The sequence below is a fragment of the Maritimibacter dapengensis genome (assembly GCF_019218265.1).
Classification (GTDB): domain Bacteria; phylum Pseudomonadota; class Alphaproteobacteria; order Rhodobacterales; family Rhodobacteraceae; genus Maritimibacter; species Maritimibacter dapengensis.
The window spans coordinates 110569-565395 of the sequence record NZ_JAHUZE010000002.1 but is presented as its reverse complement, the minus strand read 5'-3'; the positions used below and the strand labels follow the sequence as shown (position 1 = coordinate 565395).

The window sequence follows — 454827 nt, the reverse complement described above, 5'->3', positions numbered from 1 at the left end:
ACCCGTGGATCGAGGGCGACATGGTTTCCTTCGACGCCTCCGAAGCCGAAGGCATGCCGGGGGTCGAGAAGGTCGTCGACATCGGCGGCGGCGTGGCCGTCATTGCGAGTAACACATGGCTCGCGATGCAGGCTGCCGAAGCGATCAACTTCGAATGGAGCCCTGTGGACCACGGCGCCACTACGGACGAAATTTTCGCCGACATCGAGGCCGCCTTCGACCTCGACCCCAACATCACGTCGCGCGAAGCAGGCGAGGTGAGACCGGGCGACGACGACCTCGAAGCCGAATACCGCGCCCCCTTCCTCTCCCACGCCCCGATGGAGCCGATGAATGCCACCGCGCTCTTCACCGGCGACAAGCTCGAGATGTGGGCGGGTGTGCAAGGGCCGATCATCACGCAGAAACAGGCGGCCAAGGTTGTCGGGCTGAAACCCGAAAACGTGACCATCCATACAACGATCATGGGCGGCAGCTTCGGGCGACGCGGCTTCAACGACTTCGCTTTGCAGGCGGCTGCCGTGGCCAAGGAGATGCCCGGAACCCCGGTCAACGTCACCTGGTCGCGCGAAGAGGACATGCGCCACGACTATTACCGCCCTGGCGCAGTGGCACGGCTCCGCGCGGGCCTGACCGACGGCAAGATCGACAACTTCCGGGGTCAGTTCTCCTCCGCCAGCGTCATGCGCGCCTCGCTCAAGGCGTTTACGGGCCGCGACATGGCCTCTGCCGACGCGCTCATCACCGAAGGCTGCGCGGATCAGCCATACGCGATCCAGAACGCGCTCGTGACCGGCCATGTGCCGGAACGGACGCCCCGGATCGGGTTCTGGCGCTCGGTCGGCCATTCGATGAACGCGTTCTTCTGGGAAAGCTTCGTGGACGAGCTGGCGCACAAGACCGGACAAGACCCGCTGGCCTTCCGCCTCGCCCATATCGAGGGCGAGCATGAGCCGACCGCACAGGTGCTGAAAACCGTAGCAGAAATGGCCAACTGGACCGGCGAGACGCCCGAGGGCAAAGGACGCGGCCTCGCCGTGACCTATTCCTTCGGAACGCCCGTGGCCGAGATCGTCGAAGTGTCCGACCGCAACGGCGAGATTTCCATCGACAAGGTCTGGATCGCTGCCGATCTCGGCACGGTCGTGGACCCGGGCAATGTCGAAGCCCAGCTCATCGGTGGTGCGATCTACGGCCTTTCCGCCGCGATCCACGGGGAAATCACTTTCGAGAACGGCGGCGTCGTGGAAGGAAACTTCTACGACTACGACGCGCTGCGCATGTCGAACACGCCCGAATTCGAGGTGACGGCCCTGTCGCTCGGTGGCCATATCGGCGGCGTCGGCGAACCCGGCACTCCGCCCGCGGCCCCGGCACTTGCCAACGCGATCTTCGATCTGACCGGCGAACGCATCCGGGAACTTCCCTTGCGCAAAACCGCCTCCTTCGTCGCCTGATCCGGGCCGCCAGGCCGGTCTCGAGCATGAAAAACGCCCTGGGCCCTACCCCAACGGGTAGGGCTTTTTCGTTTTTTGACCACCAGATAAGTCTCGCTTTTACCGAATCACCGCGCTAGACTCGCCTCACCAGCCCGGACCAACCGGGCGGTTGGAACAATGATCGGGACAACCCGGCGCGTTCGAGGCAGTGCAGATTTTGCTTATCACGGTTCATACCGCCCGGAGTCGGATCAGGAGTCGCATCTGCGACCCTGCCGTCCGGGTTGTGCCACGCCCTGCCTCACGTCGTCCGGTCGCCGACCTGAAACGTGAGGTGTTCATATGGCCACGATGAATTCAGGCCTCGGCGGGCCTGCGGGCTACGGCGAGAACGTCTTTTCCAGCACGCCCAAGGTTGCGGGCAACAACGACGACGGCTCGGTCGAAGTCGATATCACATCCGTCTTCGGCGGCGGGCTGGATTTCTTCGGCACCAACTACACATCGCTCTACGTCAACTCGAACGGCAACATCTCGTTCGGGGCGGCGAACACGGACTACCAGACCGGCAATCTCGCCAACGAGACGACACCTACAATCGCGCCGTTCTGGGGCGACGTGAACATCAACGACGGCGGCGAGATCTACTGGGATCTCGACCCGACCGCAGGCACCGTCACCATCACCTGGGACAGTGTCGAACCGTATAACGGCTCCGGCGCGAACTCGTTCCAGGTCGTCATCACGAACACCGGAAGCGGCGGCTACAACGTCGAATTTATCTACGAGGACATCAACTGGACGACCGGCTACAGCCAGGTGGCCCAGGCCGGGATCACCGATGGCGCCGGCAATGACTACATACTCGCCGGGTCGGGCAATGCCACGACCATGTCGAATTACGAGAACTACGATTTCGGAACCGCCGACCCCTCCGGCACGACGGATTTCAACTTCAACGCAGCCGGTGAACCGACCGTCTCCGATGGGATCATCGCCGGCACCGATGGCGCTGACGTCATTGACGACAGCTACACCGGCGACCTCGAAGGCGACCGTATCGACAACGCCGACGGCACTGGCCCTTCCGGGAACCAGGACCTCGTCTACGGTCTCGCCGGGGACGACGAAATCCATGGCGGTGACGGCGACGACACGATCTATGGCGGCGCGGATGACGACGAGATCTACGGCGAAGACGGGGCCGACACGATTTACGGCGACGACGGCGGCGCCGCGACCGCAACCTCCGAGGATTTGAACTGGTCGCTTCAGGGCTCCGACGGCGACCCCATGACCGGCGGTTTCACCCAGAACACCGGCACGATGAATGTCGGCGTGTCCTTCACCAATGACGGCAACAACGCGCCGCAATTCGAAGTCGACACCAACAACCCGCAATACGTGGCCGGCGGCGAGACCTTCGACCCCAACTCTGCCGCCTATCTGTATGGCAACGGGGACGCCGACACCGCGACGGTGACCATCGACTTCGACCCCGCCACCGGGGGCGGCATGACCGACGAAGTCGAGAACGTGTCGTTCCGCATCAACGACATCGACAGCGCAGCGGGCAACCACATCGACGTCGTGACCGTGAACGCCTACGACGCCGACGGAAACCCTGTCACCGTCACGCTTACCGCAGGCGGAGACGACACCGTGTCCGGCAACACCGTCACGGCCGGGGGCGCGCTCGACGACCCCGACGAGCTAAACGGCTCACTCCTCGTGGAGATCGCCGGGCCAGTGCATTCCGTCGAAATCATCTACTACAACAACCTCTCGGGCACCCACGCGGTCACGATCACCGACGTGGAATTCGACACGATCCCCGCGGCGCTCGACGACGGCAACGACACGATCGACGGCGGCGCCGGCGATGACGTGATCTACGGCGAAGGCGGCGACGACATTCTGACCGGCGGCGCGGGGGCGGATACGCTCTACGGCGGCGCGGGCGACGACATCTTCTATCTCGGCGCGGACGACACCGCGACCGGCGGCGAAGGCGATGACACATTCATCCTCGACCCTGCCGAAGCCCTGGGCGGCTCAGGATCCGTCATCACCATCATCGGCAGCGAAACCGACGAAGACGGCGGCGGCGATACGCTCGACTTCGCAGGTCTGATCGACTGGGGCACGATCAGCTATTCCGACGCGGAAAGCGGCACCGCCACGCTATCGGACGGAACGACCGTGAGCTTCTCGAACATCGAGAACGTCATCATCTGCTTCACCCACAACACCCGGATCGCGACCCCTCATGGCGAGCGCCCGATCCAGGACCTGCGCCCCGGCGATTTCGTCCTGACCCGCGACAACGGCCCCTGCCCGGTCCGCTGGATCGGCAAACGCACGGTGCCGGGCACCGGCAAGATCGCCCCGATCCGCTTCGCCAAGGGCGCGTTCGGAAACGACAGCCCCCTGTTCGTCTCGCCCCAACACAGGATGCTCTACGCCTCGGGCATGGCGAACCTGTATTTCGACGCGCCCGAGGTGATCGTCCCGGCGAAACATCTGTGCGACGGTCACATGATCCGCCAGATCGAGGTGCCGCAGGTCACGTATTACCATATCCTCTTCGACCAGCATGAAGTGGTCTGGGCCAACGGCGCATTGTCGGAGAGCTTCCATCCCGGGGCCGAAGGTCTGACCGCCATCGACCCGCGCGCCCGTGAGGAATTGTTCGGCCTGTTTCCCGAACTGCGCGCCGACCCGAACCATTACGGCGACACCGCCCGGCGCGTGCTCCGGCAATTCGAGGCCCGGCTGATTTCGGCCTGACCGCAGATCGACTCTAGGATTCTAGAATTCTAGAATCCCGGAATCACTTTCGCCGCATAAGACATTGGAAAACATACACTTCTGACGTCAGAAGAATTGCGCCGTTAACGATTGGACCGGCGTTTTGCGCAGAACGCCCGCGTTCAGACCGCCTCGCGCACAGGCTGCGGACGCTTGCCATCCGCCCAGGCGCGCGCCGCTTCGCCGAATGCCGAGAACAGCGGGCGCGACACCGGGTCGGTCGCCGCGCGATATTCCGGATGCCATTGCACGGCGAGCGTGAACCCCGGCGCGCCACGCACGTAAAGCGCCTCCGGCGTGCCGTCATCGGCATGGCCGTCGATCAGAATCCGGCTGCCCGCCGTCTTGATCCCCTGCCCGTGCAGCGTATTGGTCATCACGCTGGCCGATCCCATAAGCCGGTGAAACACGCCACCCTCGGTGAACCTCACCGCGTGGCGGATCGCGAATTTCTCGTCCAGCGTGCCGTCGGGCGGCATCCTGTGGTTCATTCGCCCCGGCAGGTCGCGAATTTCTGGGTAGAGCGTGCCACCCATCGCGACGTTCACCTCCTGAAAGCCCCGGCAGACGCCAAGGAACGGCTGACCGGTTTCGACGCAGGCCCGCACCAGCGGGAGCGTGATCGCATCCCGGTTCCGATCGAAATCGCCATGCGCTTCGGTCGGGGCCTCGCCGTATTCCTCGGGGTGCACGTTGGGCCGTCCGCCGGTCAGGAGAAACCCGTCACAGGTCTCCATCAACTCTTCGACGCTGACAAGGCGCGGATCGGCAGGGATCAGAAGCGGCAATCCACCCGACACCTCGGCAACGGCTTCCGAGTTCATCGTGCCGCCCGCATGTGCAGGGTAGTGGTCCCCGATCAATGTCGGGTTGCCGATAATGCCGATCCTGGGCCGGGTCATCTGGGTCCTTTCGCCTGTCTCGCCAAAGATAACGGCTCCCCGCGCGCAAGAGAAGGGGCAGCGCGCCGCGTCACGGCACGACCGCCCCTGCATCTGCGCACATCAGCCCTCGGCGACCAGCCCGACCGCGTCGATCCCTGCCGCGCCTGCCTCGAGATCGTTCTCCGACGTGTCGCCGGTCACACCGATGGCGCCCAGAAGCCGCCCCTTGGCATCCTTGACGAGGATACCGCCCGGCACCGGCACCAGCTTGTCACCCAGCGCGGCCCCGGCGGCCCCGACGAAATAGGCCTGCTGCTCGGCCCGGTCGCGCAGTTGCGTCCCGGTCATGCCCATGAGCACGCAGCCCCGCGCCTTGCCCAGCGCAATGTCGAACCGTCCCGCGGGCGCTCCGTCCGACCGTTCGAAGGCGATCACATGACCGCCTGCATCCACGACCACGACCGACAGCGGCTTCAGCCCCATCTCCCGGCCCTTGTCCATGGTCTTGCGAATGATCGTGCGCGCGCGGCGCAGGGAAATGCCCGGCATGTCCTTACCTCCCGTTGGTTCAGCCGTGGCGCGCGAGGAAAGCGTGGAACGCCTCGTCGAACGCCTCTGGCTTCTCGAGGTAAGGCGAATGGCCGCAATCGTCCAGCACAACCCGCTCGACGTCACCTCCCTGCCCTTCGTAAACGGTGAGCGCCGCTTCAGTCTGCGAGATCATCGGTTGAGGCGGCATGACATCGGCCCCTGGCCACCCGGGCACCGCGCCTGCCGCTCCCAGAGTCCCCATGTCAAAGAGCGATCCATCCGCCACCACCTGATCGTCGGCCCCGCGTATCCACAGGATCGGCGCGTTCGCCCCGGATTTCGTGAACCCGAGCGGATCGGACTGGTAGATCGGCGCCATCGCGTTGATCGGGCCGAGTTTGCCCGGCGCAGCCCCCGGCCAATTGTCCGACGACGTCGCATCGCCCGGATAATCGGCATCACCCGTGTGCTGGGCCAGCGCCGATGTGAGAATATCCTCCATCCGCTCCGGCACGAAGGGCGGCTTCCAGACGAACGCATTCAGGACGTTACGCATATGATTGGGCGTCTCGTCGCCCCGGTCTCCGGCTTTCATGAGCGCGATCAGGTCCGGGTTCACCGCACCCCCACCCGACCCGGCATTGTCCGGGAACGCCGGCCCGCCATCCGGCCCGCAGGCCCCGAACCCCTGTGGCGCACCGGGGCACACCTGCGTGACGCTCAGAACACGCGACGGGTGATCGGCCAGCATCTGCCACAGCACCGCGCCGCCGAGCGAATGTCCGACCATATGCGCCCCCGCGATGCCCAGTTCCTCCATCAACGCATCGAGATCGTCCGAGAAATCCTTCATGCCCCGCGTCGCATCGACCTTGGCGGCGTCGTCGGCCTCGCCATAGGCGCGCAGATCGGGGGCGATCGCCCGGAACCCCTCCGGCAGGCGTAGCATGGTCTCTTCCCACCACGTCGCCGCCGACAGGTTGCCATGGATGAAAACGACAGGCACCCCGTCCTCAGGCCCCGCAAACAGAACCCGCGTCTCCATCCGCGCGCTCTTGACGCGGCGGGCCTCGGTCATCACTGGTATCGACATCTCGCACTCCTCCGGTTGCCTGGTCAGACTGCCGCCCCGGCGCCATCACGGCAACACCGGAGATTCACGTAGACTCGCTCTGCCTCCCACGTCACGCTGAGTGGGCAATCGACAAAGGGATCGCCTATGAAAATCACCCGCGCTGGAAGCACACCGTCGAAAGCGGGCCCCGCAGACTGGTTCACCGGACAGGTGCGCCTCGATCCGCTTTTCACCGCCGAGGCACCGGGCCGCGCCGCCGGCGCGCTCGTCACCTTCGAACCGGGTGCGCGCACCGCATGGCACACCCACCCCGCCGGTCAGACCCTCATCGTGACGCAGGGCCGCGGGCGGGTGCAACGCGACGGCGGACCGGTCGAGGAAATCCATCCCGGCGACGTGATCTGGTTCGACGCGGGCGAGAAACACTGGCACGGCGCGTCCTCAGAAACCGCGATGACCCATATCGCGATTCAGGAAGCGGTCGACGGCTCGACGGTGACGTGGCTCGAACATGTCACCGACAAGGATTACGAAGCCTGATCCCGTCCCGGATCGCGTGCGATCCCGAGACATGGTCAGCCCCGGCGCAAGGCTTTCAACTCCAGCCGGCGGGCATGAAGCACCGGTTCGGTATAACCCGACGGCTGCTCGCGCCCCTTGAAAACAAGGTCACATGCCGCATTGAACGCGACCCCGTCGAAACCGGGCGCCATCGGCTCATAGGTCGGATCGTCCGCGTTCTGCCGGTCGACGACCTCGGCCATCTTGCGCATCGCACCCATCACCTCGTCCTCGCTGACGACCCCGTGGTGCAGCCAATTGGCCAGCGCCTGAGATGAAATCCGACAGGTCGCGCGGTCCTCCATCAGGCCCACATCGTGAATGTCCGGCACCTTGGAGCATCCGACCCCGTGGTCGATCCAGCGCACCACGTAGCCAAGAATGCCCTGCGCGTTGTTCTCGATCTCTTCGCGCACCTCGTCCTCGGACCAGTTCGCCCCGTCCGCGAGCGGCACGGTCAGAAGATCGTCCAGCGTCCCGCGCGGCCCGCCCTTGGCGATCTCGTCCTGCACGTCGGCAACATCGACCCGGTGATAATGCGTGGCATGGAGCGTGGCGGCGGTCGGAGACGGCACCCAGGCGCAATTTGCCCCCGCCTTCGGATGCCCGATCTTGGCCTCCAGCATCGCTTCCATCCGGTCCGGCATGGCCCACATGCCCTTCCCGATCTGCGCCCGGCCCTTCAAGCCACAAGCGAGCCCGATATCCACGTTCCGATCTTCGTAGGAGGCGATCCAGGCGGAATTCTTCATCTCGCCCTTGCGGATCATCGGCCCGGCTTCCATCGCGGTGTGGATCTCGTCACCGGTTCGGTCGAGGAACCCTGTGTTGATGAACGCCACGCGATGTTTCGCGGCGCGGATACATTCCTTGAGGTTCACGCTCGTGCGCCGTTCCTCATCCATGATCCCGAGCTTCACGGTGTAACGCGGCAGGCCCAGCACCTCTTCGACCCGCGTGAACAGCTCATCCGCGAACGCCACTTCCTCCGGCCCATGCATCTTGGGCTTCACGACATAGAAACTTCCGGTCGCGGAATTCGCCTTGCGGTCGAGGTCGTGCATCGAGGCGAGCGTCGTCATCATCGCGTCCATGATGCCCTCGAACACCTCGTCGCCATTGGCGTCCAGAATGGCCGGATTGGTCATCAGATGGCCCACGTTGCGCACAAGCAGGAGCGCGCGGCCCTTCAGGACCAGCTCGCCCCCGTCCGGCGTCCGATAGGGGCTGTCGGGGTTCAGCTTGCGGGTGAAGGTCTTGCCCCCCTTTGTGACCTCTTCGGTCAGGGTGCCTTTCATCAGGCCAAGCCAGTTGTCATAGGCAAGCGCCTTGTCCTCACCATCGACACAGGCCACGGAATCCTCGCAATCCATGATCGCGGACGTCGCGCTTTCAAGCCAGATGTCGGCAATCCCGGCAGGGTCTTGCTTGCCCACGTCGGTCGAAGGATCGACAAGAATCTCGATATGCAGCCCGTTGACGCGCAAGATCACCTGCAGGTCACACAACTCGCTCGAATACCCCACGAATTGCGCCGGATCGGCCAGCGCCGGGACGAGACCCCCGTCCTCGACAGCCAATTCCGAAACATCGGCCCACGATCCGCTCGCCAACGGCGCGACCGCGTCCAGATGCGCCTTGGCCCAGGCGATGACGCGCGCACCGCGCTCCGGGTCATACCCCTTGCCCGACGGCAGATCGCCCATCGCATCAGTGCCGTAAAGCGCATCGTATAACGACCCCCACCGCGCGTTGGCCGCGTTCAAAGCATAACGTGCGTTGGTGATCGGCACGACAAGCTGAGGCCCGGCGATCGTCGCGATCTCGGGGTCCACGTTCTGCGTCTCGATGGAGAACGCCTCCCCCTCGGGCACGAGATAGCCGATCTCTTCCAGAAAGCTCTTCTGCGCGGGTACATCGCCGCCGCCATCACGATACCACGCGTCGATTTGCGCCTGCATCTCCTCGCGCTTTGCAAGAAGCGCACGGTTTTTCGGCGTCAGGTCCTCGACGATCTGCGCGAAGCCGCGCCAGAAATCGTCCACCTTCACGCCGGTCTTCGGAAGCGCCCGCGTCTCCACGAACAATGCGATTTCCGGTGCGATTTTCAGGCCAAAATGCTCGACACGACGCTCCATGAGCCCCCCGATTCAGTAGTGTTCGACAACACACCGGGCTTAGGAAAGTTTCCGATAGGAAACAAGCGAAAAACCTTGGCTCGTCTACCCTGCGCGACGACAGGCCTTGGAGCAATAGCGCACCTCGTCCCAGACCCGCGCCCATTTGCGCCGCCACGTGAAGGAACGGCCACACCGCGCACAGGTCTTGACCGGCAAATCGGCCTTCTTGCGCATCTTTCTGGCAGGTTTCGGGGGCATTTTCGTAAAAAAGGCCCCGACGCGCTGGGTGAGGTTCGCCGGGGCCTGTCTGAAATCAGTTGGTCGTGGAATCGTTGGTTTCGCCCATGACGGGCTGATCCGCCGCGACCTCGTCGGAACGGTCGATCGCGGTGAAGGTAATTGCCGCCCCCATGATCCCGCCGATCAAGACCGCGATGGCGATGCCGAAAAGCGAGGGCGCATGGCGGCGCGTTTCGCGTTCCGTATTGGTGGTGGGTGCTGACATATCTGTGTTCCTTCCCGTCTTATGTTTGCGCGGGCCTGCTCTTGTAGCCCGTCAGTCACACACATAACGTCAGGAGAACCGCTACAGTTCACATCCTCCCGAAAAGGTGAGCCATGAAAGACGCATCTCCGCAGCCGATCTACCTGACCGACTACACGCCGCCCGCTTACCTCGTGGACGACGTGCATCTCACCTTCCGGCTGGACCCGACCGCGACCCGCGTGATCTCACGCATTTCGTTCCGCCCGAACCCGGACGCGGCGTCCAAGCGCTTTTTCCTTCATGGCGAAGGACTTAAACTCATATCTTCACGTGTCGATGGCAGCGATATCGACGTTCGCGATGTCGAAAACGGCATCGAGGCGGACGTGCCGGACGCCCCGTTCGTGTGGGAAGCCGAGGTCGAGATCGACCCCAAGAACAACACCGCGCTCGAAGGTCTCTACATGTCGCCGCAGGACGTGGGAGAGAGCAACGCGAGTGGGCGCGATAGCCTGCCAGCAATTAAGCCGATGTACTGCACGCAATGCGAGGCCGAAGGCTTCCGCAAGATCACCTACTACCCCGACCGCCCCGACGTCATGGCCCCCTTCACCGTCCGCATCGAGGGCGACGAACCCGTGATGCTGTCCAACGGCAACCCGACCGGCGAAGGCGACGGCTGGTGCGAATGGACCGACCCATGGCCCAAGCCCGCTTACCTCTTCGCGCTCGTGGCAGGTGACCTCGTCGCGCGCGAAGACAGCTTCACCACGATGTCCGGCAAACACGTGGACCTGAAACTCTGGGTTCGCCCCGGCGACGAGGGCAAGACCGCCTTCGGCATGGAAGCCCTCAAGAAGTCGATGAAGTGGGACGAAGAGGTCTATGGCCGCGAATACGACCTCGACATCTTCCAGATCGTCGCCGTGTCCGACTTCAACATGGGCGCGATGGAGAACAAGGGGCTGAACATCTTCAACACCTCCGCCGTGCTCTGTTCGCCCGAAACCTCCACGGATGCGAATTTCGAGCGGATCGAGGCGATCATCGCGCATGAATATTTCCACAACTGGACCGGCAACCGCATCACCTGCCGCGACTGGTTTCAACTGTCGCTGAAAGAGGGGCTGACGGTCTTCCGTGACCAGAGTTTCACCGCCGATGTCCGCTCCGAAGCCGTGGCCCGTATCTCGGACGTGATTGCGCTCCGTGGCCGCCAGTTCCGCGAGGACAACGGCCCGCTGGCGCATCAGGTGCAGCCCGACAGCTTCGTCGAGATCAACAATTTCTACACCGCGACGATCTACGAAAAAGGCGCCGAGATCATCCGTATGCTGAAAACGCTCGTGGGCGACGACGCCTACCGCAAGGCGCTCGACCTCTATTTCGACCGCCACGACGGACAGGCCTGCACCATCGACGACTGGCTCACGGTGTTTCAGGATTCGACGGGCCGCGACCTCACCCAGTTCAAACGCTGGTACAAGCAGGCGGGCACCCCGCGCCTCGACGTGACCGAGAACTGGGACGACGGGACCTATCAACTCACCTTCACCCAGACGACTCCGCCCACGCCGGGTCAGGATGTGAAGGAACCCTTCCTCATCCCCATCGCCGTGGGCCTGCTCGGCCCCAACGGAGACGAGGTGCAGGCGACAAAAGTGCTCGAAATGACCGAAGGCACCCAGACCTTCACGTTCGAGGGCCTGTCGTACCGCCCGACCCCCTCGATCCTGCGCCATTTCTCGGCCCCGGTGATCCTCACCCGTGAAACCCCGCCAGAGGAACGCGCCTTCCTCTTCGCCCACGACACCGACGCCTTCAATCGCTGGGAAGCGGGCCGGTCGCTCGCGAAAGAGGTGCTGGTGGGCCTTGTGACAGGCGAAGACACGCCGCAATCGCTCTACCTCGACGCGCTTGCGACCATGCTGCGCAACGACGACCTGGACCCGGCGTTCCGGGCGCTCGCGCTCCAGATGCCGGGCGAAGACGACCTTGCCCAGACCCTGTTCGACGCAGGAGTGACCCCGGACCCAGATGCCATCCACAACGCCGCCGAAACGCTGAAACAGGCACGCGCCGAACATCTGCAAGACCTCCTGCCCCGGCTGATGGCGGATATGGAGGTGACCGAACCGTTCGTCTCCAACGCCGAACAATCCGGCAAACGGGCGCTCGGGCTGGGCCTTCTCAAACTCGCCACCCGGCTCGACGGCGGCAAGGCTGCACAAGCGCAATGGGACCGCGCAGATAATATGACCCTGAGCCTCGGCGCGCTGGCCTGCCTGCTGGACGCGGGTAAGGCCGAAGGCCCGCTCGCCACCTTCCGCGAGCGTTGGAAGGACGACGCGCTGGTCATGGACAAATGGTTCATGCTCCAGATCATGCATGCCGACCCCGAAGACGCGGCAGCCACCGTCGAGCGCCTGACCGAAGACCCCGCATTCACCATGAAGAACCCGAACCGCTTCCGCTCGGTCTTCGGGGCCTTCGCAGGGCATCCGGCGGGCTTTCACCAGAAAGACGGCTCCGGCTACCGCCTGCTCGCAGACTGGCTCATCAGGCTCGACCCGCTGAACCCGCAGATCACCGCCCGCATGTCCGGCGCGTTCGAGACGTGGAAACGCTACGACGCCGACCGGCAAGGGCTTATCAAGTCCGAACTCGACCGCATCCTTGCGACCGACGGCCTCAGCCGCGACACGACCGAAATGGTGACCCGGATCAGAAACGCCTGATGGACGATCCCTTCCGCCACCACCCCAATCTGCGCGACAGGATTGCCCCGGCGGATGCTTCGTTCTTTCGCGATCTGGACCTGGCCGAACTTGACGCGCGGTTGGTGGCGGCAGGGCAACCGGCGGACTGGCGCACGCCGGACGACATTCGCGAAGCGGGCCGCAAGGCGGTCATCGACGACCACCGCGGCGGCGATCTCTGGGTCTTCGCCTATGGCTCGCTCATGTGGGACCCCGCCATGATCTTCGCCGAGGTGCGCCGCGCCCATACGCCCGACCATGCGCGGGCGTTCTGCATGTGGGACGACGGCGCGCGCGGGTCGCCCGATCAACCCGGACTGATGCTCGGGATCGACGCGAACGGCGCCGGTTCGGGCTGTCACGGTCTGGCCTTTCGCATCGCCCAGGACAGGATCGAACACGAAACCTTCGTGCTGTTCCGACGCGAAATGATCGCCGAAGGCTACGTGCCGACATGGGTGGAGGTCTCCACCGATTTCGGCGCGCTGACGGCGCTCACCTTCGTCGCCGACCACACCAAGGACAACATCGTCCCGGATATCCCGATCGAGGATCAGGCCCGCATGATCGCCGTTGCCGAAGGGGACCTGGGCAGCAATTTCGCCTATCTGGACAACCTGCGTGCGCACCTCGTCGAACTCGACGTGCGCGATGCCTATGTCGAAGACCTCTACGCGCGGGTCGTGGCGTTGCGAGGCAACAGCGGCTAACGCCCGAACGCCGCCCCCTCCAACGCCTCAATCTCGTCGATCTGGTCCTTGGTCAGAACATCGAGATACTTCTTAAGCGACCCTGCCCGAGGCTCCTCCACAAGCTCGAAGTCCCCCAGCGCCGCCTGCTCGTCTTCTGTAAACACCCGCCGAAATGCCCCCTCCGGGTCCGCCACCAGCGCCTCGTAATCCACCCGGCGCAACGCACCGCCCATGGCCTCCTCCCGGTCCAGAAATGCGCGACGGTGGGCGAATACCCGATGCGCGCACAGCAAATGCTTCGGCAGCGCCTCGATGTCTTCGAACCGATCCAGCCCGAGGAAACGGTTCGGGAAAGGCACGCGGGGCTTGGCGTCGTCCTGCCACGCGCCCGCGTGGCGATACCAACTCATCACGCCCCCATGCCTCAGCATCGAAGCGACGACCTGATAGGCCGGCCGATCCGGGTAGAGGAACACCAGTCCCGGAAACATTGCCGCCCAGTGTTCGACGAAAAACAGGTTCGGGTGGTGCTGGTCGAGGAACACGCCGTTCAGGTAAAGCATCTGCCGCCGGTAGTAATCCGCGGTCGCCTCCGATGGCATCCGATGGTGAATCGCGGCCTTGGCGATATCCATGAGGACCGCGTTGTTCTCGACCCCCGCCAGGGGGTCATGCGCCCCCGAGAATCCTTCGAGCAACCGGATCGTGAAATGCGTCCCCGACCGGCCCGTGCCGACCACGAAAATGCCCTGCATGACGCCTCTCCTGCCTGCCCCCGCCCGCCGTGATATCGCAATCACGCGGTAGGGGAAACAGACGGCGCCGTCAGGCAGCAGGGCCGTTAGCCCGAAAGCCGTTCGGCCAGAAAGCCCGAGAACGCCTCCCAGGACGCGGCATCCGCGCGCTCCTGGTAGCGGTCCGATCCGAACACCGTGAAGGCATGGGGTGCCTTGGAATAGACCTCGATGGTGTAAGTATTGCCGGCCGCTTCCATCTCCGTTGCGAAGCCCGCCACATCCTCCATCGTGATCGACGTGTCCGCCCCGCCGTGAAACACCATGACCGGCGGCTCGTCACCGCCCCAGCCCTGCCCGTCCGGCGTGGACAGCCCGCCGTGAAACGTGGCGAACCCCGCCGCCATGTCGGCCATGTCGCTGCGCGCCATTTCCAGTGCCACGGCCCCGCCGAAGCAATAGCCCGTCACCACCATCGCATCAGCTTCCGACCGTTCCATCGCCTGCGACACGCCCGCCTCGATCAAGGCGCGCATCCGGTCCCGGTTCTCGTAAAGCGTGCCGGTCGCGGCCATGCGATGATCCATCGTGTCGGTCGGCGTGTCGTCCCCGAACATGTCGAGCGCGAATGCGTCATAGCCCATCTCGGCCAGCATGTCGGCGCGTTCGCGTTCGTAATCGGTCATCCCGTCCCAGTCGTGGGCAATCAGGACCAGCCCCTTGGGCGCATCGGCCTTGGCGAAATAGCCGGTGAAAGTCTCACCGTCGACGCTGTAACTCACGTCCTCGGCGACAGCCGGGGCCGCGAGCAGCAGCGCGGCACCGGCGAATGAAATGTTGCGCATGGTTCCTCCGATCGTTTTGTCTGACACTTTCGGGCACAGCCCGACGCCAGTGTAACCCGAGCGCCCCGTTCCCTAAGCCCTCGCGCGTTCAAGGCCATTCACGACCCCGCGACCGGGACAGGCACGAACCGACACGAAAAAAGGCGCCCCTCCCGGAGCGCCCTTCGTGCATGTTTTGCCTGTCTGTTCTGCCGTATCAGCTCGACGATGCCTGGCAATAGGGCTGCTCGCGCACCCATGCGATCATGTCGTTGCGCTTCTTCGAGCTGTGGAACGGGCCCCAGTCCGCAGCGACACCGCGCATCCCGTGGCTGACCACGCCGTCACGCGCGACGGTCTTGTTCATGATCCGCACCGCACAGGACAGGTTCGATGCCCCATCCTTCAATGCCGCGCCCGAGCGCGCCTGACAGCCGTAAAGCCGTGCGGTCGACGGCAGGATCTGTGTCAGACCATACCATTTGCCGCCCCCGCCCACGGCGGTCTGCCGCCAGGTGCTTTCGTGAAACGTCAGGCTGGACAGAAGCCCGGTCCAGAATGCCTTGCGCCCATCAAGATTCTGTTCGCGATAGCCGGGGCACCAGGTGTCGATATCCGCCGGAATGATGGCGGTCAGGTTCGTGCCGTGGGTGTCCAACGCATCCAGGGTGGCCTTGGTCCAGACCGCGCCGTGGGGTTTGTGATCCCAGCGCATGGTCATCGGGACGGAGGCGTCGCTCTTCGAGGAGAACACTTCTTCCACGTCCATTTGGGCACACCCTGCCGTGAGTGCCACCAATCCTCCCATGAGTACGGTTTTAAGTCCCATGTAAAAAATCTCGTCCGTTGTTGCGGTCGCGGGCAGAAACACGCCCGAAACCGCAAAATCAAGCTCCCGGCAGAGGCCTTTGCCACATTTCAGCCATTTTTCGCTCAAATCCGGGACGCGGAGTTCGATTTATGCAACCAAACGGCCCCCGCAACCCTACTGTCGCGTCTGGAGACACGGTCGCCGCGCGGGTTGGCAAAAGACGTCGCCGAGGCTGGCAATGGCCCATCCGCCGAGCAGGGCGAAGTGCTGGCCGACATGAAACGCGCCCTCCGCCTCTCCTGACGGCGGCGCGGGCCGCTCTTGCACGCTCGCGGACGCTGGCCTAGAACGCCCCAGACCCGATCAAGAGGACGCGGACCATGCTCGACCATCTCGCCTTTGAGACCCCGAAACCCACCGTCATCGCCGGTGCGAAAGAGGATTGGGAACTCGTCATCGGGATGGAAGTGCACGCGCAGGTCTCGTCCAAGGCCAAACTGTTCTCGGGCGCGTCCACAAAATTCGGGGCCGAACCCAACTCGAACGTCGCTTTCGTCGACGCGGCGATGCCGGGGATGCTGCCGGTCATCAACGAATTCTGCGTGGAGCAGGCGGTGCGCACGGGCCTTGGCCTCAAGGCCGAGATCAACCTTTTCTCCGCCTTCGACCGCAAGAACTACTTCTACCCCGACCTGCCGCAGGGCTACCAGATTTCGCAGCTCTACCACCCGATCGTGGGCGAAGGCGAAGTGATCGTGGACATGGCGCCCGGCGTGGCCCGCCGCGTGCGCATTGAACGCATCCACCTCGAACAGGATGCGGGCAAGTCGATTCACGACATGGACCCGAACATGTCCTTCGTCGACCTCAACCGCACCGGCGTCGCGCTCATGGAAATCGTGTCGCGCCCCGACATCCGCGGCCCCGAAGAGGCTGCCGCCTACGTCACCAAGCTGCGCCAGATCCTGCGCTACCTCGGCACCTGCGACGGCAACATGCAGAACGGCAACCTGCGCGCCGACGTCAACGTCTCGGTCTGTCGCCCCGGCGATTACGAACGCTATCAGGAGACACAGGATTTCTCACATCTAGGCACCCGCTGCGAGATCAAGAACATGAACTCCATGCGCTTCATTCAGGCCGCCATCGACTACGAGGCCCGCCGCCAGATCGCCATCGTCGAAGACGGCGGCACCGTCGATCAGGAAACCCGCCTTTACGACCCGGACAAGAACGAAACCCGCTCGATGCGATCCAAGGAAGAGGCGCACGATTACCGCTACTTCCCCTGCCCCGATCTCCTGCCGCTCGAGATCGAACAAGGCTGGGTGGACGATATCGAAAAGGGTCTGCCGGAACTGCCTGATGAGAAGAAGGCCCGGTTCGTCAAGGATTTCGGCCTGTCCGAATACGATGCCTCGGTCCTGACCGCAGACGTCGAGAGCGCGCATTTTTTTGAGAAAGTCGCTGACGGCAACGACGGCAAGCTCGCCGCCAACTGGGTCATCAACGAGCTTTTCGGACGGCTCAAGAAAGACGACAAGGACATCACCGAAAGCCCGGTCAGCCCCGAACAACTCGGCGGCGTCATCGCGCTCATCACCAAGGGCGACATCTCCGGCAAGATCGCCAAGGATCTGTTCGAAATCGTCTATACCGAGGGCGGCGACCCGGCGAAGATCGTCGAAGAACGCGGGATGAAACAGGTCACGGACACAGGCGCGATCGAAACCGCCGTGGACGAGGTCATCGCGGCCAACCCCGAACAGGTCGAAAAGGCCAAGCAGAACCCGAAACTCGCAGGCTGGTTCGTGGGTCAGGTGATGAAAGCCACGGGCGGCAAGGCCAACCCCAAAGCCGTGAACGAAATCGTCGCCGCCAAGCTCGGCCTCTGAATTCGGTCCGATCCGACGCTTCTGACCGCATCTCAGGCGATGCTCACGGCATCGGCTCGGCGGAGCCTTGTTCGCCAAGCTCATCGGGCATCCCGAACACTTGGCGCATTTCGCGATAGGCCGCGCGGCGGGCGTGGTCCTTGGCCCGGCGGCGACCTTCGAGCGCGGCAAGCACCTTGCGAGGGTCACAGACCCAGCACTCCGCACCATCCACCGCCTCCCATGTCGCCCCCTCGATCAGGGCCGCGTAGCTGTCGGCCTTCTTGATGACGATATCCAGCATCCCGAACCGCGTGACGAACAGCCAATCGAGGTTCTCCGCCGTCGCCGGCCACGGCCGCCAAGCCTTGCAGGCGTCCATCGTCCCCCGCGCCCCGCCCCACCCCTCGAGATAGGCGGCAGTCGCCCCCAGGTCTTCGAGACAGGCAGCGACCCGCTCGAGGTTTTCGGGCGTCAGGTCCGGCACGACGTCGAGGTCATTGGGAGTGAACTTCGCACCGTGAAGCGCAAGCACCTGCGATCCGCACAGCACCCAGCGCACATCGAACCGCGCGAGGCACCGTATCAGGTCTCCGGCCCGGAGCGCGGGTCGGTCCTCGGGATCATGGTCGTGCATCCATATCTCCAGGCCGTGTCGGTATCCGCGCGAAGATACCACGCTTCGGGCGCGAAACATGCCTCTCCCATCGGATAGGCGTCACGCCTTGAGGGACGACATCAGCCCTTCGCTTCGGTGATGTCCTTCATCGCCTGCAGGAACCGCGCCACCTCGGCCTCGCTGTTGTAGTGGCACATCGACACCCGTACGCAATGCGCCATGCCCAGCGGGTCGAGGATATTGCCGGAATAATGATCCGCCTTCCGCGTGTGAACCCGCACCCCATGCTCGCGCAACGCCGACACAAGCTCAGGTGCCGGGATCGCATCGAGCGCGAAAGACACCAGCCCCTCGCGCAGCGGGTTGTCCACGCCCCCCAGAATGGTCACGCCCTCGAACTCGGCCAGCCCCTTGAGGTTCCCGGTGCCATGCAGCATCGCCTCGGTCAGCGCCTTTTCCTGCGCATGTATCGCCTCGCCCGCCGCCATGATCCGGGCGCGCCGGTCGCTCTCGTCCGACACCTGCGCGCCGAGCCAGTCGAAATACCCGACCACGTCCGAGAAGGTCGCATAAGCCCCGGTGTCGCGCGTCCCCAACTCCCACGGCTCGCCCGGTGCGTTCAAGAGGTGATCGTGGGACAACCCCGCCAAACGCTCCGACATCCACGCCACGCCGTAGCCATGGCGCGAAAACACCTTGTAGGGTGAGATCACGTAACCGTCGATGTCGTAGCTCTCGATATCGAGCCGCCCGTGTGCCGCGTGCTGGATACCATCGACGATGATGATGCATTCCGGCGCGACCGCGCGGATCGCCTTGGCAATCGCCGCCACGTCCACCGCCATGCCAGTGACCGGCGAGGTGTGCAGGATCGTCGCGACCACCGTATCCGGCGTGACCTCCGGCGCGTAGTTTTCGGCGAAAACCGACCCCCTCGCATCATCATGCCCGACGGTGACATACGGCTTGCCCGCGATCTTCGCCCAGCGGTCACAGGCGCTCCGGCTCGCCGGATGTTCGAGCGTGGACCCCAGCACCTTTCCCTCCGGCGTCCCAAGACACGCCGCCCGGATCAGCCGGAACAGAAGCTCCGTGCCGCTCTCGCCCACGAAGAACCGGTTGCTCGGCGCACCGAAAAACACCTGCATATCCGCCTTGGCGGTGTCGATCATGTTCTGCAATGCCGCAGACGCCGGGTTGTCGCGGCCCTGGTTGTCCGGGATCGCCGCCATCTTGCCCGAGGTCTCGACCACGGTGTTGAGCGTCAGGGCACCGCCCGCGTTCTCGAAGAATATCCGCTCCCCGTCGAACGGACAGGTGTCCACATGCGCGAACTTGGCGCGGATGTCGGTCAGAAGATCAGGCGTGATGTGGGTCACAGGCGGCTCCATGTCTGGGTCTGGTGGTTCGCGGTCTCACATGGATGCGTGCAGGCGCGGCAAGGTTCAAGCCCCGGTTTCCGCGCGGCGCCCCTCCGAGAAGCGATTGAGCGCAAGCAATCCGACGATGACGACCACACCAATGGCCTCGATGGTGATGTCCGACCAGAACACCGCGAGGATCGCGGGGGCCAGTGCGATGCGCTGCCAAAGCGGGATCGGCGCAAACAGATGCCCTTCGAGCATCGCGGCGAAGGCCGTGAGGGCCACGATCGCAATCGCCCCGTTCCAGATCACCAAGGGCAGCGGACCGCCGACGATGATCGCTTCGTTGAAGACCATGAACAGCGGGATCAGGTAGAGGCCCTTGGCGTATTTCCACGCTTGGAAACTCGTCTCCATCGGTTTCGACCCGGCCACGGCCGAAGCCGCGAACCCCGCAAGCGCCACGGGTGGCGTCACGTTCGAGTCCTGCGAATACCAGAACACCACCAGATGCGCGACGAGGAGCGGCACGCCGAACTCATTGGTCAGAGCAGGGCCGACGAGGATGATGAGCACGATATAGGCCGCCGTCACCGGCAACCCCATCCCGAGGATCAGGCTCGCGATCAGCACGAGAAGCAACGCCAGCACCATGTTCCCGCCCGAAAACGCGAGCATCATGGCCGAGAATTTGAGCCCCAGCCCGGTGAGGCCAACGACACCGACGATGATCCCCGCCACCGCACAGGCCATCGACACCGCGACCGCGTTCCGCGCCCCCAGTTCCAGCGCCTCGAGCGTGAGCGACAGCCCCCGCCGCGCGAGCGCGACGAGCTTGGCGAAGGTCGGACCTTCGGTCGCGAAATGCCAAAGCGCGCGGGCCGAGGCGGCGAGCGCGATCGACACGACCGCAAAGAACCCGACCCGCATGGGCGAATAACCCGCGATCAGGAAATAAAGCAGCACCCCGAGCGGCAGCAGGAAATGCCAGCCCTGCGCCATAACCTCGCGCACCTTGGGAAGATCGGCAGACGGCATGCCTTCCAGCCCGAGCTTCACGGCGGCGATATGGACGAGCAGATAGACAGACCCGAAATAGAGGATCGCCGGGAAGATCGAGACCAGGACGATCTCGATATAGGGCACCTGCGTGAACTCGCTCATCAGGAACGCCCCCGCCCCCATGAGCGGCGGCATGATCTGCCCGCCGGTCGAAGCCGCCGCCTCGATCCCGCCCGCCTGCGCGGGGCGGTAGCCCAATCGCTTCATCAGCGGAATGGTGAAGGCCCCGGTGGTCACGACATTGGCGATGGCCGAGCCGGAAATCGACCCCATGCCCGCCGACGCGATCACCGCCGCCTTCGCCGGCCCGCCCCGCTGCCGACCCGTCGCGGCATAGGCGAGGTCGATGAAAAACTTGCCCGCCCCGGTCACTTCAAGAAACGCGCCGAACAGCACGAAGACGAAGATGAACGTGGCCGCGACGCCAAGCGGTATGCCGAACAGCCCTTCCGCCCCGAGCGTCAACTGGCTCGCCACCCGCTCGATCGAATAGCCGCGATGGTTCAGGATACCCGGCATCCAATCCGCAAGGAACGGCATCGCCCCCCGCGACCCGGCGAAGGCATAGACGACGAACACCGCGCCGATGATCGTCATGACCACCCCCACGGCCCGTCGCGCGGCTTCCAGAACGATGATCGTCGTGATGATCCCGATGGTCACGTCGATGGTGCGCGGGAAAATCGCATTGGCGATGGTGTCGATGTTCCAAGGCACCCAGAACCCGACCAGCACGCCGCCGAGGATCAGTGGCCCGTCGATCAGCCAACCGAACACGCCGCGCCGACGCGTCTTACCCGTCACCGGGTAGATCAGGAAGCAAAGGACCAGAACGAAGCCAAGGTGAATGGGCCGCTGATAGAACAGCCCGAGCGGCCTGATCCCGGCGGCATAGAGCTGAAACAGCGAAAACGCGATCCCGATGATGGCGATCAGCCGCAGCACCACCCAATGCGGCGCGGGGTAGGCGTCGTGGCGTTCGTCGGTATCGGTCATGACCCCTCACCGCCCGCAAGCGATATGCGCACCCGCTCATGCTCCGCCAAGGCCGAGAGCGACACGACCCGGTCCCCGACGCGCAACCGGTGATCCACCGCCATGCTACCGGGGCGCAGGACATAGGCATCGCCCGGCACCGGCTCGTCCAGATCCTCGATCCAGTAGCCGCCCTGCCCGTCAGACACCTGCACGCCACGGCCCGGAATATGGTCCAGCCCGGCCGCGAAATCCGGCAGATGCGAGCGGTCCAGAACCATCCGCCCCGCGCGGTTCACGTAGCAATCCTCGACCTCGAAGCCTTGCACCGAATGCCGCCAGAGCACGCACCAGCCCGCGCCCTCGTCCACCTCGAACCGGGCCAGAACCTCGCCCCCGTCGACACGCGCGGCGATCAGCGTTCCGGCAGATGCCGGCAATGTCGGATTGGATAGGAGGAGCGCCAGAAGCGCTCCCCCGACTCTCCGCGTCACGGACGCAGACGATCAGGGATCTCCGCCCCCGCCTCTTCGTAATACCGGATCGCCCCCGGATGGAGCGGGATCGGCGTCGCCGAGAGCGTGAACTCCACCGTGGTCTGGTTCGCTGCCGGATGCACGGCCTGCAGATCCGCGATATTCTCGAACATCGCTTTCGTGATCGTATAGGCAAGATCGTCCGACATCTCTGACGAGGCGACCAGAACGTTCGGCACGCCAAGCACGTTCACGTCATCCACACCTTCATAGATACCGGCCGACAACGTCGTGCTCGCGAACAGCGGCTGGATCTCCTGCGCCGCCGCGATCTGCTCGTCGGTCAGCTGAAGCACCGTAATCTGGTTCGTCGTGGCAAGGTTCAGGATCGAAGACGTCGGTGCGCCCACGCTCCAGAACCCGACGTCGATATCGCCATTGGCAAGCGCATCGGCAGTCTCGTTGAAATTCAGCCGCTGCTCTTCGATATCGTCATAGGTGATCCCGGCCGCTTCCAGAACCTGCGCGGTATTGACCTCGGTCCCGGACCCCGGCGCACCGATCGACACGCGTTTGCCCTTGATATCCTCGAGCGACGTGATCCCGCTGTCGGCCAGCGCCACGATCTGGATCATGTTCGCATACATCGACGCGATGCCCCGGATCATGTCGAGCTGCTGGCCTTCGAACCGGCCCGTGCCGGTTTGCGCCTGGTAAACCGTGTCGGCAAGCCCGATCGCCAGATCGGCGTCGCCGGTCGCGACCAGACCCATGTTCTCGACCGAGGCCCCGGTGACTTCGGCGGTCGCGCTGTAGCCTTCGACCTTCCCGTTGATCACTTCGGCCAGACCGCCCCCCATGGGGTAGTAAACGCCGCCGGTCCCGCCGGTCGCAACCGACAACGACGTCTGCGCAACGGCAGGGGCCGCTGCCAGCAGGGCAACAGCGGTAATCACACTGAATACTTTCATGTAATCCTCCCAGATTATCTGTGCGCCCGTCATGGGTCGCACGCTCGGCATTTGTTTTTGGTTCCGAGTGACGCCAGCAAAACAACCTTCCGCCGTCCAGTCAACATTGCCGCATAGGGCGCGACCAAACCGGCGCGGACCGCCGGTCGGGCAGATCAGCCTGGAACAGGCCCCGTCGAATCGCGTTCGACCAGCGTCGCGTCGATATGGGTTGGCGCGGCGGAGATTGAATGCCGGCCCTTGCCCTGCGCCCCCTGCATCATCTCGATCAGCCGTTCGGCGGCAGCCGCCCCCATGCGCTTGCGCGGCTGGTGGATGGTGGTCAGGGCCGGAAGGAACCTGTCGGCGAAATCAATATCGTCGAAGCCCATCACCGACACGTCACCCGGCACATCGAATCCCATGTGAACGCATTCCGAGATGAAGCCGAGCGCACATTCGTCCGAGGCGCAGAACACCCCGGTCGGGCGCGCGTCCAGAGCGGCCCAACGCCGCGCGGCCTCGGCCCCGGCTTCGAGCGTGAAATCCGCTTCGAACACTCCGGTCTCCAACCCGAGGTCTCCGGCCTTCTCCAGAAACCCGGCGCGGCGCGTCACCGCGAGCACGTTGTCCTCCGGCCCGCTCACATGCAGCACGGTCCGGTGGCCCAGCGCGGCCAGATGCCCCGCTGCCAGATGCGCCGCGGCCCGGTTGTCGATCCCAAGCCGGGGCGCGTTGTAGGCATCGTTCCATTCCGACAGCTGGATCAGCGGCAGGTGCCAACCGTTCACCACGTCCGGGGCGAGGTTCCCGTCGAGCAGGACGATTCCATCCGCCCGCCCGTCGTAGCCCAGCGACACGAGCCGCTCCCGCCCTATCCGGCTGTCCGAGATCTGCACGGTCAACCCCGCCTCGCTCGCCACGTCCTGAACCGCCGCGATGATCTGGCTGAAAAAGGTGTTCGACAGGTTCGGCGCAAGCATCAGGATCGAGCGCGCACGCCGTTGCCGCAAATCGCGCGCGGCGGCGTTGATGCGGTAGCCCGTGGCCTTCACCGCCTCCATCACCCGCTCGCGCGTGGCCGGACCGACACTGTCCGGCGACGAAAGCGCCCGGCTCACGGTGGCCGTGGACACACCCGCAAGCGTCGCCACGTCCTTGATCCTTGCCCTGGCCGTCATTCCATCTCCTGTCCCCTTCGTTTCGTAATCGATTACATTTTTCATTGCAATGCGATGGTGAATCAGATGTAATCGATTTCATAAGATGCCGGAAAAGGCATCGGGCGCCGTGGAGGCGGCGCCGTTGGGAGGACATATGAAGACGATCAAGGGCCCCGCCCTGTTCCTGGCGCAATTCGCGTCGGACGACACCCCGTTCAACGATTGGGCATCCATCACACGTTGGGCCGCCGATTGCGGCTATATCGGGGTGCAGGTGCCAAGCTGGGACGCCCGGCTGTTCGATCTCGAAACCGCCGCCACGTCACGCGACTATTGCGACACGTTCAAAGGTCGGGCCGCCGAAAACGGGATCGAGGTGACCGAGCTGTCCGCGCATCTCCAAGGCCAGCTCGTCGCGGTCCACCCGGCCTACGACATCGCCTTCGACGGTTTCGCCCATGCCTCTGTCCACGGCGACCCCAAGGCACGGCAGGACTGGGCGGTCCGTCAGGTCAAGATGGCGCTCGACGCCTCGCGCAACCTCGGATTGTCCGCACTCGGCACCTTCTCCGGCGCGCTGGCCTGGCCCTACATTTACCCGTGGCCGCAACGCCCCGAAGGATTGGTGGAAGCCGCGTTCGACGAACTCGCCGACCGCTGGCGCCCGATCCTCGATCATGCCGAAGAGAACGGCATCGACATCTGCTATGAAATCCACCCCGGCGAAGACCTGCATGACGGGGTCAGCTACGAGATGTTCCTCGACCGCGTCGATGGACACGCCCGCGCCCGGATGCTCTACGACCCCTCGCATTACGTCCTGCAATGCCTTGATTACGTTGCACATCTTGACGACTACGCAGACCGGATCGGAATGTTCCACGTCAAGGATGCCGAATTCAATCCGACCGGCAAACAGGGCGTCTATGGCGGCTACCAGTCCTGGCCGAACCGCGCGGGGCGCTTTCGCAGCCCCGGCGACGGCCACGTGGATTTCGGCGCGATCTTCTCGAAACTCACCACGATGGGCTTTGACGGCTGGGCGGTGGTCGAATGGGAATGCGCGCTCAAACACCCCGAGGACGGCGCCCGCGAAGGCGCGGCGTTCGTGCGCGACCACATCATCCGCGTGACCGACCACGCGTTCGACGATTTCGCCGCAGGTGGCGCAGACGACGCGGCCAACCGCAAGATGCTCGGATTGGAAGGCTGACATGGCGGAGGCTCCCATCAGGCTCGGGATGGTCGGCGGCGGCACGGATGCCTTCATCGGCGGCGTCCACCGCATCGCCTCGCGGATCGACGGACACTATGCTCTTGTCGCCGGTGCGCTGAGTTCGACGCCGGACAAGGCCCATGCCAGCGCCGAGGCCCTCGGCCTGCCCCGCAGCTATGGCAGCTACGACGAGATGGCCGAAGCCGAAGCCGCGCGCGACGACGGGATCGAAGCGGTCTCCATCGTGACCCCGAACCACGTCCACGCGCCTGCCGCCATCGCGTTCCTCGAACGCGGCATCCATGTGATCTGCGACAAGCCCCTGACAGCCTCGATGGAAGACGCCGAGCGACTGGCCGACATCGCCCGCGCCTCCTCCGCTCTGTTCATGCTCACGCATAATTACACCGGCTACCCGATGATCCGTCAGGCCCGCGACATGGTCGCGGCGGGCGATCTCGGCGCGCTTCGTCTGGTGAATGTCGAATACGTGCAGGATTGGATGACTGGTCCCGCCGAAGGCAAACAGGCCGAATGGCGCGTCGATCCCGCCCGCTCCGGCGCGGGCGGCGCAATCGGCGATATCGGGACCCATGCCTACAACCTCGCCTGCTTCGTCTCGGGCCTTACGCTCGACCGCCTCGCCGCCGACCTCGACGCCTTCGGGTCCGGCCGCGCGCTCGACGACAACGCCCATGTGATGCTGCGCTGGCAGGGCGGCGCCAAGGGGATGCTCTGGTGCAGCCAGGTCGCCCCGGGCAACGAGAACACGCTCCGCCTGCGCCTTTACGGCGACAAGGGCGGGCTCGACTGGTCGCAGGAGGAACCGAACAAGCTCTGGTTCACCCCCTTCGGAGAACCTAAACGCCTCCTCACCCGCGCGGGCGCAGGCGCGACCCAAGGCAACCTCGACGCCAGTCGTATCCCCGGTGGCCACCCCGAAGGCTACCTCGAAGCCTTCGCCAACCTCTATTCCGATGCCGCCCGCGCGATCCACGCGCACCGAGCCGGCACGGCCCTACCCGACGACCTGCTCTTCCCGACCATAGACGACGGTCTCGACGGTATGCGCTTCATCGACGCGTGCGTCCGTTCGTCGGCCAGCGACAGCGCCTGGGTGACGCCATGAAGCTGGGCATCAACCTCCTCTGTCTGGCAGGCCATATCGACGAGAGTCACCTGCCCCAGATAGAGCGTATCGCGGAGATCGGTTACGACCACGTCGAAATCCCTGTCATGCGCGGCGATCCCGACCATTACGCCTGGTTGGGCGAACGCCTCGCGGGCTTCGGCCTTGGCCGCGCGCAGACCTCCATCGTCCCCGATCCCGACGCCAACCCGCTGTCCGAGGATGCGAGCGTCCGCCAGCGCGGTCTCGACCACCTGTCGTGGATACAGGATTGCGCCGAGGCGCTGGGGTCCGAGACCATCGGCGGCCCGTTCCACGCGCCCATCGGCCATTTCACCGGCGCGGGTCCGACGAAGGCCGAAATCGAGCGTGATGTCGCCGCACACCACACCATGGCCGAACGGGCCGGGCGCAACGGCTACCGGCTCGCGCTCGAACATCTCAACCGGTTCGAGACCTATTTCCTCAACACGATGGAACAGGCCCGCGCCTATGCCGATGCGGTCGATCACCCCGCTTTCGGCATCATGTACGACACGTTCCACGCCAATATCGAGGAGCAGGATCAACCCCGCGCGATCGAGCATCTCGGTCCCCGGCTCGGCGTGCTCCACCTGTCCGAGAACGACCGTGGCGTGGTCGGTCGCGGACAGATCGACTTCGCGGCGGTCTGCAAAGCGGTCAAGGCGACCGGTTTCGACGGCCATGTCGTGATCGAGGCCTTCGGCGCGGGCCTCCCCGAACTCGCCGCCGCCACCCGCGTCTGGCGTCCGCTGTTTCCCGACTTCGAAACGCTCTTCACGGAGTCCCACGATTTCGTCCGCGCGACATGGGAGGCCGCATGACCGACAGCGCCCCCGTGATCGAGATGAAGGGGATCACCAAGTCCTTCCCCGGCGTGCGCGCCCTCTCGGAAGTCAGCTTCGACGTCCGGCCCGGCGAAGTGCAGGCGCTCGTGGGCGAGAATGGCGCGGGCAAATCGACCCTCATCAAGATCCTCTCCGGTGTCTACCACGCCGATGCGGGCGAAGTTCACGTGGGCGGTGAAGCGGTCCACTTCGCCCATCCCGTGGAATCGCTTCAGGCGGGGATTGCCGTTATTTATCAAGAGTTTTCGCTACTTCCCGAACGCACCGTCGCGCAGAACCTGTTTCTGGGCCGGGAGCCGCGCACCCGGTTCGGCCTCATCGACGGGGCCAGGATGCGCGCCGAGACCCGCGAGGTGCTGTCGCTTTTCGCTGCGGCCGGACGCATCGACCCCGACCGCACCGTGGGTGAGCTGGACGTCGCCACGCAGCAGGTCGTCGAAATCGCCAAGGCCGTCTCGACCGGCGCGCGCGTCGTGGTGATGGACGAACCGACCGCCGCCCTGAACGAAGCCGAATGCGAGGAGCTCTTCGCCACCGTTGACACCCTGCGCAAACGCGGCGTCGCCATCATCTACATCACCCACCGGATGCGCGAAATCACGCGGCTGGCCGACCGCGTCACTGTGCTCAAGGACGGCGAAGTGGCCGCCCGGTTCGACGAGGTGCCAGCCCCCGACGCCATCGTGCGCGCCATGGTCGGGCGCGACATCGAGGATTTCTATGCCCCGCCCGCCACACCGGACGAGATCGGCGAAACGATCCTCTCCGTGCGCGGCGCGGGAAACGCGATGCTCCACGATATCGACCTCGACGTGCGGGCGGGCGAAATCGTCGGACTGGCGGGGATACAGGGCGCGGGCCGCGTCGCCCTCGCCATGGCGCTCTTCGGCCAGACCCCGTTCGAACATGGCGACGTCACGCTGAACGGCGACACCGTCACCTTCCGCAACCCGCGCACCGCGATCATGGGTGGTGTCGGGCTTCTGCCCGGTGATCGCAAGGCCGAGGGGCTCGTCCTCATGCAATCCGTGCGCGACAACGGCATGCTGACCTCGCGCGCTTTCGGCAAGCTTTGGGGTAGTGACCGCAAGAACGCCCACGCCGATACCGATCGCATGGACGAATTGCTCGACCACATGGAAATCCGCGCGGCTTCCTACGATCAGGACATCCGCGCGCTTTCGGGTGGCAACCAGCAAAAGGCCATCGTGGCCCGCTGGCTCTCGATGCGCCCGAAGCTCCTGATTTTCATCGAACCGACCCGCGGCATCGACGTGAATTCCAAGGCGGGCATCTACCACCTGATGCGCGACCTCGCGCGCGAAGGCGCCGGTATCCTGATGATCTCCTCCGACCTCCCGGAGGTGATCGGAGCGGCCGACCGCGTGCTCGTCATGCAGGAAGGCCGTATCGCCGCCGAGTTTCCTCACGGGGCCAGCGAACAGGATGTCATGCACGCCGCAACGGGCGAAACGGGGGTGGCCGCATGAGCCTCGCCGAAGACACGCCGCCGCGCAAAACCGGCTTCCGGTTCGAACGCTGGGCACCGCTCATCCTTCTGGGCGGGGCGCTGGTGATCTACGTCATCGTCGCGCTCGCCACGGGACAGGCGCAATACCTGACCTTCGACAACCTGATCGCCATTCTTGGCCGCTCCATCGCGCTCGGCATCACGGCGGTCGGCCAGACCTTCGTGATCCTCGTCGCCTCTATCGACCTGAGCGTGGCGAGCCTGATCTCCGCCACCGCCGTTCTCGCCTCAGTGGTGATGGACGGCTCTCCCGCGATGATCGTGCCCGCGGTGCTGGCGGCCCTCGTGCTCGGCGGTGTCGTCGGCGTGACCAACGGGATCGTGGTCAGCGTGCTGAAGGTCAACCCGCTCATCGCGACCCTCGGCATGAGCCTTATCATTCAAGGGTGCCTCTCCGCCTTCGTTTCCAACTTCGCGGGCGAAGTCCCGGCGGCGTTTCAGGTCTTCGCCTATGGCGAAGTCGGCCCCTTCCCCATCGCGCTCCTGTTCCTCGCGGGGCTCGCGGTGCTCGCATGGATCGTGCTCCGCTTCACCAAGTTCGGCTCCGACATGTATGCGGTCGGCGGCAACGAAGAAGCCGCACGCTTCGCGGGCATCAAGACCGGGCGGATCGTGGTCCTCTCCCACGTCATCTGCTCGGTCTGCGCGGCGATAGCCGGGCTCTATCTCGCCTCCCGCCTGCGCTCCGGCGCGCCGTGGATCGGCTCCGACGGGGTCTACGACCTCGAAAGCATCGCCGTCGTGGTGATCGGCGGCACCGTGCTCGCGGGCGGACGCGGCGGCATCTGGGGGACGATGGCGGGGATGCTGATCTTCTCGCTCATCGACAGCGTGTTCAACATCGCGGGCGTCGACAGCTTCGCCAAGCAGGTGCTGCGCGGCATCATCATCGTCGCCGCCGTCGCCTTCTACGCGATCCGCTCGAAAAGGATCGTGGCATGACCGAGCGCACCGAAACCCGCGGGCTGTTCAGCCGCCTGCCCCAGATCAACCCGGTCTGGGTGCTCCTGGCCGCGCTGATCGTGGCGATCATCTTCATGAACCCCGGCTTCGTGGAGCCGACCGGCTATATGAATTTCCTCAAACGCGCAGCCCCGCTCGCAATCCTCGCGGCCGGTCAGGTCTATGTCATCACCTCCGGCGGCTTCGACCTCTCGGTCGGTTCGCTCATCACGCTGGTCGTGGTCGGCTCGTCCATGCTGACCAACAACGACCCCACCGCGACCTATTGGGTGATCCCCGTCATGCTCGGGATTGGGCTGGGCACCGGGCTCGTGAACGGGCTCGTGGTCTGCTTCCTGCGGGTCCCCTCGCTCATCGCCACGCTGGGCATGATGATCACGCTCAACGGGCTGGCCTTCATGTGGTCCGGCGGCGCACCGCGCGGCTACCTGCCCGACACCTTCCGCTTCTTCGGACGCGAACTGATCCGCGACGTGCCCCTCGTGCGCTTCATCCCGGTTTCGGTGATCGTGCTGATCGTCGTCGTCGGCCTCTTCGCCTGGCTCATGCACCGCACGAACCTGGGCCGGCAGGTCCACGCCATCGGCGACAACCCCGTGGCCGCCCGCCTCGCCGGGGTCTCGGTCAACCGCACCCGCATCACCGCCTTCATGCTCTCGGGCCTGTCCGGGGCCATCGCCGGCATCCTGCTCGGCGGCTTCGCGGGCGTCTCGACCGATGTCGGCACCGGCTACGAGCTTCAGGCGATCACAGCCGCCGTCCTCGGCGGCGCGCAGCTTCTCGGAGGGCGCGGCTCCGTCCCGGCCGCCCTCGGCGGCGCGCTCGCCCTTACCGCCATATTCACACTTCTGAACTTCCTCGGCCTGCCGCAACCCGTCCGGCAGGTGGTGCAAGGTCTTATTCTGATCGCGGCCGTCGCGCTCGCCATGCACCGAAGGAAACAGACGGGAACCTGAGGGGCGCATGCTGCGGCCCCCAAACCACTAGGGAGAGAGAGATGAAACATATCCTGATGGCGACGGGAGCGCTGGCCCTCAGCCTCGCGCCCCTTCACGCCCAGAACTTCGACGACCCGGAAGAATTCGCCAAACAGCAGGAACAGCTCGCGGCGGAGCCGATGGGACCGGCAGACCAGCCGTGGCTTCAGCATATCGGTGACGCCATGGTCGAAACCGCCGATCTCGGGGTCGAAGCCCCGGCAACGGTCTGCTTCTCCAACGCGGGCGTGAACAACCCGTGGCGGGTCGTGGGCTACACGAACATGACCGAAGAGGTCGCCAACCACGAATCTATCGGCGAATTCATCCATGTCGACGCCGAAGGGTCGGACGACAAGCAGATCGCCGACATCGACGACCTGCTCGCAGGCGGCGATTGCGACGTGATGATCGTATCGCCGAACACCACGGCGGCCCTCACCCCGGCCGTCGAACGCGCCTGTGAGGCGATGCCGGTCATCGTCTTCGACCGCGGCGTGAACACCGACTGCCCGGTGACCTTCGTGCACCCGGTCGGCGGCTACGGCTTCGGCATCCAGGGAGCCGAGTTCATCGCCGACAACGTCGACGAAGGCGGCAACGTCCTCATGCTGCGCATCCTGCCCGGCGTGGACGTGCTGGAGACCCGCTATTCCGCCGGTCGCCGCATCCTCGATGAGGCCGGACTCAACATCGTCGGAGCCGAATTCACCGATGGCGACAACGCCAAGACCAAGTCGATCGTGGAAGACTACCTGATGCGCGGCGAGATCGACGCTGTCTGGATGGACGCAGGCGCGACCGCCGTGGCGGCGATCGAGGCGTTCGAGGATTCCGGCTACGAGATCCCGGTCTTCGTGGGCGAGGATCAGCAGGACTTCCTGCGCAAGTGGCAGGACGAAGGTCTGACGGCCATCGCCCCGACCTACCCGACGTTCCAGTGGCGCACAGCGGTCATCGCGGCGGCGCATGTGATCGAGGGCGAAGCGGTCCCCGGCCCGGAATGGGTCTTGCCGCAACCGGCGATCACCCAGGACAACCTGGATGAATACGTGAACCCGGCAATGCCGCCGCTGCACTACGCAATGTGCGGCTGCGAGGACATGGCCAACTACCCCGGCGCTTGGGGTGGCAATTGATCCGATGGAACGGGGCGGCGCGAGCCGCCCCATTTCATTTGGCGGGTCTCATGGACAAGGGAGGAGAACCATGACCGGAACCATCGAAACGCATCATTCCATGCCGCGCGGACGCGTGCCCAACAGCCGCTTTCCGCTGCTCATTCACCGGGGCGGCGTGCCCGGCGGCGGCATGGACGCCGTGCGCGACCGCTTCCAGAAAAGCGGCTGGCTGAACAACTGGCATTATCCCGGCATCTATCTCTATCACCATTTCCACTCCACCACGCATGAATGCCTCGGCGTCGCCGACGGCTGGATGGAGCTGGAGCTTTTCGGCAAAGGCGGCACGAAGGTGCGCGTCGACGCGGGTGACGTGGTCGTCATGCCCGCCGGCGTGTCTCACGCGATGATCGGCAATTCCGACAACGTCATGGTGATCGGCGGCTACCCCGAGGGCCGCGACTGGGACAACATCCAAGAGGAATTCGTGAGCGAGGCCGATTTCCGCGCCGCTGCGAAACTCATCATGTCCCTGCCCATCCCGGCAACCGACCCCGTGACCGGCCAACCGCTCACCCAATGGCGCGATACGCAATCTTCCGTGGATGCCGGCTGGAACGACTTCCGCGACGGCCTCGACGCTTCGGGCTGACGTCTTAACCGCCGAACAGACGCCCGAGGATTCCCCGGCGCTCTCGCGGCGCGTTCATGGTCAGCACGGTTTCACCACCGCCGGTCAGCCCCTCGCGGTTGGGGAGCGGCGTCGCTTGCGTGACCAGTTCGGGGCGGCGTTTTTCGTAAAACGCATTGCCACCGGCCGATGCCACATAGTGCATGTTGTCGTAATTCGCCCGGTAGTATTGCGCATGGAAGAACCGTGCGTTTCCGGTGTTTGGATGACGCTCGCCAGCCAGAACCGAGCTCGCCGCTTCCTGCACGCGGGCGACCGAAGCCTTTTCGGTCATCGGCTTGGACATGACGCCCGGCGCGAACTGACCCCTCTGGCCGACCACGCCGCAGACGGTGTTGGGGAAATCCGCCGATGCGACGCGGTTCATCACCACGCTTCCGACCGCGACCATCCCGTCCCGGCTCGACCGGTTCGACTCGAAATACATCGCGCGTGACATGCAGTTTAGCTGGCTCGAGCTGAACCGTTCCGTCCCGCCCCGCTTCGCGCACCCGGAAAGTGCCGTCGCGCCAATGAGAATCCCGGCCATTGCCCAACGCATCGCAGGTTTCGCCATCACTTCACCCTCAAATTGTCCCTCGGTCTTTCGGCGCATAATAAGGCCCCGCGCGTTATTGCGCTACCTTCTTCACGAATTCCGATTTCAGCCCCATCTGGCCGATCCCCGGCACCTTGCAGTCGATGTCGTGATCGCCCTCGACCAACCGGATCCCTCGCACCTTCGTCCCCACCTTCACGACCGAAGACGAGCCCTTCACCTTGAGGTCCTTGATCACCGTCACCGTATCGCCATCTGCAAGCACGTTGCCCACGCTGTCGCGCACCCGGGTTTCGGTTTCGGGGGTCCATTCATGCCCGCATTCGGGGCAGACGAACAGCGCATCCATTTCATAGGTGAAGGTCGAAGCGCAGTCGGGGCACGGAGGCAAGGTCTCGGTCATGGGGCTCCTTACGGCCCGACGCGCCATCGCGCCAGTCGCAAATCGCCGCAGGCGGCACGGTGCGCACGGTGCGCACGCCGGATTAACCGATTTCGCGCAGCGGCGTTGCCCGACCTTCTGCCATACGCATTCCATACGTCATACATACGTGTTCCATACGTGGTCGAAATCGCGGGTCGATCCCGTTAACGCGCCCGGACGCTGCCACCCCGTCGGACCCCACGTTTCCCTTGCGGGTCGCGCCAGAGCCCCTAGTCTCGGCGCGACAGGGAGGACCAGATGGGCAAACCACATATCTCGACAACACGCGAAGTGATCTCGGACTGGATCGACTACAACGGCCACATGAACATGGCCTACTACAACGTCCTGTTCGATCAGGCCGCCGACGAATTCTATCCGATCATCGGCATCGGCGCGGACTATGCCCAGACGCGCCAGCACACCACATATACCGCCGAGTTTCACATCTGCTACCTCCGGGAACTCCATCTGGGGGCAAAGGTGAAGATCCATTCGTGGATACTGGATTACGACGAGAAACGGTTTCACACCTTTCAGGAAATCCACCACGAAGACGGCTGGATCGCCGCCACCGGCGAAGCGCTGGGATTGCATATCGACATGTCCGGCCCCCGTGTCGCGCCGATGCCGGACGATGTCTTCGCCCGCTTCTCGGACTTCGCCGAGGCCCACAAACCCGACAACTGGCCCGATCGCGCCGGCCGCGCCATCGGCCTGACCCGCCGCTGACCGCCCCCCATTGGCACCGCCCTTCGAAATCGCGTAGTTTCGCGCCGATCAGCAAGGGAATCCCAAATGCAGCGTTACGAATACCGGGTCCTGCCCGCCCCCAAGAAAGGCAAACGCGCCAAGGGTGTGAAAGGCACTGACGGCCGCTTTGCGCATGCTCTGACTCAGACCATGAACCAGATGGCCGCCGACGGCTGGGAATACCTCCGCGCCGACACGCTGCCGGCCGAGGAGCGCGCGGGTCTGACGTCGAAAACGACGTCTTTCCAGACACTTCTGGTCTTTCGCCGCGACTTCGACCCCGAGACAGTAGGTCTGATCGAAGACCATTCGCACCCGCTCATTCCTGAAGAGGACGACGACGACGTCAGCCTCATTCATCGCAGTTCCGACAGCAAACCCGAGCCCCCTCTGACCAAGCCGAAATCCGACGCCGCAGAGTGACGTTCGCCTAGTCCGAGACGTCCAGCGCGAGCGCGTGAATCTTCGCGACAAGCTCCGGCCCCAATGCGCGATGCACCATCCGATGCCGTGCGACGCGCGTCGTGCCGGCAAAATCCTGCGCAGCGATGCGCACCCGGAAATGGCTTTCTCCACTGCCATCGTCGCCCGCATGTCCGGCGTGATGCCCGCTCTCGTTGATCACCTCCAGCTCACGCGGCGTGAACGCCGCGTGCAAAGCCGCTTCGATTTCTTCAGCTCGTGTCATGTTCCCTCGCGCCAACGTGTTCGGCCAAAGTTGACCATGGGGCGCATTTTTTCCCGCGCCCCCTTCTCACTTGCTGAAAAAGGTCTAAACTCCTGCGTCCGAGTCGAGAAGAGTAGTGCGATGAACAAAGATGACCCTTTCGGTTTCGACATCTCGGTGTCTGCCTCCAAGAAGAAAAAACCTCGCGGAAAGCGCGGGATGTCGGGGGCGTTCGAGACCTCGACCAAGGTGTGCGAGCATCCGGGATGCGAGGAACAGGGCCAGTATCGCGCGCCCCGCAGCCCCGATCACCTCGACGAATACCTGTGGTTCTGCAAGGACCATGTGCGCGAATACAATCTGAAATGGAATTTCTTCAACGGCGCGACCGAAGAGGAAATGGACGCGCAGGCGGCGAGCGACCGCGTCTGGGAACGCCAGACCAAGGATTTCAAGCAAAGCGCCGAGGAACGCGCCTGGGCGCGACTGGGTGTGGACGATCCGCATCAGGTTCTGGGCGGAAATGCGACGCAGAATCCGGGCAAGTCCACCACGGGCGGCACCCGGCGGCTTCCGCCGAAGGAACGCCGCGCGATCGAGATTCTCGAGGCGAAAGACCACTGGAACAAGGCGGAAATCCGCAAGGCTTACAAGGCTTTGATCAAGGTTCTTCATCCCGACATGAACGGTGGCGACCGCAGCCAGGAAGAACAGTTGCAAGAGGTCGTCTGGGCCTGGGACCAGATCAAGGACAGCCGCAGCTTCCAGTGAGCAGAACCCGGCCCGGCATGAACTGGGCCGCTTTCACACCGTACCCTCGGTTTCGATGTGCACGACCTCGCCGCAATGCTTGCAATGCACCGCGTCGGTATCGTGCAGAAGCAGGCCGCAATTCGAGCATTCGTGGCGCACCTTCGGCGGGCGAAACAGCGCCGTGGCAAGCCGCAGAAACAGTGTGATGCCCACGATCATGACCGCCACCGCCAGGAGCCTGCCGGACGTGCCCTCGAGCGTGATGTCCCCGAACCCCGTGGTGGTCAGCGTCGTCACGGTGAAATAGAGCGCGTCGGCGTAGTTCCCGATCTGCTCGTTCTCGCCCTCCTGCGTGGCATAGATCACGCCGGTCATGATGAAAAGGAACACGAGCAGATTGACACTCGCCATGATAACCTGCTGATTTTCCTTGAAAAACCGGAAGTCCTGCCTGAGCCGAGAGGTGAGCTGATAGGTGTGCAGGAGCCTGAGCGTGCGCAATATGCGCAGGAAGCCGAAGCCCTCGCCCGCGATGGGGGCGAGAAAGCTGACCATCGCCACGAGATCGGCCCATGTCGACAGCTTGGTGAAATGGCGAAAACGGCGCCGGGTCGCCCAGAGATGCGCGATGAAATCGGCAAGGATCACGACACCGATCAGCATGTCGATCCCCTCGATCACCGGGCCGTGCGGAAAAAACGATGTGACGATCACGAACAGGATCGTCGTGAGGTCGAACGCGAGCAGCGCATACCGAAAGCGATGCGCCCGGTCGGAATGGCCATAGTAGAGTTCGCGAAGTCGTGTCTGCATGTCCTGCCTCTGGCCGATCAAAACCCGATCGCCCCCATTGCGCAAGGCATGTCACGCGCACGGCCCCCGCGCTCTAATCGGGAGCTTGGGGGCCGTGTCTTGTGCGGCGGACCGGGGGACGGGACAGACATATCGGCCCGCCGCGTGGAACCTTGCCTGTCGGCGCGGTCCCGTTCTTGCAATTCGTGCCGTCAGGACGGCTGCAACGTCAGGCTCACGCCGTTGATGCAATGGCGTTTGCCGGTCGGGGGCGGGCCATCGTCGAAGATGTGGCCCAGATGCGACCCGCAACGCGCGCAATGGCATTCCGTGCGAGTCATCAGAAGCTTTCGGTCTTCCTTGGTGCCGATCGCGCCCGGAAGATTGTCGGTGAAGGACGGCCAGCCCGTGCCGCTGTCGTATTTGGCATCTGAGGCATAGACCGGGAGGTCACAGCCTCGGCACAGAAAGATACCGTCGCGCTTTTCATCGTTCAGCGGCGAAGTGTAGGCGCGTTCGGTGCCCTCTTCGCGCATCACGCGGTATTCGGCATCCGACAGCATGGCACGCCATTCTTCCTCGCTCCGGGTCACCTCGTAGGTGACACCTGCCTTGCCGGCGAAGGCCGGGGCGGCGAGCGCGCTCATGGCGCAGGTCAGAAAATGGCGGCGTTTCATGGCTTTCCTCCTTTCGGTGACGGGCCGGGGCGCTGTGGCCCCGACCCGACTGCTCGGCGCTCGCCTTACATGGCGGGCAGCAGAACCTCGTCGATCACGTGGATGACGCCGTTCGACTGGTCGACATCCGCGATAGTCACGTTTGCAACGCGGCCACGCTCGTCTTCGATCATGATCTCGTCGCCGTCATAGGTCGCCTGCAGGGTGCAGCCGCCCACGGTCGGCACCGGGTGCTTGCCGCCATCGTCGTCGATCATGCCCTTGATGGCATCCGACATGGCGTCAGCGGACACGACGTGACAGGTCAGAACCTTGGTCAGCATGTCTTTGTTTTCCGGCTTGAGCAGGTCTTCGACAGTGCCGGCCTGAAGGTTGTCGAACGCCGCGTTCGTCGGTGCGAACACCGTGAACGGACCGTCGCCCGAAAGCGTCTCGACCAGGCCTGCAGCCTTGACCGCAGCGACCAGCGTGGTGTGGTCCTCCGAGTTCACCGCGTTTTCGACGATGTTCTTGTCGGCGTACATCGGCGCGCCACCCACCATCGGGTTTTCCTGTGCGAAAGCCGCGCCAGTGGTCAGCGCGATGGCGGTGCCTGCGGTCAGAAGTGTGTTGCGAAGCATGTTGTATCTCCCTTGATAAAATCAGTCCCAAACCCTCTTGGCCGGGATCACTCGAAGCTACGGACGGGCTTCGAAGGGAGTTTCAGAGTTTAGATTTTTTTTCGATCACAGACCCGTTACAGGGTCATAACTTCGCCGGTCGCGATCACAGGGCCGGTCGGCGCACCCGTCGGCGATCCGGTCGGGGGCTCCACCGAAATCGCCAGGACGGCACCCTGGAGTGCCTGCGCCTGTTCCGGGGCAAGCAGCACCCGCGCGGGCGCGTCGGCCGGCATCAGGCCGAGCGACACCGGCGGGTTGTCCCCTTCTATGAGCCACAGCTCATGCGCGGTGCCCTCTTCGGGCGCCAGTTCGGGGATCACATACAACTCGCCCGTCTCGCCGTCATATCCTGCTGCGAGAATGAGCTCGCCGCTCTCGCTGGCAAGATCGGCATGGTAGAGCGGGTTCGCAGGCGGGCGGACGCCCGTGCCCACGGGAACGAACAGAAGCACCAGCGCGAGCGATGCCGCCAGAAGACCCATGACACCGGGGGCAAGCCAGCGCGGGCTTTTCGTGTCGTCGAACAGCCGTGCCTCGATCCGGCGGCGGACACGCGCCGGGGGCGCGACAGGCTCGACCTCGTCGGCGAGCATCGCGAAATCCTCCTGCCAACGCGCAACCAGCGCCGCGAGACCGGGCTCACGGTCGAGACGGGCGGCAAACTCGGCCGCTTCCGCACGCGTCATCAGGCCCAGGGCATATTCCCCGGCCTTCGCGCGGTCGTCTTCTGGCATTTCGCTGTCGCTCATGGCTCCAGGCATTCCCTCAGTTTGATCAGGCTGCGGCGCAGCCAGGTTCTCATCGTGTTGAGCGGCACGGAAAACCGCTCGGAAAGATCGGCATAGGACTCGCCGTCCAGGTAGGCGCGGCGCACGGCCTCGGCGCGGTCGACTTCAAGTGTATCGAAACACTCCTCGATCCGTTTCGCCTCGCCCATCGCGACCACGCGGGCTTCCGCCCCCGGCGCGGTGTCTGGCATCTCGGCGATCTTGTCGTCGCCCTCGGTGTCTCCCTTCCGCGCGCGCAGCCGGTCGATCGAATGATTGCGCGCGATCGTAATGAGCCAGGTCATCGGGCTGGCCTTCCCCGCCGTATATTTCTTGGACCCGTGCCAGATCTTGACGAACACCTCCTGGAGCGCGTCCTCGGCCTCGGCCCTGTCTTTCAACACACGGAGTGAAATGCCAAAAAGTTTCGCGGACGTATGGTCATAGAGGTTCTGAAACGCGCGTCGGTCGCCCAGAGCCGTCCGGGCGATCCACGTTTCGATGTCGTCGCGTGTGGCCATATACCCCCCCGAACCTCACGTCACTCTAGGCGAATTTGCCCGCCTGTCCACAGTCGGCCGATTGCGCCCCCTTTCGCTCGTCCGCGAAACCGTTATGTTGCGGCCCTGACGAAACGAAGGCTTAGGATTCACCGAATGGCGGACGGCACGAGCGATATCAACGCAAAACCCACCGAAGAAGTTTCCGTGCGCGATGTTTTCGGTATCGATTCCGACATGGCGGTCAAAGGGTTCGCGGAGAAAACCGACCGTGTGCCCGAGCTCGACACGACCTATAAATTCGATCCCGACACCACGCTGGCGATCCTCGCAGGTTTCGCGCGCAATCGCCGCGTGATGGTTCAGGGTTACCACGGCACCGGCAAATCGACCCATATCGAACAGGTCGCGGCGCGGCTCAACTGGCCCACCGTGCGGGTGAACCTCGATAGCCACATCAGCCGGATCGACCTGATCGGCAAGGACGCGATCAAGCTCAAGGACGGCAAACAGGTCACCGAGTTCCACGAAGGCATCCTGCCCTGGGCGCTGCGCAACCCGGTCGCCATCGTGTTCGACGAATACGATGCGGGCCGTGCCGACGTGATGTTCGTGATCCAGCGCGTGCTGGAGACCGACGGCAAGCTGACACTGCTCGACCAGAACAAGATCCTGACGCCCAACCCGTTCTTCCGCCTGTTCGCCACGTCGAACACCGTCGGCTTGGGCGACACCACCGGGCTTTACCACGGGGTGCAGCAGATCAACCAGGCGCAGATGGACCGTTGGAGCCTCGTCGCGACGCTGAACTACCTCAGCCACGACGCCGAGACGAATATCGTTCTGGCAAAATCGCCGCATTACAACACCGAGAAGGGCCGCAAGACCGTGAGCCAGATGGTGACGGTCGCAGACCTCACCCGCACGGCGTTCATGAACGGCGATCTGTCCACGGTGATGAGCCCCCGGACCGTCATCAACTGGGCGCAGAATGCCGAGATTTTCCGCAACGTCGGCTATGCGTTCCGTCTGACCTTCCTCAACAAATGCGATGAGCTGGAGCGGCAGACGGTGGCGGAATTCTACCAGCGCTGCTTTGACGAGGAACTGCCGGAATCGGCGGCCAACGTCGCGCTCGGCTGATGCTGGGGCGCTTGCGACGGCTGCTCTCGCCCGGCTCGGCCCGGGCAGAGGATGCGGCTGGTCCTGACCGAACGATGGTGCTGCCGATCGGTGGCGCGGGCATGTTCAACGCGGTCAACCGGGTCGCCTATTTCGCCGATCTCGTGGCGCGCGACGGGCGCGATTTCGTGGTCGACTGGGCGAAAAGCCCCTATGCCGACCCCGATATCGGCGGCGAACCCTGGCGCTACTTCTTTGAGCCTGTGTTTGCCGATGCCACGTTGGGCGACGCCTACGATCCGGTCCGCAAATATTACAAGAACGCCGACTTTTCGGTCGATCACCCGCTCAACCCGCGCCTGATTGAAGGACGGCTGGACACGATGGGTCTACCCCCCGACCGGCACGCGGCGGGCGCGATCCTGCATCGCTTCATCCGGCCCAACGCGCTCACCCGCGCGACGGTCGAGGATTTCGCGGACACTTTCTTCAAAGGTCCGGTGATCGGGCTGCATATGCGCGGTCCGGGGCGCAACCACGGCGGTGCCGACCGGATGCGCGCGCTTCTGGACGACACGCAGCCGGTGCCGTTCAAGCATTACTTCGCCGCTGTCGATGCGGTGCTTGCCGACCAGCCGGACGCACAGGTTTTCGCGTGTTCCGACAGCGCGATGGTGATCGAACGCTGCCGCGCGCAATATGGCGACCGGCTTATCACCTATCCCTCGACCCGCTCGGATTTCGGCGAGATGCATGACAGCCACCCCGAGAACGAGGGGATGCGGTTCTCGACCTTCAAACTGGGGCTCGACATCGTGGCGGAAGCGCACCTGCTGGCGCGCTGTGCGCATCTGGTCCACGGCAACTCGAACGTGTCGAATTACGTGCTCTGCCGGTCTGCCGACATGCCCTCGACCTATGTCTATGCCTCGGTCGTAGATCGGTATGTCGAGATACTGAAAGCCGAAGACGAGGCCTGAACCGCGTCGCAAGGTAACGGAAAGTTTCGGCTTTTTTCCTTTACTGACCATATTTTCTCGTAAACGATGAAAATATGGGCCGTTTGAAAACTTTTCTGAAGGCGGGCCTCGTCGCACTCGCCCTGCCGACCCCGCTTCTTGCGGGGGCCTCGGATCTGGCCGAACAATTCGCCCGCTGCGCGGGGCGGCTTTCAGCCCAGATGGAATTTCAATGGCTCACGAATGATGCTGCGGCGGATCGGACCGAAGCCGAACGCGCGGCCATGATCTCGCTTCTTCAAGCGGTTACGCCGCCCGACGCGGCGCGGGAGCTTCTTCACAAACGGATCGAAGCGAAGCTGGCGCAGTCGCGTCTTCTCACCCGCGCCACGTTCAATCGCGACGCGGATGACGCGGATTGGGCGCGCGGCCGCGCCGAGATGGAACTCGGCGCCTGCCGGGCGCTGATCCTGTCGTAACGGTTCAGGCCGCTTTCGCCTGATCCTCGGCACGCGCCGACATGGTGGCGTGCGCCCACCAGACCAGATCATCGAACATGCCGGAGGCGGAGGGCAGCAGGTTCTCTTCCACCGCTTCGATGCCTTTGCCAGCCCCCATCGGATGGGCCGCAAAGAAATCGGCCCCGCCGAGGTGCAGCGCCGAGCGCACCGGGACCATCTGCAACTCCACCGCGATCTGGCGCAGGTGCTCGACCGAGCGCACGGCCCCCATCGAGCCGTAGCCAAACGCCGTCACCGGCTTTTTCACCCATTCGTTATAGGCCTGATCCAGCGCGTTTTTCATCGCTGCGGGCATGGTGTGGTTGTATTCGGCGGTGAGCCAGACATAGCCGTCGAATTCGGCGATCTTCTCCTGCCAGGCCACCGCTTTCGGGTCTTGGGACGGCACCCAGAGGTTCGAGGCGGCTTCGTTGAACAGGGGCAGATCGAAATCGCGCAGATCGACGAGTTCAACCTCGATATCGCTGCGTTTCTTCGCCTGCGTCAGCAGCCAGTTCGCGGGTTCGTCGGCCCAGCGCGCATCGCGCGTGGAGCCGATGATGAGGGCAATCTTGGGGGTCGTCATAACAGATCTCCTGTTGGGGTTTCGTCTCTGCGTGATACTTGCGACTGCACAACTCGCGCTTCAATGATGAGTTCTGCGCGATTTTGCGCATAGTTTGTGCAAGGACCGCGATACGCCACCACCCTGCGTCACCGCTTGCTACCGCCCCCGCCCGGTGGTTTAACTCATGCCATGGCAAAGACCTCCGACAACCCCGCCGATCCGTTCAAGAAGGCGCTCGCCGAAGCCACGAAAGTGCTGGCCGACGACACCGAGTTGAACGTGACCTACACGGTCGATCCTTCCGGCACGTCCGGGGACACGATGCGCCTGCCGCAGGTGACGCGGCGCATGGCGCGCGACGAGGTTCTCCTGGCCCGTGGCACCGCCGATGCGCTCGCCATGCGGCGCAAGTTCCACGACAACGCCACCCATGCCCGCTTTGCGCCCGAGGGCGACATGGCCCGTGCGATCTACGAGGCGATGGAAACCGCCCGGTGCGAGGCGATGGGGGCGCGGGTCATGCCCGGCACGGCGTCGAACATCGACCACAAGATCGCCGAGGAAGCGATCAAGAAGGGCTATCCCGGCATCACCCAGCAGACCGACGCCCCCCTGCCCGAAGCTGCCGGATATTTCGTGCGGCAGGCCGCCACGGGCCGCGACCTCCCCATGGGGGCCGACCGCGTGCTCGACCTGTGGCGCGACTTCATCGAGGGGCAGGCAGGCGACACGTTCGAGGATCTTCAGGACAAGCTTTCGGATCAGACCGAATTCGCCCGCTTCACTCGCAAGGTGATCGAGGATCTCGGCTACGGCGACCAATTGGGCGAAGACCCCGATTACGACGACGATGAGGACGACCAGTCCGAGGATCAGGAAGAACAGGAACAGGACGAAGAGGAAGGCCAGGAACAGGCCGAGGACGACGACAGCGAGGAAGGCGCGTCGCCCGAACAGGAGCAGGAGCAGCAACAGGACGACAGCGAGGCCCAGGTCTCGATGGACGAGCTTGCCGACGAGGAGATGGGCGACGAGGCCGAGATGCCCGAGGCCGACGCACCGCTCGACCCGCCGCCCCCGCCACCCGCCTCCGAGGCCGATCCGAATTACCACGTCTATCTCGCCGAGCATGACGAAGAGATCATGGCCGAAGACCTCGCCGAACCTGCCGAGCTGGAACGTCTGCGTGCCTATCTCGACCAGCAGCTTGAACCGCTCAAGGGCGCGGTCGGTCGGTTGGCCAACAAGCTTCAGCGCCGGTTGCAGGCCCAGCAGAACCGCTCATGGGAATTCGACCGCGAGGAAGGCATCCTCGATGCGGGTCGCCTCGCCCGGGTCGTCGCCAACCCGACCACACCGCTCAGCTTCAAGGTCGAGAAGGACACCGAGTTTCGCGACACCGTGGTGACGCTGCTTCTGGACAATTCCGGCTCCATGCGGGGTCGCCCGATCTCCATCGCGGCGATCTGTGCCGATGTGCTCGCCCGCACCCTCGAACGCTGCGACGTGAAGGTCGAGGTTCTGGGCTTCACCACCCGTGCGTGGAAAGGCGGACAGGCGCGTGAGAAATGGCTCGCAGACGGTCGCCCGCAAAGCCCCGGTCGCCTGAACGACCTGCGCCACATCATCTACAAATCCGCCGACGCCCCGATGCGCCGGACCCGCGCCAATCTCGGCCTGATGATGAAAGAGGGGCTGCTCAAGGAAAACATCGACGGCGAAGCGCTCGAATGGGCACACCGGCGGCTGATGGGGCGGCATGAGGCGCGCAAGATCCTGATGGTCATCTCCGACGGCGCGCCGGTGGACGATTCCACGCTTTCGGTGAACCCGGCCAACTACCTCGAAAAGCACCTGCGCGACGTGATCGCGATGGTTGAGCGCAAGAAGATCGTCGAACTCCTTGCCATCGGCATCGGCCATGACGTGACCCGCTATTACGACCGCGCCGTGACCATCACCGATGTGGAGCAGCTTGCCGGCGCGATGACCGAACAGCTTGCCGCCCTCTTCGATGCCGACCCACGTGCCCGCGCACGGGTCATGGGCATTCGGAAAGCCTCCTGATGTTCCAGTCATTCGAGACGACGGCAGACCCGGCACGGGGCACGGCACGCCTTGCCGCCCTGCGCCGCGAAATGCAGTCGGAAGGGCTCGACGCCTTCCTCATCCCCCGTGCCGACGCCCATCAGGGCGAATATGTCGCCGATTGCGACGCACGGCTCGAATGGCTCACCGGCTTCACCGGGTCGGCGGGCTTCTGCATCGCACTTGCCGATGTCGCGGGCGTCTTCGTCGATGGCCGCTACCGCAACCAGGTCAGGAGCCAGGTGGACCTCGACGCCTATACTCCCGTCGATTGGCCCGAAACCAAACCGGGACCGTGGCTCGCCGAGCGCCTGACCACCGGCGCGAAAGTCGGCTTCGACCCGTGGCTTCACACCCAGTCCGAGATCGCGGCACTGGCCCGGGCCCTCGAGCCCAAAGGCGTCGAGCTTCACACGACCGAGAACCTCGTCGATCGCATCTGGTCCGAGCGGCCTGCCCCCCCAGCTTCCACGCCGGTCGCGCACCCCGTGGAATTTGCCGGCAAATCCGCCTCGGAAAAGCGCGATGAGATCGCGGGCGTCCTGCGCGAGGCTGGCCAAAAGGCCGCCGTTCTGACCTTGCCCGACAGCATCGCCTGGCTTTTGAACATCCGCGCCAACGACATTCCCCGCATCCCCGTGATGCAGGGCTTCGCGATCATCGACGATGCTAGCCGCGTGACCGTCTTCACGACTCCCGACCGGCCCATGGGGATCGCCGAAACCCTCGGACCGGATGTGAGTTTCACGGATGTCGCGGGCTTCGCCAATGCGCTTGCCGCCCTCACCGGCCCCGTTCGGCTCGACAAGGGCACCGCCCCCGTCGCCGTGAGCCAGATCCTGAGCGAAGCGGGCGTCGACGTCGCATGGGAGAGCGACCCCTGCATCCTCCCCAAGGCCCGCAAGACCGAAGCGGAAATCGCCGGGGCGCGCGAGGCGCATCTGCGCGACGCCGCCGCGATGATCGAATTCCTCACATGGTTCGACGCCACCGTGCCCCATGGCGGCATTACCGAGATCGACCTCGTGACCGAGTTGGAGGCTCAGCGCCGCGCCACCAACCATCTGCGCGACATCTCTTTCGACACGATCGCGGGGTCCGGGCCGAACGGCGCGATCATCCACTACCGCGTGACCGCCAAGACCAACCGCAAGCTCGCGCCCGGCGATGTGGTCGTGCTCGACAGTGGCGGGCAATACCCCGACGGCACCACCGACATCACCCGCACGCTCCCCGTGGGCGACGTGGGAGAAGAGGAGCGCGAGGCCTTCACCCGCGTGCTCAAGGGCATGATCGCGGTCTCGCGCACGCTGTTTCCCAAGGGTGTCGCAGGCGCGCATCTAGATGCCTTGGCGCGCTTTCCGCTCTGGACGGCGGGGATGGACTACAGCCATGGCACGGGCCACGGCGTGGGCAGCTACCTGAGCGTTCACGAAGGCCCGCAACGGCTGAGCCGCACCTCCGACCTGCCGCTGGAACCCGGCATGATCCTGTCGAACGAACCGGGCTACTACCGTGACGGCGCCTTTGGAATACGGATCGAAAACCTGATCGTCGTGCGCGAAAACACCGACCATCCCGGTGTCGACGGGGGGCGCGAATTCTACGACTTCGAAACGCTCACCTACGTGCCGATCGACCGGCGCATGATCCTGACCGACATGCTCGACCGGGCCGAACGTCACTGGATCGACGCCTATCACAAGTCCTGCCTGAGCCTCTTGTCGGGCCGCATCTCGGCCCCGGCGCGGCTTTGGCTGACACAGGCCTGTGCGCCACTTTGACACGCAACTTTCATTCATAACCTGATATAGTCCGCGCGAACGGGGACAGGAGAGACACATGGCCGACCACATCAAAATCCGCAAAGCCCCCGGAAAATGGGTCGTGCGCGCCGGCGGTGCCGTGCTGGGGGAAAGCCAGAACGCGCTTGAGCTGACCGAAGGCGATTACCCGATGGTGATCTATTTCCCGCGCGACGACCTCGCCATGGCGATGCTCGACAAGACCGAAACGACAAGTCATTGCCCCTACAAGGGCGACGCGACCTATTACGCGATCCATACCAAGTCGACGGTGCTGAAAGATGCCGCCTGGTCCTACGAAGACCCGAAAGCGGGCATGGAGCAGATCAAGGATTACGTCGCCTTCTATGCAAGCGACACGGTCGCCGTCGAACAACTCTGATCCGCCCCTTCATCGTTTCAAAAATACTTCGGGAGGTCTGGAGGGCTGGCCCTCCAGAGGCGGCGCTGGCCGCCTTCCTGCGCGAAACGGTCAGGAATGCTCTTCCCGCGCCGCGTCCGCGAGCTTCCGGTTGAACGCCTTCAACGCATCGACGTGGTGGAGCGACCCCCAGAGTTCCGGCGCCTCGCCCTCGCCCGCGATGGTCACGACCGGGATGAACGGCGTCCCGGTTTCCTCGAACATCGGCATGGCGCTTTCCAGCGTCGCATTCCCGTCGATGTAGATCCCGTCCTCGATCAACTCCCAGCAGCGATCTTCCTTCGCCGCCTTGGGATCCTCCTTTTTGCGCATGACCGCCGCGACACGCACCGTGCGCAGCAGCCAAGCTTGCGGCCCGGCGGCAAGGCGTACGCCCCGGCGGGCAAGTTGGTGCAGGAAGAACGACATCTCGACAAGGCGGCTCGAAATCGCGGTGGAGATCGACACGCTGACCATCACCGCAAGCCCGGTCTGCCAGTCGCCGGTGAGCTCGAACACGATCAGCGTGGTCGAAATCGGCGCGCCCAGCACGGCGGCGGCCACCGCGCCCATACCGGCAAGCGCATAGAGCGTCTGGGTGCCCGACACATCCGGAAAGACACTCGTTGCAATCAATCCGAACGCAAGGCCCGTCAACGCCCCGACCATCAGCGCGGGGGAAAACACGCCGCCGCCCATCCGCCCGCCGATGGTGATTGCGACCGCGAGCACCTTGAGCACCGCGAAGACCACCGCCTCGTGCAGCACCAGTTCACCGGTCAGCGCGCGCGAGGTCGTCTCGTAGCCGACGCCGATGATATGCGGGAACCCGATGGCGAGCGCCCCGAGCAACAGCCCGGCCAGCGCAGGCCGCAGGACCTGCGGCAGACCCAGCTTGCGCTGCGTCCAGCTTGCCCAATCCTCGGCGACGAATATCGCCCGCATGAGCGCCACGGCGACCACGCCGCAGACCGCCCCCAATAGCAGGAAGGCAGGCAGTTCCTCGTAAAAATCGAGCGTCAGCATGCCGGGCAGCACGAATTCGGTCACACCGCCGAATTCCAGCCGATTGATGACTGTGCCCGCGACACTCGCGATGGCGATGGGGGCGAAGGCGCGCACGGCGAAGTGGCGCAGCACGACCTCGAGCGCGAAGAGCGCGCCTGCGATGGGCGCGTTGAAACTGGCCGAGACCGCCGCGGCCACCGCGCAGCCCAAGATGTCTCGCGCATCGACAGCCGAGGCGTTGATCCGGCTCGAGACCCAGGTCGCCATGACCGCCGCCATGTGAACCACCGGCCCCTCCCGCCCCGAAGAACCGCCCGACGACAACGTGATGAGCGACGCGAGCGCCGAGCCGATCCCGGCCCTCTTCTCGACGCGGCCCTCCCACATCGCGGCCCCTTCGATCACGTCGGCGACCGAACGCACGCGCCCATCATGGGTCGTCCAGTTCAGGATAAGACCGACGACCAGCCCGCCGATGGCGGGCAGAACGAGGATCCAGAACCACGGAAGCGTTTCGGCGAAACTGTGAAGGTGCGCGGTGTCTTCGGTGCCGTAGAGAAACGCCTGCAAGCGCTCGATCCCCTTGCGAAACAGCAGCGCTGCAAAGCCCGCCGCGATCCCGATGACAAGCGCGATGACCCAGAACTGCGCCTGGTCCGGCCCGTCCTCGCGGATGGTCCGCCACGCTTTCGTCCGGGCCTCCGCCAGCGCCGCGATCCTGTCGCGGATCGGCTGTTTCCATCCTGCGCCCATATGCTCGGGCCTCCGGGGCTTTTCGCGTCGCAGTCGCACGACTATTGTCACCCGGGATTACGAGGGAGAGGAACGTGTCCATCGACGCTGTGCTGACCGAGCTTGAACCGGTTTTAGGGGATCGGATCAGCCGCTCCAAGTCCGATCTGGAAACCCACGGAGGCTCTGAGACCCATTTCCCCGCCGCGCCGCCGGACGCCGTCGTCTTTCCCGAAACCACCGAGGAGGTGTCGCGGATCGTGGCCGCCTGCAACCGGTTCGGCGTGCCGGTCATTCCGTTCGGGGCGGGCACGTCGCTCGAGGGGCATACGTCTGCGATCCACGGCGGCATCACCATCGACACGGTGCGGATGAACAAGCTCATCCGCGTCAGCCCCGGCGACATGGACGCGGTCCTGCAGCCCGGCGTAACGCGCGAGGCCCTGAACAACGAACTGCGCGCGACCGGGCTGTTCTTTTCCGTCGATCCGGGCGCGAACGCTTCGCTGGGCGGCATGGCAGGCACGCGGGCCTCCGGCACGACATCCGTGCGCTACGGCACGATGCGCGACAACGTCCTCGCACTCGAAGTCGTGCTGGCGGACGGGCGCGTCATTCGCACCGGGACGCGGGCCCGGAAATCGTCGGCGGGCTACGATCTGACCGGGCTGATGCTTGGGTCCGAAGGCACGTTGGGCATCATCACGGAACTGACCGTGAAGCTGCACGGCCAGCCCGAAGCGATCTCGGCAGGCCTCTGCGCCTTCGACGAAATGGGCGATGCGGTGGACGCCGTCGTCGCGGTGATCCAGACCGGATTGCCGATGGCGCGGATCGAGTTTCTGGATGCCGAAGCCGTGGCCGCCGTGAACGCCTATTCGGGCGCGTCCGTCCCGGAAAAACCGCATCTGTTCGTAGAGTTTCACGGAACCGAGGCTGGCGTCGCCGAGGATGCCGCCCGGTTCGGCGAGATCGTCGCGGATTTCGGCGCGACAGGGGTCGAGACCGCGACTCGGACCGAAGACCGCACGGCCCTCTGGACCATGCGCCACCATGCCTACTACGCCTGTCTCGCGGCCCGTCCCGGCGCCAGGGGGCTGGTGACGGATGTCTGCGTTCCGATCTCGAACCTTGCCGAGGCGGTCGAGGAAACCCGCGAGGACATCGCCGCGTCGATCATCCCCGGCCCGATCCTGGGCCATGTCGGGGACGGGAACTTTCACGCGATCCTCCTCGTTGATCCGTCACAGCCGGCCGATTTGGAGGCAGCCAAGAGGCTTGCCGCCAGCATGAGCGAACGCGCCCTGAGGCTGGGCGGCACCGTGACCGGCGAACATGGCATCGGAATGGGCAAACTCGCCTATATGGAGGCGGAGCACGGAGACGCATGGGACATCATGCACGACATAAAGATGGCGTTGGACCCGAAGAACATACTCAATCCGGGGAAGATGATCAGACAGACTCCATGACCGACAGGATCAAGAAGATCTGGGAGGGCACGCTCGACTGGACCGAGCGCAAGCTGCCGCCCGGATTGCGGTTGGTCGTCGGTCTGCTTCTGATGGTGTTCGGCGTGTTCGGCTTCATGCCGATTTTCGGGTTCTGGATGCTGCCCCTCGGCGTCGCCGTGGCCGCGCTGGACGTCAAACCGCTGATCCGCAGGTTTCGGGGCAAATCCCACTCATAGCATTTTTCCGATAATCCAGACGCTTTTTGGGGTCCAGTTCCGCCTCGGAATTGCACTTTTCAAACAGAGGCCAAGAGTGACTTCGCAGCAGCGCGGGCCTCATCCGTCACCTTGTCGCCCGAGATCATGCGGGCGATCTCGTCGATCCGATCGTCCGGGCCAAGCGGCGTGACATTGGAGAGCGTGATGCCCTCGTCCACCCTCTTTGCAACCTGCCAGTGATGCGCTCCCAGCGCGGCCACCTGCGGGCTGTGGGTGACGACCAGAACCTGACCGCCCTCATCGGCAAGCTGCTTGAGCCGCCGCCCGACCGCATCGGCAGTCGCCCCGCCCACGCCCCGGTCGATTTCGTCGAAGATCATGGTCAGCCCGTCGGCGTCCTTGGTCAGGCAAACCTTGAGCGCGAGCAGGAACCGCGATAGCTCCCCGCCCGAGGCGATCTTGTTCAAAGGCCCCGATGGCGCGCCCGGGTTGGTGGCCACGGTGAACGTCACCGCATCGCGCCCTTCCGGCCCCGGTTCGGTCTCGGTGATCTCGGTGGTGAACACCGCGCGTTCCATCTTGAGCGGCGCAAGCTCCGCCCCCATCGCCGCGTCGAGCCGCGCTCCGGCTTCGCGCCGCGCAGTTCCCAGCGCACCCGCCGCCGCGTCATAGGCCTCGCGCGCGGCCTCTTCCGCGCGGGTCAAAGCGGCGATGTCATCCGCCCCGGCGTCGAGAGCTGCGAGTTTCTCCATCATCTCCGCTGCGAACGCGCCAAGGTCGTCTGGCGCGACGCCGTGTTTGCGGGCCGCTGCGCGAATGGCAAAGAGCCGTTCCTCGGTCGCTTCCAACTCACTCGGATCGAACGCCAGCGCATCAAGCGCCGTCTCCACCGCGCTTGTCGCTTCGCCCAATTCGGTCAGGGCGCGACCAAGCGCCTCGATCGCGGGATCGAGCGCATCGCCCGCCTTGTCCGCGACGCCCTCCAGCCAGCGCAGCGCATCGCCCATCCGCCCCTCGGCCCCTTCGCCATGACCCAACGCCTGCGCCGCCTTGGTCACGTCTTCGCCGATCTTCTGACCGGCCTGCATGAGCCGTCGCTTGGCGTCGAGTTCCGCATCCTCGCCCGGCTGTGGCGCGAGCTTGTCCAACTTGTCGGCGGCATGGCGCAGGAAATCTTCTTCGGCCCGCGCCGCGTCAAGCCGTTCTTCCGCCGCCCGCCGCGCCTTGCCCGCCTCAGACAGCGCCCGCCATGCGGCGCGCACGGCGCTCACCTGCCCGTCCAGCGCCCCGAACTGGTCGAGAAGCTGTCGGTGAATACGCGGGTTCAAAAGCCCCTTGTCGTCCTGCTGTCCATGAAGCTCCACCAGCGTGTCCGACAAGGCCCGGAGCACCTCGCCCGACGCACGGCGGTCGTTGATCCACGCCGATTTCGTGCCGGATGCCCGGTTGACCCGACGCAGGATCAATTCGTCTCCGACCGGGATACCCGCCTCGGCAAGCACCTCATGCGCAGCGTGCCCCTCGGGCAGCGCGAAGACGGCGACCACTTCGCCCTCCTCCGCGCCCTGCCGCACCAGATCGGCGCGCCCGCGCCAGCCGAGCACGAACCCCAACGAGTCGAGCAGAATGGATTTCCCCGCCCCCGTCTCACCGGTCAACACATTGAGACCCGGCTGAAACTCGAGGTCCAGCCGGTCGATGATCAACATGTCCCGGATGTCGAGGCTGACGAGCATGGGCGTGGATCAGGCTAGAGCCATTCGCCCTTGATCATCTGACGATAGATCGCGGAGAGCCAGTTGTTGCCCTTCTGCTCCGGTTTCAGACCATTCTTGGTCAGGAGCCGGAACCCGTCTTCGTACCATTCCGTCGACTGGAAGTTGTAGCCAAGGATCGCGCCGGCGGTCTGCGCCTCGTCGGTCAGGCCGAGCGACAGGTAGGCTTCGATCAGGCGATAAAGCGCTTCTGGCGTCTGGGTCGTGGTCTGGAAATCCTCGACGACGACGCGGAACCGGTTCACTGAAGCCGCGTAATGCTGCCGCTTGAGGTAATAGCGCCCGATCTCCATTTCCTTCGCCGCGAGGTGGTCGAAGGCAAGGTCGAATTTCAGGATCGCCGAACGCGCATATTCGGTTTCCGGGTAAAGCTCGATCACGTCGCGCAACGCTTGCAGCGCCTGGAAGGTCAGGCCCTGGTCACGGCCGACGTCTTCGATCTGGTCGTAATAGCTGAGCGCCAGAAGGTATTGCGCGTAGGCCGCATCCTTGTCGCCAGGATAGAAATCCACGAACCGCTGGGCGCTTGCGCGGGCCAGTTCGTACTTGGCGGCCTTGTGATAGGCGTAGCTCTGCATGATGAGCGCGCGCTTGGCGATGTCGGTATAGGGATAGACCCGCTCGACCTCACCAAAGAGTTCGGCCGCTTCGACCTCGTCGCCATTCTCGAGATCGTATTCCGCGCGGGCGAAGATCTGTTCTGCCGTGTAATCCTCGATCGGCTTGCTTTCGCGGTCGTCGCCGAACAGGCCCGAGAACCAGCCGCCGCCACCTCCGCCGCCGAACAGGCCACCGCCGCCGCCGGAGCAGGCGGATAGCGACACCGTCAGCACAAGGATTGTCGCGCCCTTGAGCGCCTTTGTCCCGATCATGTCGCCCCGACGTGTCTGCATGAAAATGCGCCTACCCCATCGCATGTGATTCACCGGGTATGTGACGCCCGGTTTGCGTTGCCCTGTTTCCTAGCACAGAAATTTTCCGTGCAAAATGGCTTTGACCCTCAAAAAACACCCGATCTGGCCGACCCGCCACGGTCTGCGCCGAAATGTGGTGGCGCGCAATGGTGCCAACCTTATCTCCGGCGTGCAACGGCCTGATTGACAACGCAAAAGGCCGACCCCTGGGCCGGCCTTTTCGATGAAGTGTCGCCGTATCAGTTGGCTTGACGTCGCAGGAAGGCGGGAATTTCCACACGTTCCTGATCCGGATCCATCTCTTCTTCGCGCGGCGCGGGCTGCGCGGCATGGCTTTGCGGCATCGCGCGTTCGGCGCCCTGGGCCGCTTGTCCCTCGCCCTGCCCGGTCATCCGGTTGATGAGCGAGTTGATCCCGAAGCGCGGACGCTCACCGCCCTGCGGCTGTGCGTTCTGAACGGGCTGTTCCTGCGGACGGGTCCGCGAAACGGCGGCTTCGAGACGCGCCATCGCTTCCGGTGTCGGCTGTCCGGGCTGGGTCGGTTTCGGTGCGACGAATTGCGTCACCGGCTGCTGCTGGGGCGCAGGTTGCGGTGCCGGCTGTTGCTCGGGTGCCGCGGCGCGGGGCTGGGGCTGGAACACAGGTGCGGGCTCGTCGTCACCGGCCTCTTCGGCGGGGAAGATGTTCTCGGCCTGCTCTTCCGCAGCGGCCTGAGTCGCGTCGATTTCCTCACGGAACAGCGACTGCTGCGGCTCGGCGGCGCGGGGCTGTGCCTCGGCGGCCGGCTGCTGGAAGCTCGGCGCTTCCGCGGCGGCGGCCTGGCGCGGTTCCGGCTGAGTCGCGATCGGATCGGTCATCGACCGGCGCGGCAGTGGCACTTCCACATGCGAGTCGGTTGCGTCGATGCCGGTCGCCACGACCGAAACGCGCATCACGCCGTCCATGTCGGTGTCCAGCGTCGAGCCGACGATGATGTTGGCGTCCGGGTCCACTTCCTCGCGGATACGGTTCGCCGCTTCGTCCAGCTCGAACAGCGTGAGGTCGTAGCCGCCGGTGATGTTGATGAGCACACCGTTGGCGCCCTTGAGGCTGATTTCGTCGAGAAGCGGGTTCGCTATGGCTTTCTCGGCAGCCTGGATGGCGCGATCTTCGCCCTCGGCCTCGCCGGTGCCCATCATGGCCTTGCCCATCTCGTCCATCACCGCGCGGACGTCGGCGAAGTCGAGGTTGATGAGGCCCGGGCGGACCATCAGGTCGGTCACGCCCTTGACGCCTTGATACAACACGTCGTCAGCCATCGAGAAGGCTTCGGTGAACGTGGTTTTCTCGTTGGCGAGGCGGAACAGGTTCTGGTTCGGGATGATGATCAGCGTATCGACCATCTTTTGCAGTGCATCCACGCCGTCTTCGGCCTGACGCATCCGTTTCGCGCCTTCGAACTGGAACGGCTTGGTCACGACACCGACGGTCAGCACGCCAAGCTCACGCGCGGCCTGTGCGATGATCGGCGCAGCACCCGTGCCGGTGCCGCCGCCCATGCCGGCGGTGATGAAACACATATGCGCGCCGGCAAGCTGATCGACGATCTGTTCGATGCTCTCTTCGGCTGCGGCGGCCCCCACGCTTGCGCGGGCTCCGGCGCCAAGACCTTCGGTCACTTTCACGCCCATCTGGATGCGGCTCTGCGCCTTCGATTGCGCGAGCGCCTGCGCGTCCGTGTTCGCCACGACGAATTCGACGCCTTCCAGCGCCTTTTCGATCATGTTGTTCACCGCATTGCCGCCAGCGCCCCCCACGCCGAAAACGGTGATACGGGGTTTCAGGTCATCGTCGTGACCGGGCATGGTGAGGTTCAATGTCATGATCTAGTCCGCCTGTCTTGTGACTTTGCTGTCTAATAGTCGGTTTGTTCCGACCTGTCCCAATTATCGCCGACCATTGCCGGATTTCTGCCTATTTCCGCAAGCTTAAACACGAAAGCTAGCGCCGTCACGCAAAAAACCGCAATTTTGCCCCAATTTGGGGTGCAATTCCCGCGTCAGGCGGCAAGATTTTGCCAAGGACAACAAGATATGGTGGTTACCAGTTATCCTTGAACCATTTGACCGCCCACCGCAGGCTTTTCGATGGGTAACGCTCCGCCGGTATGTCGAAGTCCCACCATTCGTCCTGCGGGCAGGCTGCAAACAGCGAAAGCCCCACCGCTGAGGCGAATGCAGCACCTGTCGCAGCCTGTGGCAACCCCTGAACCCGCAGCGGGCGTCCGATGCGCACTTGTTGGCCGAGAATCCTCGGTGCAAGGCCGTCGAGACCCGGAATCTGACTTGCACCGCCGGTCAGAACGATCTGTTGCGACGGCAAATGATCGAATCCCGCGGCATCGAGTCGGGCCCGCACCTCTTCGAGAATCTCTTCGACTCGCGGGCGCATGATTCCGATGAGTTCCGCGCGACTCACCCTGCGGCGGTCTTTTTCCCAGTCCCCGCTGTCTCCGCCGATCTCGATCATCTCGCGGTCGTCCATCCCGGTCGCGACGACACCGCCGTAGAACGTCTTGATCCGCTCGGCGATAGCCAGCGGCACCTGAAGCCCCTTGGAGATGTCGGAGGTCACGTGATCGCCACCCAGACGCACGCTGTCGGCGAAAATCATGTGCTTTTTCATGAAGATGGACACGCCAGTTGCACCACCTCCCATGTCGATGCAGGCCGCGCCCAGTTCCTGCTCGTCCTCGACGAGGCTGGAAAGGCCGGCCGTGTAGGACGACGAGGCAAGCCCCGCGAGTTCCAGATCGCAGCGCTTGATGCAATAAGCCACGTTGCGAATCGTATCGGCATCGACGGTGAGCAGGTGCATGTCGACGGCAAGACGCTTGCCCACCTGCCCGCGCGGATCGGACAGGCCCGAGCGGTGGTCGAGCGCGAAATTCACCGGCTGGGCGTGCAGCACTTCCCGCCCTTCGCCGTAGTCCGGCACGTCGCAGGAGGCCATGACGCGCGCGATATCGTTCTCCGTGACCGATCCGCCTTCGACCTCGACCTCACCCGCAACGCCGTAGCTGCGCGGCCCGGCGCCGGAGAAGGTGGCGATGACATGGTCGACCCGGAGATTTGCCATCTTCTGCGCGGCTTGCACGGCGGTCCTGATGGCGCGTTCCGTTTCCTGCATCGCGCTGATCTCGCCGAAGCGCACGCCGCGCGACCGCGTCGTGGCTGCGCCGATCACCCGGAACCCCGACTGGCCGGCCAGTGAGCCGATCCCGTCGGTCTCGCGCATCTTCTCCTGCCCGTCGAACCGGAGCACGAGGCACCCGATCTTCGACGTGCCGATGTCGAGAATGGCGATCACGCCGCGTTGCATCGCGGTCTTTCGCATCGCGCGCATGGCACGCTGCTGTTCATAGAGCTCCGTCATTGGCCTGCCTCTCCACGGTCCAAGCTTCTGATTCGACGCAGTTCTTCGACGGCCTGCTCTGCCATGCGAAGGGTCGGTCGCCCAGGGTTGCGCATATCGATATGGGTGATGTCGCGGTCCAGAAGATCCTGCGCCTCGTCCAGCGCGAGCACTTGCTCGAGCGCTTCGACCGGGGCGATTTCCGGCAACATGATACGCTGGTCGCGGTCGAGCACGAGATCCCAGCGACGTTCGCCGACCCGCACCAACCCGCGCAGGCGCGGCGCGATCGGGCCCGACGCCGTGATCAGGGCGAGCGCCTCGCCCACCGCTTCGTTCGCGCCCTGCCCCGCGATCAGCGGAAGATCGGCGCGCACCTGGCGCTCGGTCAACGACGCGACGCGATGCCCGGTGCGGTCCAGCAGATCGATGTTGCCGCCGGTGCGCCAGATGATCGCGGGCTCCCGCTCGGCCACGTCGACCTGCAAAACCCCGCCGGGGCGCACGCGCACGGAGACGCGTTCGATCACGTCGAGCGCGGCGATGGTCTGCTGCATCCCTTCGAGATCCAGGTCGAAGGACGATACCGGGAAATCGACCGGCACCATCTCGCGAATGGCGGCATCGACAACAGGGGTTGCCCCGTCGATGGCCATGAGCTTGACGGTGAATTCGGGGCGGCTCTCGACCGAATTGCGAATCTCGGCGGCCTTCTCGGCGATGGCGAAACGGTTGGTCGGGTTCGAGATGTACCAGCCCGCCGCGGTCAGGATCAGGAAGGTCGGCAGGCCGACCCGCAGCATCGAGCGATAGAACGGCGTCAGCCACATCCGGTGGACCCGGTAAGCCCAGCGCGACGGCGCGGGATCGCGCTTCGCCTTCTTGGGCTTGCGCGTCATCGGCGGTTCCGGCCGCGCGTATTGATCGGCGCCTATCTGTTGCACGAGGCATCCTCCACCATCCAGCGACACAGGGCCCCGAAGGTTATCCCGACATGTGCGGCCTGTTCGGGAACGAGCGACGTGGGCGTCATTCCGGGCTGTGTGTTCTGTTCGAGGATGATGAGGCCCGCGAGCCCGCGCTCCTCGTCCCAGCGAAAATCGGTCCGGCTCACGCCCCGGCAGCCGAGCGCCTGATGCGCGCGCACCGCCATGTCGAGGCAGGCCTGGGTGATGCTCTCAGGGATGTTGGCCGGCACTTCATGGCGCGACCCGCCCTCGGCGTACTTGGCTTCGTAATCGTACCAACCCTCGGTGATGATCTCGGTCACGCCCAGCGCCCGGTCACCCATGACCGTCGTGGTCAGCTCGCGCCCCGGCGCATAGGCCTCCACCATCACGACGTCGGGCATTTCAGGGCCGAGCTTCGGCGGTGTGTTCGCGCCCTTGGCGACGATATAAACCCCGACCGACGATCCTTCGTTATAGGGTTTGACGACATAGGGAGGCTCCATCACGTGATGGCCCTCGACCTCGTCCTTGCAGGCAAGCTGCGACGGCATCACGGGCAGCCCGGCGGTCCGCATGACGTCCTTCGAGCGTTCCTTGTCCATGGCGAGCGCGGAGGCGAAGACGCCGGAATGGGTGTAGGGAAGCTGCAACCACTCCAGAAGGCCCTGCACGCAGCCATCCTCGCCCCACCGTCCGTGGAGCGCGTTGAACACGACATCCGGCTTGATCTCGTCGAGCGCAGCACAAAGGTCGCGGTCCGCATCGACCTCGATCACCTCGTACCCTTCGCCCCTGAGCGCCGCGGCGCATTCGCGCCCTGTGGAAAGCGACACCTCCCGTTCCGCGGAAGGACCACCTTTCAGTACCACGACCTTGGGGGCTTGCCTGCTCGCATTGCCCACTGTCTGCCTCGTCCGGCCTTATTGTGGCCGTTTACCCCGAAAATTGCCGGGAATTATCGTTATCGAGATGCGCGGGGCCGCCTTATGGTTCGCCCACCCGCATGATTTCCCATTCTAGGGTCAGACCGCTGGTTTCGTAAACCTTTTTTCGCACCTCTTCGCCCAAAGATTCGAGGTCTTTCGCGGTCGCCGTCCCGGTATTGGTCAGGAAGTTCGAGTGCTTCTCGTTCATCGTCGCGCCGCCGATGGTCGCACCGCGCATCCCGGCATCGTCGATGACCTTCCACGCCTTGAGCTCATGGCTGTCGTCCGACTGCCCGGTCGAGCTGAACCCGGCCGGGTTGCGAAACGTGCTGCCCGCCGTCCGGTCCTTGGTCGGCTGCGTCTCATCCCGCTTTGCAAGCTGCGCGGTCATCTTCGCATGAAGCTCATCGGGCACGCCCTCTTCGCCCCGAAATACCGCGCCCGTCAGAACGACACTGTCCGGCACGTCGCTCTGCCGATACCGGAAATTCAGCGCGTCGGGCGTGAGCGTGACCCGTGCGCCGGCCCGCGTGATCCCCCGCGCCTCGACCAGATGATCGGCCACGTAGGAACCGTAGCAACCCGCGTTCATCTTCACCGCCCCGCCGATCGAGCCGGGAATTGTGCGCAGAAAGGTCAGGTCCACCCCCGCATCCGCCGCCTTGCGCGCCACATGGGCGTCAAGCGCGGCGGCCCCGGCGGTCACGGTCGTGCCGTCGATCTCGATCCCGTTGAACCCCCGGCCCAGCCGGATCACCACGCCGCGAATGCCACCGTCGCGGACGATCAGGTTCGACCCGACCCCCATCGGGAACACGGGGATGGACGGGTCCAGTTCAGTCAGAAACGCTGCCAGATCGTCCTCATCCGCAGGCTGGAACAGCCAGTCGGCCGGACCGCCCACGCGCATCCAGGTCAGCGACGACAGGTCACGGTTCTCGGTGAGGGTGCCGCGCACTTCGGGAAGTTCGAAACTCATGCGGGATGGGTAGTTTGTCGGTCCCAGGGAGACAAGTCGTTTCGAACCGGCCCGGGGCCCGTCCGATCCGATCGGGGGCTCTACCCCCGAACCCCCGAAGTATTTGGGAAACGATGAAGGGATCAGTCGCGGGGGATGTCCACCGGCTTGCCCAGCAGGTATTTCACAAGCGCCATGAGCGGCTTGCGAAACAGCGAGATGAAGATCGCGAGACCGGCAAGGCTCCAAGCCCAGCCGTTTTCGGCCCCGATCCAGACGATGAGCGCGAGCCCGGACAATAGGAGCGGCCCGCCGACCCACATCTGGTAGCGCATCGGCAGGAAGGCGATGATCGACCCCGCGACGACCCAGATGCACAGGGCGATGAGAGACGGGGTCATGGCAGAAGCTCCTGGATATTGACGACGAAGAGCATAACCGATCCGAGGATGCCAAGCCACGGGACAATGGCGGGGACCGAGAAGGGCGACGGGTCCGGCAGGCGTTTCACACCGATGAGGGCGGCATTGACGATGGTGAAGACCACCAGGAGCGCGATGGTCGTGTATTCGGCCAGAAGCGCCACCGGCAGGGCGAGCGCGGCACCGACCGTTGCGGCCCCGGTCAGCAGCGTGGCGAGCACCGGGGTGGCGAAGCGGGGGTGGGCATGGTGGAAGACCGCCAGCGCCGCCGACCGCCGTCCCAGTCCGAAGAGCACCCGGGCGGCCATGACCACCTGCGCCAGAACCCCGTTGAGCGCCGCCGCCACCGCGATGGACGACAGGAAATGCGCGGGCGTCCCGGTCGCTGCCGACCAGACAAGCGCAAGCGGGCGCTCGGATGCGGCGAGATCGGCCAAGGGCACCGCGCGCACCGCCGCCAGTGTCACCACCGCATAGAGCACCGAGGTGATCGCGAGAGACCACAGGATCGCGCGCGGCATCTGGCGCGCCGGATCGCGGGCTTCCTCGGCCATGTTCACGAGGTCGTCGAATCCGAGAAAGGCGAAGAACGCGAAGATCGCGGCGGCGAAGACCCCCGGTACGTGAAGCGACACGGGAGCCGACCAATCGAGCGTGGCCGGGGCCGAGAACCCTGCGCCCACGACGAGCAGCAGGCCGACCACTTCGACCGCCGTCAGGATCGCGGCAAAGGCGAGGCTTTCGACCACGCCGACGACCGCGATCAGGGTCAGCCCCACGCCGAGCGCAATCATGGCGGCCATCGGGTCGACCGGGACCAGCGCCGTGAGATATCCGACGCCTCCGCGCAGCACCGCCGCGCCCCCGATGACGCCTGCCGCGATGTTGATGAACCCGACCAGCATGGCGAGCCAATGGGCGCGCAGCCCATGTTCAACGTAGGCGCTGTCGCCCGCCGCTTCGGGGATGCGTGAGGACAATTCCGCGAAGGACAGCGCCGAGGGCACCGCCACCAGCCCCGCGACCAGAAACGCAAGCGGCGCCCAGACGCCCGCCGCGCCCGCCGCATAACCCACGAGCACGTAGATGCCCGCCCCGACCATGATGCCCACGCCATAGGCGGTCAGCAATCCGGTCGACAATCGTTTCGATAATGTGTCAGCCATAACACCCTGCCCGCCGGCAGATTGTGCGCATGCGCGGGCGCGGTCAACCTATGGAAAGGTGCAGCCCGACCGTATCGTCCTGAAACCCGAGTTTGCGGTAGAACCCCTCGGCATGGAGAGACTTGGGCGAGAGCAGCGAAATATCCGCGCAGTTCTTGGCCTTGGCCTTGTCGATGGCCGCTTCCATCACCGCCGAGGCGAACCCACGGCCCCTGTAGTCCGGCAAGGTCACCACATTCTCGATCCGCGCCAGAGGCCGGCCCCCGAAGGTGAGGTTCGGAAGCACCGACATCATCGCGGTCGCCACGATCTTGCCCTCGCATTCCGCCCCGAAAAGCGAGGTGCCGGGCATCGCGAGGATCTCATAGAGGATCGCCTCGCCCTCGGACCCTTCCGGCACTTTCTGATCCGACAGGACGGACAAAAGCGCGTGGAGGTCCGGGAAATCATAGCGGGACAACTCCCGCACACGGGGCTTGGTGATGGTCATGACGGCTCCTCCCAAAGCGTGTGGCGGATCGTCGGGGATTGGGGGGATGGGGTCAAGGGATGGTTTGCCGGACGTTGCCCGCAGGGTGAGTGCGCCCCACCTCACCCCAACTTCGCCTCCAGCCCCCGGGCCCATGTGCTGATCGTCCCTGCGCCGAGGCAGACGACGATGTCGCCCTCCCTCGCCGTGTCGCGCACGAGGGCCACGAGCTCGTCTTCCGAGCCGACCGCCTGCGCGTGGCGGTGGCCGTGGGCGGTCAGCCCGGCCACGAGGTCATCGCGCGAGGCGCCTTCGATCGGGTCTTCGCCTGCCGAATAGACATCGGCGATGCCCACCACGTCGGCCTCGTTGAAGCAGGTGCAGAAATCTTCGAACAGCGTGTGCAGCCGCGTGTAGCGGTGGGGCTGGTGGACGGCGATCACCCGGCCCTCCACGGCCTGACGCGCGGCTTTCAGCACGGCGGCGATTTCCACCGGGTGGTGGCCGTAATCGTCGATGATCGGCACGCCGTTCCATTCGCCAACCCGGGTGAAGCGGCGGTTGACGCCGCCGAACGCCGCGAGCGCCGCCTTGATCTCCTCGCCTTTCATGCCGAGGTGGCGGGCCACCGCAACCGCCGCCAGCGCGTTCGACACGTTATGGTCTCCTGGCATGGGGAGCGTGCAGCCCTCGATGGTCAGGTCGGGGAGCACGATGTCGAACTGCGCGATGCCGGCCTTGTAGGTGAGGTTCACCGCGCGCACGTCGGCCTGCGCGTTGAAGCCGAAGGTCACGACGCGGCGGTCCGAAATCTTTCCGACCAGCGTCTGCACGTCCGCATCGTCGGTGCAGCACACGGCGAGGCCATAAAACGGGATGTTCGACACGAAATCGTAGAAGCCCTTGTGCAGCGCCTCTTCGGTGCCCCAGTGGTCCATATGCTCCGGGTCGATATTCGTCACGATCGCAATGGTGGCGGGGAGGCGGTTGAAGGTGCCGTCGCTTTCGTCGGCCTCGACCACCATCCACTCGCCCTGCCCCATCCGGGCGTTCGAGCCGTAGGCGTGGATGATCCCGCCGTTGATGACGGTGGGGTCGATCCCCCCCGCGACGAGCAATTCGGCGACCAGCGTGGTCGTCGTCGTCTTGCCGTGGGTGCCTGCGACGGCGATGTTCGACTTCAATCGCATGAGTTCGGCCAGCATCTCGGCCCGGCGCACGACCGGCAGGCCTCGGGCGCGGGCGGTGTCGAGTTCCGGGTTGCCCGGCTTGATCGCCGAGGAAATCACCACGACCTCGGCGTTCTCGAGGTTCTCGGCCTTCTGGCCCACGAAAATCTCGGCCCCAAGCCCTGCCAGCCGCTCGGTGATGGGCGAGGCTTTCAGGTCCGACCCTTGCACCCGGTATCCGTGGTTCAGAAGCACCTCCGCGATGCCCGACATACCGATCCCGCCGATCCCGACAAAGTGGATCGCCCCCATCTCGGTGGGGAGTTTCGTCGCCGCTGCACTCATCTGTCCGTCCCTAGCTTGTCTTCTGTCCCAACGCCTCGACCATGTCGGCCAAGGTCTGCGCCGCGCCCGGTTTGCCCACCGACAGGCTCGCCCGCGCCATTTGCATGGCTCCGTCCGGATTGTCCATGACCGCGAGGATCTGTTCGGCCAGAACCTCGGGGGATAGCCGGCTTTCCGGGATCAGGATCGCGCCGCCCGCCTCCGACACGCCGCGTGCATTGGCGCTCTGGTGGTCGGCGGTGGCGTATGGGTACGGGACGAGGATCGCGGGGCGACCGATCACGGTGGCATCGGCAAGCGTGGAGGCCCCGGCCCGCGAAATCAGAAGCTGCGCCTCTGCCAGCCGCTTGGGAACATCGTCGAAGAAAGGCTGCACGTCGGCGCGAATGCCGTGGCTCTCATAGAAACCGGCCACGCGGTCCAGATCCTCGGGCCGCGCCTGGTGGCTGACCGAAAGATGCCGCTTGAGCGCCTCCGGCAATCCCGCGATGGCGGCGGGCACATTGTCCGACAAGGCGCGCGCGCCCTGGCTGCCGCCGATCATCAGGATCGACATCGGGTATTCGCCGGGCGGGATGTAGCCTGCCCCGGCCCGTTCCCGGATCGCGGCGCGCACCGGGTTTCCGACGTGAACCCCCTCGACACCGCCGGGCAGCTCGGTGGGCCAGGTGCCACAGGCGATGGTATCCACGCGTTTCGCAAAGACGCGGTTCACCCGGCCAAGAACGCCATTCTGTTCATGGATCATCCGCGGCACGCCCAGCATCCACGCCGCGCTGAGCGCCGGAATGGTCGGATAGCCGCCGAACCCGACAACCGCACGCGGACGCTCGATCAGCATCCGAACGGTGGCCGCGACAATCCCTCCGAACACCCGGAACGGCACCGCCAGTTTCGTGAACGGCCCGCCCCGTGAGGGCGTGGCCGAAGACCGTTCCTCGATCGTCACCGCACCTGGAAAGCCACCCGCATAACGCGCACCCCGCGCATCCGTCGAAAGCTTCACGCGCCATCCGCGCACCAGCATTTCCTCGGCGAGCGCCTGTGCAGGGAACATGTGCCCCCCGGTTCCACCCGCCGCGATCACGAGGAGCGGCGTCTTGTCTGTCATCTATGTCCCCGTTGGGTCAGGTAATCCTCGAACTTGCCCTGGGGCCGCGTGCGCGTGAACGCGATCAGCATCCCCACCGACAGCCCCATCGCAATGAGCGACGAGCCCCCGTAGCTCACGAAAGGTAGCGTCATGCCCTTCGCGGGCAAGAGCCGCACCGCCACGCCCATGTTGATGAGCGCCTGCACGCCGAACATGGCCGCAAGCCCGGTGCCTGCGAGCCGGGTGAAGGTGTCGCGCTCGTGAACCAGCCGGAGGAACGACCGCACGACGATCGTCGCATAAAGCGCAAGGATCACGAGCACGAGGACGAGGCCGTATTCCTCGGCCGCCACTGCGATGATGAAATCGGTGTGCGCGTCCGGCAGGCTCCACTTCACCTGCCCCTCGCCCACGCCGACCCCGAAGAACCCACCCTCGCGGATCGCGTTGGTGGCATAGCCGATCTGGGTCGTCGGATCGACTTCGGGGTTCAGGAACCCGTCGATCCGGCGCGCGAAGTGCTCGGAATTCTCATAGGCGAGGAACCCGGCCCCCACGACGAGCGCCGCGACCCCCACGATCAGGATATAGGGCGCACCGGCGAGGAAATACATCACGCCCCAACCGAACAGAACCAGCGCCGATTGACCGAAATCCGGCTGCATGGCGAGAAACCCGACGATGATCAGCGTCAGGATCAGCGACATCGATTTGCCCGGCGGCCCCTGAATCTCGTCGCTCGCAGCCATGAGCCACGCGGCGACAACGACATAGAAGGGCTTGAGAAACTCGGACGGCTGAAGGCTCGCGAACCCCAGCGAATACCACCGGACCGCGCCCTTGCCGAAATCGGTCCCGAGCCATGGAAGCGCGCAGATGGCCGCGAACGCCACGATGAACCCCAGAACGCCAAGACGTCGCACCATCTTGGGCGACATCATCGTCATCGCGAACATGACCATGAAAGCCATGACCCCGAACACGATCTGGCGCTCGACGTAGTAGAACGGGTGCAACCCGTTGCGCTCGGCAAGCGGCGGGCTGGCTGCAAGGCCCAAAAGAATGCCGATCGCGAACAGAAGGAGAATGCTGGAAACCGACCATTTGTCGATCGTGCGCCACCAACGTGGAAGGATGGGATCCCGCCCCGGCTGACGAACTGCGCCGTAAACCATTTCGGTCATGATGAACCGCCTGAAACTGCCTCAAAACGCCCGGTTGTCCGGGTCTGGATCCAGCATAGCGGGAAAACCGCCGCGGGGAAAGAACTTCCACGCCCGCTCCCCGGAAGGAATGCGGACGCTTCGCGTCCGCGGTGTGCATATTTTTGGCACGATGAAAGACGAAGACCTGCGCCCCGTTTCATCGTGCCCCAAATATGCAAATCCGCGTGGACCCGCCGCAGGCGGGGCCGCGCACATCATGCGCGCGCGCCAGCGCGCTCCGATCAGGCGGGCGGTTGCTTGAACCCTTTCGACTTCGACCGGTTCAGCCCCAGTTGCCGCTCGCGCCAGATGATGAGAATGCCCGCCGCGATGACGATGGCCGCACCGAGAAGCGTCGTCGAGGTGGGCACTTCGTCGAAGAACACCATCCCGATCGCTGTCGCGAAGAAGATCGACGCGTAATCGAACGGCGCCACCACGCTGGCCGGCGCGTAGCGGTAAGAGGTCGACAACATCCCCTGCCCGGCCCCCCCGACGAGCCCGCACAGGATCAGAAGCGTCGCGTCCTGAACCCCCGGCACGACCCAGCCGAACGGCAGGGTCAGCAGGCTGAGAAGCGTCGAGGAGAACGAGAAGTAGAGCGCGACCGTCGCGGGTCGTTCCGTCGCCACGAGGTTGCGCACCTGCACCTGCGCCAGCGCCGCCGCGAGCGTCGAGCCGAGCATGACCAGCGCGCCGATCGCTTCGAGATGGCCGATCTCGCTCCCCAGCGAGGTCAACCGCGGATAGAGCACGACCGTCACGCCGATCAGCCCCAGCAGCACCGCCGAAATGCGAAACAGACGCACCCGTTCGCCCAGCATGATCGCGGCGAGGATCGTGATGAACAGCGGCGTCGCGTATTGAAGCGCCGTGACTTCCGGCAGAGGCAGGAGCGACAGCGCGGTGAACATCAGCCCCATCGCCGTCGTCCCGATCACGCCGCGCCACATGTGACCCAGGAACCTGTCGGTGCGCACGCCCTCGTGCAACTGACCGATATAGGCGAGGTAGCCCACAAGCACCGGCACGGCGAAGAAGGACCGGAAAAACACCACCTCCCCGGTCGGAACGCGCGATCCCGTCGCCTTGATCAACGCGCCCATGATCGTGAAGGACAGCACCGCCCCCACCTTGAGCGCGATGCCGTATCCTACCCGATGCTCGATCCCATGGCTCACAAGGCGGCTTTCACGCAGGCCATGAAATCCTCGCCTCGCTTCTCGAAATTGTCGTATTGATCGAAACTCGCCGCTGCAGGCGCGAGAAGCACCGTGTCGCCCGGCTGCGCCTCGGCCATCGCGCGCGCGACGGCGGTCTCCATCGTGGTGCAGACCTCCGCCTCGACATCGCCCAGATCGCGCGCAAAGGCTTCGGCCTCGCGCCCGATGACATAGGCTTTCGCGACATGGCCCAGCCCTTCCGAAAGCCCCTCGAGCCCGCCATCCTTCTGAAGCCCGCCGACGATCCAGCGGATGTTGCGGAACGCCAGAAGCGCCATGAGCGCGGCGTCCACATTGGTCGCCTTGGAATCGTTCACGAAGGTCACGCCATCTTTCTCGGCGATGATCTGGCTGCGATGCGGCAGGCCGGGATAGCTCTGGAACCCCGCTTCGATCACCTTGGGCGACAGGCCCAGCGTGCGGCAGACGGCATAGGCGGCGCAGGCGTTCTGGTGATTGTGCGCGCCCGGCAGCCCCTTGATGTCGCGCAGGTCGATGCTGCCGACCTGCCGGCCCTTGCGGCTCTCCGACAGAAACCCTTTGCGCGCGAAGACCAGCCAGCCGGGGCCGGACAGCTTCTGCTCGACCGAGACGCGGATCACCCGGTCGTCCCCCGGGCCTTCGGCCAGTTGCCCGGCAAGGAACAAGCCCTCCGGTTCGTCCACACCGATCACCGCGCGATCCGGCCCGCCCTCGGCAAAAAGCCGGCGCTTGGCCGCGAAATACCCGCCGGGCCCGCCGTGCCGGTCGAGGTGATCGGGCGACAGGTTGGTGAACACGGCCACGTCGGGCGTCAGAGCGCGGGCCAACTCGGTCTGGTAGCTGGAGAGTTCCAGCACCACGATCTCGCCATTCACCGGCGGGTCGATATCCAGCACTCCGCGCCCGATATTGCCCGCGAGTTGCACCGGTTTTCCGGCTTCGCTCAGGACATGATGGATCAGTGCCGAGGTCGTGGATTTGCCGTTCGACCCGGTGACGGCGACCACGCGGGGCGGCTCGTCGAAGGTGATCCAGTCTCCCGCCCCGAACGAGGCGAAGAACAGACCGATGTCGTTGTCCACCGGGATGCCCTCGGCATAGGCGCGGGCGATATGCGGGTTGGTGGTCGGGTAGAGATGCGGGATGCCCGGGCTGGTGATGAGCGCCGCGACGCCCTGAAACGCCTCGCGCCGGGTCAGGTCGTGCAGGGTCAGCCCCGCCGCCTCGGCCCGTGCCCGCGCTTCGGCCCCGTCGTCCCAGCACAGCGCCTCGGCCCCGCCCGCCTCGAGCGCCTTCGCCGTCGCGAGCCCGGAGCGGCCAAGCCCCAAGACCGCGATCTTCGCCCCTTCAAACCCTCGCACCGGGATCATGCTCAAGCTCCTTGCCGTTCGGGAATTGTCGTAACGCGGGGGGCGGACGAAGACCAGAGGGCGTGGTTCTGCACATACATGAGCCATACGCTTTCCATACGTGTTCCATACGCGATACATACGTGGATTTTCGGTCGGTGATCGGGCTTTGCACCATTAGGAAAGCAGCCCAGGCGGGCCTAAAACGATGCGTTTCCCAGGCCTCGAACCCCGTCCTCCGCCCCGTTTTTCAGGGGCAGATCCCGGCGTTAATGCTTTTCAAGTGCGACAGGGTGTAGAGTCCCCGCGCTCCTGTCCCGTCAACGTATCTTGAGGGTGGCCAGGCCGATCAGCGCGAGGACCAGTGAGATGATCCAGAACCGGATGACGATCTGCGGCTCGGCCCAGCCGCGTTTTTCGAAATGGTGGTGGATCGGGGCCATCAGAAAGACCCGCTTGCCGGTCCGGCGGAAGTAGAGCACCTGAATGATGACCGACAAGGCTTCGACCACGAAAAGCCCGCCGACGATGCCGAGCACGATTTCGTGCTTGATCGCCACCGCGATAGACCCGAGCGCCCCGCCAAGGGCGAGCGACCCGGTGTCCCCCATGAAGACCGCCGCGGGTGGCGCGTTATACCACAGGAACCCAAGCCCGCCCCCGATCAGCCCGGCCGCGAAAATAAGCAATTCACCCGTACCCGGCACGTAGTGCACCTCGAGGTATTCGGTCACGTCGACCCGGCCAACCGCATAGGCAATGGCGCCCAATGTGGCCGCAGCAATCATCACCGGCATGATCGCCAACCCGTCGAGCCCGTCCGTCAGGTTCACCGAGTTCGCCGCACCGACCAGCACGAAGGCTCCGGCCGGCAGGAAGAACCAACCGAGGCCCACGAGAAGATCCTTGAAAAAGGGAAACGCCAACTGCCCGGAAAGCTCGTCGGGATGGAGCTGCATCACGACATAGACCGCCGCCAGCGCGATCAGAGTTTCGAGCAGGAGACGCAGTTTGCCGGACAGACCGGAATAATTGTCGTTCTTCGTGATCTTGCTGTAGTCATCGACGAAGCCGATCAACCCGTAGCTCAGCGTCACACCGAGCACGACCCAGACGAACCCGTTGTCGAGGCGTGCCCACAGAAGCGTCGCGGCGGTCACGGCTCCAAGGATCAGGGCACCGCCCATTGTCGGCGTACCGGCCTTTGTCTCAAGGTGGCCTTCGGGTCCGTCCGCTCGAATGGGCTGGCCGTGTTTCTGACGCCGTTTCAACAGGTTGATGAGCGGCCGCCCGAAAATGAACCCGAAAATCAGGGCGGTGAAAAAGGCCGCGCCCGCGCGGAAGGTGATGTAGCGGAAGAGGTTGAAGAAATCCCCGCCGTCCGAAAGCTCGGTCAACCAATAAAGCATGTCACGTCTGTCCTGTCCTCAAGCGTTCTGCCGATGGCCCAGTTTTCGCACCGCGTCAACCACGAGCGACACCTTTGCGCCCTTCGATCCCTTGACCAGAACCACGTCGCCCGCGTCGATCAGGTGATGCGCCTCGGCGGCAAGGTCGGCGGCTTTCTCGGCGTAGCGGCCCTGTTTCTCGGCCGGCAGGGCTTCCCAAAGCGCCCGCATCATGGGTCCCGCGCAATGTACTAGGTCGATGTCGGCCATCGCGTCGAGCGTCACGAGATCCCTGTGCATCGCGACTTCGTCCGCGCCGAGTTCCAGCATATCCCCCAGCACCGCCACGCGCCGGCCCTGCGACACGCGCCCGATCCCATCGGTCGGACGGGTCGCCGCGAGCACTTCGAGGGCGGCGGCCATCGAGGTCGGGTTGGCGTTGAAGGCGTCGTCGATCAGGGTGATGTCCAGCCGTTCGATCGGGTCGAGGTGAATGACCTCCCGCGTCCCGCGCCCTGCCGGTGGTTGCCAAAGCGCCAGATCACGCGCGGCAAGCGTCACATCGCCCCCGAGTGCCGAGACCGCGCCGAGAACCGCGAGCGCATTGGTCGCGAAGTGGCGTCCGGGCGTGGCGAGGCGGACAAGCTGGTCGACCCCGTGAAGGCGGGCCTGCATCACCGTCGCCTCGTCGGTCAGGTCGATATGGGTCAGATGAAGCGTGTTCTCAGGCCCCGCGCCAAAGGTCTCGACCCGCCCCGCACGCGCCATGGCCGCGTCCATCAGGATCGGCGTGGTTTCGAGATCGCCGTTGACCAGCGCGACGCCAGCCGGCTCCAGCCCGTCGAAAATCGCGGCCTTTTCCCGCGCTATCCCTTCGACGTTCTCGAACGCCTCGAGGTGAACAGCCGCGACGGTGGTGATCAGCGCCACATGCGGGCGGGCCAGCCGGGCGAGCGGTTCGATTTCGCCGGGGTGGTTCATCCCGATCTCGATAACTGCGAAGTCGGTCTCAACAGGCATCCGCGCCAACGTCAGCGGCACGCCCCAGTGATTGTTGTAACTCGCCTCGGCGGCATGGCAGCGCCCTTGCCGGTCGAGCACGGTCGCCAGCATTTCCTTGGTCGAGGTCTTGCCGACCGAACCCGTGATCGCCACGACGCGGGCCTGCGTGCGCGCCCGGCCTGCGGCCCCGAGCCGTTCGAGCGCGGCAAGGACATCGTCCACGATCAGAAGCGGGGCGTTGTCCGCGACGCCCTCCGGGACATGCGAGACCATCGCGGCCCCTGCCCCTTTTCCCAAAGCCTGTGCGACGAAATCGTGCCCGTCCCGCGCGGCTTTCAACGCCACGAACAGGTCACCGCCCGCGATCGTACGCGTGTCGATCGAGACGCCGCTGACCGACCAGTCGCCGCGCGCCTGTCCACCGGTCGCAGCCGCGGCTTCGGCGGCGGTCCACAAGCTCATGCGAGACGACCCTCGAGCGCGGCGACGGCGACGCTCGCCTGCTCGGCATCGTCGAAGGGCAGCACGTCATCGCCGATGATCTGCCCGGTTTCGTGCCCCTTGCCCGCAATCAGAAGCGCATCGCCGGGGTCGAGCATGTCGACGCCACGCAGGATCGCCTCGGCCCGGTCGCCGTATTGGTTCGCCTCGGGGCAACCTTCCATGATCTCGGCGCGAATGGCGGCGGGATCTTCGGAGCGTGGATTGTCGTCGGTGACGATCACCACGTCCGCGAAATCGGCCGCCGCTTTGCCCATCAGGGGGCGTTTGGTGCGGTCGCGGTCGCCGCCCGCGCCGAAAACCACGACGATCTTGCCCATCACGTGGGGACGCAACGCTTCGAGGGCGGTAGAGAGCGCATCCGGCGTATGGGCGTAATCGACGAAGACGGTGGCACCCCCGGTCCGGGTCGCGGCAAGTTGCATCCGTCCCCGCACCGTCTTGAGCTGGTCGAAGGTCGCGAACACCTCGTCCGGGGCCGACCCCGACCCGATGGCGAGACCGGCTGCGACCAGCACGTTCTCGGCCTGGAAACCGCCGATCAGGTTCAGTTGCACCGTGTTCGGGCGACCGTTGTAGAGGAAGCGAAGCTGCTGCCCCGTGGCGTGGTAGCGCTGCGAGGTGAGTTGGAGGGTGCAATCCTCGGTCCGGCCCACGGACAGCACCTCGACACCGCGCAGGGCGCAGATTTCTTCAAGCTCCCGGCCCCGCGGATCGTCGACGTTGATGACCGCCACGCCGTCATCGGGCAGCACCCGGTTGAAGAGCCGGGCCTTGGCGTTGAAATACGCTTCGAAGGTCTCGTGGTAATCGAGGTGATCCTGCGTGAAGTTGGTAAACCCGGCGGCGGCCAGATGCACACCCTCGAGCCTGCGTTGCTCGAGCCCATGCGACGACGCCTCCATCGCGGCATGGGTAACGCCCGCGGCGGCCATGTCTGCCAGAAGGCGATGCAAAGTGATCGGTTCCGGCGTGGTATGCGCCGAGGGCGAAGTGTATGCGCCTTCGACACCTGTCGTGCCGAGATTGGCTGCCGACAGACCCAGTTCCTGCCAGATCTGGCGCGTGAAGGAGGCGACCGAGGTCTTGCCGTTGGTTCCGGTGACGGCGACCATCGTCTCCGGCTGCGCGCCGAACCAGAGCGCCGAGGCGAAGGCCAGAGCGGCACGCGGGTCTTGCGTGACGATCAGGGCGACGTCGTAATCGGCAAGCACGTCGGCTGCGATCCGCGCACCTTCGGGGTCGGTCAGGATTGCGGCGGCGTCCATGCGCAGGGCGTATTGGATGAACTCGCCGCCGTGAACGCGGCTGCCCGGCAGAGCGGCAAACAGATGACCTTTCCGCACCTCGCGGCTGTCCACGGAAATGCCCGAGATTTCAACGTCTTGACCACCTTTCGCCCGCAGACCCAGGGTGGAGAGTTTGGTCGGGTCTCGGTGTGGCATGGCTCCCTCCGGGATGCGGCTCAGTTCGCGGTGAGTGTTACACCCAACGGGGCGGGAGGTTCAATCTCCGGGCGCAGCCCCATGAGCGGCGCGACGCGGCGAATGATCTCGGCCGCGACCGGCACGGCCGTCCAGCCAGCCGTCCGGCGCGGCTCGGACCCTGTGGTTTCCACGGGTTCGTCGAGCGTCACGACGAGAATGTATTTCGGGTCATGCGCCGGAAAGACACTGGCAAAGGTGGCGATCACCTTGTCGTCATAATAGCCGCCCTTCGGCTTCGGCTTGTCCGCCGTCCCCGTCTTGCCGCCCACCGCGTAGCCCTCGACCTCGCCGAAGGATGCCGTGCCGCGCGCCACGACCTGCCGCAGCATGTCGCGTGAGACCTCCGAGGTGCGCTCGGACACGATGCGCGGACCGGTGGGAATCGGCCCCTGCTTCACCACGGTCGGCGTCACGCGGGTGCCGCCGTTCAAGAGCGACGCATAAGCCGATGCGAGATGCAGCGGCGATGCGGAGAGCCCGTGGCCATAGGAGATCGTCATGGTCGAAAGCTCGGACCATTTCGGCGGCAGCAGCGGTTGCGACCCGCTCGCCTCGATCAATTCGATCGCCGTCGGCTTGGTAAAGCCAAGCTGATCCAGGAACGCCTGCTGGCGCTCGGCCCCGATCATCTGTGCGATGCGGGCGGTGCCGAGGTTCGAGCTTTTCACGATCACATCCGTGACCGTCAACTCCTTGCCGTAATTGTGAAAATCCCGGATGCGGTGTTTGCCCCAGCGGATCGGCCCGGTCGTATTGACGAGCGTGTCGGGATTGACGAGTCCAAGCTCCATCGCTTGCGCGGCGGCGAAAATCTTGAACGTGGACCCCAGTTCGTAAACGCCCTGAACGGCGCGGTTGAACAGTGGGCTGTCCGCCGGGCTGCCTTCGGTCGCGGGACGCGGACGATCGTTCGGATCGAAGTCGGGAAGGCTCGCCAGAGCGACGATTTCGCCGGTGTGCACGTCCATCAGGATCGCGGCGGCGCCTTTGGCGTTCATCAGTTGCATGCCACCTGCGAGCACATGTTCGACGGCAGATTGCACCGACAGATCGAGCGTAAGCATGAGCGGTTGTCCGGCCTGCGCGGGATCTCGCAGCCGTTCGTCAAAGGCGCGTTCGATGCCACCGACCCCGACAAGCTCGGCGGCGCGCACGCCTTCGACCCCGAATCGTGTACCGCCCATCACGTGGGCCGCAACCGCGCCGTTGGGGTAAAGCCGCATGTCGCGCGGCCCGAACAGAAGCCCCGGATCGCCGATGTCATGAACCGCCTGCTTTTGCTCCGGGCTGAGTTTTTTCTTTATCCACAGAAACTTACGCTTGCCAGTGAAGTCACGGATCAAGCGCTCCTCGTCGAGATCCGGGAAGATGCGGGCAAGCTCTTTCGCCGCGCGGACGGGTTCGACCATCTGCGGCGGCTGAGCATAAAGCGCATGTGTCGTGAGGTTGGTCGCGAGCAACCTGCCCTGCCGGTCCACGATGTCGGCGCGGGCCGCCGCGATCTGGGCGCCCGGCGCCTGCGCGCGCGGTTCGGCCGCCTCGGATGCCGACAGCGTTCCCATGCGAACGCCTACCGTCGTGAACGCCACGAAAAACAACGCGGCAAGCACGAGAAGCCGGCCCTCGGACCTCTGACGGGCCCTGTCGCGCATTTCGTCATGGCGCTGTTGCTTGTTCTCGCGTTCGATCGCGTCCGGATCGTCACCGGATGCGCGGGCTTCGAGGATGCGTGCCAGGGGCCTGAGGGGAACGCGCGTCATTCTTGGGTCTCGTCGGTTGAAGCTGGCAGGTCTTCGATCATGTCCAGCGCGGCCTGAACGTCGATGGCCTCGGCCGGCGGCAGGAGCGACAATGGATCGGGCTCTTCGGGGAAGGCGATCTGATCGACCTTGCCGAATTGCTCGGGACTGAGCGGGAAGAGACCCAGGCGATCGAAATTCATCGCAGCAAGTTCGCGCAGCCGATCAGGGCGGTTGAGATAGGCCCATTCTGCGCGCAGCACTGCAAGGCGCTCGCGCTTCGCGCCGATATCGCGTTGCAGGTCTTCGACGTCGTCGAGCACCGCCTGAGTCTTATAGTTCTCGTGATAGGCCCAGTATCCCAGGGCCATCACGATCATCGTCGACATGACGAACAGCAGCGTTCGCATCATGCGTTATCCTCGACATGCGGGGGCCGGAAGGCCCAGTTGGGTGCGGTCCACCTGTTCGGCAGCGGCATCAGTTCTCCTGGCCACGCGCAGTCGGGCGGACCGGGCGCGCGGGTTGTCGCGCAGTTCCGCGTCGTCCGGGCTGATGGCGCGGCGCGGGGTGAGGTCGAACCGTGGTGTGTGCGGTTCGGATTCGGGGGCGTAACGCGACCCTCCGCCTCCTGACGAGGCGGCGAGTTGCATGAAGCGCTTCACGACGCGGTCTTCGAGCGAATGGAAGGTCACGACCGCGAGCTTTCCACCCGGCTTCAGCGCGCGTTCGGCGGCTTCGAGCCCCTCGGCGAGTTGTCCGAATTCGTCATTCACCGCGATTCGGATCGCCTGAAAGCTGCGGGTCGCCGGGTGGCTCTGTCCCGGCTTGGCGCGCGGCAGGCAGCTTTCGATCGTCGCGGCGAGTTGCGCCGTCGTTTCGTACGGTTTGGTCGTGCGATTGCGCACAATGGTCTTCGCGATGCGGCGCGAGGCACGCTCTTCGCCGTAATGATAGAGAATATCGGCGAGCTCTTCTTCCGAGGCACCGTTCACGAGGTCCGCGGCAGAGGGCCCATCCTGACTCATCCGCATGTCGAGCGGGCCGTCGCGCAGGAAGGAAAATCCGCGTTCGCTCTGGTCGAGCTGCATTGAAGAGACGCCGAGATCGAGCACGACGCCGTCGACCAACTCGCCCGCGATCTCGTCCATCTCGGAAAACGTGCCGAGCTTCAGCTCGATCTGCGGCATGTCGTCCAGCCAATGCGCGGCCATGTCATGTGCAAGCGGATCGCGGTCGATGCCGATGACCCGCTCGGCTCCGGCCTCGACCAGCCCGCGCGCGTAGCCACCTGCCCCGAAGGTGCCGTCGATCCAAGTCCCGGAAACAGGTGCGACCGCGTCAAGGAGCGGTCGCAGCAGCACGGGAACATGGGGGGCGGCGTCGGGGGTAGAGACCATCATCACCGCGGATCCTCGTCCAGAAGCGCGGCGACGTCGAAGTCGTCCGGCAGATCATCGAGGTATTCGGCATTGCTGGAGGCTTCGACCTCGTCGTAGGTGGCCGGGTTCCAGATCTGGAAGGTGTCGCCGGAGGCGATGAAATAGGCTTCGTTCTCGAGGCCGATCTTCTGCCGCAGCCGCGCCGGAAGAACGATCCGGCCGGTCTCGTCCACCGAAGTCGGGAGCGATTGACCGTAATACATGTTTTCCAGGATCTTGCGGCCCTTCGAGCCGCGCGGCTTGGCCTTGATGATGTCGTCGACCTCCGAGATCGCCTCCATCGAGTAGCATTCGAGATACTTGCGGCGGTGATCTCCGAAAACGATCACGAAATTGGCGTTGAGGCCGTCGGTCCAGTCGGGGTCGGTCGCTTCCAGAACACGACGAAACAGGGCCGGGATCGAGACCCTGCCCTTCGCATCCACCTTGTGGAGCCCGTCACCTCTGAACATCTGCGCCACTGTCCCGCGGCTCCCCTTGATAATCATCCTCGTTCGCCGTCCGCCTCGCCCCTCTTTTCGGGGGCTGGATACGAAAACGACGGATTGAACTGCTGCCACTGTCCAATCCGCCGCCCTCGTCCCATCTCTGGGTTCGTCCGATCGCGGTCGCCACCTGGGGGGATGTCTGCTCGCGAGCGCGTCGGATCTCTTTTTTCGACGAAGCGGGGTGCCTGTATGAAACCTGACTTGGGAGTTGTTTCGGGGGTTCTTGTGCGCCCCTTTGTTCCCGTCCTCATCGTGGTTATATGATTGCCATGGGATTTCATGGGAAGCAACACCTTTTTATGGGAAATCGCCACAATATCTAGTTTTCAAAGGGGTCGCATCACAAGGTTTAGGGTGTCCAAACAGAGAACAAAACGACCTATTTTGCGATAACTTCGAAAAGTATACACAATATATGGTGTAGCGAAAAAAGTTGAAAAAAGTTCCCCTGAATTCCCATAGATCGGGGAATTCTCACCGGATCAGGGGTGGAATAAGTGAAATTCCATTCGGATTCCATAGAATACCATGTTCGAATTCTGCTGACTTTCCAGTGAATCGGCGCATGGTCCATGATTTCCCATGAGACTCCGAAAGACGCGGTGGCGCACCGCGCCGTCCCATGAAATCCCGTCGATCAGGTCGGATCAGCCGTCGTAGGCGGCTTTCAAGTCGGCGATGATGATCTTGTTCATCTTCAGCATCGCCTGTGTCGCGCGCCCGGCCGCCTCACGGTCCGGGCCGCCGACATAGCGCGGGAGGTCCTTGGGCACGACTTGCCAACTCATGCCGAAACGGTCGATGCACCAGGCGCAACGGCTTTCCTGCCCGCCATCCGCGACGAGCGCGTTCCACAGGCGGTCGGTCTCGTCCTGATCCTCGGTCATGACCGCGATCGAGGCCGCGGGGCTGAGCTCATAGGTGGGTCCGCCGTTCAGCGCCTGATAAGGCACGCCCGCGAGGTGGAAGTTTACCAGGAGCGCCCTGCCCTCCGGCCCCGGCGTGACGTGTTCGATCCCTGAATCGGGAATGAGATCGACATAGAACTGCGCGGCCTCTTCGGCCACGCCGTCATACCATAGGCAGGTTCTGATTTTGGACATCGCGCGCTCCCTCTTGTCAGGAAAGCGCGGATGCAGATCGTCGTCAAGCAATGCCGCGTGCAACCAGATCCGCCGCGAGAGCGCGGTAGGCTTCGCCCGTCGCGCTGTCGGTCAGGGCAACCGGCTTGCCCGCGTCGCCCGCAAGCCGCACGTCGAGCGACAACGGCAGTTGCGCCAGGAGCGGAGCGCCGATTTTCTCGGCCTCTTTCGCGACGCCACCTTCGCCGAAGAGATGCGCCTCGTGCCCGCAGTTGGGGCATATGTAAGATGACATGTTCTCGATCATGCCCAGCACCGGGATGTTGACCTTGTGGAACATGTCCACGGCTTTGCGCGCATCGAGAAGCGCCACGTCCTGCGGGGTCGACACAACCAGCGCGCCGGTCATCTCGACCTTCTGGCTCAGGGTGAGTTGCACGTCCCCGGTGCCCGGTGGCAGGTCCACGATCAGCACGTCGAGATCGCCCCAGTTCACCTGAAACGCGAATTGCTGGAGCGTGCCCATGAGCATGGGGCCGCGCCAGACCACCGCCTGATCCGGGTCAACGATGGCACCGACCGACATGATCTCGACCCCATGCGCCTTGACCGGGTCGAGCTGCTTGCCGTCCGACGAGGTCGGTTTCTCGGTGACGCCCATCATCAGCGCCTGGCTCGGCCCGAGGATATCGGCGTCAAGCAGTCCGACCTTGCGGCCCGAAGCGGCGAGCGCGACGGCGAGGTTCGACGACACGGTGGACTTGCCCACCCCACCCTTGCCCGACGCGATGGCGATGACGCGGTCGACACCGGCAATTTTCTGCGGGCCGGCCTGTGGAGTCGGATGGCCGCCGACGCGCAGGTTGGGTGCGGGTTTTTGCGGTGCGGGCTTGCTCGCGCCATGCGCGGTGAGGATGACCGTGACCTTTTCGACCCCGTCGAGCGCGGCCACGGCGGCTTCGGCGGCCTTGCGCTGCGGTTCGAGTCCTGCAGCCACTTCGGGCGACGGCGCTTCAATCACGAAGCTGACATTGCCGCCATCGACCGTCAGTGCGCGGATCATATCACGCGATGCAAGGTCGCCATTGTCGGGCAAGGCCACGCTGGACAGAACCGACAGAATGCGGTCGCGGGTCAAACTCATAAGTCATCCTCCGAAGTCTATTGGGACTTAGGTGGCGGGTTTCAGCCCGGACCACAAGGGGGGCGCCGCGCCCCGGAACTTGACGCGCGCCAAGGTTTACCTTGCGTAAATGATTAAGTCAGTCTTACGTATGCAAATGCTGCATAGCGGCATTGAGCATTCTACGGATTGTGCAGGTGCAGCAAATCCCCCATTTTCGTCTCAAGCGAACGGAACATGTTCGAACACGATGTTGGCGCTAACCGAAAAGCGGCGCGCGCCAAGAGCAGAAAGAGAGAAACGAAATGGCATACGCAACCGACATTCGCACCGCCGACCACGGCCTTCTTGACCGCGTGTCTGCCACTTTCAAAGTCCTGGCCGAGGCCCGCGCCCAGCGCAAGGTGTACCGCCAGACCCTGAACGAACTTCGCGCCCTCGATGGCCGCGACCTGGCCGATTTGGGCATCTCCCGCGCGGAGATCCCGTTCCTGGCCCGCGAAGCCGCCTACGGCTCGCAAAAGTAAGAGTTTCGAGCGCGTCCACCTCCTCCCGGACGCGTGAGAAGACCCGGGACGCTTCTCCTCCTCCCTGAAGCGACCGGGTCCAAGATACGGACCGATCTTCCTCCTCCCTGATCGGTTCGGACCTGAAGGCGGCGCTCCTTCCTCCTCCCTGGAGCGCCGCCGTTCAGACAAGAGATCGGACGTTCCCACCTCCTCCCGGGAACCGACGAGGTCCGAAGCCCCTCTCCTCCTCCCTGGGGCCCAGGACACACATACGGGGTTCGCCCCGGCAAAGACGCAAAGGGCCTCTTCCTCCTCCCTGAGGTCATTTGTTTGCAAGAACGGCGACGTCCACCTCCTCCCGGGCGTCGTCGTTTTCTTTTGCGTAATCGGAAAATGTGGGATCAGAAGGGAATGTCGTCGCCGGCGCGGTCGGCAGGCACGATGAACTTCGCCACGACCTTTTTCGCTCCGGCATGTTCGAACTCGATGTCGAGCTTGTCGCCCTCGATCCCCATCACATAGCCGTAGCCGAATTTCTGGTGGAACACGCGGTCGCCCTGCGTGAAAGCCGAGACCGCCGTCGCGTCGATGGTCAGGCCGCGCGCTTCGTTCGGGCTGGCCATGCCGCGGGTCGCGCCGCGGGTTTGCATCCGCTTCCAGCCGGGGGAATTGTAGGCATCGGCCCGCGCCGCCCGGTCTTCGAGGGGGGAGCCGCCGGAATAGCTTTCGGTCGCGCCCATGCCAGCCGCGCCGTATCCTCCGCCATAAAGCCCCGGCGGGGTAAGCACATCGACGTGTTCCTCTGGCAGCTCATCCACGAAGCGCGAAGGAAGCTGGCTTTGCCACTGACCGTAGACCCGGCGATTGGCGGCGAAGGAGATCGTGCAGAGTTCTTCGGCACGGGTGATGCCGACATAGGCAAGCCGACGCTCTTCCTCCAGCCCCTTGAGGCCGCTCTCATCCATCGACCGTTGCGATGGGAACAGACCGTCCTCCCACCCCGGCAGGAAGATGACGGGAAACTCCAGCCCTTTGGCGGCATGGAGCGTCATGATGGTGACTTTCTCTTCGGCCTCATCCGAGTCGTTGTCCATGATCAGCGCGACGTGTTCGAGAAAGCCTTGCAGGTTGTCGAATTCCTCGAGCGCCTTCACGAGTTCCTTGAGGTTTTCGAGCCGACCGGGTGCTTCGGGCGTCTTGTCGTTCTGCCACATCTCGGTGTAGCCGGATTCTTCAAGGATCATCTCGGCAAGCTCGACATGGGTGTCGGCCTCGTCCCTGACCTGGCTGTGCCAGCGATAGATGCCCTGCACGAGGTCGGACAGCCCCTTGCCCCCCTTGCCCTTGATCGTCCCGGCGTCGACGCAACGCGCGGCCCCGTCCACAAGTGGCACGCCCATGTCGCGCGCGGTGCGCTGGATGGTCTGCACGGCCTTGTCACCGAGACCCCGGCGGGGGGTGTTCACGATCCGCTCGAAGGCGAGATCGTCGTCGGGCGACACGGCGAGGCGGAAATAGGCCATCGCATCGCGGATCTCCATGCGTTCGTAGAACCGCGGGCCGCCGATGACGCGATACGGCAGGCCGATGGTCAGGAACCGATCTTCGAAGGCGCGCATCTGGTGTGAGGCGCGGACGAGGATGGCCATGTCGTCGAGGCTCTTGGGGTCCATGCCGCGTGAACCGCCCTGCATCGCCTCGATCTCGTCCCCGATCCAGCGCGCCTCTTCCTCGCCGTCCCAATGACCGATGAGCCGGACCTTTTCGCCCTGCCCCTCGTCGGTGAACAACTCCTTGCCAAGCCGGTCGGCATTGCCCCGTATCACGCCGTTGGCGGCCTCGAGGATATGCTCGGTCGAGCGGTAGTTCTGTTCGAGCCGGACGACTTTTGCGCCGGGAAAATCCTTTTCGAACCGCAGGATGTTGCCCACCTCGGCCCCGCGCCAGCCATAGATCGACTGGTCGTCATCGCCCACGCAGCAGATGTTCTTGTGGGTCTGGGCGAGCAGGCGCAGCCAGAGATACTGCGCGACGTTGGTGTCCTGATACTCATCGACGAGGATGTAGCGAAACCAGCTTTGATACTGGCGCAGGATGTCATCGTGTTCGCGGAAGATCGTGACCATATGCAGGAGCAGGTCGCCGAAATCCACCGCGTTCAAAGTCTTCAACCGCGCCTGATAGGCTGCGTAGAGTTCTGTGCCCCGGTTGTTGAACAGGGCGTGGTCGGCGGCCGGCACGTTCTCGGGGGTGATAGCCCGGTTCTTCCAATTATCGATAATGCCCGCGAGCATCCGGGCGGGCCACCGCTTCTCGTCGATGTTCTCCGCCAGAATAAGCTGTTTCATCAGCCGGATCTGGTCGTCGGTGTCGAGAATCGTGAAATTCGTCTTCAACCCCACCAGTTCCGCATGACGGCGCAGAAGCTTCACGCAGATCGCGTGGAAGGTGCCAAGCCATGGCATCCCCTCGGCAGGTTGGCCCAGTAAACTGCCGACCCGGTTCTTCATCTCGCGTGCGGCCTTGTTGGTGAAGGTCACGGCGAGGATTTCGTTGGGCCGCGCTTTGCCGGTGTTCAGAAGATGCGCGATGCGCGTGGTGAGCGCCTTGGTCTTGCCCGTGCCTGCGCCCGCGAGCATCAGGACCGGGCCGTCCAGCGCCTCCACAGCCTCGCGTTGCGCCGGGTTCAGCCCATCCAGATAAGGCATCGGACGCGCCGCCATCGCCATCTGGCTCAGGGAGGGGCGCGCACCGGAAAGCTCGGGGGAGTCGTCGAAGCTGCTCATGCGCGGGAGCCTATCGCAGGCGGGGCGCAAGGAAAAGGTGTTCGATATATGTTCTTGCGCGTCAGACCTGTCAGAAGGTCATGTGGAACGTCGCGCCGACGCCCTTGGTCGAGAGGTTCGGCATGACGGTCATGTTCAACCCCCGGCGCTCCACGTAGCTGTCGAGCACGGTCTGGCCGATGATGGTGCCGACCACCGCGCCCGCCGCCATGTCGCTCACCCAATGGTGGTGTCCGCGGATGTTCGACACCGCAGCCGCCCCTGCCACGAGGTATGGCACCCAGGAATTGTCGTAGACGCCGGAATAGACCCGCGCGACCGCGAAATACTGCGTGTAATGGTAGGATGGAAATGCCGTGCCGACACGCCCGTTGATCTGGATACCGGGGGCCTTGCCGAACTGGAACGGGTTGGTGGAATAGCCGATTTTCCGAGCGCCCGCTTCGCCGCCGGGAAAGGTCGACAGGTTGGGCACCGGGCGCATCCGCCCGAACATCGGTTTCAGGACGAGTTGCGTCGTGACAAAGGAATAGGCCACTGCCTTTGCGGACAGGAGCGCCGCGACCTGCGCGCGCTCGTCGTTGAACGCGAAGCCGTAGGCGTAGGTCAGCCCCATACCCGCGAGCATGTATTGATCTTCATAGGAGATCCGGCCCAGAAACGGGGCGGCATCACGCGGGATGATCGGTCCGGGGGTGAACCAGTCGAACAGCGGTTCGATCTTGTCCTGATAATAGGCCGTGAGCTTGTAGTCGTTGGCCATGAGCACGCCGATGCCCAGCGCCGCCGCGCCGGCGATCACCGGCTCGCGGAACGGAAAGAGGCCGATGTTGGCCATTTCCGTGCCCCAGGTTTTCGGCCCGCCGATGGACTGCGCGAAGGTGCGACCGGCCTTTTCGAACCGGGTTTCGCCGGTGTCGGAGAAATAGACCGACGGCATGCCTTCAAGCCAGTATCCGCCGTGATGGGAGGGGATCCGGTCACCGAATGAGTATCTGACCTCGGCGCGGACGGGTTGGGCGAGTGCGATCAACAGAAAGCCAAGCCCGAACAGGACCTTGGGCAGGCAAATGCCATAGCGCCGCAATGGATTGAACATCATTTCGGTGCCTCTCGCGCGACCTTTTCGAACGACGGATAGGCCGGAATAGCATGCCGATCAATCGCGCCGGTTCGCTTCTTCGTCAGGTGTTGTGGATGGGTCGCTTTTTGCCCTCTTCATCCAGCGCCACGAAGGTGAATACGCCTTCCGTCACCTTCTCGCTCGCCCCTTTGTATCCGCGCAGCACCCAGGCATCGAGCCGGACCGCGATCGAGGTGGTGCCCACGCTTTCGACTTCACCGTAGATGCACAGGATGTCGTTGATCTTCACCGGCCTGATGAACTTCATCGCCTCGACCGCGACGGTCGCCACACGGCCCCCGGCCCTCTCGATTGCGATGATGCCGCCGGCGATATCCATCTGGCTCAGCACCCATCCGCCGAAAATATCGCCCGCGCCATTGACGTCGGACGGCATGGCGACGGTGCGCAGCACCGCATGGCTCTCGGGCATGGTTTCGGTCATTGGTCCCTCCGTTTTGAGACCAAGTTATCAGTCAGGCCCCCACCCACAAGTCGTCCATTTACAAGACACCCCGCCCTGCCTATCGTTTTTTTGATCAAATAATCAAAACCCACCAAACGACCCCGGAGGTTCTTCATGGACGGCTATACCGACAACGACATTTCCCATGTCGTCGAGGCCGACAAGGCGCATGTCTGGCACCATCTCGTGCAGCACAAACCCTTCGAGACGGGCGAGCCGCGTATCATCGTCGAGGGCAAAGGCATTCGGGTCTGGGACCAGCAGGGGCGCGAGTTCATCGACGCCGTGTCGGGGGCTGTCTGGACGGTGAACGTGGGCTACGGGCGCGAGAGCATCGCCGATGCGGTCCGAGACCAGCTTGTGAAGATGAACTACTTCGCGGGGGCCGCCGGAACCGTGCCCGGCGCGATTTTCGCCGAGAAGCTGATCGAGAAGATGCCGGGGATGAGCCGGGTCTATTATTGCAACTCAGGGTCGGAGGCGAACGAGAAAGCCTTCAAGATGGTGCGCCAGATCGCGCACAAGAAATACGGGGGCAAGAAGACGAAGATCCTCTACCGCGACCGCGACTATCATGGCGGCACCTATGGCACGATGTCGGCGGGCGGTCAGGACGAGCGCGTCATGCAATACGGGCCATTGGCTCCGGATTTCGTGCGCGTGCCGCATTGCATGTATTACCGCGCGGCGGATCAGGGTCTTGGCGACCTCTCTGAGGAGGAATACGGCTATGTTGCGGCCCAGACCATCGAGGAGACCATCCTCGCCGAAGGCCCCGACACCGTAGGCGCGCTTTGCCTGGAGCCGATCACCGCAGGCGGCGGCGTCATCACACCCCCGCCCGGCTACTGGGACCGGGTGCAGGAGATCTGCCGGAAATACGACGTGCTTTTGCATATCGACGAGGTCGTGTGCGGCATGGGGCGGACCGGCAAGTGGTTCGGCTACCAGCATTACGGGATCGAGCCGGATTTCGTGACGCTCGCCAAGGGTGTCGCATCCGGCTATGCCGCCATCGCCTGCTGCGTCACGACCGAGCGGGTGTTCGACATGTTCAAGGAGCACCCGGAAGACAAGCTCGACCATTTCCGCGACATCTCGACCTTCGGGGGTTGCACCGGCGGCCCGGCGGCGGCGCTCGAGAACATGCGGATCATCGAGGATGAAGGGCTGGTCGAGAACACCGCCAAGATGGGCGAGCGGCTGACCGCGAACCTCAAGGCGCTGGAAGAAAAGCATGAGGTGATCGGTGACGTTCGCGGAATCGGGCTTTTCCAGGGGCTCGAACTTGTGAAGGACCGCAAGACGAAAGAGGTCGTGTCCGAGGCCGACATCGGGGCCGTGGTCGCCGCCTGCGCCGCGCGCGGGGTCATCATCGGGGCGTCCAACAGATCGGTTCCGGGGCTGAACAACGTTCTGTGCTTCTCGCCCGCCCTGATCGCCACCGCAGCCGATATCGACGCGATTACGGAAGCCGTCGACGGGGCCTTGTCCGAGGTGTTCGGGGGCTGATGCGGCGAGCCGCGAACCCTTATCGCAAGACGGGGCTGGACCACCCGGCCCTCGAACAGATGCCCTATCCGAAAAGCGACGCACGCGCCGCGCTCACCCGGATCGACCGCTGCCCGGAGCACCGGGTCACACCGCTCGTCGCCTCGCCCGCGCTTGCTGGGCTGGCAGGGGTTGGCGAGATGCGGATCAAGGATGAGCGTGGACGGATGGGTCTGGGCAGCTTCAAGGCGCTGGGGGCCGCGCATGTCATCGCGGTTCATGCGGAGGAAGGACGCGCGAAAGGTCAGACATATGTCGCGGCCAGTGCGGGGAACCACGGTCTTTCGGTTGCGGCAGGCGCGCGAACGTTCGGCGCCAAGTCACGGATATTCCTGTCGGAAACCGTCCCCGACGCCTTTGCGGAACGACTGCAACGCGAGGGCGCAGAGGTCGTGCGGGCCGGCGCAACGTATGAGGCCAGCATGGCGGCGGCGGAAGCCGAGGCCCAGGCCACCGGCGCGGCTCTTTTGTCTGACAGTTCATGGCCGGGGTATGCCGAGTTGCCACATATCCTCATGGAGGGATACCTGATCCTGATGGCCGAGATCGAAGACCAGCTCGACGCGCCGCCCACCCATATCTTCCTTCAGGCCGGGGTCGGCGGTCTGGCCGGTGCCGCCGCTGCCAGTGCGCGCAGGATGTGGGGCGACACGCCCCGGATCGTAGTCGTCGAACCTGACGCCGCGACTGCTCTCTTCGGTTCCATCGAGGCGGGTGCGCCGACCGTGGCAGAAGGCCCGGTTTCAGAAATGGGCCGGCTGGATTGCAAGGAGCCGTCGCTGATCGCGCTCAAGGGGCTTGCGCGCGATGCGGATGATTTCTTGACCATCACGGAAGCCGAGGGTGCCGCAGGCGCCGAAGCCTGCGCCGCAGCTGGCCTCGGGACAACGCCATCGGGGGCCGCTGGGATTGCGGGCTGCATTGCGGCTCAGGGCGCGTTTGGGTTGGATGGTTCGTCTCGCGTGCTCACGATCTTGTCGGAACGCGCGGAATGACGGGACCGGCCAGGGTTCCGGACAGCGAGTATCGCGACCGCGTCGCGACGACACAGGCAGGCATGGCGCGTGAGGGGCGTGACGCGCTTTTGCTGACGACAGACGCAGACATCCGCTACGTCACCGGCTTTCTGACCCGGTTCTGGGAAAGCCCGACACGACCGTGGTTCGTGATCGTTCCTGCCACGGGCGATCCGGTTGCTGTCATCCCCTCGATCGGGGCGAACCTGATGGGGCAAAGCTGGATCGACGACATCCGCACGTGGCGCGCGCCGGACTATACCGATGACGGTATCGGGTTGCTCGCCGATGCGCTGCGCGATGTGACCGGGACTGGCGAGAAGGTCGCGGTGCCATCGGGCCGGGAGACGCATGTGAGGATGCCTCTGGCCGATTGGGAGCGGCTCCAGCGCGCCCTGCCCGACCGCCTGTTCACGGACGACGCGGGCGTGATGCGCGGGACGCGGATGGTGAAATCACCGCTTGAGATCGACCTGATCCGCGAAGCCTGTGCCGTCGCCGATCGTGCGTTCGACCGGGTCCATGAAATTGCGCAGGCCGGAACACCGCTGGCCGAAGTCTTTCGCAGGTTCCAGATGCTCTGTCTCGAGGAAGGGGCGGATTGGGTGCCTTACCTCGCAGGCGGCGCTGGCCCCGGCGGCTATGGCGACGTGATTTCGCCCGCGACGACCGCGCCGCTTGTCGCGGGTGACGTGCTGATGCTCGATACCGGACTGATGCGCGACGGGTATTTCTGCGACTTCGACAGGAATTATAGCGTGGGGGAGCCGTCGCGCGCGGTTCAGGATGCCCATGCGACGTTGATCGACGCCACGCGCGCGAGTTTTGAATGCCTGCGTCCCGGCGCGACCGCCGCCGAGGCGTTTCACGCCATGGACCGCCTCCTGACCAAGGGCGGTGCGGGCACGGACGGAGGTCGCCTTGGTCACGGCCTTGGCATGTCTCTGACCGAGCCCCCATCTCTGATCGCTGCGGACGACACGGTGCTGCAACCGGGCATGGTGCTGACGCTCGAGCCGGGGATCGAGACGGGACCGGGCCGGATCATGGTGCACGAGGAGAACGTCGTCGTGACCGAAACGGGTGCGGAGTGGCTCTCCACCCCGCAAGGCGATCCCATCCGTCAGCTTCCGGCCTGACCTACCCCACTTTGGCACAAATTCGCCCCGATCCACGTAATTCCTGCGTCCCAACACCCGTCCGGGGCGGGAACATATGGCATCACGAAGCGTTGATACCACAAGACTTGGCAGGTGAGAACAAATGTTCTATTTATGTTCTCATTGAGCTTGGGAGACGCGAACATGTACGAAACGAACCCCCTTCCCCCGACCGACAAGCAATTGAACTACGCGCGCGCCATTGCGCGGAAACTGGATATGCCCATCCCGCGCGGGTCGCTCGAGACCCGGCAGGCGCTGTCGAGCTGGATTGATCGGCACAAGACGCGGAACACGACCGGCGGCAGCGCCACGTCGCGGCAGGTGGCGTTCGCGGAGAAGATTTCGCGCATCAAGCGGCGGGCGATCCCGGACGAATGCTTCCGAGACGCAGGGTTGATGAGCCGCTGGATCGACGCGAACAAGTAGGCGTCAGCGGTTCAGCCAGCCGAGCTTCTTGACCAGTGCCAGCTCCCCCACCGCGGCGAGAATGCGGACGAGATGATGAAGCGTGACGAAGGCCGGATTGCCCGTCAGCGACAAGGCGATAAGGCTCATTTCAGTGACGCCACCGGGCGCGAAGCTGATGATGAGCGTTTCCATGTCCAATCCGGCGAACCGCGATAGCGCGAAGGCGAACAGCACACCAAGACCCAGCATGAACGCCCCCGACACGGTGGCGAGACCAAGACCCTGCACCAGCATCCGGCGCGTAAGCCCCACGAAACGAAGGCCAAGGCTCGTGCCAAGAACGACCTGCGCGGTCGCGACGAGCCACGCGGGGATGACGAGGTCGATCAGCCCGAAGCCCGACGCGACCCCGACGAGAAGCAGCGGTCCGGTCAGCTGCGCCGCCGGTACGCGCACCAGCCCGCCGAGCCATAACCCAATCACCGCGAGTGCGAGGGTCAACGCGATATCGTGCCATTGCGCGGGGTCGTCGGAGAACGAAAGCCCTGCCGCAGACCCCACCGGTGCCCCTTCGTAAATCGAAATCGCGAACGGCAGGATGGCGACCACGACGATGATCCGTAGAAATTGCAGGATCGTCAGAACGCGCAGATCGGCTCCGTCCTCCTCACCGAACGCGATGGCCTCCATAAGCCCGCCCGGCGACCCGGAATAATAGGCCGTGTGAGGGTCGAGCCTGCCCAACCCCCGGAAAATCCTGTAATTTCCCCAATGCGCAATAACGACGAAGATGAGGATGGCCGGGATCGAATAGGCCATCTTGGGGATCAGCGAGAGGATTTCCGGCGTCACCTGCGCTCCGATCATCACGCCGATCACGCCGACGAAAACCTCGCGGAACCGCATGGGGAAGACGTAGCCCTCGGGAAAGCTGTGTCCGAAGGTCATGGCGATGATCGCCGAGCCGATCAGGCTGCCCAGCATGAAGGGCAGCGGCGTTCCGATCCAGAGGAACACGAACCCGAGCGCCGCGCCCACGACGAGCAGGGCTGCGGAGAAGACAAGATGTCGGGGAGGAGGGACACGCATACGGCAGGTATAGGCGGCTCAGGTCCGGGTGCAAGATGCCGTGATCAGGCTGGCACGGGCTGCTGCGGCCTGCGGATCATGTAATAGAGCCAGCCGACGACGACGAGGTTCAGCGCGCCCGACAAGGCGGCCACACCATAGGCGACGGAATAATCCGCGGTCAGGTCATAGAGCCAGCCGCCCATAAACCCGCCGTTGGCATGGCCGAGCCAACCGAATGTGGTGACGGCGCCAACGGCGAACGCGCGGCGCGACGGCGGCGTGTTGGCGGAGATGGTGGTCAGAACGCCGGTCATGACGCCGGCATAACCGAAACCGTAGATCGGGGCATACAGGTAGAACGCCGAGAGATCGTTGATGAGAATGAAGCCGTAGATCAGAAGCGTCATCCACGCGGTCGCGACCATGTAAGCGGGGATGGCACCGATCATGTCGGAAAACTTTCCGAAGGCGACACGCCCGAGGATACCGACCATCAACATCAGGAAAATGACGCCACCGGCCTGATCGGCCGTGAAACCGCAATCCTGGATGTAAGGCACGAGGTGCATGAGCGGCACCGACATGCAGGTGCAACACAGGAAGATGGCCACGCACATCGTCGGCACGACAAGGCGGAAGGGCGGATAGCCTTCGGCATCATCCCGCGTCACGGCCTGTCCGGTACGCGCTGCGGGCACCGGGCGCAGAAGCGTCGCGAGCGGGATCAGGATCACGAGCATCAGTCCGCCGGTCAATGCCAGCGCACCGGAGACCCCGAGGCTTTCGATCATGTAGGACGACATGAACGGCACGCCGCCCTGACCGAGCGCCTGCCCCGCCGAGGCAATCCCGATGGCGAGCCCCGCGCCCACAGGAAACCATTTGCCGACGAAAGCCATGATCGGCGCGAAAATCGCCGCAGCGCCGAAAAAGCCGCCGAGAAACATCAGGGCGTAGTAATGCCAAAGCGCCGTTGCGGCCGCTGCCGCGAGATAGGCCAACCCCAACGCGGTCACGCCGACAAGCACCACGGGCCGTGTTCCGCGACGATCGGCGATCGGCCCCATCAACAGGCCGCCGGCCGCCAGACCGACGATCCCGGCCACGTTGATCAGGGCGATGTCGCCGCGATCCCAGCCATGCAGCGTTTCCAACGGCACGACGTAAGCGGACATGCCGTTGACGACCGATCCCATCGCCAATGCAAGGATCAATGCCGAGGCGAACACCACGACCCAGCGGTGCGGCGACAAGTGCGCGTCAAGGCTCATGCTGTTCCCCTCCGTCGCCTCTCATTTTACGCGAAACGCCCGTGGAAGCGAGTCATTCGGCGGCCGTGCGCTCCTGCGCGGTCTTGGTCATGAAGCCGTTCAATGCGTCGACGCCGTCCGGGTCGAACCGCAGGCCAAGCTTGCTGCGGCGCCAGAGCACGTCCTCGGCCGTTCTCGCAAATTCGTTTCGCATGAGAAATCGCACCTCGGCCTCGGTCAGGTCTGCGCCGAAGTCCTGCCCCAGATCGCTCAGGTGCGTCGCGCCGTCGAGAATGGTCTCCGCTTCGGTTCCGTAACTTCTGAGCAGGCGTCGCGCCCATGTCTGCGTGAGGAACGGGTGACGCTCCATCCATGCAGCGATCATGGCAGGGCCGGCTTGCCGGTCGAAGGTCCCGCCCGGCAAGGGGGCGCCGGCGGTCCAGCGCCCGTCAAAGCCAAGCCGCGACAATGCGCTTTCGGCGAGCCTTCGGTACGTGGTGAGCTTGCCGCCCAGGACTGTAAGGACCGGCGCCCCGCCGCTGTCGTCATAGGCAAGCTGATAGTCGCGCGACGCCGATTGTGCGTCGCCCTCGCCTTCGATGAGGGGCCGCACGCCGGCGTAGCTCCAGACGATGTCGGCGACAGACACCGGAACGCGCAGATACTCATTGACGAAGCTGATGAGATATCGCGCTTCCTCGCCACTGCATGAGGGGTCGTCCGACAGGTCGGGCTGCTCGACGTCGGTCGTACCGATCAGCGTGAAATCGTCCTCATACGGCATGAGGAACACGACGCGGCCATCGTCGCCTTGCAGGATGTAGGGCTGATCGAGGCCGGGCAGACGGGGAAGCACGATATGCGAGCCGCGCACCAGCCGAAGGGAATGGCGCAAGCCTGTCATGGTGCTGACATCGCCCGCCCAGGGCCCGGCTGCGTTGACCAACCGTCGCGCACGGTGAGTCTCGACGCGGCCATTACGCTCGACCGAAATGTCCCAATGCGATGGGTGTCGGGTGGTCGAGACGACCCGCGCGCGCGTCAGGATGGTCGCGCCACGCATCGCCGCGTCGCGGGCGTTGAGCGCCACAAGGCGGGCATCGTCGACCCAAGCATCCGAATATTCGAACCCTGTCTTGAAGCGGCGCGACAGGAGCGCGCCCGCCGGGTGACGGGCCAAGTCCACCTGTTTCGTTCCCGGCAACCCGCCACCCCCCAACCTGTCATACAGAAACAGGCCGGAGCGCAGCATCCATTTCGGGCGAAGCCCGGCATGGTAGGGGAGCACGAACCGCAGCGGCCAGGCGATGTGGGGCATTGCGGCGAGCAGGACGGCGCGTTCGGAAAGAGCCTCGCGCACCAGCCGAAACTCGTAGAACTCGAGATAACGCAATCCACCGTGGATCAGCTTGGACGATGCCGATGACGTCGCCTGCGCCAGATCGCCCATCTCCGCGAGCGTCACGCGGAGCCCACGCCCGGCAGCATCACGCGCGATCCCGCAGCCGTTGACGCCGCCACCTAAGACGAAAAGATCCACCGTCTCACCCATAAGACGACCCTAACCCCGAACGGCGCACCTGCAAGCACACTTGAATATGATCATACCTGCCTCTAAAGACGGTGGGTCACCAGAGACAGCACATGACGACGTACACTTACGCCACTCCGCCGGGGGGACTGCCCCCGCAATCTCAGCTTTTGTCCGGTCGGGCCGTATTCACCGAGGCCTATGCCGTCATTCCGCGTGGCACGATGACCGACATCGTACTGATCGCGCTGCCGTTCTGGGGAAACACGAAGACCTGGGTTCTGTCGCGCCCGATGACGGGTTTCTCGGAGAGCTTCTCGCATTACGTGATGGAAGTCGCACCGGGCGGCGGGTCCGGCCAGCCGGAGACCAACCCCGACGCCGAGAGCGTTCTGTTCGTCACCAAGGGCGAACTGTGGCTGAACCTCGATGGCGACATCCATCGGATGGGACCGGGGGGATACGCGTTTCTCGCCCCCGGCGCGGACTGGACGATCGAGAACCAGGGCGACACGCCGGCCTTCTTCCACTGGATCCGCAAGCGGTACGACAAGGTCGAAGGTATCGACTGCCCCGCCTCGTTCGTCACCAACGAGCGCGACCACCCGCCCCACCCGATGCCGAACACGAACGACGCATGGCGCACGACGCGTTTCGTCGATCCGCTCGACACGGCACATGACATGCACGTCACCATCGTCGCGCTCGAACCGGGCGCGTCGATCCCGTTCCTCGAAACCCATGTGATGGAGCACGGGCTCTACGTGTTGCAGGGCAAGGGCGTCTACCGGCTCAACAAGGATTGGGTCGAGGTCGAGGCGGGCGATTACATGTGGCTTCGCGCCTTTTGCCCGCAGGCCTGTTATGCGGGCGGGGACGAGCCGTTCCGCTACCTGCTCTACAAGGACGTGAACCGGCATATGCCGCTGAACCTCTGAACCGGTTCCGATCTTCGGAAAAACGGCGGCGAAACAATGGCCGCGACTGTTCGCATTTCCGAAACAAATCCATAAATTTGCCCTATTGTGTCTCTAGACCCCTCGCAAATGACGACGATGAGCACAGACACACCAAACCGGGCCGAACCACGCCAATCTTCCCGCCTTCGAGACACCCTACTTCTTGTGGGATTGTTCGGGCTGGTGGCGATCGGATTGATCGGCGCGGCGGCGGCGACCGGTTGGGATGAGACCAAGGCGCAACTTGCAAAGCTGAGCCTTGGCCAGTTCGGTCTGCTGCTCGCCCTGTCTTTGTTCAACTACGGCTTTCGCGGGCTGCGTTGGCACCTGTTTGCGCGCAAGCTCGGGCTGCCCGTTACGCTTGGCGCGAGTTTCCGGCACTACCTTGGTGGTTTTGCCATGACGGTGACGCCGGGACGCGTTGGAGAACTCGTCCGGATGCGCTGGCTCCGGCGGGAGACCGGCTGGAGCTTCGAACGCACCGCGCCGCTGGTGCTCGTTGACCGCGCGATGGACCTTGCCGCTATGGGGCTGATCCTCGGCGTCGCGCTGGCCTTCTCGACCACCGGGATCGCGGGCGGCGTGCCGGTCACGATCCTCGCGCTCATCGGCGCTTTCGTCGCGACGCGCCCCGTGATCCTCGAACGCATCGCAAAGCTCGGACATCGCGCAACCGGACGCCTGCCGCGCCTCTTCGCGAGAGTCCGGCGCGCCGCACGGTCGCTCAAGATATTCTCGGCGCCCGGATTGATGGGCGGCGCGGTTTTCGTCGGCCTCGTCGGATGGGCGGCTGAGGGCTATGCCTTTCACCTGCTCCTTGTCTGGATGGGCGCCGATATCGGTCTCGCCAAAGCGGTTGCGATTTTCGTCTTCGCGACGCTTGCGGGCGGGTTGACCGGCGCACCGGGTGGCGTGGGCGGGGCCGAAGCGGCGATGATCGCGCTTCTCGCGCTCGAAGGCGTGGGCTTGGAAACCTCCGTCCCCGCAACTGCGATCATTCGCGTGACCACGCTGTGGTTCGCCATCGGGATCGGGCTGATCCTGTTCCCCGTGGCGGAAAAGATTTCGAAAAGGCAGGAACATGCTCTGGAAAACAACTGAATATGCGGGATGGGGCGGCGCTCTGACCGCAACAGGCGAGATCGCGCGACCAGAACGCGCCTCGACGCTTGAAGCGCTGCTCGCCGACGCCCCCGCCCCCGCCTTCGGCAATCGCCGCTCTTACGGCGATGCCGCGCTGAATGACGGTGGACGCGCCATAGACATGACGCGGATGGACAAGATCATCGGGTTTGACGCGGACACCGGCGTAGTCGAGGCGGAAGCGGGCGTCACGCTCGCAACGCTCATGGAGTTGTTCGCCCCGCGCGGCTGGGTGCCTGCCGTTGTGCCCGGCACGGGGTTCGCCACCGTGGGCGGCGCGATCGGGCAGGACGTTCACGGCAAAAACCACCATGTCGACGGCAGCTTCGGCAACCACGTGATTTCGATCGCGCTCGTCTCGAACGGCAAACGCGTGACCTGTTCGCCGAGCCGGAACAAGGCATTGTTCCGTGCGACGCTGGGCGGGATCGGGCAGACCGGCGTGATCCTGTCGGCCAAGTTGCAAATGAAGCGAACTCCCGGCACGACGATGCAGGTGACCGAGACGCGGCTCGCCGACTGGGACGAACAGATCGACGCGCTCTCGACCTCGACCGCGACCTTTGCCGTCAGTTGGATCGATGCGCAGGCCAAGGGCCGCGCGATGGGGCGCGGGATTCTCGAAGAAGCCGAGCTTGCCGATGCGGACGCCCCCGCCCCGGCCAAGGCGAAATCGGTGCCGCTCAATCTGGGCCTCTTTTCGAATGGGCTGTTCGCAAGGATTTTCAACGAGGCTTATTTCCGCCGGGTCCCGGCCGACGGCAAAGTGAGCGTAAAACGGCTCGAAGCGTTCTTCTTTCCGCTGGACAAGGTCCACAACATCAACCGGCTCTACGGCAAAGGTGGTTTCCATCAATTCCAATGCGTGGTGCCGACCGGTTCGGTGGACGTGCTCGAGGACATGATGAACCGCGTTGCGCGCTCTGGCCTCGCCTCGCCGCTCGCGGTGCTCAAGCGCATGGGCGAGGACCGGGCCGGCATGATGTCGTTCCCGATGGAGGGCTACACGCTCGCCGTCGATTTCCCGAACAAAGCGAAGGCCCGGACCCTGATCGGCACGTTGGAGACCATGACCCGAGAAGCTGACGGCCGCCTTTACCTCGCCAAGGACTCGCTCGCCACTGGCGCGGCGATCAAGGCGATGTATCCCGAATGGTCCGACTGGGCCGCAGAGGTCGCCAAGGCCGACCCCGATGAGACGATGGTGACCGACATGGTGCGGCGACTGGAATTGAGAGGCTGACATGCAGGAAACCTGGATCATTCTCGGCGCGACGTCGTCGATGGCGCGGGCCTTTGGCCGGAAACTGGCCGAACGCGGGGCGACCGTGTTCCTTGCGGGCCGTGACATGGCCGACCTGAAAGGTGCCGCATCGGACCTGTCGGCGCGGGGCGCTGCCCATGCGGAAGCGGTGAAATTCGACGCGCGCGACGCTGCGAGCTTTCAGCCGATCATCGACAAGGCGACCGGCACCGAAGGCACGATCAACGCCGCAGTGTTCGTCGGCTCCATGCCGGAGCAATCCGCCATAGACGCAGACCCGGCGCTGATCGACGGGACCGTGACCGACAGCTTCACCGGCCCGGCCCGGTTCCTGCAACTCCTCGCCCCCGAAATGGAAGCCCGCGCGGGCGGAACCGTCGTGGGGGTCGGATCGGTGGCTGGCGACAGGGGGCGGCTCGGCAACTATGTCTACGGCGCGGCCAAGGCGGGGTTCGCGACGTATCTTTCAGGCCTTCGCAACCGGCTCACCCGATCGGGGGGGCATGTCGTGACGGTCAAGCCGGGTTTCGTGGATACCGCGATGACCTGGGGGATCGAGGGCATGTTCCTTGTCGCCGATCCGATGGACGTGGCCGAGGACATCCTGAAGGCCGTCGAGAAGAAGCGTGACGTGATCTACACGCCGTTCTTCTGGCGCTACATCATGCTCATCATCCGCTCGGTGCCGGAACGCGTGTTCAAGAAACTGTCGATCTGACCGGATTGCGCGGCGGGCAAGCCCGCCACGCGATATGCGAGGGCTCTGCCCTCGCGCTCCCGAAGTATTTTTGAAACGATGAAAGGGATCGTGTCAGCCGACGACCTGAGAGAACCACTTTTCCCACAGACCGGCCGCCTGGAACATCATGGCGATGACGATCAGGATCAGGCCGATCCCGCGCTTGTCCTTGAGGGCGAAAACGATCGGGTCGTGGTCCTGCTTGCCGAAATATCCAAGCCGTAGCATGCGCACGAGCCACCAGGTGATGGGGATGAGGCAGAGCCAGATAAGCCACCTCGTCGGATAGAGATCTTCGGCCTGTCCGGTGAAGCTGTAGCCGAACCAGGCCAGGAGCGCGATGGCGATGCCGATGATGCCGACGTTGAGAAGGTCGCTCCGGTCTGGCTTTCCGTAGCCGCGCCCGGGCAGGCGTTCGTCGCCTTCGGCCAGCGTCACTTCGGTCAGTCGTTTGACCGCGCCGAGCATGAGAAAGGCCGGGAAGATGAACACCAAGAGATAGCCCGACACATAGACCCCCGCCGCGAATGCACCTGCGATGACGCGGATCGTGTAGAGGCCGGCAAGAACGGCGATGTCGATCCAGCGCATCCGCTTGAGCTTGAGCGAATAGGCGAGCGACAACCCCATGTAAACCACGATGATCCCGAGGAAGGCCGGGTTCAGCCATGCCGCGAGCACCAGAGCGATCAGCCCCGCGCCAAACCCGGCCGCCATTCCGACCGAAATCGGGACCGCGCCGGAGGCGAAGGGGCGATGCTTTTTCTTGACGTGGAGGCGGTCGGCTTCGAGATCGAGCAGGTCGTTCACCACGTAGATCGACGATGCCGCGAGAGAAAAGGCGATCATGCCGAGCGCGACGAGGCCGAGCGTGGCCAACGAGAACTCGTGCGCGGCCATGACGGGGACAAAGAGCAGGATGTTCTTGACCCATTGATGCGGGCGGAGCGCCTTAGCGACCTTGCGAAGCGCGTAGCCGCCCTCGATCCGTATCACGGGCTTGCCCTGGGCTTCCATCGCCTTGGCAGAGCCCTCATCACCGACGACGAGCGCGCGGTCGGCATGGGCCCAGACCTCTCGGTCAATATCGTCGTTTCCGGCGTAGTCGAAACCGCCCTCGCCATATGCCTCGACCAGCGCGGTGGCCTTGGTTTTGCCTTTGAGGTTGCGATCTTCGGTGGAGGCGAACACGCGCTCGGACAGCCCATGGTCGCGGGCGAGGCTTTTCACGAGTGCCTCGTTCGATGCCGAGGCCAGAACGACCTCGCGCCCTGCGGCTTGGGCCTCGCGCGCCGCTGACAGCACGTCTTCGTTCACCGGCATGAGGTCGGTGCGCACCTCGGTCAGGTCGACGAGGCGGGCTTTCAGTCGCGCGGGGTCTGACAGGAAACGAAACGCCGCCTTGATCGTCTCGACTGGCGCCTGCCCCAACCCCGCCCAAAACGTTTCGAACAGAAGATCGGTGCGCAGGAAGGTGCCATCGACGTCGAGCACCAGCGGTTTCTTGTCAGCCATGTATCAGGTTCCGTTGACGGCGAACACGCAGCCGTCCGTCATGAGTTGCGGAGGGGTCAGGCACAGCCCGCGCGCGACGCGCCATGCGTTCAGCACCTTGGGCACATAGGCCCGTGTCTCGGCATAAGGTGGCACGCCGCCGTGGTCGGCCACCGCGTTTTCGCCGGCATTGTATCCGGCCAGCGCAAGGATCGGGTCGCGGTCGAATTCCTTCATGAGCCAGGCGAGGTAGGCGACACCGCCTTTTATGTTCTGGATCGGATCGGTGGCATCCTCCACCCCGAACCGGGCCGCGGTCGCCGGGATCAGCTGCATCAGGCCCTGTGCGCCCTTCTCGCTGACCGCTTTGGGCTTGCCGGAGCTCTCGACGGATATCAGCGCGAGAACGAAGGCGGGCGAGATATCGGTCCCGATGGTCGCCATGAGGATCTCGGGCCCATGCGCCTGCGCGATGTCTTGAAGCGATTGAAGGCGCGGCGGGGCGATCTCGGTCTGCGTGTCCATCAGGGACAGAGCACGGGCGAGGTTTTCCGGGCCGCCTTTGTCCAGCTCGGGCGCGACCTCGTTCCAGAACCACGTAAAGGGGAGCGGCTCGGGTTTTTGACCGTCGGGCGATTTCGCCGAGACCTCGGTCACCTCGCCCGCCTGGGCCGATTGCTCGGCGGCCGCTTTGGCATGAGCCTCGGCGCGTTCCTCGGCCTCCGCGACACTCGCTTCGCGCGCGCGTGCGAGTTCCAATGCCGCGGCATTCGCCGCCGCGAGCCGGCGCGCCTGCTCCTCCGGGTCGATCTGCACGGTGATACGCCGGTTCGAGCCGGGCGTCGGCGCGGACATGCGTTTGAAGGTGAAAGCCTCGGCCTCCCCCGTCGCGTCCGTTTCCTGAGCCGCCGCCGGAAGGGCCAATACCCCCGCAATTAGCCCGATGGCGCCCAAGAGCGTTACCAGCTTACCCCGCATTTTGCGAAAACCTGCGCTGCCTCGTCGTTTTTCTTTTGAGGCATCATCGCAAATCCGTTTCGAAAGGGCCAGTTTTTTAGGGATTGATCACAAGATCCGTGACAAATGCGCAATTCGCGGACGAGTTAGTTAAATTTTTATCCTTAGATTTCATATGGTTAACGCGTTAATCCCGACTTATCCTCACTTACCAAAAATCGTACCAACCACGCCCAATTTCCGCCTACATCCGAATGGATATTCCCAAAATGCCAAGCAGGAAAGCGGGCCGGTTCACAGGCGGTTCGGATGGAAAGCTGGTGTGATGTGAAACTGATAAGCTTTTTATTTCGGAGGGAAATGAGATGAACCTGATCAAGCTTGCCAAGAAATTCCGCGCTGACGAAGACGGTGCGGTCACTGTCGACTGGGTCGTGCTGACGGCCGCCATCGTTGGCCTCGGCATCGCCGTGCTGACCTCGGTTTCCGGCGGGACCACCTCGCTGGCCGACAAGATCTCGTCCAGCCTCTCGGCCATGACGATCCTGACGCACTAAGCGTCGACAAGACCAAACCAAGGAATATTTCGATGAACATCATGAACTTTGTGAAGCGGTTCAAGAAAGACGAAGACGGCGCCGTGACCGTGGACTGGGTTGTCCTCACCGCCGCCATCGTCGGCCTCGGCATCGCGGTTCTTACCTCGGTCTCCGGCGGCACCACGTCGCTTGCCGACAAGATCTCGTCCAGCCTTTCGGCCATGACGATCCTGACGCACTAAGCGTCGAAACGACTAAACCAAGGAAAAATACGATGAACTTTATGAACATTGTAAAGCGGTTCAAGAAAGACGAAGACGGCGCCGTGACCGTGGACTGGGTTGTCCTCACCGCCGCCATCGTCGGCCTCGGCATCGCGGTTCTTACCTCGGTCTCCGGCGGCACCACGTCGCTGGCCGACAAGATCTCGTCCAGCCTTTCGGCCATGACGGTTCTCACCCACTAAGGGTGACATAAGACCTCCGGAAATGGGCCGCATCCTCCGGGTGCGGCCCTTTCCCAATTCAGGGCCCCGGCGACCCATACGCACATTGTCTCCGGAGTCGGCAAAATCTCTGCAAAATCACGCTTTGTGCAGAATTTCGCCCCATTTTGTGTGCAGCGTATCGAGTGTGAACTCTATCGCCGGGAGAACCGGCCAAGAGAAAAGGAACATGTTATGCGAGCAGTTTTCGGACTCGTGCTGGTTGTCGGACTGGCTCTTGCAGGTTTCGCCGTTTACATGGCGCAGGACTATATCGGCAAATACCAGGCCGCCCTCGCCGCCGCGAAGGCGAACCAGGGCCCCAAGATCGACCTTGCCGAAATCTATGTCGTGAGCGAAACGCTCGCCTATGGCGACCGGATCACCGACGATAACATCCGGCTGGTCAGGTTCCCGGTGGAAGCGCTCCCCGAAGGACATTTCAAGAAGATCGAAGACGTCTTTCCCCAAGGCGAAAAACGCTTCCGCACCGTGCTTCGCGCGATCGAGAAAGACGAGCCGCTGCTGGCCGTGAAAGTCACCGACGCAGGTTCGGATGCCGGCGTTGCCGCGCGTCTGGACAAGGGGATGCGCGCCTTCGCGATCCGCGTCGACGTGGCATCCGGCGTGTCGGGCTTCCTGCGTCCCGGTGACGAAGTGGACATCTACTGGACCGGTCGCGGACAAGTGGACGCGCTGACGTCGAAGAGCGTGACCAAACTCATCCAGAAGAACGTCAAGATCATCGCGATCGACCAGATTGCCGACCAGGACCGGTCGACGCCGACCGTCGCGCGCACCGTGACCGTCGAGGCGACGCCGCAACAGGTCGCATCGCTGGCCCAGGCACAAGCGACCGGCCGGATGGCGCTTTCGCTCGTCGGCGCCGGTGACGATGTAGTGTCCGACGCTGTCGAGATCGACCAGAACACCCTGCTCGGGATCGAGACCGCCGAGGTTGCGGCACCGGTCGAGAAGAAAGTCTGCTCAATCACGACCCGGAAAGGCGCGGAGACCGTAGAAGTCCCGATCCCCTGCCCGACAAACTGATCGAACCACCATCACCGACCCTGTGGGCAATTCGCACCTGTTGCGAGTTGCCCACAAGACTTTGGGGCTCCAAGTCCTTGATTCTTGCAAAAAAGATAAAAGTGGCGCATGGTCGCACGAAATCAGGTGACGGGATCCGGGAAAACCCGGGCGATGAGCACTTACAGGCGACCCCCGAAATTCGGGGTAAAGACATCCGGGCGACCGGGTCAAAAGAAAGGCCGGCAAAGACCGGCGACCGAAACGAGCAGCGTGATCACAGAGAGGCAGGGTCACATGGGATTCAAGACCATTTTCAAGGCGGGCCTTATCGGCTGTGCATTCGGCATTGCGGCGCTTCCGGCGTTCGCGCAATCGTCCAGCGGGCCGACGCTTCGGGTTCTGAGCGCGGGTGTCGCCGACACCTTGCACGTTCCGATGAACCGCGCGGTCGTCGTGGAGAGCGACAGGCCATTTGCTGAAATTTCAATTGCCAACCCGGGCATTGCGGACATTTCGACATTGTCGGACCGGACGATTTACGTTCTGGGCAAGCAACAGGGTCGAACCACCCTTACGCTCCTGTCCCCCGAAGGCGCGCTGATCGCGAACATCGAGGTTCAGGTCACGCCGGACATGTCGGAGTTCAAGGAACGGCTTCGCCAGATCCTCCCCGGTGAACCGATCGAAGTTCGCACCGCGAACGACGGCATCGTGCTTTCGGGCACGGTATCCTCCATGGCCGCGCTGGATGCGGCCCTCGATCTTGCCGGACGCTATGCCGGCAACCGGGTGTCGAACCTCATGTCCGTCGGCGGCACGCAGCAGGTCATGCTGAAAGTGCGCTTCGCAGAGATGCAGAGGTCCGTGACCAAGTCGCTTTCCGCCTCGATCGGCGGCGGCGCCACGGTGCCGGGCACCGGCCCCCTCGCCGGGCTCGGTTTGACGGCCGGCTCCGGCGGCCTGTCCAACCAGGGCGCGATCAACGCCGCATCTGCGGGCAACCTGATCTCGACCGGCAACGACAGGACGGGCGCGTTCACCTTCGGCTTCAACGCAGGTGCGTTGCAGTTCGCGGTGATGCTCGAAGCCCTTGAAAGCAAAGGCATGGTGCGCACGCTTGCGGAGCCGAACCTGACCGCCCTCTCCGGCCAGGAAGCGAGTTTCCTCGCAGGTGGCGAATACCCGGTTCCCTCGGTCGCCAGCGAGGGCCGCGTCTATGTCGAATACAAACCTTTCGGTGTCGAACTCTCGTTCACGCCGCGGGTCGTCGATCAGGACATCATCAACCTCGAAATGAACGCCGCCGTGTCGGGTCTCGACACCGCCGTGTCCTTCGGGGACGGCAACATCACCGTCAACGCCTTCCGCCGCCGCGAGACTTCGACCACGGTCGAGTTGCGCGACGGACAGAGCTTCGCGATCGCGGGCCTCTTGCAGGACGACTTCCGCGACCTGTCGGGCCAGGTGCCTTGGCTCGGTGACGTGCCGGTTCTCGGCGCGCTGTTCCGCTCGGCCGATTACGAGCGGTCGCAGTCCGAGCTGGTCATCATCGTGACGCCGCATCTCGTGACCCCGACCCGGGGCGAGGCGCTGGCGCTGCCGACAGACCGGGTGCGGATTCCTTCGGAAGCCGACCTGTTCCTGCGTGGCCGGACCGCTGCGCCCAACCGACCGACGACCGGCGCCGCCGGTGAAGTCGCCAAACAGGATTTCGGCGGCTCCTACGGTTACGTGATGGAGGAATGAAGATGTCCCTCAAGCTCACCGCCCGGCTGATCGCAGCCACCTCGGTCGTCGCGCTTCTCGCAGGATGCGATGCCGCGACACTGGCGAAACTCGAAGGCCGCGAGGCCGGTGCGATCCCGGCGGATCGTGGTTTCGGGTCCTCCACCCAACATAACCACCTGCTTCAGACCGGCCAGATAAGCTATGTCGAGAGCCTTGCAGCGCGGTTCAATGAAACGGTGCCGGACACGATCAACTTCGCCTTCAACTCGGCCCAGATCGACGAACAAGCCCGGCAGATCCTGGCACGCCAGGCGCATTTCATCCGTCAGTTCCCCGAAGTGCGCTTCCGCGTCTATGGCCATACGGACAAAGTCGGATCGGCCGGCTACAACAAGTCGCTCGGTCTGCGTCGCGCTCAGGCCGTGGTGCATTACTTCGCAAGCCAGGGCATTTCGACCAGCCGCCTCGAAGCGGTCGTCTCCTACGGCGAGACGCAACCGCTGGTGCAGACCCAGGATCGCGAACGCAGGAACCGCCGCACCGTCACCGAGGTTTCCGGCTTCGTTCAGAGCAATCCGCTCATCCTGAACGGCAAATATGCCGAGGTGGTGTTCCGCGAGTACGTGAACACGGCGCAATCGGACAACACGGTGCAAGGCGGTCTCGCCGAGCTTCTCGCCGCAGCCGGAGGCGGCTGAGCCCCTTTCGGCCCAATTGGCCCTGCAATTCGAACGTTTTATCACGCGGCCCAGGTGGCCGCGTGATTGTTTCTGTGTTGCCTGCACAGAAACAGCCCCCTTTTGGGCACAGATATCGTCGCAAATCACCGCATAATTTCGCGTCTTTCGCCAAAATGCTGCCCACATTGCCCGACAGATTGAAAGCCTGCGAATGGGCCGTGCGACCGCGAGTCGTCCGGCGGTCTTTGGGCAGGACGGCATTAAGGGGGCCGTGCAAGGACTTGTATTTGAAGGGAACTTGATATGAGTGGGAGCAACGCAGCGTTGGATCAGGAGGCGGCACCGATTGCCGCCTGCACGATCTCGCGCGATGTTCAGGCCTTCGATCTTCTGATCGAGGATATGGAAACGGAGATGGGGGAAGCCTGGGGCGACCTCTCGATCGACGATGCCATTGCATTTTTCGACCAACCGGAGAGCGATACGCTCGAATTCGTCGCAATCGCCATGGACGATCATGACGAAACCAACCTGGCCCAGATCGCCGAAGTCATCAGGCGCGCGGATGCCAAGGGCATCAAGGCGCTGGTCGTGGCCGAAGAAGTCAGCCCGATCGCGCTTCACCAATTGCTGAAGGTCGGCGCGGAGGAATTCATCCCCTACCCGCTTCCCGACGGCGCGCTGCACGACGCGATCGAGCGTATTCGCAGCCCTGAGCCTCCGGCTCCGCCGCCAGCGGCAGAGGTGCCGAGCAGCCCGAAAGCCTCGCGCCAGAACCACGAAGGCGTTCTGATCGCGATCCACGGCCTGGCCGGCGGTTCGGGTGCAACCACGATGGCCGTCAACCTGGCCTGGGAGCTGGCGACGGTTGAGAAGAATGACGCACCGCGCGTCTGTATCCTCGACCTCGACCTACAGTTCGGCAGCGTGTCGACGTTCCTCGACCTTCCCCGTCGCGACATCATCTATGAAGTGCTGTCGGATACGGCTTCGGTCGACGAAGAAAGCTTCATGGCGTCCCTGCTGACGTTCAACAACCGTTTGCACGTCTTCACGGCGCCCGGTGACATGCTTCCCCTCGACCTCGTGTCGAGCGAAGACATCATGACCGTGATTGATTTCGCCCGCGCCAATTTCGACTATGTCATCGTCGATATGCCGTCGACCGTGGTGCAATGGACCGAATCCATCCTGACGGCCGCGCATATCTATTTCGCGACAATCGAGCTGGACATGCGCTCGGCCCAGAACACGCTTCGCATGATCCGGGCGCTCAAATCCGAAGAGCTTCCAGCCAACAAGCTGCGCTACGTGCTGAACCGGGCCCCGAAATTCACGGACCTCAATGGCAAGAGCCGGGTCAAACGGCTTGCCGAAAGTCTCGACATTGCGATCGAGATCAGTCTCCCGGACGGCGGCAAGCAGGTCGTGCAGGCCGGGGACCACGGAGTCCCGCTTGCCGAAGCCGCGACGAAGAACCCGCTTCGCAAGGAAATCCAGAAACTTGCGCAACAGCTTCATGCGCTCGGTGCCGATGAAGAAGCTGCTGCAAAGTAGGAGTTGACCAGTGTTTTCGAAATACAAGAAACCGGGCTCCGACCCCAAGAAGGCCTCGCCCGGAGCGCCAAAACTCGCGACTGTCGAAGGTGGTGCGGGAACCGCGCCAGCAGCGCCGGACATGGCCGTGGCACCAATCCCCAAAGCGGAGGCACCCAAGGTCGACCGCCGGGCGGCCCGCATCGAGCGCGAGAAGGCCGCAGCGCAGGCGACACCCGAAGACCGGGAACGCAAGCGGCGCGAACGGTTGATGGACATCAAGGTCGAGCTGCACAAGCAACTCCTCGACAATCTCAACCTCGCCGCGCTCGAATCCGCGCCGGAAAAAGAGCTGCGCGCAGAGATCCAGTCCATCGCCAGCGAAGTGCTGAACGACATGAACGTGGTCCTGAACCGCGAAGAGCGCCAGACACTCAACTCGGAACTGTTCGACGAAGTGACGGGCCTTGGCCCGCTCGAGCCGCTTCTGAAAGACGACGACGTGAACGATATTCTCGTCAACGGCCCGCAACAGGTCTTCGTCGAACGTGCGGGCAAGCTCATGCTGACCGATGTGACGTTCAAGGACGAACGCCACCTTCTGCGCATCATCGACAAGATCGTGTCGGCCGTTGGTCGCCGGGTCGATGAATCGAACCCCTCGGTCGACGCCCGCCTCAAGGACGGCTCACGCTTCAACGCCATGGTGCCGCCGATCGCGGTGGACGGCTCGCTCGTCTCGATCCGTAAATTCAAGAAAGACAAGCTGGCGATCGACGACCTCGTGCAGTTCGGGGCCTTCTCGGAAGAGATGGCCGCCTACCTTCAGGCCGCCGTCGCGTGCCGCCTCAACATCATCGTGTCCGGCGGGACCGGCTCCGGTAAGACGACCACGCTCAACGCGCTCTCGTCCTTCATCGACAACTCGGAACGTATCCTGACCATCGAGGATACGGCGGAACTTCAGCTGCAACAGACCCACGTGGGCCGGATGGAAAGCCGCCCGGCGAACGTCGAGGGCAAAGGTGCCGTCAGCCAGCGCGACTGTCTGAAAAACGCGCTGCGGATGCGTCCCGACCGCATCATCGTGGGTGAGACGCGCGGCGAGGAAGTCATCGACATGCTTCAGGCCATGAACACCGGCCACGACGGGTCCATGACCACGATCCACGCGAACTCCGCCCGTGACGCCGTGTCGCGACTGGAAAACATGGTCGCGATGGCCGGGATCGAAATGCCGATCAAGGCGATCCGTTCACAGATCTCGTCCGCTGTGAACCTGATGGTGCAGGCCAGCCGTCTTCAGGACGGGTCGCGCCGCATGGTCTCGATCACCGAAATCACCGGGATGGAAGGTGACGTCATCTCGATGCAGGAGGTGTTCCGTTACGAACGCCTCGGCCTGACGCCCGAAGGCAAGATCATTGGCCGCTTCAATGCGACCGGCGTGCGCTCGCACTACTCGGAACGCTTCCGCCAGTGGGGCTACGACCTGCCGCCCTCGATCTTCGAACCTATGGCTGCGGAGTAGAGCCCATGCCGTTTTCAAGCGATATCATCATCTACGGGATCATCTTCGTCGCCGTGCTGCTGCTCGTCGAAGGGATCTATCTGACCGTCTTCGGCAAGTCGATTTCGCTCAACAGCCGTGTGAACCGCCGCCTCGACATGCTCGACAAGGGCGCGGGCCGCGAACAGGTGCTCGAACAGCTCCGCAAGGAGATGCACCAGCACATGAACGCAAAGGGCATCCCGCTCTATTCGTTGCTCGCGGAAAAGGCGCAGAAAGCCAACATCGCGTTTTCGCCCCAACAGCTTATCATGGTCATGGGCGGACTTACGGTGGTGGCTTACCTCGGTCTGTCCATGGGCACGTCCGCCGGCATGGGCGTGCGCATCCTCCTCGCGCTCGCGATGGGTGTCGGTGGCGTATTCGTCTGGGTCAACAACAAGGCGAAGAAGCGTATGTCGCTGTTCGAGGAACAGCTCCCGGACGCCGTCGAACTGATGGTGCGCTCCTTGCGCGTCGGCCACCCGTTCTCCTCTGCGATCCAGATCGTGGCGAAAGAAGTGCCCGACCCGCTCGGCACCGAAATCGGCATCATCGCGGATGAAAGCGCCTATGGCCGGGACGTGGGCGATGCGCTCAAGGCGATGGCGGAACGCATGGACATGCAGGATCTTCGCTTCCTGGCCGTGGCCGTGACGATCCAGCAGCAATCGGGCGGCAACCTCGCCGAGGTGCTCGACGGTCTGGCCAAGGTGATCCGCTCCCGTTTCAAGCTGTTCCGCCGCGTGAAGGCGATCACCGCCGAGGCGAAATGGTCGGGCACCTTTCTGTCCGGCTTCCCGATCCTCGCAGTGGTGATGATCAACGTGATCCAGCCGAACTATTACGACGATGTGAAAGAGACCGGCGCGTTCATCCCCGCCGCCCTCGTCTGCGTCGGCTTTCTGATCGCGAACTACTTCGTCATGAAAATGCTGACGAACATCAAGGTCTGAGGATACGGACATGCTCGACAACCTCACCGCCAAACTGACCGAACTTCTGGGGCCGTTCGGGCCGCTTTACGTCGTCGGTGGCCTCGCGCTCCTGCTGATCGTCGGTGTCATCCCGTTTCTGATGAACAACCGCGAGGACCCTCTCGACAAGCTCAAGCGTCAGCAGAAGATGGGCCATGCCGCCCATGATCACATGGCGCTTCGCAAGAAGCAGGTCGGCATGGGCGACAAGCTCGAGAAATACAAAGGGTTTCTCGAACCGACCGACAACGAGGAATTGTCGGCCATGCGCCTCAAGCTGCTGCAGGCGGGCTATCCGGGCAAGAACGCGGTGCGCACATTCCACTTCGCGCAGTTCGCTCTGGGGATCGGCATGCTCATCGCGGGCCTGATCTATGCGTTTCTCACGAATGACGACGACACGACGACGCAGAAGATGGTCATGACCGTGATCATTCCGGGCGCGGTCGGTTACATGGCTCCGAAATACTGGGTCACGCGCCGTGTCGAGGAACGCAAGGAAGAGATCACCAACGGTTTCCCCGACGCGCTCGACATGATGCTCGTCTGCGTCGAGGCCGGTCAGTCGCTCGACCAGTCCATCATTCGCGTCGCCAAGGAAATCCGCGCCGGCTTCCCCAGCCTCGCAGACGAATTCGAGATCGTCGCCCATGAGGTGAAGGCCGGCAAGGACCGCCTGACAGTGCTGCGCGACATGGGCGAGCGTTGCGGCGTGCCTGACGTCGCCTCCTTCGTCACCGTGCTGATCCAGTCGACTTCGTTCGGCACTTCGATCGCCGAAGCGCTTCGCGTCTATGCTGGTGAAATGCGCGACAAGCGGGTGATGCGTGCGGAAGAGAAGGCAAACACCTTGCCCACGAAGATGACCCTTGCCACAATGCTGCTGACCGTTCCGCCGCTCTTGATCATCCTGATCGGCCCGTCGGTCTACGAAGTGTACAAGACGCTCAAGAACGTCAGTTTCTAACGCGGGCCGCAACGTGGCTCGCACCAACGAGGGGCGAGCCACGTGGCACCGGGCAAAACATCCAGGTTCAATCCGATTTCAACGGCGCTCATCGCCCTGATCGCCCTTGCGGGGTGCGACGGCGCGACGGGCCTCGGCAACCGGGCGACGGACGGCGCCTATGCGCCGGACGCCCTGCCCTACGGGGCCGACAGCGTCGACGGGCTGATCGTCGGTCACCGCCTGATGGACGCGGGCGAATACGAACTCGCGCTCAAGGCTTATCTGCGCGCTGCCGCCGAGAACGGGATCAGCGTCGATACGCTTTCGGCTCTCGGCTCGGCCAACCTCAGGCTCGGCCGTCTCGGTCAGGCGGAACGGCTGTTGCGACAAGCCGTCAAGGAAGACCCGACTTTCGCCCCGGCCTGGAACAATCTCGGCGTGGTCCTGATCGAAACCGGCGAAGTGGGCGAGGCGGTGCGCGTGTTCAAGATCGCGTTCGGAGCAGACAGTGGCAAATCGGACTCCATTCGCGAGAACCTGAACCTTGCTCTCGCAAAACAGGAAGACCTGTCTTATGGTGGAGGAGAAGAGAGCGCGAAATTCGCCCTGATGCGGCGCGGGAGAGGGGATTACCTCCTGCTCGGGTCGCAATAGACGCCGAAAAACGGTGCAGTCAGAGAAGCGGGTTCGCGAGAGGAGAGCAGGAAAAGGACGCAGGCAAATGCGCCATCCCATTGTATCTATTGCCGTCTTGAGCGGTTTCGTCATGCTGGCCGGGTGCGACCAGCAAATGAACGATGAAGAAGTCGAACGCGCGGTCGCGGGCGTGAACGTGGTGGACGAGAGCAATCTCAACGACATCATGCTCACCGTCGGCGACCCGGACGAGGCGGTCGCCTATTTCCGCCGCGCGGTGCAACAGCAGCCCGATCGGATCGACCTTCAGCGTGGATTGGCGAAGTCGCTGATCCGGGCGGGCCACGCGACCGAGGCAGCGAAAGCCTGGACCGTTGTCGCGAACAGCGGCGAAGGCACCGCCGAGGACCGCGTCGATCTGGCCGATGCGCAGATCAGGGCCGGCGACTGGGCCATTGCGAAAGCCGAACTGAACAAGGTTCCGCCGACGCATGAGACCTTCAAGCGCTACAAGCTGGAGGCGATGGTTGCCGACAGTGAAGAGGACTGGAAGCGGTCGGACAGTTTCTATGAAACCGCCGTGGGTCTTACCACGCAGCCCGCCAGCACGTTGAACAACTGGGGGTATTCCAAGCTCACGCGCGGCGACTTCGCCGGAGCCGAGCGCCTGTTCGGCGAAGCCCTTTCCTATGACGACGGTCTGTTCACTGCGAAGAACAACCTCGTCATGGCACGCGGTGCGCAAGGCAAATACGAGCTCCCCGTCGTGCAGATGGGACAGGTCGAGCGCGCCCAGCTTCTGCATACGATGGCGCTGTCTGCGATCAAGCGCGGCGACCTCGTGATGGGGCGCACCCTGCTTCAGGAAGCGATCGACACCCATCCGCAGCACTTCGAAGAGGCCGTAAGGGCCATGCGGGCGCTTGAAAGCAACGTGGCCAACGGATGATGGCGCAGCCTGCCCTTGCGGCATGGGTCTTTCTGCCGTTCGTCATCGCGATCTCGGTCTGGGTGTCTGTCAGCGACATGAGCCGCATGAAAATCCCGAACAAGGCCGTGATGGCCCTGACCGGGGTTTTCGTCGTCACGGGGCTTGTCCTGACGCTCATTGGCACGTTCACCTGGTCCGAATACCTCTGGCGCTACGCGCATCTCGTCGTCGTGCTGATCATCGGCTTCATCATGAACGCGGCAGGATTACTCGGCGCAGGTGACGCGAAATTCGCGGCCGCCATGGCGCCGTTCATCGCACTGGGAGACTGGCCGAGCTTCGCCTATATCTTCGCTGCGTCGATCTTGATCGGCTTCGTTTTGCATCGTATCGCAAAGCGCATCCCGCCCATCCGGCGCGCGACGCCGACCTGGGAAAGCTGGGAGCGCAACGACTTTCCAATGGGTCTCTGCCTCGGGCTTGCCTTCACGACCTACATGGTCTTCGCCGCGCTTTACGGCGGCCCGGCCAGCTGACGCGTTAATCTTTCGCCTGCCGCGAACGACCTGAAACGCTTCGTTTTCAAATGCTTGAAGAATTCCGGGATTCTAGAATTCTAGAATCCCGGTATCTGTGTGTCAGGCCCGGTCCCTCCCCCATACACGGCCCCCATTTACGGGAGCGAGCGGACCTCGCCGATCTCGTAGAGGATGAACAACTCGTTCCGCGCCACCTCGGTCAGGTCGACATCCGCCCCCGGCACCGCCGGGATCTCGTTTCCGTCTTCATCTTCGCTCGCCTCGACGCCCTGTATCTCGTCCAGCACCTGCTTGCGCACCGAGATCGACAGTGGGCAAAGCGGCACGACAAGGTAGTCGGCATTCGCAAAACCCGTCAGCCCGCCGTAATACCACGGCGCATTGCCCTGAAGCGGCTCGAACGCGTCATAGAGCCAGAAGCCGTTGAGGATATCGGCGACGAAGGCAGTCTTGCCTTCTGTCAGCCCGGTGGCGACAAGGTTGTCCGCCATCGTCTTGAACCATGCGACCGTGCCGATCTCCACCGTGCAGATCGTCAGATCTTCGCCGCGCCAGGTGATCATCTCGCCCTTGCGGAAATCTTCATCCCAGAACGCCGCATAGGGCGTATCCGGCCCACCCAGCGCGAACTTGGCGTCGAGCCGGTGTGCGCGGATCGTCGGGGTCACGATGTCCTCGTGCTTGCCGGACCCCGGCAGGAGCGGTGAATATTTCTCCTCGTCCTCCCCCATGTGCCGGAACGGGGAATAGGCGAGGTTGGTCACGGATCCGGCTCCGAAGGACAGCATCGCGACAGCGGTCATGATCACCGCCATATGCATGTCCCATCCGAATTCGTTCTTCGTGCCCGGCGCGGGGCGCAGGGTGATGAGCATCATGCCGACGAGCGGGAGCCATTGGGGATCGTTGCCGAAATTCTGATAAGTCACGTAAAAGAACGCCGGGACGAGCAGGAGCATGACCAGCCCTTCGAGCTTCCGGCCCGACTGGCGCAGCCAGATCACCGCAAGCGCCAGCGAAAGCGACCCCGCCATATAGGCCGGCGCGCCAACGACATTGCCAAGCGGAAGCCCCGGCGCAGGGCGCACGTCTGAGGCCGCGACGATCATCACGTCGCGCAGGTAGGCGAGCCAGACGACAGGCGTTCCCGCGAGCAATGTGAAGATCGCCATGACGACGAGCCCGGAGATCACCGCGACCCACAGCGTTTTCCACGCCCTGCGCCCGATGATCGCGACCAGCACGGGTATGAAAAACGCGGCGAAATAGGTGATCTTGATGAGCAGCAGAGCGGCCATCGCCACGCCGACGATCACACCGTCGACGCCCGGACGCGCCTGCACCCGTGTCGGCAGGATCACCGTGGCCAGCGCAAGGAACGTCGCCGCCCAGGCCCATCGGTTGTAATGCATCGAGATCGAGACGGAGGGCTGGCTTTCGCCATGGACCAGCGCGACGATCAGGACGACGACCAGGCCGCCGAACAGGTATTTCCAGATACCGTCGAACCGCGACCATGAGACGTACCAGATCGCGGGCAACATCACTGCGGCGACAAGCGCCTGGCTCCACAGGATCGCATGCCCGACCCCCATCCCCAGCGAGACTAGCCACGCGATGGGCGCGACGGCCAGCGCGCCGATGGGCGTCACGAAATCCAGATGCGGCCAGTCGCCCTCGGCCATGCGAAACACCATCTGCAACAGGTGCAGCGTGTCGCCTTCGTGTTTCCCCAGAAAATATGCACCTTTCAGCAGTGTCGTCCCGGCGAGAACCACCAGAACGCCTACCAGAACCAACGCCAAACGCGCGCCGTTCGCCTTACCCATTGTCCCTAGTCCCGCTCTAATGCCCGTTTTTCACGTTTTTTGCGGCGTCTTTTGACACCTTGGCCACACTATAGGCGCTTTTTGCCGATCAGATGAAGCAAACCTGAACGAATCGCAGAAAAAAACGCAGCGAGCAGATCATGAATATGCAGACCACCGATATCGCGACCTCCACTGTCACCCCGCCCCCGGCGTGCAAGACGATCGAGGACACCGGCCTGACGCTGGTGATGATGCGCGACATCCTTCTGAAGACGATGTTCCGCATGAACCTCGAGCACGTCTCGAAACTCGAAAAGATCCTGTGCCTGCCCACGCGGGTCACGCAGGAACTGGTCGACAATGCCCGCGATCAGGGGCTTGTGGAGGCGACCGGTACGCTTCACGCGACCTCGGGCAACGAAATGGGTTATCGCCTGTCGGACACCGGCAAGACCCGCGCGCTCGATGCGCTCTCGCAGTCGGAATATTACGGCGCGATGCCGATCCCGATGGAGAAATACGCCGAACAGGTGAAGCGGCAGTCGATCCGCAACATCAAGATCACGCGCGAAGAGCTTACGAACGCGATGGGCCATCTGGTCCTGCCCGGCGAGCTTCTGGACCACCTCGGGCCGGCGGTCGGCTCCGGTCGCTCGATCCTGATGTATGGCCCGCCCGGCAACGGTAAATCCTCGATCTCGAACGGTATCCGCGATGCGCTCGGCGACAAGATCTACGTCCCCCGTGCCGTGATGTACTCGGGGCAGGTCATTACTGTCTACGACCCGATCGTGCACTCAAAAGCCGAGGAACAGGTGGACGACCCCAATTCGCTTCGCCGCACCTCCAACGCATATGACCGGCGCTACGTGAAGTGTCAGCGTCCGACCGTGATCACGGGCGGTGAACTGACGCTCGACATGCTCGACCTCGTCTACAACCCGAACGCGCGCACCTATACCGCGCCGCTTCAGTTCAAATCCGCCGGCGGCGTGTTCATCGTCGACGACCTTGGCCGTCAGTCCGAGCCGCCGCAGGCGCTCATCAACCGCTGGATCGTCCCGCTCGAAGAATCCAAAGACATCCTCGCGCTGCAGTCGGGCGAGAAGTTCGAGGTGCCGTTCGACACGCTTGTTATCTTCTCGACCAACTTCCACCCGAACGAGATTTTTGACAAGGCGGCCCTTCGCCGGATCTTCTTCAAGATCAAGATCGACGGGCCGGACCAGGAAAACTTCCTGAAGATTTTCGCGATGGTCGCGAAAAAGAAGGGGATGCAGCTCGACGAAACCGCGCTGATCCATCTACTCAAGACGAAATACCCGACGATCGACAACATCTATGCGAACTACCAGCCGGTCTTCCTGATCGACCAGATGATCGCGATTTGTGACTTTGAGGGCATCCCCTACCGGATGTCACGCGATCTGGTCGACCGGGCCTGGGCCAACATGTTCGTGAAGGACGAGAAGATCGTTCACTGATGTCCAAATGGGTTCTTTGGGCGGGATTGATATTGGTAGCCGTTGCCCTTATCTGGTCGCTCGCCATCGGTCTGAGGGCCTATCCCGAAGTCGGTAGCCTTGGCGGTCGCGGCGATTGGTTCTGGGTCGTCGCTGAGACGATCCGCCAAACGTTCTGGCTCTGGCTTGTCGGCATTCCTCTGGTCGTGGTCGGCACTGTGTTGCGCCTGCTGTCGAGAGGTTGACCCGGCATTGAATGGCGAACGGCGCGCAAACCGGCGCACCGTTTCTTTTCGCTCATTCGGACAGGATCACTTCGAGAACCGCCATCTGCGACCGCCGGTCGCCACCTGCAATGGCGGCGAGCGTATCGTCGGGGGCGGCTTCGACCCCTGCCGCGTCCAGCGCCGAGATCACCTCGGTCGTGTCGCGATGCGCCAGCCGCGCCAGCGTGTCGATTTCCGCCGATCCGACGCGGCTCATAATCATCGCGACGGGGCTGCCGCCACGTTCCGATTGCGCCGGAGAAATCGCGAAGCTGACGACCGTCACCACGACACCGACCGCGATCAGACCCGCACCGAGGGGCCGCTTGAAATAAGCCGTGAAGGCGCGCCAGTTCAGCGCGAGGTGAAGACCGACCGCGCCGATCATCAGCATCCCGATCCATTCATGGCTGATCCGCGTCAGCCCCGGCGAAATGTGGAAGAACAGCAATGCGCCGCTCACCAGCGTGACGAGCGAGGTGGCGACCGTCAAAGGCGTGGCCCAGGGCCGAAGGGATTTCATCATGGTTGCACCATTCATTTCGAACATTTTTCGCGCCCGATGCGCTGCCCCGGTTTCCCGGAGAGCCCCATCCCGGGCGTTCGTTTTGATGTACCGCCACCCGCGACCCGGACCGAACGCATGACCGGGCCGGGGTGTCGGCGACCGATGGGGGATGGGTTCGCCCTCGGCTGAGAATAGAACGAGTGTGACTTCGGTTTCCGTCGCGCATTTTGAGCGGTCCAAAGGATTTGTGCCCGCTCGTCGCGGTGATTACCTTGGTCGCATGGCCCAACTGCCCGACATTCTGACGGATTGGTTCGCGCGAAAGGGATGGTCCCTTCATCCCCACCAGCTCGACATGCTGGACCGCGGAACCGACCCCGCGACCCTGCTCGTCGCCCCGACGGGCGGCGGCAAGACGCTTGCAGGTTTCCTGCCGACGCTTGTCGAATTGATCGAGCAACCCCGCGATGGCTTGCACACTTTATACATTTCGCCGCTCAAGGCACTCGCCGCAGATTTGCGGCGAAACCTGACCGGCCCGATCACCGAAATGGGCCTTCCGATCCGGGTCGAGGACCGGTCGGGTGACACGTCGCAGACGCGAAAGAAGGCCCAGCGGGCCGATCCGCCGCATATCCTGCTGACCACGCCGGAAAGCCTCGCCCTGCTTCTGTCCTACGAAGACGCGCCGCGCATGTTCGCGGGGCTCGAACGCGTGGTGGTGGATGAACTCCACGCATTGGCGGAAAGCAAGCGCGGCGATCAGCTCATGCTGTGCCTCGCGCGGCTGGAGACGCTGCGCCCGGGTCTGCGCCGCGTCGGGCTGTCGGCCACCGTCGAAGACCCGCCGGCGCTGGCGCGCTTTTTCACCTCCGCCCCCTGCCCCGTGCTCGCCGCCGATCCTGGCCCAGAGCCGGATATCCGCATGTTGAAGACACGGAACGCGCCGCCTTGGTCGGGCGGCGGTGGGGCCTATGCGATGGATGACGTGCTCGACGAAGTGCGGCGGCACAAAACCACGCTCATTTTCCACAACACACGCGCGCAGGCAGAGATTTTCTTTCATAACCTGTGGCTCGCCAATGACGAGGGCCTGCCGATCGGCATCCATCACGGATCACTGGCCCGCGAACAGCGGCAGAAGGTCGAGGCTGCGATGGTTGCGGGTGAGCTGCGGGCCATCGTCTGTACTGGCACGCTGGATCTGGGGCTGGATTGGGGCGACGTCGATCTTGTCATTCAGGTCGGCGCGCCGAAGAACGTGAAGCGGCTGGTGCAGAGGATCGGGCGTGCGAACCACCGCTACAACGCGCCGTCCAAGGCGCTTCTGGTCCCCGCGAACCGCTGGGAAGTCATCGAGTGTCAGGCCGCCATCGAAGCTGTGCACGACCACGACCTCGACGGCGACCCGCGCGGCCCCGGACCGAGGGACGTCCTGTGCCAGCACATCCTGATTACCGCCTGTTCCGGTCCCTTCGACGCGGACGCGCTTTTCGACGAGGTGCGCGCATCCGGGGCCTATGCGACGCTCAGCCGCGAAGAGTTCGACGCCTGTCTCGACTTCACCGCGACCGGGGGTTACGCCCTTCGCGCCTATGACCGCTGGCAAAGGCTGAAACAGCGCCCCGACGGCCTCTGGCAATTGCGCGACCCGCGCGCGACGCAGCTGATCCGGATGAATATCGGCACGATTCAGGACACCGATACGCTCAAGGTCCGGATGCGCCAGAACCGACGACCGCTCGGTGAGGTGGAAGAAGGTTTCGCCGCCTCGCTCACCCCCGGCGACACGTTCCTCATCGGCGGCAAGATCGTGCGGTTCGAAAGCCTGAAGGAAATGTATGTCGACGTGAGTCACGACAAGGGCCGCAAGCCCAAGATCGCCGTTTTCGCGGGCTCGAAATTCGCCACCTCCACCCAATTGTCCGCGCGCATTCTGAAGCTCATCCACCGCGACGACCTCTCGGCGCTGCCCGGTCACACCGCCGAATGGATCACGCTGCAACGCGCGGTGAGCCACCTGCCCCAGGCGGGACGCATTCTTGTCGAGAGCTTCCCCCATGACGGACGCGCGCAGACAGCGATCTACGGCTTCGCCGGACGCGGCGCGATGCAGACATTGGGGCTGCTCCTGACCCGTCGGATGGAAGACGCGGGGCTGGGTCCGCTCGGGTTCGTCGCGACGGATTACGCGACGCTGATCTGGGGCCTGAAACCCGTCGAAGACCCTGCTTTCCTGTTTGATCGCAATGGGTTGATCGAAGGTCTTGAAGGATGGTTGGGGGAAAACGCGCTGATGAAACGGAGCTTCAAGGCAGTCGCGAATATCGCCGGGCTGACGCCGCGCAATTTCCCCGGCACGAAAGCCAGCGGGCGGCAGGCGACATTTTCTTCCGACATCCTTTATGACACGCTGAGGCGCTATGACCCCGACCACCTGCTTCTGGACATCACGCGGGAAGAGGCGATGCGGGGGCTGATCGACTTCGGGCGGATCGAAGAGATGCTGGAGCGCACCGAAGGCCGCGTCGACCATGTGATCGCCGATCGGGTGACGCCTTTTGCGGCCCCGTTGTTCCTTGAAGCGGGCCGTGTGCCGGTCGAGGGAGCCGGGCGCGAGGCGTTGATGCAGGCGGAAGCCGAGCGGCTGATGGCGGAGGCGGGTCTGAGCTGATAGGGCTGCGCGGGTGTCTGCATTCCGGGTGCGCGAGCTTGGGGCGGCATGTGGGCCGAACGTGCAAAGTCAACATGTGGAACACGTATGTCTTACGTATGGAATGCGTATGGATGGCGTCCGGATGTGCGCGCCGCCGCGTTATCGGCTCGACTTCCCAGGACGACTGCGTGAGGCTTCCTCATCCCTGCTCGCATCGAAAGAGAAAATCATGACTGTTCGACCACCTGCCTGCGGTTTCAAATTCCGAGCGCGGCCCCTCGCCTCGCCTGCAAAGTTGGAACGGGGTGGCGCCTTTCGCGAGGTCGGCGACGCGCCGACGGCGCGTTTCGTCAAGTGGGTATCCGCGTGAGTGCCGTTCCTATCGTCTTCGACCTGGACGGCACGCTTATTCACAGTGCGCCTGACATTCGGTGCGGTGTGAATGAGGTCATGGCGATGCGGGGTCTGCCGTTCTTCCCGATGGACGAGGTGATCGCGATGATCGGGAACGGCCTTCCCGCTCTGTGCGAACGCGTGCGTGTTGCGCGTGGGCTTGCCGAAAGCGAGAAAGAAAGGCTTTTTGCCGAAATTTCAATCGCCTACAGCGCCGTCAACGGGATCGAGAGCGAGGTCTATCCCGGCGTCGCGGACGCACTGAACCGGCTCGCAGCCCGTGGTCATGCGCTTGGGGTCTGCACGAACAAGCCCAGAGGACCGGCGCTCGACGTACTGACACGGTTCGATCTTGCCGAACAGATGAGCGTCATCGTCGGAGGGGACGATCTTTCCGTGAAAAAGCCGGATCCCGCGCCGCTCGCGGCCGCGTTCGATTCGCTTGGCGGTCGGGGTATCTTTGTCGGCGATAGCGAGATCGACGCATTGACGGCAACGAACCTCGGGGTGCCATTCATCCTGTTCACCGAAGGCTACCGGAAATCGCCGGCGGAAGCGTTGAAGAAAGCCGCAGCGTTCTCGGCGTTCGATGATCTGCCGCGGTTGATTGAAACGCAGTGTTTCGGCTGACACGAGGGGCAGAGACGGTCGTGAATGTTGACGGGCTTTCAGCTATGGTGCAATACTCAACCTAAGCGGGTTTTCATGCGATGCTTGACACGCGGAAGGCTCGTTCAGGCGACGCGGGGTTGTGCGTCACGGAGGTGTCAGCCTTCGTTCAGGGTTTTTGGATGATCGTAGCGAGCATGCCACGCATGGATTTTGACGACCGGGATGATGAGCACCTCAGCACTTCAGCATTTCACGAGCGCCACGATTGACCAGCCACGGTCCCTCTGACGGTGGCGACACGCAAGCCCCCATGTCGGACGACCTGAACCTGCGGGTCCGCCATGTATTGGACATCGCGATGATGGGAGCGGTAGAGGCGGTCGTGTTCATGCCTTACGACGAGGCAATCGGGACACCGCTAGGACAGGTTGGCCGGGGCAGATCCGATGCCGCGCTGGATAATCTGACGAAATGGGCCGCACCGATTTTCGGAAAGGCGCATCGGACGACCGGGCCGAATGCCGACGACGCAGCGACCGAGGCGCAGACCGGACGACGCTCCCATGCGGCACGGGACACTTTGCTGCCCGTGGTGTCGCAGAGGGGCACCTGCCTTGGCATGGTCGCCATGACGACCGAAAGTGGAGCTCTCGACGGGCGTGCCGATCTTGCCGACACGATCGCCGTGAACCTGGCCCAGGTCATCGACCTTTGGCGCGACCTGCGAATTGCAGAGATCGACAAGCTGGCCGCCACACGTCGCGCCGACCGCTATGCACGGCTTGCGGAAATCGACTCGATGACCCGCGCATTGGCAAGCGCACCATTCCGTCAGAAATGCGAAGACGCGCTACAGGATAATGAGAGACCACATGCGTTGATCCTTTTCGACCTCGACAATTTCAAGAACGTCAATGACACCTATGGCCATCCGTTCGGCGACCAGTATCTGCGCGAGATTGCGGATACTCTGAGGCGGACGCTGCCCAGTTCAGCGTTGCTCGGGCGACTGGGCGGAGACGAGTTTGCTGCGTTTTTCCCTTTCGTTGCGCACAGTGACGGCTATCTCGTCGAGATCATGCAGGATTGCGAGGCGGCGGTGAAACGGACCTCGGCACGGCTTGGCAAGTCGGCGCTGGGACGGCTGTCGGCGGGTTGTGCGCACGCTCCGACGCAGGCGCAGACTTTTCGCGAATTGTTCGAATATGCCGATGCTGCGCTGTATGCCGCCAAGAACGGATACGCCGGAAAGGTTGCGCTGTTCGATCCCGAAAACCACGATGGTTTCAGCGCGTCCCTGATGAAGCCCCGGTTCTCGGACGCCTTGAAACGCGGTGAACTGGTGCCGCATTTCCAGCCAATCGTGGATTTGGCAACCGGGACCAGATACGGGTTCGAGGTGCTGGCCCGCTGGAGCGACCCGGCGCGCGGGCTCTTGCATCCGAAAAATTTCTCGTCGGTGTTCTCGACACCCGAGTTGGCCGAAAAGCTGACCCGGGCGATCGTGTCGAAAAGCCTGTCGGGGTTTCGTGAGCGCGTTCCGATGGAGAACCGGGCGCGCGAAATCCTGAGCATCAACCTCGGCACTCCTGACCTAATCAAGCGTGAGTTCATCTTCGAGATGCAGCACCTGATCGACGAAGCGGGACTGGATTGGAAAAACATCACTTTCGAAGTCACCGAAACGACGATGCTCGGCGCGGAATATGGCCCCGTTTTCAGGAACCTCTCCGAAATTCGATCACGCGGGGCGCAGGTGGCGCTGGACGATTTCGGCACCGGGTTCGGCGGGTTGCTTCATTTGCGGGAGTGGCCGATCGACATGATCAAGATCGACCGCCGCTTTGTAACCGACCTTGACGACAGGCCGGTGTCTCGCGCAATTCCGGCCGCGTTGATCGACATGGCGAAGGCGCTTGGGCTGAAGATCGTGGCCGAAGGTATCGAGACCGGTGAAAGCCTGCAGATCTTGCGCGCGATGGGCTGCGATTTTGGCCAGGGGTTTCATTTCGACCGCCCCGCGCCACTCGAGATGTTTTTCGCGGCCGAGTGAGCGCGCCTAGAAACGGGTGCGCAGGATGTCGATGGCATTCGTCAGCATGGACAACCTGATGGGCTTGCGCAACACGATGCCGCCCACATCGTCGCGCGTCGTCGTCCCCTCTTCGGTGTAGCCGGTCAGGAACAGGATCGGGAGGTCGGGCGCACGGGCGCGGATGTGTTTCGCAAATGTCATGCCGTCCATCCCGCCGGGCAGACGCACATCGGTCAGGAGCACGTCGACGGCGGCAGGATCGAACGACGCAAGGGCATCTTCGGCGTTGGTGAATGCGGCGACGTCAGCGCCCACATCGGCGAGACTTGCGGGGAGGACATCACCGAATTGGGGATCGTCCTCGACCACGAGGATGCGCAGACCCGACAGATCGGCCGGACCGGGATCGGCGCGGCCCGCCTTGACGTCGTCCGGGTCGAGCAGCGGGAGCGTGACACGCGCCTCGGTGCCGTGTCGCAGTTTCGACCTGAGATCGAAGTCGCCGCCCGATCGCCGCGCGAACCCCTCGACCTGCGACAGGCCAAGCCCGCTTCCGCCAGCCTCGCCCTGCGTGGTGTAGAAAGGCGTCGTCGCACGGGACAGGGTTTCGGGTGACATGCCCGGGCCATCATCACTGACCGAAATAAGCGCCTTTCGATCTATCGTCGTCAACGCCATCCGGATTTCGCCACTCTGGCCGGAGGCGACCAGCGCATTTCGCGCATTGATGGCAAGGTTGAGCAATGCGGCTTCGAGATCGGCAGGGTCGACGTAGGCGTAATGTGAGTGTGGCGGGAGGTCTACGGACAGGCGGACGCTTTCGGGCATCATGTTGCCGGCGAGCTTGGCGATGGAGGCAAGCGCCTCGACGAGATCGGTGGCTTGTGGCAGGCCGAGGCCGTCGCGCGACAGGCGCAGCAACCGGTCGGTCATCCGCGCCCCACGCTCACAAGCGCGCGCGATGGTCTCGAACCCTTCACGCGCTGCGCCTTCGGCATTCATCAGGCCCATGTCAGCGGTCAGCTGTATCGCGCCGAGGATGTTGGAAAACTCATGAGCGGCGCCACCGGTGATCTGCCCCGCCGCATCAAGACGTTCGATCTTTGCGATCTCGTCTTTCGCGTTCCAACTTTCGGTCTCGTCCACGACGGTCACGATGATGCGGTCAAGCGCGCCCTCTTCGCTGGTCAGGCGGCGGGCCGACAAGCGCAGCGAGCGGTTCCTGCCGTGAATATCGAGCCACCCGACATAAAGAGCATCCTCTGGCGGTGGGCCTTCGAGCAGGCTGGCGGGATGCGCCGCGCCGTGAAGCGGGGCGAAGGTGCCGATGGCGTAGAACCTGCCATCGGTGAACCAGTCTTCCGGCCGCTCGGACGGGCCTGCGAGTTCGACTGCGCGCTGGTTCATCAACAGACCGCGACCGTAATGGTCGAACACGAAGGCCGCGACGTTCAATGCGTCGAGGGTGTCCCGCAGCCGGAGAATTTCGCGCCGGGACTGAGCCAGTTCCAGGTTGCGCACCCGAGCGAACGTCACGAGCGCCGCGAGGAGGACGACCGTGAGGGCGAGCACCAGCATTCCGCGCACCAAAAGGCTGCTGGCCTGTCCGGTATCGACGAGATAGGCCGCAGCATAGGTCAGGCCTGCCGGAATGAGGATCGCCCCAGGCAACAGAAGCCGCGCGAGACGTGCGCCCGGACCACGCCCGAGAAAGTTTCTGAGCCAGTTGGTGCGCGCCGTCGCCACGAGATGCGCCAGAAAGAGCAGAAAGAGCGACAGCGCCGAATGCAGCGCCGTCGCGGAGAGAAGGATAAAGCTGTAAAGGCTTGCCGCGTCGAAGAGGTAGCCGACCAAAGCGACACTCGCCAGGAACAGACCCACGGTCGCCAGAAGCGTGCCGACCCATGCGGCGCGTGGACCCAGATGATGGCTGACCTGGGTGGCCGCGACCAGCACGAGACCGAATGCCGTTGCAAGCGACATGCGGTCCGAACGCAAGTCTATCGACCCGATCTGAGCGGCAGAAATCCCCAGATTGACGATGGCGAAGACCGCCACGCCAACTGCGGCCCATGACACCAAAGGTTGTATGCGATCCTGACCGGTCAGTCGAAGAAGCTGCACGGCGGACAGCACCGCGAGGCTTGTCGCCGTTGACGGAACCATTGCGGCAAAACCGGGAAACAGGCGCACGAAGACGTCGTGGCCCAGAAACCACCCTTCGACCAACACCGACCCCGCTATGAAGAGGGTGATGATCGTGAACGTAATGGCAGAGCGCCGAAGGAACCTGTCTTGCGTGAAACGATCTTCAAAACGCCGTTCCAGCGGCGCTATCTGGCGTTCAGCCTGTATCATTCGATTTCAAGTAAGTCATTAATAATCTTGTCGAATTCATGGAGTTTCGTGGTCTTGCTGAGTCGCAGTCTGGCGCGCCGCATTCCTTTTTGGAAGAGCGGAGAATCAACCATTTCGGCGCGCCCGGTGATCACCACGATCGGCGTGTCGGGGGCGAGGTCGGCGATCTTGTGCAATGTGCTCAGGCCACCGCCGTCAGCCATGACGAAATCGAGAAACACGACGTCGAAGCCCTTGGAATCCGTCTGAATTCTTGCCACCGCAGCGTCGCCGCCAGTTGCCGTCTCGACCTCGTGCCCAAGCGCCGCGATGCCTTTTCTGAAGGCTGCGAGGTAGTCCGAATCGTCATCCGCGATAAGAATTCTGGCCATAGCGCTCTCCCTTCGGTTGTCTGGTTCATTCTATGTGATACTCTCCGGGCAGTTAAGAAAACACTGGGGACCGCCGTGGGCAAATCGGAAAGCCAACGCACATCAAAGACGTCTGGCAAGGCGACAGCTGACGACGTTTCAAGAGCCGAACAGCGGCGCGTGGACCAAAAGAACGGCATACCGATCGTTGCCATCGGAGCGTCGGCTGGCGGACTGGAACCGCTGGAAGCGTTCTTTGCGAAAGCGCCTACCGACAAGGGCTGGTGTTACGTGGTGATCCAACACCTATCGCCGGATTATCGTTCCATGATGGACGAGCTGCTCGCGCGACGCACTGACCTTGTGATCCGACACATCGACGACGGTGTGGAAATCGCGCCGGATACCATTTTTCTCAATCGTCCGAACACGAAGACGGTCCTGGAGGACGGCATGTTCAGGACCGAGACATTCGACCCCGGCGGCTCGTCTTTGCATCTGCCGATCGACAGCCTGTTCGGGTCGTTGGCCCAACGCCCCGGTGAGCAGACGGCTGCCGTCATCCTGTCCGGGTCCGGCTCCGACGGCGCATCGGGTGCGCAACTCTTGCATTCCGCCGGTGGCGCGGTGCTGGTCCAGACGCCTGCGCAAGCGGAGTTCCCTTCGATGCCGCGGTCGGTTCTGGCCACGGGCGCCGTGGATCATATCGTCGACGTGAAGGACATGGCGCTGGTGATCGCCAAGATCTTTGAAACCGGTCATCGCAACGTCGATCTCGGCCGGGTGGCGGATCTCGGGATCAACCGTTCGATCCTGAGCATCCTCGAACAGCAGCACCACCTCGACTTCACGCCCTACAAGGAGATCAACGTGCAACGCCGCATCACCCGGCGGCAGCACCTGCGTGGCCTGACCACGGGTGAAGAATACCTCGACCTGCTGCGGCGAGAACCTGCCGCCGTGGACGAGCTTTTCCAGGATCTTCTGATCGGCGTGACGAAGTTTTACCGCGAACCGGATTCCATCGAAATCCTGCGACAGCAGGTGTTCGACCGACTGGCACGAGATGACGAAGAGACAGGACCGATCCGGGTCTGGGTTGCAGGCTGCGCGAGCGGTGAAGAGGCCTATACGCTCGCCATGGAAATCAACGAGGCCATGGAGAACGCCGGATCATTGCGGGGCTTCCGTATCATGGCGACGGATGTGCACCGGCACTCGGTAGACATCGCCTCGCGGGGCTACTATTCCGCCGACGCGGTGCGCGCCGTCCCCGCCGAGAAACGGGAAAAATACTTCGTGCCGGACGGAGACGGATTCTCGATCGTCCCGGCGCTGCGCAAGAAAATCATTTTCTCTGTCCATGACGTTCTCACCGACCCGCCATTTCTGGACCTCGACCTTGTGTCCTGCCAGAATCTCCTGATCTACCTTCGCGGTGAGGCGCAGGCGCGTGTTATCTCCATGTTCCTGTTCGGCTTGAAGAAGGACGGGACGATCCTGCTGGGTCCGTCCGAGACGCTGGGCCGTTACGAGGACGAGTTCAAGGTCATCAACAGCCGGTGGCGGCTGTTCCGCAAGGCGAGTTCGCGGCGGATCTTCGACCGCTCGATGCTGCCGGAGCGTATCGGGAACAGGGTGCAACGCCCGTTGCCTGATTTCGCGGCCGCCCGCGAAGAAAAGTCGGTGCCCCCCGCCTTGCGTGAGTTCGCCGAAATGCGGGGGCGGGAAGCTCTTGTCCGGGCCTACGACGCGCTGCTGAAATCCTATGCGCCGTCTTCGATCCTCGTGAATTCGAATTCCGAGGTCCTGAGCTGGTTCGGCACTGCGAGCACTTTCATCGACACGCGAAACCACATGGCGGAATGGACGGTCGAAGACATCGTCCATTCGGACCTGCATTTCGTCATCAACCTGGCGCTGGAGAAACTGCGGTCGGGCGGGATCGAGGCCTTTTCGCGCCAGGTCGACGTCGATCTTGGGAAAGGCAAGATACAGGGTTGCACGCTGACGTTCGAACCTCTCGATCAGGTTCACAAACCTCAGCTCCTTCTGGTGCGGATACGGCTTGCAGGCAGCGGCGAAGAGGCCCGGGCGGCAGAGCCACGGTCAGCGGAAGGCGTTGGGGCGGAGGATGTGTCGCTCATGTCCCGGCGTATTCACGAGCTGGAGCGGGACCTGAAACTCACCGAAGAGACGCTGCAACACGTGACCGAGCGACTTGAAGCGTCGGGCGAGGAATTGCAGGCGTCGAACGAGGAATTGCAGGCCTCGAACGAAGAACTTCAGGCGTCGAACGAGGAATTGCAAAGCTCCAACGAGGAACTGCATGCGGTGAACGAGGAACTCGTCACGGTCTCGTCGGAACACGAGCAGAAGATCGAGCTTCTCTCGGCCCTCAACCGTGAAACCGAACATCTGTTCAAAGGGCTGCGTCTGGGAATCGTGTTCGTCGATCAGGACAGCAGGATGAAGCGGTTCTCGGATCTCGTCGCGCAGCGGTTCCAGCTCGAGGCGCATGACGTGAACCGCAAGCTCGACGTGGTCGGCCCGCGGCTCGATTTTGTAGACCTGCCGAAATTCGCGCGCGATTCGCTTGAAAACGGCGTGGCGGCCTCCACCGAAGGCGTTCACAACCACACGCGCCTGCGGGTCGAAGCGATGCCGGTCGTGGAGACCGCAGCAAACGGGGCGGCGAGCGGCGTGTTCCTGATCTTTCACGAACTGGGCGAGGCTTAGGTCCGCATACGTGGCACGTCATCGGGATCGAGGCTCAGCTCGATGAGGATCGGGCGGTCGCGGTTTTCAATCGCCTTGATCGCGTCGTCCAGATCGGCCTCGGATTTCACGAGAAGCCCCTGCCCACCCAGCGCCGTGCCGAGCGCGGCGAAGGACGGCCATTCGAACATCGAAAGCCCCGGGTCCATCTTCTTGTCGACGAACTGGATGTGTTCGGCGCCGTAGGCGCTGTCGTTGCAGACGATTACGATCAGGTCGCGGTTCAGGCGCACGGCCGTGTTGAATTCGTTGACCCCGCCCATCATGAAGCCGCCATCGCCGGTGAAGTGGATCACCGGCTTGTCCGGCTCTGCAAAGCCCGCACCGATCGCTTCCTGTAGCCCCAGCCCGATCGAGCCGAAATTGACGTTTACAAGAAACCGCCTCGGGTGCGGAGCGGAGATGCGGCACCAGACCTCGGTCATGAAGCGCCCGCCATCGGTGGTGAGCACGCGGTCCTTGGGCAGCACTTCTTCAAGACGGTCGAGCGCATGGACGAAGGGCACGCAGCCCTCCGCCACATCACCCGGACGGCCCAGGGGATGCTCGGTCAGCGTCGGGCCGTCGAGTTCGTCGGTGAAGCCGGTGGGCGGGATTTCCGCCTCGTCCAGCCAGTAAACGATGTTGTCCGCCGTCAACGCGGCGTCTGCGATGAGGGCGGCGTCTGGGTGGTAGTTGCGCCCGACCTCAGACGGCTGGTCGTTCACGAGCACGACGCGCTTGCCCTTCATCAACTTGCCCTTGTCGGTGGTGAAATGGTGCAGCGAGGTGCCGAAGCAGATGATGCAATCGGCCTTGTCGATGGCTTCATACGCTGCGGGTGTCGACAGGGTGCCGAAAATGTCCATGTTGTAAGGCTGATCGTTGAACAACCCCTTGGCCTTGAGCGTGGTCGCCAGCGGCGCCTGCATCCGTTCGGCCAGCCGGACAAGCTGATCGCGGGCGTGGGTCGCACCGCCCCCTGCCAGCACGACCGGGCGTTTGGCCGACGCAATCATGCCGAGCGCGTTGTCGAACGCCTCGCCTTCCGGCACGATCGCCGGGGTGCGGAAGACATGGTGCAACACCTTCTCGTAGGGCGCGGCCTCCTGCCACATGAAGTCGGCGGGCATGTTGAGCACGATGGGGCGGCGCTCCACGCGGGCGCGGTAGAAGGCGCGCGCCACATCACGCGACACGGTTTCGATGGAGCGCATCTGCTCGAACCCTGCCCCGGTGACTTTCACCACTTCGCGCTGGTCGATGTTTTGCAGGTTCTGAGGATCGGACACGGCCGTGTCGCCCGCCAGCAGCACCATCGGGATCTGCGCGCGTGCACCTTCGGCAAGGGCCGTCACGGTGTTGGTGAGCGCGGGACCGTGGGTGATCGTCGCCACGCCCATCTTGCCCTTCACATGGCTGTAGGCGAGCGCCATGAGCACCGAACTGCCCTCATGCGCGGCCGGCACGAAATCACCACCGCAGCCACGCACGAAATGATCGACCATGAAGAGGTTTGCGTCGCCCATGAGACCGAACATTGTCTCGACCTCATGGTCGCACACGGCCTGCGCGATGGATTGATAGACGTATTTTTTATCATCGGACATGACAGATTTCTCCCGTTCGCTTTGTGCCAGTATGACGCAAGAGAGATGCGAAAGGCTTGCATTCTTCACGCGAAACCGGGTGAAATGGCGCAGAACACGCATGAAACATGAGCGAGGCGCACAGAATGCGCATAGATGAGTTCGACCGCGCGATATTGAACGCATTGCAGCGGGACGGTGCCATGACCAACGCGGCTCTGTCAGAGGTCGTGAACCTGTCGGCGTCGCAATGTTCACGCCGTCGCGCTGCATTGGAGGCCGCAGGGTTGATCAAGGGGTACGCGGCGCGGCTCGACGCGGGGAAATTAGGATTGGGGCTAAGGGCGATGGTGCGGGTGAACCTCAAGGACCATGCGCACGACCCGAACAACGACTTCGCCGCGTTCCTCGAACGTGCGCCGGAGGTCGCGTCGGCCTTTTCGGTATCGGGCGATGCGGATTACATCCTCGACATCCGGGTTCGCGATCTCGACGCCTTTGCGGATTTCGTCCACTCCAAGTTGCTGCCAGACCCGAGGGTGAGTCAGGTGCGCTCGGAAATCGTGCTCAAGACGATGAAGGACCGCGAGACGCTCGACCTGTCTGGCCTTTAGGCGATTACGACTTCCGTTCCCCAGGCCTCGCAGGATGCGGTGAGGTCGGCGCTCAGGGGCCGGTCCGTGAAGAACGCGTCCACGTCGGACAGCGAGGCGATCCGTGCGGGTGCGCTTCGTTTGAACTTCGAGTGGTCGGCGACGAGGAAGGTGCGCCGGGACTGGGCGAGGATCGACTGGCTGACGCTCACCTCCTGAATATCGAAGTCGAGGATGTCGCCATCATCGTCCATCGCCGAACAGCCGATCACGGCGAGGTCGAACTTGAATTTCCGAATGGTTTCCGTCGCGAGGTTCCCGATCAGCCCCCCGTCCGCGCGGCGCAGGTGCCCGCCGGTCACGACCACCTCGCAGGAGGGGTTGGCGACGAGGATATTCGCCACGTTCATATTGTTGGTCACCACCATGAGGTGTTCGTGGTGCAGAAGCTCACGCGCGACCGCCTCGGTGCTGGTCCCGATATTGAGGAAGATCGACATGTCGCCGGGAATCCGCTTGGCGCAGGCGCGCGCGATGGCGGACTTTGCGTCGGTGTTGAGCGCGCGGCGTTCTTCATACCCGATATTGGTCGTGCCCGAGGGCAGGACTGCACCGCCATGCACCCGTTCGAGCCGCCCCGCATCGGCAAGGTCCGAAAGGTCGCGGCGGATGGTCTGAAGCGTCACGCCGAAATGCGCGGCGAGACCTTCTACGGTCACCAACCCGTCACGGCGGGCGATTTCAAGGATCTCGGGATGGCGGAAAGACTGGGACATGAGCGGTTCGGTTCTTTGGGTATCGGGAGCGACCGCCCGGCGGTGCTTGGAAGTGTCTCATAACTGAAGGCGCGGTTTCGCGCAAAACGGCGGTTTGTCACGCTTGCCAAACGCCTTCTTTTCAGGCTTCTACACCAAAACGAACAAAAACGAAAACAAATTGCTTGCGTAAAATTTCACCGGTGGCATAAAGTCTGCGCGGACAGACGGGAGGAGTCGGATGAGCGATGCTCATCAGAAAGAGGTATCGGACCTTTTCATCATCGGGGGCGGCATCAACGGATGCGGCATCGCCCGGGATGCGGCGGGCCGTGGCCTCTCGGTCATCCTTGCCGAGATGAACGATCTGGCCTCCGCAACCTCGTCCGCGTCGACGAAACTCTTTCATGGCGGGCTGCGCTATCTCGAGTATTTCGAGGTGCGCCTCGTGCGTGAAGCGTTGATCGAGCGCGAGGTGCTGCTGCGCAACATGCCGCACATCTCGTGGCCGATGAGATTTGTCCTGCCTTATCATAAGGATATGCGGTTCGAGGCGAGCACGCCGATGTCGCGTATCCTGAGTGCGGTGATGCCCTGGATGAAGGGGCGTCGTCCGGCCTGGCTCATTCGGCTCGGCCTGTTTCTCTACGACCATCTGGGCGGGCGAAAGATCCTTCCGCCAACACGGACGTTGTCGCTCACGGACACTCCAGAAGGCGTGCCGCTCGAGGATCGGTTCGAGAAAGCCTATGAATACTCGGATTGCTGGGTCGAGGATTCGCGTCTCGTGGTGCTCAACGCCCGTGATGCGGCCGACCGGGGGGCGGAGATCCTGACGCGCACGCAGGTCGAGAAGGCCGAGCGCGAGGGCGATCTGTGGCGAATTGAAACGCGCAATACCGAAAACGGCGAGCGGGTGGTTCATTTCGCCCGGATGCTGGTGAATGCGGGCGGGCCGTGGGTCGGGGATATCATCCAGACCAAGGTGCGGCTCAACTCCTCGGAGGGCGTGCGGCTGGTGCGCGGCTCACATATCGTGACGAAGCGGCTGTTCGATCACGACAAATGCTATTTCTTTCAGGGCACCGATGGGCGGATCATCTTCGCCATTCCCTATGAAACCGATTTCACACTGATCGGCACCACCGATGCGGAACATGAAGACCCGTCGCAGTCCCCGGTCTGCACACCGGACGAGCAACGCTACCTGATCGACTTCGCCAACCAGTACTTGGCCGAGGATATTTCCGAGGACGATATCGTCTGGACCTATTCCGGGGTGCGCCCGCTTTATGATGACGGCGCGCGCAGCGCGACGGCGGCGACGCGGGATTACACGCTGAAGGTCGATGCGGCGGGCGGTGCGCCCGTGCTCAACGTCTTCGGCGGGAAGATCACGACCTATCGGCGGCTGGCGGAAAGTGCGCTTGAGAAGATCGGAGCGCATGTGCCCGCCAAGTCCGGCCCGTGGACGGCAGGCGCCTCCCTGCCCGGCGGTGACTTCGCGGTGGATGCGGTGGACGCGAGGATCGACGCGCTTGGCGAGGATTATCCATTCCTGACGGCGTTCTGGGCGAAGCGGCTGATCCGCGCCTATGGCACGGACGCGCCGCGACTCTTGGGGGATGCGAAAAGCGCCGCCGACCTTGGCCGGGATTTCGGCGCGACGCTGACAGAGGCCGAGCTGAGCTGGCTCATGACCCACGAATTCGCCCGCACCGCCGAGGACGTGGTGTGGCGGCGCAACAAGCTCGGGCTTCGGCTGACGCAGGCCGAGATCGACGCAATCGAAGACTGGATGGCCGAGCGCCGTCCCTCTGTCCGGGCCGCGGCGGAGTAGGAGGAGGACCTGAATGACGCTGGAACTGAAAGGCGTGTCCAAGATCGTCGAGGGGCAGGTGCATATCCACCCCACCGATCTGACGTTGGAGAACGGCACGATGAACGTGCTGCTGGGGCCGACGTCGTCCGGCAAGACCTCGATCATGCGGCTGATGGCGGGGCTGGACGTGCCGACGGCGGGACAGGTGATCTGGCACGGCGAGGACGTGACGGGGATGCGGGTGCAGGATCGCAAGGTCGCGATGGTCTATCAGCAATTCATCAACTACCCCTCGATGAGCGTTTACGACAACATCGCCTCGCCCATGCGGCTTCTGGGTGTGGACAAGGCCGAGATCGACCGGCGGGTACGTGAGGCGGCGGAGCTGATGCAGCTTGCCCCGATGCTCGACCGCAAGCCGTTGGAACTGTCTGGCGGCCAGCAGCAACGCTGTGCGCTCGCGCGAGCGCTGGTGAAGAACGCGGGGCTCGTCCTGCTCGACGAACCGCTCGCGAACCTCGACTACAAGCTGCGCGAGGAATTGCGCGTCGAAATCCCCAAGATTTTCGAGGAATCGGGCTCGATTTTTGTCTACGCGACGACGGAGCCGGAAGAGGCGCTCTTGCTCGGAGGCAATACCGCGACGCTGTGGGAGGGCCGCGTGACGCAGTTCGGGCCGACCCCCGCCGTCTATCGCCAGCCGGTCGATGCGACCACGGCGCGGGTGTTCTCGGATCCGCCGATGAATTTCCTGCAAATCTCAAAGACCGGCAGCAAGATCATGTTCGGGGACGGTCAGAGCGCCAGGGCAGTCGGCAAGCTGGCCGAGCTTTCGGACGGGCGCTACACGGCCGGGTTCCGGCCCAACCACCTCGAGATCGGCAAGCACACGGACGACGCGATGGAGTTCAAGACCACGCTCAGCGTGACGGAACTGACCGGGTCCGAGACGTTCATCCATCTCGACCATCACGGCGAGCGGTGGGTCGGCGTGATTCATGGGGTCAACGATCTGACCATCGACGCGCCGCTCTCGGTCTGGCTCGACCCGAGGCATGTCTATGTCTTCAGCGAAACCGGCGACCTTGTCGCCCCCGCCGCCTATGCGGTCGCGGCATAAGGGAGGATATCATGGCCAAGATCACGCTCGACAACCTCGCCCATTCCTACCTGCCGAACCCGAAGTCGGAGGACGATTTTGCGCTGAAGGAGCTGAACCACGTCTGGGAGGACGGCGCGGCCTATGCGCTTCTGGGGTCGTCCGGCTGTGGCAAGACCACGCTTCTCAACATCATTTCGGGCCTGTTGCAGCCGTCGCGGGGGCGCATCCTCTTCGACGATGTGGACGTGACCCATGCGCCGACTGCCCAACGTTCGATCGCGCAGGTGTTCCAGTTCCCGGTGGTCTACGACACGATGAGCGTGCGCGATAACCTCGCCTTCCCGCTGCGCAACCGAGGGCGCGACGAAAAATACGTCGCGGAACGTGTGCAGGAGATTGCGCGGATGATCGGCATGGAAGACATGCTGAATCGCAAGGCGCGCGGGCTGACGGCGGATGCCAAGCAGAAGATCAGCCTGGGGCGCGGGATGGTGCGCAAGGACGTGAACGCGCTTTTATTCGACGAGCCGCTGACGGTGATCGACCCGCATATGAAGTGGGAACTGCGCACGCAGTTGAAGAAGCTGCACCACGATTTCGGCCACACGATGATCTATGTCACCCACGACCAGACCGAGGCGCTGACATTCGCCGACAAGGTGGTGGTCATGTACGAGGGCCGCGTCGTGCAGATCGGCACGCCGGACGAATTGTTCGAACGCCCCGAGCACACCTTCGTCGGTTACTTCATCGGGTCGCCCGGCATGAACGTGATCCCGGCCAAGGTCGAGGGGCGCACCGCCTATATCGACGGCTCTTCGGTGGAGCTTGCCCGGGGCTACGGGCCGCTCGACGGCAAGGTCGAGATCGGCGTGCGGCCCGAATTCGCGCGGCTGAGCCAGTCCGACGGGCTGCCGGTCAAGGTGCGAAGGGTCGAGGACGTGGGGCGGCACAAGATCATCCGGGCCAATTTCTTCGGCCATGACATCAACATCATCGCGGGCGAGGACGACCCCGTTTCCGCCGACATGAACCGCGTCACCTTCGACGCCAAACATGTCAACGTCTATGCCAACGACTGGCGCGTCGAAGGGGAGGCCGCGTAATGGACAAGACCGTCAATCACAAGGCCTGGTTCCTGGTCCTTCCAGTTCTGATCCTCGTCGCCTTCTCGGCGGTGATCCCGCTGATGACCGTGGTCAATTACTCGGTGCAGGACACCTTCGGACAGAACGAGTTCTTCTGGGCCGGGCTTGAATGGTTCGAGGAGATGCTGGCTTCGGACCGGATGTGGGATGCGCTTGGGCGGCAGCTCATGTTCTCCGGAATAATCTTGTTGATCGAAGTGCCGCTGGGCATCTTCGTGGCGCTGAACATGCCCAAGAGCGGGTTCTGGGCATCCTTCTGCCTCGTGGTCATGTCACTTCCGCTTCTGATCCCGTGGAACGTGGTCGGCACGATCTGGCAGATTTTCGGACGGGTCGATATCGGGCTTCTGGGCTACACGCTCGACCTCATCGGTGTCGATTACAATTACACGCAGGACACGTTCGCCGCCTGGGTCACGATCATCGTGATGGATGTGTGGCACTGGACCTCGCTCGTCGCGCTTCTGGCCTATGCCGGGCTGAAGTCGATCCCGGATGCGTATTATCAGGCCGCCAAGATCGACCAAGCGAGCCGGTGGAAGGTGTTCCGCTTCATCGAGTTGCCCAAGATGATGGGCGTTCTGATGATCGCCGTGCTGCTCAGGTTCATGGACAGCTTCATGATCTACACCGAGCCGTTCGTCGTCACCGGAGGTGGCCCCGGCAATGCCACGACGCTTCTGTCCATCGACCTCGTGAAAATGGCGCTGGGACAGTTCGACCTCGGCCCCGCCGCCGCGTTCTCGATCATGTATTTCCTCGTGATCCTGCTGATTTCATGGGTGTTCTACACCGTCATGACCAACCTCGACAAAAAGGGCATGTGAGATGAGCGACGCAACCGCCGCCGACACCCTGCCGACCCAGAGCGCCCGCGCTGCCCGCCGTGTGCGCGTGAACAAGAGCGCTCTGGTCATGGCGGCCTACCTGATCTTCCTCATGCTGCCGATCTACTGGCTGCTCAACATGAGCCTGAAGACCAACACCGAGATCCTGAACGATTTCACGCTGGTTCCGAACCAGCTGACCTTCGCGAATTACGCGACGATCCTGACCGATCCGGCGTGGTACATGGGCTATGTCAATTCGCTGATCTACGTGGTGATGAACACGGTCATTTCGCTCACCGTCGCGCTGCCTGCGGCCTATGCGTTCAGCCGCTATCACTTCATGGGCGACAAGCACCTGTTCTTCTGGCTGCTCACGAACCGCATGGCCCCGCCCGCGGTCTTCGCCCTGCCCTTCTTCCAGCTCTACAGTTCGGTCGGGCTGTTCGACACGCATATCGCGGTGGCACTGGCGCATTGCCTGTTCAACGTGCCGCTGGCGGTCTGGATCCTCGAAGGGTTCATGCGCGGCGTGCCGAAGGAGATCGACGAGACCGCCTATATCGACGGTTACAGCTTCGGGCGGTTTTTCGTGAAGATCTTCATGCCGCTGATCGCTTCCGGCATCGGGGTCGCGGCGTTCTTCTGCTTCATGTTCTCGTGGGTCGAGCTTCTGCTCAGCCGCACGCTGACCACCGTGGACGCCAAACCCATCGCCGCGATCATGACCCGCACGCAGGGCGCGTCGGGCATCGACTGGGGCGTGTTGGCGGCGGCCGGGATCCTGACCATCGTGCCCGGTGCGCTCGTCATCTGGTTCGTGCGCAACTACATCGCCAAGGGCTTTGCCCTGGGGAGGGTGTGATGCGCAGAGCGTTCATCCCACTGGCCATGCTCGGCGCTTTCACCGCGTCGGCGACAGCACAAACCATCGTCATGCCGCAGAACCACGGCCCGACAGACACCGGCTGTCTGGTCAAAGGTCTTGACCCGAATGGCGACGGGTTTCTCGCATTGCGCGCAGGTCCGGGCACGGAACACGCGCAAATCGGAAGCCTTCATAATGGTGACGCCGCCTTCGTCTACGGCTCGGACAACGGTCGCTGGCTGTATGTGGAGAACGGCGCGCTCGACGGAAAAGAAGCCAAGTTTCGCGGATGGATCTACGACGCCTGGTGCGAATTTTACCCGTAAGGAAGGAGAGAGACATGGACTGGATGGCATGGACCTGGCCGACGGCGATCTTCTTCATCGTCATCGCGTCGCTGCTTTTCATCTTCTCGGTGCTCGCCGTGAAATTCCCCGAAATGCCGCGCAAGGGCGTGCTTCGGATCGAAACCACGCGCGGCGACCGGCTTTTCATCACCCTGCTCGGCTCGGCCTTCATCAACCTGGCCTGGCTCGGGATCGTGGGGGCGAACCAGCCATACGCCCTTATCGTTTGTCTTATCTACGCCGCAGCAGTGTTTCGCTGGGTGTAGGCAAGTGCGCCCTGGTCGGGAGAAGAGGCGCCCGGCCATTCGTTTCAAGCCCTCGTAAAAACCCAATTGGGAGGAGAAAATGAGTCTCAGACTTAGAACGACAACGGCAGCTCTGCTGGTACTTGCAGGACCGGCCTTTGCCGACATGGAGGCCGCGACCGCGTTCCTCGACGAGGAAATCGGCGATATGTCCGCGCTGTCGCGGGCCGATCAGGAAGCCGAGATGCAATGGTTCATCGACGCGGCCCAGCCTTATCAGGGTATGGAAATCAAGGTCGTCTCGGAAACCATCACGACGCATGAATACGAAAGCCAGGTGCTTGCCCCGGCCTTCACCGCGATCACCGGCATTCAGGTTACGCACGACCTGATCGGTGAGGGCGACGTCGTGGAAAAGCTGCAAACGCAGATGCAGTCGGGCGAGAACATCTATGACGCCTATATCAACGACAGCGACCTGATCGGGACGCACTGGCGCTACCAGCAGGTGCGCAACCTGACCGACTGGATGGCGGGCGAAGGGGCGGATGTGACCAACCCCGGTCTCGACATCGACGACTTCATCGGCACGCAGTTTACGACCGCGCCCGATGGCAAGCTCTACCAGCTTCCCGACCAGCAGTTCGCGAACCTCTACTGGTTCCGCTACGACTGGTTCAACGACGAGAAGAACAAGGCCGATTTCCAAGAGGCCTATGGCTACGAGCTTGGCGTTCCGGTCAACTGGTCGGCCTATGAGGACATCGCGGAGTTCTTCACGGGCCGCGACCTGAGCCATATGGGTGTCGAGGGCGAGATCTTCGGCAACATGGACTACGGCAAGAAAGACCCCTCACTCGGCTGGCGTTACACCGATGCATGGCTGTCAATGGCCGGTGTCGGATCGAAGGGTGAACCCAACGGCCTTCCGGTCGATGAATGGGGCATCCGGGTGAACGACAAGTCGCAACCGGTCGGCTCCTGCGTGGCCCGTGGCGGCGCGACGAACGGCCCTGCCGCCGTCTATGCCGTGACCAAGGCGATCGAATGGCTCGAGAAATACACCCCGCCCGCAGCGGCCGGGATGACCTTCTCGGAAGCGGGCCCGATCCCTGCGCAGGGCAACATCGCCCAGCAGATGTTTTGGTACACCGCCTTCACCGCCGACACGGTGGTCGAGGGGCTTCCGGTGATGAACGAGGACGGCACGCCGAAATGGCGCATGGCTCCCTCGCCGCACGGCGTCTATTGGGAAGAAGGCACCAAGATCGGCTACCAGGACGTCGGAAGCTGGACCTTGATGCAATCGACCCCGGTCGACCGCGCGCAGGCCGCGTGGCTCTATGCGCAGTTCGTGACCTCGAAGACCGTGGACGTGAAGAAGGCCCACACCGGCCTGACCTTCATCCGGGAGTCGACCATCCAGCACGAAAGCTTCACCGAACGCGCCGACAAGCTTGGCGGTCTGGTGGAGTTCTACCGCTCCCCGGCCCGCGTCGCGTGGTCGCCGACCGGCACCAACGTGCCGGATTACCCGAAGCTCGCGCAGCTTTGGTGGCAGAACATCGGTGACGCCATGTCCGGCGCCAAGACCCCGCAGGAAGCGCTCGACTCGCTTTGCGCGGATCAGGAGCGCGTGATGGAGCGTCTCGAGCGTGCTGGCGTTCAAGGCGACATCGGTCCGGTTCTGAACGAAGAGAAGGACCCGGAAGAATGGCTCGCCATGGAAGGTTCGCCCAAGGCGAAGCTTGAAAACGAGGATGAGGAACCGAAGACGGTTTCCTATGACGAGTTGATCCAGTCCTGGCAGTAAGCCAGCCTCCCTGCCGGGGCCCGTGCGAATTGCGGGCCCCGGCACCCTGTTTCCCTCCCCCGCAGCCCGCGTTACCCTGACCGGAAAGACGATCCGCTGACCCAAATGCGAGGCAGACCATGACCTATATCCTGGCCATTGATCAGGGCACCACATCGACGCGCGCGATCCTGTTCGACGAGAACCTCGAACCAACGGCGTCCGCGCAGGAAGAATTCACGCAGCATTTCCCGGCTTCCGGCTGGGTCGAGCACGAAGCCTCGGACCTGTGGACGACGACCGCCGCCACCTGCCGTGCCGTGATCGAAAAGGCAGGTGCGAAAGCGGGCGATGTCGCCGCCATCGGGATCACCAACCAGCGCGAGACGACCGTGGTCTGGGACAGAAAGACCGGCAGGGCCGTTCACAACGCGATCGTCTGGCAGGATCGGCGCACCTCGGAGATGTGCCGGACGCTCAAATCCGACGGGTTCGAAGAGGTGGTGACCGAGCGCACCGGGCTTTTGCTCGATCCTTATTTCTCCGGCACGAAGCTCGCCTGGATTCTCGATAACGTGGACGGTGCGCGCGAACGTGCGGAGGCGGGTGAACTGGCGTTCGGCACGGTGGATAGCTGGCTCGTCTGGAACCTCACGGGCGGCGCGGAGCATGTCACGGACGCCACGAATGCCGCGCGCACGATGCTTTACGACATTCGCAAGGGCCGGTGGTCGCAGACAATCTGCGACAAGCTGGGCATCCCCATGTCGATGCTGCCGGACGTGCTCGATTGTGCTGCCGATTTTGGCGAGACGCGGTCCGATCTGTTCGGTCAGCCGATCCCGATCCTCGGAATCGCGGGCGACCAGCAGGCGGCCACGGTCGGGCAAGCCTGCTTTAAGCCCGGTATGTTGAAATCGACCTATGGCACGGGCTGTTTCGCGCTACTGAACACGGGCGAGACACCGGTGACGTCGGAGAACCGTTTGCTCACCACGATCGCCTATCAGCTCGACGGGAAGCCGACCTATGCGCTGGAAGGGTCGATCTTCATCGCAGGCGCGGTCGTGCAGTGGCTGCGTGATGGGCTGAAGATCATCCGCGAGGCGAGCGAGACGCAAGGGTTGGCCGACAAGGCTGACGAAGCCCAGAACGTCGTTCTCGTGCCCGCTTTCACCGGCCTTGGAGCACCCTATTGGGACGCCGATTGCCGCGGCGCGGTTTTTGGGCTGACGCGCAATTCAGGGCCTGCTGAGTTCGCCCGCGCGGCACTCGAGAGCGTCGGGTTTCAGACCCGTGACCTTCTCGATGCGATGAAGGCGGACTGGACCGGCGGCAGTGAAACCGCACTGCGTGTGGACGGCGGGATGAGTGCGTCGGATTACGCGATGCAGTTTTTGGCCGACATCACCGATGCGCCGGTGGATCGGCCAAAGGTGCTGGAAACGACCGCGATGGGGGCCGCATGGCTCGCCGGACAACGGGCCGGGGTATATCCCGATATGGAGAGCTTCGCGGCCAACTGGGCGCTTGACCGGACGTTCGAGCCGGATATGGACGCCGCCGAACGAGACGAGAAATACGGCGCTTGGAGACGCGCCGTCGAGGCGACGATGCGGTACTGACGCTCGGCGCGCACGTCCTACCAGCGCGGGCCGAGCCGGAAGCGCTTTAGCGCACGTCCCGGAAGCACCGGAAGCCGAGGTGATAGTTGCGGTGGCTTCCCTGCGCCATGACCTTGGTCCCATGCCAGAACGGTGCACGCCAGCGCGCCCATTCCTGATGCGCCCGGATCTTGTCCCAGATGAACCAGCTGCCCTTCATCTCGGTGACGCCGAGGGTGGTCGAGCCGCGGCTCGCCATCTGGCTTTCGTTCAGGGGCAGGTTCATATGCTCCGCCGCATTGCCTTCGAGATCATAGACGCCAAGGCCCGAGACGCATTTCGGGAAGGCGCCGACCGGATAGGTATTGGTGCCGCAGCCGGTCCAGCTTCCGCCATTACATCCGGGTGATTTGGAGGAGTTCTGCGCGCAGATGCCCGCACGCCACTGTGGCCCATAGGTCCAGCTTTTCGTCGGACCCCATTTCGCATTGTGTGCCGCTCGCATGGCCTGTGGCGACCCGAGGTCGAAACGATAGTCGGGTTCGAGCAAGGCCCCCGCTGCCGCGCCTTCCCATTCATGTGCGTCGCCCATCCGCTTGCCTTCGGCAGCGCAGACCAGCGCCGCCTCGCGCGCGGAAATCCAAGTCACGGGATAGGCCATCGGCACGTTCGGGTATTCGAACATGTCGATACAAACCTTGGCGTCCGACGGCGACTGGGTTGCCGGATCGTAGAGCGGAGCCATGTATTTCCGGCCACAGATACGTTCGAATTCGGCATTGCGATAATACTGATACGGGTCGCCCGGCACGCGTTGCGCTGCCTGTTCGGGCGTCATCGGATGGCGCGTGACGGCGGGGTTGCCCTGCCCCGCCATGCCCGAGGCGTTCATGATCTCGCGGATACGCGAAATCTGCCCTGCGGTTACACCCCGCTTCTCCTGCATGAGGCGGTACATCGCCTCGTTGTTCTCTGCCAGCGTCGCGGAGGACGCGGGCCCTCCCGTCAAGACCGCAATACACATTCCCAACGTTGCAAATGCCGTTCGCATGATCATTCCTTTCTCAGGAGGTAGAAGAAATCACGATTGTCGGCAAACCCCACGAACCGCGGGATCGCGCCGGTCGAACCGCGCGGGTCGCTTTCCGCCATGAACCGGTTCAGGTGCATCGCGTCCAGACCGTCGCCGGCCTCGTTCTGGCGATAGACCGCCATATAGGTCAGCTCCGGCGAGTTCATGTCGAGGAGCATCGCGTAATCGCATCCATACGCCTGAAAGGTGCGTGCCATCGCGGAGGGTGTCACGGACGAGAAATAGCCGTAGAGCAGGAATTGCCTGCCTCCGGCGTCCTTCAAGCAGGCGCCTGCCCGGAGCGTGCGCAGTTGCGCGTCCGCTGAGCCCGACCAGTTGCCACCGCCCCACGAGGCGACACGGTCCCCCGGCACCGGTTGCCCCGTCTCGGGATCACGCGTGACAAGTGCGACCCCGTTCTGACGGGCATGCCGCAACGAGGGGATTTTCGACGCATCGCCCTCTTCCCACGTCTTCATGGCGATTTCGCCTTCGTGGGTGACATAGAGGGTCGCGAGGTTCGGAATCAGTTTCGAAAACGTGACGCCATTCGACAGGAAGCCGTAATGGTGCCCCTTGTTGAAGCCAGCGTAATCGCCGAAACGGAACGCCCCGTGGTCGCGTTTGAACCCACCCGCGAAGGCCGCGACTGCGCGGCTTGTCATCGACGGGTTCAGCATTCCGTTTCTGACCAGCGGGGCGGCGGTATTGAACCCGTCCGGCCCCGGCATGTTCCAGTCTTCGCCGCGCCGCTGTGGTCGCGAGGACCAGCCGAGCGCCGGGTGGTCCGTTCCCAGTTCAAGACCGAGTTCGAATTGCGACAGGTCGAAGGCCACGAGATAGACATCCGCGTTCTGCTCGACGCCATCGAGCCAGTTGGCCCCGTTGCGCTCGGCGAGAATGTCATTGGCGATGTAGCCGGGTTTCATGACACTCGCGAATGCGCCTTCGACGCCGGTGACGGCGTACCAGGCGCCCGCCTCCATTCCGCCGTCCGCGCCGTCGACCTCGATCGACATGTTCGGACGCATCACGGGCTGCCGGTCGAGCCGTGCCGTCCCGAGGGCCGCGACCGCATCGCCCGCATCTCCGCCATCGACAGTCTCGGCATCTTCGAGAAACGCGTCTTCGAAGAATGCGCCTTTGATGAGGTTCACCAGTTTGTCGCCAAATACGACGTTCTCGCGCAGGAAATCAGAGACGGCCTCGCGGTTTGTCCGGCTTCCGGCCACGCGATTGCGCAGGTAGATTTTTTCACCGCAGACCGGCGCGTAGGGCAGCCCGCTTTTCGCCGCCTCTTCGAGTTCGGACGGCGCCCCTGTCCAGGGCGCGCAGTTGTCGTCCCCGCCTGGGCCTGAAACCACGAGCGCCGGTGCGTTGTCGCTGGACAGGGAAAACTGCCACGTCGAGGCATCTGCGTTCTCGAGATGGTAGCTCTGACTGATGCCGTTCCCGGCGGCCGGCGTGATTTGAAGGAGATACCAGCGGTTCACATCAGGGTGGAGCGAGGTCAGTTCGAACACCGTGCCGTCAGCGTCGGTCACGGTCTGGGTCGCGCGCATCGGCGCCAGGTCGACCACCGACGAAACCGAGTATTGCTCGTATATGTCCGCCTGCGACCGAAGCGTCGTTTCGTCCGGGGCCGGTATACCCTCTGCCGTTGCCCAGGTCGCGCTCGCTCCCACGTGTCCCACTGTCATCACCACCCCGGTGACCAGCGCCTTCCAATGCGTCATCAAATACCCCAATCGCTCCACTTTCACCGCCGACCACTCGGTCTCGCGTCCCTTTCCCTGGCCCGTGCCCGCCCACCGGCATCCGACCTTTCGCATCCATATTGGCGAAGCATCGGCAAATTTGCCAAATGCGCGGTCATCACAATTACCCTATTCCGTCGCCAGCCGCGCGGCGGCCGCTGCCGTTCCCGCGCCCACGATCGCGTCGAGCGGACCATTATACAGTCCGCGGTCCTGTAAAACCCGCTGGAATGCGAGCGCCGTGTCGCGATCCCACTGCGCGGGCGCGCCCGCGCGCATCATCTGAAAGCTCACCTCACCGGTTTCGAGCGCCCTTGCGTAAAGCCCCGCTGCGACCTCCGGGAGGTAGTCGACACCATAACCAAGCTCATAAAACACACCCATACGCGCGATTGCGGGGGCGTGTCCGGTTCGCGATACCATCCGTGTGAGACGGACCTGTTCCGCTGGGTTCTCTGGCACTCCAGAGGCCGGATCGGCATAAAGTTCCGACAATTCGAGCGCCGCCGCCAGATTGCCTGCCTCCGCCGCCAGCGTGTAATACCGCACCGCTTTGATCGGGTCCGGAGCGCCCTGACCCATGGTATCTCCGCCCGGTACCCCGTCGCCGCGCAGGTAGACCTGTGCGAGCCGGTATTGCGCGAAGTGGTACCCCGCATCCGCCGCTTCGGTCATGAGTTCGACCATCCGCGTCGGGTCGCGCGGAACGCCCTGACCGACCTGATGCAAGAGCGCAAGGGTTGTCGTCCCTGCCGGGTCGCCAAGTTCTGCGGCCTTCTGATAATGGGACACCGCCTGGGCCACATCCGGTCGCCCGCCGACCCCAAAAAGATGGTAGTCGCCAAGACGGGTTTCGGCAGCCCCCAAGCCCAGATCTGCGGCACGCGTCAGGTAGTCTAGGGTTTCGTCCTTGTTGCGCATCGCTTGCGCTATCGCCGCTGCGTGGAACAGGACTTCGGCATTGGGCTCGGGCGCATTCACCGCGTCCCGGCAGAATGGCGCGGCGCGGCGGAGCGTGTCGCGCTGGGTCTCAGCGTCGAGGGCCGCGGCAGGAACGCCTGCGTCCGCAGGCCCCGCGATCTCGAGACATTGCGCCGTCGCCTCGGCAAACGGGTCCGGTTCCGGTTCCGGCGCGGCCACGATGGTTTCGGCAGCGGGGGCGGGCTCAGTGTCAGTGTCATCCACCACTCCGGCTGCTTCCTCGATCTCGCCCGGCTCCGGCGCGTCTGTTGGCTCGGTCTGCTCGTTCGACGGGTCTTCAGCCATCTCGGTGTCATTGGTGTCATCGACATCTCCGTTGGCGTCGTTCGGTGCAGCGACCGGCGCCGGAGGCTCTTCGACCAATGTGTTATCTTCGGCTGCGGTCGGGGTTTCGGCGATGTCTTCTGTGGGCGAGCCGGAAGCGGTTTCATCAGGCGCCTCAGCCTCGGTTTCAGCGACATCAGGCGTATCCGGGAGTTGTGACCGGTCGGCGAAACTTTTTTCCGGCGATGGATCCCGTCCGCCCAGCGGTTCGACCTGCGGGGCTGGCCGCGCTTGCGCGTCCGTCGCCGCACGTTCGGCTCCGTCGAGCGTCGGCGCATTCGGTCGGACACTTTCTGCGGCAGGCTCTGACACAACCGGCGCTGTTTCTGGCAGGCTCTCGACCGGCACGACTTCGGCAAGGTCGAAGGGCTTGGTCGCGTCACGGCTCTCTGCAAATCCACCTGTCGGTGCCAACAGCCCGACAGCAACGAGACACCGCCAATCAATTACCAAATCAAATTCCTTTCCCGGCCCCGGCCAAAAGGCGTGACTCGGGGTCTTTGTTCGAACAGAGCATGTCCGGGAACGGTTTGCCAAGATCGACTTTGGATTTTGCCCCTCGAACGGGACGGAATACGGGCAGATTCTTGTCAGAAGAACCGAACCGCACCGATGCGGATCAATGAGATACACCGCGCGAGACGGTCGCGACCTGCGCTGGTTTGATCGTCCTTGCCAGTCCGGCCTATCCGGCCGGTCGATCCAGGACGCCGGGATCGCGGTTCGCGAGAGACGGCGATTCCCATGTTATCAAGGGAACGGGTGATTCCCCTGTTTTCCCGGCACCTCGAACCATCGACTGACGCGACTTTCGGCCGCATCAGACGCGAAAACGATGCCAAGCGGCCCATTTTCCGCCGATTTTACCCGGATTCAGGGCGGGAATCCGCTGATCTCGTAGAAACTCTCCCTTAACTCGACCGTGCCATTATTGTGTCGAACAGCAAGGGACAGTAACAGCGCGGACCATGATCCGAACCGATAGCGAAAAACAACGCGCCGCGCTAAGCCGCCTGCGCCAATCCAACATGCCGCTTTATGCCGGCGTTGGGATTCTTGCGAGTCTCGTGGTTGCCGTCTGGGGCAGCTTCTTCGCGATGAAGAACCTGTATCCGGCCTATGTGACCGCCTTCCAACCCATCGCCACCGCGGCACCGGTCGCGCGTGCCGCGAAGCCGGCGTCCACACCAGACGAGATCCCGGTGGTGGAAGCGGCCATTGCCCCCGTCGTCGCAGCTGCGCCGGCCGATGCCGACGCGACAGTGGTGCCTTTCGCCGCCTCCGATGCGACTGAGGATGCCCCGTTGCCAGAGACCTTCGCTCGGTTGAGCGACGACGATGCGGAACGGCGAGCGGGTGCGTCACTTTTCGGCACCGAGGAAAAAGCATCGGCCACTGCCGCTGAAACAGACCTTCCGACCATCTCCGAAGAACGACTCGGCACGGGGCCGATCGAAGATGAAGGTGCCTCAACAAGGGTGTCGTCGGCGGCACAACACGCCATTGCGGGCCTTCCGCGCCCGGCTCCGCGACCGGCGTCCGCACTCTTGCAGTCGCTGCCAGCCCCGTTCGATCATGGCGCGAATGCGACTGTTGACCCCGCGATGGGTACGGCCTCGGCCCTCGCCGTGCAGACCTCCCCTCGCCCCCGCAGTGTCCCCTCCGGCCTCAGGGAAATGGCGATCGCCGCGCGGGACCGCACCCCTGCGGTCAATGGGAACGACACGCCGGACGCGGTTCTGGCGTCTTTGTCGACTGAAGCGGGTGCCGTCACGCAAAGATCCCAGGCCTCCGGCAAGGGCTGCGGGAGAAACCATGCAAGCAGCATGCCAAGCCGCAAGGGCAATGCACAATCCGGGCGGGCGTTTCTCGCATCGGTCGGGAATGGAAGCGGATCTTCTCGTGACAATGCGATCATCGCGCAGCTCGCACGGGGCAATATGCCCGGCTTCCTACACGACCTCGAGCCAGTCGTGCTCCGAGGCCGCGATTCCCGCGGCGCAAGCACCGAAATCGTCGTCTGCGTCACCTCCGACTATCTGTCCGTCGGCTCGGACCAGGACTTCGTCCGCGTCCCTCTGGGTCTTCCCGCCGCGTCCTCAATCGCCGGGACATTCGACATGATGCTGCCCACCGCCCGGATCGTCGATGCGATTTATGCGCAAGCGCCGGTGAAGCTCAGCCCAAAACCCATGCAGGCGGGTCCCCAGATGTCATCGACGGATTACTTCCTGCGCCATAATGCGACGATCGAAGATCAACGTAGAGGACGCGCAGGATTGATCGCCGGCCACAAGAAAGATGTCGTCGTGGCCAATCGCATGGCGTCAAATCCGGGCCGCGTGGCGATCTATGGATGGCACCGCTCCAACGGTGACCCGATCCAGCCCGTTTCCACCGTACACGGGGCGAGCTACGCGGATTACAGCCACGGTATTCGCCTGGTCAGCCGCACCGCTTACCTCAACGGCAAGGCAGTCGATCTAGAAACTCTTCTGTCATCGAACCGATATGCCTATCTGTTGAACAACGACGGCCCGTTGCCGGCGCCGGTCATCCAGATCGCTTCGCGCTGACGGAAGCGCCCTTCGACCGCTTGCGCATCTCAAGACGATGGCCCCTGCGACAACGCGCACGGCACCGGCCGCCCTTGTAAGACCGTCCCCCCCCCCGGGGTGACAGCGTATTCAGACAAGAAAAGCGCGCAATCCGATACAGACCGACCTAAGAGGGAGCGTCTTACGGATGCAGCGTTTTCGTCCTGCACAAATTCACACGACAAGCTGGAACCGCCACCGGCGCAATGGCCGCCGAGGGTTTCACTCGGAGGCTCATCCCAGGTTCCGTAGTAGCGGAATATCTTGGTAGGAAGTGGTGCCCGGGGGCGGAATCGAACCACCGACACGAGGATTTTCAATCCACTGCTCTACCCCTGAGCTACCCGGGCACGGGTGAACGAATGTCGTTCGGGTGCGCGGTTTCTAGTCGCGGCTGGGGCGGGTGTCCAGAGGGAAAAGGCGAAAAAACCGCCCTTTCGGTCAATGGGGTTTCGGGGGTTGGCGTTCGATCTCGTCGAGCGCTTCCTCGATGTCTTCCGGGTCGGTCGCTGGGATTGCGTAGCCGCCCTTGAGCCAGCGGCCCAAATCGACGTCGGCGCAGCGTTTCGAGCAGAACGGTCGGTATTTCGGATCGCTGTCCTTGGCACAGATCGGGCAGGTCATCGGGTCTCGTCAGAACTTGATTGGCAGTCGGTCGCGCTTGCGTTGGAGCTCAAAATGCCCAAGCGGGGTCCAGCCGGCAAGGACCGTTTCGACGCCGTCGCGTTTGAAAGCGGCGCGCAGGACCTGTTCGAACTGGCGGCGGTCCTTCTTTGGCATCGGGGCGAGGTCGAGCGTGATCTGCCCCCCTAACCCCTTGCATCGCAGGATGCGCGGAAGATCGCGGGCGAGCGCAATGTTGGCTTTGAGACCCGCTGCGGGCGAGGTGTCTTTACCGGTGTTCACGTCAACGGCGGTCAGGGCGCGGGTCAGCTCGACGTAAGCATGCGCCCCGCCCTCAAGCGGAAACTTCTGCCCCATCATCGCGTCGATCAGGTCATGGACGCCCTCGGTTTCGAAGCTGCCGGCGGTATCTACGAGCGTGTCCGGTTCCGGCCAATCGCGCCAGGCGAGAAGATGGGCGTCCGGCCCATCGACCAGCAGTTCCGGCGTCCTGCCCTGCGCATCCCCGGTGACCGCGTCGGCGAGGCTGCGCATTTCGGCAATGTCCTCGGCCACAGCCGACAGGTCAGCCCCCGCCGCCTGTGATCGCACGATGAGGCCGTGCGCCGCGCCTTCCATGATCTCATGCGCCACGTCGAGCAGATCCACGCGCAACTCCTCGTCGCGGATCGAGCGGGACAGGTTAATCCCCGGCGCATCTGGCGTGACGATGGCGTAGCGGCTCTTGAACAGCACCTTGGTGGTCAGGCCCGGCGCTTTGCCGTCCTCGGCCCAGCCCGTGACCTGAACCAGAAGCGGCTGACCGGGCGCCAGCCCCTTGGCCGCCCTGAGAAACCCGGCTCCGTCGCCCAGATCGAGGAACATGCCGCCCTGCCCTTTCATGGGCCGCTGGCAGATGCCGCGGTAGATCGCGCCGGGAACGGGGCCCGCGCCCTCTGGCGCGTCGATCAGCAGGTCATCGAGTTTTCCGTCCACCACGAATGCCGCTGCGCGACGCCCATTGATTTCGTCCAGCGCGATCAAGCTGCCTTTCATGACCAGCCTCCATAGACCGGGTAGCCTGCCGCCTTCAGTAGTGCCGCGGTTTCAGCGACGGGGAGTCCCATGACGGCGGTGTAACTGCCTTGAATCCAAGGGATGAACGCGCCGGCCGGACCCTGAATGGCATAAGCGCCTGCCTTGCCCTTCCAGTCGTCCGTAGCGAGGTAGGCGTTCACCTCTTCGTTCGAGAGGCGCTTCATCTTGACCGTGGTCACGACTTCATGTTCCCACGTCTTGTCGGAATTGCGCACGGCGAGGCAGGTGATGACCTTGTGTCTGCGTCCAGACAGGAGATGCAGAAATTCGGCGGCCTCGCCCGCATCTGCGGGTTTGCCCAAGATCCGACGCCCCAGAGCGACCGTCGTGTCGGCACAGAGCGCCACTTCATTCGCGCCGACCTGCATCGCCGCGATCTTGTCCCGCGTCACGCGAGCGCAATAGGCGCGCGGCAGTTCACCGGGGAGCGGGGTTTCGTCGATGTCGGGAGGGCGCACCTCGTCCGCGGTCACACCCAGCGTGCCGATCAGTTCGGCACGCCGCGGCGATCCGGATCCGAGGATGAGCCTTGGTTTACCGGAAACGGTAATTGATCCGACCCTTTGTCAGATCATAGGGGGTCATTTCGACCTGCACCTTGTCGCCAGCCAGAACGCGGATGCGGTTCTTGCGCATCTTGCCTGCCGTATGCGCGATGATCTCATGGCCGTTCTCAAGCTCGACCCGAAACGTCGCGTTAGGCAGGAGTTCCTTCACGACACCGGGAAATTCGAGCAGTTCTTCCTTGGCCATGTTCACTCCGTTGTTTCACCCGCCACAGCGCGGGTGCGCACTAAATGGGGCGAAACGGGCGGATTATCAAGTACAATTCAGCGCAGATCGACCGTCGTGATCGGCGGGAGATGGCCTGTGGCCGCGTCGTGGTGTGCAGGCCAATCGCTGCGGGTGCGCACGCCGCCCGCTTCGCGCACCTGCGCGAGTGCGGCGAGATCGACAGTGGCGAAAGTCCAGCCCGGGCGGTTGAGCACGCCTTGTGCCAGAATACCGTTCGACGGAAAGCCGATGTCGGGGGGCACGTAGATACCAGCGCACCCCGCGTTTTCATCCACCACTTCGCACCAAGGCGCCTGTCCCTGGGTCGGCGCGTGTGCGACCACGATCTGCCCTTCCAGCGCGCGTGCCTGTGCGCCGATCCTTACGCGGTGAAAGCCCGCCATGGTTTCGGTCGCGGAAGGAACAAGGATCAGGTCGGCCCCGGACTCGACCATCGCGCGTGCCGCGAGCGGGAACTCGCAGTCGTAGCAAATGAGAACACCGATCCGGCCCAGCGCGGTCTGCATCAGGACGGGCGGCGCGCCGGGAACGACCCGCATCGGGTCGTGCTCCCAAGGGGTCATCACGGATTTGTCGTGCGCCTGACGTGCGCCGGTCGGGGTGAAAAACATGGCTCGGTTGACGGGTTTGCCGTTCTCGATGATCGGGCCGGACGGGGCGAGGATATGGACCCCATGTTGCTCTGCCAGCCTGCCCCAGACATCCCATGCCCGCGGCAGGGCCCCTGAAACGGCGGACATCTGCATCACGAGTGTCGTGGCCTTCGGTGTCAGCGAGGCGAGTTCCATGGCGCCGTATTCCGGGAAGACCAATAGATCCGCCCCTTCCCCCGCCGCTTCCTCGACCCAGACCCGCGCCTTATGCTCCCAGTCAGACCAGGTGTCGAAGCGGTTGATCGGGTATGTCGCCGCCGCGATCTTCATGATTTGGCTCCTTCGAGTGGCCGGATCCAAAATTGAAGGGCTTTCTCGGTTGCCGCGCTCTCCCCGATGTCCTTCCAGGCGAACCGTGCGACGGCATTTGGCAAAGGGGCGTATCCTCGACCTTTCCAGAACGCTTCGAGGCTTCGCGGAGCGACAGGTCGTTTCGGATGGTCGTCAGAACGGATGACCGCGCAGAAGGCGCAGAAACCGAAGTTGGATGCGCGCGCCTGCGCTTCCCGGTGATCAAAGAATGCATGACCGAGACCGCGCCCGCGATACGCCGGCAAGAGCACGGATTCGGCGCAATAGAATACATCCTCCAGGCTGACGTCGGTGTCCGCGAACGCATCGGCGAAAGCATCTGCATGATCGAGGAACGGCGCGCCGGTCGCGGCCCCGACCAAGGTATCTCCGTCCAGCGCGGCGACAACGATGGCGCCGTCGGACGACGCGAAATCGGCGAGGTATTCGGCTTCGTAGGCGAAATCGCCGTCATAGAGATAAGGCCATTCGCGGAACACCTCGATCCGGAGGCGTGCGACATCGGACAAGACCCGTTGGATCTCGGGCCCGATCAACGGCGTTACGGTCAGTGTCATGCCACGGCGTTTCGCCAATCAATCGGCGAAAAAAGAACGCGGACTCCGGAAAAGACCCCGCCGGCCTCATCCAGGAAGGCCACGAAAGGCTGGTCGACAATCTGCCCCCGCGCTTTCGGAAAACCCGGTATATCCTGCACATAGGTCACACGGGCCGTCGCCTGGGTCGCGACGCGGTTTTCCTCGGCAATATGGCTCCAGCGCGTCAATGTGATGTCCAGAGCACAGGTGAATTTTTCGAATACCTTCTCGGCGTTCTCAAGGCCGGTGAAGGAAACCATGGACCCGATCCGAAAATGCGCGTCCGGTGAAAAATGGGCCAGGAGATTGGTCCAATCCTTCGCATTGAAGGTCGAGAACAGGACATCGCCCATCTCGCGCAGATCGTCCTCTGTCATACCGCACTGCTTTCGTTCGGTGTCGCCGGGACAAAATTGGCAACCGCACGTTGCCGGGTGCCCTTCATGATTCACGACACGGTTTTGCGCAATCTCGCTTCCGTCTGATTATTATTCGCGGGCCACATGTGATGCAACGAAGCCTGTCACAAGAGGTGGCCTTCGGCGGGCCGAGGTTCTTCGAGAAACGCTTTCATCCACTCATCAAGGGAAAATGTCAGTCTTCCATGCGATATCCGATCCCCGGAAAATACGAGGAATACGGCCAATGGGAGTTCGGTCGTCTGACCGACGGACCGTGGCATGCCCGGTTTGTCTTTCTTGTAGGTGATCTTGAGCGTTATCTCCGCTGCAGCTTCGCGCCCGTCGGTGGTGACCTCCATGTTCGTGTAATCGAGATCGTAATACTCGAGATAATAGTCGAAGAATTGGCCAAGGTTCTCGAAACCGTTCAGGTACACCGTGTCCGTAATATGAAGGACGCCGCCGGGATGCGCATAGTCGGCCAACCTGTCCCAATCACCCTCTCGCACGACGTCGCAGACACCGATGACTTTTTCACGTGCTTCAGCGCGGGCGATGATATCAGGCATTTTCTTATCCTTGTTCAGGAACCCCGAAACGAGAAATCATTCGGTCTCGTATCTGGTCACGGGCCTGACGATAGGCGTTGAGTTTTTCGTCGCGCATCGTGCCCAGCCCGGTCGGGTCCATGATCGGCCAGTATTCAACATCAAGATGATGATATCGCGTCAGGTCCAGAACTTTTCGTTGGCTCGCCGGTGAAAGTGCGACGATGAGGTCGTATGACGACAGGTCGTCGCCCCAATCCTGCATCTCATCGAAACTGCGTGCCTTGTGATTGACGAGCGGTACCCCGATCTCTTCACAGACGCTGACGGAGAACCCGTCCACGTCCATTTCGCTCTTCACGCCGGCGGATTGGACGTAGACTTCGGTGCCGTAGAACTTCTTCATCATTCCTTCGGCCATGGGCGAGCGCACGGCATTGTGGTCGCAGCAAAACAGAACCGATTGCGGAAGCGACGCCACGAACCTTTACCCCCAGTGAAGCACGCAGATCAGGGTGAAGAGGCGACGGGCGGTGTCGATGTCGAGCTCGGCCTTGCCCTCTAGCCGTTCTTGCAGAATGCGCGCGCCTTCGTTGTGAATGCCGCGCCGGGCCATGTCGATCGCTTCGATCTGCGCGGGCGGAAGCTTCCGGACTGCATCGAAATAGCTTTCGCAGATCTGGAAATAGTCCTTCACAGCTTGGCGGAACGGGCCGAGAGACAGGTGAAACTCGCCAGCTTCGGTGCCGCCTTCGGTCGAGATTTCGAAGACGAGCCGTTTGTCACGTATCGCGAGGGCCAGTTCGTAGGGACCGTCGGGAACCGCGCGGCCTTCACGCGCGACGGGCGCGAAACTGTTGTCTTCGAGCAGATCGAAGACCGCGACCTTGCGTTCCTGCTCGATTTCGGGCGTGGGCGCGGCGAGCCCGGTTTCGTCAATGTCGATTTTGCTGATACGGTTCATGGCTTCCGTCCGGATGATCACGCCAGAGGTATCCGAAACGGTTTGGATCGGCAATGTCGCGGCCCGTGACACGCTGTGCACCGGGCGTGGACAAACCGCATCACTCAATCGTTCAACCTGTCCAGACGTGCCCGGACCGAAAGCCCGTGCGCTTCGAGGCTTTCCGACTTCGCCAGCGTTTCCGCCGCGGGTCCGATCGCCTTGAGCGCCTCCGGCGTCATGCGAGACAGGGTCGTGCGCTTCATGAAGTCGAGCACGGAGAGGCCGGAGGAGAAGCGCGCGGATCGTGCGGTCGGTAGCACGTGGTTCGGCCCACCCACGTAGTCGCCTATTGCTTCGGGCGTGTATTGGCCAAGGAAAATGGCCCCGGCATGGGTGACGTTTTGCGACAAGGCCTCGGGGTCGGCCACGCAAAGCTCAAGATGTTCCGGCGCGATGCGATCCGACAGACGCGCGGCTTCGGCCATATCACGCACTGTGATGACCGCCCCATAATCGCGCCAGCTTGCGCCCGCGATCGCGCGTCGCTCGAGGGTCTTTAGCCGCTCGTCCACGGCATGGGCCACGGCGCGTCCAAACTCTGCGTCATCGGTGATGAGGATGGATTGCGCGCTTTCGTCGTGCTCGGCCTGGCTCATGAGATCCAGCGCGAGGAAATCCGGATCGTTGTCCGCATCCGCAATCACGAGGATTTCCGAGGGTCCTGCGATCATGTCGATGCCGACTTTGCCGAAGACACGTCGCTTTGCAGCGGCAACGAACGCATTGCCCGGTCCGGTTATCTTGTCCACCGGCGCGACGCTCTGCGTGCCATAGGCCAACGCGGCGATCGCCTGTGCGCCGCCGATCCGGTAAACCTCGTCCACCCCCGCGATCCGGCACGCCAGCATGACGAGCGGATTGACGACGCCATCTGGGGTCGGGACGGTCACGACGAGCCGTCCGACGCCCGCGACCTTTGCAGGGATCGCATTCATCAGCACCGAGGACGGATAGGATGCAAGCCCGCCGGGAACGTATAGACCCGCCGCCGATACCGCGCTCCACCGCCATCCAAGGGTCGCGCCTTCCGGGTCGGTCCACATATGGTCGTCGGGAAGCTGTCGCGCATGGTAGGCCCGAATGCGGTCTGCCGCGGTTTCGAGCGCCTCGCGCTCTGCGTCCGAAACGGAAGCGCAGTATTCGTCGATTTCGTCGGCGCTCACACGCAGGGTCTCGGCGGTGAGTTCGAGCCGGTCGAATTTCGCCGTCAGATCCAGAACCGCAGCATCGCCGCGTGCTCGCACATCTGCTATGATATCTGCGACGACCGCGTCGACATCAGGGCTGTCTTCGCGTTTCGCGCCAAGCAGCGCGGCGAAGGCATCTTCGAAGCTGGCATCCTGCGTATCGAGAAAAACCGGCATCGCTTACTCCGGGTGATCTGGCGTCTTGCGCGACGGCGCCCTGTAGGGACGGGTCACATCGCGCAATTTCGCGTCGACCGTTTCCACGTCCAAAGCGATCGCTCCATCGCCGGCCAGGGTGAGGACGATGCGTCCCGTACCGTCTTCGCCGGGCTCCCAAGACAGGGACAATAACGACATCACAACGTCGCCATCCCCCTTATCTACACCTTGGGATTGCACTTTTTGCACATCACCAAACAGGAGCACCGATTGAACCCGCTCCACGTCGCGCCCTTTTGCAGCGGCGGCGGAAGCATCCTCCCAACGGAACCGATTGAGCAACAGAGCGAATTCACGCGATTTGGGGCGCCACGACATTTCGGTGGCCGGGAATACGGCATCCTGCACAAGGGTCGAAATGACCTCAAGATCCGCAGCATCCACGGCCATAAGGCGCAATGGCTTGTCGCCTCCGTCTTCGAACCTTGCGTCTTCGCTCATGCTTTCACCCGCTCGATCTTTGCGCCGACGCCTTCGAACTTGCGCACGACATGTTCATATCCCCGGTCGAGATGATAAACGCGACTGACGACGGTTTCGCCCTCGGCGGCAAGCCCCGCAAGGATCAACGAGACCGAGGCGCGCAAGTCGGTCGCCATGACGGGAGCACCGCGGAGTTTCTCGACACCGGTCACGGTCGCGGTGCCGCCCTGCACGTCGATCTCGGCGCCCATGCGGACAAGTTCCGGGGCGTGCATGAAGCGGTTCTCGAAAATCGTCTCGTGCAGGTTCGAAACGCCCTCTGCCGTGCAGAGCATCGCCATGATCTGCGCCTGAAGATCAGTCGGGAAACCCGGGAATGGTTCCGTCGTCACGTCCACAGACTTGAGCCGGCCATTCTTGCGCGCGACCTTGAGGCCCCGTTGCGTTTCCTCGACCTCGACGCCGGCCGCATTTAACCGTTCCACGAAACTCTCGACCAGTTCGAGACGTCCGCCAATGCACTCCACTTCGCCCCCGGCTATGGCGGGCGCGAGCATGTAGGTGCCGAGTTCGATCCGGTCGGTGACGACCTGATGGGTCGCGCCCGAGAGCTTGTCGACGCCTTGGATTTCGATCCGGCTCGTCCCCTCACCGTCGATCTGAGCACCCATGGCGCGCAGGCAGCGCACGAGGTCCACGATCTCGGGCTCCCGCGCGGCGTTGGTCAGGACGGTGGTTCCTTTTGCAAGGGTCGCCGCCATCACGATATTCTCGGTCGCGCCCACGGACGCGAACTCGAGAGGGATCTCGGCGCCTTTCAGGCCGTTCGGCGCCTTGGCGTGCAGGTAACCGTCGCGCAGGTCAATCTCGGCCCCGAGCTTTTCCAAACCGAAGATATGGAGGTCCATCGGTCGAGCACCGATGGCACAGCCCCCCGGAAGCGATACTTCGGCATATCCCATACGCGCCACGAGCGGCCCCAACACAAGATTGGACGCGCGCATTTTCCGCACGATCTCGTAATCCGCGTGAGCCGATGTCAGATCATGCGACGACATTGCGAGCACTTGCCCGTCCTGAAGGCTCGTCGCCTCGGCCCCGAGCGATTGAAGCAGTGTCGTCATGGTCTTGATGTCGGACAGGCGCGGCGCGTTGGTCAGCGTCAGAGGCTCTTCGGACAGTATGGTTGCCGGCATGAGTGCGAGGCAGGCGTTCTTTGCTCCGGCGATCGGAATCTCACCCTTGAGCGGTCCGCCGCCGGTCACCACTATTGAATCCATCTCTGCCTCTCACTCGTCTTTGTTCTTGTCGTCGCCAGCCGACCGGGCGCGCGCCTGTTTCTTACGCCGTGCCATGTTCGCCTTCAACGCCGCCTTGAGGCGGTCCTCACGCGATTGCGCGGCCTTTTCCTTGGGCGATATCTCGTCATTCCGGCTCATTGCCCCCTCTCTAACCCGAAGGGGAAAAAGGGTCCAGATTGCGCTTGCACGATGGTCCATTTGCGTCTAATCAGCCGCCCACGGCACGCCGCAGTAGCTCAGTGGTAGAGCGCACCCTTGGTAAGGGTGAGGTCGGGAGTTCAATCCTCCCCTGCGGCACCATCCTCCCATTCGCCATAATCTGTCGCGGTGCACGACCCACCGGGACTTGGACCGCCTGTCCAACAGGTCCGTGCCGCAAAACACCGTATGCCCGAACTCACCTCGAGGTGTTAATTGACCGAAATCGCACCCGTCAGGGGTGTATTTTCGGAAGGACAAGGCCGAATCCAGCCAATAACCGCAATTGTGGGTTGTATCTGTCGGTCCAGCCTTTCTTACTTGGTTCATGGGGCGGAATCAGATGATTGACGAGTTACTTGGAGAAATGGGGGAGCAGGCCCCCGCCGGCTATTTCCTTGCCCTCCACATCCGGTTCGCCGCACCCATTATGATGTTCCGCACCTATAACAAAGCCTGGACGGACCATTACAGTCAGAGTGCATATGCGCTACGGGACCCGATGATCGCCTTCGGCGTGTCGCAGACAGGTGCCACGCGGTGGAGCGCAATTCCGATTCCCGATCCTTTCGGCATCATGACCGAGGCGGCACAATTCGGGCTGTCCTATGGCGTCTGCATTTCCTGTGGTCCTGTCACATCACGCACCGTCGCCGGATTGGCACGTGACGACCGGGAATTCACTGACGAAGAGATCGCCGCCGCAACCGGCCTGGTTCTTCGCCTGCATCATCAATCCGAACCCCCGGATCACCTGACGCGCGCAGAGAAAGAGGCGCTCGAGGTCATCGCGCGGGGGGATCGCTACGCCGCAGGAGCCGAAAAACTCGGCATTTCGGAGAGCGCCCTGAAGGCGCGCCTTTCGACCGCGCGCAGCAAGTTATTCGCCAGAACCACAGCCGAAGCCATTCAGCGCGCCAAGGATTACCGCCTCATCTAGAGGGTGTATCCCGGACGTTCGAAGGTGGACGCCGCCCGTCTGGCGGATGGCTGCACTCACCATTGATGGAGGTAAAAACCATGCAGACCACCACGCTCTCGTTCGCCAATATACACAACCATGGCGAGCTTTTTGCCAATCTGTTTCGCGCTAGGAGAGCATCATTCATCGTCCAGAACAAGTGGAACCTACCTGAGGCACTCGGAATGGAATACGACCAATACGATACGCCTGCGAGCCGTTGGGTTGCGGTTCACCAGTTCGGTCAGGTCATGGCCGGTATAAGGCTGACCCCCACGACTGCGCGTTGCGGGGTCTACAGCTACATGATCCGCGATGCGCAGAAGGGACTGCTCGACTCGATCCCCCACGATCTCCTGTACGAAGCGGCCCCGGTCGACCCGAATATCTGGGAAAGCTCCCGCGTTTTCGTGGCCCATGACACGCCGCAAAACATCCGTCGCGTGGTCCACGCGCATCTGATCACCGAGATGACAAAGGCGGCGCGCGAATTGGGCGCGGTCCGGGTGCTGGGGTTGATCCCTGCAAGCTGGCCGCGTTGGGCGAGACGTTGCGGGCTCGAGGCCGAGGCGGCTGGCCGGGTGATGGAAATCGACGGCATCCGCAATCAGGTCGTGTCGATCAACCTGGCTGAAAAGATGCACTGACGCGCAGCCTTGCCCTTGGGGAGGGCAACGTCTGCTGCTTGCCACGACCGGCGCCGGGAAACCGCGCCGGTCGGCGCTTTTCGGGATCGGACCTCAGACCCAGTCGAAGGGTCGTGTGAAATTGCCCAGGACGTGTTCCGCCTTGCCCCGATCCGCCCCACGATCCTCGATCTGGGCCACAAGCCCGCGCTTCTTGTCCTCCACGACGCTCACGACGCGTGCCGAAAGCCCCTCGTCTTCCAACGCTTCGTTATAGACCCGCATGATGGCGGATTTGCGCAAGTCAGGTTTGAATACTTTGCCGACTCCCGTCTTGGGGATCTCGTCCATGATCTCGATGTACTTCGGCACCGCCGCGCGTTCGGAAATATGCTCGCGGGCATAATCCATAAGCTCTTTCTCGGTGACGCTCGCCCCGTCCACCAATTCGACGAAGGCGCAGGGCAATTCGCCCGCGACCGGGTCGGGTTGGCCGATCGCGCCCACGACGGCGACCGCGTCATGGCCCGCCAGCGCCTCCTCGATCTCGGCCGGGTCGATGTTGTGGCCGCCCCGGATGATGATGTCCTTCGCGCGTCCGGTGATCCAGAGATAGCCGTCTTCATCGAGCCGCCCAAGGTCGCCGGTGCGCAGATACTTGTTTCCTGCGACGAGGCCGACATTTTTGGTGTCATCGGTGTAGGTCTTGCCGACATAGACGCCGGGGTTCGACACGCAGATTTCGCCGACCTCTTCGACACCGCATTCCTTGGTGATCGTGCCGTCCGCGTCGCATTGCAGAATCTTCACGTCCGTGTAGGGGAACGGGATGCCGACCGAGCCGATTTTCTTCACGCCATCGGTGGGGTTGCAGGACACGAGGCAGGTCGCCTCGGTCAGCCCGTAGCCTTCCACGATCTTGACGTCCGTGGCCTTCTCGAACCGGTTGAACAGCTCGACAGGAAGCGGCGACGACCCGGAGAACGCCACTTTGAGCGTCGAGACATCCGCATCCACCGGGCGTTGCATGAGTGCCGAGATCGCGGTCGGGACCGTGATGACGAAGGTCACGCCGTAGCGTTCGATCAGCTTCCAGAAATTGTCGAAGACGCCCTCGCCCCGGTAGCCCGCAGGCGTCGGGAAGACGACGTGGGAGCCCGCAGTGAGCACGGCCATGAAAACGACATGCACCGCAAAGACATGGAAAAGCGGCAGCGGGCAGATCAGAACGTCGGTCTCGTCAAAGAGCAGGTTGGCCCCGAGCCACCCGTTGTAGATGATCCCGGAATATTTGTGCTGCGCCACTTTCGGCATGCCCGTCGTGCCGCCGGTGTGAAAATAGGCCGCCACGCGGTCAACCTTCTCGTCGTCGAAGGTGAGTGTCTTCGGCTGCGACGCAATCGCCTCGTTGAAATTCTGCACTTTGGCCGAATGCTTCGGGCTGACCTTCGGCCGGATCAGGGGCACGATCCATTTCTTCGGCGGGGTCAGGTAACGGTTGAGGTCGATTTCCAGCACGTGCTTGACGTCCGGCGCATCCTCCAGCGCTTCGTGCACCTTCTCGGCCACGTCCGTCTTCGGAAACCCGCGCAACGTGACGACGACCTTGGCTCCGGTCTGACGCAGGATCGAAGCGATCTGCTCCGGCTCCAAAAGCGGATTGATCGGCGCGACGATGCCTGAAATCATGCCACCCATGAGCGTGATCAGCGTCTCGTTCGCATTCGGAAGCACATAGGCGACAACGTCGTTCTGCCCGACACCGAGCGAGCGAAACAGGTTCGCGGCCTGCACCGTCTTGTCATGAAGCGTTGTCCACGACAGGGTCTCGGCTTTGTCCTTGGGGCCGCTTTCGATCTGGAACGAGACGGCCTTTCGGTCGCCGAACTTGCCTGCTGTCCCAGAAAGAATGTCGTAGATCGTCGTGGGCAGGTTACGCTGTTCCCACGGCTTCTCGGCCTCGATCTCGTTGCGTGCAGCGAGCGAGCTGAATTCGTATCGTCCCATATTTCCTCCCTTGGGTCGCTTCCCTGACCCTTGACGTAAGAAATGGGTGTTTTTTCGCCCCCTCGCAAGCTTTACGTCGCTGCGGGGCTTGCCTATTCGGCTGCGAGACCTTCGGTGAACTGAAGTCGCGCGAGCCGGGCATAAAGGCCGCCCTGCCCCACCAACTCGTCATGGGTGCCCTGCCCGACGATGCGCCCGTCCTCGAACACGATGATGCGGTCGGCCTTTTTCACCGTTGCAAGGCGGTGCGCGATGATGAGCGTGGTGCGCCCCTTGGACATCTCTTCCACGGCGGATTGCACCAGCCGCTCGCTCTCGGCATCGAGCGCCGAGGTTGCCTCGTCCAAAAGAAGGATCGGCGCGTCGCGCAGGATGGCACGGGCGATGGCGATGCGCTGTTTCTGTCCCCCCGACAACATCACGCCGCGCTCACCGACATAGCTGTCGTAGCCCTCGGGCAGCTTCATCAGGAAGTCGTGTGCGGCGGCGGCTTTCGCGGCTGCTTCGACCTCGGCATCCGTGGCGTCGAGCCGCCCGAAACGGATGTTCTCGCGCGCGGTTTCGGCAAAGATCACCGCGTCCTGGGGCACGAGCGCGATATGCTGGCGGAAGTCGGCCCGCGCGACGTCACGCAGGTCGGTGCCGTCCACCTTCACCGCGCCATCCGCCGGGTCATAGAACCGTTGCAGGAGTTGGATGATGGTCGACTTGCCTGCCCCGGAGGGGCCAACCAGCGCCACGGTTTCGCCGGGCTTCACATGCAGGTCCACATCCTGCAGCGCCACTTGTTCGGGGCGTGCGGGATAGCGGAATGTCACGTTTTCGAAGTCGATGGCACCGCGCACGGGGGTGGGCATGGGTTTGGGCGCGGAAGGGTCGTTCACCTCGTCCTCGGCGTTGAGCAGTTCGACGAGCCGCTCGGTCGCGCCCGCTGCGCGTTGCAGCTCGGACCAGATTTCCGACAGCGCGCCGACCGCCCCCGCGACCATGATCGCGTAGATCACGAATTGTACCAGCGCGCCGATCGACATCTCGTCGGCCCGAACGTCGCGGGCCCCGATCCAGAGCACGCCGACGACGCCGGAGAAGATCAGGGTGATGACGATCACCGTCATCAGCGCCCGCGTGGTGATGCGTTTCTGGGCGGACTTGAAGCTCTCCTCGGTCACGTCGCGGAACCGTGCGCGCGATGGCTCTTCGTGTGTGAAGGCCTGCACGGTCTGCACAGACAACAGGTCTTCGGAGGCCTTGCCCGACGACCGGGCGATCCAGTCCTGGTTCTCGCGGCTGAGGACGCGCATCCGCCGCCCCAGCACGATGATCGGCACCATGACCAGCGGCACGATCAGCAGCACGAGCCCGGTCAGCTTGGCCGACGTGAAGAGCAGCATCACCGACCCACCTGCGAAAATCAGCATGTTGCGCAGGGCGACCGAGACGGACGAACCTATCACCGAGAGGATCAGCGTCGTGTCCGTTGTGATCCGCGACAGGACCTCGCCGGTCATGATCTTTTCGAAGAAGGCCGGACTCATGCCGATAACACGCGCGAAGACGGCCCCGCGAATATCGGCCACCACCCGCTCGCCCAAACGGGTCACGAGGTAATAGCGCAACCCTGTCCCGACCGCGAGCGCGACCGCGACGCCCAGCGCCGCCATGAAATACTGGTCGAGCAACCTATCCGCCGAGGTGGAAAAGCCGTCGATCACCCGGCGCACCGCCAGCGGCATGACCAGCGAAATCCCTGCCGTCGCAACCAGCGCGCCGACCGCCGCGAAGAGCATCACCTTGTAGGGCGCCATGAACGGCCACAACCCGCTCAGTGCACCGATCTTGCGGGATTTTTCGCGATCTTCGTTGTTGTCAGCCATCACCCTGTCCCGTCAGATGCGTCTTCATCGTGCCCGAAATATGCCGGGGGTGCGGGGGCTGGCCCCCGCTTGCTTCGTCCTGTCACTCCTCGCCGGGCAGGATACGAACGCCACCTTTGTTGGCCGAAGATGCGAGCAATGCATAGGCCTTCAGCGCGGTCGACACGGCGCGTTTGCGCGGTGCCTTCGGTTTCCAGGGCAGCGGGCCCTTGTCCTCGCGGCGCGCAGCCAGTTCATTGTCGGCCACGGCGAGATTGATGGTCCGGTTCGGGATGTCGATCTCGATGGTGTCGCCGGTCTCGACCAGCCCGATCAGCCCGCCCTCATGCGCTTCTGGCGAGACGTGACCGATCGACAGCCCCGACGTGCCGCCGGAGAAACGCCCGTCCGTCAGAAGCGCGCAGGCCGCGCCCAGACCTTTGGACTTCAGGTAGCTCGTCGGATAGAGCATCTCCTGCATACCCGGCCCGCCCTGGGGCCCTTCGAAGCGGATCACGACGACTTCGCCCTCACCCACTTCTCCGGTCAGGATGCCGTTCACCGCGTCGTCCTGGCTTTCGTAGACCCGGGCCTTCCCGGTGAACTTCAGGATCGAGTCGTCGACGCCTGCTGTTTTCACGATGCAGCCGTTCTCGGCGATGTTGCCGAACAGGACAGCGAGACCGCCATCCTGCGAGAACGCGTGCTCTACGGTCCGGATCACGCCGTTCTCGCGGTCGCGGTCCAGTTCCTTGTAGCGGTTCTCGGTCGAAAACGCCTGCGTCGTACGCACCCCGCCCGGAGCGGCACGATAGAACGTGTCGATCGCCTCGTCGTTCGAGACGACCACGTCCCATTTGGCGATGGCTTCGGCCATTGTGTCGGAATGCACGGTGCGCACGTCGCCGTGCAGAAGCCCGCCACGGAGCATCTCGCCCAGAATGCCGAAGATACCGCCCGCGCGGTGAACGTCCTCCATGTGAACATCGGATTTCGCCGGTGCGACCTTGCACAGGACCGGCACTTTGCGCGACAGCCGGTCGATATCGTCCATGGTGAAGTCCACCTTGCCTTCATAGGCGATGGCCAGCAGGTGGAGCACGGTGTTGGTCGAGCCGCCCATGGCAATATCCATCGACATGGCGTTCTCGAAGGCTTTGAACGTTGCGATTTCGCGCGGCAGATAGCCTTTGTCCTCGACTTCGTAGTGCAGCTTGGTGATCTCGACGATCCGGCGCCCGGCTTCGCGGAACAGCCGCTCGCGATCGGCATGTGTGGCGAGGGTCGAGCCGTTGCCCGGAAGCGCGAGGCCCAGCGCCTCGGCGAGGCAGTTCATCGAGTTGGCGGTGAACATGCCGGAACACGACCCGCACGTGGGGCACGCGTTCTGTTCGAATTCGGCGACCTGTTCGTCGGTGTAATTGTCGTCGGCGGCCACGACCATCGCGTCCACGAGGTCTACGGCGCGTTCGAGGTCGTCCACCGTCACCTTGCCTGCCTCCATGGGCCCGCCAGAGACGAAGATCACCGGGATGTTGAGCCGCATAGCGGCCATCATCATGCCCGGCGTGATCTTGTCGCAGTTGGAGATACAGACCATCGCATCGGCGCAATGGGCGTTGACCATGTATTCCACGCTGTCTGCGATGATTTCGCGCGAGGGGAGTGAATAGAGCATCCCGTCGTGGCCCATCGCGATCCCGTCGTCGACCGCGATCGTGTTGAACTCCTTGGCCACGCCGCCGGCCTTTTCGATCTCGCCTGCGACGAGCTGGCCCAAGTCCTTCAAGTGGACGTGACCGGGCACGAATTGCGTGAAACTGTTGACGACCGCGATAATCGGCTTGCCGAAATCTTCGTCCTTCATGCCCGTGGCGCGCCACAGGCCACGTGCGCCGGCCATGTTACGGCCATGAGTGGATCGACGGGAACGATAATAGGGCATGGGGTCAACTCCTGTGCGCGAGGTGGCGTCTCAATAAATCAGGTGGGGGTTGGGGGCAATGCCTGCAAGCCGAATTGACGCGGCGCGGAAGAATGTCGTTAAAATCGTTCAATTGCCATTGAACGGTCACAATCACCCGCCTATATCGCGCGCATGGCACAGGATCCGGTTGAACATTTCATCGAACTTATGGGGTTTTTCACCCAAGAAGACGGTCTACCGCGCATTGCAGGGCAGATTCTTGGATACCTCGTGGCCGAAGGTGACCCCCGTACATTGAACGAGATCTCCGACGCTCTCGGCATTTCGAAAGCGTCCGCATCGACGAATTGCCGTCTGCTCGCCGAAAAGGGCGCCTTGGAACGCGTGGGCGCGCTCGGGACCCGGCAGGACAGTTACCGGGCCGCAGACGACCCGGCACGGCGCACCCTTCAGTCCATGTCACAACGCTTTGGTGAGCGTGCCGACGCGCTGGACGCAGCCGCCCGCGCATTCCCGGCCGAGCGTCATGGCGCGCAGGAGCGTGTCTGCAATCTTGCCGAGTTTTTCCGCAATTCCGCCGAGTTTCTCGCCCAATGGGACCGGCATTACACGAAATCCGCTGCCTACGAGGAGCAGTCATGAACATGGAAAATCCGAAGCCTGACTGGGCGATGAACAAGCGCGAAAAAGCGCGCGCGGAAATGATCGCACGTGGCGAAGAACCGAAGAAGCGGCGGAAATGGCCGTGGTTCGTGTTGTTCATGGCGGTGCTCGTCGCTGGGGGCGGCTACTATTACACGGAAGTCTATCAGCCGTCACAAATGGCTGCGGCCCCCGCCCCAGTGGTGGAAGCGCCTCGCGAAAGCATCGTGCAACTTGCACCGTACGAGGTCGAGACCATCGCACCCATGCTGCTCGAAGACACGTTGCGGATGACCGGTTCGCTGACCCCGGCCCGACAGGTGCACCTCTCTGCCGAAGTCTCCGCCCGCCTGCTCGAAGTTTCGGTTCGCGAAGGCGACTCGGTGAACGAAGGTGACGTCCTGGCCCGGTTCGACATCGACAACCTCGAAAACCAACTGGCGCAGGCCATGTCCAACGCACAGGCGACGCGCGTTCAGGTTCAGCAGGCGCAAAGTGATTTCACCCGGACCGAAACGCTGGTCGACCGCGAGCTTGCCGCGCCGACCGCGCTGGAGAACGCGCGCACCGGGCTGCAGCAATTGCAGGCGCAGCTTGCTGCACAGGAAACCGCCGTCGAGAACGCACAGGCCGCGCTCGACAAGGCCAGCGTGAGCGCGCCGTTCGACGGTGTCATCTCGGAACGGCAGGCCGATGCCGGCGAATTCGTTGCAACCGGGTCTCCCCTGTTCACCATCGTCGATCTGTCGGCCTTCGAAGTCGAGGCCACCGCGCCTGTGTCGAAGAGCCCGATGATCCAGACCGGCCAACGTGTCGAACTTACCGTCGAGGGGTTCGGAGACCGCGCCTTCGCGGGCATGGTCGAGCGGATCAACCCGGTCGCTATCGCCGGATCGCGCGCCCTTCCCGTCTATATCGCGCTGGAAAACAGCGACGGACTTCTGCGTGGTGGCATGTTCGCGTCCGGCTTCATCAAGCTGGACGAGAAGGAGGGCGCGTTGTCCGTTCCTGTTGAAGCCGTTCGTGAAGATGCCGAGGGCAATTACGTGCTCAAGATCGACGGCGAGACGTTGGTTCGACAATCCGTCGAAACGACGCGCGATTGGGAGAACGGCGCACGGGTCGAAGTCGCGACCGGCCTCAGCGAGGGCGACACGATCGTCGCCGCCGCCCTGCCCGAGTTGCGGGCGGGCCAGAAAATCGCCCTGATCGGAGAGTAATCCATGTTCCTCACCCGTATCAGCGTCGGCCAGCCCGTCTTCGCGACGATGGTCATGATCGCGCTCATGGTCGTGGGCGTGTTCTCGTATTCCCGCCTGCCGGTCGAGCAGTTTCCCGACGTGGACTTCCCGGTCGTCGCGGTCGTGGCGAGCTACCCGGGGGCGACCCCGGAAGCTGTCGAGAGCGACATCATCGAACCGATCGAGGACGGTGTCTCCACGCTCGCTGGCATCGACAACATCACCGCAACCGCGCTGACGGGCTCCGCGCTCGTCATCATCGAATTCGACCTCGAAGTGGACAGCGCGACGGCTGTGCAGGACGTCCGCGACCGCGTGTCGAACGTCGCGCCGCTCCTGCCGGACAATGCCGAAGACCCGCGCATCCTGCGTTTCGACCCATCTGATTTCCCGATCATCTCGGTCGGCATATCGTCCGAGGAACTGGATATCGGCACATTGACGCAAGTGACCGAGGATTTCATCGCCAAGAATATCTCGAACCTCAGAGGCGTCGGCCAGGCCAGCGTCGTCGGCGGTCTTCCTCGCCAGGTGCAGGTCGATATCGACCCCGACCGCCAACAGGCGCTCAATGTCGGAATCGCAGAAGTCGCGGCCGCGATCGCGCAGGAAAACCAGGACGTTCCGGCTGGCGCGGTGACTGGCAGCGGACAGTCGCAATCGGTGCAGGTCGAAGGCCGGATCGAGAACATGCGCGGCTTCGAGGATATCATCGTCGCGCGTCGCGCCGGTCAACCGATCACGCTGGGTGACATCGCCAACGTTTCACTGGGCCTCGCCGAGCGCGACAGCCTTGCCATGGTGGACGGACGAGAGGCGCTCGCCATCGACGTTTTGAAAACCCAGGGCGCGAACACGGTGGACGTTGCGGAACGCGTAACCGAAGCCGTGGCCGAGATGCAGGATGACCCTGATTTCGAGGGTATCGACATTCGCATCCTGCGGGACAATTCCAAGTCCGTCGTCGAAAGTTTCCATTCCGTGCAGAACATGATCGTCGAAGGCGCCATCCTTGCCACGATCATCGTGTTCCTGTTCCTGAACTCATGGCGCTCGACCGTCATTACCGGCCTGACGCTGCCGATCTCGATCATCGCCACGATGACCGCGATCTATGCGCTCGGCTTCACGCTCAACATGATGACGCTCATGGCTCTGTCGCTGTCCGTCGGTATTCTGATCGACGACGCGATCGTGGTCAGGGAAAACATCATGCGACACCTGCACATGGGCAAGTCCCACAAGCAGGCGGCGCTGGACGGAACGAACGAGATCGGACTGGCCGTGCTCGCGACGACGTTGTCCATCGTGTCGGTGTTTCTGCCCGTGGCCTTCATGGAGGGCATCATCGGACGTTTCTTCCTTCAATTCGGGATCACTGTGTCGGTGGCGGTGCTCATCTCGCTCTTTGTGTCCTTCACGCTCGATCCGATGATGTCCTCGGTCTGGTACGACCCGGCGGCGGACGAACGGGTGAAGCGCGGGTTCATCGGGCGTCTCGTGGGGCGCTTCGACCATTTCTTCGAATGGTTGGGCGAGCAATACGGCAAGCTCCTGCGCAAGGCGCTCAAATTCCGTAAGACCACTGTGTCCGTAGCGGTGGCCGCGTTCTTCGGCTCATTCGCACTGTTCCCGATGATCGGGGGCGAGTTCATTCCGGCGGCGGATACGGGCGAAATCCAGGTCGATCTGTCCACCCCTGTGGGCACCTCGCTCGACCGTACGGCCGAGAAAATCGCGCAAGTCGATGCGCTCTTGCGCGACGAGTTCCCCGAGATCGCAGGGACCTATGCGACCATCAACTCCGGGACCACGTCCGGCGACAACAATGCCACCATCGTCGGCATCCTTGTTCCGACCCACGAGCGCGAACGTACGCCGCAGGACCTTACGAGCCCTGTGCGCGAGGCATTGAAGCAAATTCCAGGCGCGGATTTCGCGGTTGGTGCTGCTGGAGGCATGGGACCGGTCGCCCCGCCGATCGAGATCAAGATTTTCGGGCCGGATCTTCGCGTTCTGGAACAGCTCGCCGGCGACCTGAAGGCCGAAATGCTCAAGATCGAGGGACTCGTCGATGTGGAGACCACGCTCGACGATCCGCAACCCACGCTGGGAATCGAAGTCGACCGTGACGCAGCCTTCGATCTTGGGGTGTCGGCTTCTTCCATCGGAGACACTTTGTCTTCGATGCTCGAAGGGCAGACCGTGTCGGAATGGACCTCGCCGCAAGGGGAAAGCCTCGACGTCGTGGTAAAGCTGCCCGACTGGGCACGCACCGATACCGGCTATCTCGCCGGCCTGCCGATCGCGCAATCGGGTGCGACCGGGTCATCGGACCTCATCCGGCTCGATCAGGTTGCCACGATCACGCAATCCGAGGGTCCGGGCGAGATCAACCGTGAAAACCGTGAACGCTCCGTGCGCGTCACCGCGAACCTTGCATCGGGGACGCGCCCCGGCGACGTGAGTGCTGCGGTGACGGAAGCCGCGGCCAGTCTCGACTATCCCCTCGGCTACAGCCAGGGGACCGGCGGCGAAGTCGAGGACATGCAGGACCTGGGGCTTGCGGCGGCGGGGGCGCTCGCACTCGCGATCATATTCATCTACCTCGTGCTCGCATCGCAATTCGGCTCGTTCATGCAGCCATTTGCAATCATGTCATCGCTCCCGCTCGCGCTTATCGGCGTCATGGGAGGGTTGCTCGCGTTCAATTCGACCCTGAACGTGATGTCGATTATCGGGTTCATCATGCTCATGGGGCTCGTGACCAAGAACGCGATCCTGCTCGTGGACAATGCGAACCAGCATGTGCGCGACGACGGCCTGAACCTTTACGACGCCCTGGTGAATGCGGGCCGGACCCGCTTCCGACCCATCGTCATGACGACGCTCGCCATGATCTTCGGGATGTTGCCACTCGCGCTGAATATCCACGGAGGGACCGGGCAGAATGCGTCGATGGCCCATGCGGTGATCGGCGGGCTGATCTCGTCTTCGCTGCTGACGCTGGTCGTGGTGCCGGTGATGCTGACATACACGGAAGGTTTCGGCCGCTTCGTGTCGCGGTTCACGCCCAAGGCGCCTGACGACGTGCATGACGAACATGCTCCGGCGGAGTAAGCCAGCCGACTGAGTATAACGGCTCTACGCGCCGGGAAAACGCATCGTCACGATCAGGCCGGGGGCGTTGTCGCCCAGTTCAAGGTCCGCGCCGTGTCGATCCGCGATCGCGGCGACCAGGGCGAGTCCGAGGCCGTTCCCCGGCGTGGTGCGTGAGCGCTCGAGCCGATAGAGCCGCCTGAGGACCTTGTCGCGTTCTTCTTCAGGAATGCCCGGTCCGGTGTCGGCCACTGAAAGCTTGGCGCCTGTGCCGTCCCGCGCAACGCGGATGGTGATTTCCCCGCCTTCGGGCCCATGGCGCATGGCATTCTCGACAAGATTTGCCATGGCCTGTCCGATCAGATCGCTATCACCCGTCACATTCACCACGCCTTCGGGCAGGTCGAGTGCCAGCCGATCACCGCGATCCTCGGCAGCAGGTTCGTAAAGCTCAGCAATCTGACGCGCGACGGCGGCAAGATCGACAGGCCCCATTTCGCGTCTGCCCTGCCCGCCTTCGATTTGTGCGATCTGCAGGAGCGCACCGAACACCGCCACGGCGCGGTCGGCTTCTTCACCGGCCTGAACAGCCAGATCATGCGTTTCGCCCTCGGGCAGTTTTCGCTCCAGTTCTTCGAGCGTCACGCCAATGCGCTGAAGCGGGGTGCGCAGGTCGTGAGCGATGTCCGTCGTCACCTGACGCAACGCCTCGGTCGCGGCCTGCTGTTTCGCCGCCATCCGATCCACCCGTGCGCCGATATGGGCGAGGTCGTCGCTTCCCCGTTTCGGTCCGACCCGCGCCGCGAGGTCACCTCCCGCGATGCGGTCGAGAGTCTTGCCGATCCGCCCGACACGGCGAGAGGATGTCCGCGCGATGAAGGCCCCGATCACGAACGAGATCAAGACCGTGGGAATGGTCGAAAACATCAGAAGGATCAGAAAAGTGCGGTCGAGGGCCGCAACCGGGCCAAGCCCCTTGGCGACGATGAGCACGCCGCCGGACAAACGCCTCACCTGATGCACGTAGCCGTGGTCGGACAAAGCCCGATCCGGCGCAGTCGAGGTGAAACCAACGTCACCCCCGTCGATCACCGCGCGCGCGTTGCCGGTTATCCCCCCGTCATTGCCCAGAAACACGAAAACGGTGTCCGTTGGGTCGGTCACCCTTGCCCGTGCCTGCACCAATGTGCGCAACGCTCCCGGGCTTGCGGAGACGTCGAGACTTGCCATGTCCCGCGACAGATCGTTTTTCAGCGTGTCCTCGGCATTGCCGCGCAATGTCACCCAGGCCGCGCCGAGCGAGGCAAGGTTCACGACCGCAACGACAATCACGATCAGGACCGTCTGGCGGAGCGGGGTCGACCGCATCACCCGACGCGCGAACGCCATTCAGCCCTCGATCCGGTAGCCGGCACCACGCACGGTATGGATCAGGTCGCGCTCAAACGGCTTGTCCACCTTTGCGCGAAGCCGCGAGATATGGGTCTCGACCACATTTGTTCCGGGGTCGAAATGAATGTTCCAGACATTTTCCAACAACATGGTCTTTGTCTGCACCCGACCCTTGGTCCGAAGCAAGTATTCCAATAACCCGAATTCACGCGGCAAGAGGTCGATGACCTCGCCATTCCGGCGCACTTCACGCTTGGCGAGATCCATTTGCAGGTCGCCTGCGGACAATGTCGTTTTCTCGGCGGTTAGCGGCGGGCGCCGCGTGAGCGCTGCAACTCGCGCCGATAACTCACCGAAAGAAAAGGGTTTTACGAGATAGTCATCGCCGCCGCTTTCGAGCCCTTCGATGCGGTCCTCGACGCCGCCGACCGATGTCAGGAAGATCGCCGGCGTGCTGACCTTGGCAGCCCGCAGCGCCTTCACGAGCGATAGCCCGTCCAGCCCCGGCAGCATCCGATCCACGACGAGCGCGTCATATCCACCAGAAAGAGCCTGCCCCATCGCCGCCTGCCCATTGTCGAGCACGTCGACGACATGCCCCTCTTCGGCAAAACCGCGAGAGATAAAATCGGCAGTCGTCTGGTCATCTTCGATCACCAGAATTCGCATGGGACCTCCACTAGGTTTTCAGTCACTAAATTGTAAACGCGAATGGTCATATGCAGGTTTCCAAAATGTTCTGTAAGACCGGCTCACGGGCGCGTGATGAGAATTACAAACTTGCAATCCAGATGACGGCATTCTGCAAGATCGGGTGCCCAGATTGGTCTCATCCGGCGCTGAAGCGCCAAACCTAAAACGGACCATGAGGACCGACAGATCATGCAAATCACTCGAATCTCAAAAATCGCCCCTGCTCTGGCCGTAAGCGCCCTTGTGGCAGGCACTGGTGTGACCGGCCTGACAAGTTATGTCGCCCCGGCCATCGCCGCCGCACCCGTCGCAGGCGGCTACGTGGAACTCGTCGAAGAAGTCTCGCCCGCCGTTGTCACGATCGAAGTGTCCAAGGCACTGACGAACGACGAAGCACGGTCGAACATGCCCGAAGGCTTCGCGGAAGAATTCGAACGTCGCTTCGGGTTCCGCTTCCCGGACAACGCAAGGCCCGATGCGCCTGAGCGTGAGCGTGAGGCACGCGGTGCGGGCACCGGTTTCATCATTTCCGATGACGGCCGGATCGTGACGAACGCGCACGTCGTGTCGGATGCCGACACCGTGGAGGTGACGTTGACGGACGGTCGCACGCTCGAAGCCGAAGTTCTGGGCACGGACCCAGCCACCGACATCGCGCTCATCAAGGTGGACGCGACCGACCTGCCCGCGCTGTCCTTTGGCAGCTCGGACGACCTGAAGGTCGGCGAAAACGTGATCGCCGTGGGCAACCCCTTCGGCCTCGGCAACACGGTCACGACCGGGATCGTCTCGGCTTTGGGCCGCGACCTGCGGGCCGGACCGTTCGACGATTTCATCCAGACCGACGCGGCCATCAACCGTGGCAACTCGGGCGGCCCGCTTCTGAACGCCGAAGGACAGGTGATCGGCATGAACACCGCGATCATCTCACCCACCGGTGGCTCGATCGGCCTGGGCTTCGCGGTTCCCGCCAGCATGGTCGAGCAGATCGTCACCGACCTGTCGGACGACGGCAACGTCACCCGCGGCTGGCTCGGGGTGCAAATCGCGCCGCTGAGTGATGACGTAGTCGCCGCGCTCGGACTGGAGAACGGCGAAGGCACGTTGATCGAAAACGTGATGGACGGCACACCGGCCGAGGACGCAGGCTTCCAGAACGGGGACATCGTTACCCGTGTCGACGGTCAGCCGATCGAAGGGCCCCGCGGCCTGACCCGTGCCATCGCGGGCGACGCGCCCGGCGAAAAGGTGTCGATCGACATCATCCGCAAAGGCAAGGAGCTCACCCTCGACGTGACGCTCGGTGAACGGAGCGCGGAAGAGCCGGCCTGATTTTTCCGGTTCAACCGCAGCTACCGAAGGGCCGCCGGTATCCCCCACCGGCGGCCCTTTTCATGTCTGCTCAAAAAATCCGCCCGCTCAGGTCAGGCGCGCACCTGTGCTGCCTGACAGGTCCCGGCGGCGGGTTCAGGGTAAAGGGAAAGAAGGTCGATCAGGCCGCAATTGTCGTGGATGAGGTCCTGCAACGTCACCTTGTCCAGTTCGGCGTAGAAGGCGCTGAGCGCACCTTTTATATATCCGTTCAACCGGCAGGTATCGGAAAGCGGGCAGTTGTTGTTGTCGGGATCGAAGCATTCCGTGAACGGCACGTTGGCCTCGAAGTCGCGGAACATCGCGCCGATGGAAATTGCGCCCGGATCACGCGCAAGCGAAAGCCCGCCTCCCCGGCCGCGACGTGTCTCGACATATCCCATTTGTTGTAGCTGGTGTATGACTTGACTCAGGTGGTTGCCGGAGGCGTTGGTCGCTTCGGCAATCTGGGCGGATCGCACGGTCTCGTCCCGGTTCACACCGCAAAACATCAGCACGCGGGCCGCAAGGTTTGTTCGAAGAGTCAGACGCATCGCAAAAAATCTCGCTCGGGTTGTGAGCAATGTAACCGTATCGTTCAGTCCGGAAATTGACATAGATCAGATTCAGGTTCTGGCATGCTTGAAAGGAATGGTGACATGTCCGCCACGGTATTCGACAACAGGGTCTGCACGTTGGGAGAAGGCCCGTTCTGGCATCCGACACGCAAGCAGTTGTTCTGGTTCGACATCGTCAATCACCGCCTTCTGTCCCGTCTCGGGAATAGGGCTCTCGACTGGCGTTTCGACGAGCCCGTGTCCGCGGCGGGCTGGATCGACCACGACACCTTGCTCATTGCGAGTGCATCCGCACTTTTACGTTTCGATATCGACACCGGCGACCGCGAGGACATCGTGGCACTGGAGGCTCGCAATAGGGTCACGCGATCCAATGACGGCCGTGCGGACCCGCATGGCGGTTTCTGGATCGGGACGATGGGCCATGCGTTCGAGCCGGGTGCCGGATCGATATACCGTTATTACCGCGGGCAACTCGAGAAGCTCTATGACGGGGTCACGGTGAGCAACTCCATATGTTTCGCGCCGGATGGAAGAACCGCGTACTGGACGGACACGACCACGCGAAGGATCCTGCGACAGGATCTGGACGGACAAGGATGGCCGGACGGAGCACCGGATGTTTTCGTCGACCTGACAGAACAGGGCTACAACCCCGACGGTGCCGTCGTGGACAGCGAGGGTGCGGTCTGGAGCGCGCATTGGAACGCCGGCATGGTCGCAAGATATTTGCCTGACGGTCGTTTCGATCGTATGGCCGAAGTTGGCGGACGGCTGGCCTCTTGCCCGGAATTCGGTGGGACCGATCTGTCCGTCCTCTACGTGACGACAGCCACCATGGGTATGCGCAATCCCAAACCCGGTGATGGTCAGACGTATGAAGCGCGGGTGGGTGTCACGGGCCTGCCGCAATATCGCGTAGAGTTTTCGTGACGTCAGCGCGCAATGGCGTCCCGCTGGGAACTCCGCACCGGAAGCAAGCGTTACACGGCTGCGGGGGAGAGAGATTATGGAAATTATTTCAACCACATGGGCGATGTTATGGGAGGCTTCGACACTCCCCCCGGGAACGATCGCGCTTCGCATATTCGTAGCGGCAGTCCTCGGCGGCATCATCGGATTGGAAAGAGAGATGATCGGTCGCCCTGCGGGCTTGCGGACGCATATGCTGATCTCGACCGCGGCCGCTGTCTTCGCGATGGTCACGCTCGAGCTTTTCGAGGCAGCGGTTGGTCGCTCGGCGAACGCCGACCCGATCCGCGTGATCGAGGCCGTCACAGCTGGCGTCGCATTCATCGCAGCCGGCGCGATCTTCCGGGATCGTGGTGATGGTGTGAAAGGCCTCACCACCGGCGCGGGGTTATGGGCAGCCGGCGCGATCGGAACCGCTGTGGGTGCGGGTTACATCGCGCTCGCGATCATGGCCTTCGTGGTCGTCTTTGTCATCAACGCAGTGGTGCGCCTGATCGAGAAGAAACTCCTGTAAAATGCCCGGTCACACAAACGGCGCCCGAAGAGGGCGCCGTCTTTCCCGGTCAAGTCGTGTCAGGACCCCAGAGATGCGAGGTAGGCGGCCATGTCCTCTGCGCCTTTCTTGTGCTTGTAAGTCATCTTCGACTTCGCACCGGGGTCGTCGAGGACAGACTTCAGCCATGCACCTGGGTCGGTGATATATTCGGCCAGGTTTTCTTCATCCCAAACCAAACCTGCTTCATTGGCCGCTACGAGACCGTCCCCATAGCGGAAGTCTTCGACCGCGCCGACGGGGCGGCCGATCACGCCGAACAGGTTCGGGCCGGTCTTGCCGCCTTTCACGATGTCGGTGCCGTCTTCGGCTGTGATTGCGTGACAAGCCTTGCAGCGTTTGAAATCGCCTTCGCCCGCGGCGGGGTCTGCGGCCAGTGCGGGAGCGGCGAACACCGCCGCACCGATCACTGAAAGTATGAGCGTTTTCATCGTGGTTTCCCTTTTTGACTACGTTGGTGTCTGAATAAACCTTTCGAGCCGGGCCTCATTGACCAAACTCAAGACATCGCGTGCTTCTTCCTCACCGGACACGAGACAGAGCGCGGTGGACAGGGCGTCCGCCAAACCGGCGCTGTGTGCGCTCACGGTGACCTGTGTCGCGATCGGCTTCCTTCCCAGAGGGTCGAGGATGTGGCCCTCTCCGTGCCGCTCATCAATCAGTGTTCCGAACGTTGCCGAACTGGCGAGCGCCCGCCCTTGCCATTGCCGTGCGTCACGTTCACCCGCAAGACGCACGGGCCAACCGTTCCCGCCTTGGCCGTCGCCGAGCGCTAGGATCTCACCCGTGTCGATGAGCACGTCTTTGACGCCGCGAGCAGACAGCAGAGCGGCAACCTTGTCGGCGATGAAACCTTGCGCGATGCCATTGAGAGTGAGCGCCTGCCCCCTGTCCATCGAGATACGCGCCGCTGATATCCGGACCCGGTCGAATCCGATAAATGTACGGGCGGTGTCCAAATCATTCGCCTGCGCCGCCTGCCCTCGCGATGCGGCCTCGGCCATGACCTGCCAAAGCGGTTGAACGCTCGGGTCGAAACGGCCTTCGGTCAGACCGAAAACGCGCCGGGCAAGTGCGAGGCATTCGAGTAGTTCGAACGACGGAGCGTCCAGCGTCCCATCGCGGTTCAGCTGCATGATTTCGCTGTCGGCGCGGTAGAGGCTGAATATGCCCTCCAGGCGCGCGATCTCGGCCCTTGCAGCCTGCGTGATTGCTTCTGCCTCCGGGTGGTCCAGCACGATCTGCGCCTTGGCGCCGAGTGCGATACCCTGCCAACGGAAGGCGGCGGCCGGTCCGGCGGCGGCACTGAGGCAAGCGGCCGAAACGAAGCTGAGGAATCTGCGTCGGTTCATTTTCATCTCATTCACCTATTGCCCTAAAGCTTCGAGCCGCGCGTTGATGTCGTCGCTGTCGCTGTTCTCGGCGGGCGCGGCATCGCCAAGCACGTCTTCGGTCCGAATGTCCGCGAACGCGACGATCCTGCCACCATGATCGTGGACGAATGCCTCGGCGGACTCCTTGTCCGAGAACGGCACGAACTCGGAAGCCCCCATGCCGCCAATCGCATCTGAGCCCGCGACATAGAGTGCTTCGCGTGCGGGCATCCATGCGCCCGGTGCTTCCCATGTCGCGTTCGTCATGTCCTGCACATACGCGATCGCAACGGCGTGACTCTGTTCCGGCATGTGCAGATAGGCGATCACGTCGCGCACCTGACTGAAAAAGATCGGTGCAGGCATGCCCTCGAGATGCGCCTGCCCCTTGGGACCGTCATGTTCGACCAGCGCCATCTGGCAATAATACCCCAGCGCCTCTTCGGTCATTTCGACCGGCTCCGGCACGGCTGCCACGTCTTCCTTGCAGGCGGCGAGGATCAGGAGCGGGATGAGGAGGAACCTTTTCATGGTGTTACCCTTTGAAAGGAAAGCCGTGCGAGGCCTGCTGCCAGGATTGGCCAGACCATGATGGCTGCCAACGGCTTCCACACCGCGATGGACGACGCCGCGCCCGACAGACCCGAGGCTGCATCGACCGCACCTGAGGCCGCGAGATTGAAGATACGGAACGCATCCGCCGGATTGACGACAAGCGCCCACGGGAACACGTCGGTCGTGAACGCCCCCCCGTCATCTGCGACGACGGCCGCAAGCAGACCCAGATCGTAAAGCACGATCATTACGAGCCACAGGCCGATGGCCATTGCAGCCGCTCCCGATGGCCTGCGCGACAGGCAAGACATCGCGTGCCCAAGAGAGAGAAACGCCGCGCCCAGCAGGATCGAGGTCCAGATCAAACGCCAGAGTGCGGGGATCCCTTCGGCTGCACCTGTCCCTCCCGTGACGAAGGCCACTATGGCGGCGACGGCATACCCCGCGACGACCGCTATCGAGACGACGGCGAGCTGGGCGATGAGCTTACCCAAGAGCAATTCGGTCCGCGCGAGAGGATATGCGAGCGACAATGCAAGCGTGCCGCGTTCGTTTTCACCGGCTATGGCATCGAAGGAAATCAGAAGCGCGATCAACGGGACGAGGTAAACCGCGAGTGAAATCAGGCTCGCAACGGTCACCGACAACGGATCCACTGCCATCTGTCCTGCAGGTGCGGCACCCGCAAAAGCTAGGACAAGCGAAAACAGCATCATCATGGCGACGGAGACGATCACCCAACGGTTTCGACGGGCGATAGAGAATTCGAGTGCAGCCGTGGCAAGGATACGGGACAACATCACGCGGCCCTCTTCGAGATGTGGGAATAAAGGTCGTCGAGCGACGCCGCGTGGACGTCGTAGTCCTCGATATGGTCGCGGAGGGCCGCGATCTTTTCGAGCACGGCAAGCTTTTCGGCGGGCGCGCAACTGAAGATCACGCGATCTTCAGAGACCACGCCGGTCGGGAAGGCTTCCGCGACGCGACGCGCCTGCCCGTTTCTGGGTTTGACGGTAACGCTCAAGGGCAGCGCGGCGTCTGCCCGCAACTCGGCGAGCGTGCCTTCGGCCACCTGCTTTCCTCTTGCGAGTATGACCATGCGATCCGTGCGCGCCTCGAGCTCGGACAGAGCATGTGATGACAGAAGAATTGCCGTGCCTTTGGCGGCCAACTCGTCGAGCAACGTGTAGAACTCGCGCCGTGATACGGGGTCGAGCCCGGATGTCGGTTCGTCCAGCACCATAAGGCGCGGCCCGCCGATCAACGCCTGCGCCAGACCGACGCGCTGCCGCATGCCCTTGGAATAGGTTCCGATCCGCCGTCCTGCGGCATCTGCCAGCCCGACCCGTTCCAAAAGCTCGTCCGCCAGTCTCACGGGCTGTCCCCTGAGACGAAGATAATACCGCAGTTGTTCACGCCCCGTAATAGCGGGGTGGAAGGCGGCGTTTTCCGGCAAATATGCGGTGAGAGCGCGTGCCACCGGCGATCCCGGAGCATGCCCTGCAACCTCGATGCGGCCCCCGTCGGCCTGAATAAGGCCCAACACAAGCTTCATCAGCGTCGATTTTCCCGCGCCGTTGTGACCAAGAAGCGCCACGCGCTCTCCTGCGACGATTTCGAGCGACACATCATGCAGGACGGTCGTGTCCCCGTACCGCTTAGTGAGCTGCGAGAGGGTCAGTATCGTCATCGGTCTCTCCCCTGGCCCAAAGCGGTGTCGCCTGAGCCATGTGTTGAACGTTTTCGGGCACGTCTCGTGCAGGCGCTGTGGTCAGCGGGTGACTGTCCACGACGCCGCCGGTGCGGGCTGCCGGAAATTGCGATTGGCTCCAACGGACCAGCTGAACGGCAGGTGTGCCAAGGAGCAGTTTGGCGGCGGGTTGCGACCACAGGATGTGGTCCATCAGATCGTTGGGCCGATAGGAACTGTCGGCGCGCCCGTCTCCGTCCAGATCGAACGCCGGATGATCGGACCAGTAGTTGCCGCGCCCTTCGTGGCTCCATTCCACATCCGTCGTGCCTACATATTTCACCTGCGTGCGGTTGGCGACGAAAGCGTTTCCTGTGATCGTGTTCCTCTCGGACCCCGCGGTGAAATGGACGCCGATGTCGCAGCCGAGGAAACTGTTTTCAGCGATCAGGTTCTGATGCGAATTGTAGACAAATGTGCATTTCTCGGTTCCACCCGTCACGAGATTTGCGAAGATATCCGACTGCTTGGTGTAGTTCAGCATGACACCGTGGTCGCGGTCATTGATCGAGGTATTGCCTTTCGCCACGATCCGATCCGAATACATCAATGCGAAACCAAGATGGTTCCCGATCGAGATATTCCCCTCGATCACGCTGTCGTTCGTGTACATGTAATGGACCGCGAAACGCAGGTCGCGAAACAGGTTATCGCGAAATAGATTGCGTTTCGACACATTCGAAAAAATGCCGTCGCGACCGTATCTCACGTCGTTACCGATCACCTCGGCGCCCGGCGCGTTCCACACGTAGATGCCGTTGCCACGGTCGTTCATCCGGCGCAGGCGCAGGCCTTCGATCCGGTTCCCTTTGACCATCGCGCCCCGCGCACCGTGGATATCGATCCCGACCAGGTTCTCGGTCAGCACATTGTCCAGAACCTTTGCGCCACGTGCTTTCTGAGTGAGTTTGATCCCGGCGTCGATGGGTTCGTGCACCCGCCCCGAATTGGTCATATGCAGTCCGCGCACGACCACATTGGGCGCATCGACCAAGACCACCGACAGGGTGTCGTTTCCGTCGATTATCGCTCCGTCCTGTCCGGTCAGCGTCAGCGTCTTGTCGATCGTCACCGGGCCATCGTAACGGCCCGGCGACAGAATGATCTCGTCGCCTTCCTCTGCCGCGGAAAGTGCTGCGGCAAGAGACCCTGGGCCGGGCGCGATGGTCACGCGTTCGGCTTGGGCCTGTGCCGCGCTCACAAGGAGCGCGACGAGGAGAACGACGATCCGCTTCATGCGCCCGTAGGCTCCACGAGCATGCGGCCACGCATTTCCATGTGCAGCGCATGGCAGAACCACTGGCAATAGTACCAGTAGACGCCCGGTTTCGACGCGGTGAACGTGACCGAGGCGGTTGCCTGCGGCCCGACTTCCATCGCGACACCGTGGTTGTTCAGCGTGAAGCCATGGGTCAGGTCGTCGATGTCATCGAGGTTCGTGACATAGACTGTGACCTCGTCCCCCTGTTTCACGGTGAACTTGTCGAGCGAGAACTCCGGTGCCTGGCTCGACATATAAACCCGGACCTTGTTGCCGTCACGGATCACGCTGTCCTGCCAATCGTCGAGGTCGATCCCGTCAGCTTCGGCCTGCGCGCGCGCATCGGCCCACATCGGGTCGTTGCGGTCCCAGACGTTCCGGGGATTGACCACGGAGCGGTGAACGAGGATCGAGTCGTGCGGTTCGGCAAACGTCGGACCGTCGTGGATCAGCGTCATATCGGTCCCGTCGATGGCGAAGAGCTGTTCGTTCTCCGGCTTGAGCGGGCCGGTATTGAGGAACCGGTCCTTGGAGAACTTGTTCATCGACAGATACCATTTACCGTCCGCTTCGAGCGTTTCGCCCATGGTGGTCGAGTTATGGCCGGGCTGATAGTGAACGTCCTGTTTGTTCAGGATCGGGTCCACGTCCTCGCCATTGTAGAGCTTCACGGCGTCTTCGATGTTCCACATCACCACCTGGCTGTCGAGGAACAGCGTGGTGAAGGCGTTGCCCTTCCCGTCGAAACAGGTGTGAAGCGGCCCAAGCCCCAGTTCCGGCTCGGCGACGACGACCGACCGCGGGTCGATGCTGTCGTCTTCGAAGAGCGCGTCGAACTTGCGCACGTCGAGCACGGACACGGTGGGCGAGAGCTTCCCAGCCACACAGAGGTGGATCTTGTCGGGCGCCATGTTGATCCCGTGCGGGCTGTTCGGGATCGGCACGTAACGGGTATAGTTCTTGTTCTGCCCCTTGCGCCCGTCGATCACCGGCACACCGTTCAGTTCGGTATAGTCGCCCGTTTCGACGGCTTTTTCGATCTCGGCGATGTTGAAGATCACGACGTGGTCCATTTCGGCTTCCATCATCTCGGGAAGCGTCATGCCCATTTCCGAGTTGTAGGATGTCGAGAAGGCGTATTTGCCGTCGTAATCGGCGTCGGTGTTGTCGAGGTTGCCCGACACCATGACCTGCCAGGCGACTTTCATCTCATCCGCGTCGATCGCCGTGTAGAAGTTCACGTATTGCGACGGATCGTCCAGCACGGAACCGTCATTGACCATAGGCACCTCGTCTTCACCATTGGCGAAGACATAGTTCGTGCGCGGCCATTTCTGCGGGCGCAGACCGTGGATGGCCTTGGCGTTCGGAATGTCGATGATCTTGTCGGCCTTCATCACGTCGCAGCGCACGCGGGCGACACGGGTGTTGGCCTTGTCGTTCATGAAAAGGTAACGGCCGTCGTACTTGCCCTCGGTAAAGGACATGTGGACGTGGTGAAGGTCGCCGTTGTCGTGCACGACTTTGCCTTGGGCGGCGAGATAATCCTTCGTCTCGGGCAGCATGTCCTGCGTGAGGATCTTCAGCGACTCGTTGGTCTGGCCCCAGCCTGTGGCGGAGCAGCGGTTGAACACCGGCACCCGCATCAGTTCACGCATCGACGGCACGCCGAGGATACGCATCTCGCCGGTCTGACCCGAGGACCAGAAGCCGTAGTATTCGTCGAGCTCGCCCGGTGCGGGGCTCGCATGTTCGGTCTGTGCCAGCGCCGCGCGCGGCGTAGTCGCAGCGGTGATCGCCGCGGCACCGCCGAGGAGCCCGAGGCGGGTTCCGCCTGCGCCCATCATGGCCGCGCCGGTTGCCGATGCGCCTAGAAAGCCGCGCCGGCTAAGTCCTTTTTTTTCAGTGTTAGACATGTCTGTCTCCCGTCACTTGGTTTGAAGGTTTGGATGGTTTTCCAATCCGGTCCTCGATTTGAGGAACGCGGTCGGATCCGAGGTCGAGCCCTTGCGTTTGAGCTTCTTGATGACCACGGGGCATTTTGTTTCGGATTGGTAGAGCACCTGACAATGCATGCAGTTCAGGCATTCATTGGGGTTGATCTCGCCCGTCGGATGGATCGCCTGGACCATGCATTCGTTGGCGCAGGTCTGGCAGGGCGAGCCACATTCCTTGTAGCGTTTGAGCCAGTCGAACATCCGCAAGCGGGCCGGGATTGCGAGCGCAGCCCCCAGCGGGCAGAGGTAGCGGCAATAGAACCGCTCGACAAAAAGACCGGCGATCAGAAGCGCCGCGGCATAGGCCACGAAGGGCCAGGCCCGCACGAAGTTCAGAATGATCGCGGTTTTGAACGGCTCGACTTCGGCCAGATGCTCCGCTTGCTCGATCGAGGCGAGGGAGACGCCGAAGAGGCCAAGGAATATCATGTATTTGATCGGCCACAGGCGCTCGTGCAGCCCCCAGGGCAGCTTGATCTGCGGCACCTTCAGGGCACGCGCGATGTGATTGGTCAGCTCCTGCAACGCACCGAACGGGCACAGCCACCCGCAATAGGCCCCCCGGCCCCAGAAGAGGATTGCGGCGGCCACTGCGAACCAGAGGATGAACGTCAGCGGATCGAGCAGGAATGCCTGCCAGCTGAAGCTCGTGGTCAATGCACCGAACAGCGCCATGAGGTTCACCACGGACAGCTGCGCGTTGGCATACCAGCCGAGGAATACGAGCGTGATGGTCAGGAACGTATAGCGGAAAATCTTCACCGCCCGTTCGGACCGCGTGAGCTGCATCTGGAAGAAGAATGCGAGTGTCAGCACCACCAGCATCGAGCCAAGCACGGCGATTTCGAGCGTCTTGTCCTCCCAGATCTTCTTCCACAACGCCGCCTGCGCCGCAGACTCGCCCTCGTCTTTCGCCACGACAGCCGTGGTTTCCTCGGCCTGAGCAACGGGCGTCATGAAGGTCTGTGGAAGCTGGTAGCCGAGATCGTAGGTGGTGAAGACCTTTTCGATCGCCGCCACTTCGCGTTGCACCAGGAGTTGCAGGCGAAAAGGTTTGGTGGGGTCGAAGCCGCTGTCGGCGGGGATCTTGAACAGATCGCGCTCGGTGAACTCGGGCACGTCGTCAAGCGGGATCACCCCCATACGCCGATGTCCGCGGTCGCGAAAGCGCACAGACACGTCGTCCTGAATCAGCACGATCCGGTCGAAAATGCCGCCGCGCACGTAACCGGAACCCTTGAAGGAATAAAGTCCGCGTCCGACCACGGCGATGGCGTGCTCGCCCGGTTCCAGCCATTCCTGCAGGTTTGCGAAATCCGCCTCGCCCAGCACCGCGCGCCCGATGGCGGGCACGGACACCAGCGCCATTTGCATGTCGATGAAGGTTGCCTCGGGCGGTTCCGTCAGCGCGTATTTGTCCGTTCGCGGATCACCCATCGCGGCGAAGGAGGCATTGATCTGGCCGACGTCGAGAGAGAGGCGGCGCACGGTTCCGTCGCCTTCCATATCCATCCAGCTGTCCGGGGCTTCTGCGCCTGCGTCGATCTCGTATTGCGGCCCGGTTTCGATCTCTGCGCTGAGCCCGCCAAGTCCCAACGCACGCGCAACCTTCAGACCGGACCGGATGATCGAGTCGTCGATTACCATGATCGTGACGGTTGCGCCCGAAATGATCTCGAGATCGTGGCCCGAGCCACCCGCAGCGGCCTCATCCACCAGCGACAATCCACGGTAGTCGGCAGCGAGCTTCTTGATCTTGGAGTCGGGGATCCCGATCAGGACGATGGGTTCCGAGTGTTTGACAAGATCGACGCCCAGGATGACGGCGTTGTCGTCGACCGCGACCATCGTATGAATCGGCTTTCCGGAATATCCGGTCGTCCCCACGAAGTCGGACGTGACGAACACGTGGCCGACCTCTTCGCCGCCCGACAGAACCGGCGCAACCGGCACATCCTCCCGGATCGGACCGAAAGCATCGGCACCTTCGACCAAGGCGGCCGGGTCGACGTCGGGGAGAAACTGCGCCAGCACGTTCGCATTCGTCTGCGCCTGCGCCTGCGCCTGCGCCATGGTCGAAACCAGCACGGCGAGCGCAAGTGCGAACCAGACCTGAGCGAAGCGGAACCTACGGGTCCGAATGGCGGAGATGGAAAGGGCCTGCATGATTACACGACTTTCTGGCTTGGGGGGCCGCGCGACGGATATTCGACCTCTCGGGCGACCACCGAAGCGTTTCCGACCAGTTCGACCGCGACTTGCCCGGGACCCGAAAACGTGGCTGGACCGGGGTTTGTCGGGTCGACAAAAACGGAGACGAGCGTGCAATCTGCACAATGCGCACAGGAGGTGGTCGCGTCGTCGATCGGATCGCCATTGCGGTCGAGCGTGATGGCCTCGGCCTCGCCCGCCGTGCCGCAGATGACGATGGTCCGAGCGCCCGCCGCGCTGAGCGCATGTGCGGTTTTCGCGTAGCCGACAAAGCCCGTCGCGGCGATCAAGCTCGCCACGAGCGAAAGAATCAGAACTACCCTGTTTGCGCGTCTCATAGGCCCAGACCTAGGCCGAGCTCGGGGTCCCTACATTGATCAAAGTCAAAAAACTTGATTCGAAACAGCGTATTTTAAGTTATTGATAAGTCATAATATAATAGTTGAATATGTGGTTAAGTTCTAGACGGCGCTGCTCAAAAATGGCAACAGAAAAAGGACTTGTGACAGGGGGCAGAGATGGACAGCAAGGACCGCGAGATTGCGTTCGGTAGCCTGCTTCTGTCCGGTATGACGCCGGACATGCGCGACCAGCTTTGCGCACGTGCTTCACCGCATACGTTCGACCGCGGCGCGACGATATTCCTGCAAGGCGAACAGGCGCGCAGCATCTACATCGTCCTCGACGGCTGGGTGAAGCTTTACCGCATCGCGCCATCCGGCGCCGAGGCCGTGGTCGGTGTGTTCACCAAAGGCCGCAGTTTCGGTGAGGCCGTCGCCTTTCGGCACGACACTTATCCGGTCTCCGCCGAAGCCGTGACCTTTTCGCGTGTGATGCGCATCGAAGCAGCCGAATTCCTGCGCCAGATCGAACGCGACCCGTCGGTTGCCACGGCCATTCTGTCAGCCACGTTCACGCATCTTCACGCGCTGGTCGCTCAGGTCGAGGCCCTGAAATCCCGTTCCGGGGCACAGCGCGTGGCGGAGTTTCTCCTGGAACTGACCGATTGCGAAACGGGGTCCTGCACCATCCGCCTGCCGTATGACAAAGGTCTCATCGCGGGGCGTCTCGGCATGAAACCGGAAAGCCTGAGCCGGGCTTTCGCGAAGCTCAAGAACCACGGCGTCAAGGTCACGCAAAACGAAGCGACGATCGAAGATGTCGAGGTCTTGCAGGATATGGTGGACGACGACCCTGCAAGCGCATGGTCGCGCTAGGCGGATCACGTGAAGGCCGACAGCCCCATGATGGCGAGCATGAACAGACCCAGCACCAGCGAAAACCCGCGGCTCCAATCGGGAGCGCCGGCAAGGCCGAGATAGGCGCGCAAGACGACCCGCGCCTTGATCCAGGCCGCTACCAGAATGGCAAGCACCGCCCAAGTGGCCCCCTGCCCGAACACGGCGAGCGCCGTGGCCAGCGCCGACAGCGCCATGAGCGTGACCCAGGCCCGCGTCACATCCATCACACCCGACCTACCAGATAGAGCACCGGAAACAGAAGCAGCCAGACAAGGTCCACCATGTGCCAGAACTGCGCCCCGGTCTCGACCAGTCGCGGCTGGCATTTCCACGCGACGAGAGCGAAGATCACCAACCCGGCGATGACGTGGGCCGCGTGGAACCCGGTGAGCAAATAGTAGAAGGTGAAGAAACTGTGGGTTTCGAAATTGATGCCCGCCGCCGCCTTGTCGGCATATTCCGCCCCCTTGATCCATAGAAAGACCACACCCAGCGCCGCGGCGCCGCCGAGCGAGACGCGGGTTGCCCGTACTCGGCCTTTCTCGGCCAGACCGACGGCTCTGGCCGCAAGCCAGCCTGATGTGACCAGAACGACCGTGTTGACACCTGCGCCGACGGTGTGGAGCTGGGCCTGCGCGTCGGCAAACCCCGAGAGGTCGGTCAGACGCACTGCCGAAAAAACGATCAGCCCCGCGCCGAAGACGGCAAGCTCCGACATGATCAGTACCCACATCATGAACTCGCCCGGCAGCGCGTCTATAGCAGTGACGCGGGTCTCGCTCATCCGCCCACCAATTCGCGGTAGATACGCGGCAACTCCGTGGTCAGCCGGTCGGGGTTCGGAATGACCGCGAACCCTCCCTGACCGAAAATGCGTGGGAACCAGGCTTTGGCATTGCGGTCGACTGTTACACCGAACACCGCATGTCCGGCGCGCCGCGCCTCGAGCACCGCCATGCGGCTGTCTTCAATACCGTGGCGGCCCTCGTAGTGGTCCAGATCGTTGGGCTTGCCATCCGTGATGACCAGAAGCAGGCGCTTTTTCTGCCCCTGTTTGCTCAGGTCCGCCGAGACATGGCGCATGGCCGCCCCCAGCCGCGTATAAAATCCCGGTTTCAACGCCCCGATCCGCGCCTCGATGCTGCGGCTCATCGGTTCGTCAAAGCGCTTGGCCGTCTGCACATAGACCCGGTCGCGCTTGAGTGAGGAAAAGGCATGCACCGCGAACATATCGCCGCAGGCCTCTAGCCCCCAAGCCAGTGCGGACAACGCCTCGCGCTCCACGTCGATCACCGAACGGCCCTCGTGCCCATGGCCCGGGATCGCCGCTTCGGTGGAACGCGACACGTCGAGCAGAAGCGACACCGCAAGGTCGCGCTTTTCGGTCCGGCTCTGCAACCAGACACGATCCGTGCCTTGCCCGTTCGCGCGCAATTCCACCATTGAACGCACGGCGCGTTCCACGTCCAGATCGTCACCATCGGGGTGGCCGGATGTCACGACACGCCCCGGGCGCAAAGCTTCGAACTGCCGCTTCACGGCGCGGATGCGGCGCTTGGCGCGCGGGTCGGTCAGGCAGGCGGGCAGATCGTCCTCTTCTGCCACGAGGGGCGAGGACAGAACCCGGCAATGGTCCGGCAGGTAAGCTCCGGTGCGCACGTTCCACTCCGGATAGGTGGTCACGTCCGACAACCGCTCCGTGTCCACATCCTCGGGCGCGAGGTCCAGATGCAGCTTGAGTTTGGTCGCGGGCGCTTTCGAAATCTGCCCCAGCCCGATCTCGTCTTGGTCGTCCGCGGCCTTCTTGGCGTCCTCGTTGTCGTCTTCCTCGATGCGGCGATTGAGGTTCACGAACTCCGCGAAACTCAGAATGGCTTCGAACTTGTGCAGGATGAAACTGTCGGCGCGCTCGATCTGGTCCGATTTGCGCCGCCGCGCACGTCGTGCGGGGCCTTCGTCGGATGTCTCGGCCTCTCCCTCGGTATCGCGGCTCTCCACCGCCGCGCCGTCCGAACGGGTCAACTCCCGCAGATCCGGCCAAAGCACCACGGGGCGGAACGGGCGATAGCGGCGCGGGGCGACGATCGCGCCCACGTCGCCGTTTTCGACGCTGTCCCAGAATTGTCGCGCTCGTTCAGTCGGCAATGGGGCGCGATCTCCGAGCATCCGTCGCACGACCGCCTCGACATCCGCCTCGACCGGCGGCAGCGCGGGCACATGACGAAGCGCCAGCACCGCGCCGCACAAATCCTCATATAGTCGCGCATACCCTGGCGCTTCGGCCAGTGCATCCGACACGGTCCGATTTGCGTGGTGAAGTGTCAACAGATCGGCTCTCAGCGGATCGCTATCCACCGCCTGCCCCTCATTCGCGGACGCCGCCGCAGCCGCAAGCCAGAGATAGAGCGCAGCGTTGGCCTCGCGGGCAGGAAAAACGGCCAGACTTGCAGGTAGTCGCAATGCAGCTCCATCGAAACTGGCCCGAGGCACCACGTCAGCCCATGTCCCCAGACGGCGCTTGAGCGACAGTCGGTGATGCGAGTGTTCGGCAGGGGCCGGTTTGATCTCGACCGCGCCGCCTCCGCCCAGGCCACGAAAGAGAACTGCCAACCGCCCGCCGACCTCGGAGAGATCGACCCGGGCTCCATCGTGGACGTCAGGGGCGTCCAGGCGGCTGGCATATGCGTGCCACAGTTTCCCGACAGTTTCTTCGGGTTCCCATGGCTCGAATTCGACCTTTGTCATCGCTTGCCTCACCCGAAAGTGGCGGTGACGAGATCGAGGAGCCCTTGTTTCACGTCGGCGTCGTCCGTGAGCGGCTCGATCATCGCCGCAAGGATCGCACGTTCGACGGGCATTCCGTCACGGATCAGGGACGCGGCATAGATGATCAGTCGCGTCGAGACACCTTCCTCCAGATCCTGTCCCTTCAAGTCACGCAGCTTGGCGGCGAGCCGCACAAGAGGGCGCACGCGGTTCTCGTCCAACCCGCTCTCACGGACGACGATCGCGACTTCGTGGTCCATCGCGGGGAAGTCGAATTCGATCGACAGGAACCGCTGGCGGGTCGAGGGTTTCAGTGTTTTCAGGATATTCTGATATCCGGGGTTGTAGCTCGCCACGAGCATGAAACCCGGGGCCGCTTCAAGCTCTTCGCCTGTGCGGTCGATGGGCAAGATGCGCCGATCATCGGTCAGAGGGTGGAGAACCACCGTCACGTCTTTGCGAGCCTCGACAACCTCGTCGAGGTAACAGATCGCCCCTTCGCGCACCGCGCGGGTCAGTGGGCCGTCGACCCAGACCGTCTCGCCACCTTTCAACAGGTAGCGCCCAATCAGGTCAGCCGCCGACAGGTCATCATGACAGGCGACGGTGTAGAGCGGGCGTCCCAGCTTTGCGGCCATATGTGCCACGAAGCGCGTCTTGCCGCAGCCGGTCGGCCCCTTGAGAAGCAATGGCAGATCCTGCTTCGCCGCGACCTCGAACAACTCGCATTCATCGGTCTGGGGTTGGTAGAAGGGGGCTTTCGCCGCCCCCTCCAGTTTCGTTTGCGCGTTCATCTCGGTTACTCCGCGGGGGTTTCTTGAAGCCGGGCCTGTTCGACGGGGCCCGGATCGATGACCTCACGGCGTGGCTTCAGCACCGCGTAGATGAACAGGATCGCACCAAGGACCACGGCCACGCCCGAGCCGAAGCGCATGACGAAGAAGATCCAGAGTTGATCCTGCACGTCCATGAATCCTTCGCCGTTGACCCGTTGCAGGTGCGTCTGCACCGTGCCCGCAAACGTCAGCGTGAAGGTCATGAACACCACCCCACCCGACATCAGCCAGAAGGACGCCATGTTGAGCACCTGGTTGAACGGTTCACGACCCTTCAGGAGCGGCATGGCATAGGTGATGATCGCGAGGTTCAAGGCAACGTAAGCGCCATAGAACGCGAGGTGCCCGTGAGCGGCCGTGATCTGCGTGCCGTGGGTGTAGAAGTTCACCCCGTGCAGCGTGTGGAGGAACCCCCAGACGCCAGCGCCGAAGAAGGCGAGCGTGGCGCAGCCAAGTGACCACAGCAGAGCGGCCTTGTTCGGGTGGTCGCGACGCCCCTTCCAGACCATGACGAAGGCAAAGGCCATCATGGCGAAGAACGGAGCCACTTCCAGCGTCGAGAAGACAGAGCCAATCCACTGCCAGTAACCGGGCGTGCCGATCCAGTAGTAGTGGTGGCCGGTCCCGAGGATACCCGAGAACAGAGCGAGCGCGGCGATGACGTAGAGCCATTTCTCCACGACCTCACGGTCCACGCCGGTGAGCTTGAGCATCAGGAAGGCGAGGATCGAGGCCATCACCAGTTCCCATGTGCCTTCCACCCAGAGGTGAACCACGTACCACCAGTACTGCTTGTCGAGCGCAAGGTTCGCAGGGTTGTAGAACGCGAAGAGGAACAAGAGCGCGAGACCCCACAGGCCCAACAAAAGAATGTTGGTGATCGCGGTCTTGCGGCCTTTGAGCACTGTCATCGAGATGTTGTAGAGAAAGATCAGCGCCGCGACGACGATGCCTGCCTTTACCCATTTGGGTTGCTCGAGGAACTCGCGCCCCTCTTTGCCCAGTAGCCAGTTGCCCTCGAACAGGTTGAACACATAGGTGAACACCACACCCGCCGTGCCGAGCACGAAGATCGCGAGTTGCAGATAGGCCAGTTTGGGCGAATGGATGTCTCGCTCGCTCTCTTCGGGCACGAGATAGTAGGCCGCGCCGAAGAAGCCCAGAAGCAGCCAGACGATCAGGCTGTTGGAGTGCAGCATGCGCAGCACGTTGAAAGGCAGGATATCGTGGAGGAAGTTCCCGTCCACATAAACCCAGCCCATTGTCAGACCCACGGTCACCTGCACCGCGAAAAGGATCATCGCGACCAGGAAATACCAGAAGGCGATTTTCTGTGTTGGATATTTCATATGACTGTCTCCTCGGCCTTATCCGGCCTCGTTCGGCGGCCAGTCCTGGTTGCGGATCGTGTTGGTCCACAGCAGGAAATCGGCGAGCGCCTGATATTCTTCGTCGGTCAGACCGAAATACGGCATCTGGCGACGCCCTTCGATTTCGGTCGGCATGGCTTCCATCCAGCCCTTGAGTGCATCGAACGCACCCTCGTGGTCGCCCTCCATGCCCCAACGCTCCATGACGTTGCCAAGCTCGGGGGCGTAGTAGGCGCCCTCGCCCAGAATTGTGTGACAATTGACGCAACCGTGGGTTTCCCACAGGTGTTTGCCGTGCTTGACGCTTTCGGTCAGCGTCGCGGTATCCGTCGATTCCTTGACGATATACCGATGCGAATGAGCCGAGAGGCCCAAGAAAATGAGAATGAAGAACAATGACCCGCCATAGAAGATATTCCGGGCCATGCTCTTCGTCATGACTTCGCGCATCGCGCTCATCCTTCCTCCGTTAAAGTTACCCCTCGGAAGTGGACGCAAGCGCGAGTCGGCTCCTTAACAAAAGTCAACGGGTTGGAAATTTCGCCTATGTTCTGAGCACGAGTGACGCGTCGGGCCATTGGGTAAGCGTCTCCGTGATCTCATGCTCTTGCATCAGGCAAAACGCCGTGGACAGTCCGTCCGCGACAGCGGCACTCGACGCGGCCACAGACACTGTGCGCCAACGTATGGATCGACCATCGGGGTGGAAGATATGGGGTGCGGCATCCGGACCGATCAGGGTTGCGCGCGGTGAAGACGTCGCGATGCATCGGTCACGCAACACGATCTGCCGCAATACCCGGTCATCGTCACCGACGATATCCACCGGCAAGCCCTGCCCCATCGCCACGATTTCACCCGCATCGACCACCACGTCCTGATACCCGGCCTCGCGGATCAGCTCCGCAAGCAGATCCGCGGCATAGCCCTGTGCGACCCCGTTGAAGGTCAGCGCCATACCTTCGGGAAGGCGTATGCCTCGGTCGCGGTCGATCTTCGACCAGCCGAATGGCACATCGGTCCGCCGGCCCTGCGCTTGAGCGAGCCACGCGCTCTGCACCGTGGGATCGAACGCCCCGCCCGTGGTCGCGTGGAGCCGGTCCGACAACGCTATCATCTCGGCGATGAATGGCGATGGATGTGCGAGCAGACCTGTCTCGTTCAGCCGCACCAGTTCCGAAGCACGATGGAGCGACAAGGCGCTTTCAAGCCGGTCGAGTTGCGCCGCGATCCGTTGTCCCAACCGCCAGATATCTCGCTCGTTCGCACCACGCAGGCTGACGACGACCTCGGCGCCCAGCGCCCTGCCCCGCCAGACCGACGTCGATGGGCTGGCGCACGTCGGCCCCGCGACCGCCGCACATGCACTGAGCGCGATAAAGCGGCGACGGCTGAGTGTCATGCCGCTGCTCCTTGGACACGTGCGTCCATGCGTTCGCCCCAGAACACTGGCCAGAGGGCGACTGTGTAGAGCGTGAACAGCACGATCCACAGCCCGCCTGAGATCAGAATTGCAGGAATGTAGATGTCCGGATAGGCCGAGCCTGCATAGCGAACCAATGCCGCGACGGGGATGAGCGCATAGGCGATGACGACAGGTCCGGGCGCGTGCAACGACCGCCCCGAGTGCCCGATCGCAGCCCGCGACATGACCGAGACCGTCATGCCGCCGATTCCGCCTATGGCCAGCAGATGCAGCGCCGCGACCTCGGACCCAACGCCGAATTGCGCAAACCCAAGCGCGATCAATCCGGCGGCGTTGAAGGCGTAGGAGACGTGAAGTGTCCAGACGATCGGATCGCGCCGCGCCCAGAGGCTTCGCCACATCGTCATTCGCCCCAGCGCCACCAATCCGGCCGCTATGGCGAAAGCGCCCGGCACCGATACGGGCAAAGGCAGAGCCATCGTCAGCGCCGCAAGAATGGCGAGCGCGATGCCGGCGCCGGCCAGCAACATCGGGTTGCGCGGAAGACCGTCCTCAAGTCCAATCCGTTTCATCGCATTGCCCGTGAACGCCGGCGTCACGCGCCCCCCAAGGATCGCGATCAGCGCGGCAAGCGCCAGGAGGCCGACACGCTGCCCCCTGGCCTCGGTCGCCGTGAGACCCAGCCATTCCAGATGCACCAGGAGGTTCCCGGTCCAGACCAAGGCGATAACGCCCAAGATCATCATCTGCGGCGGCTTTGGGCGCTTGATGAGCATGGCAAACACTTTGCCCGCCACCAGCGGCAGGAACGCCAGGTCAAAGAGGGCGACGACACCGCCGGGCAGGCTCGCCGACCACCAGATCGCCATTCGGCCCGCCAGCCATACGGCGGAGAGGGTAACGAAATAAGCAACCGATGCATCGCGCGCCTTGACCCAGTTCGGCGCGGCGGTGAGCAGAAATCCCGCCACTGCTACCGATCCGTAACCGAACAAGAGCTCGTGCCCGTGCCATAGATGAGGCGCCATCGCAAAAGGCGCACCCGCGACACTGCCTCCCGAAGCATGGATTGCGAGCCAACCCTCCCAGACGATCATCGAAAATACCGCGGACAAGCCGGCGAGCAGGAAAAAGATCCTGTAGCCCGCAGAAAACAGCCGCCTTACATCGTCTCGCCGCATCTCTTCTCTCCTCGTCACGCCGCCGACCGCTGTCGGCGCTTGAGCACCGGGCAGGTCGTGGCGTCGTTTATCATCACCTGACAGCGCAAGCACAGGACACATTCGTTGGGATTGATCCGGCCCACATTGTCGATCGCCCCCACGGTGCACTTCGTTTCGCACAATCGACATTCCCGGCCGCACTGCGGCCTTCGGTGCAGCCAGTCGAAGATCTTGAGCTTCGCGGGGATCGCCAACCCTGCCCCCAACGGGCAGAGATAGCGGCAATAGAAACGCTCGATGAACAGCCCTGCACCCAGGACCGCCAGAACGAACAATACGAACGGCCACGCCCGGACAAACCGCATCGAGATCGCGGTCTTGAACGGCTCGACCTCGGCCATGACCAAGGCTTTTTCCATGGAGTAGAACGACAGGGCCACGAGACCGACGAAGGCGGTGTATTTCAGGATCCAGAGGCGTTCATGCAATGCCGACGGCACGGCGACCTGCTTCACGCCCAGCTTCTGTGCCGCGGCGTTCGTCAGTTCCTGAAGGGCGCCGAACGGGCACAACCAGCCGCAGTAAATGCCACGGCCCCAGAACAGAAGCCCCAGCGCCACGAAGGACCACAGCATGAAGATCACCGGCTCGATCAGGAACGTCTCCCACCGGAACCCATCCAGAAGCGAATGAAGAAATGCGATCACCTGCACGACGCTCAACTGTCCGCCCAGCCCCCAACCGAGCACGACCAGAGTGACGGCTAGGAAACTGAGGCGAAAGACGCGATAAAGACTGGCGCGCCGAACCAGCCATTCCTGGGCCAGGACGACCGCGAACAGGACGATCAGCATGAGCGCCACGACGACGATATGAACGACCGACTCCCGCCACGCGCTGCGCCAGAGCGGCTCTGGTTCCGGCGGCGGGGCCGTGCGCAGACTTTCCGGGAGCAAATACTCGGTCGATAGGGTCGTGGCGACGTCGCCACCATCTTCTGCGGGTCGCGAAGCCCGGACTTCGACGGTCAAGGGTTCCAGCGGATCGAAGCTTGCCGGGAGTTTGAAAAGGCTGATTTCCTTCAGTTCCGGTGCGCCCTCGATCCTGAGCCGCGTGACGAGATTAAAGTCTTCGGCCCTTGGCGTGTGACTGTTATCGCCTTGGCGAATGGTCAGCCGATTGAACACGCCGTCACGCCGCCACGCAGTGCCGCGATGGGAATAAAGCCCGCGTGACATCACGATCAGCACGGCTTCGCCCGGGTCCAACGCGCCAATGGCAGCGGTGTATCCCTGCTGGCCCAAAAGGTTCTGACCCACCGTTGGCGGGTCCGCGAGACCGGCCCAGAGGTGCAGAAAGTCGCCGTCCCCCTGCGGGATCGCGACTTTGGCACCATCAAGCGCACGCGCCGCGTCGGTCATCGACAGGCGAACCTCCGACAGGGCGCCCATGGCGACAAGGTCATCCCATGAGGCGTCATGCCACGACAGGCGGTCGATTCCTGCCTCCGCCTGGATCAGGCCCCGCCCGAACGCTAATGTCCTTGCCGTCCGCAAGATACTGTCACGTATCACGCCCGTGGACACGGTTGCGCGGCTGATGATCTTCGGAAGGCCGTCGTCATCGCGACCGGCTTGGCGCAGGTCGTAACCGGCGAAGCCCGACACGTAGGCCGAAATGTCGGCATCCGAAATGCCAAGGGTCAACACCGGTTCGTTGTGCCGGATCAACTGCGCCCCGGTGATGATCGCATCAGGGCCGATGCCCACCAGCACCTCAAGCGGCCTGCCGGAGTATCCTACCGATTCCGCGATTTCCCATGTCGACCCGACATGGCCCAGGACTGCGTCGCCCTGACGCAGGGTCCATCCCGGAACCCCCTCGTCCACCCGCGCGACGGTGACAGATGCTGCGTCTTCGGCTCCGAGGATCTCGGCAAGAGTTTCGACGTCGGGCGCATCATTGTCCTGCGCAACAAGGGGTCCGGTGGCCAAAAGGGCCACAAGAACAAGTCGCGTCGCGCAAAGCCGAAAAAGTCGCAGCATGGAGTCACGTTTCATTACCTGCGCCCCTTCTCGGCCGGACCGCACGTGATCGCCTTAACGAAAGTCAAGGAGCGACTCTCACGGCCCCGTTACCAAGAACCTGCCTCACCTCTCTAACGGAGAAAATTCGATGATTTCCCGCACACCAAAGCTACGGCGCGTGTTGATGACGACGGCGGCTGCGTCGCTCGTCATTCTCGGTGCGCCTGCCATGGCCCAGGATCCTGAAGAGGACCATGCCAGCGGTCCGGCCGCGGCCTATGAGCCTTCGATGACGACCCTGGCCGAGATCCAGGTCGAGATCCCCGGTCGCAAGGACGGCGACCCGGTGATGACGCAGGAGGAATTCCAGCAAGGCACCGAGATCTATTTCCAACGTTGTGCAGGTTGCCACGGCGTGTTGCGCAAAGGTGCGACCGGCAAACCGCTGACCACCGACATCACCCGCGAGAACGGCTACGATTATCTTCACAGCTTCATCACCTACGGCTCCCCGGCCGGGATGCCGAACTGGGGGACATCGGGCGAACTGACCGAGGAAGAGATCGACCTCATGGCCCGTTACATCCTGCTCGATCCGCCCGCGCCGCCGGAGTGGGGCATGGACAAGATGCGTGAGAGCTGGAACGTCGTGGTCGCGCCCGAAGATCGTCCGACCGAGAAGATGAACGATATCGACATCGACAACCTGATGTCGGTGACGCTTCGCGACTCCGGTCAGATCGCGCTGATCGACGGCGCCACCTACGAAATGCACGCCGTGATCGACACGGGGTACGCGGTCCATATCTCGAGGATTTCCGCATCCGGCCGGTATCTCTTCGTCATCGGACGAGATGCTCTGGTGAACATGATCGACCTCTGGATGGAGACCCCCTCGACGGTGGCCCAGATCAAGGTCGGCATGGAAGCACGCTCTGTCGAAACGTCGAAGATGGAAGGCTATGAGGACAAATACGCCATTGCCGGCGCTTATTGGCCTCCGCAATACGTCATCATGGACGGCGACACGCTGGAACCGCTGAAGATCAAGTCCACCCGTGGCATGATCTATGACGAGCAGACCTATCACCCCGAACCCCGCGTCGCGGCGATCCTTTCGAGCCACTACCGGCCTGAATTCATCGTCAACGTGAAGGAAACCGGGAAGATCCTGCTGGTCGACTACACCGACCTGGAAAACCTCACGACGACGGAAATCGAAGCCGAACGTTTCCTCCATGATGGCGGTCTCGACTCGACACACCGCTATTTCATCACCGCGGCGAATGCCCGGAACAAGCTCGTCGTGATCGACACCAAGGAAGGGAAACTGACCGCCATCACGGAAACCGACGGTCTGACCCCGCACCCGGGTCGTGGCGCGAATTTCGTGCACCCTGACTTCGGGCCGGTATGGGCCACGTCTCACCTGGGCGACGAAAGTGTCGCGCTGATCGGGACCGACCCAGAAGGCCACGCGGACAACGCCTGGAAGATCGTGGATACGTTCTACGCTCTCGGAGGCGGGTCGCTGTTCATCAAGACCCACCCCGAAAGCGACAACCTCTACGTCGATGCGCCGCTGAACCCGGATGCGGAAACCTCGGCATCCGTCGCGGTGTTCAAGATTTCCGAGCTCTCGGCCGATGCGGATCCGGAATACACCACGCTCCCGATCGGCGAATGGGCCGGTATCGCAGACGGTCAACCGCGCGTCGTGCAGCCGGAATTTAACAAGGCGGGCGACGAAGTCTGGTTCTCGGTCTGGAACGCCAAGGACAAAGAAAGCGCCATCGTCGTGGTGGACGACAAGACGCTGGAACTGAAAGAGGTCATCAAAGACCCGCGCCTGATCACGCCGACAGGCAAGTTCAACGTCTACAACACACGGGCTGACGTCTACTGATGCAAGCTTCGGGCGGGGGTCGAGCCTCCATTCTATCCCCGCCCGTATTCCCTTTCATTCAGTTTCTCACAGCCAGCGAAAGCGTCAGCCATGAAAGACCTCACCATCGGCACCGTCTTCCTCATCGGCGCAGGACCGGGCGACCCCGACCTGCTCACCGTCAAAGCCGTGCGCGCGCTCGATCGCGCCGATGTTGTGGTCTATGACCGGCTGGTTTCACCCGAAATCCTCGCGCTCGCACCGCTCGGTGCCAAGCGTATCGACGTTGGCAAAATGCCCAAGTGCCACAAGGTCCCTCAGGATCAGATCAACGAAACCCTCGTGCGGCTCGCCCGGCAGGGGCGGACGGTCGTTCGCCTGAAGGGCGGCGACCCGTTGATCTTCGGACGCGGGTCCGAGGAGGCCGCCGAGCTTCGGGCGGCAGGCATCCCATGCTGCTACATCCCTGGCATCACGGCTGCGCAGGGCGCGGCCTCGACGACTGGCGTGCCGCTTACGCACCGTGGTCTGGCAACGGGCGTGCGATATGTCACGGGGCACCGTGCTGCCGACGCCACGCTCGATCTCGACTGGTTCAGCCTTGCCTCCGGCGACACGACGCTGGTGATCTACATGGGTGCCGCCAATATCGGAGAAATCGCCGGAAACCTCATGGCGCACGGACTGCCCGCCGATACGCCCGCAATGGCGGTGTCGCAGGCCACGACGCCCCGGCAGCAAACCGTCTTTTCGCGCCTCGACAGGCTTAATGGTGATGCGGCGATCGCCGATCTGCCCGCGCCGGTCCTGTTCTTCGTCGGACAAACCGTGTCGCTGGGGGAAGAGGCCGAAACCCTTGCGGAGTTTCCCGACAATGCCCTTGCGCACGTTTAGGGCGCTGGCCCTCTTGCCCTTTGCCGTTCTCGCCGTTCCGGCCATGGCCGAGATGTCGCCGACCCGTGCGGCAGAACTCGAACACATGGTCATTCAGGACTGCGGCTCCTGCCACGGGCTGACGATGAAGGGCGGGCTTGGCTCGCCGCTGACCCATGAGGCGCTCGACGGAGCCGATCCCGGCGTGCTCGCCACCATCATTCTCGACGGCGTGCCGGGCACCGCCATGCCGCCGTGGCGTCCGCTTCTGACAGATGCCGAAGCGCAATGGATTGCCGATTACCTCTTGCAACAGGAGACCGACGAATGAACCGCTTTCTGTCCGCCACCGCACTTGCACTCCTGCCCATTGCAGGTTTCGCAGACGACACCCTGCGCGCCACTGGCGATCTCGGCCTGATCGTCGAACGTGCCACCGGCTCGGTGCTGGTGATCGACCGCTCGGAACGCGCCGCGGTCGGGCGGGTCGAAGACCTGGGCGACATGTCTCATGCGTCCATGACCTATGCCCCGGACGAACGCCACGCCTATGTCTTCGGGCGCGACGGCGGGCTGACGAAGATCGACATGCTGACGCAGGAGATCAAGGCCCGCACCATCCAGGCCGGCAATTCCATCGGCGGCGCGATCTCGGACGATGGCGAACTGGTGGCGGTGTCCAATTACACGCCCGGCGGCGTCAAGGTATTCGACGCCGACACCCTCGAGCTCGTGGCCGACGTTCCGGCGGACGGCAAGACCATCGGACTGGCCGATCTTCCCGGTCGCCGCTTCATCTGGACAGTCTGGGATACCGGCAAGGTGTTTCTGGGTGATTTCTCAAGCCCCGATCCAGTCATCGAGATTATCGGCAATGCAGGTCTCAACCCGTTCGACGCCGTCGTCACCGATGACGCGCACACCTACCTGATCGGGCTTTTCGGAGAAAAAGGCGTCACCGCCATCGACCTGTGGGACGATGACCCCAAACCCGTCAAGTTCCTTGAGGACTACGGCAAGGTCGAGGACGACATGCCCGTCTACAAGATGCCCCATCTGCAAGGCTGGGCCTTCACGGAGGGGCAATTCGTCCTCCCCGCCGTTGGGCGTCACGAGCTTCTCTGGGTGGACCGCGAAACGCTGAAAGAAGTCGGGCGCACCCCCACTCATGGACAACCTGTCTTCATCATTGCGCAACCCGCCTCGCCCTATGTCTGGGTGAATTACGCCACGCCGCTCAACGATGTGGTGCAGGTCGTCGACAGCCGCACGCACGAAGTGGTCAAGACGCTGAAACCGGGCAAGGCGATCCTGCACATGGAATTCGCCCCGCGCGGCGCCGAGGCGTGGGTGTCGTCACGCGATGACAACAAGGTCATCATCTACGACACGCGCACCTATCAAGTGAAAGCCGAAATCGAAGCCAATGCCCCCTCGGGCATCTTCTTCACGGCCCGCGCGCATCAACCGGGGCTGTAATCATGCTCGAACGTCTCCCCCCCCTCGAACACCGCCTGCTGGATGAGTTCCAGCGGAATTTCCCGATTGTGCCGCGTCCCTTCAGGCACATGGCCGAGACGCTCGGCTGCGAAGAAAGCGACGTCCTTGCGCTGCTTTCGTCCCAGATCGCAGCCGGGCGTATCGCGCGTGTCGGGGCGACCGTGCGACCCAACACCGTAGGCGCATCGACCCTCGCCGCCCTCGCCGTGCCGACCGAGCGGATCGACGAGGTGGCGGAGATCGTCGGGCGCGAGCCGGGCGTGAACCATTCTTACCTGCGCGAACACGACTGGAACCTATGGTTCGTCGCCACGGCCCCGAATGCTGACGAATTGGATGCGAGTCTCGATCGCATCCGCGCGGCCAGTGGGCTCGATCTGTTGGATCTGCGACTCGTGCGGCCGTTCAATATCGACCTGGGTTTCTCCCTCGCAGGCCGGCCGACACCGCATCTTTCGCGGCCTCAGGCAGATATTGCGGCGCTGCGTCCATCGGATCGAGCGATACTCGCCGGACTGACCGAAGGCCTCGCGATTTCACCACGGCCCTACGCGGATCTGGCGCGGCGACTGGACCGGAGCGAAGAAGACGTGCTGGGGCGCATTGCGGCCTTAAGCGACGCGGCCATCATAACCCGGCTCGGCGTCATCGTGCGCCACCGCTCCATCGGCTGGCGCGCCAACGCGATGGTCGCCTGGCAGGTGGCACCGGACCGGATGGAAGCGGCCGGCGCTGCGTTGGCGGCCCTTCCGGGCGTCACCCTGTGCTATGAGCGCCGCACCGTCGACGAGCTTTGGCCCTATGGCCTGTTCTCGATGATCCATGCCAGGACGCGACCCGATGCCCTCGCGGTGATCGAAGCCGCGACGCGTCTGCCCGAGTTGGAAGGCACCCGGTACCAGATCCTGTTCTCGGAAAAGTGCTTCAAACAGACGGGCGCGCATATCGCAGCCAAGCCAGCCGAGGTCGCCTGATATGCGCCGCACCGCTCTCGCCCCAGACGCACTGGACGCCACCGACCGCAAGTTGATCAACAGGCTCCAGGACGGGATCACATTGACCGCGCATCCTTTCGCCGCCGTCGCGCAGGAGTTTGATCTCGCCGAGGCCGACGTGATCGACCGCATCGCCCGCATGCGGGACATAGGGGCCGCCACGCGTTTTGGCCCCTTCATAGATGCCGCCGCTATGGGAGGCGCCTTTTGTCTCTGCGCCATGCACGTGCCGGAAGACGATTTCGAACGGGTCATGACTTTGGTCAATGATCATCCCGAGGTCGCGCATAATTATGAACGCGTCCACCACCTCAACATGTGGTTCGTTCTGGCGACGGATACGCCCGAAGGAATCGACGAGACGGCGGACCGGATCGAGGCGGAAACGGGACTGACCGTGATGCGCTTTCCGAAACTGAAGGAATTTTTCATAGGCTTCAGGGTCACAGCATGACCATCGACACGACAGATCGCGCCATTCTCTCCGCCACGCAAGGCGGCTTGCCCCTCGTGGCGCAGCCATTCGCGGAGGTGGGGCGCTGGTTGGGTCTGGACGAGGCCGATGTCATCGCACGCATGGATCGGATGCAGGCGGCCGGCGTGATCCGCCGCGTAGCGCTCGCCCCCAATCATTATGCGCTCGGCATGGTCGCGAACGGCATGACCGTATGGGACGTGGAGGACAGTGCGGCCGACGTTCTGGGCGAGCGCATCGGCGCCCTGCCCTTTGTCAGCCACTGCTATCTACGGCCCCGCGCGCTGCCTGACTGGCCCTTCAACCTGTTCGCCATGGTCCACGGATCCAGCCGCGACGAGGTCGAAGCACATCGCGAAGAGATCGCGCATATGCTCGGTGCCGATTGCCGCGCCTGTGACGTTCTCTATTCCGCCCGCATCCTGAAGAAAACCGGGATGCGTCTACGCAAGGAGGCACACTGATGTTCCGGCTCACGCAATACATGCAGGAACTCGTCACACCCACACCCGTGAAGACCCGTCGCGGGTCCGGCCCCGTCAAGCCGGTCGTGATCTGGAACCTCACCCGACGGTGCAATCTGCGGTGCCGGCATTGCTATACGGTATCGGCGGACGTGAACTTTCCGGGCGAATTGAACCCGTTTCAGGCATTGTCCGTGCTTGACGACCTGTCCTCGCTGAACATCCCCGCTCTCATCCTTTCGGGTGGTGAGCCTTTGTCACGCCCCGATTTCTTCGGCATCGCGGAACGCGCCCGAAGTCTGAACTTCAAGCACCTCGCGCTGTCCACCAACGGCACGAAAATCGTCGGCGACACCGCCGCGCGTGTCGCGGACATCGGCTTCGACTACGTCGGCATTTCTCTCGACGGCATCGGTGCGATGAACGACTGGTTCCGCGGCAAGGAAGGTGCATTCGACCAGGCTCTCGAAGGCGTGCGCGAATGCAAGAAACGCGGCATCAAGGTGGGCCTCAGGTTCACGATCACGGAAGACAACGCACATATGCTCGACGACATGATCGACCTGTGCGACAGCGAGGGCGTCGACAAGTTCTACCTGTCCCACCTCGTCTATGCCGGTCGCGGCGACAAGAACCGCGGAGACGACACCGAACGGTTACGAACCAAACGTGCGATGGACACGTTGATAGACCGGGCATGGGTTGCCGTGGCCGAGGATCAACCGTTGGAAATCGTCACCGGCAACAACGACGCGGATGCAGTCTATTTCCTTCAATGGGCGCGCCGTCACTTCGGTGAAGCACGGGTTGCACATGTCGAGGATCACCTGCGCGCCTGGGGGGGCAATTCATCGGGCCTTGGGGTTGCGAATATCGCGCCGCTGGGCACGGTCCACCCGGACACCTACTGGTCCGACTACACGATCGGCAACGTCAAGACGACGCCTTTCTCCGAGCTCTGGTATGGCGAGGACCCCATGCTCGCCACGCTGCGGCAACGACCCCGTCCGCTGAAGGGCCGCTGCGGAGCCTGTGCGTTCAAGGACGTCTGTGGCGGAAACACCCGCATACGGGCGCTTCAGGTCACAGGCGATCCCTGGGCCGAGGACCCGGCCTGTTACCTTTCCGACGCCGAGATCGGCCTTTCCCAATCCTCCGGTCCCCGCGTCGAAGTCACACCTTTCCGAGGCAAGACCCATGATCCGGAACACCGCTTTTTCTGAGATGACCCGCGCGGCAGCCGCCGTCGCGGTGGCGGTGACAGTTGGTTCGTCCCTTCCTGTCACCGCCGCTCCCGACGGCGCGACGATCTACTCCGACCTCTGCGCCTCCTGTCACGGCGAAACGCGGCTGGGCGGCGTCGGCCCGGCGCTGATCCCCGAAGCCCTCAAACGCCTGCGCGGCGCTTCGCTGGAAGACGTGATCGCGCATGGTCGCACGGCCACCCAGATGCCAGCATTCTCCCAGACGATCGGTCCTGAGGACATCAAGTCAGTCGCAGCTTTCATCTCGGCCCCGCTCGACCACGTGCCAACCTGGACCGAAGCCGACATTCGCGACACACTCGTTACGAACACGGACTACAGCGCTGCGGACGCACCCCTCTTCGACGCCAACCCGATGAACATCACATTGGTGGTCGAGACCGGCGACCACCACATCAGCGTGCTCGACGGCGACACGTTTGACGTGCTCGACCGGTTCGAAACGCCTTTCGCAGTACATGGCGGCCCGAAATTCTCGCCGGACGGGCGGTATGTTTTCGTCATGTCGCGCGACGGTTGGGTGCAGAAGTATGACATCTGGTCGCTCGCCGAAGTTGCCCGCGTGCGCGCCGGGATCAATTCTCGCAATGTGGCAATGAGCGCGGATGGGAAATGGCTCGCCGTCGCGAACTACCTGCCCCACACGCTCACGATCCTGTCCACCGACACGCTGGAGCCGGCTCAGATCCGCACGATCACCGCCGCCGACGGCACCGAGAGCCGGGTCTCGGCGGTCTACCAGGCCCCCGAACGCGAAAGCTTCATCCTCGCCCTCAAGGACGCGCCCGAGATCTGGGAAATTGCGACGACCGAGGATGGCGGCCCCTTCTTCGATGGTTTCGTGCACAGCCACGAAGCAGGCATGAAAGAGGCGCTTTCAGACGAAGTCGGGCTCTTCGCCCGCCGGCGTATCCTGGTGAACGAGCCGATGGACGATTTTTTCTTCACACCGGATTATCGGAACCTGATCGGCACAAGCCGCTCGGGCGACAGGGGAGTCGTGGTCAACCTCGACGTCGGACGGGAAGTAGCCTCGCTACCGCTCCCCGGAATGCCGCATCTCGGCTCCGGGATAAGCTGGACCTCGCAGGGCCGACAGGTCATGGCCACACCGCATCTGGGCGAAGGCCGCCTCAGCGTCATCGACACGGCCGACTGGTCGCTGGTCAAGAGCATCGAGACGCTCGGTCCGGGCTTCTTCCTGCGAAGCCACGAAAACACGCGGTACGTCTGGGCCGACGTGTTCATGGGGCCGCACAAGGACAAGCTTCATATCCTCGACAAGGACACGCTTGAGATCGTCCGCACTCTCGACCCGGACCCCGGAAAGACGGTTGGCCATATCGAGTTCACGATGGATGGCTCCCACGCGCTGGTGTCGGTCTGGGAGAACGACGGTGCGCTCATCGTGTTCGATTCCGAGACACTCGAGGAAGTGCGCCGACTGCCGATGTCGAAACCGGTCGGCAAATACAATGTCTGGAACAAGATCAGCTTTTCCGACGGAACGAGCCACTGAAATGGACCGAACCATCCTCATCGTCGCACATGGTAGCCCATCGGACCCCGAACCGCAGGAGCATGCGCTCGCCAAGCTGGCAGACAAGGTCTGCGCCAGTCTCAACGGGCGGTGGCGGGTGGCCTCTGCCACGCTTGCAGCATCGGGCCAGCTTGAAGCGGCCCTCGCGAGCCACCCTGACGCCGTGATTTATCCGTTCTTCATGGCGGGGGGGTTCTTCACCGATACGATCTTGCCGAGCCGAACTCCAAAAAATGTTCCCAAGCTCGCTCCGTTTGGTCAGTCCAACGACCTGCCGAGGGCCGCTGCAGCCCGTTTGGCGCAGGTCCTCGACGATCTTGGGTGGGACGCGCAGGCCACCGGCCTTCTGATTGCCTCCCACGGCTCGGCACACGGCCGATCAAATGCGGCCGAAGCCCGTGCCTTCGCAGCGAAACTCGCCACCTGCATCCCGATGCGCGAAATCCGAACCGGATTTCTGGAGCAGGAACCCGCGCTCCAAGTCGTCGCGCGAGATATGGGACAAGCCATTTGTCTGCCGTGGTTCGCGTTGAACTCCGGCCACATGACACAGGACGTGCCCGCCGGGCTTCACGCCGCCGGGTTCCTTGGCCCTTGCCTGCCGCCCTTCATCCAATGGGACTCCACGCCAGCTCTTATCGCGCAAGATGCCACGCGCCAGCTGCTTGGAAAGGATGCCGCATGACATCCCTCCGCCCTTCATGGAAGCTCAAGCTCCTTTTGTTCCCTTTCGTCTTGCCAGCCGTCGCCATAAACCTGTTCCTGCTTTTTCTGCTGCTGCAATCGCTTGGCGTCACGGCACTCTCCCCCACAACCGCGCTTATCGTATCCGTTCCGTTGGCGTTTCCCGCAAACTGGGCCGCTTCCCGCTGGGTCCAGGGCCTCTTGAACGAAGCCGACAAAAGCTGAAACGCGAGGTCGTCTATTCGACGACGACACTTGCCCCCCTCCGCCGCGCAAAACGAAGGTGGAATCCGATACGCGCGGTGGTGAGAGGGCGTCTTCGCTGACCCACTTTTCTTGCGACCGACACCAGTGTCTTTGATGTCGACCGACGCTAGCCCGAACAGGTCGCCGTGAAACAGGCGATCAACATGCCGTTCCTGACCTGTGCATGTCGGTTTCTGCAAAAGGATTTCGGATTCCGACACGCGCAAGCGGCAGTGGTCGAGCGATGCTGCCTCATCATCGGAGGATCGCATGAACCAAACGCTCGAAATCCCCAAGACCCGGTCCCGTGGTCGCGCCGGTGGACGCGCGGCGCGAAAAATCCTCCGCGAAACGCGCGATATCAGGATGTTGCCCGGTCTGATCCGCGCCTTGCCGACCTGTGAGGTGATGGACCAGGAGCAGATCGAGAAGATAGATGCAGCCTCGATGGACATTCTCGAAAACGTCGGCGTCCATTTCCGCGATGAGATCGCGCTCGCGGATTGGAAAGCGGCCGGTGCCAAGGTTGTTGGTGAGATCGTCTACCTGGACCGCGCCCTCGTGCGGGACCTGATCGCGACGATCCCGGAGGACTTCACGTATTCCGCGCGCAATCCAGAGAACAACGTGCGCCTCGGCGGCGCTCACTCGGTGTTCGTGCCTATGACCGGCGCACCCTTCTTGCGCGATCTGGACGATGTCCGCAGGAACCCGACGCTCGACGACCTCGCGATGTTTCACAAGCTCAGCCATATGTCGCCGGCCCTGCATTCGACCGCGCACCACATCGTCGAGCCGATGGACCTGCCGGTTGCGCATCGGCATCTGCAGATCACCTATTCCTCGATGAAACACTCCGACAAGATGTTCATGGGCATGACGACATCGCCGAAGAACGCCGAGGACGTCATGGAAATGTGCGCCATCCTGTTCGGCGAAGACTTCATGGAGGCGAACCCGGTCACCACGGGCAACATCAATGGAAACTCGCCGCTCGTCTGGGACGAAACCATGCTTGGCGCCATGCGCGCCTTCAGCAGACGAAACCAGCCCGTGCTTTGCTCGCCCTTCGTCCTGGGTGGTGCCAATACACCGGCTTCCGTTCCGGTGACGGTCGCGCAGCTCAATGCCGAAGCCCTCTCGGCGTTGGCCTACACGCAAGTCATCCGTCGCGGCGCGCCCGCGGTTTACGGCCACTACCTCGCGACCGTTTCAATGAAGTCCGGCGCGCCCATGGCGGGAACGCCCGAGATAAGCCTCATGAATTTCATGATCGGTCAGATGGCGCGTTTTTACCGTCTGCCTTGGCGCACGTCGAACACACTTGGCGGCGCCAAGACCTTCGACGCGCAGGCAGGTTATGAAAGTGCGACAACGCTCTCTGCCGTGATACATGCCGGTGCCAATTACATCTGGCATTCAGCAGGGTGGAACGAAGCAGGGATGCACTGCTCGACGGCGAAATTCATCGTGGATGCCGAGCAATGCGCAATGGCCTATCGAATGGCCGAAGGCCCGAAATGGCACGATTTCGACCAGGCGCTCGCCGCGGTGTCCGATGTCGGACCCGGAGGACATTATCTGGGCCACCAACACACCCAGGACAATTTCCAGACAGCGTTCTTCATGCCCGAAATGTTCGACAACAACTCGATCGAACAATGGAAAGCCGACGGCGAAAAGGAAATCACGCAACGCGCGCTGGAGCATGCTCGCAAACTCCTCGCGGAGTATCAGGAACCGCAACTCGACGACGCGAAGAACGAGGAACTGCTCGACTATATCGCACGGAGGGAACGCGAAATTCCCGCCGTCGACGAGTTGAACCAAACCTTCTGAAAGGTCATGACAAAAGGAGACCGGCCCATGACAGACTTCACTGCACAACTGGATGACCGGCTCCGCGCCCACCGCGTCAGTTTCGACCGCATCCCGGTGGTCGACATCGCAACGCTGCTCGACGGAACGGACAAGTCCTCGGTCGCCCGCGATATCAACTGGGCGCTGACAAACGTTGGGTTCATGTATGTGAAGAACCACGGTGTCGCCCCACACTTGATCGGCGATACCTTCGCTCAGGCCAAGGCATTCTTCGCACTGCCGGAGGCCGACAAGATGGCGCTTCACGTCTCGACTTCCGGCACGACGCTGCGTGGCTACATCGAACCGTTCGGCGAGAATACCGATCCGACCAAGACGAAAGATTTGAAAGAGGTCTTCGACCTTGGCCCCGAAACGCCCGGCGACCTGACGCCGTTTTTCGGTGCGAACCTCTGGCCCGATCCGAACCAAGTGCCCGGGTTTCGCGAAACCGTTTATGCCTACCATGAAGCGATGCGAACACTCAGCACCCGGATGCTCGAGGGGATCGCGTTGTCGCTCGAGTTGGACGAAGACTTCTTCGCACCGCTCACGACAAATCCGATCTGTATCCAGAGACTGCTTCACTATCCGCCACAGGCCGGACCGGTCGACGAAAGCATTATCGGTATCGGCGCGCACACCGATTACGGCAATCTCACCATACTCGCCCAGGACGATGTCGGTGGGCTTCAAGTCATGAACCGCGAAGGCGGCTGGGTCGAAGCGCCGCCTATCCCCGGCACGTTCGTGATCAACATCGGCGATCTCGTCCAACGGCTGACCAACGATCTCTACCTCGCCAATTTGCACCGCGTCGTGAACACGTCCGGGCGCGAACGATACTCGATCCCGTTCTTCATAGATGCAGACTACGATGCCGAGTTCGGTCCCCTCCCCAACTGCGTCACCTCCGAGAACCCGGCGCGCTATCACGCGGTGACGTGCGGTGCGCACAAATTCGGACGATTCCGCGATAGCTATCCGCACCTTGCAAGGTGCTGACATGCGGATTGCAGAGCTTCATCTATTCACCCACGACCTGCCGGTGAAAGATGGGCCCTACCGGATCGCGAGCGGCGACGTCTGGTCCCTGACCACGACCATCGTAAAGCTCGTGACCGACACCGGTGTGATCGGCTGGGGCGAGGCCTGTCCCGTCGGCCCGACCTACGCCGAGGCACATGCCAAAGGCGCGCTTGCCGCGCTGACCGAACTCGCGCCGAACCTGATCGGGGCCGACGTCTTGCCGGTCCCGCTCCACGCCCGGATGGATTCGCTTCTCTACGGCCACAACTACGCCAAGTCCGCCATCGACATCGCGGCCTTCGATGCCTTGGGAAGGTCCCTCAACATTCCCGTGTGTGACCTGCTCGGCGGCGCGCTGACGAACCGGGTTGCCTCCTATTACTCCATTGGGGTCTGTGAACCGGACGAGGCCGCGCGCATCGCGCGTGAAAAGGTGGCCGAAGGCTATCCAAGGCTTCAGATCAAGCTTTCCGGCCGCCCGGTGGAGATCGACATCGCCGCGATGCGGAAGGTCTGCGAAGCGCTTGAAGGATCGGGGGTCAAGCTCGCCGCCGATGGCAACCGGGGGTGGTCCACCGGGGACGCCATCCAGTTCTCGCGGGCCTGCAGCGCCCTGCCCTTCGTCATCGAACAGCCCTGCAATCGGGTCGATGACCTGCGCACGGTGCGGCCGTTCCTGCACCATCCCCTCTACATGGACGAAAACGGCCGATCCCTTGCCACCACGATCGAGGCTGCGGGCACTGGTTTGGTCGACGGTTTCGGTATGAAAGTCGGCAGGCTCGGAGGTCTTCACCCGATGCGCGCGTTCCGTGACCTGTGCGCGGCGCGGCGGCTTCCGCATACCTGCGACGACGCCTGGGGCGGCGACATCGTCTCGGCGGCCTGCACCCAGATCGGGGCGACGGTCGCCCCCGAACGTATGGACGGCGTCTGGCTTGCAGCACCTTATGTGGCACAACACTACGACCCGGATGCCGGCATCGACATCGTCGGCGGCCATATTGCGCTCCCGACCGGGCCGGGTCTGGGCGTGACGCCCGATGAAACCCTGTTTGGCCCCCCGGTCGCCTCCTTCTAGACCGCCTGACGGAAGACGCGATGGTGCGCGGGCGAACGCCACGCTGACCCGATGCTCACGCGTACCTTTTGCCTCCTGACCGCCAATTCGGGCCAGATCAAGCTGTGGCCAAACCCGTTCGGTCGTGATCACTCGTCACGCGCGCGCCATTCCTTGTATCGGATGAACGCGTTTGCGCCGATCTCCTGAAACGGCTGGGGCGGCAGCCGCTTGGGCGCGGGCTCTGCCGTGAAATGGCGCGTTATGTCGCTCTCGACACCGAACGCCAGTTCCGCAGCACCTATACCGGTGAGCGTTCCGCGCGCCGTGCCAAGCCCGTTCTGAACGCATCCCGAAAACAGCCCTGTGTCGATCTCGCGCATCACCGAAACCCCGTTCAGCGTCATTGCGAGATGCCCGGCCCAGGAGAATTCCTGCTTCATCCCAGCAAGCTGGGGGAAACGCCGGTCGAACTTCTGCTGCATCACACGCGCCGCCCGTCGGACGTCGGCCTTCGAGACACGCGTCCCCGGCCGCAGCGTGGCGCATGTCCGCGTCACGATCCTGTTGCCACCCTGGCCGGTGTCGATCCGGCGCACAGTCGTTCCCATTGGGTCAGATGGCGTAATCCCCCACCGTGACGTCCCGCCCAGCATCGCAAGCGCCCCGTCATCCAGTTCAGGCGTCATCACGGCGTATAGAAACATCTGCATGATGCTGGACTGTTCAATGCCGAAGCTCGCCAGATGGCCATTCACCGTAAGGATCACCCGCCCCGCGCTGATCACCCCTGCCTGACCTTCCACCTGCCAAGCGCTGCCCTGTCGGGTCAGTGCCTTGATCGGTGAGTTCTCGAGAATATCGACACCGTCGCGCGCCAACCCTTTCGCCAATCCGCGCACATAGCCGGCGGGCTGCAACATGACAGTGCCAGGCGTATAAAGACCGGATCGATAATGCGCCGACCCTGTGATTTCGCGCATCTGTCGCTCGTCCAGGGTTTCGCTGCTCTCGCCCAAACGGTTGAGATGCTGCGCAAAGCTGCGGTTGTTCGCATCCGCATGATCGCTTGCCGCGCCGTTTATCTTGCCCGCTCGGTCGAAAAAGTTGCTGTCGATCCGGTAGTCGGCGACAGCATCGGCCGCGAATGCAATCGCCTGCCGGTTGAGCCGCATCACCGCCAAGTCGTCCCCCGCGCCCGCGTAATCGTCGGAGACGAGGTCATGTGGGATGTCGATCATGAACCCGGAATTGCGCCCCGCAGATCCTTCTCCGACCGCGACCGCATCGACCACGATGATCTTCGCCGAAGGCTCCAGTTGCCGCACCCGTCGTGCCGCCGAAAGCCCGGCAAACCCTGCCCCGACGATGACCACATCCGCCGACACCTGCCCCTTCAACGAAGGACGTGGCGGATCGACCCCGAGTATGACATTCCAAGCGGCCGGACCCGGAAGATCGGGAAGCCGTGTGGCCCTCAGCGTCGTCAATCAACCGCCTCGTCGTCGTCATCGGCCAGATCCAGCCAGATCGTCTTGATCTGCGTGTATTGATCGTGTGCTTGGATGCCGTTGTCCCGGCCGCCGAAACCGGATTGCTTATAGCCACCGAAGGGTGTCGAGATGTCCCCTTCACCAAAACTGTTCACGGTCACTGTGCCCGCACGAAGCATCCGTGCGCCCCGGATCGCCCGTTTGTAGTTGGCGGTGAAGATCGAGGCGGCAAGCCCGTAATCCGTATCGTTCGCCAGAGCAATCGCTTCGTCGAAACTGTCCACGGTCATGACCGACAACACCGGCCCGAAGATCTCTTCACGCGCCTGTTTCGCGTCGCGCGCGACCTCGATCACCGTCGGCTCCACGAACCCCTTCTCGGCCTTTCCACCCAAGATCACGGTCGCATCGTCTCCGATATAGGAGCGGACCTTGTCGAAGTGGGCTTCGGAGACCAGAGCGCCAACGCGGGTTTCAGGATCGAGCGGATCGCCCATCGGCCATTCGCGGGCATGGGCCAAGATCTTTTCAATGAGCTTGTCCCTGACGCCTTTCTGCACGATCAGCCGTGACGACGCGGAACAATTCTCCCCCATATTCCAGAATGCGCCGTTGACGATATGGGCTGCGACCCGGTCGAGGTTCTCGGCGTCGTCCAGCACGATCGCCGGATTCTTGCCGCCCATCTCGAGCGTGACCTCTTTGACGTTGCTCTCCGACGAATATCCCAAAAATCGCCGCCCCGTGGCCGTCGATCCGGTGAACGATACCATGTCAACGTCCATGTGCCGCCCCAGCGGTTCTCCGACCTCGACCCCACTCCCCGGTATGACGTTGAACACGCCCGCCGGAATGCCGGCCTCCATCGCAAGCTCGGCCATGCGCAAAGCGGTGAGCGAAGTTTCCTCGGCCGGTTTCACGATGACGGAACAGCCAGCGGCCAACGCAGGCCCGATCTTCCAGGCGAGCATCAGGAGTGGGAAATTCCACGGAAGAACCAGCCCGACCACGCCAACAGGTTCGCGCAGGACCATCGCTATATGGTCGTCTGAAGCGGGTGCGACCTGATCATAAATCTTGTCGATCAGCTCGGCATGCCACGTCAGGCAATGCATGGTCTCGGGCAGGTCGACCGTCTCGCAGTCATAAATCGTCTTACCACTGTCGAGGCTTTCCATCACCGCAAGTTCGCGCGCATTGCGCTTCATCAGCTTCACGAGACGGATGAGCACCTCTTTTCGCTCACTCGGGTGCAGGCGCGACCAGCGCCCGTCCTCGAACGCGTCACGGGCCTTTTCGACAGCAAAATCCACGTCATTGGCGCCGCAGGCGGCAATCTTCGCGATCACCTCTCCGGTCGCAGGGTTCACGGTATCGAACGTCTTGCCCGAGTTCGCCGGGCGAAACGAGCCGTCGATAAACGCCTGGGTCGGCGGAGACAGTTCGGCGGCGATGGCTTTGTATTCTTCGGTCGTCAGAAGGTCGCTCATGTCTTACTCCGCTTCGATCTCGGCCACGGTGCGCTTCAGCACGCGCACCACCTGTTCCAACTGCCGCTTGTCATCCTTGTTGAGCGCGCGGAGCGGCGGACGCGGCGGCCCTGCGTAGTGACCGCTCATCTCACATCCGTATTTCACGCATTGAATGAACTTCCCGCCCTGCTCCAGCACCCGCATGAGCGGCATCATCGCCGACATGATCCGCCGGCCCTTGTCGAAATCGCCTTCCATGACACACGCACGGTGAAGCGCCACATGCTCGTCAGGAAGAAAGTTCGACCCGGCGCAGACCCAGCTGCGCGCACCCCAGGCGAAGAATTCCAAGGCCTGATCGTCCATCCCGCAGGACATCTGGATATGGGGATAATCACGCGCCAGAAGATGCACACGGTTGATATCGCCGGAGCTTTCCTTAATCGCGACAACGTTGCGCGACCGACCAACCCGGTCGAGAAACTCTTCGCCCATCTCGATGCCCATGCGGCCCGGATAGTTGTAAAGCATGATCGGAAGGTCCGCCGCCCGGTCGATGGCAAGCGTGTTCAACGCATTCTCCCGTTCGGTCGGCACCGAATACGGAGGCGACCCAACGAGGATCGCGTCGGCCCCGATCTCGGCCGCGTGCTCGGCCATGGCAAGACTGTCCTCCAGGCGGATCGCGACCGTGCCGACGACCAATGGCAACCGCCCGTCGATCACCTCCTTGGCGCAGGATGCGAGGGACTTTCGCTCATCCATCGACTGGGCGTAATACTCGCCAGTGGAGCCACCGTTGATGATGCCATGCACGCCGGACGCAATCAGATGCTCGATCTGGGCGGCAAAAGCATCGCGGTCGATGCTGCCGTCGTCGCCGTAGGGCGTGATGACCGGCGTGTAGATGCCATCGAACTTCATGGCGGACCTTTCTATCTCAAGCCGCCAGGCGCCTGCCCCAGCGGTATTTCCATTCCGTCAGGGGTGACGAAGCTTTCGATTTCAGAACGCGACAATTCCCAATGTGCGATGGCCAGCTGACCGGACGCCTCGGCATCACCCGCCTCGATCAGATCGATAAACTGGTCGTGCTGGTCCGCGGCAACACTGCGTTCTTCCGCCAGCTTCACATTGCGCGGATTGTAGAAGGTCATCGCAATTCGCGTGTGGTCGATCAGGAGCCGCCGGAGACTCGGCATCAGGAACTCGTTGTCCGCCATCTCTCCGATGATCGCGTGGAAACGCTGGTTGGTCAGCGCCCGGGCCGCGGCATCCCCGTCGCGGATCGCCTTTCGGAAAAGCATCTGGGTATCCTTGAGCCGCATGATCTGCGCCTGCGTGGCGTGCTGAGCTGCAAGCCGCGTCACAGCCGCATAGAGCATCGGGGCCGCCACGAAGAAATTCCTGAGCGTCTTGTGCGTCATCGGGGCGACCTGAGCGCCGCGGTTCTTTTGAAGCACGACGTATTCTTCGCCCGCGAGTTGATAAAGGATCTCCCGGATCGGCGGACGAGACAAGTCATACGTCGCGGCCAACTGCGACTCGTCCAAATACGTGCCGGGCTCGAGGTCCTGCGTCAGAATTCGCCTGCGCAGGTCCTCGAGGGATTGCATTTTCTTGGACTTCGCGACCTCGACCAAAAGAGCCTCCCACACCCAAAAGTGCTTACGGGTGTATCGTGAACCGGGACATCCATTCGATCGCAGGCACCATCCACCCTGTTCTCTTTGTAGGCTCAAAAAATACATATTGTCTACAATAGATTTTGGCGCACCCGCATTGCGAAGGCTGTGCGTTGAGTCGAACGGGAACAAGTCTCAGTCGAACAACAACGGGGACCTAAGGTAGAGCATCACCGCGAGACGGATGATTGCTGGCGAGCTTTCGAGGTGTTTGAAGACAGATCGTTCGGTCCAGGCCAACGCAAGAGACCGCCCTGCCCGGCTCAAATTTTGTTCCCCGGACATACCCCGTACTGAAGCTTGGCCAAAATCCCCGCAGGTCGTCATGCTGGAAGTGAGACGGGGGTGGGTGGCTGGGGTGGTAGGATTCGAACCTACGATACACGGTACCAAAAACCGCTGCCTTACCACTTGGCTACACCCCAACGGTGCGCGTGTTCCTACTCAAACGGGAAATGGCCTGCAAGCCCAAAGTTACGCGAAATGCGGGGCTATTCCTTCGCGGCGTCCGCGCGCAGGAGGTCTTCGTCCTGCTTCGCTTCTCTTTCCCCGGTGACGATGGTCTCCAGGTCCTGTTCCAGCGTCGCGGCGACGTCCTGCACTTCCGTTTCCGCAAGTATCTCTGCGGCTGCACTTTTCGCTTCGACTTCGGTCGCGGCGTCGAGGTCGGTGGTCAACAGGCGGTAGGTGGGTTCGGGCATCTCGATCCCTGCCGCCTCGAAGGCGATGAGCACCTGCCGGATCGCCTCGGACCGCGCGACAAGCAGGCCCGTTTCGCGTTGGTCGATCCAGGCGGTCAGACGCAAACCGATGTCGGACCCTCCCAATTCGGTGGTCCAGACGGAGACTACGGGATGGGCGAGAACGAAGGGCAAACCTTCAAGCGTCTTTTCGGCCAATGCCCGTGCTTCGGCCAGATCGGTGCCATAGGCCACGCCCATGTCGAAAGCGAACCGCCGCTCGGGGTTGCGCGTGTAATTCACGATTCGGGCTTTGAAGACGGTCGCGTTCGGGATGCGGATGTGGTTGCCGTCAAAGCTCAGAAGGATGGTCGCGCGACTGGTGAGCCGGATCACCTTTCCCTCGTCGCCATTGATCTCGATCGCGTCGTTCGGCGCAAAGGGCTGACGGATGGACAGGAGAACGGAAGCTATGAAGTTCTCGACCGTATCGCGCACCGCGAAGCCAATGGCCAACCCGATGATCCCCGCCGCGCCCAGGATGGTCGATAAAAGCGCCGTCGCCCCGAGGATGTCCAGCGCCACCACGGTCGCCGCCACGATGGACGCGATACGGATCACGGCACGCAGGATTTCCGCGATGAAGGCATTCGGGGCGATCCGGTCCCACGGCTGTCGGCGCCGCGCGATGAAGAAGCCGATCCAGAGGACGATCGCGAAGGCGACCGCCGCAACTCCAAGCAGCGGCAGGAACGCGATCGTCTGCCAGAACCGTGTCTGAACGCGCTCGACCAACGGCGTCAGGCGCTTCGCGACATCCGTGGACATGGTCACTTCGTTCTCGATCGCGACGACGCCTTCGACTCGGCCGACCAGATCGTCCAGCTTCTCGGCCTGGCTTAGCTCCAGAGTGGTGCCGCGCAGGGTCACGATGCCCGACCGCACCTGAACGGTCACGTCCTCATACCCGTCCAGTTCGCGGATGATATCGCGGATCTTGTTGGCGATTGCCGCATCCTGCTGGCTTCGTGCCGTGGACGTGCCCTCGCCTGTGTGGATGGTGCCGTTCTGCGCGAGCGCGATCTGTGGAAGACCGGTCGGAGAAATGATCAGGATGAGAAATAAGACGGTACGAAAGAATGCCATGAAAATCCCCTTGGCACGGACGCTATCGCGCGAACCCGCTCTTGAAAACGCCTTTGTCCGTCACGGCATGATCCGTCGCGCCTTCGCAACGGCGTCGAGGGCCGCGAGGTCGGCGATCAGGTCCGGCATGGCGTCGAGTTCGATCATGTTGGGGCCGTCACTCGGTGCGGCATCCGGGTCCGGGTGCGTTTCAAGAAACACGGCCGCCACGCCAACGGCCACGGCGGCGCGGGCCAGGACCGGCGCCATACTGCGGTCTCCGCCGGACGATCCACCCATCCCGCCCGGGGCCTGAACGGCGTGGGTTGCGTCCATGACAATTGGATAGCCGGTCTGCGCCATGATCGGCAGGCTTCGCATGTCCGCGATCAGCGTGTTGTATCCGAAAGAGGCCCCGCGCTCGGTGAGCAGGATGGCGTCGTTCCCGGTCCTCGCGACTTTTTCGGCCGCATGCGCCATCTCCCAGGGAGCGAGGAACTGACCCTTCTTGATGTTCACGGGCTTGCCGGTTTCCCCTGCCGCGACCAGAAGATCGGTCTGACGGCAAAGAAAAGCCGGAACCTGAAGGATGTCCACGACCTCCGACGCGCTCTGCGCCTGCTCCGGCGTGTGCACATCCGTCAATACCGGCACCCCGAGCCGCGATTTGACACCTTCCAGCTGGAGGAGTCCCGCCTCGAGTCCCGGGCCACGCGCGCCGTTCGCGGACGTCCGGTTCGCCTTGTCGAAACTGGCCTTGAAGATGAAGAGCATGTCATGCGCTTCGCAGAGGCGCAGAAGCACCTCCGCAATCCCCAGCGCATGGTCCAGACCTTCGAGCTGGCAAGGTCCTGCAATCAACGCGAGCGGTAAATCGTTTCCGATCTGCCGCCCGGAAATACCAATGTGGCGCATCACTAGCTCGTCACCTGTTCCCGAAGGATCGACGCCGTGATCGAGATCATCAGGTAAATCCCGGCGAAGACGAGGAACGCCAGCAACGTGTTTTCAAATGCACGTGGATAGGTCGGCTTGTCGGGAGCTACCGGGTGCACGCCCATTTCAAGATACCGGGTCTGTTTGTTGGCTTCGATCCGCGCGGTCTCCAGCTGTTGCAACGCTTGCTGCATGAGCGCCGTGCGCGTTTCCAGGTTGGTCTGCGCGATCGCCAGCTGGCCCGACACCGATGCGAGGCTGTTCTGCCCACCACCGCCCTCTTCGGTAAGCTTGGCCCTGAGGTCGGAGATAAGCGACTCAAGCCGCCTGATATCGCCCCGAACGCCTTCGACCCGCGCTTGGTTCGGTCGCGTGTTGTCCAGCAATTGCTCCAGTTGCAGGCGCTTTTGCTGAAGCTGCGTCTCAAATGTCGTGACCTGCCCCATGACCGACGTCGCATCGGAGGTCGGGTCGAATACGCCCATGCTTTGCTGAAGTCGCAGGACTTCGGCCTGAGCCGCCAGCATTTCCTGCTCGGCGTCCTCATAGCTTTCCCGCGCGCCGGCCATCTGATCCTCACGCAGGCGCTGTGTCAGGTTGTCCACCCGCTGCTCGGCGTAATTGATAAGGGCCTCTGAGAATGCGGCTGACGCTTCGGGCGACGCGGCCACGACTTCCATCTTCACGATCCCCTCGGTCGGATCGAAGCCGATCTTCACGTTCCGTTTGTAGATTTTGTAGGCATCTTCGTTGGACGCTTCTCCATCGAGCCGTTGGATCGGGTCGATGCTGGCTTCCGAGAAGTGCGTCTTGAAACCGAGATCGGCGTCGAGCCTGAGCATCGCGTCCCGCGACGACAGGTAAGACTGCACGGTGATCGAATCTTGTGATGTGGCCAGCCCGGACCCCGCGAACAGGCTCGACATCGCCGTGCCGCCGCTTTCCGCTTTCTGGATCACGAACTCCGACTTCGTGGCATACATCGGCGTGGCCACGACGTAAAAATACCATGCCGCCACGAACGTCGGCAAAAGCACGAACGCGGCGAGGCGCGTCGCCAGCAGCACGAGCTTCTTGCGGCGCCGGCGCACGATGGCTTCCTGCATTTCCTGGATCGACGCGGCCCGCTCGGCAGCGTCCATGACCCGCGTCGACGGCACCTGCGGCGCACCCGCGGGAATGGTCTGCGGGAGTTGAACCCTGGGCTCCTGGCTCTGCCCTTTGGATCCTTCGTCGGCGGTGACGAGTTGCAGCATGTTCGCGGCCTGAAACGGGTCGATCCCGGACCGCCGCAAAAGACGCACGGCATCGTAATCCGAAGTCGCCGGTAGCCCGTGCTTCTGAGCCACGCGTCGCGCCATGCGAAGCTGGCGTCCGGTCAGACCTTCCTGCTTGATCGCCGCGATTTCCGCTTCCGGTGCCGGGCGTTGTTCGGCTGCGCGGCCCGGCTCCTGCGGGGCTTGTGAGGAATTATCGGCTGCGGCGGACCCCGGAAAAGGTCTGTTCCCGAAACCGTCCTCTCGCGGGTTCGCCGCAAGAGCCTCCATCTCGTTCATGTCCCGCGCGGCCTGGTGCCCCGTCGCACGCGGCGGGTGCGGTGCCGCCTGACGCGGTCCCCCAGACGAAGGCATGGCCCGGGAAGCATCCGCCCCCTGCGCGCCTGCCGGGCGGCGGATGCGGAATTTCCTAGCCTTGGGTGGAGTAGTCATAGAGCTGTTTCGCTTCTTCCAAGGAATCGAACATAAAAAGCTGCCCGTGATGGAGCACGGCGGCAGTTCGGCAAAATTTCTCGAGCGTCTGCGCCTGGTGCGAGACGATCACCACAGTCGCGCTTTCAAGCCTTTGGCGCAGCACGTTTCCGGCCTTCCGGTTGAACTCGGCATCCGTCGTTTGCGGCATCCCTTCGTCGATCAGGTAGATATCGAAGTCCAGCGCAAGCAACAGCGCGAAAGTGAACCTCGATTTCATACCGGACGAATACGTGCCGAGCGGGAAGTCGTAATACTCTTCCAGACCGCAAAGCCATCGCGTGAAGGCTTCGATATAGTCCGGGTCCAGCCCATAAAGCCGCGCGATATAGCGCGCGTTCTCTTTCGCCGAGAGTTTCGAGACGACACCGCCCATGAAACCCAATGGGAACGACACGCGGCTGGTGCGCCGGACCTCACCCTCGTCCGGCTTTTCCAGACCCGCCATCATGTTGATGATCGTGGTCTTGCCGGTTCCGTTCGGGGCGAGAATACCCAACGAATTGCCCAACTCGACGCGAAACGAGGCATGGTCGAGGATGACCTTGCGCTGCTGCCCCGTCCAGTAGGACTTTGATACGTTGTCGAATTCGATCATTCGAACCCCGGTGACTGCCGATTGCCCCGTACCCGATTAGCCGGGTTTTGTTAAGGATAAGTCATAATTACCCAATTGGACCACATTATGTCTGATAGGCAGTCTGTTTTACAACGACTTGTCGCCGATTGAGGCGCAAATTTGGCGTTTTTCGCTGAGCGTTGCTTCGAAACACGAAACAATCGCCCCCGATTGCGCGCAAAGCGTCAGGGCTGTTTCTGATTTGTTAACAATCGCAAGGCGCTGACGCGCGGACGGTGTTCCAGACGCGACCCTGCCATGCACACCTTTGCCCGGTCGCTCCGACACCCTAGATTGACGGTATGACGCGCCTAACCTCGAAGATTTCCCGTTGCCGCATTTGCGCGGACCGCTTCAAGGCGACACGGACCGCGCACGCCCCGCGGCCGGTCGCCTGGTTCGAAGAAACCGCAAAGCTCAGGATCATCGGGCAGGCACCGGGGATGCGTGTCCACGAAACGGGCCTTCCGTTCAACGATCGGTCCGGAGATCGGCTGCGCGATTGGATGGGCGTCGACCGCGACACGTTCTACGACCGAAGTCTTATCGCGATCACGCCGATGGCGTTCTGTTTCCCCGGCTATGACGCGAAAGGCGCGGACCTCCCGCCACCCCGCATCTGCGCTCGGACCTGGGCTGACGCCGTGGATGAATTCCTGTCTCCCCGTCTGACGCTCGTCATCGGTGGATATGCCCAGAAGCACCACTTTTCTGGCACACGGACGTCCGTGACGCAAACCGTCCGCGACTGGCGCGACCATCTTCCCCGGACTATCCCCTTGCCTCACCCGTCGTGGCGCAATACCGCATGGCTCAGAAACAACCCCTGGTTCGAAGACGAACTCCTGCCGGTCCTGAAAACGCAAGTAGCCGAGGCAATCGCATGAATGACACGACACGTTTGGATCAGGCGTATGCCGCGATGCAGGCCGATCTCGAGGACGACGCCGCCCGGCTCGAGTTTTACGAGCGGCTCGCGGATGGCGAGTTGTTCCTTCTTCTGAAATCTGAAGTCAACGGCGATCATCTCGACCCCGAAGTGCTTGATCTGTCCGGCGACGAAGACCTGCCGCCGGATCAATACGTTCTGGCGTTCGATCGCGAAGATCGGCTCGCTACCTTTGCAGAAGGCCCGGCGCCGTATGCCGCCCTGCCCGGTCGCGTAATCGCCGCGATGATGACGGGATCAGGCCTTGGCCTCGGCGTGAATCTCGGAGCGCCGTCGTCCATCCTCATTCCGCCCGCTGCGGTCGACTGGCTCGCCGAAACCCTGGGCCCCGCGCCGGAAGAGGTCGAAGGCCAAGTTCAGTCGCTGAGCGCACCCATCGATCTGCCCGAGCGTTTGTTGAAGAGTTTTTCCGAAAAACTCGTCACCGCCGCGGGCATCGCCGATCATGCCACCTTGGTGCGGGCGACCTATGACGATGGTTCGACCGGTCTCGTGCTTGCATTCGCGGATTGTGTCGCGGGTGCGCAGCCCGCGTTGGCGCGTGCGGCACAGGAAGCGATGACATTCTCAGGCACAGAAACGCGTCTTGACGTAGGGTTCTTCGTCACAGGCGATGAAGCGCTCGCACGGATTGACCGGGTGGGCATCCGGTTCGACATACCCAAGCCGACCCCGACGGAAAGCCCGGTTCGCAAGGCGCCCGGATCGGACCCCGACAAACCGCCGATCCTCAGATAGGGATTTCAGTTTTCGAACATACCGGCGAAAATGATGAGTCGTTTCCCGAAAATCCTAGAACTTTCCCAACACACTTATCGCGGTGCGGCGTAAACCATGACCCAGACGAGACGCCCCTGTAAAAGGGCTACGCCGACGCCGTAGTCCTGTATGCCGTTGCGAAGCAGGTTGTCGCGATGCTGTCGGGACCCCATCCATTCGGATACGACCTGCCGAGCGGACCTTTGCCCCATGGCGATATTCTCCGACGTCAACGACGACCGATACCCTGTGGCGGAAATGCGTTCACTCGGTTTGGAACCACCGGCTCCGGTGTGGCCGAAATCGCCCCCCAGCCCGATCCAGCAGGCGTGACGTTGCGCGGCCTGATCGAGCCGCGCGTTCCGGCGAAGCGCCTTTCGACCCGAATTGCGCCGCTGCTCGTTCACCTGGCTGCCAGCGTCGGCCAGCAGCGCCGCGCCGTTGGGCGGCAGGTCACAGGCTGCTGCCGGCATCGCAATGACAAATGCGATCAAGGCCGCAGCGGCCGACGATATCGGCGCCCCGGTTTTCCTCAGGGCTTTTTTGTCGAGGCCTTCGCTTTCACACCCGCCTCCAATGTTTCGATCCGCGCCTTGAGCGCTTCATTTTCTTCACGCGCCTTCTGAGCCATCGCGCGCACGGCGTCGAATTCTTCTCGCGTGACGAAATCCCGGTCCGCGAGCCAGCGGTCGATCATCGACTTCATCGCGGTTTCCGCTTCGGTGCGGGCACCTTGCGCCACTCCCATCGCATTGGTCATGAGTTGGGACAGATCGTCGAATACCTTGTTTCGGGTTTGCATGGTTTTCTCCTGCTTGCGTCCCGACGCGAGACACTCCTTGCGGATATATATGGTCTTCACGCGGTCGAATCACAACCGGACCGTTGACACCGGCGCAGCCCCGTCGCACGAACCAAACCATGTTGGCCGCCATACAGTTCCCCGATATTTCGCCCGAGGTCTTCGCCATCGACCTTTTTGGGCTGCATCTTGCCGTCCGCTGGTATGCACTCGGGTATATCGTCGGCATTGCGATCGGCTGGTGGATCATCCGCATGGCGATCACCCGGCCTCGTCTCTGGGCCGGTGGCGAGCCAGCGATGACGAAGGCGCAGCTCGAGGAACTCGTGACCTGGATGGTCGCCGGGATCATTATCGGCGGGCGGCTGGGTTTCGTGCTTTTCTATCAACCGGCATATTACCTCGCGAACCCGCTCGACATCGTGAAGCTCTGGCAGGGCGGCATGTCATTCCACGGTGGCTTTCTTGGCGTTGTCGTCGGCGTGATCCTGTTTTCGCGGAAATTCGGTCTGGTGACCGCCTCGGTCGCGGATCTGCTGGCGATCGCGACCCCGCCGGCGCTCGGCCTCGTGCGCAGCGCGAACTTCATCAACGGCGAATTGTGGGGGCGCCCGACGGACGCGCCTTGGGGCGTGATCTTTCCAGGCCCCGCCGCGCAATCCTGCGCCACCGCTGCCGGCCCCTGTGCCCGCCACCCGTCCCAGCTTTACGAAGCAGGTCTCGAGGGTCTTCTGCTCACGATCATTCTTTTGACCCTCGCCTTTGCGGCAGGCTGGCTGAAGCGACCCGGCATGCTCGCGGGCTTGTTTTTCCTCGGCTACGGGCTCGCCCGAATGTTCGTGGAAGTCTTCCGGCAGGCCGACCCCCAATTCATCACGCCGGACAACCCGCTGGGCCATGTGATCAGACTCGGCGAGCTGGGCCTGACCATGGGACAGCTCCTGTCACTGCCGATGGTGCTGGTCGGGATCGCGACATTAATCTGGGCCGCTCGTCGCACGACATGAGCCTCGCCGACCTCCTCATCGCCCGGATCAGGGAAACCGGCCCGCTCACCATCGCGGATTACATGGCCGAGTGTCTGCTGCATCCGCGCTATGGCTATTACACGACGCGTGATCCGTTCGGTGCCAAGGGCGATTTCACGACCGCCCCGGAGATCAGCCAGATGTTCGGTGAATTGATCGGTCTGGCACTCGCGCAAGCGTGGATGGACCAGGGCGCACCGCGTCCCTTCACGCTTGCGGAGCTCGGTCCGGGCCGGGGAACGCTCATGGCCGACATCCTGCGCGCGACGGCCTCTGTTCCCGGGTTTCACGACGCCTGCGAGATCGCCCTCGTCGAAGCCTCGCCAAGCTTGCGGGCGCGACAGGAAACCACGCTAAAAGGCTATGACATCAATTGGTTGGAACAGGTATCCGACCTTCCCGATGGGCCCCTGTTCGTCGTCGCGAACGAGTTTTTCGATGCGCTCCCGATCCGTCAGTTCCTGCGCGACGACGAAACATGGCGCGAACGTCAGGTGGGTGTGAAGGACGGCGCATTGGCGTTCGGGCTGGGAGGGCCGACCGAACAACCGGCACTCGCGGCCTGGAGCGACGTTTCCTTGGGCACGTTGATCGAATTGCGCCCAGCCGCGAATGCGGTGATCTCCGAACTCGCCGCGATGATCGCGGAGCATGGCGGCGCGGCGCTGATCGTGGATTATGGAAGTTGGGGTGAACCGGGAGACACGTTTCAGGCTCTGCGCGCCCACGAAAAGGTCGATCCGCTGGCCACGCCCGGCGCGGCCGACCTCACCGCGCATGTCGATTTCGCAGCCCTCGCGAAAGCCGCTTCGGCGGTCAGCCACGGATTCGTGACACAAGGCGTTTTCCTAGAACGGCTGGGGATCACGGCACGCGCACAAGCGCTCGCCTCCAAGCTGACCGGGGAGCCGCTTACCAGTCACATCGCCGCGCATCGCCGCTTGACGCACCCTGCCGAAATGGGTGAGTTGTTCAAGGTGCTGGGCCTTGTCGCGCTCGGCGCACCGATGCTGCCGGGGTTCGATCCATGAGCTTGGAAATCCTCACCTCGCCCGCGTTGAAGGGCGTGACCCATGGGTTCTTCACCCGAAAAGGTGGAGCATCCTCAGGGGTTTACGCGGGTTTGAATTGCGGCGGGGGATCGGGCGATCAGTCTAACGCAGTGGCCCTGAACCGGGCCCGCGTGGCCGATGCGATGGAGGTCCCGCACGACAAGCTGGTGACGGTCCACCAAGTCCACTCCCCCGATGTCGCGGTGATCGACGGCCCACTCGACGGAGACAAGCCCAAAGCGGATGCGCTGGTCACGAACCGCGCAGGGATTGCACTCGCCATCCTCACTGCCGATTGCGAACCGGTGCTGTTTGCGGACCCGGCAGCCGGCGTGATCGGAGCCGCTCATGCCGGATGGAAGGGCGCTATCGACGGGGTGCTCGAAGCGACGTTGGACGCCATGGAACGTCTTGGCGCGACACGGGAAAACACGACCGCAGTCATTGGGCCGACGATCAGCCAGTCAGCCTATGAAGTCGGACCCGAATTCTTCGAGCGCTTCATGGACGAAGACCCGGACTACGGGCGATTCTTCGCGGGCGGCGAAGGCGACCGGATGCAGTTCGACCTGCCCGCATTCGGTCTGTATCGGCTCCGTCAAGCCGGTGTCGGCAATGCGGAATGGACGCGGCATTGCACCTATGCGGATGCTGACCGGTTCTATTCCTACCGCCGGTCGGTCCATCGCAAGGAAGCGGATTACGGACGCTTGATTTCGGCGATCCGGCTCTGATTTCCACATATGTATCGCGTATGGAACACGTATGGCATGCGTATGGATGATGTGCGCACCCTTGCGTGGACCTGAACCCGAGGCAAGGCCCCCTGAGCGGTGGCGACCCGGCACCAACTTTCCCTTATGCCGCCCCATCCTCGCCCCAATCCGCCGCCTAGATGTCTGCATCGACAAGAGACATCAATCGTGGCGCAAGAGGCCTGACATGACGAAGAAACAACGCTGGATCAAATCCATCATCGCAACCGCCGACGACGCGACCGTCGCCTTGCCGTTTCAGCGCGGAAACCGTGACACGGCCGCGGAGCGGGCAAAAACCGCCGCCTGATCCCGTCAGCGACGACCTGATCCAAATGGCCGCCTCACAGGGCGGCCTTCGTGTGTCCGGTTCAGAAGTGGGCCTTCGGTTCGTCCGGTCGACCTGCTGCGATGGCGAGTATCCCGCCTACGAGTGTGAACCCGATCGGGAACATGGTGAACACGCCAAACCCAAAGGCGTAATAGATCAACCCGCCTGCGAGCAGCATCAGGACACCGCCCCATAGAGCCCTGATCCGCGCCATGGCGCCGCCAGCGATGGCCAGAAGCGGCCCCACGAAACTCGCCATGCGGAGCAATCCGGTGTTGTCTGGCTGGCGCAGCACTTCATTGGCGAAGTCGCCGAGTTCGTCTTGGCGGGCAAGTAACTCGGTATAGCCGAAGTTGAAGAAACCGACGATCATGGCGATCACGCCGCCGATCAAGCCGAGAGTAAGTGCTGCGTTGCGCAAGGTTTTTCTCCTGTTTTCGTGGAGGAGGATATGGACCTCGCGCAGGCATGTTTCAACTGCGAGGTGCCAAGGCGGCGCTATTCATTGACGCAGATGGTCGGTCTGAGAACCCGGGCGCGGAAGGCACCAAAAAGGGTCACGCATGCGGAGCTATGCCCTGGCCGATGATGCGACACCGCTGCCCCGCTCGCCTCTCGACCTTCACGGCTGGCGGCGGGTCGCATACCACGCCGCCCAGCTTTCCGGGCTGCCCGCAAAGGCGTTCAAGTCCACTTTGCCCTTCACCCCGCGCGCGACGCCGGTGCCGGTGTATTGCCAGAACGTCCAACGCTCTTCCGGGTAGCGCTCCGACGGATGGGCCGCAACCGAACGCAGCCAGAATTCCGTCCCGGCGAGCGAGCCGAGCGCGTTGTGTTCGTAGAAATCCGGCGTGACGTAGACCACGGGACGCGTGCCGTAATGTGCCGCGACGATGGCTGAGAACTCGCGAATATTGGCGCGGACCGTCTCGGGATCGGGGCGCGCCTTGCACGACGATTGATGGTTCCATTCCATGTCGAGCACGGGCGGGAGATCCCCGGGCTGCCGATTGACGTTCTTGATGAACCATCGCGCCTGCTCGGCCGGCTCCCGGCAGAAATAGTAGAAGTGATAGGCCCCCACCGGGACCCCCGCTGCACGCGCCTTTGGCGCGTTGATCGCCCAGCCGGGGTCGAGGTGATCGCCACCTTCCGTCGCCTTCAGAAATGCGAAGGACACGCCGTTCGCGCGTGCGGTGGCGAAGTCGATCTCGCCCTGATATCGCGACGCGTCGATGCCGTGGATCGGGTAGTTCGACGGACGGATCTGGTGGTCGCGCCATTCGATCGGGTCCACGTCACCGAAATTCGATGGAATACCAAAGGCCGGATAATTCTCGGGAAACAGCGGTTTCGGCGCGCCCATGCGCGGGCCGCCGGACCCTCCCCCACAGGAAATCAGGACGAATGCGAGCAGCGCGACGAGCGCGGGGCGGAGGAGATGCACGAGAGCCTGTTCCCTGATCCAAAACACAATTGCGCGCCACCCTAGGGGCGGCGCGCGTGATTTGGATAGTGCGAAAATGCGTGGCGGGCGGGAATGCGCCGCCCGTCCCGATCACATTGCCGTGGCCGTGGTCGGTGCCGTCCACTGGTTCATCTGGCTTTGGCTCAGCACCACGACGCGGGTGCCTTTCGGGGTGTTTGCATAAAGGTGTATCGCATCCTGGTTGAACATGCGGATGCAGCCGCCGGATTCCGTGCCGCCAACGGTCCACGGATAGGGTGTGCCGTGGATGCGGAAGAGCGTGTCGCGCCCGCCCTTGTAAAGATAGAGCGCCCGCGCCCCGAGCGGGTTTTCCAGCCCGCCCTCGACGCCGCCCGCGACCGGGCGATACTTTTCGGGTTCACGGCGCAGCATGTTCCGGGTCGGGGTCCAATAGGGCCATTCTTCCTTGCGCGACACACGCGCTTCGCCGCGCAGACCGTAGCCCGCCTTGCCGACGCCGATGGTATAGCGCATGGCCTCGTTCGGTCCCGAAATCAGATAGAGCTTCCGCGCATAGGGATCGACGACAATCGTGCCTTCCGCATAGGGTGCGTAATACGGCACATATTGGCGTTTGACGTCTTCGGAGAGATACTGGCGCGAAATGGCGGGAACCACGAAGCGACCGTCGTCGAATTCGCGATACATTGAAGCGGTCTTGGACGAAATCGTCGGCAGCACTTCACCATCGGCGGTGTAGGCCCGGCCAGCATTGCCGGTGTCGGTTGGAACGGTCTCGCAGGCGGCAAGGGCGAGACCCGCGAATGCGAACGCAATGAGTTTGGGCGCAGCCCGGCGCAAAAGTTTCAATGTATGTCCCCTCGTGGTGCACCCGCAGCGGCAGAGAAGGATTGCGGGCGGAAAAGTCTTTGTCTGAGGCCAGTTAACCGGCAACAAGCATAGATTCGCAACGGGCATCGCGCAAAATTGTTCCAACGGCCACGATTTCCGTGCTGGTCGTGCAACGGCAACCGGCCGTAATTCAGCACGAACAAAGTGTTAGTATGCATACATACTTTTTCGTTGACTCGATATAGTAAGTATAGATACTAATCTCCTTGAGACCTGCAATATGGGAGGAGAGACGATGCAGTATTACGTGGACGGATTTCGACCGGGCGACCCCGACATCAAGCCTGCGGCCACAAACGCGCCAGCGCGTGGCGCGGCGCGTGTTCTGCCGGAGGAGGTCGACGTTCTGATCGCCGGTTGCGGTCCTGCGGGTCTGTGTCTTGCCGCCCAGCTCGCCCAGCACCCGGAATTCACCACCATGATCGTCGAGCCCAAACCCGGCCCTATCGAGAAAGGTCAGGCGGACGGTGTGAACGTGCGCTCGATGGAGATGTTTCAGGCCTTCGGGTTCGCGGACACGGTCAAGCGGGAGGCTTACTGGGTCAACCAGACGAACTTCTGGATGCCCGACCCCGCCAATCCCGCGCATATCCGGCGCGTCGGGCGACAGCAGGACGTGGCGGACGATCAATCAGAGATGCCGCACACGCTGATGAATCAGGCGCGCATTCATGAACTGTTCCTGAATGTCGCGCGGAACGCTCCCACACGGCTCGAGCCGGACTACGGGCTGGCGGTGCAGACGCTGGAGGTCGACACCACGACCGAGGATCACCCGGTCAAGGTCACGCTGGAACGTGCGGATGGGACGGCCCACACCGTCCGGGCGAATTACGTCGTCGGCGCGGATGGCGCGCGGTCGAACGTGCGCAAGGCGATTGGCGGGCAACTTCACGGCGATGCGGCGCACCAGGCCTGGGGTGTCATGGACATTCTCGCCAATTCCGACTTTCCCGACATCCGCATGAAGAACCTCATCACGTCGGCAACCGAAGGGAACGTGCTGATCCTGCCGCGCGAAGGCGGATATCTCTTCCGCATGTATGTCGAGCTCGACAAGCTCAATCCGGATGAGCGCGTGGCCAATCGCAATCTCGACGTATCCGACATGATCGCGGCGGCGAACCGGATCATGGCTCCCTATTCCATCGACGTGAAGGAAGTGGTGTGGTGGTCGATCTACGAAATCGGACATCGGCTGACCGACAAGTTCGATGACGTGCCGGAAGGTGAGACGGCGACGCGAAATCCGCGCGTGTTCACCGCCGGCGACGCCTGCCATACCCATAGTCCGAAGGCGGGTCAGGGCATGAACGTGTCGATGGGCGACACCTTCAACCTTGGCTGGAAGTTGGTGTCCGTGCTCAAGGGCCGGTCCGACCCGTCGCTTCTGCACAGCTACACCGCCGAGCGGCGGACCGAAGCGAAGCGGCTGGTCGAAACCGATCACAAGTGGGCGCGGATCATGTCGGCCCCGGTGGGCGAGAGCGAGTTGGACGGTGGTGACATGCCGCGGTTCCAGAAGCATTTCATCCAGAACCTCGAGTTCACCGGCGGGCTGGCCGTGCAATACGACTCGTCGGCGTTGACCTCGGGTGACGCCCGACAATCTCTGGCGACAGGTGAGCCGATCGGCAAACGCTTTCATTCCGCCCCGGTCGTGCGGGTTGCGGATGCGATGACGATGCAGCTTGGCCATGTGGCCGAAGCGGATGGGCGCTGGCGGATCTATGCTTTCGCAGGTGAAGGCGACGACGGCACACAGGGCGGGGAGATCGCGGCGCTCTGCGATTGGCTCGAAACCGACCCTGCGTCACCGGTTGTGCGTTACCGCCGCGCCGATGAGGACATTGACGCGGTCATCGACCTCCGCGCGATTTTCCAGCAGAGCTTCGACCGGATCGAGCACAACGCCCTGCCCTCGCTCCTGCGTCCCGAGACGGGCGCGCTCGGCCTGCGTGATTTCGAGAAGGCATTCTGCGTGGATCACAAGTCCGGGCACGACATCTATGACATGCGCGGGATCGACCGAGCCAAGGGCTGCATGATCGTGGTGCGACCGGATCAATACGTGGCGCATATTCTGCCGCTTGATGCCTATGGCGATCTCGCTGCGTTCTTCGCGGGCATCCTTCTGCCGCAAGACAATGCGGGTGCGCCTTCGGAGTTGAGTGCCGTCTCGGCCTGACACCGCCGAAAACGAAAACGGCAGGGCCTGCGCCCTGCCGTTTCCTGTCAAATTCCGGTCTTCGCTCAGGCGAGTTCGAGGCTGCCTGCCGAAGAGCGGCCATCACGGCCGGATTCGAGCTCATAGGTCACGGCCTGACCGTCCTTGAGTTCGGAAAGACCGGCGCGCTCTACCGCCGAGATGTGAACGAAAACGTCCTTGCCGCCGTCCGACGGCTCGATGAAGCCGAAGCCTTTGGTGGCGTTGAACCATTTCACGGTGCCATTGGCCATCGTGTTTACTCCTGTTTATGGGCCGCCCGCAGTATGCGGCGGCGTGGCTTCTTCAGTTCTTAGAGGCAGACTGAAGCCGATCAGGAAACAGGTGCAGTAGGAAAGAATGTAGCCTCCCTCCCCTACGTGGTCTCTGCCCATTTGGCAAATCAAATCGGTTCTGGGTCTATGCCTGAGCCGTCATCCGCGCTTCGAGCACGTCGAAGGGCACGCCGGGCTCATGTTTTGCGTCGCGGATCACCAGCGACGTCTTGACGCTCGCCACGTTGTCGGCGGCGGTCAGTTCTTCGGTCAGGAAGGTCTGGAAGGTCGACAGGTCGGGCGCGACGCATTTCAGGATGAAATCCACCTCGCCGTTCAGCATGTGGCACTCGCGCACGAGCGGCCATTCGCGGCACCGGGCCTCGAATGCCGACAGGTCTGCCTCGGCCTGGCTCACCAGCCCGACATTGGCGAACACCTGCACCTCGAAGCCCAGCGCGCGGGCGTCGACCTCGGCATGATAGCCCCGGATATAGCCCGCCTCCTCCAGGGTGCGAACGCGCCGGAGGCACGGTGGCGCAGAGATCCCGACACGTTTCGCCAATTCGACATTCGTCATGCGGCCATCGGCCTGCAATTCGGCAAGGATCATCCGGTCGATCGGGTCGAGTTTAGAGGCAGCCATATCCCTTCCTTCTTGATTTGCCGAACCTTACCCACGACCGGCCAGCCACGCAATAATATTTCGCATTTGCGCAAGATCATGTCCTGAGCGATCAAAATTGTGCGAAAACTGACAGGCTGACGCAGGGGGTTCCGGGTTCGGGCCTGCATCCCTATATCGGTGTGAACCACCGAATAAGAGGGATTCGTCATGTCCGGAACGCATCACACCCGCGTGCTCATCATCGGCTCCGGCCCGGCCGGGTATTCCGCAGCCGTCTACGCCTCGCGCGCCATGCTCAAGCCGATTCTCGTGCAGGGGATGGAACCGGGCGGGCAGCTCACCACCACGACGGAAGTCGAGAACTATCCCGGATTCACCGAGATCCAGGGCCCCGAATTGATGGTCAACATGGAAGCCCACGCCAAGGCGATGGGGACCGAGGTCATCACCGACATCATAACTGATCTGGACCTGTCCAAGCGGCCTTTCGTCGCCAAGGGCGATTCCGGCGCCACATATGAGGCCGACGCGGTGATCCTGGCGACCGGCGCACGCGCCAAATGGCTTGGCCTCCCCTCGGAAGAGGCGTTCAAGGGCTTTGGCGTATCGGCCTGTGCGACCTGCGACGGGTTCTTTTATCGCGGGCAGGAAATTCTTGTCGTCGGCGGCGGGAATACGGCGGTCGAGGAAGCGCTGTTTCTTACCAACTTCGCGTCGAAGGTCACCGTGGTCCACCGTCGCGACGAATTCCGCGCCGAGAAGATCCTGATCGACCGGCTAGAAAAGAACCCGAAGATCGAAGTGATGTGGGACCATGTGCTCGAGGAAGTTACCGGCACCGACATGCCCAAGGGCGTCGAGGGCGTGAAAATCCGCAATGTGAAGACCGACGAAGTGAGCGAACTCGACGTGAAAGGCGTGTTCATCGCCATCGGCCACGCGCCCGCCTCGGAACTGGTGGCCGACCAGCTCGAAACCCACCACGGCGGCTACGTGAAGGTCGAACCGGGCTCGACCCGCACGTCGATCCCCGGCGTCTTTGCGGCGGGCGACCTGACCGACCACGTCTACCGTCAGGCCGTGACCTCGGCTGGCATGGGCTGCATGGCCGCGCTGGACGCCGAGCATTGGCTCGCCGAGCAAGGCGACGCAGAGCCCGCGGCTGCGGTGGAAGCGGAAAAGGCCCCGGTCTGAACCGAGACACAGAAGAAAGAATGCGACGCCGCGCTTGAAGGAGCGCGGCGTTTTTCATGCAGGCCGAGCGAGGCAGGCAAGATCAGGTCTGCTGATACAGCTGTTGGACGCCGCGATAATCCTGCGCCGTGAACCCGTCCTCCGGCACCATGAAATAGGTCTGCCCATCCCCGGCGAGGTATTGCGTTCGCGTGCCGAGAAACCCCTCGCCAGCGCAGGAAAACACCTGCCGCCACGATACCTTGCCCGGCGTCAGCCCAGTGGTGCGCAAGGCCGGATCGAGATCATATTCCGGGCTGTCCTGGATCACCTCTGGCCAACCGCCCAGCATATCTCCGAAAGTGCCGGACCGCCCGGTATAGGGCGCGCCGGTCAGCTCCTCGCTAGGGTCACGAATCCAATCGCTGACCTCCTCGTGCCGGGGTTCGGCCCAATGATAAGGCACGCTCACCGCGTTACGCGGCAGCAGCCGTTCACATTGATCCGCCTCGTAAATCGCGATGTCGGGCCAGCGCGTATTGATATAGGACCGCAGCCGGTCGGGCGGTGTCGCGCGCTGGAGGTTTTCCGAAAGCGCGAAGTGGTGGATCTGCGCCCCGCCCGCCCAATGGGTGGTGTCGATGAAGATCGACAGCAGCCCGGACACGGGAAGTGCCGGATCGAACCCCTCCATTCCAGAAAGCGCATCCAAGTCGATCTGCGCAACGAATGCCAGCGGGAAGGCCCCGTCGAGTGCGTCGATTTCGGCGGCCTGGTCCTGTCGGACGCTTTCGATCACCGAGGGTGGCTGACCGGCGCGCAGCGTCTCTTCGACATCCGGGTCCATGCCTTCCCAGAAACTGGCCGGCATGTCGTCATAATCGGCGCCCGTAAGCGAGCGGATCGTATGCTCATGCGCCCGCCGCAGATCGGAGATTATCCCGTCAGCATCAGCGGGCCGCGCGCGCATCGGCCAGTCCATGCCCGACGGGAGCGCCGGCCAGCCTCCCATACGACTGGTCCTGAGCGCCGCGTCGTCATCCGGCACCTGCTCCCGGTCGAAGCAGATGCAAGGCAGCGCTGTGGCCGCAACCATTTCCGCCTGCCGCGCCAGTCCGGCGGCCGAGAGGGAACGGATAAGCGCCTCGTGATCTTCGAACAATGGCATTGAGAACTCCCGGTCATTGTGCCGCCCCGACCGTCCCGCAACGCACCGCTCATGTCCAGCCCGGGCCGGCCAGCCGAACCAGAAACAAACATACGGTTTTTGTGCCCTGCGCGCGAACGGAACAGGCGTGCGACGCGACAATTCGGGAACGTGCGCCCGAATTGTCGCCGCACCGCAGCATAATCGCCTTCTTTGGGTTCGACGGAGGCACGAGTGGCTTGCCTTCCACCGAGAGAAAGCGTTACACGCCGCCCAGAACGCCGCATGGCCAAACGACCGATATTAGACGCTGAACAAAGGCATTTTCCGCATGTTGCCAAATCTTGCACCCATCACAGAACTCTACGTCTCTTACGAGAGCGCCCAGAAGCTCAAGGTGGAGGCGGCCGACCTGGTGTCATGGGACCTGACACCACGTCAGATCTGTGACCTCGAACTCCTGATGAATGGTGGGTTCAACCCGCTCAAAGGGTTCCTGTCGGAGGACGACTACAACGGCGTGGTCGAGAACATGCGCCTTGCGGACGGGTCGCTTTGGCCGATGCCGATCACGCTGGATGTTTCCGAAGAATTTGCGGAGGGGCTGGAGGACGGCCAGGACATCGCGCTGCGCGACCAGGAAGGTGTGATCCTCGCCACCATGACCGTCACCGACAACTGGGTGCCGAACAAGGCAAGAGAGGCCGAGAAGGTCTTCGGTGCGGATGACGACGCGCACCCGGCGGTGAACTATCTGCACAACAAGGCCGGCAAGGTCTATCTTGGCGGTCCCGTCACCGGCATCCAGCAGCCGGTGCATTACGATTTCCGTGCCCGCCGTGACACGCCGAACGAGCTCCGCGCATTCTTCCGCAAGATGGGCTGGCGTCGCATCGTGGCGTTCCAGACCCGTAACCCGCTTCACCGCGCGCATCAGGAACTGACTTTCCGTGCCGCGAAAGAGGCCCAGGCCAACCTTCTCATCCACCCTGTCGTCGGGCTGACCAAACCAGGGGACGTGGACCACTTTACGCGCGTGCGTTGCTATGAGGCGGTGCTCGACAAGTATCCGGCCTCGACCACGACGATGTCGCTCCTCAACCTCGCCATGCGGATGGCCGGCCCGCGCGAAGCCGTCTGGCATGGCCTGATCCGCAAGAACCACGGCTGCACGCACCTCATCGTCGGACGCGACCATGCAGGCCCCGGCAAGAACTCGGCCGGTGAGGATTTCTACGGGCCATACGATGCGCAGGAACTCTTCGCCGAACACGCCGAAGAAATCGGCATCGAGATGGTCGACTTCAAGCACATGGTCTATGTGCAGGAACGTGCGCAATACGAGCCGAACGACGAGATCGAGGACAAGGACGACGTCACTATCCTCAACATCTCAGGCACCGAACTTCGCCGCCGTCTGTCGGAAGGCCTCGAGATCCCCGAGTGGTTCTCGTTTCCCGAGGTGGTCGAGGAACTGCGCAAGACGAAACCGCCGCGCGCCAAGCAGGGCTTCACCGTCTTCTTCACCGGCTTCTCCGGCTCCGGCAAATCGACCATCGCCAACGCGCTCATGGTCAAGCTGATGGAGATGGGAGGGCGCCCCGTGACGCTGCTGGACGGCGATATCGTTCGGAAGAACCTGTCGAGCGAGTTGGGCTTCTCGAAAGAGCACCGTGACCTCAACATCCGCCGTATCGGCTATGTCGCGAGCGAGATCACCAAGAACGGCGGTATCGCCATCTGCGCGCCGATCGCGCCCTATGCCACGACCCGTCGTGCCGTGCGTGAGGACATCGAGCAATTCGGGGCTTTCGTAGAAGTCCACGTCGCCACGTCGATCGAGGAATGCGAACGCCGCGACCGCAAGGGGCTCTACAAGCTCGCCCGCGAAGGCAAGATCAAGGAATTTACCGGGATCTCGGACCCTTACGACGTTCCGCAGAACCCGGAGCTTTCCGTCGAGACCGAGAATGTCGACGTCGACAACTGCGCGCATCAGGTGATCCTGAAGCTCGAGTCGATGGGGCTTATTTCCGGTGAATGGTCGCTCTGAGCCGACGTACACCGAGACAGGAAAAGAAGCCGGGGCCGATACGCTCCGGCTTCTTCGTTATGGGGTCTTGTCTGCGATAAGAGCGGCGCGGTGCGCTCAGGTTTTTTCGGCCTCCGCCTCACCGCGCGCGCGGCCGATATTGTCGGCTTTGAAGGCCCCTCGCTGCCCGGCAGGTCGCTCCTTGCCCACGGTGCTGTCGCGCCGGGTCTGGGCTTCGAGTTCGGCGTCGAACAGGGCACCCAGCAGGATGACGAACGCGGAAATCCAGAGCCATGTCAGCAGGACGATCACGCCAGCCAAGGTGCCGAAGGTTTCGTTGTAGCTGCCGAAATTCTGGATGTAGAAGCTGAACCCGAGCGTGGCGAGCACCCAGAGCACACAGCCGAGCGCCGCCCCCGGCGTGACCCAGCGCCAGAGCGCATTGCGCCTGTCCGGACCGAACCGGAACAGCACCGAGATGCCGAGCAGACCGAGTGCGAACATGATCGGCCAGCGCAGCCAGTTGGCCAATGTCTGAAGCGTCTCGCCCGCGCCCACCCATTCGAGGCCCGCAGGGATTGCGGCCACCACGATAACGGCCACGGCAAGACCGAGGATGAGGGCGACGGTGAGCGCGATGTTCAGAAGCTTGAGCTTCACGAAGCCCCGCGTCTCTTCTTCTTCGTAAACCGAAGTCAGACCCTGAACCATGCTGCCCGTCCCGTTGGAGGCAGACCACAGGGCGATCAGGACCGAGACGATGGCGGCAAGGGTGAGCGCCCCCTCCTCTGCCCCGGCAACCTCGGCGATTTGCGCGGAGATCAACTCGGCGGCCGAAGCCGGCACAGCTGACAGGAGCCATTCGGAACGGTCGGCGAGCAAACCGGGGTCCACCGCGATGCCAGTGAGCGCGACCGCAGCCGTGATGGCGGGAAAGAGAGCGAGGAGGCCATAAAACGCGATGCCCGCCGCGATCAGGCCGAGTTTCAGCGGCCCCAATCGTGCCCAGCATCGCGACAGCACGTCGAGATACCCGGCGGTTGGAATGGATCGCGGTCGATTGGCGTCACGGCCTCGGCTCATGTCAGACTCCCTTCGGGACTCAACACGGGAAAGGCAGGTGGGTTCCGATCATGGGCGTCCGCCGAGCGCCGAACCCCGCGGACGTGTGGTCAGGAGGTCGATCTTGCGGTCGTTACGCCTTGTCGTCGTCCTCGTCCCGTCGCGCGTCCGGGTCGTTGAAATTGTCCGGGTCGTACTCTTCTGGGTCGAAGGCGTCTTCATCTTCTGCGATGCCGGTGACGTGGGTGGTTCCGGTCTCTTCATCATACGCAAGCCCGTAACTGGCACGGCCTTCGGATTTGTAACGCAGGTATTCGTGCACCCCGGCGTAGATGAAGGCCAGCGCGAAGGGCGTCAGGATCAAGGCTGCAATCAATCGAGCTTCCATAGAAGCGGTCCTTTGCGGTCTCGTTCGTCTTTGGATTACCAGACTCAACGCAGATGATGCGTCGCAAGGTCCATCGGTATAACCACGACTGCGGCAGGATGGGCCTACTCGTTTTTCACGGTCAATCCCAGCATCCGCCACATCTGCATTCCACCGCGGTAGTAGAATATTTTCTCGGCCGGGAAACCTGCTTCGATCATGCGGCGGGCGGCGGTGGGAGATTGGCCGCACCACGGGCCGTTGCAGTAGAGCGCGACGGATTTCACGTCCTCGCCGTCGCAGATCCAACCTTCGAAATCCGGTTCGCATCCGAGTTCACCGAGTCGGTCGGCGGCTTGGGTGTAAGGGACGTTGACTGCGCCTGGGATTGCGCCGGTGTCGAAATCCGGTTGAACGCGCCCGTCGATCACTACGATGTCGGGGTCTTGCAGAAATTCGAACAGTTCGATTTCACCGATCGGGGTTACACCCGGAGCGGGGACCATCGGTTGGATGCAGAAATTCGGACAGGGACGTGCAATGCGGGCAAAATCGCCAGTGATGACGGCCTCGTTGTCTTGTTCGCGCATGATCTCGACGGGTCCGTTCGGAGCTTCGACCGTGACGCTCATCATGTCGGGCGTGATGCCCACCGGGTCGGCGAATGCCACGTTGGCAGTAAGGCTCGCCGTTACCAGAATTGCGGATGTCAGTGCACGGGCCATGCTTCGATACCTCTTGATGATTCCTGTCGCCTCAGTTTTACATAACAACATTCGATTGTGGGAATTCATTCACCACCGTGACGGACCATCGCCCGGATGCGCGTTCGGACTTTCTCATTGCAGAATCCTATACTTCATCTATTCATGAAATATGGAAAAGACTTCTGCCATCCTCGCCTTGTCCGCGCTTGCGCATGACGTTCGGCTCGACACCTTTCGTGCGCTCGCGCAAGCGGGCGATGACGGCTTGCTGGCCGGGGAAATGGCGCGGGCTTTGTCGATCAACCCGACGACCTTGTCCAACAACCTCAAAATATTGAGCCATGCCGGCTTGATCCATGCCCGGCGCGAGGGGCGCGGCATCCGATATTTCGTAATGGCGGAGGAGATGCGCGCGTTGCTCGGCTACCTGACAGAAGATTGTTGCGGCGGTCGACCTGAGCTTTGCGCCCCCCTCGCCGCCCAAGGAACCGAAAAGACCACATGACCGACACGACAGCCCCCGCCCCCATGGGCCGCTTCGAACGCTATCTTTCTGTCTGGGTCGCCCTCGCCATGGCGGTCGGGATCGCTGTCGGGGTATTCGCACCCGGATTGATGACGGCCATCGCAGGGGCCGAGGTCGCGTCGATCAACCTCGTCGTCGCAGTGCTGATCTGGGCGATGGTCTATCCCATGATGGTCGGGGTCGATTTCGGTGCCGTCGGCGGCATCGCGCGTCAGCCGAAAGGGCTGCTCGTGACTCTGGTGGTGAATTGGCTCATCAAACCCTTCACCATGGCCGCGCTCGCCGTCTTTTTCTTCGAACTGGTGTTCGCCCCCTGGATCGCGCCGGAAGACGCGTCGCAATACATCGCGGGCCTCATCCTGCTGGGTGCCGCCCCCTGCACGGCGATGGTTTTCGTCTGGTCGCAACTCACGCGGGGGGACCCGACCTATACGCTCCTACAGGTCTCGGTGAACGATCTCATCATGGTCGTGGCTTTCGCCCCGATCGTCGCATTTCTTCTTGGCGTGACCGAGATCACCGTGCCTTGGGAAACACTCGTGCTCGCCACGTTGCTATATGTGTTGCTGCCGCTCATTGCCGGTCTCCTGACGCGGCGTCTTCTGGGCCACGAAGACCGGATCGAGGCCTTTGAAAGCAAGGTGAAGCCATGGTCCGCGGTCGGGTTGATCGTAACCGTTGCGATATTGTTCGGGCTTCAAGGTGAGGTCATACTGGCGAAGCCCTTCGTCATCGCCCTGATCGCCGTGCCGATCCTGATCCAGAGTTACGGGATCTTCGCGATTGCTTATGGCGCGGCATATCTCCTGCGGGTGCCACACAGGATTGCGGCACCCTGCGCGCTGATCGGCACGTCGAACTTCTTCGAACTGGCCGTCGCCGTTGCCATCAGTCTTTTCGGCCTGCACTCCGGCGCGGCGCTCGCGACGGTGGTCGGCGTTCTGGTGGAAGTGCCTGTGATGCTGTCGCTCGTCGCATTGGTCAATCGAACGCGTCCCGGTTTTGCGGCCGCATAGGGCCGAGCGGCGCCGGTCTTGCAGGTCGGGCCAGAGGAGACCTCCGGCCCGAACGCATGACTTCGTTTCGATCCATGTCACCCAGCCGGACGTCAGCCGCCGGGCATCAGGACCTTGTCGATCACGTGGATTACGCCATTGCTGGCCTCGATGTCTGCTGACACGACCTTGGCACCGTCGACACGGACACCGTTCATCGCGTTCACGCTCAGGCGGTCGCCCTGAACTGTCAGAACCGCCGCTTTCTTGCCGGCGATATCGCTCGCCATGACCTTCGCCGGAACGACGTGATAGGTCAGGATATCAACCAGTTGGCCTTTGTTTTCCGGTTTCAGCAGGCTCTCGACCGTCCCCGCAGGCAGCGCTGCGAAGGCTTCGTCGGTCGGTGCGAAAACGGTGAACGGACCGTCGCCCTTTAGCGTGTGAACCAATCCGGCGGCCTGAACCGCGGCGACCAAAGTCGAGAACGACCCTGCACCGACGGCGGTGTCAACGATATCCATCTTTTGGCCCTCTGCGCTTGCAGCGGTGCCGGATGCGATGGCGAGGGTGATACCACCAAGTGCGCCGATAAATGTGCGTCTGAACATATCTCTCTCCCTTGTCTGTGAGATGTGCTGACTACGGCCACAAATCGGGAACGGTTCTTCATCCGGTCGAGCGCCCATCGCTTGATTGCTGTAAGTATCTGGCAATATTCACAAAACAATTATGTGATCGATAATATCACGGCCCTTTTTCAAGCACCGGAAAGGGCGAACCTCCGCTCCGTGACGGGCGGCAACGGAAAGTTCGGGCGCTTTGACACGGCGGGGCCGAGGGCGTCAGCCCGGCCTGAACTCGCAATACCATTTTCCGTTCCGCGCGACGGGGGTCAACGGCACATGGCAGGCCCAGATGTTGAGTTTCGTGTCCGAAATGAGCTTGCGCCCCAGTGAACTCGTGTCACGTGCACCGTAGAAACTGTCGATCCGTGCGCCTGGCCGCGCGGTTGCATAGGTGCAGCTCGTGTTATCCTTCTGGGTGAAGAAGGTGATGATCTCCAACCCGAGCTTGTTGGAACAACTCACCGTATTGAGCGACGTGTCACAGCGATTGTGAAAATCGAAATTCACGTTGTCATACTGGCTTATCGTCTTCTTGACGCAACGCGAGGGGTCGCTTTTCGGCATGGCCTCCAATTGACGGACGTAGCGTAGGACGTGCTTGTTGTAGAAATCCTCGGCGTTCTTGCTACCGAGTTCAACGCCCCGCTCGAGCAAGCGGATGCCTTCTATCGCGTCCTGTTCGACGCCGCGCCCATACCAGGTCGCCCAACCCAGCAGGTAATGGGAATACGGATGGTTCTTCCCCACCCCGGACTGCGCGACACGTGCGATCCTCTGGTCCTGGGTCCGGGTTCCCGCGTTCAGATCGACGAGGTAATTAAGGTAGGGTGTGAACGCGTCGGTGACCCCCAGCTTCACCGCTTCGTCATAGATCGCGACCTTCTGCGTCGGTGTAAGTCCCGGGACATTCGCGGCCTTCATGAGATACCCCGTCTCCCCCGCCGATGCGCCCTTGCGGTAGTATGACACGGCCTTGGCTCCATTCCGCGTCTCGAAATACCACCCGAGCGTGTCATACGCATAGACGAGTCCGCCCGCCGCAGCGGTTTCGAGCTGCGCGAGACCTTTCGGGACTTCGAGATTGTTCGTCACACGCAGCCAGCCAGCGTAGTAGCCAATGTCCAGGTCTTTCGACTGCGCATAGATGTAGTCGTAGAACTTGAGCGCTTTGGGAATGTCCTTTTCGACGCCAATGCCCTTTTCACTCAGGTGCCCGTAAATGCCGAATACGGGGAGGTACCTGGCATCCAGACCGGCCCGGAGAAGCCCCGCCGCCTCAGGGTCGAGCGCCGTATTCTGCTGGCTCGCCTTGGCCACGAATGCGCGGGCGAGCCGCGTCTTGTTGACCGGCGTCGGATCCTGCTCGACGGCCTTCCGGCAGGTCGCGATTGCCGCAGTCGGCTCGATATCCTCGAATGCAACCGGCGGGTCATCGCCAAGCCGATGTGCGGCGAGCTTTGCACATTCGGCGGTCCAATCCCGGTTCAGATTTACCACGATGGCGAAGGTTGCAAACGCGGCGCATGCCAGCGAAATCCATACAAAAATTTTCAAACCAATATCCCCCGAATAAAACCGTAGCCTGAGACTCGTCTTCGGCAAAAGAAAAAAGGGCGCGGACGGTTCTGTCTCGTCCGTCTGTTCGGTGGATTGCCTGCTTGCTCAATGAGGGTCGTTGTCGTTTGATCTCGGGCATGTACGCCATTTCGCTCACCTCGATCCCGCCGCGCTTCGGTCAATTGCCGCAGGTGCTCGGGGCGCTTGTGGGACAGGTCGTGCGGCCTGACGTGGTGTTCCTGACGATCCCGAAGCGGTATCGGCGGTTCGAGAGCCGCGCGCTCCCTGCCCTGCCGTTCGGCGTTGCGCTGATCGAGCCGGAGGATGACCCCGGCCCGATTGGAAAGCTTCGCCCGGCCGCCGCGCGATACGGCGGTGATCTTTTGATTTGCGATGACGATTGGCTGTATGCGCCCGACTGGGCAGCCGCGTTCCTGCGTGTACGGGACGATCACCCCAAGGCGGTGCTCGCAGCGTCGAGTTGGGAGTCCGGGCGGATCGGGAGGCCAGGCCGGACAGTGCCACAGGGCTTCGCAGGGGTGATGTTTCCGTCAGCCCTTGCCAGAACCATCCCCGAGCCACCAGAGGCTGCGTGGAGCGTCGACGACGTCTGGATGGCCGGGCATCTGCCGGAGGTCGTCGCGGTTCCCGATGCGCGGGGGAAGATGCGACCCCTGTCCGATCCGGGTGCGCTGCAATTGTCGCCTGAACGGGATGCGGCCAACCGGGCCGCCGCAGCGCTCTGGCCCGATGCGACGAAGGTCAGTGAACCGTAACCGGCTCGTAGCTGTTCTGGCGGGCAAGCACGAACGCCATGTTGCGATCGGCCACAAGCGCCAGACGTTCACCGTCCTCGGAATGGACGGCATAGATCGTGTCGCGACCGCCGGCCTGTTCCTGCAATTCTTCGGGGAGGTCGTTCACGGCAACCTCACGCACATAGACGATGCGGTTGTGGCTGTCGGGAAAAGGGTTGTAGTTCGTTTCCATCGGGCACTCCTTTACAAGCAAGTGATACAGGCGGGGCTTGGATCTCAACGCCCCGGCACGGAAAAGGGTTCATTTACCCTTTCGTGATCTGGATGGTCTGCACCACCTGTTCAGGTGCAGCGCGTTCGAGGTCGATGTGCAAAAGACCGTTTTCGGTGCGTGCGCCCGTCACATCCACGCCGTCGGCCAGGACAAAGCTCTTCATGAACTGACGACCGGCGATGCCACGATGAAGGAACACGCGTCCGTCATCCTTGTCGGAATGCCGCCCGCGCACGACGAGTTTGCGGTCCTCGATCGTGATCGACAGATCATCCTCGGAGAACCCCGCCACGGCGAGCGTGATGCGGTAGGCCCGTTCGGAAACCTGTTCGATATTGAACGGCGGATAGCCTTCAGTGCCGCTTTTCGCGGCCTGTTCGATCATGCGTTCGAGCTGTTCGAACCCGAGGAGAAAGGGGGTGGCCCCCAGTGTCATTTTCGTCATCACAGTCCTTACCAGCAAGCGACCTGTCACAGGGCCCCGTCATCGGCGACCCTGCGGCAAATATGGGTGCTGGCCGGGAACTCTGCAAGAGCCTGAGCTGCCTGAAAAAGTTTGGAGAAACGGCGCGGCGGGAGTATCCTGTTAGCGCATGAAAGACGACTCGCGAAATATGGGCAATTCCTACGAGATGAAGACCGAAGATGTGCTTCGGGTCGAGCTCGAGGTCATGCGGCGAGAGCATCGCGACCTGGACGAGGCGATTTCGGCGCTGGAGGAGGCCGGGCGGGCCGACATGCTCACCATCCGTCGCCTCAAGAAGCAGAAACTACGGCTCAAGGACCAGATCGCGCGCATCGAAGACATGCTGTTTCCCGACATCATTGCATGACACCCTGAGAGGGCTATAAACGGCGTCTCTTATGGAGGGCATGTGCATGGCCGAAGTGAAAGTCGGGATCATCATGGGCAGTCAATCGGACTGGCCGACGATGAAGCTTGCAGCGGATATTCTGGACGAGTTGGGCGTGGCTTACGAGGCCAAGATCGTCTCGGCGCATCGCACGCCGGATCGGCTGTGGGACTACGGCAAGAGCGCGGTTTCGCGTGGCCTTTCGGTGATTATCGCCGGCGCTGGCGGCGCGGCGCACCTGCCCGGCATGATGGCCTCCAAGACGCGCGTGCCGGTGATCGGTGTGCCAGTTCAGACCAAGGCGCTGTCGGGCGTCGACAGCCTCTATTCCATCGTGCAGATGCCAAAGGGCTTTCCGGTGGCGACCATGGCGATCGGGGCCGCGGGGGCCGCGAACGCGGGGCTGATGGCGGCGGGTATTCTGGCGACGTCCGACCCCGACCTCGCAGCGCGGCTCGACGCATGGCGCGAGGCGCTTTCGGCCTCCATTCCCGACGAGCCGCAAGATGACTGAGCCACTTCCCACCGGTGCCGTGATCGGCATTCTCGGCGGCGGCCAGTTGGGCCGGATGCTGTCAGTCGCCGCGGCGCGGCTTGGGTTCAAGACCGCGATCTTCGAACCGGGCGGCGATTGTCCGGCAAGCCACGTGGCAAATTTCCACCTTCAGGCCGAGTATTCCGATACCGAGGCGCTCAAGCGGTTCGCCGAAAGCGTGGACGTGATCACCTACGAGTTCGAGAACATTCCGACCGAGGCGCTGGACGTTCTCGAAGCGCTTCGTCCTGTGCGCCCTGGCCGCAAGGCGCTCAAGGTCAGCCAGGATCGGCTGGCGGAGAAGAGCTTTATCGAGGGTCTGGGCCTTTCAGTCGCACCCTTTGCGGCGGTGGACGATGCCGAAGACCTTGCCGAGGCCATCGAAGAGATCGGCTGCCCCGCGATCCTCAAGACCCGTCGGTTTGGGTATGACGGCAAGGGGCAGGCGCGACTGAAGACATCGACGGACGCGACAGCGGCGCTTTCAGACATGGCGGGGGCGCCCGCGATCCTCGAAGGGTTCGTGGACTTCGATTACGAGGTGAGCGTGATCGGCGCGCGCGGTCTCGACGGTGCATTCGCGGCCTTCACGCCCGGTGAGAACGTGCACAGTGACGGCATACTCGACACGACGACGGTCCCGTCGCGGATGAGTGACGCGACGACCGCCGAAGCGATGGAAATTGCGCAAAAGATCATGGACCGGCTGGATTATGTCGGCGTGATGGGAGTTGAACTTTTCGTACATTCCGAGGGCCTGATCGTGAACGAAATCGCCCCGCGCGTGCACAATTCCGGCCATTGGACGCAAAACGGCTGTGCCATCGACCAGTTCGAACAGCACATCCGAGCAGTGGCTGGCTGGCCCATCGGGGATGGGCGTCGGCACCTCAACGTGACCATGATCAACCTCATCGGTGACGACATGGACCGCGTGCCCCTGCTTGCGACCGATCCGAACAATGCGCTGCACCTTTACGGCAAGGCCGAAGTGAAGCCGGGGCGCAAGATGGGCCATGTGAACCGGATCACCGGGTCCGCGTGATGCCGCGCTACGCGCTCAGGATCGAGTATGACGGCAAGCCGTTCGCGGGCTGGCAGCGTCAGAAGGAGCATCCTTCGGTCCAAGGCGCTATCGAGGCGGCATTGGCAAAGCTGGAACCGGGTGCGCACACGATCGCGGCCGCCGGACGCACCGATGCGGGGGTTCATGCTTTGGGGCAAGTGGCGCATTGCGACCTCGCGAAGGACTGGACGCCGTTCCGCTTGTCCGAAGCGCTGAATTATCACCTGAAACCTGCCCCCGTTGCGATTGTCGGCTGCGCGCTTGTCACGGACGACTTTCACGCGCGGTTTTCGGCGGTGGAGCGGCAATACCTGTTTCGTCTGATTTCACGCCGTGCGCCCCTTGTGCACGATCGCGGCAATGCATGGCGCGTGAGCCATGACCTTGACGCCGAGGCGATGCAGGCAGGCGCGGACCGGCTGATCGGCAAGCACGATTTCACCACGTTCCGTTCGACCATGTGTCAGGCCGACAGCCCTGTGAAGACGCTGGATGAATTGCGGGTGGAACGTCTGCCTTACCCCGGCGGAGTAGAATTCCGGTTTCACGTCCGCGCACGAAGCTTCCTGCACAACCAAGTGCGCAGCTTCGTCGGCACGCTCGAGCGGGTCGGCGCAGGGTCGTGGACAGCGGAGGACGTTTCGCGCGCGCTTGACGCCAAAGATCGCGCCGCTTGCGGTCCGGTCTGCCCGCCGGAAGGTCTCTACCTCGCCAGCGTGACATATCCCTCGGACCCGTTCGAATGAAAAAAGGCCGGATCGTTTCCGACCCGGCCCATTGCCCCAGGGGGAGATCACAGCAGTCGACACTCCCTCAAGCGCCCGTCGCCTTCCCCCGTCGTTTCCCGCCTGACCAGCGGGACCAACTGAATTCGACAAGAACACTTATGCCGAAATTGGGGCGGGTCCGTCAAGGAAAATGACGTTTTTTGCCCTAATTCGGCCCTATTTTTCAATGCATTGGCGCGAAAATGAGGACAATTGGCGAATCGACCAGTGCTTCGTTTACATCCGGAAACAAAGCGCCCACCGGCGTCGGGAATCATCCGCCACATTTGGTCCAAAAGGTGCGCTTGCGGCCCGGTCAGGCGCCGCTAATGTATGCCGGGATCAAACGACGGGACGGCACGATGTTCGGGGACACGACCCTTTTTCAATTCCGGGCCTTGTTCGGGTTCCAGATCGAGGTTCGTAGCTCGATCATCTTTCTCGCGCTCATCTGGATGTTCGCCAGCATCGGGGGCGGATCGCAGGCGCTATTCTACAGTCTCGTCACCTTCGGCATCCTGTTCGTGTCCATCGTGCTGCATGAATTGGGCCACGCCTGGGCCTGCAAGGTTCAGGGTATCCCGGTGCGTGAGGTCGTGGTTTATGGCGGGGGCGGCTACTGTCTTCCGGGCCGTGCGATGTCACGACGCGAGGACGAATTCGTGACCGCCATGGGGCCGGCCGTCACTTGGGCGCTTTGGGCGATCCTGTCGCTGATCGCCCCGATGACGAGCGGGTTTCTCGCCTACGTCCTGCACACTGCCGCCTTTCTCAACCTGTTCCTCGGTATCTTCAACCTGATGCCTGTCCTGCCGCTCGACGGCGGGCGGCTCTTTCGTCTCGTCCTGCTGCGTTTCATGCGCCCGCAACCCGCGACCCGGATCGCCGGTGGCGTCGGTCTTGTCGTCTCGGCGGCCTGGGCGCTGTGGGTGCTGATGGCTTTGTTCGGGGGCGGCTTTTTCTTCCTGCTGTTCATTCCGGATTTCGCGCGCCACCTGCAGATGCTGCGCCACGGTCACTGACCGACCGCATCCGAGGCATCACCATGCCTTTTCCCGGACCGCACCTTCGGCCATAATGTGTGCCAACGAGCAGACATAACGAGAGCGGTATGAGCGACCTCCTGACGAACGTCCCCGACGATTACGACGCCTCTTCCATCGAAGTGCTGGAGGGGCTGGAACCTGTGCGCCAGCGGCCCGGCATGTATATCGGCGGCACCGATGAACGCGCGCTGCATCACATGGTGGCCGAAATCCTCGACAATTCGATGGACGAGGCTGTGGCGGGCCATGCCAACCGGATCGAGGTGACGCTTCATGCGGATTACACGGTTACGGTCACCGACAACGGGCGCGGCATTCCCATCGACCCGCATCCGAAGTTTCCGGGCAAGTCCGCGCTCGAGGTCATTCTCTGCACACTCCATGCGGGCGGCAAATTTTCGGGCAAGGCGTATCAGACGTCTGGCGGGCTGCATGGCGTCGGCTCGTCAGTGGTGAATGCGCTGTCGGACTCTCTTGTCGTGCAGGTGGCGAAGAACAAGGAGCTTTATGAGCAGCGCTTTTCGCGCGGCCTGCCGCTCGGCAGTGTCGAGAAGGTGGGCGCGGCTCCGAACCGGCGCGGCACGTCGGTGAGCTTTCACGCGGACGAAGAAATTTTCGGCCACCACCGGTTCAAGCCCAAACGGCTGTTCACCCTCGCCCGGTCCAAGGCGTATCTGTTCTCGGGCGTCGAGATCCGCTGGAAGTCCGAGATCGACGATGGCGAGACGCCGACCGAGGCCACGTTCCACTTTCCCGGCGGTCTGTCCGATTACCTCAAGGAAACGCTCGGCACCGCCAGCACCTATTCCGAAACCGGGTTTTCGGGAAAGGTGACGTTCAAGGAGAAGTTCGGGGAACCGGGTTACGTCGAATGGGCGATCAACTGGACCCCGTCGCGCGACGGGTTCCTGCAAAGCTATTGTAACACGGTGCCGACGCCCGAGGGCGGCACCCATGTCACCGGCTTCTGGGCAGCGATCCTGAAGGGGATCAAGGCCTATGGCGAATTGGTGGGCAACAAGAAGGCCGCGCAGATCAACCGCGACGACCTGATGACGGGCGGCTGTGCGCTAGTGTCCACATTCATCGCGGACCCGGCTTTCGTGGGTCAGACCAAGGACCGGCTTTCGACGGAAAGCGCGGCCAAGATGGTCGAAGGCGCGGTGCGCGACCATTTCGACAACTGGCTCGCGGCGGATACGAAGAGCGCGGGCGCGATCCTCGACTTCCTGATCCTCAGAGCCGAGGAGCGGTTGCGCCGTCGGCAGGAGAAGGAAACGCAGCGCAAATCGGCGACCAAGAAGCTGCGGCTTCCCGGCAAGCTGGTGGATTGCTCGGCCACGAATCGCGACGGCACCGAGATATTCCTCGTCGAGGGCGATAGCGCCGGTGGGTCAGCCAAGATGGCGCGGGACCGCAAGACACAGGCGCTTCTGCCCTTAAGGGGTAAAATCCTGAACGTGCTGGGGGCGGCCAGTTCAAAGCTCGGTTCGAACCAGGAGATCAACGACCTGTGCCAAGCGCTTGGCGTCAGCATGGGCACACGGTTCAACGTGGACGACCTGCGGTACGACAAGGTCATCATCATGACCGACGCCGACGTCGACGGTGCGCATATCGCGGCACTCCTGATGACGTTCTTCTTCAGCCAGATGCGCCCGCTGATCGACCACGGCCACCTCTACCTCGCCTGCCCGCCGCTCTATCGCCTGACGCAGGGGGCCAAGCGGCTCTATGTGGCCGACGACGCGGAGAAGGACCTTTGGATGGAGAAGGGTCTGGGCGGTAAGGGCAAGATCGACACCCAGCGCTTCAAGGGTCTGGGCGAGATGGATGCGAAGGATTTGAAAGAAACCACGATGGACCCGGCGACAAGGAAGCTGATCCGCGTGACCATCGACGAGGACGAGCCGGGCGAGACCGGGGACCTGGTGGAACGGCTCATGGGCAAAAAGCCGGAGCTGCGGTTCCAGTATATTCAGGAGAATGCGCGGTTCGTTGAGGAGTTGGATGTTTAGGCTGGAAATATAATACTGTCTTAGTAAACATAGTGCCCGCTGAAATGCACTAATCTGGATTTGGCAGATCGAACATAGTTGGATTTCTCAGAAATCGTAGAATTTGAGGGCAGTAGATACCGATTAATACCTCGCACCGAAGATTGTTTTCGCGTCGGCAATCCATAAGAAGCTGCGCCCAATTGCACTTGGCTAACGTCTTAAGAAGACCGGATCGGAATAGGAAAACCATACTTGGTGCAAGTTCTATCCCACGAACATTTCGCCGCATAATGTCATTTCTTCGAGTCTCTCGGACTGAGAAAACTCAAGAGTCTCAATACCAACAGGATAGAGAATGAGATCCAGCAAACACCTAAAACTGTGAATGACGAAGCTGATGGATGAACGTCCAACAGATCTCCAAATAGAATTAACCACACCAACGACAATATACAAATGGCCGAAAATGCTGTCTTTGCCTTTTTCACCATTGTGTTCTGTTGCTCGATTTCTGCATTTCTCACATATATTCTATATCTTGACCATTTCCAAGCAAGAGCACCGAGGGTGGTTGCACCACCACTTGGAAACACCTCTTGCGCCCAAAGCGCGTAGGATCACGACACTTCGACTTCTTAGTGCGCCGCCGCGCGCGTCTCATTCAAGGCGGATTCGACGCTCGCCTGCTATCCATTGGGTGCATATTGATGAAACCGACCCACCGAGGTCCCGGATCACGTCCGGGACGGGTGAGGGTGTCACGCCCCGGACTTGATCCGGGGCCTCTTGCGGGTCGAGGTTGTGGGTATGGATGCGGGCGGTTTTGTTGTATCGGCGCATTTGTCGGGGTGAACCCCGGCCTACGGGGGTGATGGTGGGCGTGCGCCCGCCCCTCGGCAAATCCCCGCCATTGGCGTTCTTCCGCTGATACCGTTCGCCGCGCCCATACGTTAGGAGGGGGCAAACGAAAGGACTGACCTATGCGCAAGATGACCAGACCGGTGATCCTCGTCGCAGCGACGCTCGCCCTCGCTGCGCCCGTCGCCGCCAATCCGGGCAAGAACAACGGTGTTGGTTGGGGCGTCGGGGGTGTTCCGCCGGGGCACCAGAAGAAGATGCAGCGCTATGAGGAGCGCGATGTTCGTGTGATCCGGGAATATGTCGTTGTTCGCGACCCCGGCCTTTACGGGTTGCCCACCCTGCCCGCCGATCAGATGTATGTGCGGCAGAACGACGAGATCTATCGCATTTTCCGCGACACCGCTGTTGTGGTCGAAGCCATCGGGATCGTGTCGGACCTGCTGAACTGAGGCCTCGCGCTGGCCTAGGCCTGCAGGCCTTCGAGGTACTCCGCCAGCCGGATCAGAGCGAGGGGTGTGGGTGTTGGCGTGCCGTTTGCATCCTCCCACATCCCCATCTCGCCACCCAGAAGCTCTCCGAAGACCGGCATCGGTCCGTGCGTCTCTTCGCGTGCGTATCCGTCGATGGTGGACATCACGTAGGCCGCGGGAAATGTACCATCATGGCGCGCGGCAAGTGTCGTGAGGTTGGCCGCGCGGGTGGTGCCGACCATGTCGCCGCCGGTCGCATCAGCCCCGTGGCAGCCTGCGCAATAGGTGGCGTAGAGTTCGGCCCCGGTCGGACCTTCGGCCGGATCGGGGTCGAGCGTACAGGCCGCGATGACGATGATGGCGGGCAAAATGGCGAGATATTTCATGGCGCTCCCCTGTCGCAGAAACCATAGCGCGACGCAGTGATCCTGTCATCACGTCGCGCAAAGGCACAGCGGAAATTTCAGGGATGACGCTTGGGTTGGGGCAGCGCAATTGCGCCGCCCCGCGCGATCAGAATGCGATCACTTCGTGGGTGCCGACATCGGGTTCCTCGCCCTTGGCATGGGCCTTGGCGATTTCCCATCCGAAGACGAAGGCGCTGTCGGTCGAGGCCCAGATCGAGGCTTCTTCGAGGTCGAGCTTGAGAAGCACCAGAGCGGGATCGTTCTGATCCTCGAACCACGCGCCCGCGACCGGGTTCCACAATTCCTTGCGTTTGGCGGCATCTTCGACCTTCTTGATCTTGCCACGCGCGCAGATCTGAACGTCCTGGCCTTTGCTGACCAGCGTGAAATGCGCGATGGCGCCTGCACCGACGGCGCGGGTCAGGTCAGTCTTCAGGCTGGTGATGAACCAAAGCGCCTTGGCGTCCCGGTCGATGAAATGGGTCATCGGCTGCATGTGCTGGCCGGACCCCTCAACGCCAAGCATCCCGAAGCCGGTATCTTCGGCGGTGCCCCAGAAGAGCTCTTTCGGTTCGGTTTTGGCGGTTTTTATCTCGGACATATCTGTCTCCTTTCAAAGCCGCCAACGCAGGGGCGGTCGGTGCTGTTCCGCCCACACGGCGCGTGTTGCGGAACCATGCCGGTCGCCGGGGGTTCCCTATTGGTAAGGACGGAGCCAGATGACAGACGAAACAGCCGAATCAGCACCGCGCCGCCGCTTCGGTGCGCGTGCGAACAGCGTCATGGACGTGATCGACCGTGCCCGCGGCGCTTTGCGCAAGGGTGGCGACGAGGTGACGGTCCGGGACGTGGTCGAGTCGCTCGGCAAAGCGTCGTTCGCCCCGCTGCTGCTCGTCCCGGCGCTGGTCGTCGTCACGCCGGCAAGCGGCATTCCGCTCCTGTCTTCGATCTGCGGCATTTCCATCGCGTTGATCGCCGCGCAGATGGTTCTGGGCCGCGATCATGTCTGGCTGCCCAAATGGATCATGCGACGTGGCGCCCCGAAAGCGCGGATGGAAACCGCGTTCGACTGGATCGCGCCGATTGCCCGTTTTCTTGATCGGATCACGCGCCAGCGCCTGTGCGCGCTTGTCGAAAAACCGCTGCTGATCGTGCCGCAGATCCTTGCGTTTCTCTGCGGTGCGGTCATGCCACTCCTGGAAGTGCTGCCGTTCACCTCGTCCATGCTCGGCGCGACGGTGAGCCTGCTTGCGGTCGGCATGGTGACGCGGGACGGGCTTTTGGTGGTTCTTGGGGTCTTCGTGATCCTCGCGACGATCTACACTGGCCATTCGCTCCTGACGTCCGATGCGATGGCGGCGACCGCAGGTGCCCTGGCCGAAACGGCAGGGGCGATGGCCAAGACGGCGGGCGAAGCGGCTGGCGGCATGGCCAAACCGCAGTAACCTAGCCACGCGGCGTGAATGTGGCTTGCTCAAAAGGCTTGCCGTTCAGAGAAAGCCCCGCCATTTTCGGCCCATGACACCCGAAACGGCACAGCAATTGCTCGACGCGAATTTCGCACCCTGGGTGCGCGCGCTTGAAATCCGCATCGACGACATCGGCCCGACCGGGGCCACCCTGTCCATTCCTATCTCCGATGACATAGCCCGCGTCGGCGGGATCGTGTCGGGGCAAGCACTCGCAACCTTGGCGGATACCGCGATGGTGTTCGCAGCCGCCGGTCACTTTCAAGCCTTCAAACCCGTCGCCACCACCAATCTGGACACGGTTTTCCTGCGCCCGGGCTCCGGTGAAAGAATCGCCTGCCGCGCCGAGATCGTGCGGGCCGGGCGTGCGGTGGTCTTCGCACAGGCCGAGATGATCGCCCTGCCCGCGGACAAACCCGTGGCGACCGCAACCGCAACCTACATGATCCCATGAACCAGACAGCTATTTACGCCCTCACGATGCTCGCGGCCGGGATCGGCATTCCCATCCTCGCCGCCTTGAACGCAGGACTTGGGCAAAAGATCGGCAACCCCTTCGCCACGGGCGTGGTCTTGTTCTCCGTCGCATTGGCGGTCGGCATCGTCGCGGCGCTCGTCAGTGGCCCTCAAGCGCTCGCGAAACTGCCCGACGCGCCCAGACACCTCTACCTCGCAGGTCTGTTCGTCGCCTTCTACGTCTTGTCGATCACCTGGGTCGCCCCACATTTCGGTGTCGGGAATGCCGTGTTCTTCGTCCTGCTCGGGCAGCTCATCTCGGCGGCCCTGATCGACCAATACGGCCTGTTCGGCGCAAAGCTGTCGCCCATTTCGATGACCCGCGCGGCGGGTATCGCTGTCATGGCGCTCGGCGTCTGGCTCACCCAGAAAGCCTGACCGCTTCATCGTTTCAAAAATACTTCGGGAGGGGGCGTGACATCGCCCGCGATGTCACGTGGGGAGGGCTGGCCCCCCCCGTCGGTCGGACGGGCTTCTGCCCGTTCGACCGATCCGTCGCATTACTCCTGCACGACGATGTACGTATCCTGTTTCCCGACGTTCCGGATCATCGAATACAGCACTTTCGCATTGTCCGGGTGAAGCCGGACGCAGCCTGCGGATGCCGGCTGGCCAAGGCGGTTGATCGCATCGGTGCCGTGGATCGCGTAATGCCCGGAGTAGAAAACCGACCACGGCATGGGCGCGTTGTTGTACAGCGACGAGCGGTGGTTGGGCGAAAACACCTGCGGCTGGAACGTGCCACGCGGCGTGATCTTGCCCGGACGCGCGGTGGACACGGGCCAGGTGTGCACCCGTTGGCCGTCCTGGATGACCGTCATCTTCTGTTCGGAAATATCGACGCGCACGACGATACGGGAGGGCGACTGGTTGGAGGACGAGAAAACCTCGTCGGCGCTGGCAGGCGCGGTTGCAGCAGACAAGAAAAAAGCCGCGCCTGCTATCAGGGCGGCGGACTTCGAACGATTGATCAACATGTGGCAGTATCCCCTTCAAATACCAAACGATCATTCAGGGGTGAAACGATTCCCGCAAGCGGATTCCCGCCGAAATCGACGATCTCACTTCGATGTGACGATCCGGCCCGCGTCGAGCTTGACGACACGGTCCATTCGCTCTGCCAATGCCACGTTGTGGGTCGCGATGAGCGCCGAGAGCCCGGTTTCGGACACGAGCTGCATCAGCGTATCGAACACGCGATCGGACGTATCCGGGTCGAGGTTTCCGGTCGGTTCGTCTGCAAGCAGGAGCGCAGGGCCGTTGGCAAGTGCACGACAGAAAGCGACCCGCTGTTGCTCGCCCCCGGACAGTTCCGCCGGTCGGTGCGCGGCGCGCGGCGCAACTCCGACACGGTCGAGCAGCATTTCCGCGCGTGTTCGCGCCTCGGATTGGGTGACCCCGTTCGCGAGCTGCGGCAGGACGATGTTTTCGAGTGCGGTGAACTCCGGCAACAGGTGGTGGAACTGGTAGATGAAACCGATCTTCGACCGACGCAGCGCGGTGCGGCGGCGGTCACCCAGATCGCTCACGTCCTCGCCGGAAATCATCACTCGGCCCGCGCTCGGCGTGTCGAGCAGTCCTGCGATATGCAGAAGCGTGGATTTCCCGGCACCCGACGGTGCGACGAGGGCAACGACCTCGCCCGCGCGGATCGCGACATCGGCGCCTTTCAAGACCTCGATTTCGCCCGGTTCACCCCGGTTATAGACCTTCTCTATACCCTCGAGCATCAGCGCATCACTCATACCGAAGCGCCTCCACCGGATTCATGCGCGCGGCGCGGCGAGCGGGAAAGATCGTCACGACGAAGGACAGACCAAGCGACAGGGCGACAGCGGAGAGCACGTCACCCAGTTGAAGCTCGGCGGGGAGTGCGTAAATGCCGCGCACGGATGCGTCCCAGACCCCACCGCCGGAAAGGTAATTCACTGCTGCGAAAATCGGGTCGATGTAGATCGCGAAGAGGCAGCCGAGGATCACGCCCGCGATGGTGCCGACGACCCCTGTAAGCGAGCCGCAGAGAAAGAAGACGCGCAGGACCGAGCCCTCGGTCAACCCCATCGTGCGCAGGATGCCGATGTCGCGCCCCTTGTTCTTCACGAGCATGATGAGGCCCGACACGATGTTCATCGAGGCGATCAGGACGAGGACGGACAGGATGATGAACATCACGTTGTCCTCGATCTCGAGCGCCCGCAGGAACGCGCCCGCGCTATCCTGCCAGGTCCAGGACAACGCCCCCTCGCCCGCTGCGGCCAGCACCAGAGGCACGTAGCGGTCGATGGCTTCGGGGTCGTCCACCATGATCTCGATCTCGTCGACGCTGCCTTCCTTGTTGAAAAAGCTCTGCGCCTCCGCCAGTGGCAGGTAGACCCGTGTGCTGTCGATGTCGTAGCGGCCCGCCGAGAAGATATAGGTCACATCGTAGACATTGATGCGGGGCGACACGCCGAACGCGGTTTTCACACCGTTGGGCGAGATCAGGCGGATCTTTTCACCCAATGTCAGCCCAAGATCACGGGCCACGCCGGCGCCTATCGCGATGCCATCGTCGTAGTTTTCGAGGCTGCCTTGCGCGGTCTCCGGGTCGGCGATACGGGGAAGCGTTCGGAAGTCATCCAGCCGCATGCCGAAGACCTGCACACCTGCGTTCGCGTCGATGTGGTTGGCCATGACCTGACCTTTCACCACGGGCGCGGCACGGGTCACGCCTTCGACAGCGCGGATGTTCTCGGCCCAGCCGTCGAAATCGGTGATCGCCCGGTCGATCTGACCGTTTTCCTTGAACTCGCCCGCGGAATAGACCGACACATGCCCATTGGCGCCAAGGATCGTATCGACGAACTCGGTGCGGAACCCGGTGCGCACGGCGAGCGTGATGATGAGCGCGGCGACGGCGAGAGTGATGCCGATGAGCGATATCCACGTCATCGTGGACACGCCTCCCTCGGCCTTGCGGGCACGCAGGTAGCGCCAGGCGATCATCCATTCGAAGCGGGAAAAGGGCGTGTTGCTCATGTGCGGGTCCTGCGCCCGGTGCGGCCTGTGGTCAAGTCACGGGCGCGTCAGGCGGCTTTGTCCTCTGCCGATGCGGGTTCGGGCGACGAGGCGACAAGTCCGGTACCGATGGCGGCGATCGCGATTGCGGCGAAGATTGCCATCCAGAGCGGTGTGAACTCGATAGGACGTTCTCCGAACCCGACCGTGTTCACGAAACGACCGATGAGCCAGAAAATCACAACCATCACGGCCTGAATGCCCAGGATCGGCGCAAGCGATGCCAGGGGTTTCTTCACCCGCGTCGCTCCGATGACCGCGTTGAGGACGAAGACCGCGTACACGCCGAGGAGCCAGAGAAACGGAAACTTCACGATGCCTGCCAGCAGCGGCAGCAGGAACAACAGCCCCGCCGAGACCAAAGCAAAGCGCATTTTCTTGTGCATGTCAGACCTTTCTGGCGCGCCGGAACGGGCGCAGGAGAAGCGAGAGGAGGCCCGCGATCAGCGCCCAGCCGAATGCGAACCCGATGCCAGCCGTGAGGAATCCATCCACCGTGACCGGCACGGCGGGTTGATAATGCTCCCACGTGCGTTCCACAAGCTCAGGGTCGCGGATGCGGTAGAACTTGCCGAGCCGCGCAACCGGTGTGGCGGGGCGCAGGGCTTCGTAGTCAGAGCGGAGGCGTTCGTAACGCGCGACCCGCTCGGCCAGTCCGGAGCCCATGTCGGAAATCAGCGCAGAATTGCCCGACCGCATCTCGTCCAGCGCCTCTTCGCGGGTCTTGCCAACCGCCGCTGCCGCGCCATCGACGAGGATCGTGACCGCTCGCAATTCGTCGACCGCGCCCGACAGGCGCTGAACGTATTGCTGCGAAAACTCGGGAAACTGCGAGAACGCAAGGGCGCCGACGAGCCCGCCTGCGAGGGGGAACAACCGCATTTTGCCTCTCCTTTTTTTGTCGCGAAGAGTGCCGGTCCCGAGACCTCCGGTCAAGCGTCGTCAGCCGGCAAGCCAGAGCGCCGCCCAGGTGACCGGTGCCATCGCAATCACTCCGACGCCTGCCGCAGTCAGGCGGGCGGGATCGGTAAGCGGAAGGTTTCGGTAGAGCCAAAGACCGGCCGGCAGGACGAGCGCCAAGGCGGTCGCCGTGCCGGGCATGTAGGACAGCGTCACAAAGCTCAGCGTCACATGGCTCACGACATTGGCGAGCAACATGCCGACGACCAGCGCCACGACGATCTGCACGGCGCGATGCGGCACCGAGCGTCCGACAACCAGCACGGCCATGCCCGCCAGTGTCAGTCCAATGATCGCGCGCGACATCTGGACGGCCGGTATGGCGATGGACAGTTCGAGCGTCGCGATCCATGAAGCGAGGCCCGTGAGTTCCTCGATGTTATGGACGAGGAAGGCGAACGCGGCGTAGCTGTAGGCGCGGCAGGGGGCCGCGAGGCTCGATGCGGGGTCAGACGCCATAGATCTCCTTGATCCGCGCGACGGCCATTTCGGGGGCCAGTTCCTCGGACTCGCCCGTGCGGCGCGAAGTCAGTTCGACCACACCGTTCTTGAGACCGCGCGGACCGACCGTGACCCGCCACGGCAGACCGATCAGGTCCATGGTCGCGAATTTGCCACCCGCGCGTTCGTCACGGTCGTCATAGAGCGGCTCCAGCCCTGCGGCTGTGAGCGCGGCGTAGATGTCTTCGCAGGCCTTGTCGGTTTCGGCGTCGCCCTGGCGCAGGTTGACGATTCCCGCGTGGAATGGCGTCACGCCCTCGGGCCAGATGATGCCCTTGTCGTCGTGGTTCGCCTCGATCAGCGCGCCGACGAGGCGGCTGACGCCGATCCCGTGCGACCCCATGTGGACCGGGACCTTGTTGCCCTCGCTGTCCTGCACGGTGGCGCCCATCGGCTCGGAATACTTGGTGCCGAAGTAGAAAATCTGACCGACCTCGATCCCACGCGCCACGCGGCGACGTTCTTCGGGGATCTGGTTGAACAGGTCTTCGTCGTGAGTCTCGTCCGTGCGGGCGTAGCGCGAGGTGAATTCCTCGAGCACGCCCTGGCATTGCTCGACACTGTCGTAGTCGATTTCGCGGTCGCCGAACCGCAAATCGGTGATTTCGCTGTCATAGAACACTTCGCTTTCACCGGTTTCGGCCAGCACGAGGAATTCATGGGTGTCGTCGCCCCCGATGGGCCCGGAATCAGCACGCATCGGGATCGCCTGAAGCCCCATGCGCTCATAGGTGCGCAGGTAGCTGACGAGATGGCGGTTGTAAGCGTGCAGCGCGTCTTCCTTGGTCAGATCGAAGTTGTAGCCGTCTTTCATGTAGAACTCGCGGCCCCGCATCACGCCGAAACGCGGGCGGATCTCGTCACGGAATTTCCACTGGATGTGGTAGAGGGTGAGGGGCAGGTCCTTGTAGCTGCCGACATGGGAGCGGAAGATGTCCGTCACCATCTCTTCATTGGTGGGACCATAGAGCATGTCGCGCCCGTGCCGGTCCTGCATCCTCAGCATTTCCGGGCCATACGCGTCATATCGCCCGGATTCGCGCCAGAGGTCCGCCGACTGAAGTGTCGGCATCAGGATCGGGATGTGCCCCGCCCGCTGTTGCTCTTCATGCACGATATTTGTGATGTTCTGGAGCACCTTGTAGCCCAGCGGCAGCCAGGAGTAGTTCCCCGCAGAGGCTTGCTTGATCATGCCCGCGCGCAGCATCAAACGGTGGCTGGCGATCTGGGCGTCGGCCGGCGTTTCTTTCAGAACCGGCAGGAAATAGCGGGACAGGCGCATGGAACCCTCGTGCTGTTTGTCGTCCCGGAGTCCCTAGCCTTTGCCGGGAGAAGCGGCAAGGGGCTGCGCCCTGCATCGCGGACGCACGCGTTGACAGGGCATGGGCGGCGGCGCATAAAACCGACATTACAGCCGAAAGTATTGGAGAGCAGATTGGTGTTTCGCTTCACCGTTCCCTTTGGAATCCTTCTGGCCGGGTCCGCTGCTCACACGGGTGCGGCTCAGACCCTCGACCGGCTGCTCACGGACCCTGACGAAATCGCCGCCCAATGCGGCGGCCAGGCTTCGGCGGGCGAACCGTTGTTTCAGGAGAACTGCGCGGCCTGCCATAGTCTGACGGTCGAGGGCGACCAATCGAAGGGGCCGCACCTTGCCGGGCTGTACGGGCGTGCGGCGGGCGGTGTTGCCGATTACGATTATGTCTCGGACCTGCCCGGGCGCGATGTGACCTGGGAGGGCGATACGCTTCGCCCCTTCCTGTCAGGTGAGACAGGGATCGAGGGGCACCCCGTAATCGAGCCGGAACAGGTGCGGCGCGATCTATTGACTTACGTGCGAATACACACTCGGCCCGCGCCCCCTGCCCCCGAAGAGGTCGAGGTGCCGGCGGACGTACTCGCCATGTCCGGGGACGCGGAATACGGCGCATACCTCGCAGGCGATTGCGTGAGTTGTCACAACGCGGCGGCCGAAGCGACGGGGATGGAGACGATCTACGGACGTGGTGTCGAGACGTTCCTGACGCTCATGTACCAATACAAGGCGCGCGCCATAGGGACCGAAACGATGCAGCTTTATGCGACGAGCCTTGGCGATGATGAAATGGCCGCCCTTGCGGCCTATTTCGAGGGTGCCGACAGCTAGGCGCGACGCGCCACCGGAGCTTGTTCGGGCGCATCCTCTTCCCCCGCGCGCATGATCGGCACGATTTCCGCTACCGCCGCCTCCAGCGCGTTTGCCACCGCTGCTTCGGTCTTGGGAAGGCGATTCTCGTTCGAGAACGCACGCAGGTCATCAAGCGCGGCCAGAACCCATTCGCTGTCATACGGCCTGTCATCTTTCATCTGTCGGTTTCCTCACTCCTGAAATGCGACAAGCATCTACCGCGTCAGGTGGACGCAGGCACATGACATAAATCAAGACATTCGACGAAAAATACTGCTAATTCAGTAAGTTATAGATCGGTCACAAACTGTTAACCACACTTGGAATGGCCACAGGACGAACAGGTCATGCAGCCTTCCAGCATCTGCATCGTGTATTGTCCGCAGCTTGGACAGGCCGGACCCGGGCGTTGGCCGAGGTTGACGACTTCTGCTGTCGGATCGGATTTCAGCCCCATGCCCTCGCCCGCGATGAAGCCCGTGGCGATCATGTGCTTTTCAATGACGCCGCCAATGGCCGCGAGGATGGATGGCACGTATTTGCCCTGCATCCACGCTCCGCCGCGTGGGTCGAACACGGCCTTTAGCTCTTCGACCACGAAGGACACGTCGCCGCCGCGCCGGAACACAGCCGAAATCATCCGGGTGAGCGCAACGGTCCAGGCGAAATGCTCCATGTTCTTCGAATTGATGAACACCTCGAAGGGCCGCCGGTGCCCGCCCACGATCAGGTCATTGATCGTGATGTAAATCGCGTGCTCGCTGTCGGGCCACTTGAGCTTGTAGGTCGAACCATCCAATTCCTGCGGGCGGTCGAGTGGTTCCGAGATGTAGACGACATCCCCCTGCCCGCGATCCACCTCCGCGACCTTTTCGCTGTCTTCCGACACGGACAGAACCGAGCCTGTGACGTCATTGGGGCGATAGGTGGTGCAGCCTTTGCAGCCCGACTCGTAGGCCTGCATGTAGACGTCCTTGAACGCCTCGAAGGAGATGTCCTCGGGGCAGTTGATCGTCTTGGAGATCGAGCTATCCACCCATTTCTGCGCCGCGGCCTGCATCTTCACATGGTCGGCGGGGGCCAATGTCTGGGCATTCACGAAGTAGTCGGGCAGCTCGCGGTCGCCGAACTTGTCACGCCACATCTGGACGGCGTAATCGACCACCTCTTCCTCGGTGCGCGTGCCGTCTTTTTGCAGGACCTTGCGGGTGTAGGCATAGGCAAAGACCGGCTCGATACCGGACGAGACGTTGCCCGCATAAAGGCTGATCGTCCCGGTCGGCGCGATCGAGGTCAGGAGCGCGTTGCGGATGCCATGTTCACGGATCGCGTCGCGCACGTCTTCGTCCATCGCCTGCATCGCACCGGAAGCGAGGAAGGCATCGGCATCGAAAAGCGGGAAGGCGCCCTTTTCCTTCGCGAGGTCGACCGAGGCGAGATAGGCGTCGCGGGCGATCTGTTTCATCCAGGCTTCGGTCTGGGCCGCAGCCTCATCGGACCCGTAGCGCAGCCCAAGCATCAGAAGCGCATCGGCAAGACCGGTGACGCCCAGCCCGATCCGCCGCTTGGCGCGCGCTTCCTGGGCCTGTGCCTCGAGCGGGAATTTCGACGCGTCGACCACGTTGTCCATCATGCGCACGGCGGTGGCGACAAGCTCGGACAGCGCGTCGGCATTCAATGCGGCCGCATCCTCGAACGGGTCGGTGACGAGACGGGCAAGGTTTATGGACCCGAGCAGGCAGGCACCATAGGGCGGCAGGGGCTGTTCGCCGCAGGGGTTGGTCGCCGCGATGGTTTCGCAATAGGCGAGGTTGTTGGCCTGATTGATCCGGTCGATGAAAATCACGCCCGGCTCGGCGTAATCATAGGTCGCCTGCATGATCTTGTTCCACAGATCGCGCGCGGGCAGCGTGTGATAGACCTTGTCCCCGAAGGCAAGATCCCACGGCCCGTCGGCCTTGACCGCCTCCATGAAGGCATCCGTCACGAGCACGGACATATTGAACATGCGCAGACGGGCCGCGTCGGACTTGGCGGTGATGAAATCCTCGATGTCCGGGTGGTCGCAGCGCATGGTCGCCATCATCGCGCCGCGGCGCGACCCGGCGGACATGATCGTACGGCACATGGCATCCCAGACGTCCATGAAGCTGAGCGGCCCGGAGGCATCCGCTGCCACGCCCAGAACGTCCGCCCCACGCGGGCGGATGGTCGAGAAATCGTAGCCGATTCCCCCGCCCTGCTGCATGGTCAGCGCCGCCTCTTTGAGCATGTCGAAAATGCCGCCCATGCTGTCAGGGATCGTGCCCATGACGAAGCAGTTGAACAGCGTCACGTTGCGAGCCGTGCCAGCCCCGGCCGTGATCCGGCCAGCAGGAAGGAATTTGAAATCCTCCAGCGCCTCGAAGAACCGGGATTCCTGATCCGGTTCGCTTTCTGCCAAAGACCGGGCGATCCGGCGCCACGTATCCTCGACCGACTTGTCCAGCGGCGCGCCTTCGGCCTCTTTCAGCCGGTATTTCATATCCCAGATCTGTTCTGCGATCGGAGCGGCGAAACGGGTCATGGCACGTCCTTTTGAACGTCGAGGGGGCGGACCCCCGGTTGAATCAGCGGCGGGAGACGATCAATATAGCCTGAACATCTATGCGAGTCACGCAGGGGACCCCAAAATATGGGGGGCGTGACATAAGAATTGGGGAAGCTGTCTTGACCCATGTGAACCTTGTGAAACTCTGCGTCGGCGCGGAAAAGGTCGAAGATCTGGCCGCTTGGCAGAAGGCCCGCGCCGGGGGTGCTGCGCATTACGAGCCGCGCCATGTCACCCGGATGTGGCCAAAGCGGGAAGCGGAGTTGCTGGCCGGCGGGTCGCTTTACTGGGTGTTCAAAGGCGTGATCCTTGCGCGACAAAAGCTGGTGCGGCTGGACGAGGTGATCGGCGAAGACGGCATCCGCAGATGCGGTCTGATTCTGGAGAGCCAGATCGTCCGCACCTCTCCGGCCCCAAGGCGCCCGTTTCAGGGCTGGCGCTACCTGGAGCCGAAGGATGCCCCGCGCGATCTGCCCAAAAGTCGTGAAAATGAAAGCGAACTCCCTGCGCATATCGAAGAACGGCTTTCGGAGATCGGAATTCTGTAAGTCGAAGCATGACGGGTGATGGCCCAACGGGCCGGAGCATTCCGTTCGCGCTAAAGACCCTTCACACCACCCAAGGTCATTTCGGCCACCAGTGAGGCGTAATCCTCGCGGGCCGCGCGGCCTGCGCCGGGGTTCCACATGTAATACCAGTTGAGCATCCCGAACAGCGCCATGGTCGCTTGCCGAAGCCGACCGGGATCGTCCGCGAAGGCGTTCGGCGCGGCATGGGCGATGATGTCCGAGACGAATTCGACGATCTGCCGCTGATAGCCCTTGAGCACCTTCTGCTCCTCCGGCGGCAGCAGGTCGACCCCGTTCATCTGCACCCGGTGCTCGTCATCCGCGCCCTCGTAGGCGAGCATGACCTCCATGACCACCTGGCGCAGGGCATCCTCCGGCGTCGCGCCCGCCAGATCGAGGCCGGTCACCCGGTCCGAGAGTTCCGACAGGTAGCGGTCGAGCACGTCGAACAGGATCGCATCCTTCGACGTGTAGTAGTGATAGATGTTCGCCTTCGATATTCCGCATTCCGCCGCGAGCCGCGTCATCGACGCCCGGTCATACCCGTCGGTCGCGAAAACCCGCGCCGCCGAGGTCAGGATGGCGGCGCGTTTCTCGTCGTGGTCCCGTGCGATCGAGCGCGCCATCAGCCGTCGCCCCGCTTGTCGACCACGCGTTGAGCCTTGCCTTCCGACCGCGCCACGTCGCCGGGTTCGCCCACGATGATCTCGGTCGAGATGCCGACCACGTCCTTGATCCGCTTGGTCAGCATCCGGGCCGATGCGTTCTTCGAGGCTTCGTCGGCGGCGTCCGGCATGGCTTCCACCAGCACACGCATTCCGTCCATGCGGCCCGATTTGTACAGTTCGATCTGGAAATGCGCAGCGAGCCCGCCGGTCGCCAGCACCTGTTCCTCGATCTGGGTCGGAAACACGTTCACGCCGCGCAGGATGATCATGTCGTCCGAGCGCCCGGTGATCTTTTCCATCCGCCGCATCGAGCGCGCCGTGCCGGGCATGAGCCGCGTCAGGTCGCGGGTGCGGTAGCGGATCATCGGCAGACCTTCCTTGGTCAGCGTGGTGAACACCAGTTCGCCAAGCTCGCCATCCGGCAACACCTCGCCGGTTTGGGGGTCGATGATCTCGGGCAGGAAGTGGTCTTCCCAGATCACCGGCCCGTCCTTGGTCTCGATGCATTCGTTAGCGACGCCCGGCCCCATGATCTCGGACAGGCCGTAGATGTCGACGGCGTGCATGTCGAAGGCGTCCTCCACCTCCTTGCGCATCGAATCCGTCCAGGGTTCGGCCCCGAAAATGCCCACCTGAAGCGAGCTTTCGCGGGGGTCCAGCCCGGCCTTGTGGAATTGCTCGAGGATGTTGAGCATGTAGGACGGCGTGACCATGATCGTCGTCGGCTTGAAATCGGTGATGAGCGTCACCTGCCGTTCCGTCATGCCGCCCGACACGGGCACAACCGTCGCGCCCAGCCGTTCGGCGCCGTAATGCGCGCCCAAGCCCCCGGTGAAGAGGCCGTAACCATAGGCCACGTGCACGATGTCACCGGGTCGGGTTCCGCTGGCGCGCATCGACCGCGCGACGAGATCGGCCCAGTTGGAGATATCGTTCTCGGTATAGCCCACGACAGTCGGCTTACCGGTCGTGCCGGAGGACGCATGGATGCGCCGGATCTGTTCACGCGGCACGGCGAAGAGGCCGAAGGGATAATTGTCGCGCAGGTCTGTCTTGTAGGTGAACGGAAATTTACTGAGGTCGGACAGTGATTGCAGATCGTCCGGGTGCACGCCGGCCTCGTCGAACCGCTGCTTGTACATCGGCACGTTGTCATAGGCATGACGCACCGACCACTTGAGCCGGTCGAGTTGCAGAGCCCGAATTTCGTCGATCGAGGCGATCTCGATCGGGTCGAGCGTCGCGCGGTCGGGGGTCAGGTCTTTCATGTGTCCTCCTCCTCGAAGAGCGTGCCGGGAATGGCGCGGGAATGACCGCGCATTTCGGCGATGCGGGTGCCGTCCTGGTTTTCTACTACGATGTCGTAGATGCCTGAGCGCCCCTTGCGATACACCTCCCGTGCCGTGGCAGTGAGCAGGTCGCCCTCTTTCCCCGGCGCGAGAAAGCTGATGTTGTTGTGCTGCGCGACCGTGTTCTGGTTGCGGCTGTTGCAGGCAAACGCAAAGGCACTGTCGGCGAGCGAGAAGATCACCCCGCCGTGGCAGATCGCGTGGCCGTTGCAATGGTGTGGCTGGACGGTCAGCGTCATGACCGCGCGACCTTCGTCCACGTCGCCCAGTGCCATGCCGAACCATTTCGAGGCGTCGTCGTTGCCCCACATTGCCTCTGCCGACCGTTCGGCGCGCGCCTTGGGGGTCATTGCGGCTTCTCCCCGGTGAAGCTTGGCTTCCGCTTGTCGAGAAAAGCACCGACGCCCTCGGCATAATCCGGCGACTTTCCGCATTGGAACATCAACTCGGCTTCAAGCTCGAGCTGTTCATCCATCGCGTTCGTGTGAGCCGCATGGATCGCCTTCTTGGTCTGGGCGTAGCCATAGGTCGTTCCCGTCGCGAAGGCCGCGACCTGCGCGCGCGCCACCTCCATCAGTTCCGCATCGGGCACACATTTCCAGATCAGCCCCCAGTCGGCGGCCTGTTCGGCCATGAGTGGCTCGCCAGTGAGCGCCAGCCCCTTGGCACGCGCGGGCCCGAGCAGCGTGGTGAGCGAGAACGAGCCGCCTGTGTCCGGCACCAGCCCGATATTGGCGAAGCTCTGGATGAACTTCGCCTTGTCCGAGGCGAAGACCATGTCGCAAGCGAGCGCGAGGCTCGAGCCCGCCCCTGCCGCGACGCCGTTCACCGCGCAGACCACCGGCATCTCCAGCGCCCTGATCTGGCGCACGAGCGGCGCCCAGAGGTTGCGAACGGTTTTGCCAAGGTCGATGTCGTCCAACTTGCGCGGGTCACGGTCGCCAAGATCCTGTCCGGCGCAGAACCCCCGGCCCGAGCCGGTCAAGAGAACCGCCCGCGCATCAGCCGCCGCCGCGTCTAGAGCCGCTCGCAACGCGAGGTGCATTTCTTCGGTGAAGGAATTGAGCCTGTCCGGGCGATTGAGGGCGATTTCCACCCAGCCATCGTGCTTCGTCACGAGAATCGTGTCGCTCATATCGTCCTCCCTGTTTCGCTTACTGTTGCTTAAACCGACCGGACGGTCAATAATGTTTGCGAAACGGATCACGCGCCGATTCCGGCGTGAGGGAGGATTTATGAGCATCATCGACGTCTCCAGCTTCGTCGCTGGCAACTGGATCACGCCGGGCGCGAACGCCCGCCCCATAGCTTCTGCGGTGACCGGCGAAGTAATCGCGCAGGCGGGCGGCACCCTCGACTATCAGGACATGCTGGATCATGCGCGAAACGTTGGTGGCCCGGCGTTGCGCAAGATGGGGTTCCACGACCGCGCCAAAATGCTCAAAGCGCTGGCGCTGCACCTCTCCGAGCATAAGCAGGCGCTGTATGATCTGTCGTTCGACACCGGCGCGACCCAGTCCGACCATGCGTTCGACATCGACGGGGGCATTGGCACGCTGTTCGTTTTCGCCTCGAAGGGCCGCAAGGAAATGCCGGACGGCCACGTGCTCGTCGATGGCGATGTGGAGCAATTCGGCAAGACAGGCGTCTTTCTCGGCCAGCACGTCTTCACGCCCCTGCGCGGGGTCGCGGTCCATATCAACGCCTACAACTTCCCGGTCTGGGGGATGCTCGAGAAACTCGCGCCTACATTGCTCGCGGGTGTTCCGGCGATCGTGAAACCGGCCACCGCGACCTCCTATGTCACCGAACTTTGCGTGCGCCTTATGGTCGAGAGCGGTCTCTTGCCCGAAGGTGCGGTGCAGCTCATCGCGGGGGGGACCGGCGATCTTCTGGACCGGCTCACCTGTCAGGATGTGGTGAGCTTCACGGGCTCCGCCGACACTGCACTTAAGCTGCGTTCGAACCCCAATATCCTCGCCAATGCCACGCGTTTCACCGCCGAAGCCGACAGTCTGAACGCGTCGATCCTGGGGCCAGACGTGACGCCCGATGCCCCTGAATTCGATCTGTTCATCAAGGAAGTCACGCGCGAGATGACTACCAAGGCGGGACAGAAATGCACCGCCATCCGCCGCATCCTCGCCCCTGAAGCGCGGGTGGCGGACGTGATCGAAGCGCTCGAAGCGCGACTTGCCAAGACCGTAATCGGCGATCCGGCGGCGAAAGACACACGCATGGGCGCGCTCGTGTCGACCGACCAGCGCGCCGATGTGCTCGACCGTGTGGCGACGCTTGCCACCGAAGCCGAGCGCGTCATCGGTGACCCGGAGAATTTCGAGGTTCATGGTGCTGACAGGGAAAAAGGCGCGTTCCTGCCGCCGATGCTGTTTCACTGTGCCGACCCGGATGCGGCGACCAAAGTGCACGAGACCGAAGCGTTCGGCCCGGTTTCGACCATCATGCCCTACCGCGACACGGATCATGCCGTCGCACTCGCCAACCGGGGGCAAGGTTCGCTCGCTCTCTCGCTCATTACTCATGACGCGGGGGTGGCCCGCGAGGTCGTCCTCGGGTCCGGCGCTTATCATGGCCGGGTCTATATCAACGACCGCGTTTCGATGTCGGAAAGCACGGGCCACGGCGCGCCGATGCCGCATCTGATCCACGGCGGCCCGGGGCGCGCGGGCGGCGGCGAAGAAATGGGCGGCATCCGGGGCGTGAAGCATTTCATGCAGCGCACCGCGGTGCAGGGTTCGCCCGATATGATTCAGTCGATCATCGGCCAGTACGTACCCGGTGCGACCCCGAAAGAGGCCCCCGCGCATCCTTTCACCCGGTCTTTCACCGCACTTGAGATCGGCGAGACGATCACCACCGCGCCACGGGAAGTCACGCTGGAAGACATCGAGCATTTCGCTCATTTCACCGGCGACACCTTCTATGCCCACATGGACGCGGACGCCGCGAAGCGGAACCCGTTCTTCCCGGATCGCGTGGCGCATGGCTACCTGCTCCTGAGCTTCGCAGCGGGGCTGTTCGTGGAGCCGAACGAAGGCCCGGTGCTCGCCAATACCGGGCTCGACGGACTTCGCTTCATGAAGCCGGTGGTGGCGGGAACCAAGATCCACGTCGTCCTGACGGTAAAGAAAAAGACCCGACGCACGGGCGAGTATGGCGAAGTGCGCTGGGCCGTCACGATCCTGGACGGCGAGGATGAGAAGGTCGCTGAATACGAGCTTCTGACCATGAACGCCTATTGAGGGTTCCGCGCGGCGCGGCGTATCCTCCCCCCATGGATGCCCCCGCCCGCGACCCGTCTTTGCAAAGCCTCTTCGACTTCGCCCCGATCAAGGTGTGGTCGATGGTCGTCACAATCATGGGCGACCTGTGCCGCACGCCCGAGGATAGGATCGGCGGTCAGGTGCTGGGGCGCATCATGGAAGAGATGGGGGTCACCAACCAGGCGCTGCGCACCGCATTGCACCGGCTGAAACGCGACGGCTGGGTCGAAGCCCTGCGTGAGGGGCGCGGATCCACCTATGCGCTGACCCCGACCGGGCGGGAGCGCACAGAAAGCGTTCGGCCCGTGCTCTACGCGACGGGCCGCCCTGCCCCGGCCCCGGTCTTTCTGATCGTCGGCAATCCGTCGGGGCCGGCCAAGAGCTTCGAGGACATGCTGGACGAGGCCGCAGTTCTCATCGCTCCCCGCATCGCGCTCAGCACCGATCCGAGCGCGCCGCCCGACGCGCTGGTGCAGACGCTCGACGCTGCCAGTTTTCCCGACTGGATACGGGCGGAAGTCGCGCCCCCCGACCTCGCGCAGGAATACGCGCTTTTGACCGCACGCCTCGGCGCGATCCAAATCGCCCCGGACACCCCGCTGGACGCATTGGTCACCCGGCTCCTCGCCTTGCATCACTGGCGGCGGCTGCGCCTGCGTCACGGCGACCTGCCCGACCTGATGCTCGGAGACTGGCCCGGAGACACGGCGCGGAACGAGATCGCCCGCCTACTCGCGCTTCTTCCACGGCCCGCGCGCGGCGACTTGGCCAAACTCGCCGACGCCTGATCTTCATCGTTTCAAAAATACTTTGGGGGTCGTGGCTTGGCCTTGCCAAGACACGTTCGGGGGCAACGCCCCCGGCAGACGGATCCTGCGCGCGGGCCATGCCCGCGCACCGCCTGCCACGTCGAATTTCCTGGGTTCAACTTGCCGCAATCCGCGCTGTTGCGTGGTCGAAGACATCCGCCGCCACCGCGTCGGCCGTGCGGTCGCCGTCGATCACGATGCAGCGGTCGGGATGGGCCTTGGCGAGGTCGAGAAAACCGGCGCGCATCTGTTCCTGCAGTTCGGTACCGAAATCCTCGAACCGCTCCTCGGCGGTCTGGCGACCCTTGGCGCGCGCGTGGCCTTTGGCCGGGTCCATGTCGATGATGAAGGTCAGGTCAGGTTCGCGCCCGATCATCAACGCGTGGAGGTCGTCGACGATCTTGCGCAGACCGGGTCCGCGCAGGCCCTGATACATCCGGGTCGAATCTGCGAACCTGTCGCAGACGACGATCTGGTCTGCGGCGAGTGCCGGGTCGATCAACCGCTCCAGATGATCGCGGCGCGCGGCGGTGAAGAGCAGGATCTCGGTCTCGGCGGACCAGCGGTCGGGGTCGCCTTCGAGCACGAGCGCGCGGATTTCCTCGGCACCGGGCGAGCCGCCCGGCTCTCGCGTGGCGACCACCTGGTGACCCGCGCCACGCAGGGCGTCTGCCAGCATCCGCGCTTGTGTCGACTTGCCGGAGCCGTCGATCCCCTCGAACGTAATGAAAAGCCTGCTCATCTGCCTCAGTTGACCGCCTGCGGTGCGGCCTCGGGGTCAGCATCCGCTGTTCCTTCACCGATCCCGGCCAGGTCACGCGCCATGGTGAAGACTTTTCCCGCTGCGACCGAAAACTTCGGCAGAAACCCCGCTTCGCCAACGGCGCGAGCCGCCACCAGCGGCACATGGGTATCGTCCATGCCCTCGCGCATGATCGTGAAGGTCGCCAGCTCCTGCCCCGCAGCGACCGGCGCCGCGACGGGTCCGGTCCAGTTCACGACGCCACGAACGCCGTCATGCGATGCCACAGGCATGAGCAATTCGACGTCTTTTGCCGGGGTCAACGCAACAGTTTCGGCGCTGCCCAGAAAGACCGGGATTTCCGTGACCACGACGCCTGCCTTCAGGGGTGTGCGCAATGCGAATTGGCGGAACGACCAGTTGACGATCGAAGACGCTTCGGATTTGCGGTCCGCTTCGCTGTTCAAGCCGGAAATCACGAATACGACGCGGCGTCCGCCCTGCTGGGCCGAACCGACGAGCCCGTAACCGGCCTCGGTGGTGTGGCCGGTCTTGAGCCCATCCGCGCCAAGACCCAGGGACAAGAGCGGATTCCGGTTGAAACGGTTGTCCGGAGCACGCCCGTCGAACGGAAACTCGGTCATACCGAAATAATGGTAATATTGCGGGAAATGCTCGATCAGCCGCTCCGCGAGGATTCCGAGATCCTCCATGCTCATCCGCTGATCGGGATGGGGCCAGCCGGACGAGTTGGCAAACGTAGAATTTTCCATGCCCAGGGCGCGCGCGCGATCCGTCATGGCCAGTGCAAAGGCCTCTTCACTGTTCCCGTTGGGGCCGCCCAAACCTTCGGCGACCACCACGCAGGCATCGTTGCCCGACAGCACGATGATGCCCTTGATGAGTTCTTCCACTGTGGGCTGGTCCGCCGTGGTCAGGAACATGGTCGATCCACCCATGTCCATCGCTCTCTGGCTCACGTTGAACCGGGTGTCGAGCTGCACGCGCCCCGCTTCCAGCGCTTCGAAAAGCATGTTCAGGGTCATCAACTTGGACATCGACGCGGGCGGGAGCGGCACCTCCGCGTTCTTTTCCAACAACACGGTATCCGTCGTCAGATCCTTGATATACGCCGAGCGCGCCTGCGTCTCGAACGCGACCGCAGGAAGCGCGATCAATGCGGCGCTCAGCGCAAGAATAATACGGGAAAAGACGTGGCAGCGTCGCATCCTCAACTCCTCATTCGATCGTGGTCGCGATCAGTTCGTCACGAAATAGGCGTCGGTGAAGCCGAGGTCCTTGATCTTCTTCAGAAGCTGGGCCCGCTCGCTGCTCGACCCGGACGGACCGACGATCACGCGCCAGAAATCCTTGCCGTTCATCTTACCCGGTTTGATCGTGGGAACCATCCCGGCCTGCCTCATGCTCTCGGAGGTGTTATCCGCGTTCTGCTGGACCGAAAAGATGCCGATCTGAATGAAAGGCTTGGCGAGCGAAGAAGCGCTTGCCTTGGTCACTTGCGGCGCGTCACCCATCGTTGCGGCGATGTCCGAAATGGAGGTCGTCGAACCGGCCTTTGCGGAGGGTGCCTCCGCCTTGTCTATCGCGGCGGACGCCGTGGCGATCGGATCGAGCGCGGTCGCTTCAACGGCGGGCGCACTGGCGATCTGCTCGGCGGCGATGTCCGCGTCGTCGGCCTCGGCGGGTGCGTCGTCGCCCCCCACCTTGACCTCTTCGCTGCGCAGGGCCGTCACGTTCAGATCTGCGGGTTGGCCGGCCAGCATTTCAAGAGACTGCGCGGCATCCGACGAAACCTGGAAGGCCGGGCCGGGCTGCTGTCGCTCGGGGCGGTAAAGCACGCCGACGACGAATTTCGCGTTGGTCGTGTTGCGGATGATCACGCGCTCCGGGTCCGTTGCATCCGGGTGTGCGACCCAGACACCACCGAGCGATGGTCGCCCGTCCCACAGCCCCTTGTCTGCGACCTGGAACACCTCCGGCGCTTCCACGTCCCGCTCGATCGTCTTGGATGTCGAGGCGTTCGAGGTAGAGGCCCGCGTCACCTCCGTCTTCGACTGAAGGAATTCCGGCATCTGGCCGTCTTCGCACCCGGCCAACGCCAAGGTCGCGATAAAACCCACTATCAGCCCGCGTGATGTCAGGATGTTCATCTGCTCTTGCCCCTGATTGCGACCCCGTTCGGCGCCGCTGCCCGCATGGTGGTGCGTTTTTTGCACCTGTTTTGAAGCACTGTAACCGTTCGAAACGCTCATGAAAAGCCTCACGCGCCATCTAAGCGGTCAGTTGCGCTTTCCGAATCACACAATCAGAGCTATCCGGCTCCCGACCCGGAGGAGTGGCAGAGTGGTCGAATGCACCGGTCTTGAAAACCGGCGTGCGTGAAAGCGTACCGTGGGTTCGAATCCCACCTCCTCCGCCACAATGGCAAAATGGCGTTAATGTTCTGATTTTAAATGTTTTTTTGTGAACCCGCAAACATCAACCACACACATGAACCACACATGTCAACCACACATTTTGCTTCTTGCCTTGACGCCGAGCTCCAGCTCTTTCGAGACGACTTTTCATACTTGCGCCTACAACCGTCGCTCAAGAACGTATGCTGAACGAGCTCTTGCCACACAAAGACGCTTTGAGAGATCGCAAGCGACGCATTCTCGCCAATAGGCAAGGTAGAGCAATCACCCCGAGACTTTCGGCCCGCAGTAGAGCCAATTTGGGCGGGAAGCGAAAATTCGCTGCGTATCGCATGAATGAATAGGATGCGCAGAAAGCGGGCATTTTCGTACAAAGGCGTTCCTGCTAAATCCGTGCCCTGTGCCGAGTGCGGAACCCACAATAGAAAAATCTATTTGCTCACGGGTTCCTATTAGCCAAGCAACTGACAGAAATGGTCTCCTCCACCTCCGAATCCGAGTTGCTAGTTACAACCGAAAGGAAGCGACCCATTGATGCCACGCATTGCATCACCTTGCTCCCTGGATGCTTCCACTTGGAATAAGCGTCGGCAGCCGCGATATGAACGAATGCGTCGATTTTCGCTACTAATTCTGGATTGTGATTATGGTCCGATCCATGGTGCGGAACGGTCAGAGTACCGGTGTTCTCCATATGGCTACCGTAGTGCTTTGCAAAAGCCGCGGCACGAATCTTGGCTCTTAGTGCGGCATCGCCCGTGGCGAGCCAACCGATTTCTCGGCGCATTGACGGTCCAAGAAAATAGGAGCCGAGACGGGCTAGATACAATCCTTGTGTTGAGCCCTCGTTAGTCTTGGGCCCCGAGTAAAGACATAGCGAGGTCAGATTGAAATCGTCCGCGACAGCTTCATATGCTGCCGTAAGGTCAGGCACTCCGTTTAGCAGAAGGTCTTCGATATTCGCTGTGTCCCCAAGCCAAGACTTCAAATCCGATACGGGCATTCCGCGAGCCAAGGCTAGCTCACTTAGGAAAAGGTCTTTTTTCGACTGGATGGTCGGATCAATGAATGGAGACAAGACCCACTCAAAGCAGCCCTCCCCACCGGCAGTCGCAATTGCCAGAGTGTCGTCAACCTCGAAAACATTTGTCACCGCCTTAGTCCCATCAGCCTCGATAAACGGCTGCTCGTGCTCGTATCCTGTACCACGACCGATCAGTTTCCAATAAATACCCCCAGCGCGTTCGCCTCCCCACAAGCGAGGAATGTCCGATGGCCCGTCTGGATCATCGTCATCTTCCCCCCTTGAGCCCGGAGCGCCGCCATCTGATGATCCACGTCTGACAAAGACAAGCTGTCGCGGCCCCAATCGTCCCAGCGCATTCGCGGGATTCGCGACAAGTTCACGGAAGAACGGATCGTTGATCGTGGCTGGGTCTTCGTTGGCAGCTTGGGCATACGCAAAAAGACGGTCTACGACGTTGATGAGTGGCATCACGATCGTATCGACCTTTAATCCGTTCGTTTTGTTCAACAGACGTTCGAGACCACTGATGTGGTCGAAGTGGATATGGGAAATGAACAGCACGTCCAGTTCGGCATTCGCGCCAACGGCCGTTAGATACTCGTCTATACGGGCATTGCGCTGCGTCTCATATTTTTTCATCGCTCCGCAATCATAGACGTACCGGAACTTACGACCATCCTCAGCCTCCAATTCTGCCGTATGGAAAAAGCCCTGGCCGACGGCGCGCTGTTGGCGGCGGATGATGAGTTTCATTATTGTGTCCTTGGAGAGTAACCGCAAATGTGATGCTGTACCCGATGCATCCCACACAGCTTTCATTCAAGCCTTGAAATTTGCGGCACGTTGTCACGATTGACGGCTTTGGCAGAGTTGCACCTTGGCGGCTTTTCCAATGAATGGCCTCTTCGGGCCGAAAGCGGACTTGGTGCGAAAGGGCGGGAAGCGGAAGTTCGCTGCGCTAGTCGAAAAGGTCCGCTACAAAGACGCGTTGTCAAGACCAAACCTGTGCTCGAATCCCAAGACGTCCTTCGTCTTGGGCCTAAGGTGCCCTGAAATTCAACTGCGATTTGCATCACGCCACCATCCGTTTAGTCTCCGATTGTCATGGTTAAGTTCATTGAAGAAGATCAAGTGCTGGAGGAGATCAGTGGGGTGTCTGAGATCGAAGACATCGACGCTGGTACATATCGTTCGCCGCTAAACGAACTGTCAGACAGTGAGTTTGAGCTTCTTCTGTGGAGTGTATTCCGCGCTCAGAGTCCAAAACCAGATTACTACGACAGCACCATACTCATGATTGCGGGGGCAGATCGGGGTAGAGATGTTTGGCTAACAAGAGGCGAAGACGCAGCAGGACTGGTTCAGTGCAAACGCCTCCGTTCCCCCATGAGCGCGCCAGCCGCACTCAGAGAAGTAATGAAGTTTATCCTATTCTCTGAACTCGATCCTGACCTGCTGAATGGAAGCCGTTGCTTCAAGTATACGCTAGCCGTATCTTCGGACCCCGCCTCAACTACCGTGGAACTGTTTTCAAGCCCTAAGAAGTGGCTTAAGAAGAACAATGACAAGCTTGAAGGTTACCTCGAAGAGGTCATAGGCGAGTACAAGTCTTTCAAGGACTTCAAGGCATCAGACGTCTTGGACAAGGTCACGGCGCGACTTAACCAGTTCGATTACGAACTGTTGCGACCGGCGGACATTGACGAACTTCTTCACGATTTACCTCAAGTAAGGGAGCGATTCTTCAGGGTCCGCTTGGTCATCAGCGAAGATGCATTCGATGATTTATTCGACCGTAAAGTCGCTGAACACTCCTTAGGACAAGCGCTCAGTGGCAAAGCACTAGAGTTACTGGACGATACTGTTTCTGCCGAGGTGGACGAGTTAAGGAAGGCTCGATTCTTCTCAGGAGTAGAAACAAAGAGATCTTCGCAATTGATTGTTAAGAAGTTACTCCGCGGAGAGTATAGACAGGCATCAAATCAAGTTCGTATTAATGCTTTGGGGAAATGCGCACGATGGCTTGCGCGGTTGGGGGATAAAACTTCTGCACAAGAGGCGCTAGCTGTAGTTGAGCAACTCGGGACATCAGAAGATGCAGAAATAGCCAAAGCTGTTCTCAGAGAAAAAAGTGACTGGGCTGGTGTTCTCGACGAACTCGGTCCACTGGAAACTCCAGCTCGCCGCACGGCCGCAATGCAGGCAGTTTTGAATGAAAGCAACGCAGAACGAACGCTCGAATGGTTTGGCCAAGCCGGATTCGAAGCTGATCAATTGGATACTGACGGTAAAGCCATCCTGATGAGTTGTCTTATCGAATGCGGACAATGGACAGAAGCCAAGAATTGCGCCTACTCGCTAAAGGACGAGGACTTCGAAAGTACGCCGATACTGAATTATCTAGGCGGAATTGCCAGACTACTAAGCGTAGTGCCTGAAGATCTAAGAGGAACAATCTCCGAGCATCTCCCATTGGAACCAGCTCACTTTCCGCTTGCCGACGATCCACAGTCAATCCAGGAGAGAAAGCTAGCTAGTCGGCTCTTTCGGAAAGCTGAAGCCTCCGCCTCAGAGTATAAATCGGGCTCTTCCCATGTTTACGGTAGCTTCGCCCTTTGGCTAGAGCTGCGCGATCTTGAGAACCGGCCAGAGGCAGAAAAGAGACTTGCGAGCGCATTGAGCGACAATAACGCAGCCATCCACTATATTCCGCTTGGAATTTCCTTTGACCTGAACATCGACGACTCCAAACTGGAAGAGGTATTGGTGCGTGAAGAGGCAAGGTATCCTAAAGGAAAACCAGAGATATCAATCGCGAGGTTCGTCGTCGCGATATCAAAAGAAGATGCCCAAGTCGCTCTCAATTACTTTGAACGAAACAAAGAGAGCATTCAACGGTTTATAACCTCCGACAGCACTCTAGATTTTGAAGTTCGGACCAATGCACACGTCGGCAATTTCGCTGTCGCACGTGAGCTACTAGAGCAACACTCCGGCACCCTTAATTCTGCCATTAGGCAAAAGCTTGAACAACTTGTCGATCGAGGCGAAGCGGGCATTGGCATCCCCGATTTGGAGGAAGCATATCACGAAGAGCCCAGCACATCCAACTTGGCAAACTTGGTTCAAGCCTTGGCGAGACAGGGTATCTCAGCGCGCTATTGTGAGCTAGCTCGCACACTGGTTTCGAGAACAAAGTCTAGAGCCGAAGCTGAACGTGTCGTCCAGTTCATGATGGACAGTGGCAATTATGGCGAGACTCAAGGGGTCTTAAATGAAGTCCCGAGTCTGGCTCGCTCTTCCCCCGTTTTGAAAGCTGCATTGGCGTGGCTTGACTTCCGCAATGGTGCTTTCGGCGCTGCCCTAGAAGCCGTTTCGGAGTTGAGAGAGATCCGAAGCGAGCAGTCAGACCGAAACCTTCATCAGCACGTACTTGTAGCTTCAGGACTTTGGGAAGAATTGTTAGCATATCTAGAAGGCGAATGGATCCACCGGAACGAGCGTTCGGCAATGGAACTGCTAGCGATCGCGGAACTGTCTGCGGCAGCGGGTAGCCCACGCCTTGAGGGATTTCTGAAAGCCGCGGCATGTTCCGGTGAAGAGGACCCGAACGTCCTTTTGGGCTGCTATGCAACGGCAATGGAAACCGGGCTGGAAGGAATTTCTGACGCATTTGATTGGTTTGAGAAGGCCGCAGCTTTATCGGGCGAAGACGGACCAATCCAGAAGAAATCACTTTCCGAAATCGTTAAAGAACAACCGGCATGGAACGATCATGTGTCGTCGGTGTGGGAACGTTTCCGCAAGGCAGAGATGCCGCTTTCGCTAATTGCTTCCGAATTGCGGAGGTCATCTCTGGAAATGCAAGTTTCAGCGATAGTCGCAAACGCCAAACAAATTGACCCGAGAAAACGCGCGGTTGTATCGGCATACAGTGGAGTACGCCAGTCACCTCAAGACGCACCATCGAAGATCGGCATCGAAAGCACTGCGTTGATAAGTCTCGCATTTCTTGATTTGCTTGAGGATGTTTTGGATCTCTTTGATGAGGTTCATATACCCCATTCGACACTAGAATGGTTGTTTAATGAGCGTAGGAAGCTTGGCTTCCATCAACCAAGTCGTACAAAGGCCGCTAGAGAATTACTAACAGCTGTAGCGTCGGGTAAGGTTTCGGAGTTTCGTCCAGCCGTGTCTCCGGATGCGGATCTATCTACGAACGTTGACCTCGAGTTGGCAGAAATGCTCACATCCGCCAGTGCGAAAGATGGCGAGGGTCAAACCATAGTGGTCCGCAGTGCACCGGTTCATCGCGCCGGTTCGTTGATGGATGAAAACGTCGATCTCGGCGAGTTTAAGGACACGCTCTGTAGTTGCCAAACACTGGTAGACAAGCTCGTTGATTTAGGAGTGTTGGTCGAACATGACGAGCAAACTGCTCGTGTTTTCCTAGAAAGGACCGAGCAGCGGTGGCCAGACGAACCAAAGATCGAGGATGGGGCTCGTTTGCTGTTGGACGACTTGTCTGTGACGTACTTGCAGACGACGAACTTGCTAAGATTTCTCTCAGATGCCGGGTTCTCTGTTTTTGTGCCCAAGAGCTCGTTGAGTGAGGCCAGAGCGCTTGTTGAACTAGATGAACGAGCCGACGATTTCTCGAGGATCATCGAAGGAGTTCGGGCACCACTTTCGCAAGGAATCGCAACCGGAAAAGTGAAGGTCGACAAGGTTTTCGGTGACGATGAGCTGAAGAAGCACCCGAATGTCTCCGCTCTACAACTTGCTGAAAAAGTGGATGCTGTTGTTAGCGACGACAGGTACCTGAACCAGTTTGAGCGCATTGACGGAAGCGACGGCCATACTCAGATCCTGACCTCCTTGGACGTTCTATATTCTCTCAAACAACGTGGGGCAATCTCCCAAGCGCAACTAGTGCAATGCCGTACTTCATTGCGGAGGGCGGGTTACATCCTGATTCCCACAGATTCCGCTGAGTTGATCGAGCTCTTGAGCAAAGCGATCGTTCGGGACGGGAAAGTTGTCGAGACGGCCGACCTAAAAGCCTTCAGGGAAAACCTACTTGTTGCCCAAATGCGTGGGTGGCTAGTTCTACGTAAAGAGAACAATTGGTTTGAAGGACTAAGGAGTGCGCTCATTTCTGCGGTAATCGCTCAGTGGCAACCTAAGGTTCCAGACGAAACATCACGAGCGTTCTCTCGCTGGCTGCTCAACTTGCTCGATATCAGAAATTGGGCAGGGTCGATAACCGAAAACGACGGGTCAGGGCTTGCGCAATTTGGCTGGGCTATAGTCTGCAATAGTATGGCGCTTCGCTATTCCGAAATAGCTGGAAGTGATGCCGCCGAAAGGTTTGGAAATTGGTTAGAGGAAGAAGTGTTCGAACCACTACGTAGAGAAGACCCGACCATTCATGAGTGGCTAAAGAACAGCCTCAGGAACATGATTGGTTCTTACGTGGATGACGGTGGGTTTAGTGATGGTTGAGAAAGCGTTGCCACCTCTCAATTCATCACAGGAAAAGTCGATCGCATTGGGGCTTCTGCCCTTCTTCTTGCGCCGAGAGCTAGTTGAAGACCGCGACTTTAGAAATCAGATTGGCCTAGATGCTGAAGAGCAAATTGTTTTTGGAAAAGAGACAACCTTTGCTCGCCTTGAGTTCTTCGAGTTTGCAAAAAAGGCTCTAGCGAAGCAGTCGCCGCAGATTGAGATTAAGGATAAATCCAAGAAAACTTGGATTGTCAGTCGCGAGCAGCGCGAACGCGAACGGCCCCTGCTGAAAATCACTAGTGATACCGGTACATTCATTTTTTCAGAGTTCTTTGGGCTTCTTCCAGATCGACAGGAACGCCTGCGGGAATTTGACGAAGTTCTGAATGAAAACGGTTTTCCGGTAAACTCGATGCAAGAATGGCGTGATAAACTAGACGAGCGCCCGCTGACTGAGAAAGAAATCGAGGAACTGTCAGAGAAGATTACCCTTGCACCGTTGCCATTCAGTAGAGCACTGCGACAGAGCGCAAATAAAGCAGAGGTTCGTGCAGAGGATTTGGTCCCAAGTGAGCTCGCGTATTTTGAGTATCTGATTGGTGAGGGTGGGAGCGAGTCTTTTCAGATCTTTTCGGAAGAGGTTTTACCTGCTTTGATGGCTGGTTTGCTTTCATGCGATGGGGCACGAGAAGCCCATGTTGCGCTCCTGTTGTGTACCCATCCTTTAGTTTCGGCGCAAATTGCTGACTCTGGTTTGGAAGTGGAGCAGTTTCTATCCTTGGCATTGTGGGCCCGCGACTACGGTGACCTTTTCTCAAAGGTGGGAGTTGTAGAAGCCTCGCTATCCATTTCGTCCAAATCCCCGCAGCTTGAAGGAGCGTTGGTGGATATTGTTCGCCAAATCGTTTCTCTAGACCCCACAGACAATTCGAGCCAACTGCATCTTTTGACAGCAATGATTGTTCTCGTCGAAAGCGAAGTCTGCAGAAACCAAACACTTCATCATTTGAAACCATTTCAAAGGCGCATCGCGACTTTTGCACACGCATCTCTTCTAGCGCGGGAAGCTGCAGACAGAGTGGATGTAGAAAGTTTTTGCAATTGGGCTATGCACGCTCACACGCAAGCCTTTCTTTTTCGCAATCTCCTTGACCTGCGGGAAGAGCCACGCTGGCGTCCCGAGGACGTACATCCAATCCATCTCAAACAGGAACTGCTTGGCCGACTTTTCAATGTAGCTGAGCTCTACAGAGAGAGCATCCCAGAAGGTCCATTGCGCGATATCCTTGCGACACGAGACCCCTCGAGTGAGTTGAACAAAGCTCGATCGGTCAGAAGCTTTTTTCCCGGCCCGATCGAGGGCGCCGAATCCTCCCCTCGCAACAATATTCCGCAGGAAATTGAGGCTGAATTAGACCAAGTTTTGTCGCTTGGTAAGCTCACCTCGGAAAGCGTAGCGTTGCTCAGTTATGCGACAGGTCTTTTTAATGTGGATGCCGACAAGGCGGACCGTGCTGTTGAGGTCATACGAAAAAGCAATTTTCGCTTTGCTGATCAGTTGACCACTGCCCAGCGTATGGGCCTCATTCAAGAGCTAGCGGCAGCCGCAGGGCGGCTGAGGAACGCCGACCTTGCAAGTAGCGTTCGCGCAATAGCAAGGGTATACCGTGAGGAGTCTGGCTCTTGGTACCCAGACGAGCTGTTGGTCGCATTCGTATCTGCGGGTGCCTTTACTGCGACTGAGACGTGGATGGATTTCATTGGAGGATGGGTCAATGAGCTCTGCCTGCAAGTAAGCAAGGAGGATGCGCCCACCCTAGAAGGGCAGCTAAGCCTAGTATGCTCGATAGAGCCAGTACTTCGCCGCCACTTGGGGCAGGGGTTGGCTGCTTTGAAATCAATCCAATGACATGGCTTCTAGCAGCTATTGCCCAACCCAGGGCTAAACGCGTTGCTTGCTTTGCTGTCGAATAGCGTGCCTCAACTGATGAAGCATGTGAATGTTGGCTCTGGGCCGAGAGCAGCAACTCGTTCTGCCCCCAGCTTTCAAGGGTCATTCGGAACAAACGCGATAGACTGACCTCTCAGAAACGCCCAGCGCCAATGCTACCTCTCGCTTCGTATGGCCCTGTGAGATCATTTGGTCAATCTCTGCCTTCTTGGCTCTCGCTGTCGGCTTCCTCCCTTTGTAGCGACCGTTCACCTTGGCCTTTGCGATCCCTTCACGTTGCCGCTCAAGCATCATCTCCCGTTCAAATTGAGCCACTGACCCCAAGACGTTCATCATGAGTTTCCCCGTGGCCGTCGATGTATCCAGAGAGATATCCAGCACCCTCAGATTGACACCCTTGGCTTCTAGGTGGTCCACCACCTCTCCGAGATGCCGAACGGAACGAGCAAGGCGATCTAGTTTCGTCACCACGAGGGTGTCGCCTTCCCGAGTGAAGCTCAGAGCGTCTGTGAGCGCCTCTCTGGCCCCAACTGAGCTCACTTGCTCTTCCCATACCTTTTCGCACCCGACGGCACTGAGAGTCTCTCTTTGGGCCTCTATGGATGCTTTTTGTTCAAGGGTCGAAGTTCTGGCATATCCAATCAGCATTTTGACCTCCTATCTGCCAATAGATTTTAAGATTCAGAGACAGGTCGTCTGCCAAAAGCATAAACCAATCCATCTGGCAGGAATTGCGCCACGTTCGGAGGGCTGACACATGGGCAAGGTCTATTGGCAGGTTATCTGGCCCCTTATGGCGGCACGCCTAGAAAGAATTTTTTCTTTCCAAAGGGGCCGGGGGTCTGAAAAAGCCACTTCAAAAATGTGGGGGGTTTATTAGTTGTTATTATTGTTTTTTTGGATGCCTCCGATATTGTAAGATGTACGTTCACGCGTTCCTTTGGAACCTCTTCAAGACAATCCCTCTAAACATGGTGAAGACGCGTTCAAAGGATCTCGCCCGACTCGGGCTCGGTCGCTCGCCCCAAGACCACGTCACGAACCGAGCTCCCCCAGAACCGTCTACAGTAACTTTCGCAAACTTGCGTAATGTTCGGATATGCGAAGCGAGAGCCATGCCTATATCGTTTTTTGTTTTCACAGTCGTTCAGAAGGTACAAGTTCGCGAGCACGTTCCGTACTCTCCCTGACTTTGTTCGAGCGTGATTGATGATGTTGCGCAAGTATCCAAGCCTCTCAGATGGAAGCGTTGCGTAGAAATCCTCTCCAAGCCGGTCCGAGGTGTCGAAGAGTTCTAGGTTTGCACGCCATTTGGATTTGCTGTTGCGAGAGTTGACAGGGTTGGATTTTCTTTCATGATATTGGTGTCTGTCTTTTCTGCATTTAGCAGTGCAATAGAATTGGTCCTTACGCCTTTTCGTAAATGGGGTCTCGCACCAAGGACAAATCGCGGTTGTTTCATTTTTTGGGTTGCTGTTCATCTGTGTTCCTGCACGAAAAAAAGCCCCGATGGTTCTCCATCAGGGCTCATATTGAGTTTGTGGTGAATGCTAAGTCAGTCGGCGGCCACGAGTTCGAACTTCCTGGTCCGATAGGTTCGAATGATCACGGTCGGATTGCCCGAATGAAAATCTCGTATGTCCGCAACGCCTAAGACTTCAAGCAAATCAAAATCGCGTTCGCCTTCAAGCGCCTCATAAAGCCTAATCGAGTTCGATAGATCAGCTCCGTTGAAGGCGTCGAGTTCCGGAAACCTTTCGCGTCGTACCCTGCCCCGTGCGCGAGCCGACGAATACTCATCCTTGATTTTCTTGAGAAGCTTGCCGATGAAAATGTAGTCTTGTACGCTCGTTCGAGGTGAGTTTTTCTTCTCGATGGTCCGTCGGATTTTCTCTCTTTGGAGCATTGTTGATGGGTCGCTCATTGCGGTCGCCTCCATTACATTTTGTTGACTGCGAAGGCTTGTTGCGCTTGCCGAATTGCATGCGCAGGCCATAAAAAAATCGCAGAACGAGGAAGAGGAACTAGCAAATTTTGCGCAGTTGCTCTCTTCTTGTGAGGTCACGTTCTGTCCGCATGCCATTTTCGGCTTCTATTCGGCCAAGGTCAGTGCGCGCTCTTGGCTCCTTTGGAGCGGTCCAATTGAGACGATTTTTCGGGGGAAGCACATAAGTCAGAATGGGTATTGCAGCGTAGAGATCGCGGACGACATCCGCTCAAATGAACTCCCGCCCGAGTATAGACCGTAGGTCATAGTTTTCTTCTCGTGCCCGAGGATATCCGCAGCAACACCCTCTGGCACTCCTGCATTCTCTAGCATGGTTGCTACCGTCTTCCGGATGCTATGGAACACAAAGTGGCTGTCGAAACCATGACTGCGTTTCAGCCGGCCAAAGCGTTTGCCGATGGCGTTTGATCTATCATCATACTTGTTCACAGTTAGCCCGCACAGGACGTAACCGTCCTTGGATGTTCGACACAGTGTCCGCAGCATGTCCGACAGCTCCGTATGGATTGGAACTGTCCGTTCTCCCGCTTCGGTCTTAGCGTCCCCTATGCGAAATCGGTCCTCATCAACATCCGAGACCTTCAGAGAACAAATCTCTTCAATCCGACATCCAGTCCACATGCCAAGATAGATGAGTTGCCCAAGTTTCTGGTCTCCGTTTGACAGTGCTGCTTGATACAGGTCCACCACCTGTTTGGGTTGGAAGTCTTCCCATTTTTTCTGCCCTTTTGCTTGTTTCCTTGACGGCTTTCGGGGGGCCACATCCTTGAAAGGGTCCGCGTCGGAGGCAATGTCACCAAGTCGGTCGAGATGTCTCCAATAGTTTCGACATGCAGATACGATCCTACGGATGGTGCCGGGCTGAAGATTTTGTTCTCTTTGCAACGACAAGACCCAGTTCTGAACGGCACGGCGGTTCACGCCCTCAGAATTTGGAAATGATTTTGTAAATCGTTTGACATCGGACACTTGCATATCACGGGTCTTCGCAGTGCCTTGGAGACTTGCGGCCCAATCGTCGATGTGAACACTCAGATTTGTATTTTTGCCTGTTACCGTGTTGAAGAACCGCTCGGCACTTTCTGGGTCAGTTCTGTCTATCTCTCGAGCCTTCTCCGCGAGTTCCATAGCGAGTGTCTCACGTTCGGCGCCTTGAGACACTTCGAAATCGGAACGCCATTGCTCGGCAAGTTCCTCCAGTGGGAGCGTTGAACCCGAGCGAAGAGCTTGAAACTCTGCTTTCCACCTCGAAACGACCGGAAGCACCCGTCTCTCCGCCTCAGATAGCGACTCTGTCTCAAGCGACTTAATTAGCCGACGTTTGTCGTATGCAGAGCGAAGATCGATGGGGAACTCAACCACCGCATACCAACGTCGTCTTCTTTGTTGGAGGTATCTGGGCATGGCCACACACACCTACCACACACGATTCACACTTCAACCCATTGAAAATAAATGATTACAAAGATTTAGAACCTACGAGCGGAAGTTCCCACCTCCTCCGCCACCACACCAAGAAACTTTTACGCACCGAGCGCCCCGGGCCGTCTCATGCCTCGAAAAAGGCATCCATCTGCACGAGTTGACCTTCGACGACCACGAGGTCCGACACCATGCGGAGCCGGTAGCCGTGGTGGGCGAGCTGGTCTAGGTAGTAGGAGAAGGGCTTTTGTGCGGCGTAGGTGTCGCCCAGGATAATCTCCATCTGGATAAGCCCGATCCGCTGCGCGCCAAGCGTTGCCTTCGCCCCTTCGAGGACTTTGAATTCTGCCCCCTGAACGTCGAGTTTCATGAAGTCGATGCGCTTGAGCCCTTCTCGCGCCATGAAGGCGTCGAGCGTGGTGAACCGACACGCCACCTCTTCCAGCGCCTCGAGGCCCTTGTTGCCACCCCACGTGGTCTTGGCGTTTTCGCTGAGCGGCAGGAGCGAGTTGGTGGCGCTTCCGGCGTTCACTTGGAAGGTTTCGGTCCGCTCCTCGCTCGATAGGCCAAGGTCGACCGGGGTCAGGCGGTCGATTTCGAGCGCCGACAGGATGGCGAAGCTCTCCGGGAACGGCTCGAACGAATAGATCTTCGCGTTCGGGAACATCCCTGCGTATTTCCGGGCGCTTTGGCCATGATGGGCGCCGACGTCGAAAATCGTCAGGGCGTCATCGGCTCCGAAATATGCGCCAAGGAATTCTTCCGATGTCGGGCTGGGCCGGGCGCGGGACCGGGCCGTTTTTGGCGCGGGCGCCGCCGGCGTCTGGGGAGGATCTGGGCGTCTTCTTTGGAACAGGCTTTTCATGATGTCTCCCCGGTTCGCCCGGCAAACAATGTGGCGTCGAGCCTTTCTCGTGGGCCTTATGCGTGGATCGCAGAAGGACCAAGGTCGCGCGCACTTGATACGGCAGGACGGCGCGGGCGTCCATCGCACGCCGCGTGCAATTCGCCCCTACCGCCCGGCGCGCCCACCCCATAGACTGCGCGCATGGCCGATCTGACAGAGCTTCCCGAACCGGACCGCATCGAAGGCGCTCCGCATCCGCGTGAGACCGAGCGGCTGTTCGGTCAGGAAAAAGCCGAACGTGGCTTTCTCGATGCTTACACCTCCGGGCGGCTGCATCATGGCTGGCTCATCACCGGGCCGCGCGGGGTCGGGAAAGCGACGCTGGCCTGGCGGATCGCGCGATTCCTCCTGGCCACGCCACCGGCCGATGACGGCGGGTTGTTCGGCGACGCACCCCCGCCGCCCGAGCGGCTCGACATCGACCCGGAGCATCCGGTCATGCGCCGCTCCATGCAACTTGCCGAGCCGGGACTGTTTCTCCTGCGCCGCGGGCCGAACGACAAGGGCGACCGCCTGTCTGCCGATATCCGCGTGAACGAGGTGCGCAAGCTGCGCGAATTCTTCGGCCTGTCGGCCTCCGACGGGGGACGGCGCGTCGTGATCGTGGATGCGGCGGACGAGATGAACACACAGGCCGCGAACGCGCTTCTGAAGATGCTGGAGGAACCGCCGAAAGGCGCGACGATCCTGCTTGTCAGCCACCAGCCCTCGCGCCTCCTGCCGACGATCCGGTCACGATGCCGCGAGTTGCGGCTCTCGCCGCTATCTCCGCCGGAGTTGGCGCAGGCGCTGGAAGCGGCCGGGGCCGATCCCGGCCCCGATGCCGAGGCACTCGGCGAATTGGCGGGCGGCTCCGTTGGCGAGGCCATGCGGCTCACCGAGCTAGGTGGCCTTGCGATCTACGCCGATCTGGTCTCGATCTTCGAGGGCCCACGTTTCGACCGACCACGTGCCATTGCGCTTGCAGGTAGCGCCGCAGGCGCAGCGAATGCCCAGCGATACGACCTGATCCTGCACCTCGTCGACCTCTTCCTCACCCGCCTCGCGCGCACCGGCGCGGGCCAGCCGCCACTGATCGAGGCAGCCCCCGGAGAGGCCGCCCTAGCCGCCCGGATGTCGCCGGATGCCCATGCCGCGCGCGCCTGGGCAACAGCCGCGCAGGAGATTTCGGCCCGCGCCGCGCATGGTCGGGCGGTCAACCTTGACCCTGCCGCGCTCATCCTCGATATGGTTTTCAGGATCAACGAGACCGCATCGAAACGGGCAGCATGACCGAAATACCCCAGATCACTGACAGCCATTGCCACCTCGATTTCCCGGACTTCGAGGGCCAGTTGGACGAGATCGTCGCCAATGCCCGCGACGCCGGCGTGTCCCGGATGGTGTCCATCGCGACCAAGCTGAAAAACGTGCCCCAGGTGCGCCAGATCGCGGAAACCTACGACAATATTTTCTTCGCCGCCGCGACGCATCCGATGAGCGTAGCGGATGAACCGATGGCGACGGTTGAGGAACTCGTCGCGCTGGCCGAGCACCCGAAACTTGTGGGCATCGGGGAAAGCGGGCTGGATTATCATTACACAGCCGAAAGCGCAGCGGCGCAGCAGGAAAGCCTGCGCATCCACATCGCTGCCGCGCGCGAGACCGGATTGCCCCTCATCATCCATGCCCGCGACGCGGATGAGGATATGGCCCGCATCCTTTCCGAAGAACATGCGAACGGCGCTTACACCTGCGTGATGCACTGCTTCTCATCTGGCCGTGCTCTGGCGGAGGCCGCATTGGGCCTCGGATTTTACCTGTCGATGTCCGGCATCGCCGCTTTCCCGCGCTCGTCTGACCTGCGGGAAATTTTCGCGGATGCGCCGGTCGACCGTATTCTGGTGGAAACCGACAGCCCATACCTCGCCCCCCCGCCCCATCGCGGCAAGCGGAACGAGCCGGCCTACACCGCCCATACGGCCCGTGTCGGGGCCGAATTGTTCGGCATGGACTATGCCGACTTCGCGCGCCAAACGCAGGAGAATTTCGACCGCCTCTTCTGGAAAGCGGCGCAATACGAGGCGGCCGCCTGATGGCGCGGACAAGTTTCACGATCCTCGGCTGCGGGTCTTCCGGCGGCGTCCCGCGCCTTGGCGGGCATTGGGGGGCCTGCGACCCGACGAACCCAAAGAACGTGCGCCGCCGGTGCTCGCTCCTCATCACCCGCGAGGATGCGGGCGGCGTCACACGCGTCCTGATCGACACGTCGCCCGACCTGCGCCAGCAGCTTCTGGATGCCGAGGTGGGCGAGCTTGACGCGGTGATCTTCACCCACAGTCACGCCGACCATGTTCACGGCATCGACGACCTTCGGATGATCGTGTTCAACATGCGCGCGCGCCTTCCCGTCTGGGCCGACGGTGCCACGCAGGACGCGCTCCTGTCGCGGTTCGGCTATGCCTTCGTGCAACCCGCCGGGTCGAGCTATCCGCCCATTCTCGACATGTTCACCATCGACGGCCCATTCGAGATCGACGGCGCAGGCGGACCCATCGCCTTTACGCCCTTCGAAGTCGAACACGGCAGCATAGATGCGCTTGGTTTTCGCGTGGGCGATGTCGCCTACCTGCCCGACGTCTCCGACATGACCGACGAAGCGTGGGAGGCGCTGGCAGGGATCGACACGTTCATCCTCGATGCGCTGCGCTACAAGCCGCATCCGACCCATGCGCATCTCGAACGTTCGCTTGAATGGATCGAAAGGTCCGGGGCGGCAAAAGGTATCCTGACGAACATGCATATCGACATCGACTATGCGACCGTCGATGCCGAGACGCCCGATCACATCATCCCGGCCCATGACGGGCTGTCCCTGACCGTCGAGAGCTGATGTCTGCGCTGATCGAGGTCATCCTGCCGGTCTTTCTGGTGATCGGGTTCGGATACCTCTCCAGTTGGAAGCTCGGCCTGAACGAACGTGCGGTCGATGGGTTGATGACTTTCGCACAGAATTTCGCGGTTCCGGTGCTCCTGTTCCGCGCGATGTCGCAGATCGAGATCGGCGACACTTTCGACCCCGACCTGTTCATTTCGTTCTACACCGGCGCATCCATCGGCTTTGCGTCCGGCCTTCTGGGTGCGCGTTTCCTCTTCGGGCGCCCCTGGCCGGATTCGGTCGCCATCGGGTTTGCAACGCTGTTTTCCAACGGTGTTCTTCTGGGTTTGCCGATCACCGAACGCGCCTATGGCTCGGGCGCGCTGGCATCGAATTTCGCGATCATCTCGATCCACGCGCCGTTCTGCTACCTCGTCGGCGTCACAGCCATGGAGATCGTGCGCTCCGGCGGCGGCGGCATCCTGAGACCGCTGAAACAGGTCGCCCGCACCATGACGCGCAATCCGCTCGTCATCGCCATCGCGCTCGGGCTCGCGGTGAACCTGTCGGGGCTCACCCTGCCGCTCCCGGTCCGCGACGCGGTGAACCTCGTGGCCGGCGCATCGCTGCCCGCTGCGCTGTTCGGGCTTGGCGGCGTGCTCCGCACCTACCGGCCCGAGGGCGATTTCCGGGTCGTGCTGTGGATCATGGCGGTATCGCTCGTCCTGCATCCCGCCGTGACATGGGGGCTTGGCCAGATGCTGAACCTCACGACCGAGCAATTGAGGTCCGCCGTCCTGACCGCCTCGATGGCACCGGGCGTGAACGCGTTTCTCTTTGCAAGCCTTTACGGGGTCGGCAAGCGCGTCGCTGCGACCGCCGTGCTTGCAGCGACCGCCTCGTCTCTCCTGACGATCTGGGTCTGGCTCCACCTCTTGCCGTGACCATCCGGCACACGTACGGAAAACCCTAGGCCCGCCCCCAGCCGCCGCCTCCCGGTGTCCGCATCTCGAAGACGGCATCTTCGGGAAGCTCGATTTCATCATTTCCGTCGAGCCGAATGCGCTGGCCATCCGGCATTTCCGCCCAATTCTCACCAACCGCACCGTCACTGCCGCCGTTCATCCCGAACGGAGGGACCTTGCGATGGCTCGACAACGTCGTGACAGTGACAGGTTCGAGGAAACGAAGTCGCCGGATAGCGCCATTCCCGCCCTTCGACGCTCCGTCTCCCCCCGAACCTTCGCGTATTTCGAATTGCTCCAGCCGGACCGGAAACCGCTCTTCCAGGATTTCCGGGTCCGTCAGCCGCGTATTGGTCATATGGCTCTGCACAGCGTCTGCGCCGTCGAAATCCGGCCCGGCCCCTGTGCCGCCTGCAATCGTTTCGTAATTTTGGAAATGCGCGTTGCCCCAGATGAAATTGTTCATGGTGCCCTGCGATGCGGCCATGACGCCCAGTGCGCCCATAAGCGCGTTGCAGGCCGCCTGGCTCACCTCGGTATTGCCCGCGATGACCGCGGCGGGTGGGCGCGGGTTCAACATGCAGCCATCCGGCACGATGATCTCGAGTGGCTTGAGGCACCCCTCGTTCAGCGGGATGTCACGACCCACCAATGTTCGAAAAACATAAAGAACGACGGCGCGGGAGATGGATAACGGTGCGTTGTAGTTGTTTTTGTGCTGACCTGATGTGCCGGAAAAATCCACAACCGCGCGGCGGGTCGCCCGATCCACGCGCAGTGAAACGACGATCTCGCTACCGTCGTCCATGGAATAGCGGAACGCGCCATCGTCCAGCCCGTCGATAACACGCCGCACGCTCTCCTCGGCGTTGTCCTGCACGTGCCCCATATAGGCCCGCACCACGTCGGCGCCATATGTGTTCACCACCTTGCCAAGTTCCTGTCGCCCGGTCTCGTTTGCTGCGACCTGGGCCTTCAGATCCGCGATATTCTGGTCCGGCTGACGCGCGGGATACGGCCCGCTCGCCAGAATCTCCCGTGCCCGCTCCTCGAGGAATCGCCCTTCCGAGACGAGTTGGACCAAATCGATAACGACACCTTCCTCGTCGATGCGCGTCGAATCCGGCGGCCCCGATCCCGGCGTGCGCCCGCCGATATCCGCGTGATGCCCGCGCGAGCCCAGCCAGAAAGCGGCGCGGCCATCGACAAACACAGGCGTGACGACCGTGACATCGGGCAGATGCGTCCCCCCGTTGAACGGCGAGTTCAGCATATAGGCATCACCCGGCGACACATCTTCGCCGACCTGCGCGATCACTGTCCTGATCGCGGCCGACATGGACCCGAGGTGGACGGGCACATGCGGGGCGTTCGCAACCAGATCACCTGCGGCGTCGAAAATCGCGCAGGAGAAATCGAGCCTTTCCTTGATATTCACGCTCCAGGACGTATTTGCCAGCGTGGCCCCCATTTGGTCCGCGACCGACATGAATAGGTTGTTGAACACTTCCAACATGACCGGATCGGCTTCGTCTGCGCTGCCGACATCAGGGCGGGAGCCTCGCGCCGTTCGGGTCAGGATGAGGTTCCCGGTATCGTCGACCTCAGCCTGCCAACCCGGCTCGACGATAGTGGTGCCCGTCGTCTCCCGTATGATCGCCGGCCCGTCGCAGCGTGTGCCCGCAGGCAAGCTGTCGCGGTCCAGCACATCCACGTCGCGCACGGCGCCGTCGACCCAGATCGGAACTTGTCCCAATACGCGCGCCGGACCTTCAGGTGCGCGCGCAGTGGGCTTGGAGCCGCTCGACCCGACCGCCTCGATGTCCACCATGTCGATCAGCACCGGTCGTTCGGGCGAGGTGAACCCGAACCGTTTCGAATGCGCGGCCTCGAACGCGTTCAGCATTTCGTCCCGGCTGCCGAGCAGGACCGGAAGCGCCTGATGCGCACCGTCGTATTTCATGTGAACGCGGCTGATCACGTCGACCTCGGTCGCACCTTGCGCAAGGGTTTCTTCGCGCGCGTCTCGTGCCAACCTCGCGCAGGTCTCCGCCACCTCGTCGAGCGCGTCGATCGGGGCGGAGATCTGCGCCTCGCGCATGGCGCGAATATCGGCAAGTCCCATGCCGTAGGCCGAAAGCACGCCCGCGAAGGGGTGCAGAAATACACGCGAAATGCCAAGCGATTCGGCGACCCGGCAAGCGTGTTGCCCGCCCGCGCCGCCGAAGCATTGGAGCGTGTAACCGGTCACGTCGTGCCCGCGTTCGACCGATATTTTCTTGATCGCATTCGCCATGTTGTCGACCGCGATTTGCAGGAACCCCTCCGCGACCTCTTCCGACGACATCTTTGGCTGCCCGGTCGTGGCCGCGATGTCCGCGGCAAGCGTCGCGAATTTCTCGTGGACGATGGCTCTGTCGAGAGGCGCGTCGCCGTCGGGTCCGAAGAGCTGCGGGAAATGTTCGGGAGTGAGCCGGCCCAGCATCACGTTGGCATCCGTGACGGTGAGCGGCCCTCCACGACGATAGGCGGCCGGTCCCGGATCGGCACCTGCGCTTTCCGGGCCGACCTGAAACCGTCCATCCCGAAAGGAAAGGATCGACCCGCCGCCCGCCGCGACGGTGTGAATGTCCATCATCGGCACACGAAGCCGCACGCCGGCGGTCTCGGTCTCGAAGGTGCGTTCGAATGCGCCGGCGTAGTGGCTCACGTCCGTCGAGGTTCCCCCCATGTCGAACCCGATCAGCCGGTCATGCCCCGCCTGTTCCGCAGTTCGCGCCATACCGACGATGCCGCCGGCGGGACCCGAAAGGATCGCATCGCGACCTTTGAAATGGCGGGCATCAGCGAGGCCCCCGTTCGACTGCATGAACAGGAGCCGTTCACAGGTCTGACCGACCGATAGCGCGTCCGCCACCTGCTCGACGTATCGCGCGAGGATTGGCGAGAGATAGGCGTCGACCACCGTCGTGTCCGCGCGCGACACGATCTTGGGAAGCCGGGAAACCTCATGACTGACCGACACTTGAGAAAACCCGACCGCGCGGGCGATGTCTGCCGCGCGGAGCTCGTGCACGGGTGAGACATGGGCGTGCAGAAATGCGATCGCGACACCCGTCACGCCGGTTTCGTACAAACGGCGCAGGTCCTCACGCAACATTTCCTCGTCAAGTGCGCGGTGGATCTCGCCGCTGGCGGTGAGCCTTTCCTGTGCTTCGATGACAGCGCAGTGAAGGGGCGAGGGTTTGCGGATATCGAGCGCGAAAAGGTCCGGCCGCGCCTGGTATCCGATCTCGAGAAGGTCGCGAAAGCCCTTGGTCACGACAAGCCCCGTCGCGTCGCCTTTCCGCTCGAGCAGGGCATTCGTCGCGACCGTCGTGCCCATTTTTACCGCGGCGATTGAATGCTTGGGAAACGGAGCGTCCGGGGCGAGACCCATCAGGTCCCGAATGCCCTGAACGGCGGCGTCGCGGTAGCGGTCGGGGTTCTCCGACAACAACTTGTGCGTCTTCAGGTCGCCGGCGGGGCTTTTCGCGACGATATCCGTAAAGGTCCCGCCCCGGTCGATCCAGAATTCCCAAAGCGCGTCGGCCATACCACCCTCATTGCGATCCCGGGGATAAGGAGGTGATGTGGCATGGATGTCAAACGGAAGTCACGTCGGACGGGGCCGAAATGCCCAGCCTTTCCATGTTCAGAACTCGTCCCAACCATCGTCTTCGAATGCGTCGACGGACGGTGCCGGGGATTGCGTGGCATTCGCGGGGTTGGTCGGAATCGATGTTTTCATCCCGTGCGAGGATGACGGCGACATCGCCAAACCATGCAAGACGGCAGACCGTGTCGCAGGGCCGGCCTTGCCGGTATCGAACCGGGCCATCGTGATGGCCAGACTCTCGGCCTCGCGTGTGAGAGCGTGGCTTGCGGCCGTGGTTTCCTCGAACATCGCTGCGTTCTGCTGTGTGACCTGGTCGAGCTGGTTCACGGCTGCGTTGATCTCACCGAGCCCCGAACTCTGCTCGCGGGCGCTTTCCGCGATCTCCGCGACATTGCGCGATATCTCGGTGACCGCGTCGACGATACCCTTGAGCGCCGTGCCGGTTTGCCCGACGAGCTCGACCCCTCGTTTCACCTGCCCGCCGGATGCCGCGATCAGTTCGTTGATCTCTCGCGCCGCGTCCGAGGACCGCTGGGCCAGCGCCCGCACTTCCGAGGCCACAACCGCGAAACCGCGCCCCGCCTCGCCGGCCCGCGCCGCCTCGACCCCGGCATTGAGCGCCAGCAGGTTCGTCTGGAAGGCGATGTCGTCGATCACGCCGGTGATCTTCGAGATTTGGGTCGAGCTCGCCTCGATCTCACCCATCGCCTCGACCGCTTCGCGCACGACCTTGCCCGAGGCTTCGGCATCGGTGCGCGCATTTTCTACGATCTCGCGGGCATGGGCCGCACCGTCCGCGGCGGAACTGACCGACGAGGTCAGCTGATCCAGCGCCGACGCGGTTTCCTCTAACGTCGCGGCCTGTTTCTCGGTGCGGGCCGAAAGATCGTCGGCGGCGTTGGAAATCTCGGACGCTTCCCCGGTGATCAGTTCGGCGTTCTCGATCACCCCGCGCATGGCATCCAGCAACTTGTCCGCAGCCAGGTTGAAATCCGCACGAAGCTGCTCGTAATCCTCGGAAAACGCCTCTTCGATCCGCATCGTCAGATTGCCTTCCGCAAGGCTCTCCAAACCACGGCGCAATCCTTCTACGACCTTTCGCTGGTTCTCTTGCATGTCCATCCGCTCGACCTCGCTCGCCCGCATCGCCGCGGTCGCCTCGGTGACATCATTGCCGATCAGGGCAATCCGCAACAGGCGTCCACCGGCATCCGTGACCGGCGCAAGAGATCCGTCGATCATTGCGGAAGATCCGTCATCGCGCGGGATTTCAAAGCGGCCGAACACCGCATCGCCGCCGACAACGCGATCGAACGTGTTCGCGATGTCCGGAGACAAGCTCTGAAGGGCCCCGATGCGCCCGGTGCCACCCGTGCCGGTCCGCATCGTGTCTTCGAACATCTGGTTGCCGCGCAGGAACGTACCATCAGGCCCGAACTCGGCCTTCACCTGGTTCGCGTCCATCGCGCTCAGGAGCGCGTTGTTCATGTAGCCTTCGGTCACGTCGCGCCACTCGGTCGCATATCCGATATGAGTATCGTTTTCGTCAAAGACCGCGGAAATATCGAGTGCCATACGCACGTCGCCAAAACCGATGTCGGTCGAGAACGGGAGGTTTGCAGGATCGCTCAGGATCTTCTCGACCCGATCGCGGATGGCAGGGGGATGGAAGTCATGCATGGACCGTCCCACGATCTTCGACGCCTCGAACGACGCAACATGTTCGTTGAAAGCCGTTTCGTAGCGCTCGAGTATATCCACGAGCGCCGTGTTCACGTGAAGGATCTTGTGCTCGCGATCCGACATCATGATGGCGGATCTGCTGTTGGCAAAAGCCGCACCCCTGAAGTTTCCTTCGAAATGCATACGCTTGGAATCAATCAGGGCAACGCGAAATTCCTCCAGTCGCCGGGCGATCTGACCGATCTCATCGGTGCGGCGAGTGTCCGGCACCTCAGTGTCATACTGACCTTCGGCAATGTCCTTCATCTTTTCCGCAACGCGTTTGAGCGGATTGGCGAGGCTGGAGGAAAACAGGAATGCAAACAGCGACACGCCGAGGATGACGAGCCCCTGCTGGACGACCATGCTACGATTGAGCTCCGCCACAGAGGCGAGGATCTCGGCTTTGTCCTGCTCGACGATCATCGCCCAGTCGAGGCCCGCCACGTTGAACGGGCGGTAGTTGATCAGCGCGTCCTGGCCCGCGCGTCCGATGCCGAACTCCGACCCACCTGCCCCGTCGAGCGCCGCCGCGATCTGTGGCAAATCCGGCAGCCGGTCAAAGGCTTTGAAATCGGTTTCGAACCGGGAGTCCGTAAGGGCGTTGCGGTCCGGTCCGACGAGATAGGCGACACCGCTCTCTCCAAGTCCTGAGTACCGATTGACGATGTCGTCGAGCAGTGTCGGACGCAGGCGAAGGACCGCGAAACCGGCCAATTTCCCATCACGGCCGGCGACACCCGTTCCAATGAAAGTCGCCGGGACGCCCGCGTCAGCGGGGAATGGCTGGAACGGGACACTCGCGACACGGCCCCGCGCGTCTGTCCCAAGGTCTCGCATCTGCGCGAAGAGCTGACCAAGTGGACCGGCCGCATAAACCCCCTCCGCAAGGTTCGTGGCGAAGGTGTTTCCCTTGCCGACAGAATAAACGACGTTGCCGTCCAGATCGACCAACAGAAGATCGTGATATCCGAAGGCGTCGACAAGGTTGCGGGCAATCGGATGGAACCCCTTGTGCGGTCCCGCATATGCCCAAAGCCCAGAAGCGTCGGTCTCGACCAGATCCGCGCGATTCTCATGCGGGTTCTTGTCCACGTAGGCGTCCCGCAGCCGCGCCTGCGCAGCTGCGCCCAACACATTGAACCCTTGCGAAAATCCGGCGAGAAACTTGGCCGTCGTTTCAGACCCGGCTGTCGTCATGAGGTCAGCGGCTGCACGCACTACGGTGGATTCAAGCTCGTGTATCCGCGCGTCCGACGCGGCCTGAAGCGCGGCTTCGGCGTGGTGGATCATTTCCACGCGCTGCTTTGTCGCCGACAAAACGCCAGAGACGACGGCCGAAATGACCACGAGAAACACCATGATAATCGGCATTTTCCGCGCGATGCTCAGATTGTTCAGAAACCGCATAGGCTCGCCCTGATTGCCCGGCGCCGAAGCGCCCATCAGAGTCGTTCTCTCACCTCACCGTGAAGATTGGTTTAACGGCTCAGAAGCGGCCCTTGGCATGCGGAGACGCCCAGGTCAGCCAGATCGCCGCCGTCCAGGTGAAGGCACCACCTCCCGCCGAGGCCCCGTCGACCGGGCAGAAATACTCGTAGAACCCGTGCTCTGCGATCAATTCCTGTGTGTCCTTGCGCAACCGTTCGGCCAGAACCGTATGCCCGGTCTCTGCCAAACCGATCCCGATCAGGGCGTTCATCATGCCCCAGACCGGCCCGCGCCAATACCGCAGCTTGTCGAAATGAGGATCTTCGGGGTCGAGCGAGGGGATTCCATATCGCACCTGGTCCAGAATCCGATGCAGGTGCTTCAACTGCCGGTCGTCGCGAATACCGGCGTACCAGTTCAGAAACGACGCGGAACTCAGCGTATTCGTAAACGCGCCCGTGCGCAGGTTCACGCTGTCGTAAAACCCCCGCGCCTCGTTCCAATGTGACTTCACGCCTTGTTTGAGCGTCTGGATCCAGCCCTCGATCTCATCCGTGCCCTGATCGAATTCGGCGGCAATCGACAGCAGATCGCGACAGGCGCGCAGGAACATGAACGTCATGCCAACGTCCGCCACCCGGAACGGGCTTTTTTCCGCAATGGTCTTCTCGTCCCAATTGGACTCGCGCGCCAATTGCACAAGGGCCACGTAGCGATCGTAGTCGAGTTGGCTCGGACGCATCGACGGGTCGACGTGGTCGGTATCGGATCGGTGATATTCGCACACCTGCGAGGTATCCACGCCGGCGAGTGCCGCATCCCAATCAAGCGCATTGTCCCGCCCGCTCTCCCACGGATGGGTGATCGCGACCATCCCGTCCTCGACCCGGTTGCGCATCCACCAGCGGTGCCAGCTTACCAGCCGCCCGAACAGAAGCTCCATATGCACGCGGCCGTAATGCTTGTCGGCCTCATAGACCGAGCGCGCCATGGTGGCCGCGATGGGTGGCTGGCTGATGCCCGATGTGTGGGGCACACGCGGAATGTCCCATACGTCCGGGCCGGGAAAATATCCGTAGGATTGTTTGTGAAAGACGATGTGGGGCACCATGCCCGTGTCCCATTGCCCCTGAAACAGCGTCTCGAGTTCCGCCCAGGCACGCTTGGGGTCGAAAGACGAAAACCCCCAGGCGGCAAAGGCGCTGTCCCAGTTCCATTGATAGGGATAGAGCCCCTTGGTGGGCACCGTGTAGAGACCCCGGTCGTTGGTCTCCATGACCTTGCGGGCCTTCTTGTCGATCTTGTCGTAGTTCATCGCGCCTTCGTCCCGGCCGCCGCAACCGTCCTGTCGCGGAGCAGGTCCTGTCCCGCGCGTCTGTCCCCACCTTGTAGGCAGCGCACGCCAAAGGTGCAAACACACACGGGTTATCCGGAACGCCCGTATGCAACTGCACGGTTTTTGTGCAAGAACGGGACGAAGCGCATAAACTGCTCCCAAAGCGGTGATCCGGCGCACGGCACACCGCGTATCCGCATCAAAGTGTCAGGCCACTCTTCATGCCCCGCGCCCTTGTCCTCCCCTTCGCCCTCTCCGTGCTCTTCGCTCTGGTTGCGAGCGTGGCGATCCTTGGATTGGCTCCTTGGATATCGGGCGTGCAGTTTCCCCCCGATCAGGGCTACAACTGGTACCTTTGGAAACGCCCGGACCCCGATGTCTCGAGCCGCGCGACCGCTTGGGGCGGCTACATCGCCCATCAGCTCTTCCTCTGGGGACTGATCTGGTGGGCACAAACCAACCGCGAGAAACTGCGCGACCGGACCACGATGCACCCGCTCAATTGGGTGGCACTCGGGGGCACCGCGTTTTTCGCGCTGCTCCACGGGCTGCAAACGGCACTGTTTTACGATGGTCTGGCCCAGGACCTGCCGGTGATGACCAGCCAGGGTTCCGTCATCCTGCTGCTCGTGGTGGTGCTCCTGATGGAAGCGCCCCGACGCGGGCTCTTTTTCGGCGCCGGCAAAGGGTGGTTCGCCGCGCTCCGTCCCATGCTGATCCGCTCACATGGCTATTACTTCGCCTGGGCCGTGACCTTCACCTATTGGTATCATCCGATGGAGGTGACATGGGGCCATATCGCGGGCTTTCTCTACACCTTCCTGCTGTTCATCCAGGCGTCTTTCATCTTCACCCGCGTTCACACGAACCGCTGGTGGACCTTCGCACTCGAAGCCTCGGTGCTCGTCCACGGCGTCATCGTCGCGCTCGTCGCAGGGCAGGATTTCTGGCCGATGTTCGCTTTCGGTTTCCTCGCCCTCGTGGTGATAACGCAAATGCACGGGCTCGGGCTCTCCCGCCCCGCCCGCTGGATCATCGCGCTGACCGCCATCGCCGCGACGCTCGCGGTCTATTCCACGCGCGGCTGGGGACGACTCGAGGAGGTCGCACGGATCCCCTTGATCGACTACTTCGCCGTCGGCCTCATTGCAGTCCTGCTCTTCGGCCTGCGCCGCCTGCGCAAGAGCTGATCCCTTCATTGTTCCGGAAATACTTCGGGGGAGCGTGAGGGGGCTGGCCCCCTCACCTGCGCGACCGGCCCCGGCGGGCGCAATGTCAGAGCTTGTCGCGCAAGGCGAACCAGAGCATTCCCGCGACCAAAAGCGGGTGACGCAAGGCAACACCGCCCGGAAATCTCGAGGTCGGCACATCCGCCATCAGGTCGAAGCGCCCCGCCTGCCCTGCGACCGCCTCCGCCGCCAGCTTGCCCGCCAGCGTTGCGAGCGCCACGCCATGACCGGAAAACCCAGACGCTGACAGGACATGGCCGCGCAGCCGCGCGAAATGGGGCATACGATTGAGGGTGATCCCAAGCGTTCCGCCCCAGGCGTAGTCGATTTTCGCCTCGCGCAATTGCGGGAAAATCTCGACCATCGGCCCGCGCGCCTTTGCGGCGATGTCGCGCGGGAACCGATAGCCATAGCTTTCGCCGCCCCCGAAGAGCATCCGCCCGTCCTGGCTGAGCCGGAAATAGTTGATGACGAACTTGCTGTCGGCGACCGCGTGGTTTCCCGGCAGAAGATCCTGCGCAAGATCGCCCAGCGGCTCGGTCGCCACGATGAAATTGTTGATCGGCATGACCCGTTCCGCCACCTGCCGCTCCGCATGTCCGAGATAGCCGTTCGCGGCCCAGAGCACGTGCCCCGCCGAGATCCGCGCCTGATCCGTCTCGACGATGTTTCGTTTGCCGTCGGCAACCTTCGTGACCCGCGACTGCTCGCAAATCCGTGCCCCGGCGGCCTGTGCCGCGCGGGCTAGGCCAAGCGCATAGGCGAGCGGATGCAAGTGTCCAGCCACCATGTCGAGCGTTCCGCCGTGGTAGGCATCGCTTGCACAAAGCGCACGCAATTCGTCGCGGTCAAGCGCGGAAATGCCCGTGTGGCCGTAGTCCTCTTGCAGTTTTCGAACATAAGCGTGGCTATGCGCCACGTCCCGCGCCCGGTGATCGGCATGAATGACACCAGGCGTGAAACCCGCATCCGGCGCATGGGTCGCGGCAAGGCTTTTGGTCAGATCGACTGCCTCCCCGGCGAGGTCCCACAACGCCCGCGCGCGCGGCTTGCCCAGCATCGCTTCGAGATCGTCCTGATCCAGCCGTTGCCCGGTGCCCACCTGCCCGCCATTACGACCGGACGCACCGAACCCGACCCGGTTGGCTTCGAGCACAGTCACGTCCAAACCCGCCTGCGCCATGTGGAGCGCCGCCGATAACCCGGTATAGCCACCCCCGATGACGACCACGTCCGCCCGCATCTGGCCCTCGGCAGGCGGCAGAGGGGCGAGCGGCGTGGTGGAAGCGGCATAATAGGACGGCGGATACTGCCCCGGCCGATCGTTGGCGGTAAGGATATCGAGCGTCATGGCAATGCGCCGGACGTCAGTCCGCGGTTTCCATCAGCCCGGCGTCCTTCACATCCTCATACGCCTGATCGAGCGACTTCACCGCGCGCTCAAAAAGCGTGTCGATGTCCGATCTCGTCATCACGAGCGGCGGCGCGACGATCATGCGGTCCGCGACATGGCGCATGATAAGGTTGTTTCCGAAGCACCTCTCCCGCGTCATGAAGCCGACTGTTCCGGGCGAGGCTTTGAACGGCTTGCGCACGCTCTTGTCTGCGGTTAGCGCGAGACTCGCCATCATGCCGACAATGGTCGTCTCGCCCACGAACGGGTGATCGGCCAGTTGGTGCCATTTCTCGGCGAGATATGGCGCGGCCTCGTTCTTCACATGGTCGACGATCTTCTCCTCTTCCAGGATCCGCAGGTTTTCGAGCGCCACGGCGGCGGCCACCGGATGCCCGGAATAGGTGTAGCCGTGGGTGAACTCCTCCCGTCCGATAACCTCGGCCACGCGGTCGGACACGAGCGACCCGCCAATCGGCGCATAGCCCGACGAAAGCCCCTTGGCGACCGTCATGATATCGGGTTTCAGCCCATAATATTCTGTTCCGAACCATTCGCCGGTGCGTCCGAAACCGGTGATGACCTCGTCCACGATCAAAAGGATATCGCGCTCGGCGCAGATACGGCTCACTTCCGGCCAGTAGCTCTCGGGCGGGATGATGACGCCACCCGCCCCCTGGATCGGTTCTGCAATGAAGGCCGCGACCTTGTCCTCGCCAAGTTCGTCGATTTTCGCTTCCAGCTCCCGTGCGCGCATGAGGCCGAAGTCCTCGGGGCTCATGTCGCCGCCTTCGAGATACCAATACGGCTGACCGATATGCACGATGTCGGGGATTGGCATGCCACCCTGCGCATGCATCCCCTGCATCCCGCCAAGGCTCGCCGCCCCGATCGACGTGCCGTGATAAGCGTTCTTGCGGCTGATGATGGTCTTCTTGCCGGGCTTGCCCATGAGGTCCCAGTAGCGGCGCACCAACCGAATGTTCGTGTCGTTCGCCTCGGACCCGCCGGAGGCGAAGAAGACGTGGTTCAGATCCCCCGGCGCCAGTTCGGCCAGCTTGTCGGCCAGCGCGATGGCAGGCACATGCGACGACATGAAGAACGTGTTGTAATAGGGCAGTTCCTTCATCTGGCGCGCGGCGACTTCGGCCAGTTCGTCGCGCCCGTAGCCGATGTTCACGCACCACAGCCCGGCCATCGCGTCGAGGATTTTCTCGCCCTCGCTGTCGGTCAACGTGACACCGTCGGCCTGCGTAATGATACGCGCGCCTTTCTTGGCGAGTTCGGCATTGGCTGTGAACGGATGCATGTGATGCGCCGCGTCGAGCGCCTGAAGCTCCGCCGTCGCCAGGTGATTCGTGATCTTGTTCATCGCGTCCTCCGACCGGTCAGGGAAAGTTCGGTCACAATATGATCAAATCTTGCGCTGTCAACGCGCCCATCGCCCGGTTTCAGCGCACTTCACCCGCGTCGAGCGACGCGGTGACCTGACGGATTCCCTGCTCGATATCGCCGCGAATGGCCTCGGCCACGGCGTCAGCGTCACCGGCCCGCATCGAAGCCAGAGCCTCGCGGTGTTTGTCGGGCAGGTTCGCGGTCCCGGCCCGGCCCAGCATCACCCGAAGCGAAGGGCCGGAACGCAGCCAAAGCATCTCGGAAATTGCCATGAGAACGTCAGCTCCAGACGCCTCGTAGAGACGCGTATGAAACAGCCTGTTGGCTTCGAGATAGCCGCGCACATCCCCCCGGTCGATCGCCTCGTCGACCTGCGCATCCAGAGCCTCGAGCTCAAGAATATCATGTTCTTCCAGATACTTGACAGCACGTCGCGCCAATTCAGGCTCGACCGAGAGCCGCACGTAGGCCAACTCGCCATAGGTCTCGGCGTCCATCTCGGGCACGCTGACCCGGCGGTTACCCTTGAACTCGAGCGCGCCACGGCTGGTCAACCGCCGGATCGCCTCTCGCACAGGGGTCATGCCCAGGCCGAGATCTTCGACGAGCCCCTGGATCGTCACCGGCTGCCCCGGCGCCAGCTCGCCATGTAAAATCATGTCGCGCAATGTGCGATACGCGCGTTCATGCGCCGGCAGTTTCCGCCCCGGCGCATTCACGGTGTTTCCCCACCTCGCCGCCGGTTATCCATTGCAACTGAAAAAAACACCGATAATCTCCTTTCCGATGATCAAATCCCATCGGGCTTGACCGGGCAAGGGTCAAGCGACCATTTTGATCAAAAAGCTGGAAATGGCCAATGCGCCAACAAGGGAGACTTCCATGAGAACCACCTGGGTCACCATGACCGCCACCCTCGCCCTCGCCGCCGGTATGGCGCACGCACAGGAAGTGCGTGTGTACAACTGGTCGGATTATATCGACGAGGACCTGCTGACGAAATTCGAAGAAGAGACCGGGCTGGAGCTGGTCTACGACGTCTTCGATTCGAACGAAGTGCTCGAGACAAAGATGCTCGCGGGCGGCTCGGGATACGACGTGGTCGTGCCGACCGGCACCTTCCTGCAGCGCCAGATTTCCGCCGGCGCGTTTCAGAAGCTCGACAAGTCGCAGCTTCCCAATATCGACAACATGTGGGACGTGATCTCGGACCGCACCGACAAGTACGATCCGGGCGGGGAATACGCGATCAATTACATGTGGGGCACCACCGGGATCGGCGCGAATGTCGGCAAGGTGACGGAAATCCTCGGAGAGGACGCGCCGCTCGACAGCTGGGACCTGGTTTTCGATCCGGCGAACATGGAGAAACTCGCCGAATGTGGCGTCCACTTCCTCGACGCGCCGGCCGAAATGATCCCGGCCGCACTGAATTACATCGGTGAGGATCCGGACAGCCATGACCCGGACGTGATCGCCAAGGCGGAAGAGGTGTTCATGCCGATCCGCCCCTACATCCAGAAATTCCACTCGTCCGAATACATTGACGCGCTGGCGAATGGCGACATCTGCGTGGCCGTGGGTTGGTCCGGCGACATCCTTCAGGCCCGCGACCGTGCGGCCGAGGCCGAAAACGGCGTCGAGATCGCCTATAATGCGCCCTCGGAAGGCGCACAGATGTGGTTCGATCAGATGGCCATTCCTGTCGACGCCCCGAACCCCGAAGGCGCACATGTTTTCCTGAACTTCATCATGGATGCCGAGAACATGGCCCAGGCGTCGAACTACGTCTATTACGCCAACGGCAACAAAGCCTCGCAGGAATTCCTTGTCGAGGACGTGATCGACGATCCGGCGATCTATCCGAGCGAAGAGGCGTTGAACAACCTCTTCACCACCACGCCCTATCCGCAGCGGGTGCAGCGTGACGTGACCCGGCTCTGGACCAAGATCAAGTCGGGCACCTGACCCTCCCGGCCTCCGCGTCACGCGCGGGGGCCGTTTTTTCGCTCAGGGGACAGTCGGGGGACAGATGGCGCAGACCAAACCCATGCCACATGCGGACGTGTTCGAACCGTGGAAGGATCCGAAGGCCGAGCCGCTCATCCGGTTCAGGAACGTGACCAAGCGGTTCGGTGATTTCACCGCGATCGACGACCTGACCATCGACATCTATGAACGCGAATTCTTCGCCCTTCTCGGCCCCTCCGGCTGCGGCAAGACGACGATCATGCGGATGCTGGCGGGCTTCGAGACCCCGACTGAAGGTGTGATCGAGCTTGGCGGGCGCGACATCGCGAACGTGCCGCCGAACCTGCGCCCGGTGAACATGATGTTCCAGAGCTACGCGCTCTTTCCGCACCTCTCCGTCTACGACAACATCGCCTTCGGCCTGAAACGCTCGGACATGCCGAAATCCGAGATCGCGGGCCGCGTCGAGGAAATGCTCCGGCTCACGCGGCTGGAAAAATTCGCCAAGCGCAAACCGCACATGATCTCGGGCGGGCAACGGCAGCGCGTCGCCCTGGCGCGTTCGCTTGCGAAAGCGCCCAAACTCCTCCTGCTCGACGAACCCCTTGGCGCGCTCGACAAGAAGCTGCGCGAAGAGACGCAGTTCGAGCTGATGGACATTCAGGAAACCACCGGCACGACCTTCGTCATCGTCACCCACGATCAGGAAGAGGCGATGACCGTCGCCTCGCGCGTTGCGGTGATGGATCACGGCAAGATCAAGCAGGTCGACACCCCCGCCAATATTTACGAGGCCCCAAACAGCGTCTACGTCGCCGACTTCATCGGTGACGTGAACCTGATCCGCGGCACCGCCGAAAACCTCGGGGGCGGGTCCTACAGGATCGACGTTGGCGAAGACTCCCGTGCGATTGACGTAAGCGAATGCGATGCCGAGATCGCGACAGGCACGCCCGTCACCTTCGCCATCCGTCCCGAAAAGATCCTTGTCACGAAAGAACCGCCCGAAGACCGAGCGAACGCGCTCGAAGGCACGATCATCGACATCGGTTATCTCGGCAATCTCTCGACCTATCACGTAGAGTTGCCGGGCGGTCAGATGGTCAAGGCGGCGATGACCAATTCCTCGCGCATCTCGCGACGGGCATTCACCTGGGAAGACAAGGTCTGGCTCTCGTTCCGAGCCTCCGCCGGGGTCGTGCTGACGGAATGAAACGTCTCGCCGTCATCCTCCTGCCCTACTCGTGGCTCGTCGCGCTATTCCTCGTGCCTTTCGTCATCGTGGTGAAAATCAGCCTTTCGGACACCGAACTGGCGATCCCGCCCTATACGCCGACGCTGGATTTCAGCCAGGGGTGGGAAGGCCTGAAGTCGTTCTTCGCCGCGCTGGACTTCGAGAATTTCGTATTCCTGTCCACCGACGACCTGTATTGGAAAGCCTATCTGTCGTCCCTCAAGATCGCGCTGATCTCGACATTCGCTGCGCTTCTCGTCGCCTATCCGCTTGCCTACGGCATGGCCCGCGCGCCGGTAGAGTGGCGCCCCACCCTGATGATGCTGGTCATCCTGCCGTTCTGGTCGTCGTTTTTGATTCGCGTCTATAGCTGGAAAGCGATCCTCGCCAACGAGGGGTTGCTTAACCAGTTCCTCCTCTGGATCGGCGTGATCGACAGCCCGCTCACGATCCTGAACACGCCCACGGCGGTCTATATCGGCATTGTCTACACCTACCTGCCTTTCATGGTCCTGCCGCTCTACTCGGCGCTGGAAAAACTCGACGGCTCGCTGCTCGAAGCCGCAGAAGACCTGGGCTGCACGAGGTTTCAGGCGTTCTGGCTGGTGACGTTCCCGCTTTCGCGCAACGGGATCATTGCAGGCTGCTTCCTCGTCTTCATCCCAGTCATGGGCGAATTCGTGATCCCGGCACTTCTCGGCGGGTCGCAAACGCTTATGATCGGCAAAGTGCTGTGGGAAGAGTTCTTCTCGAACCGGGACTGGCCGGTGGCCTCCGCCGTGGCGGTGATCCTGCTCGCGCTTCTGGTGGTGCCGATCGTGCTCTTCCAGCGCAATGAAGAAAAACAGCGGGAGGCCGAAGGATGATCCCGCAGCGCTCATCACAGCCCTTGGCTGTTCTTCGCGATGAAAAAGCAGCCCCCTTGAAGAGCGCGGAGGCATGCCATGCGTAAGATCAGCTGGTTCAATGCCACGTCGCTCACCCTCGGCTTCGCGTTTCTCTACATGCCGATGGTGATCCTGGTGATCTACTCGTTCAACGAGTCGAAACTCGTCACCGTCTGGGCGGGCTTCTCGACCAAGTGGTATGGCGAACTTTTCCGTAACGAAGCCTTCCTCGATGCCGCCTGGGTCACGCTCCGCGTCGCCATTGTCTCGTCTACGCTGGCCACCATCCTCGGCACGGCAGCAGCCTATGTGCTGGTGCGCGGCGGCAAGTTCTTCGGCAAGACGCTGTTCTCCGGCATGATCTACGCGCCGCTCGTCATGCCTGACGTGATCCTTGGCCTTTCACTCCTGCTCCTGTTCATCTCGGTCGGTCTCGACCGTGGGCTTCTGACAATCATCCTCGCACATACGACGTTCTCGATGTGTTATGTCGCCGTCGTCGTCTCATCCCGGCTGGTCAGCTTCGACCGCTCGCTCGAAGAGGCCGCGCTGGACCTCGGTTGCACGGCGTGGGACGCATTTCGCTCCGTCACACTCCCGATTATCGCCCCCGCCGTCATCTCCGGCTGGCTCCTGGGCTTCACCCTATCGCTGGACGACCTCGTGATCGCTTCATTCACCTCCGGCCCGTCCTCGACCACGCTCCCGATCAAGATCTTCTCCGCCGTTCGTCTTGGTGTCAGCCCGGAAATCAACGCGCTCTCTTCCATCCTGATCGGACTTGTGACAATCGGTGTAATCTCGTTCTCAATCACCACGAAGCGCGCCGCCGTTCGTCGGATACGCGAAGAAAACGCTACATGATTACTGCTGCCCCCCAAGACTTCCTCAAGGAATACGCCGACTTCTGTGCCGAACATGGCCGCCCCGAACGGGTCGAGCTGATGATGTGCGACATCAACGCCATCCTGCGCGGCAAATGGCTTCCCGGTGACGACGAAGAAAAGCTCTCTGCCGGCGGCGTTCGCCTGCCGCTTTCGACCTACGCACCCAACATCCTTGGCGAAGAGGTCGAAGCCACAGGCCTCGGCATCGCCATCGGTGATCCGGACGGCCATCTGTTCCCCGTTCCCGGCTCGCTCCGGCCCGTGCCCTGGGCCTCTGCTTCGGGCGGGTCGGTGGCGCAAGTGTTGTGCGAAATGCATGACGAAACAGATACGGTCGCGCCCTATTCGCCGCGCAAGCAGCTCGAAGCGATGCTCGAGAAATTCGCGGCACGTGGCCTCACACCCGTCATCGCGACCGAGCTGGAATTCTACCTCTACAAGCCGCGCGAGGACATGAACGACGAACCGATCCCCCCGGATCGGTCGCCGACCGCGCAGAACTACGACCTCGACGTGCTGGACCGGACACAGGCGATCCTCGACGACATCCTCGACGCCGCCTGGGTGCAGAGCATGACGCCCGACACCCTGATTGCCGAATACGGACCCGGCCAGTTCGAGGTGAACTTCCATCACACCGCCGATGCGCTCGCCGCCGCCGACGACGCGCTCTATTTCCGTCGCCTCGTGCGAGGCATTGCCCGCAAACACGGCATGTCCGCGACTTTCATGGCCAAACCTTATGCCGACTATCCCGGCAACGGGATGCATGTGCATGTCTCGGTGGTGGACAAGGACGGCAACAACATCTTCGACGAGGGCGGTGACGAGCCATCAGACCTCCTCAAACAGGCCGTCGCGGGCACGCTCGACACGATGGACGACGTGCAGGCGATCTTCGCGCCGCATATGAACAGCTTCCGGCGATTCCAGCGTAACAGCTTCGCGCCTCACACGCCCGACTGGGGGATCGACAACCGCGCCGCTGCCGTGCGCCTGCCGGAGGTCGCAGGCCCCGGCGCGCGGCTCGAGCACCGCATCGCCGGGGCTGACGCGAATCCTTATCTCGTCATCACCGCGGTGCTTGGCGGTATGCTCTACGGGCTCGACAATCCCGACCTCCCGCTCCCGGCGCCCCTGGACGAACAGAACAACGAGTTTTCCGACCCGCTGACGTCGGATTGGGGCACAGCCGTCGAGTGTTTCGCGGAAAGCCAGATCGCCGAGGGCATGTTCCTCGAAGGCTACCGGGACATCTACGCGGCCGTGCGGCGGGATGAAATCGCCCAGCTCACGACCGCGATCAGCCAGATCGAATACCGCACCTACCTCGGGCGGCTGTGACGACGCTTTACGAGCCGCGCGCCTATACTGACGCCCCCCGCGCGAAATGCGCCTGGGGTCTGGAGCAGGGCTGGCCGTCCGTCGAAGCAGACCTGACGACCGACATCGCAATCGTCGGCGCGGGCTTCACCGGGCTGAACGCGGCGCTGACGCTGGCCCAAGCCGGGCACCGCCCCCTTGTCCTCGACGCACACGCCCCCGGCTGGGGCGCATCCGGGCGCAACGGCGGGTTCTGTTGCCTCGGCGGCGCCGGGCTTGACGACGCGGCGCTCGCCAAGGCGTTCGGCTCCGCTGCGGCGGACGCTTTCCTCACCGCCGAACGCGATGCCATCGACCATGTCGCCGCTCTGCTCACCCGACACGGCATAGACGCGCAGCGCCATTCCGACGGCGAAGTCCGCCTCGCCCACCGGCCAAAACACGCGCGCGCTTTCCCGGCCGAACGCGACGCGCTGCGCGCACGCGGCATACCGGCGCGCGTTCTCACCCGCGACGACCTCGCCGCCCAAGGGCTATATGGCCCGGAGTTTCACGGCGGATTGCACATCAGCGCCGGTTTCGCGCTCGATCCGGGCACTTACGTGCGTGGTCTCGCCAATGCCGCGCGGGATGCGGGCGCCGACATTCGAGGCGATAGTCCAGTAACGCGGCTGACGAAAGCGAACGGGCGGCATCTGCTCAAGACGCCGCATGGAACCGTAACGGCAAGACAGGTCATCGTCGCCACGAATGGCTATGGCGCGGAGGACCTTCATCCATGGCTGAGGGGCCGTTTCCTGCCAGTTCAGTCCAACGTCCTGATGACCCGCCCCCTGACGCGGGCCGAGCAGGAAGTTCAGGGCTGGACAACCGATCTCATGGCCTACGACACCCGAACGCTCCTGCATTACTTCCGCCTTCTGCCGGACGGGCGTTTCCTCTTCGGGATGCGTGGCGGCATCCGCGGAACCGCGGCGGCAGATGCCCGCGCGACGGGTCGGATGATCCGTGATTTCCACCGCATGTTCCCGGCGTGGCGCGACGTGGACATTCCGCATACATGGTCCGGCTTCGTGAATTTCTCAGCCCGCCTAGTGCCCCACGCAGGCCCGATCGACGGCGACCCCACCGCGCTCGTCGCGATGGCCTACCACGGAAACGGGGTCGCAATGGCAAGCTATACCGGCGACCTCGCTGCTCGGCTCCTCATGGGTGAAGATGCCCGGCCAGACATCCTCGCCGCCCCGATGCGACGCTTCCCGCTGCCCGCCCTGCGTCGCAATCTCCTGCGACTCGCCTATCCGGGCGCCATGCTGCGCGACCGGCTCTGATCTTTCCAATTTCGGCAAACGCCTAGGATGCTTCGACCGGCTCGATCAAGTCCGGCCCTTCAGCGCGGTTGGAATTCACGGCCTGACTGACCCGGTGATAGGTCAGCACCTCTTCGGCGGGGGCGTGCATCAGCGTCGCGGCCCCCTTGCCCTCTTCCCCAAGCCACATGCCCCAATCCTCCGACTCGATGACCACCGGAATACGGTTGTGTATCGGCGCCATAAGCGCGTTCGCCTCGGTCGTCAGGACCGCAAAGCTGGACAACCCGTCCTCACCCCAATCGCGCCAGACGCCGGCCATGACCAGCGGCTCGCCATCGGCGCGGTGAAAGAAATGCGGGACTTTCTTGCCCCCGGCCCGATGCCATTCGTAGAACCCGGTGACCGGGACCAGACAGCGCGTTTCGCGGATCGCACCCCGAAACGCGGGCTTCTCGGCGACGGTTTCGGACCGCGCGTTGATAATGAGGGGCCCGTCGTTCATCGCCTTGTACCAGACCGGCAGGAACCCCCACCGCATCGGGCGATAGCGGCGTTTGCCGTTTTCCCACGTGATGACGGCAACGTCCTGCGTCGGGCAGATGTTGTAATCGGGAAGCGGCGGCAGCGTGTTCGCAGGCACCGCACCGAACAGGTTCGCCACCGCGTCATGTGGCAAGGTATTGGCCATTCGTCCGCACATGGGCCAAACCTACGCGCGGCCCGAGCCTGCGTCCATCACGTCTTCATCGTCCAGATCAGCCGCCCGAGGTCGCCGATGAATCGGCCGGCAACAAGACCCAGAGTTTCGAGCGCCCGCGCATTCAACCGCTGCGCCCCTTCTTTCGCCGCCGCCCGCCCGCCTGCACGGAGCAATCGGCATCACGCTTGGCGCGGTGGCGCATGGCCCTGTCGCGTTGGCGCTGTGGCTTCATTTCGGGAATGGCGACCGGCTGATCGCCCGGATGAGGCGCGCCTAGCCGGTCCAGCCCTTGCGCGCGATGGCGATTTTCGCCTCCATCATCGACATCTCTTTCATGATGTCCTTGCGCGCGACCTGGTCGGTGGTCGCCCGCAACTCCTCGCGCAGCTTCTCAAGCTCACGGCCCAGCGCGATGAACGGCGGCACGGCGTTGTTCTCCTGCATCACGCGCCGCAACAGGGCGTTCTCGGGGTCATCCTCGCGCGGCAACGGTTTGCCCGCCCCCGGCAGGTTGTCGAACTCGCCGTTCGCTTCCGCCTCGGCGATCTTGGCCGAGATCAGGTCCATGAGAGGGTGATCCATGTGCGTGCTCCTTCGACGCCCAATATAGGCACCCCGGCCCGGAACACAAAGCCCCCGCCGGTCAGTCCGGCGAGGGCCTTGTCGCCCAAATAGAGCGTCGCTTATTCGGCGGGTTTGATCCGCCCGTCCGTGAACGGTTCATACGGGGCCATTTCAGCCAGGTATTCTGCCGTCACATCGGCCAGATCGGGGCCGAAGTCGTAAGCGTTTTCGGCATCTTCGAACATCGAATAGCCGTCACCGCCGGTGCGCACGAAGTTGTTGGACACCACGACATAGGTTTTCTCCGGGTCGATCGGCGCCCAGTCCATGCCCTCCATCGTATACACCTCCGAAACGCGCGAACCCGGCTCGGCGCTGGCGTCAAAGGTGAACTGGAGCCCGGCCACCTGCGGGAACCGCCCGCCACCGTCTTCGATCTGGCTCACACCGTTTTCCAACGCTTCGACGATGGTTGCGCCGGAAACTTCGAATGTCGACAGCGTGTTCTGGAACGGCAGCACGGTCAGCACTTCGCCCATGGTCACTTCGCCCGCGTCGATAGACGCGCGCAGACCGCCACCGTTGGTGATCGCGACAGTGACGCCCTGATCTTTCACACGGTCCAGCATCGCCTCGGCCACAAGGTTGCCCATCTGGCACTCGCCCGCACGGCAGCTTTCGCGCGCCCCGTCGATTTCGCTCGCCGTTTCGGCCACGACCTTGTTGCGAATCTCGTCCAGCGGTCCGGCCGCTTCGGAAATGCGCGACTTCGTCGCTTCGTCCTCGACCACGGCGCCGTCCATAATCAGCGGCGCACCCGACGCTTCCGTGACCATGCCCTCATCATCGAACGTCACGTTCAATTCGCCCAGAAACTTGCCGTAGGCATAGGCCTGCACGATCTGCACGCCGTTCACGACGGTCGGATACGGCCCTTCGGCCCCATCCATATCCCCCAGAAGCGTGTTCGTGTGACCACCCACGATCACATCCACGCCCGTGGTGTTCTCGGCCACCATCTGATCGACCCGATACCCGGAGTGGCTGAGCACGATGATCTTGTTCACGCCCTCTTCGGTCAGCTTGTCGACCTCACCCTGGACGGCCTCCGCCGGCGGGGTGAATACGATGTTCGGCCCGGGCGACGACAGGTCGGGCGTATCGAGCGGCGTCAGCCCGATCAAACCGATCTTTTCGCCACCCCGCTCGATCACCGTGGATTTCATCAGCTTGTCGGCCAAAAGCGGCTCGCCCGACACATCCGCGTTGGACATGAGCACCGGGAAGTCGACCGCATCCATGAACCCCGCGAGCACTTCCGGACCATCGTCGAATTCGTGGTTGCCCACGGTCATCGCATCATAGCCCATCTTGTTCATCATCTCGGCGGTCAACTTGCCTTTGTAATAGGTGTAGAACAGCGTGCCCTGGAATTGATCGCCCCCGTCGAACAGGACCGAATTGTTCGACCGCGCCCGTGCTTCTTCGATCGCCGTCATGAGCCGCGCGGAACCGCCGAAGCACTCACCCGCATCGTTGTCCTCTGCAGAACAGCCGGAATCGTATTTGCTGATCGGCTCGAAACGCGCGTGGAAATCGTTTGTGTGAAGGATGGTGAGCGAATAATCCGCCCAGGCCATCCCGGAGGACATCGCCAACATGGCGACAGACCCGAGAATGCGTTGCATGGTGATACTCCCTGTATCGTTGTCTTTTGACTATCTGGTCAGATTGTGACGAGTCGTGCCCGCTGTCAAAGGCGGGCAAGCCTGACCTCGCGCAAATCCGTGACATTGCCGTGAATTTGGGCAGACGAGTGCGCTTGACCTTGGGCCAAGCCGGGGGCAAACCGACGCCATGCTGATCCTGAAGATTTTTCGCGCCGAGGAATGGGCGGCTCTGGAGCGCGACGGCGAAACGCCGGGCGCGCCAATCGACCTCGAAGACGGCTATATCCATTTCTCGACACCCGCACAGGCGGGCGAGACCGCGACCAAGTATTTCGCGGGGCTCGACGGGCTGATGCTCGTGGCCTGCGACGCCGAAGCGCTGGGCGACGATCTTCGGTGGGAACCCTCACGCGGCGGCGATCTGTTCCCGCATCTCTACCGTCCGCTGCGCATGAGCGATGTGCTCTGGGCAAAACCGCTCCCCGCCACGGCGAACGGTCACGATTTCCCCCCGGAGGCCCGATGAACCTCATCGAGAAAATCGGGATGAAGGCGCTCCACGGCGTCGATCCCGAACGCGCCCATGGCCTCGCGCTGATGGCGCTGAAGGCCGGTCTTGCTCCCCTTCCCGGCCCCTACACGTCTGAACGCCTCAAGACACATGTTGCGGGCCTCGAACTTCTGAACCCGGTGGGGCTCGCCGCCGGGTTCGACAAGAATGCCGAGGTGGTGGATGCGCTGACGCAAGCCGGGTTCGGTTTCGTCGAAGTCGGCGCGATCACGCCCCGCGCCCAGCCCGGAAACCCGAAACCGCGCATGTTCCGGCTGACCGAAGATCAGGGCGTCATCAACCGCTTCGGGTTCAACAACGACGGCATGGAAGCCGCCGCCGCCCGCCTCACCCGCCGGTCGCGCGAACGCCCTGTGCCGGTGGGCCTGAACCTTGGCGCCAACAAGGACAGCGCGGATCGCGCGAGCGATTACGTGCAAGTGCTCGACCGCTGCGGCGCGCTCGTCGATTTCGTCACCGTGAACGTCTCGTCCCCCAACACCGAGAAGCTGCGCGACCTGCAAGGAGCCGACGCGCTCCATGCGCTCCTCTCCGGGGTCATGACGGCACGCGAGAAGCAGGAGAAGATCCTCCCGGTCTTCCTCAAGATCGCGCCGGACCTCACCGGCACCGAGATCACCGAGATCGCCGAGGTCGCCCGCGCGGTCCGCCTCGACGCGATCATCGCCACGAACACCACGCTTGACCGCGAAGGTTTGAAAAGTGCTCATTCCGGCGAGAAAGGTGGGCTTTCCGGCGCGCCTTTGTTCGAAAAGTCCACACAAGTCCTCGCCAAGCTCGCCAAAGCGACCGACGGCCACCTGCCCCTGATCGGCGTCGGCGGCATCGGGTCCGCCGAGGATGCCTATGCCAAGATCAAGGCGGGCGCCCATGCGGTGCAGCTATATTCGGCGCTGGCCTACAAGGGCCTGAGCCTTGCCGACGACATCGCGCGCGGCCTCGACGCCCTCTTGGCGCGCGACGGTTACGCGCATATCCATGACGCCATCGGCACGAACAAGGACAGCTGGCTATGAGCGACGTCACCATCTGGCACAACCCGCGCTGCACCAAGTCGCGCGAAACTCTCGCGCTTCTCGAGGGCAAAGGCATTTCGCCGACGGTCCGCAAATACCTCGAAGACGCCCCGACCGAGGACGAGATCCGCGGCGCGCTCCGCGCACTCGGCCTCAAGGCCATCGACATGATGCGCCCCAAGGAAAAGGAATTCAAAGAGGCCGGTCTCACCCGCGACAGCGAAGAAGACCTGCTGATCGGCGCAATGGTCGCCATGCCCAAGCTCATAGAACGCCCGATCGTGTTCCGTGACGGGCGCGCGCGGATCGGCCGCCCGCCGGAAACGGTCCTCGACCTTCTCTGATCCTTTTCATCGTTTCACAAATACTTCGGGAGGTTCGGAGGGCTGGCCCTCCGAGGGGCGCGCGAGCGCCCTAATCCTGCGCCGACCTCTCGAGCGCGGGATACCTCAGGGCCAGCGTCATACCACGCACCGCGTAGGATACGAGATAGGCGATCCACAGCCCGTGATTGCCCAGCGGCCTGAGTGCCAGCGCCGCCAGAAGATAGACCGCCACCGAAACCAGCATCATGTTACGCATGTCCGCAGTGCGGGTCGCCCCGATGAAGATGCCGTCGAACATGAAAGGCGCCAGCCCGATCAACGGCGCGAAGATCAGCCAGGGCAGGAACTCCCGCGCGGCCGCCCGCACCTCCGGCGCGGTCGTCATCACGTCGATGATCGCACCCCCCGCGACCCAGAACGCCACCGCAAAGCCCACGGCAACCAGTGCACCCCACTGGCTCGCCAGGATCGCCGCTCTGCGCAGCCGCGCGCGGTCCCGCCCGCCCAGCGCCTGCCCGACAAGGCTCTCGGCGGCAAAGGCGAAGCCGTCCAGCCCGAAGGCCATGAGATGCAGGAACTGGATCAGCACCTGGTTCGCGGCAAGCGTCACATCCCCGAACCGCGCGCCCCAGAACATGAAACTGACGAGGATCACCTCGAGCAGAAGCGAACGGATCAGAATGTCGCTGTTGACCCGCGCCATGCGCACAAGCCGGCCCCGGTCGAACACCGCGCCCCAGTCGCGCCAGTCCGGCACCCGGAACGCCGCCCGGGCGAGCCAGAGGCCAAAGGCGAGCCCCGCCCATTCCGACAGGAACGTGGCCCAGGCGACCCCCGCCACACCCCAGTCGAACCCCAGCACGAAAAGCAGGTCCAGCCCGATATTCACCCCGTTCATCGCGATCTGGATCATCAGGACGGCGCGCGTCCGCTCCTGCGCGATGAGCCAGCCCAGAAGCCCGAAAAGCGCGATCATGGCGGGGGCTGACCAGACCCGGATGGACATATAGGTCCAGGCAAGTCCCTCGACCTCGGCACTGGCGGGTGCGACCCGGAACGCGAGGGCGAAGAACGGCACTTGTGCCGCGATAAGCACCGCGCCGCCTGCCAGCCCGATCATCAGCACCCGGGTCAGAAGCGCCGCCAATTCGCCCCGGTCTCCTGCGCCCAGCGCCTGTGCCGCAAGCCCCGCCGTGCCCATGCGCAGGAAGCCGAAGATCCAGTAGATCGCGGTCAGGATCGTCGCGCCCAGGCCCACGGCCCCGATCGGCGCAGCCTCGCCCAATTGCCCCACGACCCCGGTATCGACCGCGCCCAGAATCGGCACCGTCACATTCGCGGCGACGATGGGAAGCGCGATGGCCAGCACCCGTCGATGGGTGATGGCGCGGGCCTCAGCCATTCGGTGCAGGCATCAGGAAATGCCCCGTGGCCTGCGCATAAAGCCGCGTTCGGTTGTCCTGCCACGCCTCGACATGCACGCTTGCGTAACGGCGCCCCGACCGATTGATCCGCGCGCGCGCATAGGCGTCGCGCGGAAGACCGGACCGCAGGTAATCGACGGTGAAGTCGATGGTCTTCGGCAGGCGCGGCATGGCCGCCGGCGTGATGTCTTCGGCAGCGATACGCCCCGTCTCCATCTCGTCCCAGAGCGCCGCCCAGCCAAGCTCTATGATCGCGGTGATTTCCAGAAACGCCGCCGTCACCCCACCATGAAGCGCCGGCAACGCGGGGTTTCCGATCAGCTCGTCCTTGAACGGCAAAACGGCGGTCAGCTCGTCGCCACGCCGGTCGAACTCGACGCCCAGGAACTGGATATAGGGCACACGCGCGACCAGCCCTGTGAGCGCGGCCTCGCGCCGTCCCTTGATGACCTGAACCGGTTCCGGGCGCTTCATGACAGGGCCTCGCTCGACCGACGCGAGGCCTTGCCCCGGTCCGCCGTGAAGGCACCGACTGCGCTTGCCACCGGGTTGTCGTGGTCATCGTCGAAGGCCACGCAGCGCACGAAGGCGACCGAGCGCGTGACGTGATAACAGGTCGCCTCGCAGTTAATCCGCTGCCCCGGTGTCGCTGCACGCATGTAGTCGATCCGCAGGTCGATGGTCGCCGTCACCACCGGCGCGTCCGGATGGCTCATCACCGCCGCACCTGAACAGGTGTCCATCAATGCCGAAACCGCGCCGCCGTGAATGACGGCGGTGTCCGGGTCTCCGACGAATCGCGTGTCATACGGCATCGAACACACCGCCCGCCCCTCGCTGATTTCATCGAGTTGCATCCCCAGCACGCGGCTGAAGGGGATCGCTTCGATGAACTGGCGTGCCAGCTTGGTCTTGGTTTCCGGATCCATATGTCCTCGCCCATTTCTTGGTTTGCCTCCGATATTCACAACTGACGCGACGAGTGCAAGCCATCCGGGATGTCGCCATGTGAAACAATCTTCCGCATCGCGAAATCTCTTGCTGCTCATCGAATCCGCAGTTACGCTGCGTCACGAACAGGGTTAGACTGCGTAGGGCTGGAGAGATGAAAGATACGATGAACGACGTCAAAACCGATCGGCTGTCCTTCAAGGAGATGTGCGACAAGTTCGACGTAACGCCGCGCACGCTTCGCTATTACGAATACATCGAGCTTCTCGAACCCGAAAAAGAAGGCCGCACACGTTGGTACACCTCGCGCGAGGTTGCACGGATGACGCTCATCATGCGCGGTCGTCGCTTCGGCTTTTCGCTCGAGGATTGCCGCCAGTTCCTTCTCATCTATGACGAGCAAGGGTCCGAGGCGCAGAATCAGACCTGGGTGCGCAATGCGACCGAACAGCTTTCCGTCCTCGACAAGCAGATCGCCGAACTGCAAGAGGCGCGAGACGAGCTCAAGGACCTGCGCGATCAGGTCGCTCGGACCATCGAATAGCGCCTGATTCCCGCCCGACTGACGAATTTCCGGGATCACGACCTGTATTTCAGGCCGCAAAACAGGGCTACGCACCTCGTTACGTCACGTTACGTTGACGTTAACGTAATCTTTTGCTGAATTCCGCTCCGGACCGCCCTACATGGGATCACGGCAACCAACCGGAGAAATTCATGTCTGACGATCTGATGACCATTCGCGAGATGTGCGATCAGTTCGGCGTCACCGCCCGCACCCTGCGCTTTTACGAACAGAAAGAACTTCTGTCGCCCGTGCGTGAGGGCCAGAAACGCCTGTTCACGCGCTCTGATCGCGCCCGTCTCAAACTCATTCTGCGCGGCAAGCGGTTCGGCTTTCCACTCGAGGAAATCCGCCAACTGCTCGACCTCTATCACGTGGGCGACCAGCAGATAACGCAATACACGCGCACCATCGACCTTGCCGAGACCCATCTCGACGAGCTCAAGGCCCAGCGCGAAGAACTCGACGAAGCGATCCGTGACCTGTCCGACCAGCTCGACTGGGGTCGGCGGATGCTCAAATCGATGGAACAGGACGAGGCCGCGCAATAAGCGGCCCCGACCGACGACCCACTAATTCAACAGGCACCGCCTTACGACGCTTAGGGAGAGAAAATGCCGAGCTACACCGCTGATACCCGTGACATGGCCTTCCTGCTCCACGACCTGTTCAAGGTCGATGCGAGCGACATTCCGGGTTACGACGAACTTGATCCGTCCTTCACCTCCGCCATCCTCGAAGAGGCCGGCAAAATCGCCTCCGAAGTGATCGCGCCCCTGAACGCGGTCGGCGACAAGGAAGGCTGCACGCTGGAAAACGGTGTCGTGCGCACGCCCACCGGCTTCAAGGACGCGTTCGAGCAACTCAAGGAAGGCGGCTGGCCCGGTCTCGACTGTGACCCGGAATACGGCGGTCAGGGCATGCCGACGATCATGGGCTCCGCGACGGGCGAGATCTTCTCGTCCGCCGGTATGGCCTTCATGATGTATCAGGGCCTGACCCACGGCGCCTATTCCGCGATCCATGCCCACGGGACGGACGAGCAGAAACAGACCTACCTGCCGAACATGGTCACCTGCGACTGGACCGGCACCATGAACCTGACCGAGCCGCATTGCGGGACCGATCTGGGCCTCATGCGCACGAAAGCCGAGCCGCAGGACGATGGAACCTACAAGATTTCCGGGCAGAAGATCTTCATCTCCGCCGGCGATCACGACATGTCGGACAACGTCATCCACCTTGTCCTCGCGAAAATTCCGGGCGGCCCCGATGGCGTGAAAGGTATCTCGCTCTTCATCGTGCCCAAGTTCCTCGTCAACGACGACGGCTCGCTGGGTGAACGCAACGGCGTCTCTGTCGGCGCGCTCGAAGAGAAGATGGGGATCCACGGAAACGCCACCTGCGTCATGAACTATGACGAGGCGACCGGCTACCTGCTGGGTCAGGAACACAAGGGCATGCGCGCCATGTTCACCATGATGAACGAGGCACGTCTCGGCGTCGGCGTTCAGGGCCTGAGCCAGGCGGTCGTCGCCTATCAGAACGCGCTCGACTATGCCAAGGACCGGCTTCAGGGCCGCGCCGTGACCGGGGCGGAATACCCCGACAAGCCGGCCGATCCGCTGATCGTGCACCCCGACATCCGTCGCTCGTTGATGGATCAGAAATCTTTCGTCGAAGGTGGCCGCGCGCTGGTGCTCTGGGCGGCCGAGCTCATCGACCGTTCGCACCGCCAAGATGATGCGGACGCCGAGGGCCTCGTGTCGCTTCTGATCCCGGTCGTGAAGGGCTTCCTCACCGACAAGGGCTTCGAGAACGCGGTTCTCGCGCAGCAAGTCTACGGCGGTCACGGCTACATCGAGGAATGGGGCATGTCGCAGTTCACCCGCGACGCCCGGATCGCGATGATCTACGAAGGTGCCAACGGCATCCAGGCGCTCGACCTCGTCGGCCGAAAGCTCGCCACCGACAGCGGCAAGCACGTCATGGCCTTCTTCGACCTGGTCAAGAGCTTCACGAAAGAGCACGAGGGTAACGAAGCCTTGAAGGCCGATTTCCTCGATCCGCTGAAACAGGGGTCGAAAGAGCTTCAGGAAGCCGCCATGTTCTTCATGCAGAACGGTATGAAGAACCCGAACCACGCGCTCGCGGGCTCCTATGATTTCATGACCATGTTCGGCCACGTGGCCTTGGGCTACATGTGGGCGCGCATGGCCGTGGCGGCACAGGCAGCCCTTGACGAAGGCACGGGGGACGCGGCGTTCTATGAAACGAAGCTCGCCACGGGCCGCTACTACATGAAGCGGCAGCTCCCAGCGATCTCCATGCACCTCGCCCGGATCACCTCCGGCGCGGACCCGGTGATGGCGCTGGACGCCGAGGCGTTCTGATCGACGAAAGGGAGGACAGAGCCAGATGCCCAAACCGTTCCGCCTGACCCGAAGGTTCCCGGCCGCCATGACCGAAGACGGCTACCGGCGCCTCAAACGCTTCGCTCGCGAAGCGGGGCTGGACGAAGGCGAGGCTCTGTCCTTCCTGTTCGAACATTTCGACAGCGTCACCGATCACGAGGCCCTGACCCACCGTCTGCGCCTTTTCAATTCGGAACTCGACGCGCGCAAACGCTGAGGAGGAAAGATGAAACGTCTGATTGCCGCCGCCCTGATCGCCACGCTGCCCGCGGGCGCGATGGCCTTTGACCAGAACGACCGCGCCGCGGTGGAAACCACGGTCAACAATTTCGCATCCGCATATACCTCGGGCGATTACGACCGGATCGTGCAGATCCTGCCGCCCAAGCTCGTCGATTACATGGCCGACCAGATGGGCGGAATGACCGGCGCCGAGTTGAAACAGACGATGGCGAAGCAGATGGGCATCTTCATGTCCGACATCAAAATCGACGCGTTCTCCATGAACGTGCGGCAGATGAAGACCGGCGACACCCCCGACGGCACGCCCTACGCTTTCATCCCGACCGTGACCAAGATCACGCCGCCGGAGCAGTCGCAAAAGACGCTCCGCAGCCAGACGCTCGTCTTCCAGGACGGCGACGGGTGGTATCTCGTCCGGATCGAAGCGGACCAGCAATACAACATGGTCAAGGCGGTCTACCCGGATTTCGAAGGCGTCCGCCTGCCCTGACCCGATGAACGGACACCGGAGAGGGCCGCCCCCGCCCCTTCTCCGGTTCGAAAACATACAGGGGGTCCGGGGGCACCGCCTCCGGTCACGGCGACTGGGAGGACGCGATGTCTGTGAAACTCTACTGCTTCGGTGAAAGCGGCAATTCCTACAAAGCGGCCCTGCCGCTCGAACTTTCCGGCATCGAGTGGGAGCCGGTCTATGTCGATTTCTTCAACGGTGAAGCCCGCAGCCCGGAATACCGCGCGCTGAACGCGATGGGCGAAGCACCGATCCTGATCGACGGAGATCTGAAGCTCACCCAATCCGGTGTCATCCAACACTGGATCGTCGAGAAAACCGGCAAATTCGGCGGCAAGACGCCCGAGGAAGAGCGTGAAATCCTGCGTTGGCAGTTCTGGGACAACCACAAGGGCTCGTCGCAATTCGGCATGACCCGGTTCCTGACGAACTTCCTGCCCGAAAAGCATCGCAACGACGACGTGATCGCCTTCAACACCGGCCGCGTCAAAGGCGCCCTAAAGGTTTTGGACGGAGAACTCTCGCAGCGTGACTGGCTCGTCGGCGACGGGCTCACGATGGCCGACATGTCCTGCTGTTCCTACCTCTTCTACCCCGAGCCCTTCGGCTACGACGCCGAGGAATTCCCGGCGGTCGCCCGGTGGCTCGAACGCATTTCGCAAACGCCGGGGTGGAAACACCCCTACGACCTGATGCCCGGCTCGCCCGCCGACCGGGCCTGACCCCGTAGAAAGGACAAGATATGGCTGACGCATATATCTATGACGCCGTGCGTTCTCCGCGCGGCAAGGGCCGCAAGGACGGCTCCTTGCACGAAGTGACCGCCGTGTCGCTTGGCAAGCAGATGCTGAACGCGATCAAGGAGCGCTCGGGTCTCGAAGGCCACGCCGTCGAAGACGTGATCTGGGGCAACGCGACACAGGCGTTCGAACAGGGCGGCTGCCTTGCCCGCACCACCGTGCTCGCCTCCGATCTCGACGAGCGCATTCCGGGCCTGTCGATCAACCGCTTCTGCGCCTCAGGCATGGAAGCCGTGAACCTCGCGGCCAACCAGGTCGCCGGGGGTGGCGGCGAAGCCTATATCGCAGGCGGGATCGAGATGATGTCCCGCGTCGCCATGGGGTCGGACGGGGCCGCCGTCGCGGTCGATCCGACCGTCGCGATGGACCAGTATTTCGTGCCACAGGGCATCGCCGCCGACATCATCGCGACCGAGTACGGTTTCACCCGTGACGATGTCGACGAACTCGCCGTGGAAAGCCAGCGTCGCGCCGCCGAAGCCGTTGACGATGGCCGTTTCGACAAGTCGCTCGTCACGATCCGTGACGTGAACGGCCTCCCGATCCTCGACCACGACGAATACATCCGTCGCGGCACCGACATGCAGGCATTGGGCGCGCTGAAACCAGCCTTCAAGGATCTGGGCGAGGTCATGCCCGGCTTTGACAAGGTCGCGAAGCTCAAATACCCGCATCTGGAGAAGATCAACCACGTCCACCACGCGGGCAACTCGTCGGGCATCGTCGATGGCTCTGCCGCCGTGCTCGTCGGCTCCAAGGAATTTGGTGAGAAGCACGGGCTGAAACCCCGCGCCCGCATCCGCGCAACGGCCAAGATCGGCACCGATCCGACCATCATGCTCACCGGCCCGGTCCCCGCGACCCAGCGCATTCTCGAGACGTCCGGCATGTCGATTTCCGACATCGACCTGTTCGAGGTGAACGAAGCCTTCTCGGCCGTCGTCCTTCGCTTCATGCAAGCCTTCGACGTCGACCATTCCAAGGTCAACGTGAACGGCGGCGCCATCGCCATGGGCCATCCGCTCGGGGCGTCCGGCGCGATCATCATCGGCACCCTGCTCGACGAGATGGAGCGCACCGACAAGGAAGTCGGCCTCGCCACCCTCTGCGTCGCCTCGGGCATGGGCGCGGCCACCATCATCGAGCGCGTGTAAGGAGTTTGACCAATGGCTGAATTCACCATGGAAAAAGACGCCGACGGCGTCGCAGTAATCACCTGGGACCTGCCCAACCGGTCCATGAACGTGCTCACGCTTCAGGGCATCGAAGAGCTGGAGAAGCTGTCCGAAGAGGCGCTGTCGGATGACAGCGTGAAGGGCATCGTCATCACCTCGGGCAAGGACACCTTCGCGGGAGGCATGGACCTCAACATCCTCGCCGAATTCAAGGAAAACGGCGCCGAGGGTGTGTTCGAAGGCACCATGCGCGGCCACCAGATGCTCCGCAAGCTGGAACTCGCGGGCATGGACCCCAAGACCCAGAAGGGCGGCAAACCGGTTGCCGCGGCACTTCCCGGCACCGCGCTCGGCATCGGGCTCGAACTGCCCCTCGCCTGTCACCGTATATTCGCCGCGCCCAATCCCAAGGCCAAGATCGGCCTGCCCGAGATTCAGGTCGGCATCTTCCCCGGCATGGGCGGCACCACGCGGCTCGTGCGCAAGCTGGGCGTCATGGGGGCCTCGCCCTTCCTGCTCCAGGCCAAAATGTCTTCGCCCGAACAGGCGGTGAAAGCGGGCATCATCGACGAAGTGGCCGACGATCCGGTCGCTGCGGCAAAGGCTTGGGTGTTGGACGCGAAAGACGCGGACCTCGTGAAACCCTGGGACGCAAAGGGCTACAAGATCCCCGGCGGCGCGCCCTATCACCCGGCTGGCTTTCAGACCATGGTAGGCGCCAACGCCATGATCATGGGCAACACCTGGGGTGCCTTTCCGGCGCCTAAAGCCATGTTGTCTGCGGTTTACGAAGGCATGCAGGTGCCCTTCGACACCGCGCTCAAGATCGAGGCGCGCTGGTTCACCAAGGTCATCATGGACCCCTCCTCGGGCGCCATGATCCGCTCGCTGTTCATCAACAAGGAAGCGTTGGAAAAAGGCGCGGTCCGTCCCGAAGGCGTGGCCGACCAGCGGGTCAAGAAACTCGGCGTGCTTGGTGCTGGCATGATGGGCGCGGGCATCGCGCTCGTCTCGGCGCAGGCCGGAATCGAGGTGGTGCTGATCGACCAGAAACAGGAGGCCGCGGACAAGGGCAAAGCCTATACCGAGAGCTATCTGGACGCGGGCATCAAGAAGAAGAAAACCACGCCCGAGAAGAAGGACGAGGTTCTGGGTCGGATCACCGCGACCACGGATTACGATGCGCTCAAGGATGCCGACCTCATCATCGAGGCCGTGTTCGAAGATCCCGGCATCAAGGCCGAAGTGACCAAGGCGGTCGAAGCCGTGATCCCCGAGGACTGCATCTTCGCCACCAACACCTCGACGCTCCCGATCACCGATCTGGCCAAGGCATCCTCACGCCCGGATCAGTTCATCGGCATTCACTTCTTCTCGCCGGTCGAAAAGATGCTTCTGGTCGAGATCATCAAGGGGGCCGAACCCGGTGACCGTGCCACGGCCAAGGCGCTCGACTACGTGCGCCAGATCCGCAAGACGCCGATCGTGGTGAACGACGCGCGCTTCTTCTACGCCAACCGCTGTATCATCCCCTACATCAACGAAGGGGTGCGCATGGTGACCGAGGGTGTGGAACTTCCGCTGATCGACAACGCCGCGCGGCTTCTGGGTTTCCCGGTCGGGCCGCTCCAGCTCGTGGATGAAACTTCCATCGACCTCGGCGTGAAAATTGCCAAGGCGACCAAGGCCGCGATGGGCGATGCCTACGACGACGCCACGGACGAAATCATGTTCTGGATGTATGACGACGGCCGGCTGGGCCGGAAATCGGGCGCCGGGTTCTACGATTACGACGAGAAAGGCAAGCGACAGGGTTATGCCGACGTCGTGAAGGACAAGTATCCGGCCGCCGACGATCAGCCAGAGCTGACCGAGGTGCAGCATCGCCTGATGATGGCGCAGGTGCTCGAGGCCGTGCGCGCGCTCGAGGAAAACGTGCTCATGGACATTCGCGAAGGCGACGTGGGTGCGATCCTTGGCTGGGGCTTCGCGCCATGGACGGGCGGGCCGCTTTCCTGGCTCGACATGATCGGGGCCGAGAAGGCCGTCGAGATCTGCGACCACCTGACCGAAACCCATGGTGAACGCTTCGCTTGTCCCGACCTCCTGCGCGACCTCGCCGCGAAAGGCGAGACGTTCTACGGACGCTTCGGGGGCAACGCGGCGAAGGCGGCCTGATACCGCCGCCATGCGCGCACGTCTCAGCCGCGCAAGGGAATGATCCATCGCAAGGGGCCCGGACGCATGTTCGGGCCCTTTCGCGTCGACGAGTCTCGCGTCAGGCGATGCGTCGGGTCACGTCCATGTCCATCTCGTGGCCTCCATCGCCCCAGCCCTGGAACCGACCGACGAGCGTGAACAATTCCCCGACCAAGCTTGCGAGCGCCTGGGTCGCCGCGGTGGTTTCCTCGAACATCGCCGCATTATGCTGCGTCGCGCCGTCGAGTTGGCTCATGGCGATATTGACCTCTTCGATCCCGTTTTTCTGTTCGACAGCCTGTTCGGACAAATCGTCGATCTGGTTGGCGATCCGCATCACGCCATCGGTGATATCGGCAAGATTGGTTCCGTTCTGCCGCACCAGCGCAACGCCGCTTTTCACCTGGTCGCGGCTGTTAGAAATCAGCTTGTTGATCTCGCCCGCAGATTCCGTTGCCCGTTGTGCAAGAGCACGCACTTCCGATGCCACGACCGCGAAGCCTCGCCCGGCCTCGCCTGCCCGCGCGGCCTCGACGCCTGCATTGAGCGCGAGGAGATTGGTCTGGAACGCGATGTCGTCGATGACCTCGATGATCTTGCCGATCTCGTCCGAGGCGCGTTCGATTTCGAACATGGCCGCTTCCGTTTCCTCGACGCCCTTCAGACTGGCGCGCGTCCGGTCCGCTGTTTCGCGAGTCGCATCGCGGACCTCGCCCATGCCATGTGTCGTCTGCTCGACCAGTCCGCTCATCTGGCGCATCGTCTCGGACGTCTGAGCGATGGACGCGGCCGAGCTTTCGGTGCGCTTGGCCAGTTCGGTCGCTGCATTTGAAATCTCGGCCACGTTGCCGTTGATCGAATTGGTGCTGAGCGAGATCGCCGCCACGATGTCGCGAAGCCCCGCCACCGCCTCGTTGAAATCCAATCGCAAGGGTTTGTATTCCTCGGCGAAGAATTCGCTGATCTCCACGTCCAGATCACCATTCGCCATGCTTTTCAGCGATTTCGCGAGGTTCCGGACGACCTGGGCAAGCTCTTCGGCCTGCCGCTCCCGCTCAAGGGCGGCGCGGTCTTCTTCGGCTTCGCGTTCTGCGCGGATGCGCTCTCGCTGTTCGAGCTCCTCGGCCATCGCCTTTCGCTTGCGTTCGGCTTCGTCGAGGTCACGCTGACGTTCCCGCTCCGCGGCTTCCAGCTTGTCGGCCTCCGCCTGCTGCCGTTCGGTGCGCGCTCGGGCAAGCGAGTCGCGCATCGCGACCAGTTGCCTGGCCATCTCTCCGATTTCGTCGCCACGGTCCCCGACGTCGAGCGTCTGCTCGTAATCCCCTGCGCCGATCGCAGTCATCGCGTCCTTTACCGCCGCGATCGGGCGCGAAATGCCGTTCGAGAAGATCCGCGCGATCACGAGAGCACCAGTGATCACTAGGGCTCCCATCACGAGGAAGGCGATCCCCATGATCCGCAAGTGCGCCAGCATCGCGGATTTCGGTTGCTCGGTCACGACCGACCAGCGCGTCCCCAGAAACTCGACGGGTGCGAAGGCCCCCAGTACTTTGCGGCCCTCTTCGTCGCGAAACGCTACAACCCCGGTGTCTCCGGCCTGCGCCGCAAGTGTCGCGGGGTTTTCGATGCGGGTCGACAAGATGTGGTCCTGTCCATCGCCCGAAATATCGTTGCGCAACAGCCCGTCGGCACCGGTGACGTAGCTCCGGGCGCCATCGACACCCTGTCCCCCGGTCTCGAGAGCCGCATTTATCTTGCCAATCGGCATCTGGATCGCGAGTACGCCGAATTTTGCCCCGGATCTGTCGAATACCGGACGCGATACGAAAGCCGCCGGAGCATTCGCCGAAGGCTCATAGGGGGCGAAATCGAGAAACGTGGTCGGGTCGCTCTCGGACCGGTCAATCGCCGTGCGGAACGCGCGCCCCAGGTCGGTGTCGCGCCATTCACCTGTAACCAGATTGGTCGCATAGTCGCGTTCCTTGAACACCGTGTACACGAGGTTTCCGTCCGCATCGAACAGGAAGATGTCGTAATATCCCATTTGCCTCAGCCGAGCGTCGAAGCCCGGATGGTGGCGTGCGTGGACCACGTCATAGGTCGTCCCGGTGCCGGGCGAAACCAGCGCGTTCTTTTCGCCCATCGGATGGGGATTGTCGTCAATATAGACGGCCTGAAGGGTCTCTTCCGGAGAGGCAAATTCCTGAAAAGCCGCAGAAAATTCCTGCAAAGCCCGCACGACGCCATCCTGTTGCGTCATGGCGATAAGGTCTGCGTCGACCTGCTTCAGAAGGTCCTGAAGCCGAAACCGCGGGCCTTGGGAGCTCGCTTCCAGCCGCGCTTGCGCTTCCTGCAACACGTTGTAGCGCGCGGTGGTGAATCCAAAGGTCGACAGCGCCAGGACCGCGAGCACACCCGACCCCGCCATGATCATCTGAAGCTTGATCGCGATTCGAAGATTTCCCAACCAAACCAGTAGCTTGTTCATTGACATTCACTCATTTTGTCACGCCGTGCGGACACCCTAGAGCGTGGGTCTTGCCAAATCGCTAATCCGCCTCGGCCGGCTGCGCTCCGAGCCTGAATTCCTGCCCCACGCGCCCCACACGCCAGTTATGCGGAGCGGCATCACGGGCCCGTTCGCGGGCAAGGTGCCAGCCCGGTTCCACCCCGTGATCCGGTGTCATCGACCAGCGGCTTTCCGCCCCCGGCGCACTGCCTTCCGGCGTCAGCACAAGGCCCAGCGCCCGGCCCCCGCCTGCCTCGCAGGCCAGTTGCATTCGCCGCATCGGGGTCAGCGCGGGCGGCCCCGGCAGTTCGGCCACGACCAAGGGCACCACGCCCGCGCGCAGCACCTCTTCCATCGTCCACAGAAGCTCCTGCGCCCGTTCGGCGGCCACGAAGGTCACGCGTCCGGGGTCGATGAACGCCGCCATCCCCGGCCCATGCAGCGCCCCCGCCTCCCAACCGGGGCGAAGCCAGAACACCGGCCCTTCCATCGCCCGCGCCACGATCATCGCGAAGGTATGGCGCGCAGGTCCGCAGCCCTCGTGCACCCGCCCCTGCGCAAGCGTGAGCCGGTTGAGAAAGGTCACCCCTTTCGCCTCCCTGTAGGGGCGTCTGTCCAAAAGCGCGTGATGCATGAGGCCATGATAGATGTTCGCCAAATGTTCTCAAGCGATTTTCACCCGGCCCGCCTCTTTTCATTCCCGCCCCGACGCGGCAGGTTGCGCGCAACCACACGCGGGAGATTGATATGCGGATGAACACATTGGCGGGCGGAGCGCTCACCGTTTCGGAATTGTGCCTCGGCTCGATGACATGGGGCACCCAGAACACCGAGGCCGAAGGCCACGCGCAGATGGACATGGCGCTGGATCACGGTGTCAACTTTATCGACACCGCCGAAATGTATCCGACCAATCCACTCACCTCCGAACGGGTTGGCAATACCGAAAAAATCATCGGCACATGGCTCGCGGGCCGTGGCAAACGCGATGACGTGGTGATCGCATCCAAGGTCACCGGCCCTTCGCCCACCGTCCGCGAAGAGGGCTATTCCGGCGCCATCATCCGCCAGACAGTCGAAGACAGCCTGACCCGGCTTCAGACCGATTACATCGACATCTATCAACTTCACTGGCCGCAACGCGGGTCTTACCACTTCCGGCAATACTGGAAATATGATCCGTCCAGTCAGGACCCGGCCAAGACGGTCGACGAGCTGCGTGACGTCATGGAGGCGCTCACCGATCTGGTGGCCCAGGGCAAGATCCGGCATTTCGGCGTGTCGAACGACACCGCCTGGGGCGTCGCGAAATTTCAACAATTGGCCGAAGAAGCAGGCGGGCCGCGCGTCATTTCAATCCAAAACGAATACTCGCTCCTGTGCCGGATCTTCGACCTCGACCTCGCCGAGCTTTGCGTGCAGGAAGACGTGAAGCTCCTGGCCTATTCTCCCCTCGCCGCTGGCATCCTGACCGGCAAGTACCACGGCGGCACGAAAGTGCCCGAAGGGTCGCGCATGTCCATCGTCAGCAATCTGGGCGGCCGCGTGACCGACCGGCTCTGGCCCGCGACACAGGCCTATCTCGACATCGCCGAGAAACACGGGCTGGACCCGGTGCATCTGGCGCTCGCCTTCTGCACCTCCCGCCCCTTCATGGGCTCGGCGATTTTCGGCGCCACCTCGCTCGACCAGCTCGAACGGGCGCTTGGCGCACAGGACATGACACTTTCGGACGAGGTGCTGGGCGAGATCGCGACCGCGCACAAGGCCCACCCCATGCCGTTCTGAGCCGTTTGATCCGGTCGGGCGCCGCGAGCGTAAAGCCTCCAGACACACAGGAGACGCCCCATGCGCCCGACCAAACCATTTGCAGCCCTCGCAGCCCTCGCGCTGCTCTCCACCCCGGCCAGCGCCGAGTACCGTGACACCTCCGTGCCGATGAAGACGCAGGAGATCGACCTGCAAAGCTATCTCGGCAAATGGTACGAGGTGGCGCGCTACCCCAACACGTTCGAACGCGGATGTCAGGCCCCGACCGCCACATATTCGCAGAACGCGGACGGCACCGTCGAGGTCCTGAACGCCTGCGCCGGCGGCAGATCCCGCAGCGCCGAAGCGGTCAAGGTCGGCCCCGGCAAGTTCGAGGTCGATTTCGTCCGTTGGCTCCCGGGCGTCGCCAAGGGCGATTACTGGGTGCTCTACGTCGATGACGGCTATGACTTGGCCGTGGTCGGCGAACCCACCGGGCGCTACGGCTGGGTCCTGTCCCGCACACCCCAGATCCGCCAGAGCCAGTTGGACAAGGCGCAATCGGTCCTGCGGCAGAACGGCTACGACCTGTCTGAACTGATGCTCATCGCGCAATAACACTTCCAACCACTCACGGCGCGACCTAGAAGGGCGACATGCGTGTCGCCCTTCTTTTCTGCACCCTGATCGCCCTCGCCTCCTGCGCCCCGACCCCGCGCGGGGTGCGCGACACCGACGTCACGATGAACGCGGTCGTCGGGGTGGCCGACACCCGTCTGACAGGCGACTGGATCGAAGTCGCCGCAATCGGGCGAACTCCGGGCGGCAGTTGGTCGATCACCGCCTCTCCAGACGGCGGGCTGATCGTGACCGGGCCGGACGGGGTCGGGCGCGGCAGCCTTGGCCCCACGGGTCGGCTCACGCTCTCGACCTTCCTCGAACCCCTGTTCCTGCTGTGGATCGACGCCGACGACCGTACGGCGGTTCTGGGAACGAGGTCCGGCGCACCCGCCATCGTGCTCGACCGTCGCGCAGCGCTGCCCGCCGATCGCGCCAAGGCGGTGCGCGATATCCTCGACTGGAACGGCTACGACCTGAGCCAACTGCGATGATCGAGCTTTGGGTCGTCGTCGCGCTCGTCGCGGGCGCGGTGCAGACCCTGCGTTTCGCGCTCCAGAAATCGCTCGGCGCGACGGGGCTTTCTCCGGGCGGCGCAACCTTTTCACGGTTCCTGTTCGGTGCGCCGATCGCGCTCCTCGCCGCGCTCACCCTGATCGCATCCACCGACACAGCACTCCCGCCCCTGCCCCCGCGCTTCTGGGCCTTCGCCTGCGCGGGCGGGCTGGCGCAGATCGTGGCAACCATGGCGACGGTCGCGCTGTTTTCAGCCCGCAACTTCGCTGTTGGCATCGCGTTCACCAAGTCCGAAACCCTGCTCGTCGCCCTTTTCTCGCTGGTCCTTCTGGGCGAAGCGATCTCACCATCCGGTCTCGCAGCGATCCTTGTCGGCGTGGCGGGGGTGCTGCTTCTGTCGTGGAAGACCGGCGGCGGGCGTCTCGCGCTCGTAAACCGCGCCTCGGGTCTGGGCCTCGCGGCGGGCGCGCTCTTCGGCCTCGCCGCCATCGGCTACCGTGGGGCCACGCTTCAGGTCGCCGCCGACAGCGCGCTCCTGCGGGCCCTCGTCACCCTCGCCGCCGCAACCACGTTCCAGACCCTCGCCATGCTCGCCTACCTGCGCATAGCGGAACCCGGCGAGATCACCCGTGTCCTCGCCCGCTGGCGCACCACCGGGCTTGTGGGCGTCACCGGCATCGCCGGGTCGATGGGCTGGTTCTTCGCCTTCGCGCTTCAGAACGCAGCTTACGTCCGCGCACTCGGGCAGGTCGAACTGGTCTATTCGCTGCTCCTGTCGTGGGTGGTGTTCCGCGACCGCATCACGTCGCGCGAGCTTGTCGGCATGGCGCTTCTGGTCGTCTCCATCGTCGCCCTGATCCTCGTGGTCTGAGTTGCACGTCATCTGTGCGTGATCGCCCCTCCAAGGCCTGAGGTGAGTGATTACATCCCTTTCAAACAAGGAAAGGAGGACGATATGGACCTCAGATTTGACGGAAAAACAGCCATCGTGACCGGCGGGGCCTCGGGTATCGGGGCGGCCATCGTCGACGAACTCGCCGCATCCGGCGCGACCGTGATCGTAGCCGACCTGAAACAGGAAGACGCCGACACCAAGGTGGCCGAGGTCGAAAAGGCCGGCGGCAAAGCCATCGCGTTCGCGGGCGACGTGGGCGACAGCGCGGTGGTCGAGAAGATGGTCGCCTTCGCGAAGAACAGGACCGGAGCGGTTCACCTCCTCGTCAACAACGCCGGCATCGGGGGCGAACAGGCGCCGGTCGCGGAAAACACGCCCGATGGCTGGCACAACCTGATGCGCGTGAACCTCGATGGCGTGTTCTATGGCATCCGCTCCGCGATCCCGGAAATGATCGAGGCCGGCGGCGGCTCCATCGTCAACATCGCGTCGATCCTCGGCTCTGTCGGCATCGCCAACAGCTCGGCCTATGTCGCTGCCAAACACGGCGTTGTCGGGCTGACCAAATCGGCGGCGCTGGAATATGCCGCGCAGGGCGTGCGCGTGAACGCGGTGGGTCCGGGCTTCATCCACACGCCACTGGTGGACGCGAATCTCGATGACGAAACGCAAAAGGCGCTTGCCGGCATGCACGCGCTCGGGCGCATGGGTAAACCCGAAGAGGTGGCCGCCCTCGTGGCCTTCCTGCTCTCCGATCGCGCGAGCTTCATCACAGGGTCCTATCACCTGGTCGATGGCGGCTACACCGCGCAGTAACACCCTCGGCGCGGGTGCTTACATCTGGCACCCGCGCCACGCTTGAGGTAACAGGGCGCAAAGACACCAAGGAAGACCCATGTCGCGCATCCTCATCACCTCGGCCCTGCCCTATATCAACGGCATCAAGCATCTTGGGAACCTCGTCGGCTCCCAGCTTCCCGCCGATCTCTACGCCCGCTTCCAGCGCGCGCGCGGCAACGAAGTGATGTTCATCTGCGCGACCGACGAACACGGCACCCCCGCCGAACTTGCCGCCGCGAAGACCGGCGAAGAGGTCGCGGCCTATTGCGCCCGGATGCACGAGGTGCAGGCCGATCTCGCCCGTGGCTTCGGCCTCTCCTTCGACCATTTCGGACGCTCCTCCTCGCCGCAGAACCACGCGCTGACCCAGCATTTCGCGGGCAAGCTCTATGAGGCCGGACTGATTGAGGAGGTCTCGGAGAAACAGGTCTATTCCATCGCCGATGGCCGTTTCCTCCCCGACCGCTATATCGAAGGCACATGCCCCAACTGCGGATACGAGAACGCCCGCGGCGACCAGTGCGAAAACTGCACGAAGCAGCTCGACCCGACGGACCTCATCAACCCGCGTTCGCAGATTTCTGGCTCGACCGATCTGGAAGTGCGCGAAACCAAGCACCTGTTCCTCAAGCAATCCGCCATGCGCGACAAGCTGAACGACTGGATCGACTCGAAATCGGACTGGCCGGTCCTGACGACGTCGATCGCGAAGAAATGGCTCAACGACGGCGACGGGCTTCAGGATCGCGGCATCACCCGCGACCTCGACTGGGGGATCCCCGTGAAGCGCGGGGATGAGGACTGGCCGGGGATGGAAGGCAAGGTCTTCTACGTCTGGTTCGACGCGCCGATCGAATACATCGCCGCGACCGCCGAATGGGCCGAAGCGACCAAAGGTGGGGATACTGCATGGGAACGCTGGTGGCGGACCGATAAAGGTGCCGACGATGTTCGCTATGTGCAATTCATGGGCAAGGACAACGTGCCCTTCCACACGCTTGGCTTTCCCGCGACGATCATGGGGTCGAACGAGCCGTGGAAGCTCGTCGACTATATCAAGTCGTTCAACTACCTGAACTACGACGGCGGCCAATTCTCGACCTCGCAGGGCCGCGGCGTGTTCATGGATCAGGCACTCGACATCCTGCCCGCCGACTACTGGCGCTGGTGGCTCCTGCGCCATGCGCCCGAAAGCTCGGACAGCGAGTTCACCTGGGAGCACTTCCAAAGCTCGGTGAACAAGGATCTCGCGGACGTGTTGGGCAACTTCGTCTCGCGCGTCACCAAGTTCTGCCGCTCCAAGTTCGGAGAAGAGGTGCCGTCCGGCGGTGATCTGGGCGAGGCCGAGACCGCGCTCATCGCCGACCTGACCGCCCGCATCCGCACCTACGAAAAGCACATGGACGCCATCGAAGTCCGCAAGGCCGCACAGGAGCTTCGCGCGATCTGGGCCGTCGGCAACGAGTACCTGCAAGAAGCCGCGCCGTGGTCGGTGTTCAAGGAAGACCCGGACCGCGCCGCCGCGATCATCCGACTTATGCTGAACCTGATCCGTGTCTATGCAGTGCTCTCCGCCCCGTTCATCCCGACCGCCGCCGCAAAAATGCTCTCCGGAATGAACACGATGGACACGGGCTGGCCCGACGATGTCAAAGCCGCGCTCTCTGTTTTGCCCGAAGGCCACGCCTTCACCGTGCCCGACGTGCTGTTTGCCAAGATTTCCGACGAGGAGCGCGAAGGCTGGCAGGCAGAATTCGCAGGCAAGCGCGCCTGATTGGCGGTCCTGCGCCGGATAGCGTTTGATTTACCGGATGTCACCGTTAAGTTGTAAGGAACGGTCAGGCTCCGAGCAGGATGAAACCCGTGTCGATCAGACAACCGGCCTTTCGGCTGAAAAACGCAGGGAAGCGCGACGTGCGCACGCAATTCTGCGCGCTGCCCTACCGGATCAAGGACGGCAAACCCCAGGTGCTGATGGTCACGTCTCGCGCGACCGGGCGCTGGATCCTTCCCAAAGGCTGGCCGATGCACATGTCGACACCCGCCGAGGCCGCCGCGACCGAAGCCTATGAGGAAGCGGGCGTCAAAGGCGTCGCCATCGACAACGTGCTGGGCTTCTACACCTATACGAAAACACACGATGGCGTGCGCTATCCAGTGGTCGCTGCCGTGTTCCCCGTGCGGGTCGACAAGGTTCTGCGCAACTGGCCCGAAAAGGGTCAACGCAAACGGAAATGGGTCAGCCAGAAAAAGGCCGCGCGCCTGCTCTCGGATCGTGGCCTTCGCGACATCGTCAAACAATTCGATCCGCGCGCGATCTGACCCAGCTTGCCAAACCCCCTGCAATGCTTAGATAAAGTGCAACTCTATTGTGATAGGTTGCACCGATGATCCGCTACGCGTTGAAATGTGCCGAAGGGCATGATTTCGAAAGCTGGTTCCAATCCGCAAGCGCATTCGACGCGCTGGCGGGCACTGGCCGCGTGGAATGTCCGCACTGCGGCTCGACCTCAGTGGACAAGTCCCTGATGGCCCCGCAGGTGGCCAAGGGGCGCGGCGAAACCCCGCGCCCGCTCGCCCCGCAGGACGACACCGAGCGCAAGATCGCGGCACTCAAGGCCAAGGTCGAGGCGGAAAGCGATTATGTCGGCGTGAACTTCGTGAAGGAAGCCCGCGCCATGCACGAAGGCTCCGCCCCGGAGCGGTCGATCTACGGCGAGGCGAAGCCGAAAGACGCCATCGCGCTCCTGGAAGACGGCATTCCCGTCGCGCCCCTGCCCTTCACGCCCCGCGCCAAGGCGAATTGAAACGAATTTTTCGCGCCCCAAGCTTTTCAGACCCGCGCGACCTGCTAAATTGCGCGCATGACCATCCTTTTCGAAACCCGGTTTTCGTTTTTTGGCCAGTCGGGCTGGAAATCCAGCCACGCCGCCGACCCCGGCCTGCTGTTCGACGATGACCGCCTCGAGCAGCGGATGACCTATTTCGAACAGATCACGCTGGAAAGCCTCAAGGGCCAGACCGATCCCGATTTCAACCACATGGTCCTGTCCTCGACCCTGATGCCGAAGACCTGGCAAACCCGCCTGCGCGAGCTCGTCATCGACACGCTCGGCGCCAAACGCGCCCGCGTCATGTTCCGGCCCGAAGGCAAGGCGGGGCGGTTCCTCAAGGACGCCGTGGTGAAGACATATGGCGACGACGTCATCACGCAGGTGGTGCTGGATGACGACGACGCGGTATCGGCCGATTTCGTGGCCGCCTTGCGCGGCTATGCGCAAATCGCGCGCCGCGACCCGCTGAACGATGCGCCCTACAGCTTCATAACCTTTCCACGTGGCTACACGCTCGGGATCGAAGCGGGCCGGATTTCGTGGCTCGCACATCGGTACGTGCCCTATACCAACCTCGGCCTCGCGCTGGTGGGCCCCGCATCGTCGTCGCGAAATCCCTATCTCACCAGCCATCGCAAGATCGGTGAGCGGCATCCTTCGTTCATGGTCAGCCACCGCCGCCCCTTCTACCTTCGCGCGGTCCACGGACTGAACGACAGCTTCGCGAAACAGAAAGGCGCCTTTCTGACTGATGAAGAGATCGTCGGGGCATTCCGGTATTTCCCGTGGATGGAACGGCACTTTCCGGGCCTCTCGGACAACAGCACGCTCGCCGCGCAATAGGCCGCTCTACGCGCCCTCTTGCCCTTTGCCGAGCCGCGCCGTATGAGGCGCGGAACGTGAAAAGACCCGAGGGATAAGGCGCTCATGCCGCTTCTGGTGATGAAATTCGGCGGCACCTCCGTCGCCACGCTGGACCGCATCGCCCGCGCTGCCAAACGCGTCGCGCGCGAGGTTGCGAACGGTTACGACGTGATCGTCATCGTCTCGGCCATGTCCGGCAAGACCAACGAACTCGTCGGCTGGGTCGAGGAAACCTCGCCGCTCTACGACGCCCGCGAATACGACGCCGTCGTGGCCTCCGGTGAGATCGTGACCGCCGGCCTCATGGCGCTCCGGCTTCAGGAAATGGAAATCCCCGCACGCTCCTGGCAGGGCTGGCAAGTGCCGGTGCGCACGACCTCCGCGCATTCCGCCGCCCGGATCGAAGACATCCCGACCGACAACATCAACGCCAAGTTCGGCGAAGGCTTCAAGGTCGCGGTGGTGGCCGGGTTTCAGGGCCTGTCGCCGGAAAACCGCGTCACCACGCTGGGCCGCGGCGGGTCCGATACGACCGCCGTCGCCTTTGCCGCTGCCTTCGGCGCGGAGCGTTGCGACATCTATACGGATGTGGATGGTGTCTACACCACCGACCCCCGGATCGAGGACAAGGCCCGCAAACTCGACAAGATCGCCTTCGAGGAGATGCTGGAATTGGCCTCCCTCGGTGCCAAGGTGCTTCAGACCCGCTCGGTCGAACTCGCCATGCGCTACAAGGTGAAGCTGCGCGTCTTGTCGTCTTTCGAAGAATATGACCCCAATGCAGGCACGCTGGTCTGCGACGAGGAGGAAATCGTGGAACAGAATGCCGTCTCCGGCGTGGCCTACAGCCGCGATGAAGCCAAAATGACCCTGATCTCGGTGGCCGACCGCCCCGGCATTGCAAGCGCGATCTTCACCCCGCTGTCCGAAGCCGGCGTGAACGTGGACATGATCGTTCAGAACATCTCGGAAGAGGGTCGCACGGACATGACCTTCTCCTGCCCCACCAACCAGGTCGCGCGCGCCGAGAAGGCGCTCACCTCGGCCAAGGAGCGCGGCGACATCAACTACCGCGAGATCGTCGCCGATACGGATGTGGCCAAGGTTTCCATCGTCGGCATCGGCATGCGCTCGCAGGCCGGGATCGCCGCCAAGATGTTCGACGTGCTGGCGCGCGAAGGCATAAACATCAAGGTCATCACCACCTCCGAGATCAAGATCTCGGTGCTTGTGGACCGCAAGTACATGGAACTGGCCGTCCAGTCGCTCCACGACGCGTTCGAACTCGAAAAGAGCTGACGCGCGCAAGACTTGCACGTCAGATCGGCGGCTCCCGGTTCGGCCGCCGAAAGGATAAGCGCCGCGCATTTCGCCGCCCTGCGGCAACGAAAACCCTTTCCCACCCTCCGGCCCCTGTGATTTAACCCACACGGGCCAGCGTGAGAATTATCAGTGAACCAGGAAACACCCCAGTCCGAGGAACCGACCGAGTCGCGCAAGCTGCTCGGCCGCTTGCGTGAGGCGCTGGCGTCGGATTCCGCCGGGCAGGAGCGGCTCGACAAGGTCACCGAGATCATCGCCAATTCCATGGGGGTCGAGGTCTGCTCGATCTACCTGTTCCGCGATTCCGAGACATTGGAACTCTGCGCCACCGAAGGTCTGAACCCCGAAGCCGTGCACCAGACGCGTATGCGCATGGGCGAGGGCCTTGTGGGCCGGGTCGCCCGCACGAAACGGGTCATCAACTCGCCCGACGCGCCGTCCGAGCCCGGGTTCCGCTACATGCCCGAGACCGGGGAAGAGGTCTTTTCATCCTTCCTCGGCATTCCCGTCCAGCGCCTTGGCGAAACCCTGGGCGTGCTCGTCGTTCAGTCGAAAGAGGGCCGTCGCTTCTCCGATGACGAAGTCTACGGCATGGAAGTCGTGGCGATGGTGCTGGCCGAGATGACCGAGCTTGGCGCTTTCGTCGGCGAAGGCGCGGCCCTCGCCGCGCTTCACCAGCGCCCCGCGCTCTTTCGCGGCTCGGTCGGGCAGGAAGGCATCGCCGAAGGAAATGTCTGGCTCCACGAACCGCGCGTGGTCGTCACGAACCCGATCGCCGATGACCCCCACGAAGAAGCCCGACGCCTGCGGGCCGCCGTCGACGACCTGCGCGTCTCGGTGGACGAATTGCTCGCCACGTCGCGTACCGCCGACAAGGACCAGATTCAGGTTCTCGAAGCCTACCGCATGTTCGCCAATTCCAAGGGCTGGCTCCGTCGGATGGAGGAAGACATCTATCGTGGCCTTTCTGCCGAGGCCGCCGTCGAGAAAGAGCAATCCGCCGCGCGCACGCGCATGGCCCAGGTGCCCGACGCTTACCTGCGCGAACGCCTCCACGACCTCGACGACCTGTCCAACCGACTCCTGCGCATCCTGACCGGTCAGGGTGGCGACACCGGCGCAGAAATGCCCGACAACCCGATCCTCGTCGCACAGAACATCGGCCCGGGTGAGCTTCTGGACTACGGGCCCAAGCTCAAGGGCATCGTGCTCGAAGGCGGCTCGGTCGCCTCGCACGCCGCCATCGTCGCCCGCGCCTGGGCGATCCCGCTCGTGGTCAATGCCCGTGGCATCACTACCGAGGCGCTGAACGGTGACATGATCATCGTCGATGGCGAACAGGGCGTGGTTCACCTGCGCCCCGAGGATAGCGTCCGCGCGGCCTTCAAGGACAAGATGGCGATGCAGGCCGAGCAGCAGAAACGCTTCGTCGACCTGCGCGACAAACCTGCCACTTCGCTCGACGGTGAAACGGTGAGCCTGAAGATGAACGCGGGGCTGATGGCCGACCTGCCCTCGCTCGAAGGTTCAGGGGCCGAAGGCGTCGGCCTCTTTCGCACCGAGCTTCAGTTCCTTGTGCGCTCCAACGTGCCGCGCCGGGGCGAATTGGCCGCGCTCTACGCCCGCGTTCTCGACGCCGCCGGTGGCAAGCCCGTGGTGTTCCGCACGCTCGACATCGGGTCGGACAAGGTGCTGCCCTATATGAAACCGACCGAAGAGCCGAACCCGGCGCTCGGCTGGCGTGCGATCCGGGTCGGGCTGGACAAGCCCGGCGTCATGCGAATGCAACTTCAGGCGCTGATCCGCGCCGCCGCTGGCCGCGACCTGACCGTCATGTTTCCCTTCATCGCGCAATACGACGAGTTTCGCGACGCAAAGGAGATCTTCCAGCGCGAGCTTGCCCGCGAACGTCACATGGGCCACATCCTCCCGACCAACGTACAGGTCGGCGCGATGCTGGAAACCCCCTCGCTCGCCTTCGCACCGCGGCAGTTCTTCCACGAAGCCGACTTCATCTCGATCGGCGGCAACGATCTCAAGCAGTTCTTCTTCGCCGCCGACCGCGAGAACGAGCGCGTGCGCCGCCGCTACGACACGCTCAACACCTCGTTCCTGAACATCATCGACCTCGTGATCCAGCGCTGCGACGAGGCGGGCACCCCCGTCTCCTTCTGCGGCGAAGACGCGGGCCGCCCGGTCGAAGCCGTCTGTTTCGCGGCCCTCGGGATGCGGCAGCTTTCGATGCGCGCGGCCTCGATCGGTCCGGTGAAACACCTCATCCGGCGCACCGATCTCGGCGAGCTCAAACAGGTGATCGACGAGGCCCGCTCGTCCTCGGAACAATCCGTGCGCGGCCCGGTCATGGATTACCTGTTCCGCCGCTGATCCGGCTTCATTGTTCCGAAAATACTTCAGGAGGTCAGGAGGACTGGTCCTCCTGCGGCCCCGCAGGGGCCGACCTACGCCCAGCGTGTGACCGGCCCGCGCACCCCGTCCCATGCGCCCGGCACGAGGTCATGGCCGAGCACGCGCTCCGGGTTGGTCGGCGGCGGCATCTCGACCCCATCGAGCCGGCTGAACCCGAACCGCGAATAATACGGCGCATCGCCGACCAGCATCACCCGCTCCCAGCCGAGCTTCGCAGCACGGCCAAGGCTATCCTGGATCAAGAGCCCGCCCAGCCCCTCGCCCTGCCGGGTCGGGTGCACTGCGACCGGGCCGAGCAGCAAAGCATCGACCCTGCCCACATGCACCGGCCAGTACCGGATCGCACCGCCAAGAATACCGTCCGCGTCCCGTGCAGTCAGCGACAGGCCCGCCACCGGGTCCACGTCGTCACGAAGCCGGTAGGAGGACAAAGCCTCGCGCCCCGGTGCGAAACAGAGGTCGTAGAGCGCTTCGACCTCCCACCAATCTTCCGGCGTTTCTGTGGCGAACGTGAACAGCGGTGTTTTCCTTTTTGCTGACCCTTCCCCTAGCGCAGACGCGAAGCCTTTCAAAGACTTCGCCCGGTTTATGCGAAAGAAACCCGCCCCGCGCTTTCCCTCGGCCCCGAACCGGGCTAGCACTGAATGAACGACGAGGAGTCACATGTTCTACCGCCCCGAAGACGGCCACGGCCTGCCCCACAACCCGTTCAACGCGATCATCACGCCGCGTCCCATCGGCTGGATCTCGACACGGTCGACCCGTGGGATCGACAATCTCGCCCCCTATTCCTTCTTCAACGGCGTGGCCTATACCCCGCCGCAGGTGATGTTCGCCTCTACGGGCGGCAAATCGGACCGTGCGCGCGGCAAGGACACCTTGGGCAACATCGACCAGACCGGGGTGTTCTGCGTGAATGTCGTGGAGGCAGAGGCCATCAACGAGATGAACGCGTCGTCCCAGTCGCTCGCCGCCTCTGACGACGAATTTCCACATTCCAAGGTGACGAAGGCCGCCTGCAACGAAATCCGCTGCTCCCGCGTCGCCCTCTCGCCCGCCTCGCTCGAATGCAAGCTGAGCCAACTCGTGCCGCTCGAAGGCGAAGACAATTACCTCGTGATCGGCCGCGTCGTCGGGGTCCATATCCGCGACGATTGCCTCGTCGACGGCAAGTTCGACATCACCCGGTTCGGGATGGTGAGCCGCCTCGGGTATCGCGATTACACGATCATTCGCGACGCTTTCGAGCTCAAACGCCCGGACGATTAAGTATTCAATCCTGAATATCGAACCATCGTATTTACGGAGTTCGCATTCACACGTGGCTAGATCAGGATGTTCTCACGCATTGGAGGACACCATGACGACCATGACCACGAACATCCGCGACACCGACCGCGCCCCGCTCGAAATGCACCAGATCGCGCATCTGCGCATCGAGGGGGCTGTGCAACTCGGCCTTGCACTCGCCCTCTTCGCGTCGACCGGGGCAAGCTGGTGGCTCTTCGCCGCCCTGATCCTCGCCCCTGACCTCTCGGCGCTCGGCTATCTCGCGAACACGCGCATCGGCGGGTGGTGCTACAACCTCGGCCATTCCTATGTCGGCCCCGCCGCGCTCCTCGCCATCGGATATGTCGCGGCGATGCCCATGATCCTCGCACTCGGCGCGATCTGGTGGGCGCATATCGGTATGGACCGCGCGGTGGGCTACGGCTTCAAGTCGCTTCACGCCTTCAAGCGCACTCACCTGAGCTTTTAGTGTCCCCCGAGAATGCCCGTGCGGACCTGGTAATCGACGGCGATCTGGTAATCCGGGTCGTCGTCGCTATCCACCATCAGGTGCCCGGCCTTGGTCAGAAGCTGATGACAATCCCGCGACAGGTGGCGAAGCTGGATCGACTTGCCGGCGCCCTCGTATTTCGCGGCAACCGCCTCGATCGCCTGAAGCGCCGATTGGTCGGCGACCCGGCTGTCGGCGAAATCCACGATCACCTGCGACGGGTCCCCCGCGACGTCGAACATCTCGGAAAACCCTTCGGCAGACCCGAAGAAAAGCGGCCCCTGTACCTGGTAAACCTTGGCCCCTTCCGGCGTCACGTAGGTCTTGGAGTGAATCCGCGTCGCGTTCTGCCAGGCATAGGCCAGCGCCGAGACGATCACGCCCACGACCACCGCGACCGCGAGGTCTTCATAGACCGTGACGGCGGTGACGAGCAGAATGACGAAAGCGTCGATCTTCGGCACCCGCGTCAGGATACGCACCGAGTTCCACGCAAACGTCCCGATCACCACCATGAACATTACGCCGACCAGCGCGGCCAGCGGGATCTGTTCGATCAGCGGGCTGGCGAACAGGATGAAAGACAGCAGGAACAGCGCCGCCGCGATCCCCGCGATCCGCGTGCGCCCGCCCGATTTCACGTTGATCATCGACTGGCCGATCATGGCGCAGCCTCCCATACCACCGAAGAACCCGGTCACGATATTGGCCGACCCCTGCGCGATGCATTCCTGCGAAGCCCCGCCGCGCTGCCGGGTCATTTCACCGACAAGGTTCAGGGTCAGGAGGCTCTCGATCAATCCGATCGCGGCGAGGATCACCGCATAAGGCAGGATAATCTCCAGCGTTTCGAGGTTGAACGGCACCGCCGGGATATGAAACGGCGGGAAACCACCCTTGATCTCGGCCATGTCGCCCACGCGCGGCACGTCGATGCCGAAGCCGATCACCACCGCTGCGGTCACGAAGATTCCGGCCAGCGGCGCGGGAATGATCCGCGTGATCTTGGGCAGACCCCAGATCACCAGCATGGTGAGCGCGACAAGACCCAGCATGGTGTAAAGCTGCGCGCCTGACAGCCATTCACCGCCCGTCGTGCCATGCCCGGTCACCTCGGCGCTCCCCGGCACTTTGAACTGGGTCAGCTGAGCGAGGAAGATGACGATGGCCAGCCCGTTCACGAAGCCCAGCATGACGGGATGCGGCACCAGACGTATGAACTTGCCCCAATGCATGACACCCACGAAGACCTGTATGATCCCCATGAGCACCACGGTCGCGAACAGGTATTCGACCCCGTGCTGGGCCACCAGCGCCACCATGACCACGGCAAGCGCCCCGGTCGCGCCTGATATCATGCCGGGCCGCCCCCCGATCAGCGCGGTGATGAGACCCACGAGAAAGGCCGCGTACAGACCCACAAGCGGATGCACCCCCGCGACGAAGGCGAACGCCACCGCTTCCGGCACTAGCGCCAGCGCCACCGTAAGGCCCGACAAAAGCTCGATGCGAATCCGCGCCGGGGTTAGCCGGTCATTCGGTGCGAGCCGAAGATCGGCACCTTTCACGCGTTTTGCAAAACGGGTCAGGGGAGTGGACTGCACGGGCGTCACCTTTTTCGGGGTTGTTCTGTTCGCGGCTCTCTCCTATCGCCGCGATGCAGAAAAGGCCACGGAAAATGTCGGTGTCCTTGGCTCAGGCGTCCCGCGCACGCACCAGGATATGGTAAATCACGGCCTCCGCGACATACCATGACATGAGCCGACCGCAGGACACGTAGACCACCCAGAGATCGACGCTCGCCCAGCGTAGCAAAGCCGCCGCGACCATCGTATCGAACGCATGACGCGCGGCCACGACACTCAGCGCGCTTCGCCGTTCAGGGTCGGACCGATACCGTGCCCAGGCCGACGGAAGCGCGGACAGATCGGTTTCGTCCCCGAAGAAAACGAACCCTGCGAAACCGACCGCGAAGAGGATCGCCACGATGACCCAGCCCACCTGCACCTGGAACACGGACGGCACGATGACCCCCAACGCAGCGACCCCGAGCAGAAGTACCCCCGCAAGGAACACCCCCTGAAGGACACGCCCCTCCTCCACCCGTTTCATGATGCTGCCGCCCAGGCTCAGCACCACGAAGAACAGGACGCCCAGCGCCACACCCGGCACCGGGCCGGCGCCAAGGTCCAGCCCGTCCCGGGTCATGAGGTAAACCGCAAGCATGGCAAGGTTCGGCACCAAGGCACGAAGCGGCGGGCGTGGTATGATCCTGAAAAAATCTCCGAACATGGCCCGCACATACCGTCATTTCGCGGCACGAATTTGGCGCAGATGCGACCGATTAGCGGTTGAATTCAAATCATCCGTCAGCATCCTTGCCGGAGGTCTGGAAGGGAAATTTCATGAAAACGATGATCGGAGTGATTGGCGGATCGGGGCTTTATGACATCGACGGTCTCGAAGGGGCCGCGTGGCAGAAACTCGACACGCCTTGGGGCGCCCCGTCCGACGAGGTGCTGACAGGCACGCTCGACGGCGTCCCGATGGCCTTTTTGCCGCGTCATGGGCGCGGCCATGTCCATTCCCCGACCAGCGTGCCTTATCGCGCCAATATCGACGCGTTGAAGCAGCTTGGCGTGACCGATGTGGTATCGGTCTCTGCCTGCGGTTCGTTTCGCGAAGAAATGGCGCCGGGCGACTTCGTGATCGTGGACCAGTTCGTCGACCGCACATTCGCCCGTGAAAAAAGCTTCTTCGGCCCCGGCTGCGTCGCTCATGTCTCGGTCGCCCATCCGATCTGCGAACGCCTTGCGGGCCTCTGCTACGAAGCCGCGCGCACGACCGGGGTCAGCGTCCACATGGGCGGAACCTACCTCGCGATGGAAGGCCCTCAGTTCTCTACACTGGCGGAATCGAAACTCTACCGCGAAGTCTGGGGCTGCGACGTGATCGGCATGACCAACATGCCAGAGGCTAAGCTCGCCCGCGAAGCTGAACTGGACTACGCCTCCATCGCGATGATTACCGACTACGACAGCTGGCATCCCCAGCATGGCGAAGTCGACGTGTCCGAAATCATCGCCACCCTCGGTGCCAATTCCGCTAATGCCCGCGATCTCATCGCGCAATTGCCCGCGCTGCTGGGCCCAGAGCGCGCGGCCTGCCCGCAGGGCTGTGACCGATCGCTGGAATTCGCGGTGATGACCGCGCCCGACCAACGCGACCCCACGCTCGTCGCCAAACTCGCCACCGTCGCCGGCCGCGTGTTGTGACCCGCCTCGCACCTCGCAACCCGACGCTCGCCCGCCACTACGACAGGACCACACGCCCATGAAACACCGCAAATCCGTCAAGGACTACATCCGCACCATCGTCGACTTCCCGCATGAGGGGATCATGTTCCGCGACGTGACCACGCTCTTCGCCGATCCCCGCGGGTTTCGCATGTGCATCGACGAGTTGCTGCATCCCTATGCCGGCGAGGAAATCGACAAGGTCGTGGGGCTCGAGGCGCGCGGCTTCATTATCGGCGGCGCCATCGCGCACCAGCTCTCCGTCGGCTTCACCCCGATCCGCAAGAAGGGCAAGCTCCCCGGCGCGACGCTCAGCCAGGCCTATGCGCTCGAATACGGCGAAGCGGTGATGGAAGTGCATGACGACGCGATCCAACCCGGCGAGAAGGTGCTGGTGGTCGACGACCTTCTGGCGACCGGTGGCACGGCGGCGGCGGGCATTCAGCTCATCGAAAAGCTGGGCGGCGAAATCATCGGCTGCGCCTTCATCATCGACCTCCCCGACCTCGGCGGGCGCGCGAAACTCGAAGAGATGGGGATGGACGTCCATATCCTGTGCGAATTCGAGGGCGATTAAGCCTTTCGCAAGCATTTCCCTGTATCGAGTGGCTGGGTTCGTGGAGCGGACCCCTGCTTGCAGACGCACGTCACTGTGCAACGCCCCGCCTTCCCCCCGGCGGGGCGTTCCTGTGTTGGACGCTAGAACAGAACGCCGGGGTTCATGATCCCCTTCGGGTCCAGCGCCTGCTTGATGGCCCGCATCACCGCGAGTTTCGCCCGATCGCCGTAATGCGCAAGCTCTCCGACCTTGAAACGCCCTACCCCATGTTCGGCGGAAAACGATCCGCCCCGCGCCGCGACAAGGTCATACACCGCCCGCGCCACGTCCTCCCGCCGATCCGCAAAGGCATCCCGTGATCCGCCCTCCGGCGGGAAGATGTTGTAATGCAGATTGCCGTCGCCTAAATGCCCGAAGGCGTTGACACGAAACGGCCCAAGCCCCGCGATCACCCGGTCCGCTTCGGTCAGGAAGCCGGGCACCTCCGAGAGCGGCAGCGAGATGTCATGCGACGACACCGCGCCCACCTTCCGGTTGGCGAGCGGAATTTCCTCGCGCATCGCCCAGATCGCCCCGCGCTGCGCTTCCGACTGCGCGATCACCCCGTCTGAGACCAGCCCGGCCTCGAGCGCCCGCTCGAACAGCGTCGCGAGCACAGCGTCCGGCGCGTCATTCGTTCCCATGCCAAGCTCGATCAGTACCGACCAGCCGGGGATCGGGTCGATCGGGCACTGCGCGGGCATCCCGGTCTCGACGAGAAACGCAGCCCCGACCCCGGAGATCAGCTCGAACGCAGACACGGATGTCCCCGCCACATCGCCCGCCAGCGCGAAAAGCGCCAGTGCCGCTTCCGGGTCGCGCACGGCCATGAGCGCTGTGCCCAGCGTTGCAGGCGACGGGAACAGTCTCAGGCTCGCCGCCGTGATGATGCCGAGCGTCCCTTCCGCGCCGACCAACAGGCCGCGCAGGTCATAACCGGTATTGTCCTTGCGCAGCCGCTTCAGACCATTCCAGACGCTCCCGTCGGGCAGAACCGCCTCCAGCCCGAGGCACAAATCCCGCGCATTGCCATAGCGCAGCACGTTCACCCCGCCCGCGTTGGTGGACAGAATACCCCCGACCCGTGCGGACCCTTCCGAGGCCAGCGACAGCGGAAACAACCGCCCCGCGTCATCCGCCGCCGACTGTACATCGGCCAGGATGCAACCGGCCTCGGCCACCAGCACGTTCTCCTGGGGATAGACATCCCGGATACGGGTCATGCGTTCGAGCGACAGCACCACGGGCCGCGCGCCCTCGTCCATCACCTGCCCTCCGACAAGCCCGGTGCCGCCGCCATAGGGCACAATCCCGACACGCGCCTCGGCACAGGCGCGCACCAGCGTTGCGACCTCGTCGGTGCTTCCGGGCGCGACCACGACGCCCTCCACCCCTGCGACAAGCCCGCGTGGCTCTTCGAAGTAAGACGGCGACGCGTCTCGGAACACCTGTTCGGGCAAGACCGCACGCAGCCCCGCCTCGAATGCCTCATCTGCCGGGTTCAGATCCATAGGTTCGGGATGGCACCGCGCGGGCGCCTTGGCAAGTCACTCGAGCGGGCCGGGTTGCAGCAGCATCACCGTCGGGCGGCTGGGAAGACTGTCCATCGACACGGTGATCTCGCGGATACCGGCATCGACCACATCATACCCGCCCTCGCCCATCCCGGCGAGAAACCGATCCAGCGTGAAGCGCCCGAACCAGTGCATCGGAATGACCATCCGGGCGCGAAACCGCCCCATCACCTCGATCATGCTCTGCGTGTCGAGGCTCACGCCCCCGTCCACCGCCGCCATGACCACGTCGAGCCGGCCGATCTCGGCGTATTGCCCGTCGTCCGGGATGTGGTGCAGGTGGCCGAGATGGCCGATGCACAGCCCCGCGGCCTCGAAAATGAACACCGAATTGCCGTCGGTGGTCACGCCCCCGCCCCCATTGGAGCGAATATCGGTGTGCACGTTGCGCACCAGCATCTCGCCAAGGTCGAGGTTGTGATCGCGCTCGACACCGGTCGCCTCGGCCCAGCCTTCGAGCACGTTGGGAATGTCCGGGTCCGGCGACCATGTGAAATGGCTGATATGCGCGTTGTTCATCGTCACCACGTCCGGCACAAGGTCGGCGCCGCCCACGTCTCCGGTATAATCCGTTACGGCAGTCAACCCACCGGACGTCTGGATCAGAAACGCCGCATGGCTGATATAGGAGATCCGAACCGTATCGTCCGGCAACGGATCGCTGAAACGCGCCCGATGAACGAAGGGCACTCTCATGTTGTCCGCAAGCGCGCGGCAATGAGATTCGATGCGCTCCTGCGCGACGGCAGGGACAGCGAGCAAACAGGCGACAGCGGACAAAAGGAATCTGGTCATGGGCCGAAGTCTGCCACGACACGCCCATTCCCCGACTCAACTCACCGTGAGGCGCTTGTCCTACCCCACATCCGTCCGCCCGCGACGGTCCGCGCGGAGTGCCGAGTAGAGCACGTGGTTGCGCCAGCGCCCGTTGATCTGGAGATAGGCTTGGGCGACGCCTTCGTATTTGAAGCCGCATCTTTCCAGCACGCCACGTGACGGCGCGTTTTCCGGCAAGCAGCCGGCTTCGAGGCGCGACAGGTCCATCTCGACGAAAGCATGTTCGACCACCGCCGACAGCGCCTCACGCATGTAGCCGTGCCGCGCGAAGGGTGCGCCGATCCAGTAGCCGCAGGTCGCCGATTGCGCGGGTCCCCGTCGGATATTGTCCAGCGTGATCGCACCGACGAGCACGTTGTCCGACGCCCGGATGATGATGAGCGGAAGCGCGGTGCCTTGTGAAACCGAGCGGTTCACCCAGTAAACCCGGTTCGTGAACCCCTTGCGCGTCAGGTGATCGGTCGCCCAGGTCGGCTCCCACGGGATGAGGAAGTCGCGGCTCGCATCCCGAAGCTCGGTCCAGGCCACGAAATCGCCGTGCGTCAATGGACGCAGGATCAGCCGTTCGGTCTCAATCCGAACCTTCCGTGGCCGTTTCAGCATCAAGCGGCGAGCCTTTCGGTCAGCGCGGCCAGCCCCGGCGCCGTCTCCGACGGGCCATAGAGCGCGAGCGCGGCCTTGGGCGCCGTGACGACCTGCTCCGCGAACGCCCTGACGCCCGCAAGGTCCACGCTCTCCAGCCGCGCCACGGTCTCCTCGACCGGCACGACCCGGTTCCAGATCGCCACCTGCCGCGCCAGCCGTTCGGCGCGGGACGAGGCGCTTTCCAGCCCCATCAGCATCCCCGCCTTCATCTGGGCGCGGGCGCGGTCCACTTCCGCTTCGCTCAAGTCGTCCGCGGCGCGCCGGATCTCGTCGATCGTCAGCTCCGCCAGCCCCTCGATCTCGCTGCCCGAAGTGCCAGCGTAGATCGTGATGAGTCCGGTATCGGACCACGCGCCGGCCTGCGAATAGATGGTGTAGCACAGCCCCCGCTTCTCACGCGCCTCCTGGAACAGGCGCGACGACATCCCGCCGCCCAACGCGTTGGCATAGGTCTGCGCGGTATAGATCATGTCATCGCGATACCCCGGCCCCTCGAGCGCCAGCGTGAAATGCACCTGCTCGAGGCTCTTCTCCTCGCGCCGCTCGCCGCCGATGAACCCGGCGGGCTGGATGAGCGGGCTGTTCCGCCGCTCCATGCCGCCGAAGGTCGCCTCGGCCATGCGCATGATTTCGTCATGGTCCACCGCTCCGGCGGCCGACAGGATCATCCGTTCCGGCCCGTAGTGCTCCGACACGAACCCGGCGAGGTCGCCGCGCGCGAACCCCTGCACCCGTTCGGCGGGCCCGAGGATCGTCCGCCCGATCGCCTGATCCGGGTAGGCCACTTCCTGAAGCCAGTCGAAAATCACGTCGTCGGGCGTGTCGAGCGCCTGCCCGATCTCCTGGAGGATCACGCCACGCTCCACCTCGATCTCGCGCTCGTCGAACACCGGGTTCAAGAGGATATCCGCGATCACGTCGATGGCGAGACCCACGTCTTCGCGCAGGACCCGCGCGTAATAGGCCGTGACCTCGCGCCCGGTGTAGGCGTTCAGGTACCCGCCCACGTCCTCGATCTCTTCCGCGATCTGCAAGGGCGAGCGCGTCTTGGTCCCCTTGAACGCCATATGTTCAAGGAAATGCGCGATCCCGTTCTGCTCGATCCGCTCATGCCGCCCGCCGGCGGTGATCCAGACGCCCAGCGAGGCGCTTTCGATCCCGTCCATGCGCTCGGTGACGACGCGGAACCCGTTGGACAATGTGTCGAAGCGAATGCTCATCAGCGCCCCGTGCGATTGTGGATGAGGGTTTCGATGGCGGTCAGGTCGTTGGGCACACGCGTCACCCGTTCCTCCCGCTCGAACAGGTCCGACATGCGGCCCGGAAGCGGCGCGTCCATGCCGCAGGCCTCCTTCACCGCATCCGGGAACTTCGCCGGATGCGCCGTGGCGAGCGTAATCATCGGAACCGCGCCCAGATGCTCCTTCGCGACCTTCACGCCCACGGCACTGTGCGGACAGATGACCTCGCCGGTCTCGTCATGCACGTCCTTGATCGCCGCGCGGGTCTCGTCCTCCGACGCCCGGCCCGAGTTGAACACCTCGCGCAAAAACTCCATCGCGCCCTGGCTGATCTTGAACTCGCCATTGGCGAGGTCTTCCATCTGCTTGGCCACGACCGCCCCGTCGCGCCCGTAGGCGTCGAACAAGGCGCGTTCGAAATTCGAGGAGACCTGGATGTCCATCGACGGGCTGATCGAGGGCGTCACGCCCGCCTTCGCATAAACCCCGGTTTCCAGCGTCCGGTGCAGGATGTCGTTCTGGTTCGTCGCGATCACCAGCTTCTCGATCGGCAGCCCCATCTCGCGCGCGATATAGCCCGCGAAAATGTCACCGAAATTGCCAGTGGGCACGGTGAAGCTCACCTTGCGATGCGGCGCGCCAAGGCTCACGGCAGAGGTAAAATAGTAAACGACCTGTGCCAGCACCCGCGCCCAGTTGATCGAATTGACACCCGCCAGCCCCACGGCATCGCGGAATTCGAAATGGTTGAACATATCCTTCAACCGCGCCTGGCAATCATCGAAATCGCCATCGACGGCGAGCGCGTGGACATTGCCCTCGACCGGCGTGGTCATCTGGCGGCGCTGCACGTCCGACACCCGGCCATGCGGGAACAGGATGAACACGTCCACGTTGTCCAGCCCGCGAAACGCCTCGATCGCCGCCGACCCGGTATCGCCGCTTGTCGCGCCGACAATGGTGATCTTCTCGCCCCGTTTTTCCAGAGCGGTCTGGAACAGATGCCCGATAAGCTGCATGGCGAAATCCTTGAACGCCAGCGTGGGGCCGTGGAACAGCTCGAGCAGAAAATGGTTCGCCGCCAGTTGCTTGATCGGTGCGCGCGCCGCATGGCCGAAGCCCGCATAGGCATGGCGGATACAGGCTTCCAGCTCACGGTCGGTGAATTCCTCGCCGATGAAAGGCCGCATGACCTTGAACGCGACCTCTTCATAGCTCAGCCCGGCCAGCCCTGCGATCTCGTCCGCGCTCATCGTCGGCACGGTTTCGGGAACGTAAAGTCCGCCGTCGCGGGCCAGCCCGGTCAGCATGGCTTCCTCGAAGCTCAGAACCGGGGCCTGTCCGCGTGTGGAGACGTATTTCATCTGCTCAAACTCCTCGTGTCGGGGCGGTTCCCCCGGCATTCCGGCGCCGTATACGCCAAAGCGCAAAGCCTGTCATCCCGACCCATGTCACGGCCATGAGAAACCAGGTCATCGCGTATTCGAAATGGTCGTTGGGGATACCTTCGGTGGTGACGGGCATCACGCGGATGCCGGGGTCGGTTTCGGTCCGCGCGATCACCAGCACGGGTTCCGTGCCGAGCGCATCGGACATCTTTTCAACGTCGCGCGCATACCACCAGTTCCCCTCAGGGTCATCCTCTGGCGTGAACCCGTCGCGCTCGTCCGGCCAATGCAGGTTACCTTCGAGCCCCATCTCACCGATCTGCCTCTCGGCGTCCTTGGTCTCGTTCAGAACAAAGCCCCGGTCCACCATGATCCGCCGCCCGTCGCGCGTCTCGAAGGGTGCGATGATGCGAAAGCCCGCGCCGTAATCACGGCTGGACACGAGAACGTGCAACTCGTCCGGCTCCATCGTCCCCGCGATCTCGACCGGCAGGTAGCGGTCGGCCTCCGGGTCAGGGTCGGCGGGAAGCGCGACCGCCTCCCCGGCGATCTGCGCCTCGATCTCGGCCAGCACACCGTGCTTCCACGCAAGCCGCTGCAACTGCCACACACCGAGGGTCACGAAGGCCGCAAGGCCCGCGACCAGAAGCAATGCGGTGATGATCTGTTTCGTCATGGCGAGGGCTTATCACTGCTTAAGGGGAGGTGCGAGAGGGGGAATGGGCGCCGGACGTCGCAACGGCGTTCGGCCCGAAACGCGAAACGGGCGAGGTCTCCCCCGCCCGTCCGAATTCCGAAATTGGCTCCGGCCTCAGCCGCCCCAGATGTAGACGGCGGCGAAGAGGAACAGCCAGACCACGTCGACGAAGTGCCAGTACCAGGCCGCTGCCTCGAACCCGACATGTTGCGTCGGCGTGAAGTGGCCCTTGATCGCGCGGATCAGGCAAACGGTCAGAAAGATCGTCCCGATGATCACGTGGAAGCCGTGGAAACCGGTCGCCATGAAGAAGTTGGCGCCATAGATGTTGCCCGACAGGCCAAAGGCTGCGTGGCTGTATTCGTAGGCCTGGAAGAAGGTGAACAGCGCGCCAAGGCCGATCGCGATGGCAAGGCCGGTCTTGAGGTCCTTGCGGTTGTTCTCATGCACCAGCGCGTGGTGCGCCCAGGTCGCCGCCGCACCGGAGAGCAGCAGGATCAGCGTGTTGATGAGCGGCAGGTGCCACGGGTCGAAGGTCTCGATGCCCGCAGGCGGCCAGACTCCGTCCTTGGCCGGACTTTCCGGGCCCATCGGGTACATGGCGTGCTTGAAGAAGCTCCAGAACCAGGCCGCAAAGAACATGACTTCCGACATGATGAACAGGATGAAGCCGTAACGCAGGCCGATCCGCACGACCGGGGTATGGTCCCCCGTCTGGCCTTCATCGACCACGTCCGACCACCAGGCGAACATGGTGTAGAGCACGACCAGAAGACCCGCGAGGAAAATCCATGGGCCGCTGTCGGACATCCACTTGACGGCCCCGAAGAGCATGACGAAGGCCCCGACCGCCGCCAGCAGCGGGTTAATCGAGGGGGGCAGGATGTGGTAGTCGTGGTTCTTGGCGTGGGCCATGCGTTCCGTCCCTGGTTAGTTCTGATCCACCGTCCCCTGCACACCGGCATCGAGCGCGGCATACTCCTCGGGCAGATCGGTTTCGTGGAATGTATAAGAAAGCGTGATCACCTTGGCAAACTTCGCGTCCGCGTCGTCGACGATCTCGGGGTCGACGTAGAAGGTCACGGGCATCATGACCGTCTCGCCGGGTTGAAGCACCTGCATCTCGAAACAGAAGCAGTCGATTTTCGTGAAATAGCCACCGGCACTGTAGGGCGCGACGTTGTAGCTCGCCGTGCCGGCGATGGGCCTGTCGGAGGTGTTGGTGGCCTCGTAGAACGCCAGCCCGGTCTCGCCCAGCCGCACGGTCATCTCGCGGGCGACCGGTTTGAAGGCCCAGGGGAAATCGCGCTCGACCGACCCGTCGAAGCGGACCTTGATCGTCTTGTCGAGGATCACCTCGGACCCCGCCGTCGCCTGCCCGGTGGTGCCACCGAAGCCGGTGACGCGGCAGAACCAGTCGTAAAACGGGACGGCGGCCCAGGCCATGCCGCCCATGAACAGGACGACACCGACCATGCCAAGCGCGGTCTTATGGGTCTTGTCCAGGCTCACTTCGCCGCCTTCTCCTGCGCAGCCGCCCAGGGCGCGCCAAGATCGTCGTTGGGGTCGGTGCCGACCTTCGCGATGGTCAGCCCGTAAACGATGCCGACGAACAGGACCAGCACGACGCCAAGCCCGACATTGCGCGACAGGCGGCGGCGGTGAAGCTCGTGTTCAGCGCGGATCTGCGTCGCCATTACCAGCCTCCCATGCCGAAACGGGTGAGTGTCAGCTCGACCAGCAGCATGCCGAAATGCACGAAGAGGTAGAGCAGCGAGAATTTGAAGACCTTGCGCTCGACAAGGTGGCTGTCCGCCTCGCTGTCTTCGTCCGTCCGGCGCCAGATATCCACGGCGCCCTTGATGAAGATCGCGTTCATGACGACGGCCACGACCATGTAGGACGGTCCGCCGACAGAGGTCAGCCCCAGCCCGACCGCCACGGCGGCGAGAACGAAGGTGTAGCCCAGAATGTGGTTGCGGGTCACGCGGCGACCATGGGTCACGGTCAGCATCGGCACGCCCGCATCCTTGTAATCCGACTTAACGAACAGCGCGAGCGACCAGAAATGCGGCGGCGTCCAGGCGAGCGTCAGCGCGAACATCAGGATCGACGCGAGCGAAATGTCACCGGTCACGGCAGCCCAGCCGATCATCGGGGGGAAGGCACCCGCCGCACCACCGATGACGATGTTCTGCGGCGTCCAGCGCTTGAGCCACATCGTGTAGATCACGACGTAGAAGAAGATGGTGAAGGCCAGAAGCCCGGCAGCGACCCAGTTGGTCGCCAGAAACAGCATGATGACAGAGATACCAGCCAGTCCGAGACCGAGGCCCAGCGCCTCGCCCGGTTCGACCTTGCCTGCCGGGATCGGGCGCTTGATCGTGCGGCGCATCTTGGCGTCGATATCGGCATCCCACCACATGTTCAGCGCGCCCGAGGCCCCGCCCCCGATGGCGATGAACAGGATCGCGACAAGGCCCACGAAGGGGTTGATCCCGCCCGGCGCCACGAGCATCCCGACCAGCGCCGTGAACACGACGAGGGACATGACACGCGGCTTGAGAAGCGCGACGTAATCGCCGAACCCCGCGTCGCGGTCCTCTGGGATGGATGTGATGTCGCTCATTCGCTCTACCTCGAAAGGCTTTCGCCTCCTGGGGGGCTGATCGGCGGGGCCGCCCGAGGCCCCGCGCTGTCGTTACTCGGCAGCGGCCACTTTGACCGTGTTCGGGATGCCTGCGTATTCTTCGCGGGCTTCACCGAGCCAGGCTTCGTATTCCGCCGGCGTCACGGCCTTGACCGTGATCGGCATGTAAGCGTGGTCCTTGCCGCAAAGCTCGGAACACTGGCCGAAATAGATGCCTTCGTTGCCCTCTTCGACGGTGAACCACAGCTCGGCCAGACGACCGGGAACCGCGTCCTGCTTCACGCCGAAGGCGGGAATGGTCCAGGAATGGATCACGTCCGCGCCGGTGACCTGCATGACGATCTTCTGGCCGGTCGGCACGACCACGGCGGTGTCGGTCGCGAGTTTCCACAGGCTCTTGTCGTAGCCGTATTCTTCGAGCTCGTCCTCGGCCAGCATGAAGCTTTCGAAGCCGAATTCCTCGTCCACGTATTCATAGCCCCAGAACCACTGGTAGCCGGTGACCTTGATGACCACGTCGCCTTCCGGGATCTCCTGCTGCTTGAACAGGACCGGGAGCGATTGCGCGCCGATGAAGATCAGGATCAGGATCGGGATGAAGGTCCAGGCGATCTCGACCGTGGTGTTGTGGGTGAAGCTCGACGGGTTCGGGTTCGCACGACGGTTGTAGCGGATGATGACCCAGACGATCAGCGCGGCCACGAAGATGGAAATCGCGGCGATGATATAGAGCAGGAGGTCGTCCAGCGCGAAAGTCGCCTGCGCGATATCCGTCGCGGCGAGTTGGAACCCGGTTCCACCGGGAACGGGGGCACCCTTGACCTCGAGGTCCTGGGCGAGCGCCGCGCTGGCACCGAACGTAGCGGCCAGAGGGGCCAGCAGTCGCAGGGTTTTTTTCATGGCTTGCATTGCGTCCTTCCTGTCTCGACACTCCGGTAAACAAGGGGTTTTCGGCCCCTGAGAGTGCCACAATCACCGGATCACCGGCCTGTCGGCGGGAATCCCGTTGTCTCCCGGCGGTCAAAAACCATATTACCATGAGAGGAACAAGGAAAATCCTGCGCCAATCTGACGCACACATGCGCTTTCCATGATTTGTGATAGATCAAGGACACGCCGAGAGGAGCACCATGACAGAGCAGACACCCTTCCGCCCATTCGACACCCATATCGACGAATCGCGCGCCCTCGGGCTGTTGCGCGCCGCGACCGATGGGGCGGACGACGGCGAATTGTTCTTGGAGCGCCGCCGTTCGGAAGCGCTCATGTTCGATGACGGACGTTTGAAAACAGCGTCTTACGATGCCTCCGAAGGTTTTGGGCTTCGCGCGGTGCGGGGCGAGACGGCCGGTTACGCACATTCGACCGAGGTCACAGAGGCCTCTCTGAAACGCGCGGTCGAGACCGCCCGCCTCGCCGTGGGCGCGGGCGGCGGCACGCTGGCGGACGGCCCGACACCGACGAACCGCAAGCTCTACACCGACAACGACCCGATGACGGATGCTGAATTTCCCGTGAAAGTCGAAACGCTGCGCGAGATCGACGCCTATGCACGTGAAAAAGACCCGCGTGTCGTGCAGGTCTCGGCGACCATCGCCGCCTCGCTTCAGGAGGTGACGATCCTGCGGCCCGACGGGACTCTCGTGTCCGACACCCGTCCGATGAGCCGGGTGAACGTGAGCGTCATCGTGGAAGAGAACGGCCGCCGCGAAGCGGGGGGCCACGGTGGCGGCGGACGCGCCGGGCTGACCGAGTTGATCCAGCCGGAGACCTGGAAGGCGAGCGTGGACGAGGCGCTTCGCATCGCGCTCGTGAACCTGCGCGCCGAAGCCGCGCCGGCGGGGCAGATGGACGTGGTGCTCGGGAACGGCTGGCCCGGTATCCTGCTGCATGAAGCGGTGGGCCACGGGCTTGAAGGCGACTTCAACCGCAAGGGCACCTCCGCCTTTTCCGGCCTCATGGGGCAGCAGGTGGCGGCGAAAGGCGTGACCGTCGTCGACGACGGCACCCTCCCCGACCGCCGCGGCTCACTCACCATCGACGACGAAGGCACCGCCTCCTCGCGCACCGTCCTCATCGAGGACGGCGTGCTCGTCGGCTACATGCAGGACCGCCAGAACGCGCGGCTGATGGGCGTGGAGGCCACCGGGAACGGGCGGCGCGAAAGCTATGCCCACGCCCCGATGCCGCGCATGACCAACACGATCATGGAAGGCGGAGACGCCTCGCCCGCCGAGATCGTCGCGGATCTGAAGGACGGGATCTACGCGGTCGGGTTCGGCGGCGGGCAGGTCGACATCACCAACGGCAAGTTCGTGTTCTCCTGCACCGAGGCGTATCGCGTGAAGGACGGAAAGGTCGGCGCACCGGTGAAAGGCGCGACTTTGATCGGCGACGGCCCCAAGGCGATGAAGCAGGTGCGCGCGGTCGGCAACGACATGGCGCTCGACCCGGGCATCGGCAATTGCGGTAAGGCCGGCCAATGGGTGCCGGTGGGGGTGGGCCAGCCGACCCTGATGATCGGCGGTTTGACGGTCGGCGGCTCCCAGACCGGGTGATTGCGCCGCGCAGAGCGCGTCGCGGGGGAAGGCGGCTGGCGCCGCCTCCGGAGGACGCTGTCCTCCGGACCTCCTGAAGTATTTTTGGAACAATGAAGCGGATCGGGTTGCCCGTATTGGGGGGTGCGTCCGCTACGTTAACCAGATTTGTCGGGCGGCGGATGCCAGACCCGATCCATACGCTTTCCACACGTCTTACATACGCGATCCATACGTCGGATTTTGGCCAGTAACCTGCCCTTAACCATTTGTGGCGCATGGTTAAGGGGCAAGAGACGGAATCAGGTAGCCCCGTGGATTTATTCCCTTCCAACCACCCCCTCACCCCACCCCAAAGCACGGAAGACAGGGTGTCCTGGCTTCGTCTCTTGCGCTCGCGCCGCGTCGGCGTGACGACCTTCTTCCGGCTCATGAACGAACACGGATCCGCCGCAGATGCGCTTGACGTTCTACCCGAGATCGCACAGGCCGCAGGGGAACAGGATTACCAGATCTGCCCCCTGCCCGTCGTCGAGCAAGAGCTTGATTGGGCTGCGAAAACCGGGGCCGTGATGCTCACCTACGGCAGTTCCGACTACCCGGCCCGGCTGGCCGACATCCCCGACCCGCCCCCGATCCTCTGGGCACTTGGCGATACCTCTCTGCTGACCCGCTTTCCGACCGCGATCGTCGGGGCGCGCAATGCCTCTTCTCTCGGCCTGCGGATGTCGCGACGGCTTTCGGGCGAACTTGGCCGCGAGGGTCAGGTGATCGTATCCGGGCTGGCCCGCGGGATCGACACCGCGGCTCACCAGGCCGCGCTGGAAACGGGCACCATCGCGGTGTTTGCGGGTGGCGTCGATGTCGTTTATCCCTCTGAAAACACAGTATTAGGGGAAGAAATCGCACGCGCCGGTCTGCGCCTGTCGGAAGCGCCGATGGGGCTTTCGCCGCAGGCCCGCCACTTTCCGCGACGCAACCGTATCATCTCGGGCCTGTCACGTGCCGTGGTGGTCGTCGAGGCCGCTGCCAAGTCCGGCTCGCTCATGACCGCCGAGATGGCGCTCGAACAGGGGCGTGAGGTGTTCGCGGTGCCGGGTCATCCGTTCGACGCGCGCTCTGCCGGGTGCAACCGGCTGATCCGGGACGGGGCCACGCTTCTGCGCGGGCCGCAGGATGTCTTGTCGGTCCTGGCCGAGATGCCCGACGCCCATGCGCCGCAGCCGGATATGTCGGAAAACGTCGCCGAAACGGAACAGTTGCCCGCGCCGCCAGTCGAGACGCGGACGCTTGCCGAGACCTTGCAATTGCACCAGATGATCCTCGACCGGCTGGACACGGCCCCGCTTCCCGAGGACCAGCTTATCCGCGACCTGTCGCAACCCGCCAGCGACGTGACTTCGGAGCTGACACAGATGGAGATGGAGGGCGCGATCCTGCGCGGTCCCGGCGGCGTTCTGAGCCGGAAACATTAGCCGCCACACCGCCCCGTGATACGGCCCGCCATTGACAAGGCAGGGTGCCGCGACACATCTAGGCGCTCCAAAGGCCCCGGTTGAGTCGAAAGGAATTTTATGCCCGTCGTTGTCGTGGAAAGTCCGGCTAAGGCCAAGACGATCAACAAGTATCTCGGCTCGGATTACACGGTTCTGGCATCCTACGGACACGTGCGCGACCTTCCCCCGAAGGACGGTTCGGTCAATCCCGACGACGATTTCGCCATGACGTGGGAGATCGGAAACGACAGCCGGAAACACGTCAAGGCGATCGCCGACGCGCTCAAGGACGACAACAACCTGATCCTCGCCACCGACCCCGACCGCGAAGGCGAAGCGATTTCCTGGCACCTCGAGGAAGCGCTGCGCAAACGCAAGGCGATCAAGAAGAACACGCCTGTCAGCCGGGTGGTGTTCAACGCCATTACCAAGTCTGCGGTGACGGAAGCGATGCAGAATCCGCGCGATGTGGACGGCGACCTTGTCGAGGCCTACCTCGCCCGTCGCGCGCTCGACTACCTCGTCGGGTTCAACCTCTCGCCGGTCCTGTGGCGCAAGTTGCCGGGTGCGCGCTCGGCGGGTCGGGTGCAGTCGGTCTGCCTCAGGCTCATCGTCGAGCGCGAGATGGAGATCGAGGCGTTCAACGCCCGCGAGTACTGGTCGGTCAAAGCCGAGCTCACCACGCCGCGCGGTCAGAGTTTCGAGGCCCGGCTGGTCAATTACGCGGGCAAGAAACTCGACCGCTACGACCTCGCAAACGAAGAAGCGGCCAGGCTCGCCGTTTCGGCGATCGACAAACGCGATTTGACGGTGACGTCGGTCGAGGCAAAGCCGGCCAGCCGCAATCCTTCCGCCCCCTTCATGACCTCGACGCTTCAGCAGGAAGCCAGCCGCAAGTTCGGCTTCGGTGCCCGGCAGACGATGTCGACGGCCCAGCGCCTCTATGAGGCGGGTTACATCACCTATATGCGGACCGACGGGATCGACATGGCGCCCGAAGCCGTGGATGCCGCGCGCGAGGAGATCAAGACCCGCTACGGGGCCGAATACGTTCCCGGAAAACCGCGCGTTTACAAGAACAAAGCAAAGAACGCCCAGGAAGCTCATGAATGTATCCGGCCTACGGATATGAGCCTCGACGCCGGGCAATTGTCGCGGTTGGAAGCGGATCAGCGCAAGCTATACGACCTGATCTGGAAGCGCACGCTGGCCTGCCAGATGGAAGGTGCGCGGCTGGAACGCACGACAGTAGAAATCGGGTCGCAGGATGGTCAGGTCGGGCTCCGGGCAACGGGGCAAGTCGTGCTTTTCGACGGGTTCCTCAAGGTCTATGAAGAAGGTCGCGACGACGACGTGATCGAGGATGACGACGACAAGCGTCTGCCGCAGATGACGCAGGGCGACGAATTCCCCAAGAACGACGTTTCGAGCGCGTCTGGAAAAGAGGCGAAAAGGCCCCGGAGGGTAGTCACGCCCGAACAGCACTTCACCCAGCCCCCGCCCCGCTACACCGAGGCGACGCTGGTCAAGAAGATGGAAGAACTGGGCATCGGGCGGCCCTCGACCTATGCCTCTATCGTCACCACGATCCAGGACCGGGAATACGTCCGAAAGGACAAGGGCCGGCTCATCCCCGAGGACAAGGGCCGGATCGTCACCATCTTCCTGCTCAACTTCTTCCGGCAATATGTGGGCTACGAGTTCACCGCCGAACTCGAAGAGGACCTCGACAAGGTTTCGGCAGGCGGTGTCGATTACAAGAAGCTGCTGGCGCGGTTCTGGAAAGACTTCTCGGCCGCCATCGCCGAGACGAGCGAGCTGCGCATCTCCGAAGTGCTCGACAAGCTCGACGAAGCGCTCGCGCCGCAGCTTTATCCGCCGCGTGAGGACGGGTCGGACCCGCGCAAATGCCCGCTTTGCGGCAGTGGTGATCTGCATTTGAAGACGTCGCGCTCTGGCGGGTTCATCGGTTGCTCGAACTATCCCGAATGCCGCTACACCCGCCCCATCGGTGGCGGCGAGGAGACGCAGGGCGATCGTATTCTCGGGGAAGACGAGGACGGGAACGAAATCTCGCTGAGATCGGGGCGCTTCGGGCCTTACGTCCAGCGCGGCGAAGCCACGGAAGACAACAAAAAGCCCGACCGCGCATCGCTCCCGAAAGGGTGGACGCCGGATGAGATGACGTTGGAAAAGGCGCTCACGCTTCTAAGCCTGCCCCGCATCGTGGGCGATCACGAAGGCGCGCCGATCAAGGCGAATTTCGGTCGGTTCGGCCCTTATGTCATGCATCAGATGCCGGACGAGGCAAAGCCGGTTTACGCCAATCTGAAGGACCCGCAGGAGGTGTTCGAGATCGGCATGAACCGCGCGGTTGAGTTGATCACCGAGAAGCGGCTGAACCCCGGTCGCGGGCGCGGACAGGCGGCCAAGGCGTTGAAAGAGCTTGGCGAGCATCCCGATGAGGGCGGGCCTGTGAACGTGATGGACGGTCGCTACGGGCCATATGTCAAATGGGGCAAGGTCAACGCCACATTGCCCAAGGACATCAAGCCCGAAGAGGTGACGATGGAAAAGGCCGTTGAACTGATCGCAGAGAAGGCCGCCAAGAAAGGCGGCGGGCGCAAGAAGACGACCAAGAAAACCGCCAAGAAAAAGGCCTGAACGCGGGCCGCGTTTGACCTTCCCCGACCATTGTGCAAACAGGCGCGGGGACAGTCGCGGAGACCTGCATGAAAGCCTCGCTCTACACGGCCTATCACAAGCCGTCCTCGATGATCGAAAGCCCGTCGATCGTGCCGATCCACGTGGGTCGGGCCAAGGCGAGCGCGCCGCTCGCGGGCATGATCGGCGACGATACGGGCGAGAACATCTCGGCGCTTAACGGCTCCTATTGCGAACTCACCGCGCTTTATTGGGCGTGGAAGAACGACACCGAGAGCACGCATCTCGGGGTCATGCATTATCGCCGGCTTCTCGACTTCGACCGCACCTTGCCGTCGGCCGCGACCGAGGTGCACCCCGGCGAGTTGCGCATGTCCGATTATGCCGAGAAGACCGAGGCCTGGCTGGCCGCGAACCCCGACATCGACCTTGTCATCCCGGTCGCGCACAAGATGCCGATGACCGTGCGGGTCAATTATTCCGAACAGCACGACGCGCGCGATCTCGATTTCATCGAGACGCGGATTGCCGAGAAAAGCCCGGAATACCTCGAGGATTGGCGGGCGGTTCTGGACGGGCGTGAATTGTTGCTGGCTAACATGTTCCTCGCCCGACGGGAGATTATCGAGCCCTATATCGCATGGATGTTCGACCTGCTCGATGCGCTCGCCGCATCGGACATTCCGCGTGATTTCGTCAGCCCCTACAATTCGCGCTACCTCGGCTTCATGGCGGAACGGCTGTTCACGGTCTGGGCGCGAAAATACCTGCGCGAGAACCCGAAGGCGAAGGTGCATCGGGTCAACATCCTCAACCTGTCGCAATCGCTGGCCTTCCCCTACCTTTCGGGCGACGTGTTCAATGGCGCGGACGAGGTCAACGTGGCGTTTTCCTCGGACCGGAACTACCTGCCCCATGCCGGTGCGATGGTGCGCACGCTGGTCGATCACGCGGACCCGAACCGGCGGTATAACCTGTTCTACATGCACGAGAGTATCGCGGCGCGGGATCTCGAACTCTTGCAGTCCATTCTCTACGGCGCGCCGCATATCAGCCTGCATCCGATCAACGTGGGCAATCCGTTCGGCGCGAATTACCGCGCCCGCCATCACGCGCCTACGAATGCGACCTTCAACCGGTTCCTGCTGTTCGAGCTTCTGCCGGATGTAAACAGGCTGATCTATATCGACGTGGACATGGTTCTGAAGGGCGATATTGCCGAGCTGTTCGATGTCGATATGGGCGAGCACCAACTGGCCGCCGTGCCCGATTTCATCATGACCCGCGTGCTCGCCGCCAAGGTCGTGACGAAGGAAGCCTCGATCCCGGACCTGGGCCAATATCTGCGCGACAAGCTCGGGATGAGCGACGCGCAGATCAATTCCTATTTCAACGCCGGTCTTATGGTGCTGAACTTTGCGAAGATGGATGTGCCCAAAGTCGGGCGCGATCTGTTGGACATGGTTGAGAAGACGCAATATTTCTTCCGCGATCAGGACATCCTGAACGAGTATTTCAAGGACAGCTACCTACGCCTTCCCGCGCGTTACAACGTGTTCAACTCGGACGTGGACGAGTATCTCGACGTGCCTGTCAACAATCACCGCGAAGCGCTTGCGTCAAAACATGACCCGTTCATCATCCATTTCGCGGCCGCGCATCACAAGCCGTGGACCTATCCGGACGTGCATTTTGCGCATGAATACTGGACCGCGCTGGAGCGCACGCCGTTCTGGCTCGAGGTGCTCGAGGGGACGATCGCGCATCGCACGCTCGGCGCACGGCTGGGCCGCTCGGAGACTTATAAACGCGCGGCGCTAAGGGGGGGTCGCGCGGTCGGGGCCAAGGTGCCGTGGCTGCGGCCCTATCTCGCCCGGAGCTACCGTTGGGCTTTGCGCCGGATCAAGTCGCTGAATTAAAGGCCGTAGAGGTCTTTCAAGAGTCGAACCAGCCGCAGATCGTCGCCGTGGCGGGCATAGATCTTTTCGCGCGCCGCGCGGGTGATGCGGGTTCTTGGGCTATCGTTCGGGGCGCGGTTCTGGGCGAATTCAGTCAGGCCAGCAAGCCCGTGAGACCTGCCGAGATGCCGAAGAGACGCGCCGAAAGCTTCGGTCAGGCCGAGGAAGGTGTAATCCGCGACCAGCGTTTCGATGACCTGGGGGAGCGTCGCGTCGTCACCGCCCAGTTTGATGCATTGGAAATTGGGCTGAAAGCCTTCGATATAGGCTTCAAACGTGGGGTATTGCGCCCGAAAGTCGGCGTGCCAGGGATGCGCGGGGGAACAATTGTAGTCGTAATTCGAGGCCAGTCGCGCCGCGGGATCGCGCAGGAACGATCCGGCTTGGACCGGCAGTCCGGCCGCCTTCAGTTTCGCGATCCGGGGCCATCCGTAATGGCCGATGACGACCTGCCGCCCGACGCTTCGGTCGGCATAGGCGGCGCGGGTTTCCTCGTCGAAGCTTTCCACCACCCGGTCCCAGGCCACCGGGCGAAAGACGTCGTAAGCTTTTTGAAGGGTCAGGCCCAACGACATTCCAGCGGTCTTGGGAATGTGGACGAAAAGCATGATCTCATCCGGCGTCGCGAATGCGCCCGCGTCAGTGCGGGACGGGTCGAATTTGGCTTTGAAAGCCGCGAGCAGATCGGGGCCTACGTCATCCAGGTCGAGCGGCACGCGGGCCTGATACGCCACGAGATCCTGCGCCTCGGACCGGGCTGCGCTCGCGTTGCGCATCCTGTGATAGCGTCGCCTCGCGGCGTTGAAAATTCGCGTCATCGGGGGGTCTCTGCGGCTTCGGCGGTGCTTAGCATGCACCCCTGCCCCGCGCAACGCCGCGCCGCACTTCGCAAACCGCCCGGGAACTAGGCAAGTGGCACATAATTCGTGCAGTATTGCGAGGTTCGGCTTTCATCGGACAACGCCTGACCGTCTTCCGGGATGAAGTTTCCGACCCCAAACACCACGCTGCCTCCATGACGCTCCCTCTGCTCGTTTTTTCCGACCTCGACGGCACACTTCTCGACCATCACAGTTATGATTGGTCCCCGGCGAAACCGGCGCTCGACCGGGTGCGCGCGCTTGGCGGGGGCGTAGTTCTGGCGAGTTCCAAGACCGGCGCCGAGATCGCGGTGCTGCGTGACGAGATGGGGTTGGCGGACTGGCCCGCCATCGTCGAGAACGGTGCGGGTCTTCTCGAACCGGGTGATTCGCCCGACGCGGGCGGCGATTACGGGAAACTCCGTGAAACGCTCGACGCGCTGCCCATGGCATTGCGCGGGTATTTCCGGGGGTTCGGCGACATGAGCGCGACGGAGATCGCGGATGTGACCGGGCTGCCCGATGATGCGGCACGGCGCGCTGGCGCGCGCGCTTTTTCGGAACCCGGGCTTTGGTCGGGCGATGCCGAGGCGCGTGCGGCGTTCTGCGATATGCTGGAAAAACAGGGCGTTACCGCGCGGATGGGCGGTCGTTTCCTGACCTTGTCATACGGAAGGACCAAGGCGGACGCGATGGCGGAGCTCGTGGCTCGGTTCGCGCCGCGCCACACGATCGCGCTCGGAGATGCGCCGAATGACGTGGAGATGCTGGAGGCTGCGGACCAAGGCATTCTCATCCCTAACCCGGATGCGCCCGACATTGGGCCGCTCATCGGTGAGGCGACCGGGGCGATCCGTCGCGCCCCCGAACCCGGCCCGGTCGGGTGGAACTTGGCACTGGGTCAGGCTATTGACGATTTGAAAATATCGAGCGGGGGGCCTGCGGATGGCTGACTTTCACCAGAACGGCAACATCACGACGTTGCACAACCTTCGCTCACGCTCGACAGAGGAGCTCAATTACGAGCTTGCGGCGTTTGCCCAGACCCGGAAAATCAGCCTGATCCTGCCGTCGCTCTATTCCGAGTTGGAAGGCCCGGCTCTTGAAAACATCCTCGATGAGCTTGCAAAGGTTCCCTACCTCCACCGCATCATCATCGGGCTGGACCGTGCCAACGAGGACCAGTTTCGGCATGCCCGCGCGTTTTTCGACAGGCTGCCGCAGGAGCATATCGTCATCTGGAACGACAGCCCCCGGATGCTCGAGATGCAGGCGCGGCTCGAGGGTCTTGGTCTCGCCCCGCAGGAGCCGGGCAAGGGCAAGAACGTGTGGTCGTGCATCGGGTACCTGATCGGGCGGGCCGACAGCGCGGTGATGGCGATCCATGATTGCGACATCACCACCTATACGAACGAGATGCTGGCGCGGTTGGTCTATCCGGTCGCGAACCCCGCGTTCCCCTATCAGGTCGCCAAGGGGTTCTACCCCCGCGTGGGCGACGGCAAGATCAACGGGCGGGTAACGCGCCTTCTTGTCTCGCCGCTCCTGATCGCATTGAAAAAGGTGATCGGGGATCGCGATTACCTCGATTATCTGCGGTCGTTCCGCTATCCGCTGTCGGGTGAGTTCGCGATGCGGACCTTTATCCTGCCAGACCTGCGCATCCCGTCGGATTGGGGGCTGGAAATCGGCGTCTTGTCAGAGGCTTGGCGCAACCTTGCGCCCAAGAGCGTCTGCCAGGTCGAGATTGCCGACAATTACGACCACAAGCATCAGGATTTGTCCGCCGAAGACGCCTCGACGGGCCTGAGCCGCATGTCCACGGACATCTGCAAGTCGATCTTCCGCAAGCTCGCCGCCGATGGCACGGTGTTCACGCCCAACGTGTTCCGCACCCTGAAGGCCACCTATTACCGTCAGGCGCTCGACCTGTTGGACGGCTATTACAACGACGCCAAGATGAACGGGTTACTCATCGACCGGCACCGCGAGGAGAAGACGATCGAGCTGTTCGCAGAGAATATCATCCGGGCGGGGAACGTGTTTCTCGACAACCCGCATGAAACGCCCTTCATCCCGACGTGGAACCGGGTGCATGCCGCAGACCCCGATTTTCTCAAGGACTTGCAAGCGGCGGCGCGGGCCGATCAGGAAGAGTTCGCCTAGAACGGCAGGTCAGGGCCGAAGAGCCGTTTTCGGATCATGTAGGGGATGTAGTATTTCATCACCCGCGCATACATCTGCGGCTCGCGATAGAGGCGGTAGACCCAGCGCAGGTTCAGCTTCACGATGATTTTCGGGTAGTAGTTTTCCCGCCGCGTCGCGGTTTGCCCGACGAAACCGCCACAGGTGATCGCGGCCATCGGGTGGTCCGTGTGCTGCGGGAGGGTCGTGACGAATTCTTCCTGACGCGGAGACCCCATGGAAACGATGAGGACATTGGGCCGCGTCTCGGCGATCCGGCGGGCGACCTTGCCCGCCTCTCTCATGTGGAAATACCCGTCACCGGCATAGACGATTTCGAGCTTCGGGTAGCGGGTTTCGACATGGCGGCGGAAAGACGCGGCCTCGCCCGGTTTGCCGCCGAGCACGGCGAGCCGGGCGCCACGTTCTTCCATCGCATGGAACACGCGGCCCGCCATTCCTGAGAAATCGAAATGCAGGCTTTCACACGGGCCGCCGAGGCCCTGGCGGATCGAGCGGGCCATGAGCCGTCCGTCCGCGACGACGCGTGCCTCTGCGGCGTGCGGAATGTGCCCCCGGTCGAGATGTGCCAATGTATAAGGATTGAGATACCAGACAGCCTCGGGCGTTCCTCGCGATGCGAATACCCAGTCGAGGAACGCATCACCTGTCCGGATCAATTGGGTTTCGGCGAGCCTTGTCGGGGTGTCTGGGGGGGCATTCATGCGCCGATCCCCTTGCACTTATGCTGCAAAACACTGACCGAAATGCTCAAATTGCGCGGCCAGAATTTCATTTTTTCGATTTGTGGCGTCTCAACGTGCGGCATCAAGCACCCGGAGCCAATCTTCCGCCAGAACCTCGTCCGAAAGGGCCGACATGTTGTATTGCCCGGTTGGAAGTGTGCTCAGCGCCTGGGCCAGGGACAACGGGTCTTCTGCGTCTATACCTGTCACCGGCCCGATCAGGCGCTCGAAATCGGCACGGCCGGTGCGAAAGTCGTTGGCGATGATCGGCGTGCCGGTGAGAGCGGCTTCGACCATCACGGTCGGAAAGCCCTCGTATTCCGAAATGAGGATCACGGCATCGGCGGCGCGCATCGCCTCGGTGGGCTTTTCCACGATGCCGGCGTAGGTGACGCCATCCATCTCGCCACCTTCGGGAACGCCGTCATACCCATATACGGTCAACTCGACATCCACATTGTTGTAGCGAGCATTATCGACTTGCCAGAGCACCAGATCGAGCCGCTTCTGCGTGCCCGGCCGCCCAAAATAAACCAGCTTCAGCGGGCCATTGCCCGAAGGTTCGCGAATATCGACGAGGGGTGGAACGTTCCGACCGATCGGCGAATAACACGCTCGGACATTGTTGGCGTTCACGAACGGCAGGGCCACCACCTCGGCCGCGAGGTCATCGCAGACGCACACGATTTGTCCGATCCGCGAAAGCCAGGCGATGAAAGCGATTTCGATCAACCGTTTGTAGCCGCGCTGCGTCACCGGGACATGGCGCCAGTAGATCAGCCGAGCTTTGCGCGCACGCGCCCCCATCTCGCGCAGATCGCCCTTGCGCGAGAAGATCAGGACCTGCCCTGCCAGCGACGTGTTGCTGAATGCGGCGGTCTCATGTCCGAAAATTGGATCACCGAAGAGCGAGATCAGCCCGGCTGGACGTTGCGACCGCCCGAGAAGCGCGCGCAGGCGCAAGCTCACCCGTTCGATGCCGCCGGGATGCTCGTAATTGCAATAGATCTGAATCTTCGCGTTTTTGCGCATGGCTCTTCTTTCCCCTGCCCTGAGCCGATAGGCAAGCCCCGGCGGCGATAACGCATTTCAGTGGCGGAACCCGGTCGCTCGGGCTACAACCCGCGCCAGTGAACGCGCAGGTTTCCGAGGACAGGTTGAACGACCAACGCCAAGCAAAAACGATGCCGGCCCCGGACGAGCGGGTGCGCCATCCCGGTGGGTCGTCTCTGTTCTGGGGAGCGAAACGCCTTGCCGATATCGTCGCGGCCCTTCTGCTTATCCCGCTGTTCGTGATCGTCTCGGTCGCTCTTGTCGTGCTCAACCCTCTCGCCAATCCCGGTCCGGTCTTTTACGTGCAACCCCGCATGGGGCGCGGGTGCCGACCGTTCGCCGCATTCAAATTCCGAACGATGACGGACCTGAAATCCGCTCCTCGCCGCCATGACGAGCCTCTGGAACATGATCGCATTACGCCTTTGGGGGGCATGATGCGCCGGACGCGACTCGACGAATTGCCACAGATCGTGAACATCCTGCGGGGCGAAATGAGCATGATCGGCCCGCGGCCGGACTTTTTCGGACATGCACGTATATACCTGCGTGCCATCCCGGAATATCGCGACCGGCACAGGATCAGACCCGGCATCAGCGGATTGGCCCAGGTGAAACTGGGATATGCCGAGGGCGTCGAGGCGACCCGGGAAAAGACGCGGCTGGACATCGAATACATCGAAAACGCGAGCTTCAAGCTCGATGCGAAACTGCTTTGTCTCACCGCCTTGACGATCCTGAAAGGGCACGGGCGCTGATATGGCGGTGAAGCTCGCAGCTTTGTCAGACCTCGCTGGATTGCCCTTCGACGAAATCATCGACGTGCGATCACCTTCGGAATTCGCCGAGGACCATGTGCCGGGGGCGATCAGCCTTCCGGTCTTAAGCGACGAGGAGCGCGCGCGCGTCGGCACGATTTATGTGCAGGAAGACCCGTTCAAAGCGCGCAAGATCGGCGCGGCGCTGGTCGCACGTAATGCGGCGCATCACATCGAGACGGTGCTGGCAGACCGCCCCGGCGGTTGGCGACCGTTGGTCTATTGCTGGCGCGGCGGGCAGCGGTCGAACTCCTTCGCTTCGATCCTGAGCCAGATCGGGTGGCGGGCCGACGTGGTCGAGGGCGGTTATCGTAGCTATCGCAGGCTTGTTGTCGGGGCGCTTCACGACCGGGCGCTGCCGCACAAGGTCCACCTGATCGAGGGCGGCACCGGCACGGCGAAGACCCGGCTTCTGCACCAGATCGCGGCGGCAGGCGGTCAGGTCGTCGACCTCGAGGGCGAGGCGGAACATCGCGGGTCGTTGTTCGGTCAGATCGGATCGGGGCAGCCCAGCCAGAAGATGTTCGAGAGCCGCGTGGCAGCCGCGCTTGACGCGCTGGACCCGACGCGCCCGGTGTTCGTCGAAGCCGAAAGCAGCAAGGTCGGTGATCTGCTCGTGCCGCCAAGCCTCTGGGCCGCGATGAGGGCCGCGCCGTTCACCGAAATCTCTGCCCCGCTTGCGGCGCGTGCGCGTCATCTGATGGAGACCTATCCCGACATCGTGCGGAACCCCGCCCGGCTCAACGAAACGCTGAACCGGCTTCGGCGCTATCACGGCCACAAGATCGTGGATGCCTGGCAGGAAATGGCATTCGACGGTGCGTGGGAGGTGCTGGCCGCTGACCTCATCAACCGGCATTACGACCCGGCTTACAAACGGATCAGGGGGGATGCCGCCCCTGCGCATGTTTTCGGATTGCCGGACCTGTCGGAGACGACGTTGGAAGAGACCGCCCGCAGGATCGTGGATCAGTCGCGGTAGCCCGCCTCACGCGCGATCCGGTCGAGCACGTCCCCTATCGTCAATTCGTGGTCGAACGCGCCCGATTGCAGAAAGGCGATCACTTCGGCAATGACGAGCGGGTTGGACATCATGAAGGTATGAGTGACCGGCAGGACGATGTGATCGTCCATGCCGCGAATCCGGGTCGACTCGACCGACACCTTGCCGTCGTCCTCGCCGTCGATCATCGAGGACAGAATGGGGTTGAGCGACCTGTTCCCGGCGATCACGCCGAGTTCGAACCGAGGCAGGCCGAGCGTGTTCGGGGTCGATCCGGGGTCGGTGCCGAGCTCCAGCCCGGCTGGACCCATGATCCATTCGAACGGCGCGAGATCGCCCAATTCGTCCACGACCTGTGTGCCATGGTTCGGGGGGGCGAGCATCACGACACGCCCCATGTCGTCGGGGCGGTGGTCTTCGAGCCACGCGCGCACAAGGATGCCACCCATCGAATGGGTGACGAAGTGCACCGGGCCGTCAGGGCACCGGGCCACGGCTTCGGGGACCGCCTCGACAAGCTGCTCGATCGGGGCATCTGTGGAAGGATAGTCGCGGTTCACCACGTCATACCCCGCCTGCTTCAGGGTGCTTTCCATGATGAGGAGCGATGCGGAGGTGCGCGACAGGCCGTGGAGCAGCACGACGCAATCAGCCCGGGCGGGGAGCGCCAAGGCCGTGGAGAGGACCGCGCCGAGGCCGAGGGCCAGGGCGCGGTGGAAGAATCGATGCGCGGTCATCACGCCCCTGTATAGAAGCCAGGCCGGAACCAGCGGATCACAAGTCCGCCAATTCCGATCAGAAGCACCGCGACGACGGCGAGCCAGCCGATGAACGGGATCAGGGCGACGAAGGTCATCAGGCCAGCGCCGACAAAGGCCGCGATGGCACGATCCGCCGTGCTGTCGGGCGCATCCTGGCCGACAGCGGTCAGAAGCCATGCACCCAGCAGGTAGGCCCCGATCACGTAGCCCGCGAAGCCCAGTGCGACGGCAGCGAAGATCGCGAGCGGCGCGATGAAAATACCGATGCCGGTCATCGCGAGGACCACGGTCGACCCGGCGACCGCCGCGAGCCCGAGCGCACCCATCCAGAGGCTGCGGCCCGGCTGGTCGAGGACGCGTTCGCGGATCGACGCCATGAAGCCCGGTGCCAGTGCGGCTAGTGCAAAGGCAAGGAGGCCGGTCACAAGCACGCTTCCGAAGAGCCCGCCGAGACGCGCCCAGAACCCGCGCGGCTCGTCGTCTTCGAACCCGTCGGGCATCTGGTCTTCCCAATGCGACACGTCGTGGAAAGTGACGCGATCTGCCGGGGCGACGCGGGCCGGAATCTCCGGCTCGTCGCCCTCCTCTGCATAAACGTGGACTTCGCCCGCGACCTCGGCCGCCTCGCCCCAGTCGATGTCTTCACCGCCAATGGCGAGATCCCCGGAAATGGCGGCGTCGATATTCACGGTCTCACCGCCCAGAATGGCGCTTCCCGCCACCGGCGCGGTGAGCGTCACGGTCGACCCCATGGCGCGGATGTTGCCAGAAACGGGCTCGTTCACGGTCACGGTGTCGCCCGCGAGGCTGGCATTGCCCGACACGGCCCCGGACAGTTCGACATCCATCCCGGCGGCATAGACGTTTCCGCCGACATCCCCGTCGACCGAGACGATGCGCCCTGCGGCGTGAACAGAGCCCTCGACGGCGCTTTCAAGCGCAACACGGTTGCCGGCAGCGAACAGGTCGCCGTCGGTTTCATCAGAGATTTCCACTGTGCGGCCCGCTTCGAACCGGTCGCCACCGAAGGCAAAGCTGCCCCCGTCCTGCGCCGCAAGAGGTGTCGCGATGATCAATAGGAAAAGGAGAATAGCTTGGCGAAACATGACGTGTCCCCGTTGTTATGTTACACGAGTTTACATAGGAACGACCGGTGTCAGTTTTAAGACGGCTGCGACGAGATTTCCGTGTCTCCAACGCAAGTCGTTATGTTTCCATCACTAAAGTCGGATCGAGACGTGAAAAAGGGCGACGCCTGCGCGCCGCCCTTCTGGGATTTCGTCGTTTCCGCTGTCGCGGAGACGGCTCTTACATCATGCCGCCCATGCCGCCCATGTCGGGCATGCCGCCACCGGCACCGGCCGGCTCGGGCTTGTCGGCGACCATGGCTTCGGTGGTGATGAGCAGACCGGCGATCGAGGCTGCATCCTCGAGCGCGGTGCGCACCACTTTGGCCGGGTCGATCACGCCGAACTTGAACATGTCGCCATATTCTTCGGTCTGCGCGTTGAAGCCGAACTTGACGTCGTCGCTTTCGCGGATCTTGCCCGCAACCACGGCACCGTCGACACCGGCGTTTTCGGCGATCTGGCGCAGCGGAGCTTCCAGCGCGCGGCGCACGATGGCGATACCGGCAGCCTGGTCACCGTTTGCGGATTCGAGGCCGTCGAGCGACTTGGCACCCTGCACGAGAGCCACGCCACCGCCGACGATCACGCCTTCCTGAACGGCCGCACGGGTCGCGTTCAGTGCGTCATCGACACGGTCCTTGCGCTCTTTCACTTCGACTTCGGTCATGCCGCCGACCTTGATCACGGCCACGCCGCCTGCGAGTTTCGCAACACGCTCCTGCAGCTTCTCGCGGTCGTAATCCGAGGTGGTTTCCTCGATCTGCTGATTGATCTGCCCAACGCGGGCTTCGATCTCGGCCTTGTCGCCAGCGCCGTCGACGATCGTGGTGTTCTCTTTCGAGATGTTCACGTTCTTGGCGGTGCCGAGCATGTCCATGGTGACCGACTCGAGCTTCATGCCGAGGTCTTCCGAGATCACCTGACCGCCGGTCAGGATCGCGATGTCCTGAAGCATGGCCTTGCGGCGATCGCCGAAGCCCGGAGCCTTGACGGCAGCGATTTTCAAACCGCCGCGCAGCTTGTTGACCACGAGGGTGGCAAGCGCTTCGCCTTCGACGTCTTCAGCGATGATGAGGAGCGGCTTCTGCGACTGGATGACCTGCTCGAGGAGCGGAACCATCGGCTGGAGCGAGGAGAGCTTCTTCTCGTGCAGCAGGATGTAGCAGTCTTCCAGCTCGGCAATCATCTTGTCCGGGTTGGTCACGAAGTAGGGCGACAGGTAGCCACGGTCGAACTGCATGCCTTCCACGACATCCACTTCGGTCTCGAGACCCTTGTTCTCTTCGACGGTGATGACACCTTCGTTGCCGACTTTCTGCATCGCGTCGGCGATGAAGCGGCCGATTTCGGTCTCGCCGTTGGCGGAAATGGTGCCGACCTGAGCGACTTCGTCGGAATCGTTCACCGGACGGGCCGAAGCCATGATGGCTTCGACGACTTTCGAGGTGGCGAGGTCTATGCCGCGCTTGAGGTCCATCGGGTTCATGCCAGCGGCCACTGCCTTCATGCCTTCGGTCACGATGGACTGGGCGAGCACGGTGGCGGTGGTGGTGCCGTCGCCTGCTTCGTCGTTGGTGCGGGAAGCGACTTCCTTCACCATCTGGGCGCCCATGTTCTCGAACTTGTCTTCGAGTTCGATTTCCTTGGCGACCGACACACCGTCTTTGGTGATGCGGGGCGCACCGAAGGATTTATCGAGAACCACGTTGCGGCCTTTCGGGCCGAGGGTGACCTTGACGGCATCGGCAAGCGTGTTGACGCCGCGCAGCATCGCGTTGCGGGCCTCGGTGTTGAACTTGACTTCTTTAGCCATTCTTCAGCTCCTGAATTCTAATAATTTCGGGTGCGACGATCAGGCGATGATGCCCATGATGTCGGATTCTTTCATGATCAGCATCTCTTTGCCGTCGAGGGTGATCTCGGTGCCCGACCATTTGCCGAACAGGATCTTGTCACCCGCTTTGACGTCCAGCGCGATGCGCTCGCCATCGTCGTCCTTGGCACCAGCGCCGACAGCCACGACCTTGCCTTCGGCCGGCTTTTCCTTGGCGCTGTCAGGGATGATCAGGCCGCCAGCGGTTTTTTCTTCGCTCTCGACGCGCTCGACGAGAACGCGGTCATGCAGGGGAGTAAATGCCATCTCTGAGGCTCCTCAAACTCGGTTTGTCCAGATTAGCACTCACATGTGGCGAGTGCTAACGGCGCATAGCTAGGGAGGTCACAAGGCGGTGTCAACGGCGTGAATGCCAAAAATTTTCGCTGCACCTGCAAAGTCGGCGGAGGAATCTTTGACAGCGTGCCGGACAGGTGAAACCGTGAGTGTCATTCCTTGAGGAGATTTGCAAATGAAACGGATTTTTATGGCGGCTGTCTGCCTTCCCCTGCCTCTGTTGGCGCAGAACGAAGAGGTGCACCCCTATACGAAGGCCAACATCTCGCCGGTCGGGTTCAGCTACGAGGATGCTGCCGAGGACGGCTGCTGGACCAATGCGGGCGAGGCTGCCGGGATCGCCCGTGCGGCGCTTGAAAAACAGGGCATTGCGTTCACTGACGGCGACGACGCCAAGACCGTGCTGCACCTTTTCATCGACGCCGAACGATCGGGCGGCGGGTGCTATGGCAATTCGCGGCTCGATCTGCGCGGCGAGGTCGAGTGGGAGGGGCAGCCGATCATGGTCGTCCTGCGCGAAAGCGGGGCGAATTTCATCGGTCAGGCCAACCTCGACGGGGTCGTGCCACTTCTTGTCGACCACATGGTCGGGACCGACCTCGGCGCGTTTCCCGACGAATAACGGGCGATACCCAACGTCACGCTTGCCCAAGGCGCAGACCGAAGCGACCTTCCGAGGACAGGAGGACGATGATGCGCGCGACGAAATTCGAAGACCTGCCCAGTCAGGCGGAGGCCCTTTCCATGTCGGGGCTCGACTTCATGCAACGGATGCTGGCGGGCGAGTTGGCCGGCCCGCCCATCGGTGCGACGCTGAATTACGAGGCGGTGCATGTGGAGAAGGGCAAGGTCGTGTTTCGCGGCGCGCCGACTTTCGATTTCTGCAATCCGATGGGGACGGTGCATGGCGGCTGGTATGGGACCTTGCTCGATTCCTGCATGGCCTGTGCCGTGATGACGATGGTGCCCAAGGGGTCGGTCTATACGACGCTCGAATACAAGGTGAACATCACCCGGCCGATCCCGCTCGACATGGAGATCGAAGCCACAGGCACGATCCAGCATGCGGGTCGTTCGACGGGTATTGCAAACGGCGAAATCAGGGGGGTGGCGGATGGCAAGCTTTACGCCACCGGCTCGACCACCTGCATTATCATGCAGGTCGCGTGAACGTCGCGACGAGGGTTTGGCGACAGTCTGAATCGGCGCCCTGTTAACCTCTTTCAAGTCCGGGCCTTTGAATTCAAAGGGAATTTCCGGCGCGGGATGCCGGGATTCTAGAATTCTAGAATCCTGGAACTTCGGCCATTTAACCCAAAAAGCTTCGGGACAGTCAGGCTTCCGCTTCTGTCGCGAAATTCTGTCCCGTCGCGACCATGTTCGGTTGCCAGTCCGCCTCGGACGGGTCGTAGCCCCGTCGCCTCACACCACGCAGAACGAAAAACTTGCCCCAGCCGTGGTTTCTGCCCATCGACGGGGCGTCCGGGTTTGCGGGAAAACGCGTATGCCAATCGTCGGGGAGCGGAAGGCCCGCCTCTTCGGCCCGCGCCAACATCCAGTTAAGCGATACCCAGGCCAGGGGCCGCGCCGGTTCGAAGCCGCCGAGTTGGCCACCAACATCGCCGTGCGTGCCGGGGAACCAGACCTGTTCGATGCGGCCGGGAAATTCGCCATAGGTACGCCAAAGGAGCGGATCGTAGGCCTTTCGGGTCTCGTCCCGCGCGAGTGCGTGATAGCCGTGGCGCACGTTCAACCCGAGGCTCGCATTGTGAAACCGATGCTGCTTCTCGAACAAGCGCCAGATCACGGGCCAGCGCAGGCCCAACGCCTTCACCGTATCCCAGACCCCGATCATCTCGATCTCGACATGGCCGTGACAATGCACCTGGGCGAAGGCGCGGCCCGCCGCGCTCACCTCGTGCGCCTCGTAGTGGCGATAAGCCGTCAGCACGTTGCGCTCGGTCGCCGCCTCGGGGCGCAGGAGCCCGACCCGGTCGATCATCCCGGCGAGCGAGCGCACGGCAAACGCGCCCCGTGAATAGCCGAACAGGAAAATCCTGTCGCCCGGTCGGTATCGGCTCGCCAGCACCCCGTAGGCGCGGCGGATCTGGCTGTCGATGCCCTTGCCGGTCGCCACCGGCCAGGCCGAGCGCCAGTTGCGCCACTGTATGCCGGCTTCGTAATAGACCGATACACGGGGTGCGGTGCCTCGCCTGCGCATTTCGTCCATCATGCGATAGACCAGACCGGCGTTGGTTTCCCGTCCGGCGTCCAGCGTCGACATGGTGCCGTCGAGCACGATGACATGTGTGACGGGTTCGCGCGTGACGGTCTGCGCCCCGGCCCAGAGCACCTTACCCCGGAACCATTTGCGCAGCCGGGTGAACCCGCCATCCGTGAGGCCATGTAGCGCGCGATTGAGCCTGCGTCGAAGCGACATGATTCCGGTTTAACGCGCGTTTCGTATCATCTGCCAGACCCTTTGCGGTGTGAACGGCATCTGTGCGTCGTGCACGCCCGCCTGCCACAGCGCGTCCGCCATCGCATTGCCGATCGCACCCATGGACCCGACGGTACCCGCCTCGCCGCAGCCTTTCATGCCCATGACGTTCGCGGTCGAGGGCACGGGTTCGGTGGTGAACTTCATGAACGGCATGTCAGCGGCGCGCGGCATGGCGTAGTCCATGAAGCTTGCGCTCAGGACTTGTCCGTCCTCATCCACCACAGCGTGTTCCATGAGAAGCTGCCCTGCCCCCTGAACGATCCCGCCATGCACCTGACCTTCGACCAGCAACGGATTGATCATGTTGCCGAAATCGTCCGTGACGGTATAGCGGTCGAGGCGCGTCTCGCCGGTCTCGGGGTCGACCTCAACCTCAGCCACGTGGGCGCCGTTGGGGAACGACCGGGCCGGGAGTTTGGCGGTTTCCGTGACTTTCAGAAGATCGTCTCGGTCCTTCGCATGGGCCAGCGCGGCGACGTCGAGCATGGTCGGCGTAAGGTTCGAACCGGGGATGCGGAAGACATCGTCGTCGAAGGTGATCTCGTCCGCCGCGACGCCTTCCTGATCCGCGAGAAAGCCTTTGAACCCGGTTACGACCGCTTCCACGGCCACCAGCGTCACGTTGTTCTGAACGGTGACGGAGCGTGAACCGCCCGTGCCGCCGCCCCGTGCAATGCGGTCGCTGTCGCCCTGAACGATTTCGATCCGCTCGACCGGGATGCCCGTCTGATCGGACAGGAACTTGGCGTAGACCGTTTCGTGCCCCTGCCCGTTCGATTGCGTGCCGACGTAAAGCAGCACGCGCCCCTCGTCCGTGAACTCGATGGTCGCGTCTTCCTCGGGCGATCCGAGAATCGACTCGATGTAATAGGCAAGCCCGACACCGCGAAGCTTGCCGTTCGCCTTGGACGCCTCGGCACGGGCCATATAGCCCGCAAGATCGGCTTCTTCCGCTGCACGCGACAGGACGCGGTTGAAGTCGCCCACGTCATAGGTCTCGCCCGACACGGTTTCATAAGGAAACTTGTCCGCGGGGATGAAGTTTTTGCGCCGCAGGTCCCAGGCATCGACGCCGAGATCATGCGCGGCGGCATTCATCATGCGTTCGAGCACGTAGATCGCCTCGGGCCGCCCTGCGCCCCGGTAGGCATCGACCTGAACCGTGTTCGTGTAGATGCCCCGTGCATTCTGCCAGGCTGTCTGAATGTCATAGACGCCTGTCAGCACACGGGCGAAAAGGTTCGACTGGATCGCCTGTCCGAATTGGCTCGCATAAGCGCCGAGATCGGAGAGCGTTTCGACCTTGTAGGCGGTGATCTTGTGGTCTGCATCAAAGGCCAGCGTCGCCGTCGTGGTCAGCGCGCGGCCCGCGTTGTCTGACAGCATGGATTCCGAGCGATCCGCCATCCATCGCACCGGCGCGCCCAGCGCGCGAGCAGCGTGGGTGAGCACGATGTATTCCGGATACATCTGCGCCTTCATCCCGAAGCCGCCGCCGACATCGGGCGTCGTGACCCTGAGCTGGTCTTCTTCGATTCCAAGCGCCTTCGCGATTTGGCCCTTCGGCCCCCAGACCCCCTGCCCGGACATGGCGAGATGCAGGCGACCATCTTCCAGAACCTCGGCATACCCGCCGCGTGGCTCCATCGAGACGGCATAGACACGGGTATCGGGGATGGTTTTCGTCACCACATGCGCGGCATTGGCGATAGCGGCCTCGGTCGCCTCCTCATCGCCCAACCCGAAGTCATAGGCGAGGTTGTCGGCCACGTCGTCATGCACCAAAGGCCCGCCGGGGGCGAGGTCGGTCTTGGCGTCGATCTCGTCGAAATCCACCTCGATCAGTTCCGAGGCGTCCCGCGCTGCTTCGAGCGTATCGGCGACGATGAACGCGATTGCTTCTCCCACAAAGCGCACCTTGCCCTGTGCGAGCGGTGGGCGGGGAGGCTTCGCGCCCTTGGTGCCGTCGCGGTTCGGCGCCTGAACGCCCCACATGTCCATACGCACGCCGGCCGCTTCAAGATCGTCGGCGGTCAGGACCAGTCGCACACCTTCGGCCGCGCGCGCCTCCTCGACGTTCAACTCGGTGATCGAACCATGCGCGACGGGAGACCGGAAGAAATAGCCAAACGCTGCTCCCTCGGGCGCGATATCGTCGATGTAACGCCCCTCACCTTTCAGAAATCGAACATCTTCGAGGCGTGTGAACGCCTGCGCCTTGCCGAACTTTTCCATGATGACTCCCCGCGCGGTTTCGGGGCGAGACTAACGGGGCCATTGGCGATGTCCAGACCGCCGCACCGTCACGATGTCGTAGGCGCCGTAGCCGTTGAACCGGGTGTTGGTGGCGGTCGAATAGGCCCCGATGCCGTCGAAGATGACGTAATCGCCTTCGGCCACGTCACCGGGCAGGTCCACGGTTTCCGGCAGGACGTCGAGGCTGTCGCAGGTCGGCCCGAAGAGCACTCGCGGTCGGGGATGACCCCGTCGCATGTCGCCTTCGGGCGTCACCACGCGGAGACGTTGATGCGGACCCATGATCGGCAGTTCGGCGAGCAGGCCGTAAATGCCATCGTTGAGGAACAATCCGCCGCACTCGCGCTCGGCCTTGACCTTGAAGGCCGCCGTGAACGCGTCGGCGACCATTGCCCGCCCCGGCTCGCAGACAAGTTTCGGCGGATCGGTCGGAAAAACGCGGCGCACGGTTGCCTCGATTGCCTCCAGGATCGGCTCGAGTGCCGCCCCTTTGCCCCGGTCGGACGGGAAACCGCCGCCCACGTTGAGACGCGCGAGCGTGACGCCTGCGCCCTCGGCGACGGCGCCGCAGGTCTCGATATAACGGACCCAGGCATCGGGGGATTTGCATTGGGTGCCGGGGTGGAAGGTCATCGACGGCACATATCCGGCCGCCACGACAGCGCGGAGCAAGGCCGCCGCGCCTTCGGGCGTTTCGCCGAACTTGGTGCCGAAATGGTAGGCCGCGCCATCTACGGGCAAGGCGAGGCGCACGGACATTTCCGCACCCTTCGGCACGGCTTCGGCAAGTTTTTCCAACTCTCCGAACCCGTCCACCGAATACGAGGCGACTCCGGCCTTGACCGCCGCGTCGATTTCCCACCGTCCGCGCACGGGGTTGTTGTAATGAAGCACGGCTTCCGGGACGAGCGCCCGGACCGCGTCGATCTCGGCGGGCGAGGCCACGTCGAAGGCCCGCATTCCGCCACGGGCGAGCGTCGCGATCACGCCGGGATTGTCATTCGCCTTCACGGCATAGGTCACTTCACCCGAAAAGCCTTCGCGAAACCGCGCATGGGTCGCGTCGAGCGCCTCGGGCGCGAAGTAGAGGACGGGGTCGGTCGGTCGGGTCGCTTGAAGATGGTCGATCTCCGTGGCCCAGATAGGTGAAAATCGGGACATATGTGCTCCTGCTCGCTTATTCCTTGATGGTCGCGCGCAAATGCGCCGATTCAAATGGTCGGAAAGGGCGAATTGGTGTTTACTTTCGGCAAATCGTCGGCTTGCCTGACGATATGGATGATACCGACCGCCAACTGCTTTCCCTGCTTGCGGAAAACGCCCGCCGGCCGGTCGCCGATCTTGCCCGTGATCTGGGTCTTGCGCGGTCGACCGTGCAGGCGCGGCTGGAGCGGCTCGAGCGCACCGGAGCGATTGCCGGCTATGCCGTTCGACTGGGCCAGGATATCCGGCGCGGCGAGATTCGCGCGACCGTGCTTCTGGCGCTGGAACCTCGTGCAACGGGCGCTGTCGTTACCCGGCTGGCCAAGATGCCGGAGGTCGAAAGCGCGCATACCGCGTCGGGCCGCGCCGACCTCGTCCTCACCCTCGCGGCACCAACCACGGCGGAACTCGACGCCGCCCTCGATCTTTTAGGAACCATCGACGGGGTGAAATCGACCGAGACGCTCATTCACCTCTCAACGAAAATCGACCGACTGGGACAGACCTGATGACATTCGAGACCCGCGCCACCCGGCCCATCGAGGGCCAGAAACCCGGCACGTCCGGGCTACGCAAGAAAACCGCCGTCTTCTCCGAACCCGATTACCTCGAGAATTACGTGCAGGCGATCTTCGACGTGATCGAACCGGCGGGAAAGACCTATGTGCTGGGCGGTGACGGGCGGTTCTTCAACGACAAGGCGATCCAGACGATCCTGCGCATGGGTGCAGCGAACGGCGTCGCACGGATGATCGTTGGGCGTGAAGGGATTTTGTCGACCCCGGCGGCGAGCCACCTCATCCGGATGAACGAAACCGATGGCGGGCTGATCTTGTCGGCCTCGCACAACCCGGGCGGACTCGAGGGTGATTTCGGTCTGAAATACAACATCGCCAACGGTGGCCCGGCCCCGGAGGCGATCACCGATGCGATCCATGCTCGCACCGAGGTGATCGGCGAATACCATATCGCGAAGGACACAGCACCGGACCTGTCGACCGTCGGGCAATACGCGCTCGGCGACATGCGGATCGATATTGTCGACCCGGTGGCGGATTACGCCGACCTGATGGAGACGCTGATCGACTTCGACGCGATCCGGGGTCTTTTTTCGCGGGGGTTCACTTTGCGTTTCGACGCGATGCACGCGGTCACGGGGCCCTATGCGACAGAGATCCTTGAGAAACGCCTCGGCGCGCGGGACGGTAGCGTGGTCAACGGCCTACCCTCGCCCGATTTCGGTGGCGGGCACCCGGACCCGAACCCGGTCTGGGCAAAGCCGCTGGTCGATCATCTGATGTCCGACGACGCCCCGGATTTCGGGGCGGCCTCGGACGGCGACGGCGACCGGAACATGATCCTGGGTCGCGGCATCTACGTCACGCCGTCCGACAGCCTTGCCGTGATCGCCGCCAATGCTCATCTCGCCCCCGGCTATGCCGACGGAATCAAGGGCATCGCACGCTCCATGCCCACATCGGGCGCCGCCGACCGGGTGGCCGAGGCGCTTGGCATCGAAGCGCACCAGACGCCCACAGGCTGGAAATTCTTCAGCACCCTTCTGGATGCAGGCCGCGCCACCATATGCGGCGAAGAGAGCGCGGGCACGGGGTCGGACCACGTGCGGGAAAAAGACGGGCTCTGGGCCGTGCTGATGTGGCTCAACATCCTCGCCGTGCGGGGGCAGTCGGTGAAGGACATCATGGACGAGCACTGGGCGCGTTACGGCCGCACCTATTATTCGCGGCATGATTACGAGGAGATCGACGCGGAGATCGCCAACGCGCTGATCGGCGACCTGAAAGGCAAGCTCGCGACGCTTCCAGGCCATGACGCCAACGGCCTGACCGTCACGGAAGCGGAGGATTTCGACTATACCGACCCCGTCGATGGTTCCACCGCAAAATCTCAAGGCGTGATCCTGCATTTCGAAGGCGGCGGACGCGCCGTGCTGCGGCTGTCCGGCACGGGCACGGCGGGGGCGACGATCCGGCTCTACCTCGAACGCCACGAAGACCCGTCGGGCGACCTTGTCCAAGACCCGCAGGACGCGTTGGCCGACGTGGCGCGCGCCGCCGACGCCATCGCGGACATCCGCAAACGTACGGGTCGGGACGCGCCGGACGTCATAACCTGATCCGCTCATAGGTGCGGCTGGCAGATTTTCGTCCCCCCACCTTTCCCTTATCCGGCAAGGGCGTTATCACCCGTTGCGACCCGGATGCTTGAGGACGATCACGATGAGCATGGACAAGACCTTCGACGCGGCCACCGCCGAGCCGCGCATCACCGCCAAATGGCTCGAAGAAGGCGCGTTTCGCGCGGGCGCGAATGCCTCGCGCAAGGAAACCTTCACCGTGATGATCCCGCCGCCCAACGTGACCGGCGCTCTGCACGTGGGTCATGCGTTCAACAACACGCTTCAGGACATCCTCGTGCGCTGGCACCGGATGCGCGGCTTCGACACGCTTTGGCAGCCGGGTCAGGACCATGCAGGCATCGCGACCCAGCTTCAGGTCGAGAAAATGCTGGCCGCGACCCAGCAGCCTTCGCGCCGTGAACTCGGCCGCGAGGAATTTCTCAACAAGGTCTGGGAATGGAAAGGGCAGTACGGCGGCACCATCGTCGAGCAGCTCAAACGCCTTGGCGCCTCCTGCGACTGGGACCGCAACGCGTTTACGATGGCCGGGGCCGATGGCGATCCGCGCACGGGCCATGAGAATTCGGCCAACTTCCATGACGCTGTCATCAAGGTCTTTCTCGACATGTACGAGAAGGGCTTCATCTACCGTGGCAAGCGGCTGGTGAACTGGGACCCGCATTTCGAGACAGCAATCTCGGACCTCGAGGTTGAGAACATCGAAGTGCAGGGCCACATGTGGCACTTCAAATACCCGCTGGCGGGGGGCGAAACCTATACCTATGTCGAGAAGGACGAGGACGGGAAGGTCGTGCTGACCGAAGAGCGCGACTATATCTCCATCGCCACGACCCGGCCCGAAACCATGCTGGGCGACGGTGCGGTCGCGGTGCATCCCAAGGATGAACGCTACGCGCCCATCGTCGGCAAGCTCTGCGAGATCCCGGTGGGGCCGAAGGAGCACCGCCGCCTGATCCCGATCATCACGGACGAATATCCAGACCCTGACTTCGGCTCCGGTGCCGTCAAGATCACCGGCGCGCATGATTTCAACGACTACGGCGTCGCGTCGCGCGGTGGCATCCCGATGTACCGGCTGATGGACATGAAAGGCGCGATGCGCGAGGACGGCGAGGATTACGCCACCTGCGCCACCCGTGCGCAGCAGATCGCTGAGGGCGCCGATTTCACCGGTGCGGAAGTCGACACGCTGAACCTCGTCCCTGACGATCTTCGCGGCCTCGACCGGTTCGAGGCACGTGAAAAGGTGGTCGAGCAGATCAATGCAGAAGGTCTTGCGGTGACGACCACTGACGAGGACGGCAACACCGTGCCTTACGTCGAGAACAAGCCGATCATGCAGCCCTTCGGCGACCGCTCAAAGGTCGTGGTCGAGCCGATGCTGACCGACCAATGGTTCGTGGATGCCGAGAAGGTCGTCGGCCCTGCGCTCGACGCCGTGCGCGACGGGCGCACGAAGATCATCCCGGAATCGGGCGAGAAGACCTATTACCATTGGCTCGAGAACATCGAACCCTGGTGTATCTCGCGCCAGCTCTGGTGGGGCCATCAGATCCCGGTCTGGTACGGGCTGGACCTGTCCTACGAGGATTTCGTCTCGGCCGACGGCGATCTGGACGAGGTCGAGATGCTCAAGGTGCTGATCGGCGGGCTGGTCCACCGGGGCGAGGTCCACCACGCTGCCGAAACCTTCAATGGTGTGACCGAGTATTTCATGGACGAGATCGCGGACACGCCGGTGCCCCTGAGCCACATGCGGATCGTCGAAGTCGCGGACAAGAAGGAAGCGATCGACCGGCTGGCCGAAACGCTCGCCCAATACACGATCGACCAGGACCCGTCGAAACTGGTCTATCCCGTCTGGCGCGATCCGGATGTTCTGGACACCTGGTTCTCATCCGGCCTCTGGCCCATCGGGACACTCGGCTGGCCTGACGAGACCGATGAACTGGCCAAGTATTTCCCGACCGACGTGCTCGTCACCGGGTTCGACATCCTCTTTTTCTGGGTCGCCCGGATGATGATGATGCAGCTCGCCGTGGTCGGGAAAGAGCCGTTCCACACGGTTTATCTGCATCAGCTCGTCCGCGACGAGAAGGGCAAGAAGATGTCGAAGACGACCGGAAACGTCATCGACCCGCTGGAGATCATCGACGAATACGGCGCGGATGCGCTGCGCTTCACCAATGCGTCCATGGCCGCGATCGGTGGGGTTCTGAAACTGTCCGAGGAACGGATCAAGGGCTACCGAAACTTCGGCACGAAGATCTGGAACGCGGCGCGGTTTGCGGAAATGAACGAGTGCAAGCCGGACGCTGGTTTCGACCCCGCGAACGTCACCCAGACGGTGAACAAGTGGATCGTATCCGAGACCGCCCGCATCCGCGAAACGGTGGACGAGGCGATCACCGCCTATCGTTTCAACGACGCAGCGAACGGTCTTTATGCCTATGTCTGGGGCAAGGTCTGCGACTGGTACGTCGAGTTCTCGAAGCCACTGTTGGGTTCGAACGACGCGAGCGTGGTGGCCGAAACCCGTGCGACCATGGCCTGGGTCATCGACCAGTGCCTGATCCTCCTCCACCCGATCATGCCTTTCATCACGGAAGAGCTCTGGGGGCAGATTTCCGAGCGCGACAGCATGCTCGTGCATCGCGACTGGCCGACCTACGGCGCGGAGCTGATCGACGAGGCAGCCGACCGCGAGATGAACTGGGTCATCAAGCTGATCGAAGACGTCCGCTCGGCCCGTGCGCAGATGCATGTCCCCGCCGGCCTCAAGATTCCGCTGATCCTGCGCGACCTGGACGAAGCGGGCCGCGCGGCCTTCACCACCAACGAGGCGCTCATCTTCAAGATGGCGCGGATCGACAGCGTCAGCGAATTGGTCGAGCTGCCCAAGGGCTGCGTGACGATCCCGGTGGACGGCGGCACCTTCGCCCTGCCCCTCGCCGACATTATCGACGTGGACGAGGAAAAGGCCCGGCTGGAGAAGACGCGCGGCAAGTTGGAGAAGGAGATCGGCGGGCTCAGGGGCCGGCTGAACAATCCCAAATTCGCCGAGAACGCGCCGGACGACGTGGTGGCCGAGGCACAAGCCAATCTCGACGCGCGCGAGGACGAAGCCGCGAAGATCGACGAAGCTTTGCAGCGCCTGTCCGAACTCGGCTAAGGTATTGCGCCGGGGCTTCGCCCCGTCGCGAGGCCCTCGCTTCGCTCGGGTTTCATCGTGCCATAAATATGCATATCCGCGTGGTCTCGCCCTTGGCGAGGCCGCGCATAAAAATGTGCGCCGCAGGCGCTCCTTGTGGAGGTTGGCGAAGAACTTTCTTGCCTCCGGCGGGCATATTTTCGGCACGATGAAAGGATTTGTTAACCTTGATGGGCCAATGTTTTTTCACGGTACAGGCAGGCATGCCGATGGCCGTGCACGGTGAAAGCCGAAGACCCTGTAGCCCCGGTTGCAGGGTCTTTCGCTTGGCAAGGCGCGCGCAGCGGGATAACCCGTGGCCATGAAGATCATTCGGGATTTCCAATTCGTCGATCAATCCGACCGGGGTGCGTCCGCCGCGATCGGGAATTTCGACGGTGTGCATCGTGGCCACCAATACGTCATCGACATTGCGCTGGCCGAGGCGGAGAAGCGGGGCGCGCCGCTTGGGGTCATGACCTTCGAGCCGCATCCGCGTGAATATTTCGCGCCGGACGCGCCCGATTTCCGGCTTATGAATGCCGAGGCACGGGCGAACAGGCTCAAATGGTTGGGGGTCGACAAGCTCTATGAGCTGACCTTCAACGACACGTTGTCCGCGCTTGCGCCCGAAGACTTCGCGCAGCGGGTGATTGTCGATGGTCTCGGCCTGTCACACGTCGTTGTCGGGCGGGATTTTCATTTCGGCGCGAAACGCGCCGGTGATACCGAAACGTTGAAAGAGCTCGGTCTCGCGTTGGGGTTCGGCGTAACCGTTGCGCCGCTTATGGAGGTGGATGGGCTCGAGATTTCCTCCACTGCGATCCGCGAGGCTCTGAGCGAAGGCCGGGTGCGCGACGCGGCGACAATGCTGGGGCACTGGCATCGGATCGACGGCATCGTCATCCGGGGCGACCAGCGCGGGCGCGACCTCGGCTATCCCACCGTGAACATGGCGCTGACCGGGCTGCATCAACCCAGGTTCGGGGTCTATGCGGTCAAGGTCGACGTGCTGTCAGGGCCGCACAAAGGCGCGTATAAAGGCGCTGCCAGCGTCGGCGTACGCCCGACCTTCGGCGAGAACATCCCCAACATCGAAACCTACCTTTTCGATTTTCAGGGCGACCTTTACGGCGCGCATCTGTCTGTGGCGCTGGTGGATTATCTGCGACCTGAGGAGAGGTTCGACAGTCTCGACGCGCTCATCACGCAAATGGATGCGGATTGCGCCGAGGCTCGGGCGATCCTCGACACGCTCTAGGGCCAGCCCACGAAAAAGGGGGCCACGCCGGACGCAGCCCCCTCTATCAGTCCGTCAAGACGTTCAGACGATGGTCGCCTCGGTCTTAGAGCGGATTTCGTCTTCGGTGACGTCGGGTGCCGTCTCGACGATCTTCAGCCCGCCTTCGACCACGTCGAACACGCCCAGATCGGTGATGATGCGGTCCACGACCCCCGTGCCGGTGAGCGGCAGGGTGCAGGCTTTGAGCAGCTTCGTCTCGCCCGCCTTGTTGGTGTGATCCATCACGACGACGACCTTTTCCACGCCCGCGACGAGGTCCATCGCGCCGCCCATGCCTTTCACGAGCTTTCCCGGGATCATCCAGTTCGCGAGGTCGCCGTTTTCGGCCACTTCCATCGCGCCGAGGATCGCGGCGGCGATTTTGCCGCCCCGGATCATGCCGAAGGACATGGCGCTGTCGAAATAGGCGGTGCGGTTGAGTTCCGTAATCGTCTGCTTGCCCGCGTTGATCAGGTCCGGGTCTTCTTCGCCCTCATAGGGGAACGGTCCCATGCCGAGCATGCCGTTTTCCGACTGGAGCGTGATATCTTTGTCGCCCACGTAGTTGGCGACCAGCGTCGGGATGCCGATCCCGAGGTTCACGTACATGCCGTCTTCGAGTTCCTCTGCGGCGCGTGCCGCCATCTGATTACGATCCCAGGGCATCAGGCTTCCTCACTTCTTTGCTGGTCGGCGCGTGGCCATGAAAACCGGTTTCCACTTTTCATTACGCTTCCTCCCGCTTGCGCACCGTGCGCTGTTCGATCCGTTTTTCGTGCTCACCCTGGATGATCCGGTGCACGTAGATACCCGGCAGGTGGATGGTGTCGGGGTCGAGCGACCCGCGCGGCACGATTTCCTCGACTTCGACGACGCAGACCTTGCCGCACATCGCCGCTGGCGGGTTGAAGTTGCGCGCAGTCTTGCGGAAGACGAGGTTGCCGGTGTCGTCGGCCTTCCACGCCTTGACGATGGACAGGTCCGCGAAGATGCCTTCTTCGAGGATGTAGTGCTCTCCGCGGAAGACTTTCACTTCCTTGCCTTCACCGATCTGCGTGCCGTAGCCGGTCTTGGTGTAGAAACCTGGAATACCGGCGCCGCCTGCGCGCATCCGTTCGGCAAGCGTGCCCTGCGGGTTGAACTCGAGCTCGAGTTCGCCCGACAGATACTGACGCATGAATTCCGCGTTTTCACCGACGTAGGACGACATCATCTTCTTGATCTGCTTGGTCTCGAGCAACTTGCCGAGCCCGAATCCATCAACCCCCGCATTGTTGGATGCCACGGTCAGATCCTTGACGCCGCTTTTCACAAGCGCATCAATCAGAAGTTCGGGGATGCCACATAGGCCGAACCCCCCTGCGGCGATCAGCATCCCGTCATGCAGGAGGCCGTCCAGGGCCTCATCGGCCGTGTCGTACACTTTCTTCATTCCATCCTCGTCCTGTTTGTTGTCCGTCTCGTCTGTCGTATCGGTGCTTGGGCGCCCCTCGCTCTCGGGCCTATCATGCCGTTGCGGCAAGTGCAGCACCAGAAAGTATCATCTCGACACGAGAAAGCCCCGCATCGGATGCGGGGCCTAAAGGTCCGGTCGCATGCACGGCCATCGCCTCTTCTCCGATTGCCGGCATAGCTAGCAAAGCCGGCTCGGTCGGGCAACAATTCGGACTTAGGTAAGAATACCTAGGCAACTCCGCTTTCGGCGTCTTGCCGCGTCACGCGGCGGGCCAAGGCATTGCCTTGAAATCCTCGCGGAAGGCGAACCGTTCGAGATGGCGGTCGATCACGTTCTGCAATCCGGGGATGTCGTCGGCATTCTCGGTTTCGACCTGCACCCAAAGGCCGCTTTCATCGGCCTTCATACGCGCCTCGCCGGAGCGGAGTTTGACGTATCCCGCCTCCGGCGTGAACTCCACCTCGGTCTTGTGTCCAAAGTGTTTGCAGAGCTGTTGGAGGTATTGCGACCCCTTCTCGGTGGTCCAATAAGCTTCACTGGTGACCATGTATCGGTCCTTTCGATATACCATAGTTTTTTTATCAGGTAATCGAATGGCAGGCCAATTTGCAAGACCTCCGACCATCGCGTTGCCGCACAATGTCATGTGCGGAAATCGCGACAGGCCAATCAGAATGGAGTTGGATCTGCGCGGGCGCGCGACCAGAGCGCTCGTCGTGACCCGGATCAGACCCGGGACCGCATGGCGGTCTCAGCCTTCGATCGCCTTGATCATATCAACCCGCGTTGCATGACGCCCGCCTTCGAATTCGGCCTCGAGAAACGCATCCACGATATCGAGCGCCAGCCCCTCTCCGACGACGCGCGCGCCGAGCGACAGGATGTTGGCGTCGTTGTGCTGCCGGATCATCCGGGCCGAGAACGGATCCATGCAGACGCCACAGCGGACCCCGTTGACCTTGTTGGCGGCCATCATGATCCCCTGCCCCGTGCCGCACAGAATGATCCCCAGATCAGCCTCGCCGTCTGCAACCTTCCGTGCCGCCGCTTCGCCATGCATTGGATAATGCGTGCTCTCGGGTGTCGTAGGGCCGATGTCTTCGACGGTATGCCCCTTGGCGGTGATATGCGCGGCAATCGCCTGGCGAAGTTCGATGGCGGCATGGTCGGACGACATGACGATACGCTTGGACATGGGGACCTCTTGGTTGGTTGGGTGTCGGGCACGTCATAGCAGAGCGTGAGCGGATGGATAGGGGCGATGGGCGAGTTGGCTTTGAGCGGTCTATGGATGGTCGCGTCTTCGTCGCGAAACGGAAGCAGTGCATAGGGAGCGAGCCTTTGTCCATGTTTGCCAGAATTCCGATTTTGGATTGTCAGCAAACAGCCGAAGATGTTCTCCTCTTCGTTAGGAGATTCTTCATGGACTATTCGGCATTTAGGGACGGCGAACGCAAGGGATGGTCGAAACGCGCAGAACTTTACGGTGACGCGACCGCTCGGGCAACGCTTCAGACCATTCCAAAGCTCCTAGACCATGCAATGCTTTTCCCGGGTGCAAAGGTGCTGGACGCGGGATGCGGGCCCGGATTTGTCGCTGCGACTGCAAAACTCCTTGGCGCTGTCGCCGAAGGCATCGACTTCTCGGAAAGGATGGTCGAGCAGGCGAAAGTCCAGTTTCCAGACATCAAATTCTCTGTCGCCGACGCTGAAGATTTGCCTGCTCAGGACGCAACATTCGACGTAGTGCTGAGCAACATCGTTCTGTTTCACGTCACCGACCCGGAAAAGGCGATGGCCGAGGCTCGCCGTGTCCTTAAACCAACTGGAAGGTTTGTGTTTAGCCAATGGCTCGGACCCGACCGTTCCGAGTGTTACCGGCTCTTGTTCGATGTTTTGGGGCGACACGCGGACATGTCACGAGCAGACCCTGCGCCGAACGCCTATGTCTTGTCCGATGAGGCCAACGTTTCCGAGATGATGAGACGCGCAGGCTTCGCCGACATAAAGGCCGAGATCGTCGAGAATGTTCTGCATGCACCGGGTCCCAGCTTTTTTGACTTCTTCATGAAATTCGGTGTTCGCGTGCCCCTAATCATCGAACGGCAAGAACGCGACGCGCAGGACACCATTCGAAATGAGGTCGATAAGGTAACAGAACCGTATCTCTCGGAAGGTGTATACAAGTTGCCTATGCCCAGCATCGTCTTTTCGGGTCGAGCGGCTTAAGGCGGCGGGTGCGATGGCAGCCGTTCGTGTCATATGCAGCATTTTCAGGGGGATGGGACCATATATGACCTTCGCCCCATACCGCGCTACAATCCGCATAGAACCGAGAGCGGGCTTTTTGAAATCCAATGAAGGGCGGCGCGCGTCTTGCACGCTCCACCAAAACCAAAAGCCCCGCCGTATCCGGCAGGGCTTCTAACCTCTCCCGTCCGGGAGATTGGTGCGGTCGAGAAGACTCGAACTTCCACGGGAGTTACCCCACAGCGACCTCAACGCTGCGCGTCTACCAATTCCGCCACGACCGCACGTCTTGGCTTGGTGGCGCGGTCAATACCGTTAGATTCGAGAGATGTGAAGGGGGTATTTCCGTTTTCGGCAAATTCCTGTCCCAAGGCCCCTGCCCCACCTCACCGGGCCGCTGTCGCCCGGCGGTCCTGCCACAGGCGAAAGCCCACATAGGCCAGCGCCATCGCCATCGTCACCCACGCCAAGAACCCCGCGCCCGAATAGGCGTCCGGCGCGTCCGGACCAAACAGCACCTCGTGCATTCGTCGCCCCGGGACCAGCGCCAATGTTCCCGCAACGCCCAACCCCCAGAATGCCGTCGCCTTCATGATGCTCTGATGCGCGGTCACGTTCCGCCGGCGGATGGCGCGCACTGCAAGCACCACGTTCACGAGCGTCAGGACCGACAGCGCGTGGATTGGCGAGAACGGGCCGATCAGCCGGATCTCGGTGATCAGAAACGACGACACGGACGCGATCACGATATTCGTCACCCACAGGTAGCCGGCAATCCGGTGCCAGTTGTCCCGGCGTTTGCGAAAAATCACGAGCGGCGTGAGCACCAGCGCCTCCAAAGCGGCGATGACATGGATCTGGACGGCGAGCGGGGCCGTCAGGAGCGGTTCGAGGGACATGGAAGCCTCCTTGTCTTGTGTGGATCGAAGTGGCACTTCTTTGGCCGAACGACGCCGCAGGTGACGAGCATGGATGAGCGAATTGGGGGGCGGGCTTCGTGAACGAACGGCCAGTGCAGATCGCGAAGCGTGAAATGCAAACGCTTTCCGCGACCCCCGGCGTCTGGATCGGGCTGGGCGCGGTCGGCTTGATCCTCGGGCTGGCAGGCCCTTTCGGCACCGAAGTGCTCCCGGTCCTTCCGAGGCTGGTCTACTGGGTCGTCGTCGCCGCCATCGGCTTCTTTCTCGGATCGCTGGTCGCCACGTTCGTGGCCGAAAGCCTGCGGGCGCTCCGGGTCGGCCTGTGGCCGGCGGTGGTCATCGCAGGCGCTGCCGCGGGTGTCGCCAATCTGCTGGCGCTTCTGGCCGTCAACTGGTTCGTCTTTCGACTGACGTTGTCCGAGCCGGGCTATCTTGCCGCGCTCGGGATCAACGTCATCATCATCTCGATCATCATCGCGGGGGCCTACGTGTCGATCGAGCGCACCATGACGCGCGGCTCGACACGCGCTTCGACCCGCATTCTCGACCGGCTGCCGATCGAGAAGCGCGGCCCTCTCATTTCCCTGTCGGTGCAGGATCACTATGTGGAGGTCGCCACGACGAAAGGAACGGAGCTCGTCCTACTGAGACTTTCAGACGCCATGGCCGAAGTGGGCGACACGCCCGGGCTTCAGGTACACCGGTCGCACTGGATCGCGACGGGTGCGGTCAAGTCGGCGCGCCGGGATGGGGCACGGGCGATTCTCACCATGGCGGACGGGCGTGACATTCCGGTGAGCCGGACATATCTCCCAGCCATCAAGGAGGCCGGGCTACTCCCCCGGTAACACGTATGGTCGAATGGGAAATCACCGAGGGTCTTACCGACTACGAGACCGCGGCGGCCCGCATGGAGGCGCGGGCAGAGGCAATCGCGGCAGGCGAGGCGGAAGAGCTGATCTGGCTGGTCGAGCACCCACCGCTCTATACAGCGGGCACATCCGCCAATGCGCGCGATCTGGTCGCGCCGGATCGCTTCCCGGTGCACGAGACCAAGCGCGGCGGGCAATACACCTATCATGGCCCCGGCCAGCGGGTGGTCTATGTCATGCTGAACGTTGGCGAGCGAGGCCGCGATGTCCGGGCCTTCGTCAAGCAGTTGGAAGCATGGGTGATCGCCACGCTGGACAGGTTCAACGTCAAAGGCGAGATCCGCGACGGGCGCGTCGGCGTCTGGGTGGTTCGCGACGACAAGCCCCGCTCCGTGACCGGAGACCGGACCGAGGACAAGATCGCGGCGATCGGCATTCGCCTGCGCCGCTGGGTGAGTTTCCACGGCATCTCGATCAACGTCGACCCCGATCTCGAACATTTCTCCGGCATCGTGCCCTGCGGTATCACCGAACATGGCGTCACATCGCTCGTGGACCTTGGTCTTCCCGTCACGATGGAGGACGTGGACGTGGCGCTGAAGCAGACATTCGAAGATGTCTTCTGAACCGTCGCATCGACAAGGCAACCTCGCGGACGACCTGCCCTATCCCGGCATGCGCCCGAAGACCCTTTCGCCCTTCATCCGGGCGAAAGAACGGTTGCAGTTCACGGGCTGGCTGCAATTCATCCCGCCCTTTGCGGTGGCGCTCGTTCTCGGGCTGGTCGCGTGGTTGTCCATCGCGCCGGGTTCGTCCGGCTGGATCTGGTTCGGTCGAGCGCTTGCGGCTTTCGCCGTCGCGCTGGTCGCCGTCGGACTTTTCGATCTCGCGCTCCTGAAGTTCCGACTGTTCAGCTTGCCCGACCGTCGTCCCCGCCCGGTAAAAGGCGACGATATCGCCGTGATGCGGGCGCGTCGTGCCTGTCGATCGTTTCAGCCTGTCCGGTTGACCAACCATGACATGACGACGTTAACCGACCTCGTCACAAAGCATCTCGTGCCGAGGGCAGACAATATCAGCAACGCCAGGATTCGCATCGAGCACCTGCGGCAACCGCTGCCGGTCTGGCCCGTGATCGGGGCTCGGGAATTCCTGATCCTGATCGTCCCGGGGCAATATGATCGCCACGCCGTCATCAAAGCGGGGCGGGTGATGCAGCATGTCGTGAACGGCCTGACGAAGCGCGGAATATCGACCTGTTGGATCGGGCCGGGAACTGACCGCGCCTCTGTCGAGGCGGCGCTTGGCGGTCGGTTCGATGCGTCGGACGAGCAGATCCTGTGCTCCGTTGCGGTCGGATACGGCTCCCGGTTCCGGCCGCTGCTCGCCCACGTCGCAGCAAAGGTCATGCACCGCCGACTCCCGCTCGTCGACCTGGCGTTCGAGGACGTGCCAGGCGTGCCGGCGCCTCTGTCGCGCCAACCCTACAAAGGCCTGCGTCCCGCGTTGGAAGCGTGCCGCTGGGCGCCCTCGTCCTACAACAGCCAAACCACGCGCGTGATCCTGTCCCGGTCCGGCCGGGCGCTCACAAGGGTTGCCTTCTGCGCGAAAACCGGGTCTCGCTATTATGCTCCGCTTGCACTCGGTATCTGGCTGGCGAACTGGGAAACGGCGATGTCCGCACTTGGGATCGAGGGGCATTTCGTCGCCAAGTCCGGCGTCGATCCTGTGGAAGAAGATCTGGTCCACGATGTCGATTGGATCGCCGACAACTGAGTGGCCAATCGCTGCAAATGCGCGCTCTGCGACAAAGCGACACTTGAAGTGCAACGCGGTAATCCGCATTTTGCGCACCAGAATTTGAGGTGGGATCACCCGATTCCATCGACAGGTCATCTGAACGCAATCACGAGGAACGCCATGAAAGCCATCCTGACAGCCGCCGCCGCTCTGGCCCTGACCACGACCGCAGTGTTCGCCGAAGGCGATGCCGCCGCCGGCGAGAACGATTTCAAGAAATGCAAGTCCTGCCACGCGATCACCACCGCGGACGGTGAATCGATCGTCAAGGGCGGCAAGACCGGACCGAACCTTCACGGCATCATCGGCCGTCAGGCAGGCACCGTCGAAGACTTCAAATATGGCGATAGCATCGTTGCCGCAGGTGAAGCCGGCCTTGTCTGGACCGAAGAGCTCCTGGTCGAATACGCCGCCGACCCGAAAGCGTTCCTGTCCGACTACCTCGGCGAAAGCGCGAAATCGAAAATGACCTTCAAACTGAAGGATGCGAGCGACGTCGCCGCCTACCTCGCGACGTTCTCGGAAGACGCCGGGTCGTAAGCGCACCAATAATGCCGGGGGTCTCCCCGCCAAGCCCCGTCGATCTTCGGCGGGGCTTTCTTTTGCCCGCCGCTCCGGTCGCGGCGCACCCCAGGCTCCCCAGGCGCTCCATTTTGACGGCGTGGGCCTGCCTGCCCGTTCGTCCGGGCCGAAATTGCGACATCCGGTCGCAGGCAAGCCTCTGAACGATAAAATCTTTCGCCTCACATGCAGGTATGTGAAGATTTGATCTCGGTCAAACCGCCTTGGACATTGCCCTGCGCGAATTGTCGCATTAAACACGTCGCAACTTCGGGGGGACGAGTCTCTTTCCTTCACCCGAGTGAAGCCAACGCCCCCGTGTGGGAAGGAAATATAGGGAGACCACAATGGCGGACGCAGCCATCCACGGTCATGACCACGAAGACAACCGCGGTTTCTTCACGCGCTGGTTCATGTCCACCAACCACAAAGACATCGGGATTCTCTACCTGATCACCTCGGCCATCGTCGGCCTGATCTCGGTCAGCTTCACGGTGCTCATGCGCCTCGAGCTGATGGACCCCGGCGTTCAGCACATGTGTCTCGAAGGCTTCCGCCTGATCGCCGACGCGTCGGCCGAATGTACGCCGAACGGCCACTTCTGGAACGTGATGATCACCTATCACGGCGTGCTGATGATGTTCTTCGTGGTCATTCCGGCGCTGTTCGGGGGCTTCGGCAACTACTTCATGCCACTCCAGATCGGCGCGCCGGACATGGCGTTCCCGCGGATGAACAACCTGTCCTTCTGGCTCTACGTCACCGGCACCTCGCTCGGCGTCGCGTCGCTGCTCGCTCCGGGCGGTAACGACCAGCTCGGCTCCGGTGTGGGCTGGGTGCTCTACCCGCCGCTGTCGACGACAGAAGGCGGCTATTCGATGGACCTCGCGATCTTCGCGGTCCACGTCTCGGGTGCGTCCTCGATCCTCGGCGCGATCAACATGATCACGACCTTCCTCAACATGCGTGCCCCCGGCATGACCATGTTCAAGGTGCCGCTCTTCGCCTGGTCGATCTTCGTGACCGCCTGGCTCATCCTTCTGGCTCTGCCGGTGCTCGCAGGCGCGATCACCATGCTCCTGATGGACCGCAACTTCGGGACGACCTTCTTCGACCCGTCGGGCGGCGGTGACCCGATCCTCTACCAGCACATCCTGTGGTTCTTCGGACACCCGGAAGTGTACATCGTGATCCTGCCCGGCTTCGGCCTCGTCTCCCACGTCTTCGCGACCTTCTCGCGCAAGCCGGTCTTCGGCTACCTGCCGATGGTCTGGGCGCTGATCGCCATCGGCGTGATCGGCTTCGTGGTCTGGGCGCACCACATGTACACGGTGGGCATGTCGCTTCAGCAGCAGTCCTACTTCATGCTGGCGACGATGGTGATCGCGGTGCCAACCGGCATCAAGATCTTCTCGTGGATCGCGACGATGTGGGGCGGTTCGATCGAGTTCAAGACGCCGATGCTCTTCGCTTTCGGCTTCCTGATCCTGTTCACCATCGGCGGCGTGACCGGCGTTGTCCTGTCGCAGGCCGGTGTCGACCGGGTCTATCACGACACCTATTACGTCGTGGCGCACTTCCACTACACCATGTCGATGGGTGCGGCCTTCACCATCTTCGCCGGGGTCTACTTCTGGCTCGGCAAGATGTCCGGCCGCCAGTATCCGGAAGCGCTCGGCAAGTTGCACTTCTGGATGTTCTTCATCGGCGTCAACCTGACCTTCTTCCCGCAGCACTTCCTCGGGCGTCAGGGCATGCCGCGCCGTTACATCGACTATCCTGAGGCCTTCGCCTACTGGAACAAGCTGTCGTCCTACGGTGCCTTCCTGTCCTTCGCCTCGTTCATCCTGTTCTTCGGCATCGTGATCTACACGCTCCGGGCCGGCCGCAGGATCACCGAGAAAAACTACTGGAACGAATACGCGGACACGCTGGAATGGACCCTGCCCACCCCGCCGCCGGAGCACACCTTCGAACAGCTCCCCAAGCGCGAGGACTGGGACCACGGCCACAGCCACTAAGGGCGGCCGGACCGAATGAACCAAAAGGCCCCGGTGGAAACGCCGGGGCCTTTTCATTGCGAAGGACGACCATTTTGCCGCCGCCTGCCCTACTCCTCGTCATACCGATCCCGGCGCTCATTGCGGCGGCGTTCGGGTTGCGCAGTTCGCTTGTCATGGCGGCGGGGCTCGTGGGTGCAGTGGCCTACATGATCATCGCCATGGCGTGGCCTTCGGAGATTGGCGAACCCTACGCGGACACCTATTACGTCGTCGGCTACATCGCTTTCGTGCAAAGCCTCGTGGTCGTGACCTTCTTTCTTCTTGTTGCACAGGCCATAAAGGAACGCCTGGGACACGAAGATCGGCGCACAACACTCGTTTTGTTTGCGATGGTCTTGCTCGGCGGAACGACGAGCGTTCTACCCCTCACGATACGGCCCCCTGCAACGGATGGCTGGGCGACCGGTCTCGCCGAAATCGCAGCCTACATCTTCATGGCCGGGCTGATCGGCCTCGTCATCACGATCGTGATCCGTCCCGTGATCCGCCGCCTGCGAGGAATGGTGTGATGCCCTATGAGTGGAACCATCCGATCACCGAGCCGCCCGTGCAGGACGCCCCGGGGCACGCCGAGGGCGGCGACCCCATCGCCGTGCTGCACCTCTGGCCCTACCGCTCGCTTCCGAAACGCGGCTTCGCCTTCGCCATCGGCTTCGCCTATGTCGCGCTGATGATCCCGGTCGCGGGCTTCGTCGGCACGGCGGCGATGTGGTGGCTCCTTGTCCCTGGCCTCATCGCCATCGCGGGTCTGTGGTGGTTCATCGGCAGGAGCTACCGCGACGGCGAGATCCTCGAAGAGCTCACGATCTGGCCGGATCACATGCGCCTGACCCGCACCGGCCCCCGCGCGCAACACGCGGAATGGGAAGCGAACCCGCATTGGGTCAGCGTCGAGCGCCACCGCGACAGCGGGCCGGTCAAGGATTACATCACGCTCAAAGGCAACGGGCGCGAGGTCGAGATCGGCGCGTTCCTGTCCGATGACGAGCGCCCCCGCCTCCATGACGAGCTGTCCCGCGCGCTGACGCTCGCGAAATCGCGCCGTCAGTGAACGGTTTCACCGTTCCATAAATACCTCGGGGTCGGTGCATCTTCGATGCACCGTCAGGGGCAGCGCCCCTGGTCGCGCGGCAATGCCGCGCTCATCCGGCGTGCACCCTTCGGGTGCACTCAATGTGACGGGGCCTGGTCCGGTGGGCGGCGGACGAAAAATCCGGCGACAATCAGGAACAGCGAGGCACTTGCGCCGCACATGAAGCCAAGCCGAAGGCCTGCGGCCAGCGCTTCCACCTCGCCCGTTCCGCCCGCCATCAACGCCGCGCTGCGCAGGGACATGACCGACACGAACAACGCGATGCCGGCGGCCCCGGCGACCTGCTGGATCGTCCCGATCAGCGCCGAGCCGTGCGAGTAAAGGTCATTCGGCAACGCCCCGAGGCTCGACGTGAACAGCGGCGTGAACAGGAAGGCGAGCCCGACGCTCAGGATGATATGCGCGCCGAGGACCATCGCAATCGTCGTCCCCGTGCCGAAGGTGGCCATGATCCAGAGCGCGGTCGCCACTGCGACAGCACCGGGAATGACCAGCTTTCGCGCGCCATGGGCGTCGAAGAGCTGCCCGACGAACGGCGCGAGCAGCCCCATCGTCAAACCGCCGGGCAGGAGCATCAACCCGGCCTGAAGCGGCTCCATCCCGAGCACGTTCTGCATGTAGATCGGAAGCAGGATGATCATTCCGAACAACCCCATCATGGCGAGCGCCATCATGACGACACCAACTGTGAAAACCGGGAACCGGAAGGTCCTGAGGTCGAGGAAAGCCCGTTCCCGTGCACCGAGAGCGAGCTGCCGCCAGACGAACACACTCAGGACGACGACCCCGACCGCGACCGGAAGCCAGGGTGGCATCGCACTCCCGCCCCCATGTCCCTCGCCGATGGCCGACAAGCCATAAACCAGCCCGCCGAAGCCGATGGCGGAGAGCGGGACGGACAGGATGTCGAGCGGCACTTTCTTGGGTTCGGTCACATTGGTGAGGCGGGCATAGCCCATGGCGAGCGCAGTCAACCCGATGGGCAGGATCAGCCAGAACATCCAGCGCCAGTCGAGCAGGTTCAGGATAATGCCCGAAATCGTCGGCCCTATGGCAGGCGCGACCGAAATCACGATCGAGATATTGCCCATCACCTTGCCGCGCCCGTCAGGTGGCACCAGCGTCATGACCGTGGTCATCAGAAGGGGCATCATCATCGCTGTGCCGCAGGCCTGCACCACGCGACCAAGCACGAGCACGCCCAGCCCCGGCGCAACCGCAGCGACGAAAGTTCCGAGGCTGAAGAATGACAGCGCGCTCAGGAACACCGTGCGGGTGTGATAGCGCTGGATCAGGAACCCGGTGATCGGGATCACCACCGCCATCGTGAGCAGGAACGCGGTTGTCAGCCATTGCGCCGCGCTCGCGGTCACATCCAGATCGACCATCAGGCGCGGCAGCGCGACGGCCATCACCGTCTCGTTCAGGATCATCACGAAGGTCGAGATCAACAAGAGGCCGATGACCAGCCGGTCACGCGGCGACAGAAGTCCTGGCCGTTCGGGCGAGATCATTTCAGGGGCGATTGCATCGGTCGGCATGGCGGGCCTCGGAACTGGGACACTCGTGTTCGGCCGGACCGATCACCCACCCGACCTCGCGCGTCACGGGCGACCTGTCAACGCACGGCCAGTCGATCATTCTCCGTATCAGCGCACAGGTCCAGAGCGCGTCTTACCCGAGCCGGGCTTTGACCTTTGGGCCCACCGCGCCGAAATCCATCTGGCCGGTGTATTTCGATTTGAGCTGGCCCATGACCTTACCCATGTCGCGAATCGAATTCGCGCCGACGTCGGTGATCGCTTTCGCCACTGCGGCTTCGACCTCGTCCTCGCTCAATTGCTTGGGGAGGAATTCTTCTATGATCTCGATTTCGTTGCGCTCGTTTTCTGCCAGTTCCAGCCGCCCGCCTTCTTCGTAGGCGCGCGCGGATTCCTGGCGCTGCTTCACCATCTTGCCGAGGATCGACAGGATCACGTCGTCCGTCACTTCGGTGGCTTCATCGCCTTTGCCGCGCTGGTCGATCTCGCGGTCCTTGATGGCCGCGTTGATCAGACGCAGGGTCGACAGGCGTTGGGCCTGTTTCTCGCGCATCGCGGATTTCAGCGCGTCGTTCAAACGTGTGCGAAGGTCCATCTCCGGATCTCCAATGTGGAATCACGAAGCCCGCTAGATATGCAATCGCAACACGGAAAACAAGCGGGGTCGCCTCTTGACCCTGCAAGGCACCAGCCTTAGGAACCACGCGATCCGCCGGGGAGTTTCTGACATGTCTGCCACGACCAAACCGACCGCCTGCCTCGCCCTCGCAGACGGAACCGTTTTCTACGGCAAGGGCTTCGGCGCGACCGGAGTGACCACCGCCGAGCTCTGCTTCAACACTGCGATGACGGGGTATCAGGAAATCATGACCGATCCCTCTTACGCGGGTCAGGTCGTGACATTCACCTTTCCCCATATCGGCAATACCGGCGTCACGCCCGAGGACGACGAAACCCAGGACCCGGTGGCCGAAGGCATGGTCGTCAAATGGGATCCGACCGAGCCCTCGAACTGGCGCGCGACATCGGATCTGTCGGACTGGCTCGAAAAACGCGGACGGATCGGCATCGGGGGTATCGACACCCGGCGGCTGACCCGCGCGATCCGGCAACAGGGCGCGCCGCACGTGGCGCTCGCCCATGATCCGGACGGAAATTTCGATCTCGAAAACCTCGTTGCCAAGGCCCGGTCGTTCCCCGGTCTCGTCGGGCTGGACCTCGCAGGCAAGGTGACCTGCGCCCAGAGCTACAGATGGGATGAAATGCGGTGGGCCTGGCCGGACGGCTTTCCCAAGCAGGACAAGCCGGTGCACAAGGTTGTGGCCATCGACTACGGCGCGAAACGCAACATCCTGCGCTGCCTCGCTTCGGCCGGGTGCGATGTCACCGTCCTGCCTGCCACCGCCACGGCCGAAGACGTACTCGCGCACAATCCGGACGGGATATTCCTGTCCAACGGCCCCGGCGATCCGGCGGCCACCGGCGCCTATGCCGTGCCGATGATCCAGTCGGTGCTGAACGACACCGATCTTCCGGTGTTCGGTATCTGCCTTGGCCATCAGATGCTCGCGCTCGCGCTCGGGGCCAACACGATCAAGATGAACCACGGGCACCACGGCGCGAACCACCCGGTCAAGGACAAAACCACCGGCAAGGTCGAGATTACGTCGATGAACCACGGGTTCACGGTGGATTCTCAAAGTCTGCCCAAAGGCGTCACGGAAACGCATATCTCGCTTTTCGACGGGTCGAACTGCGGGATCGCGATGGACGACCGCCCGGTCTTCTCGGTCCAGTATCACCCGGAGGCCAGCCCGGGCCCGATGGACAGCTACTACCTGTTCGAACGGTTCGCTGACGCGATGTCGGCACGCAAGTAGGGGCTCACAACCGCCTATCATTAACCTGACGTTAACCCTCCGCGACGCAAACTGAACCAATCGTCACGAAGGGAACGAACCGGTCGCTATGGCGGAACCCGAACTCGTCGATCACTGCGTCGAGACAACCGAACACCCGCCGGATCATGGCGGGTCGGCGCCGCATGTCGCGGCAGCGCCCGTGCAGGGCGAGCGGCGCAATTCGCCCGTGGCGACACGGCTTCTTGGACAGACGCTCGTGGAGCGCGGCGCGATTTCCAGCGAGGATCTCGCCGAAGCCCTGTCGCGACAAAAGCGGGAGGAGGCCCGGCTCGGAGACATCCTGCTTGCGAATGGAATGGTGACGTCCGGCGCGTTCCACGCGGCCCTCGCCGAACGCCACCGCACTGTCGTCGCCGATCTGGGCCGGGATCCGCCGGACGTGCGTCTGGTCGACGAGCTGGGCGTCGAATTCTGTATCCGTCACGGCGTATTGCCATGGAAACGTGTAGGCGGTGCCATCGTCCTCATCTGCTCCCGCCCTGACGAGTTCGGAGGTATTGCACCCCGTCTGCCGGACCATTTCGGCCACCTACGGCTGGCCGTTGCGCCGGAAGCCGACATTCAGGCCTCGCTCATATCGCTCCGCCACCGGGACCTCGCACGCCGCGCCGAGACCCGTGTCGACGCGGGTGAATCCTGCCGAACATGGCAAACCCGCGTGGCCGGACGGATCGGTCTTTCGATCGTCCTCGCACTGGCGACGTTGTTCGCAATCTCGCCAGTCTGGGGCTTCGCCCTCCTGACCGCATGGGCCGTCCTGACCTTGCTGATCAACTCGACGATCAAGTTGGTGGCAGCCGCCATGTTCATACGCCGCGGTCGAAGCCCGGATGGGAAGAGGTCATACGACGCGGAGCCACCAGCACACATTCTGCCTACGGTCTCGATCCTCGTGCCGCTCTACAAGGAACGGGAAATCGCCGGCCGTCTGGTGAAGCGGCTGAGCGTGCTGGATTATCCCCGCGCGCTTCTCGACATCTGCCTGATCGTGGAAGAGGACGACACGCTTACGCAAGCCACGCTCGCGCGCTCGAACTTGCCGCCTTGGATGCGCCAGATCATCGTGCCACGTGGAACCGTTCGCACGAAGCCCCGCGCGATGAATTTCGCGCTCGACTTCTGTCGCGGCTCGATCATCGGGATCTATGACGCCGAAGACGCGCCGGACCCCGACCAAATCCATCGGATCGTGGACCGGTTTCACGAGGCCGGGCCTTGGGTCGCCTGCCTTCAAGGCGTGCTGGATTTCTACAACGCGCGCACCAATTGGCTCAGCCGCTGTTTCACGATCGAATACGCGACATGGTTCCGCATCGTGCTTCCGGGGATGGAGCGGATGGGGTTTGCCGTGCCGCTGGGTGGCACCACGGTGTTCTTTCGTCGCGCCGCGCTGGAAAGCCTCGGCGGGTGGGACGCTCATAACGTGACCGAAGACGCCGACCTCGGCATCCGTCTCGCGCGGCGCGGGTTTCGGACCGAGTTGATCGGAACCGTCACGAAAGAAGAGGCAAATTGCAGGTGGTGGCCCTGGGTCAAGCAACGCTCGCGCTGGATCAAGGGTTACGCCATGACCTACGGCGTCCACATGCGCAGCCCATGGAAGCTCCTCGAAGAGCTTGGGCCCTGGAAATTCGCGGGCGTCCAGTTCCTGTTTCTCGGCACGCTCAGCCAGTTCGTGCTGGCCCCGTTCCTGTGGTCCTTCTGGCTTGTCGCCTTTGGCCTGCCCCACCCGCTCGTCGCAGTGATGCCGGGGTGGATGTTCATCGCGCTCGGCGCGACCTTTCTCGCCTCAGAGGTGCTGACCATCGCCACTGGCATCCTCGCCGTTTCTGGGAGGGAGCATCGGTTCCTGCGATGGTGGGTCCCGACGATGCATCTTTATTTCCCCCTCGCCTCGGTCGCGGCGGCCAAAGGGCTGGCAGAAATCGTCGCAAAGCCGTTTTACTGGGACAAGACCCAGCACGGCCATGCTGACTTCATTCAGGACACGCTCGACGCGGTGACCGGCCCACTCAAGCCGGCGGACGCCGCGGGTTAAACGTCGTCGAAGGAATCGAGCTTCAGACGCGTCTCGAACGCCTTGGAAATATGCGTGCGCAGCGCCTCGTCTGCCGCATCCCCATCCCGTGCTTCGATCGCACGGACGATGGCGTCATGTTCGCCGATGGCATCCTCAGGGCGCCCCGCGACCGCAAGCGACGTGGTCGCCAGAAGCGCCATGGTTCGATGCACGAGGTCGAGCTGTTGCAACAGATAGCGGTTGTGACTGGCCAACTGGATCTGCCGGTGAAAGCGCCTGTTGGCCCGCGCCATGGCGTCAGGGTCATGGATCAAGGCACGGTCCTGTTCGACCATTTCGCGCAAGACCCGCTGTTCTTCCGGTGCCGCATGTTGTGCGGCGAGCCGCGCGGCCAGACCTTCCAACTCGGCCCGCACGGCGTAGAGTTCATGAAGCTGGTTGTGATCGAGCGACGCGACGATGAGCGAGCGCCCGTCCCGGTTCAGAAGGCTCTGGGTCTCGAGCCGCTGCAACGCCTCGCGGATCGGGGTGCGCGACATGCCGAAACGGTCCGCCAGTTCGCTCTCCACCATTCGGTCGCCGGGCTTGTAGGTCCCTTCGTCGATGGCATCGAGGATAAGCTCGTAGGCATCCTTCTGCCCGTTCTTTGTCTGGCCCAAAACACGCTCCTCCGCTCGGTCCCGCGATTTTGCACGGGGGTATCCGACAATCAAGCATTGCGGCGGGGCGGTCCGCAAAGATGACCGAGTGACGCAGCTTTGACTTGCGCCTGCCCCCCGCACCGCTACCCTCCGCCCATGCTCGTCCATCGTTTCAGCCACGTCACCACCTGGGTCTTCGACCTCGACAACACGCTCTACCCGCCGGAGCAGGGGCTGTTCGATCAGATCGAAGTGCTGATGACGGATTGGGTGATGAATGCGCTCGGCGTGGACCGGGACGAGGCCGACCGCCTGCGCCTTCATTATTGGGAGACCTATGGCACCACGCTCGCGGGCCTCATGGCCGAGCACGATCTCGACCCGGTGCCCTACCTCGACGCGGTGCACGACATTTCCTTCGCGCCCCTCGTTTCCGACCCCGACCTTGCCGCCCAGATCGGTGACCTGCCGGGGCGGCGGGTTATCTACACAAACGCCACCGTGCCATATGCCGAACGGGTGATCGAGGCGCGCGGGCTGTCCGGGCTGTTCGATGCGATCTATGGCGTTGAAGAAGCGGGGTATCACGCCAAACCCAATCGGCAGGCGTTCGAAACGGTCTTCGCTCGCGACGGGTTCGATCCGCTGGCCGCCGCCATGTTCGAGGACGACCCCCGCAACCTCGCCGTGCCGCATGCGATGGGGATGCAGACGGTGCATGTCGCGGGCGCACCCGTCCCCGGCGCGCATATCCATCACCACACCACCAACCTTTCGGACTTTCTGTCGCAACTGTCGGACTTGGCCCCGCTCCGGTCGGAGGCTAAGTAAGCGCCATGGAACGACGCGAGGCGGACATCTTCATTTCCGGCGGCGGCATCGCCGGGCAGATCGCGGCCGCGAGTTTCGCGGCGCGAGGTTTCTCGGTCGTCATGGCCGACCCCGTGCCGCCGGTGACCGAGGCCGATCTGGACGGCACGGACCTCCGTTCGACGGCGTTTCTTCAGCCCGCCCGCGACCTGTTTCGCACCTGCGGGCTATGGGATCTTCTTGAACCGCATTCCAAACCGCTCGACCAGTTGGCGGTGATCGACACGGTCGGCTGGCCCCCCGAGGTTCGTGAGCACAAGGCGTTTCGCGCCTCGGACGTGTCGGATGAACCCTTCGGCTGGAACCTGATGAACTGGGTCGTGCGGCGGGAGTTGTGGAGCTACCTGCAAGAGGCCGAGGGGATCACCACGCTTTATGGTACCGGGTTCAAGAGCCTCGTGAACCGCACCTCCGAGGTCATCGTCGCCCTGACCGACGGCTCGTCGGTGCGCGCGAAGCTGGCGATTGCCGCGGACGGGAAATTCTCGCCGCTGCGCGAAGCCGCCGGGATCGGTGTGAAAACAACGCGCTACGGGCAGAAATCGCTCGCCTTTACCGTGACCCACGACGCACCGCACGACAATATCTCGACCGAAATCTACAACGAGGGTGGGCCTTTCACCATCGTGCCCCTCCCCGATATCGACGGACAACATGCCAGCGCGATCGTGTGGATGAACAAGGGACCGCGCTCTGTCGAGTTGATGAATATGCCCGTCCCGGAGTTCGAGGACGTGATGCAATTACGCTCGACCAACCTTCTGGGCCGGATGCGGCTCAAGGGACGGCGCTCGATCTGGCCGATCATAACGCAAACCGCCGACCGCCTCGTCGAGGGCCGGGTCGCGGTGGTGGCCGAGGCCGCGCACGCGCTTCCGCCCATCGGGGCGCAGGGGCTGAACACGTCACTCAACGACATCGCCGCATTGCTCGACGCCGCCGCGCTGTCGCCCGGCGACCCCGGTGCCGCGCAGGTGCTGTCGGCTTTTGAAACCGCGCGCATGCCCGACATCACCCGTCGCGCGCGGGTGATCGACCTTTTCAACCGGATCGCCGGATCAGGCGAAGCGGGAATACAGGCGGCACGGCTTCTGGGGCTGAAAGCGGTGCATGACATCGCGCCAGTGCGCCGCAAGATCATGCGCGCGGGCCTTGGGCCCGAATAGGCCTGCGACAGCCTGACGCGCGGCGCAAAGGCACATTTCAGATTCATCTAAATCGACTAGGTAAGGTCTCCTGAAACTGCGAACAGGAGACCTCGACATGAGCAATGAAACCCCAGCCTTCGACGAAAGCAAAGCGACCAAATGGGCCTTCGCTATCGCTGCCCTGATCGTCGCAGTGCTTGCCGCCGCTTACGTCCTTACCGGTCTCGCGGGGGTCGGCCTGACGATGGTCATCGCCACTCCCGTCGTTTTCGTCATCCTTATCGCACTGACGCTCGGGCGCTAGCTCACGGCGTCGAGAGCAGAAGCGAGACGGGCGACTGACGCGTCCACGTCGTAGAGCTTGTCCAGCCCGAACAGGCCGAGCCGGAAACTCTTGTAGCCATCGCCCTCCCCGATCATCAGTGGCACACCTGCCGCGATCTGCACGCCCTCGCCCAGGAAGGCGCGCCCGGTCTGGAACTCCGGATTGTCGGTATAGACCACGACCACGCCGGGGGCCTCAAAGCCCTTGGCTGCCACGGATTTGAACCCACGGTCCGCCAACAGCGCGCGCACCCGCTCGCCCTGCTCCCACTGGGCCGCCTTGAGTTTCTCGAACCCATAGTCCCGCGTCTCGACCATCGCGTCCCGGAACGCACGAAGCGCGTCGGTCGGCATGGTCGCGTGATAGGCATGGCCGCCCGAAAGGTAGGCTTCCATGATGTTGATCCACTTGCCGAGGTCGATGGCGAAGGAAGTCGAATGCGCCTCTTTCGCCGCGGCCAGCGCCGCCTCGTTCATCATCACAAGGCCCGCCGACGGCTGCGCCGACCATCCCTTTTGAGGGGCCGAGATCAGCACGTCGACGCCCAATGCCTTCATATCGGCCCAGATCGTTCCGGACGCGATGCAATCGAGCACGAACAGCCCGCCATTGGCGTGGACCGCCTCGGTCACGGCGCGGATGTAGTCGTCGGGCAGGATGATGCCGCTCGCCGTTTCCACGTGCGGGGCGAAGACCACGTCCGGCTTCACCTCTTCGATCTTCGCCACGACCTCCTCGATCGGGGCCGGTGCGAAGGGGTCTGTCGTGCCGTTACCTGTACGCCGCGCCATCACCACGGTTTCCTCGGCAGGGATCGACCCGGCCTCGAAAATCTGGCTCCAGCGGTAAGAAAAGAACCCGTTGCGGATCACCAGCGCGGACTTGCCGGTCGCGAATTGCCGCGCCACCGCTTCCATCGCATAGGTTCCCCCGCCCGGCACCACCGCGACGTGATCGGCGTTGTAGACGTCGCACAGCCCCTCGGCGATATCGCGCATCACCTGCTGGAACGCCTTTGACATATGGTTCAGCGAGCGGTCGGTGAAGACCACCGAAAATTCGAGCAAGCCATCCGGGTCGATATCGTTGCGCAGCGCCATGTGAGCCTCTTATCTGCAGTATGCACCTGAGCGGTAGCTCGCGGTGTCGAAGTGGAAATGATTGCGGTGGAAACGGTCGGAATTCGGGCCAAGGACGGTGCCGAAGTTCCCGCACGCCTGTTTGTGCAGGCTCTTCATGATCTGTCCGTGCTGCGAACTCCAATCGTCCAACACTGATAACCGTTCGCCGTTCTTGAGGATGATCCCGCCGACATCCACCGCGCGGCCCTTGCCATGTTCCGAGACTTTCGCGCCGCGTTGGTTGTTGCGGGTGCGGCAGGCGTAACTTGCCATGATGTACAGACCGGAGACACCTCCACCGAGTTTCCCCACGGTCGGGATCACCGCGTAGCGCACCCAGGTATCGAGCGCGACCGCGGTTGAGCATTCCGTGGTGATCGGTGTGCTGAGCGAAATGCCGGCGACCGACACTACCTTGACCGGCTCGGCCACGCCGCAGCCCTTGATCCGGCCCGGAATCGATTGAAGCTTTACGCCCTTGATCGTGTTTACCCCGCAAACAGACCCTTTCGCGGTAGTCTCACGCTGCGTGTTCTGAAAGATCGCGGCGAGCCCGGTGCGCTGAACCGTGTTGCGCCGTTGCAGGTTCTCGGGGCGTTCGGGCGGTGCCGCCGAACGTGCGACCGCACTGCGTGTGGCGCTGGTCGCCGCTGCGGTCCGTTGCACCACCTGCGTTTCGGTCGGGCGTTTGCGGGGGCGGAAAATGTCGTCGAGGAAGGCCTCGACCGGGTCGCCCGCCTCGGGCGTCTCGATGGGCGTTTGCGTCGCCGCCGGTCCTGTGCCCGGGCGTTCGGGCGGAAACGGCGAGCGTTCCGGCGCTTCGGCGAGCGCCGCCTGGCCCGCAAGGAGCAGGACGATGATCGCCCCGCGCATCATTTCGTTTTCGCCCGTCCGAAATCCGGCGCGTCGGTGTCCTGACCAGCCTCGATGATGCCGCGCCGGATTTCCCGGGTATGTGTGAAATAGTCAAACAACTGGTCACCATCACCGGTCCGGATGGCCCTTTGAAGTGCGAAAAGTTCTTCCGTGAACCGGCCAAGGATCTCCAGAGTTGCGTCCTTGTTGTGCAGGAAAACGTCGCGCCACATGGTCGGGTCCGAAGCCGCGATACGGGTGAAATCCCGAAAGCCAGCAGCGGAATACTTGATGACTTCGCTGTCGGTCACGCGGCGCAGATCGTCGGCGACGCCGACCATCGTATAGGCGATCAGGTGCGGCGTATGGCTGGTCACGGCGAGCACGAGGTCGTGGTGATCCGCATCCATCTCTTCCGTATGTGCGCCCATTCCCTGCCAAAGCGTCTCCAGCCGACCCACCGCATCTCGGTCCGAGCCTTCGGACGGGACGATGAGCGTGAAGCGGTTGTCGAACAGGGTGGCAAAGCCCGAGCGTGGCCCGGAATGCTCGGTCCCTGCAAGAGGGTGCGCGGGGATGAAATGGACGCCCTCCGGGATATGCGGCCCAACCGCCTCGATCACGGCGCGCTTGACCGAGCCGACGTCGGTGACGGTCGCCCCGGGCGCGAGTTTGGGGCCGATCTCTTCCGCCACGCCGCCCATCGCACCAACGGGCACGGCCAGCACGACAAGGTCCGCGCCCTCGACCGCCTCGGCGGCACTGTCGACGACACGGTCCACGAGGCCGATCTCGCGCGCAACGTCGCGCGTGTCGGCGGACCGAGCGGTTCCGACCGTCTCGCCCACAAGCCCGCCACGCCGCATCGCGTGGGCCATGGACCCCGCGATCAGGCCCAGACCGATGAACGCGACGCGCTCGTAAAGCGGCGCATCAGGCATCGACATGGACCCCTTTGATCTCACCGATCAGGTGCGCGACCCGGCGGCAGGACGGCTCATCCCCCACCGTGATCCTGAGACAATGCGGAAGCCCGTAACCCCCGACCCGACGCACGATGATACCGTTGGATTTCAGATGCTCATCGACGACGCCAGCCTCGGCCTCGTCATGGAACCGGGCCAGCACGAAATTCGCGCAAGAGGTATCCGAAGGCACGCCATGTTCCGCCAGCGCCTCGGCGAGCCAGGCGCGGAGGCGCGCGTTTTCGGTGCGGCATTTCTCGACGTGATCCTGATCGCGCACCGCGGCCTCGGCCACGTCGAGCTGCGTGGTCGAGAGGTTGAACGGCCCGCGCACGCGGTTCAGCACGTCGATGATGTCTTTCGGAGCATAGCCCCAGCCGATCCGAAGTCCGCCAAGCCCGTAGATTTTCGAGAACGTGCGGGTCATCACCACGTTGGTGAAGGCGTCCACGATGGATGCGCCACCATCGAAACCGTCCACGTATTCCGCGTAAGCACCATCGAGCACCAGCACGACCTCGGACGGAAGCTCCCGTGCAAGCCGCGACAATTCCTTCTTTCCGACCATCGTGGACGTCGGGTTCGCCGGGTTCGCGATAAAGATGAGCCGGGTTTTTTTCGTCACGCCCGCAAGGATTTCGTCCACGTCGACCGTACGGTCGCGTTCGGCCACCTTGACCGGGGTCGCCCCCGCGGCGAGCGCGGAGATCTTGTACATGGAAAACCCATGCTCGGTGTAGATCACTTCATCCCCCGGCCCCGCATAGGCCTGACACAGGAAGGTGATGATCTCGTCCGAGCCGACGCCGCAGATGATCCGGTCGGGGTCGAGACCGTGAACCTCGCCGATGGCGTTGCGAAGGGACCTATGATCGGTGTTCGGGTAGCGATGCAGCTCATGCCCGGCGCGCTTGTAGGCTTTCAAGGCCGCTTCGGAGGGGCCGAGCGGGTTTTCATTGGAGCTGAGCTTGACGACGTTGTCGACGCCATCGACCTTCGCGGCGCCGCTTTCGTATAATCTGATGTCCAGAATGCCGGGTTGCGGCTTCGGACTTGTATGTTTGGTCATAGTTATCCCCGGACACGAAAAAATGCACGTGCTGCCCGACTTCTAACGGTCATGGACCGTCAGGGCCAGTGCCTTTGCGCCATGTGCCTGCGCCGGGGAGAGCGAGGGCCGGCAAACACCCGAGCGCACGTCCAGCGCTCGGGTGCAGGTCTCAGTCGTGGATCAGGCGAACCACCAGCGCTCCATCCAGCGCATACCGTCGACGTCCCAGTTGGACCCCATGACTTCGGGGTGGGCCACCTTGTCGCTATGGGCGAAAACCCAGTTGGCGAACATCGGGATCACCGGGCCGCCTTCCTGGTTCAGGATCGCCTGCATCTCGTAATACATCTCGCGGCGCTTGGCCTCGTCCAGTTCCCCCCGCGCCTTGATGAGCAATTCGTCGAAGCGGGCATTGGACCAGAAGGTGTCGTTCCATGACGCGCCGGTCTGATAAACAGTGGTGAAGGCCTGATCCTCGACCACGCGACCGGACCAATAGACCGCCGAGAACGGCTTTTTCATCCATACGTCGGACCAGTAACCATCGTTCGGTTCGCGCACAACTTCGATGTCGATCCCGGCTGCGGCGGCGGCGTTCTGGTACAGAACGGCGGCATCCACAGCGCCCGAGAAGGCGGCATCTGCGGCCGAAAGCTTGACGCTCAGGTTGTCGAGACCGGCTTCCTTGAGGTGGAACTTGGCCTTGTCCGGGTCGTAAGACGTCTGCTCCAGCTCGTCATTGAAGAAGCGCTGACCGCGACCGATCGGGTGGTCGTTGCCCACGGTGCCGTAGCCGAACAGGATTTTCTCGACCAGTTCCTCGCGGTTGATCGCGTATTTCAGCGCAAGGCGAACATTGTTGTCCGAGAACGGATCGGCCCGCGTGTCCATCGCGAAGGTGTAGTGCAGGTTGCCCGGCACGGACTGGACGAGGATCTCCGGGTTCGAGCGACCCAGAAGACCGACGGTCTTGAGATCGAGCCGGTCGATGGCGTCAACGTCGCCGGACACGAGCGCCGTCGTGCGCGCGTTCTGGTCGACCAGCGACAGCATCTCGATCCGGTCGAAAAAGCCCCGGTCGTCCTGAAAGTAGTTCTCGTTCCGCTCGAAGATCGCTGAAACGCCAGCATTGAACTCGACGAGTTTGTAGGACCCTGCCCCATCGCCCGAGCGCCAGTCCACCGTGCCGTCCGAGGAAGGCAAAATGACGATGTGATAATCGGACAGGACGAAGGGGAAGTCGGCGTTCGGACCCTGCAGGGTGAAAATGACCGTATCGTCGCCTTCGGTCGTGATGTCCGAGATCGGCTCCACGATCGGCTTGGCGGCAGAGGTCGATGCTTCGCCCCGGTGGTAGTTCACCGACGCCACGACGTCATCGAGCGTGACGTCCTTGCCCGAGTGGAATTGCACTCCCTTGCGCACCTTGAAACGCCATTCGGTCGCGTCGTCCGAGGCTTCCCAGCTTTCGGCCAGTTCCGGCACGATGGTGCCATCGGCGGCGACTTCGGTCAGGCGGGTGTGCAGACCATGCGACAGCGAGGTGGTGAAGCTGTTTTCATAGGTCGCCGGATCGAGCGTGTCCGTGGACGACCCATGCGCGATGCCGAACCGCATCGTGCCGCCCTTTTTCGGCTGTGCCAGCGCCATGTTAAGCGGCAGCGTTGCGGCGACAGCACCGGCCGCCGTGGTCTTCAGAAATCCGCGGCGATCGAGCATCCCGCCTTTGATGATGGACATGGTCCTCTCCCTGTTCATGGTTCTCGGTTTTTATTGACTGATGAGTCAATCAAGCATATTCCGAGGCTTCCTGCAACGCCTCGAGACGGTGACACTATGCCAAAGATCGGGATGGAACCCAAACGCCGCCTCGAACTCGTCGAAGCGACCATACACGAGATTGGCGAGCGGGGAACACTGGACGTGACCGTGAGCCAGATCGCCAAGCGCGCGGGGATTTCCAGCGCGCTCGCGCACCATTATTTCGGGTCAAAGGATCACCTCTTCGCGGCGTCGATGCGCCATATCCTGTCGCTCTACGGGGCCGAGGTGCGCGGCGCGCTCGCGATGGCCACCACGCCCCGCGCCCGAATCGAGGCAATCGTGCGGGCGAGCTTCACCGCCACGCAGTTCCGCCCCGACATGGTGTCCGCCTGGATGAACTTCTACGTGCAGGCACAGAAATCGCCGGAGGCACGGCGGCTCCTGACGATTTATCAACGCAGGCTGCGTGCGAACCTCCTGCACGGGCTGAGACTGGTCGGGGCACGTGACCCGGAAACGCTGACACATGGTCTCGCCGCCATGATCGACGGGATGTATATCAGGCAAGCCCTGCGCGACGACCCGCTCGACGGCGACCACGCGCTCGGGATTCTTCTGAATTATATCGACACGGCTCTGGCCGAGGGAGGCAAGACATGACGCAACCCAACATCCTGATCATCATGGTGGACCAACTGAACGGCACCCTGTTTCCCGACGGGCCGGCCGACTGGCTCCATGCCCCGAACCTGAAGAAACTGGCGGCCCGCTCGACCCGGTTCAAGAACTGCTACACCGCTTCGCCGCTGTGCGCGCCAGGGCGGGCGAGTTTCATGTCCGGTCTCCTGCCCTTTCGGTCGCGTGTCTACGACAACGCCGCCGAGTTCGCCGCCGACATTCCGACCTTCGCCCACCATCTGCGGCGGGCCGGGTATCAGACTTGCCTGTCCGGCAAGATGCACTTCGTCGGACCCGATCAACTACACGGCTTCGAAGAACGCCTGACCACCGACATCTACCCGGCCGATTTCGGCTGGACGCCGGATTACCGCAAACCGGGCGAGCGGATCGATTGGTGGTATCACAACCTTGGCTCCGTGACCGGTGCGGGCGTGGCCGAGATCTCGAACCAGATGGAATACGACGACGAAGTCGCCTATCACGCCACGCGCAAGGTCTACGACCTCGGGCGCGGGCACGATGCGCGGCCCTGGCTGCTCACGGTCAGCTTCACGCACCCGCACGATCCCTACGTCGCCCGTAAGAAATACTGGGACCTCTATGAGGATTGCGAACACCTGCTACCAACCGTGCCCGCGATGGATTACGAGGACCACGACCCCCATTCCAAACGCATCTTCGACGCCAACGACTGGCGCTCTTTCGACATCTCGGATGAGGACATCCGCCGATCCCGCCGCGCCTATTTCGCCAACATCTCGTATCTCGACGACAAGATCGGCGAGATCATGGAAGCGCTCGAAGGCACGCGGCAGGTCGAAGACACGGTGATCCTGTTCGTGTCGGACCATGGCGATATGCTCGGAGAACGCGGGTTGTGGTTCAAGATGAGCTTCTTCGAAGGCTCTGCCCGGGTGCCGATGATGATCTCGGCGCCGGGGATGGCGCCGGGTCTGGTCGAGACCCCGGTGTCGAACGTCGACGTGTGCCCGACGCTCTGCGATCTGGCGGGTGTCAGTATCGCCGAAATCGCGCCCTGGACCGAGGGCCAGACCATCGTGCCGCTCGGCAAGGGCGAAGCACGCACTGCGCCGGTGGCGATGGAATATGCCGCCGAAGCCTCCTATGCGCCGATGGTCGCGCTGCGCGAAGGGCAGTGGAAATTCACACGCTGTGCGCTGGACCCCGACCAGCTCTTCGACCTCGCAGCCGATCCTCACGAATTGACCAATCTCGCCGGCGATCCGGCCCACGCGGAAACGCTCAAGTATTTCAGCGATATGGCAGATGCCCGTTGGGACCTAGACCTGTTCGACGCGCAGGTCCGTGAAAGCCAGGCCCGGCGCTGGGTCGTCTACGAGGCGCTGCGCGAAGGCGGCTATTACCCATGGGATTACCAACCCCTGCAAAAGGCCTCGGAACGCTACATGCGCAACCACATGGACCTGAACGTCGTCGAGGAAAACCAACGCTACCCGCGCGGCGAATGACGCGCGCAGAACCGGAGACGGACATGACCTATCCGACCCAGCCCGAGGCGAGCCACTTCATCAATGGCCGTTATGTCGAGGACACGGCAGGCACCGAAATGCCTGTGATCTACCCCGCGACCGGCGAGGTGATCGCGACGCTCTACGAAGCCACCCCCGCGGTGATCGAAGAGGCCATCACCTCGGCGCGCGCGGCACAAGGCGCCTGGGCGGCGCTGTCGGGCACGGAGCGGGGCCGCGTGCTGCGGCGCGCCGCCGACATCCTGCGCCACCGCAACCACGACCTGTCGGTGTTGGAGACAATGGACACCGGCAAGCCCTATCAGGAAACCTCGGTCGCCGACGCGACCAGCGGGGCGGACGCGCTCGAATACTTCGGCGGGCTGGCCGGGTCGCTCACGGGCGAGCATATCCCGCTTCCGGGCGGCGACTGGGCCTACACGATCCGTGAGCCGCTTGGCCTGTGCGTGGGTCTCGGCGCCTGGAACTACCCGACCCAAATCGCGTGTTGGAAAGCCGCGCCCGCCCTCGCCTGCGGCAACGCCATGGTGTTCAAACCTTCCGAGACGACACCGCTCTCGGCGCTCAAGCTCGCGGAAATCCTGATCGAGGCAGGCCTGCCCGCCGGCCTTTTCAACGTCGTGCAGGGCGCGGGCGCCGTCGGCGGGCCGCTCTCCACCGATCCGCGCGTGAACAAGGTGTCGCTGACCGGCTCGGTCCCGACCGGGCGCAAGGTCTATGCCGCCGCGGCCGAGGGGATGAAGCATGTGACGATGGAACTGGGCGGCAAGTCGCCCTTGGTCATCTTCGACGATGCCGATCTCGAAGACGCCGTGGGCGGCGCGATCCTCGGGAATTTCTATTCCTCCGGGCAGATCTGCTCCAATGGCACCCGCGTCTTCGTGCAGAAGGGCATCAAGGAGGCGTTCCTCGCGCGCCTTTCGGAACGGCTGGCGACAGCGGTGATCGGCGATCCCCTGGATGAGGCCACGAATTTCGGCCCGATGGTGAGCGAAGGGCAGCTTCAGATCACGCTCAATTACGTCGCCAAGGGCGTCGAGGAAGGCGCGCGGCTGGTCTCGGGCGGTAAACGGATCGACAAGCCCGGCTTCTGGATCGAACCGGCCATCTTCGCGGATGTGACCGACGACATGACGATCGCGCGCGAGGAAATTTTCGGCCCGGTCCTGTCGGTGCTCGATTTCGAAAGCGAGGACGAGGTGATCGCCCGCGCCAACGACACCGAATACGGGCTTTCGGCGGGCGTTTTCACAAAGGATTTCGCCCGGGCGCACCGGGTGATCGGGAAGCTCGAAGCAGGGACCTGTTTCATCAACTCCTATAACGACGCACCGGTCGAAATGCCCTTCGGCGGGGTCAAGGCCTCGGGCGTCGGGCGCGAGAATTCCAAGGCCGCGATCGAGCATTACAGCCAGCTCAAATCCGTCTACGTGCGCATGGGCGCGGTGGAGGCGCCGTTCTGATGGAGGCCGACTACGTCATCGTGGGCGCAGGCAGCGCAGGCTGCGTCATGGCCTACCGGCTCGCCAATGCCGGGCATTCGGTGCTGGTCGTGGAACACGGCGGTACTGACGCCGGACCTTTCATCCAGATGCCGGGCGCGCTCTCCTACCCGATGAACATGCGGCGCTACGACTGGGGCTACATGAGCGAGCCCGAGCCACATCTTGGTGGCCGGCGGCTCGCCTGTCCGCGCGGCAAGGTCATCGGCGGCTCGTCTTCGATCAACGGCATGGTCTATGTGCGCGGTCACGCCCGCGACTACGACCATTGGCGCGACGAGGGGGCCGACGGCTGGGGCTACGCGGACGTGCTGCCCTACTTCAAACGCATGGAGAACTGGCACGACGGCGGGCACGGCGGCGATCCTGACTGGCGCGGCCATGACGGGCCGCTTCATGTCAGCCGGGGCACGATGGAAAACCCACTCACCCGCGCGTTCATAGAGGCCGGGAGGCAAGCGGGCTATCCGCTGACCGTCGACTACAACGGCGAACAGCAAGAAGGGTTCGGCCCCTTCGACATGACGGTCTGGCAAGGCCGCCGCTGGTCCGCCGCCAATGCCTACCTGCGCCCGGCGCTGGCGCGCCCGAACTGCGATCTCGTGCGCGGGCTGGTGCAGCGCGTGGTGATCGACGCGGGCCGCGCGGTCGGGGTCGAAACGGTGATCGGCGGGCGCACCGAAACGATCCGCGCCCGCGCCGAGGTGATCCTCGCAGCCTCGTCGATCAATTCGCCCAAGCTTCTGATGCTGTCCGGCATCGGCCCTGCACAGCACCTCACCGAACACGGGATCGACGTGGTCGCAGACCGTCAGGGCGTGGGTGCGAACCTTCAGGATCATCTCGAAACCTACGTGCAGATGGCCGCAAGCCAACCGGTGAGCCTCTATCGCTACTGGAACCTGATCGGCAAAGGCTATGTCGGGCTGCGCTGGCTTCTGGGCAAGACCGGCCCCGGCGCGTCAAACCAGTTCGAAAGCTGCGGTTTCGTGCGGTCCGAGGCGGGCGTCGATTACCCCGATATCCAGTTCCATTTCCTCCCCATCGCCGTGCGATATGACGGAAAAGCCGCCGCCGAGGGGCACGGGTTTCAGGCCCACGTCGGCCCGATGCGCTCCACCTCGCGGGGCAACATCACCTTGCGCAGCGCAGACCCGGCGGACGATCCGGTGATCCGGTTCAACTACATGAGCGAAGAACGCGACTGGCACGAGTTTCGCACTGCCATCCGCCTGACGCGCGAGATCATGGGCCAGGACGCCTTCGCGCCTTACCTGTCGCACGAGATACAGCCGGGCGCGGATGTCCGAAGCGACGCCGAATTGGACGATTTCATCCGCGAGCACGCCGAAAGCGCCTACCACCCCTGCGGCACCTGCCGGATGGGGCGCGCCAACGATCCGCGCGCCGTGGTGGACCCGGAGGGGCGCGTGATCGGCGTGGACGCCTTGCGCGTCGCCGACAGCTCGATCTTCCCGCGCATCACCAACGGCAATCTGAACGCGCCGTCACTGATGGTGGGCGAGAAGGTGTCCGACCATATCCTTGGACGCACGCCACTCCTGCCAGAAAACGTCAAGCCGTGGATGCATCCGGAATGGGAGACCGCGCAGCGCTAGGCGTGAGCGGGGTCAGGCCCCCAGACGCTCCAGCACGTTGGCGAAGGCCCATGGTTCGTCCTCGACCAGTTCTTCGGGGAAAAGCGATTGGCGATCCGTCAGTGGGGTCCAATCCGTGTAATGCCCCTCGACCGGGCCAAGGTAGGGCGTCTGCACTTGAAGGCAACGCGCGTGGTCCATCTCGTCCGTCTCCACGATTCCCGCCTCGGGGTTCTCTAGCGCCCATACCATGCCTGCCAGCACGGCCGACGTGACCTGCAACCCGGTCGCATTCTGATCGGGGGCCAGATCCTTCGTCTCTTCGTTCGAAAGGCGCGAGCCATACCAAAGCGCGTTCTTTGCATGGCCGAACAGCAGCACGCCCAATTCGTCGATCCCGTCCACGATCTCGTTCACGTCGAGGATGTGATGCACGTCCTGAACCTGATTTGATCCGAACATTTCATGCAGCGAAAGCACCGCATCGTCACAGGGGTGATAGGCATAATGAACCGTGGGCCGGAAGTCCGGGTGATCGCCCTCGCCCACAGTGTAGTAATCGGCAATCGACACGGCTTCGTTGTGGGTAACGAGAAAGCCGAATTGCGGCCCCGGCGTCGGGCACCATGTGCGCACCCGCGTGTTCGCGCCGGGCTGCTCCAGCCAGATCGCCGCTTTGCACCCTGTTTCCTGCCGGTGGGCATTGGGCGGGAACCACGGCTCCCAACTGCCCCAACCAAGCTCCGCAGGCTGGAAGCCTTCGGCGATGAACCCCTCGACCGACCATGTGTTGACGAAATGGCCGGGTTGGCGCGGCTCATGTCGGACTTGCGTATCGCGTTCGGCGATATGCACACCTTTGACGCCGAGCGACTGCATCAGTGCGGCCCATTCGTCCCGGTCTTGCGGATCGGCTTCGGTCCCGACGTCGTCCGCGAGTTTCAGAAGCGCGGCCTTGACGAACCAACTCACCATCCCCGGATTGGCCCCGCAGCACGACACGGCGGTCGTCCCGCCGGGATTGGCCGCTTTTTCATCGCGCACGGCCTGACGCAGAGCGTAGTTGGTGCGCGCGGCGTTCTCGTCGGTGTCGAAGTAGAAGCCAGCCCAAGGCTCGACCACCGTGTCGATGTATGGCACCCCCTGCGCACGGCAGAACCTCATCAGGTCGAGCGACGAGGTATCGACCGACAGGTTCACGACGAAGCCGGAGCCGGGTGTCAGGTGGCGGCCGAGAACCGTTTGGTAATTCTCGGGCGTAAGCGCCTCGGTCTCCCGCGCATAACCTTTTGCCGCGATGCGTTCGGCATTTGCATCGTTCGGCTCGATGATGACGGCTTTGTCCGCGTCGAAGTCGAAGTGCCGCTCGATCAGCGGCAACGTGCCCTGCCCGATCGAGCCGAATCCGATCATCACGATCGCGCCGTCGATGCGGCCATAGTTGGGATAGGTCATGCGGCCTCCTTTTGCTCGCCCCCCTATCGCAAACTTGGACGGATGCGCCAAGGCTCGAAGTCAGCGAATTTGGACGGTCTTTACGGTGTTTGCGAGGCCCATTCCGGCAGCGGAAACAAGCGATCGTAGGTCAGATTGAAAAGGTAGGCATAGACCAGATAGAACGCCGCGAAGGACAGATCCATTACAAGGGCGGTCCAAAGGGTGACGCCCAGATACCACGCGATGAACGGCAAGAGCACGATCAGGAGTCCGGTCTCGAACAGGACCGCATGAATGATGCGCAGGCCGTAACCTTTCTGCGTCGTCCCCGTCCTGCGTTCCATTACGAGATCGAAAACGAAGTTGTAGACCACGTTCCAAAGCGTCGCGAGCGTGGCGGACACTACGCCGACCACGCCGATGTCGGCCATTGGCTTGTCAAAGATCAGCGCGCCCAACGGGACGATGATGAGAAGTCCGATGATTTCAAAACTAAGTGCGTGACGAATGCGGTCGGAAAGATTGCGCATATGAGCCTCCGGCATGTCGCCGGGTCGTCCCGGCAATCTTCCATAATGGGGAGGTCGTCCTCGCAAGGCGATATGTAGTCACCCAGGGCCGGAAAAGCAAAGGGCGTTCGGACTAGCTATGGGTCTGTTACGGCGAGATAGCAAATTCACCGCCCTTGTCTTACGATTTCGATTGAGGAGGGCCCGCCATGCGTCAGAATATCTCGAACGGCAACCCGATGGAGGAGGTTGTCGGCTTCAGCCGCGCCGTCCGCGTCGGGTCTTTTATTGCGGTCGGTGGCACCGCCCCTGTCGATGCCGATGGAAAAACTGTGGGCATTGGCGATGTATTCGCGCAGACCACGCAATGTTTCGAGATCATCAAAGCCGCATTGGAAGCGGCCGGGTCCGGCATAGAGGACATCGTCCGCACCCGTGTGATCCTGACTGACATTGATCAATGGAAACAGGCGATCGAAGCCCGCAAAGCCTACTGCGTCGATGCGCGTCCGGTCGATACGATCATGGCCGTCACGCGTTTCGTGAACCCGGAATGGCTGGTCGAGATCGAAGTGGATGCAATCGTCCCCGACTGATGCCAGAACGAAAAGGGCCGCACCCGAAGGCGCGGCCCGATCTTTTTCAGAGCTAAGTGAGGCTTAGTTCTGAGCGTAGAATTCGATGACGAGGTTCGGCTCCATGTGAACCGGATACGGCACGTCCGAGAGACCCGGGGTGCGCACGAAGGTCGCCTTCATCTTGGAATGATCGACTTCCAGGTAATCCGGAACGTCACGCTCGGGCAGTTGCGAAGCTTCGAGAACCATCGCCATCTGCTTGGACTTCTCGCGAACCTCGATCACGTCGCCTTCCTTCACACGGTAGGACGGGATGTTGACGCGCTTGCCGTTCACCGTGACATGGGCGTGGTTCACGAACTGGCGGGCGGCGAAGATGGTCGGCACGAATTTCGCGCGGTAGACCACGGCGTCGAGACGGCGCTCGAGCAGGCCGATGAGCTGTTCACCGGTGTCGCCGCGCAGACGCTCGGCTTCGGCAAAGATGCGGCGGAACTGCTTTTCGGTCAGGTCGCCGTAGTAGCCCTTGAGCTTCTGCTTGGCGCGAAGCTGGAGGCCGAAGTCGGACATCTTGCCCTTGCGGCGCTGGCCGTGCTGGCCGGGGCCGTATTCGCGGCGGTTGACCGGGGATTTCGGACGACCCCAGATGTTTTCGCCCATCCGGCGGTCGATCTTGTACTTGGCAGACGTGCGTTTGGTCACGGCTGATCTCCTTTATTGTGGCTCCGCAACTGATCCGAAAACCGGTTCCCACTTTTTGGGTCGCGGACGCGGACGTCGCTTGACCGTGGGCCTGTGTTTGCCGGACCCGCTATGGGGCCGTGTGTAAAGGGCGTTGTCCTCTCCTCGGACCGCAGGTCGCGGCTACCCAAGTTGACAGGCTGCCTCTTGCGAGGGCCACCAACACCAATGAAAACCGGCCCCACGCGGGGGCCAGATGGCGGGCTTATACAGCCCCGCGCGGGCAAGTCAACGCTTTGGTGGCGGCTTTTTGCCCTTTCTTTCTTGCCTTCCCGACGTTCGCGCCTATCATCGGACGCATCGACGATGGAGCGTTTATGACCTGTTAAGGCCGGGAGGCAGACTGGCCTCCCCTCACATGGACCGAACCATAAGTCCCGCAAGCGGGCAGGTGAACCATGACGAGCGACAGAGACCTTTCCAGAAAGACACGATCCATGACACGGGACTATTCCCAGCTTTTCCCCGGCACCACGCCGTCCCCCACGCCCGCTTCGCGGCTCACGCAATTGGGCTGGCAAGGGTTTTTCGCAACCCAGGTCGAGGCCGACGCGCTTGCCCGGACGCCGCCCGTCCGCGTCACCGAAGTCCACCGCTCCGGACTGGTCGCGCTTGGCGAAGATATCGAAGTCGAGATACCGCCGCGCGACGACCTGACCGTTGGCGATTGGCTCCTATACGATGCCGACAGCCCGAAAGACAGCGTGCGGCTGGACCGCAAGTCGCTCATCCAAAGGGTCGCGGCGGGACGTTTGAAATACGAACAGCTGATCGCGGCCAACGTGGATACCGTGTTCATCACGACCTCCGCCAATGCCGATTTCAACATCGCCCGGCTCGAGCGCTACGTCGCACTTTGTCTGAATGCCGAGGTCGAACCGGTGATCCTCATCACAAAACCGGATCTCGCGGAAGACCCGGACACATTCGTCGAGCGCGCCTCCGAGATTTCCGCACGCGTCCCCGTTCTGGCATTGAACGCAACCGCCGAGGACGTCCGCAACAAGCTCGCGGATTGGGCCAAGCCCGGGCGAACGGTCGCGTTCCTGGGCTCGTCCGGCGTCGGAAAATCCACGCTGACCAACGCGCTCGCGGGCACCGAACTCGAAACACGGGGCATTCGCGAAGACGACGCGAAAGGTCGGCACACCACGCGGCACCGGCAATTGTATCTCACCGCGAACGGTCCCGCCGTGCTCGACACGCCCGGGATGCGTGAGTTGCAGTTGACGGATGTCGCGGCGGGCCTGTCGGAGCTGTTCGAAGACATCGAGGACCTCGCAACACGCTGCAAATTCCGCGACTGTGCGCATGAAACCGAACCGGGCTGCGCGGTTCAGGCGGCCATTGCGGAGGGCGCACTCGACCCGGCCCGGCTCGAACGGTTCCGCAAACTGGCCGCCGAAGAGACGCACAACCGCGAAACCATCGCCGAGAAACGCGCGCGCGAGAAAGGTTTTGCGAAACACGTCAAACGCATCACGAAAGACAAGCCGAACCGGCGTTAACCTTTTCAGCCCAAGTGTGAACGGAATGTTAAAGGTCGCAGGGCTGTCTTCATAAACCGCTGAAATCGCTCGCCGAAAAAATTCCGGGATTCTAGAATTCTAGAATCCCGGAATCCGAAAACCGTTAACGGCCTCTCAGTGGCCCGCGCCCAGGATCGCCGCTTCCGCCTTTGTAAGGATACGGCGCGCGGGGGCACCATACACGTCCTGCCCCGCCGCTAGTCCCGGCACTTCCATGAGCAGCCTTTCGCGCTGCGAGTGTTCGATCGCGGCGATTGCCTCGTCTTCGGGCAGAAAACTTTCGGTCTCCAGCCCGTTGGCAAATACCACCTCGTGGTGATCCAGAAGCAGGTGAATATACGTCACCTCGCACACGCTCCGGTCCCGGGTCACATGACGGTCATCCACAAGGTCTCGTGCTGCGACGAGAACCTCGGTTTCTCCGAACAACGCCAGCGCCCTCTCTCCTTTCACCAGCATCCGGTGAGCGGGCGACACGAGGAGCGAACCATCCGGGCGACCCTCGCCCAGTGCATGTGCCATCAGGCGGATCGGACGAAGCTCCGGCATCGCGAAGAGCCGCGCTCCTGTCACGCGTTTCTGCCCGATCCAGCGCACGTCCTGAAGCCCGTTGTCCTTCGTCTGGACCCGGTCGCCTTCACGAATGTCCTCGACAGCGACATCGCCAGTCTCGGTGCGGATGCGCGTTCCTGGTGTGAAGCAGATGACGCTGGTCGGCTGGTCGACTTGCCGGTTCACTTCCGCCGCTTCCATGCGCGCTTCGACGACCCAGAGATCAAGGTCCGACGGCGGAAGTCCGTCCCGGAACATCAGGAGCGCACCACGCGCCGTCGGGGTATCAACCAGCGAAACGTCGTAGCTGCGATACCCGTCCGTGACCGTGAAGCCGAGGCCGAACAGGTGGTCCGCTTCTTCGCGCGGTTCTGAAACGGCGCTGGGGACGCCGGTGATCCGGCCCACCTTGCGCGCGGCGCGTTTGCGTATGTCTGCCTCTCCATGAGCCAGATCGAGGCGGATCACGTCCTGCGGGCCGTCTACCCGCATCGCCTGACCACGCCACCGCCAGCTCGCCCCAACGCCCAGGGACCCGCGCGGTGCGTCCGCGAGTCCGTCAATTTCCGTTTGGGACCAAGAGATGACAAACGAGCCGAGAATGCCCGTCATCATGCCTGTATGCCTGCCTATGCTCTTGTTGTCTTTGTTCTTTTCCGGCCTCTTTGGACCGGTTTGTTCATTGTGCCGTCACCCTAGCACGGGTGATTCGCGGTGTTAAGAAAATTGTCGGCGAACGGGCGCAGGTGCGGCGAAAAGGCCGCGCCGACGAAGTTTTGAACGGGCAGCGGCGCGCTTTTGATCGGGATTATCTATGGAAATTGCCAGAATTGACGATATTTTCCGATATGCTCAACAAACTTGAAATGTTCATCGCCCTTGCGAACGAACGCCACTTCGGGCGCGCGGCCGAAGCCATGGGCGTGACCCAGCCCACCCTTTCGGCCGGGATCAAGCAGCTCGAGGCGGAACTCGGTGTGAAACTCGTGCAACGCGGTTCGCGGTTCGGGGGGCTCACGCCCGAAGGCGCACGCACGCTCGACTGGGCGCGTCAGATCGTGGGTGACGCAAAGCGCCTGCGTGAAGAGATGCGGTTTTCGCGCGAGGGCCTGTCGGGCCACCTGCGCCTTGCCGTGATCCCGACGGCACTGACATGGGCGTCGCGCCTCGCCGCACGCTTCTCAGCCGCCCATCCCCGCGTCCGCTTCACGATCCTCAGCCGAACATCGGCGGAAATCCTTGAAATGCTTGAGAACTTCGAGACGGATGTCGGCCTCTCCTATCTCGACAACGAACCCCTGGGCCGCGTCACCACAAGGCAACTCTACCGCGAGACCTACACGCTGGTGACGGCCCCGGACGACCCCCTCGCGGGCCGGTCGGCGGTGGACTGGGCCGACCTCGTCGATCATCGCCTGTGCCTCTTGACCCCGGACATGCAGAACCGGCGCATAATAAACCGTGCCTTCATGGAAGCGGGGCTGTCGCCCGAGGCCGGGATGGAGTCGAATTCGACCGTGGTTCTGGTGCATCACGTTGAGCAGGGCGGCTGGTCCACGGTCCTGCCGGTCGACATGGCCCAGAGCCTCGCCACAGGCCGGAACGTCGCGCTCGTCGCCATCGCACCCGGCACCCCTGGCCCCGCCGTTGGGCTGGTCGCGCCGTATCAGGAGCCGCAAACCCCGGTCTTGCAAACGCTCATCGACATGGCCACCGAGGTTGCACAGCAGAATTGATAGATATTTTCTATCGACCCACGGGACAGCGATATTGATTCACCGGGTGACTCGCGCGATACCGCGCGGGAACTTCGGAGGATCCATGCCAGCCCAACAGCCAGCCACGCCCGACCGCGGCGATATTCGTGACCTGATCGAGTCACACCTGCATCTCGAAGGCCCGCTCCTTCCCATCCTGCATGCCATGATGGAGGCCTATGGCTACGTGCCGGACGAAGCGCTTCTCGATATTGCGGATGCGCTGAATATCAGCCGCGCCGAAGTGCATGGTGTCATGAGCTTTTACCACGATTTCCGCACCATCCCGGCGGGTCGCCACGTGGTCAAAATCTGCCGCGCCGAAGCCTGCAAATCCGTTGGCGCCGACGCGCTGGCCGAAAACGCGTTGGCGAAACTCGGCACCGTCTGGCACGGCACCACGCCGAACGGTGCCGTCACCATCGAACCGGTCTATTGCCTCGGCCTTTGCGCCAACGGCCCGGCCGCGATGGTCGACGATCGGATCGTCGCGGGGCTGGACGAAGCCAAGCTCGACGCCGTGTTCAAGGAGGCAGGCGCATGAAGATCTACCTCTCCCAGGACGCCGTCGCCCGCGCCCTTGGCGCCGATGATATCGCCAAGGCGATCACCGATGCCGGGCACGATCTGATCCGCGTTGGATCGCGCGGCATGACATGGCTGGAACCGCTCGCAGAGGTCGACGTCGACGGCGTGCGCCACGCCTATGGACCGCTCACGCTCGCCGATGTCCCGGCGCTGCTTGACGGCACGCTTCAAGGCCACGGCCCCACCGAAGACATCCCGTTCTTCGCGAACCAGACCCGCCTCACCTTCCAGCGTTGCGGCGTGATCGACCCGCTCGATCTGGACGCCTATCGTGCGCACGGCGGTCTTAAAGGACTCGAACGCGCAATCGGTATGGACGGCCTCGGCGTGGTCGAAGAGGCCAAAGCCTCCGGCCTGCGCGGACGCGGCGGCGCGGGCTTCCCGACCGGCATCAAGTGGGAAACCGTTGCCAAGGCCGAAGCCGACCAGAAATACATCGTCTGCAATGCCGATGAGGGCGACAGCGGCACCTTCGCGGACCGCATGATCATGGAAGGCGATCCCTTCTCGCTCATCGAAGGCATGGCCATCGCCGGTGTCGGTGTCGGCGCGACCAAGGGGTATGTCTACCTTCGCTCGGAATACCCCGACGCGATCCGCATCATGAACGAGGCCGTGAAAATCGCCCGCGCGAATGGCGTGCTGGGCGCATCCGTTCTGGGCAAAGGCCCCGCCTTCGACATGGAAATCCGGGTCGGCGCGGGCGCTTACGTCTGCGGCGAGGAAACCTCGCTCCTCAATTCGCTCGAAGGCAAGCGCGGCGTCGTCCGGGCGAAGCCTCCGCTCCCCGCGCTCGAGGGCTTCCTCGGCAAGCCTACGGTCGTGAACAACGTCATCTCACTGGCCACCATCCCGGTGATCTTCGAGAAGGGCGCGCAGCATTACGCGGATTTCGGGCTCGGTCGTTCGCGCGGCACGATCCCGCTCCAGATCGCCGGAAACGTGAAGCATGGCGGGCTCTACGAAGTCGCTTTCGGCCTGCCGCTCGGTGAGATTGTAAACACCATAGGTGGCGGCACCCGCTCGGGCCGCCCCGTGAAAGCGGTTCAGGTCGGCGGACCTCTGGGTGCATATTTCTCGCCAGATCAATTCGACACGCCGTTCGGCTATGAAGAATTCGACGGGGCTGGCGGCCTCATCGGCCACGCCGGTCTGACCGTGTTCGACGATCAGGCCGACATGCTTCAGATGGCCCGTTTCGCGATGGAATTCTGCGCCGTGGAAAGCTGCGGCAAATGCACGCCCTGCCGGATCGGCGCGGTGCGCGGGGTCGAAACCATCGACCGGATCGCCGCCGGGGACGAAGCTGCGAAAGAGCTTCTGACCGATCTGTGCGAAACCATGACCGACGGCTCGCTCTGTGCGCTCGGGGGCTTCACCCCCTACCCCGTCATGTCCGCGCTCACCCTGTTCCCGGACGACTTCGCAACCACCAAGGAGGCAGCGGAATGACCGACAAGGTAAAGGGTCCCACCTCATACTTCCCGTCGATCGAAAAGAAATACGGCCAACCCATCGACCATTGGCTCGGCCTCGTCGCGGGAAAGCCCGACATGAAACACATGGAGATCGTGAACTGGCTCAAAGCCGACCACGGTCTCGGACATGGCCACGCCAACGCCATCGTCGCTTATGCGCTGAAGAAAGGATGAGACCATGAAAGATTTCATCATCCCCTGGAACGACGCCGACATGGGCACGCCCGCCAGAACCGGCGCGGCCGTAACGCTCACCATCGACGGCGCGGACGTGACCGTACCCGAAGGCACCTCGGTCATGCGCGCGGCCTACGAGGCCGGTATCACGGTTCCCAAGCTCTGTGCCACCGACAGCGTCGAGGCTTTTGGCTCCTGCCGCCTTTGCGTCGTGGAAATCGAAGGGCGTCGTGGCACGCCCGCCTCCTGCACCACGCCCGTGACCGAGGGCATGGTGGTCCACACCCAATCTTCCAAGGTGCAGAAAATCCGCAAAGGCGTGATGGAGCTTTACATCTCCGACCACCCGCTCGATTGCCTGACCTGCTCGGCCAATGGCGACTGCGAATTGCAGGACATGGCAGGGGCCGTGGGCCTGCGCGACGTGCGCTACGAATACGGCGTCAACCACTTCGACCCGACCGGAGACGGCGCGCTGTCGCTGGCAGACGCGAAACGCCGCGCGGACGACACCGACCTGCCGGGCAACTTCCGCTACATGGAGAAAGACGAGTCGAACCCCTATTTCACCTATGACCCGTCCAAATGTATCGTCTGCTCGCGCTGCGTGCGCGCCTGTGAAGAGGTGCAGGGCACCTTCGCGCTCACCATCGAAGGCCGGGGCTTCGAAAGCCGCGTGTCCGCGGGAACGCCACAAGACGACTTCCTGACGTCCGACTGCGTGTCCTGCGGGGCCTGCGTGCAGGCCTGCCCGACCGCGACGCTTCAGGAAAAATCCGTCGCCGAACTCGGCACGCCGACCCGCTCGGTCGTGACCACCTGCGCCTATTGCGGCGTGGGCTGTTCCTTCAAGGCCGAACTGAACGGCGACCAGTTGGTGCGCATGACGCCTTACAAGAACGGCAAGGCGAACCGGGGGCATAGCTGCGTCAAGGGCCGCTTTGCTTACGGTTACATGGAGCACCCGGACCGCATCCTGAACCCGATGATCCGGGAAGACATCAACGACCCATGGCGCGAAGTGTCCTGGGACGAGGCGCTCGGTTTCACCGCAAAGCGGATGCGCGGGATCCAGGAAAAATATGGCCGCCGCTCGCTCGGCGTCATCACGTCGAGCCGCTGCACGAACGAGGAAACCTACCTCGTGCAGAAGCTTGCGCGCGGTGTGTTCATGAACAACAACACCGACACCTGCGCCCGCGTCTGCCATTCGCCCACCGGCTATGGCCTTGGCCAGACCTTCGGCACCTCGGCCGGCACGCAGGACTTCGACTCGGTCGAACACACCGACGTTGTCATCGTCATTGGTGCGAACCCGACCGATGGCCACCCGGTCTTCGCCTCGCGGCTCAAAAAACGGCTGCGGCAAGGCGCGAAACTGATCGTCATCGACCCGCGCCGCATCGACCTCGTGAAGTCGCCCCATATCAAGGCGGCCCATCACCTGCCCCTGCGCCCCGGCACAAACGTGGCCGTTGTCACCGCGCTGGCCCATGTCATCGTGACCGAGGGACTGGCGGACGAGGCGTATATCCGCGAACGCTGCGACTGGGACGAATACCTCGCCTATTCCGACTTCGTGAGCGACGAACGCCATTCGCCGGAAGCGGTCGAAGAGCTCACCGGCGTTCCCGCCGAAGAACTCCGCCGCGCCGCCCGCACCTTCGCGGGCGAGAAAAACGGCGCGATCTACTACGGCCTGGGCGTCACCGAACACAGCCAAGGCTCCACCACCGTCATGGGCATCGCGAACCTCGCCATGCTCACCGGCAACGTGGGCCGCGAAGGGGTGGGCGTGAACCCGCTCCGTGGTCAGAACAACGTGCAGGGCTCCTGCGACATGGGGTCCTTCCCGCACGAGCTTCCAGGCTACCGCCACGTGAAGAACGCAGACGTGCGCGAGATCTTCGAGAAGGCCTGGGGCGTCACCATCGACCCGGAACCCGGCCTGCGCATCCCGAACATGCTCGATGCCGCCGTCGAAGGCACCTTCAAGGGTCTCTACTGTCAGGGCGAGGACATCCTGCAATCGGATCCAGACACGAAACACGTGGCCGCCGGCCTCGCCGCGATGGAATGCGTGGTCGTTCACGACCTTTTCCTGAACGAGACCGCGAACTACGCCCACGTCTTCCTGCCCGGCTCTTCTTTCCTCGAGAAAGACGGCACCTTCACCAACGCCGAACGCCGCATCAACATGGTGCGCAAGGTGATGGCACCGAAGGCCGGCTATGCCGACTGGGAAGTCACCCAGCTTCTCGCCCAGGCCATGGGCGCGGATTGGAACTACACCCACCCGCGCGAAATCATGGCCGAGATCGCGGCGACCACGCCCAGCTTCGCGGGCGTGACCTATGAGAAGATCAACGAGCTTGGATCGGTCCAGTGGCCCTGCAACGACGCGGCCCCCGAAGGCACGCCGATGATGCACATCGACGGCTTCGTGCGCGGCAAGGGGCGTCTCATGATCACCGAATACGTGGCGACCGACGAGAAGACCGGCCCGCGTTTCCCGCTGCTCCTCACCACGGGCCGCATCCTGTCGCAGTATAACGTGGGCGCACAGACGCGGCGCACGGAGAACTCGACCTGGCACGGCGAGGACCGGCTTGAGATTCACCCGCATGACGCCGAAGTGCGCGGCGTGAAGGAAGGCGATTTCGTCAAGCTGGCCTCGCGGTCGGGTGAAACCGCCCTGCGCGCGACGCTCACCGATCGGGTCAGCCCCGGCGTGGTCTACACGACCTTCCACCACCCGGACACGCAGGCCAATGTCATCACCACCGATTTCTCGGACTGGGCCACGAACTGCCCGGAATACAAGGTGACGGCGGTGCAGGTCTCGCCCTCCAACGGGCCGACGGACTGGCAGGAAGAATATGCCGAACAGGCTGCGCAATCGCGCCGAATCCTGCCCGCGGCGGAATGAGCGGAGCGGTCTCCAAACCCGGGCTCTCAGTCGGGGCGGATGGGGTGCGCAACGTCACGCGCACCCTGCCCGACGAGGTGCCTGTCGCCGTCAGCTTTGACGGAACCACGCTCGCTGTCATGATGGCGACCCCGAACGATATCGAGGATTTCGCATGGGGCTTGGCGCTCACCGAAGGTGTGGTGACAGAGCCTGACGATGTCGAAGATTTCGAAGTCGTCACCCACGAGACGGGTATCGAAGCGCGGTTCTGGTTGAAATCAGACAAGGCCGAGGTCCTGAAAGCACGCCAACGCGCGCTCATGGGGCCTGTCGGCTGCGGGCTTTGCGGTATCGACTCGCTCGAGGGCGCGCTGCCCGCGTTGCCCGCCGTGACCGCCGAATTGCGTATCAGCCGCGAAGAGGTAGCGCGCGCCACCGACGCGCTTCGTGCGCACCAGCCGCTTCACGACCGCACCCGCGCGGTTCACGCGGCGGGCTTCTTCGTTCCCGGCGAAGGCCTCATCATGGCGCGCGAGGACGTGGGGCGGCACAACGCGCTCGACAAGCTGATCGGCGCGCTCCACCGCGCCGGGATCGACCCTGCGGGCGGGGCAATAGTCCTGACCAGCCGCATTTCGGTCGAGATGGTGCAGAAGACCGCCCGCGCCGGATCGTCTGTCATCATCGCGGCCTCTGCCCCGACCGCCACGGCGCTGTCGCTGGCCGAGGGCGCCAACATCACCCTCGCCGCCTTCGCGCGAGGGGAAAGTTTCGACCTCTATTCCCATCCCCATCGCGTCACCACGGGAGCTTCCGATGTCGCCTGAGAAAATGGTCACCATGGCCAACCAGATCGCCCTTTTCTTCGAAAGCCAGCCGGGGGACCGCGCCGCGCTTGTCGCCGCTCACATCAACGACTTCTGGGAGCCCCGGATGCGTCGCCAATTGTTCGATCACGTCTCCGCGGGCGGTGACGGGCTGCGGCCGCTGGTGATCGAGGCGATGGATCAGATTAACGAACCCGTCGACTGACCCAGCCCGACGGCGCATCCTGCGCCCATGACGTTCAACCCGGACCTACCAAAAGCGCATAAACTGCCCAAATCGCTGGTGACGCCGGCGCGATTGCCGTTCATGCGCGCACTCATGCGGGTGATCGGGTTCGCCCAACGCCAAGGTCGCCGGATCGAGCGCGGCGCGACAGGGCAACGCATCTGGGTCTTTCCTGCCCGTGCACACGGCCCCCGCCCGGCGGTATTATGGATTCACGGCGGCGGTCTCGTCTTCGGCAACCCGGCTTCCGAAATCGCCACCTGCAAGCGGATCGTGGACGAGCTGGATTTCTTCGTCGCCAGCCCCGAATACCGGTTCGCGCCCAAAGACCCGTATCCGGCTGCGCTGGACGATGTGGCGGCCGCGCTCGACTGGCTCGCCGAGCAGCCCGAGATCGACCCGACCCGCATCGCCATCGGCGGTGACAGCGGCGGCGGCCATCTCGCGGCAGCGCTTGCGATCCGGGCGCGCGACCGGGGCGGCCCGGACATTGCGTTCCAATGCCTGCATGAACCCATGCTGGACGAGGCGACGCGGCGACGGGATGACCTCGACCCGGATCTGCTCCGTGTCTGGTCGCCCAGGATGAATGCCCATGCCTGGGACGGTTACCTCGCGGATCTCGACACCATCCCAGCCACCGCCTCGCCCGCGCGGCTCGATGACGCATCCGGTCTTCCCGCCACGTTTATCGGTGTCGGCACGGCAGACCTGTTTCACGACGAATGTCGCGCCTATGCAGAAACGCTTCGCACCGCTGACGTGCCGGTCGAGGAGGCCGTAGTCCCCGGCGCTTATCACGGGTTCGCCGCGATGGAGCCGGACAGCTCGGTTTCGCAGGATTACATGCGCCGGATGATCGACGCGCTGCGCCGCGCTCTCACGACGGTCTAGGCGCGTTGTGCGTTTGCAGTCGTGGCGAGGTCTGCGACCGTCACGCCGGACAACTCCTCGCGAAAGAGCGTTTGCGCGGTCTGGAGCGCGTCGCCCAGGGCCTCATTGGCCGCGCGTTCCAACAAACAACTTGGCGCATCTTCGGATGGCCCCAGCGCGAAAAGCGTTGGCTCGCCCAGGGCGTCATAGACTTGCAGGAGCGTGATTTCGGACAGGGACCGCGTCAGGGTCCATCCGCCCCCATGGCCTTTGACCGACGTCACGAATCCTGCGTCCCGCAAACCACCCATGATCCGGCGCACCACGGCAGGGTTCGTGTTGAGCATATGGCCCATCTCGTCCGACGTCGCCGGTCGGTCCATCCCGTCGAGATGCAGCAGCGCGTGCAGGACGCGGGACAGGCGGTTGTCGGTTCTCATGATGACATCCTAACGGGACAACTTATGCAACAAAAGGGGTAACATGACCTTGCCTTCCCGGACAATCACGCTACATTAGATGTTTCATGATATGGGGGAGCGATATGACCGACAAAACAGACCACCGTGCCTTCTGGGAAAACCGCTATGCCGAAATGAGTGAGCCGACCAACGGCAAGCCCTCGTCCGTGCTCGAACGCCACGCGGCAGGGCGCACACCGGGGCTTGCCCTCGACATCGGGTCTGCGCGTGGCGACGACGCATTGTGGCTCGCGTCCCGGGGCTGGCAGGTCACAGGCGTCGACATCAGCCAGACGGCGCTCGACATCGCGGCCCGACGCGCTGAGGATCTGGCGCTTTCCGGGGCGGTCAGGTTTGAGCGGCACACCCTGCCTGACACGTTCCCTATCGGTCGCTACGATCTGGTGACAGCATTGTTCTTCCACAGCAAACAGGACTTCGACCGGGACCGTGTGCTGGATCTTGCCGGACAGGCGACCGCACCCGGCGGGATGCTCATCATCGCGGCCCACAAGACGGCCCCGCCCTGGCGCACAATGCCGGACGGCCACGACGCCCCGGTGTTTCCCAGTGCCAAGGACGACCGGAACGCGGCAACGCGCGGTGGTGGCAAATGGCGTGAGGTCTTCGTCGGCGTGAACACCCGGACCGTGACCGGACCAGACAGCCAGATCGCCGAGATCGAAGACAGCCACGTCATTCTCGAACGGCTCTGACAGCGCCCGATCACGGAAAGCTAATTCGTAAACACAGAACGGTGATCGACCTCATCCAGTCCCGCATGACGCTCCGTAAGTCCGGTCATAACGGAACAGACAACAATGGAGGTTTCCATGAAATTTTTCACCGCAACCGCACTTGCCGCGACCCTCGCCGCTTCGACCGCTTCGGCGGAAACGATCGCCGAGATCGCCGCAGGCAACGATGACTTCTCGACGCTCGTCGCGGCGGCCGATGCCGCGGGCCTCGTCGAGACGCTGGGCAGCGAAGGTCCGTTCACTGTCTTCGCCCCGACCAACGCAGCGTTCGAAGCTCTGCCGGAAGGCACCGTCGAAAGCCTCCTGATGGAGGAAAATAAGGATCAGCTCACGCAAATCCTGCTCTACCACGTCGTGCCGGGCGAAGTGCCGTCCAGCGCGATCGAAATGGGCACGATGGGCGCGGATACGGCGGCCGAACTTCAGGTTTGCGTGACCAAGTCCGAAAGCGGCGTGATGCTCGAAGACGGCGCAGGTGGCATGGCCAATGTCGTGACGCCTGACATCGAGGCCGACAATGGTGTGATCCACGTCATCGACGCTGTGATCATGCCGGGAGAAGGCGCGTCCTGCTGACCTCCGGCGGTCCCCGGGCACCACTTTTTTTCGCGCCGCACGGAACCATCGCCCCCCGTCGTGCGTAGTGCTGGTGTCCCATGACTGTCCCTGCCGGGGAATACCCACCCCGGCGCCCGGCGCGGAGCCTGTCCCAGGTTCCGCGCCTTTTTCTTTTCCACCCGACAACTTGATCCCCCGCGCCAAACCCGCCAAGACTGGCAACGACACTGGAGGGACGGATGGCGCTGCCGGTCGGAACACAATTCAGATACTGGGCGGTCGCCGCCCTCGTTTTCTTCGTCCTGCTCTGGTTCCTGGGCGACGTGCTCATGCCGTTCCTGATCGGGGGCGCGATTGCCTATTTCCTCGATCCCGTCGCGGACAAGCTCGAAGCCTGGGGGATGAAACGGATCTGGGCGACGGTGACGATCTCGATTCTCGCGGTCCTGATCTTCGTCGCCATGGTGCTCCTGATCGTCCCGACGCTCATCAGCCAGGCCGGCCAACTCGTGAACACCGCGCCCGAAATCTTCTCGCGGCTCAAGGGCTTCGCGGTCGAAACCTTCCCGGATATCGTCAACGAAGAGTCCGTGATCCGGCAAAGCTTCGACCAGCTCGGCGCAACCGTGCAGGAACGGGGCGGCGAATTGCTCGACGCGGTGTTCTCCTCCGCCATGGGCGTCATCAACGTTGCACTCCTGATCGTCATCGTGCCGGTCGTGACCTTCTACCTCTTGTGGGATTGGGACCGCATGGTGGCCGCGATCGACGATCTCCTGCCGCGCGACCACGCGCCCGTGATCCGCGAACTCGCCTCGAAGATCGACCGCACGCTGGCGGGCTTCATCCGCGGCCAAGGCACCGTCTGCCTGATCCTCGGCAGCTTCTATGCCATCGCGCTCATGCTCATCGGTCTGCAATTCGGGCTGATCGTCGGGGCCATCGCGGGGCTTCTGACCTTCATCCCCTATGTCGGCGCACTCGTCGGCGGCGCGCTTGCCATCGGATTGGGCATGTTCCAGTTTTGGGGCGAATGGTGGCTTCTGGGCGGTGTCGTCGTCATCTTCGTGTTCGGCCAGTTCATCGAGGGCAATGTGCTGACCCCGAACCTCGTCGGGCAATCCGTCGGCCTTCATCCTGTCTGGCTCATCTTCGCACTTTCCGCGTTCGGCACCGTGTTCGGCTTCGTCGGTATGCTGGTCGCCGTGCCCGTCGCCGCTGCGCTCGGCGTCGTCGCGCGCTACCTGATCCAGCGGTACAAGGAGGGCAGGCTCTACAAGGGCCTCGCAGAAGGCGCGTTGCTTCCCGCCGATCAGGACGGGTCCGACCCGGACCCGGACCGTCGCATCGAGGGGTGACATGAGCCGTCAATTGACCTTCGACCTGCCCGTGCGCACGGCGCGGGAGCGCGGCGATTTCTTCGTCGCGGACAGCAACGCCGTCGCGCTCGCCGCGATAGAGGGTTGGGAGTCCTGGCCAAGTCGCAAGCTCGTCCTGACCGGGCCGGCGGGTGCGGGAAAAAGCCATCTGGGGCAGGTCTGGACCGGACTGGCCGACGCCGTGACGGTGCCTCATGCGCGTGTCGCCGCGACCTCGCCCGACACGCTCGCGGGCCGCGCCGTGCTTGTCGAAGACGCCGATCGGGTCGCCGGCGACCCCGACGCTGAAGCCGCGCTGTTCCATCTTCACAACCTGACCCTCGCCGAAGGCGGCGCCCTGCTCTTCACCTCCCGCGCCGCGCCGTCGCGCTGGGGGCTCGACCTGCCCGATCTCGCCAGCAGGATCGAAGGCACCCCGATGGTCGCGTTGGAAGCCCCCGATGACGCGCTGCTCTCTGCCGTGCTGGTCAAGCTGTTCGACGACCGCCAGATCGCCGTCAAACCGAACCTGATCGCCTATCTCGCGCCGCGCCTGCCCCGATCGCTCGCTGCCGCGGAAGATTTCGTCGCTCGGCTCGACGCGCTCGCCCTTGCCGAGAAACGCGACATCACCCGCCGATTGGCCGCCCGCCTGCTGGACAGCGAAGGGGATGCGGGCGCATAACGTCATGAAGCCGTGACAATTCTCACAGATACCAAACCCATGCCCGATACGAAAATGACCCCCGCCCCGCTGAACGCCGATTTCCTCGACACGGATTTCCCGGCGCCTGTCGAATTGCCCGTCGAGGCGTTCACCGGCCCCAAACGGTTCTTCAACCGTGAAATGTCGTGGCTCGGCTTTAACTGGCGCGTTCTCGAAGAGGCCGAAAACCTGCGCGTGCCGCTTCTGGAACGTCTTCGGTTCCTGTCGATCTCGGCGACCAACCTCGATGAATTCTACACCGTGCGCGTCGCCGGCCTGCGGGAGCTGGCCCACGAGGGCAACACGACGCCTGCCGCAGACGGTCACACGCCCGCCGAACAGCTCGTCATGATCAACGCCAATGCGCGCGATCTCATGAACCGACAGCAGGAAGTGTTCGAGACGCTGCGCGCCGAAATGGCCTCGACCGGCATTGTCATCTGCGACCGCGACGGGTTGGACAAGGCGGACATGGCCTATCTGGAGCAGGTGTTTCTGAGCCGGGTCTTTCCGGTGCTCTCGCCGCTCGCCATCGACCCGGCGCACCCGTTCCCGTTCATTCCCAACACCGGGTTCGCGCTCGCACTGGAACTCGAACGCAAGGCGGACAAACGGAAGCTTCAGGCGCTTCTGCCGATCCCACACCAGATCGACCGCTTCGTGCGCCTTCCGGCCCGCAACGGCACGCTCAGGTTCCTGCCGCTCGAGGATCTTCTCATCCTGGAGCTCGGCAGCCTGTTTCCCGGCTACACGACCAAAGGCCATTGTGCCTTCCGGGTCCTGCGCGACAGCGATCTGGAGGTGGAGGACGAGGCAGAAGACCTTGTGCGTGAATTCGAAACCGCGCTGAAACGCCGCCGGCGCGGCGAGGTCGTGCGTATGAAAATCTCGGCCGACGCCCCGTCTGGCCTGAGAACGCTGGTGCAGAGAGAGCTTCACGTCTCCGACGACGAGATCGTCGAGATCGAAGGGTTGATCGGGATTGCGGACCTGAAAGAGCTCGTGCTCGACGACCGCCCGGACCTCTTGTGGCCAACCTTCGTGCCGCGTGTGCCAGAGCGTGTGCAGGACCACGAAGGCGATATGTTCGCGGCGATCCGGCAGAAAGACATGCTGCTTCATCATCCGTATGAGACGTTTGCGATGGTGGTGCGCTTCCTCGAACAGGCCGCGCTCGACCCGGACGTGGTCGCGATCAAGCAGACGCTTTACCGAACGTCACGCGACAGTCCGATCGTCTCGGCATTGTGCGAGGCGGCCGAAAACGGCAAGTCGGTCACCGCGCTGGTCGAACTGAAGGCCCGGTTCGACGAGGCCGCGAATATCCGGCAATCCCGGCGTCTGGAACGCGCGGGCGCCCATGTCGTCTATGGTTTCATGCAATACAAGACGCACGCGAAAATCTCGGCCGTGGTCCGGCGCGAAGGCGACGAACTCGTGACCTACACCCATTACGGCACCGGAAATTACCACCCGATCACCGCCAAGATCTACACCGACCTCAGCCTGTTCACCTGCGACACGGCCCTTGGCCGGGACGCGACGCGCGTATTCAACTACCTCTCCGGCTATGCCCAGCCCGAGAGCCTCGAAAAACTCGCAATTAGCCCGCTGACCCTGAAACCCAGGTTGCTCGAACTCATCGCCGCCGAGGCCGACCATGCACGCGCCGGAAAGCCTGCGGAAATCTGGGCCAAGATGAACAGCCTCGTGGAAGAAGACGTGATCGACGCGCTCTACGCCGCGAGTGAGGCGGGGGTGAAGATCAGCCTCGTGATCCGTGGCATCTGCGGTCTGCGTCCCGGCATTAAGGGCCTGTCCGAGAACATCCGCGTGAAATCCATCGTCGGGCGGTTCCTCGAACATTCGCGCATCGTCTGCTTCGGTGACGGGCATGGTCTGCCGGCGAAGAAGGCAAGGGTCTTCATGTCGTCCGCCGACTGGATGGGCCGCAACCTGAACCGCAGGGTTGAAACGCTTGTCGAGACCACGAACCCGACGGTGAAAGCTCAGATCCTCAGCCAGATCATGGCCGCCAACATGCACGATGTGGCGCAAAGCTGGGTGATGCAGCCGGACGGCACCTTCGCGCGCCCCGACCTGACCGGCAACGACACACCCTTCAACTGTCACCGCTTCTTCATGGAATATCCCTCACTGTCCGGTCGTGGATCGGCCGGCGCGTCGGATGTGCCCGAACTGGCGCACAGCCACGACTGAACGCGCGAGGGCGGCCTCGCCAGATTGCCGCGTTGACCCTGCGTGTCGGCATTTGCCATAACCGGGGTGAACCAACGGGGAATCGTCATGGACGGAACCGAAGAGCGAGACTGGGGGCCGTTCGGCCGTCCTCTGTTCGCAGATCCCCAGGCCCGAGACCTCGCCCGCGTTGGCGTCGTCGATATCGGTTCGAACTCGGTGCGACTGGTCGTCTTCGATGGTGCCGCACGGTCGCCCGCCTATTTCTATAATGAGAAGATCATGTGCGGCCTCGGCGCGGGTATTTCAGACACCGGGCGCCTCAATCCCGAAGGCCGGGAACGGGCACTGAAGGCCATTCGCCGGTTCCAGCTTCTCGCGGTCGGCATGGACCTCCCTCCGCTCACCGCCGTGGCGACAGCCGCGGTGCGCGACGCCGAGGACGGGCCCGATTTCCGCGAAGAGGTGCTGCGTGAGACCGGTCTTGTCGTCCACGTCATCGACGGCGAAGAAGAGGCGCGGCTCTCCGCGCAGGGCGTCCTGCTCGGCTGGCCGGATGCAAACGGGTTGATGTGCGACATCGGCGGCTCGTCTATGGAACTCGCCGTGGTCAGGGATGGTCAGGTCGGCAAGCGCGTTACCTCAGGCCTCGGCCCGCTCAAGCTCGCCGGGATCAAGGGCGGCAAGAAGGCGCTGAAAGCCCATATACAATCGGTCCTCGACGAGTTGGCCAAGGAGGTCGGCTCCGATCATGACCGCATCTTTCTCGTCGGCGGGTCGTGGCGTGCCATCGCCAAGCTCGACATGTATCGTCGCGACTACCCGCTGACCGTTTTGCATGAATACCGCATGCGGCCCAAAGAGCTTGCCTCGACCCTCAAATGGATCGGCAAACAGGACCTTGAAGACGTGCGCCAGCACACCTCGACCTCCGCCACCAGGATGGCGCTGGTGCCGACGGCTTCAGAGGTTCTCAAACGGCTCATGAGAACCTTCAAGCCGAAGGAAGTGGCGGTGTCGTCATATGGGATCCGTGAGGGGATGCTCTATGAACAGATGCCCGATGCGCTGCGTCAGCGCGACCCGCTGATCGAGGCGTGCCGGTTTCAGGAACAGAAAGACGCCCGGATGCCGGGGTTCGGCAAGTCGCTCTATGCCTTCATCCGCCCGATCATCGCCAATGAACCCGCGCACCGCCGACGGATCATCAAGGCGGCCTGCCTGCTTCACGACGTGACCTGGCGCGCCCACCCCGATTACCGCCACGAAGTCTGTTTCGACAACGCCACGCGGGCCAACCTTGGTGGCCTCACGCATCAGGAGCGCGTGTTTCTCGGCCTGTCGCTGCTGCACCGTTACAAGTCGAGCCGCGAGGACGTGCGCTTCGAAGATACCTTCGCGATCCTTAGCGAAAAGGACATCGCCAAGGCCGAGATTACAGGCAAGGCGATGCGGTTCGGGGCCATGTTCGCCGTGAATGAACCGCACAAGAAAGCCTCCCTGCGCTGGAGACCGAAGCGCAAGGAACTGCTCCTGACCATCAAGCCGGAAGCCGAAGGGCTGTTCGGCGAGGTGGCAGAGGCGCGGTTCACGTCGCTCGCCGCCGCGCTTGGCGGGACGGGGGTCGTGACGATCCGGGACTAGGGCCCCTTAGATCTCGGTTCCCTCGCCGTCCTTGCGGCGAATGATGATGTCCCCGTTCGGCAATTCCTCGGGCGCTTCGTATTGCGGCAGATCTTCAAGCAGTTCGCGCCACGCTTCGGCCAACGGCTCCATCTCTTTCGAGAAACCGTCGAGGAACAGTTCCAGCGCCTCGCCAAGCTTTTGCGCGCCGCGCGCGAAGTCGTCCGATGCCTCGGGGTCGTCCTGCGCGAAGGCCGGCGTTGCCGCGATCAGACCGGCGGCCAAGGTCATCGTGATCCGTTTCATGGCTTAGATATGGGAAGCGCCGGCCCAGCTTCCAAGTTCACAGCGCAATGTCGATCGTCACCGGGAAATGATCGGATGCGACCAGAAGCGCCTCGCGCAACTCCTCGGTCTCGTAACAGACCGGGTCATCGAACGCATGCCAGATTCGCCACTTCGGGCGCGGCTTCATCAGATCGTGACTTACCATGATGTAATCGAGCAGCGCCTGTAGATACCGCTTTTCGGTCTGGATCCAGAACCGCGCCGTCACCGGCATGGCCCCGACCCGCCGGGAAATGGCGAGCCGTGCATGCGGGTCGAACAGCTCTTTCCGACCATCCTCACCCAGCACGACCTCGACCCCGGATCGGCCGAAGAGTTTTTCGTATTCGTCCAGACCCGGGCCATCGTTGAAATCGCCCATAACCATAAGGCTGTCGCCGCGTTCGAGGTGCTCGTCCACACGTTGCCGCAGCCAGATGCACTGCGCCATCTGCTTGCGCCGGTTCTCGATTGCGAGCCGCATGACCTCTTTCGGGTCGGTCGCCCCGTGGGGCGCCTTGGATTTCGCGTGAACCCCGATCAGCCGCACCTCGCGCCCGGTTTCCTTCACCGTCAACGCGACCTCCAATGGCGGTTTGGACCATGTGACCAGCTCCGGCTCTGCATCGGTGTTCAGGTCGAAGCGGAAGACGCCGTCGAAACGCGGCGCATCCGTTGCGCCTTTCTTGCCGGTCTCATGGCCCATCGCGATATGTTCGGCATCGAACACGTCGGGATTGTAGAGCAGCGCGATCTCCTGCTGCGTATCGTTACGAAAACCCAGGAGTGCGCGCCTGGCACGAAGCCCGAACGCATAGGCGAATCCTTCGAGCGCCCGTTTCGTCGACCGCCTGCGGTTGTCGTCCGGGGCCTCGATCACCATGATCGCATCGGCATCCATCGCGGTGAACACGATGCCCAGCGCCTCGGTCTGCTGATGCCGGGTCACATCGTGCCGCCCCGACCAGCCGCCATCGGCGATCAATTCGCCGTCGTCGTCGAACAGCGCATCGAACCATTCCACGTTGTAAGTGGCGATCCTGACCATCAGGCGCGGCTTTCGCTGATCTCTTCCCAGGCCCGGTTCACAGCGACGAGTTGCCGCTCGGCGAGCTTCACCGCTTCCTCGGGCACGCCCCGTGCGATGAGTTGATCCGGGTGGGACGCCCGGACTTCGGCTCGCCAGGCCGCCCGGATCTCGGCGAGCGGCGCATCCGGCTCGACGCCGAGAACGTCATAGGGATCGGGCGTGGCATCCGGCACGAGCCGGGCGCGAAGCGACTTGAACCGCCGCTCGTCGATCCCGAAGATTTCCGCGACACGGGCGAGAAACTCGTTTTCTGCGGGATGGTATTCCCCATCCGCCACCGCGATATGAAACAGACCCTCCATCAGGTCGCACAGCGCGGGGTCCGCCTGACCGAACATCGCCGCGATCTTTTCCGCGTATTGTTCGAATCCTGCAACGTCCGTTCGGGCCATGTTGAATATTCGCGCGGCATTCTTTTCCTCTGATGCAGGAATAGTGAAAACCTCGCGAAAGGCCGAAACCTCGTTGCGCGTCACCTGCCCGTCCGCCTTCGCCATTTTCGCACCCAATGCGATCACGGCTATCGCAAAACCTGCCGAGCGTTCCGGCGGTGTGCGCAGGCGTGAAAACACTTCCGACAGGCTCTCGCCTGAGGTCAGCGCGGACAGCGCGTCGGTGATGCGGGTCCAGATAGACATGGCACAATGTTAATCAGGAATCACCTCTGGACGACAGGGCGAATGCTCAGGTCAGCCGAACAATCTCGGCCCCCACCGACACGTCGGCCGTGAGCGATTTCGGCCCGCAGATCACGCGCAATCTCGGGTCCGAGATCAGCCCGGACAGCGCCTGCGACAAGCCTTCCGCATCGGGATGCGAAAGCGTCAGTGACACGAGCCTCGCCTCGGACCCGGGCATCTCATCCGCCGGATGTGGACCGTCCCATTCGATCAACCCCGGAAACAGCCCATCGAAGGGCAGCCGCCCGTCCTGCGGCACGGCCATGCGCCATTGATACGGTCCCCGGCTCAACGCGACGATCTCCCCGGCCCCGACAGGCGCCTCCCGAAGCGCGCGGTCCAGATCGTCGACGCGCAGGGCCCAATGGCTCAGCGCCGCACCGGCACCCTGCCGGTCGAGGTCGAACCAACGCGCCCGTTTCGGCGCGGCGGCGTCCGGATCCACGGCGATCACTTCAAGATATTCGCCCATACCCAGCGACAACAGGCGATTATGCGTGCCCATCACGTCATGCGTGCCGCCGCCCGACATCGCCATCCCGGTTGCAGCCTCGACCTTTGCCACGCCGGCATCCAGCCTGTCGGCAGTCACGACCAGATGATCCAACACCCCCCGCACGGCGCTCATGTCGCAAGTCTCGCGGCAAGCCGGTTCTGCGTCTCGATCACACGCGGCAGGTCGATCGTCGCCAGCGTGCCGTCGCGCACGACCTGCCGCCCCTCGACGAACAAATCACGTACGCGGGTCGGCCCGGCCAAAAGCAAAGCCGCCGGGTCCCAGCTCCCCGCGGCCTCGATGCCGGTTACGTCCCAAAGCGCAATATCGGCCCGTTGGCCCACCGCAATCTGACCGCAATCGGACCGCCCCAGAACCTCGGCCCCGCCGCGAGTCGCGATCCACAATGCCTCGCGCGCACCCATCTTGTCGGCCCCTTGCGAAACGCGCTGCAACAGCATCGCCTGCCGCGCCTCGGCCATCAGGTTGCCGCTGTCGTTCGAGGCCGATCCGTCGACACCCAGCCCGACCTTAACACCTGCATCCCGCATCTTTCGAACCGGCGCGATGCCGGACCCGAGCCGGCAATTGGAACAGGGACAATGCGCGACTCCGGTGCGCGACCGCGCGAACAGGTCGATCTCGCCACCATCCAGCTTGACGCAATGCGCATGCCACACATCCTTGCCGGTCCAGCCCAGCTCTTCCGCATACTGCCCCGGACGACAACCGAACATCTCGCGGCTATAGGCGACGTCCTCATCGTTCTCGGCCAGATGGGTATGGAGCATGACACACTTGTCACGTGCCAGCACTGCCGTATCGCGCATCAAGTCCCGGCTGACCGAGAACGGCGAACACGGAGCCAGGCCAACCCGCACCATCGCGCCCTCTCGCGGATCGTGGTGGGCGTCGACCACGCGGATACAATCATCCAGAATGGCGGCCTCCCGCTCGACCAGATCGTCGGGCGGCAGCCCCCCGGCGCTTTCGCCAATCGACATGGACCCACGGGTCGGGTGGAACCGCAGCCCGATCTCCCCGGCTGCCGCGATCGTGTCATCGAGCCGCGCGCCATTCGGATAGAGATACAGATGATCGGAGGTCAGCGTGCATCCCGACAGCGCCAGTTCCGCGAGTCCGACAAGGGCCGAGACATGGATCTCTTCCGGCCCGAAACGCGACCAGATCGGGTACAAGGTCTGAAGCCAGCCGAACAGAAGCGCGTCCTGTCCCCCCGGCACCGCTCGGGTCATTGATTGATAAAGATGATGGTGCGTGTTCACGAGCCCCGGCGTCACCACGCATCCCTGCGCAAGTACCGTTTCGCCCGTCGTGGACAGGCCCGTCCCCACTTCGGCGATGACGCCGTCGCGCAGCAAGATGTCCGCCTCCGCCAGTTCGCGCCCAGCATCGTCCATCGTCACGACGACCTGCGCACCCTTTATCAGGGTCTCGCTCATGCCGTGCCTTTCAGATGCGCAAGCGCCGCCGCGTGGATTTCGCGGTTTGCTGCGGCGATTGCGCGCCCACCCGCGTGGGCCGGCCCACCGTCCCAATCCGTGACGACCCCGCCCGCCGCCTCGATCAGGGCAATGGGTGCCTGGATGTCATAGGCGTTCAATCCGGCCTCGACCACGAGATCCACCTGACCCGCAGCCACCAGCGCGTAGGCGTAGCAATCCATGCCATAGCGCGTCAGCTTCACATCGCGCGATAGCCGGGCGAAAGCCGCGCCTTCGGCCCCGGTCCCGACTTCAGGGAATGTCGTGAAGAGGGTCGCATCCGAAAGAGCGTCGGTGCCACGGGTGCCTAGCAGATGCGTGCCATGCGGCCCCACCACCTCGGCATGGCCGAAGCCTCCGATGAACCGCTCTCCGATATAGGGCTGGTCGATCACGCCGAGTTCCGGGCCATCGGCCCCTCCCACAGCGATGAGAACGCCCCACGTCGGCGTGCCCGATATGAACGCGCGGGTGCCGTCGATCGGGTCGAGTACCCAGGTCAGCCCGCTCTGCCCCGCCGTTTCTCCGAATTCCTCGCCGAGGATCGCGTCATCGGGTCTGCGCTCCGCAAGAATCGCGCGCATCGCCTGCTCGGCGGCGCGATCAGCCTCCGTCACCGGGTCGAACCCCTCGGAAAGCTTGTTTTCGGCAGCGAGTCCGCGCGCACGAAAATGCGGCAAGATGGCTGTGCGCGCAGCATCGGCCAAGGCATGCGCCGTGGCGATCAGGCTGTCCTCAAGCGGGCGTTCCCCCGCGCGTCGACGTGTCATGCGTTATCCACCGATGAGACATGTGTCTCTTCGGCGGTAGAGGCTCACAGCAAGGGCGTCAAGCGCCCGGCCTGTCCGTTCAGGCGACGTCCGACAATACGCGCGCCAACTCGAACAACCGACGACGCTGGTTTTCAGGGATCGCGTAGTAGCTGCGAACCAGCTCCAGCGCTTCCTTGTCTGCCAGAATATCATCAGGAAGGGCTTGGCCGGCATCGCGCTCGGCTCCCCCATCCAGACCTTCGAAGAAAAAACTAATCGGCACGGACAATGCGTAAGAAATGTCCCAAAGACGAGATGCAGAGACCCGGTTCATCCCGGTCTCGTACTTCTGTATCTGCTGGAATTTGATACCCACCTGTTCCGCAAGCTGCTGCTGTGTCATGCCGATCATCCATCGCCTATGACGAATACGTTTACCCACATGCACATCCACAGGATGCTTCATTTTCCCACTCTCCTAAAACTCGATCCGCAACGCTCTAAGTGAGCGCGATATATCACTCAACCACAACCTGTCTTTTTGGCCATTGGCGAAGTTTTCCCATAAGTGTTTAATTTTCAACCCGTTAAGTTCAAGCAAACAAAAATCAATGCGTTTTGAAGGATCTACTTTAGCCGATAAATTACACGTATAAGTTGTTTTGCATTGTGCAAATAACCAATCGGACACGAAGTCTCCTTTCACGCACCGTCATCGAGGTACCAAAAATCACGTCACGTTTTTCTCGTTGTCAGCGCCGCGCGAACCTATCGTCGCGGCGAAGGAGAAACTCATGAAAGCATATCAGATTCTATCGTTCGACGAACCCCCGAGCCTCACCGAGGTTGAAAAACCGACGCCAGGCGAGGGCGAAATCCTCCTTGAGATCGCCGCGTGCGGCTTGAATTTCGGGGATTTGCTCATGGCGAAAGGGCAGTATCAGGAGAAGCCTCCCCTCCCGTTCACCCTCGGCATGGAGGTCGCGGGCACGGTGGTCGAGACGGGTGCCAACGTCGATGACTTGCCCCCCGGCACCCGCGTTTTAGTGGGCGGTGGCAGCGGGTTAGCCGAATTCGGTGTGTTTCCGGCGGCCAAGGCGCTCCCGATCCCCGACGACATGCCATTTACCGACGCCGCCGCCTTCCAGGTCGCCTACGGCACATCGCATGTCGGACTTGAGCACCGCCTTAAGTTGCAAGCAGGCGAAAACTTGCTCGTTTTGGGTGCAGCGGGGGGCGTCGGCCTCACCGCCATCGAGATTGGCAAGCTCATGGGCGCGACCGTGATCGCCTGCGCACGGGGCAAGGACAAGCTCGCGATTTGCGAATCCGTGGGCGCCGATCACCTGATCGACAGCGAATCCGACGACATTCGCGAAGCGGTCAAGGCGCTCGGTGGTGCGGATGCAGTCTATGATCCGGTCGGCGGCGACCAGTTCAAGGCCGCCATGCGTGCCTGCAACCCCGAAGCACGGCTTCTGGTCGTTGGTTTCGCCTCGGGCGACATCCCCCAGATCCCGGCCAATCACCTGCTGGTCAAGAACCTGAACGTGATGGGGTACTACTGGGGTGGCTACAACGTGTTCCGGCCCGAGGTGATCCGCGACAGCATGAGACGCCTCGTAGGTTGGTACGAAGACGGCAAGCTGAAGCCCCATGTGTCCCACGCCCTCCCACTGGAACAGGCGGCTGAGGCATATGAACTTCTGCGGTCCCGCAAATCGACCGGCAAGGTTGTCGTCACCATGACCTGACCTTCGGGCCCCGTCGTCACTCGGCGGCTGGGGCGCGTCGCAAAGTCCGGCTCATCGCGCCATAAGCTGTGCGCAGGTCGCTGACCAAGCGTTCCACCGCAGCGCCCTTGAGCGTGTCGGCGACATAGAGGTTCACGTCATAGACCGGCAATTCCGGCAGAGCGCCACCATGCCTGATCGGATACATCGGTCGCATGTCCGTGCCCGCAAGTCGCGCATGGACCGCTAGATCGGCGCCGACCGACGCGTCGATGGTGCGCCCCTCGTCGCTCGACACCGCCATTTCCCAGGGAATGCCCTGCGCATCCAGAACCGCCTGCACCCGTGGCCGGAACTTGCACCGCGCTTCGAAAGCGAGCCGCAGGGGGCGTTGCTTCCACGCGATACCGCCATCCGCCCCCATCCACAGCAGGGGCAACGACGTAAGCACCTCGCCCGCCCCCTCGCCTTCCTCTTCCGTCGTCAGGATGATGTCGATCTTGCCACGCTCGAAATCTTCCTTGAGAGATTTCGTGAAAGACGACACCAGCGACACCTTCATGCGCGGGAACAACCCGTTGAAGGCCTTCAGCACCGGCGGCATCATCGGTAGCACGATGTCATGCGGCACACCCAGCGTGATTTCACCTTCGAACACTCTGTCGGTCAGACGCGACAGCGCGAGGTCGTTGAGCTCCAGCATCCGCCGCGCGTAGGACAGAAGCTGGTCGCCCTCGGGTGTCAGTTCGATCCCCCGCCCCGACCGATCCAGCAGATTGCGCCCAAGGCTTTCCTCCAGCCGTTTGAGCTGCATCGACACCGCAGATTGCGTCAGGTGAAGCGCACCGGCTGCCTTTGTCACGCCGCCGGTGTCAGCGACCGTGACGAACGCCCGCAAAGCGGTGAGATCGAGGTTCCGTGCCATATCACATTCCTTGATGCATCACGTCAAAATCATTCGTTTTGAGAATTACCGCTGTCGCGCCATAAATCAAGTATCGAAATGATCGAAGGCCGATACATCACATTCCTTGAAGGAAACATCATGGCTCAGTCCCACGTTCTCGCCCGCCCGATGGGTCTCGCCCATCGCCGCCGTTTTTCTCCCCTCACGCTCGTCGCCCGCGCACGCGCCGCCCGGCGCGAACGCCGCGCACTCGCCAAGCTCGACGACCACCTGCTCGATGATATCGGGCTCACCCGCCGCGCAGCCTGGTCCGAAGCGAAACGCCCGTTCTGGGAGCTTCCGAGCCGTCATCACTGGTAAGTTATCAAAGGGGGGCGGCGGCCCCCCGGAAATCCTTGAAAAACCGCTCCAGCCTGCCAATATCTGCCCCAAGTCCGGTCGATACGCGTCCGGCATGGGAAAAATGCTTTTCAGGAGGCAGTTAATGGCTGACTACAACACGGTCCGCGCCGGTGCAGGTGCCCGTAGCGCACAGATCGACGAGGGCCTTCGCGCCCATATGAACAAGGTCTACGGGCTCATGTCCGTTGGCCTCCTCGTGACCGCGGGCGCGGCGTGGGCCTTTGGCACCGCTGAACCGCTTCAGAACATGTTGCGCACCGTCAACTCCGAAGGCGGCATGTCGATGACGATCCTCGGCTGGATCGTGATGTTCCTGCCGCTCGTGATGGTTTTCGCCTTCGGCGCTGCGATCAACAGATTGTCTGCAGCCGGCGCACAATTGTTCTTCTACGCCTTCGCTGCGGTGATGGGCGTGTCGATCAGCTGGATCTTCATCGCCTTCACGGATTTCTCGATCGTCCAGACCTTCCTGATCACATCCATCGCCTTCGCGGGGCTGTCGCTCTGGGGGTATACGACGAAGAAAGACATCTCCGGCTGGGGGTCGTTCCTCATCATGGGTCTGATCGGTCTGATCGTGGCCTCGATCGTGAACATCTTCCTGGGGTCTCCCGCGATCCATTTCGCGATCTCGGCGATCGGCGTGCTGATCTTCGCAGGTCTCACCGCCTATGACACCCAGCGGATCAAGAACGACTACCTCGCCCACGCTCAGGCGATGGATAGCGAATGGCTCGCGAAATCCGCGATCCTCGGCGCGCTGAACCTGTATCTGGACTTCGTGAACCTGTTCATGTTCCTGCTGCAGTTCCTCGGCAACCGCGAATAGCAAGGCGAAGATTTGACGCCGTTTCGGGCCGGTCCTCTCTGGGGGCTGGCCCTTTTCATTGGCGTCACTCGAAACGCTGGCCCGAATTGGCCCTAGCTTCGGCAAAAAGTTGACAGATTTTCCGCCTACCTTCCGACCCGAGGGGACACTCAAAGAGGGACAACCATGTCGACCTTATCTCTAATTGGCGTCGGCGCATTCTTCAGTGGCGTCGCACTGTTTTATCTCGTGATGAACCGCACGCGAAAACGCCGCATGGAAGAGTTTGAAGCCTCCCAAGACTGAATGATCCAAACATCAGGAAAGGCCGCCCGCATCATGACGGGCGGCCTTTTCATGTCAGCGCCCTGCGCATTTCGACGGCCGGGAACCGCAGCCCCGGCGCCAGATCGAGATCGACCTCGCCCAGCGCGACGAATCCCATCCGCGAATAGAAACCACGCGCGGTCAGGGTCGAGAGGCACGACAGCACCCGCACGCCCGCGTGCTCTGCGTGGTCAACGATCGTCTCCAGAAGCAGCCGTCCGATACCTTGCCCGACATGGTCCGGGTCCGCCGCGACATGCCGCACATGCCCCCAGTCAAGCGGGGCGGCACCTCCCGCCGGCCCCTGCCAGGTCCAGCCCCCTGCCGCGATCAATCTCCCATCACCGGCCTCGGCCACGAAGTAGCCCGGCGCAGACAGCAGGGCGGGCCGGGCGGTGCCGATGACCGGCAGCGCCTCGCGCAACAGATTCGGGTGGTAGTCCGGTTGTAGCAGCGCTCCGTAACTACGGCTCAGCAGCGTCGTAAGGCGCTCGGCATCCGCTGCCTCGGCACGGCGCAGATGGAATGGCGGGGGGCGCCTGACGCCCGCTCGCGCCGGGTGTGTTCGTTCGATCATCCTGTTGGTCCTCTCGTCTTGTTCTTGAGGGACCGGCGCGGATCGTGTCGTCAAAAAGAAAAACCGCGCGGTCCCGGTTGGGCCGCGCGGCGTTTCGTCTGGTTGTCCAGAAGGCTTACTTGATCTTGCCTTCCTTGTACTCGACATGCTTACGCGCGACCGGATCGTATTTGCGTACGGTCATCTTCTCGGTCATGGTGCGCGCGTTTTTCTTGGTCACGTAGAAGTGGCCCGTGTCCGCGGTCGAGTTCAGGCGGATCTTGATCGTGGTCGGCTTCGCCATGTGTCTTGCTCCTCATCGAACGCAGAAGCACCGCGCTCGGATAAAACCTTGAAGCCCGCCTTTTAATGCTCCGGGGCTGCGAGTCAACCACAGAATCCGGCGTGTGCCCAAGTTTCCGCGCGCGCCGCGCCCTGCGTTGCGCCCGGCGCGTCGTTACGGCTTGGCCTTGCCCATCGTCTCGTGAATCTCGGCGACTTTTTCATCCGAAAGCTGCAAGCCGGTCGCGAGGTTCTTGAGATAGGCGCGCTCGGCATCGGTATCGACCGAGATCGCCATGAGCGAGGCGGAATAGACCTGTGCCGAAGCATTGGTGCCGGCATCCTGAGCAAGGGCCATCGGATCCACCGGCGCATCGAGTTGCTCGGCGACAAAGGCCACCTCCTCGTCGCTGGCATCGTTCAGCGAGTCGAGGATCTTCTTGCGCTCGGTGGCGTCGATCTCGCCGTCGGCCTTGGCCGACATGATCATGGCGCGGATCATCAGCTTCGCGTTCTCCTCGCTGGCCTGTCCGACCGGCGTGCCCTTTGTGACCGAAGCGAACATGTCCGACATCGACCCGGCCCCGGCAGCGGCAGCGCCCGACATGGCGTTGAACAGCGACCCCAGACCGGCCTCGGTGCTTTCCGACATGTCGGCGGCCTGATTGCCGAACTTGCCCATCATGTCGCGCACGGCGTCTGCGCCACCCGGAAAGCCCATGCGCTCGGCCATCTGGCCCATCTGGTCGGCCATGCCGCCCTTGTCTCCGGCAGAGCGCATCGCCTTGCGCATCCCGTCCATGCCGCCCGAATCTTTCATTTTCTGAACGCCTTTCGCGGCAGCGAAGCCAACCGCCAGCGTGGCCAATGTACGAACGAAACTCATGGCAATCCCCTTTGTGATAAGTCCGATACTACCCTGCGCCGAATACCGGCGTCGCGCAACATTCTCGATTTTTATCGGCGGATTGTAACGCGCGGATGGCCTGTAAGCCGGATTCTGTAACCCCTTGCGGGGCCGACGATCATTCCTCTAGGGCGCCTGTCGCCAGACGCCTCGAGCCGCCAACCCGGACCTCCGGGCCAAGACAGCCCTGCCCGTCACCGGGCGTGAGGTCCCTATTTGGCGTTGCTCCCGGTGGGGCTTGCCGTGCCGCTTCCGTTGCCGGTCGCGCGGTGGGCTCTTACCCCACCGTTTCAGCCTGACCCGGGGTTCATCGCGCGAGCGATTTACCCAGGCGGTTTGTTCTCTGTGGCGCTTTCCCTCGGGTTGCCCCGGCCGGGCGTTACCCGGCACCGTTGCCTTGTGGAGTCCGGACTTTCCTCCCGAAAGACGGTTCCCCGCCTTCCCGGCGATCGTCCGGCCATCCGCGCGAAGGCTGACTTAGGCGCTCGGATGCGTCCGGTCAACGCCGAAGCGGGCGGCAAGGTCTTTCGCAAGCGCCACGTCGGTCGCGTCGAGCGGGCCTTGCGCCCAAGGCCGGAACCTGAGCCGGAACGCCGTCAGAAGGCATTGGGTGCCAGCATCTGCGGGGTAGCCGAACCGTTCGAGCGCCGACAGGAACGCGTCATCAGACACATCGTCCACATCCGAACCCGGCTCCGGCCAGACCGCCTGCCCACTCAAGGCGAGCCGCCGCCAGTCGAACCGCGCACCGGGATCGGCCTTCCGCTCCGGTGCGAAGTCGGAATGGGCGATGACCCCCTCGCGCGGAATATCCCAACGCCCTCGGATCGCCGCCACAAGTGCGGTCAGCGCAGACATCAGCGGCTCGGAAAACGGCACATCCCCGGAATTGTCCAACTCGATCCCGATCGAGCGGGAGTTCACATCCCCCGCCCCGGCCCATTGCCCCGCGCCCGCATGCCACGCCCGGCGGTCTTCCTCGACAAGCTGCACGACCTCGCCGTCCCGCGCGATCAGGTAATGCGCCGACACCTCGTGCTCGGGCGCACACATCCGCTCCAGCGCCGCCTCGGCGCTCGACATCGCGGTGTAATGGATCACGATCAGGGAGGGCCTCAGCCCATCGCGCCGCTCGCCATGGTTCGGCGACGGATGCCAGCGCGGCTTATTCCGAGACGCCGGGGGTTTCGACATCCACGTATTGCGTCACGACTTCGGGCGCACCGTTGCGGGCTTCGCGAAACGGTGTCGGGTCCCAGTAACAGGCGAACCCGTCACCGTCGGGGTCGATTCCCATCCGGTCACGTTGAGGACCGCCCGCATCGAGAAATGCTTCCTGCGCACGGTCCGGCGAGGTGTATTTCGCACAATTGCGCTGGAACCGCGCTTCAGCGGCAAAGCCCGTGCGCGAATACATCTGCTGACCCAGCGGGTTGTTGGTCTTGAGCGCGTATTGCACGATGGACGCGCCATTCCCGCCCTCACGCTGCGGCAATTGCGTCGGCTCGATCTGAACGTATCTCGCGCGGTTCTCCGCGATCCGCTCGGCGTCGGATTCGATCGTTTCCCGCGATGCAACCGCCTGGAAATTCTGCTCGTCCGACAGCGCCGCACCCGGATTGGTTACTTGCGTGCCATCCTCGACGGTCGCGACCGAGGCGGACCCGGTCGTGCCATCCGCCGACGTGGCGGACGGCGACATCGCCGACATGGGCGCACCACCGGATTGGCTTTGCGTGGACAGGCCAAGCGCCGCGCTGGTCTCGGCGGCAATCGCCGCGCCTTCGCTAACCAATGGCTGTGCCGACACCGAGGCCGCCGCCGGAATGGCGGGCCCGCCGGAAAGCTGCGTTTCCCTCGACCCCGCGCCGCTGTCGGGCATGGTCGGGGTGCAGGCGGCAAGTGCCAGCGCCGCAAGGGAAACTGTCGCGATCAAACGCATGGGATTACTGCTCCGCAAAACTTTGGGCGCGATTTACCACCATTTCTCCGGCTTGGAAACAAATCCGGCGGCCTGCTCCAGCGCATAAGCGGTATTCAGCAGATCACCTTCCTCCCACGGACGCCCGATCAGTTGCAGACCGAGCGGGAGCCCCTTGGAGTCGAGCCCTGCAGGCACCGAAATACCCGGCAGTCCGGCGAGGTTCACGGTGACCGTGAACACGTCGTTCAGATACATTTGCACGGGATCGGCATCGGCCATCTCGCCCAGACCGAAGGCGGCAGACGGTGTCGTCGGTGTCAAGATCGCATCCACGCCCTGCTCGAACGCCTCGTCGAAGTCCCGTTTGATCAGCGTGCGCACTTTGCGCGCGCGGTTGTAATAGGCGTCATAGAACCCGGCGGAGAGCACATAGGTGCCGACCATGATCCGGCGCTTCACCTCGGCCCCGAACCCTTCGGCGCGGGTCTTCTCGTACATGTCGACAATGCCTTCGCCGCTTTCAAGCTTGGCACGGTGGCCGTAACGCACCCCGTCATAGCGAGCGAGGTTCGACGACGCCTCAGCGGGCGCGATCACGTAATAGGCGGGCAGCGCGTATTTCGTGTGCGGCAGGCTGATGTCGATGATCCGCGCACCCGCATCCTTCAGCATCGCGGTGCCATCGGCCCAGAGCTTCTCGATCTCGTCTGGCATCCCGTCCATGCGGTATTCGCGGGGAATGCCGATCACCTTTCCCTTGATGTCGCCGGTCAGCATCGCCTCGAAATCCGGCACGGCGATATCCGCCGAGGTCGAATCCTTCGGGTCGTGCGAACACATGGCTTCCAGCATGATCGCCGCGTCGCGCACGTCCTTGGTCATCGGCCCGGCCTGATCGAGCGACGAGGCAAAGGCGATGATCCCCCAGCGCGAACACCGCCCGTAGGTCGGCTTGATCCCGGTGATGCCGGTGAAGGCGGCAGGCTGGCGGATCGAGCCGCCGGTGTCGGTGCCGGTCGCAGCGAGGCACAGATCGGCGGCAACCGCACTGGCCGATCCGCCGGACGAGCCGCCGGGGGTCAGCGCCGTATCTTCGTTTCCGCGCCGCCACGGGTTCACCGCGTTGCCGTAAACGCTGGTCTCATTGGACGATCCCATCGCGAATTCGTCCATGTTGAGCTTGCCCAGCATCACTGCGCCCGCATCCGCAAGGTTCTGCGACACGGTGGATTCGTACTCGGGCTTGAAATGCTCGAGAATGCCCGAAGCAGCCTGGCTCTCGACGCCCTTTGTGCAGAACAGGTCCTTGATCCCCACGGGGATACCGCACATCGCGGGCGCATCCCCGGACTTCAGCCGCGCATCGGCGGCCTTCGCACGCTCCATCGCGATCTCGGGCGTCTTGTGGACAAAGGCGTTTAGCGCACCGGCGGCGTCGATTGCCGAGAGACAGGCTTCGGTCAATTCAACCGAGGTAACGTCGCCCTTTTTCAACGCATCGCGCGCCTCGGCGATTTTCATCTTGTTCAGATAGGCCATTATTCCACCACCTTCGGCACGGCAAAGAAGCCCTCGCGGGCGTCGGGGGCGTTGGACAGGATACGGTCGGCCTGATCGCCTTCGGTCACCACGTCCTCGCGACGTTTGAGCCGCTGCGGCGTGACCGAGGTCATCGGCTCCACCCCGTCCACGTTCACTTCGTTCATATCCTCGATCAGCGCGAGGATAGTGTTGAATTCGTCGGCCAGCGCGGGGAGGTCATCTTCCTCCACCCGGATACGGGCCAGATGCGCGACCTTGCGCGCGGTGTCCTTGTCGATCGACATGGGTGCCTCCGTCTGGAAAAGGGGCTTCGGTCGGGGCGGGTTTAGCCCCCGAGGACGGCCTTCGCAAGCGGGGCTTGGATGGCGCCGCGCCGGTAGGTCTCGATCAGCCAGCCCAGAAGCACGCCGTTCAGGATATGCCACAGGAAATGGGTGCCGAAGGGAATGGACGCACACAACGGCTCATCGAGGCTTCGTGCCGTCAGCGACAGGGCGAGGATCACGAAAGCCACCCCGAAATTCCGGCTCGCCCGGCGCGGGGTGAGGAACGCGAAAAGCCCGATCCAGAGAAGCACCGGAACATAGGCGATCGAACTGCCGAAGAACGGCAGAAGATCGAGAACCGGATACAGAAGCGCCGCGAAGGGGATGAAGCCAAACATGACCGCCACCGCCTTCCACCGCGCGAGCCCAAGGATATCGCGTGCCGTGGCATAGGTATGCGCGAAGAGAAACAGCGCGATGGGGAGCGTGTCCGCCAGACCGGCCCAGCGCGTGGCGAACGTGTGGAACAGAAACGACCCCACGCCGATGGCAGTCAGGATCGCCACCAGGAGCCATGCTTTCACAAGCCCGGACCCGCGCAACCGCCACGCCATGACGCCCGCCGCGACCAGGAAAGACAGGTTAGTCACCGCGTTCAATGGCTCGGCCCAGAACCCGGCATCCAGCCTCTCGCAATAGACGTCGACCGTTGCGGTCCAATCCATCGACAAACCTTTCCCGCGTGTTACGATCCCGCCAGACGACAGGAGGACACCCCATGAAGATCATCTGGCTTGGACATGCAAGTTTCCGCATCGAGATCGAGGATCAGGTGCTCCTGATCGACCCCTGGCTCGAGAACAACCCGATGCTGTCCGAGGACCAGTATGCCCCCGCCCTCGACGGCGCGACCCATGTCCTCGTCACCCACGGGCATCAGGACCACGCGGCGGACGCCCCCGCGATCTGTCGCGACAAGTCCATCCCCTGCGTCGGCATCTTCGACCTCATGCAATACTGGAGCGCCCGGCACGAAATCGAGACGGTCGGCTTCAACAAGGGCGGCACGGTCGCGCTCGGCAAGGTCAAGGTGACAATGGTCAACGCCACCCACAGTTCGGCCCAGCAGACGGCAGACGGGCCCCGCTACATGGGCCACGAAAGCGGTTACATGATCGAAGGCGAGGGCCACACGATCTATGTCTCCGGCGACACCGACATCATGGCCGACATGGAATGGATGGCGGATGTCCATGAACCCGACATCGGCATCCTCTGCGCGGGCGGGCATTTCACGATGGACATGGCGCGCGCCTCCTACGCGGCCAAGCGGTATTTCGATTTCAAGACCGTGATCCCCTGCCACTACCGCACCTTCCCGCTGCTCGAACAGAACGCCGACGTGATGCATGCGACCCTGACCGGCGTGAACGTGATCGAACCCGAGGTCATGACCCCGATCGAGATCTGATCCGGGTCGTGGCGCAGACGTCTGCCATGACCTTAACGCCGGGCGTGTGTCCCCGGCTCTGTTGCATGCGAGGCAATGAAATGGACACGCGTCGAACCATCCGCTGTCACGACGATCTGCCAATGGGGTTTCATGGCATGCGCGACACGGCGCGGGGCGAAGGGTTTCGCTTTCTCGACCGGCTGGATCGGGATTGGCGCGACGGAATCCAACGCTTCGACGCGCCTGGGGAAACGCTGCTGGCTGTGCTGCGCGGCAGCGACCTCGTCGCCATAGGCGGCCTGACCGTCGATCCCTATCCCCCGGACCGGTCCACCGGGCGCATCCGTCACGTCTACGTGCGCCCATCGGCCCGCCGTCAGGGAATCGCGTCCGAGTTGGTCCACCAATTGCTTGACCACGCACGCGGGGTCTTTCCCCTCGTCCGGCTCCGCACCGATACCGCGCAGGGCGTGTATTTCTACGACGCGGTCGGATTTGGCCGGTCGTCGTCCTCGACCGCAACCCATGAAATCCGCCCATAGCACATCCGCGACGCTGCGCTTCCGGTGTTCGCCCAATCAACGCCGGGTATCGCGCCTCGGCATCCGCCAGGGCCGGTGGTTCTTGCGGTCGCGCCGGGTCTGGCCATACACCAGCCCCGAAAAGATCGCCGTCCCCCCGACGATATTGCCCGCCAGCACTGGCAGGAAGAAGTCGAGGATCGCTGGCGCGACGGCAAGCTCGCCGATGACCATGAGATAGGCCATCTCAACCGAGCCTGCGACGATATGCGTGAAATCCCCCGCCGCGATCAGCCATGTAAACAGCATGATGATCGTCACCTGCGACGCCCGCGCTTCCGGCCGCATCCACGTGATGGCCGCCACCAGCACGCCCGCCGGAATGCCTTTGACAAACCCTTCCCAAGCGCCCATGCCCGTCGCATGTTCGGATAGCGACAGGATCGCGGGCACGAATTCCTCGTTGATCGCTCCCGAATAGGCGAAAAAGAGCGCGATCAGGAACGCCCCGATCACGTTCGCGCCCAGCACGACCGCCCAGAGCCGCGCCGTGCGGAACCAGGCCCGCCGGGAAAACTCTTCCAGGAGCGGCAGAACGGTGGTGAGCGTGTTTTCCGTGAAAAGCTGCATCCGGCTGACGATCACCACGATGAACCCCAGCGAATAGCCGAGGTTCTCGATCAGATACGCCCATGACGCCGCAGGCAGGTAGGTCCGCAGGATCGCCTCACCCAGAAGAGACAGGCTGATGACCACACCCGCAGAAATCCCCGACCACAAAAGCGACAGGGGCTCGCGCTCGAGCTCCTCCTCGCCTTCCCGCCGCACGACTTCGTACATCGTGAGTGCGGACAGGCTTGCCGCCTCGCGAATTTCCTCTTCCTTCTCGACGTTTTCTTCTTCAGTCACGCTCGGAGTCCTCGTTCTGTCCCACTCCTCTACGCGCGAAGGGCGGTTTTTGTTCACTCACCTTGATGAGTTGCGGTGCCGAGGTCGCGGCCCTAGGTGAATGGGACCAGCTGGAAAGGACGCGCGACATGTGGACGACGGATGATATGGGCAACCTTGCGGGACGCCGCTTTCTCGTGACCGGCACGAGCGGGCTGGCCGCCGCCATCATCGAGACGCTCGCGGCCCACGACGCGGATGTCATCGTCGCCGGTCGTTCGCCCGACCGGGCCATCGAACTCATTGCGGGCATCACCACGCGCCACCCGAAGGCGCGGCTGGCGCATATGACCGTCGACCTGTCCGATATGTCCTCCGTCCGGGCCTTCGTGGAGGCTGCGAACCGCGACCTCGATCATATCGACGTGCTCATCAACAACGCCGCCGTCATGGCCGAGTTGAAGCGCGCCGAGACCAAGGACGGGTTTGAAATGATGTTAGGCGTCAATCACCTCGCCCATTTCGCGCTCACCCTCGGACTTTTGCCGCTTTTGCGCAAAGGCACAGACCCACGCGTGGTCGCGCTGGCCTCCGGCGCACACAAATACGGCGAGTTCGACTTCGACGACCTGCAAAGCGAAAAGGCGTTCAAACCGATGGTCGCCTACGGCAAGACCAAACTCGCCTGCCTGATGTTCGCCAAGGAATTGCAGCGTCGTTCGGATGCGAATGGATGGGGCATCACCGCCGTCGCCTCGCACCCCGGCTTCGCCCGCACGCAAGGCGTCTATGACCGCCTTGCAACCATTCCCGTCTTTGGCTGGATCGCGGGCAAAACCGTCGTGCCGCTCCTGTCCCACGTCCCGGAAAAGGCCGCCGAAGGCACGCTTTTTGCCGCGACCTCGCCGGATGTGACAGGCGGCGGCTATTACGGCCCGCAGCAATGGGGCGGCCTCAAGGGCCGCGTTGGCCCGGCAGAAACCGCAGCCTATGCCGAGCGTGAAGATGTCGCCAGAAGGCTTTGGGAAGAAAGCGAAAAACTGACCGGCGTCAGCGTCTAGGCGCGAAGAATTCCTTCAGAAGATCTTCCGCCTCCCGCGCCGCCAACCCGTCGTAGACCTCGGGCACATGGTGGCATTGCGGATGCGAAAACACCCGCGCCCCATGCGCCGTGCCGCCCGATTTCGGGTCCGCCGCACCGTAATAAAGCCGCCGGATACGCGCGAAGCTGATCGTCGCCGCGCACATCGGGCACGGCTCCAGCGTCACGTAAAGGTCGTGTTCGATGAGCCTTTCCGACCCCAACGCCGCGCAAGCCGCCCGGATCGCCAGAACCTCCGCATGGGCTGTGGGATCGGCAAGCTCGCGTGTCCGGTTCCCGGCGCTTGCCACGACCTCGCCGCCCGGCGACACGACGACCGCGCCCACGGGAACCTCACCCCGCGCACCTGCCGCCCGCGCCTCGTCCAACGCCGTGTCCATATGTGTCCGAAAACCGACCATGTGCCTTCCATGCCTTGCCCCGCGCCGCTGGACAAGCCCGCACGCGCGCCCTAGAGCGGGATCATGTCCGACCAATCCAAGACACCGCCCGGCGACCGCATCGCCAAGGTCCTCTCCCGCGCAGGCGTCGCCTCGCGCCGCGAAGCGGAGCGTATGATCGAGGCGGGTCGTGTCGCGGTGAACGGAAAGCAGATCGACAGCCCCGCGCTCAACGTGACCGAGAAGGACGCGATCACGGTGGACGGCAAACCGGTGTCCGAACCCGAACCCCCGCGCCTCTGGCTCTATCACAAGCCCACCGGCCTCGTAACGACCGAGCGCGATGAGAAGGGCCGCGATACGGTTTTCGACAACCTGCCCGAGGACATGCCCCGCGTGATGAGCGTCGGACGCCTCGACATCGCCTCCGAAGGTCTTCTGCTCCTCACGAACGACGGCGAGATCAAGCGGCGGCTGGAACTCCCCTCGACCGGTTGGGTGCGCAAATACCGCGTCCGGGTCAAAGGCGCGCCTGACGAAAAACAGATCGCCCCCTTGCGCGACGGCGTCACCGTCGACGGCGAACGGTTTCAGGGCATGTCGGTCACGCTCGACCGGCAACAGGGCGCGAACGCATGGCTCACCGTCGGCCTGCGCGAAGGCAAGAACCGCGAAGTGCGCCGCGCGATGGAGGCGGTCGGCCTGTCCGTGAATCGCCTGATCCGCATCTCTTACGGCCCGTTCCAGCTTCGCGAATTGAAGGCGGGCGAGGTCGAAGAGGTCAAACCCCGCGTGGTGCGCGACCAGCTTGGCCTGTCCGGCGAAAAACCCAAACCCGCGCCGGTGAGGAGCCGCAAAGGCGGCAGACCGGGCAACGCGAAACGGCCCCGCCGCGGCTAGCACTGCGCGGAATCGGCAGAGAAAAGCCCCCAATCCGGATTCGTCCTAGCCGCGCGGCAGCATCATCCCTATATCTGTCAGTAACAGGTGAATTTTCCGGCTGAGGGGTGGTCCGTGTCCGGGTCCGGCTTGCAGAAATTGTCCTACTTCCTCCTCGTGGCGTTGATCCTATACGTCGCGCTCACGGGAGGTGCGTGATGGCACAGCGGTTCGGCGGAAAATACAGCCCCGACGCCTCCGAATCGTCGCAGACACCGGTGCCGAAAAGCCCGTTCGACGGCCAGACCCGCGCACGCGCCGGTGGCCGCGTCAACGCGCTCTTTCTCACGCCGCTCCCCTTCGCCTTCCGTGCTTTCTTTCAGGAACCGGTCGGCATGGCGATGTTTCTCGGCGCGACCGGGCTGATGCTTCTGGCCGCATGGCTCACCCGAGAAGGCGTGATCGCGCAGGAAGCCTATGACGCGCGCAAGATCGCCCGCCGCCCCGCCTGGCCACGCAAGACCATCGGCTCGATCCTGACCGCCGCCGGTCTCGGACTTGCCGGTTTCGCGGCGCATGGCGTGGCCGAAGCGGTGATTTTCGCGGTGCTCGGATTCGGCCTCCATATTTTCGCCTTCGGCCCGGACCCGATGAAAAACAAGGGCATGGAAGGCGTTGACGAGTTTCAGACCGACCGCGTCGCCCGCGCCGTCGGCGAAGCCGAGAAGATCCTCGCCGCAATGAAGGACGCCATCCTGCGCGCCAGGGACCGCGAGCTCGAACGCCGGGTCGACAGCTTTCAGGCCACCGCCCGCCACATGTTCCGCACGATCGAAAACGACCCCCGCGACCTCACCGCCGCGCGCAAGTATCTCACGGTCTATCTGATGGGTGCCCGTGACGCGACGGCCAAGTTCGCCGACATCTACGCGCGCAACCGCGACGCCGAGGCGCGGGCCGACTATGTCGCCCTCCTCGACGATCTGGAGACGAATTTTACCGCCCGCACACAGAAAATGCTGACCGACGACCAGAGCGATCTCAACGTCGAAATCGAAGTGCTTCGGGAAAGGCTGGCCCGCGAAGGCGTGGTCGCAAAATAAGGACTGGGACAGATGATGGACGACAAGACATTCAAAAAGGCCGAGACCGAAACCAAGGAGGTTCAGGACTTGTCAGCGGTGGTGCTCAAGGAGCCGTCCACGGCGCTTGTGGCGCTGGAAGAAGCCGACGAGACCCAGGGCGCCGCGATCCGCAAACGGATGGGCGAAATCGACATGGCGAACAGCCAGTCGATCATCGAATTCGGCTCGTCCGCACAGGCCGAATTGCAGGTCATCAGCCAGGAAATGCTCTCGGGCGTGCGCAACAAGGACGTGGGACCGGCCGGCGACAGCCTGCGTTCGATCGTCACCACGATCCGCGGCTTCTCGGTCAACGAACTCGACATGCGCCGCAAGCGCACGTTCTGGGAACGCATCCTGGGCCGCGCCGCGCCTGCCGCCAAATTCGCCGCCCGGTATGAAAGCGTTCAGGGCCAGATCGACAAGATCACCGACAACCTGCTCCGGCACGAACATACGCTTCTCAAGGACGTGAAGTCGCTCGACAAGCTGTATGAGAAGACGCTCGAATTTTACGACGAACTCGCGCTCTACATCTCGGCAGGCGAAGCCAAGCTCAAGGAACTGGACGAAACGACCATTCCCGCAAAGGAAAAAGAGGTCGAGGGCGCGCCCGAGGATCAGGGCGTCATCAAGGCACAGGAATTGCGCGACCTGCGCGCGGCCCGCGACGATCTCGAACGCAGGGTCCATGACCTCAAGCTGACGCGGCAGGTCACGATGCAGTCGCTCCCCTCGATCCGGCTGGTACAGGAAAACGACAAGTCGCTCGTGACCAAGATCAACTCCACGCTCGTCAACACCGTGCCGCTCTGGGAAACCCAGCTCGCGCAGGCCGTCACGATCCAGCGGTCGTCCGAAGCCGCCGCTGCGGTGAAAGACGCCAACGACCTGACCAACGAGCTTCTGACATCGAATGCCGCCAATCTGCGCGAGGCCAACCGCCAGGTGCGCGAAGAAATGGAACGCGGCGTGTTCGACATCGAAGCGATCAAGACTGCCAATCAGGACCTGATCGCGACCATCGAGGAAAGCCTCCAGATCGCCGACGAGGGCAAGAAGAAACGCGCGGAAGCGGAAGAGGAACTCAAGAAGATGGAGACCGAACTCAAGGCAACGCTTGCCTCCGCCAAATCGCGCGGCACCGCAGACGGTCACGAACTCGGGGAGTCCCTTCCGAAGTGAGAAACTGGCGTGTGGGTCTGGCGGCGCTGTCCACGGCCGCTCTTCTTGCGGGATGCGACATGCCCGGAACCGGTGCCGTGGCGACCACACCGGCGCCCACGCCGCGTCCGGACGGAATGTCCGTCCCCGAGGCCGGTGGCCCGTCGCCGGAACTCGTGAGCTATTACGGACGGCTCCAGAACGGCCTTCTGGCGCAGGGTCTTCTGCGAACCGATGGCGGCGGGATCGACACGCCCTACACGAAACGCGATATCGTGCGAAACTTCCTGCGCATCGCGTTTTATGAGGAATACGCGGACGCAGGCGGCACGCTCGTCGCCCGGGAAAGCGCCTCGCAGCTTCACCGTTGGGCGAAGCCCGTGCGCCTGACGCTTGAATTCGGCCCCTCGATGGACCCCGTGAAACAAGCACGCGACAAGCATGAACTTGTTGGTTTCGCCAACCGTCTCTCGCGCGTCACGGGGCATCCGGTCTCGACCGGATCGCGTGGCAACTTCCATGTCTTCATCGTTAGCGAGGCCGAGCGTCGCGCGCTCGAGCCACGCTTGCGGCAGATCATGCCGAACATCTCGCGCACCGCGCTCAACACGGTAATCAATCTGCCGCAATCGACCTATTGCCTCGCCTTCGCGACCGATCCGCAGCAGGACGGCACCTACGATCAGGCGGTCGCGATCATCCGGGCCGAACACCCGGACCTGCTCCGCGCCTCCTGCATTCAGGAGGAAATCGCGCAAGGTATGGGCCTCTCCAACGACTACCCGCTGGCCCGCCCCTCGATCTTCAACGACGACGAGGAATTCGGCTTCCTCACCACGCATGACGAAATTCTGCTAAAAATGCTTTACGACGACCGCCTGCGCCCCGGCATGTCAGAGGCCGAAGCCCGCCCGATCGTAGAGGCGATCGCGCAGGATCTCATGGGCGGCGGGGTGTGACCGGCAAGGTTTCGTCTGACACGGAGGCGCCACAGGTTTTCAACCTTGAACCGCGTCGTTGGTTGAGTGGCGCAACCTTTGCCCTGTGGTTTTTCTGGTATTCTTTGGCTCCCCTTGGAACGCTATCCGAAAGCCCCGCCGATCTAATCCGCGCCGCAACCTACGCGCCACTCTGGATTCCCGGAAGTGCCATTCTTTTTCTTGCTTATTCATTGGTTTTTTGGACTGCCGCCTACAATCTGACTTACTCGCGCAAGGCACGCGCGGACGCGTGTATTAGACTGACGCGCGAGTATGTAGATTTCCCTGTGCTTTGGCTCGCCCCGAAGTTCAGAAAGCGAGTGCCTTATTCTGATATATCCGAATTCAAACTGACAAAGAACAATCGGTATAGCTGGCCTAGACGACACGCGCTGGTGCTGAAGCAGCGACGCTCGACGCGCTTCGGTTCGTATAAATGGCGCTGGGAATTTGGACACATTCTATGGGGCACCGACAATGTGAACCGAATGTACGAGGTGATCAGTAAACCGGTTGGCGCGGCGAAATCGGACGTGAGCGGCCGGACACTTTCCTCATCCCAGACCCATTAGCGACATCTCCGCAATCCCGGTTGGCCCCTTCCCGGCGCGGTGCTATCGTCACCCCAACCGATTGCAAAGAGGACCTGGGACATGGGCATTCTCGATTTTCTCACCGGCGAATTCATCGACGTCATTCACTGGACCGACGACACGCAGGACACGATGGTCTGGCGGTTCGAGCGGGAAGGGCACGAGATCAAGTATGGCGCTAAGCTGACCGTGCGCGAGGGTCAGGCGGCGGTGTTCGTCCATGAAGGCCAGTTGGCGGATGTGTTCACGCCCGGTCTTTACATGCTCGAAACCAACAACATGCCGATCCTGACCACGCTTCAGCATTGGGATCACGGCTTCAAATCGCCCTTCAAATCCGAGATCTACTTCGTCAACACGACCCGGTTCACCGACCTCAAATGGGGCACCAAGAACCCGATCATGTGCCGCGACCCGGAGTT

The 454827-nt window shown here is 62.8% G+C and carries 436 protein-coding genes, 5 tRNA genes and 1 other RNA gene (2 of these 442 cut by a window edge); 213 read left to right on the top strand and 229 right to left on the bottom strand.

Features of this window, described 5'->3' with window-relative positions; genetic code table 11:
• Together KJP28_RS09040 and KJP28_RS20060 are read left to right on the top strand one after the other, a co-directional pair.
• Positions 1-1457: the 3' portion of a xanthine dehydrogenase family protein molybdopterin-binding subunit gene (locus KJP28_RS09040; protein ID WP_218392226.1), read on the top strand. It extends 763 nt beyond the left edge of the window; 1457 of the gene's 2220 nt are visible here — the last part of the coding sequence; its start codon lies beyond the left edge, outside the window; it ends in the stop codon at positions 1455-1457.
• A gap of 324 nt (positions 1458-1781) precedes the next feature.
• Positions 1782-4229, top strand: a complete 2448-nt coding sequence (locus tag KJP28_RS20060; protein ID WP_218392225.1) for a Hint domain-containing protein — start codon at positions 1782-1784, stop codon at positions 4227-4229.
• A gap of 143 nt (positions 4230-4372) precedes the next feature.
• Here KJP28_RS20060 and KJP28_RS09030 read toward each other — a convergent pair whose 3' ends face one another.
• From KJP28_RS09030 to KJP28_RS09020, 3 genes are all read right to left on the bottom strand, one after another.
• A complete protein-coding gene (locus KJP28_RS09030; protein WP_218392224.1) occupies positions 4373-5152 on the bottom strand; it encodes a gamma-glutamyl-gamma-aminobutyrate hydrolase family protein in 780 nt (259 codons plus the stop codon).
• Between the two features lie 102 nt (positions 5153-5254).
• Positions 5255-5683 carry a GlcG/HbpS family heme-binding protein gene (locus tag KJP28_RS09025; RefSeq protein ID WP_218392223.1) on the bottom strand — a complete coding sequence of 143 codons (429 nt, stop codon included), beginning with the start codon at positions 5681-5683 and terminating at the stop codon, positions 5255-5257.
• Positions 5684-5702: 19 nt separating this feature from the next.
• Positions 5703-6758, bottom strand: coding sequence for an alpha/beta fold hydrolase (locus KJP28_RS09020; RefSeq protein ID WP_218392222.1), 1056 nt, complete (start codon positions 6756-6758; stop codon positions 5703-5705).
• A gap of 126 nt (positions 6759-6884) precedes the next feature.
• Between KJP28_RS09020 and KJP28_RS09015 the strand changes: the two genes are divergently transcribed.
• Positions 6885-7280 (top strand): (R)-mandelonitrile lyase, encoded by a 396-nt coding sequence (locus KJP28_RS09015; RefSeq protein WP_218392221.1) that lies wholly within the window; start codon positions 6885-6887, stop codon positions 7278-7280.
• Positions 7281-7315: 35 nt separating this feature from the next.
• Here the strand turns inward: KJP28_RS09015 and KJP28_RS09010 are convergent, their stop codons facing one another.
• From KJP28_RS09010 to KJP28_RS09000, 3 genes are all read right to left on the bottom strand, one after another.
• Entirely contained in the window at positions 7316-9439 is a 2124-nt protein-coding gene (locus KJP28_RS09010) for a malate synthase G (protein ID WP_218392220.1), read from the bottom strand.
• An 84-nt stretch (positions 9440-9523) separates the two neighbouring features.
• On the bottom strand, positions 9524-9655 hold the full coding sequence (locus KJP28_RS09005; RefSeq protein WP_218392841.1) for a DUF2256 domain-containing protein: 132 nt from the start codon (positions 9653-9655) through the stop codon (positions 9524-9526).
• A 79-nt stretch (positions 9656-9734) separates the two neighbouring features.
• Positions 9735-9926 carry a hypothetical protein gene (locus tag KJP28_RS09000; protein ID WP_218392219.1) on the bottom strand — a complete coding sequence of 64 codons (192 nt, stop codon included), beginning with the start codon at positions 9924-9926 and terminating at the stop codon, positions 9735-9737.
• Positions 9927-10039: 113 nt separating this feature from the next.
• Between KJP28_RS09000 and pepN the strand changes: the two genes are divergently transcribed.
• Together pepN and KJP28_RS08990 are read left to right on the top strand one after the other, a co-directional pair.
• Complete coding sequence (gene pepN, locus KJP28_RS08995) at positions 10040-12646, top strand: aminopeptidase N (protein ID WP_218392218.1); 2607 nt, start codon at positions 10040-10042, stop codon at positions 12644-12646.
• Positions 12646-13377, top strand: coding sequence for a gamma-glutamylcyclotransferase (locus KJP28_RS08990; protein WP_218392217.1), 732 nt, complete (start codon positions 12646-12648; stop codon positions 13375-13377). Before pepN ends, KJP28_RS08990 begins: the two co-directional genes overlap by 1 nt.
• On the opposite strand, the gene KJP28_RS08985 is transcribed toward KJP28_RS08990, so the two are convergent.
• From KJP28_RS08985 to KJP28_RS08975, 3 genes are all read right to left on the bottom strand, one after another.
• Positions 13374-14114 carry a sulfotransferase gene (locus tag KJP28_RS08985; protein ID WP_218392216.1) on the bottom strand — a complete coding sequence of 247 codons (741 nt, stop codon included), beginning with the start codon at positions 14112-14114 and terminating at the stop codon, positions 13374-13376. The two genes, KJP28_RS08990 and KJP28_RS08985, sit on opposite strands and share 4 nt — an antisense overlap.
• A gap of 86 nt (positions 14115-14200) precedes the next feature.
• Entirely contained in the window at positions 14201-14938 is a 738-nt protein-coding gene (locus KJP28_RS08980) for a dienelactone hydrolase family protein (protein ID WP_218392215.1), read from the bottom strand.
• A gap of 196 nt (positions 14939-15134) precedes the next feature.
• Entirely contained in the window at positions 15135-15746 is a 612-nt protein-coding gene (locus tag KJP28_RS08975; RefSeq protein ID WP_218392214.1) for a transglycosylase SLT domain-containing protein, read from the bottom strand.
• A gap of 362 nt (positions 15747-16108) precedes the next feature.
• Between KJP28_RS08975 and gatB the strand changes: the two genes are divergently transcribed.
• Entirely contained in the window at positions 16109-17623 is a 1515-nt protein-coding gene (gatB, locus tag KJP28_RS08970) for an Asp-tRNA(Asn)/Glu-tRNA(Gln) amidotransferase subunit GatB (protein ID WP_218392213.1), read from the top strand.
• 43 nt (positions 17624-17666) lie between these two features.
• On the opposite strand, the gene KJP28_RS08965 is transcribed toward gatB, so the two are convergent.
• From KJP28_RS08965 to KJP28_RS08940, 6 genes are all read right to left on the bottom strand, one after another.
• Positions 17667-18239, bottom strand: coding sequence for a nucleotidyltransferase family protein (locus KJP28_RS08965; RefSeq protein WP_218392212.1), 573 nt, complete (start codon positions 18237-18239; stop codon positions 17667-17669).
• A gap of 101 nt (positions 18240-18340) precedes the next feature.
• The gene (locus KJP28_RS08960) at positions 18341-19600 is read right to left on the bottom strand and encodes an aminotransferase class V-fold PLP-dependent enzyme (protein ID WP_218392211.1); all 1260 of its coding nucleotides are present in this window, start codon (positions 19598-19600) and stop codon (positions 18341-18343) included.
• A 66-nt stretch (positions 19601-19666) separates the two neighbouring features.
• On the bottom strand, positions 19667-21643 hold the full coding sequence (locus KJP28_RS08955; RefSeq protein WP_218392210.1) for a TRAP transporter permease: 1977 nt from the start codon (positions 21641-21643) through the stop codon (positions 19667-19669).
• Entirely contained in the window at positions 21640-22116 is a 477-nt protein-coding gene (locus tag KJP28_RS08950) for a DUF1850 domain-containing protein (RefSeq protein ID WP_336245324.1), read from the bottom strand. Before KJP28_RS08950 ends, KJP28_RS08955 begins: the two co-directional genes overlap by 4 nt.
• Positions 22113-23069 (bottom strand): TAXI family TRAP transporter solute-binding subunit, encoded by a 957-nt coding sequence (locus KJP28_RS08945; protein ID WP_218392209.1) that lies wholly within the window; start codon positions 23067-23069, stop codon positions 22113-22115. The genes KJP28_RS08950 and KJP28_RS08945 overlap by 4 nt, the downstream gene beginning before the upstream one ends.
• Positions 23070-23224: 155 nt before the next feature.
• Positions 23225-24229 (bottom strand): LacI family DNA-binding transcriptional regulator, encoded by a 1005-nt coding sequence (locus KJP28_RS08940; RefSeq protein ID WP_218392208.1) that lies wholly within the window; start codon positions 24227-24229, stop codon positions 23225-23227.
• Between the two features lie 136 nt (positions 24230-24365).
• Between KJP28_RS08940 and KJP28_RS08935 the strand changes: the two genes are divergently transcribed.
• The 8 genes from KJP28_RS08935 to KJP28_RS08900 all read left to right on the top strand — a co-directional run bounded on the left by KJP28_RS08935 (position 24366) and on the right by KJP28_RS08900 (position 32669).
• On the top strand, positions 24366-25424 hold the full coding sequence (locus tag KJP28_RS08935; RefSeq protein WP_218392207.1) for a sugar phosphate isomerase/epimerase family protein: 1059 nt from the start codon (positions 24366-24368) through the stop codon (positions 25422-25424).
• Between the two features lies 1 nt (position 25425).
• The gene (locus KJP28_RS08930; RefSeq protein WP_218392206.1) at positions 25426-26556 is read left to right on the top strand and encodes a Gfo/Idh/MocA family protein; all 1131 of its coding nucleotides are present in this window, start codon (positions 25426-25428) and stop codon (positions 26554-26556) included.
• Positions 26553-27401, top strand: coding sequence for a sugar phosphate isomerase/epimerase family protein (locus tag KJP28_RS08925; protein ID WP_218392205.1), 849 nt, complete (start codon positions 26553-26555; stop codon positions 27399-27401). Before KJP28_RS08930 ends, KJP28_RS08925 begins: the two co-directional genes overlap by 4 nt.
• Positions 27398-28915, top strand: coding sequence for a sugar ABC transporter ATP-binding protein (locus tag KJP28_RS08920; protein WP_218392204.1), 1518 nt, complete (start codon positions 27398-27400; stop codon positions 28913-28915). Before KJP28_RS08925 ends, KJP28_RS08920 begins: the two co-directional genes overlap by 4 nt.
• Positions 28912-29898 carry an ABC transporter permease gene (locus KJP28_RS08915; RefSeq protein ID WP_218392203.1) on the top strand — a complete coding sequence of 329 codons (987 nt, stop codon included), beginning with the start codon at positions 28912-28914 and terminating at the stop codon, positions 29896-29898. The genes KJP28_RS08920 and KJP28_RS08915 overlap by 4 nt, the downstream gene beginning before the upstream one ends.
• The gene (locus tag KJP28_RS08910) at positions 29895-30875 is read left to right on the top strand and encodes an ABC transporter permease (protein ID WP_218392202.1); all 981 of its coding nucleotides are present in this window, start codon (positions 29895-29897) and stop codon (positions 30873-30875) included. Before KJP28_RS08915 ends, KJP28_RS08910 begins: the two co-directional genes overlap by 4 nt.
• 41 nt (positions 30876-30916) lie before the next feature.
• Positions 30917-32035 carry a substrate-binding domain-containing protein gene (locus KJP28_RS08905; protein ID WP_218392201.1) on the top strand — a complete coding sequence of 373 codons (1119 nt, stop codon included), beginning with the start codon at positions 30917-30919 and terminating at the stop codon, positions 32033-32035.
• A gap of 70 nt (positions 32036-32105) precedes the next feature.
• Entirely contained in the window at positions 32106-32669 is a 564-nt protein-coding gene (locus KJP28_RS08900; RefSeq protein WP_218392200.1) for a cupin domain-containing protein, read from the top strand.
• Between the two features lie 4 nt (positions 32670-32673).
• Here the strand turns inward: KJP28_RS08900 and KJP28_RS08895 are convergent, their stop codons facing one another.
• Both KJP28_RS08895 and KJP28_RS08890 read right to left on the bottom strand, forming a co-directional pair.
• Positions 32674-33264 (bottom strand): cell wall hydrolase, encoded by a 591-nt coding sequence (locus tag KJP28_RS08895; RefSeq protein ID WP_255552283.1) that lies wholly within the window; start codon positions 33262-33264, stop codon positions 32674-32676.
• Positions 33265-33319: 55 nt separating this feature from the next.
• Complete coding sequence (locus KJP28_RS08890; protein WP_218392199.1) at positions 33320-33649, bottom strand: zinc ribbon domain-containing protein YjdM; 330 nt, start codon at positions 33647-33649, stop codon at positions 33320-33322.
• A gap of 279 nt (positions 33650-33928) precedes the next feature.
• Between KJP28_RS08890 and KJP28_RS08885 the strand changes: the two genes are divergently transcribed.
• Both KJP28_RS08885 and KJP28_RS08880 read left to right on the top strand, forming a co-directional pair.
• The gene (locus KJP28_RS08885) at positions 33929-34402 is read left to right on the top strand and encodes a thioesterase family protein (RefSeq protein WP_218392198.1); all 474 of its coding nucleotides are present in this window, start codon (positions 33929-33931) and stop codon (positions 34400-34402) included.
• A 66-nt stretch (positions 34403-34468) separates the two neighbouring features.
• Positions 34469-34846, top strand: coding sequence for a DUF4177 domain-containing protein (locus KJP28_RS08880; protein WP_218392197.1), 378 nt, complete (start codon positions 34469-34471; stop codon positions 34844-34846).
• Positions 34847-34853: 7 nt separating this feature from the next.
• Here the strand turns inward: KJP28_RS08880 and KJP28_RS08875 are convergent, their stop codons facing one another.
• The gene (locus KJP28_RS08875; RefSeq protein ID WP_218392196.1) at positions 34854-35111 is read right to left on the bottom strand and encodes a BolA family protein; all 258 of its coding nucleotides are present in this window, start codon (positions 35109-35111) and stop codon (positions 34854-34856) included.
• A 120-nt stretch (positions 35112-35231) separates the two neighbouring features.
• Between KJP28_RS08875 and KJP28_RS08870 the strand changes: the two genes are divergently transcribed.
• Positions 35232-35861: a DnaJ domain-containing protein gene (locus KJP28_RS08870; RefSeq protein WP_218392195.1), complete on the top strand. Its 630-nt coding sequence runs from the start codon at positions 35232-35234 to the stop codon at positions 35859-35861.
• A gap of 33 nt (positions 35862-35894) precedes the next feature.
• On the opposite strand, the gene KJP28_RS08865 is transcribed toward KJP28_RS08870, so the two are convergent.
• The 5 genes from KJP28_RS08865 to KJP28_RS08845 form a co-directional block, all read right to left on the bottom strand.
• Complete coding sequence (locus tag KJP28_RS08865; protein WP_218392194.1) at positions 35895-36656, bottom strand: potassium channel family protein; 762 nt, start codon at positions 36654-36656, stop codon at positions 35895-35897.
• A 191-nt stretch (positions 36657-36847) separates the two neighbouring features.
• A complete protein-coding gene (gene msrB, locus KJP28_RS08860) occupies positions 36848-37312 on the bottom strand; it encodes a peptide-methionine (R)-S-oxide reductase MsrB (RefSeq protein WP_218392193.1) in 465 nt (154 codons plus the stop codon).
• A gap of 65 nt (positions 37313-37377) precedes the next feature.
• Complete coding sequence (locus KJP28_RS08855; RefSeq protein WP_218392192.1) at positions 37378-37932, bottom strand: fasciclin domain-containing protein; 555 nt, start codon at positions 37930-37932, stop codon at positions 37378-37380.
• Between the two features lie 116 nt (positions 37933-38048).
• Positions 38049-38723 carry an anti-sigma factor gene (locus tag KJP28_RS08850; RefSeq protein WP_218392191.1) on the bottom strand — a complete coding sequence of 225 codons (675 nt, stop codon included), beginning with the start codon at positions 38721-38723 and terminating at the stop codon, positions 38049-38051.
• A complete protein-coding gene (locus KJP28_RS08845; protein WP_218392190.1) occupies positions 38720-39262 on the bottom strand; it encodes a sigma-70 family RNA polymerase sigma factor in 543 nt (180 codons plus the stop codon). Before KJP28_RS08845 ends, KJP28_RS08850 begins: the two co-directional genes overlap by 4 nt.
• A gap of 135 nt (positions 39263-39397) precedes the next feature.
• On the opposite strand from KJP28_RS08845, the gene cobS reads away from it, so the two are divergent.
• The 3 genes from cobS to KJP28_RS08830 all read left to right on the top strand — a co-directional run bounded on the left by cobS (position 39398) and on the right by KJP28_RS08830 (position 41801).
• Complete coding sequence (cobS, locus tag KJP28_RS08840; protein WP_218392189.1) at positions 39398-40384, top strand: cobaltochelatase subunit CobS; 987 nt, start codon at positions 39398-39400, stop codon at positions 40382-40384.
• On the top strand, positions 40384-41343 hold the full coding sequence (locus KJP28_RS08835; protein ID WP_218392188.1) for an O-fucosyltransferase family protein: 960 nt from the start codon (positions 40384-40386) through the stop codon (positions 41341-41343). The genes cobS and KJP28_RS08835 overlap by 1 nt, the downstream gene beginning before the upstream one ends.
• 74 nt (positions 41344-41417) lie before the next feature.
• Positions 41418-41801, top strand: coding sequence for a hypothetical protein (locus KJP28_RS08830; protein WP_218392187.1), 384 nt, complete (start codon positions 41418-41420; stop codon positions 41799-41801).
• 4 nt (positions 41802-41805) lie between these two features.
• On the opposite strand, the gene KJP28_RS08825 is transcribed toward KJP28_RS08830, so the two are convergent.
• On the bottom strand, positions 41806-42408 hold the full coding sequence (locus KJP28_RS08825) for an NADPH-dependent FMN reductase (protein WP_218392186.1): 603 nt from the start codon (positions 42406-42408) through the stop codon (positions 41806-41808).
• Between the two features lie 171 nt (positions 42409-42579).
• Here KJP28_RS08825 and cobT point away from each other — a divergent pair, with 171 nt between their 5' ends.
• From cobT to KJP28_RS08810, 3 genes are read left to right on the top strand one after another with little or no spacing between them, the layout of a single operon-like run.
• Positions 42580-44457: a cobaltochelatase subunit CobT gene (gene cobT / locus KJP28_RS08820; RefSeq protein ID WP_218392185.1), complete on the top strand. Its 1878-nt coding sequence runs from the start codon at positions 42580-42582 to the stop codon at positions 44455-44457.
• Entirely contained in the window at positions 44457-46262 is a 1806-nt protein-coding gene (locus tag KJP28_RS08815) for an aminopeptidase P family protein (RefSeq protein ID WP_218392184.1), read from the top strand. Before cobT ends, KJP28_RS08815 begins: the two co-directional genes overlap by 1 nt.
• A gap of 58 nt (positions 46263-46320) precedes the next feature.
• On the top strand, positions 46321-46665 hold the full coding sequence (locus KJP28_RS08810; RefSeq protein WP_218392183.1) for a DUF427 domain-containing protein: 345 nt from the start codon (positions 46321-46323) through the stop codon (positions 46663-46665).
• A 90-nt stretch (positions 46666-46755) separates the two neighbouring features.
• Here KJP28_RS08810 and KJP28_RS08805 read toward each other — a convergent pair whose 3' ends face one another.
• Positions 46756-48444 carry a chloride channel protein gene (locus tag KJP28_RS08805; protein ID WP_218392182.1) on the bottom strand — a complete coding sequence of 563 codons (1689 nt, stop codon included), beginning with the start codon at positions 48442-48444 and terminating at the stop codon, positions 46756-46758.
• A 74-nt stretch (positions 48445-48518) separates the two neighbouring features.
• Here KJP28_RS08805 and KJP28_RS08800 point away from each other — a divergent pair, with 74 nt between their 5' ends.
• Positions 48519-49895 (top strand): FAD-binding oxidoreductase, encoded by a 1377-nt coding sequence (locus tag KJP28_RS08800; protein ID WP_218392181.1) that lies wholly within the window; start codon positions 48519-48521, stop codon positions 49893-49895.
• Positions 49892-50113, top strand: coding sequence for a hypothetical protein (locus tag KJP28_RS08795; RefSeq protein WP_218392885.1), 222 nt, complete (start codon positions 49892-49894; stop codon positions 50111-50113). The genes KJP28_RS08800 and KJP28_RS08795 overlap by 4 nt, the downstream gene beginning before the upstream one ends.
• 59 nt (positions 50114-50172) lie before the next feature.
• Here KJP28_RS08795 and recN read toward each other — a convergent pair whose 3' ends face one another.
• The 24 genes from recN to KJP28_RS08675 all read right to left on the bottom strand — a co-directional run bounded on the left by recN (position 50173) and on the right by KJP28_RS08675 (position 77707).
• Complete coding sequence (gene recN / locus KJP28_RS08790; protein ID WP_218392180.1) at positions 50173-51831, bottom strand: DNA repair protein RecN; 1659 nt, start codon at positions 51829-51831, stop codon at positions 50173-50175.
• 14 nt (positions 51832-51845) lie between these two features.
• A complete protein-coding gene (locus KJP28_RS08785) occupies positions 51846-52742 on the bottom strand; it encodes an outer membrane protein assembly factor BamD (protein WP_218392838.1) in 897 nt (298 codons plus the stop codon).
• A 281-nt stretch (positions 52743-53023) separates the two neighbouring features.
• Positions 53024-54646 carry a cell division protein FtsZ gene (gene ftsZ / locus KJP28_RS08780; protein ID WP_218392179.1) on the bottom strand — a complete coding sequence of 541 codons (1623 nt, stop codon included), beginning with the start codon at positions 54644-54646 and terminating at the stop codon, positions 53024-53026.
• Between the two features lie 217 nt (positions 54647-54863).
• On the bottom strand, positions 54864-56198 hold the full coding sequence (gene ftsA, locus KJP28_RS08775) for a cell division protein FtsA (protein ID WP_218392178.1): 1335 nt from the start codon (positions 56196-56198) through the stop codon (positions 54864-54866).
• Positions 56195-57121, bottom strand: coding sequence for a cell division protein FtsQ/DivIB (locus tag KJP28_RS08770; protein ID WP_336245323.1), 927 nt, complete (start codon positions 57119-57121; stop codon positions 56195-56197). Before KJP28_RS08770 ends, ftsA begins: the two co-directional genes overlap by 4 nt.
• Entirely contained in the window at positions 57109-58029 is a 921-nt protein-coding gene (locus tag KJP28_RS08765) for a D-alanine--D-alanine ligase (protein ID WP_218392177.1), read from the bottom strand. The genes KJP28_RS08770 and KJP28_RS08765 overlap by 13 nt, the downstream gene beginning before the upstream one ends.
• Before the next feature lie 82 nt (positions 58030-58111).
• A complete protein-coding gene (gene murB, locus KJP28_RS08760) occupies positions 58112-59032 on the bottom strand; it encodes a UDP-N-acetylmuramate dehydrogenase (protein WP_218392176.1) in 921 nt (306 codons plus the stop codon).
• A gap of 122 nt (positions 59033-59154) precedes the next feature.
• Positions 59155-59412 (bottom strand): DUF2484 family protein, encoded by a 258-nt coding sequence (locus KJP28_RS08755; RefSeq protein ID WP_218392175.1) that lies wholly within the window; start codon positions 59410-59412, stop codon positions 59155-59157.
• Positions 59409-60599 carry an APC family permease gene (locus KJP28_RS08750; protein ID WP_218392174.1) on the bottom strand — a complete coding sequence of 397 codons (1191 nt, stop codon included), beginning with the start codon at positions 60597-60599 and terminating at the stop codon, positions 59409-59411. The genes KJP28_RS08755 and KJP28_RS08750 overlap by 4 nt, the downstream gene beginning before the upstream one ends.
• A gap of 43 nt (positions 60600-60642) precedes the next feature.
• Positions 60643-61089 carry a GNAT family N-acetyltransferase gene (locus tag KJP28_RS08745; RefSeq protein WP_218392173.1) on the bottom strand — a complete coding sequence of 149 codons (447 nt, stop codon included), beginning with the start codon at positions 61087-61089 and terminating at the stop codon, positions 60643-60645.
• Between the two features lie 101 nt (positions 61090-61190).
• The gene (gene murC / locus KJP28_RS08740; RefSeq protein WP_218392172.1) at positions 61191-62582 is read right to left on the bottom strand and encodes a UDP-N-acetylmuramate--L-alanine ligase; all 1392 of its coding nucleotides are present in this window, start codon (positions 62580-62582) and stop codon (positions 61191-61193) included.
• Positions 62583-62592: 10 nt separating this feature from the next.
• Complete coding sequence (locus KJP28_RS08735) at positions 62593-63693, bottom strand: UDP-N-acetylglucosamine--N-acetylmuramyl-(pentapeptide) pyrophosphoryl-undecaprenol N-acetylglucosamine transferase (protein WP_218392171.1); 1101 nt, start codon at positions 63691-63693, stop codon at positions 62593-62595.
• On the bottom strand, positions 63690-64859 hold the full coding sequence (ftsW, locus tag KJP28_RS08730) for a putative lipid II flippase FtsW (protein ID WP_218392170.1): 1170 nt from the start codon (positions 64857-64859) through the stop codon (positions 63690-63692). Before ftsW ends, KJP28_RS08735 begins: the two co-directional genes overlap by 4 nt.
• Positions 64860-65122: 263 nt before the next feature.
• Complete coding sequence (locus KJP28_RS08725; protein WP_336245322.1) at positions 65123-66061, bottom strand: DMT family transporter; 939 nt, start codon at positions 66059-66061, stop codon at positions 65123-65125.
• On the bottom strand, positions 66058-67455 hold the full coding sequence (gene murD / locus KJP28_RS08720; protein ID WP_218392169.1) for a UDP-N-acetylmuramoyl-L-alanine--D-glutamate ligase: 1398 nt from the start codon (positions 67453-67455) through the stop codon (positions 66058-66060). The genes KJP28_RS08725 and murD overlap by 4 nt, the downstream gene beginning before the upstream one ends.
• A gap of 299 nt (positions 67456-67754) precedes the next feature.
• Positions 67755-68843 (bottom strand): phospho-N-acetylmuramoyl-pentapeptide-transferase, encoded by a 1089-nt coding sequence (gene mraY, locus KJP28_RS08715; protein WP_218392168.1) that lies wholly within the window; start codon positions 68841-68843, stop codon positions 67755-67757.
• An 18-nt stretch (positions 68844-68861) separates the two neighbouring features.
• Positions 68862-70286: a UDP-N-acetylmuramoyl-tripeptide--D-alanyl-D-alanine ligase gene (locus KJP28_RS08710; protein ID WP_218392167.1), complete on the bottom strand. Its 1425-nt coding sequence runs from the start codon at positions 70284-70286 to the stop codon at positions 68862-68864.
• Positions 70283-71770, bottom strand: coding sequence for a UDP-N-acetylmuramoyl-L-alanyl-D-glutamate--2,6-diaminopimelate ligase (locus KJP28_RS08705; RefSeq protein ID WP_218392166.1), 1488 nt, complete (start codon positions 71768-71770; stop codon positions 70283-70285). The genes KJP28_RS08710 and KJP28_RS08705 overlap by 4 nt, the downstream gene beginning before the upstream one ends.
• Positions 71771-71790: 20 nt before the next feature.
• The gene (locus tag KJP28_RS08700; RefSeq protein ID WP_218392165.1) at positions 71791-73572 is read right to left on the bottom strand and encodes a peptidoglycan D,D-transpeptidase FtsI family protein; all 1782 of its coding nucleotides are present in this window, start codon (positions 73570-73572) and stop codon (positions 71791-71793) included.
• Entirely contained in the window at positions 73569-73961 is a 393-nt protein-coding gene (ftsL, locus tag KJP28_RS08695; RefSeq protein ID WP_218392835.1) for a cell division protein FtsL, read from the bottom strand. Before ftsL ends, KJP28_RS08700 begins: the two co-directional genes overlap by 4 nt.
• 6 nt (positions 73962-73967) lie before the next feature.
• Positions 73968-74954: a 16S rRNA (cytosine(1402)-N(4))-methyltransferase RsmH gene (rsmH, locus tag KJP28_RS08690; protein ID WP_218392164.1), complete on the bottom strand. Its 987-nt coding sequence runs from the start codon at positions 74952-74954 to the stop codon at positions 73968-73970.
• Positions 74954-75454 carry a division/cell wall cluster transcriptional repressor MraZ gene (gene mraZ, locus KJP28_RS08685; RefSeq protein WP_218392834.1) on the bottom strand — a complete coding sequence of 167 codons (501 nt, stop codon included), beginning with the start codon at positions 75452-75454 and terminating at the stop codon, positions 74954-74956. Before mraZ ends, rsmH begins: the two co-directional genes overlap by 1 nt.
• A gap of 674 nt (positions 75455-76128) precedes the next feature.
• The gene (locus KJP28_RS08680; RefSeq protein ID WP_218392163.1) at positions 76129-76584 is read right to left on the bottom strand and encodes a VOC family protein; all 456 of its coding nucleotides are present in this window, start codon (positions 76582-76584) and stop codon (positions 76129-76131) included.
• A gap of 43 nt (positions 76585-76627) precedes the next feature.
• Positions 76628-77707 carry an Mrp/NBP35 family ATP-binding protein gene (locus KJP28_RS08675; protein ID WP_218392162.1) on the bottom strand — a complete coding sequence of 360 codons (1080 nt, stop codon included), beginning with the start codon at positions 77705-77707 and terminating at the stop codon, positions 76628-76630.
• Positions 77708-77991: 284 nt separating this feature from the next.
• Here KJP28_RS08675 and KJP28_RS08670 point away from each other — a divergent pair, with 284 nt between their 5' ends.
• Positions 77992-78213, top strand: a complete 222-nt coding sequence (locus KJP28_RS08670) for a DUF1127 domain-containing protein (RefSeq protein ID WP_218392161.1) — start codon at positions 77992-77994, stop codon at positions 78211-78213.
• 383 nt (positions 78214-78596) lie between these two features.
• On the opposite strand, the gene KJP28_RS08665 is transcribed toward KJP28_RS08670, so the two are convergent.
• The 3 genes from KJP28_RS08665 to KJP28_RS08655 all read right to left on the bottom strand — a co-directional run bounded on the left by KJP28_RS08665 (position 78597) and on the right by KJP28_RS08655 (position 82549).
• Complete coding sequence (locus KJP28_RS08665; protein WP_218392160.1) at positions 78597-80981, bottom strand: ATP-dependent helicase; 2385 nt, start codon at positions 80979-80981, stop codon at positions 78597-78599.
• Positions 80982-81051: 70 nt separating this feature from the next.
• Positions 81052-82083, bottom strand: a complete 1032-nt coding sequence (locus KJP28_RS08660) for a phosphatase PAP2 family protein (RefSeq protein ID WP_218392159.1) — start codon at positions 82081-82083, stop codon at positions 81052-81054.
• Between the two features lie 82 nt (positions 82084-82165).
• Entirely contained in the window at positions 82166-82549 is a 384-nt protein-coding gene (locus KJP28_RS08655; RefSeq protein WP_218392158.1) for an acyl-CoA thioesterase, read from the bottom strand.
• Positions 82550-82684: 135 nt separating this feature from the next.
• On the opposite strand from KJP28_RS08655, the gene KJP28_RS08650 reads away from it, so the two are divergent.
• The 4 genes from KJP28_RS08650 to KJP28_RS08635 all read left to right on the top strand — a co-directional run bounded on the left by KJP28_RS08650 (position 82685) and on the right by KJP28_RS08635 (position 86726).
• Positions 82685-84082 carry an aminotransferase family protein gene (locus KJP28_RS08650; RefSeq protein ID WP_218392157.1) on the top strand — a complete coding sequence of 466 codons (1398 nt, stop codon included), beginning with the start codon at positions 82685-82687 and terminating at the stop codon, positions 84080-84082.
• Positions 84082-85116: a pyridoxal-phosphate dependent enzyme gene (locus tag KJP28_RS08645; protein WP_218392156.1), complete on the top strand. Its 1035-nt coding sequence runs from the start codon at positions 84082-84084 to the stop codon at positions 85114-85116. The genes KJP28_RS08650 and KJP28_RS08645 overlap by 1 nt, the downstream gene beginning before the upstream one ends.
• Entirely contained in the window at positions 85113-86276 is a 1164-nt protein-coding gene (locus tag KJP28_RS08640; RefSeq protein WP_218392155.1) for a M24 family metallopeptidase, read from the top strand. The genes KJP28_RS08645 and KJP28_RS08640 overlap by 4 nt, the downstream gene beginning before the upstream one ends.
• A 165-nt stretch (positions 86277-86441) precedes the next feature.
• Positions 86442-86726: a hypothetical protein gene (locus KJP28_RS08635; protein WP_218392154.1), complete on the top strand. Its 285-nt coding sequence runs from the start codon at positions 86442-86444 to the stop codon at positions 86724-86726.
• A 3-nt stretch (positions 86727-86729) separates the two neighbouring features.
• Here KJP28_RS08635 and KJP28_RS08630 read toward each other — a convergent pair whose 3' ends face one another.
• Genes KJP28_RS08630 through glpD (KJP28_RS08620) form a run of 3 tightly spaced genes read right to left on the bottom strand, consistent with a single transcriptional unit; the run spans position 86730 to position 90581 of the window.
• Positions 86730-87797, bottom strand: coding sequence for an AbrB family transcriptional regulator (locus KJP28_RS08630; RefSeq protein WP_218392153.1), 1068 nt, complete (start codon positions 87795-87797; stop codon positions 86730-86732).
• Between the two features lie 44 nt (positions 87798-87841).
• Positions 87842-89050 carry an MFS transporter gene (locus KJP28_RS08625; protein ID WP_218392152.1) on the bottom strand — a complete coding sequence of 403 codons (1209 nt, stop codon included), beginning with the start codon at positions 89048-89050 and terminating at the stop codon, positions 87842-87844.
• A gap of 52 nt (positions 89051-89102) precedes the next feature.
• Positions 89103-90581, bottom strand: a complete 1479-nt coding sequence (gene glpD / locus KJP28_RS08620; protein WP_218392151.1) for a glycerol-3-phosphate dehydrogenase — start codon at positions 90579-90581, stop codon at positions 89103-89105.
• Between the two features lie 92 nt (positions 90582-90673).
• Between glpD (KJP28_RS08620) and KJP28_RS08615 the strand changes: the two genes are divergently transcribed.
• The 4 genes from KJP28_RS08615 (at position 90674) to KJP28_RS08600 (ending at position 94644) form a co-directional block, all read left to right on the top strand.
• A complete protein-coding gene (locus KJP28_RS08615) occupies positions 90674-91498 on the top strand; it encodes a bifunctional allantoicase/(S)-ureidoglycine aminohydrolase (RefSeq protein WP_218392150.1) in 825 nt (274 codons plus the stop codon).
• Between the two features lie 204 nt (positions 91499-91702).
• Positions 91703-92620, top strand: coding sequence for a lysylphosphatidylglycerol synthase transmembrane domain-containing protein (locus KJP28_RS08610; protein ID WP_336245321.1), 918 nt, complete (start codon positions 91703-91705; stop codon positions 92618-92620).
• Positions 92601-93905 (top strand): FAD-binding oxidoreductase, encoded by a 1305-nt coding sequence (locus tag KJP28_RS08605; protein ID WP_218392148.1) that lies wholly within the window; start codon positions 92601-92603, stop codon positions 93903-93905. Before KJP28_RS08610 ends, KJP28_RS08605 begins: the two co-directional genes overlap by 20 nt.
• 1 nt (position 93906) lies before the next feature.
• On the top strand, positions 93907-94644 hold the full coding sequence (locus KJP28_RS08600; protein ID WP_218392147.1) for an SDR family oxidoreductase: 738 nt from the start codon (positions 93907-93909) through the stop codon (positions 94642-94644).
• 93 nt (positions 94645-94737) lie between these two features.
• Here KJP28_RS08600 and KJP28_RS08595 read toward each other — a convergent pair whose 3' ends face one another.
• Complete coding sequence (locus KJP28_RS08595; RefSeq protein ID WP_218392146.1) at positions 94738-96180, bottom strand: UbiA family prenyltransferase; 1443 nt, start codon at positions 96178-96180, stop codon at positions 94738-94740.
• Positions 96181-96183: 3 nt separating this feature from the next.
• Positions 96184-97137, bottom strand: a complete 954-nt coding sequence (locus KJP28_RS08590; RefSeq protein ID WP_218392145.1) for a lytic transglycosylase domain-containing protein — start codon at positions 97135-97137, stop codon at positions 96184-96186.
• Positions 97138-97481: 344 nt separating this feature from the next.
• Here KJP28_RS08590 and KJP28_RS08585 point away from each other — a divergent pair, with 344 nt between their 5' ends.
• The 13 genes from KJP28_RS08585 to KJP28_RS08525 all read left to right on the top strand — a co-directional run bounded on the left by KJP28_RS08585 (position 97482) and on the right by KJP28_RS08525 (position 108693).
• Positions 97482-97673 carry a Flp family type IVb pilin gene (locus tag KJP28_RS08585; RefSeq protein WP_218392144.1) on the top strand — a complete coding sequence of 64 codons (192 nt, stop codon included), beginning with the start codon at positions 97482-97484 and terminating at the stop codon, positions 97671-97673.
• Between the two features lie 32 nt (positions 97674-97705).
• Positions 97706-97897: a Flp family type IVb pilin gene (locus KJP28_RS08580; protein ID WP_218392143.1), complete on the top strand. Its 192-nt coding sequence runs from the start codon at positions 97706-97708 to the stop codon at positions 97895-97897.
• 32 nt (positions 97898-97929) lie between these two features.
• Complete coding sequence (locus KJP28_RS08575; RefSeq protein WP_218392142.1) at positions 97930-98121, top strand: Flp family type IVb pilin; 192 nt, start codon at positions 97930-97932, stop codon at positions 98119-98121.
• Between the two features lie 213 nt (positions 98122-98334).
• Positions 98335-99189, top strand: a complete 855-nt coding sequence (gene cpaB / locus KJP28_RS08570; RefSeq protein ID WP_218392141.1) for a Flp pilus assembly protein CpaB — start codon at positions 98335-98337, stop codon at positions 99187-99189.
• A gap of 276 nt (positions 99190-99465) precedes the next feature.
• Positions 99466-100917 (top strand): type II and III secretion system protein family protein, encoded by a 1452-nt coding sequence (locus KJP28_RS08565; protein WP_218392140.1) that lies wholly within the window; start codon positions 99466-99468, stop codon positions 100915-100917.
• Positions 100918-100919: 2 nt separating this feature from the next.
• Complete coding sequence (locus KJP28_RS08560) at positions 100920-101597, top strand: OmpA family protein (RefSeq protein WP_218392139.1); 678 nt, start codon at positions 100920-100922, stop codon at positions 101595-101597.
• Between the two features lie 285 nt (positions 101598-101882).
• A complete protein-coding gene (locus tag KJP28_RS08555) occupies positions 101883-103136 on the top strand; it encodes a CpaE/TadZ family protein (protein ID WP_218392138.1) in 1254 nt (417 codons plus the stop codon).
• Positions 103137-103146: 10 nt separating this feature from the next.
• Positions 103147-104646, top strand: a complete 1500-nt coding sequence (locus KJP28_RS08550) for a CpaF family protein (RefSeq protein WP_218392137.1) — start codon at positions 103147-103149, stop codon at positions 104644-104646.
• A 5-nt stretch (positions 104647-104651) separates the two neighbouring features.
• Positions 104652-105620, top strand: a complete 969-nt coding sequence (locus KJP28_RS08545; protein ID WP_218392136.1) for a type II secretion system F family protein — start codon at positions 104652-104654, stop codon at positions 105618-105620.
• A 10-nt stretch (positions 105621-105630) separates the two neighbouring features.
• A complete protein-coding gene (locus KJP28_RS08540) occupies positions 105631-106608 on the top strand; it encodes a type II secretion system F family protein (RefSeq protein ID WP_218392135.1) in 978 nt (325 codons plus the stop codon).
• 42 nt (positions 106609-106650) lie between these two features.
• Complete coding sequence (locus KJP28_RS08535) at positions 106651-107244, top strand: tetratricopeptide repeat protein (RefSeq protein ID WP_336245320.1); 594 nt, start codon at positions 106651-106653, stop codon at positions 107242-107244.
• A 67-nt stretch (positions 107245-107311) separates the two neighbouring features.
• Positions 107312-108175, top strand: coding sequence for a tetratricopeptide repeat protein (locus KJP28_RS08530; protein ID WP_218392134.1), 864 nt, complete (start codon positions 107312-107314; stop codon positions 108173-108175).
• The gene (locus KJP28_RS08525; protein ID WP_255552280.1) at positions 108172-108693 is read left to right on the top strand and encodes a prepilin peptidase; all 522 of its coding nucleotides are present in this window, start codon (positions 108172-108174) and stop codon (positions 108691-108693) included. The genes KJP28_RS08530 and KJP28_RS08525 overlap by 4 nt, the downstream gene beginning before the upstream one ends.
• A gap of 137 nt (positions 108694-108830) precedes the next feature.
• Here the strand turns inward: KJP28_RS08525 and KJP28_RS08520 are convergent, their stop codons facing one another.
• The gene (locus KJP28_RS08520) at positions 108831-110525 is read right to left on the bottom strand and encodes a DUF2029 domain-containing protein (RefSeq protein WP_218392132.1); all 1695 of its coding nucleotides are present in this window, start codon (positions 110523-110525) and stop codon (positions 108831-108833) included.
• 140 nt (positions 110526-110665) lie between these two features.
• Here KJP28_RS08520 and KJP28_RS08515 point away from each other — a divergent pair, with 140 nt between their 5' ends.
• Together KJP28_RS08515 and KJP28_RS08510 are read left to right on the top strand one after the other, a co-directional pair.
• Positions 110666-111991 carry an ATPase gene (locus tag KJP28_RS08515; protein WP_218392131.1) on the top strand — a complete coding sequence of 442 codons (1326 nt, stop codon included), beginning with the start codon at positions 110666-110668 and terminating at the stop codon, positions 111989-111991.
• Positions 111991-112215 carry a hypothetical protein gene (locus KJP28_RS08510; protein ID WP_218392130.1) on the top strand — a complete coding sequence of 75 codons (225 nt, stop codon included), beginning with the start codon at positions 111991-111993 and terminating at the stop codon, positions 112213-112215. The genes KJP28_RS08515 and KJP28_RS08510 overlap by 1 nt, the downstream gene beginning before the upstream one ends.
• A 52-nt stretch (positions 112216-112267) precedes the next feature.
• On the opposite strand, the gene KJP28_RS08505 is transcribed toward KJP28_RS08510, so the two are convergent.
• Positions 112268-112786: a DUF4405 domain-containing protein gene (locus tag KJP28_RS08505; protein ID WP_218392129.1), complete on the bottom strand. Its 519-nt coding sequence runs from the start codon at positions 112784-112786 to the stop codon at positions 112268-112270.
• 238 nt (positions 112787-113024) lie between these two features.
• On the opposite strand from KJP28_RS08505, the gene KJP28_RS08500 reads away from it, so the two are divergent.
• The 3 genes from KJP28_RS08500 (at position 113025) to KJP28_RS08490 (ending at position 118458) form a co-directional block, all read left to right on the top strand.
• Entirely contained in the window at positions 113025-115418 is a 2394-nt protein-coding gene (locus KJP28_RS08500) for a ligase-associated DNA damage response DEXH box helicase (RefSeq protein ID WP_218392128.1), read from the top strand.
• A gap of 348 nt (positions 115419-115766) precedes the next feature.
• Positions 115767-116423: a phosphoglycolate phosphatase gene (gph, locus tag KJP28_RS08495; protein WP_336245319.1), complete on the top strand. Its 657-nt coding sequence runs from the start codon at positions 115767-115769 to the stop codon at positions 116421-116423.
• Positions 116424-116670: 247 nt separating this feature from the next.
• The gene (locus KJP28_RS08490) at positions 116671-118458 is read left to right on the top strand and encodes a putative bifunctional diguanylate cyclase/phosphodiesterase (protein ID WP_218392127.1); all 1788 of its coding nucleotides are present in this window, start codon (positions 116671-116673) and stop codon (positions 118456-118458) included.
• 6 nt (positions 118459-118464) lie between these two features.
• Here the strand turns inward: KJP28_RS08490 and KJP28_RS08485 are convergent, their stop codons facing one another.
• Both KJP28_RS08485 and KJP28_RS08480 read right to left on the bottom strand, forming a co-directional pair.
• Positions 118465-120798 (bottom strand): ATP-binding protein, encoded by a 2334-nt coding sequence (locus tag KJP28_RS08485; protein ID WP_218392126.1) that lies wholly within the window; start codon positions 120796-120798, stop codon positions 118465-118467.
• Complete coding sequence (locus tag KJP28_RS08480) at positions 120795-121169, bottom strand: response regulator (protein WP_218392125.1); 375 nt, start codon at positions 121167-121169, stop codon at positions 120795-120797. Before KJP28_RS08480 ends, KJP28_RS08485 begins: the two co-directional genes overlap by 4 nt.
• A gap of 159 nt (positions 121170-121328) precedes the next feature.
• On the opposite strand from KJP28_RS08480, the gene KJP28_RS08475 reads away from it, so the two are divergent.
• The gene (locus KJP28_RS08475; RefSeq protein ID WP_336245318.1) at positions 121329-123887 is read left to right on the top strand and encodes a CheR family methyltransferase; all 2559 of its coding nucleotides are present in this window, start codon (positions 121329-121331) and stop codon (positions 123885-123887) included.
• On the opposite strand, the gene KJP28_RS08470 is transcribed toward KJP28_RS08475, so the two are convergent.
• Positions 123884-125515 (bottom strand): thiamine pyrophosphate-binding protein, encoded by a 1632-nt coding sequence (locus KJP28_RS08470; RefSeq protein WP_218392124.1) that lies wholly within the window; start codon positions 125513-125515, stop codon positions 123884-123886. The two genes, KJP28_RS08475 and KJP28_RS08470, sit on opposite strands and share 4 nt — an antisense overlap.
• A gap of 125 nt (positions 125516-125640) precedes the next feature.
• Between KJP28_RS08470 and KJP28_RS08465 the strand changes: the two genes are divergently transcribed.
• Entirely contained in the window at positions 125641-126108 is a 468-nt protein-coding gene (locus KJP28_RS08465) for an Lrp/AsnC family transcriptional regulator (protein ID WP_218392123.1), read from the top strand.
• Here the strand turns inward: KJP28_RS08465 and KJP28_RS08460 are convergent.
• Complete coding sequence (locus KJP28_RS08460) at positions 126105-126863, bottom strand: DeoR/GlpR family DNA-binding transcription regulator (protein WP_218392122.1); 759 nt, start codon at positions 126861-126863, stop codon at positions 126105-126107. The two genes, KJP28_RS08465 and KJP28_RS08460, sit on opposite strands and share 4 nt — an antisense overlap.
• A 220-nt stretch (positions 126864-127083) precedes the next feature.
• Between KJP28_RS08460 and glpD (KJP28_RS08455) the strand changes: the two genes are divergently transcribed.
• The 9 genes from glpD (KJP28_RS08455) to glpK all read left to right on the top strand — a co-directional run bounded on the left by glpD (KJP28_RS08455) (position 127084) and on the right by glpK (position 136618).
• Entirely contained in the window at positions 127084-128682 is a 1599-nt protein-coding gene (gene glpD / locus KJP28_RS08455; protein WP_218392121.1) for a glycerol-3-phosphate dehydrogenase, read from the top strand.
• A 13-nt stretch (positions 128683-128695) separates the two neighbouring features.
• Positions 128696-129784, top strand: a complete 1089-nt coding sequence (locus tag KJP28_RS08450) for an ABC transporter ATP-binding protein (RefSeq protein WP_218392120.1) — start codon at positions 128696-128698, stop codon at positions 129782-129784.
• A gap of 11 nt (positions 129785-129795) precedes the next feature.
• A complete protein-coding gene (locus KJP28_RS08445) occupies positions 129796-130872 on the top strand; it encodes an ABC transporter ATP-binding protein (protein WP_218392119.1) in 1077 nt (358 codons plus the stop codon).
• A complete protein-coding gene (locus KJP28_RS08440) occupies positions 130872-131741 on the top strand; it encodes a carbohydrate ABC transporter permease (RefSeq protein ID WP_218392118.1) in 870 nt (289 codons plus the stop codon). Before KJP28_RS08445 ends, KJP28_RS08440 begins: the two co-directional genes overlap by 1 nt.
• Position 131742: 1 nt before the next feature.
• The gene (locus KJP28_RS08435; protein ID WP_218392117.1) at positions 131743-132606 is read left to right on the top strand and encodes a carbohydrate ABC transporter permease; all 864 of its coding nucleotides are present in this window, start codon (positions 131743-131745) and stop codon (positions 132604-132606) included.
• Positions 132606-132935, top strand: a complete 330-nt coding sequence (locus tag KJP28_RS08430) for an SH3 domain-containing protein (protein WP_255552279.1) — start codon at positions 132606-132608, stop codon at positions 132933-132935. The genes KJP28_RS08435 and KJP28_RS08430 overlap by 1 nt, the downstream gene beginning before the upstream one ends.
• A 14-nt stretch (positions 132936-132949) precedes the next feature.
• Positions 132950-133222 (top strand): DUF2160 domain-containing protein, encoded by a 273-nt coding sequence (locus tag KJP28_RS08425; protein WP_218392116.1) that lies wholly within the window; start codon positions 132950-132952, stop codon positions 133220-133222.
• Positions 133223-133301: 79 nt separating this feature from the next.
• The gene (locus KJP28_RS08420) at positions 133302-135014 is read left to right on the top strand and encodes an ABC transporter substrate-binding protein (protein WP_218392115.1); all 1713 of its coding nucleotides are present in this window, start codon (positions 133302-133304) and stop codon (positions 135012-135014) included.
• A 119-nt stretch (positions 135015-135133) separates the two neighbouring features.
• Positions 135134-136618 carry a glycerol kinase GlpK gene (gene glpK / locus KJP28_RS08415; protein WP_218392114.1) on the top strand — a complete coding sequence of 495 codons (1485 nt, stop codon included), beginning with the start codon at positions 135134-135136 and terminating at the stop codon, positions 136616-136618.
• A gap of 46 nt (positions 136619-136664) precedes the next feature.
• Here the strand turns inward: glpK and KJP28_RS08410 are convergent, their stop codons facing one another.
• The 3 genes from KJP28_RS08410 to KJP28_RS08400 all read right to left on the bottom strand — a co-directional run bounded on the left by KJP28_RS08410 (position 136665) and on the right by KJP28_RS08400 (position 141184).
• Positions 136665-137606, bottom strand: a complete 942-nt coding sequence (locus KJP28_RS08410) for an SUMF1/EgtB/PvdO family nonheme iron enzyme (protein WP_255552278.1) — start codon at positions 137604-137606, stop codon at positions 136665-136667.
• A gap of 44 nt (positions 137607-137650) precedes the next feature.
• A complete protein-coding gene (locus KJP28_RS08405) occupies positions 137651-139405 on the bottom strand; it encodes a hypothetical protein (RefSeq protein ID WP_218392112.1) in 1755 nt (584 codons plus the stop codon).
• 150 nt (positions 139406-139555) lie between these two features.
• Positions 139556-141184 (bottom strand): SEL1-like repeat protein, encoded by a 1629-nt coding sequence (locus KJP28_RS08400; RefSeq protein WP_218392111.1) that lies wholly within the window; start codon positions 141182-141184, stop codon positions 139556-139558.
• A 515-nt stretch (positions 141185-141699) separates the two neighbouring features.
• Between KJP28_RS08400 and KJP28_RS08395 the strand changes: the two genes are divergently transcribed.
• On the top strand, positions 141700-143307 hold the full coding sequence (locus KJP28_RS08395; protein ID WP_218392110.1) for a hypothetical protein: 1608 nt from the start codon (positions 141700-141702) through the stop codon (positions 143305-143307).
• Positions 143308-143603: 296 nt separating this feature from the next.
• Here the strand turns inward: KJP28_RS08395 and KJP28_RS08390 are convergent.
• From KJP28_RS08390 to KJP28_RS08320, 15 genes are all read right to left on the bottom strand, one after another.
• Positions 143604-143678 (bottom strand) — tRNA-Phe (locus KJP28_RS08390).
• Between the two features lie 91 nt (positions 143679-143769).
• Entirely contained in the window at positions 143770-143952 is a 183-nt protein-coding gene (locus tag KJP28_RS08385) for a DNA gyrase inhibitor YacG (RefSeq protein ID WP_218392109.1), read from the bottom strand.
• Positions 143953-143961: 9 nt separating this feature from the next.
• A complete protein-coding gene (locus KJP28_RS08380; RefSeq protein ID WP_218392108.1) occupies positions 143962-144987 on the bottom strand; it encodes a ribonuclease E/G in 1026 nt (341 codons plus the stop codon).
• On the bottom strand, positions 144984-145580 hold the full coding sequence (locus tag KJP28_RS08375; protein WP_218392829.1) for a Maf family protein: 597 nt from the start codon (positions 145578-145580) through the stop codon (positions 144984-144986). Before KJP28_RS08375 ends, KJP28_RS08380 begins: the two co-directional genes overlap by 4 nt.
• Positions 145564-145782 carry a translation initiation factor IF-1 gene (gene infA, locus KJP28_RS08370; RefSeq protein WP_127905362.1) on the bottom strand — a complete coding sequence of 73 codons (219 nt, stop codon included), beginning with the start codon at positions 145780-145782 and terminating at the stop codon, positions 145564-145566. The genes KJP28_RS08375 and infA overlap by 17 nt, the downstream gene beginning before the upstream one ends.
• Positions 145783-145859: 77 nt before the next feature.
• Complete coding sequence (locus tag KJP28_RS08365) at positions 145860-146747, bottom strand: carbon-nitrogen hydrolase family protein (protein ID WP_218392107.1); 888 nt, start codon at positions 146745-146747, stop codon at positions 145860-145862.
• On the bottom strand, positions 146744-147346 hold the full coding sequence (locus tag KJP28_RS08360) for a GNAT family N-acetyltransferase (RefSeq protein WP_218392106.1): 603 nt from the start codon (positions 147344-147346) through the stop codon (positions 146744-146746). Before KJP28_RS08360 ends, KJP28_RS08365 begins: the two co-directional genes overlap by 4 nt.
• On the bottom strand, positions 147343-147744 hold the full coding sequence (locus KJP28_RS08355) for a nuclear transport factor 2 family protein (RefSeq protein ID WP_218392105.1): 402 nt from the start codon (positions 147742-147744) through the stop codon (positions 147343-147345). Before KJP28_RS08355 ends, KJP28_RS08360 begins: the two co-directional genes overlap by 4 nt.
• Positions 147745-147890: 146 nt before the next feature.
• Positions 147891-148337: a nuclear transport factor 2 family protein gene (locus KJP28_RS08350; protein ID WP_218392104.1), complete on the bottom strand. Its 447-nt coding sequence runs from the start codon at positions 148335-148337 to the stop codon at positions 147891-147893.
• A 4-nt stretch (positions 148338-148341) separates the two neighbouring features.
• The gene (locus KJP28_RS08345) at positions 148342-148797 is read right to left on the bottom strand and encodes an arsenate-mycothiol transferase ArsC (protein WP_218392103.1); all 456 of its coding nucleotides are present in this window, start codon (positions 148795-148797) and stop codon (positions 148342-148344) included.
• 6 nt (positions 148798-148803) lie between these two features.
• A complete protein-coding gene (locus tag KJP28_RS08340) occupies positions 148804-149280 on the bottom strand; it encodes a UPF0262 family protein (protein ID WP_218392102.1) in 477 nt (158 codons plus the stop codon).
• Positions 149281-149384: 104 nt separating this feature from the next.
• On the bottom strand, positions 149385-150686 hold the full coding sequence (gene hisD, locus KJP28_RS08335) for a histidinol dehydrogenase (RefSeq protein ID WP_218392101.1): 1302 nt from the start codon (positions 150684-150686) through the stop codon (positions 149385-149387).
• 3 nt (positions 150687-150689) lie between these two features.
• The gene (locus KJP28_RS08330) at positions 150690-151169 is read right to left on the bottom strand and encodes a DUF2948 family protein (protein WP_218392100.1); all 480 of its coding nucleotides are present in this window, start codon (positions 151167-151169) and stop codon (positions 150690-150692) included.
• A complete protein-coding gene (murA, locus tag KJP28_RS08325; protein WP_218392099.1) occupies positions 151166-152431 on the bottom strand; it encodes a UDP-N-acetylglucosamine 1-carboxyvinyltransferase in 1266 nt (421 codons plus the stop codon). Before murA ends, KJP28_RS08330 begins: the two co-directional genes overlap by 4 nt.
• A 9-nt stretch (positions 152432-152440) precedes the next feature.
• A complete protein-coding gene (locus KJP28_RS08320) occupies positions 152441-152590 on the bottom strand; it encodes a hypothetical protein (RefSeq protein ID WP_218392098.1) in 150 nt (49 codons plus the stop codon).
• Positions 152591-152677: 87 nt separating this feature from the next.
• Here KJP28_RS08320 and KJP28_RS08315 point away from each other — a divergent pair.
• From KJP28_RS08315 to KJP28_RS08305, 3 genes are all read left to right on the top strand, one after another.
• Positions 152678-152752 (top strand) — tRNA-Thr (locus tag KJP28_RS08315).
• A 241-nt stretch (positions 152753-152993) separates the two neighbouring features.
• A complete protein-coding gene (locus KJP28_RS08310; RefSeq protein WP_255552277.1) occupies positions 152994-153590 on the top strand; it encodes an autoinducer binding domain-containing protein in 597 nt (198 codons plus the stop codon).
• Between the two features lie 80 nt (positions 153591-153670).
• A complete protein-coding gene (locus KJP28_RS08305; RefSeq protein WP_218392096.1) occupies positions 153671-154258 on the top strand; it encodes an acyl-homoserine-lactone synthase in 588 nt (195 codons plus the stop codon).
• A gap of 93 nt (positions 154259-154351) precedes the next feature.
• Here KJP28_RS08305 and KJP28_RS08300 read toward each other — a convergent pair whose 3' ends face one another.
• The 3 genes from KJP28_RS08300 to ilvD all read right to left on the bottom strand — a co-directional run bounded on the left by KJP28_RS08300 (position 154352) and on the right by ilvD (position 160042).
• The gene (locus KJP28_RS08300) at positions 154352-156244 is read right to left on the bottom strand and encodes an acyl-CoA synthetase (protein WP_218392095.1); all 1893 of its coding nucleotides are present in this window, start codon (positions 156242-156244) and stop codon (positions 154352-154354) included.
• Between the two features lie 92 nt (positions 156245-156336).
• Complete coding sequence (locus KJP28_RS08295; RefSeq protein WP_218392094.1) at positions 156337-158118, bottom strand: ABC transporter transmembrane domain-containing protein; 1782 nt, start codon at positions 158116-158118, stop codon at positions 156337-156339.
• A gap of 82 nt (positions 158119-158200) precedes the next feature.
• Positions 158201-160042 carry a dihydroxy-acid dehydratase gene (ilvD, locus tag KJP28_RS08290; protein ID WP_218392093.1) on the bottom strand — a complete coding sequence of 614 codons (1842 nt, stop codon included), beginning with the start codon at positions 160040-160042 and terminating at the stop codon, positions 158201-158203.
• A 153-nt stretch (positions 160043-160195) separates the two neighbouring features.
• Between ilvD and KJP28_RS08285 the strand changes: the two genes are divergently transcribed.
• Genes KJP28_RS08285 through KJP28_RS08275 form a run of 3 tightly spaced genes read left to right on the top strand, consistent with a single transcriptional unit; the run spans position 160196 to position 165027 of the window.
• Positions 160196-160666: a GbsR/MarR family transcriptional regulator gene (locus KJP28_RS08285; RefSeq protein ID WP_218392092.1), complete on the top strand. Its 471-nt coding sequence runs from the start codon at positions 160196-160198 to the stop codon at positions 160664-160666.
• Positions 160663-161886 (top strand): efflux RND transporter periplasmic adaptor subunit, encoded by a 1224-nt coding sequence (locus KJP28_RS08280; RefSeq protein ID WP_218392091.1) that lies wholly within the window; start codon positions 160663-160665, stop codon positions 161884-161886. Before KJP28_RS08285 ends, KJP28_RS08280 begins: the two co-directional genes overlap by 4 nt.
• Positions 161887-161889: 3 nt before the next feature.
• A complete protein-coding gene (locus tag KJP28_RS08275) occupies positions 161890-165027 on the top strand; it encodes an efflux RND transporter permease subunit (RefSeq protein WP_218392090.1) in 3138 nt (1045 codons plus the stop codon).
• 24 nt (positions 165028-165051) lie between these two features.
• On the opposite strand, the gene KJP28_RS08270 is transcribed toward KJP28_RS08275, so the two are convergent.
• A complete protein-coding gene (locus KJP28_RS08270) occupies positions 165052-166395 on the bottom strand; it encodes a HAMP domain-containing sensor histidine kinase (protein ID WP_218392089.1) in 1344 nt (447 codons plus the stop codon).
• On the bottom strand, positions 166396-167067 hold the full coding sequence (locus tag KJP28_RS08265; RefSeq protein ID WP_218392088.1) for a winged helix-turn-helix domain-containing protein: 672 nt from the start codon (positions 167065-167067) through the stop codon (positions 166396-166398).
• Positions 167068-167280: 213 nt separating this feature from the next.
• On the opposite strand from KJP28_RS08265, the gene KJP28_RS08260 reads away from it, so the two are divergent.
• Positions 167281-168423: a S1C family serine protease gene (locus tag KJP28_RS08260; RefSeq protein ID WP_218392087.1), complete on the top strand. Its 1143-nt coding sequence runs from the start codon at positions 167281-167283 to the stop codon at positions 168421-168423.
• 92 nt (positions 168424-168515) lie between these two features.
• Here KJP28_RS08260 and KJP28_RS08255 read toward each other — a convergent pair whose 3' ends face one another.
• Positions 168516-168995, bottom strand: coding sequence for an RrF2 family transcriptional regulator (locus KJP28_RS08255; RefSeq protein ID WP_218392086.1), 480 nt, complete (start codon positions 168993-168995; stop codon positions 168516-168518).
• Positions 168996-169100: 105 nt separating this feature from the next.
• Here KJP28_RS08255 and KJP28_RS08250 point away from each other — a divergent pair, with 105 nt between their 5' ends.
• Complete coding sequence (locus tag KJP28_RS08250; protein WP_218392085.1) at positions 169101-169952, top strand: SMP-30/gluconolactonase/LRE family protein; 852 nt, start codon at positions 169101-169103, stop codon at positions 169950-169952.
• A 76-nt stretch (positions 169953-170028) separates the two neighbouring features.
• Positions 170029-170505: an MgtC/SapB family protein gene (locus KJP28_RS08245; RefSeq protein WP_218392084.1), complete on the top strand. Its 477-nt coding sequence runs from the start codon at positions 170029-170031 to the stop codon at positions 170503-170505.
• Between the two features lie 59 nt (positions 170506-170564).
• Here the strand turns inward: KJP28_RS08245 and KJP28_RS08240 are convergent, their stop codons facing one another.
• The 9 genes from KJP28_RS08240 to KJP28_RS08200 form a co-directional block, all read right to left on the bottom strand.
• Entirely contained in the window at positions 170565-170975 is a 411-nt protein-coding gene (locus KJP28_RS08240) for a c-type cytochrome (protein ID WP_218392083.1), read from the bottom strand.
• Between the two features lie 18 nt (positions 170976-170993).
• Positions 170994-171896: an FAD:protein FMN transferase gene (locus tag KJP28_RS08235; protein ID WP_336245317.1), complete on the bottom strand. Its 903-nt coding sequence runs from the start codon at positions 171894-171896 to the stop codon at positions 170994-170996.
• A gap of 15 nt (positions 171897-171911) precedes the next feature.
• A complete protein-coding gene (locus tag KJP28_RS08230; RefSeq protein WP_218392081.1) occupies positions 171912-172448 on the bottom strand; it encodes a nitrous oxide reductase accessory protein NosL in 537 nt (178 codons plus the stop codon).
• Positions 172445-173272, bottom strand: a complete 828-nt coding sequence (locus KJP28_RS08225) for an ABC transporter permease (protein WP_218392080.1) — start codon at positions 173270-173272, stop codon at positions 172445-172447. The genes KJP28_RS08230 and KJP28_RS08225 overlap by 4 nt, the downstream gene beginning before the upstream one ends.
• Positions 173272-174162 (bottom strand): ABC transporter ATP-binding protein, encoded by an 891-nt coding sequence (locus tag KJP28_RS08220; protein ID WP_218392079.1) that lies wholly within the window; start codon positions 174160-174162, stop codon positions 173272-173274. Before KJP28_RS08220 ends, KJP28_RS08225 begins: the two co-directional genes overlap by 1 nt.
• Complete coding sequence (locus KJP28_RS08215; RefSeq protein WP_218392078.1) at positions 174131-175459, bottom strand: nitrous oxide reductase family maturation protein NosD; 1329 nt, start codon at positions 175457-175459, stop codon at positions 174131-174133. Before KJP28_RS08215 ends, KJP28_RS08220 begins: the two co-directional genes overlap by 32 nt.
• Positions 175456-177399 (bottom strand): TAT-dependent nitrous-oxide reductase, encoded by a 1944-nt coding sequence (gene nosZ, locus KJP28_RS08210; RefSeq protein ID WP_218392077.1) that lies wholly within the window; start codon positions 177397-177399, stop codon positions 175456-175458. Before nosZ ends, KJP28_RS08215 begins: the two co-directional genes overlap by 4 nt.
• Positions 177400-177411: 12 nt before the next feature.
• Positions 177412-179553, bottom strand: coding sequence for a 4Fe-4S binding protein (locus KJP28_RS08205; protein ID WP_218392828.1), 2142 nt, complete (start codon positions 179551-179553; stop codon positions 177412-177414).
• A gap of 95 nt (positions 179554-179648) precedes the next feature.
• Positions 179649-180029 (bottom strand): hypothetical protein, encoded by a 381-nt coding sequence (locus tag KJP28_RS08200; protein ID WP_218392076.1) that lies wholly within the window; start codon positions 180027-180029, stop codon positions 179649-179651.
• 180 nt (positions 180030-180209) lie between these two features.
• On the opposite strand from KJP28_RS08200, the gene KJP28_RS08195 reads away from it, so the two are divergent.
• Positions 180210-180908, top strand: coding sequence for a Crp/Fnr family transcriptional regulator (locus tag KJP28_RS08195; protein ID WP_218392075.1), 699 nt, complete (start codon positions 180210-180212; stop codon positions 180906-180908).
• Positions 180909-180913: 5 nt separating this feature from the next.
• Here KJP28_RS08195 and KJP28_RS08190 read toward each other — a convergent pair whose 3' ends face one another.
• The 9 genes from KJP28_RS08190 to KJP28_RS08150 form a co-directional block, all read right to left on the bottom strand.
• Positions 180914-181156: a cytochrome C oxidase subunit IV family protein gene (locus KJP28_RS08190; RefSeq protein ID WP_218392074.1), complete on the bottom strand. Its 243-nt coding sequence runs from the start codon at positions 181154-181156 to the stop codon at positions 180914-180916.
• Complete coding sequence (locus KJP28_RS08185) at positions 181156-181716, bottom strand: cytochrome c oxidase subunit 3 (protein WP_218392073.1); 561 nt, start codon at positions 181714-181716, stop codon at positions 181156-181158. Before KJP28_RS08185 ends, KJP28_RS08190 begins: the two co-directional genes overlap by 1 nt.
• Positions 181713-183677: a nitric oxide reductase activation protein NorD gene (locus KJP28_RS08180; protein ID WP_218392072.1), complete on the bottom strand. Its 1965-nt coding sequence runs from the start codon at positions 183675-183677 to the stop codon at positions 181713-181715. Before KJP28_RS08180 ends, KJP28_RS08185 begins: the two co-directional genes overlap by 4 nt.
• Positions 183678-183685: 8 nt before the next feature.
• A complete protein-coding gene (locus KJP28_RS08175) occupies positions 183686-184492 on the bottom strand; it encodes a CbbQ/NirQ/NorQ/GpvN family protein (RefSeq protein ID WP_218392071.1) in 807 nt (268 codons plus the stop codon).
• Positions 184493-184497: 5 nt separating this feature from the next.
• Positions 184498-185883 (bottom strand): cbb3-type cytochrome c oxidase subunit I, encoded by a 1386-nt coding sequence (locus KJP28_RS08170; RefSeq protein WP_218392070.1) that lies wholly within the window; start codon positions 185881-185883, stop codon positions 184498-184500.
• Positions 185884-185901: 18 nt separating this feature from the next.
• The gene (locus tag KJP28_RS08165; RefSeq protein WP_218392827.1) at positions 185902-186354 is read right to left on the bottom strand and encodes a c-type cytochrome; all 453 of its coding nucleotides are present in this window, start codon (positions 186352-186354) and stop codon (positions 185902-185904) included.
• 94 nt (positions 186355-186448) lie between these two features.
• The gene (locus tag KJP28_RS08160; RefSeq protein ID WP_218392069.1) at positions 186449-187306 is read right to left on the bottom strand and encodes an FAD:protein FMN transferase; all 858 of its coding nucleotides are present in this window, start codon (positions 187304-187306) and stop codon (positions 186449-186451) included.
• The gene (locus KJP28_RS08155) at positions 187303-188511 is read right to left on the bottom strand and encodes an NnrS family protein (protein ID WP_218392068.1); all 1209 of its coding nucleotides are present in this window, start codon (positions 188509-188511) and stop codon (positions 187303-187305) included. The genes KJP28_RS08160 and KJP28_RS08155 overlap by 4 nt, the downstream gene beginning before the upstream one ends.
• A gap of 14 nt (positions 188512-188525) precedes the next feature.
• Positions 188526-190553: a 4Fe-4S binding protein gene (locus KJP28_RS08150; RefSeq protein ID WP_255552276.1), complete on the bottom strand. Its 2028-nt coding sequence runs from the start codon at positions 190551-190553 to the stop codon at positions 188526-188528.
• Positions 190554-190668: 115 nt separating this feature from the next.
• Here KJP28_RS08150 and KJP28_RS08145 point away from each other — a divergent pair, with 115 nt between their 5' ends.
• The 14 genes from KJP28_RS08145 (at position 190669) to KJP28_RS08080 (ending at position 204417) form a co-directional block, all read left to right on the top strand.
• The gene (locus KJP28_RS08145) at positions 190669-192426 is read left to right on the top strand and encodes a cytochrome D1 domain-containing protein (RefSeq protein ID WP_218392067.1); all 1758 of its coding nucleotides are present in this window, start codon (positions 190669-190671) and stop codon (positions 192424-192426) included.
• A gap of 90 nt (positions 192427-192516) precedes the next feature.
• The gene (cobA, locus tag KJP28_RS08140) at positions 192517-193299 is read left to right on the top strand and encodes a uroporphyrinogen-III C-methyltransferase (RefSeq protein ID WP_218392066.1); all 783 of its coding nucleotides are present in this window, start codon (positions 192517-192519) and stop codon (positions 193297-193299) included.
• Entirely contained in the window at positions 193280-193609 is a 330-nt protein-coding gene (locus KJP28_RS08135; RefSeq protein ID WP_218392065.1) for a c-type cytochrome, read from the top strand. Before cobA ends, KJP28_RS08135 begins: the two co-directional genes overlap by 20 nt.
• Entirely contained in the window at positions 193606-194757 is a 1152-nt protein-coding gene (locus KJP28_RS08130; RefSeq protein ID WP_218392064.1) for a cytochrome D1 domain-containing protein, read from the top strand. The genes KJP28_RS08135 and KJP28_RS08130 overlap by 4 nt, the downstream gene beginning before the upstream one ends.
• Positions 194758-194759: 2 nt before the next feature.
• On the top strand, positions 194760-195752 hold the full coding sequence (ahbB, locus tag KJP28_RS08125) for a siroheme decarboxylase subunit beta (protein ID WP_218392063.1): 993 nt from the start codon (positions 194760-194762) through the stop codon (positions 195750-195752).
• Between the two features lies 1 nt (position 195753).
• A complete protein-coding gene (locus KJP28_RS08120; RefSeq protein WP_218392062.1) occupies positions 195754-196227 on the top strand; it encodes an Lrp/AsnC family transcriptional regulator in 474 nt (157 codons plus the stop codon).
• Positions 196224-196712: a siroheme decarboxylase subunit beta gene (gene ahbB / locus KJP28_RS08115; RefSeq protein WP_218392061.1), complete on the top strand. Its 489-nt coding sequence runs from the start codon at positions 196224-196226 to the stop codon at positions 196710-196712. The genes KJP28_RS08120 and ahbB (KJP28_RS08115) overlap by 4 nt, the downstream gene beginning before the upstream one ends.
• The gene (nirJ, locus tag KJP28_RS08110) at positions 196712-197935 is read left to right on the top strand and encodes a heme d1 biosynthesis radical SAM protein NirJ (RefSeq protein WP_218392060.1); all 1224 of its coding nucleotides are present in this window, start codon (positions 196712-196714) and stop codon (positions 197933-197935) included. The genes ahbB (KJP28_RS08115) and nirJ overlap by 1 nt, the downstream gene beginning before the upstream one ends.
• On the top strand, positions 197910-199496 hold the full coding sequence (locus KJP28_RS08105; protein WP_255552275.1) for a cytochrome D1 domain-containing protein: 1587 nt from the start codon (positions 197910-197912) through the stop codon (positions 199494-199496). The genes nirJ and KJP28_RS08105 overlap by 26 nt, the downstream gene beginning before the upstream one ends.
• 1 nt (position 199497) lies before the next feature.
• Complete coding sequence (locus KJP28_RS08100; protein ID WP_218392059.1) at positions 199498-200202, top strand: CbiX/SirB N-terminal domain-containing protein; 705 nt, start codon at positions 199498-199500, stop codon at positions 200200-200202.
• Positions 200199-200426 (top strand): hypothetical protein, encoded by a 228-nt coding sequence (locus KJP28_RS08095; protein ID WP_218392058.1) that lies wholly within the window; start codon positions 200199-200201, stop codon positions 200424-200426. Before KJP28_RS08100 ends, KJP28_RS08095 begins: the two co-directional genes overlap by 4 nt.
• 291 nt (positions 200427-200717) lie before the next feature.
• A complete protein-coding gene (locus tag KJP28_RS08090) occupies positions 200718-202286 on the top strand; it encodes a trimethylamine methyltransferase family protein (RefSeq protein ID WP_218392057.1) in 1569 nt (522 codons plus the stop codon).
• A gap of 27 nt (positions 202287-202313) precedes the next feature.
• Complete coding sequence (locus KJP28_RS08085) at positions 202314-203312, top strand: isopenicillin N synthase family dioxygenase (RefSeq protein WP_218392056.1); 999 nt, start codon at positions 202314-202316, stop codon at positions 203310-203312.
• A 1-nt stretch (position 203313) separates the two neighbouring features.
• Positions 203314-204417 (top strand): mandelate racemase/muconate lactonizing enzyme family protein, encoded by a 1104-nt coding sequence (locus tag KJP28_RS08080; RefSeq protein WP_218392055.1) that lies wholly within the window; start codon positions 203314-203316, stop codon positions 204415-204417.
• 128 nt (positions 204418-204545) lie between these two features.
• Here the strand turns inward: KJP28_RS08080 and KJP28_RS08075 are convergent, their stop codons facing one another.
• The 9 genes from KJP28_RS08075 to KJP28_RS08035 all read right to left on the bottom strand — a co-directional run bounded on the left by KJP28_RS08075 (position 204546) and on the right by KJP28_RS08035 (position 214133).
• On the bottom strand, positions 204546-205886 hold the full coding sequence (locus KJP28_RS08075) for an NAD(P)/FAD-dependent oxidoreductase (RefSeq protein ID WP_218392054.1): 1341 nt from the start codon (positions 205884-205886) through the stop codon (positions 204546-204548).
• Positions 205883-207379 (bottom strand): aldehyde dehydrogenase, encoded by a 1497-nt coding sequence (locus KJP28_RS08070; protein ID WP_218392053.1) that lies wholly within the window; start codon positions 207377-207379, stop codon positions 205883-205885. The genes KJP28_RS08075 and KJP28_RS08070 overlap by 4 nt, the downstream gene beginning before the upstream one ends.
• Before the next feature lie 3 nt (positions 207380-207382).
• On the bottom strand, positions 207383-208285 hold the full coding sequence (locus tag KJP28_RS08065) for a dihydrodipicolinate synthase family protein (RefSeq protein WP_218392052.1): 903 nt from the start codon (positions 208283-208285) through the stop codon (positions 207383-207385).
• A gap of 11 nt (positions 208286-208296) precedes the next feature.
• Positions 208297-209004, bottom strand: coding sequence for a GntR family transcriptional regulator (locus tag KJP28_RS08060; RefSeq protein WP_255552274.1), 708 nt, complete (start codon positions 209002-209004; stop codon positions 208297-208299).
• A gap of 392 nt (positions 209005-209396) precedes the next feature.
• Positions 209397-209471: transfer RNA gene (locus KJP28_RS08055), tRNA-Gln, on the bottom strand.
• 66 nt (positions 209472-209537) lie between these two features.
• Positions 209538-210872, bottom strand: coding sequence for a mechanosensitive ion channel family protein (locus KJP28_RS08050; RefSeq protein WP_218392051.1), 1335 nt, complete (start codon positions 210870-210872; stop codon positions 209538-209540).
• 60 nt (positions 210873-210932) lie between these two features.
• On the bottom strand, positions 210933-211766 hold the full coding sequence (gene kdsA / locus KJP28_RS08045) for a 3-deoxy-8-phosphooctulonate synthase (RefSeq protein ID WP_218392050.1): 834 nt from the start codon (positions 211764-211766) through the stop codon (positions 210933-210935).
• A 2-nt stretch (positions 211767-211768) separates the two neighbouring features.
• Positions 211769-213343, bottom strand: coding sequence for a KpsE/RkpR family capsule polysaccharide export protein (locus tag KJP28_RS08040; RefSeq protein WP_336245316.1), 1575 nt, complete (start codon positions 213341-213343; stop codon positions 211769-211771).
• A gap of 130 nt (positions 213344-213473) precedes the next feature.
• Positions 213474-214133: an ABC transporter ATP-binding protein gene (locus KJP28_RS08035; protein ID WP_218392048.1), complete on the bottom strand. Its 660-nt coding sequence runs from the start codon at positions 214131-214133 to the stop codon at positions 213474-213476.
• 323 nt (positions 214134-214456) lie between these two features.
• Between KJP28_RS08035 and KJP28_RS08030 the strand changes: the two genes are divergently transcribed.
• Together KJP28_RS08030 and KJP28_RS08025 are read left to right on the top strand one after the other, a co-directional pair.
• On the top strand, positions 214457-215041 hold the full coding sequence (locus KJP28_RS08030; RefSeq protein WP_218392047.1) for a uracil-DNA glycosylase family protein: 585 nt from the start codon (positions 214457-214459) through the stop codon (positions 215039-215041).
• Positions 215038-215841: an SseB family protein gene (locus tag KJP28_RS08025; protein WP_218392046.1), complete on the top strand. Its 804-nt coding sequence runs from the start codon at positions 215038-215040 to the stop codon at positions 215839-215841. The genes KJP28_RS08030 and KJP28_RS08025 overlap by 4 nt, the downstream gene beginning before the upstream one ends.
• Positions 215842-215915: 74 nt before the next feature.
• On the opposite strand, the gene KJP28_RS08020 is transcribed toward KJP28_RS08025, so the two are convergent.
• Complete coding sequence (locus KJP28_RS08020) at positions 215916-216356, bottom strand: CAP domain-containing protein (protein ID WP_218392045.1); 441 nt, start codon at positions 216354-216356, stop codon at positions 215916-215918.
• Between the two features lie 38 nt (positions 216357-216394).
• Positions 216395-216664 carry an accessory factor UbiK family protein gene (locus KJP28_RS08015; RefSeq protein ID WP_218392044.1) on the bottom strand — a complete coding sequence of 90 codons (270 nt, stop codon included), beginning with the start codon at positions 216662-216664 and terminating at the stop codon, positions 216395-216397.
• Between the two features lie 119 nt (positions 216665-216783).
• Between KJP28_RS08015 and lgt the strand changes: the two genes are divergently transcribed.
• The 4 genes from lgt to KJP28_RS19905 all read left to right on the top strand — a co-directional run bounded on the left by lgt (position 216784) and on the right by KJP28_RS19905 (position 219809).
• A complete protein-coding gene (gene lgt / locus KJP28_RS08010; RefSeq protein WP_218392043.1) occupies positions 216784-217671 on the top strand; it encodes a prolipoprotein diacylglyceryl transferase in 888 nt (295 codons plus the stop codon).
• Complete coding sequence (locus KJP28_RS08005; RefSeq protein WP_218392042.1) at positions 217668-218723, top strand: class I SAM-dependent methyltransferase; 1056 nt, start codon at positions 217668-217670, stop codon at positions 218721-218723. The genes lgt and KJP28_RS08005 overlap by 4 nt, the downstream gene beginning before the upstream one ends.
• On the top strand, positions 218720-219478 hold the full coding sequence (pgeF, locus tag KJP28_RS08000; RefSeq protein ID WP_218392041.1) for a peptidoglycan editing factor PgeF: 759 nt from the start codon (positions 218720-218722) through the stop codon (positions 219476-219478). Before KJP28_RS08005 ends, pgeF begins: the two co-directional genes overlap by 4 nt.
• 208 nt (positions 219479-219686) lie before the next feature.
• The gene (locus tag KJP28_RS19905) at positions 219687-219809 is read left to right on the top strand and encodes a hypothetical protein (protein ID WP_255552273.1); all 123 of its coding nucleotides are present in this window, start codon (positions 219687-219689) and stop codon (positions 219807-219809) included.
• 61 nt (positions 219810-219870) lie between these two features.
• Here KJP28_RS19905 and KJP28_RS07995 read toward each other — a convergent pair whose 3' ends face one another.
• From KJP28_RS07995 to KJP28_RS07985, 3 genes are all read right to left on the bottom strand, one after another.
• Complete coding sequence (locus KJP28_RS07995; RefSeq protein ID WP_218392040.1) at positions 219871-220251, bottom strand: hypothetical protein; 381 nt, start codon at positions 220249-220251, stop codon at positions 219871-219873.
• Between the two features lie 201 nt (positions 220252-220452).
• Complete coding sequence (locus tag KJP28_RS07990; RefSeq protein WP_418887923.1) at positions 220453-221304, bottom strand: glycoside hydrolase family 25 protein; 852 nt, start codon at positions 221302-221304, stop codon at positions 220453-220455.
• A gap of 84 nt (positions 221305-221388) precedes the next feature.
• Positions 221389-222129, bottom strand: coding sequence for a L,D-transpeptidase (locus tag KJP28_RS07985; RefSeq protein WP_255552272.1), 741 nt, complete (start codon positions 222127-222129; stop codon positions 221389-221391).
• Between the two features lie 277 nt (positions 222130-222406).
• Between KJP28_RS07985 and KJP28_RS07980 the strand changes: the two genes are divergently transcribed.
• Positions 222407-224359, top strand: a complete 1953-nt coding sequence (locus tag KJP28_RS07980; protein ID WP_218392038.1) for an FAD-dependent monooxygenase — start codon at positions 222407-222409, stop codon at positions 224357-224359.
• Between the two features lie 65 nt (positions 224360-224424).
• Here KJP28_RS07980 and KJP28_RS07975 read toward each other — a convergent pair whose 3' ends face one another.
• Both KJP28_RS07975 and KJP28_RS07970 read right to left on the bottom strand, forming a co-directional pair.
• Complete coding sequence (locus KJP28_RS07975; RefSeq protein WP_218392037.1) at positions 224425-224631, bottom strand: cold-shock protein; 207 nt, start codon at positions 224629-224631, stop codon at positions 224425-224427.
• A 166-nt stretch (positions 224632-224797) separates the two neighbouring features.
• The gene (locus KJP28_RS07970; protein WP_218392036.1) at positions 224798-225298 is read right to left on the bottom strand and encodes an Lrp/AsnC family transcriptional regulator; all 501 of its coding nucleotides are present in this window, start codon (positions 225296-225298) and stop codon (positions 224798-224800) included.
• Positions 225299-225487: 189 nt separating this feature from the next.
• Between KJP28_RS07970 and trxB the strand changes: the two genes are divergently transcribed.
• On the top strand, positions 225488-226474 hold the full coding sequence (gene trxB, locus KJP28_RS07965; RefSeq protein ID WP_218392035.1) for a thioredoxin-disulfide reductase: 987 nt from the start codon (positions 225488-225490) through the stop codon (positions 226472-226474).
• Positions 226475-226556: 82 nt separating this feature from the next.
• Here trxB and KJP28_RS07960 read toward each other — a convergent pair whose 3' ends face one another.
• The gene (locus tag KJP28_RS07960) at positions 226557-227621 is read right to left on the bottom strand and encodes a DUF1963 domain-containing protein (RefSeq protein ID WP_218392034.1); all 1065 of its coding nucleotides are present in this window, start codon (positions 227619-227621) and stop codon (positions 226557-226559) included.
• Positions 227622-227931: 310 nt separating this feature from the next.
• On the opposite strand from KJP28_RS07960, the gene KJP28_RS07955 reads away from it, so the two are divergent.
• Positions 227932-229653: a bifunctional sulfate adenylyltransferase/adenylylsulfate kinase gene (locus tag KJP28_RS07955; RefSeq protein ID WP_218392033.1), complete on the top strand. Its 1722-nt coding sequence runs from the start codon at positions 227932-227934 to the stop codon at positions 229651-229653.
• Positions 229654-229749: 96 nt separating this feature from the next.
• On the opposite strand, the gene KJP28_RS07950 is transcribed toward KJP28_RS07955, so the two are convergent.
• From KJP28_RS07950 to KJP28_RS07940, 3 genes are all read right to left on the bottom strand, one after another.
• Entirely contained in the window at positions 229750-230715 is a 966-nt protein-coding gene (locus tag KJP28_RS07950; protein WP_218392032.1) for a YihY/virulence factor BrkB family protein, read from the bottom strand.
• 112 nt (positions 230716-230827) lie between these two features.
• Entirely contained in the window at positions 230828-231082 is a 255-nt protein-coding gene (locus tag KJP28_RS07945; protein WP_218392031.1) for a hypothetical protein, read from the bottom strand.
• A 104-nt stretch (positions 231083-231186) separates the two neighbouring features.
• Positions 231187-231786, bottom strand: a complete 600-nt coding sequence (locus tag KJP28_RS07940; protein ID WP_218392030.1) for a rhodanese-like domain-containing protein — start codon at positions 231784-231786, stop codon at positions 231187-231189.
• 151 nt (positions 231787-231937) lie between these two features.
• On the opposite strand from KJP28_RS07940, the gene KJP28_RS07935 reads away from it, so the two are divergent.
• Positions 231938-232273: an ArsR/SmtB family transcription factor gene (locus KJP28_RS07935; RefSeq protein ID WP_218392029.1), complete on the top strand. Its 336-nt coding sequence runs from the start codon at positions 231938-231940 to the stop codon at positions 232271-232273.
• Positions 232270-233310, top strand: a complete 1041-nt coding sequence (arsB, locus tag KJP28_RS07930; RefSeq protein WP_218392028.1) for an ACR3 family arsenite efflux transporter — start codon at positions 232270-232272, stop codon at positions 233308-233310. The genes KJP28_RS07935 and arsB overlap by 4 nt, the downstream gene beginning before the upstream one ends.
• Before the next feature lie 92 nt (positions 233311-233402).
• Here the strand turns inward: arsB and KJP28_RS07925 are convergent, their stop codons facing one another.
• Positions 233403-233900 carry a fasciclin domain-containing protein gene (locus KJP28_RS07925; RefSeq protein ID WP_218392027.1) on the bottom strand — a complete coding sequence of 166 codons (498 nt, stop codon included), beginning with the start codon at positions 233898-233900 and terminating at the stop codon, positions 233403-233405.
• Positions 233901-234134: 234 nt separating this feature from the next.
• Positions 234135-235472 carry an SEL1-like repeat protein gene (locus KJP28_RS07920; protein WP_218392026.1) on the bottom strand — a complete coding sequence of 446 codons (1338 nt, stop codon included), beginning with the start codon at positions 235470-235472 and terminating at the stop codon, positions 234135-234137.
• Between the two features lie 140 nt (positions 235473-235612).
• On the opposite strand from KJP28_RS07920, the gene KJP28_RS07915 reads away from it, so the two are divergent.
• The gene (locus KJP28_RS07915; RefSeq protein WP_218392025.1) at positions 235613-236251 is read left to right on the top strand and encodes a hypothetical protein; all 639 of its coding nucleotides are present in this window, start codon (positions 235613-235615) and stop codon (positions 236249-236251) included.
• Here the strand turns inward: KJP28_RS07915 and KJP28_RS07910 are convergent.
• Both KJP28_RS07910 and KJP28_RS07905 read right to left on the bottom strand, forming a co-directional pair.
• The gene (locus tag KJP28_RS07910; protein ID WP_218392024.1) at positions 236238-236465 is read right to left on the bottom strand and encodes a DUF1150 family protein; all 228 of its coding nucleotides are present in this window, start codon (positions 236463-236465) and stop codon (positions 236238-236240) included. The two genes, KJP28_RS07915 and KJP28_RS07910, sit on opposite strands and share 14 nt — an antisense overlap.
• 73 nt (positions 236466-236538) lie before the next feature.
• A complete protein-coding gene (locus KJP28_RS07905) occupies positions 236539-236952 on the bottom strand; it encodes an Hsp20 family protein (RefSeq protein ID WP_218392023.1) in 414 nt (137 codons plus the stop codon).
• Between the two features lie 169 nt (positions 236953-237121).
• Between KJP28_RS07905 and KJP28_RS07900 the strand changes: the two genes are divergently transcribed.
• The 7 genes from KJP28_RS07900 to KJP28_RS07870 all read left to right on the top strand — a co-directional run bounded on the left by KJP28_RS07900 (position 237122) and on the right by KJP28_RS07870 (position 244085).
• Positions 237122-237340, top strand: coding sequence for a YdcH family protein (locus tag KJP28_RS07900; protein ID WP_218392822.1), 219 nt, complete (start codon positions 237122-237124; stop codon positions 237338-237340).
• A gap of 46 nt (positions 237341-237386) precedes the next feature.
• Entirely contained in the window at positions 237387-237875 is a 489-nt protein-coding gene (gene purE, locus KJP28_RS07895; RefSeq protein ID WP_218392022.1) for a 5-(carboxyamino)imidazole ribonucleotide mutase, read from the top strand.
• The gene (locus KJP28_RS07890; RefSeq protein ID WP_218392021.1) at positions 237868-238941 is read left to right on the top strand and encodes a 5-(carboxyamino)imidazole ribonucleotide synthase; all 1074 of its coding nucleotides are present in this window, start codon (positions 237868-237870) and stop codon (positions 238939-238941) included. The genes purE and KJP28_RS07890 overlap by 8 nt, the downstream gene beginning before the upstream one ends.
• A complete protein-coding gene (truA, locus tag KJP28_RS07885; RefSeq protein WP_218392020.1) occupies positions 238941-239708 on the top strand; it encodes a tRNA pseudouridine(38-40) synthase TruA in 768 nt (255 codons plus the stop codon). Before KJP28_RS07890 ends, truA begins: the two co-directional genes overlap by 1 nt.
• A 350-nt stretch (positions 239709-240058) precedes the next feature.
• The gene (locus tag KJP28_RS07880) at positions 240059-240751 is read left to right on the top strand and encodes a site-2 protease family protein (RefSeq protein WP_218392019.1); all 693 of its coding nucleotides are present in this window, start codon (positions 240059-240061) and stop codon (positions 240749-240751) included.
• 89 nt (positions 240752-240840) lie between these two features.
• On the top strand, positions 240841-242793 hold the full coding sequence (parE, locus tag KJP28_RS07875) for a DNA topoisomerase IV subunit B (protein WP_218392018.1): 1953 nt from the start codon (positions 240841-240843) through the stop codon (positions 242791-242793).
• Positions 242794-243755: 962 nt separating this feature from the next.
• Positions 243756-244085 carry a hypothetical protein gene (locus KJP28_RS07870; protein ID WP_218392017.1) on the top strand — a complete coding sequence of 110 codons (330 nt, stop codon included), beginning with the start codon at positions 243756-243758 and terminating at the stop codon, positions 244083-244085.
• A 14-nt stretch (positions 244086-244099) separates the two neighbouring features.
• Here the strand turns inward: KJP28_RS07870 and KJP28_RS07865 are convergent, their stop codons facing one another.
• A complete protein-coding gene (locus KJP28_RS07865) occupies positions 244100-244492 on the bottom strand; it encodes a c-type cytochrome (protein ID WP_218392016.1) in 393 nt (130 codons plus the stop codon).
• A gap of 127 nt (positions 244493-244619) precedes the next feature.
• Entirely contained in the window at positions 244620-245114 is a 495-nt protein-coding gene (locus KJP28_RS07860; RefSeq protein WP_218392015.1) for a pyridoxamine 5'-phosphate oxidase family protein, read from the bottom strand.
• A gap of 118 nt (positions 245115-245232) precedes the next feature.
• On the opposite strand from KJP28_RS07860, the gene KJP28_RS07855 reads away from it, so the two are divergent.
• The 3 genes from KJP28_RS07855 (at position 245233) to KJP28_RS07845 (ending at position 246876) form a co-directional block, all read left to right on the top strand.
• Positions 245233-245958, top strand: a complete 726-nt coding sequence (locus KJP28_RS07855; RefSeq protein WP_218392014.1) for an exopolysaccharide biosynthesis protein — start codon at positions 245233-245235, stop codon at positions 245956-245958.
• A gap of 73 nt (positions 245959-246031) precedes the next feature.
• Positions 246032-246436 carry a PaaI family thioesterase gene (locus tag KJP28_RS07850; protein ID WP_218392013.1) on the top strand — a complete coding sequence of 135 codons (405 nt, stop codon included), beginning with the start codon at positions 246032-246034 and terminating at the stop codon, positions 246434-246436.
• Entirely contained in the window at positions 246433-246876 is a 444-nt protein-coding gene (locus tag KJP28_RS07845; RefSeq protein WP_218392012.1) for a DMT family transporter, read from the top strand. The genes KJP28_RS07850 and KJP28_RS07845 overlap by 4 nt, the downstream gene beginning before the upstream one ends.
• 122 nt (positions 246877-246998) lie before the next feature.
• Here the strand turns inward: KJP28_RS07845 and KJP28_RS07840 are convergent, their stop codons facing one another.
• The 7 genes from KJP28_RS07840 to proS form a co-directional block, all read right to left on the bottom strand.
• On the bottom strand, positions 246999-247475 hold the full coding sequence (locus KJP28_RS07840) for a L,D-transpeptidase (protein WP_218392011.1): 477 nt from the start codon (positions 247473-247475) through the stop codon (positions 246999-247001).
• Between the two features lie 84 nt (positions 247476-247559).
• Positions 247560-248243, bottom strand: a complete 684-nt coding sequence (locus tag KJP28_RS07835; protein ID WP_218392010.1) for an ABC transporter ATP-binding protein — start codon at positions 248241-248243, stop codon at positions 247560-247562.
• On the bottom strand, positions 248236-249516 hold the full coding sequence (locus tag KJP28_RS07830) for a lipoprotein-releasing ABC transporter permease subunit (protein ID WP_218392009.1): 1281 nt from the start codon (positions 249514-249516) through the stop codon (positions 248236-248238). The genes KJP28_RS07835 and KJP28_RS07830 overlap by 8 nt, the downstream gene beginning before the upstream one ends.
• Before the next feature lie 47 nt (positions 249517-249563).
• Positions 249564-249941 (bottom strand): hypothetical protein, encoded by a 378-nt coding sequence (locus KJP28_RS07825; protein ID WP_218392008.1) that lies wholly within the window; start codon positions 249939-249941, stop codon positions 249564-249566.
• 1 nt (position 249942) lies between these two features.
• Entirely contained in the window at positions 249943-250437 is a 495-nt protein-coding gene (locus KJP28_RS07820) for a DUF2937 family protein (RefSeq protein WP_218392007.1), read from the bottom strand.
• 60 nt (positions 250438-250497) lie between these two features.
• Positions 250498-250974, bottom strand: a complete 477-nt coding sequence (locus KJP28_RS07815) for an HXXEE domain-containing protein (protein ID WP_218392006.1) — start codon at positions 250972-250974, stop codon at positions 250498-250500.
• Positions 250964-252298 (bottom strand): proline--tRNA ligase, encoded by a 1335-nt coding sequence (gene proS, locus KJP28_RS07810; protein WP_218392005.1) that lies wholly within the window; start codon positions 252296-252298, stop codon positions 250964-250966. The genes KJP28_RS07815 and proS overlap by 11 nt, the downstream gene beginning before the upstream one ends.
• Before the next feature lie 156 nt (positions 252299-252454).
• Between proS and KJP28_RS07805 the strand changes: the two genes are divergently transcribed.
• Complete coding sequence (locus tag KJP28_RS07805) at positions 252455-253162, top strand: c-type cytochrome (protein ID WP_336245333.1); 708 nt, start codon at positions 252455-252457, stop codon at positions 253160-253162.
• On the opposite strand, the gene KJP28_RS07800 is transcribed toward KJP28_RS07805, so the two are convergent.
• A complete protein-coding gene (locus tag KJP28_RS07800) occupies positions 253159-253362 on the bottom strand; it encodes a hypothetical protein (protein WP_218392003.1) in 204 nt (67 codons plus the stop codon). The two genes, KJP28_RS07805 and KJP28_RS07800, sit on opposite strands and share 4 nt — an antisense overlap.
• A 131-nt stretch (positions 253363-253493) precedes the next feature.
• Positions 253494-255749: an adenosylcobalamin-dependent ribonucleoside-diphosphate reductase gene (locus KJP28_RS07795; protein ID WP_218392002.1), complete on the bottom strand. Its 2256-nt coding sequence runs from the start codon at positions 255747-255749 to the stop codon at positions 253494-253496.
• A gap of 143 nt (positions 255750-255892) precedes the next feature.
• On the opposite strand from KJP28_RS07795, the gene KJP28_RS07790 reads away from it, so the two are divergent.
• Entirely contained in the window at positions 255893-256321 is a 429-nt protein-coding gene (locus tag KJP28_RS07790; RefSeq protein ID WP_418887922.1) for a DUF1489 family protein, read from the top strand.
• Between the two features lie 50 nt (positions 256322-256371).
• On the opposite strand, the gene KJP28_RS07785 is transcribed toward KJP28_RS07790, so the two are convergent.
• The 4 genes from KJP28_RS07785 to paaG are packed head-to-tail and all read right to left on the bottom strand — an operon-like array spanning position 256372 to position 259494.
• Positions 256372-256968 (bottom strand): TetR/AcrR family transcriptional regulator, encoded by a 597-nt coding sequence (locus tag KJP28_RS07785; protein ID WP_218392000.1) that lies wholly within the window; start codon positions 256966-256968, stop codon positions 256372-256374.
• Positions 256968-258278, bottom strand: coding sequence for a phenylacetate--CoA ligase PaaK (gene paaK, locus KJP28_RS07780; protein WP_218391999.1), 1311 nt, complete (start codon positions 258276-258278; stop codon positions 256968-256970). Before paaK ends, KJP28_RS07785 begins: the two co-directional genes overlap by 1 nt.
• Positions 258275-258709, bottom strand: a complete 435-nt coding sequence (gene paaI / locus KJP28_RS07775) for a hydroxyphenylacetyl-CoA thioesterase PaaI (RefSeq protein WP_218391998.1) — start codon at positions 258707-258709, stop codon at positions 258275-258277. The genes paaK and paaI overlap by 4 nt, the downstream gene beginning before the upstream one ends.
• Entirely contained in the window at positions 258706-259494 is a 789-nt protein-coding gene (gene paaG / locus KJP28_RS07770; RefSeq protein WP_218391997.1) for a 2-(1,2-epoxy-1,2-dihydrophenyl)acetyl-CoA isomerase PaaG, read from the bottom strand. The genes paaI and paaG overlap by 4 nt, the downstream gene beginning before the upstream one ends.
• A gap of 100 nt (positions 259495-259594) precedes the next feature.
• Between paaG and paaZ the strand changes: the two genes are divergently transcribed.
• Entirely contained in the window at positions 259595-261622 is a 2028-nt protein-coding gene (gene paaZ, locus KJP28_RS07765; RefSeq protein WP_218391996.1) for a phenylacetic acid degradation bifunctional protein PaaZ, read from the top strand.
• Positions 261623-261654: 32 nt separating this feature from the next.
• A complete protein-coding gene (locus KJP28_RS07760) occupies positions 261655-262431 on the top strand; it encodes a PaaX family transcriptional regulator C-terminal domain-containing protein (RefSeq protein ID WP_218391995.1) in 777 nt (258 codons plus the stop codon).
• Between the two features lie 136 nt (positions 262432-262567).
• Here KJP28_RS07760 and tmk read toward each other — a convergent pair whose 3' ends face one another.
• Genes tmk through KJP28_RS07745 form a run of 3 tightly spaced genes read right to left on the bottom strand, consistent with a single transcriptional unit; the run spans position 262568 to position 265467 of the window.
• Complete coding sequence (tmk, locus tag KJP28_RS07755; RefSeq protein WP_218391994.1) at positions 262568-263194, bottom strand: dTMP kinase; 627 nt, start codon at positions 263192-263194, stop codon at positions 262568-262570.
• Positions 263195-263199: 5 nt separating this feature from the next.
• Positions 263200-264423 (bottom strand): D-alanyl-D-alanine carboxypeptidase family protein, encoded by a 1224-nt coding sequence (locus tag KJP28_RS07750; protein WP_218391993.1) that lies wholly within the window; start codon positions 264421-264423, stop codon positions 263200-263202.
• A gap of 30 nt (positions 264424-264453) precedes the next feature.
• Positions 264454-265467 (bottom strand): SPOR domain-containing protein, encoded by a 1014-nt coding sequence (locus KJP28_RS07745; protein ID WP_255552271.1) that lies wholly within the window; start codon positions 265465-265467, stop codon positions 264454-264456.
• A gap of 77 nt (positions 265468-265544) precedes the next feature.
• Between KJP28_RS07745 and KJP28_RS07740 the strand changes: the two genes are divergently transcribed.
• A tRNA-Ser gene (locus tag KJP28_RS07740) sits at positions 265545-265634 on the top strand.
• Between the two features lie 437 nt (positions 265635-266071).
• On the opposite strand, the gene KJP28_RS07735 is transcribed toward KJP28_RS07740, so the two are convergent.
• A complete protein-coding gene (locus KJP28_RS07735) occupies positions 266072-267412 on the bottom strand; it encodes an MBL fold metallo-hydrolase (protein WP_218391992.1) in 1341 nt (446 codons plus the stop codon).
• Positions 267413-267763: 351 nt separating this feature from the next.
• Here KJP28_RS07735 and KJP28_RS07730 point away from each other — a divergent pair, with 351 nt between their 5' ends.
• On the top strand, positions 267764-272164 hold the full coding sequence (locus KJP28_RS07730) for an HTH domain-containing protein (RefSeq protein WP_218391991.1): 4401 nt from the start codon (positions 267764-267766) through the stop codon (positions 272162-272164).
• Entirely contained in the window at positions 272157-274076 is a 1920-nt protein-coding gene (locus KJP28_RS07725) for a hypothetical protein (RefSeq protein WP_218391990.1), read from the top strand. The genes KJP28_RS07730 and KJP28_RS07725 overlap by 8 nt, the downstream gene beginning before the upstream one ends.
• Positions 274077-274220: 144 nt before the next feature.
• On the opposite strand, the gene KJP28_RS07720 is transcribed toward KJP28_RS07725, so the two are convergent.
• From KJP28_RS07720 to KJP28_RS07705, 4 genes are all read right to left on the bottom strand, one after another.
• Positions 274221-274766, bottom strand: a complete 546-nt coding sequence (locus KJP28_RS07720; protein ID WP_218391989.1) for a recombinase family protein — start codon at positions 274764-274766, stop codon at positions 274221-274223.
• A gap of 907 nt (positions 274767-275673) precedes the next feature.
• Positions 275674-276042 carry a hypothetical protein gene (locus tag KJP28_RS07715; RefSeq protein WP_218391988.1) on the bottom strand — a complete coding sequence of 123 codons (369 nt, stop codon included), beginning with the start codon at positions 276040-276042 and terminating at the stop codon, positions 275674-275676.
• A gap of 249 nt (positions 276043-276291) precedes the next feature.
• On the bottom strand, positions 276292-277530 hold the full coding sequence (locus KJP28_RS07710; protein ID WP_336245315.1) for a tyrosine-type recombinase/integrase: 1239 nt from the start codon (positions 277528-277530) through the stop codon (positions 276292-276294).
• A gap of 145 nt (positions 277531-277675) precedes the next feature.
• Positions 277676-278413, bottom strand: a complete 738-nt coding sequence (locus tag KJP28_RS07705; protein WP_218391986.1) for an FkbM family methyltransferase — start codon at positions 278411-278413, stop codon at positions 277676-277678.
• A gap of 183 nt (positions 278414-278596) precedes the next feature.
• On the opposite strand from KJP28_RS07705, the gene KJP28_RS07700 reads away from it, so the two are divergent.
• From KJP28_RS07700 to KJP28_RS07685, 4 genes are read left to right on the top strand one after another with little or no spacing between them, the layout of a single operon-like run.
• A complete protein-coding gene (locus KJP28_RS07700) occupies positions 278597-279727 on the top strand; it encodes a DNA polymerase III subunit delta' (protein ID WP_218391985.1) in 1131 nt (376 codons plus the stop codon).
• Complete coding sequence (locus KJP28_RS07695) at positions 279724-280530, top strand: TatD family hydrolase (protein ID WP_218391984.1); 807 nt, start codon at positions 279724-279726, stop codon at positions 280528-280530. Before KJP28_RS07700 ends, KJP28_RS07695 begins: the two co-directional genes overlap by 4 nt.
• The gene (locus KJP28_RS07690; protein WP_218391983.1) at positions 280530-281327 is read left to right on the top strand and encodes an MBL fold metallo-hydrolase; all 798 of its coding nucleotides are present in this window, start codon (positions 280530-280532) and stop codon (positions 281325-281327) included. The genes KJP28_RS07695 and KJP28_RS07690 overlap by 1 nt, the downstream gene beginning before the upstream one ends.
• Positions 281327-282256 carry an AEC family transporter gene (locus KJP28_RS07685; RefSeq protein ID WP_218391982.1) on the top strand — a complete coding sequence of 310 codons (930 nt, stop codon included), beginning with the start codon at positions 281327-281329 and terminating at the stop codon, positions 282254-282256. The genes KJP28_RS07690 and KJP28_RS07685 overlap by 1 nt, the downstream gene beginning before the upstream one ends.
• A gap of 25 nt (positions 282257-282281) precedes the next feature.
• On the opposite strand, the gene KJP28_RS07680 is transcribed toward KJP28_RS07685, so the two are convergent.
• The 3 genes from KJP28_RS07680 to KJP28_RS07670 form a co-directional block, all read right to left on the bottom strand.
• On the bottom strand, positions 282282-285872 hold the full coding sequence (locus KJP28_RS07680; RefSeq protein ID WP_218391981.1) for a hydantoinase B/oxoprolinase family protein: 3591 nt from the start codon (positions 285870-285872) through the stop codon (positions 282282-282284).
• A 99-nt stretch (positions 285873-285971) separates the two neighbouring features.
• Complete coding sequence (locus KJP28_RS07675) at positions 285972-289067, bottom strand: methyl-accepting chemotaxis protein (protein ID WP_218391980.1); 3096 nt, start codon at positions 289065-289067, stop codon at positions 285972-285974.
• A gap of 79 nt (positions 289068-289146) precedes the next feature.
• Complete coding sequence (locus tag KJP28_RS07670) at positions 289147-290403, bottom strand: MGH1-like glycoside hydrolase domain-containing protein (protein ID WP_218391979.1); 1257 nt, start codon at positions 290401-290403, stop codon at positions 289147-289149.
• A 242-nt stretch (positions 290404-290645) separates the two neighbouring features.
• Here KJP28_RS07670 and KJP28_RS07665 point away from each other — a divergent pair, with 242 nt between their 5' ends.
• Positions 290646-291614 carry a hypothetical protein gene (locus tag KJP28_RS07665; RefSeq protein ID WP_218391978.1) on the top strand — a complete coding sequence of 323 codons (969 nt, stop codon included), beginning with the start codon at positions 290646-290648 and terminating at the stop codon, positions 291612-291614.
• Between the two features lie 85 nt (positions 291615-291699).
• Here the strand turns inward: KJP28_RS07665 and KJP28_RS07660 are convergent, their stop codons facing one another.
• The 3 genes from KJP28_RS07660 to KJP28_RS07650 all read right to left on the bottom strand — a co-directional run bounded on the left by KJP28_RS07660 (position 291700) and on the right by KJP28_RS07650 (position 295160).
• Positions 291700-293004 (bottom strand): NAD(P)/FAD-dependent oxidoreductase, encoded by a 1305-nt coding sequence (locus tag KJP28_RS07660; protein ID WP_218391977.1) that lies wholly within the window; start codon positions 293002-293004, stop codon positions 291700-291702.
• Between the two features lie 16 nt (positions 293005-293020).
• On the bottom strand, positions 293021-294418 hold the full coding sequence (locus KJP28_RS07655) for an aspartate aminotransferase family protein (RefSeq protein ID WP_218391976.1): 1398 nt from the start codon (positions 294416-294418) through the stop codon (positions 293021-293023).
• A 79-nt stretch (positions 294419-294497) separates the two neighbouring features.
• Entirely contained in the window at positions 294498-295160 is a 663-nt protein-coding gene (locus tag KJP28_RS07650) for a GntR family transcriptional regulator (RefSeq protein ID WP_218391975.1), read from the bottom strand.
• Between the two features lie 163 nt (positions 295161-295323).
• Here KJP28_RS07650 and KJP28_RS07645 point away from each other — a divergent pair, with 163 nt between their 5' ends.
• From KJP28_RS07645 to KJP28_RS07620, 6 genes are all read left to right on the top strand, one after another.
• Positions 295324-296409, top strand: coding sequence for a polyamine ABC transporter substrate-binding protein (locus KJP28_RS07645; protein ID WP_218391974.1), 1086 nt, complete (start codon positions 295324-295326; stop codon positions 296407-296409).
• Positions 296410-296473: 64 nt separating this feature from the next.
• On the top strand, positions 296474-297625 hold the full coding sequence (locus KJP28_RS07640) for an ABC transporter ATP-binding protein (protein ID WP_255552270.1): 1152 nt from the start codon (positions 296474-296476) through the stop codon (positions 297623-297625).
• Positions 297622-298512 (top strand): ABC transporter permease subunit, encoded by an 891-nt coding sequence (locus KJP28_RS07635; protein ID WP_218391973.1) that lies wholly within the window; start codon positions 297622-297624, stop codon positions 298510-298512. Before KJP28_RS07640 ends, KJP28_RS07635 begins: the two co-directional genes overlap by 4 nt.
• Before the next feature lie 78 nt (positions 298513-298590).
• Complete coding sequence (locus KJP28_RS07630) at positions 298591-299397, top strand: ABC transporter permease (RefSeq protein WP_218391972.1); 807 nt, start codon at positions 298591-298593, stop codon at positions 299395-299397.
• Positions 299394-300764: a glutamine synthetase family protein gene (locus KJP28_RS07625; protein WP_218391971.1), complete on the top strand. Its 1371-nt coding sequence runs from the start codon at positions 299394-299396 to the stop codon at positions 300762-300764. The genes KJP28_RS07630 and KJP28_RS07625 overlap by 4 nt, the downstream gene beginning before the upstream one ends.
• Positions 300761-302074, top strand: coding sequence for an NAD(P)/FAD-dependent oxidoreductase (locus tag KJP28_RS07620; protein ID WP_336245314.1), 1314 nt, complete (start codon positions 300761-300763; stop codon positions 302072-302074). The genes KJP28_RS07625 and KJP28_RS07620 overlap by 4 nt, the downstream gene beginning before the upstream one ends.
• Positions 302075-302096: 22 nt before the next feature.
• Here the strand turns inward: KJP28_RS07620 and KJP28_RS07615 are convergent, their stop codons facing one another.
• The 4 genes from KJP28_RS07615 to KJP28_RS07600 form a co-directional block, all read right to left on the bottom strand.
• On the bottom strand, positions 302097-302744 hold the full coding sequence (locus KJP28_RS07615) for an SOS response-associated peptidase (RefSeq protein WP_255552269.1): 648 nt from the start codon (positions 302742-302744) through the stop codon (positions 302097-302099).
• A gap of 47 nt (positions 302745-302791) precedes the next feature.
• Positions 302792-302929 carry a hypothetical protein gene (locus KJP28_RS07610; protein ID WP_218391969.1) on the bottom strand — a complete coding sequence of 46 codons (138 nt, stop codon included), beginning with the start codon at positions 302927-302929 and terminating at the stop codon, positions 302792-302794.
• A gap of 100 nt (positions 302930-303029) precedes the next feature.
• The gene (locus tag KJP28_RS07605; RefSeq protein WP_218391968.1) at positions 303030-303338 is read right to left on the bottom strand and encodes a DnaJ family domain-containing protein; all 309 of its coding nucleotides are present in this window, start codon (positions 303336-303338) and stop codon (positions 303030-303032) included.
• Between the two features lie 101 nt (positions 303339-303439).
• The gene (locus KJP28_RS07600; protein ID WP_218391967.1) at positions 303440-305008 is read right to left on the bottom strand and encodes a bifunctional metallophosphatase/5'-nucleotidase; all 1569 of its coding nucleotides are present in this window, start codon (positions 305006-305008) and stop codon (positions 303440-303442) included.
• Positions 305009-305177: 169 nt separating this feature from the next.
• Here KJP28_RS07600 and KJP28_RS07595 point away from each other — a divergent pair, with 169 nt between their 5' ends.
• The 3 genes from KJP28_RS07595 to arsC are packed head-to-tail and all read left to right on the top strand — an operon-like array spanning position 305178 to position 306921.
• On the top strand, positions 305178-305516 hold the full coding sequence (locus KJP28_RS07595; protein WP_218391966.1) for a DUF952 domain-containing protein: 339 nt from the start codon (positions 305178-305180) through the stop codon (positions 305514-305516).
• Entirely contained in the window at positions 305513-306577 is a 1065-nt protein-coding gene (locus KJP28_RS07590) for a quinone-dependent dihydroorotate dehydrogenase (protein ID WP_218391965.1), read from the top strand. The genes KJP28_RS07595 and KJP28_RS07590 overlap by 4 nt, the downstream gene beginning before the upstream one ends.
• The gene (gene arsC, locus KJP28_RS07585; protein WP_218391964.1) at positions 306574-306921 is read left to right on the top strand and encodes an arsenate reductase (glutaredoxin); all 348 of its coding nucleotides are present in this window, start codon (positions 306574-306576) and stop codon (positions 306919-306921) included. Before KJP28_RS07590 ends, arsC begins: the two co-directional genes overlap by 4 nt.
• 70 nt (positions 306922-306991) lie before the next feature.
• Here the strand turns inward: arsC and KJP28_RS07580 are convergent, their stop codons facing one another.
• The 3 genes from KJP28_RS07580 to KJP28_RS07570 are packed head-to-tail and all read right to left on the bottom strand — an operon-like array spanning position 306992 to position 309256.
• Positions 306992-308305 (bottom strand): MATE family efflux transporter, encoded by a 1314-nt coding sequence (locus KJP28_RS07580; RefSeq protein WP_218391963.1) that lies wholly within the window; start codon positions 308303-308305, stop codon positions 306992-306994.
• Positions 308298-308801 carry a PaaI family thioesterase gene (locus tag KJP28_RS07575; protein WP_218391962.1) on the bottom strand — a complete coding sequence of 168 codons (504 nt, stop codon included), beginning with the start codon at positions 308799-308801 and terminating at the stop codon, positions 308298-308300. Before KJP28_RS07575 ends, KJP28_RS07580 begins: the two co-directional genes overlap by 8 nt.
• Positions 308798-309256 (bottom strand): PaaI family thioesterase, encoded by a 459-nt coding sequence (locus KJP28_RS07570; RefSeq protein ID WP_218391961.1) that lies wholly within the window; start codon positions 309254-309256, stop codon positions 308798-308800. The genes KJP28_RS07575 and KJP28_RS07570 overlap by 4 nt, the downstream gene beginning before the upstream one ends.
• Positions 309257-309444: 188 nt before the next feature.
• Here KJP28_RS07570 and KJP28_RS07565 point away from each other — a divergent pair, with 188 nt between their 5' ends.
• The 8 genes from KJP28_RS07565 to KJP28_RS07530 all read left to right on the top strand — a co-directional run bounded on the left by KJP28_RS07565 (position 309445) and on the right by KJP28_RS07530 (position 317164).
• Positions 309445-309822, top strand: a complete 378-nt coding sequence (locus KJP28_RS07565) for a MerR family transcriptional regulator (protein WP_218391960.1) — start codon at positions 309445-309447, stop codon at positions 309820-309822.
• Between the two features lie 173 nt (positions 309823-309995).
• On the top strand, positions 309996-310394 hold the full coding sequence (locus KJP28_RS07560; protein WP_218391959.1) for a MerR family transcriptional regulator: 399 nt from the start codon (positions 309996-309998) through the stop codon (positions 310392-310394).
• Between the two features lie 63 nt (positions 310395-310457).
• Positions 310458-312236 (top strand): acyl-CoA dehydrogenase C-terminal domain-containing protein, encoded by a 1779-nt coding sequence (locus KJP28_RS07555; RefSeq protein WP_218391958.1) that lies wholly within the window; start codon positions 310458-310460, stop codon positions 312234-312236.
• A gap of 25 nt (positions 312237-312261) precedes the next feature.
• Positions 312262-312474 carry a hypothetical protein gene (locus tag KJP28_RS07550; RefSeq protein ID WP_218391957.1) on the top strand — a complete coding sequence of 71 codons (213 nt, stop codon included), beginning with the start codon at positions 312262-312264 and terminating at the stop codon, positions 312472-312474.
• A 9-nt stretch (positions 312475-312483) separates the two neighbouring features.
• Positions 312484-312990: a hypothetical protein gene (locus tag KJP28_RS07545; RefSeq protein ID WP_218391956.1), complete on the top strand. Its 507-nt coding sequence runs from the start codon at positions 312484-312486 to the stop codon at positions 312988-312990.
• A gap of 107 nt (positions 312991-313097) precedes the next feature.
• Complete coding sequence (locus tag KJP28_RS07540; RefSeq protein WP_218391955.1) at positions 313098-313733, top strand: glutathione S-transferase family protein; 636 nt, start codon at positions 313098-313100, stop codon at positions 313731-313733.
• 20 nt (positions 313734-313753) lie between these two features.
• On the top strand, positions 313754-314965 hold the full coding sequence (locus KJP28_RS07535) for an acetyl-CoA C-acetyltransferase (protein WP_218391954.1): 1212 nt from the start codon (positions 313754-313756) through the stop codon (positions 314963-314965).
• Positions 314966-314977: 12 nt separating this feature from the next.
• Positions 314978-317164 carry a 3-hydroxyacyl-CoA dehydrogenase NAD-binding domain-containing protein gene (locus KJP28_RS07530; RefSeq protein WP_218391953.1) on the top strand — a complete coding sequence of 729 codons (2187 nt, stop codon included), beginning with the start codon at positions 314978-314980 and terminating at the stop codon, positions 317162-317164.
• A 100-nt stretch (positions 317165-317264) separates the two neighbouring features.
• Here KJP28_RS07530 and KJP28_RS07525 read toward each other — a convergent pair whose 3' ends face one another.
• Positions 317265-319673, bottom strand: coding sequence for a methyl-accepting chemotaxis protein (locus KJP28_RS07525; RefSeq protein ID WP_218391952.1), 2409 nt, complete (start codon positions 319671-319673; stop codon positions 317265-317267).
• A gap of 61 nt (positions 319674-319734) precedes the next feature.
• Complete coding sequence (locus KJP28_RS07520) at positions 319735-320280, bottom strand: ImuA family protein (RefSeq protein ID WP_336245313.1); 546 nt, start codon at positions 320278-320280, stop codon at positions 319735-319737.
• A 161-nt stretch (positions 320281-320441) separates the two neighbouring features.
• On the opposite strand from KJP28_RS07520, the gene KJP28_RS07515 reads away from it, so the two are divergent.
• The 11 genes from KJP28_RS07515 to ptsP all read left to right on the top strand — a co-directional run bounded on the left by KJP28_RS07515 (position 320442) and on the right by ptsP (position 331718).
• Positions 320442-321482, top strand: a complete 1041-nt coding sequence (locus KJP28_RS07515; RefSeq protein WP_218391951.1) for an aldo/keto reductase — start codon at positions 320442-320444, stop codon at positions 321480-321482.
• A gap of 60 nt (positions 321483-321542) precedes the next feature.
• On the top strand, positions 321543-322061 hold the full coding sequence (locus KJP28_RS07510) for a lipocalin family protein (RefSeq protein WP_218391950.1): 519 nt from the start codon (positions 321543-321545) through the stop codon (positions 322059-322061).
• A gap of 38 nt (positions 322062-322099) precedes the next feature.
• Positions 322100-322555 carry a lipocalin/fatty-acid binding family protein gene (locus tag KJP28_RS07505; protein WP_218391949.1) on the top strand — a complete coding sequence of 152 codons (456 nt, stop codon included), beginning with the start codon at positions 322100-322102 and terminating at the stop codon, positions 322553-322555.
• Complete coding sequence (locus KJP28_RS07500) at positions 322552-323448, top strand: DMT family transporter (RefSeq protein WP_218391948.1); 897 nt, start codon at positions 322552-322554, stop codon at positions 323446-323448. The genes KJP28_RS07505 and KJP28_RS07500 overlap by 4 nt, the downstream gene beginning before the upstream one ends.
• A gap of 84 nt (positions 323449-323532) precedes the next feature.
• Complete coding sequence (locus tag KJP28_RS07495) at positions 323533-324288, top strand: SDR family NAD(P)-dependent oxidoreductase (RefSeq protein WP_218391947.1); 756 nt, start codon at positions 323533-323535, stop codon at positions 324286-324288.
• A gap of 79 nt (positions 324289-324367) precedes the next feature.
• Positions 324368-326086, top strand: a complete 1719-nt coding sequence (metG, locus tag KJP28_RS07490; protein WP_218391946.1) for a methionine--tRNA ligase — start codon at positions 324368-324370, stop codon at positions 326084-326086.
• Positions 326087-326166: 80 nt separating this feature from the next.
• The gene (locus tag KJP28_RS07485; protein ID WP_218391945.1) at positions 326167-326634 is read left to right on the top strand and encodes an NUDIX hydrolase; all 468 of its coding nucleotides are present in this window, start codon (positions 326167-326169) and stop codon (positions 326632-326634) included.
• A gap of 65 nt (positions 326635-326699) precedes the next feature.
• Positions 326700-327119 (top strand): DUF1178 family protein, encoded by a 420-nt coding sequence (locus tag KJP28_RS07480; RefSeq protein ID WP_218391944.1) that lies wholly within the window; start codon positions 326700-326702, stop codon positions 327117-327119.
• A 57-nt stretch (positions 327120-327176) separates the two neighbouring features.
• Positions 327177-327989, top strand: coding sequence for a glycosyltransferase (locus tag KJP28_RS07475; protein WP_218391943.1), 813 nt, complete (start codon positions 327177-327179; stop codon positions 327987-327989).
• An 84-nt stretch (positions 327990-328073) separates the two neighbouring features.
• Complete coding sequence (locus KJP28_RS07470) at positions 328074-329309, top strand: aspartate kinase (protein WP_218391942.1); 1236 nt, start codon at positions 328074-328076, stop codon at positions 329307-329309.
• Between the two features lie 153 nt (positions 329310-329462).
• Positions 329463-331718: a phosphoenolpyruvate--protein phosphotransferase gene (gene ptsP / locus KJP28_RS07465; RefSeq protein WP_218391941.1), complete on the top strand. Its 2256-nt coding sequence runs from the start codon at positions 329463-329465 to the stop codon at positions 331716-331718.
• A gap of 74 nt (positions 331719-331792) precedes the next feature.
• Here ptsP and KJP28_RS07460 read toward each other — a convergent pair whose 3' ends face one another.
• Complete coding sequence (locus KJP28_RS07460; RefSeq protein ID WP_218392817.1) at positions 331793-332278, bottom strand: GNAT family N-acetyltransferase; 486 nt, start codon at positions 332276-332278, stop codon at positions 331793-331795.
• A 145-nt stretch (positions 332279-332423) separates the two neighbouring features.
• On the opposite strand from KJP28_RS07460, the gene KJP28_RS07455 reads away from it, so the two are divergent.
• Positions 332424-333029, top strand: coding sequence for a flavin reductase family protein (locus KJP28_RS07455; RefSeq protein WP_218391940.1), 606 nt, complete (start codon positions 332424-332426; stop codon positions 333027-333029).
• Positions 333030-333120: 91 nt separating this feature from the next.
• Positions 333121-333519, top strand: coding sequence for a DUF4260 domain-containing protein (locus KJP28_RS07450; protein ID WP_255552268.1), 399 nt, complete (start codon positions 333121-333123; stop codon positions 333517-333519).
• Here the strand turns inward: KJP28_RS07450 and KJP28_RS07445 are convergent.
• Both KJP28_RS07445 and KJP28_RS07440 read right to left on the bottom strand, forming a co-directional pair.
• Complete coding sequence (locus tag KJP28_RS07445; protein WP_218391939.1) at positions 333516-335144, bottom strand: SulP family inorganic anion transporter; 1629 nt, start codon at positions 335142-335144, stop codon at positions 333516-333518. The genes KJP28_RS07450 and KJP28_RS07445 overlap by 4 nt on opposite strands.
• Positions 335145-335235: 91 nt before the next feature.
• Complete coding sequence (locus tag KJP28_RS07440) at positions 335236-335832, bottom strand: hypothetical protein (protein ID WP_218391938.1); 597 nt, start codon at positions 335830-335832, stop codon at positions 335236-335238.
• A gap of 113 nt (positions 335833-335945) precedes the next feature.
• Here KJP28_RS07440 and KJP28_RS07435 point away from each other — a divergent pair, with 113 nt between their 5' ends.
• Positions 335946-336815 (top strand): S-methyl-5'-thioadenosine phosphorylase, encoded by an 870-nt coding sequence (locus tag KJP28_RS07435; RefSeq protein WP_218391937.1) that lies wholly within the window; start codon positions 335946-335948, stop codon positions 336813-336815.
• Positions 336816-336873: 58 nt separating this feature from the next.
• On the top strand, positions 336874-337413 hold the full coding sequence (locus KJP28_RS07430; RefSeq protein ID WP_218391936.1) for an adenine phosphoribosyltransferase: 540 nt from the start codon (positions 336874-336876) through the stop codon (positions 337411-337413).
• Positions 337414-337535: 122 nt separating this feature from the next.
• Here KJP28_RS07430 and KJP28_RS07425 read toward each other — a convergent pair whose 3' ends face one another.
• The 11 genes from KJP28_RS07425 to coxB form a co-directional block, all read right to left on the bottom strand.
• Entirely contained in the window at positions 337536-338945 is a 1410-nt protein-coding gene (locus KJP28_RS07425; RefSeq protein WP_218391935.1) for an FAD-binding oxidoreductase, read from the bottom strand.
• Positions 338946-338981: 36 nt separating this feature from the next.
• Positions 338982-339803: an MBL fold metallo-hydrolase gene (locus KJP28_RS07420; RefSeq protein ID WP_218391934.1), complete on the bottom strand. Its 822-nt coding sequence runs from the start codon at positions 339801-339803 to the stop codon at positions 338982-338984.
• 60 nt (positions 339804-339863) lie between these two features.
• On the bottom strand, positions 339864-340448 hold the full coding sequence (locus KJP28_RS07415; RefSeq protein ID WP_218391933.1) for a GNAT family N-acetyltransferase: 585 nt from the start codon (positions 340446-340448) through the stop codon (positions 339864-339866).
• Positions 340448-341710 carry a M16 family metallopeptidase gene (locus KJP28_RS07410; RefSeq protein WP_218391932.1) on the bottom strand — a complete coding sequence of 421 codons (1263 nt, stop codon included), beginning with the start codon at positions 341708-341710 and terminating at the stop codon, positions 340448-340450. The genes KJP28_RS07415 and KJP28_RS07410 overlap by 1 nt, the downstream gene beginning before the upstream one ends.
• A complete protein-coding gene (thrC, locus tag KJP28_RS07405; RefSeq protein WP_218391931.1) occupies positions 341710-343095 on the bottom strand; it encodes a threonine synthase in 1386 nt (461 codons plus the stop codon). The genes KJP28_RS07410 and thrC overlap by 1 nt, the downstream gene beginning before the upstream one ends.
• A gap of 4 nt (positions 343096-343099) precedes the next feature.
• Entirely contained in the window at positions 343100-343795 is a 696-nt protein-coding gene (locus tag KJP28_RS07400; RefSeq protein ID WP_218391930.1) for an SURF1 family protein, read from the bottom strand.
• A 135-nt stretch (positions 343796-343930) separates the two neighbouring features.
• Positions 343931-344731, bottom strand: coding sequence for a cytochrome c oxidase subunit 3 (locus KJP28_RS07395; RefSeq protein WP_218391929.1), 801 nt, complete (start codon positions 344729-344731; stop codon positions 343931-343933).
• A gap of 15 nt (positions 344732-344746) precedes the next feature.
• The gene (locus tag KJP28_RS07390) at positions 344747-345328 is read right to left on the bottom strand and encodes a cytochrome c oxidase assembly protein (RefSeq protein ID WP_218391928.1); all 582 of its coding nucleotides are present in this window, start codon (positions 345326-345328) and stop codon (positions 344747-344749) included.
• Positions 345325-345513: a hypothetical protein gene (locus KJP28_RS07385; RefSeq protein WP_218392884.1), complete on the bottom strand. Its 189-nt coding sequence runs from the start codon at positions 345511-345513 to the stop codon at positions 345325-345327. Before KJP28_RS07385 ends, KJP28_RS07390 begins: the two co-directional genes overlap by 4 nt.
• Positions 345513-346445, bottom strand: a complete 933-nt coding sequence (gene cyoE, locus KJP28_RS07380; RefSeq protein WP_218391927.1) for a heme o synthase — start codon at positions 346443-346445, stop codon at positions 345513-345515. Before cyoE ends, KJP28_RS07385 begins: the two co-directional genes overlap by 1 nt.
• 72 nt (positions 346446-346517) lie before the next feature.
• Positions 346518-347366: a cytochrome c oxidase subunit II gene (coxB, locus tag KJP28_RS07375; RefSeq protein ID WP_218392815.1), complete on the bottom strand. Its 849-nt coding sequence runs from the start codon at positions 347364-347366 to the stop codon at positions 346518-346520.
• 230 nt (positions 347367-347596) lie between these two features.
• Between coxB and tldD the strand changes: the two genes are divergently transcribed.
• From tldD to KJP28_RS07355, 4 genes are all read left to right on the top strand, one after another.
• On the top strand, positions 347597-349024 hold the full coding sequence (tldD, locus tag KJP28_RS07370; protein WP_218391926.1) for a metalloprotease TldD: 1428 nt from the start codon (positions 347597-347599) through the stop codon (positions 349022-349024).
• A gap of 350 nt (positions 349025-349374) precedes the next feature.
• Positions 349375-350478, top strand: coding sequence for a DNA-processing protein DprA (gene dprA / locus KJP28_RS07365; RefSeq protein ID WP_336245312.1), 1104 nt, complete (start codon positions 349375-349377; stop codon positions 350476-350478).
• Between the two features lie 99 nt (positions 350479-350577).
• The gene (topA, locus tag KJP28_RS07360) at positions 350578-353163 is read left to right on the top strand and encodes a type I DNA topoisomerase (RefSeq protein ID WP_218391924.1); all 2586 of its coding nucleotides are present in this window, start codon (positions 350578-350580) and stop codon (positions 353161-353163) included.
• A 68-nt stretch (positions 353164-353231) separates the two neighbouring features.
• A complete protein-coding gene (locus KJP28_RS07355; RefSeq protein ID WP_218391923.1) occupies positions 353232-355082 on the top strand; it encodes a DUF4422 domain-containing protein in 1851 nt (616 codons plus the stop codon).
• Here the strand turns inward: KJP28_RS07355 and KJP28_RS07350 are convergent.
• Positions 355079-355939, bottom strand: coding sequence for a sulfotransferase family 2 domain-containing protein (locus KJP28_RS07350; protein ID WP_218391922.1), 861 nt, complete (start codon positions 355937-355939; stop codon positions 355079-355081). The two genes, KJP28_RS07355 and KJP28_RS07350, sit on opposite strands and share 4 nt — an antisense overlap.
• Before the next feature lie 197 nt (positions 355940-356136).
• On the opposite strand from KJP28_RS07350, the gene KJP28_RS07345 reads away from it, so the two are divergent.
• Positions 356137-356934 carry an HAD-IIB family hydrolase gene (locus KJP28_RS07345; RefSeq protein ID WP_218391921.1) on the top strand — a complete coding sequence of 266 codons (798 nt, stop codon included), beginning with the start codon at positions 356137-356139 and terminating at the stop codon, positions 356932-356934.
• On the top strand, positions 356927-358147 hold the full coding sequence (locus KJP28_RS07340) for a glycosyltransferase family protein (RefSeq protein ID WP_218391920.1): 1221 nt from the start codon (positions 356927-356929) through the stop codon (positions 358145-358147). Before KJP28_RS07345 ends, KJP28_RS07340 begins: the two co-directional genes overlap by 8 nt.
• On the opposite strand, the gene KJP28_RS07335 is transcribed toward KJP28_RS07340, so the two are convergent.
• Together KJP28_RS07335 and KJP28_RS07330 are read right to left on the bottom strand one after the other, a co-directional pair.
• Positions 358144-358890, bottom strand: coding sequence for a WecB/TagA/CpsF family glycosyltransferase (locus KJP28_RS07335; RefSeq protein WP_218391919.1), 747 nt, complete (start codon positions 358888-358890; stop codon positions 358144-358146). The two genes, KJP28_RS07340 and KJP28_RS07335, sit on opposite strands and share 4 nt — an antisense overlap.
• A gap of 90 nt (positions 358891-358980) precedes the next feature.
• Complete coding sequence (locus KJP28_RS07330) at positions 358981-359943, bottom strand: glycosyltransferase family 4 protein (RefSeq protein WP_218391918.1); 963 nt, start codon at positions 359941-359943, stop codon at positions 358981-358983.
• A gap of 152 nt (positions 359944-360095) precedes the next feature.
• Between KJP28_RS07330 and KJP28_RS07325 the strand changes: the two genes are divergently transcribed.
• Positions 360096-360722 carry a sugar transferase gene (locus KJP28_RS07325; protein WP_218391917.1) on the top strand — a complete coding sequence of 209 codons (627 nt, stop codon included), beginning with the start codon at positions 360096-360098 and terminating at the stop codon, positions 360720-360722.
• 1 nt (position 360723) lies between these two features.
• On the top strand, positions 360724-361764 hold the full coding sequence (mnmH, locus tag KJP28_RS07320) for a tRNA 2-selenouridine(34) synthase MnmH (RefSeq protein WP_218391916.1): 1041 nt from the start codon (positions 360724-360726) through the stop codon (positions 361762-361764).
• Here the strand turns inward: mnmH and KJP28_RS07315 are convergent.
• The 4 genes from KJP28_RS07315 to groES form a co-directional block, all read right to left on the bottom strand.
• Positions 361752-362522, bottom strand: coding sequence for an alpha/beta fold hydrolase (locus KJP28_RS07315; RefSeq protein ID WP_218391915.1), 771 nt, complete (start codon positions 362520-362522; stop codon positions 361752-361754). The two genes, mnmH and KJP28_RS07315, sit on opposite strands and share 13 nt — an antisense overlap.
• The gene (locus tag KJP28_RS07310) at positions 362522-363652 is read right to left on the bottom strand and encodes a DUF8173 domain-containing protein (RefSeq protein ID WP_218391914.1); all 1131 of its coding nucleotides are present in this window, start codon (positions 363650-363652) and stop codon (positions 362522-362524) included. Before KJP28_RS07310 ends, KJP28_RS07315 begins: the two co-directional genes overlap by 1 nt.
• 202 nt (positions 363653-363854) lie before the next feature.
• A complete protein-coding gene (groL, locus tag KJP28_RS07305) occupies positions 363855-365489 on the bottom strand; it encodes a chaperonin GroEL (protein WP_218391913.1) in 1635 nt (544 codons plus the stop codon).
• 39 nt (positions 365490-365528) lie between these two features.
• Complete coding sequence (gene groES / locus KJP28_RS07300) at positions 365529-365816, bottom strand: co-chaperone GroES (protein ID WP_218391912.1); 288 nt, start codon at positions 365814-365816, stop codon at positions 365529-365531.
• 205 nt (positions 365817-366021) lie between these two features.
• Between groES and KJP28_RS07295 the strand changes: the two genes are divergently transcribed.
• Complete coding sequence (locus KJP28_RS07295) at positions 366022-366468, top strand: hypothetical protein (RefSeq protein WP_218391911.1); 447 nt, start codon at positions 366022-366024, stop codon at positions 366466-366468.
• A 68-nt stretch (positions 366469-366536) separates the two neighbouring features.
• On the top strand, positions 366537-367016 hold the full coding sequence (locus KJP28_RS07290; RefSeq protein ID WP_218391910.1) for a PaaI family thioesterase: 480 nt from the start codon (positions 366537-366539) through the stop codon (positions 367014-367016).
• 163 nt (positions 367017-367179) lie between these two features.
• On the opposite strand, the gene KJP28_RS07285 is transcribed toward KJP28_RS07290, so the two are convergent.
• The 3 genes from KJP28_RS07285 to KJP28_RS07275 are packed head-to-tail and all read right to left on the bottom strand — an operon-like array spanning position 367180 to position 371766.
• Positions 367180-368286 (bottom strand): DUF2235 domain-containing protein, encoded by a 1107-nt coding sequence (locus KJP28_RS07285; RefSeq protein WP_218391909.1) that lies wholly within the window; start codon positions 368284-368286, stop codon positions 367180-367182.
• Positions 368287-368295: 9 nt separating this feature from the next.
• Positions 368296-370584 (bottom strand): xanthine dehydrogenase family protein molybdopterin-binding subunit, encoded by a 2289-nt coding sequence (locus KJP28_RS07280; RefSeq protein WP_218391908.1) that lies wholly within the window; start codon positions 370582-370584, stop codon positions 368296-368298.
• 30 nt (positions 370585-370614) lie between these two features.
• A complete protein-coding gene (locus KJP28_RS07275; protein WP_218391907.1) occupies positions 370615-371766 on the bottom strand; it encodes a type III PLP-dependent enzyme in 1152 nt (383 codons plus the stop codon).
• Between the two features lie 113 nt (positions 371767-371879).
• Here KJP28_RS07275 and KJP28_RS07270 point away from each other — a divergent pair, with 113 nt between their 5' ends.
• The 4 genes from KJP28_RS07270 to KJP28_RS07255 all read left to right on the top strand — a co-directional run bounded on the left by KJP28_RS07270 (position 371880) and on the right by KJP28_RS07255 (position 378420).
• Positions 371880-372317, top strand: coding sequence for an Lrp/AsnC family transcriptional regulator (locus KJP28_RS07270; protein ID WP_218391906.1), 438 nt, complete (start codon positions 371880-371882; stop codon positions 372315-372317).
• Entirely contained in the window at positions 372317-373945 is a 1629-nt protein-coding gene (locus KJP28_RS07265; RefSeq protein ID WP_218391905.1) for an alpha-D-glucose phosphate-specific phosphoglucomutase, read from the top strand. Before KJP28_RS07270 ends, KJP28_RS07265 begins: the two co-directional genes overlap by 1 nt.
• 103 nt (positions 373946-374048) lie before the next feature.
• Entirely contained in the window at positions 374049-377141 is a 3093-nt protein-coding gene (locus KJP28_RS07260) for a valine--tRNA ligase (RefSeq protein ID WP_218391904.1), read from the top strand.
• A gap of 340 nt (positions 377142-377481) precedes the next feature.
• Positions 377482-378420, top strand: a complete 939-nt coding sequence (locus KJP28_RS07255; protein WP_218392814.1) for a bifunctional riboflavin kinase/FAD synthetase — start codon at positions 377482-377484, stop codon at positions 378418-378420.
• A gap of 63 nt (positions 378421-378483) precedes the next feature.
• Here KJP28_RS07255 and KJP28_RS07250 read toward each other — a convergent pair whose 3' ends face one another.
• The 4 genes from KJP28_RS07250 to rpiB all read right to left on the bottom strand — a co-directional run bounded on the left by KJP28_RS07250 (position 378484) and on the right by rpiB (position 381092).
• A complete protein-coding gene (locus tag KJP28_RS07250; RefSeq protein ID WP_218391903.1) occupies positions 378484-379107 on the bottom strand; it encodes a 3-oxoacid CoA-transferase subunit B in 624 nt (207 codons plus the stop codon).
• A 61-nt stretch (positions 379108-379168) separates the two neighbouring features.
• A complete protein-coding gene (locus KJP28_RS07245) occupies positions 379169-379873 on the bottom strand; it encodes a CoA transferase subunit A (RefSeq protein ID WP_218391902.1) in 705 nt (234 codons plus the stop codon).
• Between the two features lie 283 nt (positions 379874-380156).
• Positions 380157-380444, bottom strand: a complete 288-nt coding sequence (locus KJP28_RS07240) for a DUF2218 domain-containing protein (protein ID WP_218391901.1) — start codon at positions 380442-380444, stop codon at positions 380157-380159.
• Positions 380445-380648: 204 nt separating this feature from the next.
• Positions 380649-381092, bottom strand: coding sequence for a ribose 5-phosphate isomerase B (gene rpiB / locus KJP28_RS07235; RefSeq protein WP_218391900.1), 444 nt, complete (start codon positions 381090-381092; stop codon positions 380649-380651).
• A 227-nt stretch (positions 381093-381319) separates the two neighbouring features.
• Here rpiB and KJP28_RS07230 point away from each other — a divergent pair, with 227 nt between their 5' ends.
• Complete coding sequence (locus tag KJP28_RS07230; protein ID WP_218391899.1) at positions 381320-382126, top strand: class I SAM-dependent methyltransferase; 807 nt, start codon at positions 381320-381322, stop codon at positions 382124-382126.
• A 218-nt stretch (positions 382127-382344) separates the two neighbouring features.
• Here the strand turns inward: KJP28_RS07230 and KJP28_RS07225 are convergent.
• Together KJP28_RS07225 and KJP28_RS07220 are read right to left on the bottom strand one after the other, a co-directional pair.
• Positions 382345-382431: transfer RNA gene (locus KJP28_RS07225), tRNA-Leu, on the bottom strand.
• Between the two features lie 102 nt (positions 382432-382533).
• Positions 382534-383046 carry a DUF2306 domain-containing protein gene (locus tag KJP28_RS07220; protein WP_218391898.1) on the bottom strand — a complete coding sequence of 171 codons (513 nt, stop codon included), beginning with the start codon at positions 383044-383046 and terminating at the stop codon, positions 382534-382536.
• Positions 383047-383144: 98 nt separating this feature from the next.
• Between KJP28_RS07220 and KJP28_RS20080 the strand changes: the two genes are divergently transcribed.
• The 7 genes from KJP28_RS20080 (at position 383145) to KJP28_RS07185 (ending at position 389414) form a co-directional block, all read left to right on the top strand.
• Positions 383145-383915 carry a LytTR family DNA-binding domain-containing protein gene (locus KJP28_RS20080; RefSeq protein ID WP_218391897.1) on the top strand — a complete coding sequence of 257 codons (771 nt, stop codon included), beginning with the start codon at positions 383145-383147 and terminating at the stop codon, positions 383913-383915.
• 5 nt (positions 383916-383920) lie between these two features.
• Positions 383921-384565 carry a lipoyl(octanoyl) transferase LipB gene (gene lipB / locus KJP28_RS07210; RefSeq protein WP_218391896.1) on the top strand — a complete coding sequence of 215 codons (645 nt, stop codon included), beginning with the start codon at positions 383921-383923 and terminating at the stop codon, positions 384563-384565.
• Positions 384555-385715 carry a nitroreductase family protein gene (locus tag KJP28_RS07205; RefSeq protein ID WP_218391895.1) on the top strand — a complete coding sequence of 387 codons (1161 nt, stop codon included), beginning with the start codon at positions 384555-384557 and terminating at the stop codon, positions 385713-385715. Before lipB ends, KJP28_RS07205 begins: the two co-directional genes overlap by 11 nt.
• Positions 385716-385859: 144 nt before the next feature.
• Positions 385860-386279: a c-type cytochrome gene (locus tag KJP28_RS07200; RefSeq protein ID WP_218391894.1), complete on the top strand. Its 420-nt coding sequence runs from the start codon at positions 385860-385862 to the stop codon at positions 386277-386279.
• Between the two features lie 368 nt (positions 386280-386647).
• Positions 386648-388321, top strand: coding sequence for a cytochrome c oxidase subunit I (locus KJP28_RS07195; RefSeq protein WP_218391893.1), 1674 nt, complete (start codon positions 386648-386650; stop codon positions 388319-388321).
• A gap of 74 nt (positions 388322-388395) precedes the next feature.
• A complete protein-coding gene (locus KJP28_RS07190) occupies positions 388396-388872 on the top strand; it encodes a hypothetical protein (protein WP_218391892.1) in 477 nt (158 codons plus the stop codon).
• A complete protein-coding gene (locus KJP28_RS07185; RefSeq protein ID WP_218391891.1) occupies positions 388872-389414 on the top strand; it encodes a DUF2244 domain-containing protein in 543 nt (180 codons plus the stop codon). The genes KJP28_RS07190 and KJP28_RS07185 overlap by 1 nt, the downstream gene beginning before the upstream one ends.
• A 119-nt stretch (positions 389415-389533) precedes the next feature.
• Here the strand turns inward: KJP28_RS07185 and KJP28_RS07180 are convergent, their stop codons facing one another.
• Together KJP28_RS07180 and KJP28_RS07175 are read right to left on the bottom strand one after the other, a co-directional pair.
• A complete protein-coding gene (locus tag KJP28_RS07180; protein WP_218391890.1) occupies positions 389534-390997 on the bottom strand; it encodes an MDR family MFS transporter in 1464 nt (487 codons plus the stop codon).
• A gap of 133 nt (positions 390998-391130) precedes the next feature.
• Positions 391131-391592 (bottom strand): GatB/YqeY domain-containing protein, encoded by a 462-nt coding sequence (locus KJP28_RS07175; protein WP_218391889.1) that lies wholly within the window; start codon positions 391590-391592, stop codon positions 391131-391133.
• Between the two features lie 133 nt (positions 391593-391725).
• On the opposite strand from KJP28_RS07175, the gene carA reads away from it, so the two are divergent.
• On the top strand, positions 391726-392877 hold the full coding sequence (gene carA, locus KJP28_RS07170) for a glutamine-hydrolyzing carbamoyl-phosphate synthase small subunit (RefSeq protein WP_218391888.1): 1152 nt from the start codon (positions 391726-391728) through the stop codon (positions 392875-392877).
• Between the two features lie 88 nt (positions 392878-392965).
• On the top strand, positions 392966-394957 hold the full coding sequence (locus tag KJP28_RS07165) for a glycosyltransferase (protein WP_218391887.1): 1992 nt from the start codon (positions 392966-392968) through the stop codon (positions 394955-394957).
• Here the strand turns inward: KJP28_RS07165 and KJP28_RS07160 are convergent.
• Positions 394954-395598: a GntR family transcriptional regulator gene (locus KJP28_RS07160; RefSeq protein WP_255552267.1), complete on the bottom strand. Its 645-nt coding sequence runs from the start codon at positions 395596-395598 to the stop codon at positions 394954-394956. The two genes, KJP28_RS07165 and KJP28_RS07160, sit on opposite strands and share 4 nt — an antisense overlap.
• A gap of 138 nt (positions 395599-395736) precedes the next feature.
• Between KJP28_RS07160 and KJP28_RS07155 the strand changes: the two genes are divergently transcribed.
• From KJP28_RS07155 to KJP28_RS07145, 3 genes are all read left to right on the top strand, one after another.
• Positions 395737-396411, top strand: coding sequence for a pyrimidine 5'-nucleotidase (locus KJP28_RS07155; RefSeq protein ID WP_218391886.1), 675 nt, complete (start codon positions 395737-395739; stop codon positions 396409-396411).
• A gap of 5 nt (positions 396412-396416) precedes the next feature.
• Positions 396417-397616 carry an FAD-dependent monooxygenase gene (locus KJP28_RS07150; RefSeq protein ID WP_218391885.1) on the top strand — a complete coding sequence of 400 codons (1200 nt, stop codon included), beginning with the start codon at positions 396417-396419 and terminating at the stop codon, positions 397614-397616.
• A 97-nt stretch (positions 397617-397713) separates the two neighbouring features.
• Complete coding sequence (locus tag KJP28_RS07145; protein ID WP_218391884.1) at positions 397714-397902, top strand: hypothetical protein; 189 nt, start codon at positions 397714-397716, stop codon at positions 397900-397902.
• On the opposite strand, the gene KJP28_RS07140 is transcribed toward KJP28_RS07145, so the two are convergent.
• The 5 genes from KJP28_RS07140 to KJP28_RS07120 form a co-directional block, all read right to left on the bottom strand.
• Positions 397899-399023, bottom strand: coding sequence for an aminotransferase class V-fold PLP-dependent enzyme (locus tag KJP28_RS07140; RefSeq protein WP_218391883.1), 1125 nt, complete (start codon positions 399021-399023; stop codon positions 397899-397901). The two genes, KJP28_RS07145 and KJP28_RS07140, sit on opposite strands and share 4 nt — an antisense overlap.
• 9 nt (positions 399024-399032) lie before the next feature.
• On the bottom strand, positions 399033-399920 hold the full coding sequence (locus tag KJP28_RS07135; protein WP_218391882.1) for an extensin-like domain-containing protein: 888 nt from the start codon (positions 399918-399920) through the stop codon (positions 399033-399035).
• Positions 399917-400846, bottom strand: coding sequence for a prephenate/arogenate dehydrogenase family protein (locus KJP28_RS07130; protein WP_418887921.1), 930 nt, complete (start codon positions 400844-400846; stop codon positions 399917-399919). Before KJP28_RS07130 ends, KJP28_RS07135 begins: the two co-directional genes overlap by 4 nt.
• Positions 400833-401933, bottom strand: a complete 1101-nt coding sequence (gene hisC, locus KJP28_RS07125) for a histidinol-phosphate transaminase (RefSeq protein WP_218391881.1) — start codon at positions 401931-401933, stop codon at positions 400833-400835. Before hisC ends, KJP28_RS07130 begins: the two co-directional genes overlap by 14 nt.
• A 162-nt stretch (positions 401934-402095) precedes the next feature.
• On the bottom strand, positions 402096-403655 hold the full coding sequence (locus KJP28_RS07120) for an ABC transporter substrate-binding protein (protein ID WP_218391880.1): 1560 nt from the start codon (positions 403653-403655) through the stop codon (positions 402096-402098).
• A 96-nt stretch (positions 403656-403751) separates the two neighbouring features.
• Between KJP28_RS07120 and betI the strand changes: the two genes are divergently transcribed.
• The 4 genes from betI to betA are packed head-to-tail and all read left to right on the top strand — an operon-like array spanning position 403752 to position 408992.
• Positions 403752-404339, top strand: a complete 588-nt coding sequence (gene betI, locus KJP28_RS07115; protein ID WP_218391879.1) for a choline-binding transcriptional repressor BetI — start codon at positions 403752-403754, stop codon at positions 404337-404339.
• A complete protein-coding gene (gene betC, locus KJP28_RS07110) occupies positions 404336-405850 on the top strand; it encodes a choline-sulfatase (protein ID WP_218391878.1) in 1515 nt (504 codons plus the stop codon). Before betI ends, betC begins: the two co-directional genes overlap by 4 nt.
• Positions 405851-405873: 23 nt before the next feature.
• Positions 405874-407334 (top strand): betaine-aldehyde dehydrogenase, encoded by a 1461-nt coding sequence (gene betB / locus KJP28_RS07105; RefSeq protein ID WP_218391877.1) that lies wholly within the window; start codon positions 405874-405876, stop codon positions 407332-407334.
• Positions 407334-408992, top strand: coding sequence for a choline dehydrogenase (gene betA, locus KJP28_RS07100; RefSeq protein ID WP_218391876.1), 1659 nt, complete (start codon positions 407334-407336; stop codon positions 408990-408992). Before betB ends, betA begins: the two co-directional genes overlap by 1 nt.
• Before the next feature lie 12 nt (positions 408993-409004).
• Here betA and KJP28_RS07095 read toward each other — a convergent pair whose 3' ends face one another.
• Positions 409005-410426 carry a homospermidine synthase gene (locus KJP28_RS07095; protein WP_218391875.1) on the bottom strand — a complete coding sequence of 474 codons (1422 nt, stop codon included), beginning with the start codon at positions 410424-410426 and terminating at the stop codon, positions 409005-409007.
• A gap of 80 nt (positions 410427-410506) precedes the next feature.
• Complete coding sequence (locus KJP28_RS07090) at positions 410507-410938, bottom strand: PACE efflux transporter (RefSeq protein WP_218391874.1); 432 nt, start codon at positions 410936-410938, stop codon at positions 410507-410509.
• A gap of 188 nt (positions 410939-411126) precedes the next feature.
• On the opposite strand from KJP28_RS07090, the gene KJP28_RS07085 reads away from it, so the two are divergent.
• Entirely contained in the window at positions 411127-411513 is a 387-nt protein-coding gene (locus KJP28_RS07085) for a RidA family protein (protein ID WP_255552266.1), read from the top strand.
• 63 nt (positions 411514-411576) lie between these two features.
• On the opposite strand, the gene rpsD is transcribed toward KJP28_RS07085, so the two are convergent.
• A complete protein-coding gene (rpsD, locus tag KJP28_RS07080; RefSeq protein WP_218391873.1) occupies positions 411577-412197 on the bottom strand; it encodes a 30S ribosomal protein S4 in 621 nt (206 codons plus the stop codon).
• Positions 412198-412673: 476 nt separating this feature from the next.
• Here rpsD and rsgA point away from each other — a divergent pair, with 476 nt between their 5' ends.
• A complete protein-coding gene (gene rsgA, locus KJP28_RS07075; protein ID WP_218391872.1) occupies positions 412674-413744 on the top strand; it encodes a ribosome small subunit-dependent GTPase A in 1071 nt (356 codons plus the stop codon).
• Between the two features lie 135 nt (positions 413745-413879).
• Here rsgA and KJP28_RS07070 read toward each other — a convergent pair whose 3' ends face one another.
• Positions 413880-414932 carry a Hint domain-containing protein gene (locus KJP28_RS07070; protein WP_218391871.1) on the bottom strand — a complete coding sequence of 351 codons (1053 nt, stop codon included), beginning with the start codon at positions 414930-414932 and terminating at the stop codon, positions 413880-413882.
• A 233-nt stretch (positions 414933-415165) separates the two neighbouring features.
• On the opposite strand from KJP28_RS07070, the gene KJP28_RS07065 reads away from it, so the two are divergent.
• The 8 genes from KJP28_RS07065 (at position 415166) to KJP28_RS07030 (ending at position 423175) form a co-directional block, all read left to right on the top strand.
• On the top strand, positions 415166-416053 hold the full coding sequence (locus tag KJP28_RS07065; RefSeq protein ID WP_218391870.1) for a LysR family transcriptional regulator: 888 nt from the start codon (positions 415166-415168) through the stop codon (positions 416051-416053).
• Positions 416054-416138: 85 nt separating this feature from the next.
• On the top strand, positions 416139-416618 hold the full coding sequence (locus KJP28_RS07060) for a formate dehydrogenase subunit gamma (RefSeq protein WP_218391869.1): 480 nt from the start codon (positions 416139-416141) through the stop codon (positions 416616-416618).
• Positions 416615-418114: a formate dehydrogenase beta subunit gene (locus tag KJP28_RS07055; RefSeq protein WP_218391868.1), complete on the top strand. Its 1500-nt coding sequence runs from the start codon at positions 416615-416617 to the stop codon at positions 418112-418114. Before KJP28_RS07060 ends, KJP28_RS07055 begins: the two co-directional genes overlap by 4 nt.
• Positions 418111-418314 carry a DUF4287 domain-containing protein gene (locus tag KJP28_RS07050; RefSeq protein ID WP_218391867.1) on the top strand — a complete coding sequence of 68 codons (204 nt, stop codon included), beginning with the start codon at positions 418111-418113 and terminating at the stop codon, positions 418312-418314. The genes KJP28_RS07055 and KJP28_RS07050 overlap by 4 nt, the downstream gene beginning before the upstream one ends.
• 4 nt (positions 418315-418318) lie before the next feature.
• Positions 418319-421246 carry a formate dehydrogenase subunit alpha gene (gene fdhF, locus KJP28_RS07045; RefSeq protein ID WP_218391866.1) on the top strand — a complete coding sequence of 976 codons (2928 nt, stop codon included), beginning with the start codon at positions 418319-418321 and terminating at the stop codon, positions 421244-421246.
• Complete coding sequence (gene fdhD / locus KJP28_RS07040; protein WP_218391865.1) at positions 421243-422055, top strand: formate dehydrogenase accessory sulfurtransferase FdhD; 813 nt, start codon at positions 421243-421245, stop codon at positions 422053-422055. Before fdhF ends, fdhD begins: the two co-directional genes overlap by 4 nt.
• Positions 422045-422260 carry a formate dehydrogenase subunit delta gene (locus tag KJP28_RS07035; protein WP_218391864.1) on the top strand — a complete coding sequence of 72 codons (216 nt, stop codon included), beginning with the start codon at positions 422045-422047 and terminating at the stop codon, positions 422258-422260. Before fdhD ends, KJP28_RS07035 begins: the two co-directional genes overlap by 11 nt.
• A 27-nt stretch (positions 422261-422287) precedes the next feature.
• Positions 422288-423175 (top strand): alpha/beta hydrolase, encoded by an 888-nt coding sequence (locus KJP28_RS07030; RefSeq protein WP_218391863.1) that lies wholly within the window; start codon positions 422288-422290, stop codon positions 423173-423175.
• On the opposite strand, the gene KJP28_RS07025 is transcribed toward KJP28_RS07030, so the two are convergent.
• Positions 423172-423594, bottom strand: a complete 423-nt coding sequence (locus KJP28_RS07025) for an RrF2 family transcriptional regulator (protein WP_218391862.1) — start codon at positions 423592-423594, stop codon at positions 423172-423174. The two genes, KJP28_RS07030 and KJP28_RS07025, sit on opposite strands and share 4 nt — an antisense overlap.
• Before the next feature lie 104 nt (positions 423595-423698).
• Here KJP28_RS07025 and KJP28_RS07020 point away from each other — a divergent pair, with 104 nt between their 5' ends.
• From KJP28_RS07020 to KJP28_RS06995, 6 genes are all read left to right on the top strand, one after another.
• Positions 423699-424331, top strand: coding sequence for a class I SAM-dependent methyltransferase (locus KJP28_RS07020; protein ID WP_218391861.1), 633 nt, complete (start codon positions 423699-423701; stop codon positions 424329-424331).
• Between the two features lie 117 nt (positions 424332-424448).
• Complete coding sequence (locus KJP28_RS07015; protein WP_218391860.1) at positions 424449-424949, top strand: fasciclin domain-containing protein; 501 nt, start codon at positions 424449-424451, stop codon at positions 424947-424949.
• Between the two features lie 221 nt (positions 424950-425170).
• Positions 425171-426289: an AI-2E family transporter gene (locus tag KJP28_RS07010; RefSeq protein WP_218391859.1), complete on the top strand. Its 1119-nt coding sequence runs from the start codon at positions 425171-425173 to the stop codon at positions 426287-426289.
• Position 426290: 1 nt separating this feature from the next.
• Positions 426291-426974 carry a P-loop NTPase family protein gene (locus tag KJP28_RS07005; protein WP_218391858.1) on the top strand — a complete coding sequence of 228 codons (684 nt, stop codon included), beginning with the start codon at positions 426291-426293 and terminating at the stop codon, positions 426972-426974.
• A gap of 39 nt (positions 426975-427013) precedes the next feature.
• Complete coding sequence (locus tag KJP28_RS07000; protein WP_255552265.1) at positions 427014-429215, top strand: RNA degradosome polyphosphate kinase; 2202 nt, start codon at positions 427014-427016, stop codon at positions 429213-429215.
• A gap of 87 nt (positions 429216-429302) precedes the next feature.
• Entirely contained in the window at positions 429303-430838 is a 1536-nt protein-coding gene (locus KJP28_RS06995; RefSeq protein WP_218391857.1) for a Ppx/GppA family phosphatase, read from the top strand.
• 6 nt (positions 430839-430844) lie between these two features.
• Here the strand turns inward: KJP28_RS06995 and KJP28_RS06990 are convergent, their stop codons facing one another.
• From KJP28_RS06990 to KJP28_RS06960, 7 genes are all read right to left on the bottom strand, one after another.
• Positions 430845-431123, bottom strand: a complete 279-nt coding sequence (locus KJP28_RS06990) for a hypothetical protein (RefSeq protein ID WP_218391856.1) — start codon at positions 431121-431123, stop codon at positions 430845-430847.
• Positions 431124-431160: 37 nt separating this feature from the next.
• On the bottom strand, positions 431161-432192 hold the full coding sequence (locus KJP28_RS06985; protein WP_218391855.1) for an endonuclease/exonuclease/phosphatase family protein: 1032 nt from the start codon (positions 432190-432192) through the stop codon (positions 431161-431163).
• Positions 432192-432872: a TerB family tellurite resistance protein gene (locus KJP28_RS06980; RefSeq protein ID WP_218391854.1), complete on the bottom strand. Its 681-nt coding sequence runs from the start codon at positions 432870-432872 to the stop codon at positions 432192-432194. Before KJP28_RS06980 ends, KJP28_RS06985 begins: the two co-directional genes overlap by 1 nt.
• A gap of 46 nt (positions 432873-432918) precedes the next feature.
• Positions 432919-433542, bottom strand: coding sequence for a VOC family protein (locus KJP28_RS06975; protein ID WP_218391853.1), 624 nt, complete (start codon positions 433540-433542; stop codon positions 432919-432921).
• A complete protein-coding gene (locus tag KJP28_RS06970; RefSeq protein ID WP_218391852.1) occupies positions 433539-434873 on the bottom strand; it encodes an 8-oxoguanine deaminase in 1335 nt (444 codons plus the stop codon). The genes KJP28_RS06975 and KJP28_RS06970 overlap by 4 nt, the downstream gene beginning before the upstream one ends.
• Complete coding sequence (hisN, locus tag KJP28_RS06965; protein ID WP_218391851.1) at positions 434870-435685, bottom strand: histidinol-phosphatase; 816 nt, start codon at positions 435683-435685, stop codon at positions 434870-434872. Before hisN ends, KJP28_RS06970 begins: the two co-directional genes overlap by 4 nt.
• 79 nt (positions 435686-435764) lie before the next feature.
• Complete coding sequence (locus KJP28_RS06960; RefSeq protein WP_218391850.1) at positions 435765-436133, bottom strand: helix-turn-helix domain-containing protein; 369 nt, start codon at positions 436131-436133, stop codon at positions 435765-435767.
• Positions 436134-436461: 328 nt separating this feature from the next.
• Here KJP28_RS06960 and KJP28_RS06955 point away from each other — a divergent pair, with 328 nt between their 5' ends.
• The gene (locus tag KJP28_RS06955) at positions 436462-437421 is read left to right on the top strand and encodes an NADPH:quinone oxidoreductase family protein (protein WP_218391849.1); all 960 of its coding nucleotides are present in this window, start codon (positions 436462-436464) and stop codon (positions 437419-437421) included.
• Positions 437422-437437: 16 nt separating this feature from the next.
• On the opposite strand, the gene KJP28_RS06950 is transcribed toward KJP28_RS06955, so the two are convergent.
• Positions 437438-438325, bottom strand: a complete 888-nt coding sequence (locus KJP28_RS06950; RefSeq protein ID WP_218391848.1) for a LysR family transcriptional regulator — start codon at positions 438323-438325, stop codon at positions 437438-437440.
• Between the two features lie 120 nt (positions 438326-438445).
• On the opposite strand from KJP28_RS06950, the gene KJP28_RS06945 reads away from it, so the two are divergent.
• Entirely contained in the window at positions 438446-438667 is a 222-nt protein-coding gene (locus tag KJP28_RS06945) for a DUF1127 domain-containing protein (protein ID WP_218391847.1), read from the top strand.
• A 124-nt stretch (positions 438668-438791) separates the two neighbouring features.
• On the top strand, positions 438792-439538 hold the full coding sequence (locus KJP28_RS06940; RefSeq protein WP_218391846.1) for a Bax inhibitor-1/YccA family protein: 747 nt from the start codon (positions 438792-438794) through the stop codon (positions 439536-439538).
• A 334-nt stretch (positions 439539-439872) separates the two neighbouring features.
• Here KJP28_RS06940 and KJP28_RS06935 read toward each other — a convergent pair whose 3' ends face one another.
• The 9 genes from KJP28_RS06935 to KJP28_RS06895 all read right to left on the bottom strand — a co-directional run bounded on the left by KJP28_RS06935 (position 439873) and on the right by KJP28_RS06895 (position 446046).
• Entirely contained in the window at positions 439873-440421 is a 549-nt protein-coding gene (locus KJP28_RS06935; protein ID WP_218391845.1) for a GNAT family N-acetyltransferase, read from the bottom strand.
• 115 nt (positions 440422-440536) lie between these two features.
• Positions 440537-440704 (bottom strand): 50S ribosomal protein L33, encoded by a 168-nt coding sequence (rpmG, locus tag KJP28_RS06930; protein ID WP_008330537.1) that lies wholly within the window; start codon positions 440702-440704, stop codon positions 440537-440539.
• Between the two features lie 153 nt (positions 440705-440857).
• Positions 440858-441568 (bottom strand): DUF533 domain-containing protein, encoded by a 711-nt coding sequence (locus KJP28_RS06925; RefSeq protein WP_218391844.1) that lies wholly within the window; start codon positions 441566-441568, stop codon positions 440858-440860.
• Positions 441569-441655: 87 nt separating this feature from the next.
• Positions 441656-442054: RNase P RNA component class A (rnpB, locus tag KJP28_RS06920), an RNA gene on the bottom strand.
• A gap of 12 nt (positions 442055-442066) precedes the next feature.
• Positions 442067-442783, bottom strand: a complete 717-nt coding sequence (locus KJP28_RS06915) for an N-acetylmuramoyl-L-alanine amidase (RefSeq protein ID WP_218391843.1) — start codon at positions 442781-442783, stop codon at positions 442067-442069.
• Complete coding sequence (locus KJP28_RS06910) at positions 442755-443531, bottom strand: hypothetical protein (RefSeq protein WP_218391842.1); 777 nt, start codon at positions 443529-443531, stop codon at positions 442755-442757. The genes KJP28_RS06915 and KJP28_RS06910 overlap by 29 nt, the downstream gene beginning before the upstream one ends.
• Positions 443532-443564: 33 nt before the next feature.
• A complete protein-coding gene (gene gatA / locus KJP28_RS06905; RefSeq protein WP_218391841.1) occupies positions 443565-445052 on the bottom strand; it encodes an Asp-tRNA(Asn)/Glu-tRNA(Gln) amidotransferase subunit GatA in 1488 nt (495 codons plus the stop codon).
• A complete protein-coding gene (gatC, locus tag KJP28_RS06900; RefSeq protein WP_218391840.1) occupies positions 445052-445339 on the bottom strand; it encodes an Asp-tRNA(Asn)/Glu-tRNA(Gln) amidotransferase subunit GatC in 288 nt (95 codons plus the stop codon). Before gatC ends, gatA begins: the two co-directional genes overlap by 1 nt.
• 41 nt (positions 445340-445380) lie before the next feature.
• Positions 445381-446046: a ceramidase domain-containing protein gene (locus KJP28_RS06895; RefSeq protein ID WP_218391839.1), complete on the bottom strand. Its 666-nt coding sequence runs from the start codon at positions 446044-446046 to the stop codon at positions 445381-445383.
• A 53-nt stretch (positions 446047-446099) separates the two neighbouring features.
• Between KJP28_RS06895 and KJP28_RS06890 the strand changes: the two genes are divergently transcribed.
• Together KJP28_RS06890 and KJP28_RS06885 are read left to right on the top strand one after the other, a co-directional pair.
• Positions 446100-446792 (top strand): metal-dependent hydrolase, encoded by a 693-nt coding sequence (locus tag KJP28_RS06890; RefSeq protein WP_218391838.1) that lies wholly within the window; start codon positions 446100-446102, stop codon positions 446790-446792.
• Positions 446793-446872: 80 nt separating this feature from the next.
• Positions 446873-447316 carry a GNAT family N-acetyltransferase gene (locus tag KJP28_RS06885; RefSeq protein WP_218391837.1) on the top strand — a complete coding sequence of 148 codons (444 nt, stop codon included), beginning with the start codon at positions 446873-446875 and terminating at the stop codon, positions 447314-447316.
• Positions 447317-447352: 36 nt separating this feature from the next.
• Here KJP28_RS06885 and KJP28_RS06880 read toward each other — a convergent pair whose 3' ends face one another.
• A complete protein-coding gene (locus KJP28_RS06880) occupies positions 447353-448204 on the bottom strand; it encodes a formate/nitrite transporter family protein (protein WP_336245311.1) in 852 nt (283 codons plus the stop codon).
• 128 nt (positions 448205-448332) lie between these two features.
• Between KJP28_RS06880 and KJP28_RS06875 the strand changes: the two genes are divergently transcribed.
• Positions 448333-449244 carry an SDR family NAD(P)-dependent oxidoreductase gene (locus KJP28_RS06875; RefSeq protein ID WP_218391836.1) on the top strand — a complete coding sequence of 304 codons (912 nt, stop codon included), beginning with the start codon at positions 448333-448335 and terminating at the stop codon, positions 449242-449244.
• Here KJP28_RS06875 and KJP28_RS06870 read toward each other — a convergent pair.
• Positions 449234-449686, bottom strand: coding sequence for a nucleoside deaminase (locus tag KJP28_RS06870; RefSeq protein WP_218391835.1), 453 nt, complete (start codon positions 449684-449686; stop codon positions 449234-449236). The two genes, KJP28_RS06875 and KJP28_RS06870, sit on opposite strands and share 11 nt — an antisense overlap.
• 63 nt (positions 449687-449749) lie before the next feature.
• Between KJP28_RS06870 and KJP28_RS06865 the strand changes: the two genes are divergently transcribed.
• From KJP28_RS06865 to KJP28_RS06840, 6 genes are all read left to right on the top strand, one after another.
• Entirely contained in the window at positions 449750-450565 is an 816-nt protein-coding gene (locus tag KJP28_RS06865) for a pseudouridine synthase (RefSeq protein WP_218391834.1), read from the top strand.
• A 197-nt stretch (positions 450566-450762) separates the two neighbouring features.
• Positions 450763-451647 carry a 5-bromo-4-chloroindolyl phosphate hydrolysis family protein gene (locus KJP28_RS06860; RefSeq protein ID WP_218391833.1) on the top strand — a complete coding sequence of 295 codons (885 nt, stop codon included), beginning with the start codon at positions 450763-450765 and terminating at the stop codon, positions 451645-451647.
• Between the two features lie 15 nt (positions 451648-451662).
• A complete protein-coding gene (locus tag KJP28_RS06855; RefSeq protein ID WP_418887920.1) occupies positions 451663-452853 on the top strand; it encodes a toxic anion resistance protein in 1191 nt (396 codons plus the stop codon).
• Positions 452854-452912: 59 nt separating this feature from the next.
• Complete coding sequence (locus KJP28_RS06850; RefSeq protein ID WP_218391831.1) at positions 452913-453791, top strand: DUF2927 domain-containing protein; 879 nt, start codon at positions 452913-452915, stop codon at positions 453789-453791.
• Positions 453788-454384: a hypothetical protein gene (locus KJP28_RS06845; RefSeq protein ID WP_218391830.1), complete on the top strand. Its 597-nt coding sequence runs from the start codon at positions 453788-453790 to the stop codon at positions 454382-454384. Before KJP28_RS06850 ends, KJP28_RS06845 begins: the two co-directional genes overlap by 4 nt.
• A gap of 81 nt (positions 454385-454465) precedes the next feature.
• Positions 454466-454827, top strand: partial view of an SPFH domain-containing protein gene (locus KJP28_RS06840; protein WP_218391829.1) — the 5' portion only. Its footprint extends 739 nt past the window's final position; only the first 362 of its 1101 coding nucleotides appear in the window; it begins with the start codon at positions 454466-454468; its stop codon lies off the right edge, out of view.

Bases quoted from the DNA above. Each gene is read 5' to 3' on its own strand.
- KJP28_RS07415 (WP_218391933.1), bottom strand. From the start codon at position 340,448: ATGCTGAAACGGCCACGGAAGGTTCGGATTGAGACCGAACGGCTGATC.
- KJP28_RS07165 (WP_218391887.1), top strand. From the start codon at position 392,966: ATGGCGGAACCCGAACTCGTCGATCACTGCGTCGAGACAACCGAACAC.
- KJP28_RS08555 (WP_218392138.1), top strand. From the start codon at position 101,883: ATGAGTGGGAGCAACGCAGCGTTGGATCAGGAGGCGGCACCGATTGCC.
- KJP28_RS07815 (WP_218392006.1), bottom strand. From the start codon at position 250,974: ATGGCGTCTGACCCCGCATCGAGCCTCGCGGCCCCCTGCCGCGCCTAC.
- arsC (WP_218391964.1), top strand. From the start codon at position 306,574: ATGAGCGACGTCACCATCTGGCACAACCCGCGCTGCACCAAGTCGCGC.
- metG (WP_218391946.1), top strand. From the start codon at position 324,368: ATGTCGCGCATCCTCATCACCTCGGCCCTGCCCTATATCAACGGCATC.
- KJP28_RS07450 (WP_255552268.1), top strand. From the start codon at position 333,121: ATGACGACCATGACCACGAACATCCGCGACACCGACCGCGCCCCGCTC.
- KJP28_RS08985 (WP_218392216.1), bottom strand. From the start codon at position 14,114: ATGCAGGGCATTTTCGTGGTCGGCACGGGCCGGTCGGGGACGCATTTC.
- KJP28_RS07570 (WP_218391961.1), bottom strand. From the start codon at position 309,256: ATGGATCCGGAAACCAAGACCAAGCTGGCACGCCAGTTCATCGAAGCG.
- rsgA (WP_218391872.1), top strand. From the start codon at position 412,674: ATGACACGGGACTATTCCCAGCTTTTCCCCGGCACCACGCCGTCCCCC.
- KJP28_RS08675 (WP_218392162.1), bottom strand. From the start codon at position 77,707: ATGAGTTTGACCCGCGACCGCATTCTGTCGGTTCTGTCCAGCGTGGCC.
- KJP28_RS08485 (WP_218392126.1), bottom strand. From the start codon at position 120,798: ATGATACAGGCTGAACGCCAGATAGCGCCGCTGGAACGGCGTTTTGAA.
- KJP28_RS07825 (WP_218392008.1), bottom strand. From the start codon at position 249,941: ATGCACAAGAAAATGCGCTTTGCTTTGGTCTCGGCGGGGCTGTTGTTC.
- KJP28_RS08225 (WP_218392080.1), bottom strand. From the start codon at position 173,272: ATGTTGTCCCGTATCCTTGCCACGGCTGCACTCGAATTCTCTATCGCC.
- paaK (WP_218391999.1), bottom strand. From the start codon at position 258,278: ATGAAAGACCTGACCCCCGACCGCGCGACGCTCGACCCGATCGAGATC.
- KJP28_RS07470 (WP_218391942.1), top strand. From the start codon at position 328,074: ATGCCGCTTCTGGTGATGAAATTCGGCGGCACCTCCGTCGCCACGCTG.
- KJP28_RS08270 (WP_218392089.1), bottom strand. From the start codon at position 166,395: ATGGCGTTCGCGCGTCGGGTGATGCGGTCGACCCCGCTCCGCCAGACG.
- KJP28_RS08330 (WP_218392100.1), bottom strand. From the start codon at position 151,169: ATGAGCGAAGACGCAAGGTTCGAAGACGGAGGCGACAAGCCATTGCGC.
- KJP28_RS08945 (WP_218392209.1), bottom strand. From the start codon at position 23,069: ATGAAAGTATTCAGTGTGATTACCGCTGTTGCCCTGCTGGCAGCGGCC.
- KJP28_RS08320 (WP_218392098.1), bottom strand. From the start codon at position 152,590: ATGAGCCGGAATGACGAGATATCGCCCAAGGAAAAGGCCGCGCAATCG.
- KJP28_RS08150 (WP_255552276.1), bottom strand. From the start codon at position 190,553: ATGAAACGTGACTCCATGCTGCGACTTTTTCGGCTTTGCGCGACGCGA.
- KJP28_RS07670 (WP_218391979.1), bottom strand. From the start codon at position 290,403: ATGAACTACGACAAGATCGACAAGAAGGCCCGCAAGGTCATGGAGACC.
- KJP28_RS08380 (WP_218392108.1), bottom strand. From the start codon at position 144,987: ATGAAAGGCAGCTTGATCGCGCTGGACGAAATCAATGGGCGTCGCGCA.
- KJP28_RS07070 (WP_218391871.1), bottom strand. From the start codon at position 414,932: ATGATGACGGGCATTCTCGGCTCGTTTGTCATCTCTTGGTCCCAAACG.
- KJP28_RS07980 (WP_218392038.1), top strand. From the start codon at position 222,407: ATGCAGTATTACGTGGACGGATTTCGACCGGGCGACCCCGACATCAAG.
- KJP28_RS08905 (WP_218392201.1), top strand. From the start codon at position 30,917: ATGAAACATATCCTGATGGCGACGGGAGCGCTGGCCCTCAGCCTCGCG.
- KJP28_RS08975 (WP_218392214.1), bottom strand. From the start codon at position 15,746: ATGGGACTTAAAACCGTACTCATGGGAGGATTGGTGGCACTCACGGCA.
- murD (WP_218392169.1), bottom strand. From the start codon at position 67,455: ATGATCCCGGTGCGAGGGTTTGAAGGGGCGAAGATCGCGGTCTTGGGG.
- KJP28_RS07635 (WP_218391973.1), top strand. From the start codon at position 297,622: ATGAAACGTCTCGCCGTCATCCTCCTGCCCTACTCGTGGCTCGTCGCG.
- KJP28_RS07205 (WP_218391895.1), top strand. From the start codon at position 384,555: ATGTCTTCTGAACCGTCGCATCGACAAGGCAACCTCGCGGACGACCTG.
- KJP28_RS08525 (WP_255552280.1), top strand. From the start codon at position 108,172: ATGATGGCGCAGCCTGCCCTTGCGGCATGGGTCTTTCTGCCGTTCGTC.
- KJP28_RS08795 (WP_218392885.1), top strand. From the start codon at position 49,892: ATGACCGACAGGATCAAGAAGATCTGGGAGGGCACGCTCGACTGGACC.
- KJP28_RS08470 (WP_218392124.1), bottom strand. From the start codon at position 125,515: ATGTCCGATGATAAAAAATACGTCTATCAATCCATCGCGCAGGCCGTG.
- KJP28_RS07975 (WP_218392037.1), bottom strand. From the start codon at position 224,631: ATGGCCAATGGCACCGTGAAATGGTTCAACGCCACCAAAGGCTTCGGC.
- KJP28_RS20060 (WP_218392225.1), top strand. From the start codon at position 1,782: ATGGCCACGATGAATTCAGGCCTCGGCGGGCCTGCGGGCTACGGCGAG.
- ahbB (WP_218392061.1), top strand. From the start codon at position 196,224: ATGACCATCGACACGACAGATCGCGCCATTCTCTCCGCCACGCAAGGC.
- KJP28_RS07485 (WP_218391945.1), top strand. From the start codon at position 326,167: ATGAAACCCGTGTCGATCAGACAACCGGCCTTTCGGCTGAAAAACGCA.
- KJP28_RS07400 (WP_218391930.1), bottom strand. From the start codon at position 343,795: ATGACGAAACAGATCATCACCGCATTGCTTCTGGTCGCGGGCCTTGCG.
- KJP28_RS07915 (WP_218392025.1), top strand. From the start codon at position 235,613: ATGTACGCCATTTCGCTCACCTCGATCCCGCCGCGCTTCGGTCAATTG.
- murA (WP_218392099.1), bottom strand. From the start codon at position 152,431: ATGGATTCAATAGTGGTGACCGGCGGCGGACCGCTCAAGGGTGAGATT.
- KJP28_RS06925 (WP_218391844.1), bottom strand. From the start codon at position 441,568: ATGAGTTTCGTTCGTACATTGGCCACGCTGGCGGTTGGCTTCGCTGCC.
- betA (WP_218391876.1), top strand. From the start codon at position 407,334: ATGGAGGCCGACTACGTCATCGTGGGCGCAGGCAGCGCAGGCTGCGTC.
- KJP28_RS07480 (WP_218391944.1), top strand. From the start codon at position 326,700: ATGATCCGCTACGCGTTGAAATGTGCCGAAGGGCATGATTTCGAAAGC.
- KJP28_RS08885 (WP_218392198.1), top strand. From the start codon at position 33,929: ATGGGCAAACCACATATCTCGACAACACGCGAAGTGATCTCGGACTGG.
- KJP28_RS09030 (WP_218392224.1), bottom strand. From the start codon at position 5,152: ATGACCCGGCCCAGGATCGGCATTATCGGCAACCCGACATTGATCGGG.
- KJP28_RS08245 (WP_218392084.1), top strand. From the start codon at position 170,029: ATGGAAATTATTTCAACCACATGGGCGATGTTATGGGAGGCTTCGACA.
- KJP28_RS07505 (WP_218391949.1), top strand. From the start codon at position 322,100: ATGCGTGTCGCCCTTCTTTTCTGCACCCTGATCGCCCTCGCCTCCTGC.
- lipB (WP_218391896.1), top strand. From the start codon at position 383,921: ATGGTCGAATGGGAAATCACCGAGGGTCTTACCGACTACGAGACCGCG.
- KJP28_RS07010 (WP_218391859.1), top strand. From the start codon at position 425,171: ATGGCGCTGCCGGTCGGAACACAATTCAGATACTGGGCGGTCGCCGCC.
- KJP28_RS07680 (WP_218391981.1), bottom strand. From the start codon at position 285,872: ATGGCCGACGCGCTTTGGGAATTCTGGATCGACCGGGGCGGGACCTTT.
- KJP28_RS08460 (WP_218392122.1), bottom strand. From the start codon at position 126,863: ATGTCCCAGTCTTTCCGCCATCCCGAGATCCTTGAAATCGCCCGCCGT.
- KJP28_RS08090 (WP_218392057.1), top strand. From the start codon at position 200,718: ATGAACCAAACGCTCGAAATCCCCAAGACCCGGTCCCGTGGTCGCGCC.
- KJP28_RS08120 (WP_218392062.1), top strand. From the start codon at position 195,754: ATGCGCCGCACCGCTCTCGCCCCAGACGCACTGGACGCCACCGACCGC.
- KJP28_RS06885 (WP_218391837.1), top strand. From the start codon at position 446,873: ATGGACACGCGTCGAACCATCCGCTGTCACGACGATCTGCCAATGGGG.
- KJP28_RS08295 (WP_218392094.1), bottom strand. From the start codon at position 158,118: ATGGCTGACAACAACGAAGATCGCGAAAAATCCCGCAAGATCGGTGCA.
- KJP28_RS08745 (WP_218392173.1), bottom strand. From the start codon at position 61,089: ATGACCATCACCAAGCCCCGTGTGCGGGAGTTGTCCCGCTATGATTTC.
- KJP28_RS08430 (WP_255552279.1), top strand. From the start codon at position 132,606: ATGCGCAGAGCGTTCATCCCACTGGCCATGCTCGGCGCTTTCACCGCG.
- KJP28_RS07240 (WP_218391901.1), bottom strand. From the start codon at position 380,444: ATGGTCACCAGTGAAGCTTATTGGACCACCGAGAAGGGGTCGCAATAC.
- KJP28_RS08540 (WP_218392135.1), top strand. From the start codon at position 105,631: ATGCTCGACAACCTCACCGCCAAACTGACCGAACTTCTGGGGCCGTTC.
- hisN (WP_218391851.1), bottom strand. From the start codon at position 435,685: ATGACACGTCGACGCGCGGGGGAACGCCCGCTTGAGGACAGCCTGATC.
- KJP28_RS07715 (WP_218391988.1), bottom strand. From the start codon at position 276,042: ATGAGCGACCCATCAACAATGCTCCAAAGAGAGAAAATCCGACGGACC.
- KJP28_RS08070 (WP_218392053.1), bottom strand. From the start codon at position 207,379: ATGAGCGACCTTCTGACGACCGAAGAATACAAAGCCATCGCCGCCGAA.
- KJP28_RS07195 (WP_218391893.1), top strand. From the start codon at position 386,648: ATGGCGGACGCAGCCATCCACGGTCATGACCACGAAGACAACCGCGGT.
- KJP28_RS07200 (WP_218391894.1), top strand. From the start codon at position 385,860: ATGAAAGCCATCCTGACAGCCGCCGCCGCTCTGGCCCTGACCACGACC.
- KJP28_RS08755 (WP_218392175.1), bottom strand. From the start codon at position 59,412: ATGACCCCGTCTCTCATCGCCCTGTGCATCTGGGTCGTCGCGGGGTCG.
- KJP28_RS08035 (WP_218392048.1), bottom strand. From the start codon at position 214,133: ATGATCGAATTCGACAACGTATCAAAGTCCTACTGGACGGGGCAGCAG.
- KJP28_RS08175 (WP_218392071.1), bottom strand. From the start codon at position 184,492: ATGAACGCGCAAACGAAACTGGAGGGGGCGGCGAAAGCCCCCTTCTAC.
- KJP28_RS08190 (WP_218392074.1), bottom strand. From the start codon at position 181,156: ATGGATGTGACGCGGGCCTGGGTCACGCTCATGGCGCTGTCGGCGCTG.
- KJP28_RS08605 (WP_218392148.1), top strand. From the start codon at position 92,601: ATGCTCTGGAAAACAACTGAATATGCGGGATGGGGCGGCGCTCTGACC.
- KJP28_RS08215 (WP_218392078.1), bottom strand. From the start codon at position 175,459: ATGAAGCGGATCGTCGTTCTCCTCGTCGCGCTCCTTGTGAGCGCGGCA.
- KJP28_RS08100 (WP_218392059.1), top strand. From the start codon at position 199,498: ATGGACCGAACCATCCTCATCGTCGCACATGGTAGCCCATCGGACCCC.
- KJP28_RS07840 (WP_218392011.1), bottom strand. From the start codon at position 247,475: ATGTTGATCAATCGTTCGAAGTCCGCCGCCCTGATAGCAGGCGCGGCT.
- KJP28_RS08875 (WP_218392196.1), bottom strand. From the start codon at position 35,111: ATGACACGAGCTGAAGAAATCGAAGCGGCTTTGCACGCGGCGTTCACG.
- KJP28_RS07255 (WP_218392814.1), top strand. From the start codon at position 377,482: ATGAAGATCATTCGGGATTTCCAATTCGTCGATCAATCCGACCGGGGT.
- KJP28_RS07440 (WP_218391938.1), bottom strand. From the start codon at position 335,832: ATGTTCGGAGATTTTTTCAGGATCATACCACGCCCGCCGCTTCGTGCC.
- KJP28_RS07575 (WP_218391962.1), bottom strand. From the start codon at position 308,801: ATGAAGCGCCCGGAACCGGTTCAGGTCATCAAGGGACGGCGCGAGGCC.
- betB (WP_218391877.1), top strand. From the start codon at position 405,874: ATGACCTATCCGACCCAGCCCGAGGCGAGCCACTTCATCAATGGCCGT.
- KJP28_RS08940 (WP_218392208.1), bottom strand. From the start codon at position 24,229: ATGACGGCCAGGGCAAGGATCAAGGACGTGGCGACGCTTGCGGGTGTG.
- KJP28_RS08450 (WP_218392120.1), top strand. From the start codon at position 128,696: ATGACGCTGGAACTGAAAGGCGTGTCCAAGATCGTCGAGGGGCAGGTG.
- KJP28_RS07230 (WP_218391899.1), top strand. From the start codon at position 381,320: ATGGACTATTCGGCATTTAGGGACGGCGAACGCAAGGGATGGTCGAAA.
- KJP28_RS09005 (WP_218392841.1), bottom strand. From the start codon at position 9,655: ATGCGCAAGAAGGCCGATTTGCCGGTCAAGACCTGTGCGCGGTGTGGC.
- KJP28_RS08900 (WP_218392200.1), top strand. From the start codon at position 32,106: ATGACCGGAACCATCGAAACGCATCATTCCATGCCGCGCGGACGCGTG.
- truA (WP_218392020.1), top strand. From the start codon at position 238,941: ATGCCGCGCTACGCGCTCAGGATCGAGTATGACGGCAAGCCGTTCGCG.
- KJP28_RS08630 (WP_218392153.1), bottom strand. From the start codon at position 87,797: ATGCGTGTCCCTCCTCCCCGACATCTTGTCTTCTCCGCAGCCCTGCTC.
- KJP28_RS08405 (WP_218392112.1), bottom strand. From the start codon at position 139,405: ATGACGCATTGGAAGGCGCTGGTCACCGGGGTGGTGATGACAGTGGGA.
- KJP28_RS07345 (WP_218391921.1), top strand. From the start codon at position 356,137: ATGACGCTCCCTCTGCTCGTTTTTTCCGACCTCGACGGCACACTTCTC.
- KJP28_RS07005 (WP_218391858.1), top strand. From the start codon at position 426,291: ATGAGCCGTCAATTGACCTTCGACCTGCCCGTGCGCACGGCGCGGGAG.
- KJP28_RS07355 (WP_218391923.1), top strand. From the start codon at position 353,232: ATGAAAGCCTCGCTCTACACGGCCTATCACAAGCCGTCCTCGATGATC.
- nosZ (WP_218392077.1), bottom strand. From the start codon at position 177,399: ATGTCTAACACTGAAAAAAAAGGACTTAGCCGGCGCGGCTTTCTAGGC.
- ftsW (WP_218392170.1), bottom strand. From the start codon at position 64,859: ATGACCGAAATGGTTTACGGCGCAGTTCGTCAGCCGGGGCGGGATCCC.
- KJP28_RS07495 (WP_218391947.1), top strand. From the start codon at position 323,533: ATGGACCTCAGATTTGACGGAAAAACAGCCATCGTGACCGGCGGGGCC.
- KJP28_RS08845 (WP_218392190.1), bottom strand. From the start codon at position 39,262: ATGGCCACACGCGACGACATCGAAACGTGGATCGCCCGGACGGCTCTG.
- KJP28_RS08340 (WP_218392102.1), bottom strand. From the start codon at position 149,280: ATGAACCGTATCAGCAAAATCGACATTGACGAAACCGGGCTCGCCGCG.
- KJP28_RS07545 (WP_218391956.1), top strand. From the start codon at position 312,484: ATGAAACGTCTGATTGCCGCCGCCCTGATCGCCACGCTGCCCGCGGGC.
- KJP28_RS08810 (WP_218392183.1), top strand. From the start codon at position 46,321: ATGGCCGACCACATCAAAATCCGCAAAGCCCCCGGAAAATGGGTCGTG.
- KJP28_RS08050 (WP_218392051.1), bottom strand. From the start codon at position 210,872: ATGGCATTCTTTCGTACCGTCTTATTTCTCATCCTGATCATTTCTCCG.
- pepN (WP_218392218.1), top strand. From the start codon at position 10,040: ATGAAAGACGCATCTCCGCAGCCGATCTACCTGACCGACTACACGCCG.
- KJP28_RS07270 (WP_218391906.1), top strand. From the start codon at position 371,880: ATGGATGATACCGACCGCCAACTGCTTTCCCTGCTTGCGGAAAACGCC.
- KJP28_RS07695 (WP_218391984.1), top strand. From the start codon at position 279,724: ATGACCGAAATACCCCAGATCACTGACAGCCATTGCCACCTCGATTTC.
- KJP28_RS08350 (WP_218392104.1), bottom strand. From the start codon at position 148,337: ATGCCTGATATCATCGCCCGCGCTGAAGCACGTGAAAAAGTCATCGGT.
- KJP28_RS08230 (WP_218392081.1), bottom strand. From the start codon at position 172,448: ATGAAAAGGTTCCTCCTCATCCCGCTCCTGATCCTCGCCGCCTGCAAG.
- KJP28_RS08580 (WP_218392143.1), top strand. From the start codon at position 97,706: ATGAACATCATGAACTTTGTGAAGCGGTTCAAGAAAGACGAAGACGGC.
- KJP28_RS08195 (WP_218392075.1), top strand. From the start codon at position 180,210: ATGGACAGCAAGGACCGCGAGATTGCGTTCGGTAGCCTGCTTCTGTCC.
- paaZ (WP_218391996.1), top strand. From the start codon at position 259,595: ATGAGCATCATCGACGTCTCCAGCTTCGTCGCTGGCAACTGGATCACG.
- KJP28_RS07560 (WP_218391959.1), top strand. From the start codon at position 309,996: ATGTCTGACGATCTGATGACCATTCGCGAGATGTGCGATCAGTTCGGC.
- KJP28_RS07925 (WP_218392027.1), bottom strand. From the start codon at position 233,900: ATGTTCAGACGCACATTTATCGGCGCACTTGGTGGTATCACCCTCGCC.
- KJP28_RS08355 (WP_218392105.1), bottom strand. From the start codon at position 147,744: ATGACAGAGGACGATCTGCGCGAGATGGGCGATGTCCTGTTCTCGACC.
- KJP28_RS07665 (WP_218391978.1), top strand. From the start codon at position 290,646: ATGCCCCGCGCCCTTGTCCTCCCCTTCGCCCTCTCCGTGCTCTTCGCT.
- ahbB (WP_218392063.1), top strand. From the start codon at position 194,760: ATGCTCGAACGTCTCCCCCCCCTCGAACACCGCCTGCTGGATGAGTTC.
- KJP28_RS08575 (WP_218392142.1), top strand. From the start codon at position 97,930: ATGAACTTTATGAACATTGTAAAGCGGTTCAAGAAAGACGAAGACGGC.
- KJP28_RS07430 (WP_218391936.1), top strand. From the start codon at position 336,874: ATGAAACACCGCAAATCCGTCAAGGACTACATCCGCACCATCGTCGAC.
- KJP28_RS06940 (WP_218391846.1), top strand. From the start codon at position 438,792: ATGGCTGACTACAACACGGTCCGCGCCGGTGCAGGTGCCCGTAGCGCA.
- KJP28_RS08850 (WP_218392191.1), bottom strand. From the start codon at position 38,723: ATGAGCGACAGCGAAATGCCAGAAGACGACCGCGCGAAGGCCGGGGAA.
- KJP28_RS08910 (WP_218392202.1), top strand. From the start codon at position 29,895: ATGACCGAGCGCACCGAAACCCGCGGGCTGTTCAGCCGCCTGCCCCAG.
- KJP28_RS07015 (WP_218391860.1), top strand. From the start codon at position 424,449: ATGAAATTTTTCACCGCAACCGCACTTGCCGCGACCCTCGCCGCTTCG.
- KJP28_RS07950 (WP_218392032.1), bottom strand. From the start codon at position 230,715: ATGAGCCGAGGCCGTGACGCCAATCGACCGCGATCCATTCCAACCGCC.
- KJP28_RS07595 (WP_218391966.1), top strand. From the start codon at position 305,178: ATGCTGATCCTGAAGATTTTTCGCGCCGAGGAATGGGCGGCTCTGGAG.
- KJP28_RS08310 (WP_255552277.1), top strand. From the start codon at position 152,994: ATGATTGACGAGTTACTTGGAGAAATGGGGGAGCAGGCCCCCGCCGGC.
- KJP28_RS07860 (WP_218392015.1), bottom strand. From the start codon at position 245,114: ATGTCCGAGATAAAAACCGCCAAAACCGAACCGAAAGAGCTCTTCTGG.
- KJP28_RS07030 (WP_218391863.1), top strand. From the start codon at position 422,288: ATGACGTTCAACCCGGACCTACCAAAAGCGCATAAACTGCCCAAATCG.
- KJP28_RS07830 (WP_218392009.1), bottom strand. From the start codon at position 249,516: ATGAGCAACACGCCCTTTTCCCGCTTCGAATGGATGATCGCCTGGCGC.
- KJP28_RS08480 (WP_218392125.1), bottom strand. From the start codon at position 121,169: ATGGCCAGAATTCTTATCGCGGATGACGATTCGGACTACCTCGCAGCC.
- KJP28_RS07795 (WP_218392002.1), bottom strand. From the start codon at position 255,749: ATGACCCGTTTCGCCGCTCCGATCGCAGAACAGATCTGGGATATGAAA.
- KJP28_RS07655 (WP_218391976.1), bottom strand. From the start codon at position 294,418: ATGAACAAGATCACGAATCACCTGGCGACGGCGGAGCTTCAGGCGCTC.
- KJP28_RS07185 (WP_218391891.1), top strand. From the start codon at position 388,872: ATGCCCTATGAGTGGAACCATCCGATCACCGAGCCGCCCGTGCAGGAC.
- KJP28_RS08595 (WP_218392146.1), bottom strand. From the start codon at position 96,180: ATGGCTGACAAGAAACCGCTGGTGCTCGACGTCGATGGCACCTTCCTG.
- KJP28_RS07050 (WP_218391867.1), top strand. From the start codon at position 418,111: ATGACCGACAAGGTAAAGGGTCCCACCTCATACTTCCCGTCGATCGAA.
- paaG (WP_218391997.1), bottom strand. From the start codon at position 259,494: ATGAGCGACACGATTCTCGTGACGAAGCACGATGGCTGGGTGGAAATC.
- KJP28_RS07835 (WP_218392010.1), bottom strand. From the start codon at position 248,243: ATGAGTGATGCGCTGATGCTCGAGGGTATAGAGAAGGTCTATAACCGG.
- KJP28_RS07960 (WP_218392034.1), bottom strand. From the start codon at position 227,621: ATGCCATTGTTCGAAGATCACGAGGCGCTTATCCGTTCCCTCTCGGCC.
- KJP28_RS06895 (WP_218391839.1), bottom strand. From the start codon at position 446,046: ATGGATTGGACCGCAACGGTCGACGTCTATTGCGAGAGGCTGGATGCC.
- KJP28_RS07910 (WP_218392024.1), bottom strand. From the start codon at position 236,465: ATGGAAACGAACTACAACCCTTTTCCCGACAGCCACAACCGCATCGTC.
- KJP28_RS09000 (WP_218392219.1), bottom strand. From the start codon at position 9,926: ATGTCAGCACCCACCACCAATACGGAACGCGAAACGCGCCGCCATGCG.
- KJP28_RS07675 (WP_218391980.1), bottom strand. From the start codon at position 289,067: ATGCGGTTTCTGAACAATCTGAGCATCGCGCGGAAAATGCCGATTATC.
- KJP28_RS08435 (WP_218392117.1), top strand. From the start codon at position 131,743: ATGAGCGACGCAACCGCCGCCGACACCCTGCCGACCCAGAGCGCCCGC.
- KJP28_RS07700 (WP_218391985.1), top strand. From the start codon at position 278,597: ATGGCCGATCTGACAGAGCTTCCCGAACCGGACCGCATCGAAGGCGCT.
- KJP28_RS07600 (WP_218391967.1), bottom strand. From the start codon at position 305,008: ATGCAACGCATTCTCGGGTCTGTCGCCATGTTGGCGATGTCCTCCGGG.
- KJP28_RS08915 (WP_218392203.1), top strand. From the start codon at position 28,912: ATGAGCCTCGCCGAAGACACGCCGCCGCGCAAAACCGGCTTCCGGTTC.
- KJP28_RS06990 (WP_218391856.1), bottom strand. From the start codon at position 431,123: ATGAAACGGATCACGATGACCTTGGCCGCCGGTCTGATCGCGGCAACG.
- KJP28_RS07285 (WP_218391909.1), bottom strand. From the start codon at position 368,286: ATGTCGCTTCGACGCAGGCTCAATCGCGCGCTACATGGCCTCACGGAT.
- tldD (WP_218391926.1), top strand. From the start codon at position 347,597: ATGACAGAGCAGACACCCTTCCGCCCATTCGACACCCATATCGACGAA.
- KJP28_RS07955 (WP_218392033.1), top strand. From the start codon at position 227,932: ATGTTGCCAAATCTTGCACCCATCACAGAACTCTACGTCTCTTACGAG.
- KJP28_RS07515 (WP_218391951.1), top strand. From the start codon at position 320,442: ATGCGGATGAACACATTGGCGGGCGGAGCGCTCACCGTTTCGGAATTG.
- trxB (WP_218392035.1), top strand. From the start codon at position 225,488: ATGTCCGGAACGCATCACACCCGCGTGCTCATCATCGGCTCCGGCCCG.
- tmk (WP_218391994.1), bottom strand. From the start codon at position 263,194: ATGAGCAGGCTTTTCATTACGTTCGAGGGGATCGACGGCTCCGGCAAG.
- KJP28_RS08700 (WP_218392165.1), bottom strand. From the start codon at position 73,572: ATGACGCGCGTTCCCCTCAGGCCCCTGGCACGCATCCTCGAAGCCCGC.
- KJP28_RS06915 (WP_218391843.1), bottom strand. From the start codon at position 442,783: ATGTCGAAACCCCCGGCGTCTCGGAATAAGCCGCGCTGGCATCCGTCG.
- purE (WP_218392022.1), top strand. From the start codon at position 237,387: ATGGCCGAAGTGAAAGTCGGGATCATCATGGGCAGTCAATCGGACTGG.
- KJP28_RS07660 (WP_218391977.1), bottom strand. From the start codon at position 293,004: ATGACGCTCGATATCCTTACCGCCAACGATCGGCCGGGGCAGTATCCG.
- hisC (WP_218391881.1), bottom strand. From the start codon at position 401,933: ATGACCAAACATACAAGTCCGAAGCCGCAACCCGGCATTCTGGACATC.
- KJP28_RS07245 (WP_218391902.1), bottom strand. From the start codon at position 379,873: ATGAAGAAAGTGTACGACACGGCCGATGAGGCCCTGGACGGCCTCCTG.
- KJP28_RS08600 (WP_218392147.1), top strand. From the start codon at position 93,907: ATGCAGGAAACCTGGATCATTCTCGGCGCGACGTCGTCGATGGCGCGG.
- KJP28_RS08220 (WP_218392079.1), bottom strand. From the start codon at position 174,162: ATGACGATACTGACCCTCTCGCAGCTCACTAAGCGGTACGGGGACACG.
- KJP28_RS08625 (WP_218392152.1), bottom strand. From the start codon at position 89,050: ATGAGCCTTGACGCGCACTTGTCGCCGCACCGCTGGGTCGTGGTGTTC.
- parE (WP_218392018.1), top strand. From the start codon at position 240,841: ATGAGCGACCTCCTGACGAACGTCCCCGACGATTACGACGCCTCTTCC.
- KJP28_RS07510 (WP_218391950.1), top strand. From the start codon at position 321,543: ATGCGCCCGACCAAACCATTTGCAGCCCTCGCAGCCCTCGCGCTGCTC.
- proS (WP_218392005.1), bottom strand. From the start codon at position 252,298: ATGCGCCTGTCCCGCTATTTCCTGCCGGTTCTGAAAGAAACGCCGGCC.
- hisD (WP_218392101.1), bottom strand. From the start codon at position 150,686: ATGCCGGTTTTTCTCGATACGCAGGATGCCAGCTTCGAAGATGCCTTC.
- fdhD (WP_218391865.1), top strand. From the start codon at position 421,243: ATGAGCGGAGCGGTCTCCAAACCCGGGCTCTCAGTCGGGGCGGATGGG.
- arsB (WP_218392028.1), top strand. From the start codon at position 232,270: ATGACCGACACGACAGCCCCCGCCCCCATGGGCCGCTTCGAACGCTAT.
- KJP28_RS07710 (WP_336245315.1), bottom strand. From the start codon at position 277,530: ATGCCCAGATACCTCCAACAAAGAAGACGACGTTGGTATGCGGTGGTT.
- KJP28_RS06975 (WP_218391853.1), bottom strand. From the start codon at position 433,542: ATGAGCGCCGTGCGGGGGGTGTTGGATCATCTGGTCGTGACTGCCGAC.
- KJP28_RS08155 (WP_218392068.1), bottom strand. From the start codon at position 188,511: ATGCGGCGAGACGATGTAAGGCGGCTGTTTTCTGCGGGCTACAGGATC.
- cobS (WP_218392189.1), top strand. From the start codon at position 39,398: ATGGCGGACGGCACGAGCGATATCAACGCAAAACCCACCGAAGAAGTT.
- KJP28_RS06970 (WP_218391852.1), bottom strand. From the start codon at position 434,873: ATGAGCGAGACCCTGATAAAGGGTGCGCAGGTCGTCGTGACGATGGAC.
- KJP28_RS08515 (WP_218392131.1), top strand. From the start codon at position 110,666: ATGAATATGCAGACCACCGATATCGCGACCTCCACTGTCACCCCGCCC.
- KJP28_RS07435 (WP_218391937.1), top strand. From the start codon at position 335,946: ATGAAAACGATGATCGGAGTGATTGGCGGATCGGGGCTTTATGACATC.
- KJP28_RS08670 (WP_218392161.1), top strand. From the start codon at position 77,992: ATGGCATACGCAACCGACATTCGCACCGCCGACCACGGCCTTCTTGAC.
- KJP28_RS08395 (WP_218392110.1), top strand. From the start codon at position 141,700: ATGATCCGAACCGATAGCGAAAAACAACGCGCCGCGCTAAGCCGCCTG.
- KJP28_RS07250 (WP_218391903.1), bottom strand. From the start codon at position 379,107: ATGCCCTGGGATCGTAATCAGATGGCGGCACGCGCCGCAGAGGAACTC.
- KJP28_RS07605 (WP_218391968.1), bottom strand. From the start codon at position 303,338: ATGGATCACCCTCTCATGGACCTGATCTCGGCCAAGATCGCCGAGGCG.
- KJP28_RS08650 (WP_218392157.1), top strand. From the start codon at position 82,685: ATGGACGGCTATACCGACAACGACATTTCCCATGTCGTCGAGGCCGAC.
- KJP28_RS07945 (WP_218392031.1), bottom strand. From the start codon at position 231,082: ATGGAAGCTCGATTGATTGCAGCCTTGATCCTGACGCCCTTCGCGCTG.
- KJP28_RS08965 (WP_218392212.1), bottom strand. From the start codon at position 18,239: ATGCACGACCATGATCCCGAGGACCGACCCGCGCTCCGGGCCGGAGAC.
- KJP28_RS07130 (WP_418887921.1), bottom strand. From the start codon at position 400,846: ATGTCGATGCCTGATGCGCCGCTTTACGAGCGCGTCGCGTTCATCGGT.
- KJP28_RS08200 (WP_218392076.1), bottom strand. From the start codon at position 180,029: ATGAGACGCGCAAACAGGGTAGTTCTGATTCTTTCGCTCGTGGCGAGC.
- KJP28_RS07820 (WP_218392007.1), bottom strand. From the start codon at position 250,437: ATGCGGTTGTTCCCCCTCGCAGGCGGGCTCGTCGGCGCCCTTGCGTTC.
- gatC (WP_218391840.1), bottom strand. From the start codon at position 445,339: ATGTCGATCGACAAGGACACCGCGCGCAAGGTCGCGCATCTGGCCCGT.
- rpiB (WP_218391900.1), bottom strand. From the start codon at position 381,092: ATGTCCAAGCGTATCGTCATGTCGTCCGACCATGCCGCCATCGAACTT.
- KJP28_RS08925 (WP_218392205.1), top strand. From the start codon at position 26,553: ATGAAGCTGGGCATCAACCTCCTCTGTCTGGCAGGCCATATCGACGAG.
- KJP28_RS08185 (WP_218392073.1), bottom strand. From the start codon at position 181,716: ATGAGCGAGACCCGCGTCACTGCTATAGACGCGCTGCCGGGCGAGTTC.
- KJP28_RS07640 (WP_255552270.1), top strand. From the start codon at position 296,474: ATGGCGCAGACCAAACCCATGCCACATGCGGACGTGTTCGAACCGTGG.
- KJP28_RS09020 (WP_218392222.1), bottom strand. From the start codon at position 6,758: ATGTCGATACCAGTGATGACCGAGGCCCGCCGCGTCAAGAGCGCGCGG.
- KJP28_RS08680 (WP_218392163.1), bottom strand. From the start codon at position 76,584: ATGTCCAAAATCAGAACCTGCCTATGGTATGACGGCGTGGCCGAAGAG.
- gatA (WP_218391841.1), bottom strand. From the start codon at position 445,052: ATGGCCTATCTGAACAAGATGAAAATCGCCGAGGCGCGCGATGCGTTG.
- KJP28_RS07425 (WP_218391935.1), bottom strand. From the start codon at position 338,945: ATGGATCTGAACCCGGCAGATGAGGCATTCGAGGCGGGGCTGCGTGCG.
- rsmH (WP_218392164.1), bottom strand. From the start codon at position 74,954: ATGATGGTCTCTACCCCCGACGCCGCCCCCCATGTTCCCGTGCTGCTG.
- groES (WP_218391912.1), bottom strand. From the start codon at position 365,816: ATGGCATTTACTCCCCTGCATGACCGCGTTCTCGTCGAGCGCGTCGAG.
- coxB (WP_218392815.1), bottom strand. From the start codon at position 347,366: ATGAAAAAAACCCTGCGACTGCTGGCCCCTCTGGCCGCTACGTTCGGT.
- KJP28_RS07035 (WP_218391864.1), top strand. From the start codon at position 422,045: ATGTCGCCTGAGAAAATGGTCACCATGGCCAACCAGATCGCCCTTTTC.
- KJP28_RS07525 (WP_218391952.1), bottom strand. From the start codon at position 319,673: ATGAACAAGCTACTGGTTTGGTTGGGAAATCTTCGAATCGCGATCAAG.
- KJP28_RS06855 (WP_418887920.1), top strand. From the start codon at position 451,663: ATGGACGACAAGACATTCAAAAAGGCCGAGACCGAAACCAAGGAGGTT.
- ftsA (WP_218392178.1), bottom strand. From the start codon at position 56,198: ATGACGGAGCTCTATGAACAGCAGCGTGCCATGCGCGCGATGCGAAAG.
- KJP28_RS07340 (WP_218391920.1), top strand. From the start codon at position 356,927: ATGGCTGACTTTCACCAGAACGGCAACATCACGACGTTGCACAACCTT.
- KJP28_RS07870 (WP_218392017.1), top strand. From the start codon at position 243,756: ATGCGCAAGATGACCAGACCGGTGATCCTCGTCGCAGCGACGCTCGCC.
- KJP28_RS08855 (WP_218392192.1), bottom strand. From the start codon at position 37,932: ATGCTTCGCAACACACTTCTGACCGCAGGCACCGCCATCGCGCTGACC.
- KJP28_RS07735 (WP_218391992.1), bottom strand. From the start codon at position 267,412: ATGAAACTCATCATCCGCCGCCAACAGCGCGCCGTCGGCCAGGGCTTT.
- KJP28_RS08510 (WP_218392130.1), top strand. From the start codon at position 111,991: ATGTCCAAATGGGTTCTTTGGGCGGGATTGATATTGGTAGCCGTTGCC.
- KJP28_RS07290 (WP_218391910.1), top strand. From the start codon at position 366,537: ATGATGCGCGCGACGAAATTCGAAGACCTGCCCAGTCAGGCGGAGGCC.
- KJP28_RS08530 (WP_218392134.1), top strand. From the start codon at position 107,312: ATGCGCCATCCCATTGTATCTATTGCCGTCTTGAGCGGTTTCGTCATG.
- nirJ (WP_218392060.1), top strand. From the start codon at position 196,712: ATGTTCCGGCTCACGCAATACATGCAGGAACTCGTCACACCCACACCC.
- fdhF (WP_218391866.1), top strand. From the start codon at position 418,319: ATGAAAGATTTCATCATCCCCTGGAACGACGCCGACATGGGCACGCCC.
- KJP28_RS08025 (WP_218392046.1), top strand. From the start codon at position 215,038: ATGAATGACACGACACGTTTGGATCAGGCGTATGCCGCGATGCAGGCC.
- KJP28_RS07625 (WP_218391971.1), top strand. From the start codon at position 299,394: ATGATTACTGCTGCCCCCCAAGACTTCCTCAAGGAATACGCCGACTTC.
- KJP28_RS07940 (WP_218392030.1), bottom strand. From the start codon at position 231,786: ATGGCCCGTGCACTGACATCCGCAATTCTGGTAACGGCGAGCCTTACT.
- KJP28_RS08545 (WP_218392136.1), top strand. From the start codon at position 104,652: ATGCCGTTTTCAAGCGATATCATCATCTACGGGATCATCTTCGTCGCC.
- KJP28_RS07630 (WP_218391972.1), top strand. From the start codon at position 298,591: ATGCGTAAGATCAGCTGGTTCAATGCCACGTCGCTCACCCTCGGCTTC.
- KJP28_RS08870 (WP_218392195.1), top strand. From the start codon at position 35,232: ATGAACAAAGATGACCCTTTCGGTTTCGACATCTCGGTGTCTGCCTCC.
- KJP28_RS08250 (WP_218392085.1), top strand. From the start codon at position 169,101: ATGTCCGCCACGGTATTCGACAACAGGGTCTGCACGTTGGGAGAAGGC.
- KJP28_RS08805 (WP_218392182.1), bottom strand. From the start codon at position 48,444: ATGGGCGCAGGATGGAAACAGCCGATCCGCGACAGGATCGCGGCGCTG.
- KJP28_RS07095 (WP_218391875.1), bottom strand. From the start codon at position 410,426: ATGACCTATCCCAACTATGGCCGCATCGACGGCGCGATCGTGATGATC.
- KJP28_RS08240 (WP_218392083.1), bottom strand. From the start codon at position 170,975: ATGAAAACGCTCATACTTTCAGTGATCGGTGCGGCGGTGTTCGCCGCT.
- KJP28_RS08655 (WP_218392158.1), bottom strand. From the start codon at position 82,549: ATGACCGAAACCATGCCCGAGAGCCATGCGGTGCTGCGCACCGTCGCC.
- KJP28_RS08095 (WP_218392058.1), top strand. From the start codon at position 200,199: ATGACATCCCTCCGCCCTTCATGGAAGCTCAAGCTCCTTTTGTTCCCT.
- KJP28_RS07540 (WP_218391955.1), top strand. From the start codon at position 313,098: ATGTCTGTGAAACTCTACTGCTTCGGTGAAAGCGGCAATTCCTACAAA.
- KJP28_RS08260 (WP_218392087.1), top strand. From the start codon at position 167,281: ATGCAAATCACTCGAATCTCAAAAATCGCCCCTGCTCTGGCCGTAAGC.
- KJP28_RS08785 (WP_218392838.1), bottom strand. From the start codon at position 52,742: ATGATCGGGACAAAGGCGCTCAAGGGCGCGACAATCCTTGTGCTGACG.
- KJP28_RS08445 (WP_218392119.1), top strand. From the start codon at position 129,796: ATGGCCAAGATCACGCTCGACAACCTCGCCCATTCCTACCTGCCGAAC.
- betC (WP_218391878.1), top strand. From the start codon at position 404,336: ATGACGCAACCCAACATCCTGATCATCATGGTGGACCAACTGAACGGC.
- KJP28_RS07060 (WP_218391869.1), top strand. From the start codon at position 416,139: ATGCCAGCCCAACAGCCAGCCACGCCCGACCGCGGCGATATTCGTGAC.
- KJP28_RS07550 (WP_218391957.1), top strand. From the start codon at position 312,262: ATGCCCAAACCGTTCCGCCTGACCCGAAGGTTCCCGGCCGCCATGACC.
- groL (WP_218391913.1), bottom strand. From the start codon at position 365,489: ATGGCTAAAGAAGTCAAGTTCAACACCGAGGCCCGCAACGCGATGCTG.
- murC (WP_218392172.1), bottom strand. From the start codon at position 62,582: ATGAGTGCAGCGGCGACGAAACTCCCCACCGAGATGGGGGCGATCCAC.
- KJP28_RS08640 (WP_218392155.1), top strand. From the start codon at position 85,113: ATGACGGGACCGGCCAGGGTTCCGGACAGCGAGTATCGCGACCGCGTC.
- KJP28_RS08710 (WP_218392167.1), bottom strand. From the start codon at position 70,286: ATGAGCTTGTGGACCGCCGCCGAAGCCGCGGCTGCGACCGGTGGACAG.
- KJP28_RS06960 (WP_218391850.1), bottom strand. From the start codon at position 436,133: ATGAAGCATCCTGTGGATGTGCATGTGGGTAAACGTATTCGTCATAGG.
- KJP28_RS08830 (WP_218392187.1), top strand. From the start codon at position 41,418: ATGGGCCGTTTGAAAACTTTTCTGAAGGCGGGCCTCGTCGCACTCGCC.
- KJP28_RS06985 (WP_218391855.1), bottom strand. From the start codon at position 432,192: ATGGTCAGGATCGCCACTTACAACGTGGAATGGTTCGATGCGCTGTTC.
- KJP28_RS07145 (WP_218391884.1), top strand. From the start codon at position 397,714: ATGAGCAATGAAACCCCAGCCTTCGACGAAAGCAAAGCGACCAAATGG.
- KJP28_RS09015 (WP_218392221.1), top strand. From the start codon at position 6,885: ATGAAAATCACCCGCGCTGGAAGCACACCGTCGAAAGCGGGCCCCGCA.
- KJP28_RS07690 (WP_218391983.1), top strand. From the start codon at position 280,530: ATGGCGCGGACAAGTTTCACGATCCTCGGCTGCGGGTCTTCCGGCGGC.
- KJP28_RS08285 (WP_218392092.1), top strand. From the start codon at position 160,196: ATGGCACAGGATCCGGTTGAACATTTCATCGAACTTATGGGGTTTTTC.
- KJP28_RS07935 (WP_218392029.1), top strand. From the start codon at position 231,938: ATGGAAAAGACTTCTGCCATCCTCGCCTTGTCCGCGCTTGCGCATGAC.
- KJP28_RS07705 (WP_218391986.1), bottom strand. From the start codon at position 278,413: ATGAAAAGCCTGTTCCAAAGAAGACGCCCAGATCCTCCCCAGACGCCG.
- KJP28_RS07785 (WP_218392000.1), bottom strand. From the start codon at position 256,968: ATGGCGCGCTCGATCGCACGGGACCACGACGAGAAACGCGCCGCCATC.
- KJP28_RS08990 (WP_218392217.1), top strand. From the start codon at position 12,646: ATGGACGATCCCTTCCGCCACCACCCCAATCTGCGCGACAGGATTGCC.
- topA (WP_218391924.1), top strand. From the start codon at position 350,578: ATGCCCGTCGTTGTCGTGGAAAGTCCGGCTAAGGCCAAGACGATCAAC.
- mraY (WP_218392168.1), bottom strand. From the start codon at position 68,843: ATGCTTTATTGGTTGACCGAGCTTTCGGACGGCGGGGATTTCTTCAAC.
- KJP28_RS07140 (WP_218391883.1), bottom strand. From the start codon at position 399,023: ATGGCGCTGCGCAACGATATCGACCCGGATGGCTTGCTCGAATTTTCG.
- KJP28_RS07410 (WP_218391932.1), bottom strand. From the start codon at position 341,710: ATGAGCATTCGCTTCGACACATTGTCCAACGGGTTCCGCGTCGTCACC.
- KJP28_RS08825 (WP_218392186.1), bottom strand. From the start codon at position 42,408: ATGACGACCCCCAAGATTGCCCTCATCATCGGCTCCACGCGCGATGCG.
- KJP28_RS07615 (WP_255552269.1), bottom strand. From the start codon at position 302,744: ATGGCCAATACCTTGCCACATGACGCGGTGGCGAACCTGTTCGGTGCG.
- KJP28_RS08180 (WP_218392072.1), bottom strand. From the start codon at position 183,677: ATGACAAAGGTCGAATTCGAGCCATGGGAACCCGAAGAAACTGTCGGG.
- KJP28_RS06995 (WP_218391857.1), top strand. From the start codon at position 429,303: ATGGACGGAACCGAAGAGCGAGACTGGGGGCCGTTCGGCCGTCCTCTG.
- KJP28_RS07905 (WP_218392023.1), bottom strand. From the start codon at position 236,952: ATGACGAAAATGACACTGGGGGCCACCCCCTTTCTCCTCGGGTTCGAA.
- KJP28_RS08590 (WP_218392145.1), bottom strand. From the start codon at position 97,137: ATGCGGGGTAAGCTGGTAACGCTCTTGGGCGCCATCGGGCTAATTGCG.
- KJP28_RS08935 (WP_218392207.1), top strand. From the start codon at position 24,366: ATGAAGACGATCAAGGGCCCCGCCCTGTTCCTGGCGCAATTCGCGTCG.
- KJP28_RS08665 (WP_218392160.1), bottom strand. From the start codon at position 80,981: ATGAGCAGCTTCGACGACTCCCCCGAGCTTTCCGGTGCGCGCCCCTCC.
- KJP28_RS07155 (WP_218391886.1), top strand. From the start codon at position 395,737: ATGCTCGTCCATCGTTTCAGCCACGTCACCACCTGGGTCTTCGACCTC.
- KJP28_RS07090 (WP_218391874.1), bottom strand. From the start codon at position 410,938: ATGCGCAATCTTTCCGACCGCATTCGTCACGCACTTAGTTTTGAAATC.
- KJP28_RS06910 (WP_218391842.1), bottom strand. From the start codon at position 443,531: ATGCGTTTGATCGCGACAGTTTCCCTTGCGGCGCTGGCACTTGCCGCC.
- KJP28_RS08560 (WP_218392139.1), top strand. From the start codon at position 100,920: ATGTCCCTCAAGCTCACCGCCCGGCTGATCGCAGCCACCTCGGTCGTC.
- carA (WP_218391888.1), top strand. From the start codon at position 391,726: ATGTCTGCCACGACCAAACCGACCGCCTGCCTCGCCCTCGCAGACGGA.
- KJP28_RS08385 (WP_218392109.1), bottom strand. From the start codon at position 143,952: ATGACCTGCCCGATCTGTGCCAAGGACAGCGATCCGAAATACCGACCG.
- ftsZ (WP_218392179.1), bottom strand. From the start codon at position 54,646: ATGACATTGAACCTCACCATGCCCGGTCACGACGATGACCTGAAACCC.
- KJP28_RS07335 (WP_218391919.1), bottom strand. From the start codon at position 358,890: ATGAATGCCCCCCCAGACACCCCGACAAGGCTCGCCGAAACCCAATTG.
- KJP28_RS08255 (WP_218392086.1), bottom strand. From the start codon at position 168,995: ATGCGTCTGACTCTTCGAACAAACCTTGCGGCCCGCGTGCTGATGTTT.
- KJP28_RS06950 (WP_218391848.1), bottom strand. From the start codon at position 438,325: ATGGCACGGAACCTCGATCTCACCGCTTTGCGGGCGTTCGTCACGGTC.
- KJP28_RS06875 (WP_218391836.1), top strand. From the start codon at position 448,333: ATGTGGACGACGGATGATATGGGCAACCTTGCGGGACGCCGCTTTCTC.
- KJP28_RS06980 (WP_218391854.1), bottom strand. From the start codon at position 432,872: ATGTCTATCTGGACCCGCATCACCGACGCGCTGTCCGCGCTGACCTCA.
- KJP28_RS07385 (WP_218392884.1), bottom strand. From the start codon at position 345,513: ATGGCGACGCAGATCCGCGCTGAACACGAGCTTCACCGCCGCCGCCTG.
- KJP28_RS08015 (WP_218392044.1), bottom strand. From the start codon at position 216,664: ATGCAAACCCGAAACAAGGTATTCGACGATCTGTCCCAACTCATGACC.
- KJP28_RS07175 (WP_218391889.1), bottom strand. From the start codon at position 391,592: ATGGACCTTCGCACACGTTTGAACGACGCGCTGAAATCCGCGATGCGC.
- KJP28_RS07865 (WP_218392016.1), bottom strand. From the start codon at position 244,492: ATGAAATATCTCGCCATTTTGCCCGCCATCATCGTCATCGCGGCCTGT.
- KJP28_RS08425 (WP_218392116.1), top strand. From the start codon at position 132,950: ATGGACTGGATGGCATGGACCTGGCCGACGGCGATCTTCTTCATCGTC.
- KJP28_RS08750 (WP_218392174.1), bottom strand. From the start codon at position 60,599: ATGGCTGACACATTATCGAAACGATTGTCGACCGGATTGCTGACCGCC.
- KJP28_RS08565 (WP_218392140.1), top strand. From the start codon at position 99,466: ATGGGATTCAAGACCATTTTCAAGGCGGGCCTTATCGGCTGTGCATTC.
- KJP28_RS08300 (WP_218392095.1), bottom strand. From the start codon at position 156,244: ATGGGACGATACGAATTCAGCTCGCTCGCTGCACGCAACGAGATCGAG.
- KJP28_RS08170 (WP_218392070.1), bottom strand. From the start codon at position 185,883: ATGAAATATCCAACACAGAAAATCGCCTTCTGGTATTTCCTGGTCGCG.
- KJP28_RS07275 (WP_218391907.1), bottom strand. From the start codon at position 371,766: ATGTCCCGATTTTCACCTATCTGGGCCACGGAGATCGACCATCTTCAA.
- KJP28_RS07750 (WP_218391993.1), bottom strand. From the start codon at position 264,423: ATGCGACGCTGCCACGTCTTTTCCCGTATTATTCTTGCGCTGAGCGCC.
- KJP28_RS08040 (WP_336245316.1), bottom strand. From the start codon at position 213,343: ATGAACGAGATGGAGGCTCTTGCGGCGAACCCGCGAGAGGACGGTTTC.
- KJP28_RS07265 (WP_218391905.1), top strand. From the start codon at position 372,317: ATGACATTCGAGACCCGCGCCACCCGGCCCATCGAGGGCCAGAAACCC.
- KJP28_RS08080 (WP_218392055.1), top strand. From the start codon at position 203,314: ATGCGGATTGCAGAGCTTCATCTATTCACCCACGACCTGCCGGTGAAA.
- mnmH (WP_218391916.1), top strand. From the start codon at position 360,724: ATGGCGGTGAAGCTCGCAGCTTTGTCAGACCTCGCTGGATTGCCCTTC.
- cobA (WP_218392066.1), top strand. From the start codon at position 192,517: ATGAAAGACCTCACCATCGGCACCGTCTTCCTCATCGGCGCAGGACCG.
- KJP28_RS08815 (WP_218392184.1), top strand. From the start codon at position 44,457: ATGTTCCAGTCATTCGAGACGACGGCAGACCCGGCACGGGGCACGGCA.
- KJP28_RS07220 (WP_218391898.1), bottom strand. From the start codon at position 383,046: ATGTCCCTCGAACCGCTCCTGACGGCCCCGCTCGCCGTCCAGATCCAT.
- kdsA (WP_218392050.1), bottom strand. From the start codon at position 211,766: ATGCGCCACATTGGTATTTCCGGGCGGCAGATCGGAAACGATTTACCG.
- KJP28_RS08660 (WP_218392159.1), bottom strand. From the start codon at position 82,083: ATGATGTTCAATCCATTGCGGCGCTATGGCATTTGCCTGCCCAAGGTC.
- KJP28_RS07580 (WP_218391963.1), bottom strand. From the start codon at position 308,305: ATGGCTGAGGCCCGCGCCATCACCCATCGACGGGTGCTGGCCATCGCG.
- KJP28_RS08305 (WP_218392096.1), top strand. From the start codon at position 153,671: ATGCAGACCACCACGCTCTCGTTCGCCAATATACACAACCATGGCGAG.
- KJP28_RS07500 (WP_218391948.1), top strand. From the start codon at position 322,552: ATGATCGAGCTTTGGGTCGTCGTCGCGCTCGTCGCGGGCGCGGTGCAG.
- paaI (WP_218391998.1), bottom strand. From the start codon at position 258,709: ATGACCCCCAAGGCGCGCGCCGAACGGTCGGCAGAGGCAATGTGGGGC.
- cobT (WP_218392185.1), top strand. From the start codon at position 42,580: ATGGCAAAGACCTCCGACAACCCCGCCGATCCGTTCAAGAAGGCGCTC.
- KJP28_RS06945 (WP_218391847.1), top strand. From the start codon at position 438,446: ATGGCTCAGTCCCACGTTCTCGCCCGCCCGATGGGTCTCGCCCATCGC.
- cyoE (WP_218391927.1), bottom strand. From the start codon at position 346,445: ATGAGCGACATCACATCCATCCCAGAGGACCGCGACGCGGGGTTCGGC.
- KJP28_RS08500 (WP_218392128.1), top strand. From the start codon at position 113,025: ATGGCCCAACTGCCCGACATTCTGACGGATTGGTTCGCGCGAAAGGGA.
- thrC (WP_218391931.1), bottom strand. From the start codon at position 343,095: ATGAAATACGTCTCCACACGCGGACAGGCCCCGGTTCTGAGCTTCGAG.
- KJP28_RS07685 (WP_218391982.1), top strand. From the start codon at position 281,327: ATGTCTGCGCTGATCGAGGTCATCCTGCCGGTCTTTCTGGTGATCGGG.
- KJP28_RS08880 (WP_218392197.1), top strand. From the start codon at position 34,469: ATGCAGCGTTACGAATACCGGGTCCTGCCCGCCCCCAAGAAAGGCAAA.
- KJP28_RS08085 (WP_218392056.1), top strand. From the start codon at position 202,314: ATGACAGACTTCACTGCACAACTGGATGACCGGCTCCGCGCCCACCGC.
- KJP28_RS07180 (WP_218391890.1), bottom strand. From the start codon at position 390,997: ATGCCGACCGATGCAATCGCCCCTGAAATGATCTCGCCCGAACGGCCA.
- KJP28_RS08980 (WP_218392215.1), bottom strand. From the start codon at position 14,938: ATGCGCAACATTTCATTCGCCGGTGCCGCGCTGCTGCTCGCGGCCCCG.
- KJP28_RS08165 (WP_218392827.1), bottom strand. From the start codon at position 186,354: ATGCGCGAAGTCATGACGAAGAGCATGGCCCGGAATATCTTCTATGGC.
- glpD (WP_218392151.1), bottom strand. From the start codon at position 90,581: ATGGGTGAGACGGTGGATCTTTTCGTCTTAGGTGGCGGCGTCAACGGC.
- KJP28_RS07280 (WP_218391908.1), bottom strand. From the start codon at position 370,584: ATGGAAAAGTTCGGCAAGGCGCAGGCGTTCACACGCCTCGAAGATGTT.
- KJP28_RS08585 (WP_218392144.1), top strand. From the start codon at position 97,482: ATGAACCTGATCAAGCTTGCCAAGAAATTCCGCGCTGACGAAGACGGT.
- KJP28_RS07555 (WP_218391958.1), top strand. From the start codon at position 310,458: ATGCCGAGCTACACCGCTGATACCCGTGACATGGCCTTCCTGCTCCAC.
- KJP28_RS08280 (WP_218392091.1), top strand. From the start codon at position 160,663: ATGAACATGGAAAATCCGAAGCCTGACTGGGCGATGAACAAGCGCGAA.
- KJP28_RS07455 (WP_218391940.1), top strand. From the start codon at position 332,424: ATGTTCTACCGCCCCGAAGACGGCCACGGCCTGCCCCACAACCCGTTC.
- KJP28_RS08465 (WP_218392123.1), top strand. From the start codon at position 125,641: ATGCGCATAGATGAGTTCGACCGCGCGATATTGAACGCATTGCAGCGG.
- KJP28_RS08865 (WP_218392194.1), bottom strand. From the start codon at position 36,656: ATGCAGACACGACTTCGCGAACTCTACTATGGCCATTCCGACCGGGCG.
- murB (WP_218392176.1), bottom strand. From the start codon at position 59,032: ATGAGTTTCGAACTTCCCGAAGTGCGCGGCACCCTCACCGAGAACCGT.
- KJP28_RS07055 (WP_218391868.1), top strand. From the start codon at position 416,615: ATGAAGATCTACCTCTCCCAGGACGCCGTCGCCCGCGCCCTTGGCGCC.
- KJP28_RS08135 (WP_218392065.1), top strand. From the start codon at position 193,280: ATGCCCTTGCGCACGTTTAGGGCGCTGGCCCTCTTGCCCTTTGCCGTT.
- KJP28_RS08145 (WP_218392067.1), top strand. From the start codon at position 190,669: ATGATTTCCCGCACACCAAAGCTACGGCGCGTGTTGATGACGACGGCG.
- KJP28_RS08895 (WP_255552283.1), bottom strand. From the start codon at position 33,264: ATGGCGAAACCTGCGATGCGTTGGGCAATGGCCGGGATTCTCATTGGC.
- KJP28_RS09010 (WP_218392220.1), bottom strand. From the start codon at position 9,439: ATGGAGCGTCGTGTCGAGCATTTTGGCCTGAAAATCGCACCGGAAATC.
- KJP28_RS08365 (WP_218392107.1), bottom strand. From the start codon at position 146,747: ATGAAGATCGCGGCGGCGACATACCCGATCAACCGCTTCGACACCTGG.
- KJP28_RS07020 (WP_218391861.1), top strand. From the start codon at position 423,699: ATGACCGACAAAACAGACCACCGTGCCTTCTGGGAAAACCGCTATGCC.
- KJP28_RS08160 (WP_218392069.1), bottom strand. From the start codon at position 187,306: ATGACACTCAGCCGTCGCCGCTTTATCGCGCTCAGTGCATGTGCGGCG.
- KJP28_RS07745 (WP_255552271.1), bottom strand. From the start codon at position 265,467: ATGAGCGTTTCGAACGGTTACAGTGCTTCAAAACAGGTGCAAAAAACG.
- KJP28_RS08615 (WP_218392150.1), top strand. From the start codon at position 90,674: ATGACGACGTACACTTACGCCACTCCGCCGGGGGGACTGCCCCCGCAA.
- rpmG (WP_008330537.1), bottom strand. From the start codon at position 440,704: ATGGCGAAGCCGACCACGATCAAGATCCGCCTGAACTCGACCGCGGAC.
- KJP28_RS08030 (WP_218392047.1), top strand. From the start codon at position 214,457: ATGACGCGCCTAACCTCGAAGATTTCCCGTTGCCGCATTTGCGCGGAC.
- KJP28_RS08930 (WP_218392206.1), top strand. From the start codon at position 25,426: ATGGCGGAGGCTCCCATCAGGCTCGGGATGGTCGGCGGCGGCACGGAT.
- KJP28_RS07760 (WP_218391995.1), top strand. From the start codon at position 261,655: ATGGATGCCCCCGCCCGCGACCCGTCTTTGCAAAGCCTCTTCGACTTC.
- KJP28_RS07000 (WP_255552265.1), top strand. From the start codon at position 427,014: ATGCCCGATACGAAAATGACCCCCGCCCCGCTGAACGCCGATTTCCTC.
- recN (WP_218392180.1), bottom strand. From the start codon at position 51,831: ATGCTCGTCAGCCTCGACATCCGGGACATGTTGATCATCGACCGGCTG.
- KJP28_RS07085 (WP_255552266.1), top strand. From the start codon at position 411,127: ATGCGTCAGAATATCTCGAACGGCAACCCGATGGAGGAGGTTGTCGGC.
- KJP28_RS08105 (WP_255552275.1), top strand. From the start codon at position 197,910: ATGATCCGGAACACCGCTTTTTCTGAGATGACCCGCGCGGCAGCCGCC.
- KJP28_RS07590 (WP_218391965.1), top strand. From the start codon at position 305,513: ATGAACCTCATCGAGAAAATCGGGATGAAGGCGCTCCACGGCGTCGAT.
- KJP28_RS08420 (WP_218392115.1), top strand. From the start codon at position 133,302: ATGAGTCTCAGACTTAGAACGACAACGGCAGCTCTGCTGGTACTTGCA.
- glpK (WP_218392114.1), top strand. From the start codon at position 135,134: ATGACCTATATCCTGGCCATTGATCAGGGCACCACATCGACGCGCGCG.
- KJP28_RS07890 (WP_218392021.1), top strand. From the start codon at position 237,868: ATGACTGAGCCACTTCCCACCGGTGCCGTGATCGGCATTCTCGGCGGC.
- KJP28_RS19905 (WP_255552273.1), top strand. From the start codon at position 219,687: ATGACGAAGAAACAACGCTGGATCAAATCCATCATCGCAACCGCCGAC.
- KJP28_RS07120 (WP_218391880.1), bottom strand. From the start codon at position 403,655: ATGTCCATCATCAAAGGCGGGATGCTCGATCGCCGCGGATTTCTGAAG.
- KJP28_RS08065 (WP_218392052.1), bottom strand. From the start codon at position 208,285: ATGAAGTTCGATGGCATCTACACGCCGGTCATCACGCCCTACGGCGAC.
- KJP28_RS08005 (WP_218392042.1), top strand. From the start codon at position 217,668: ATGAGCCTCGCCGACCTCCTCATCGCCCGGATCAGGGAAACCGGCCCG.
- KJP28_RS07325 (WP_218391917.1), top strand. From the start codon at position 360,096: ATGCCGGCCCCGGACGAGCGGGTGCGCCATCCCGGTGGGTCGTCTCTG.
- KJP28_RS07350 (WP_218391922.1), bottom strand. From the start codon at position 355,939: ATGACGCGAATTTTCAACGCCGCGAGGCGACGCTATCACAGGATGCGC.
- KJP28_RS08645 (WP_218392156.1), top strand. From the start codon at position 84,082: ATGCGGCGAGCCGCGAACCCTTATCGCAAGACGGGGCTGGACCACCCG.
- glpD (WP_218392121.1), top strand. From the start codon at position 127,084: ATGAGCGATGCTCATCAGAAAGAGGTATCGGACCTTTTCATCATCGGG.
- KJP28_RS08890 (WP_218392199.1), bottom strand. From the start codon at position 33,649: ATGACCGAGACCTTGCCTCCGTGCCCCGACTGCGCTTCGACCTTCACC.
- cpaB (WP_218392141.1), top strand. From the start codon at position 98,335: ATGCGAGCAGTTTTCGGACTCGTGCTGGTTGTCGGACTGGCTCTTGCA.
- KJP28_RS06865 (WP_218391834.1), top strand. From the start codon at position 449,750: ATGTCCGACCAATCCAAGACACCGCCCGGCGACCGCATCGCCAAGGTC.
- lgt (WP_218392043.1), top strand. From the start codon at position 216,784: ATGTTGGCCGCCATACAGTTCCCCGATATTTCGCCCGAGGTCTTCGCC.
- KJP28_RS07800 (WP_218392003.1), bottom strand. From the start codon at position 253,362: ATGAAAGATGACAGGCCGTATGACAGCGAATGGGTTCTGGCCGCGCTT.
- KJP28_RS08235 (WP_336245317.1), bottom strand. From the start codon at position 171,896: ATGAACCGACGCAGATTCCTCAGCTTCGTTTCGGCCGCTTGCCTCAGT.
- KJP28_RS07260 (WP_218391904.1), top strand. From the start codon at position 374,049: ATGAGCATGGACAAGACCTTCGACGCGGCCACCGCCGAGCCGCGCATC.
- pgeF (WP_218392041.1), top strand. From the start codon at position 218,720: ATGAGCTTGGAAATCCTCACCTCGCCCGCGTTGAAGGGCGTGACCCAT.
- ilvD (WP_218392093.1), bottom strand. From the start codon at position 160,042: ATGCCCTATTATCGTTCCCGTCGATCCACTCATGGCCGTAACATGGCC.
- KJP28_RS07845 (WP_218392012.1), top strand. From the start codon at position 246,433: ATGAACCAGACAGCTATTTACGCCCTCACGATGCTCGCGGCCGGGATC.
- KJP28_RS07475 (WP_218391943.1), top strand. From the start codon at position 327,177: ATGACCATCCTTTTCGAAACCCGGTTTTCGTTTTTTGGCCAGTCGGGC.
- KJP28_RS07315 (WP_218391915.1), bottom strand. From the start codon at position 362,522: ATGACCGCGCATCGATTCTTCCACCGCGCCCTGGCCCTCGGCCTCGGC.
- KJP28_RS07855 (WP_218392014.1), top strand. From the start codon at position 245,233: ATGACAGACGAAACAGCCGAATCAGCACCGCGCCGCCGCTTCGGTGCG.
- KJP28_RS07970 (WP_218392036.1), bottom strand. From the start codon at position 225,298: ATGGCTGCCTCTAAACTCGACCCGATCGACCGGATGATCCTTGCCGAA.
- KJP28_RS08705 (WP_218392166.1), bottom strand. From the start codon at position 71,770: ATGCCACACCGAGACCCGACCAAACTCTCCACCCTGGGTCTGCGGGCG.
- KJP28_RS07725 (WP_218391990.1), top strand. From the start codon at position 272,157: ATGGTTGAGAAAGCGTTGCCACCTCTCAATTCATCACAGGAAAAGTCG.
- KJP28_RS07065 (WP_218391870.1), top strand. From the start codon at position 415,166: ATGCTCAACAAACTTGAAATGTTCATCGCCCTTGCGAACGAACGCCAC.
- KJP28_RS06860 (WP_218391833.1), top strand. From the start codon at position 450,763: ATGGCACAGCGGTTCGGCGGAAAATACAGCCCCGACGCCTCCGAATCG.
- KJP28_RS06870 (WP_218391835.1), bottom strand. From the start codon at position 449,686: ATGGTCGGTTTTCGGACACATATGGACACGGCGTTGGACGAGGCGCGG.
- KJP28_RS07530 (WP_218391953.1), top strand. From the start codon at position 314,978: ATGGCTGAATTCACCATGGAAAAAGACGCCGACGGCGTCGCAGTAATC.
- KJP28_RS06850 (WP_218391831.1), top strand. From the start codon at position 452,913: ATGCCCGGAACCGGTGCCGTGGCGACCACACCGGCGCCCACGCCGCGT.
- KJP28_RS08920 (WP_218392204.1), top strand. From the start codon at position 27,398: ATGACCGACAGCGCCCCCGTGATCGAGATGAAGGGGATCACCAAGTCC.
- msrB (WP_218392193.1), bottom strand. From the start codon at position 37,312: ATGAAACGCCGCCATTTTCTGACCTGCGCCATGAGCGCGCTCGCCGCC.
- gatB (WP_218392213.1), top strand. From the start codon at position 16,109: ATGCTCGACCATCTCGCCTTTGAGACCCCGAAACCCACCGTCATCGCC.
- KJP28_RS07135 (WP_218391882.1), bottom strand. From the start codon at position 399,920: ATGATGCGCGGGGCGATCATCGTCCTGCTCCTTGCGGGCCAGGCGGCG.
- KJP28_RS07150 (WP_218391885.1), top strand. From the start codon at position 396,417: ATGGAACGACGCGAGGCGGACATCTTCATTTCCGGCGGCGGCATCGCC.
- KJP28_RS07025 (WP_218391862.1), bottom strand. From the start codon at position 423,594: ATGAGAACCGACAACCGCCTGTCCCGCGTCCTGCACGCGCTGCTGCAT.
- KJP28_RS08275 (WP_218392090.1), top strand. From the start codon at position 161,890: ATGTTCCTCACCCGTATCAGCGTCGGCCAGCCCGTCTTCGCGACGATG.
- KJP28_RS08835 (WP_218392188.1), top strand. From the start codon at position 40,384: ATGCTGGGGCGCTTGCGACGGCTGCTCTCGCCCGGCTCGGCCCGGGCA.
- infA (WP_127905362.1), bottom strand. From the start codon at position 145,782: ATGGCCAAGGAAGAACTGCTCGAATTTCCCGGTGTCGTGAAGGAACTC.
- KJP28_RS07880 (WP_218392019.1), top strand. From the start codon at position 240,059: ATGTATGCCGGGATCAAACGACGGGACGGCACGATGTTCGGGGACACG.
- KJP28_RS08520 (WP_218392132.1), bottom strand. From the start codon at position 110,525: ATGGGTAAGGCGAACGGCGCGCGTTTGGCGTTGGTTCTGGTAGGCGTT.
- KJP28_RS07535 (WP_218391954.1), top strand. From the start codon at position 313,754: ATGGCTGACGCATATATCTATGACGCCGTGCGTTCTCCGCGCGGCAAG.
- KJP28_RS07645 (WP_218391974.1), top strand. From the start codon at position 295,324: ATGAGAACCACCTGGGTCACCATGACCGCCACCCTCGCCCTCGCCGCC.
- KJP28_RS08955 (WP_218392210.1), bottom strand. From the start codon at position 21,643: ATGACCGATACCGACGAACGCCACGACGCCTACCCCGCGCCGCATTGG.
- KJP28_RS08360 (WP_218392106.1), bottom strand. From the start codon at position 147,346: ATGACACTGACCGTAACGCCGTTGATCGGGCCCGAGATCCAACGGGTC.
- KJP28_RS08265 (WP_218392088.1), bottom strand. From the start codon at position 167,067: ATGCGAATTCTGGTGATCGAAGATGACCAGACGACTGCCGATTTTATC.
- KJP28_RS07730 (WP_218391991.1), top strand. From the start codon at position 267,764: ATGGTTAAGTTCATTGAAGAAGATCAAGTGCTGGAGGAGATCAGTGGG.
- KJP28_RS08505 (WP_218392129.1), bottom strand. From the start codon at position 112,786: ATGTTCGAAATGAATGGTGCAACCATGATGAAATCCCTTCGGCCCTGG.
- KJP28_RS07420 (WP_218391934.1), bottom strand. From the start codon at position 339,803: ATGACCAGATTCCTTTTGTCCGCTGTCGCCTGTTTGCTCGCTGTCCCT.
- KJP28_RS09025 (WP_218392223.1), bottom strand. From the start codon at position 5,683: ATGCCGGGCATTTCCCTGCGCCGCGCGCGCACGATCATTCGCAAGACC.
- KJP28_RS08735 (WP_218392171.1), bottom strand. From the start codon at position 63,693: ATGACAGACAAGACGCCGCTCCTCGTGATCGCGGCGGGTGGAACCGGG.
- KJP28_RS08205 (WP_218392828.1), bottom strand. From the start codon at position 179,553: ATGGCGCAGGCGCAGGCGCAGGCGCAGACGAATGCGAACGTGCTGGCG.
- KJP28_RS08440 (WP_218392118.1), top strand. From the start codon at position 130,872: ATGGACAAGACCGTCAATCACAAGGCCTGGTTCCTGGTCCTTCCAGTT.
- KJP28_RS08635 (WP_218392154.1), top strand. From the start codon at position 86,442: ATGTACGAAACGAACCCCCTTCCCCCGACCGACAAGCAATTGAACTAC.
- KJP28_RS07330 (WP_218391918.1), bottom strand. From the start codon at position 359,943: ATGCGCAAAAACGCGAAGATTCAGATCTATTGCAATTACGAGCATCCC.
- KJP28_RS06955 (WP_218391849.1), top strand. From the start codon at position 436,462: ATGAAAGCATATCAGATTCTATCGTTCGACGAACCCCCGAGCCTCACC.
- KJP28_RS07395 (WP_218391929.1), bottom strand. From the start codon at position 344,731: ATGGCCCACGCCAAGAACCACGACTACCACATCCTGCCCCCCTCGATT.
- KJP28_RS07295 (WP_218391911.1), top strand. From the start codon at position 366,022: ATGAAACGGATTTTTATGGCGGCTGTCTGCCTTCCCCTGCCTCTGTTG.
- KJP28_RS07850 (WP_218392013.1), top strand. From the start codon at position 246,032: ATGACACCCGAAACGGCACAGCAATTGCTCGACGCGAATTTCGCACCC.
- KJP28_RS07310 (WP_218391914.1), bottom strand. From the start codon at position 363,652: ATGTTTCGCCAAGCTATTCTCCTTTTCCTATTGATCATCGCGACACCT.
- KJP28_RS07565 (WP_218391960.1), top strand. From the start codon at position 309,445: ATGAACGACGTCAAAACCGATCGGCTGTCCTTCAAGGAGATGTGCGAC.
- KJP28_RS06935 (WP_218391845.1), bottom strand. From the start codon at position 440,421: ATGATCGAACGAACACACCCGGCGCGAGCGGGCGTCAGGCGCCCCCCG.
- KJP28_RS07900 (WP_218392822.1), top strand. From the start codon at position 237,122: ATGGGCAATTCCTACGAGATGAAGACCGAAGATGTGCTTCGGGTCGAG.
- KJP28_RS06890 (WP_218391838.1), top strand. From the start codon at position 446,100: ATGAAGATCATCTGGCTTGGACATGCAAGTTTCCGCATCGAGATCGAG.
- KJP28_RS07720 (WP_218391989.1), bottom strand. From the start codon at position 274,766: ATGCTGATTGGATATGCCAGAACTTCGACCCTTGAACAAAAAGCATCC.
- betI (WP_218391879.1), top strand. From the start codon at position 403,752: ATGCCAAAGATCGGGATGGAACCCAAACGCCGCCTCGAACTCGTCGAA.
- ftsL (WP_218392835.1), bottom strand. From the start codon at position 73,961: ATGCGAACGCTGCTGTTCGTCATGTCGACGATGATCGTGATGGCCCTG.
- KJP28_RS08130 (WP_218392064.1), top strand. From the start codon at position 193,606: ATGAACCGCTTTCTGTCCGCCACCGCACTTGCACTCCTGCCCATTGCA.